This window comes from Pseudomonas sp. LBUM1679 (genome assembly GCF_059695565.1).
On the sequence record NZ_CP166774.1, the window covers coordinates 2066826 to 2528198 of the forward strand.

Here is a 461373-nt window from a genome sequence, read left to right on the forward strand (position 1 = left end):
TGGCTCACTGGGTTCTGGCGGCAGTTCATCTCTTGGCGTTTGCCCTGGGCTTCTGGGCGGTGCTCACTCGTGGCACGGCGCTTCGACGCCTGGTTGCCGGGGCCGGGGAAGCTCGCAGTGTATTGATCGCGGACAATCTGTGGGGCCTCTCGGCCGCCATGCTGTTGGTCACCGGTGGGATGCGAGCCTTTGGCGGGTACGAGAAGGGCGCTGATTATTATCTTCACCAGCCGTTGTTCCACCTCAAAATGACACTTTTCGTGCTTATTCTGTTGCTGGAAATCGCACCGATGGTGACGCTGATCAAATGGCGGAGGGCACGGGCGCGAGGCGCGGCGATCGATACCGGCCGTGCGCAGCTGTTTGCACGGATCAGTCATATCGAAGCGATGCTGGTGTTGCTGATGGTGGTCGCGGCCACGGGCATGGCGCGGGGCGTGACTTTTGGTTAGTCGTACGCCAAGGCGCGCTTGTTCGGGGTGAGCCCGAGGCGTCTGGCATTCAGGGCGTGAAGCTTGGCAAGCAGGATCGGCTTCACGTTCTCGACTGCATCGCCCGTAAGTGCCATGGTCATCGAGCAGGGGGGTGAGAAATGAAAGGCGATGCGAGGCATGAATCTCTAGCCAGCCATGGTTCCGGGGTGAACGGGCTGGCTACCGACTACAGCAGTATTCAGGACTGCGGCTTGTCCGGGGCGGTCAGGCCAGCCTGGATACGCTGATAAATTTCTTCGCGGTGCACGGCAACGTCTTTCGGAGCGTTGATGCCGATCCTGACTTGCTGGCCGCTAACGCCCAGGATGGTGATCGTAATGTCATCACCAATATTTATGCTTTCACCGACTTTGCGGGTGAGTATCAGCATGGTCTTCTCCTTGATTGCTTTGTGGGGCACCTGATTCGGACAGTGCAGAGGTCGGTGGTCTATATAGATTAGTGCGAAGTCTCACGGTTTGGGTGCCTCTTTCTGACGCGCAGATGCTGCATTAATTCCCAAGGTGTAACTATACAGAGGCCGCAACCATGATTCTCGTTGTTTTGAGTCGATTTTGCGGCACTCGGGAAGTATTCATGGATGCTAAAATCTGCGCTTTAGGCATCCAGAGGGAAGCGTTGTGCGCAAAATGGTCTTGGTAATCGCGGTACTGGCACTGGCGGGATGCGGTGAGGGCAAGCGCCCTGACGTGCCAAAGCCGCAGACAACAGCGGCGACCGCACCGGTGGCGGCCTCTGCACCCCAGTGGGATCTCGAGGTGCGAGGCGAAATAACCCAGGCCGTCAGCGACCTCAGCGGCTGGCTGATCGAGCATAGTTTCGTATCCAGTGTCGTCAAGGAAAATGGCAAGACGCGGATTCTGCTCGGGCCATTCAATTCCAGAGCCGAGGCCGAGGCCAAACAGGCCGAAGTGGCCGCGGCGCTCACCCGGGCGAAAAAACAGAACATCGAATTGCTGGTCGTCGAACACACAGCGCCGAACGCTTAACCGCAAGCCTTCATGTCGATCGGGCCGACAAACTCGTTGCCGCGCCCCATCACGCAGCCCACGCTCTGGTTGCGCTGACGTTCCCAGGCCTCGACCGGATAGGTTTTGTTCCAGGCTTCGTACAGTTGCCGGTCCTGTTTCGACAGGCGCAAACCGTACTGCTTGCTCATGTAGAAGTACGTCCGGGCGATCATGCCGCGAATGGAAGGGCGGGGCATGACCTTCTTCGCCTTGAAGTCGACCTGGGTCAGGCACGAACCGTATTGACCGGTTTGCACCGGCAGCCAGCCGAAACTGAAATTGCTGCGATCGCCGTTCATAATGTTATCTAGGGTGTCTTTTTGTTGACAGTCATGTGTTTTTCTAAAAAATCCAACACGATCAATTAGTTATAAAGCTGTAAGCCACCCTTAACGTTCTGAAAAGCTTGTCAACATTGACAGCGGCAAAAACTGGCCGACGAACGGCCCTAGTTGACTAACGTTACACGCTTGTCTCGCGATAATATTTTTCTTGTCCTGTTAGGACTGAGCTGCCGGGATTTAACGATGCGCTAACCGAATGCTAGCGCTCAATGGTGCTATTCTCCTCTTCACTTGTTCCTGTGCCAAAGCCGCCCGACCGTGGATTTAGGCAGCCTCAAAATCCGTACGACCTCAGCCTGGCTACGTCCTTCTTTCTTCAGCTCTTGGACTGCGTCCCATTTTTTCTCCGCTGCCACTGTCTGCGGATAGGGCAGCTTTTCGGGCTGAAAGGGGAGAGACGCGTCCAGTAGACCCATGCGTCCAACTCTTCCAGAGCTAAGTGCAGAACCTCCCGAGCTGTTTTTTGGTCTTGGGCTGCATGTACAAGTGATAGGAAGGAGATTGGATGCAAACGCATGGCTCCGGCGAGCTCCTGGCTCTCTTCCAAGGTCGCCGACGTTTTGACGGCTTCGAGCTGGCTAACATGCGATTGCGTGACGCTCAGAGCGATGTCGTGCTGTGAGAGACCCAGCCGAGCCCTTAATACCTGTAGCACCGCTGCGTACGCGTTGCGAAGCAACATCCTGACTCCCCCAAAGCAGGACGGTATGCCGCGATTGCGCAGATCAGTCGATCCGTCTGTGCCAATGCTTATGAACGGTAGCCGTAGAGATACCTAATTCATCAGCGATCTCTTTCTGGGTAAGTCCTTCCTCGCGTAATGAGTGGACTTTGGTGGTCATTATCAGGCCTTTCTCTGTAGGAGACAGCCTTGGGGTGGCCGTTTCCTCTCGTAGCTCATCAATAGCGCCGACTTCGGTAAGGTACTGAATTTCGGAGATCAGGCGCGAGAGCGTTACATCCATTGGCTCGTCGTTCCGGCTGCAAATTGCCATGGCGAATATCGCTAAAGGATCAACCCTTAAGGCTGTAGCAATCTGGTCAAGCTTCTCCAGCGTCACACCAGAACGACCGCTCTCCAGCAAGGCTAAGTAACTTCGGCTGGTTACATTAGCGAGATCATCCTGGCGAAGCTCCTTGGCCCTACGCGCAGCCCGTAGCGCTTTCGCGAATGCCTGACTCAGCGACATTGAAGACCCTCAAAAATGAGGATCAGGCCATGTTGATTGATTAGCTGCCACCCTATATATTGTACGTAGCTAATTTGCGGTTCACGACATTCACACTCACTGAGAGCGTGATGTGCAGTGGGCTGCAGGTGAGGCAACGTACTAACAATGACTATAAATTGACAGACATATCAGTCTGAAGGGAAGAAATGAGGATTCAAGCTCTATCAGATATTCATAACGAATTTTCTCTATTCTATCCACCGTGCTTAGACGTTGATGTGGTGATTTTAGCCGGTGACATTGATACAGGAACTCGCGGTGTGGAATGGGCCAACAAAACCTTCCACTGCCCCGTAATCTACGTCGGCGGAAACCACGAATACTACAAAGGCCATCTTGATCGCACACTCCAAAAAATGCGTGCCAAGGCGCTCTCGCATGTTCACGTTTTAGAAAACGAGCAAGTCGTCATCAATGGAGTACGGTTTCTTGGCACTACGGGTTGGACTGATTTTTACTCAACAGACAACGCCACCAGTGCGATGCTTGCCGCTCAGATTTCCATGAATGACTACAAACAAATTAGAACAGGAAATCAATATCACCGGATAAGGCCAATAGACCTCCAGCAGAAGTCGCATTTTGCGAAACAATGGTTGCTATCGCAATTGTCCACAAAGTATCAAGGGAAGACAGTAGTCGTAACGCATCATGCGCCATCACCTGAGTGTGCCCCCGGGATTAAATATGAAATGGGGCATCTAGCTGCAGCTTACGTCAATGATTGGAAAGAATTTGCAGAATTCGATATAGACCTATGGGTTCACGGTCACACGCATGTCGGCTATCACAAATCCATTAACGGCATTCCACATGCTTCCAATCCGCGTGGCTACCCGTTTGAAGACACGGGATTTGTATCGGATCTAGTGCTGACGATTTAAAGGTCAACGGCGCGCCAACAAAGTCTGTTATCCAGGAGTGTGTAGTGTTTAGAACAAGCGAAAGTCAACTGCAAGGCAAATTTAAAATGCCTGATGAGAGTCTCCTGCTGTGGAAGTCAGTCGACCTTAGTCACAACCAATATTCGTTCTTAATAGAGGGGGTAGGGTTCTTCGACGGGACATTGGGGCCAAACGTGCGCCTCGTTTGTGACGCGGCATCAGTTCAAACTATTTGCAGTTCGGGAGATTCCGAATTTCTTGCTGTAACCAAAGTATATCTAATTTCCCCAACGTGGATGAATGGGCAAAATGAACGTCTAATGGAACCGCTTTCCGAAATCAGATTGCAAAGTTCTGACCAAGAACCACCAATCTACGAATTTGTTACCATGGCGGGGGAGACCTATACAAGCGTTCCACAACCTAAAAGAACCTGAGATACCACTATGGTGACCCTGGATGAAATCGCTCAGCTACTCTACGGAACCGACGGGGAGGCTTCGGGTTGGAATGGCACCCAAGAAGACTTGATTTCCCTGGCTGGGAAGTTGTTTCCTGGCAAAGCGTTTTGTGTGGTGCGGCAGTGGATCTTGATCGACCTCACTGTGACATCCGAGGAAAAGGAAAAATTGACGATACTCGGACTGTTACCAGCGACCTTGTACGCTCACGAAGTCGTCTTGGATAGCAGGTGTCGCTTTCAACCCAAAATGTGGGTGCGCAGTAATTTCGGAGTGTCATTCATCTACGGCTGTATGTTTGAAACCAAGAACACCGTCTACCTCCTCTGGGGCCCAGGGCAGCGAAAAGAAGCGACCGTGGGGGCTGCTTTTTCGATGTCGCCCGCGTGAGCTCTGAACACCGTAAACACATAGTGAGTCATTTTGGAGATTTGGCCGGATGCCTGATGCAATCGAAGTAGAGCTTCACGGTAAGGATGTGAGTGACTTTCAGCTGAGTCGCTTAGTGCGAGCAAGCCACCGTGAATACAGCGTGCCGATTACTGCTTTTATCAGTGATGCTTTCATTGCTGAGGATACCTGTGTGGGTGTTTCTTTCGAGCATTCCGAAAAGAACGAGGCATTCGGCAAAGCTGATGGCGCCATTCTTCGAACGGGTAAAATTCAGTCAATTCGAAAGGAAGGGCGTTTCTGGTTGCTGGAAGCACGAGATGGGAATTACATCATCGGCAGTTTCATGCGAGGTGTCGGACGGCAAAGTTTCCTGAAGTTGCTCCACACTGGCGAGCGTAGCCGAGGGTTCATTCAGTAGGGCTCCGGTCTTGCACCTAGGAGATAAAACCCTTGATTCGCATTAGCCAGGTGATTCGGCCCGCTCCAGATGGTGGGAGATGAAACTCCTGATATTCGTCTGAGGCCCGTTGATGCAGGCGGAAAAACAGCCACGTAGCGAGAGATAGGCTTCAGAAGTTCCGTACGTCGTCGCTGAAAACGCCATTGGTTTCTACGTCTTCGTAGTAGGCATTAACGGCTTCGCTGTTCTCTGCCAGCCATTGCTAGCACTGTGTCCTCCTCAGTGCCTCGGGCACCGCTTGCTCCAATTGAATTACCTCCTGTGTCTGCATGGTGTTGTCTGCTCAGCCGTGATAATCAAGCTTACTGTTAAGCGAGCACTCCATTTTATAGGGTCAATAAAACCGCTCCCGATTGCAACAGTCCAGCCCGAACGGATAGCCGCTTACGCGAAGAAGCGGCTATTCGGTAGTTTTTTGTTCAACCTCAGGAGACCCTGGTCAATTTCGGCTCATCCTTCAGGCTGGCGTCCTCAATAATTTTTTTTGAACCTGTTAAAGATTCGTTGGTGCTGGGCCGATTGGATTTAGTAAGCCAATTTTTCGAGAGTGCTATGAGCGATAACGTCCGGTTGAAATCCCGCCTTACTTTCAAGTCCTCTGAAATTTTCAGTTTTCCTGGCACAGACGAGCATTATCGTGCGACAGTCAAACTTATCCAGTCTCGACTCATACGTGTAACCCTTCACGACTTCAAAGCATGCTTCACGCCACAGCAAGCTTATGAAATCGCGTCCGGTCTAATCAAAGCAGTACTCAACTCGGTTGATCACAATCACTCAAAACCGGATAAGTCTAATATCCAGAGTGCTCATGATCATTGGGCTGCTCTCATTGAGCGCCATGACCCGTTTGGATCACAGGAAACATCTGATCTGCTCCAAGTTTTGATGACGGGTAGAGATTTCATACTTGCAGGAGCCCTGCTCGATCCCGAGCCGGAGGTGGAATTCAAACGCGGTGAAGAACCTGTCTATGATTTTCAGATCAGACTTGATGGCCAATACGTCTTAATGTGTTTTGGCTGGGTGGTCTGGAGTCTCAGCAGGAGTGAAGCGCAGTGGCTGGCGGAGCAGCTTTGGACTGCGGTGTTTTTAGCGACGAAGCCTGAAGCGCAATTCATCAGGAGTCCGGATAACGCGTATAGATGACCTGATGCTTGTTCAGGGCAGGGCTACAGCGGGGCCGGGAGATGAAACCGCTTATATTCGCTGCCGCGAACGGATCCGACCCTCGCCATGGGGTGGGAGATAAAACCCCCGATATTCGTCAAAGTCCCATGTTTGTTGGGCGGAACGGCCAGCGGGGCCGGGAGATGAAACCGCTTATATTCGCTGCCGCGAACGGATCCGACCCTCGCCATGGGGTGGGAGATAAAACCCCCGATATTCGTCAAAGTCCCATGTTTGTTGGGCGGAACGGCCAGCGGGGCCGGGAGATGAAACCGCTTATATTCGCTGCCGCGAACGGATCCGACCCTCGCCATGGGGTGGGAGATAAAACCCCCGATATTCGTCAAAGTCCCATATTTGCTGGGCGGAACGGCCAGCGGGGCCGGGAGATGAAACCGCTTATATTCGCTGCTACGAGTCGATCTTGCCCTCGTTAGGGGCGGGAGATGAAACCCACGATATTCGTTAAAGGCCCGTATTTGCTGGTTGGAACGGCCAGTAGGGCCGGCAGAAGAAACCGCCGATATTCGCTTCAGCCAGCCGATCCGGCCCGCGCCACTGGGTGAGAGATAAAACCACGCATATTCATCTGACCACGGCTAGCCGCTTACGCGAAAAAGCGACTGAATTATTGTCCTAGAGGCACAAGAAAAGCGGTCAGGATTAAGCCCTCATGTCCGCGCGCAGGGCACTTTTGGGATTATTCCAAATTATGGCTCAGTCATAATTATTGCTGATCCATAATTTTTCTGCCCCAGCGGGCGGCTTCAAAAAATGGATTTCGGCCTTCGCTCGTATGTCGAACGGGTAGCAGGGGATAGCAATTTCCGTTGATTCATTGATGCCCCTTCGAGGAGGAATCCATGCTCAGCTATCTGTTCATTGGCGCCAACGATGTCGAGGCTTCTGCGCGGTTCGCTATCCGACGATTCCTATTTTCATCAACTGCGTTGCCAAACCTCTGCCTACCTTCAGGCGCGTCAGGGCATTAGGGGAAGCAATAGGAAAATTCGCCCGCGCCTCTAACAAGCGCGTTCTGCTCTTGGGCTCAGGCGGCTTATCCCATCAGCCACCTGTACCCGAGTTGGCCACAGCGAATCCGCTACTCAAAGATCGGTAACTTGGAAGTGGCCGCCATCTCTCTGCTGATGAGCGCGACGCCCGCACCCAGCGAGTGATAAGTGCGGCGCACCGCTTCGTAGAAGACCAGGAATCGCTTCATCCACTCAATCCTGAATGGGATACCTACTTTCTCGATGTGCTCGAATCTGGCCAGGTAGGGCCGTTCGTGAACTCAATCTTCCCTTCCTGAGGACGGTAGTCACCGGTGAGCCAGGATCTGCAGATCCATACCTTGATTGGCAGCGTATCCGCGAAATCCACGAGGCAGGCTCGAGCCTAGTTCGCCCTGATGGCTACATCGCTTGGCGGCAAACAGAAGCCGTTTGGAATGACGGCGATGCTCTCGATCAACTGCGTGATGCCTTAGCTCTGATTCTGGATAAAGCGAGCTGACTTTTTAAGGGACGGCAGTGCTAAGGCATGGCCGTCCTTTGGATTGATGACCGTAATCGAAGGCGCAACGTTACAGCGATTAATGAAAGGTCAGCAAACCCGATCAAACATTGACGGAAACAGCTCCTCCTTCAAAAGACCCATGCCTTCGAGCTGAACAAAACACCCGCAAATCTCGACCCCCTGTCGCCCTTGAAGAGTCTTTATTTGACCGCAAACCCGGTTCAGCGGTTTACTGTACGAACATACAGTATTCGGCGATTTGCATTATGGTCACCATCCTAGGGCCGCTATCCAGCAGCGGCGTTCAGCTCCCGTTCTATTCCTACCGCGTTCCTGCAGGCTTTCCGTCGCCAGCGGCGGATCACCTTGAACAAAAGGTCTCATTGGACGAGCTCCTGGATCTTCGGGCGCCACATGTGTACCTCGTGCGTATCGACGGCGACAGCATGGTGGGTGCTGGCATTTTTCCGGGAGACCTAGCCATTGTGGACAGGTCTATCGAGGCCGAGTCTGGGCACATTGTCATTGCCGCCGTGGATGCCGAGCCGGTCTGTAAACGCCTGGTGAAGGAGTGTGGGCAGATCATCCTGAGGTCGGAAAATCCCAAATATCCCTCCCGTTACATGATGGATGGAGAAGAGCTGCTGGTCTGGGGCGTCGTGATGTACAGCGTGCGCAGCCATGAAAAAGCCTGACCCCGTCTTTGCGCTGATCGATTGCAATTCGTTTTACGCCTCCTGCGAGCGTGTATTTCGACCTGATCTCCGTAACACGCCAATCGTAGTGCTGAGCAACAACGACGGGTGCGTTATCGCCCGATCTGCGTGCTCCAAGCCATTCGTGAAAATGGGTGAGCCGTATTTTCAGATCAAGCACAAGCTCAAGCAGCATGGCATCGTCGCGTTCTCGTCGAACTACGCGTTGTATGGCGACATGAGCCAGCGTGTGATGAGCGTGATCGAGTCCCTCGTGCCCACCGTTGAGGTCTACAGCATTGATGAAGCCTTCGCGGATTTGGCCGGTGTGCCTGGTGATCTTGAGGCGCTTGGTCGACGGATCCGTGCCCAGGTTTATCGGAGCACTGGCATCCCGGTCGGTGTAGGTATCGCCGCTACCAAAACCTTGAGCAAACTCGCGAATCATTCGGCCAAAAAATGGCAGGTGCAAACCGGAGGTGTTGTTGATCTGCGTGATCAAATCAAGCGCGATTGGGTGCTGAAGAAATGCTCGGTCTCGGACGTCTGGGGAGTCGGACGCAAGATGACTCTTCACCTCGAAGGCATGGGCATCAAGACAGCTTGGGATCTCTCTAAAACCGATCCCTGGACGCTTCGCAAGAAATTCAGTGTGGTAATCGAGAAGACTGCGCGTGAGTTGGCGGGCACGTCATGCCTGGAGCTTGATGAGCCTGATCCGCCCAAGCAGGAAATTTGTTGTTCTCGCATGTTTGGCAAGCGCCTCACAGAGATCGCACCAATCAAGGAGGCCGTGGCCACTTACATGATGCGAGCTACCGAAAAGCTCCGCGCGCAGCAGTCATTGTGTAAAAAGATCAGGATCAGCGTTCGTACCGGCATGTTCAACGCCGAGGAAGCAAAATATGCGAATGGGGTTTTGGTAGAGCTGCCTTATCCGACTGACGACGTTCGGTTGATGACAAAGGCGGCGGTGGAAGCAGTGGATCGGATCTACCGTCCTGGATTCAAGTACAGCAAAGCAGAGGTGCTCCTGCTGAGCCTTTGTCAGAAAGGTGAGTACACCGATGACCTTTTTTCCATCTCACAACCCGTCGCTGCTGAGAAAGTGATGGGGGTCTTGGATGCGATCAACAGTCGATGGGGGCGTGGCACCATGCGCCTGGCGAGTGTGCCGATTGACCCTGATTGGGGGATGCGAAGGGAGATGATGAGTCAGAGCTTTACGACTCGGGTTGATCAGCTTTGGACGGTGTACTGCAAATAATGCGTGGGCGTCGGTAGCACTGCCTTGGGCCAAAAATGGTACGTGCCAGTCCGTCACGCGGCACCTGGGAAGCTGGATAAAACTTTAGCGGAACGGTGAGAGTCATCCATAGGTAGCCTGTGCTCAACAGAGTGTGGGCCATTCAATCCTTGGAGAATTCACATGAGCTTATTCAGCACGATATTGGAAAAACTCGGGATAGGTAAACATGCAGCGTCGCCAGCTGAGGCCGCTCCTACTGCTCCTACCGCTGGTGCTTCCCCCGTTACACCACAGACGTCGGCTTCCACCCCAACGGCTGCGATCAGCGAAGTCGACGTCGCCTCAAAACTGGAAGCCTTGGCCAGCCAGCAAGGCGGACAACTCAATTGGCGCACTTCGATTGTAGATTTGCTTAAACTGCTGAACATCGACAGTAGCTTGGCTGCACGTAAAGAACTCGCTGCAGAGTTGCATTACACAGGTTCCACTGACGATTCGGCAGCGATGAACATCTGGCTCCATTCGGCGGTCATGAAGAAGCTGGCGGAAAATGGCGGGAAGGTTCCTGCAGATTTGCTGAATTAGGTTTGCCTTTCATAGCTACGAATCTTGCACCGGGTGCATATCGTATTTCTGTGGGTCGATAAACCTAAGGACGACGGTACGCACCTCCCTACGCTGTAAACGTGTAAAAAACACTGCCTATCATTGCGTCGACTCATATAGGAGCACCAAAGATTCCGTGCTCGTCGTTTCGCTGAATAGAGATGCGCCTCAGCCGACGTTTAGCAACGTAGCCGGCGTCACTTACTCGATGCTCGGCTGGCTTGTAGTAATGCCCGCACTGGCATCAGACGGATCTCATCCAGCAGCGCACTATCTAAACGTCAAAGATCTCCCTACCCAGTCAAAATGTTAGTCAGTCAGCGCAATATCGCGCATGACTTGGTGTGCGTGACGTAATCATGCATTGCGGAGTAAATTTCACTCATCCGCTAAGATTCCAAGTTGTTTGGCTCGGGCAATGGCGTGCTTTCGACCAGCAGCGTTAAGTTTGCTAACCAAGTTTTTCATATGCCATTTTATTGTCTGCTCTCCAATATCCATGGCTCTGGCAATTTCTTTGTTACTCATATTTTTAGAAAGGTAGTTAAGGACTTCTTGTTCCTTGCAAGTGAGTAGGGCATTTACTTTTGATGATGAGGTCGACATCGTCTGGTGAGAGACAGGTTGCTGAATGCCGGCTTGGGTTGCGTCTAGTGTTTTATATTTTATTCCACCCTGATTAAGGCGGTGAATACCCATGGCCTGCGCGAGACTTAGTGTTTCGTTCCATATAGATTTGGCTTCGTCATTACCTGATTTTCGCAAGATGTTAGAGCGTAATAGGCGGGACTCGATAATTTCGACTCCTCGCTTCAACTCCGCTGCAAAAGCTTCCAGTTTCTCAGTAATGTCTATACTTTCCTGAGTGATGGAGGTTTTATCCAGCGAAGTGGCTGCATAGCAGTCAGCCACCAACATCATGAGGCCAGCCCATTTTTTGTGAGCAGCGGGCATCTTGATGATTGATTTTGCGCTAACAGCTTTCAGTCTTTGTGCAAAGTTGAATGCTGTTTCTTTTCTCCTGTGGCGGGCATGTAAGCGAGTCAGCTCTACCAAGGCCACGATTTGCATTCGTAGATTCGCTCGCGTTTCACCAAGAGTCTCCAGCTCCTCCAACAGATCCAGAGCTTTATCCTGTCGTCCATTTTCATCGGCTATTGAGGCAAGTGTTGTGAAAGCTTGGATAATCGAATCAGGGAGTCCGTATTTCACTAATACCGGCAGACGCCCTGCGAGGAGAGCGCAAGGCTCTTCATTTTGTCCTAAGCCCCACAATGCTGTGGCCAAGGATGTCGATAACATGCAGGTAACCGGATTGAGACGACCTAGCTTCATCTCTGCCTTGGTCAGAGCCGGCTGAAGAGTTTGAGCTGCGATTGCATTTCGACCTTCCCAAAGATAGCTGTTACCTAAGGCATAATCGCGTAAACCAAATGACACTGGAGAATAAACATCCAATTCTGATAGATCAGCTATGACGGCTAACTCCTGTCGAGCTTTATCAGGACTACCGTTATACAGCTCCACGAATGCGCGGCTGATACAGTATATGGGCAGATTGCCAGGACGTGCGGAATCGGGAGGGGTTGGCCACTGGCTGAGAATAATTTCAACGCGATCAAGTTGGTCGGCAAAAGCCGCTGCCGTGACTTGTATTAGATGTGCCTCAAAGCGTTCAGTTTCAGTAATGCCTTGTTGGTCTAAAATTTTAGATACAAATTGTTCGGCTTGAGCGTTTCGGTCGCTCATTGCCAGTGCCCAGCCCACCGGCGCCCAGAAAGCTGTATGTTCCTCCAGTCGTTTGGATGGAAGCCGGTGATACCATGAGAGAACCGCATTACTTTTACCGTGGATAGTCATCTCATAAGTATTGTTCTCGATTAATAGAATTGCACCTTCGATATCTCCTGCGAGGAAAGACTGCTGGGCGGCGTCCTCATACAGACCTTGTGTCGCGTACCAAGAGGAGGCACGTTTTGACAACATAACCCGTTCTGAGCGGGGCAGCATGGCTAAACGTTCGCTCAGGATGTCTCTAGCAAGCGCATGCAATCGCATCCACTCGCTGCCTTCCGAATGTGTAAATAGGGGGGTGTTGTTCTGTAGCTCTTTCAGTGCGGGCTTTATATCCTCGCGACCGAGCAGCGCGGCACATAAATCAGGATGAATGATATCCAGGTCGGCAATTCGAACGAGGAGATGAACGATATCAACAGGCTGCGAGGCGATGACCGAGTCGACAAAATATCGCCTGACATCACCAGTCACTGATCCAATAAGTCCCTGAAGATCCCCATTTCGGTAGAGGTTAGAAACTGCTAGCTGTACTCCCATAGGCCACCCCTCGGTTACCTCATGAAGAGTGACACCTGTATCTAGCTGACTCTGAATGCCTAATGTGGAGTTCAAAATTGCCAGGGTCTCTTCCAGCCGAAACCGTAGATCACTAGCGTGCAAGCGAGTTACTTTGGCTCCGCTAAACGCACCGCATGCCATAAGTGCCCCACTCGGGCGTGCAGCCAGCGCGATGTGTAAGTTGGCAGGAGCATGTGACAACAGGTAAGGGAGTATCTCTGTCCGGGAGTTGGTTGGCAGTGAATCGACGTCATCAAGAAGAAGCAGCACATCAACAGATAGTCCAGCCACTTCAGCGAGCCAAGTAATGATGGCTTCCTGCGGATCTGCGCAATCGCCAATCGCTTCAGTCAACGATTCTGAGAACCCGCGTTTTCCAGAGTTTGCACGTGCAACGCTAGTCAATCCACGAACCAGCCTGAGGGGGTCGTCTCGAGAGTCGAGGGTATACCAAAAGGCTAAGCCGCCTCGAGCAAGCATCTCCTTACGCCATTGGTTGAGTTGAGCGGTTTTTCCATAACCGGTAGGAGCCAAGAGGGCGGTGATCTGAGAGCCACCTAGCTCTACGCGGCTCAGCTGCAAGCGATCTCGCTCGAGAAATCCTCGAAACACGCGCGGAGGTGTCGATTTCAGCAGGACAGAAGGATCAAGGTTTGGAGTGCGAATTTTCTTATCTCCCAGTTCCTGAGCCTGTCTGCGCCCCCTTCACAAGAACGAATCACCAAGTCCAGTGGAAGGCTGAGCCTACACAAGGAGGGGAGACGTACCGATGTTTGCAGAAGGCCCTAGGCGGATGCGGGCTTATTGTGAATTCAACGTACCACGAGCGTGAGGGGCAGTGAAGACGTCATGCCTAGGTGGGGGGGGTAACACTTAATTCTAGCGTGCATCCCACCCTTCAAGGGGGGGGAGACGGTTGGGTAGGTGCTCGTAGTGTGTCCGGGATTCGCTGGTGATTTTTCCACTACGCAGTTTCTCCCCGCTTTGATAGTGGTGCGAAACAGTCGCCTTATCTCCCTGCCTTGGAGCATTTCTCCCTATGAGTTCCACTATCTACGTTGTCGGCGTCGGTATGACCCAATTTGGTCGCCATATCGAACGCTCACTACATTCGCTGGCGGATGAAGCGCTGGAGGCCGCATTACGTGATGCCGGGGCTGAGCGAAAAGACATTGAGCAGGTTTTTTATTCGGGGGTAACCCAGGGTGCCCTGCAGGGTCAGACTGCGATCCCTGGACAGGTAGTTTTGAACAAAATCGGACTGGTCGGATTGCCAATATGGAACGTTGAAAACGCATGTGCCTCGGGCACCAGTGCGTTCCAGTTGGCCGTCCAGTCACTTCGCGCAGGTGCATGCGACATCGCTTTGGCTATCGGCGCTGAGAAAATGAACATTGAGGATAAACGTCGAGCTCTCGGGTTGTTCGAAGGCGGGTGGGATGTTCTGGAAGCGGAGCAGAATGCTTCACGATTGTTAAAATTGGGTGACGGTGTGGAGGTGCCGCCCGGCACAGAATCTGAACGTCCTTATAGTCGGTTCATGGCTATCTACGCCGCCACATGTCGATACTGGATGAAGACTTTCGGTACGACGCAGCGGCAGATTGCTGCGGTGTCTGCCAAGAACCATAACCATTCGGTTCACAACCCGTTTTCTCAGTACAGACAGGCCTTCACTATTGAAGAAGTGTTGGCTGCACCTCCCATCACTTACCCGTTGACACTACCTATGTGCTCTCCGTTGTCTGATGGAGCTGCCGCCGTCTTGGTATGTACAGAAAGCGGATTGAAGCGACTTTCGGGTGACAAGCGTCGCGTAATCCGAGTCGCCGCCTCCTCAATCGCAACGGCAACGAACCGAGAGCCATCTGCCTTCGAGAAAGCAGTTTGTAGACGCGCTGCGAATGCGGCGTATGAGCAATCGGGTATCTCGCCAAGTGATGTGTCGGTTGTAGAAGTCCATGACGCAAGTGCCATGGGCGAGATCATTGCTGTTGAATATCTACAGCTTGTACCAATGGGTGAGGGAGGCTTAGCTGCTGAGGCCGGGGAGTTATCAATTGGTGGCAGAGTCCCTGTCAACACATCTGGGGGCTTGGAGTCGAAAGGGCACCCAATTGGCGCTACCGGGCTAGGACAAATTCATGAACTGGTAACGCAGCTACGCGGTGAGGCCGGTGCTCGCCAGGTAACGGGAGCCAAAGTAGCCCTTCAAGAAAATGGAGGGGGATCTATTGGGTACGAGGAGGCCGTCGTAACCGTCAATTTGTTTACACGCTAAACAAATTCACAGGAAAACGGGCGCCTTATTGCTGAACGTTAGTCCAGCGAAAATGAATTATTTGTGATTAAGCAATAAGAATTCTCATAGCTTGCGCACTGCATTTTTCTGGCCTGTTACACACCTCCAACTTTGTTGAATGGGGGGGATTTAGAGGGAAGGCCACTCTTTTTAGGGGGGGTGGCGTGAAGCTTAAATCCCTACCGTGAAGTCACCAGCGCTTCAGAGCGTTGGTACCAAAATAAAAACAAGATTGGCCGGGACACCCGGCACAAGGAGATTTCTGTGAAGCGAAGAGAGCATAGCTCTTCCTCAGTGCTACTCCGCCCCAAAACGCAGTTGGTCACACTCATGGTATTAATTGTGAGTACCTGAACGAGCCCCATGAAAGACAGGACACCGTTTCCCCCTTACGATAAGGGATAGGCAAACGGTTATGTTTATGACTAGCAGCAACGATAAGAGTGGGGAGCTTTTGGGCCACCAGCGGCGGCGCCGCTGGAGCCCGGAGCAAAAACTGGCCATGGTTCGCGAGAGTCTTGAGCCTGGGCAAAGCGTTTCGGTGGTGGCTCGGCGTAACGGCATCAATGCCAACCAGCTGTTCCTGTGGCGCAAGCTGTATCAGGACGGCAGCCTGTCGGCGGTCAGTGCCGGTGAAGCGGTGGTGCCGGCCTCCGAGCTGAGCGATGCGCTCAAGCAGATCCGTGAATTGCAACGGATGCTGGGCAAGAAAACGATGGAAGCAGAAATCCTCAAAGAGGCCGTGGAGATCGCCCGGTCGCGAAAATGGATTGCGCACTCACCCTTGTTGCCGGGGGACGACCAGTGAAGCTGGTCAGCGAATGTCTCGGTGTGGCGCGCTCGCAATTAACGGTTCGAATCAAGCAATCGGTGGTGCCCAAGGCACGGCGAAGCAAGCCTGTGAACGACGCTGAGTTGGTGGTCGAAATCCAACACCAGATCAGCGAGTTGCCCAGCTATGGCTACCGTCGTGTCTGGGGATTACTACGTCGTGCCCGTGAAACCCAGTTGCTACCCGCGATCAACGTAAAGCGGGTTTACCGGGTGATGCGTGATCACAACTTGCTGCTTGAGCGCCGCATCAAACAGCCCGGTGTGCCGCGTCGGCACGAAGGCCGTATTGCGGTGGAAACCAGCGATACGCGTTGGTGCTCGGACGGCTTTGAGTTCCGTTGCGAGGACGGCGCTAAACTGAGCGTGACCTTCGCCCTGGATTGCTGTGATCGCGAAGCCATCGGCTGGGTCGCGAGCCCGACCGGATACAGCGGCGATGATATCCGCGACTTGATGCTGGAAAGCGTGGAAAAGCGCTTTGGTGATCAACTGCCCGCCACGCCAGTGCAATGGCTAAGCGACAACGGCTCAGCGTACACCGCCGAACAGACACGCCTGTTTGCCCGGCAGATCGGTTTGCAACCGGTGACGACACCGGTACGCAGCCCGCAGAGCAACGGCATGGCCGAGAGCTTCGTGAAGACGATCAAGCGTGACTACGTGGCGCACATGCCCAAGCCTGATCGAGAAACGGCGCTGCGTAACCTGGCTATTGCCTTCGAACACTACAATGAGCAGCATCCGCACAGCGCCTTGAACTATCGCTCGCCGAGGGAGTTCAGGCGCTTGGCAGCCGCATCAATTTAACAGGGAGTTGGTGTCCGGTTTTTTAGGGGCAAGTCCAGTACCAGTGCATCAGCAACTGAGATCGAAACAGGTATTGATGACCTTAGGTTACGCTGGGACAACACCCTTAAGTATAGCGCTGGGTACCGCTTGCACGATGCTGACGAGAAACTTTCCAGCGACGTGAACTTGGGAGACGGCGACACAAACTTCAGGAAGAAAGGCCCCATCTCGAATCGGTTTGACCTGTTAAGCGAAATTGAAGGCAGTTACCAAGGGCTTGGCTTCCGCTTGAGCGGAGCTGCATGGTATGACTCGATTTATCGCAATCACAACGATAACGATACAGGGGGAATCTTTGGCCCCGGTACTAGCGCGGTTAACTCTAGTCACGTCTCCTCTGCTCAAGAGTTCACTTCATACACAAAACGTGTCCACGGTGGTGATGAAGAATTACTTGACGCGTTTGTATCAAGTAAATTCTCAATCGGCGATCGTGTCGGTACTGTTCGTATCGGACAGCACAGCGTGGTGTGGGGCGAGAGCTTGTTTTTTGGCGATAACGCCATCGCTGGGGCGATGTCTCCCATCGATGTGGCAAAAGCCGTATCAGTACCAAACCTTAGATTCCAAGAGGTACTTCGTCCGGTACCTCAAGTATCTGGCCAGTTTCAGTTAAGTGATGCAGTTACTGCTTACGCCTTTTATCAACCTTTTTGGTTAGAAAATAGGTCGCAGGGATCAGGAAGTTATTTTTCTCCGCTCGATTTCCAGCGTGGTGGTAATTTGATTTATACGCCTCAGGGCCCATTTACTAGAGCTCCAACGCAGGATGCGAAAAACTCCGCGCAGGGCGGTTTTGCGTTGCGCATCAGTGCCGGTGACACAGACTATGGGATCTACATGGCAAGATTCAATAGTAAATCTAGTGCGTTTGTCATTAACCCCGTTAGCGAGACGTTCTATGAGAATTATCATAGTGGCGTTAACGTGTTTGGTGTTAGTGCAAACCGAAACTTTGGGCTTTTCAACTTTGCTGTAGAAACATCGGTTCGCAATAACCAGGATCTGCTTTCACCCAATGCTTACGACATCGGTAATGGGGCAGAGTACGCGGTTGGACGAACATTCCACGTGAACGTTTCTGCCTTTGGTTCCAACCTAGGCCGTACAGCCTTCTGGAACGATGCGAACTTGCTGGGTGAAGTAGCTTTTACCCGGGTGTTGAGTGTTACCAAAAACGCTGACACTTTGAGCGGATGTCAGCCGAGCTTCATGCCTGGTGCAACATGCGAGCCTAACGGCACTCGCGATAGCTGGAAAATGCAAGCGCTATTCGAACCTATTTACTATCAGGTATTACCCGGCGTCGATATAAAAGTTCCGGTCGGGGTTTCGTATCAACCCAGCGGATCAAGAAATATGGTCGGGGTTGCTCCGTTACCTGAGGATGCGGGATCTATTAACATCGGTGTGAACGCGACCTATTTGGGAACTTGGCACGCAGGGATAAGTGCTACTCATTACTTTGGCGGTGAAGGGGTGTTGTTCAGTACGGTTGGGGTAGGCGGTACGCAACAGTGGAACTACGATCAATATTTCCGCGATCGGGATTATGTTTCCATTTATCTCAGCAGAACATTCTAATTTTAGTTGGAGGCGTCATGAAACTGAACGCGTTTAAATCGTGCGCAGCGGTCGCGTGTCTCGTTATCTCAGTACCGGGGTTGTCTTTCGCGGCTGTGAGTGCTGATGAGGCTCAGCAACTTAAGTCGGTATTGACTCCCTTGGGTGGTGAGCGATCAGGCAACAAGGAAGGCACCATTCCGGCGTGGCAAGGCGGAGTTCTCAAGCCCCAGCCATCTTATCAGCCTAACCAACGGCGATCTGACCCCTTTGCAAACGAGAAGCCTCTTTATAGCGTTACCGCAAAAAATATAGAGCAATACTCCAACTTCCTAAGCGACGGTCAAAAAGCGATGTTTAAGCGCTATCCTGACTATCGTATGGATGTTTATCCGACACATCGGACAGCGGTCGCTCCTGACTATGTGTATGCCAATACACTTGCAAATGCCACGAAAGCGAAGCTGGTGGATGGTACCGATTATCAAATTCCATCGGGAGCATTTGGAGGAATACCGTTTCCCATTCCAAAAACCGGTTTAGAGGTGATGTGGAACCACCTTCTTCGCTACCAAGGTACGGCCACTCGCACGTTAAATGGGCAGACCTGGATGGTCACTGCGGACGGAAAGAAAGTAATGGCTGTTCAAGGGCGCCAAGAAATCAAAATGCCGTACTACGACAAAAGTGGTTCCGCAGAAAATTTTGATGGAACGTACTGGCTGACTCGTGTTGTTAGCGATGGCCCTCCAATTCGTGCCGGTGAAGCGATCGTAGGTCAAGTTAACGTTGATGATACTAAAACTCGTACCTGGGTCTATCTCACTGGACAAAGACGTGTTCGGAAACTTCCTAATCCGAACGGTGATACTCCTACACCACAATCTGCTGGGCTGATGAGTTTTGATGAAGTCAACGTATTTGGCGGCGGGCCTGGGTTGTTTGATTGGAAGCTTGTTGGAAAGAAAGAGTTGTTGGTTCCATACAACTCATACAAAGCTTTGCAGTCCGATTCAGCTGAAGCATTGATGGAGCGCTCCTATCTGAAGCCAGACTCAGTTCGGTGGGAGCTCCATCGAGTTTGGGTAGTAGATGCACAGCTTAAACCTGGCAAGCGACATACATCTCCTAAAGGACGTTACTACATCGATGAGGATTCTTGGCTTGCTGTGCTGGCTGACCGGTGGGACGCGAATGGTAATTTGTGGAAAACGCTCTTCGGGCTTTCTGTTACGTATCCCGAAATGGAGCTTACCGACCACATTACCTATGGCTTCTACGACCTTGTCACAGGCGCTTGGTACGCCGGCCCATATGTGAATAAAACGGCGAGCGCAATTGGTCTGCAACCTGTCGCCAATTTGAAGAACGAGGTGTTTACACCTGATGCCATGGTTGGCGACCAACTTCGTTGAGATAAGAAGATGAAAGCATTTCGAGCTTCCCTCACACCCGTACTCTTGGCGGTTTGGGCTATTTCCTTAACCGCCTCGGCAGATGTTGCGAGCAATAACGCAGTAGTTGTTCCAATAAAGCGGTACGCGTATATGACGCCGAAATTCAAAGACAGTCGGTTGCTGGGAGTCGCTAATGCTGGAAATCGAGTGATCGCAGTCGGTGAGCGTGGCGTGGCCATTTACTCCGATGACGGCGGCACTTCCTGGAATCAAGCCTTCGTTCCGGTAAGCGTTACGCTCACTGTCGTCCGGTTTCTCGATGAGCATCGAGGATTCGCTGCAGGCCATAACGGTGTGCTCTTGAGAACAAATGACGCCGGTGCCCATTGGGAGAAGATTCTCGATGGCAACGATGTCATCAAGTTGTACACCGATTTCGCTAATCAAACCGAACAACAGTTGGGTTCGGAGAACAAGCTTTCACTGCGGGCATTGAAACAAGCCCGCCAGCTGGAAGCAGATGGGCCGGATAAGCCTTGGCTTGATCTAACTGTTGACGCTGACGGCGAGCTTTGGCTCGCCGGAGCTTACGGACTCCTGATGCGCAGTAAGGATGGTGAGAATTGGAAGCCATGGTCTTCCCATATCGAAAATCCAAGGGATTTGCATCTTTATTCGATTGCGTCATTGAATGACGAGGTTGTTATTGGGGGCGAGCAAGGATTACTGCTTCGCTCCACTGACAGAGGAAAAACGTTCAATCGTGTGGAAGGGCCTTACGAGGGGAGTTATTTCTTCGTTGCCCTTACCAATACGAAGCTTGTTGTGGCAGGGCTGCGAGGTAATACGTATATCTCCGATGATCATGGAGCGTCCTTCAAAAATGCTTCGCTGCAACGTCCCATTAGCATCACTGCCGGGCTTGTAATGCGCAGTGGCACTCCGATCTTAGTTGATCAATCCGGTGGTGTTTACCAAGTAGTAGAAGATCATCTCGAAGCATCTAACCAATTACTTGGGTCTGATACATCCGCCTTGGTTGAGCTTGACAACGGGACTCTAGTTGCCGCAGGGCGAGCTGGCGTAAGTGTTGTTGAACCTTCATATTCGTCGAGTAAGTAGGCCATGACCGCATCAATGAAAGAGGCTGACGTCGCATCAGCCCTAGAATCGTTCCATCCTGCAACTGGATCAATCCTCGAACGTTTGTTATTCAATAATCGGTTGTTGGTGATAATTATTTGCACCCTTGTAACTATCATTGCAGTTACTCAGTTGGGGCGCCTGACTACCAATGCAAGCTTTGAAAAAACGATACCCGTTGGGCATCCTTTTATCGCTAACTATTTGGAGATGAAGTCGGATCTTCCGACGCCGAACGTGTTACGTGTAGTCTTGTCCTCAAAAGGGGAGAATATTTACGATCCTGAATTTCTCGAGAACCTTCGGACTTTAACGAATGAACTGATCGCGCTGCCTGGTGTGGATCGAGCCAGTTTAAAAAGCTTGTGGACTCCAAACGCCAGGTGGCAAGGCGTAACCGAGGACGGTTTCGACGGCGGAGCATTGATTCCGGATGACTATCAGGGGCGTCCGGGTGATATGGTTAACTTGCGCACCAACGTCCAACGTTCTGGCGAGATTGGTCAAATTGTTGCGCTGGATGAGAAATCTGCGCTCGTGTCTGTGCCATTGCTAACTGTCGGTTCGACTAATGTGTCTCTGGACTATCGGGCTCTTGATAATAAGCTGGAGGATATACGAGCTCGTTATGAAGCAAAAGGCTTCAATGTCTTCATTACTGGTTTCGCGAAGGTAGTAGGCGATCTTTTATCGGGTATTGCTCAGATCGCTGGGTTCTTTTTGCTCTCCATATTCCTGGCTGTTGCAGTGTTGTTTTATCAGACTCGATGCATTCGAAGCACGCTATTAGTAGTCGCTTGCTCATTAGTCGCCGTTTTATGGCAGCTAAGCGCCTTGCCTTCTTTGGGATTCGATCTGAATCCGTACTCAATACTTGTGCCATTTCTTATTTTTGCGATTGGTATGAGTCATGGTGCGCAAAAAATGAACGGCATCATGCAGGATATTGGTCGTGGTATGCCAAAGCTGGTTGCTGCTAGATTTACTTTTCGCCGTTTGTTTCTAGCAGGCTTGAGTGCTCTTTTGTGTGATGCAGTAGGATTCGGTGTTCTGTTAATAATCCAGATTGAAGTGATTCGAGAGTTGGCACTGATCGCCAGCCTAGGTGTCGCGATTCTTATTTTCACGAACTTGATACTGCTCCCGGTATTGTTGAGCTATATCGGGGTCAGTCCAGTTGCGGCGGAGAGAAGTCTTCGCGCCGAGCGCGGTGGTGCTCATAAGGTCTGGCATTTTCTTGGTCGTTTGACTGAGCGAAAGTTTGCAAAAACTGTTATTCTTGCACATGTTTTTGTGGTCGTAGGCGCATTCTGGGTAAGTACTCATCTTAAGATCGGTGATCTCGATCCTGGCGCACCCGAACTGAGGGAAGATTCCCGATATAATAAAGACAACGCTTTCATTGAGACCTCATACGGCGCAAGTGCTGACATATTCACAGTGATGGTTCGAACCCCTGAAGGGGAGTGTACAGCCTATGATACGCTAATGAAAATTGACGCCTTGGAATGGGAGTTGCGATCGCTTGATGTCGTGGAAGCGACTAGGTCACTCGCGAGCCAGCAGCGTCTGTTGTTTAGCGGCTACAATGAAGGGCATCCGAAGTGGAGTGACCTACCACTGAATAGAGATATGTCGAACACTATTACCTCGAATTCACCACGAGGCCTTTACAATGACACGTGCTCCGTTCTCCCACTCACTGCTTATTTACGTGATCACCGTGCTGAGACCTTGGACGCGGTCGTTCAACGGGCTTCTAAATTTGCAGAAGACAATACGAGTGAGTCTGTAGAGTTCCTTCTCGCAGCTGGCAATTCGGGCATTGAAGCGGCCACAAATATAGTCGTTCGTCAAGCCAATCGAGAGATGCTTCTCTGGGTCTATGGCGCAGTTATGATCCTTTGTTTCATAACGTTCAGGTCGTGGCGGGCGGTTGTCTGTACGCTGATCCCTCTTGCAGTCACCTCGCTGCTTTGTGAAGCGCTGATGGTAATGCTGGGTATGGGCGTAAAGGTGGCCACGTTACCCGTCATTGCCTGGGCGTAGGTATAGGGGTGGATTACGCCCTTTACGTTATGAGTATTCTGCTACAGCGTCTTCGTAATGGTGATTCGTTAACGAGGTCGTACGAGATTTCACTGTTGCTCACTGGGCGGACAGTAATGCTAACGGCATTGACACTTGCTCTAGGTGTCGCCGTTTGGGCTTGGTCACCTATTAAGTTTCAGGCTGACATGGGGATTCTTCTCGCCTTCATGTTTGTTGGCAATATGGTGGGTGCTTTAGTGCTTCTTCCTGCGCTCGCGCATTTCCTCCTTAAACCGGCTGCAAAAAAACATGGTCAGTTAACGGTGTAGGGAATGTACTCTCCGTAAGATTTTGTAAATAATTGAGGAATAGTTGATGTTTAAAGGTCGTGTTGTCGCCCTTACCGGGGCTGGTTCCGGAATCGGCAGAGCGCTTGCATACGAATTCGCTCGCCTTGGCGCACGCTTGGCACTGTCAGATGTAAATAAATTAGCCGTTAATGAAACAGCCTCCATGCTAGATGAGCATATTGAGGTTAAATGTTATACGGTCGATGTTTCAGATCGAGATGCGGTATGTCGATTCGCTGACGAGGTTTATCGTGACTTCGGAACCGTCGATGTTATAGTAAACAATGCTGGGACGTCAGTTGTAGCATCAGTGGAACATCTGACGTTCGAAGAGATTGAAAAGGTTTTTGCAATCAATCTATGGGGGGTTATCTACGGTACTAAAGCGTTTTTGCCGATTTTTCTTGAAAAAAAGAATGGCATGATAATCAACATATCTAGCGTTTTCGGTTTGGTTGCAACACCTTGTCAAGGTGCCTACTCAATGTCCAAATTTGCTGTGCGTGCGTTAACGGAAACCTTGTGGCAAGAGCTAGAGGGGACAGGGGTCGATGCGATACTTGTGCATCCTGGTGGTATTAACACTAGCATCAGCAAGAACTCACTCGTAGCTGCATACAAAAGTGATTTCGAGCGTAAGGCGCACGAAGCAATGATTTCACAGATGATTACGACGCCTGAAGACTGTGCTCGTCAAATTATCAACGGTTTGGTTGCTGGTGAAAAACGCCTTCTTGTTGGCAATGGGGCGCGAGCCTTGCATCGTCTCTCGAGATTGTTCCCAAATAAATATGGAGCGATAATGAAAAAGAAATTGGGTTACTGAGGTTCCTAAGAAATCTTCTTTTCGATGCCTGTGACCACCAGTGTGGTACTCACGGTTTACAACAGCCCCACCAGCCTTACAGCACTGACCGATACCTCATTGTTCGTGTACACCGGTGGCTCGAGATTCTCGAGCTGCCATCTAGGCACGCTTATCTACAAAAAAGATTGAATCTAAGCAACGTTCCTGTCCGGTCAATCGGATAAGGCTGCGGACAATGCCCCCCTGCGTGTATTGCAACATTCGTTGCGTTGAAGAGCACGTTTTATGAGCAGAAACGTACCGGTCAATCCATGCAGGCGTTGCGGCGGCGCTTGGGAGAAAATCATGTTTGTGTTTGGCAATTTGTCTGTCGGCTGCAAGCTATCGTTGGGTTTTGGGATAGTACTGCTTTTGACTTTGGGGGTGGCAGCTACGGCGTTTAATTCCCTCAATTTGCTGCAGAAGCGCAGTGAGTTTTTGCGGTCAGAGTCGGCCACTCAAGCGCACGTCTTGAAAGCCCGTATCGCTGAAAAAACATTTGCTCAAGACCTGGCACCTGCAACTGCCGATATGGTGCGCCATGCGATCGATCAATTGGGCCTTCAGCTGGATTCCAATGGTGCTCCTCCAACGTCCAGTTTGCGTCTGGCTAGCTCCGCCTACCTGCAGCAATTTCTGCACTACGCTGACGCCCTGCGTTTGTCACGCGAGGCGCGCTTGCGAATGCAAAATCGTGCGGCTGCGGCAGGGGACAGTTTTTCGGCGGTGATCCTTGACCAGATAGACAGCTTGACCGTGGCGCTTGAGCAGGGACAGACACCTGAAAGTGGGCAACTGCAGTTGCTAGAACAAGCTGCAACCCTGCGTGACAAATTGGCGCGGGTGCGCGACAGCGAGCTGTATTACAGCTTAGAAAATGAGGAGCAACGTCGCAGCGACTGGGAATCGAACATGACCGATGTACTTTCAGCCATGGGAAATCTGGCCCTTCGCCTCGGGAACCAAAGCGAAGCGTCACTGCAATCAGCCCAGACTTCACTGACGGACTACCGACAGGCGTTCGAGCAGTTTGCCGCAAGTCGTGAGCAGGCGGCCCGAGGAAGCCAGGAAATGAATGTGGAAAGCGAACGGCTCACTGCTCTTCTTGTACGTTCCGAGCAGGCTCAGGCTGAGAACATTGTGGCGGACAGTCATCATGCCTACAAACAGCTCGGTCTGATTACTTTGCTGGCATTGGGACTGGGTATTGGCGCCGGTCTCTTGATCCGTCAGCTAATTCTTCAACCGCTGCGACAGACCGTGGCTCTGGCCAAACGGGTGGCGGCTGGCGACCTCAGTGCTCCACCGGCCATTATGGCCCAGCGCGACGAACTGGGGCAGCTCCTCGCAACGGTTGGTGGCATGCTCGAGAGCCTACGGGGCCTAGTTGGTCGAATTGGTTCTGGCGTCACCCAGCTAAATGGCACTGCTGATGGTCTAGTGGCAGTGATGGAACGCTCCAGTCGCGGGGTGGAACGGCAGCGGCAGGAGACGGAGCAGACTGCTACGGCAATGCAACAGATGGCTGCGACTTCTCAAGAGGTCGCTCGCAACGTATGCGAAGCCAGTGCTGCGGTGTCTCAGGCTGACGGTCAAGCCCGCGAGGGCGATGAATTAGTCCGACTGGCTGGCGTTCGGGTTGATCGTCTGGCCGAGGAAATGACCGATTGTGCCGGAGCCATGCAGTCGCTATTACTGGAAAGCCGGGCGATCGGCAGTGTACTGGATGTGATCAACGCCGTGGCCAAGCAGACCAACCTGCTGGCGCTAAACGCGGCAATCGAGGCGGCGCGGGCGGGAGAGCACGGTCGTGGGTTTGCCGTCGTGGCTGACGAAGTGCGTGCTCTGGCCCTCCGTACCCAATCCTCCACGGTGGAAATAGAAGCATTGATTAAGCGCCTGCAACAGGGCGCCGAACGGACTGCTGAGCGTCTGCAGGGTAGTCATGCCTTAACTGACGAAACTGTGCAACTTGTCGGCCAAGCTTCAGAGGCGTTGGCTAGCATCACCCGAGCTGTTTCCAGGATTGAGCAGATGAATCAGCAGATATCCGCAGCGGCGCAACAGCAGAGTTCAGCTGCCGAGGCGGTCAGCGGAAGCATGGAGCGGGTGCGTTCGATTGCCGAAGAAACAGCGCACGAAAGCCATCTGTTGCACGACTCGACACGTGCGTTGCAGCAGGTTGGTAAAGAATTAACCACCTCAGTCGGCCATTTTCGGACTTGAGGCAATGTCCATACCCTATCGGCTCCAGACTGGTGCGCCATTGGCATATCCAGGTTGGCCGTAAGCGATCGTTTGCTTGAGCACTATGGCATCGGAGGCAAAGGGGAGGAGTGGGGAGGGGAGACGCAATTGAGGAGGTAAAGCAAACACCGGGCCGGAAGTACCGGCCCGGGTTAGTAGCTAGTGAATGACTTCAAAAAGCCCAGCAGCACCCATACCGCCGCCGATGCACATCGTGACAACCACATAACGAACGCCGCGCCGACGTCCTTCGATCAGTGCGTGCCCAACCTGTCGCGCCCCCGTCATGCCGAACGGATGCCCAAACGCAATAGCCCCACCATTCACGTTAAGTCGATCGTCCGGGATGCCCAATTTCTCTTTGCAATAGAGCACTTGAACGGCGAAGGCTTCGTTGAGCTCCCATAGTCCAACGTCTTCTACCTTTAATCCCGCCTTTTTTAGTAGCTTAGGCACTGCGAAGACTGGGCCAATTCCCATTTCGTCGGGTTCACATCCAGCAACCTGGAAACCCCTGAACACACCTAGAGGAGAGAGGCCTTTTTGGGCTGCCAAGCTAGCGTTCATAACGACACATGCTGAGGCACCGTCCGACAACTGACTGGCGTTGCCCGCACTTACAACACCGCCTGGAATCGCAGAACGGATTTTCGACAGGCCCTCGATTGTAGAATCACCCCTGACCCCTTCGTCTCGGTCGACCGTTACGTTTGCAGTGCTAATACTTCCATCTGCCCCTACGACCGCCATGGTTGTGGTGAGGGGTACGATTTCGTCATCGAATAGACCTTTAGACTGTGCCTGAGCTGCCAGAATTTGGCTCCTCAGCCCGTATAAATCCTGTCGTTCCCGAGATATGCCGTATCGCTTGGCAACGACTTCAGCGGTTTCGAGCATTCCCCAATACACCGCTGGATAGTTTTTCTGAACCCAGGCTTCTTTTTCGTTGAAGCTGTTGGCATGTGATTGCACAAGCGTAATGGACTCAACACCACCGGCTACAAATATATCGCCTTCCCCAGCTATGACCCTTTGCGCTGATAGAGCAATGGACTGCAGGCCTGTAGAGCAAAAGCGGTTAATGGTGAGGCCGCTAGTAGACACAGGGCAGCCTGCACGTAGTGCAACCACGCGGGCTAGGTTAACCCCACCAGCGCCTTCCAAAAAGGCGCTTCCAAATACGACATCGTCGACTTCAGCGGAGTCTATCCCCGCACGTTGTATAGCATGCGATACAACATGGCCACCGAGGGTCGCGGGATGAGTAAGATTAAATCCACCCTTGAAGGACTTGGCGAGACCCGTCCGAGCGGTGGAGACAATGACGGCTTCAGTCATGACAGCTCCGTTATTTGGAAGGCACTGAAAGTGCGTTTTTTTTCTGACAGGGAAAGAAGGAGGTTGGCTGGCCGCCAAAACTCTTGAGCGTTTTGATACATAGGAGCCCGCGCGAATCGCTGCATTGTGGCAACTACATCCTTTAACCCTCGTTGATCCGCAGCGAACATCGGGCCTCCACGCCACCTGGGGAAACCGTATCCAGCTAGATAGACCACATCGATATCGGACGCCCGCTGCGCAATTCCTTCCTCCAGAATCTTGGCGCCCTCGTTAACCAGGGCCAGTAGTAAGCGGTCAACAATTTCTTCATCGCTGATTTTTCGTCGCTGCAGACCTAGACGTTGCGACTCGGCTAGAACTGCATCAGTAACATCTTGGCTGATTTGTGGTGCTCTTTGGCCGGGTACGTAGTCATACCATCCTCGACCACATTTCTGGCCTGCGCGTCCCAACTCGACGATTGCATCGAATGTGCGGGAATAGACAAGATTGGGATCCTTCGCCAGACGATCCTGGCGAATTTTGGCGCCTAGATCATTCCCAGCCATGTCGCTCACCCGGAAAGGCCCCATTGCGAATCCCCATTTCTCTATTGCAGCATCCACCTCATGAGGCAGGGCGCCCTCATCGAGCAGAAGACCGGCTTGCATCAAATACGGTTGGAGCATCCGGTTACCAATGAAGCCCTCACACACACCTGAAATGACAGCTGTTTTTCCCAGTCTACGAGCAAGATTCATCGCAGTGGCTAGGCTTTGGGAGGAGGTCTTTTGACCTTTGACGATTTCAAGAAGCTTCATGACGTGTGCTGGGCTGAAGAAATGCAGGCCTAAAAAGTTTTCAGTTTCCGGGCAACTTTGAGCAATTTCATCAACGTCCAACATTGAGGTATTGGTAGCGAGCAGGGTGCCCGGCCGGGCGAATTTCCCAACCGAGTCGAAGACCTCGCGCTTCACATTCATATCTTCGAAAACAGCTTCAATAATCGCATCCGCAGATGCCACTACATCGAAGTCGGTCGAACCTCTGATCAGAGATTTCCTCTTTGCAATCTGATCGACTGAAAGTCGTCCTTTTTTCAGAGACGATTCATAGGTGCTAGCAATCGATGTCAATCCACGATCCAGCGCGGATTGGTCACGCTCTACCAGAGTCACCTGCAGTCCGGCGTTAGCCAGGCTCATGGCAATGCCGGAGCCCATTGTGCCAGCACCAACCACGACTACATCGTTGATCTGTTTCGCAGGCGCGTCGGGATCAATGTTCTCAATCTCTAAGCACTTCTTTTCAGCCAGAAATGCATGACGCAAGGCGTTGAACTCATGCGTACCTTGCAGACGCCAAAAGGTTGAAAACTCTTTCTCTAGCGCTTGCTGGAATGGGAGCGTAACCGAATACTCAAGGCAGTCCACGCAGGCCTGTGGGGCAGTCGCTCCCCGTGTTTGAACCTGGACAGTCGCACGAGCAAAGGCAAAGAAAGCTTGCGCATTGGGCAATGCAACAGAGAGTTCGCTAGTTCGTTTGAGAGGTCGCCCAGCACGAGCATCTTTTGATAGTTCATGCGCCAATGCGATAGCGGCTTCGATGGGTGAACCATCAGTCAGTTGGTCGAATAAATCGCTTTCGGCCAAACTTGACGCCTGAACAATTTTCCCTTGCGTAATGAGATTGAGCGCTAGCTCTGCTCCAACCAAACGGGGCAGACGCTGAGTCCCCCCTGCACCTGGTACCAAGCCAAGATGAACCTCGGGGAGACCTACCAGGGTTTTTGTGTGGGTCACGCGCGCATGGCAGGCGAGGGCCAATTCGAGACCGCCACCTAAAGCATTGCCATGCAGCGCCGCTACCACAGGCTTATGACTTCTCTCGATCTGATTGAAGACGGTCATCAATGTTGGAGCTTGAGCTAGGGCGGGTGTATCGAATTCGTTAATGTCCCCACCGCCGCTGAAGCCGCGACCTGCCCCCGTAATCACAATGGCTGCGACGTCTGGATTGGTCAGGGCGTGGCCAAACTCTTCAAACAGCTGAAGGCGAAGTAAAATCCCCAACGCGTTGACGGGTGGATGGTCTAGCGTAATTACTGCGACCCCGTCGTTTACATGATAATGAACCATGGTTACCTCAGGCGGTTGAGTTGCGTAGGATGGTTTTTAAATTAATTGTTGCGGGAACAATTAATTAACCTGCATGTAAGTGCCTCGAATTAATTTCGAAACTAGATGTTGTAGCAAGGTAGATGTCGCTGACTTGAGTGTATGAATTGAAGTTGAGTATGACTACTCCAAACAAGCTTTCCCCCTCTTTGTGGGTGGTGGTAACCCCCCCTTATCGCTGTCACTAATGATTAGTCGTGGACTTACACTGACACACGTCATTAGGCGCAGGAAAAATAACAATGAACCCTTACGCAGCACCCTTGGATGAGATTCGCTTTGTCTTGCATGAGCTTGCAGGCTTAGAGAGAGTGGCGGAGTTAGACGACGCTGAATCCATGGCCGACGCAGAACTGGTCGACGCCATTCTAAGTGAAGGCGCACGGTTTGCCCGTGAAGTCTTGGCTCCGATTGATAGCGTGGGTGACCGCGAAGGTGCGCAATGGAGTGAGGGGGGCGTCAAGACCGCCCCTGGTTTTTCTGAGGCGTACGCTAAATTCATAGAGTCTGGTTGGAACAATGTTTCGATTTCCGCAGAGTATGGCGGCCAAGGCCTGCCTAACCTGATCAGCGCTGCCCTTCAGGAAATGTTCGTTTCTGCGAACAAGGCATTCTGCTTCTGCCCAGAGTTGACGGCGTTCGGTGTGAAGGCGCTTGCGAGTGCTGCCAATGAGTCGTTGAAAAATGACTACATTCCGAAGCTTGTGAGCGGTGAATGGACGGCGACCATGAATCTCACCGAGCCACAGGCGGGTTCTGATGTCGGTGCTCTGCGAACTCGAGCTATACGTCAGCCTGACGGAGCATTCCGGGTCTTTGGGCAGAAGATTTTCATCAGCTATGGCGAGCACGATCTCACGGACAATATTATTCACCTGGTTCTAGCCAGAATTCCAGGCGCGCCAGAAGGCTCGAAAGGTGTCTCTCTATTCCTCGTGCCAAAATTGCTTCCGGTAAATGAGGAGGGGGATTCCCCGATTCGGAACGACGTCTATTGCAGTGGTATTGAGCATAAGCTTGGAAACCATGCCAGTCCGACCTGCACTTTGGTGTATGGAGGAAGCGGAGAAGGTGCTAAGGGTTGGCTCGTGGGCGAGGAAAATAAGGGCCTGCAGGCAATGTTCGTAATGGTCAACTCCGCTCGATACAACGTTGGATTGGAAGGGGTAGCGCTCAGCGAGCGCGCCTATCAACAATCGTTGATCTATGCCAAGGAGCGGGTTCAAGGTCGTGCAGTCAATGGCGGCAAGGAATCGGTTCCCATAATCCAGCATCCAGATGTGAGAAGGATGTTGTTGTCGATGCGAGCCCAAACTGAAGCGATGAGGGCCGTTGCGTATGTCCTGGCGGCTGAGCGAGACATCGCGTCCAGACACCCCGATTCATCTACTCGTCGGGCAAGTCAGTCCTTTGTCGACCTGATGATCCCCATTTTCAAAGGTTGGGCATCCGAGACTGGAATCGAGGTGACCTCGACTTCAATCCAGGTGCACGGTGGTTTGGGCTACATCGAAGAAAGCGGTGTTTCGCAACCTCTAAGGGATGTCAGGGTATCGGCTATCTACGAGGGTACGACGTCAATTCAGGCCCATGATCTTGTCGAGCGTAAATTGGTTCGTGATGGCGGGGCTGCGATGCGTGCCTGGCTGTCCTCAATTCATTTTACTTTGAGTCAACTCAACAGCCGGGACGACGAACGTCTGCGGGTTATCGAGCGAAATCTCCGTGTGGCGGTCGAGGCTCTGCAAGGGGCCTCGGAGTGGATGCTCGCTCGTTATCCAGACAGTCCCGCAAAGATGCTTGGCGGCTCAGTTTCTTTCTTACGTTTATGCGGTGTTATCGCTGGCGGATGGCAGATGGCGCGGGCGGCATTGATCGTATCCGAGAAGCCTGGTGATACCGAATTTGCTCGACGCAAAATCCATAGTGCGCAGTTTTACGCAGCCCACATTCTGCCTCAGGCCGCTGGTCTTGCTCAGGTTGCCAAGGAAGGCGGCGCAACTGTCATGGACTTGGGCGAGGCGGCTTTCTAATCCGTTCCCCCCAATCCAACCCTTAATTGGGGGGGAGTTTTGGGTGACTTAGATTTATCTTCAGGTTGCGGCCTTAAAGCGATAACCAACTTATCCGCGACCTGCGGTTCGACCAGCACCAAAAAATTGCAAATTTATAATAATAAGGAGTCTCTATGAGCACGCATCAGGCGGTTCCGTTGCCACTTGTTGGAATGACTGGTTTTGATGTTGGTCTGACTGAGGAAGAGCAAAGCATTCAACACGCCATGCATCGCTTTGCGCGGGAGGTGATGCGACCACTAGGTCAAGAAATCGACCGCCTTCCTGCTGAGCAGGCCTACCTTCCAGGTTCTCCTTTCTGGGACTACCACTTGGAGTTTCAAAAGCTCGGTTTTTCTCCTGATGCGATGACTGATTTGCCAGCAGATCAGGCGGCGAAGCTCGAAGGTTTGGTAGTGGAAGAGATGGCTTGGGGCGATGCTGGCTTGACGGTGTCCAGTGGCGCAGGTGCCATGCCGATAACTCTCGCAAAAGCGAGCGGGAGCCAAGAGCTGGTCGATCTTTGCGAGGGTAAGCTTGGCTGTTGGGTTGCCACCCAGCCAGATCGTGGGTCTGATGGTCTTACGCTTTACTCCGAAGAGCGGCACCCTGGGTCAAAAGGTAATAAAGGAAATCTTCAGGCCGTATTCAAGGGTGATGAAATCATCATCAATGGCCAATCATCTGCCTGGGTTTCCAACGGGGCGGTAGCCGAAGTCGCCTTGCTGGACATCGTCGCTGACTACGGTGATGGCTTCTTCGACGAAGACGGTAGTACCTACGGCTGCAATATCGTTGTGCCCCTCGACATCAAAGGTGTCTCACGCGGAAAGCCTCTTGAGAAACTAGGCAAACGCTCATTGCCTCAGGGTGAAATTTACTTCGACAACGTGCGAATTCCTCGTCGCTTTGCGGTTGCCACGCGCGACGATTATGAGCTCAAGCATGCGTACGCGTGGGCGCAAGCTGGCACTGCAATGAGTCATATTGCTACCGGCCTCTCTAGAGCAGCCTTTGAACTTGCGTTGGGATATATCCATGAGCGCAAACAAGGCGGTGCGTTGCTGGCGAAACACCAGCTCACCCAATTCCGATTGGGTGGCATGGGAACCAAGGTTGAAGCCATACGTGCCATGGCTAGGCATGTGGCTCATTACACTAAATGTTCCCCTCGTCCTCACCCTTATTTCACTGCCGCTGGCAAAGCTTTTTGCTGCAGCGAGCTGATGAATGTCGTCAACGAGGCACTGCAACTCTTTGGTGGAGCAGGGCTAACCAAAGAATATCCGATTGAAAAATTGTTCCGCGACGCGCGAGCAATGCAGATCGAAGACGGTGAGAACAATATTTTGCAGATGCACTACGGCTACCTGCTGAGTCAACTGCATCAGCAGGAAGGCTGGGGTCGTTTCTAATTCGTTTCCCTATAAAAACAAATTCGGAAAGAGGATTCACCTTTGAGATCTGATTATCCCGTTGTTATCTACGGCGCGAGCGGCTACACCGGTCGCCTAGTAGCCGAGCACCTACGTGAACTGGGCCTGCCGTTTATCGCGGCTGGTCGTAACCGAGAGCGTGTTGAAGAGGCCCTGCGTCTGGTGCCAGGTATTGAAAGTGCTCAATACCAAGTTGTTGAGGTAGAGCACTCTGTCGAAGCACTTGTGGAATTGTTTAAGGGACGTAAGGTCGTGTGTAACACCGTCGGCCCGTTCATGCGCTACAACCTTGAGGTGGCAGAGGCCTGTCTGCGCACAGGAACACACTACCTAGACACAACTGGCGAGCAGTCCGCAATCTTGCAACTTGACGAGCATTTCGGACGTGAATTCGAAAAGGCTGGCCTCGTCATGGTGCCGTCCACCGCCTATATGTACGGGTTAAGTGAGATCGGTGCGCGCTACTGTCTTGAAACCCCAGGCGTCGACTCGCTTCGGTTACATGGTATCGGTAACGCGGTGCCGACTGTTGCCTCGGCCCAAACCATTCTCGATGCAGTACGGCATCCTTGCTATTACCTGAAAGATCGCGAATTGGTTCGCTATCCAGGTATCGAAAACGGACAGATTTGCACGCCTTCGGGTGAAGTATTAACGACTTCCAACTGGGGCGGTTCATCCAACCCAATTTGGTTCCGTAAAGATGGCCGTGTACGTAACTGCAAGATGGACGTCGCCATTTGGAACCAGGAGCTTTACAAGAAAGAACTGGAGCTTGAGCGAGCGTATAAGGTTCAGCTGCAATGGTTGCCAGAGAACCAATTGCGGACGGTTCTCGACAAGATGGCAACAGGAATCACTCCTTCGACGCCTCCTCGTGAATCTCGCCAAGTCCATCGCTCGATCGATATTTGCCTGGCTACCGGCAACAACGTTGCGGTCAAAAGCACAATCTTCAGTACGGGTGGATATTTGACTACTGGCCTGCTTCAAGCCTATGCAGCGAGTCGCTTAGTCTCTGAAACCCCTCGGGTTGTGGGCGTGCGATCACCTAGCGAAGTGTTTGGTCATCGCGAACTGATGGGAACACTGCAGAGTTACGGTTATGCCTCCATTAAGGTTGAGCAAGTTTCCTAATTCGCATCGTCGTTCATACTTCGAAAGGATATAGTCGTGAGTTATACAACCTTTAGTCTCAAGCAAGAAGGCGCGGTACTACGCGTTGCACTGTCGAATCCGCCGGTCAACTTGATGAATTTGAAAATGACCGAGGAGTTGTTCCAACTCAGCGGCCAACTCTTCGTTGATACCAGTGTCAAAGTCGTCATCCTGGAAAGTGCCGATCCAGATTTCTTTATTGCCCATTTTGACTTGGACGATCTGGTGAAGTCCGCAGCAGATCCATCCAGGGCTAGCAAGTATCCCGATATTAATGCCCTGCAGGCACTGGCGCTCTCATGGCAAGGACTCCCACAGGTCACTATTGCCAAGGTTCAAGGTCGGTGCCGTGGTGCAGGGTTGGAGTTCGCCATGGGCTTATCCATGCGTTTTGCCAGCGAGGATTCAAAATTTTGTGCCCCAGAAGCCAGCAGCGGTTTCCTGGCCTGCGGTGGTGGCACCACAAGAATCGCTTTAGCTGCAGGCCCTGCACGCGCCTTGGAATTTCTCCTCAGCGGTAGGGATTATTCAGGTTTGGAAGCAGAGCGTTATGGCTTGGTTAACCGGGCACTTCCGCCGGCCGACCTTGATCAATACGTCGACGATTTGGCAGCTCAAATCTCCCAACGTTCCTTCGGCGTTATTGGCATGCATCGGGACGTCTTCAAGGAAGTATACGCCCCGATGATCGAACCGCTGTTTGCGGGGTTAGCCAAAGAAAACGATGGGCTGCGCTCCGCGATGGCAACTGAAGAATTCGCCCAAGGCGTTGAGGGCGTACGGTCGCTCGGGCAGAGCCGCGAATACGAACTGAATCTCCCCGAAACAATTTCAAACCTGTCTCAGGCTAACAAGTAACGTCTGCGCGAGCGATCTTATGGCTATTTTCGATTTTTTCGACCGAGGCTACAGCCTCGATGGTGATGCTACGGCGTTCATCATGGAAGGGCAGCGTTGGTCATTCAACGAATCCTATGGAATCACTTGCCAAGTTGCCAACGCACTCTTGGCCTTGGGATATCCTCTTGAAACCAAGGCAGCGGTTCTCTCAGCGAATCATCCAGTGTCGTGGATGTGCGTACTTGGATTATGGCGGGCTGGATTGGCTTGGGTTCCGGTTAATCCCCGCAGTAGCGTCGAAGAGCAGCAACAATTGCTCGACGGCTTCGATGTTGAAGTTCTGTTCTACCAACAGGGCTTCAGCGATATCGTCGTCCAGCTGAAAGAGCAGTGCCCGAATCTACGTCAGCTGATCTGCATAGACGGCAATTCATCGATTAGTGATTCGCTCTCTAGCTTACTCGCAAGCCAGCCACGTATCGCGCCTTCGTTGAAAGTCCCGCAGGACAGTTTGGCAGCCATCATGCCTACAGGGGGCACCACAGGCCTTCCGAAAGGAGTGATGCTTTCGCATCGCAACCTAGGCACTTCAGTTGCTAACGCCATCATTAATAACCATTACGAACCCGGCGAATCGATTGTTAACCTGGCCGCAGCTCCGATGACCCACTCAGCCGGGTTCCTGTCGTTGCCTGCGAGTGCGCGCGGCGGTTCAGTTGTTGTTTTGGCCAAGCCTGACCCTGAGGCTTTGCTCAAGGCAATTGAAGGGCAAAGCGTTACCGAGTTCTTTCTTCCTCCAACTGTCATTTACCGTCTCGTTGAGATGCCAGGTATTTCCGAAAGGGATTTCTCTTCTCTGAAATACTTCATGTATGGCGCAGCACCAATGTCTGTCGAGAAGCTTAAGCAGGCTATCGAGGTGTTTGGCCCGGTCATGCTTCAGGGGTATGGACAGTCTGAGGCTCCAGGTGGCATCGCCGCCATGCGTCCAGGTGACCACTTTGTGGCTGGCAGAGTCGCGTCCGATCGAAGGCTTTCTGCCTGTGGCAAGCCTTCCGTCCTCAACTCCCTTGCAATCAAGGATGAAGGGGGGCGAGCTCTCGCGAAAGGTGAAAGCGGCGAAATCTGCGTCCGTGGCGATATCGTGATGATGGGCTATTACAAGCAGCCTGAAAAAACAGCTGAGGTCATCGTCGATGGATGGCTGCACACTGGTGATATCGGTTATCTGGACAGTGATGGCTTCCTGCATATCACAGACCGCAAAAAAGACATGATTATCAGCGGTGGATTCAACGTTTACCCCAGTGAAGTTGAGCAAATTCTGTGGACGCATGCATCGGTTTTGGACTGCGCAGTAATTGGCATACCAGACGAGCACTGGGGAGAAGCCGTTAAAGCAGTTGTCGAGTTGAAAGACGGGACAGAGGTGTCATCCGAAGAACTGATTGCCCTTTGCAAACATAAACTGGGTTCGGTGAAGGCACCAAAGAGCGTTGACTTCGTGACTACGTTGCCTCGTAGCCCGGTAGGGAAGGTTCTGAAGAAAGAGCTGCGTGATGCCTACTGGCAAGGTGTTGATCGGCGTATCTGAAGGAGGGCGGGTGAGATGGTGAATAGTGGAGTTGTGAACCGTCAGTGGTTGCTTGCTCGTAGGCCTGAAGGCGCGGTCGAACATACGGATTTTCGTTATCACGAAACCTGTATTCCTTTGCTGCATGAAGGCGATGTCCTGGTGCGTACCCTCTACTTTGGCTACGACGCCAGCCAGCGGCTTTGGTTGACTGAGAATGGCGGTTACATGACTCCTATTCGCCTAGGAGAGCCGATGAGGACGGTTGGGATTGGTCAGGTAATAGATTCCCGTGATCCGCATTTTGCGATCGGGGAGCTTGTTGAAGGACTGATGGCCTGGGAAGACTATTCGATTGTCCGTTCGGATGCGCCAATACCTCTGCGCACCTTAAAGCGCGGCGACTATCCCGACACATGGAATCTAAGTGCACTAGGAGCCGCTGGTCTTGCTGCCTATTTTGGCCTGACTGATCAACTCAAAATAAGTGAGTCAGATGTGGTGGTTGTATCAGCCGCATCCGGGGCAACTGGCTCATTAGCCGGGGGTATTTCAAAAGCTCTCGGCGCAAAGAAAGTTGTTGGCTTAACCAGTGGGACAGATAAATGCCAATGGCTTGTCGGAAAAGCAGGTTTCGATGCAGCAATCGACTATCGGAACGAATCTCTTGCTGATGCATTAGAATTTCATTGTCCAGCAGGCGTAACTGCATATTTTGACAATGTTGGTGGCGAAACCCTTGACTCGCTGTTGCTGAAGATGGCGCCGCGAGGTCGTGTATTGATTTCCGGGGCTATCAGCACAGGATATGGAAATTTAAAAATCCGTGGCCCAGAGAACTTTATGGAAGTTTGCACCAAAATGCTGACCGTTCAGGGGCTTCATTTGATGCATTATCGGGAAAAAATGGTTGAAGGGGTCGAGGGATTGGCTCAGCTTTTAAAAGAGAAAGAAGTGCATGTAGAAGAAGATATTCACTTCGGCTTCGAGCGAGCACCAGAGCTGCTTACTACGCTTTATACCGGTAAACGTCCTGGTAAACTAATTCTCAAGGTTAGTGATCCATTATGACTTCGATCCGCATTCAAGCACCTGCTGTATTGATTACAGGCGTGTCATCGGGGATCGGCGAAGCGATGGCAGATTTTCTGCTCTCACGCGGATACCGGGTCTTTGGAAGCATTCGCAAGTTAGCTGATGCTCAGAGGTTGATCGACAGTTGGGCAGACTCATTTGTACCGGTGGAGATGGATGTCACTGATCATGCCTCAGTGGAAGCGGCTGTGGCATCTGTTCAGAAGGCTCTTGCTGGCAGCAATCTTACGGCCTTGATCAACAATGCCGGCGTAAGCGCAGCTGGGCCTTTGCTTGAGCAGCCATGGGAAGAAATTCAGAGCACTTTCGAGGTAAATGTCTTCGGCTTACTTAAAGTGACTCGTAGCTTTGCCGTGTTGCTTGGTCGAGGATCAGAGATGCCTGGACGCATCGTAAACATCAGCTCTGTTTCCGGCATGATCACGGTTCCGTTCCTAGCGACCTATGCCGCTTCCAAGCACGCCGTTGAAGCGCTGACGCAGGGGCTCAGGCGAGAACTGCTTTCCTCGGGGATCCACGTCGCCGCAATTGAACCTGGTTTTATTCGAACTCCGTTGTTCGAGAAGTCGAAAAAGGCACTCAATACAGAATCTTACACAGAGTCGGGATATTCAAATTCGTGGGCTGTTTTTAACGAAAACCTTCGCGGTATGGAGAAGCGAGCTAAGTCGCCTGATGTTGTATGTAAGGCAGTATTGCATGCTATTTCAGCGAAGCAACCGAAATCGCGTTACCCGCTGGATGGACTTTGGTGGGCCGGTAAGCTTCTGCCAGATCGTGTGTTTGACCAACTCATTTTAAGTTCGTTAGGGCTGTCTGAGTGGTTGAAGGGGCGTGATGTAAAACCTCTTTCAATAAACTAAGTAGTAACCAAAGTTTTATTCACGTTCTTGCGAATTGTCGCGGGGATGTGGCCTCCCATCGGCCGTTTAAAGCTGTAGAGCGGCCGTTTATCTCGTTGATAAACATGTAGGTATGATATGAGCAATTATGCTGATCGTTGGAAAACCGTAAAAGTAGACGTTGATGGTGGTATTGCTTGGGTAACTCTCAATCGTCCAGAAAAACGCAATGCGATGAGTCCTACACTCAATCGTGAAATGCGAGATGTATTGGAAACCCTGGAGCAGGACGCTGATGCACGCGTTTTGGTGCTTACTGGCGAAGGCAGCGCTTGGACGGCAGGTATGGATCTCAAGGAGTATTTCCGTGAGATTGATGCAGGCCCTGAGATCCTTCAGGAGCGCATTCGCCGCGATGCCTCGGAGTGGCAATGGAAACTACTGCGGATGTACAGCAAACCGACCATCGCCATGGTCAACGGCTGGTGCTTCGGTGGTGGTTTCAGTCCTCTGGTAGCTTGCGATCTGGCCATCTGTGCTGACGAAGCCACTTTCGGCCTGTCGGAAATCAACTGGGGTATTCCGCCTGGAAACTTGGTAAGTAAGGCCATGGCCGACACGGTTGGTCATCGTGAATCTCTCTACTACATCATGACGGGTAACACCTTTAGCGGTCAGAAAGCTGCCCAAATGGGTTTGGTTAACAAAAGCGTTCCTCTGGCGAATCTTCGCGATGAAGTAATTGCCTTGGCGAGTAATCTGCTCGACAAGAACCCTGTGGTGTTGCGCGCTGCCAAGATTGGCTTCAAACGCTGCCGAGAGCTGACCTGGGAACAAAGCGAGGACTACCTGTACGCCAAACTGGATCAAGCCCAGTTGCGTGATCCGGAACACGGCCGTGAGCAGGGACTGAAGCAATTCCTTGATGAGAAGAGCATCAAGCCTGGTCTGGAGGCATATAAGCGATAAAGTTGCACGCGCCGCGCTGTGTCCACGCAATACAGCGCGGTAGCGTTATTTTACGGATCAAGCTTCGATCAATGGATCCGAGCTAGATTATATTTGCGCTAATTATGTGAGTGGCGCTCTTCAAAAAGAAAAGTGAGTAAGTTAGATGGAAGATTATCGCGCACCGCTTACAGATATGAAGTTTATCATTGAAGAGTGGCTGCAGGCTCCTGCTGCGTGGAGTAAATCTACCGCATACTCCGATATCGACATTTCAATCACAGCACAAGTTTTGGAAGAAGCCGAAAAATTCGCTGCAGGTGTTTTAGCGCCGCTGAATGCATCTGGTGATGCTGAAGGCTGCAGTTTTCGAGAAGGTGAGGTACGTGCTCCTAAAGGCTTTCCTGAAGCATACAGTCAATACGTGGACGGCGGTTGGCCGACGATGGCCTGTGAGGTGGAAGACGGGGGCCAAGGACTTCCCCATTTGTTGAGCGCGGCTGTCAGCGAAATGATTTTCAGTTGCAACCATGCATGGGCAATGTATACGGGAATTGCTCACGGCGCATATGAGTGTTTGCGCACTCATGGGAGTGCTGAACTGCGAGACACATATTTGCCTGGCATTGTTTCCGGCGCTACGTTACCGACGATGTGTTTGACCGAGCCCCAAGCTGGAAGTGATGTGGGCTTACTTCGGGCAAAAGCTGAACCTCAGCTTGATGGCAGCTATAGTTTATCGGGTAGCAAGATATTCATCTCTGGTGCAGAACACGACCTCACTGACAATATTGTTCATTTAGTGCTGGCTCGGCTACCCGACGCGCCGAAAGGAACGCGTGGAATTTCTTTATTTCTTGTACCCAAGTTTATCGAAACCGAGAGTGGCAGGACGAAAAATAATGTCGTCTGCACCGGTATAGAGGAAAAAATGGGTATCCATGGAAGTCCAACCTGCAGTCTTTCTTTCGAGGGTGCTAAAGGATGGCTAATTGGGACAGAGCACGCAGGTTTGTCTGCGATGTTCGTGATGATGAACTCAGCACGCCTCCACGTCGGCCTGCAAGGCTTAGGGCATGCCCAACGAGCGATGCAGCTGGCGAACGCCTATGCAGGTGAACGTAGGCAGATGCGCGCAGTTACCACGCCGGAAGGTGTATTAGGGAATGGCCCCGATTTCATTAATCACCACCCTATTATTCGCCGCAGCTTGTTTGAAATGCAGGCTCTGATAGAAGGCATGAGGGCAATTGGTTATTGGACAGCACATTGCCTGGACTTGAAAACCATGGCGAACGATTCGCGCGAGCGGCAAAGGTTAGAAGTTCGTGTGGGCTTACTGACCCCGGTTGTTAAATCGTTTTTCAGTGAGCAAGGTTTCAAAATTTCCAGCCAGGCCTTACAAGTATTTGGCGGATTCGGCTACATTAAAGAGTATGGCGTTGAGCAGATCGTGCGCGACAGCCGTGTGGTAATGCTTTATGAAGGCACTAATGAAATTCAGGCAAACGATCTTTTGGTGAGAAAGGTCTATGGTGACAGTGCCGCAGGTTTGAAAGATTTGTTCTCCGAGATGGTGGGGGAGTTGCAGCGAGATGATTTGAATGGATATTCGAAATTGGTTGCGTCGGCAGCGCAGCGATTGCTGGAGATTACCGAACTTCTGCTGGCTAGTAATGATCCTGAGCGCCCGTATCGAATCGCCAAAGAGTACCTTGTTGCGCTTGCATTAATTCTCATTGGATACTCGTGGGCTAAAACAGTAAAACTAGGGGGTGGGCGCTCTGATGAATTTTGGATCTCAAAACTAAATTGCGCAAAAGTGTATTTTACGTATGTATGGCCAGAGCTTGATCGAAATTTAAATGTGATTGCAGGTTCAGCGGATAATTTACCATTTTTAGCCTGATTGACGGCCTCAGGTCAGTTGTGTAGTGACAGGAGCTGATTAGCTTAAGTTTGATGAGTAGGTTATGAATCCAGAAAAATTGGAAACGTCTCTAAGCACTCCTGCCTTTTCAGATGAGATAATTAGCCTTGAATTAAGGCGGGTTCGATTGGAAATGTCTCGACGGCTGGATGAGTTATTCATGCGCCACAATGTTCGACACACACATTTTTCAATTTTTCAGATCGTAGAGAGAGCGCCTGGAACTGCTCAAGTCGTTTTAGCTGAGCACCTGTTGTTGAAATCGTCACAAATAACCAACATCCTTTTTCAGATGGAACAGAGATCTTGGATTACACGCTTGCCAGGAGCGATGGATCGCCGTTCAAAGTCAGTTTTTTTGACTGAGAAAGGTCAGGTTTTATTGCAAGAGCTTAAGTTGTTGGCGATAAACAACGAAGCAGAAATGTGCAATGCTTTGACCGTAGATGAAAAATATTTGCTGCTGTCATTGCTTAAAAGGTGTATCAAAAACGCTGAAATATGCGGAAGGTAATATGCAGGCAAAATCAGCTGCTGTTAATGGTTCCAGTGAACGCTATCGAAGAGCGGCGCTGGATCTATTTGCCAAGCATGGATTTCGTCAAGTTAGCATGAGGGATTTGGCGCATCATATTGGTATTAGTCCAGGATCAATGTACCATCATTTTGAAAGTAAGGATCAATTGCTTGTCGATTTCCTGGAAGAGCCGTTTGAGCTACTGATAGCTAACACCAAAAAATTGTTGCGTCGGCGTGTTAGTGATCTGGTTCGTCTTCGTGCGCTGGTCGAATTTCAATATCAAATGTACTTATCCACGCCAAGCAATTTTCAGCTACTTAATAGGGAGCTGGAAAATCTCAATGGCATAGGGGCGGATGCTGTTCATGGCAAGCGGCAGGAATACATAGACCTAGTTGAGCTAGTTCTGCGACCATTACTTGTTGCGCAAAGTTTGGGTGAGGCTGCACGTTTTGCAGGAGCAACCGTAAGTTTTCTCGAGTCTGTCCCAGGGGGGCTTGTACGATCAGGTCTACCTCTACAAGAACCCTCGAGAATTGTGTTTGATCTTATCCACTCGGCTTTAAAGTGTTGCGACGGGTATTCTAGATAAACTCGTGGGTAAGTGCGGGCGGACGTAATAAGAAATCATGGCTATTTTGCTTTTATAACATCAGTTGAGGTTAGGTTATGAGTGAATATTCCCGGTACGAATTTTCTGAGCAGCTGTACTTTGAAGGTGAGTGGAAGCGCGGGGCTGCACTAGGCCTTGTGTCCGTGATCAATCCTTACGACAGCTCTGAAATCGCTCAGATCTCTCAAGCGAATAAGGCTGACTTAGATGCTGCGTTGCAGTCTGCAGTGTCGGCCCAAAGGACGTGGGCAAATACGCCGCCTGCGGTGAAAACAGAGATCCTGTTGCGCGCCGTTCAAATTTTTGATCAGCGACAGGAAGAAATTGTCGATTGGTTGATTCGTGAATCTGGAAGTACGCGTTTGAAAGCGACGATTGAGTGGGGGGCTGCACGAGCTATCACTCTCGAGTCGGCCTCTTTTCCAAGTCGCGTGCACGGAAAAATTCTGAACTCGAATATCGAAGGCAAGGAGAGTCGCGTTTATCGCGAGCCAATCGGTGTGGTAGGTGTCATAAGCCCATGGAATTTCCCGCTGCATCTTACTCAGCGCTCGGTAGCCCCTGCGCTAGCACTCGGGAACGCAGTAGTTATAAAACCTGCCAGCGATACTCCAATCACAGGCGGCTTGCTAATCGCGAAGATTTTTGAAGAGGCCGGCCTACCGAAAGGGGTCTTAAGTGTTCTGGTTGGAGCTGGTGCAGATATCGGCGATGCCTTTGTTGAGCACCCTGTTCCAGGTCTCATCTCCTTCACGGGCTCCACACCCGTAGGGCGTAATATCGGACGGCTCGCATTAGGTGGAGCTCATCTTAAACACGTCGCGTTGGAACTGGGTGGGAACAGTCCATTTGTAGTACTCGAGGACGCAAATCTCGATCGTGCGGTAGCCGCTGCAGTGATGGGTAAATTCCTACATCAAGGCCAGATCTGCATGGCGGTAAACCGCATCATCGTACACGAGCGACTCTACGACGATTTCGTTCAGAAATTCTCGGCGCGGGCTGCGGCACTTCCCGCTGGTGATCCCAATAAATTTGAGACCGTCATTGGGCCAATTATCAACGCCAAGCAACTCGTTTCACTCGAAGGAAAAATCGCGAAAGCAATCGAAGAAGGTGCGCGTTTGGTGGTCGGTGGAGAACGTGTCGGACAGGTTTTGCCTCCGCACGTATTTGCTGAGGTCACTGCAGAAATGGAGATCGCAAAAGATGAAATCTTTGGGCCGCTTGTAGGTATTTTACGCGCGAAATATGACGATCATGCATTGGAGTTAGCCAATAACTCTGAGTTTGGGCTATCAAGTGCGATTTTCACTGAAAATGTACAAAAAGGGCTTAGATTTGCTCGGTCTCTCAAAGCAGGCATGACGCACATCAACGATATCCCTGTGAACGATGATGCCAATGCACCTTTTGGGGCTGAGAAAAATTCGGGGCTTGGCCGATTCAATGGCGAGTGGGCGATAGATGAATTCACCACAGACCATTGGATCACTATCCAATCCAGCCCTCGAGAGTATCCTTTCTAAGTTAATAGTGGGGGAAACCCCACCGCTCAGCTATGAACTGGGGGCCGGGTTTACCTGCTGGTTGTACGAATCGCTAAGGGCTGTCGCTTATCGATTGCGCTGTGCCTCCCCAGAGGTGATTAATGTTAGGAGCAAGATAGGAGAAGTTTTGCTGGGTCTCTAGAAGAAGGGATGGGAAACCGCTGGCGGCGCGAGTCACCGTTCGGGTTGCGTCTGAGTTCGATTCGGCGGCGACCGTCAGAGGTAAACTTAACCTTTAATATTGTTGTCACTTCAGTTTCCCCAGCCCATGTCGGGGCTTGTGCTCGTGGTTCAAGCGTTCAAGGAATGGTACCACTCTGCATAAGGCGAATTGGCCACCTGATGCCTGTTGAAATCAGGGCTGCCGTCGCTCCACCAGACTGGCCCACGCTCACCGAGCGCTACCTTGGCCATCTGCACCTTCGCCCTTGCAGCCGACAACTGCCCAGGATCGCCAGAGGCTTTCGCTGCCTTTACCTCACGACGCGCTGACATCAAGTCATTGACCAAGCGTTGCCGCACATCTTCATCCAACGATGGGTTGCTGCAGCGCCACAGCTGCCCTTTGACTACAAAGTAGCGACCGTCAGGTGTCTTCGGATACATCCCTTAAGCTCCCAGGAGGAGGGCACCACTCATGCTCGTCATTTCCTGCCGTTGTCTCAGCACGCGGGCTTCTCTCGGGCGGCATCAGGTTGACGAAGTGACAAGCGACAATGAACGAGTCATTGGCGTTTGCCTCCTACTGACATCAGGGGAAGTAATGTCCTCGGCACACGATTGGTGACGACGTGCGATTCGCAGCACTCCCCACAACATAGCCAAGGATATCGCCATCCAAGCGGCGATCATGCTGAAGATTGTCATGGCAAGGCTCATAAATTCCTCCACTCCTTTGTCGTCTTCTTGCTCTCCTAGTAGATGACCGTATGCCGCCTGCGTGATTCAACTTGATGACGGATAAGGTGGGCTATGAAGCCGGTCGGATGGCATAAAGTGGCGCGCTTATCGACCAAAGCGGTGCACAAAATATTCTGCTTTCGCGTCAAATTGGCAACGTTGCGACGGACGTTAGCGCCTGTATGAAGCCTCAAAAGTATGCGACTTATTGAGCTAGGCAAGTCGCGTTATTCAAAACAAAACACTGTTTTTGGTGTAACGTTAGGATAACAATCACGGAGAGATTTCCATGTCCAAACTCGCAGAATTCCGTCAGCTCGAAAAACACCTAGCAGAGCAGCTCCAGGCGCTCGAAACCCTCAAAGGTGACGCCGGCCTGAAGCAGGAAATCGAGTTCGAAACAAAGCTCCGTGCCTTGCTGGCGAAGTACGGCTTCAGCTTGAGAGACATTGTCAACCTACTTGATCCCAAGGCTGGTAGTCGCTCACCCGCTGCGGAGTCGAAGAGCAGCACTCGCAAGCCTCGCCAAGTGAAGATCTACAAAAATGCGGAAACCGGCGAAGTCGTTGAGACAAAGGGTGGCAACCACAAGATTCTGAAGGAATGGAAAGCGAAATACGGTTCCGACACTGTGGAGTCGTGGCTCGCCAAATGATTTTTGTTTGAGTACAAAAGGGCCCGAGAGGGCCCTTTTTTTCAGCACTTGAGGTGGTAGGAATTCCTCTGTACCACCTCAAGTATCAGTCGCCACTCCTCAATCCGCACACTGTTACAGTCATTGCCTCCGCGACAGAGGTCAGCTCTATGCCTTCGCTATGATGGAAATCGAGCCAAAGAGCAGAGCCGCAATAAACATTACAACGCAGGTACCAATCATCCATTTCATGGAGACGCGTTGGTTATCGCCATAGTCCAAGTCGAGCAATCCACACAGAAGATAAGTAGAGGCCACCAGAGGGCTAAGCAGGTGTACCGGTTGACCAATAAGGCTGGCAATGGCCATTTCCTGAGCACCAATTCCGTAGTGGCTGGCGGTCTCGGCGAGGATCGGCAAGATGCCGAAATAGAAGGCGTCGTTGGTCAGCACGTAAGTGAACGGCATGCTGAGAAATGCCGTAAACACGGACATGAAGTGTCCTGCCCACTCAGGTACCACATAGATCAAGCTCGCGGAGATTGCCTTGATCATGCCAGTTCCGCTCATGATTCCAACAAATGTTCCCGCTGCGAAAATCAGCAATGTCACCGCTAAGACGTTATCGGCATGTCTCGCTACCATTGCTTTCTGATCTTTGAGCTTTGGAAAATTGACCAGAGCACCAATGGCGAAGGCGAGCATGAACAGGATCGGCAACGGCATGAGGCTGATCATCATTGCTGCAATGAGGCTAATGGTAAGTGCCGAGTTGAAAATGAATCTCCAATCTCGCATGCGGATATGTGCCATTCCTTCCAGTGCGGCTTCTTCATCGAGTTGAACCACACCGAGACGGCGGTACTCCACGCGGCCCAAGTACCATGCAGAAAAAAGAACCCAGATCGCACCAGCGAACATGATAGGAATCATCTCGACGAACAGCTCGGTGATGTCTACATGCATGGCGCTTGCCGCGCGCGAAAACGGCCCTGCCCACGGGAGAATATTCATCACCCCGATGGTCATCAGCAGCACGGTCGCCATCACTTGCATGCGGATTCCGGTCAGACGGTACAGAGGTAGCAACGCAGCCGTGGTGATGATGTAGGTGGTCGCACCGTCACCGTCAAGTCCGACACAAAGTCCAAGAATCGCAGTCCCTAAAACGATTTTCCGAGGATCGCCTTTTACCGTTTTCAGGATCAACTTGACTAGGGGATTGAAGAGCCCGGCATCTGTCATCATGCAGAAGTACAGGATTGCGAACGTAAGCATGATGCCGGTTGGTGCAAGCATCTTTACCCCGTCCAGCATCATTGGCCCCAGTTGGGGAGCGAAACCGCCCATAGAAGCGAAGGCGACCGGAACTAGCAGCAGAGCTACCAGAGGCGAGAGGCGTTTGCTCATGATCAAGTACATGAAGCAGATGATCATTGCGTAGCTAAGGAGAGTGAGCATGTTTTCCTCTTTATTTTTATGAATTGTTTTCTGGGGCCCATGCGCTTTTGGCTTTTTTATGGACGAAGTGGGCCTATATGCACGAGGGCATATAAGGAGTGCTGCGCATAAGGATTACGTCGTGGCGTGGGAAAACATGGGGTTGCCCGAATGTTCCAAGTCCGCGACCAGGATGCTGCCGGTGGAAGAATCGATGATGTGCAGGAAACGATTACCAGGCCCGCCAAATGCAAGGTTGGTCACCGTTCGTCCTCCAGTGCATGCCTCTATTCGATACAACGGCACCGCATGCCGGTCAGTGACCCACACACAGCCATTCCCCGCATCGCAGATATAGAGATTGCCTTCGGTATCAAGCGCCATGCCGTCGGCCCCACTGACACCTCCAGCCATGGTCATGAATATGCCAACTTTAGTGGTGCTGCCATCCGTTTGAATAGGCAGGCGCCACACGGCATTGCCTCGGGTCATCGCCACCAACAAGGCTTTCTGATCGATATCCATCACGAGTCCATTCGGACTGGGGCCGTTGTCTATCAAGCAAGTCAGTTGCTGTGTATCCAGATCGTAGCGAAACACCCGACCGCTGGGATCGTGCTGCCCGGTCTGGCCTTGGTCGGTGAAATAAAGCAAACCCAAGTCATCAAAGAACAGGTCGTTCACACCTTTGAAGCCTTCACTACGATGGTGAGTAAGGAAGGGCGTGATTTTGCTATCAACTGGATTTAACAGAAGAATGCCGTGCTTGTAATCGGCAATGAAAATGCGACCGTCCTGGTGAATTTTCAGGCCATTAGGCCAACCGTCATACTCCACAACTAGCTGCCAATCACCCGAAGGTGTAACCCGAAAAATTCGCCCATAGGGGATGTCAGTGACGTAGAGGTTGCCTTCGAGATCGAAGGACGGCCCTTCCAAAAAGCTCTTGACCCGCTGTCCAGGTTTGTTCGCCCTTACCCAATCGGAGTCACCGTCACGCCAGAACTCTTCAGGTAGTTGGCTGAACAGACGTGTCGGCAGCACGCGAGGAGGGGCATAAAAACTCATGGCAGTCTCCGGTGTAAACAGACGTGGCGGCTGTTTAGCCTGTCCAAGCCTTTTTGTTTTGTTCTATCTAACAGAACGTTATTCTTTTAGCTGGAACAACTTTCAGGCCATACGCTTCCTTCTGTCAAGCCTGTTTTTCGGATGACTCTCCCGTAAGCGTTCTATGGTGAACGTTTTCTGCCGTTGATCACGATTTTGTTGACAGCCATGGTTACGCATCGCAGTATTTTAAATAGAACAAAGTTCTGTCAGATAGAACGAAAGCGCTTTTTTATGTCACCTCTCCGAGCGAGCTGTGTGGCATGGGGAAAAAACAAGAAGAGGTCTAGCGATGCATAACAACAACGACATCGACATTTTGATCAGTGAAGTGGGGCCACGAGATGGGCTTCAGAGTGTGAAGGCCACAATGCCGACCGAACTCAAGCTTCAATGGATATCAGCACTGGCCGGTGCCGGTCTGCGTGAAATTGAGATCGGCTCGTTTGTCTCGCCCAAGCTCTTGCCTCAGATGGCTGATGCCGCGCAGTTAGTCGTTCATGGGCGAAGCTTACCGGGCTTGTTCGTGACCGCACTGGTGCCAAACCTCAGAGGCGCGCAGGGGGCCTTCGAAGCCGGCGTACATAAAATCACCATGCCGATTTCTGTTAGTGAGCCGCACTCGCTGTCGAACATCCGCAAGACGCACGCTCAGGTATTCGAGGAAGTGCGCTCTGTAGTGGCCCTGCGTAACAAGCAGTTCCCGAATATCCAGATAGAAGCTGGTCTGTCGACAGTGTTCGGATGCACGATTCAGGGCGAAGTACCGGAGGACGATGTCATCCGCATGGCCGTAACGATGGCCGAGATGGGGGTCGACGAAGTCGGCCTAGCCGACACAGTTGGGTACGCCAACCCAACCCAGGTTCGCCGCCTGTTTACCCGGCTGCGCGACTCAGTAGGTACGGTGGCTGGCAGTGCGCACTTTCACAACACACGCGGTCAAGGCTTGGCCAACGTCGTAGCGGCGATAGAAGTAGGAGTCTCTACAATCGATGCCTCCCAGGGCGGGATAGGCGGGTGCCCTTATGCACCGGGCGCCTCGGGCAACATTGTGACTGAGGATTTGGTGTACCTGCTTGAGTCCATGGGGCTGCGCACGGGCGTCGATATCGAACGTTTGGTGGCTGCCCGTGAGTGGCTGCAACGGGGTTTGCCCGGTGAACCGCTATACGGTTTCATTCCGGACGCAGGCGTCGGCAAGAACTTCCATTACGCGAAAAAGGATGCATGAGCATGCAGCAGACTTCTGAAAAAGCCCTGCCGCTCGCCGGCATCCGTGTCATCGAATTTGTGCATATGGTTATGGGCCCAACCTGCGGTTTGGTACTCGCGGATCTTGGTGCCGAAGTCATCAAAGTCGAACCGGCTCCGGCAGGTGACAACACTCGACGTCTCATGGGATCCGGCGCTGGTTACTGGATGACCTACAACCGCAATAAAAAAAGTTTTGCCGTGGACATGAAAACTGACGCGGGCATGGAGGCGGTGCGCAAGCTGATCGCCAGCGCTGACGTGGTGACTGAGAACTTCCGCCCAGGTGCAATGGAAAAGCTCGGGCTCGGATTTGAGCAAGTCAAAGGGATCAAGCCTGACATTATTTACAGCTCAATGAAGGGCTTTTTGCCTGGCCCCTACGATCACCGCACGGCGTTGGATGAAGTGGTGCAGATGATGACAGGGCTGGCCTACATGACGGGCCCTGAAGGGCGTCCGTTGCGCGCTGGCGCCTCAGTCAATGACGTCATGGGTGGCATGTTTAGCGCGATCTCGATTCTGGCGGCTTTACATCAGCGTAATGCCACTGGGCAGGGGCAATTTGTCCAGACAGGCTTGTTCGAAAATTCTGCATTCCTTGTGGCTCAGCACATGATGCAAAAAGTTGTGACTGGGAAGGCCGCAGCGCCGATGCCAAGTCGCATTTCCGCATGGGCCATCTATGACGTATTTACCACCTCTGATGACGACCAAGTGTTCTTGGGTGTTGTAAGCGACAGCCAATGGCAGAGCTTCTGCACTGCTTTTGACTTTGCCGAACTCGGCTCAGACCTTTCGCTGCAACAGAACAATGAGCGTGTTGCGGCCCGCGATCAGATCATGCCTATGGTTATCGAGCGCCTGGGCAGCATGAGCAAGGCTGAAGTGATGGCCCGTTGTGAAGCGGCAGGATTACCATTTTCGCCGATCCAGCGTCCGCAAGATCTGTTCGAAGATCAACACCTGAATCAATCAGGTGGCATGGCTGAGCTGACGCTGCCTGATGGTGAGGCAGTGAAAGTGCCGATGCTTCCGTTCGAGATGGACGGTCAACGATTTGGCACTCGCCTGAACGTGCCGGCGTTGGGCAGCCACTCCAGTGAGTTGTTGAGCCAGATGGGTTATGCACCAGCCGATATTGAGGCTTTGCGTAGTGCTGGTGTTGTTAAAGGCTGAGCTTTTGTCATCCCAGAGTGTGTTACCGGCGGTATGACTGAGCCGCCGGCTTCAATAAGAACAATACCGAGGATCACGTCATGGCCACCGTCACGACTTCCGCAACTGAATCGTCCGCTCCTGCCTCCATAGTCCTGAGTAGAGAGCAGACACGTGTCCTGCACAAAGCCGCCTGGCGCTTGATACCTCTTTTGGCACTCGCTTATTTTTTCAACTACCTTGACCGTACCAGCGTGGGGTATGCCGCACTGCAGATGACCGATCAGCTCGGTTTGACAGCATCCCAGTTTGGTCTGGGCGCAGGCATCATGTTCGTCGGGTATTGCCTTTGTGAAGTGCCAAGCAATCTGGCAATGTTCCGCTTCGGCGCGCGCCTTTGGATGGCTCGAATCATGATCACGTGGGGGCTTGCCGCCGCTGCGACAGCACTGGTCATTGGGCCCTACAGTTTCTACATTGCGCGCTTTGTACTCGGAGTTGCTGAGGCTGGTTTTTTTCCTGGCGTCATATTTTTTCTGACGCTGTGGTTTCCAGCCCAGTATCGAACGCGTGTGCTCGCCTGGTTCACCATAGCGACCCCCATCTCGTTTCTGGTCGGTGGGCCACTGTCCGTTTGGTTGTTGCAGATGCACGGCATCTGGGGTCTATCGGGTTGGCAATGGATGTTCCTGATTGAAGGTTTGCCAGCTTGCATCCTCGGGTTGATCACCTTGAAGGTCATGGTTGACCGTCCGGCTGAAGCCAAATGGCTCACCTCTGAAGAACGCAGTGTTCTTGAAGAGATGCTTGCCGATGAGAAGCGCAGCCAACCTAAAAACCATGGTTTCAAGGACGCGCTCAAAGATCCACGGGTCTGGATTCTCAGCTGTATCACCTTCAGCTTCACGCTCGGCTCTTATGGGATCGGAATCTGGTTGCCGCAAATGCTCAAAGGGCATGGGGTTGAAGTCAGCATGATTGGCTGGGTGGCGGCGATTCCTTATTTCTTCGCAACTATTGGCCTGCTAATTTGGGCTCGTCATGTAGACCGTACAGGCAAAGGCATCCTGCACCTGATCCTGGCTTTGCTGCTGGCAGGTACTGCTCTATTAGTGGCAATGCAGATGAATACTTTGGTTCCGGCATTGATCGGCATCACTTTTGCGCTGGTTGGAACGATTTCGGCCAAAACCATCTTCTACACCTTACCCGGCAAGTTTCTTTCCGGGCAGGCGGCAGCAGGTGGTATTGCGTTGATCAACTCCATCGGTGCGCTTGGTGGATTTGCAGGCCCGTATCTGATGGGCTTTTTGAAAGACTTTACCGGTTCATTCAGCGCTGGATTAATGGCGATGGGGTGCATCGTGTTTGTAGCGGCCTTGATGGCAATGTCCCTTCGTCTGTTCATGCGTGACGCTTGATAGGAGGAGCTGGCTCTGCGGTAACGTAGTCGAACCTTGTGGCCATGCCTCGTTCATTGCCTTCTGCAGCAGCCAATGAAAGAGGCTTCAGAATTCAGTCTAGTCAGCCGTTTTTCCATCGTCGGGACTCATTGAGGCGAATGTTGTAAGGGCTGGTTGTGAAAACGATTTGGCAGCTAATAGGGGCAAAGGGTAAGGTTCACCCTTAGCGGGCATTCGTTTTTGCACCGTACTCCATCGTTTTTTATTTTGCCGCGAGCGATCATGACGAGTGAACAACCCAAAGACGTCGAGTCTTCCAATCCTGCTGCAGAGGGTGGTGTGGCTGCGGTTGACCGGGCATTCTCGATTTTAACGGCATTCGATATTGACCAGAGCAGTCTGTCGCTGGCTGAGATTGCAAGGCGTACCGGGCTGTACAAAAGCACCATTCTTCGACTCATAACGTCATTGGAGTTAGCAGGTTTTGTGCGGCGACTTCCCGATGGTAATTATGCAGTGGGCCCTGAACCACTGCGTCTGGCGCAGATCTATCAAACCTCGTTTCGCCTGCGTGATGTGATCTATCCGATCCTGGAATCGATTACCGAAGAGAGTGGTGAAACCTCATCATTTTACGTACTGGATAACGGCAGTCGCGTTGTGCTGTTCAGGGTTGAACCTAAGCGTGCTGTCCGATTCTCCATTCATGAGGGCGCGCGCTTTTCGTTGCAGGCGGGAGCATCGGGCAAAGTGCTACGAGCCTTCAGCAAGTTGCAAGACCCGGCTCTTGCGCAGGAACGCAATCAGTTCTGGGCGGCGTCCAGTGGAGAGCGGGATCCCGAAACCGCGTCGGTTTCGGTACCGGTCTTTGCTGTAGGGTATGAGTTCAAGGGGGCTCTCACCCTGTCGGGCCCAGCCGAGCGTTTCAACAAACAACAGATGGATGCTGCGATTGCTATGTTGCTTCGAAACGCAGCTATTGCCACCAGTGCCCTAGGTGGTAACGATCAGGAATTGGTCAAGGCGTCGCGTAATTTATAGGTCGTCAACTCAACGCGAAGGCATTTCGTGAGCACATCATATGGTTGACGTTTGAGCTACCGATGTGCGCGCGTCAACAGCCGACTCTCGCGAACCTACCCATGTGAATTGACACAAAAATCCTGAGTCCGGCGAAGTCGTAGAAACCAAAGGCGGCAACCACCGAACGCTCAAGGAATGGAAAGCGAAATACGGTTCTGACACCGTGGAGTCGTGGCTGAGCAAGTGATTTTGGTTTGAGTACAAAGGGCCCTTGACGGGCCTTTTTCATTTAAACAGTTTTGGGCTCCTTCCCGACTACCTAATTTCCAGCGACAGCCCACTTCCCAGTGCATCCAGCCCGTTTTCTTCCTTGAACTGATGGGTTCCGATTAGAAGCAGCAAGGCGCACAGGGCCCCCAAAAGCCTTACAGGCACTCATTTACGCCAATAGGTAATCGTCTACAGATTTAACGCTGGCGTAGCCGAACTCAAATGCTGCCATTATCGCCGCATGCACTTGAGCGGCAGGCACGTTTACGCCGCGAAATGTGAGATCCAGAGTGGCGCAGGCATCATGCAGCACAGTAACCGGATACCCCATGTCCACTGCTGCACGTACCACAGCGTCGATGCACATGTGGCTCATCGCTCCTATGACAACGATTTCTTGGACATCAGCGGCATCCAGCTGCTGCTTGAGGTCAGTTTCCCTGAAGGCGTTGATGTGCTTTTTGACGATCACGGGTTCGCGACCTTCAGGAGCTACAGCGGGTTGAATTTCCGCGCTGGCAGATCCCTTAATGAAAATTGTAGCTCCCTCGTTATCGGACTCATGCCGTATGTGAAAAACTGGAATACCTGTATCGCGCGCGTGGCTGATCACCCGGATAGCATTCGCGACAGCCCCTTCGATGCCGGTCAAAGGCAATTTGCCAGTGGGCAGATATTCGTTTTGCAGATCAACTACTACAAGACCCCGTTTCATTAACGATCTCCAGTCAATTTATCAACGTGACGTTGTCGTGAGGGCCGAGCTGTTTGCGGGACAGTAAGCCAGCGTCACCTACGGCCCGATTAATCAGAACTCCAGTGAAGCGCCGTCTTCGGGAATATCTACGCGACTCTCAATACCTTGCTTCTTGACGAAGGTGCGCAGCTCTTCACGGGTCAGGAACATGTGATTGATTGCGTCCATGTGCACGGCGACGATTTTCGCGTTTTTCGCAGCCTTCGAGGCGTGGAGAACATCTTCCTCGCCCATGATGATCGAACCCTCATACCCGGTCATTTTTGCTTTCCCGGCATTGAGTACGATGACTTCGGGGTGATATTTCTCGATGGCCTGGTCGACCTCTTTACGCCAGATAGTGTCACCGGCGAGGTAGAGGGTCTTGTAGCCTGGCGCTTGAAAAACGACGCCCATGGCTTCGCCCAGAGGTTTAGCCAAAGCTGGTACGGCATACATTTCGTCAGTGCCATGCTGACCACCGGTCTTGGTGATTTTGACGCCCCCGAATTCAGCTTCATCAGTCAGTACGCGCACATTCTTGAAGCCTTGGGAGCGAATCAGCTGCGCGTCTTCTTCATGCTGCGTGAACAATGGGATGTCTTTAGGCAGCGCTTTTTGTGCGGCATCGTCCCAGTGGTCAAGATGCGTATGCGTGACGATGACTGCGTCGACACCAGAGATAACTTCAGCGGGCGACTCGGTCAGATCAACCAGAGGATTGCGCAGGTTACTCCGGTAGGTATTTTCAAACCCTGGGTAGGCTCCCTTTTTGGCCAGCATAGGGTCGATCAGGAATGTCGTGCCGCCGTAGGTGATTTTCACCGTTGCGTTACGAACTTGCTGCAAGTCCACTTTATGGGATGCGTCCGGCGCGTTGGTGACGTTTGAGCCCGCAAATGCCGGAGTGGCGGCAGCAGCGCAAACAATGCTGAGGGCAAGCGGAAGCGTTCTGAAGTTCATGTGATTAATCCTGTAGATACATCGAGAACACCATTCTTGCCGAATGCTTTTAAGCTTGACAGTGGCCTGAATGACATATTTCGATATAATCGGGCCAAGCGATACGCGGGGTCTGGATTTATGCGATGAGGGGGGCGACGTTCCCTTCCGTCCTTGAAATACATCACTGTGAACGATCGCTCACAATTCCTGTATGCGTTCGATAGCAATTACACGGCAAATCCGAGGCGGCCTGATGCAATCCATACGTGTTGCTGTTCTAGCTTTCAACGGCGTGAGCCTGTTCCATCTCTCTGTGCCGGGAGTGGTGCTGGGGACGGCTCAATCCGCACCTGGTGAACCTCGATACGAGGTTAGTTACTGCGCAGAGACGCCGGGTATGGTGAGTAGCGACCAAGGCATCGGCTTGGAGGTCACTCATGGCCTGGAACTGATGGAGTCCTCTCACGTAATTGTCATTCCAGCGTGGGGCGATCAATCGGTCGCTGCATCCGCAAAGCTCGTGAAAGCCTTACAGCTCGCTAATGTCCAAGGAAAGCTCATAGTCGGGTTATGTTTGGGAGCATTCGTGCTCGGAGATGCCGGGCTGCTTGATGGCAAAGAAGCAACCACTCACTGGGCAGTCAGAGACGAGTTTGCGCGACGCTTCCCTGAAGTTCGTTTCAGGCCCGAGGTGCTCTATGTCAGTGATGGCAACATCATGACCTCTGCGGGAACCGTGGCGGCAATCGATTGTTGCCTGCATCTGATACGCCAGCGGCTCGGTGCTGATGTGGCGAATCGCACCGCGAAGATGCTGGTGACGCCGCCGCATAGGCAAGGAGGCCAAGCTCAATACGTAGAACATCCTGTGCCGCAGCTATCCAGCGAGACTCATTTGTCTGATGTACTGGCGTGGGCCCGAATGAACCTAGCCAGTGATCTATCGCTCGACGTCCTGGCAGACATGGCGAAAATGAGTAGGCGCACGTTTACTCGTCGCTTTAGGGAGGCCACTGGCAGTACCGTCTCTAAATGGTTGAATGCTGAGCGAGTCGCCAGAGCACAACAGCTGCTCGAAACGACCGACCTACCTATCGAGTGTGTCGCCGGTGAGGCGGGTTTCGGAACGCCTTTGTCGTTGAGACAACAGTTCGGCGTTCACCTCGGCACATCGCCTTCTGAGTATCGGCGAATGTTTTTCCGTGAAATGAGGCCAGGCCCGAAGGCGGGCGGCAGTGAGCACATTGCCGAGCCATCCACCCCTTCACAGCTAAAGTTTTAATTATGCCTCTTAGCTCAGGCAGCAAGATTCCTAACGACAGCGAGCAGCGCCTGAAGCGGATGTAACCAGCGCGCGACTTCAGGTTGCCTGAACCATATCAGCCAGGCAGCCAGCCATAAGAATCGAACAGCGGCAGTTATGACGAAGGCAACACGCCATTCGTAACTGTTGACGACAATGCTCGGGCCCAACGCAGCAATCCCCGGGCCTATCAGGCTACCGGCATGGAACAGTGAGGTCGCCATTCCGCGCTCGCCGGCAGGCACCCATTCGCGCAGAGCGCGTCCCCCGGCGGGGTACGAAGTCGACCCTCCGACACCCATCAGCAAACGAGTGATCAGCATGGAGAAGAAACCCCCTGATGCTGCAGAGAGGAGGGGGGCGACAGACCAGACGCCGATGCCCCAGGCGTTGACCAGCCGAGTATCGTATCGATCCTCCAGCATTCCCATGGGTATGAGTGCGAAGAGGTAAAGCCATAAAAAGGAGGACAGCAGAAGGCCCAGCACGAAGGGGCTAATGTCGAATTCTTGAGTGTGGTGAGAGGCAATCGCCAAGGCTAACCGACAGACCCGGCTCAGGCTCGTAGCCGTAGTTAGCGCCCAAGATGAGGACAAAGACGTCGCACTGATCAACCTCTGTCAGGCAGGCATGCACGGAAGAATAGGTGCGGGCTCCAAAATGCTCGCTCATGATCGGCTTCATATCCAGAGCTTCTACGGCGTCCTTGGCAGCCGCTCTGAATTGCTCAAATCCCCTTACCACCGAGCTTATGAATACCTTCATCTGTTCCCCTCAAAATGCTGGCGCCTGTGGATTTGACTGATGCCTGGTGGGATTGTTTCCAGCAACCATCACCTACAGCGTTGGGTGCTCAGCGCCTTTGACCAGATGTCATGATCGCACCGCGAGCAGCGTGCTTCGTGTTCTTCAAGAATAGATTGTGCAAAGCCACAACTCACGCAGCAATAAAGTCCCGAAGCGGGCACTTTTATAAACTCCGCACGATGTTCTAAAGGTAGGACTGACAAGCCAGGGCGCAGGTCTTCTTGATCGTAAAAATAAAGACTGATGTCGCCATCTGTTTCCATAAGCGCCAATTTTACTTGGCCTAAGTGCTCAACGCCCCGTTGTCGAAGCTCCATCAATATTTCGCTCGATGAAATATTCAGCTTCTCTAAGGATTTAAGTTCATATAAGCCATTGCGAATGACGGTTACAGGTAGACCATCAATCCATGCTTCAAATTTCTTGCTTTTGGTCATGACCCAAACCGTCATGCGATAGAGCAGCAACAGCGTGAGGAAAACGACTGCAACGGGCAACAGTGGTACATCATGGTAGAAGGACACGTCTCCGGCAGCGGAGCCCAACGTCAAAATCACGACCAACTCAAAAAGTGAGAGCTGTCTTATCCCGCGTCGGCCACTTGATTTTAAGAACAAGAAAACGGCAAGAAAGGCAAAAGCTGCCCGAAACCCTACCTCTAGCAAAAATGTTAGTGGAAACTCATCTATCAACATCCGTTGAATATCAAAGGGAGACATCATCACCTCTTTTTTGGTTTTTTAGATAATCATTGAATTGTGTGAGTCCTGCCCATCTAAAGCGTTACATCCTCTGAGTAGCTCCACGGGGGCGATGAAAACGGGCTAGTCGTGGAATTTGAATCTCCAATACATGAACCTTAGCCTCGATTCGCCAAAGAATGGTGAGCCAGTTTGCACCATCCGTTACTCACCGGAAGGCTTACTCGCGCAAGCGCGGAATCTGCCCTGTTGGTGCTTGTCGGTTCCCTGGCACGGATTTTACAATCCGGTAGGTGGGTAAGGGCGTGACCTGCGGCCAGCGGGATCATTGCCACCACCCCACTGATTGCAGCGGTTTGTGTGCGTGCCTGATATGGCTTATACAAACGTGAGACCATACATCGTTCTGCTGCCATCCAGGCCATCAATCGAGTGCGACCTTGGTGCAACGGTTTGAAAGCGGGCATTCCATCGGATAACCCACTTAAAGCAGTGACCTTGAGCCGTTCGGGAGTAAAAATGACTGCGAACACAACGCCTCATTCCGTTAGCTCCAGTGAAACAGCTCCAGATGAATCCCTTCGGATGAACGTCGTTCGTAGGTACGCCATTCTTGATTCCCCTCCGGACGGCGCATTTGATCGTGTGACCGCAATAGCAGCGCGCCTTCTCGGCACTCCGATAGCAATCGTGAGCATCGTCGATACAGATCGAATCTGGTTCAAATCCCATCATGGGCTCGACGCAAATCAAATTTCCCGCAATCCAGGACTCTGTGCCTCCGCGATCTTACAGAATGGGCCTTGGTTAGTAACAGACGCTAGGCATGATCCTCGAACGCTTTCTAATCCCCTTGTCGCAGGCGAATTTGGTCTTCAATTTTATTTGGGTGTGCCGCTGCATACTCACGACGGCTTCAATCTCGGTACGTTATGTGTGCTGGACACGCAGCCGCGCACGGTTACCCAAGATCAGATAGACACGTTGGCGGATCTTGCTAGCGTTGTAATGGATCAGCTTGAACTGCGCCTTTCCGCCATGCGATCCATAGCTGAGAAGGAAGCAGCGCTGAATCATTCTCACTTGATGGCCGAGGAAATTGACCATCGAGTCATGAATAGCCTCCATTTGATTGTGTCAATGCTGAGCATTCAGAGTGCTCAGCTGGGCAACTCTGAAGCGGCTAAGGAGATTTCAAGAGCGGCTGCCAAAATATTTGCAGTAGCAAATGTGCATCAGCATATTAACGTCGGTAAGGCTGCCACGACGCTCGATAGTGCTGACTATCTGGTTCAACTGTGTGCTGGCTTATCAGCAATGTTAGGTTGTAGGGATCAGGTAGCTATCTCGGTCGAAGCCGTCCCACTCGCCTTGGCGAGCGAACAACTCAGTCGACTCGGCCTTATCGTTAATGAATTGGTGACAAATGCTTTAAAATATGGGGCCACCAAGGTCGATGTACAATTGGCACCATATGAACATCAGTATTGCCTGACCGTAAGTGACAATGGCAAGGGACTTTCAGCCGACTTTGGTGTGGATAAAATGTCGGGGTTGGGAATGAAAGTAATTACTTCGCTTGTTAAAAATCTGGGTGGCTCGCTAAGTCACCAGCCCAACGCAAACATCGGCGGCACCGCGTTTCAGATAATTTTTTCTCCGATGTTGAGTTTGCGTCCTCGAATTTGAAACGAAGCTTCTCGCTTTACTTACCAAGTACGGCAACAGCTTGAAGGACATCTTCAACCTGCTTGATCTACAGGCTGGTCGTCGCGCTCCGGCTGCCCTGCCGCAATCGGGCACCCGCAAGCCTCGCGAGGTAGGTTTACAAGAATCCGGAATCGGGTGAGGTCGTGGAACCAAGGGCGACTATCACAAAATTTGAAATAGCGGAAAGCGAAATACGGCTCAGACAAGATCGAGTCCTGGCTGACCAAGTGATTTTGGTTTGAGTACAAAAGGGCCCTTCAAGGGGCCTTTTTTGTAGGCGCACCAGGTAAGGCACGTTACGCGTATCTAAGTTTGTAAGTCTCTCCTATGCCAAACGGAGAGTTAGGACTCAGAGGCCACCGGAAGTAAAGGTAGCTTTTATTGACCTTCCGACGGTCGATCTGCCAAAGACGATGGTGGTGATGTGTGTGTACTCATTCATGCTTCAGAAATCGACCGCGATGATCGGGAGAAGGCGATTGGCAGGAATCATATTTGCCAAATAGCCGGTAACGGTTGAGGGCGATCTTGTTGTACATCCAGTCGCGGAACGGGCCTGGGATGATTCGGGCGACTCTCAGCCAGCGCCATGGTGCAGGTAAGCGAGCAAATATTCTGAACATCGCATCGGAGCGAACGTGGAATTGGTGATCAGCGATTAATACGATTGTGTTGAACTCATGCTGTGGTAGGCCGGCCCACTCGAGCAAGGCCTGACCCTCAGGAGACTGCACCGTCGCGAGCTTGATCCGATGTGCCCGGTCATGTTGGATGATGAATTTCGCCCACCCATTGCAGAGTTTGCAGGTACCATCGAATAGAACGACTGCTTCGCCTGGTGGCACTAGCCGCCCGCTTCCTGAGCGATGGGGAGCCATATTCCCTTCCAATTCACACTCCATTTGAAAACGGCCTATAGGCATTGTGTGTTGGTTGAGGATTCTCGGCCTCAGGAGATCCCTTCTATGGCGCCTACTCGATTATCCGTTCTGGAACGGCCTTAGGGATCAAGTTCATATCACGCAGTTTGTCGAACACATAGAAAAATGCCTGATCGCTCGCCTGGTAGGCGGTGAAACCCATGGCCCGGCTCTTTGACATATCCGTGACAACTTCGATGGGCCGACCCAGGTCTGCGTCGGTGTGCCATGGGGAGACCAGACGCCCAATATCGGGTTCTTTCAAGCCGTGTTCCGCTACGATTTGCGTCCAGGCTATTTGATCGTCACCCATTTGCTTTTCAAGGGGCGAGAGGGTTGCGGGGTATTCGGCCGGAGGCAAGTCGAAATATTCGGCAATCCTGTTCCACATCCATTTCCAACGAAACACATCGCCATTGGTAACATTGAATGCCTGATTGGCCGCAGCAGGTGTGGTGGCCGCCCAAATTTGTTGTTTCGCCAGCTGCCGTGCGTCGGTCATATCGGTGAGGCTGTCCCACTGCATCCTTGATCCGGGAAACACAAAAGGGCGATCGGTTTGTTTGCAAATCGATGCATAGACGGCGAGGGTGGTGGCCATGTTCATCGCGTTGCCCACGGCAACCCCGGTGACGGTATGCGGGCGATGCACGCTCCAAGTGAAGCCGTCCTTTTCAGCGGCGGCGAAGAGTTCGTCTTCTTGGGCGTAGTAGAAATTTTCGATGTCCAGACGACCCTGCTCTTCGCGAAAAGGTGTTTGAGGAAGGCTTCCTTTACCATACGCTTCGAACGGGCCGAGGTAGTGTTTGAGACCAGTAACCAGTGCTACATGCTCAACACTCCTGGCCGGGCGAATGGCGGCGAGTACGTTGTGTACCATGGCGGCATTGACGCGAATATTCTCGGCCTCCGTGGCTTGCCTTGACCATGTGGTAATGAATACATGAGTGGGTTTCAAATCCGCCAGCGCATGTTCCAGCGACGCCGGATCCTGAAGGTCTGCCGCGATAGGGATCATTCCGGGGGCCTGCGACGGATGTCGCGACAACGCAGCGACCTGCCACTTGTTGTCGATCAGTAACTGACTAATGGCGCTGCCAACGATGCCGCTGGCGCCCACGACCAATGCTGTCTGGGTCATACGTTTCTCCTGGATGTAGAGTTGGGAGCCCGCATAAGCAACAGAGGTTCAACCTAAAGCGAATACGCACTGACGTCCCCTATGTACCAGGCAGATCATTCGCATCGAATAATCACTTGGCTATCCACCACCTTCGAGCTTGGTTGACCAAGTGATTTTGGTTTGAGTACAAGAAAGGGCCCTTCGAGGGCCCTTTTTTGGTTAGCGATTCCTCCGTCCCGCTATAGCGGCTGACTTTGACGGGGAAGGTTCGGGGCTGAACGAACCAGCGATCAGACGGTATGAATTATTTGTCGTGTTCGTACTCCACCGCCCGAGGAGCAGTTGTTTCTCAATGGCGGTTACCTCCGCGCCGAGGCAAAGCTAATGGCATCGATCGAAGATTTTAGGATGAAATCACAAGAGCTCCTGATAGAGCTCGACGCCGCTACGATGGAAATGATGACGCTGGTGACATCCAAATGCGTTTCAGGCCCTGACTGGGATTTTGCCAGCAAGAGGCAGCACGACGCCTATGAAAGCTGGGATGCTTTTATGAATACGCCTAACACAGGGATTTAAATTCCAGGTTCTGAAAAGGACGGGCTCACTAGCTGAGATCGACAAACTCGATCAGTGCTTTTTGTCTGATGCAGGAGAGTTCTATGAGTCGGCAAGGAGTGTTTTTAGCAAAAGCGTTAAAAACACATCAAGAGTACGAAGTGGCGACAGTTGTCATCTGCGACATGGTGACCAAGCCTCGCGGGTAAAAGTCTACAAAAATCTGCCTACCGGCGAGGTCATCGAAACCAAAGGCGGTAACCACAAGGGTCTTAAAGAATGGAAAGCAGAATACGGCTCCGACACCGGCGAGTCCCGGCTTTCCAAGTGAGTTTAGTTTGAGTACAAAAAGGCCCGAGAGGGCCGTTTTTGTTGGCATTCCGGAGGAATACGAGTAAACGTCTAACACAGGTGTTAGTGAGTACCAGCGCTGACGTGAGAGATATCCAGTTCAATTCGCAGATTGGGATGGGTGGTAAACCGGTTTCACATATTTGATCAGGATGAGCCACCTTGACGAGAATTCTGACTTCCGAGATAAGTGACACCGCACTCAACGAACGCAATGCGAAGATGTTCGGGTCGCCGAAGGAGCGCTTGGATTTTTATCGTAGAGAGATTCACTACGAAACCAGCATCTTGGCCAATCGAACTGACGCCTATCTGGCATCCCAGTCCTTTTTAGTCATCGCATTTGCCTCTTCTATGGGCAATCTCAACCCAGAGTGGGGCAAGTTGTTCACGCTAGTGGTACCACCGTTTCTTGCGTTGCTTGGCGTGCTAAGTTTGCTGAATGCTTGGCCAGGTATTCGCGCGGCATACGACATTATTGACCACTGGCATTTCAAGCAGAGCGAGCTATTGCATAGCGAGCCTGTAATAGGGTTGGCGTATGACGACTCGCCTTTATTTTGTGAGCGAGAGTCCACGCACAAGGGGTACCGAAAGGCGTTGCTGTTTTCGGTTCGCACACCTTGGATTTTTGCGACGTTTTGGATATTGCTTGGCATTTGGTCGATTTATATTCAAATCACAAATCCAGGTGCTTGAGCCTAAACAGAGAGGCAAATCTTTGCTGTTTGGTCGCTGGTGACAGGCCGGGCGACCAGCTTTGGCAGAGGCAATGCCCTCAAAACCGAGCGCACCCAAGTCGAGTTCGTCGACGAAGGAATCAACCTCGCACCTCGGATTTCCTTGAGCCATCTAGCAGGTATTCCGAAGATCAGTAGCTCTGCGTCCAAATGAAAACTCGATCACAGGTTATAGGGTGTACCATCGATAGGTGCCCATCAAAAATTAGTGAGCCATGTCCAGGGAAAGCGAAGAGGGCCGCCAGATCGTAGCTTCTCTGGCGCGCCGGATCGGTGACATTGCTGATCTTGCAAAGACCGCCCACGCAATTATTTCAACCTTGCAGGATATGGACGCAGCCCTCAGGCCCATCATCGGCCAGCAAGGGGTTGTCGCGCTTTATCGCCGCAGCCTCAATCTGTGCGTTTCCAATCATCCTCGACTGGCCGGCACCTGTGACAGAGTGCAGGCAGGCATGGATTTGATTGCCCTCAAATCCGTAATCGTTGAGCAAAGCGACGCCGATGCGCTGTTTTTCGGTGAAGTGTTGCTGACTACCTTTTACGCACTGCTGACCACGCTGATCGGGCCCTTACTCACCGCACGTTTGCTTCGTGGTATGTGGGAACCTTTATTGAGCGACACCCCTTCGCAGGAAAATTCGCCATGAGCACCAAAGTGACTATCAACCGCCTGGCCACCGGTGTGCCAGGACTGGACGAGGTGCTGGGCGGAGGATTGCCGGAGTTTTCGTTCAACCTGATCGCCGGCCCGCCTGGCTGTGGCAAAACTACCCTGGCGCATCAGATGATGTTCGCCCTGGCGACGCCCGAGCGCCCGGCGCTGTTCTTTACCGTATTGGGCGAGCCGCCGCTGAAGATGCTGCGTTATCAGCAACAATTCGATTTTTTCGACAGCGATGCGATCAACCAGTCGATTCGTTACATCAACTTGACCGATGACACTCTGGCCGGGAATCTGGACGAAGTGCTGCGGCGCATCGTCAGCGAAGTCGAGGCGCACTCTCCAGCGCTGGTGTTCGTCGACTCGTTTCGTTCGGTGGTGCTGGCCAGCCAGACCCAGGACAACCCCAACAACAACCTGCCGCAGTTCGTTCAGCAACTGGGCATGTTGATGACCACTTGGCAGGCGACGACCTTCCTGATTGGCGAGTATTTCACCGAAACCGACACCAACCCGATTTTCACCGTGGCCGATGGCCTGATCTGGCTGCGCCAGAGCGTTCAGCGCAACTCGATGGTGCGCAAGCTGGAAATCATGAAGATGCGCGGCCAGCCAACGCTGCCAGGCCTGCACACCTTCCGCATTGCGACGTCGGGGATCAAGGTGTTTGCACCCGCGCCACTCAACCCGGTTGAAGCGCCGCTGGAGTTCCCCATCAAGCGCCTGAAAATGGGCGTGCCGCAACTCGATGAGATGCTCGGCGGCGGCCTGCCTCGCGGTTATTCCTTACTGGTGGCCGGGCCGTCAGGGTCGGGCAAAAGCATTCTGGCGGCGACCTTCCTGGCCGAAGGCGCACGCAACGGCGAAACCGGCGTGATCGCGGTGTTCGAACAACGGCCCAATCACTTCCAAAATGCCACCCTCATTCATTTGATCCAAAACGGTCAGGTCGGTTTGGTGGACAGTCGTGCACCGGACTTGTCCATCGACGAAGTCGTCCAGTTGCTGTTGGCCGAGATCTCTCGCCTGAAAGCCACTCGTTTAGTGATCGACTCGTTGTCAGGCTTCGAACTGGCGCTGGCGCCGACCTTCCGTGAAGACTTCCGTGAATCGCTGTCGCGCATGGTCACCGCGCTGACTGGTGCCGGGGTCAGTGTGCTGATGACCTCTGAGCTGGAAGACCGCTACACCGACTTGCGTTTCAGCCCTTACGGCACAGCGTTTCTCACCGACGCGATCATCGTTCAACGCTATATCGAAGTAGAGAGTCGCTTACTGCGCATCATGGCCGTGGTCAAGTTGCGGGCCAGCGCCCACTCCGATGAGCTGCGCCTGTACAGCATCGACAAAAACGGCCTGCAGATCGGCGAAATGCTTCAAGACCAAGAAGGCCTGCTCGGTGGCCGACCGACAAAACAGAGTTCAGGTGCGGAGCGCACAGGAGATAAAATGTTTGAGCCAGGCTCATGAGTAATGTCGATGGCAAGAATGAGCGTGAGATCGCAAATGCCGCTCACGAACTCTTTCTGCTTGGCCAGAAAACCGTTGAAGGGCGCGCCGTGCTGGCAGCCCTGCAAAAAGAGTTGAGTGACGCCAGCAGCCAGCTGGTGGATAGCCAGCAGGTCGAGCAAGTGATTGATTCCAATCAGCAGCTAGTACCGGCGAAACTCCTGGTGCAGTCGGCCGATATAGTCACCCCTCGCTTGGAAGAGCAGCGTTTGTACCAGGAACTGCGTGAGGCTAATGCACAGCTGGTCATCGCCGCGCTCAGCGCTCAAGACCTTCAGGCTGTAGCCGAGCACGCACTGAGTCAGCAAAAAAGCATACTGACGACGGTGGCGCATGAGCTACGTAACCCATTGACCCCCATCAGCATGATTGCAGAACGTATGGTGCGACTGCCAAGCGATCAGCTGCCGAGGATGCGGGAGTTGATCGAAGGCCAAGTCCAACATATGTCACAGTTGGTCGACGATCTGCTGGACGTCTCCCGTGCCAGCACTGGTAAGTTGCGACTCAATCGCCGCGAGGTCGACATGATTCAGGTTCTGCGTGAAGCCATTGATGCGTGCCGCCCTTTGATGAGCGCACAAGAGCAGCATTTCAACGTCCATCTTCCCAATGGGATCTTGATGGTAAATGGTGACCCGGGGCGCCTCGCACAGATTATCCACAACCTTCTGGCGAATGCGGCTAAATACACCCCGACCCACGGTAGGATCAAACTGTCTGTAACGGTAGCGTCCGACGTTTTGAAAATATCCATTTCCGACAATGGAATCGGCATTTCCGCTAAAGCACTCCCGTTTATTTTCGACCCCTATGTTCAGGACGTGCATGCCGTCGGCTTCAATGGGACAGGCTTAGGCATCGGACTAACAGTAGTCCGCGAGCTGGTTGAGGCGCACGGCGGCGAGGTTACCGGCATGAGCGAGGGTGATGGCAAGGGTAGCGAGTTCGTGGTCACGTTACCGTTGGTGATCCATTCAAGAGGATAAGAAACGCGTGAACAGTGATTCATTTGATTACAGGGGCACGCCCCTTTTTCCAGCCAGACAAAATGACTGCCGTCCATCGCTCGGGCTGATCCATTAAAAACCACAATCAAGATTCTTGGTGGGTACTGCGACTTCTAACTTCAAGTCAGACCCGCTGAGCACAGGATCCGACATGAACGCAACGGACGACTTTAGATTTAAATCTCATGAGCTGCTTTTAGATCTGGATGCAGCTATTAGCAAAATGATGATGTTGGTCGCAACTCGCGATCTTTCCGGTGAAAGGTGGTGTACGGCTGTAACGCGACATTCGGACGCGTATGCAGCTTGGAGTTCACATCTCAACGAGTCATCGCTATCGAACCCTCAATTCTTTAATTTGGAGAATTCACATCTGGATCACTGAGCGGAATGAGAGTGGTCATGCGACCAACCGGGCCAAGCCAGCCCACATAAGCCAGCAACACGAGTGTCAGCCACTACCCGCACGTAGCGCTTATACGGAATGAACACCTGCAGAAGCAGAGAAACCAGACCAAAGCCGACTGCGTAGAATTGAGACGATCCGCCTATCAACAGCTTCAACGCCGCCCCCCCGCTTTTCGCTATGCACTTTTCATATAAAAAAGTGTCGACTATTAGCTCCCTTTAAGGGCCCTTTGTATGTTCAGTGTTGCAACGGCAAACTTCACTAATAGTCGAGGCCAGGAGTTGCTAGCGGGAGCGCTCTCGCCGTCCACGGCGATTAAGCGCGTATACACATCCGCCAAATAACAATGCCACGCCTGCAGCAACCAGGATGGACGGTCTGTGCTTGGCTGCACGCCACCCACCTTCAATGCGGCGAACACCACTTGGCGGCGCAAACAGATTCCCTGATGACGATTCAGACTGTGGGCCATGTTCTACACCTAGGCGAGTCAACCATCCTGACAAGAGCGGGAACCCCGGTACCAGGAAATGCGCCAGACGGGCCATCGTGGCCGCACCTCCCACAGTGGTGCTGGGTCTTGGACGTAACGCACAGGCAACCATCGCCTGGGCGACGAGATGCGGATCATAGAGGGGCGGCGGTGGCTTGAGCGCATGACCGGTGAAGTTGCCTGCATCACGAAATCCCGGTGTGTCCATGACAGCCGGATAGATGTCGCACACATGGATATTGGGGTATCCGACCAGTTCTCCGCGCAACGCTTCGCTCAAACCGCGCAAGCCGTATTTGCTGGCTGAGTAAGCAGCGGCATAGGGCTGTGCGACCCAGCTCCCCAGCGACAAGGTGTTGATCAACGTGCCGCGTTTTTGCACCTTGAAGTAAGGCCATGCCACATAGGCGCCGCGCAGGTAACCGATCAGATCCGTTTGCAGCACCTGCTCATGTGCTTCAAGAGGTGTTTCCTCGAACCTACCCACCGCTCCGACACCTGCATTGTTGACCCAGATGTCTATCTGTCCGTTACCAAACGCGGCAGCTCTATCTGCCAATGCTCGCATTTGTTCGCTGTTAGTCACATCAGTTTGGACTGCGAGGGCCGTGGCACCGCGTGCAGCACATTCTTCGACGACTTCAGCGAGCGCGGCTTCATCTCGTGCCCCCAGTACCAGGAGTGCGCCCTTACTGGCGAATGCATGAGCTGCTGCGCGGCCTATGCCGCTTGATGCCCCAGTGATGACCACCAGTTTGTTGTAGAGGGCGCTTGTCGGGTCTCTGCGGTACACCTCAGGACGGTCTCTAACCTCTGATGAGGGTAAATCCACTTGGGCGTTATATCGCACCTTGTTCAGCTTCAAACGTGCGCCATCGATCAAGGTCAATGTCAGATCTTCAATGGTGCCGGCGACTCGATCTGGAAACACCGGTTCGCCTAAAGGATCAAGTTCGTCGTACAAAAATCGCTGACCTTCCAGCCACCCGACGGCAGTCATTAATTCGGGGCCCAGGTAGTATTTTCCGTCGAGGAAGAATCCCGGAAAATTTCGTGTGCGTTCCAGGCTTTCGACGGCGTAACGCTCGCCAGGCTTCATACCGGTCAATGAGTTGATCATGGTGACATCCTCAGGTTCGCTGGTGTTGAGATAGAGGATGGGCTGTCTTCATTGTTCCATCGAGATGACTGAATGGCCTAATAGGCGTCCCTTCAGCTATTTGAGAGTGACTTTTTCAAACTCGTTGGGAAGGTAGTGGTCAACCAATCACCACATTGCCAATGCGCGCGGCGCGCTAGGAGATCGGATGGACAACTACCACATCACCAAGACCGACAAGCTCTGGGCACTAACAAAGGAAGGCGCACAAAGGGCGTCGAAGACGGCCTCGACCAAGGCTGAAATCACCGCGCTGGCGGGTGAGTTCCTTCAGGGCAAAACTGCGTCGCTGAAGATTCACAAAGAGGACGGGACTATTCAGGAAGAAAGAACTTTTCCTCGTAGTGCTGACCCACGAAAATCCAAAGGCTAGCCAGTCATCCTGAAGATTCAGTGCTGATGCGGACGGCCAGTCGGATCTTCGATTTGAATGACCTTTCCTTTGCGCCAAGCGTCAGCACCTGGGTCAATAGCGGGTGCAGGGATGTCGGCCCGGGCTTTCCTTTTTCGGGTGCTATCGACGCCAAGTTTTCTGTCCCGATCTGTCACCAGTCGCTGGTCGATCTGGCCATCAGCGGTGAATCCCATCATCAGTTGCGGAACACCCAACGGTAGATCTTTATTGAGGTCGGTGTGCCATGTATGCCACGTCTTGCCGTAGGTATGGATGAGCTTTTCCATCAGCGCATGCTCCGCAATTTCCGGAATGCCGGGGGCAACCAATTGACCGGACTTCACTTCATGAACGTGGCTGTGCCATAGCGCTTTTTCTGACTGGGGCAATTTGGCGAACAGCTGCTCGCTGATGATGTATTCCACCCCCATGAGCTTCGCGTCCTTGCGATTTCCATCGTAGATCACGCACTGGATCACTTCTTCATTCAGGATGGAGCAATAGTGGTGAGCCTCCATTTGAACGTCAGGGTGGCCGTTGTAAAAATGGAATCCATCGAGGTAGGCATTGAGTGCATCGATGGGCGGGCGTGATTGGAGCAGGGCGGCGCCCGCATCCAGTGTGCGGGTTGTGGCTGTCTTTTCCTCGCCCGGTGCAACGACATTGGACGACGTAGTGTTACCGGCGCATGCAGTCAGCAAGCCGAGGATCGTCAGCATCAACGATGCCTTTGACGCGATGGTAATCGGGTGGTGAACATTTTTTATTTTCATGGCAGATCCTTCATACAGACAGCTTCCAGGCATTGATGACGAATGACGACCGCGTTGGATACCAGTGCACACATACCTTGATAGAAAGCGCTGACAAGCTCGCGTTCAAACTGATGAAGACAACGGCCTCCCTGATGATCTGGGCCACCTACTTTGGGCTAGAAGCATCGTCGTCGGAGGCATCAAAACTGATCTCACCGGCTTCACCCATAACGCTGTACTGCTTCCGCAGTTTTCTAAGCTCCCTGGTGCCCATCTTGTCCAAGGACAACGTGGCGTTTTGCGCTTCCTTGGTCGCTCGGATCAGCTCATCGATTTTCAGATGCAAAATGTCGTTGTCCCGGTTCTGGGTGTTCTGGATCAAGAAAACCATCAGGAACGTGATGATCGTCGTCGACGTATTGATGATCAGTTGCCACGTATCGTTGAAATGAAAATACGGGCCCGTCACTGCCCACACAACGATGAGACAAATAGCGGTGAGGAACGTCTTCGAACTGCCAGCCCGGTTGGAGAGTGCTTGGCAGAATTTTGAGAATTTCATGATTGCGAGCTCTGGGTGTGGTGCAGGTAGACCACGGTGAGCCTTTGAAATTCTTTCTGACAAAATGTCCTCGTCGTTGGGAAGCTTTTGGTTTTCACAATAGTGGGAGGTGAATTAGAGAAGAAAACTTTCGCTAACGAGACTGGCCCACAGGTTCCTCCCACTCGCCACCATTCGCAACCGGAACGCTCCCCAAATCATAGGGATTAACGCCTTCCATGCAGCCGATATTGAAGCCAAATTCGTTCGGATTGGTACTGCGTCGGTGATGGGTATAAATGCCGCAGATCCCGCAAAAGAAATGTTCGGCGACCTGCCTTCCGAATTGATATTTACGTAATGCAGCTTGGCCGCGAATCACTTTCAAATCCGCTGCTGGCACCGCAGCGACTATTGCTCCCTTGCGTTTGCAGAACGAGCAATCGCATCGATGTGGTTCAGGCAGACCTGCAGGTAAGTGGATCTCGAGAACAACGGCACCGCAGTGACATCACGCTCGGTGAAGAGGCTGAATGGGGGTCTTACCAATGGCTTTGAGCATTTGTGTGATCACGTTGCCACCTCTGTCCAATCCAAGATTGCTGATTCACGCCATCTCACGTCACTGAGCCCGTACTTTTCAGCTTGAGGCTTGGTAACGACTTTGAGCGGCGGTCGTCCTGGTTTAGGTATAGGTGCCACTCCAGCATCACAACTTGCCCAATGCCAAGCGTCGGCGTTGCTTTTTATCTTCGTCCTGATAATGAAGGACTTGGCCTCCCCATGAAGTTTGTACTCGATGATGTAAAGATCGGTATTCATGAGGCCCCCTCCATTTTGCTCATAGACAAAGGAGTGGCTGCGTTAGAAAAAAATTCAAAGCGATTTTCTGCGAAGGTAACCCGCTGATTTTTGTCGATCCGGTCAGATCGATTTGAAGGCTAAAAATTTAGCTGATGCTCCTATGCATCATGGCCTGCTATGAGTTCTTCACTAGGTATCCACGCGATGTTGAAAAAGAAAAATGCTACCGGCTTCGGGTGCCAGGACTACCCAACGTTGGGGATGGCTGGCTCCTACAGGGCGGCCATGATCATCATCAGGTTCACGCCCTGCATCAACTCCGTGATCGCCGCCAGGCTGCATGTCTGCATAAGTGCCAGCAGCATCAAATGGGGTGATGCGGATGCCAGGTAATCCAGAAGATCCATGTCCTGCTTAAGGCTCAGCGCAATGTCCATCACCGCCATCAATGCCGATGTGGCCACTGAGCCTGCTGCTAGCGCGGTCAACACCATCGCAGGCGCTGCTAGTACAGCCATCGAAAGGGTCACTGCCGTGTCCAACGTCATGAATCACCTCGTTTCTCGATTTCCCCATCTCCCTGTAAATGCAATGCCTGAGCCAATGGCTGGAAATCTTCGAGAACATTGAGTCGTTGTAATTTTACGAGTGGAATGAGGTAGGTTCAGCAGGGAAAGTATTTTCTATTTGTTCGCCTCGCCAGCTGCAGCTCAATCAGCTCGTCCCTGAAGTGGTTGGCGGGGTGAACTTGTTTTTTGTCGGTTTTTTTTCATCGATACGACCGGAAATCTTGAGCATCTGTCGTGAGAGGAACATTGTGAAATCGACCGCTGTTGGCCGATAGGCGGGGGGGGCGGCTGCATTCACTTCCAATCGGTATATCGCCGCTCGCGGATGGGCGTAGGCTGAAAGTGTCGCTGCTCCGCCAGGGATCTGAAGGATGGCCTTAAGCTTGAGACTCATGCTTTCGTCAAATCAAGCTGAGCTCCCTGGCTGGCTCATGTCAAAGGAGCCTTTATGCTGTCCATTCTCGAGCTGTGCCACATCATCGAATCAGCGTTTCTACCGCTCTCATGCGAATGTAGAGTCGAGCCATCGGGATCACTTCAAATACAGATTAGCGAACCAATATCCGGGCGAGTTGAGCTTCTTGTTACCGGTATTTCTGCATCTCGTCTCACTGGAAACCAAGCTATATCCCAGCTCATAAATGAATTAAGGGAGGAGCTCAATTTCACCCATGACAGACCCCATAGCGGCCTATCGACGAGGGTGAGCTGCTAGATGCGATTTCCCACCGCAAATCGGGTGTCGCTCAAGTAGCGCCAAAATAACACTGTGTAGAGAACGTCACCCGATGCCAAGGCCGGTAACGGCCAGGGGATACTGCCCGCCAACCAATGGCCATAAATCAGGACGACAAACACGGGTTTGAGGAGTGCCCCGAGCAGGATGTACGGGCGATAGCGCACTGGATCGACGCTGATCATCCAGTACACCCAACCGAACATGACCACCAGCGTCATGGTGATCTGCATAAACAGGGCAGACGTCGGCGTGATTTCCAGTCCCATCAGGTCGGCCACCGGACGCATGGCGACCAGCAATGGAAGACCTGCGAGAACGTTGAAGCAAGCGGCGGATTTGAACAGTCCATTGGTGTAATTGCTTGGCATGGTGTGCGTCATGGCTTCACTTCCTCGATCAAGAGCACGGTGAAGAGGGAGGATTCAAGTCTGCGGGTGACGCCTGATCTTCTCACGCGGCTCGTTTGGGCCAATGTCATTCTTGTTGTTCTCCATTGATGCGACCGAAGTCATCCAGCCGATGTTGGCTGGCTTATTCTGAGAACCGCACCGCATCAATAGTTTGTTAATACACGACAATCATTTGTGATTGGATGCCATCTTTCCTAGGACATGGGGGAATGGACGGGCGCCGTGTCATCGACATCAATCTGAACGGCGTTTTCTTTTGCGCCAGGGCGGCAATTCCGGCCATGCTGGCCAACGGCGGTGGCGTCATCATCAACACAGCGTCGGTGGATGGTCTGGTGGGCATGGAAACACTGCCTCACTACACGGCGGCCAAGCATGGCGTTTTCGGCCTGACCAAGGCCTGCGCGCTTGAGCATGGGCGGCAGAACATTCGCAGAGTCGCCATCGCCCCTGGTTATATCCGCACCACCATGACCGAAGACAAATTTTTGAGGAGATTAGTGCTTGCGAATGACCGTTTCTGGCCGAGTGCAGTCTGTCGACGGGCAAATATCCCGATGCCCGCGCTTGCCATGCAGGGGATGTCCAGCACGGCCAACGATCTCCAAATTGAGCGAATCAACGTGCCCACTGCGGCTCGAAACGGGCGAGGGTTGTATCGACCAGGCGGATACTGTCGCGTCCGCCACGCTTGGAGGCGTAGAGCACGGTGGCGCCTTGCTCGATCAGTGCTGCCAGGCTGGTGGGCGGATGGTCGAAGAGAGTGGCTCCGATGCTCAGGGTAGCCTACCTGCCACACCTGATTTCTGCACTCGGCCAGCGCCATATGACGAGTATCCGGCATACCACCGGATCGGCCGGCGCAGCGAATGTCTTAACGCAATGCGCGCCTTAGGGTTGGCCCCCAACGACCAACCTTAATATGTCGTTGTTTTACTTGGCGCGCATCACTCTTCGTTTCGGATTTGCCCACCTAGCTATTATAGTCGTAGGGCTTAGTTCCATAGAAAGAATGGATTTCCGTTGCCCAAGACTCTTCGGCCATATTAGGCCAACTGTCCTTGTCAAAACCTGGAGCATTTTCCAAACGCTCTTTCTCTACGTTTAACAGGAAGCGCTTGTTTACTGTGTCAAGAGTCAGCGCACTCCAGGGTACCGCAAACAGTTTTTCTCCCATGCCAAGAAATCCACCAAAGGATAGAACGGCATAACTCACTCTGCCGCTGCGAACATCCAGCATGATTTCCTTGATATCCCCCAAGTCTTCTTCGTTATGGTTATAAACATCATTTCCAATGAGTGTGTCTGCCCCCATCAGGTCGGGGCCAGGCCCCTGTTCCTCGGAGCCGGTATCCCGCAGGAGGTTGGTTTTGTACATACCATAGGTATCGCGATCTTCGTAGTTCATTGCTATCTCCTATCAGCAATCGCTAATCAATCAGAAAATGCACACACTGCCTTCATGGGCTGTATTAGTGGGAGTCATCTGCTTTAGAAAAAGTCGAATTTTTTTTCTGCGTGACGACGAGTGGTCGGGTGAAAATGAAAAATAATTTATCGGCTTTTAGTTAGGGTACTTTCCATGGGTGATGGTTAGGTTGTTTTATATGTGGGTATTAACTCTATCGATATCGTAAATGCTTGAGCGAAGTTATTTCCTGCTGTGCTCAGTATGTCTGGATAGGTTTCCAGGTTGGGGCTACTCAATAAGTAGGGTCTTGAAAGCTGATAGGCACTTGTCTCCCCGCAGCGTCTTCGACTCTAATGTTATCATTATTGGAAAATCGTCAAATGCGAGGAGGAAAAGCTCCTTTTCTATCAGCACCTCCCATACACGCACATCCGCTCCGTCAGATTGACTGATGACTGTTCCTCCAAGTAGTCTAAGTATGAAATCTGCATACTCGGGAAAATACTCCCAATTGACACTTGATGTCAGGTTCAGACATGATCTGCCGGAGTGCATTTTTTCAATAGTCAGTTCGCTTGGATTTATCTTGTTTCTCATCATCGCTCTTTCACCGACATGATTGGCCCCTCATGACACTGACGCTTTTCGTCTTTGCCTTTCAGTCCATTGCCGGACTCATTGGCACTTGTATCGTGCTACCCCGCCCTGGCGTTATGCCGCTGTCTACCAGGAACATCGACCATCCCTCCAAGCCTTGGCGAATTTTTTACCGGGTCATGGCCATCTGCATGTGCAACCTGGGGGGGTGTCTGGTGATCATGATTCCACTGGCCAGCCTCAATTCCGGCGGCCTATCGGACGTCACTCGCGCATTGCTATTGCTCGCTCTGCCAATTCCCTTGCTCATCGTCTTCTATTGGCTGCTTGCCAAAGCAGTGCGCAAACGGGTCAGGGAGACACAATAAGCTGTCTCGCAAATTGACCCTAAGCGGACATCTGAACATCTGGCCGCTCACGCAAAGGATAAGGTCGTAAGATGTGTGCTTCATTGCCGATAAGGAAGTCGCCATGTCACCGAACAAGGCTTGCCCCGTCATCCTCTCCAGTATTCCTGGTGCACACATCCTTCTGTTCCGCCATCCAATAGCAGGCGTACAACTGGTCAAAGGGAGAATCGAGAAAGGTGAAACTCCAGCTCAGACCGCTCTGCGTGAATTAAGCGAAGAATCAGGCATTGCAGCCGCCTCGGTTGTCAGCGATATGGGCTGCTGGGACGCCGGGCATCTCGACCAGATATGGTCATTTCAACTGTGTTTCACGCAGGCACCCTTGCCGGAGCAATGGACTCATTTCACGCTTGATGACCATGGCCATTCCTTCAGCTTTTTTTGGGCACCTCTCGATAATTTGCCGTATGCCGACTGTCATCCGGTCTTCCGTCGAGCTTTACGGTTCCTGACTGCCAGGCTGACAGCGCAAGGTTATGTATTGGCTGATGATCAAAGCAGAAACACATCATCCGAAGCTCCGACTTGATGTTCTCAGGCGGCTTTCGAGCGGCTGCTTCTGGCCCAGAGTGTGTAAAAACGCCTTCGCAAACCCTTGCTATGATTTCTGAGGATTTCATCGCAAGGATCGCCCATGAAGCGCTTTATTCAAGGTGAACATCGAGGCCAAAGTACCTTCCTTCCCGAAAGCCTCGACGACTACGTCACGGATACAAATCCGGTGCGCGTAATCGACGTCTTTGTCGACGAACTTGACCTGGTCAAACTGGGTTTTGAAGGCGCTATACCGGCAGATACTGGCCGGCCGGCGTACCACCCCGCTGTCCTTCTGAAGATCTATATCTACGGCTATTTGAACCGCATTCAGTCGAGCCGGCGCCTGGAACGAGAAACCCAACGCAACGTCGAGCTGATGTGGCTGACCGGGCGTTTGATGCCCGATTTCAAGACCATCGCCAACTTCCGAAAAGACAACAGCAAGGCCATCCGAGGCGTCTGCCGCCAGTTCGTGATGCTGTGCCAGCAGCTGGGATTATTCGGAGAAAATCTGGTTGCCATCGACGGCAGTAAATTCAAGGCAGTCAACAATCGCGACCGCAATTTCACCAGCGCCAAACTGAAGCGGCGCATGGAAGAAATTGAATCGAGTATCAATCGGTATCTGACTGCGCTCGACGAAGCCGATCAGCAAGAACCCTCAATCGCTCAGCCCAAGGCTACCCGTCTGCAAGAGAAAATCGACAAGCTCAAAGCCCAGATGAAAGAGTTACAGGTCATTGAAACTCAGCTCAACGAATCGCCAGACAAACAGGTCTCACTGACCGATCCAGACAGCCGCTCCATGATGACGCGCGGCACGGGAATCGTCGGCTACAACGTGCAGACAGCGGTCGATACACAGCACCATTTGATCGTTGCGCACGAGGTGACCAACGTCGGTTCCGACCGAGATCAACTCAGCTCAATGGCCAAGCAAGCCCGCGAGGCGATGGCGGCAGATACGTTGTCGGTAGTGGCTGACCGAGGTTACTTCAAAAGCGAACAAATCCTGGCTTGTCACGATGCAGGCATCACCGCCTATGTGCCCAAGCCGATGACCTCTGGAGCCAAGGCTGACGGGCGTTTCAATAACGATTCCTTCATCTATGACGCGGCAAAAAACGAATACATTTGCCCGGCTGGAGAGGCGCTGATCTGGCACTATTCCTACGTTGAAAAAGGCCTGAAGTTGCATCGTTACTGGAGTTCGAAATGCCGGGGCTGTGCAATGAAACCGCAGTGCACACCGAGCACAGAACGGCGGGTTCGACGCTGGGAGCATGAAGTCGTACTGGAGGAAATGCAGGACAGGCTAAGCAACGCGCCGGAAATGATGCAGATCCGAAAACGGACTGTTGAGCATCCCTTCGGGACGCTCAAACAATGGATGGGTGCGACGCACTTCCTGACCCGAAAGCTGGCCGGGGTGAGTGCGGAGATGAGCCTGAATGTGCTCGCCTACAACATGAAACGGGTCATGAAAATCATCGGCACTACTGGCTTGATGAAAGCATTAACGGTGTAAAAACCGTTCTTTTTTTACCCCATCCGAAGGGCTTTAACAGGCTACTGAGCCGTTTTAACTGTTCCTGAAAATGTCGTGACCTTGATCAGGTTGCGAAGCGTGAGCACGGTCTCCTAGCGTCGATATAGAAACCCAATCTCACGTTTTTACACACTCTGGGCCGATGGCTGCCTGTCGCAATGGCTTGTAAGCGGCCTCAAAGCAGACATCATCGAATGTGTACGTTATAGGCAGATTGTGGCTAGCTATGAATGACGGCACTCGACCAGAACCCTTCAGCATTCGTACAGATCGAAGAAGGTTTAAGCCCCTCGTGCGCTCGACGATACGTGAGACGTTTGGGTTCAACGCGAAGACTCGATGGATATCTCAAGGCCCTGGCTTGTCGTTCATTCTCTTAGGAAGATCGATTGCGCTGGCCGTAAGCCAGGCCCGTGACCTATTGGTAGGTCACTCAGGTGCCATGTGCACCGCGAGGCTCAAGTTGATGAACTGCTCATTCTTGCTGATTGTGTATGAAACTCCACGGACGATGTCAGCGACATCCGAAGATCCTCGAAAAGTTTCCATTTAGGTTAATTGGATAGGGGCCATTGCTGCACGTAGAAAGGCCTAAACTGAATATTGGCCCTAATAGGACACATGCCATGAGACCACGAGATTTGTAGCAATGCTGGTGGCGTTGGTAATCACATGGGCTTTCCTGGTGTGGAGTCTCACTGCCTTGTTTGAACCAAGCTTTCCTGATGACCCCATAGGCAATCCAGCGCCTACAGAAGCCAGTTCACATAGAGCGAGACAAGCGAGTGCAACGAGGAACAAAATTAATCCCGTGCTCCTATCCGGTTTAGAGGTTAGCTCGCATGACCACGAAGGCATTCGTTGCGCTATTGGTTGTTCTCGGTGCCATCTGGATTTTCTTGGTGTGGGGAACGACGGCTTGGTTTGGGCTGAGCGCCGGGGATATCGAGCGTGAGCATAACCCAGCGTCTGTCGAAGCCAGTTCGCTACAAGAACAGGCGCCATGAACAGCAGCGAGTGGATTTTGTTCTTGGTTGGACTAATGGGACACGTGGGTAGCTGTTGTCGTGATGGGGCGGATGGTTTTTGGCATCCATGGGTAGAGCATTTCTTGGTTGGGTGTGCGCGCATCTATCCGGCTGTCATGGACACACGGGATTTCGCGATGCAGAGAACTTCACCGGTTATGCACTCAAGCCACCACCGAGCCGACAGGTGCCGTGTATAAACCGTATGTGCAGCCGTTTCAACGCTCAACCCTGCGCCACCGGGCAATAGCAGTTGGAGTCATTCGCTTAAGAGTATTTCCAACCCGTCCTCTGCAAGCTGCCATTTGTCCTCACTCCGCACGAAACGAATCAGGGCATCAAGATGGCCCTGGTTCGTAGCCTCAATCAAAAAAATAACGCCTACACTGAAAAAATCTATCTGCTTGGCATGGAAATGAGCCGAGATGAAGGAATCGGCGCATGAAAAAAACCCAATGGGAAAAACTCTCACCCCTGACAGGATGGGTAATCGTCGTGGAAGACGACCCAACGTTGCGCATGTTAATCGGGGAGGTTTTGACCGAACTGGGTCTGCGTTCGCTGGAATTTTCAACTACCGATGAGGCTATGAGGTACATGTCGGGATCGCATGGCAGTTGTCCCTTGGTTATCGTGGATCACGGCCTGCCCGGTCAGATACAAGGCGCAGAATTTATTGAGATGATGAGGCTTAAATGGCCCTCGACCGCGTCAATTCTAACGTCCGGTTACGACCTGAATCTCTCGATGGTACCCGCTGGGACGATTTACCTTCACAAGCCCTGGTCTATACATGATCTGGAACTGGCCGTAACAACCCTATTTAAACCTGGTAGACCTCTCTCAGGACGTTGATTCGCAGGCGTTGCCCATGGGCGAGAAAGTCTTAACCGCTTTATTTTTAATGTTGAGCATTTTGTGGACGCGGCCACTGTAGGGACGGTGTGTTGGCATCTGTAGATTCGCAGCAAGGTATCTAACCAGACGAGTCGTGAAATGCGGTGATGCCCCCTAGGCCAGCAGGTCTTGCAGTTGGTCGCTTGTCGACGAAGCGTGATGGCCGATTGCAGACTGCCGCGAAGGACAGTTATCGACCCAAAGCAGCCGGTGGCAGCCTGCAGAAAAGGCGATGGGAGTGACCTGCCTCGCCATCGCCTCGGTTCAGCCGCGTTAGGCGGGTACGTAGGGGGGATAGTCCACATAACCCTTGGCAGTGCCACCGTAGTAGGTGTCACGATCTGGCGTCGTCAAAGGCCAGTCGTTTTTCAATCGTGCGACCAGATCAGGGTTGGCAATGAAGGGTTGTCCAAAGGCTGCGAGGTCGATTAGACCGGCGTCCACCAAGTCTTGAGCACGCTCCAGTGTCATATCTCCGGCGAGAATCAGAGCGGTTTCGCCCAATTCAGCCTTGCAGTGTTTCAGTAGGTCTCGCAAAGCCTGCTCCTGCGCAGCAGAGCTTTCGCCCGCCATGAAGAAGTGCGTTTGATCCATGACGTGGACATAAGCGATCCCACGCTTATTCATGCCGGCGCAGAGTGCAGAGTAGGTTTCGTCAATCTCGGGGTAGACGGGCATATCGAAGAGCTGTCCGTACGGAGAGATCCGGATACCTACCCGGTCTGCACCAATCCTTGCGCAAACCGTATCAACGACTTCAAACACGAAGCGCAGTCGGTCTTCCAGGTTTTTCGCCGAATAGCGATCGGAGCGATCATTGACGAGTGGGTTTAGGAACTGCTCGACCAGGTAGCCGTTCGCGCCGTGGATTTCCACGCCATCGAAGCCGGCAGCAATCGCGTTTGCGGCAGCTTGCGCAAAGTCTTCAACGACTCGATCGACTTCCTCGGTGGTAAGAGGTCGTGGTGCAGACGTTGGGACAAACCCTGGCTCACCGCTCTCCGTATATCCGAATGCCACTGCGCCTTTCGCGGTTTTACTCGTGGCACTGACGGGAGCTTTCCCATCGATCTGGATGGAGGTGTGCGAAACACGTCCGACATGCCACAGCTGGGCAAACATTCTGCCGCCCACACTACGGACGGAATCAGTGACCAGCTTCCAGCCTTTGATTTGTTCGTCAGTGTAAATACCTGGGTTGAAAAGATAGCCCTGGCCCTCGCGGGAGATGGGGGTACCTTCGGAGACGATCAGACCAGCGGTACCTCGCTGGGTGTAATGCAAGGCGATCTGATCAGTCGCAATGTCTTCCGGTGCTCGTGACCGGGTCATTGGCGCCATGACGAAGCGGTTGTTCAGTGTCAGTCCGCTGAGGTCATATGTGTCAAACAGGTTAATCATTAGATTCAAGCTTCCAATTCGGGAAAGCTGCCTAGGCATTCAGAATCTAACGCCTGGACAGAGAAACGGTAATGCGCTCGGGTCATTAATAATTGAGCCCGTCCAACGCTTCCCATAGGGTATTGGAGAATTCTGGTAACATCTTGGCTATTTACTACGAAGTGATGTGAATTTTAGTCACTAATGAGAGGGGCTATGATTTCTTCCGACAACTTGAAAGGAATCAACGTTTTTGTCTGCGTTGCTAACATGGGCAGCTTTTCCGCCGCTGCAAAGCGCTTGAATTTGACTAATTCGGCAGTCAGCAAAGGGATCGCTCGGCTGGAGCAGCGACTAAATACCCGGTTGTTCAACCGTACGACACGCCGGCTTTGCTTGACCGATGCCGGTACCCAATATTATCGGACGTGCTCCGAGGTGTTGGGTTGTCTTGAAGAAGCAGAGCAGTCGCTTGGAACAGAGAATTCCGAACCTCGTGGAAAGGTTCGCCTAGACCTTCCTGCGTCCTATGGTCGTATCCATGTGCTGCCGTTAATGCTCGATTTTTTGCGCAACCATCCTCTGCTGCTGCCCCACGTGACATTCTCTGATCGATTTATCGACCCCGTGGAACAAGGCATCGACATCGTGGTGCGTATTGGTACTCCAGACGCATGGCCGGCGCTTTTAGGGCACAAATATCTGGGCGCTCAGCGACTGTTATTCTGCGCTGCGCCTTCCTATCTGAATGCTCGCGGGACGCCGAAGTCTGAGTACGAGTTAGAGGAGCACGAATGCGTGCTGTATGGGCACGATGATGGCGCAGTCAGTCCCTGGTATTTATCCGGGCTGCTTGGCAATGTGGATCGCCATATCATGCCCGGACGAATTGCGATAGGCGATGGGGAGGGCCAGCTTATGGCCGCCTTGGCAGGAATGGGAATTGCCCAGCTACCGACTTGGCTAGTGAATCGGTACCTGGAAAGTGGAGCTCTTGTGGAGGTGCTTCCCCATCTGGCTGTCGATAGCTTACCGATGAATCTAGTGTGGCTAAAAAGCCGACAGAGTCTTCCCAAGGTGCGTGCGTTGCTTGAGGTGTTGGGAGCTTGTTTAACGCCTTCGGGCAGGATGCCCGGCAATCCGCAGCCGTTTGATGCCTCAACCCCATCTGTGTTCTAGTTTGCAGGCAAGCAGGACGGCACATTTTCTCCCGGTTCATCGATCCTTGGCCGGCTGCTTTTGGCCGTTTTCTGCCTGTGGCGAGTGGCTGAAAACGACCCAATTGGGACATTGAGACTGAGCAGCGGCGATGACCTATGCCCATGAACCAATAAACCATTGGATTCAAAGACGGCGCAAAAAAGACCTGATAATTGACCTCGTAGCATCGCTTGTATCCAGGTCATAGATCGAGTTGAGTGAATACCAAATACACTCGGAGATCTCATTTTGAGGCGTTGCGTCTTCCGCACCCAAGACGGAGGCTTCAAAAACATGGTGGCGGGTGTTGCCCGCTTCGAGCTCAAAAACGTACAGAAGCTGATCTACGTTCAGCCCCGTTTCTTCTCGGAGTTCTCGAATAGCGGCCCCAGCTACCGCTTCGCCCATTTCCACCTTGCCGCCAGGAAGAACCCATTTAGACTTCTGTTTGCGAACGAGCTGGGAAATTGCACCCTACTTGACCACCCGTTTGCGTTGCATATGACCACCCATTTGCATTGGACCTGACCAGCTGTTTGCATGGGACTTGACCAGATGCTTTGAATGGATTCCTCAGAGCATGAGGATTTTGCTCTCGGCCATATTCAGATCACAGTTGGGTAATTGCACGAGGTTGCCCCCCATTTGCTTTCGACCTGACCAGTCATGTGCACCGTATTTGACCAGCAAGACTTGTGGAGACATGACCGGAAGAGAACGGCCAGAAGCTGTCATCGAGCACCTTAGAAATTTAGGACGCTTCGGCTGTCACAAGCTCGTGATGGCAAAAGCGAAGTCGGTATCGGAACCGCAGATAACAGCATGACATCAGCGAAATCAGCTGTAATTCCGCTGGTGCAATTTAATTAAGGGCTGACAATGACCTTGATGTCCGAGCCCGAGATACTCTTGATGTATGAGTAGCTCGTTCCCAAGACGGCCAACTGTTCCTTCGACACCTTCTTCGCTGATATCGCGGGTTGGACGATCACAAATTTGAAGATCAGCTCATGGTCGTGGCATTTGTTGCGCAGTATCTCCAACTGCTGAGGCGTGCCCTTCAGGATTCTGTCGAAGTCCTTCAGCAGTGATTGCTGGTAACGATCCATCAGTCGGTTGAAGAACTTATCGTCCGTGTACAGCCATTTCACCGATCTCGACGCCTGACCGCATACTTCATAGACGTCGGCGACGCGGGCCCCGGGGGCGTCCGTCACGGGGCAGAATTTGCAATGGTAAAGGTCGACGTAAATGGCGTCCTTGTTTTCCCGAATTGCCACGAGATCAGCAATTTCGCCTTTGCCGTCATCGTTGAAGACTATGGAGTAGTCATCAGCGATCTTGTCAAAGGTGAAGCCTTGTACTGAGTCCTTACGTCGGTCTGCACGCATGGACTCTTGATGGATTTTCGTCGTTCCCCAATCCCAGGGTTCGAGCAAACCGGCAGGCAGTTTTACATCCATGCTGTTGAGCGAGTACTGACGGTAGTTGCCTTGCACCATGGAACCGTCGACCTTGAGCAAAACAAGCGGCTCTGCATCCAGGTAGGAGTCCAGTGGCATTTCGTGGGGGTAAAGGATCTTCACACCTGGGCAGGAGGTCTTGTATCCGTCCTCCAACAACTTGATGGCGATGGTAGTGAGGCGACGTTCTTCGCCATCGTTACCCACGACAAGGACGGGGATCTCCAGCGTCCGCACTCCACTGTACTCAGGCTTACCAAGCTCGACGTCGAGAAGGTTGAAAGTCTCTCCCTGAAAATATAGCGAGATCCTTTGCTCGTTTTCGATCGCGATCGACAGAGGCCAGTCGGCGTAGAACAGGCCTTCTGGCCATCTGTCCTTGATTTGGTCAACACGCATGACATTTTTGAGTACGTCAGCAGGGTCGATGGTGTTGTCGTTGAGTTTGACCGACATGCGCTTGCACCACTCGACCCAGTAGTTGATTGGAGAGGAGTTCATCTCCCAAATCTTGCCCTTGTGCGAGCAGCCCACAGTGGTTCGTTCTCCATCCTCAAAACCGGTGGCGAAGATGTTGGACTTTGTCGCATTGCCTTTCTCGATGTCGCTAATCACCTGGTTGATATCGCGCCCCACGTGCATCGTGAATCGCAGGTCTTTCCGGGCGCGGGACAGGCCAACGTTCTGCAGCTTCATCAGCTTGATGTCGTGGAGCGCACGGAAGGTCGGCTCACCATTGATGCGACGAGGGTCTTTGGCTACCAGGTTGAGAAAGCGAGTTGCCTGGGTATCGTCACCTGAGGTGTGAATGAACAGGGTTTTCTGCGCCTTGTTATAGAAAGCAATGTACAGATTCCAATTGGTATCGACGATTTCTTCGGTTTGAGCCCACCCAACCATAGTCTCTCGCCGAGTCACGGCAATGACGGTATCGGCCTGATCATTGATCGAGATGTACTGCAGTGTTTCCCTGCGTCCATCCAGACCCTGCGCACGCTGTGGTGTCCAGTCTTTAGAGGAGACGTGATACGCCACGGCGCTGATTTTGGGGTTCGGGTTCAGCCCAAAAATCACTTGGGCATCGTCACCGTCAGCAAACTGCTCGTTGAAGTCAGCCCTCTCAATTTCCCGACCTACCTTTTGCTCGCTCACGTTGCGAATGACTGCACCCCAGTCAGCACTCTCCTTGTAGAGTTCTGCCATCTGGTGGTCGGTTTTCTGATTAGCGATGTTCGCCACGAACTTGGCATCACCAAGGGCGGCATCAACCCTCGTCAACCGACCAATGAACTGGAGCGTCACCGCGGGGCTTTGATGTTGATCATGAATTGCGGCGATTTTGAGCTCAGGCAGATCGAAGCCTTCCCCAAGCATGTCGACGCAGACGATGATCCGGTGCTTCTTCTCGACGATCTCCGCCATCACTCTGGCTTGGTTCGGCACCTTGCTGTGAATCAGGACTGGCGTTAGGTCGACGTGCTGCTTATAAATCTCAAACAGGTCTGTCGCCCGCTTGTGCGACTTGGCTCGCACCATCATCAAATGGTTGTACCCAGCCTTGAGGTCAGCCCGGAGCAGCTCAACAGCCTTGTCTGCGATGGCCTGGTCAGACAGCTTGAGGTTGTATTCTCGTACCGGATGGAACTCGATGCCTTTGAAATAGCCATCAAGCTGCGCATCCCGGAGCGGGTAGTTGTAGATGATCTTGCCGGCCAGAGCCAGACCATCCTCCCGGAATGGCGTCGCTGTGAACTGAATACAAGGTTTGCCGCTGAAGGCGGTTTTGATTCGGTTCCAACTCGCTGCCACCACATGGTGAGCCTCATCGATCATCAGGTGGCTGCACATGTTCACCAGCGCCCCCAAGGCAGCGTCTTCGAATAGCAGTAGGGCTTGGGGGGTGGCCACAATGATGTTGGCAGTAGCTAATTTTGCAACCTGCGCCTGAGACAGCTTCGAATCGATGGCTGCAACAATAGGGTTGCGCGCTATGTCCGATATCGCCCCCACGGTGCGGAGTGTCTTCATCTCCGTGCACTTGCCCACCAACTGTGTTCTGAGGGCATCCGAGGGAACCAGGATCAAGGTTCTGGCCATCCTCGCAGCGATGATTAGTGCGAGCATGGTGTCAGTCTTCCCTGTACCGGTCGGCATGACCACTGTGGCGGTCGAAGAAGGATCAACCACCAGGTGCCCCAAGGTGGCGTAAAGCGCAGCCAGTTGCGGCTTGCGCAGCCCGGGTGCGTTCGTCTTGGGATCGTCGATACTGAAATTGAAGAGATGGTTTTGCCAGCTCTGGTACACATCCAAATGCGTTATGACTACATCGTCCATGGCGAATACCTAGAGGCAGAAAAACTTCTTGGGAAAAGATGGCGATATGGTAGCACGCCCCTATTTTTTCCATGACCTTAACCGCTTAGAGATACGGACAAAACGAGTCGAGCCCCACGCAGGATGGCCGAACTGTCGTGCCCGCTTTTGCCGAAAGCTGTCGTACGTGAGCGTCGGCTATCGGCCAATAGCGGACGTAGGTGTCCGGCGTTTACTGGCCAAAAGCAATCACCCATTCATTAAGGCTTTTTAGACACAATCAGCTTGGTCCGACTATCGGGCAGCAGTAGGTAACCCCTAGCTTTCGCCTAAGCTCTTACCTAATGCGATTACATGGAGAGAATCGAAGCCACTTGATCTTTCAAAGCGTGGAGATTCCGATGATCAAGCATTTGAGTCCTATTTTTTTAATTGCCGCTACCATCTGTCTCGGTGGTGCGTCCTGTCACGACCAAAAAGAAGAGGATAATTTGCAATACAAGCAAACGATGGATGGCAGCCCAGCTCGCACGGGAATGGGAATTATCCCCCGACAACAAATTCAACCCCGAATGAATAGAATGTAATCATCTCAGATGCAAGATTTGAGCGCTGCGAACGCCTCGAGGGAAGCTCGCTGATGAGATGTCCAAAACTAATTTTTACAGGGCTACCCCCCAAAGGAGCATCCCATGTTTACACCAGGGCGTCTTCATCGTTCCAACACTCCTGGCAACCCGGGAGTACCGCAATACAGCATTGATGTCTTCTATGAAGTTCGTCACGACCCCAAGGAAGGCATGCTGATGCACTTCAAGATGGTTGGAGAGGTATCAGATCGCACCTTTACTGAAGAATTCGATATGCACCGCGACACTGCCTTCAACTTTGCCAGCCGAGTGGCCAAGGCTGCGGTCAAGCATGGAGTACCCGCCAATGCCAGTCTCATCATGCGCGGGCACAAAGAATACGACGCAATGTTCGAGGATATTCGCGACAAACTCGGCGTCCAACCGGGCGAGTCGGTCAATCTGGATAACGCTGAGAACGACCGTCGTTGAGTGACTCCAGTACTACTCAGCGAGCCTCGTCCTGCCGACCCGGTAATCCACGGGATGAATCACGAGATAGCTGCTGACTGCATCATCTATGGTTGGAAAGAACGCCGTTTCGCCAAGCCTTGCGAAAAGCCCGAATCGCTTCAGCTTGTCCTTGACCGGGTCCTTCATCTCGGCCACGCACAACTTGATGCCCGCCGCGTGCAAGGTTTCGTCCAGTTCACCCAGCATGTCTGCCGAGGTCACGTCCACACTGGTGACGGGTTCTGCAGTAACTACTAACCAGCGTACGGGCGTAGGCGATGCAGCCACTGCGTCAAGCACTCGCTCATTGAACAGTTCGGCGTTAGCAAAAAACAACGGTGCATCCCAGCGAAACAGGACCAGGCCAGGTATAAGGCTCGCGTCGGGATAACGCTGGATGTCGTGGTAGCCCTTGACGCCCTCGGCTTGCCCCAGCACTGCGGAATACGGCCGCCAGCCATCCCACAGAAATTCGATGACGGCGATCAAGATGGCCAGGCCGATGCCCTCAATCGCGCCAAACACAGCCACGCCGACGGTGCAGACGAGCGACAGCCAGAACTCCCAGCGCTGGATGCGATAGATTCGCCGCAGGTCGGCGACTTCAATCAGACCGATGGCTGAGGCGATGACGACCGCTGCCAGTGCGCTGCTGGGCAAGCTCTGCAACAGGTTCGGCGCCACCACCAGCAGCAGGGCAACAGTCACCGCGCCGACAACGCCGGTAAACTGGCTTTTCGCGCCTGCGGCTTCAGCCACGGGGGTACGTGAAGAACTACTACTGATTGGAAAGCCCTGGAAAAATCCAGCCGCGAGATTGGCAAAACCGAGCCCCGCCATCTCCTGGTTCGGGTCCACGTAGGTACGGGTCCGCGCTGCATAGACACGAGAAAGCACGCTGGTGTCGGCGAACGACACCAGGGCGACGGCGCAACCGCCAATGAGCACGGGGACAATATCGGCGCGGGTGATCCAAGGAATGGCAAACGCAGGCAAACCTTGAGGAAGAGCACCGAGCACCGACACCCCGGCACGCGCGCCAAGATCCAGCACACCGACGGCAATAGTCGCACCGACCACTGCGATCAAGATGCCTGGCACCCGTTTGTAGGGTTTGAGCAGAAGGATCACGATCAGGGTGGCTGCGCCGATCATGAACGCGGTCCAGTTGGTCTTTCCTTCCATTACCGCGGTGGCGATGGCCCACAGGTTTCTCCCCGGGCCATCGGACTCAATCGAAAAACCGAATATTTTGGGTAATTGGCTGATCAATACGGTCAACGCGATGCCGTTCATGTACCCGTAACGGATGGGTTTAGACAGCAACTCCGTAATGAAGCCCAGCCGCATGATGCCTGCCAGGATGCACACGGCTCCCGACACGATCGCCATCATGCCTGCAAGGGCAACGGCGCGATGAGGGTCGCCACCCGACAGGGGGAGGATGACAGCCAGGATAACGGCGGCCAATGACGAATCCGGGCCCAGCACCAGAATCCGGCTAGGCCCGAACAATGCGTAGGCGAGTAGCGGAACGATGGTCGCGTAGAGGCCATAGATGCCGGGTACGCCCGATGCCACGGCGTAGGCGATGCCCACGGGCACCAACATCGTGGTGAGCACTAGGCCGGCGATGATGTCGTGACGCAACCAGGCGACCTGGTAAACGCGCAACGTTTGGAGTCCAGGAAACCAACGTCCCCAGCCGGTCTCACCGCTGGCATCGCGACGTACAATTCGGCCCGGTTCCGGGGCGGGAGGCGAAGAATCCGAATGGCTCATGGAACTGTGGCCCTTTGGTGTACAGCGCAGATTCGCTTAAACGTGTCCGTCAGAATTTTTCGGGAACTCGCCGGTGCGGATAATCCGGGTCGCGATAGCCACCTGGCTTCTGCCGCTTGGGCAATATTACCTCCTCGCGCGCAACATCTTCGTATGGGATACGGCTGAGCAAATCGGTAATGATGTTAAGGCGCGCCCGGCGCTTGTCGTTCGAGTTGGCCACCAGCCATGGGGCATGGTCGGTGTCGGTCGCCTTGAACATGTCATCACGCGCGCGTGAATAGTCATACCAGCGGCTGTATGACTTGAGATCCATCGGGGTCAGTTTCCATATTTTGCGTCCGTCCTTGATGCGTGCCTGGAGCCGGCGGGTCTGTTCGTCTTCGCTGACTTCTAGCCAGTACTTGAGCAGGATCACGCCAGAGTCGACGATTGCACGCTCCACCAGCGGCGTTGTCTTCATGAAACTTGCAACCTGCTCTTTGGTGCAGAATCCCATCACCCGCTCAACACCCGCACGGTTGTACCAACTGCGATCGAAGACCACCACTTCGCCAGCCGCGGGAAGGTACGGCAGGTAGCGTTGGACATACATCTGGCTTTTCTCTCGTTCACTCGGCGCCGTTAGCGCCACCACCCGAAAGACACGGGGGCTCACGCGTTCGGTGAGCGCTTTTATCGTCCCGCCCTTGCCGGCGCCATCGCGCCCTTCGAAGACGATACAGATCTTGATGCCCTTGGCTTTTACCCACTCCTGCAATTTGACCAGTTCGACGTGCAGGCTGCGCAGTTGCTCAAGATAATCCTTGCTCTTCAGTTTCAGGCTTTCAACAGAGTGACTCTTGGGGACCTTTTTCTTGTCTTTTGCCATGATCGAGACCTCACCAATAAACAGCGTAGGGTTGCAATCTGTTCATCCACCGAGCGCGATGATCGCGGTGATCAGACCAGCGCCGGTGACTGCCAACGCAATTGCGCCTTGCCACGGTTTTGCGCCAGCGTATTTCGCGAGTACCCAACCGGCGATGAACAGCACTCCGAGTCCGACCAGGTTAGAAACGCGTACGGCAAGCGCCGTCTGATCCAGCACCAGAAACGGCACCACAAGCGGAAATGTCGAGAGCACCACCAGTAGGAAAACACCCACCGCCCCCTTGAAATCATCCCAGCCGAGGCGCGGCGGTAAGGGCATAGATGAAAACTCGAGCACACGGCGACGCAGCGATTCCAGATCATCCGTGCCGACCACTGCCGCGATACGAGGGGGTAATGCCTCAGCGATGAGCGCTTGCCCGGTGGCTGCATCAGTCGCGCCGCATAGACTTGTGTGTAGCGTGCGGTTGCGTGTGCGCTCGATCAGGGTTCGCAGTAGATACATTAGCGCATCCGCGAGGCCCCACGCGAGGTTGCAACCCAGCGCGGCGACCATCATCGTACGCTCCGCCTCCTGGCCAGCCGTCGCCACGCTGATCGTTCCAGTGAAAGTCATCGCCATGAGCAGGCCAAAGATGACCTCCGTGACACGCTCGACCGGTTCAAGCACACGGGCTCGCTTTTGCTCTCCAGTGCTTTGCATGCGGTCATCCTCGCCACGCTGTATCGAATTGCGATAGGGATTTAGAAAGAGTTCGCCTCACCAGCCACTACAGGGACGAGCTGATTAGGCTGTGACTGGCAAGGCGAACAACTAGACATTAGCTCAATCGAACAACTTGTCTCGTTCCACATGCCCGATGCCCGCCATTAATCTGGACATCACTCCGCAGGAATATATGTACCTCCCTACCTTTGGAGCGCCAATCGCGAATGACTGCTATGGGTCCAGGCTGTGTGAAAACGCATGCACCGTTGTGAAGTCTGCGTTGCTACGTAAAATCTGCCAGAGTTTTGTTGGTCAACAGACCTGAAATTTGTGTAGGAACGCGATTTTCGTTGCGGTTCTGACTGTCAAACTCGCTCTAAAACGTTTTCACACAACCTGGGTCGTTTTCAGCCGGTCGCGACAGGCAACAATCGGCCAATAGCGGCCCCTCGCAACAGGCAGCAATCGGGCCATAAGCAGCCATCGGATGGAGTGATGGAAAATGGCAGCTAAGCTTTCCTCTAATGCCGGCCTTTCGCTTAGTCAGCCCTTCGTAACCGTCTCGGAGGGGTGCCAGTGAAACGATATGCAACGCTCGTCGTGGTCCCAATTTTTCGTGCCTGGTACCGAAATAAAATGAGTAATGGTTTTGCCGGATCACCGCCGAGAGTGTTAACGACAACGGGAGTTTTCCCAATGCGAGCCAACAGATTGATTTTTGTAGCGTTTCTTTTGATCACAGGTCTGATTTCTCATTCGGCCATCGTCGTTGCCGAAGGTGATGTTGCCAATGATGTCAGGGATGGTGTTAGAGACGTCGACAAAGATGTTGATCGCGATACAAGAGACGTCGATGAAGAAGCAAAAAAACTGGAAAAAGAACAACATAAAGAAGATCGTCATCTAGACAAGGAAGAGAAAAAACACCTTTGAGGGCTGGACGATGAGCCCAAGGTAAGCGATCGATTTTCTTCCTGCCAGCAGGAGAAATCTTGATTCAGTCCCGTTTTTCACTGAGTACGGGATATCAGTGTAGGCATGGATCCAGGCCCTTGCGCCTGCTCGTGTCTGTTCTACACTGCAAAACGTTGCGCGCAAATCTACTCAAGGCCACGCAGGACTTGGTTTTTCACATTGCGCGGTGGGCTGCTCACCTTCGGCAACATGCGGGCGGATTGAATCACAACTGTCATTCCCTGCCATGCTACTGGAGGTCGCAAACATGCCAAGCGCTTTCGGCGTCCGTGCCTTTGCACTCTGCGCGAGCGTGGTCGCTCTTGCGCTCAGCGCATGCTCGACCCAAAGCTCCACGGAGCCTGCGTCCCAGCCTCTGCGGCAAAACCCCGAGTTTTCATACGATGGCAATGGTGTGACTCATGCCACGCTGACGGCGGCCGAGCAACAGGTCAATGTGGGCAATGAGCGATATGTTTCGTTGGTATTCAACGGCGATTACGATTCGCCGCTGATTCGCACGCGACCGGGCGGAACCATGGCGATCCGTCTGGATAATCGTATGGACGAAATCACCAACCTGCATTTTCACGGCATGCAGGTGTCGCCCCTGGACGAAGGCGATAATATTTTTCGCGTGACCCAGCCCCATCAGATTGGCATATACAACGTCAAACTACCGCTGGCTCACAGCCCGGGCGCCTACTGGTATCACAGCCATTTCCATGGGGGATCCCAGCGCCAGGTGTCGGCAGGGATCGCCGGACCTATCCTGGTCGATGGCATGCTTGACCCGTTCCCCGAACTCAAGGGCATCAAGGAACAACTCCTGGTCCTGCGTAATTTTCAAAAAACACTGACCGGCAAAGTCGCCAGCGAGATCATCACCAGCGCGCCCTCGATTCGCACGATCAATGGCCAGGAAGTGCCGATCATCGACATAAAGCCGGGGGAAACCCAACTCTGGCACTTCATCAATATTGCCGCCAACCAGTACTTCCGAATTCGCATCAACGGCCAGTCGGTGCAGGTGCTGTCGCGCGACGGCAACACCGTTACGCGCAGGGTCGACACTGACCAAGTGCTGATCGGGCCGTCGGCGCGTTTCAGTGTGTTGGTTGTCGGGCCACCGGCGGGATCCTATGAAATCGAAACCGGCTCCGGCAACACTGGCCCGGCGGGCGATGACTATCCCGAAGCCAAACTTGCCGTGCTGCGCTCCAGCGGTGAGCGGGTCGCGACGCGGCAGATCACCAGCGCCTACCCAACGGCCGAGGACTTCAGCAAGATCGCAGTGAACAATACGCGCCAGTTCGCCTTCCAGGATTCTGACACCGACCCCAATGCGTTCCTGATCAACGGCACACGTTTCGAGCTGGACCGGGTCAACACCACGGTCAAACTTGGTGACGTCGAAGAGTGGCGCCTGTTCAATCCGTCCCAGGAATTGCACCAGTTTCATATTCACCAAGTGGACTTCCAGGTTACCGAAATCAACGATAAACCGGTGCAGTTCAGCGGCTATCGGGACAACGTGTTCATACCCGCCACAGGCTCGATCACCGTGCGAATCCCCTTTCGCGATCCGGTAATTCTCGGCAAGTTCGTCTACCACTGTCACATCCTCGAACATGAGGACGGCGGCATGATGCAGGCGATCCAGGTGGTCAAGCCCGAGGACTACGAACAGGCAGTCAAGCTTGAACCCCTCGGCGGGCTGTACGGTGAAAACAACCAGTTGTGCTCCTACCTGCGTAACACCGGACAGGACCCGAAAGCGTCCAGCCCGCTGATCAAGTAAAAGGGGTACACCATGTACAACTATCGCTTGGCTGTGTTGTTGATGGGATCGGTGTGGGCCGTTGAGTCGACGCTGGCCGATGACGGGCAGTACCCCAATGTCGGCATGGATTACGACGCGACGTTTCAATATGACCACGTTCATGGCGATTCGCCCCAGGGCGGCAACCGCAACACCGGGGACGCGTACCCGGACATCAACACCACGTTCTACTTTCGCTTAACCCATGATCAGCAGATACAGCTGTCCACCGAGATCAATCCCGTAGCCGGGCCTGAACCTGGGCAAAAGCGTTTCTTCGAAGACGTGGGGCTGGTGATCAATGACTTGAACTACTACCAGAACAACGCCAACTCGGCCTTTTCGGTCGGTAAATACCATGTGCCGTTCGGTCGGGCGCAGGACCAGGCGCCCGGCCTCTACACCAATGATTACGTCGCCACCTACGACCTCGACGGCATGCTCGGCGGCACAGTGGCGTACCGCTTTTTCGACCAGAAACTGGGGATGATTGAACCCAACCTCAGCGTGTATACCGCGGACAATTCGTTTCTCGGCCGGCCCTACCTGCGCCATGGCGAGAAGTTGCAGCGCAGCGATGGCGGGCCATCGAATACCGGCAAGCTCGACTCCTATGCGATGACGGTGAACTGGATAGCGATTCCGGCGGTGCCTTATCTGGAAATGCAGGCTGGCTATATGTTCAACAAACAGGCCGAGGATACGACGCAGCCCGATCCACCTGGCGAAGACGATGAAACCATCAAGATCGCCTCGGCCCGCTATATCTGGGCCTATGCGCCGAGTACCGATCTTGAGCCTACACTGGACGGGCGTTACTTCGATATCGTGCCCTTCATCGAATTCGCCGATGTCGACAGCGAAGATGGCATCAAGGGCAATGACACCCGCTACCTGACTACTTCCCTGACCTTCGATTTCGGCGACTGGGCGCTGGGCGCGACGCGCACCGACAAGCATCGCGAATCGACCGGGGGCGCGGATCGGCAGGACTACCTCAACGAGTTGAGCCTGACCTACAACATCACTGGTCAGATCAAACTTGGCTTGTCGGCCGGCACCCAGAAAGAGGACGGCCAGATGTCCGAACTGGTGGGCTTGGCGCTGACCTATTCGGGAGGGTACTGAGCAATGAAGTGGCTAACGACGCTGTTTTTGATCGGATTGGCAGCCTGCACGACAGCGGCGCCCCGCACCGATATCGGCGGGCCATTCCAGCTGACCAATCAGAATGGCCAGCGCGTCACGGAGCGCAGTTTTGGCGAGCCCACGCTGCTGTATTTCGGCTTCATGACCTGCCCGGCCATTTGCCCCACTGACCTTGCAAAAATGGCCCGCATCAGTCGGCAATTACAACAACAGCAGGGTATTTCGGTACGACCGGTATTCGTCACCATCGACCCGGAACGGGACACACCAAAAAAGCTCAAGGAGTACGTGAGGTACTTCTCCGACAACTTCGTAGGTTTAACCGGCTCGGCGCAAGAGATCACCCGCATCACCGACGCCTATCACGTGTATTACAAAAAAGTGCCGACCGGCGATCAACCGGGGCAATACATGATGGATCATTCCACCCTCCTGTTTTTACTCGATGCCCAAGGCCGCTACCTCAAGCATTTCGGGCGTGGGCTGGATGAAAAGGAAATCGAGAAACAGATAGTCGCTGCACTGACTGATGCCTCGGCCTGACGTGCCTGTATCGGTCAGACGGATGGGAGCGGCGTTTCTGTTATCAGGTTGTTAACCCATGCGCGGAAAAATGCCATGAACGAAACAAAGTCTCCTGTCAGCTTGAACGAAGACGTTTGTGTTCATATCTTTACCGCTTCTGCCGCCATGGTCGGCGTATGCATTACGGTGATCGGGATTTTTCAAGTGGTGACCACGTTGAGAAGTGAGGATTCGCTGGGGGATGACTTTCTTGCGATCAATGCCATTTTGTACTTGGTCACAACACTTCTATCGTACTGGGCGCTGCGTACCAGACAGTTGAACCGAAATCACTTGTTGGAAAAGTTAATCGACGGTCTTTTTCTGACTGCCCTGACCTGCACGACGGGCATTGCAGGCTTTATTACGTGGGCGATCACACTGAAGTAATTGTTAAAAACACTCCTGTGTTGCGCTCGCCTGTCAGGCTTTAACTCACGATCCAAAACCTGCAAAATTGCCGGCTTTTTTCGTGACAGGAAGTCCCTGTGCCGCAGTATTCCGCCTCTCCCACCGGCAGCTTAGGGTCGGTTTCAGCCGATCGCGACAGGCAGAAATCGACCCATTGCGGACTAAGTGGCGCTCCAGTGAGCATATGTGGCCAGGTGGGCATTTACGAAGCACATGTTTTACCAAGCATCGCCCATCCGCTTTTCATCAGGCCCTTGACCATGTTCCAGCCTTTTGAGTTGTACGTTCGCGACCAGATAATCGAGAAAAACACGAACCCGTAACGGCATCTGCGTGCCTTGGCCGAGAAATACCGCATGGACGGGATCAATGTCTCCAGGGTTGAAGGCTTGCAGTATCGGCAAAAGTTTTCCTGATTCAATGTCGTCAACCACTTGGAATTCATCGAGACGAGCCAAGCCTACTCCTGCCAGTGCTAGCTGGCGAAGAGCCTCACCGTCACTCGCCGTCACATTACCCACTGGCGAGACAATCCATTGCGAGCCATTCACGATGAAAGGCCAGCCTTTCAGTGTGCGTGTGTAACCGAAGTCCAAGCGGTTATGGCGGGTCAGGTCTTCTGGCACGGTCGGCAGGCCATAGCGCTCCAGATACTGGGGAGCTGCGACGACGACCATCCGTGTTTCGCCGAGCTTTCTCGCCACCAGGCGCGAACTTTCCAGCGGGCCGTGACGGATCGCAACGTCGGTGCGCTCCTCAATCAGATTCACCACTTGATCCGTGAGTACGATATCCAGCTCTATACCTGTGTAGCGCGAGAGGAATTCGGGGATGAGGGGTAATAAAACTCCTCGGGCAAAAGGCACACTGGCACTGACCCTGAGAAGCCCCCGTGGATCGCCCTGTCCGGAGGTGCTGCGTTCAGCATCCTCCACATCCGCAAGAATTCTGACGCACTGTTCATAGAACGAATGGCCTTCCGGCGTGGGCGTCAGTCGCCGAGTCGTTCGGTTCAGCAAGCGTGCCTGAAGGCGAGTCTCCAGGCGGGATAACAACTTGCTGACCGCCGAGGGTGTCATGCGGAAGTCCCGCGCCGCGAGCGAAAAATTGCCGAGTTCTATAACCCGGACGAACACTTCCATCTCTGCCAGACGGTTGATATCCCAACGTGCCATTGTGAATTTATGTCATATAAGCCATTCGTGATAGCAGTCTATATCACAGATCATCCCGTAGGCATCATCTCTCTCAACCCCGTGTACAAGGACGGAAGGATACATAAATGATCAGAATTCGAAATGGTGAGACAGCATGAACCCGACTATGGCAAACCCCAAAGTCGCGCTCGTCGTCGGCGCGAACGGCATCATCGGCCATGCCGTCGCAGAGGAACTGAAGCGCGAAGGCTGGCGGGTCAGGGCGCTGGATCGCCGAACCGTCGTGGGTACCGAGACAATACTGGCGGATCTAACGGATGCCGATGCCGTGGCCATCGCGGTGAACCCTGGCCGAGACACGACTCATGTTTTTTACGCGGCCTTCAGTCCTGATCCGGATCTGGCGGTGGAAGCAAGTCGCAATGCCAACATGCTGGCCAATGTGCTGGATGGACTTGAGCAGGCGAATTCCGCTCTTCAGCGCGTGGTCATCTATCAGGGCTTCAAAATTTACGGCTCTCACCTCGGCGCGAAGGTTCGCACGCCCGCACTGGAAAGCGATGCGGGGCATATGCCACCGAACCTGTACCTTGCACAGGAAGCCCAGCTTAGAAAGCGTGCCGAACACAGCCGCTGGGATTACGTGGCGCTGCGTCCCGATCTGGTGGTCGGGGATATCTACGGCAACACGATGAATATCGCGCTGGTCATCGGCGTTTTCACCGAGCTGTCCCGTGCGCTGGATATCCCGTTGCGATTTCCCGGCACCGATAAAGCCTACGGTCAGCTGCTGCAATTCACCGATGCGGGGTTACTGGCACGGGCCAGTGTCTGGGCTGCACTCAGCGACTCTGCTGGTGGAGAGGCTTTCAACGTCGCCAACGGCGACATTTTTCGCTGGGAGCGTATGTGGCAAGACACGGCCAAACATTTCGGGATGGAAACGGCGTCTCCGGTTCCGTTGACGCTTGCACGCCACATGCCCGACAAGGCCGCGCTGTGGCGGGAAATCGCCGATCGCCACAATTTGATCCAGCCTGATCTGGGCAAGTTGGTCGGCTGGGGATTCGGAGATTTCATCTTTCACACCGAGACGGACATCATCTCGGATACGAACAAAATCTACCGGTACGGATTTACTGAAAGGGTCGACTCGAAAGCCTCGCTGTTCGATGCGCTGGATAGCCTCAAGAAGCAGCGAGTGCTTCCGTAGAGAGATCAGTAGTCGTTTGGATTGCCGCTGGTTTACGCAATCTCGCCAGCGGCAATGCTGCGCTTGAGAAGCGCAGCAAAGATAAAGTCTGTACTGACCGCTATTGGCCGATGGCTGCCCTTGTCGAGAGGCAGCTTTTTGGCCGATTTCTGCCTGTGGCGACCGGCAGCTATGGGTCGGATAGCGACGGTCAAACATCGACCGTCACTATGGAGGGTCAGACCTCCGTTTGTTCCGCCATTTCCAAGGCATCATCGACCTCGATTCCCAGGTATCTGACAGTGCTTTCAAGCTTTGTATGCCCAAGCAGAAGCTGCACAGCTCTCAGGTTCTTCGTCCTGCGATAAATCAGCGATGCCTTGGTTCGCCGTAGTGTATGAGTGCCGTACATGGTTGGGTCTAGTCCAATGGCTGTCACCCACGCTTTGACTATTCGAGCGTATTGCCTGGTGGAAAGATGCTCTGAAGCGTGCAATCGAGTTGGAAACAAGAAGTCCTCGCTGCGGAGGTGCGCCTGATGCATCCACGCCTCCAAAACCGTTCGAGTTTGCTCAGTGATTTCGAATTGCACAGGTTGCTGAGTTTTCTGCTGCATCACGATGGCCCGTGACGAGACATGCTCCCCATGGGCTATGTCTCGAACTCGCAGCTTGGTTAAGTCACAAGCACGCAGCTTGCTGTCGATGGCCAAGTTGAAGAGCGCCAAATCACGTGTCTTCTCCGCGAGCTGGAGTCTGACACGAATGGCCCAGACATCTCTGACTCGGAGTGGGGCTTTCTGCCCGATAAGCTTTCCCTTGTTCCAAGGCTGATGGCTGTGTCTAGCGATAGTGTTCATGGCTCGTCCTCCACGTTGAGGGAGAACAAGGGTGAATCAGTCAGAAAGAGTGGTGGTCGCTACCGACCCAAAGCGGACCTTCAGATGGCAGTTCCAACCATGTACTCATGGGTCACATCTTTAATAGGCGTTCCCAGCTTCAATTTGACGAACATTGGAAACGTTTGGACGAGTAAAAAACATGCCGGTCATTAAGACCGGCATCTTTAGCTCATTTTGCGAAATCAAACAAACTCGTCGTCCTCCCCGCCACCGAAGAAGCCCTCGTCAGCATAGTAGTCATCTGCTGCGGGTTCCTCCTGTGCCACTGGTGGCTCTTCTACAGGTGCTTGGCTAGCAAGTTGATCAGCACCATCGTCTTGGAACATACCCATCAACATGTTACCAAGCACCATCCCTCCAGCAACACCGGCGGCCGTTTGCAAGGCACCCGAAAGGAAGCCGCCACCTTGCGCCGGCGCCCCGCGTTGGACGAACCCTGGCTGCTGTCCTGCACCTGGTTGTTGTCCGAAACGCCCCCTGGCAAGTGAGCTTTGTGCACCGGTATTGCCAGCCTGGGAACTGGCCGGCCGGTTCTCAACTGGGTGAGCCTGGCTACGACCGCCAAACAGGCCTGCCAAGAAACCGCCACTGTTCTGCTGTGAAGCGTTCTGAGCACCCTTGAGAGCTTCAATCTCCGCTGCCTGTTCTTTAATGCGAGCGTCCAACTGCTCGATAGCATTTTCCTGCACGATGATGGCCTGCGCCATGAAATAGGGGGCTGCGGGCTGACGAGCAACGTGCTCCCTTATCAATGCGTCGGCCTGGGGCTCTCGCGGTGCGGATTGCCCCTCAACAGCATGCAGGCGGGCAAAAAGTCCATCAATCAGGTTCTTCTCTTCAGGTTGCATAGTGTCTACTCAATGCCTTATGGCAGGTGCACGCATAATCAGAAGCGGCTTCAGCGATGTCAAAAGACAGCTATTTCAAGAGGTTTCAACACGCGATCAAGCGCTGGATGGATATTTTCAGTGACATTATTTTTTCAGAACATGACGGCCTCAGAAGAGTGTAAGAGCACTTCTGACCATAGGGGAAATGACTTCCCAGCCAAGCTACCGCCGCCCTCAAGAGTCTATTGAAGGCGGCGGTAGCTCAAAGCAAGTTCGAAACCACACGGAGTCAGCGACTCACTGCTGGATGGTTTCGTCACTTATGGCCGATTTCTGCCTGTCGCTAGCTTCACGTCCTGAGGAAGTCAGTCAACCTAAATCGAGGTTCTTCAGGAGCGGTGAACCGCGCTTCCTCAGGCATTCAAATAGGTGGTTTCATCGTAGAGGGCCGCAGCTCAATTTCATGACGATGTTTGCGTGATATGAATGCGATTGTGCTGGTGGCAGCCAGCTGCGCTTTTCCAGTTTCTAGACCATAGGTCGATTGGAGTCGGCATTCACAAACGGAAAAGGTTCTCCAGCTAGACGACACGGAGCAAACGCCCGTATGCTCTCGATTCCTTATCTGCATGGAATCCTTCGTGGACCCCAGCCCCGCAACACACATCCGCTGTCCAGATTCTGAATTTGGTCGTGCCACCAAATGATCGAAACTATCCCTACCCTCATTCTCGGCATCCTGGTCATCCTGGCGATCATCGCTGTAAACGGCTATTTCGTTGCGCAAGAATTTGCCTACATGGCGGTTGACCGTACCAGGCTCTCAGCATTGGCTGCTGCCGGTGATACGTCGGCAAAGCGCGCATTAGCCGTCACGAACCGCACAAGCTTTATGCTGTCGGGTGCCCAGCTTGGCATTACCGTAACAGGCTTACTTGTTGGTTATGTCGCTGAGCCCTTGGTTGGTGAGCCATTAGGCTTTTTGCTCGCAGGAACCGGTATTCCGCCCGACGCCAGGGTGGCCGTCGGTACAGGTATGGCCCTAGTTGCTGCTACGATTATCCAGATGATCGTGGGTGAGCTTTATCCGAAGAACCTTGCCATTGCGAACCCTGAGCCCCTGTCGCTCGGGCTTGCCCGCTCCACGCTCTTCTATATGTCGGCCTTCGGCTGGCTAATCAGTTTCTTCGACAAATCTGCCAATCTTCTCCTGAAGTTACTGCGTATTGAGCCGATTCATGACCTCGACGTGAGCGCCTCGGCTACCGATCTACCGCACATAATCGCGAACTCGCGTGACAGTGGCGACCTACCACGTGAGCTTTCACTCATGATGGATCGCATCCTCGACTTCCCGCAACGCAACGTCGAGCACGCTATGGTGCCCAGATCACAAGTCGACTGGGTTGAGCCAGATACGACGCTCGAAGAGCTGCGAGGGCTAATGGCGCGCGCTCACACCCGATACCCGGTGATTGACGATGATGATTCCCCTGTGGGTGTTGTACATCTCGCCGACGTGCTTGCACGTCTTTCCACGGGAAACAGTAATGAGACCGTTGCGTCGCTGATGAGACCTGCCAAGGTGCTGCCTACGCTGATGCTGCTGCCAGATGCTCTTGATCAGTTGGTTCAAACAACCGATCAGTTAGCTTGTGTTATCGACGAGTATGGTGGTTTCGCTGGAGTGCTTACGATTGAAGATCTCGCCATGGAGATCGTCGGTGAAATTACCGATGAGCATGACGCAGAAGTTGGCGATGCCATCGTGTCTGAAGGGGAAAACACCTGGACAATGGAGGGCGACGTTCACCTCGACGAGGTCAGGCGCATTATTGGTCACGACCTGCCGCGCGTTGATGTTGAGACAGTGGCAGGTATGCTGATCGCTGAGCTTGGCGCCCTGCCCGGAGAAGGCGACACAGTCACCATTGATCTACCTATCGATGCTGCCGAGCTGGTCTCCGACGAGCCGGTGAGATATCGACTCGAAGTTGATGTACTGCGTATTGAACGACATGTTCCGACTGACGTTCGCGTACGGCTGGTCAAAGTGTCTATGGCGGAGGAAGACCAATGAATGATCCGCTGATAGTTACGATAGCAACAGTCGCGCTCATCGCGCTGAGTGGCTTGTTTGTTGTAATCGAGTTCGCGTTGCTCGGCGCTCGCCGGCACCGCCTTGAAGAGCTGGCCGTCAACAGTCTGTCCGCTCGTGCTGCGCTGCGCGGCATGAATGATTTGACGTTGATGCTTGCCGGTGCTCAGTTGGGCATCACGCTGTGTACCTTTGCCCTAGGTGCGGTAACGAAACCTGCGGTCGACTTATGGCTCGGCCCAGTGTTCATCTCGTGGGGCTTGCCTGAGTGGACTGCTGGTGGCGCAGCTTTCGGCTTCGCGCTTTTCCTGGTGACGTTCTTGCACCTGGTTGTCGGTGAGATGGCGCCCAAGTCCTGGGCCATTGCACACCCGGAAAGATCCGCTCTGGCAATTGGCATCGTCTCGCGCATCTATACCTGGCCGCTACGTCCGCTGTTGCGCTGGGTGAATCGAATCGCCAATCGTCTCGTAAAAGCCTCAGGTGTTGAGCCAGTTGAAAGCGCCGCAGTGGGTGGTCAGGATATTGAGACCATAAGGCAACTCGTTGAGCATTCGGCGAAGGTGGGCACGCTACAGCCGCAGATGCAGCAGCAGATTTCTGGCCTGATCGACCTGGGCACCCTACCCGTCGAAGCTCTGCTAATCGAGGGGGAGGCGCTGGTTCACGTTACGCGGGATGCGACGGTGGCGGATGTCCGCACTGCGGCCATTCAGTCCGGGCACCTGCGCATTCTCGTGCTGGGAACCGAGGGTATACAACCCTCGGTGGTTCACGTACGCGACACCTTGCTTGAGCCAGAGACTCGGTTTGCGCATGAGCTTGCACGAGAAGCTTTTGTGCTTGATGCGAAAACCCCCGTCTATGAAGCACTTGCGCGCATGCGTAAATCGAGCATTCAGCTTGCTTTAGTCGTGAGCGCGGATCGCTTGCTGGGCGTTGTTACGTTGGCCGACATCCTCAAACGAGTGCTTCCTGCTGCCTCCAATACCTAACGGTCGCATGTATGTCATAAATGTTCGGGTGTGCCCGTAACCACTTGGCAGTTACATCTTGCTTGGTATAGACAGTTTTCAGCTTAGCTTCGTTGCTGATCAAGCTCATGACCCTATGCGGCTGAGCACGTATTGAAGCTGCTCACTGGTTATCTTTGGTTTAGGGCTGAATGACTTGAACGGCTGCTTCTGGCCGTTCTCTACCTATCATGGTTGGAAAGCGTGTTGGTCAAATCCGATGCAATCGATGGCCCGAACGAATGCAAATGACTGGTCAGGTCGAATGCAAACGGGTGCTCAAGTGGAGTGCAATTTCGCATACAATGGAACGTCGAAGCGTTGATGACACTACACGGGGTACGCAGGTTGTACTCGGAACACGCAGCTGTGCTTTCGTATGAAATGTTATCGAAGCACTCGTTCCCATTCACGAGTTGCTAATTTGTGACACGCTGAAGGTGATCCGCCGAAGCATCGTTTCGATACAGTCGCCATTTCGGCCTCTGTCGTGTAACGGATACAGACTCCGTTTTCGTCCAGCAACACCCCTCCTGCACCTCTCAATAGCGCATGCCCAGCTACGACGTCATGAGCTGAGACAGGATAGAGCGAGACACCACATACAGCATCGCCGACGGCGACTCTTGCTAGTCTGTATGCAATTGACGGCATTGCATGAAAACACGCCGGTGCGCACAGCTCACGATTGAGCTCCGGTTTATTCACCGCCGCGGCGCTGACCATTACTGTGCTGCTTTTCGAGAGCTTTTTATCAGCAAGACGTACGCTTACTGGTTTGCCGTTGCGAATCAAGTGTGGAACACCTTCTGCCCAACCGATGCAATCAGGAAGCCCCTCAGGAGTGACAGGGGCATACACAACCCCGAGCACTGGGATAGTCTCATGCAGCAGACCCACCGACAGAGCAGACCCCTTTAGCCCCTTCAAGAAATCACTTGTGCCGTCGTTTGGGTCTACAACCCAACACCAGGCATGCCCCGTGAGCAAGTGCCCCGTCTCTTCACCCCAAAAATCGCACCCAAGTAGGTTGAGAAGTTCAGGCCTCAAAATATCTTCGATTTCTACGTCAACTAAGGCCTTGTCGCCCTGGCCGCGGGGTCCATCCGCACGATTCCACTCCTTCGAGAGCAAAACGCCTGTGAGTTCAACGATCTGGGTGACTTGAGCGAGGAGATTTGAAAGATTTTGACTGGCCATAACGCTCCAAAAAAATGACGGCCGCCAGTGAATTCCTCAAACGCAGCCGAAACATTATAGGTCGTGGGCAGACGGCTTCATCCATGAAACATCCTACAAAACAGTTAGTTGCATACCATTTGACCAGGCATTTGCATTCGATCTGACCAATTGCATTCGATCTGACCAGTGCATTGGACATCACCGGTCGGAGGGCTTTTGACGCTTCCACTACCAGCCCCACCTCCCGCCTGGCGAAAGGCTTAGCGCTTGCGGCTTTTGACCTTGCGCATAGACTCACCCTTGAGCTGAAGAACATGAGATTTGTGCACGATTCGGTCAAGGATAGCGTCTGCAATCGTTGGGTCAGAGAACAGGTCGTACCATTTCTCCTTTGGATATTGGCTGGTGATTAGCAACGAGCCATTTTGAGCCTGTTGATCAATAACATCTAGGAGAAATGGACCAAGCTGTGCATCGATGCCTCCAATACCAAGATCATCAATGATCAGTAGCTCGGCTCGGATCAATTGACGACGCAGTTTCGGGAGCGTGTGGTCCGCCCAAGATAGGGATATTTCTTCGAATAATTTTATGGCGGTGCGATAGACCACAGTTTTGCCAAATCGACAGGCCTGATTTCCAAAGGCACAAGCCAACCAGGTTTTTCCGGTACCGGTTGCACCGGTGATGATTAAGTTTTGTCGACGTCGCAGCCATTCGCATTCACCCAGAGCAATGACTTCATTGCGATCAAGCCCCCGACTGGCTTTGAATTCAATATTTTCAAGGGTTGCTTCCGACTCGCGCAGCTTGGCTGCTCTTAGCAAGCGCTCAATCTTTCTAGTCTCGCGTTCGGATGTCTCTGCCTCCATCATCAGACCCAATCGTGTATCGAAGGGCTGTTTGATCAGGGATGGCTCCTCCAGTTGGCGCTCGTAAGCCATTGCCATTCCCGACAAACCAAGGCTCAGCAACCCCTGAGAAGTGTTCATTGATTGTTTCATACCGGTTCATCTCCTTGCGTGGCGTAATATTGGGCGCCGCGAATGTTTGAGTGCTCGATGAGTGGTGTTGAAACTCTGAACGAAGGGCGCAGATCAGACTCGTTACGTAAAATTGATCGCAGGCGTTCCGAGCTCAGGATGTTCAACGAATTGGCGTAAGCGCAAGCCGACTCCAACCGAGAAGACAAAATTTTTCCTTTACGTACGTCGCGCTTAAGTGCAGCCACAGCCCGGAGCCCAGTGGCGAAGTCCCTACGATCCTCGAGATTTTTTTTGACGTAATATAAAGTTTCGGGACCGACACTCTCTGCCCATACCAATAACATTTCAGGTTGGGAATCCTGAAAGTACCCATGGTTGGGAGATAAATGCTCTCTTAATGTGCTGAACCCTCTACTGTGACCTACACGATGAGTGCTGATGATTTGCCGTTGAAAGCAGACTTCAAGCCACTCATCGCTTACGCGCAGGTCTACAATCTGATTTGCGAACTGATAAGGGACCGAATAATTATGCTCATTGAACTCAACGTGGTAATCCTTGCCCACGCGGACGTGGTAAACCCATTGACTGTAGTTGTAGCTTTTCTCAGGTAGTGGCTGCAAAGCTGGCAAGTCAATCTCAAGGAAACGCGTCATCCGGCTTTTTGGATAAGTTCGAGTAATCCTATCGTTCAAAACACCGATCCAGTGAAATATTTGCTCATTGAGTTCTTCTAGTGAGAAAAATGTACGTGTGCGAAGCCTCGCAAGCACGAATCTTTGAACAATTTGAACGCCTATCTCACCCAATGATTTATCCTTAGGTCTTCGAGGCCTAGCTGGCGTAACGGCTACGCCGTAGTGCTCTGAAAGTTCGGAGTACGCACGATTCAATATAATTTGGTCACGTGTCGTCTTAAGTACTGCTGCCTTCAAATTATCGGGAACAACAAATTTGGGTGTACCTTCAAAGAACTCGAAAGCTCGCACATGACAACGAAGCCAATCCGAAGTCGTCTGACTTGAAACGGCTGTAGCGAATGTGTACCCCGAAGCTCCCAATGTAGCTACGAAAATTTGAGCATTGCTGACAAGTCCTGTTACTGGGTCTGTTACAGGCATCGTTCGCCCGCAAAAGTCGACGAACATCTTGTCGCCTGGTAAGTGTATCTGTCTCATGCTGATCTTTTGGGTGTTTAGCCAAGCCTTATAGAGACGCGTAAATTGAGCATAAGAAACTCCCAGAGGCTCATTTCCCCGATACTCTTGCCATAACAATTCCAGAGTCATATCAGATAATTGAAGCTGTTCGTGGATATGTAGCCACTGTGGACAAACTTTTCTATTAACTGATTCTTTTGCGTCGCTGTATAGCCGAGCAGTGAGCATTTTGTTGTCGAGAATCTTGAGACTCTCCCAGGTTTCGCCACTTTGGTTTAATTGATCTCGAAGTGAACGAACCGTATTGTGAGATACCTGCGCTAATCGGCCAATGGCTCGGTTAGAAAGCGATAGATCACACAAAAGGCGCAATACCTCGCGCTGCTTCTCTACTGGTAGTTTCATCGTTGCTCCCCCGCGACAGGCGTGTGAACGCCTCACAAATCGCGCCGTGTGAAATTTACAGATGAACGGGGTTTGGCCGGCTTGACGCCGAACGCAAGGGAACACAGAATAGCGATGTCTTGGCGTCGAAACCTGACATAACCAAAAAAAGCCTGGGGCGCCAACCCCGGGCTTTTTTGTGCTCCAGAACCACCGTATTAGGGTTCAGTCAGCTCTCATATCATTCCCTCTTTTTCCTGTAGCAGATCATATCGATCACGTCATTGAGCCTCTTCCTGCATACCGTCTGGCAGCTTCGCAAGCGACAAACGCTGCTTGGCAATCCATGTAGCCACCTCTTTCGATAACGCAAAGGAACCGCGTCGGTTTGGCACATCAAATAATGGCACCTCGATTCGCCCTCGCTGTTTGGCTTTGCGAAATGCCTCATGCGATGCGTAGCCCAACTCCCGCGACAGCGCATTGCTTCCGAGCATAAGCCCGTAACGGTCCACAAGGTCGTCCTCCAATTCGGAGGCGAGAGCCTCTATTTCAATGTCTTCTCGCATGACGCAATTGTCCCGTGTAGTCACGCATAATGTTAATAAACCAAGCTCTTGCCTTCCAGCCGTAAGACTTCTACATTTTTTACGGTATGGACTTTCGAGAGACCGGTGTAAATGACTGATTTTAAACGGATAGCTGAAATCTATGCAGCGTTTCCAGATGAGATGCGGAATTTTTCAAGTGAAGAAAAATCGCCGCTACGAAGTCCGATTGATACGATGCGAACTCGCTACTGGTACGAAGGGCTCAAGCAACGCACTCACTTGTCGACCGCATATGCACTGGAGAAATACTTCGAAAAGGAGTCGTTCCAACGAAACAGTGATGGGACCATTCGACATTATCGAAGTAAGTGGGAAGGTTACGACAACGACCTCAACACCCCGAAATCGAAAACGCTTAAACGCGTTGAGCTGCTTGCGCCTGGTTCAACTCGAGAAGTGGAACACCCTCTTTGGGAAATAATGCGGCATGTAGCCAAGAAAGATATCGAATTAGACACGCACATGAGAGAACTTAGTGTCGATGTGCAAGAGGCGATCTATTCGTCAGGCTTTTCAGGTTTGTGTGCGTATTCGAAACGCGAACCTGTCACACAGCGGCTGTTAGATAAGCTTGAAAAACGTGCCAGTCTCGACAGTATGGCTTGCCTCATTTGCTTGATTCTTGAAGCAATTCAGCAAAATCGCGATTCCACGGCTGTAAAAGCGGCAAATACTTTGCATAATGTACTTTTAATGATTGGAATTGAACTGCAGTCTCGTCATATAGCACTTCCATTCTTAGATTGGGTTATTAGGCATATATTGCCCCTAGGAGTGCTGCCTCACTTGAAAGTTTCGATGGTGAGCAGTGACTACGTGCAAGCTTCAGCTTATTTGAACGCAATGGTTTATCAAAATAAAAGCCGCAGAGGGAAAAGCCTGGAATGGCCTCAGCGCGTCAAAGTTATGCATCGGTTAATTCACGGTAAAATGGGGATGGACGTTGAGTTTGCCATGAGACCAAGATTTGAGCTTAGGTCTGACATTAAGGATATTTCACCAGAGGATATCAAAGACTTTGAGAGCGCCTCTAAATTTCGGAGCTGGGGTTGGAAATGTATTCTTGAAGGACGTTCAGAACCCTTCCCGCCGGCTGAGCTCTTCCTCTGACAGCACGCGTGCACGAAGCAAGATGACAGTGGTGGCAACCTCAGGCCTTCTTGAGAGCAGCTCCTGACTAGATGCAGATCTACAGCTCTGACATCTGAGGTAATAGGCAGGATGGATCACAAGCGAGCTCGCTTGCGATGCGATACAGCTTCTCAACCGTGATGTTTACTTCACCACGCTCAATCCGCCCCATATAGCTACGGTCGATGTTGCAGGCTAGAGCTAATGCATCTTGAGAAACCCTGCGGGCCTTTCTCTGTGCCCGAATGAGTTCCCCTAACGCTTTCGCCAACGTATCCATGCCCGCCTCAATTTCACATGAGGCGGCACTATCGTGTGTTTGCGGACGCAGGGGCCACGGATTATAATCCGTATTTCTTTTGCGTTAACTCTTCTGGTGCCTCAATGAAATCTGCCTCGTATATCTTCGATAAGCGTCTGTATGAGCTGCTTCACGAGGAAGGGCATTCAACGTTTACGACTCGGGAACTTCGTGATGCGTATGCCAAACGCCTGGATGGCATGACTTTTCGTATCGGTGATGTGCGCCGCTATGTGTATGAGCAGATCCGCCGAATGTTACGCATTGGCTGGCTTGCACACGATGAAGAGCGTCTTGCGCGGGGACAGGTCTACCACCTACAACCCATTCCGGCCCACTTGCAGTTGGAGCTTATCGATAACGGCTTTGAGAGCAGCCTTAAAACTGCGCCGGAACCATACCAGGAACCTTTAGTGCTCGATGATGCGGCCGCACCTCTAGCCCCTCCGACAGGTTCAGATCAACGTTTAAAATCGCTCCATAAAGAAATCCGTTTGGACTTCCTGTCTTCGATGGGCGAGGCGGAGCGGTACAAGCTGCTTCTGGATGAGATGCCGTATCTGCGTGACAAGGTCGAGAGCGAGTATCTAGAAGCGAGAGACCGCAGTTCGCGTTTGCTGGGCCATCTCCGCGCGATCGAGAAAACACTCAAGACGCTAGCCGCCACACAATGATCAGATCGCTCCGAGACTGGCAACACAGATGTATCAACACGGCGTTGGCCCACTTTACTGTCATGCCACATTTTTTCTGCCAGGCAACGCCTGGCGCCGGCAAAACGCGTATGGCGGCAGAGTTGGCTAGCCGATTGCTCGAGCAAGATAGAATCGAGCTAGTTTTGTGCTTCGCGCCGTCCTGCCAGGTTGTGGAGGGTTTTCGCTCAACCTTTGCTGCCGTACTTGGCAGGCGCCTTGACGGTCGGATCGGTGCCGCGGGTGCGGCATTCACCTACCAAGCCATGGAACATCGAGATGAAGCTTTCTGGCAGCTTCTTGATGACTATCGTGTGCTCGTGGTCTTCGATGAGATCCACCACTGTGCTGGCCATGATCCGCTGCTCTGCAACGCTTGGGGACAGCAGATCCTACACCGAATACAGGATCGCGCTGCCTTTACGTTGGCCCTCTCCGGAACCCCATGGCGCTCTGATGATCGAGCCATTGCATTGGCAAGATACTCCACACCCGAAGGGCACTTGATCTGCGACTACCGCTATGGCCTAAAAGAAGCAATTGCAGACGGTGTTTGTCGCTCTCCTCGAATTACCCTACTCGACAACAAGAAAGTCAAACTCACTGAGGAAATAGGTGCTGATAGCTCCGTAAGGGTGTTTCCCAGCATTGCCAATCTCTTGGGAGAATCTCCAATCACCTACGAAGAACTGCTTCGGCATAATGAGGTGATCGCTCAACTGCTCGATCTTGGCTGCAGCAAGCTGAGAGAGGTTCGCGAGACTAAGCCGGATGCCGCGGGGTTGGTAGTAGCCACCGACATTGAGCACGCTCAAGAAATTGCTCAGGCCCTGAATGCCAGAGGGGAAGCTTGCCGCATCGTTACCAACAAAACTCCTGATGCTCAGCAAGTGATCAATGCATTCAGACAAAGTTCTTGTCGTTGGATTGTCGCCGTTGGGATGATCAGTGAAGGCACCGACATACCACGCCTGCAAGTGTGCTGCTATCTCAGCCGCATCCGCACTGAATTGCATTATCGGCAAGTGTTAGGACGAGTGCTTCGACGTACAGGTGAATCGGATAATCAGGCTTGGCTATTCATGCTAGCGGAGCCGACGCTGCATGGCTTTGCCGAGCGAATTGCAGAAGACTTGCCGGATGATCTGGCGGTGCTAAATGAGGTGCAGGTGCCAGCTTTCAGCTTCAGCTCAGAACTAGGAATGAGTGACCCGGTTGGCAATGACAATGGCCTGGGTAAAAACATTGAAAGCGAAGATCAGCAATTCATCGGTGCCGCCCCTACAAACATCGTCTCACTAGGCGTGGGCGCAACTGGACCTAGCTACCAGGTGAGTTTTTCCCAGCATTTCAGGCAGCAATTGCTAGCCTATTTGTAGGGAGAGGCTCAAGAGCTCAACGAAAAAGGGGTCATCGTTTACAGATAGATCCCAACCGCTTGAGCAGATCGTACGCATGAAAAAGCTGCCACATTCGAAATACAGTTTTTATGGCAATTCTATCAACAGAGCTAGTGGAACGGTCTTGAGTGCGTCCTCATGTCCATAGGTTAGGACCTGGCGTTGCACACCGGCATAGGCAAATCCTTCATCGGGTATCGTAACTCTGAGTCGTCGTGTAAAAACAGCGGGACATTCCCTTGCCCAAAAATCCTGAGCGACCAGAGAGGCAATACCAGTGTCATTTGCAAGCTGCTCAACTTGGCCTGCAATCTCGCCCTCAGGCGCGATAAGCAACTTTGATACAGATCTAAAAACCGCTCGGAAATTGGCTAAATCTACAGATGTCCGCATTCGATAGATTTCGTGCGGTACCTCTGCCAGGGAGAAGAGCAACTGGTCGGTCAAATTTGTAAACGGCAGCCAGTATGTAGATGTAGGTTGAGCTTGCGTTGCGGCATGCAACTGCCGCCAGAAAATCGGAAGGTCCGTAAATATTGCGGCGCCGGTCACTTGCGCCAGGAACATCGAAAGTTCAAGCGGTGCACAGCGAAACGCCATGAGCTGGCTATGATCCTTTCCTGGCTGAGTCGGCTGTAGCAGCGCCAATGGGTCATCATCCCCAAGCTTCTTGAACTTTCGCGCCATTTCATCGACAGCGGCATTATTAAGATGAGGCGACGATTGGCGGATGATACTGCTGATAGAGCCAAGTGGTAGCCGTGAGAACAGTCGCTCAGTGTCGTCCTCGGCAAGCCGCTTAAACATACCGGTGTCATCGTGAATGTCCCCTGCATCACTGACGCGAGCTTGCGCCATGTCCCGTATCGCTTTACCAAAAGCGAATTCCACCTCCCCTGGGTCAGGAACAAAATGAACTATACCTGCCCGAATGAAGGGCTCAAGCTCCAGTAGGAGCATTACATTTTTCAGGGTCTGCACCCGGTGTTGAGACGGGTTTTCGACAGGGCTGAACTCGGGGCGTACACACGCCGGATTGATAAACGGGTTGAGTAAAACTACCTCGTCGAAGTAGCTGGACCAACTCAGCACACTGGTAACCACAGTGCGAGGGTCGATACACCCCATGTAAACCGCCCGGAAAATCCGAGGATCCGGCCGCGGCCAAAGCTCCCTGAAGTTTGTATCAGTTGGCCACAGTGCTTGAAGGCACCGATAAATTTGCGTTACGTGCTCGTCGTTGAGTTCTGCGCGCACGTCGTTCCAGCTTTTGCCGCTGTCCAGTCCAAGGATGTTTTTCACCTTGCCGACGAACATTAGGTTCCGCTCTCGAATGCTTGCAACAGACCAGGTAGGCCTATGCGCTTCAGGAATATCCTTGCAACACGCTGTAAACGAATACCCGCTACCGCAACCGCAACCGCATTCGGCTTCATCATCGATGAGTTCTGAGGGAGGCGATTTCTTCAGGTACTCATGGCTGCCTGACGTACGCCCGTAAGGGTCCTGATAGTGGGTAGAGCCATCTTCGTACCCAACGTACATTTCCCCGCCGAAATGCCAAAGCTCGTCAGCTGGTGGGCGAAGCACTTCCGCGATCTTGCCCCAATCGCCGGCGTATTCCTGTTCCGGATAGAGCCAATCTTCCACAGGCGCTGCCACATGTTTGCAGGCGCGAGATTTTAGAAGGTAGTTGATTGCCAGCACTTGCTCTCTGGACAGCGACCTGGATCGGATCCATGCATCCGTTCGAACCAGGCTTTCTCCAAAGTTGCGGGCATTCTGTCTCTCGGCTAACAGGTCGACACCGTCTGCCTGCTTCGCGTAGTCGAGGTGGCTAAGGATTAGGCAATGCTCGGCATCTAGAGGGAAAATCGTCTGTGTACCGTTCCATTGCACGGACGGCTCATTTGGGTAGTGACATGTCGGTGCATCTGGAGGGCAGGCAGCGTTGTAAAGGGTGACAGGATTGTCGGAAATGATGAATTTAACGTCCGACTTTTCTGCGGAGACGATCTCTCGAACACCTTCACTCCAGATGGTCAAGTTCAGTGTCAACAGTTGCTGCATTTCTCTCATTAGCCCGAACTGATCAAGCTGCGAGTAGTGCGCATTGATCCAATCTAGACCTTTCGGTGTACGTAACTTCTGTGCACCCAAGTACTCGAAAAAAGGCGTAAACGCATCATGAACTTCTTCTGGCTTACCACCAGTCAGTTGACGAATCGCAACGGCTCCAGAGTTGTCGATCTCTCCAAAAAGCAAACGTTCGATTTCATCATTTGGCTGTCCACCAGGCCAGGTAGTGTAGAGATCAGTTTTTTTGAAGCTGCTCTTCGGGACGCGTTTGGAGACCGATTTTCCTGGGCCATTCCGATAGATGGTGGGTGACAGATCAAGATAGAAAAACTGCGCTCCAGGCGCGGGAAGGAAACGCTTCTGGTACCAGATTGGTACGTAGTGGTTTTCGTGGGTGTGTTGGTCCATTTTATAGAGGTTTCCAGAGGCTTGGGTTGATACATAGCCGGCTTCACATCGTCAGGTGGGCGCTAAAGATCACGGAGCCTAACGGGCGGCCTCCTTTAAAATGAATGATGACTATCGACGATAGCTAGCCCCCGTACTCCCGTCCACGGTTGAACAGGGTCAAAAGCATATTTTTGCGCGATAACGCCAGCACGCTGGAGAAACTACTCGAAGCCAACCAGTCAGGACTGGCTGATTGCCTGGAGTGGCAAATCTCGAGCGGGTATACCGAATCGTGTAAACCCGTTTTTTACACTGCTAGGGGAAATGCGGCTGATGACCATTCCTGGTCGATTACGGTTAGAAGCTCAACTGGTCAAGTCCCATGCAAACAGCTGGTCAGGTCCTATGCAAACGAGTGGTCAAGTCAGTGCAATTACCCACGAGCAGTATACGTCTGTCTTTCTCGCAAATGACTGTAGCTCTGACTTTCATCTTTTGATCCGCGAGATTTGTCATTGGATTGTAATAAAAATGTCATCTTCAGCGGTCATATAACGACGAACGCAATACTTTGAGCTTGCCGCATCCAAAAAAGTGCCTTGATGGCGTCCTCGGTGGGGATTGTGGGAATGCGGCCAAGCGCAGCGGAGATGTGCTCACAGTGAGTAGGCTTTTAGTCTACGGAATGGCGGCTTTTTGGCCGATTGCTGCCTTTCGAACAGCTACAAGCGACGACCCCAAAGGAGACATTATCCAGTTGTACGTTATGGCCGATTGCGGCCAGCCATGAATGTGGGGACTCGATCCGTAGCTTTCACATCGTAGAGACCGAACGAAAGCGTAAGCGGGTGAAGTCGTGCCGTGATGTCGGCATTCCTCTCGGAAGTAGCCGTCAGCCTAGATATGGATTGTCATACGTCGATCTGCAATTCCAAATCACCGTTATCTAAATTGCGCGTGTGAGCGACCGTACCAATTAGGTGTTCTCCTGGAGAAATGAAAATGGTCAAGGAATGTGCCTTGTGCAAGTCACCTGGCACTGGGGATAGCACCTGCACCTGAAAAGCGCCCGGCGTGATAGGCGTAATGACGACATTGCATTCAACGCTTTTTGCGATTGGGCCCAGTAGGGTGTCGCGCATGTAATTCAAGCGTGCGGTGATAGTCGTCATGGCGATGTCCTTGAAACTTACCGGGATGCGGGCTTAGGTTTCGGCCCTTATGTTCTAGACGAAACGTGTGACGGTTGAGTTCATCGCAAAGGCTGGACGGATAACTCAAGACCCATGACTTTGGCGTGCATTTTATTAGGATGATCGAGTGCGCTGGCCGCAAGCCAGGCCCGTGACTATTGGTAGATCACTCAGGTGCCATGAGCACCGCAAGGCTCAAGTTGATGAACTTTTCGTTCTTGCTGATCGTGTCTAAAGCACCGCGAACATTACCTGCGACCTCCGCTGATCCGCGTTGCTCGACCCACAGAGTGAGCTCCATGATCGCGGCTTCGAGGGCGAGCTGGTTTTGATTGATCTTGAAAAGCAACGATGGAAGCAGGTCTGAATTTGGCATCGATTTTCCTCCATGAAAAAGCCCAAGCGTAGCAGTAAAAAAATTGAAGGATCGGCTACGTCACCTCAACGCCAGGGCAGGCGAAACAATTGGTCGTGAATTTGCTTCCGCGCCTTCCTTGACTACTGGGTTTCCTAGACAAGACTGAGTGCAAATTCCCCATTCGAAGGAACGTCATGATCTCTGCTCTTGAGCTCCGACATATCATTGAGAGCGGTTTATTACCACGCTCCTGCACCTGCACGGTGAACCCAAAGGGGGCGCTTTTGATCAAGATGATTGAACCTTCCTCGGGCCATGTCGAACTGTTTGTCCCCGGCGTGTTGGCATCGGCTCTCACGTCCAGTCGGGCGATCTCGAATTTGATCGGCGAACTCAGAATTGAAATGGCGGCGCGCAAAAAGATCTGCGTGATCGCGGCGGTAAATGCTGGACTCGCAGCATCAGAGCCACCAAGTCACATCGACTCAAGTCTTACGGATGGGGTGATCAGGCTGCAGTAGGGACGCAACCGCGATGACTAGGTCGTCCAGTGACCAGGGCTTGTTCAGATATATGGTTGATGCAGGTACTGTCGCGGGGTCAATCAGATACCCGGACGTCAGAATTGCAGCGATGTACGGCCATCTACCTCTGACCATTTCAATGAATTCGATACCTTGAATCTGTCCTGGAACACCGTGATCTGCGATCACCAGTCGGCACTGATCATGCGCTTCCAGCAGATAGGTTAACGCATCGTCAGCGGTGTCGAACGCCACTGCTTTTGCGCCTATTTCCGCCACGATATCCACCATCAGCGAACGCAACGTCGGGTCGTCTTCGATGACGATAATCTCTCCTTGAATCGGCAATATCCCTTCCCAGTTTACGTTCACTCATTGATTCCTTAGCCGGGCGAAACGTGCCGACATATCTGAAGTAAGACTCTGAGTCTATGCTCTATTTCGAGATGCGCGACCCTGAAAACAATTCGTTTAATGTCTCCGATCAACGTTGGCTGGTTACGGTGAAGCAGAGGGCGGGTCGTTTCCTTTGCCCAGCCGCCAGTCCAGATGACCGATTCTAAGATAACCGTCACCGCCCGTCATCGGAGTTAAGAATCGTTCTACGGATTTTGGTCTGGATAGGTACCAGCCATCCCATACTGGAATAATCATGACTATCAGCGATTCACTTCCATCAGCGGATGGCCAATCTTCGACACCGACCAAGGACTCGATTGCGTTCCAGTGCACAAAGGAACGGGAATTAGCCCACGCCTATGCTCTGGAGGTTTCGGCAATGCGTGAAGCTCTTACTGTTCAGCGGAAGCTATGCTCGACGCGCATGATGGCTTTTAGACTGATGCTGGCGGAATTGGACGTTACCACCCGCAACGATCAGACAAGGTTACCTGGATGGCCGCCCGAATGATGAAGCGTAAAAGTCGCCCATGCAGTGCTGAGGTTTCCGAGAGAAAAGGTGGCAAAGGCGGAGTCATAAGGCAGACGGGGACATCAGAGAAAGCGCGCATATGCGCTGAACGGAGCTAGCAAGGATAATTTAGAAAGGTGTTCTGCCAAAGCGACAGTGCACATGTGCCGTCGAGGGCCATAGCACTAGCTCGAGCTATTCATCGGATTCGCATAAACGTTCCTTGCTGTAGTGGCCCGTAGCCGCTAATAGTTAGTAGTTAGAGTGGCCCGACGGTGAACTCGAAGAGGACGTGAAGATGGCCTGGAGATTCGGTGTTGTTCCTGCATTACCCACGGATACGGAATCCATGCGCAACGGAACGCGTTCTTACTGTAAAACCGCGACCGTAGGTTTTAACCTCTACGACAACGAGAAAAAGCTGCGGCTGCAGACCACCTATCCGACCCGAGCGGAGGCCGAGTATGAGTGCCAGCGGCACAACATGGAACGGCTTCAAATCGTCCATTCAGAACGGGAGGCGCAGCTTTGTCGATTGGCGCCCAATCGTATAAATTCTGCGAGCCGGCGAAATTCTGTCTGAAACTTCGAGCCCGTCGGTGGGAGCTGTCGATCTCTGGCGTGTTCACTGAAGCAAACTACAATTTTGATTTCATCAGCGGCCAAATGACATAGCTCTTTTTGCCTCTAATTTTCTGTCACTGGAGTAATAAATTGCTAATTCCCCCAGATAAAGACGCACTTCGTGCGATGCTGGAAGCTCAAGTTAAAGAAAAGCTGCAGAGCGATCCTGATGCGGTAACGACGTATGCCGCCCAACCCGAACCTGAACGCAAGCGATACACCACGAAGCCCACGGTTCAAGACAAAGCGTTCATCAAAGAACTGGAACAGATGCGTGCTGATGCTGAAGCAGGGGTGGTTCATAGACCCGTCCACGAGCTGACGAACGTTGACGCTGGGACTGGGCTCGATGATTATCCAGGCTTAAAAGAAGCAGGCAATGCCTCAAATCAATGGTGAGTTCAGTCACTTTTAGCCCGAGATGTAAGGACACAGTCTAAGGTATCGTTTTAGACATGGGTGATGACGCAACACCTACGCGCAGGTGTACCAAACCCTGACCTGAATATTGCGAAGACTGGCCTGGGATTTTCCGGCGGATGATTTTTCGCCAGGCGTAAACCAAGGTGAGCACCAAGGCGCTCACCCCACGGCATAACACCTCCCTTAATGGGCTAGAAGAATCTTGTTTTCCTTGGCCTCGAGTGATTCTTGACAGGCTCGATACTGACCGGGCGTCATGCCGAACCAGCGCAGGCAAGCCTTGTGAAAACTGCTGTGGTCGTGGAAGCCAAGTAGGTAAGTCACGTGCTGCATATTGAAATGGGAATGGCGCAGATAGAAGTCGGCCAGCTGCTGACGCATGTGGTTCAGGATATTCGTGAACTGCGTGCCTGCCTTCTCCAGTGCCCGTTGCAATGTTCGCTTGCTGATGCTCAGCGCGGCCGCAATCGATTCCATATTACATTGGCGCTGTGTTTGCGCCTGGCTCAGGCGTTCGGCGATCAGCGCACGAATCCTGCACACCACGGTGGAGTCATTCAGCAGGTCAAGCTGACCGTTGGCATAGCTTACATGGAGCTTGGCCAATGCTTCGTTGGCCATGCGCAACGGACGCAGTAGCTCCTCGCCGTCGAACAGGATGCTGTCATTGGCTGCCCCAAAACGTAGCTCGCAGCCAAACAACTGCTGATGCTCATGGATGTCTTTGGGTTGGGGATAGCTAAATTCCACACACAGCGGTCTCAACGATTTGTTGCCACTCAGCCAGCGGTAAACACCTAGCAGGGCTCCGAGGCTGGCATCGGTGTACTGGCGGGGTTTGATCGAGCCGCGTTGATGGTGATCGAACGTGGCCAGGCGGTAATGCTGTTGTTCCTGGACAACAAACATGGTGAAACCTGTGCCGATCAACGGGCTGAAATGAGCCAGTCGTTCGAATGCATTTTTGAGGTTCGAACTGGACATCATGGTATAGCCGACGATCTGAAACATGCCTGGATGGAAGTGCTCGGCCGATTTCAAACCGATGTTTGGATCGCCGGAAGCCTGAGCCGCCAGATCCAATAGGCGGTAGATAGTGCTTCGTTCGCAGAATGATCCCGATATAGCTGCGAGCTCCATATCAAGCCCAGACTCCTGGCACAGACGGTCGACATCCAATCCTCGCGCCGAAAGCATTTTCACCAGCACGCAGGCATAACCTGCACTCATTTTATACATGACGATTCATCTCCCTGTTGAATCAGACATCCATGGCCATTTAAGCCAAATCGGCGGCCTTGTGTTATCGAAAATGTTGGGTATGCCGGGGAAGGTGGTATTGCGTCATGAGCGATCGCAGGTGCTCGATGGCGTGATCATATTTAAGATCGGCATGTCGGCGCTTTTCCTGGTACTGGCTGAAGGCGGCCGTATCCAGGTAGGGCCGATCCAGGATATCCAGGGCCGCGCAGCTCAAGCTTTGGGCTTCGCTGAAAAGCAGGTTGTTTCGCTGAAGGGCCAGGTTGAGACAGGATGTGGATTGAGGGGACTTTCGCGTGACATTCATTGCAGTACCATTTTGCTTGATCTGTTTTTATTTTTTTTGCTCAACCTGCTCTGTGTCATTGGCAGGCCGGCTCGGGTCAGAAACGTCTCCGCACAGCTACAATTTCAAGGCGATGCCCACCAGTAAACCTCTCCATGGCGACGTCGCTAGGCCAATCGGCTCCAACGAGGAACTAATGGGTGAGATTCACGAGCTCAGGCCTTGGACTGTTTGCTCATATGGAAGTCAAAAGGGTCATAGCCTCATGTTCTTCCATCAGCAATCGTAGCTGAAATTGCGCAGCTGGCAGGCCTCCAAGGAGTCATCGAATGTCAAAAACGCGCCGTGTGGTGATCGTCCTGACGATGATGGCCTACCTATGTAAATTTTTTGTGTAACGACGAAGTGGGCAAGCGATGCTGCTCAGCAAATCACGCCATGATAGGGATATGAATTACGTATGGGGCAGGGGGCCAAACACGCTTGAGCAGTCCATTACCATGCGCCACTGCGAGACGCCGACGAAATCGACAACGATTTAACTCGTCGAGCAACATGCGGAACGGGCTCAAAGAGCAGATGCTTCAGGCGCACCGATCGATGGGGTCGACTTTACGGATGGGATAGCCAGGCCGAAGGAGGGACGGAATGTGAAATACAGTTCCTTAGTCCGAGATTATTTCTTGTGAGCGGTCAACTCGAATAAGGCCGACCCTTACCTGAATGCATGATCACAGGCCATCGAAGTTTTGGACACGTGCGCCCACCAGGGTGGCCGCCCAGATCATACGAAATTAGATGAGTTTAATGACGCCCCGATCTGTTCTGCTGGGCCTCCACCTCTGCGCTTAGCATTTGAGTCCGGGTATGTTCGTGCTTCTGGACAAGGGAGTGATACTCGTCGACGTCTTCCTGCGTCCGATGCTTCTGCCCCAAGAGCGACTCGCTCAAAAAGTTGAATCGCATAGATTCCTCGAGCGTCAGGCCAGCAAAGACTTCGTTGCCCTGTTGGTCTTCACTGAGGGCTCGTATTTTCCTGAGGTACGCGCGCTGCATGTCCGTGAGCAGAAGCATTTGGATCTCCTGTCAATTGCCACTGCGGAACTGTGCCGCAATGCGCAGAGTTGCTCACCCGATTATTTTGAGGGCCTTTTGTATGGGGTCAGCAGCGCTTGAAAGTTCCACCCAGATTCCACTGGTGAAGAGGCACCTATCCGAACGGGATTTGCTACGGCGAATGGCTTGTTTCTATCGGCCTCTTTAGGGGCGTAGCGCACAATCGTAGTCAATTATTGGAAACTTTACTGAACGTAGGGGTGAGGTGATGCGCGGGCACTTGATCAAAAACGACGCATCCCTTTTCAAGATGCTGCCTACCTCTGAAGGCTGCTTGTGCTTCTCATCGGAAACTGCGGAAGGCTGCTTGCTTTGGTGGCCAATAGCTACTAATGGTGAGGGGAGCTTGGAGAGGAAGTGAAGATGATTTCGAGATTTGTTGTGGTGCCTGCAATCCCAACGGAAACGGGTTCGATACGCGTCGGATCGCGCTTTTACTGCCAAACCGCCCCTATAGGCTTCAACCTCTATGATAATGAGGAAAAGCTTCGGCTTAAGCCAACCTATCAGACCCGAGAGGAAGCTGAGCGTGAGTGCCAGCGGGTTAACCTGGAGCGGTTACAAAGTGTCCTGTCAGAGTGAGGATCCATTCCGATCCTCTAGACGTTGACCAATGCCAGGCGGTTACTCGACGTTAGGCATTCTGGCCCCCAGCAGATCAGCGGGGTCAAGCGGTGCCGCAACGTACGCTCCTCTCCCGTGGATGCTCGGCGTTCAATAGCGAGCAAACAGCCTCTGCATCAGCCCTGACTTCGAATACGCCATGCTTGCTAGCTGAGCCTCCTTCCACGAGATCTACAACCCTGTATTGCTTACTGCCATCGCCCAGTCTGGTGGTCTTGATGACCTTGAATCGTGGCTGCATGGAGGCGTTCCCTGCTAAAGAATGGTGCTCTACAAGTACCGGCATGACTCCATGATTTCAACCGCTGTGCAGGACTGAGCTGAGACAATTTATGACAGCGCATGGTGCTTTTCGCTTGGGAGGGACGGCGCCTCAGTGTGTTTAGGGCTTTGCATTTCTTGGTTACAAGGAATGTCGAGCAGAGGCTATCAAGAAGAAGCTCTGCTGCTCACGCACCCAAGGAAGTGCCATAGCGCTGACGGCTTTCAAGAGACCCGACACAACCCTGCGGCGAACTGCAGTCCTCGCGGTAGTAATTTGCCTATGCGCTCGGTACTCCAGGCACATTCATGTTGATTTTGCGCCAGGCAACCTGGCAGAGAACAGGGGAGGTCGTTACTCTCGTTCTAACTGCCTGGCATCGGAGGTTACGGCTTCCATGATAGACATCAGCTCCTCAAGCAATTCCGCATAGTAGCGAGTGAGATAGCCGGCAATGGCATCATTGCGAAGGATACGCACGAGATAACCCTTGGCCACAACCAAGACCAGCATGGTCTCACCCAGTGTGTCCTCAACCTGTTTGTAATCATGCTGGAGGTTCTCCATCTCCCGCTCCATGCGGGCTATGTCAACGGCACTGACGTCACTTGGTTTTTTCTTCTTCTCAACCAGCATCTCCGGTCGCGACGCCGCCAAGACCATTCGTGCATAATTTCTCGTAAAGCAGTTGGCAGAGATCATCATTTCAACTGTTTCAATCTGGCGGATGGGCTTCATCAGTCGAAGGGCACGGAACACATCCTGCGATACCATGCGAACCTTCAGCATCTCTGCTACCTCAGGCGCTATGCCTTTCAGCAAATTTTCTCTCTCGTGAACTCTCTCCACATTGATCCCAAGCACCGCCGCAACGCGAGAAGCTGCGATGCCTTTTTTCAGAGCGGAAATGATCATTTTATGTTCTTGGATCGGTGTCAGTCGGTTGATTTGCCGGTTGTAGGTAAAGCCCTCATCGTCGGTCGAAATCAGGCATAGCGCCTCAGTTGCCCCCAATGCCTTGAGTGCCTCTAACCGAAAATGCCCATCCAAAAGCATGAACGAAGTCACTCCATCGGCGACGACAGGCTTGGGGTGAACCACCAATGGCTCAACGACTCCGAGTTCTCTTATGGAACTCAAAATGCTGGCGTACTTTTTACTTCCGGGTGTCAGTTGTTCGACCTTGCGCGAGGGTAGGATTCGCTCTAGGGGAATCGCAATGACACGCTGCTCGAATGCCTGCTTGACCTCTGTAATCACGGCGTCTCTCCCATTATCCGGTCGGCCAGTGGTTTGGGCATATCCGGAATTTCTTCGTTACGAAGCAGCGTCCTGAAATAGTCATCGGTTAGCAGTTTGCGCATCGCCGTGACGATGATCAGCAGCCGTTGTTCGTTGATGTCCGACTTTTTGATCATCACCTTCTGGCGTCGAACCTCGACTTGATAGGCACTTTCAGAGGCAAAGGAAGGAAGGTCTCTTCATTCAAAAAGGGCAAGCGCTGTAGATTTAAAAAGCCTTTTTTGTTATTGCAAGCAGACGAAGATGGATTGGAGAAAGTTAACAGATAATGACATTAGTAGTTATATCCATCTCGAGTTAATAATGCGAAGGGGGCTCAAGGAGGAATCGATTGATCGGCAAACATCAACTTATACCGGTTTTTATAAATTCGCTTGGGAGAATGGTATGTTGAGTAAACCAAAAAAGTTTAAATTTAACTATAAGCTTGGAAAGGAAGAAAAAAGGAAAAAAACAAAATGGAAAGTAAATTTTAACTTGAAAAACCAATATCTTGATCGAGTTCTTTTTGATCAAACTCTCAGCGGAGTAAGCGGGCAATCAGATTTCATAAGGGAGCGCAACGAGCTAACATTGCAGTTTGGATTTCACGGTGGATTACGTACAAGTGAAGTTACTGACAAGCGTAATCTTGATACGGCTGAACTGAAGGATCTGATTTCAAAGGCTGGAGCAGCTGGAAGTAAAACAATTGTGGTTAAAATTTTTGGTAAGGGTAACAAATTCAGAATGGTTGACCTACCGCCGGTCTTAACAAACAAAATAAAATATTTTATTGACCGGCGTAGAAACAATATTCCCGATGGGCCACTTATATGCTCTGCGCATGGAAAAGAACTTAGGTCGTCATACGCAACTGATACCTTCACGTCGGCAAGTCGATCTATGCAGCACAAAATTTCTAGAATGCTTAGAGAGCTACCCGAAGACACCGCTGCTCATCATTACGTAAGTGCCGAAATTTACAAAACCTTAACATTTCATTGTTTACGACATACGTATGCCACTAATTTAGTCGATTTTTGCTATCGGCACGGATTTGATCCTTGGCTTTACGTTCCAGAGCAGATGGGGCACACAAAGGAAGCCACAACACGAGAATACATTGTATTTGACGCATTGATCCACCACCGGGAAAACGTTCGGAAGGCGTTGGAAAATGACTGAGTATCACGTGGGTGATTCATCAAAGCTTTTGCTAATCGAGGGCACTGCACATCAGAAACCAAAACCGCCCATTTCTTATTCGCAGACATTTGCGAAAGTTATCGCGCGAAGCACCAGTAAAGGAAAAGAAACTGAGCATTACATTGAATCTCCAGGAATATTCAGAATGTGTACTTTTTGTATTGTACTGCTGAATTACCTAACGCAAACACAAACTGATGACTTTGATGCAAATTATTCCAAGTTTAGACTTGTGGCCAGGGTCTTTATGTGGCTTCAAGACGAGTTTATAGGAGCGCAATCGCTGCCAGCGGATATTGTTGAATGTTATCACACATATCTCAAGCGAAAGAAGCATGCTGCATCGTCTATTTGTCAATACATAGCGCAACTAAGGCAGGCAGTGCAGTGGGCGATGCAGCATATGTGTTTGGAGAGTGAGCACTACCATTTGCGTGAGGAGTTGCAGAAGATATGTTCGTATATTCCATCAGTTCCCAACATTCGTTCAAAAACACATCTAAGTTTAAGTCAGGTTACGACTGGGATAACCAGAGACGAGCGAGCTCTAGTTCGGTCATGTATGAGGTTTTGTGGCGCCTTTTTGAAGTTGATGAATAAGTTTCGAAATAGCTTGCGCGCTAATAAGGCGGTAGAACGTCAGTTACAAAAGCTTTTAAGTGAATGTGAAGGGGATTTCAGCAAACTAAAGTGGACTGCCTCTGGTGGGCATTATAAGCGTGATTACAAACACATGGCGGCAGCAATTCTTGCTAGCGAAGATCCCGCTCTTAAAGAATTTTTGCTATGCAATCAAGTGAATTTTATTCGAAACCAGTGTGGTTTTGGTGACAAACTTTCTATTTTGCAAGCTGACACCTACATCAAGTCAGGGTTAACGACTAGGGGAGGGCTTTTATACACTAACACGATATGGCCAACTCCTTTATTGTTTACAAATTTGGATTACCTATTTTTAATCAAGCATACGCCTGCTGAGGAAATCTGTTTTGCTTGGCTTCTGGCAACAGACCGCATACAGCAGTCTGGGATAAATAATTTGCTATTGTCCGATATAAAAATACTTCCAAGTTCTGTATCAGTCGACTATACCAAAGGGCGATCTGGACAGTTTCATCATCAAACTCCTCTTCATCCTAAAACCTCAATTAGGTATGTTGCATACTCGGATTACGCCAACGTTCGCTCTAATTTTTTAAGACTCTTTCCTGATGCTGGCGACATGCTTTTTGATGTGACAGCGCCTGGTTCTCTTCAAGTAATAGAGAGCTGTTTTTTCCAGCCTTTAATCCTCGCCTCGCTGCCGCATACATTGCTCTATGATCAAATGCAAGATGCCAACGAGGAAGTTACTTCATTCGCGAAAATTCTTGAGCAGATTTCTATCCATAATGATTGCTTGCGCAAAAAACGAGTTGCATCAAAAAATAGAGAGGAGATTATTTGCGATAAAACGAGGCAATCGGTTACGGTGAATATAATCGCTCAATCTCGCGCGATTCTGGATGAAGATTCAAGACACAGTGATGTTGCAGGTAGAAGCAAAAGTGAAGAAGCTTTTGAGCGATATTCGGAGGAAGTTGTGGGAGCTGCGGCAACTGCGCATTCTCCCGGTGTCAAGGAACGTTATTATATTCATGCGAGTACTACTAAATATCGGTTAGATAAGCGCGCAGCATTCGCCACTGCTGTAGGTGAACTGATGGTCGCTGACGCTAGGAAAATAAAGGATTTGTGCCAAAAGAATATTTTTCTGACGGTGGAGCAAATTAAAGAATCTCTAGGATGGGGAGCCGATGCGCCGAATATGAGTGACATACAAGAGTTTGATTCTCTATTAGACGCTCACCAGAAAAAAGGATGGAGCATTACGCCCTTTGGGCAATTAGAGCGTGATGAAGTTACCATAATTATCATCAGTCCGGTAGAAGCAGCGTTGCTCATATCTTATCGAGACGAGTGCGCAAAGCAGTTAGACGAGATTTCAACTATTGAAAACCTCAGGGCAAGCGCATTAGTAATGCAAATTGCTTATGTCGACGCCATTCTTGAACGGTTTGATAAAAAAACAGTGAGTGAGGGACGAGATTTGTTACTGAATAACGTGTTTCCTGCTCCAATTATACGTTAAATGGAGGCCACATATGGCAAAGGTCGTAAGAACTTGGCGGGAATCTGCTGGTGAGGACATTACGACGTCCAATTCAATCGGCGATACGCACTTTAGAATAATGGATGTAAATATGGGGGCAATGATCAATCTTTCCTTTGAATGGGAATGTTCAAAAGAGAAAATTGCCTTAGGGCAGCTGTTGTTTTTGAAAGGTAAAGTTGCGAGAGGTTACGCTGACGAAAACAACAGGATCGTTCCGTCAAGTATTTCCGCCGCGAAATCGGAAGTAGCACTCCTTCAAAGGATTTGCGAATATTGGCATAAATTTCATCCGGAGCGAACTCTTAGGTCATTGAATCTTGCCGAAACTCAGGCAATGATCAGACACCTTATGTTGTCTGTGAATGATCGAAGTAAAATAATGGGGAGAAGTACTCTTGGCACAATATGCGTATTGCTGAACAGATCAAATAAGCTTTTTAATCAGGGAGTGATTTTTGACGGATTTCAATTTGTAGCAAATAAAAGTTTTAAGAAGAGGGTAATGGAACCTCTTCTCGAAGCATCGAATTTAGAATACGAGGAGTGGGTGGAAGGTGGGACTTACGGTTCAATTCCTCTTGCATGTGCGTCGATTATCTTAAATGAAGCGATTACCATTATAGAATCCGAAGAGGCAGTATTAGCTCAGGTGTTTTTTCAATCGTGGCGTAGCTCTCCCTGCGCGCCGGTGCTATGGTTTGATACTGGCAAAGGATTTGATAGGCTTAAAGCCTATCGTGAGTGGCAAAAAAATAAATCTATTGATCGAAATGTTAAACCGGAGACGTACTCATCGTTCATTAAATTTGGTGAGCTAGTGGATGAAAAGTGTACCGACGAATTCCGTTGTCTTCCATGGAAAAACCTCACGGAGCTTGGGGATTTTTGTGAGTTAATAATGAAGGCTGGACTTGCAATCATTCTTTTGCTTAGCGGCTTTAGAATCAATGAAATTCAGAAATTGGATATAAGTGATTTTTATCAAGATAATGAAGGTTCATGGTGGTTTGATACAGTCAATACAAAAACCGAAAAAGGGGTGATGCTTCCGCGGTCTCTTCATGGTATGGCGGCAAAAGCTGCAAACGTTATGAAAAGCCTATGTGCGGTAGATATACAAAAGTATCACGTTCCTCTTTTTCACTGTGGTTTTCGTGGGAATGCGTTCAACGCCGCATTGCATTGGGGAGGTTGGACACCTGAAAAATGGTTGTTGGATAGTAGATATGCAACCGTTACGTTGAGGTATTGGTTTTCGCAATTCTACCTGAAGCAAATTATCCCGAAATTTCCAGATATCATTCAGCACCACCGCTCAGTTTGCCCGCACCAGGCACGGCATACTTTTGCCGAATTCGCTCTTCGTCGATTTGATGGAAACATTTTACCTAAATTGAGAGAGCACTATCGTCATGTAAAGGGATCGTTTCAAATGAGGCGTTATACTGCCAATAAGCTCCGTGAGTCAGTAATAATTAGTCTTGAACGCGATTACTTGATGGAGGTAATGCATCGGATCGCAAGGGGTAAGATGGACGATAGATTTTTCGGGCCGGCGGCTAAACGGTTAGAGATAGAATTGAAAACTGTCTCTATTATTTCTTACAAAGAATTAACGGATTTTATAATAAAGCATGCCGATAATTTTGTAAGATTTACTGCATTTGAATGGGGCTATTGTGCGCTCCGAAAAGGGGAGGAATACACAGCAAAATGTACTGACCATTTCACTGGTTTGCCTAGAATTGAGGTCAATAGTTGTCCTGAGCTATGTTGTGGATGTGTGCATAATATGAACAATGAACTCCAGTGTAGGACTTTGGAGCGAGTTGCAATAGCACATCAAAATATTGCCAGCACGCATCCGCTTGACACTATAAAAAAAATGAGCGCAGATGTTGTAAAAATTATACGTCGTAGATTGGAGCGGAACTGATGGATTTTAGTCTTGATAATTATAGAAAGAAATTAGGAATTGCAGATGCTCCATTATGGGCAAACTCGCCATTAAGAAAAAAATTGTACGCTCATTGTATCGTTTATTTTGATCTAATTAAATCCAAGATTGATTCTCAGGTGAATGTTCCCATAAACGAGCGTAAGATTATCCTCCGGCGCTTGGCCAAGGACTGTTCCGTTGATCCCAGTCTCCTCAATGTCCGCCGCCAACCTGATCTAATTAATTTTATTGCCCAAATGAATTCCGAGCTCAATGAGTATTGGATAAGTACAAAAAGCGCGCGAAGCTTGAGCGGTAGAAGGCTAAAAAAAATAGAATTAATTGCAGAATTAGCTTCGCTTAAAAAGAAATTATTAACGTTAGAAAGCTTGCAATTGGCAGAAGCCCTAACTATTGCGATCAAGGAAAATCTTACTGAGTCAAGCGCTGAACTTGTTAGGTTGAACGAATCACTTTCCATCGAAAATGAAGAGTTAATTAAAAGGAATAGGGCGTTGAATGTTCAGCTCAGTGAGATGGTCGCTGCTCTCAACAGGTTGCGTAAAGATTAGTCGGATTTTATTTTTTGAATTCATTGTGTCCTTAGTCAACGATAAGTTGAGTAAGCGCTTCAAAATATATGTGCGAGAAAATGCATTTAACAAACTGGCTTTCTAACGCACGAGATTAATAAGTATCTTTCGTTGTGGGAGGCTTTTCTGTCTATAGGGCCTAATGGTGACGCGCAGCTAATCGATCTCATCCCCCTGGCCGCTCTACTTCCTACCAGCAGCGGCTGTAACGAACCCAGCACAACCCCCCATGAATACTGTCAGCGACTTATCCGATACCCGCCCATTCTCGGGCAATGAGTGCGGCTAAATGTCGAACTCGGGCGAGTTGGATGCGGCGATTCCGGTAAATGAATGGAGGCTGTCAGCTGGCTTGATCGTTACCCCGGGATGACGCGTCGCCTCGCCGAATCGGTCATCCAAACCTGCCGACCGGCTCCCTACCTTGCTTGTGGCTCATCTATTCGGATCGCACTTGGATACTATGAGGCAACTGGAGCGACGGGCCCTACAAACGCAGCTGGATGATCTGCCTGCAGCTGACCCAGGCGATTGGTCAAGGACGAATCTGCCCTGTTCAAAGGGCATCGTTATGCCATCGTTGTGTTGAGCGCCGATACCCACCGAGTACTGTGGGTCGTCGAGGAACGTAGTCGAGCCGGAATCAGAAGATCGAGTACGCATCCATGAAACCAACCCGCTTATGTCACGACAAACCCGCTTGTAAGGTCATCAAGCAAGTTCGCAGGTTGCTGCTGCGCAATCCAGAAAACCTCAAGAGCGACGTCAGCAGGTTCACCTGCAGGATCTTCTAGCTGCCAATTAATTACTAATGATGGCTTACAGGATGAAAGCAGAGCTCAAAGCACTTTGGTCGCTCAGCACTGCATAGGGCTGGAGATTGCCTTGGAAGCATTGGCTGCGTCTAGCGGATGAAAACCAAATATCGGCCTTCAAACAGTTCGCCAAGCGCTTGGAGGGCTACTGGCGGGGAATCTTGAGCAGGGTTCGCTGGCCGATGCACACCGGTCAACTGGAAGGAATCAACAACCGCATCAAGGTGATTAAGCGCATTGGCCTACAGGTACCGGGACAGCGAATTCGATTTCATGAAGACCAAAAGCGGCTTCCCTGCAATCTGTGAAGAACCAAATATTAGCCTGTGTGACCTTCCTCACTGATAGCATATGCCTTTCTGAGCTTAGTGCCGCTGGAGGATAGGCATCGTTTTAGCAGGATGTAGCTGAGCCTGGACATAGAATGCGCGGCAATCTCTAGAGCATTTTTTTGATCACCATCTACGTAGACATTGGTGGAACGTCTCTTGGGCTACACAGCATAGCTGTCAACAAAAATGGATTCTTGAGGCGCTCCTAGATAAACCTCGCCGATGCTCGGCACCAGGTTATGCAGGTCGGCCTCGGCCTTCTGGTAGACCGGATCGTAGCGCGTGCAGTTCTTGCGCCCGCCTTCTTGCCAGCACTGACGCTGATGGCCGATCTGCCAGGCCGGGACAATGTGTTCCCACTCGATGCGGGACGCGCGCTTGGCGTTTTTGCGCGGTACATATCCGCAGGCCGCGAGATTGACCTTGTTGCCGGTGTATTTACAGCCGCAATAAAACTCGGTGGATTGCGGGGCGTACAACTTCCAGGCGACTTTCTTGGCTTCGCTGAAGGTGCGTGGGGCGCCAGCCTGGGCGCCAAGGGTGACCAACAGAAACAGCAAAGCAAACCAGCGGACACTCATCGACTCAATCTTCCTTCGGCACAACCCAGAAAATCTGCACGCCGCCATCGTCGCGATAGGCGAGGGTGACGTTGTCGTTCTCATCGATTTCTTCGAGCAATTGTTCCCACTCGTCCACGGGTTCGTCCGGCAGACGGAAGATCAAGGCGGCTTTGGCTTTTTGCGCGGTGGGGGAATTGATGATTTTCTGCACGCGAAGACCCATGCGTGCATAGGTATCAGGAGAAACAGAGGTAGAGGCCACAGGATTATCCTTATTAAGCTGTACGTGCATACAGTATTTAACTGTAGGCATTTTCGCAACTACTTAAAATTCAAGAAATTCCTCTGACAGCTGTTTTTTGCTTTTGATGTAGGACGGCGGAGATTTTTTATCGGAGTCAACCACTCGCCAAAGGACGAGTGGTGAGCGCGGTGCCCAACCGGAACCGGTCGGGTGTAGTGGTCAACTAATCCCGGACACAACGTTAAGTTTTTCTTCGGCCCGAGCTGGCGCCAGCCCGCGGTTGAATTGATGGCGGCGAAACACTTCTGATGCGTGACAGGCTAATGGCAAATCGAAAGCAAACGGGTGTGCTATCACCGAACTGATTCTTATAGTGATGCCCTGACCACCAATGGACAATCAACTGGCTGGGCGCCCGACTCCTCAAGGGTCTCGATCAGGTGCCGGGCAGCCTTGCGACCGATCTCGTAGTACGGCAGTTGCACTGTGGTCAGCGGCGGGATGAACAGCTCAGCAATACCGATCATGTTGTCGTAGCCGAGCACGGCGACATCGTCGGGAATTTTCAGGCCACGGCCCAACAACAGCTGATAGGCACAAAAGGCGATACGGTCGTTGCCACAAATCAGAATGTCGAATTGGGGACGACCATCAATGATGTGCCGGTCGAGCATGGCTGCAGTTTCACCATAAGCGTCATGATCGGAAAGGTCGTATTGCAGGAGCGCGTCAGGCGCCAGTCCGAATGCCTGACAGGCACGCTCCATACCTTTTTGTCGCAGACCCCAGGCCAGACTCTGTTTTGGCAGATTGATACACAGAGGGCGCTTATAGCCGTGGTTCAGTGCGTGATGTACGGCCCGATACTGCCCCATTTCGTCGTCTGGCACATAACTGACCAGCCGACTGTCATCAGCCAGGCAATTGGCGAGTACCAGGGGTTTGCTCTTCAATCGCTCGGGAATGCACACCTGGCGCAACCCCATGGCGCTGAAGATCAGTCCGTCGGGACGGTGCGATAGCATCAGGTCGATATTCTGGTCGGTGGGCGGGTTACTTAGCAGGTTGAGGATAAATACATTCCAGCCGGCTTGCTGCGCGGTCTGTTCGATGGACAGCAGCAGCTCGACCGCGTACGGGGTGGTCGCGGTGTCCAGTGCGAACACACCGATGGTTCGTGCCTGGAGATTGTCGCCACGCATCCTGCGCGCCGACAGGCTCGGTACGAATTGCAGTTCCTCAATGGCGCGACGCACCCGCTGAAGGGTTTCGGGGCTCAGTTTTTCCGGATTGTTGAGCGCTCGAGAAACCGTCATCAGGGACACGCCGGCCAGCTGTGCAACGTCTTTCACTGAAGTCATGCGAGGTGAGGCCGGTCAGGTTGACGCAGGATCATGACACAGGGTCCGGCCTTTTCGCGACTCGAATGACAGCGCTCACAGCCACCCTGATGCCAGAGGCCATGCCTTGGGAATGGAGACACGCCCGCCACTCCCGCTTGCCAGAAGCTTGACCCCCAGACTGTCGGGGCGGGGATAGAGGCGGCTGCTGAGGCTGAAGGCCCCGTTTTCGTCGAACACCTCGATGGAGGAGCGATCGAGAAATACGCGCAGTTCCAGGTGCTCTTGCATCGGGTCTATCGATACGCTGCGCTGACCGGTGACTTGCGCGCCCGAGCGGCTGCGGTCAAGCACCAGACGCTGCAGCGCCGCATCGTAATAGAGCAGGGTTTGTTCATCGCCATCGTCGCTGCAGCGCAAGGCGACTCCCAGATGGCCATCGGTGCAGCCGAGCAGATCCAGATGCACATGGATTTCGAGCATGTCGCCCTTCACGTGCGGCGCCCAGCGGGTTCCCGACTCATCCCACCACGGCGTGCCCGGTAATGGCGCCTTGCGCAGTGCGGTGAGCTCCCGTGCCGGGTATACGCAAAGGCGATCGTCGTGCAGTTCAAGTTCGCGTGGCAATCCGAGCATGCCGCACCAGTGATGGGCCTGGCTCGGCATCGGGCTTTCCCACATGTCGAGCCATGCCCACACAAGGCGCCGACCATCGGCGGCCAATAGCGTTTGCGCCGCATAAAAATCGTGGCCGTTATCCAGCTCGATAAAAGGCCCGCCAGCGAAGTTCCATTCGTTGTCTAGTCGACCCACGCGGTAACCCGTCTGGTACTTGTTGAGCCGTTCGTAACCTTGGGAGGGCATGCCTTGGGGGGAGTAAAGCAGCACATCGCGTCCGTTCAGTCGGAACAGATCCGGGCACTCCCACATATAGCCATCGCCCTCCCTGCCGCCAGACACATAGTTAAGGAACTCCCAGACGTGCAGATCCGTGGAACGGTACAGCGGGAGTAATGGCATATCGCCCAGACGCGCGCCGGCAATGAGGTACCAATAGCCATCCTCCTTCCATACCTTGGGGTCACGAAAGTGCATGATCGCGTCTTGCGGCGCGGTCTCGATGACGGCGCCATGCTTGACGAACCGGATGCCGTCGACACTGGTGGCCAGGCACTGGACTTGACGGATCGAGCGCTCGTCACCCACGTCTCCGAGCCAGGTGTGCCCCGTGTAGATCAGCGCCAGGGTATCTCCACACACCACCGCACTACCGGAAAAACAGCCGTCACGGTCGAAGTCATCACCGGGTGCCAGCGCAATGGGCAGGTGCTGCCAATGAACCAGATCGGCACTCTTGGCGTGGCCCCAATGCATCGGGCCCCACTTCGCTTCGAAGGGGTAGTGTTGATAGAAAACGTGATAGTCGCCACGGAAGTACACCACCCCGTTAGGGTCGTTCATCCAGCCTGCCGGGGGAGCAATATGATAACCGGGTCGATAATCGTGGATGGCGCGAGTCAGGCCGTCACTCAGTGCACGCTGCGCAAGGTCAAGGGAAGAAGACATTGGATCGCTCATGTTATTCGAAGACAAAGTCATAGGGCCCGTGCTCGGACTGAGCGCAGAGAGACGTCATTCGGCAGGTTTTCAATGGCGTGTGGGTGGCGCTCCAAGGCCGTGCCGTCGTCGTCGAACAGGTGCAGGTTGTCGATGTCCAGCTGCAGTGCTACCCGATCACCCGCTTGCCATCCGGCGTTGACCTCACAACGACAGATCAGTGGCTCGTCCTGACCTGTTTCGAGGTGCACATAGGTTTCGCTGCCAAGGTATTCGACCCCGGTCACGACGATCCCGACGGTTCCCTCCGCCGCTTTGAGCGAAATGTGCTCCGGGCGAATCCCCAGGCTCAGCTGCGTGTTCGCCGCCAGGTTCGAGCTGTCGAAGGGCAGGGAGGCCATACCCAGAACGGGGGTGTCGACCAGGCTGATTTCGCCCGGGGCATGCAGGCGCGCCGCCAGAAAGTTCATTTTTGGTGAACCGAGAAAACCGGCGACAAAGCGGCTCGCTGGGCGTTCATAGAGTTCGCGCGGTGAACCGACCTGCTCTACGCGACCGCCATTGAGCACGACAATTTTGTCGGCCAGGGTCATCGCTTCCACCTGATCGTGGGTGACGTAGATCATTGTCGAGCCCAGTCGAGCATGCAGACGGGCGATTTCGTTGCGCATCTGCACCCGCAAAGATGCATCCAGGTTGGAAAGCGGCTCATCGAACAACAAAATGTCCGGTTCCCGCGCCATGGCTCTGCCCATGGCCACACGCTGGCGCTGCCCTCCAGACAGTTCCTTTGGCTTGCGTTGCAGCAGTTTGTCCAATTGAAGGATCTGCGCTGTTTTCAGCACGCGTTCGCGCAGGCTGCTCTTTTCGGTCTTGGCCAGTTTGAGGCCAAAGCTGATGTTGTCGTAGACGCTCATGTGCGGGTACAGCGCATAAGACTGAAACACCATGCCGACGCCACGCTCGCGCGGCTCCAGGTCGTTGACCCGTCGCCCGTCGATCAGCAGGTCGCCGCCGCAGATCGAATCCAGTCCGGCGATCAGTCGCAGCAGGGTCGACTTCCCGCAGCCCGAAGGGCCAACGAACACCACGAATTCACCCGCCGCGATTTCCAGGCTGACATCACGAAGAATCCGCATGCCGCCCAATTGTTTGTTCACGTTGTCCAGTTTCAATTTGATCACGATGCTGTTCCTTGTGTTTGTTGGGCATCAACCCTTTAACGCGCCGGCAGTGAGACCGGAAACGATGCGGCGCTGGAAGATCAGCACCAGAATCACCAGTGGGACGGTGACCAGCACTGATGCGGCCATCAGCAGCCCCCACGGCAACTCATGGGGGCTACCGCCGGAAATCAAGGCGATGGCGACCGGCACCGTGCGTTGCGTGTCGGTGAGGGTGAAGGTCAGGGCAAACAGGAACTCGTTCCACGCGGCGATGAAGGCCAACAAGCCTGTGGTGACCAGTGCGGGCCAGAGCAGCGGCAACAGCACCCGGGTCAGCGTGATCCAGGGGGTCGCGCCATCCATGATTGCCGCTTCTTCCAGTTCATGGGGCAGTTGCCCCATGAACGTGGTCAGCACCCAGACGGTGAAGGGCAGGGTGAAAATCGTGTAGCTCAGGATCAACGCCCAGGATGTGTTGTATAGGCCCAGGGCGCGGATCACTTCGAACAGCCCTGACAGCACCGCGACCTGGGGAAACATCGACACGCCAAGAACCATCATCAAGACCGTGCCACGCCCACGAAACTTCACTCGGCCCAAGGCATAGGCGGCGGTCACGCTGAGGAACAGCGCCAGCGTCACCACGCAAAGCGCAACCACCAGCGAGTTACCGATAGCCCGCAGGAATGAGGCTTGGTGGAGTACCGCTGCGTAATTGGAGAAGTCGGGGTTTTCGATCCAGTAGCTCACCTCGAACAAGGCACTGGACGGCTTCAGCGAAGTCACGATGGCGTAGTAGAAAGGGAAGACCGCATACAGCAGCAAAACCCCGATCAGGCACCAGAAACCAAGACGTAACAGCGCTTTTTTGAGTAGGCGTGGGCTCATGACCGAACCTCCATTTGACGGCGTCCGAGGTAGAGATAAAGCATGGCAATTACCGCAACGACCAGAAACAACAGAGTCGAGGCCGCGCTGCCATAGCCAACATCCTGAAACTCCACCAGGTGCTGGCGGGCATAGACCGACATGCTCATGGTGCTCGAAGAGTTCGAGGTCAGGACATAGATGACGTCGAATACCCGCAGGGAATCGAGGATGCGGAAGATCGCCGCCACCAACAATGCAGGCATCAGCAGTGGAAGCGTGACACGCCAGAACACTCTCAGCGGATGAATGCCATCAACCCTGGCGGCTTCGTAACAATCGCTCGGCAACATCTGCAAGGCAGCCAGCATCAGTAGCGTGACAAAAGGTACGGTCTTCCAGACGTCGACGATGATCACCGCCCACATCGACAGATCCGCATCTGCCGTCCAGGCCAGGGGGGCATCAATCAGGCCGACGCTCAGCATCATGTGATTGATGATGCCGAACTGGTCGTTAAGCATCCATGACCAGATCTTCGCCGAGACGATGGTAGGAATCGCCCAGGGAATCAGAATCAACGCACGCACCAGGGAACGGCCGGTGAACTTGATGTTCAACAGCAACGCCACCAGCAGTCCCAGTACGACTTCCAGTCCCACCGATACCACGGTGAAATGCAACGTGTTGCGCACAGCGTTCCACCACTGTGGATCGACCAGGATGCCCGACCAGCTGGAACCGTTGTGGAACAGATAATTGCTCAAGCCTATGAAGGATCCGCCGCTGGTGTCCGCCAGGTTGGCATCGGTCAGGCTGAACCAGAATGTCCGCAGTAGCGGCCAGGCCGCCACCAGGGCCAGACACAGCAACATCGGTGTCAAAAACAGCCAGGCGGCGCGTACTCGACGACGCTGCACAGGTGTTTCCCTGGTGAGCAGCAGCTCGTCACAAGGGGCATGGGTAGTAGAGACAGACATGGTGATTTCCTTCCTTGTGGCTTACCAGTTCCGGCGTTTGATGCGCGTGAGTTCGCTTTCCAGTTCGGCCAGTGCCTGGTCGACAGGCAACTCGCCCGCCAGCACGCCATGCACTCGATCGAAGAACGCATTGGAGACCCTTGGATAGCGATCGGCGGTTATTGAGGCGGGGCGCATGACCCCGTCGTTGAGAATGCTGTGGAGCTGACTGTAATAAGGCATTGCCGCGAGCAGTTCGGGATCTTGATACAGCGACTCGATCACCGGGTTATAGGCGGCAGTCAGAGCACGATGTTTTTGCTGTTGGGCACTGGTCAGGTAGCTCACCAGGTCTGCGGCAAGTTTTGGATGGGCGCTGTAACGCGACACCGCCAGGCCCCAGCCACCGAGGGTGGAGGCATGGGTGCCGGTTTTGCCACCGCGGGGCAGGGGAGCGACGCCGACCTTATCTTTTACGGCACTGTCCTGGCTTTGTACCAGGGCCCAGACATAAGGCCAGTTACGCATGAATAACGCATTTCCCGACTGGAACACGCCACGCCCTTCTTCCTCGGTGTAGTTGAGTACGCCACGCGGGGAGATGTCTCCTACCCAGCTTTTCGCCAGGGCCAAAGCAGTTCTTGAGGCCTGACTGTTGACCACGATGTCGCCTCGTGGATTGACCAGCCCGCCTTCCGGTTGGCTGCTGATCCACTCCAGCGCATTACACGTCAGCCCCTCGTAAGCGCGCCCCTGAAAGATGTAACCCCATGCATTGGGGTTCCCGGCAGTGCGCTCTGCCTGTTGAACATCCCTGGCGGTAGCGGTCATTTCCTCCCAGGTCTGGGGAACCTGCTTGTTGTACTTCTCGAGCAAGTCCTTGCGGTAATACAGCAGGCCCGAGTCGGTGAACCACGGCATTGTTACCAGCCGTCCATTCACCGTGGCGTTATCCACCTGTGCCTGGAAGTAACCGTGGGTGGCGTTGGCGGGCAGCACCTCGCGCAGATCCATCAGATGTTTGGCCAGCATCCCCGGCCACACCATATCGATTTGAATGATGTCGATGTCGGCGGACTGCGCACTGAGGATCTGCTGGTAGAACGACAACCGCTCGGTCGCCGAGTTAGGCGTGGAAACCACCTCGACGTTGTTGCCGGTCTGTTGCGACCACGCCTCGACAGCCTCCTTGCAGAGTTGTAATTCCGCACCCACCGCACCGCACGAGATCGTCAAATTGGCCGCGCTCGAGACGGATGGAAGTCCGGCACAGAGGGTGATTAGTGCTGCTGGAAGGAGAGATTTCAGATGTTTCATCGAGCACCCTTTATTTTTGTTTTTAAAAAAGTTAACGTTAACATCGCCAAATGTAGCAGCGTATTTGCGATAAGGCATCCTTTTTTTCGTCAATTGCGACAATTCACAACTCACGAAAAATGGCCGGTCGCGGGAACAAAACAATAAAAACAAAACAGGGAATCCACATGCAGAAAGCATCAAGCTGGCTACTCGCAGGCGTGCTCGGCACCACGGCGGCGACCGCTCAGGCCGCGACTCTGGAAGAACGCATGGCCGCGTTTGAAGCCCGTGCCAGCGCAGCGGAAAAGCGTGCCGCCGCAGCCGAACAACAGACCCAGGCACTCGCCAGGGAATTGCAGCAGATCAAACTCGCCACTCCCGCCGCGCAGCCTGTTGCGTCCACTGCGACAGCCATTGCAGCGCCCACTTTGGACACCCGGCTGGCAAAACTCGAAGCCCGTCAGCAAAGCATGGAAAAACAGGGCAGTACCGAACACCTCACTGACGGCTTCAGCTTCAAGGGCTACGCCCGCTCCGGATTGCTGATTAACGATGGACTGGGTGGCGGTCGTGGCGGCCCGTATACAACCCCTGCCGGTTCAGTCGGGGGGGCAGTCGGGCGACTCGGAAACGAAGACGACACCTACATGCGCATAGACCTGTCGAAAGAAATCCATGCGCAAAACGGCACCCGTTCCAAATTCACGGTTTCCATCGCCGATGGAGTGGAAAGCTCCAATGACTGGACGGCCGATGAAAGTAATCTGAACGTGCGTCAGGTATTTACAGAGCTCGACCATCTCGCTGCATTCAAAGGTAATTCAGTGTTCGAGAACGCGACTTTGTGGGCAGGTAAGCGATTTGATCGAGATAACTTCGATATCCACTGGCTGGACTCGGACGTTGTCTATCTGGCGGGTACCGGGGGTGGAATCTACGATGTGCAGATGAACAAGAATTGGCGCTCGAATTATTCCTTGGTCGGGCGTAACTACGGGGATTTCAGTGAAGGCGGCATCAACGCCGATGTGGAAAGCTACATTCTGACCTCCAACCAGTTCTTCGATAATGGTCAGTGGCAGTGGATGTTCAATGCCATTGGCTCAAACAAAAACGACATTGGCACTCGCAGCAATGAAGCGGGTCTGACGCCTGCGGATTCCGGCTTGCACAGCATGCTGGCCAATCACCAGAAAAACTTTTTCGGCAGGGAAGGCTTCTTCAAAACGGCGCTGCTCTATGGGCAAGGTCTGGGGGCAGAGGTCAAGAACGTCGGCTCGGATGGTGAACTGATTGAAGATGCCCGCGCTCTGCGTCTGGCACTTTACGGCGAGACACCCATTGCGCCTGGTTGGCGCATCGGCCCCAGCTTGCTGGCCGAACAAAGCAAGGATAGATACGTCAAGGGTGACAATTACCGCTGGATGACGCTGAACATGCGTTTGGCCAATGCAATCACCAGCAATTTCGAGATGGCCTACGAAATGAGCTGGCAAACCATGAACCTCGACCCCAAGGGCTACCTGCAACGTAATGCGGTCGACGGTAACTACTGGAAATTCACGATCGCCCCGACATTCAAACCTGACGTTGGAGACCTGCTCACTCGTCCCGAACTGCGTGTGTTCGCAAGCTTCATGAATTGGTCTTCGGATCTGGACAGATACAGTACCTCAGACGCCTTCGGCAAGACGGACTTCAACGCCGGAGGTGTATGGCAATACGGTATACAAATGGAAACCTGGTTTTAATGTTTGAACGCGTCGGCCAACACGCCTTCAGCTCATCGATCCCTGCTTTTCACCAAGCGTATTGAGTAATTGATTACCGGTCAAAGCTGATCAGCCAGCAGTTATCCCTACGATGATTTTCTGCACGCGAAGACCCATGCGTGCATAGGTATCAGGAGAAACAGAGGTAGAGGCCACTGAATTACCTTATTAAGCTGTGCGTGCACACAGTGTTTGACTGTAGGCATTTTCGCAACTACTTAAAATTAAGAAATTCCTCTGGCAGCTGTTTTTGCTTTTGATGTAGGACGGCGGAGATTTTTTATCGGAGTCAACCACTCGCCAAAGGGCGAGTGGTGAGCGATGCCCGACCGGAACCGGTCAGGCGAGGGCGAAGGTGAATCAATATTCCCAGAACATCCGTTGCAGCTCTTTGCTGTCGTTGGTCTTGGTCAGTGCGACCATGGCCAGGATGCGAGCTTTCTGCGGGTTCAGGTCGTGGGCCACGACCCAGTCGTACTTGTCGTCAGGCTGTTCGGCGTTGCGCAGCACGAAGCCGCCGGCGTTGACGTGGGACGAGCGGATGATCTGCACGCCGTCCTTGCGCAAGGCCTGCAGGGCTGGAACCACCCGCGAAGAAACCGAGCCGTTGCCGGTGCCGGCGTGGATGATGGCTTTGGCGCCGGACTGCGCCAGGGCTTTGTAGGCGGTATCGCTCACGTTGCCGTAGGAGTAGGCGATTTCGACGTTCGGCAGGCTCTCGATGGTTTTGATGTCGAATTCCGAATCCATGGTGTGGCGCTTGGCCGGCAGGCGGAACCAGTAGGATTTGCCTTCCACGACCATGCCCAGTGGGCCCCAGGCGCTTTTAAACGCTTCGGTCTTGATGTTGATCATCTTGCTGACGTCGCGACCCGACTGGATTTCGTCGTTCATGGTCACCAGTACGCCTTTGCCCCGCGCTTCTTTGCTGCTGGCCACGGCCACGGCGTTGTACAGGTTGAGCATGCCGTCGGCGGACATCGCGGTGCCCGGGCGCATGGAACCGACGACGATGATCGGCTTGTCGGTTTTTTCCACCAGGTTCAGGAAGTAGGCGGTTTCTTCCAGGGTGTCGGTGCCGTGGGTGATGACGATGCCATCGACGTCGTTGCTGTCGGCCAGCTCAGCCACTCGACGACCCAGTTGCAGCAGGTTGTCGTTGGTGATGCTTTCGGAAGCGATCTGCATGACCTGCTCGCCTCGAACGTTGGCCAGCTGGCTCAGCTCCGGGACCCCGGCGATCAATTGTTCGATGCCGACTTTCGCCGCCTGGTAGGTCGCGCTATTGGCCGCGCTGGCACCGGCGCCGGCAATGGTGCCGCCCGTGGCCAGGATCACCACGTTTGCCAGTTTCTGTTGGGTTTGTGCTTCTTTCGCCTGGAGGGCGGTGGGCAGGAGAAGCAGGAGGGCCAAGGCGCCCGGAACGAAGGTCTTGAAAACAGATGTCATTATTTTTCTCTCTTGTAGTCAGACGGTGCTGATGCAGGTTCATCTAGATACGCCCCAAGGCGAGCTGAACGCTGGGGTTTACCAGATGGAGCAGGATTCATACCAGACATGCCTTGTATCGGAAATACCTCGTAACCTAATGATTTGTATCATTATTTTTTAAACATTTTTAAACGGATCAGCCTTGGGTCGTCCGGATTTCCGAACAGCTGGGGCCTTCGTGTTCGGCTCTCCGAGCGCCCCGACCCCTGCTGGAATTGTCGATTTACGGGAATGCCTGTCTCTGCCATTCAAAATCACAAAACAGCGCTTGGCCGTCGTTGACAAATGCCGGCAGCATTTGCATAGTTCGGATTACGCAAACGTTTGCGAGACGCTACCGATAGCTTGATCGGGGCGAGCGCGATGAAGCCTGTGCCAGCGCAAGCGTTGCTCACAATAATCATAAGATCGGAGTGAAACCATGAAGCTGCCATTCGCTGGACGTCTTCTTGCTGTCGCTATGCTGGCTGCCGCATCCGCCGCGTTGCCTGTCTGTTCGGCGTTCGCCGAAACCCCTGCAAAACCTAAAGTCGCGCTGGTCATGAAATCCCTGGCCAACGAATTCTTCCTGACCATGGAAGACGGCGCCAAGGCCTACCAGAAAGACCACTCCGGCGACTTCGAGCTGATCTCCAATGGCATCAAGGACGAAACCGATACTGCCAACCAGATCCGTATCGTCGAGCAGATGATCGTGTCCAGGGTCAATGCACTGGTCATCGCGCCCGCGGACTCCAAGGCCATGGTGCCGGTGATCAAGAAAGCGGTGGATGCCGGCATCACCGTGGTCAACATCGATAACCAGCTGGACCCGGCGGTGGTCAAAAGCAAAAACATCACGGTGCCGTTCGTAGGCCCGGACAACCGCAAAGGCGCGCGCCTGGTGGGTGAGTACCTGGCGAAACAGCTGAAGGCCGGTGACGAAGTCGGCATCATCGAAGGCGTTTCCACCACCACCAATGCCCAGGCCCGCACCGCAGGCTTCAAGGATGCGATGGAAGCGGCGCAGATCAAGGTCGTATCCCTGCAATCCGGCGATTGGGAAATCAACAAAGGCAACCAGGTTGCCGCCTCCATGCTCAGCGAATACCCGAACATCAAGGCCCTGCTGGCGGGCAACGACAGCATGGCCGTCGGCGCGGTGTCTGCCGTGCGTGCCGCGGGCAAGGCCGGCAAAGTACAAGTGGTCGGTTACGACAACATCAATGCCATCAAGCCCATGCTCAAGGACGGCCGCGTACTGGCCACCGCTGACCAGTTCGCGGCAAGGCAGGCCGTGTTCGGCATCGAGACCGCGCTGAAGATCATCAAGGGTGAGAAAGTCGACGGCGGCGTCAATGGCGTCATTGAAACGCCGGTAGAGCTGGTGACCCAGTAGTCCTTCTGGCGACACAAACTGTGCTCGCCCGTCCGGGCGGGCACGTGGAGAGTTTTTATGTCAGTTTTCGCCCCGAACGCTGTCCTCTCGGTCAGCGGCATCGGCAAGACTTACGCCCAACCGGTCCTGACCGGCATCGACCTGACGCTGATGCGCGGTGAAGTGCTGGCCCTGACCGGCGAGAACGGCGCCGGCAAAAGCACGCTGTCGAAGATCATTGGCGGGCTGGTCGCGCCGACCACCGGCCAGATGCAGTTCCAGGGCCAGGATTATCGCCCCGGCAGCCGCACCCAGGCCGAAGACCTGGGTATCCGCATGGTCATGCAGGAGCTCAATCTGCTGCCGACCCTGTCGGTGGCGGAAAACCTGTTTCTGCACAACCTGCCCAGCCATGGAGGCTGGATCAGCCGCAAGCAACTGCGCAAGGCGGCGATCGCGGCCATGGCCCAGGTCGGCCTCGACGCCATCGACCCCGATACCCTGGTCGGCGAGCTCGGCATCGGCCATCAACAAATGGTGGAGATCGCGCGCAACCTGATCGGCGACTGCCATGTGCTGATTCTCGACGAGCCGACCGCGATGCTCACCGCCCGCGAAGTCGAGATGCTGTTCGAGCAGATCACCCGCCTGCAGGCGCGAGGCGTCTCGATCGTCTACATTTCCCATCGCCTCGAAGAACTGGCACGGGTCGCCCAGCGCATCGCGGTATTGCGCGACGGCAACCTGGTCTGCGTCGAGCCGATGGCCAATTACAACAGTGAGCAACTGGTCACCTTGATGGTCGGTCGTGAACTCGGCGAACAGATCGACATGGGCCCGCGCCAGATCGGCGCTCCCGCGTTGACGGTTACAGGCTTGACCCGTTCCGACAAGGTCCGCGAGGTGTCCTTCGAAGTGCGTGCCGGCGAGATCTACGGGATTTCCGGTTTGATCGGGGCAGGGCGCACCGAGTTGCTGCGCCTGATTTTCGGCGCGGATATAGCAGACAGTGGCAGCGTTGCGCTGGGCTCGCCGGCGCAGGTCGTCAGTATCCGTTCGCCGGCGGATGCGGTCGGTCACGGCATCGCCCTGATCACCGAAGACCGCAAGGGCGAAGGCCTGCTGCTGACCCAATCGATCAGCGCCAATATCGCCCTGGGCAATATGCCGGTGATTTCCAGCGGCGGCTTCGTCAATAACACTGACGAGATCGGCCTGGCCCAGCGTCAGATCGACGCCATGCGCATTCGCAGTTCCAGTCCCACCCAGGTGGTCTCCGAGTTGTCCGGCGGCAACCAGCAGAAAGTCGTGATCGGCCGCTGGCTGGAACGCGACTGCTCGGTGATGCTGTTCGATGAGCCGACCCGCGGCATCGACGTCGGCGCCAAGTTCGACATCTATGCCTTGCTCGGCGAGTTGACCCGTCAGGGCAAGGCGCTGGTGGTGGTGTCCAGCGACCTGCGCGAACTGATGCTGATCTGCGACCGCATCGGCGTGCTCTCGGCGGGGCGTCTGATCGACACCTTCGAGCGCGACAGCTGGACCCAGGATGACTTGCTCGCCGCCGCATTCGCCGGCTATCAAAAACGTGATGCGCTGCTCAACGAAGCAGCGCCGAGGGATCTTTCATGACGACTGCAACGTCCGTCGGCAAACGCAGTGGCAACTTCTACGGCCTCGGTACCTACCTGGGCCTGGCCGGTGCCTTGCTGGCCATGGTCGCGCTGTTCTCGGTGCTGAGCAGCCATTTTCTGTCGTACGACACCTTCAGCACCCTGGCCAACCAGATCCCGGACCTGATGGTGCTGGCGGTCGGCATGACGTTCGTGTTGATCATCGGCGGCATCGACCTCTCGGTCGGCTCGGTGCTGGCGCTCGCGGCATCGACGGTCAGCGTCGCAATTCTCGGCTGGGGCTGGAGCGTGCTGCCGGCAGCGCTGTTGGGCATGGGCGCCGCGGCGTTGGCGGGGACCATTACCGGTTCGATCACCGTCGCCTGGCGGATTCCGTCGTTCATCGTCTCCCTGGGCGTGCTGGAAATGGCCCGCGGCGTGGCGTATCAGATGACCGGGTCGCGCACGGCCTACATCGGTGACGCCTTCGCCTGGCTGTCCAACCCGATCGTCTTTGGCATCTCGCCGTCGTTCATCATCGCCTTGCTGATCATCTTCATTGCCCAGGCCGTGCTGACCCGTACCGTGTTCGGCCGCTACCTGATCGGCATCGGCACCAACGAAGAGGCGGTGCGCCTGGCCGGGATCAATCCCAAACCCTACAAGATCCTGGTGTTCAGCCTGATGGGGCTGCTGGCCGGGATCGCTGCGCTGTTTCAGATTTCCCGGCTGGAAGCGGCGGACCCGAATGCCGGCTCCGGCCTGGAGCTGCAAGTGATCGCCGCGGTGGTGATCGGCGGCACCAGCCTGATGGGCGGCCGCGGCTCGGTCATCAGTACCTTCTTTGGCGTGCTGATCATTTCGGTCCTGGCCGCCGGTCTGGCGCAGATCGGCGCGACCGAACCGACCAAACGCATCATCACCGGCGCGGTCATCGTGGTCGCGGTGGTGCTCGATACTTATCGCAGTCAGCGCGCAAGCCGGCGGACCTGAGTCATGGCAACAATCAAGGATGTGGCAGCGCTGGCGGGAATTTCCTACACCACCGTGTCCCATGTGGTGAACAAGACCCGACCGGTCAGCGAAGAAGTGCGGGTCAAGGTCGAGGCCGCGATCCAGACGCTCGACTACGTGCCCAGTGCGGTGGCCCGATCGCTCAAGGCGAAAACCACGGCGACCATCGGCCTGTTGGTGCCCAATAGCCTCAACCCGTACTTCGCCGAACTGGCGCGGGGGATCGAGGACTACTGCGAGCGCAATGGCTATTGCGTGATCCTGTGCAATTCCGACGACAATCCGGACAAGCAGCGCAGCTACCTGCGGGTGTTGTTGGAGAAGCGTATCGACGGCTTGATCGTGGCGTCGGCCGGCGGCGATGCGGGACTGGCGCAAGGCCTGGCGGGCGTGCGCACGCCGATGGTGATCGTCGACCGAGGGCTGGAAGGGGTCGATGCCGACCTGGTGCGCATCGATCACGAGTACGGCGCCTATCTGGCGACCCGGCACCTGCTGGAGTTGGGGCATCGGGACATTGCCACCATCGGCGGTCCGGCGAATACCAGCGTGGCGCAGATGCGCCTGGCCGGTTATTGCCGCGCCTTGCAGGAGGCCGGTGTTACGGTGCCTCGTGAACGCATGTTGGAAAGCGACTTCACCAGCACCGGCGGCTACAGCGCCGCGGCGATCCTGCTGGAAAAGAACCCGCCCAGCGCGATATTTGCCGGCAACGACATGATCGGCATCGGCGTGCTGCGGGCCGCCGCCGAGCGCAATATTCGAGTACCGACTGAATTGTCGGTGATCGGCTTCGACGATATCCAGATGAGCCGTTATGTGTATCCGGCGCTGACCACCGTCGGCCAGTCGATCCTGCAACTCGGCGAGATGGCCGCTGAAGTGCTGTTGCGCCGGATCGCCACACCGGCCATGGCCACCGATCAACGGATCGTGACGCCCAGTATTGTCCTGCGCGAATCGACGGCGCCGCTGGCCGGTGTGTTTGACCAGTACCGTTGAATCGAAAGCACCGCTGAATCGAAAGCACGGTTGAACCGAAGCTTCAGTTAATCGAAAGCTCCGCAAACCGAAAGCTCCACTAAACCGAAAGCTCCGCTGAAAACGAATTGATGAGTGATGTATGCCAGCAAAAGTAGTGGTGATAGGCAGCCTGAACATGGACCTGGTGACCCGGGCGCCGCGGCTGCCCCGAGGCGGCGAAACGCTGATCGGCCAGTCGTTTGCCACGGTCCCCGGTGGCAAGGGCGCGAATCAGGCGGTGGCCGCGGCTCGGCTGGGCGCGCAGGTGTCGATGGTCGGCTGCGTGGGCAGCGACGCCTATGGCGCACAGCTGCGCGGGGCGCTGTTGGCCGAGCAGATCGATTGCCAGGCGGTCAGCGTGGTTGACGATTCCAGCGGCGTGGCGTTGATCGTGGTCGACGACAACAGTCAGAACGCGATCGTGATCGTCGCCGGGGCCAACGGCGCGCTGACGCCCGAAGTGATCGACCGTTTCGACCCGGTGCTGCAGGCGGCGGATGTGATCATCTGTCAGCTGGAAGTGCCGGATGCCACGGTCGGCCATGCGCTCAAGCGCGGCCGTGAATTGGGCAAGACCATGATCCTCAACCCGGCGCCGGCCAGTCGCCCGCTGCCGGCGGACTGGTACGCGGCCATCGATTACCTGATTCCCAACGAAAGCGAGGCCTCGGCCCTCAGCGGTCTGCCAGTGGGTTCCCTGGACACCGCCGAAACGGCCGCTACCCGCTTGATCGCCATGGGTGCCGCCAAGGTGATCATCACCCTGGGTGCGCATGGCTCGCTGTTTGCCAATGGCACAGGCTTCGAACACTTTCCGGCGCTGCAGGTAAAGGCCGTCGATACCACGGCGGCCGGCGACACCTTCGTCGGTGGTTTCGCCGCAGCGCTGGCGGCCGGAAAAAGCGAAGCCGAAGCGATCCGCTTCGGTCAGGTGGCTGCGGCGCTGTCGGTGACCCGTGCCGGTGCGCAACCGTCGATTCCCTCCTTGTCCGACGTACAGGCCTTTAGAGCACCATGAAGAAGACCCCTTTGCTCAACGTCGCCCTGTCGCGACTGATTGCCTCCCTGGGCCATGGCGACCAGGTGGTGATTGGCGATGCCGGCCTGCCGGTGCCACCGGGCGTCGAACTGATCGACCTGGCGCTGACCCACGGCATTCCGGATTTCGTCAGCACCTTGAAGGTGGTGCTCAGCGAAATGCAGGTCGAAAGCCACGTACTGGCCCAGGAGATCCTGCACAAGAAACCCTCGGCACTGGCGACCCTGGATGAACTGGACGCCGAAGGTGCACTGGGGCGGCGTGAGTGGCTCAGCCATGACCAATTCAAAGTCCTCAGCCGACAGGCGCGGGCGATCGTTCGTACCGGCGAATGTCAGCCGTACTGCAACATCATTCTGGTGGCAGGCGTCACGTTTTAATGACCACGTTTTAACTGTTGATTCTTCACGCACAAGGAGTGCGCCATGCACCGCTATGCTCAGAAACTGCATCACCTGCTACGGAGTCTGCTGCTTTTGTCCATGATCACCGCAACAAGCGCCCAGGCGGCGGAAAAGATCGACCTGATCATCGACACCGACCCCGGTGCCGATGACGTGGTGGCCTTGCTATTTGCCCTGGCGTCGCCGCAAGAACTGAACATTCGTGCGCTGACCACCGTCGCCGGCAATGTTCGCCTGGACAAGACTTCGCGCAATGCGCGACTGGCCCGCGAGTGGGCAGGGCGCGAGGAGGTGCCGGTGTATGCCGGCGCGCCGAAACCGCTGATGCGCACGCCGATCTACGCCGAGGACATCCATGGCAAGGAAGGCTTGTCGGGTGTCGCCGTGCACGAGCCGAAGGCGGGCCTGGCCGAAGGCAGCGCGGTCAACTACCTGATCGAGACCTTGAAGGCCGCCAAACCCCACAGCATCACCATCGCCATGCTCGGTCCGCAGACCAACCTGGCACTGGCCTTGATCCAGGCGCCTGAAATCGTTCTGGGCATCAAGGAGGTGGTGGTCATGGGCGGGGCACACTTCAACGGCGGCAATATCACGCCGGTGGCCGAGTTCAACCTGTTCGCCGACCCGCAGGCGGCCGAAGTCGTGCTCAAGAGTGGCGTGAAGCTGACCTACCTGCCGCTGGACGTGACCCACAGGATTCTCACCAGCGAGGCACGCCTGAAACGGATCGCGGCAATCAACAACACTGCCAGCCAGTTGGTGAGCAATATTCTCAATGACTACGTCAAGGGCGACATGGAGCACTACGGCCTTGCGGGTGGCCCGGTGCATGACGCCACGGTGATCGCCTACCTGCTCAAGCCCGAGCTGTTCACCGGTCGTTCAGTGAACGTGGTGGTCGACAGCCGCGAAGGCCCGACCTTCGGCCAGACCATCGTCGACTGGTATGACGGCCTGGGCGCGCCAAAAAATGCCTTCTGGGTCGAAAATGGCGACGCCCAGGGCTTTTTTGACCTGCTGACCGAGCGCCTGGCTCGTCTGAAATAAGCTGCCAGCCCGCAGGTGCCAGCCTGCGGGGCTCAGTTCCTGGCTGTCTGCGCGATGCCCAGGAAATTTTTCGGATACTTTTCGAACACCTGCGTGATGAATGAGCGGGCGGCTTCGGTTCCCAGCTCCTTGACCAATAGATCGATCGCGATGATTGCCAACTCTTCCGGGCTGCCGGGGCTGTAGGAGCTATGGCCCTGTGGCCAGCTGGCGTTGATGTTGGCGTCGATGCTTACGGTGGTCATGAGGGTGCTCGTGAAGTCGGGAAAGTCTGAGTGTGAAGTTAACCATTTTGCGCGACGTTTGGCACTCCGACTTAGGCATGAGAGGAGGGCTATGCGACACTTGGCCTTTGATGGATTTTCAAGGACCGTGCTGTGCAGATCGATTTGAACACCCCTGACGGCTTGACCCTTGAAGCCGTGCGCCAGCTGTTGGCCTGCGCCAGCGATGATGAACACACTCAGTTGCGGGTGACCAAGGGCGGCATCGCCTACATTTCGTCGGGCGTCGTGGGGGGCACCGATATCGACGGGCTGTTGTTTCGCCTGGAAACCTGGGCCAAGGGCTCCGGTTATGTCGGGCGTGTCGCGGCCAGCGACGAAGTCTGGGTCATGCAGATCTTCAATGCGCTGAAACAGAACTGGCCAAATCCGCCCTTCGACTACATCGATGTCTATTGAGACTTGTTCATATTCAGTCATGATTGCGCGGTGGACAGCCAGGGATGCTCAGGCAAACTCGGCGCTTTTCATGATCGAGGGCAGGGTGCTAGTACGCCCTGGGAAACCAAACGCCAGATTGGCGGTCGCACGATCTCAGCTCAACTACTGAAAAAAGGAGGCTTCATGCCTTGGAAGCTCGCGTCATTGGGTACTTTGCTGGCCGCTGCCATGTTGGCCGGTTGCAGCACTACCTCCACCGACTCGACAACAGACCCTGCCACGACCACTGACACGGGGCACAGCCGTTGTGAGGCCAAAGCTGCCGAATTCGCCATTGGCAAAAAGGCTTCGCCCGAACTGCTGGAACAGGCGCGTACCCGCGCAGGCGCACAGAACGCACGGTTCCTGCTGCCCACCGACATGGTGACGCTGGAGTACCGCTCCGATCGCTTGAACCTGAACACCGATGCCAGTCGGGTGGTCACGCGCGTCAACTGCGGCTGATCGCTCCACTTTGCTTGCGCCCATAAAAAACCCCGCCACATGGACGGGGTTTTTTTAGTGCGCCAGAAACTTACTCTGGGCGGACTTGTGCAGCTTGCATACCCTTTTGGCCTTTCTCAGCCACGAAGGAAACGGTCTGGCCTTCTTTCAGGCTTTTGAAACCGTCGCTTTCGATAGCTTTGAAGTGTACGAACAGGTCGTCACCGCCACCTTGAGGAGTGATGAAGCCGAAGCCTTTTTCATCGTTGAACCATTTAACGGTGCCGGTTTGGCGATTAGACATGGTGTATCTCCAAGAAACATATATTTTCAGTAGTGCTGTGCTGCTCAGGCCAACTGGGCACACCGGGGTATCATAGTCGAAATGTTCGCTTTGGGAGCCCCCCGGACGTGCTGTTTGTCCTACAGTAGCGCATTCTTTGTTGCTATGTATGGCTGAAAGCCCCGGTTTAAAAGGCTTTCAGCCGAAAGTAAAGACGATAAAAAAAGCTGTAAAACCTGAAAAAATCGTCGGAAAAAACCCGTTTCGGGGGCTTTTCATTGTCGATTGAGGCCTTGAAGGCCGTCAGTCAGGCTTACTTTTTCGCCTTGGAATCGGGCTTGCAGGCGGCAATCTTTGTCAGCGCTTTTTGTTTCAGGGCGTCGCTGGCGGTGTTGTCCATCAGTGACTGAATGTCAGCCGCCGGGTAAGACTTGATCGCATCAGCCCCGCAAGCACAGTGAGATTTCGCTGCGGCCGCGCCGATCTGAGGGGTGGCTGCCTCGGTGCACTGAGCCATGTATTTCTCGCGCTCGCCCTTTGGCCAATCGGCATGGGCGGCCAGTGGCAGCAGCAGGACGACGGGGGCGATTACCGCGAATAAACGATTCAGACGCATGCTGGGATGCTCCTTGTGGGTCAATGTCTTGTTATCTGAGGGGTAAAGCGGGGTTCAAGTTCAGCACTCTGGCATAAAAACCACTGATTTGCCCCGGTAGCGGTCCGGCTGCGGCGACGACCGTTCATCTGTGCTAGCATGCTTCGCTCGGGCGTTTGCAGGCTCCGGATGACTTTCAGTCCCGGTGGCGGCAAAGGCGCGAACAACCCTGATTTGAATCCCAGTCACTCTGGTTCGGTTTTCCGGTTGGCCGCAAGGCTCCTGCCGCTGTAAGGCAGGCGTTCGTCATTGAATGGCCTGGACCGGATCTTGTACTGGCTCATCCCAACCCACGTGACCTTTGGTAGGGGTCACCACTAGGAGAGGAGGCGCCATGCCAACTATTACTCTTCCCGACGGCAGTCAACGTTCATTCGATCACCCGGTTTCCGTAGCCGAGGTCGCCGCATCCATTGGTGCCGGTCTGGCCAAGGCCACCGTGGCCGGCAAGGTCGATGGCAAGCTGGTCGACGCCAGCGACATCATCAGCGCCGACGCTACGCTGCAAATCATTACGCCAAAGGATGAAGAGGGGCTGGAGATCATTCGCCACTCTTGCGCCCACCTGGTCGGCCATGCGGTCAAGCAGTTGTACCCGACCGCCAAAATGGTCATCGGCCCGGTCATCGACGAAGGCTTCTATTACGACATCGCCTTTGAACGTCCCTTCACCCCGGACGACCTGGCTGCCATCGAACAGCGCATGCAACAGCTGATCGAAAAAGATTACGACGTGATCAAGAAAGTCACTCCGCGCGCCGAAGTGATCGAAGTGTTCACGGCCCGCGGCGAAGACTACAAGCTGCGCCTGGTCGAGGACATGCCGAACGAACAGGCCATGGGCCTGTACTATCACGAAGAATATGTCGACATGTGCCGCGGTCCGCACGTGCCGAACACGCGCTTCCTGAAATCCTTCAAGCTGACCAAGCTGTCCGGCGCCTACTGGCGTGGCGATGCCAAGAACGAGCAATTGCAGCGCGTCTACGGCACCGCATGGGCCGACAAGAAGCAGCTGGCGGCTTACATCCAGCGCATCGAAGAAGCCGAGAAGCGCGATCACCGCAAGATCGGCAAGCGCCTGGGCCTGTTCCACACCCAGGAAGAGTCGCCGGGCATGGTGTTCTGGCACCCGAACGGCTGGACTTTGTATCAAGTACTCGAGCAGTACATGCGCAAGGTGCAGCGCGACAACGGTTACCTGGAGATCAAGACGCCGCAAGTCGTTGACCGCAGCCTGTGGGAGAAATCCGGGCACTGGGCCAACTACGGCGACAACATGTTCACCACCCAGTCGGAAAACCGCGACTACGCCATCAAGCCGATGAACTGCCCGTGCCACGTGCAGGTGTTCAACCAGGGCCTGAAAAGCTACCGCGAATTGCCGATGCGCCTGGCCGAATTCGGTGCCTGTCACCGTAACGAGCCATCGGGTGCACTGCACGGCATCATGCGCGTGCGTGCGTTCACCCAGGACGACGCCCACATCTTCTGCACCGAAGAGCAGATGCAGGCCGAATCCGCTGCGTTCATCAAGCTGACCATGGACGTTTATGCCGACTTCGGCTTCAAAGACGTCGAGATGAAGCTGTCCACTCGTCCGGAAAAACGCGTCGGTTCCGATGAACTGTGGGATCGCGCCGAAGCAGCATTGGCTGCAGCCCTTGATAGTGCTGGCCTGCCGTACGATCTGCAGCCGGGCGAAGGGGCGTTCTACGGTCCGAAGATCGAATTCTCGCTGAAAGATTGCCTTGGCCGTGTCTGGCAGTGTGGTACCCTTCAGCTCGATTTTAACCTGCCTATCCGTCTGGGAGCCGAATACGTCTCCGAAGACAACAGTCGCAAGCACCCGGTGATGTTGCACCGGGCGATCCTGGGCTCCTTCGAACGTTTCGTCGGAATCCTGATCGAGCACTACGAGGGTGCGTTCCCTGCGTGGCTGGCTCCGACCCAGGCAGTGATCATGAATATCACTGATAAACAGGCCGATTTTGCCGCCGAGGTCGAAAAAACCCTCAACGAAAGCGGATTTCGTGCCAAGTCTGACTTGAGAAATGAAAAGATCGGCTTTAAAATCCGCGAGCATACGTTGCTCAAGGTTCCTTATCTCTTGGTTATCGGAGATCGGGAAGTCGAGATGCAGACTGTCGCTGTGCGTACTCGTGAAGGTGCTGACCTGGGCTCGATGCCCGTCGCCCAGTTCGCTGAGTTTCTCGCGCAAGCGGTTTCCCGGCGTGGTCGCCCAGATTCGGAGTAATTACTATTAAGCGTGAAATGAGACAAGATAAACGAGCTGCACCGAAAGCCCCGATCAACGAGAATATCTCGGCACGCGAGGTTCGGTTAATTGGGGCTGAGGGTGAACAGCTTGGGATTGTGTCAATTGAAGACGCGCTTCTTAAGGCTGAAGAGGCCAAGCTGGATCTGGTGGAAATTTCCGCCGATGCAGTACCCCCTGTTTGCAAACTGATGGACTACGGCAAATCGATCTTCGAGAAGAAGAAGCAGGTTGCCGCGGCCAAGAAAAACCAGAAGCAGATTCAGGTTAAAGAAATCAAGTTTCGTCCAGGGACGGAGGAAGGGGATTACCAGGTAAAACTGCGCAACCTGGTACGTTTCCTGAGTGATGGGGACAGGGCCAAGGTATCCTTGCGATTCCGCGGCCGTGAGATGGCCCACCAGGAGCTGGGGATGGAACTCCTCAAGCGAGTTGAAGGTGACTTGCTCGAGTACGGTTCGGTCGAACAGCATCCTAAGATGGAAGGACGCCAGCTGATCATGGTCATCGCCCCGAAAAAGAAGAAGTAATCAATAGGGCACGGCAGGCCTTCTGATTATGTTTATCAACTGAATGCGGAGTATCCGAACATGCCAAAAATGAAAACTAAAAGTGGTGCTGCTAAGCGGTTTCTGAAAACTGCTAACGGTATCAAGCACAAGCACGCTTTCAAGAGCCACATCCTGACTAAAATGTCGACCAAGCGTAAGCGTCAACTGCGCGGTAGCAGCTTGCTGGCACCGTGTGACGTGGCAAAAGTCGAGCGCATGCTGCGCCTTCGTTAATTTTAGTCAAGAATAGAGGAAGTAACTCATGGCTCGTGTAAAGCGTGGCGTCATTGCCCGTAAACGTCACAAAAAAATTCTGAAACTTGCTAAAGGCTACTACGGCGCTCGCTCGCGCGTATTCCGTGTTGCCAAGCAAGCGGTAATCAAGGCAGGCCAATACGCCTACCGTGACCGTCGTCAGAAAAAACGTCAGTTCCGCGCTCTGTGGATCGCTCGTATCAACGCTGGTGCACGTATCAACGGTCTGTCCTACAGCCGTTTCATCGCCGGCCTGAAAAAAGCGTCCATCGAGATCGACCGTAAGGTTCTGGCTGATCTGGCAGTGAGCGAAAAAGCGGCGTTTGCTGCGATTGTCGAGAAAGCTAAAGCCAGCTTGGCTTAAGTACCCCCGACAGTTACCCGGCCTCGCCTTCGTGGGGCCAGGTGCTAAACGTCATAAATAGGGGAAGAGCCTTCAAGCTCTTCCCCTATTTTGTATCTGGAGTCTGTACATGGAAAACCTGGATGCGCTCGTCTCTCAAGCACTAGAGGCTGTGCAAAGCGCTGAAGATATCAATGCCCTGGAGCAAATCCGGGTTCACTACCTTGGCAAGAAGGGCGAATTGACTCAGGTGATGAAGACCCTGGGGAATCTGCCGGCTGAAGAGCGTCCGCAAGTCGGCGCCCTGATCAACGTTGCCAAGGAGCGTGTCACAGAGGTTCTCAATGCGCGCAAGGCACTGTTTGAAGAGGCCGACCTGGCCGCCAAACTGTCTGCCGAGTCCATTGACGTGACCCTGCCTGGCCGCGGCCAGACCTCGGGTGGTCTGCATCCGGTTACTCGCACTCTGGAACGTATCGAACAGTTCTTCACCCACATCGGCTACGGCATCGCCGAAGGCCCTGAGGTCGAAGACGATTACCACAACTTCGAAGCGCTCAACATCCCAGGCCATCACCCGGCCCGGTCGATGCATGACACCTTCTATTTTAATGCCAACATGTTGCTGCGCACCCATACCTCACCGGTACAGGTGCGCACCATGGAATCGAAACAGCCGCCGATCCGCATCGTCTGCCCAGGCCGTGTGTACCGCAGCGACTCCGATATCACTCACTCGCCGATGTTCCACCAGGTCGAAGGCCTGCTGGTCGATCGCGACATCAATTTCGCCGACCTCAAAGGCACCATCGAAGAGTTCCTGCGCGTGTTCTTCGAAAAAGAACTGGCCGTGCGTTTCCGCCCTTCGTACTTCCCGTTCACCGAGCCATCCGCCGAAGTCGATATGGAATGCGTGATGTGCAGCGGTAAAGGCTGCCGGGTCTGCAAGCAGACTGGCTGGCTGGAAGTGATGGGCTGCGGCATGGTTCACCCCAACGTGCTGCGCATGTCCGGGATCGACCCGGAAGAGTTTTCGGGCTTTGCCTTCGGCATGGGCGTGGAGCGTCTGGCCATGCTGCGTTACGGTGTGAACGACTTGCGTCTGTTCTTCGACAACGACTTGCGGTTCCTCGCGCAATTTCGCTAGTCGTAACGAATTCTTAGGAGAGCAGGATGAAATTCAGTGAAAAATGGCTGCGTGCCTGGGTTAGCCCGCAGGTAGGTCGCGACGAGCTGGTTGCCCGTCTGTCGATGGCCGGTCTTGAGGTCGATAGCGTAACGCCGGCCGCCGGCGAATTCACCGGTGTGGTGGTGGGCGAGGTGCTGAGCACCGAGCAGCACCCGGACGCCGACAAGCTGCGCGTGTGCCAGGTCAGCAATGGCGCGCAGACCTTCCAGGTGGTATGCGGTGCACCCAACGTGCGCCCGGGCCTGAAGATTCCGTTCGCCATGATCGGTGCCGAACTGCCAGGCGACTTCAAGATCAAGAAAGCCAAGCTGCGTGGCGTCGAGTCCAACGGCATGCTGTGCTCCCAGGCCGAGCTGCAAGTGGGTGAAGGCAACGACGGCCTGATGGAATTGCCGGACGATGCACCGGTCGGCGAGGACATTCGCGAATACCTGGGCCTGGACGACTCGAGCATCGAGGTCGACCTGACCCCGAACCGCGGCGACTGCCTGTCCCTGGCCGGCCTGGCCCGTGAAGTCGGCGCGCTGTACGCCGCCGAAGTCACCCGTCCGGTCATCGCCACCGTGCCAGCCGTGCACGACGAAGTGCGTTCGGTTGAAGTGCTGGCGCCCGCCGCCTGCCCGCGTTACCTGGGGCGCGTGATCCGTAACGTCGACCTGTCCAGGGCGACGCCGCTGTGGATGGTCGAGCGTCTGCGCCGTGCCGACGTGCGCAGCATCGACGCCGCCGTCGACATCACCAACTACGTGATGCTGGAACTGGGTCAACCGCTGCACGCGTTCGATCTCGCCGAAATCAATGGCGGCATCCGCGTGCGCATGGCCGAAGAAGGCGAGAAGCTGGTGCTGCTCGACGGTCAGGAAGTCAGCCTGCGTAGCGATACCCTGGTGATCGCCGACCACACCCGCGCCCTGGCCATCGCCGGCGTCATGGGTGGCGAGCACAGCGGCGTCAACACCGCGACCACCCGCGATGTATTCCTCGAAAGCGCGTTCTTCGACCAGATCGCCGTGGCCGGCAAGGCCCGTTCCTACGGCCTGCACACCGACGCCTCGCACCGCTACGAGCGTGGCGTGGACTGGCAGCTGGCCCGTGAAGCCATGGAGCGCGCCACCGGCCTGCTGCTGGACATCACCGGCGGCGAAGCTGGGCCGATCATCGAAACCGTCAGCGAGCAGCACCTGCCGAAGATCGCCCCGGTCACCTTGCGTGCCCAGCGCATCACCCAGATGCTCGGCATGGAAATGAACCCGGCCGAAGTCGAGCGCCTGCTCAACGCCCTGGGCCTGACCGTGTCCGCCGACGGGGCAGGGCAGTGGCGCGTAGAAGTGCCAAGCCATCGCTTCGACATCAGCCTGGAAGTCGACCTGATCGAAGAACTGGCCCGTCTGTACGGCTACAACCGTCTGCCGGTTCGCTATCCGCAAGCCCGCCTGGCACCGCAAGCCAAGGCCGAAGCCCGCAGCGACCTGCCTGAGCTGCGCCGTCTGCTGGTAGCTCGCGGCTACCAGGAAGCGATCACCTACAGCTTCATCGATCCGAAACAATTCGAGTTGTTTAATCCAGGTGTCGAACCGCTGCTGCTGGCCAACCCGATCTCCAACGACATGGCCGCCATGCGCTCGTCGCTGTGGCCCGGCCTGGTCAAGGCGCTGCAGCACAACCTCAACCGTCAACAGGATCGTGTTCGCCTGTTCGAAAGCGGCCTGCGTTTCGTCGGTCAGCTGGCAGGCCTGAAGCAAGAGCCAATGCTCGCGGGCGTCGTCTGCGGCAGCCGCCTGCCGGAAGGCTGGGCACAAGGTCGCGATGTCGTCGACTTCTTCGACGTCAAGGCCGACGTGGAAGCGGTGCTGGGCTTCGCCGGTGCCCTTGATTCGTTCACCTTCGTACCGGGCAAACACCCGGCGCTGCACCCGGGTCAAACCGCGCGCATCGAACGTGAAGGACGCCTGGTCGGCTACGTCGGCGCCATCCACCCCGAACTGTCGAAAACCCTCGGTCTTGACCGTCCGGTCTTCGTCTTCGAGCTGGTTCTGGCCGAAGTGTCATTGGGTAAAATGCCTAAATTCCAGGAGTTATCGCGCTTTCCTGAAGTGCGACGTGACCTGGCGCTGATTGCGCACAAGGACGTCGCAGCCAGCGCCGTACTGGACGTAATCCGTGAAAATGCAGGCGAATGGCTGACAGACCTCAGGCTATTTGACGTGTATCAGGGTAAAGGCATTGATCCTGATAGAAAAAGCCTTGCAGTCGGCTTGACCTGGCAGCATCCATCGCGCACTCTTAATGACGATGAGGTGAATACCACGACACAAAACATCCTCACCTCGCTCGAACAAAGGTTGAACGCCACGTTAAGGAAGTGACGTATGGGGGCTTTGACGAAAGCTGAGATGGCGGAACGTCTGTATGAAGAGCTGGGTCTGAACAAACGGGAAGCCAAGGAATTGGTCGAACTGTTTTTTGAAGAAATCAGGCACGCGCTTGAAGACAACGAACAAGTCAAATTGTCCGGTTTCGGCAATTTCGACCTTCGGGACAAACGCCAGCGGCCTGGCCGCAATCCGAAAACGGGGGAAGAAATCCCGATCACGGCGCGCCGTGTGGTCACCTTTCGTCCAGGGCAGAAGTTGAAGGCCCGAGTTGAGGCTTATGCTGGAACCAAGTCATAACGACGAGCTACCCGTCATCCCCGGCAAACGCTACTTCACCATCGGTGAAGTCAGCGAGCTGTGCGCCGTAAAGCCGCACGTGCTGCGCTACTGGGAGCAGGAGTTTCCTCAACTCAACCCCGTCAAACGCCGCGGAAACCGCCGGTATTATCAGCGCCAGGACGTGCTGATGATCCGGCAGATCCGCGCGCTCCTTTACGATCAGGGATTCACCATCGGCGGCGCACGCTTGCGTTTGTCCGGCGATGAAGCCAAAGATGACACCACCCAGTACAAGCAGATGATCCGGCAGATGATTGCCGAGTTGGAAGATGTGCTGATTGTGCTCAAGAAATAAATTTCTGCTTTTAAATACTTCCAGTTTTCAAAAGCTTGCGATATATTCTTGAGCGTCCTTCGAGGTGAAGGACGAGTTTCACGCCTAGTCGGGGCGTAGCGCAGTCCGGTAGCGCACTAGCATGGGGTGCTAGGGGTCGAGTGTTCGAATCACTCCGTCCCGACCATATAATTCAAGGGGTTGCGAGATTTTATCTTGCGACCCCTTTTTATTTTTGGTCGTTTTTACCCCCCACAAATAGACTGGCTCTGAGTGGAACCCTCGCTGCGTTCTTGCGAGTTAATGCCTTATTTAGCAGTCTCCTCATGAGTCAGAGCGCAAAAAAACTTACGTGTTTTTACGGTGGGTCTGGGTACTCGCAACGATACTGGCCGGCAAAATTGACAGTGACTTTATGCCTCGCAACACTCAGCCTTTTCGGTTTTTACTCACATGATTTCCTTGGCTTGATCAATGCTGCTCGTAGGGGAGCAGAAGGTGTTGCCTGAGCAAGCCTTTCAGAAAGAGTGATCACTTGGCTGTGAAAGGACTACTGTCTTTATTACTCATTTGAATCTGATGGCAGTTTTACTGAAGTCCACAACGGCCTTAAAATCTCACGGAATGCGTTTTCGGCCCTCAATAATCGAGACGTAGAAAGTGAGCGAAACAACGACCCATGCAATTGAAGAACCCCCATCGCAAAACTTCAGCGGTAGGACTACTTGTCGCTGCTGTCGGGGTGGTGTACGGAGATGTTGGCACCAGCCCCTTGTACACTCTTAGGGAGGTGTTTGCCGGTCACTAGGGTCCAAGCCAACCACGATGGCGTGCTGGGCATTCTGTCGTTGATATTCTGGTCATTGATCTGGGTGGTCTCGATCAAGTATGTGCTGTTCATCCTGCGTTCCAACAACTAGGGCGAAGGCGGCATCATGGCGTTGACGGCTGGCCCTTCGTGCGGCCGCCCCATATCCGTAAATGAGTAAGGTGCTGGTTTTGCTTGGCTTGTTCCTTGTTCGGTGCGGCGCTCTTTTACGGCGATAGCATGATTACCCCCGCCATCTCGGTCCTTTGCGCAGTTGAAGAGCTACAGCTGGCGTTTGATGGTGCCCCTGTCCGTGATTGTTCTGGTGGCGCTGTTCTTGATTCAGAAACACGGCACGGCTCGCAGTGGTACCCTGTTCGGCCCGGTCACATCGGCACGGTTAACTGGGCGTTGAAGGTCGGTGTTGTGCTGCTGGTGATTGGCTTCGAGTCGTCCAGCGCCTTGTCCGCCGCCAATGGGGTCGCTGTGACGGGGGCCATGTTGATCACCACCGTCCTGTCTTCGGCAGTCGTCTTGCTCCTATGGAAAACGCCGCGCTGGCTGGCCATCCCGATGCTGCTTGGATTTTTGCTGGTCGAGGCGCCATAGCAAAGGAGGCTTGCAATGAGGAGGAGCCCATATACGGTCATTTGTCCCGGCTAACGCAAAAGGTCGGTAGCAGAAGCATATGGGAGTTTGTAACGAAAAGGTCATCAACAACCAACTGGATGCGCAGGTCTATCTACCCCAAGTGGACAGTAAGATTGTTGCGCGCACAGCTTTCGGCGTAGCGCCGAACCAGCGCTGGCACGCCTTGTTGAAGGAGCTTTGTTCGGCATAGCCGAGGAGCCCAGTGATCTGCGCCATTGGCATAGCCTTTTGCGCCAGGTATTCCTCCGCGCGTTGACGCCGGACCCTGTCCACCAGGATCGAAAAGCTCAGTCCCTCCGCCATCAGATGTCCTTGCAGCGTGCGCTCGTGCATGCACACATGCGCCGCCACCTGCGTCAAGGTGCATGTATTGGTGTCCAGCAGGCGCTCGATCAAGGCGCCGACCTGGCCGGCCAGGCTCATCGGTCGTTGCCCGATGATGCTTTCGACATACGATTGCGCCATGCGAATCAGGCCGGGCTGGGACGGGTCAATCTGCAGCGCCAATACATCGACATGGACCTGCAGCGCATTGACCGCTTCCCCGAAACGCACCTCGCAGCCGAACCAGTCGCGGTAGCGCCGCTCCGGCAGGCTGGGTTCATGACGCATCAGCACTCGCGTGGGACGGACCGTTTCGCCCGCCAACATTTTCAGCACATTGCATACAACCCCCAACGTTAGCTCTATCGCCTGGTTGCGTTGTGGGCAGCCGGCGACATCGATGGTAAACGCGATGCGGCGTAGATCAGGCGTGTCATCGGCTTCCACCGCGATACGCAGGGCCGGGCTGTGGTAATGCAAATATCGGCCTATCACGCCGAACGCCTCGCCCACAGTCCGCGCGTCCTGCCCGATGATGGCCAACGGTCCCAGCACCTGCAGCCCTTGCCGGTCGGCTAGCTGCAGGCCGAAATCAGCGCAATGCAAGCATTCGGCGGTCGCCTGCAACAGCCGGATAGCATCGCTGTAAGGCACCATGCCCTCGTCGTCATCGAGTGTCGCGGGAGCGATCTGGAACAGCGCCAGGAATGGCAGCGGATCGCCGCCAAGCTCGCTCACGAGCGCCCGGTAACCGGTCAGGGAAGCACTCCGCACCATGACTTGCATCGCCTGTTTCCTTGTCTGATCTTCGTCTCAGGACAAAACTCTTTCGCCTTAGGACAATATTGTACCCGTACGGCGGCGCACAATTCATTACGCCCCTCTGATACGGATCAAGAAATACCAGTAATTGCGCCTGGGCGATCTACACCTATCCGCTCGGCTCGTTTGGTCATCTTCAAGGGGCCCTTAGAGCATTCACTTTGCCACCGTCGGCAGTCCATAGGAGCACCACCATGTTGTACGAAAGCATCGATACCGCGGCCATCAATGACGAAGACCTGCCTTGGGTTCCTTTCGCGCCCTACAGCGATGAAGTCTTCATCAAGTACATCAAGTGCGACCCGGTTCGTGGCGAGACCATCACCCTGCTGAAGGCGCCGGCCGGCACCACGCTACCCAGGCACTACCATACCGGCACCGTGATTGTTTACACCGTCAAGGGTGGCTGGAAATACCTGGAACACGACTGGATATCTAGGCAAGGCGGCGTGGTGTTCGAGACTGCCGGCACAAGCCATACCCCGATCGCGCTAGAGGAGTACGGCGATGAAATCATCACCCTGAATATCACCCAGGGTGACCTGCTGTATTACGACGAGAACGACAACATCTGCGCCATCGAGAACTGGAAATCGAGCGTGGAGCGCTACCGCGCCTTCTGCGAAGCCAATGACATCGAAGCCAAGGACATCACCAGTTTCTCGGTCTGACTTACCGCGGCGATCAGCCCCCTTCAAGGGGCCGCCACCTGTCTGACAGCCATTTAAGCAACCTTGAGCTGATCGAGCATTGCTGATTGCAGACGCCCACATTCCCGCTGGAAAACCGACATGGCCATACCCAATCTGAAGAACAAGAAAGTCCTGATCACCGGTGCCGCCTCCGGCATCGGTAGGGAGGCGGCTCTGGCGTTCGCCCGCCGTGGCGCCCATATCATCGCTACCGACATCAACTCGGATGCGCTGAAAGGTACCAAAACTGAAGTCGAAGCTTTGGGCGCAGCCTGCATGACTTACAAGCTCGATGTATCGAGCGAGAGCGAAATGCAAGCCTTCGCTGAGCACATTCACACCACGCTGGGGCCGCTCGATGTACTGATCAACAACGCCGGAATCGGCTACCTTGGCCAGTTCCTGCAGAGTGATCTGGCCCATTGGCAACGGGTGATGGATATCAATGTGATGGGCGTGGTGCATGGCTGCTATCACTTCATCCCACACATGATCAAGGCCGGGGGCACGCGCCATGTGCTAAACGTGGCCTCGGTGGCCGGCATATACCCCTCGCCAACGATGGCGGCCTATGCCGCATCGAAACATGCGGTGTTTGGTTTCAGTGAAGTACTGAAGATGGAATTGGCCGATACCGATATCGGCGTGACCACTGTTTGTCCCGGGGTCATCAATACCCCGATCACGCAAGCGCGAAGCAACATTTCGCCATCGGTCAGCGAAGCACAGCTCAAGCGTTTGCATGCGTACTACCAGGCCAAGGGCTGTGAACCGGAACTGGTCGCCGAAGGCATGGTCCGCGCCGTGCAGAAAGGTCAGGACCTGTTGCTGGTCGGGCCGTTCGCCAAGTTGATATTCCACCTCAAGCGCCTGTCCCTGGGCCTGATGCGTCGGGTGATGTTGAGCGACGCGCGAAAAATCGGTTACCTCTGATCGTTGCTTCCCCCCGGCCACCCGATGTCCAGCAAGGTCAAACCGATCTGGATTGACCGTCGTTGAGCAGAGGAGTCCTGGCTCTAGCGTCCTGCGGCTTCCTGTTTTTCCCACTGTAGAGATATAGACATGATCGTAGGCAGAGTCCGTGAGATTTGGCGCTACCCGGTGAAATCAATGGGCGGTGAAAAGCTTATGAGTTGCACCGTAGGCAACATGGGGATACCTGGTGACCGGGGCTGGGCTTTGCGTGACGATGTCGCGGGTGAGATTCGCGGCGCAAAGAACCTGCCCACACTCTTGCAGCATGCGTCGCGTTATCGCGAACAACCGGTCAACGGGCAGATTCCACACGTTGACATCCGCCTGCCGGACGGTACCCACATTGGCAGCGATGACCCGCAGGTCAATGCCCGATTATCAGCGCTGCTGGGACGCGCCGTTTCATTGTGGCCGCTGCAGCCCGCCAGCGATAAAGCCCATTACCGCCGTGGGCAAGCGGGAGCCGCCTTTATTGGCTTGCTGAGCCGTAACCGGCTGCTACGGCCGCTGCTGGAAAAGCTATTGCCCTACACCAGCTTTGAAACCATGACGCGGGAACTGCTCAGCCGAGAGCCGGGTGAGCCACTGTTGGATTACGCCAGCATTCCGTCCGAGCTGTTCGAGTTTACCTCGCCGCCAGGCACCTACTTCGACCTGGCGCCCCTCCATCTGCTCACCACCTCGTCGCTCGCCGCGATGAAGCGGCTTAATCCTTCGGCGGCTTGGGATGCACGGCGTTTCCGCCCGAACTTCCTGATCGAAACCGAGGGTGACATTGAAGGCTTGGTCGAAGCGGGATGGGAAGGGCGGACCTTGCGGCTGGGCGGGCTGTCCTTGACGTGCGCAATCCCCACCTTGCGCTGCGGGATGACGGCTCACGCCCAGAATGATCTGCCCAAGGACTCGACAGTGCTGCGCAGCATCGTACGTGATGCGGGGCAGAATCTCGGCATTTACGCCCACGCCACAAAGTCCAGTCAGGTCGCCGTAGGTGATGTGGTGGAGTTGCTTTGAGACCTCCGTGGCACCGCCCATCGTCGACGCCGCGCGAAATTATCCTGAACCACATTGTACGAAGGGTTTTACATGCACATATCTGACTTGGCTTTATGGTTCGCCCGTTTGTTCATCGTGACCGTGGGCTTGGCTGCACTGCCGACAACAGCGGCTGCGACTGCATTAACCAACGCCGAGGAGGCGAATGAGATTGCCACCGAGGCCTATATTTACGCCTATCCGATGATGCTGATGGAAGTGACCCGTCAAGTGTCGACCAACGCGGATAAACCAACCGGAAAGTTGGCGCCGATGAACCAGTTTGCGCACCTGGACAGCTTTCCCGACGCCAGCTCCACCACGTCCATTCGCCCCAACGCCGACACGCTGTATTCCGTGCTTTGGTACGACGTCAGCCGCGAGCCGTTGCTGATCACCGTGCCGGATTCGGGCGGGCGGTACTACCTACTGCCAATGCTCGACCTGTGGACCGATGTGTTCAGCTCGGCCGGCACCCGCACGACCGGAAACGGCGCGCAGACTCTCGCCATAGTCGGTCCCGACTGGAAGGGCACATTACCGGCCGGCGTCACCGCCTATCGCTCGCCAACGGTCATCGGCCGGATGGGCGGCCGTACCCTGACCAAAGGTGTCGCCGATTATGCAGCGGTGCACAAGTTTCAGGCCGGCATCAAGGCGATTCCCTTGTCTGCCTGGGGCAAGCCCGACTATGTCGCGCCCGCTGGAAAATACCGGCCCGAGCAGGACATGAGCTCCCCGCACGACCAAGTCTATAAGATGGATGCGGTGCGCTTCTTCACCCTGTTCACCCAACTGCTGCAAAACAATCAGCCGCATGCCAACGACTACCCGCAGCTTGAGCGTCTGGCACGCCTGGGCATCGCCCCGGACCAAGCGTTCGACTTCACAAAGTTGGCGCCCGAAGTGCAGGCGGCATTGCAAGCCGCACCGGGAAACGCGCGGAAGAAAATGGCCATGGCAGCGCACCATCTCGGCAATCTCAGCAACGGCTGGATCATGGTCTCATCGCCTGTCGGCACCTACGGCGCGGACTACACCCGCCGCGCAACCATGGCCCAATTCGGACTTGGCGCGAACCTTGTTGAGGACAACATCTATCCGACGGCGTTTAACGATGCCGACGGCAAACCTTTCGACAGCGCGGCGAAGTACATGATGCATTTCGACAAGGAGCAGTTGCCGCCGATACGTGCCTTCTGGTCGCTGTCGATGTACGACGAGCGCCAGCTCTTTACTGCCAACCCGATCAATCGCTTCGCCCTAGGTGATCGCGACGCACTGAAATTCAACGCAGATGGTTCGCTCGATCTCTACATTCAGCGAGAGGCACCAGACGCCGACAAGCTCGCCAACTGGCTACCGGCTCCGGCTAGCGGAGGCTTCACCATGAATCTGCGCCTCTACTGGCCAAAGCCAGTGGCACTCGACGGTGGCTGGGCACCGCCACCGGTCAACCGTTTGAACTAGAAACCAGCATTGCGGGAGTCGGCGCTGTCGCCCCGGCTACTGCGACCCTGTGTCAGCAGGTCGAAGTGTGCCCTCATCGAACCCATTCGATTTCGCTTGGCCGCCAGGACTTGTCGAAGAATGGTGCCGGAATCCGCTATCTCATCAGCGAGGCTGCCTTAAGATGATCATTCTGTACCACTGCATGAGTGCGCGTTCATTTCGGCCTCTGTGGATGCTTGAAGAGTCAGGAATTGCGTATGAATTGAGAATGTTGCCTTTCCCTCCACGAGCACATGCGCGGCAATTCCTGGAGATCAATCCGCTGGGGACCGTACCTGTAATGATCGACGGTCATTTGCTAATGACCGAGTCATCCGCCATTTGCGAATTTCTCGCCAGGCGCTCCGGAACTTCGAACCTGGATGTTGCATCGGAGGAGTCCGATTTCGGCATCTACCTGAATTGGTTGCACTTCGGTGAAGCGACGCTCACCTTTCCTCAGACTCTCATCCTTCGCTACGCTCGCTTCGAAGAGCCTTCGCGTCGCAATCCTCAGGTGGTGGAGGACTACAGACGCTGGTTTCTCGGGAGGCTGAGGGGTATTGAATCAGGCCTCGCGGGTCGCACCTATCTTTGCCAAGAGCGGTTCACTGCTGCAGACATCTCTGTTGGATACGCGCTCATGCTGGCTGAATTCATTGGTATGGAGGAGCAGTTCCCGCAATCGGTACGAAATTATTGGCAGATGTTGCAACAACGGGACAGTTTCGGCAAAGCGCTGGCGGTGCAATACCGAACTGCCAAAGAGCAGAACGTTCCCCTCATTCATTCCCCACTTGTGGGCAACAAATAGAAAGAGAATCGGAGTCGTATCAGCGAGCTGCTGCCATTTGCCATCCGGCTCCACCGAAGGCACCGCGGGAGGCTACCTGCGGGGGGGGGGGGCGTTGCGCCTTTACCTGATCCATTCGATAGACCATCACACAACCTTATCCGCCTTCCTGGTAATCGGGCTGACCATGGTATCAGCGGCCAGCAGCGCCGATTCCACCGTGTGCATGGGCCTGTTCATTGTCGTCACCCCCCTATGCCTGACTCATGATCCATCTGCTCGACCAACGCGGCCGTGTGCGCCAGCCCTTCCACTGAAGCGGTGACCTGTGCCCGATAGACCTTGGGCGCGCAGCCCTTTGCCGTGTGGAAGAAGCGGCTGAACGCGCTCAGGCTGGAAAAACCCAGGACCTCGGCGATTTGCGAGAGTTTCAGATCGGTCTGGCGCAGGTACTTACAGGCCAGGTCGAGTTTGGTCTGGGTCTTGATGGCCTGGAAGGTGGTGCCACTGCCGGCCAGCTTGCGCTGCAAGGTTCGCCGGCTCTGCAGCTGGTTAAGCGCGACCGCTTCCAGAGGTGCACCGTTACTGGCCAGGAGCTTGCGCACCGAGTCTTCGGTGGCCAGCACCGGGCTTTTGTTGCGGCGCTGCTGGTTTTCCCGCAGATAACCGAGCAGCGCCGGCCTGGAGGAAGGCTGTTCTGCGCTCAGCGGCTGTTCCAGCACTTGCCGGCTGATCAGCAGGCCGTTGCACTCTTGATTGAAAAACACGTTTTGTCCAAACATCCGCACGTAGGAAGCGCGGCTATGCGGTTCCCGACAGCGGAACATCACGCGCTCGGGCGACCATTGGGGGTAAAGGTCGCTACGCAACTTGCGGGTGATCAGGGCCAAGCCCAAGTGCAGAACCTGAGTGTCGTCCAGTTCGCCTGCGGCGGTGATCTCGTACTGCAGCGTGACCCCTAGCTCGTGCTGTTCCAACTGCACAACAGCACCGGAGGACAGCAGATGGAAGTAGCGCGACAGTCGCTCAAGCCAGTCGCCCAGGGAAGTCGCTTCACTGACCAGGTCGAACAGAACCCCGCCCAGCACGCCCATGCTTTGTCTCTGTGCCAGTAGCAGGCCAAAGTCTTCCCGGCCGGTTTCCCTGGCCGCCAGATCGAGGAATTGCACAACACTTCTGGCGGGTAGCAGGATTTCCAGTTGCTCCAGGGCCTGGACCGGGATCGCCGCCGCATGGGCGATCCGCCAGGGATCGCCGTGCAAGTCGGCGATCAACTCGCGAGCGCCATACAGGACGATGCTGCGGATACTGTGGGTCGTCATGGGCAACCTGCTGCCAAGCGTGATTGGCATAAAATATCAAATAATTGGCACGTAATGTCAAATAAATCCCCGGAGCCTGCGCAGAATACCACGATCCAAAAACAATAATTCTGAACGGAGACAAAACCATGCTTGGCTTAATGCAGGATCACCCGCTGCTTATTTCATCGGTTCTGGAACATGCGCTCAAAGCGCATCCACAGGGCCAGATCGCCTCGCGCACCGTCGAAGGGCCGATGCATCACTGCAGCTATGCCGATATCGGCCGCCGCGCCAAACAGCTGGCCAATGCCCTGACTGCCCTGGATGTGCAACCCGGCGACCGGATTGCTACGCTGGCCTGGAACGGCTACCGTCACATGGAGTTGTACTTTGGCGTATCGGGCATGGGTGCAGTCCTGCATACCATCAACCCGCGATTGTTCCCTGAACAGATCGAGTTCATTGCCAACCACGCCGAGGACCAGTACCTGTTCTTCGACCTGTCGTTCGCCGCGCTGGTCGAGCAACTGGCCCCGCAGATGAAGACCGTCAAAGCCTTCATCGCCCTGACTGATCGCAGCCGGATGCCGGCCATAGAGGTGCCCAACCTGTTGTGTTACGAGGAACTGATTGAGGACCAGAGCGACGAGTTCATCTGGCCGGTTATCGATGAACGGGCCGCTTCGTCGCTGTGCTACACCTCGGGTACCACCGGAAATCCGAAAGGTGTGCTGTTCTCGCACCGCTCTTCGATCCTGCACTCCCTGGCGTTGTGTACCCAGGACGGTTTCGCTTTGTCATCGGCGGATTCAGCGCTGTTGGTAGTGCCGATGTTCCACGTCAATGCCTGGGGCATGCCCTATGCGGCGGCGATGAGCGGGGCGCGTCTGGTTCTGCCGGGGGCTTCGCTCGATGGCGAGAGTCTTTATCAACTGATGCGTGACGAAGCTGTGACTCTGGCCCTTGGCGTACCCACGGTTTGGATGTCCTTGCAGCAATACGTCGAGGCCCATGAACTGGACCCGGCGGTGGATCTCCAGCTGAACCGAGTAGTGATTGGCGGGGCGGCGGCGCCGCGGGCTCAGGTCGAGACTTTCGAAAACCGATTCGACGCCCGGGTCCTGCACGCCTGGGGCATGACCGAGATGTCGCCGCTGGGTACCGTCTGCAACCTGCTGCCTAAGCACCGCTATGCCACACTGGATGAGCGCCTGGATTTGCAAGCCAAGCAGGGACGGTCGTTGTTCGGGGTATCGATGAAGATCGTCGATGCCGCGGGCGCCGAGCTGCCTCGTGACGGCAAGGCCTCTGGACACCTGCTGGTAAAGGGACCGTGGATTGCCAGTCAGTATTATCGGGGGGAGGGTGGGCCGATCCTCGATGACTCAGGCTGGTTCGATACCGGGGATATCGCCACTATCGACCCGGATAATTACATGCAGATCACTGACCGGGCCAAGGATGTCATCAAGTCCGGTGGCGAGTGGATCTCCTCGATCGACCTGGAAAACGCCGCGGTGAGTCATCCCGCGGTGGCGGAGGCCGCCGTGATCGGAATTCCCCATCCCAAGTGGCAGGAACGACCGCTGCTGATCGTCGTCCTGAAAGCCGGTAAGATAGCCAGCAAGGAAGATCTGTTGGGTTTCCTGGAGTCCCGTGTAGCCAAATGGTGGTTGCCAGACGATGTGGCCTTCGTTGACGCGCTACCACACACGGCGACCGGCAAGCTGCAAAAAATGAAGTTGCGCGAACAGTTTCAGGACTATCGTCTAGCATGTCGCTAGCCATCACGTTCCGTCTCTTTCACGCAGTGCAGCACTCTGTCGAGAGGCAACTCCAACATGGATCGCATAGAGCCCGAACTGGTCCTCAAGACCACTCCGCCGCGAAGCCAGAAAATGACGCAATTGCGCGAGCGCCTGCGCATTGACGCCCCCGAACTGGTGGACAAGGTGGCGATCGCTATCCATGGCCCGGCGGGGTTCGGCAAGACTTACCTGCTGGCCCAGTGGCGCCGGGAGTTCCTGTCGCGTGGGGCGGTGGTCGGCTGGTTGACGCTGGATAGCCATGACGATGGCGTCCGCTTTGCCCAGGGGCTGGCCGCGGCCATGGCCATAGGCACTGGTCGACAGTCCTTCGCCGGCGCTCTGGAGCGTATGCCCGGTCATGGTCGCGATGAGCTGGAGGGGCTGACGGACTGGTTGGCAGAGGTGGCCGACCTGGGCAGCGAAACCGTGTTGATTCTCGACGAAGCCGACACATTGCCGGCGGCGACCGTTCGCCATTCCCTGACTTATCTGCTGCACAACGCCCCGGCCAACCTGCGCATCATCATGGCCTCGCGCCGACGCTTGAGCCTGCATGTGGCCGACCTGCTGGCGCGCGGGTTGTACGCCACGATAACGGTCACGGCATTGCGTTTTCGCGTCGAAGAAACCGTGGCGATACTCAGCAGCCGCTTTGCCGCACGTATCGATCCGGACCTTTGCGTGCGCCTGCACGAAATCACCGAAGGCTGGCCACTGGGGTTGCAACTGGCGATTTCCGCGATAGAGAAGAGCCCTAGCCTGGTAGCGGCTATTGAGGAACTGTCGGCCTGCTCGGGTGATATCCAGCGATATTTCGTCGATAGCCTGGTTGCCCGACTATCTGTCGAGCAGGTCGAATTTCTCACCTGCATTGCCCTGTTGGAGATGGTTCATCCCTCGCTCTGCGTTGCCTTGACCGGCAATGAGCGGGCAGCTGAACTGCTGCATGAGTTGTGCATCTCGACGCCGATTTTCGTCGAAAGTGTCGATAGTGACTGGGTGCGTATTCATCCGTTGGCCAGGGAGTTTCTGCTCGGGCGTTTTGCCGTACTGCCACTGACGCAGCGTCAGGCGCTCCATGAGCGGTCGGCGAGCTGGCTCGAAGAACAGTCGTTCTTCGAAGAGGCGGCTCGGCAATACCGGTTGGCCGGGCGTGCCACCGAGGCCTACGCGATGATCGAACAGTGCCTGTACGAGATCATGTTGCGGGGGCAATTCAGCCGGGTGATGGAATGGATCGAAGAGCTTCCCCCGCAAGAAGTGGAATCCCGTCCGCGCATGTACCTGGCGGCCGCCTGGTCGCTGGCAATGAGCGAGCGGCATGTCGAGGCGGCGAGGTTGATCGCCGGCATCCAGCAGGACCCGCTCGCCGATGAAGCCACTCGTTGCGAAGCGGCGGCAATAGCCAGCGCCGCGGCTTATTTTGCCGACCGGCCGGATGAGTCGCTGGCACTCATCACCCCTTGGGTGGACGCGCCACCGTCTGGCTCGATCAAACTGCAAGCCATTGTCGCCAACCAGATCGCCCGGCTGACGCTGTTCCAGGGCCAGCCGGAGAAGGCCCGACGGATCTTCCAGCGGGCGCCGCACTATGCCTGGAGCCCCGGCCTCGATGCGATTCGCGGATTTGGCGAATGGGTGGTGGGCATGAGCTACCTTAGCGAGGGGCGCATGTTACCGGCCGAAACTTCGCTGCGAGACAGCCTGTTGCGGGCTGAACAGGACATCGGTCGGCGCAGTCCGGTGGCGGTGATGCTGGCCAGCGGTCTGGCTGCAGTGCTGTTCGAGCGTGGACTGATCCAGGAAGCGACGACGGTGTTGGCCAACCGCCTGGATGTGGTCGAGCGGCTGGCCTCACCGGATGCGATCGTCATGGGCTTTCTCACCGCCGCACGCCTGGCCATGTTGCAGGGCCAGGCACACCGTGGATATGACTTGTTGCAGGCACTCTGCGCCCTCGGCGAGGAGCGTGACATTGCGCGTTTCTGCATGGTCGCTCTGGGTGAGCAGATTCGCCTCAACGCCCTGCAAGGCCGGGCCGAAACCTGCCAGGCGCTATGGCGTCGCCTGGATGAAAGAATGCCCGACGTTGCCCGCGAACAACATGGGTTGCTCGGACCGGAGTTGAGCATGGTGGCCGGGCTGGCGAACGCCTATGTCGCACTGGTGCAGCGCGACTGGTCGAAAATGTTGGACGTCCTGGCGATGGTTGGCGAAACAGTCGAGTGCCTGCGGCGTGGCCGCGAAATCGTTCAGGTCAAGTTGCTCAAGGCCCTGGCGCTCAGGGAGTCGGGTGGAGACGGGCTTCCCTGCCTTCTGGAGGCCATCAGCCTGGCCGAGGAATACGATCTGCAGCGAGTCGTGCAAGACACCCATCCGGATCTGCTCAAGTGGGCGCAAGATCTTCAGCGGGAAAATGTCCGACCGGTTACGCCGGCCATGCACCAGCCACCTCCGGTTCCGCGCCCGGAACCGATCTCGAACGTTTCTCCCAGCAGCCTGTTGACGCCCAAGGAGCGTGAAGTGTTGCAGTTGCTGGCACGCAACCTGTCGAACAAGAAGATAGCCCTGGCGCTGAATGTCGGCGAAGAAACGGTGAAGTGGCACTTGAAAAACCTCTTCGGAAAATTCCAGGCCGGCACGCGCCGGCATGTCGTCGATCGCGCCTACATGCTGGGTATCCTTCACCCAGCCGGCTGAGGCCGGATCCGCGCTGTATCCTGGCCGTCCTTCCACCTCCCCCCCCCGAATTCACTCCCCCCCTGACGTTGGGGGTGGCTGATTTGCAGCGACGTCATAGTCTGAGTACCAAGCCGAGTGTGCACTCCTGACCGAATTCGCCGGTCCTGTGTAGCGATGCTCGATAAACCAATTACAAAAAGATTTGCCGACGCATGGCGGCTATCCAGGAGCAGGGGCTATGAGTGAAAGAGTGCTGATTGCGGGGGTGGGCATGGCCCCGTTCGTTCCGCTGAGCGCTCGCGATGGCGTCGCTTCGCTGGCTGGCCGGGCGATCCGGTCGGCGCTTGATGATGCGCGTATTGACTTCGATCTGATCGACCAGGTGTTCGCCTCTTGCGTACAGGGCGAGGCCGGTAGTGCCGAGCAGGTGTTGGCGCAGATCGGCCTCACCGGTATTCCGCTCTTCACCACTAGCGATGGCTGTGCCTCGGGCAGCAGCGCGTTCCAGCTTGCCCGCAACAGCGTGCTTTCGGGCGAGGCCGAATGCGCTTTGGCGCTTGGCTTCGAATGCATGCCGACGAGTATTTCCAACCGGGCCTTTTTCGGCTTGGACGAATGCCCAGACGATGAGTGGGACAGCCTGGGAGGTCGCAACGATCCACTGGCATTTCTCGCCCGCCGTCAGCATCCGGCCGCGCTGTTCGCCGCCCAGACCAGTTGGCTGTTGACCCGGATGGCAATTGAGGAAAGCAGCTTCGAGCGGGTGATCAACCACGCTCGGGCGCAGGCCAGGCTTAATCCCTATGCGGTGCTGCACCGTTGTTCAGACCGCGATGGCTGGCTTGCCCCCTACCTCAGCCCACCCGCTCACGGCGCGGCGGCGGTGCTGCTTTGTACTCCGACGTTCCTGGCGCGTTATGGCGCCCGGGGTGGTGTCGCAGTGCTCGCCAGTGTGCGCGGCAGCGATACCGCCTCCGAGCAAGAGTCCAGTTGTGTGCTCGATGTACTGGGGCGGGCCGCAACCCGCCGCGTTGCGCAGCAGGCCTACGAAATGGCCGGAGTCGGGGTCGAAGACATCGAAGTGGTGGAGTTGCACGACCAGAGCGTCGGCGACTTCATGGTGTACAGCGCGGCACTGGGATTGTGTCAGGAAGAAGGGATCGACAGTTTCGTCCGGCACACCTGCAGATCATGGGGCGGGCAGGTTGCTATCTGCCCCTCGGGAGGCCTGCTGGGTCGTGGACATGCACCCGGTGCAACAGGGCTGGCGCAGATCTGCGAACTGGTGTGGCAGCTGCGTGGTGCGGCCCAGGCCAGGCAGATCACCGGTGCCCGGACGGCCCTCCAGCACAGCGCGGCGCTTGGCCGAGCAGTATCAGTAACCATTCTGCAGCGGACCTAAGGAAAGAGCCCTGAGAATTCAAGCGTGACTTTTCGTGAACCATAGAGAAGGTGAGCAAGTTAGATGAACAACAACAATAAGATCTGCCATGCAAACTTGCGTAAAGGGCTTCTGGCTTCTGCGATTCTGGCGGGGCTGGGGATTACTCCCGTGCAGGCCCTCGAGATCGATACCGGCAACGAGGATCTCTCGGTGCGCTTCGACAATACCTTGAAGTTCAACTACGCCCAGCGCGTGGAGGCACCCAACAGCAAGTTGGCGCATTCGTTTAATAACAATGACGGAGATCGCAACTTCTCCTCCGGCACTGCGGTTTCTCAGCGACTGGACGTGCTGTCCGAGCTGGACGTGGTTTACAAACAGAAAGCCGGTTTCCGGGTCAGTGCCAACACCTGGTACGACCATGCCTACGATGATGTCGGCAGCGATAATGCTTCGACCAACCAGCTCAACAGTGGGGTGCCGGATTCCCGACACCAGAGCGGTTACGCCGATCGTTATTACAACGGTCCTTCTTCGGAAATTCTCGATGCCTTTGTGTTTGGCAGCACGGAAGTCGGTGATGAATCGCTGCTCAGTGGCAAGGCAGGCAAGCACACTGTTTACTGGGGAGAAAGCATTCTGGCCTTTGCGCATGGCAACAGTTACGGCCAGTCCGGCCTGGATCTTTCCAAGGCGCTGGCAGTGCCGGGAACGGAAGCCAAAGAACTGTTCATTCCGCGCAATCAATTGTCCACAAGCTTCACGCTCAATCCGGAACTGACGCTCGCTGCGCAGTACTTCCTCGATTGGGATGCCGCGCGTCTGCCAGAGTCGGGCACGTATCTCGGGTTTAACGACGGCATTCAGAGTGGTGGGCACAACCTGTCTCTCGTTGCTGCACAGAACCCGTTCTTCGGTGCTCCCGGCCCCATAGGCGCCAACCAGTTTCTGCGGCTCAACAACGGCCACACCTTCACCCCGGACAAGCACGGCGACTTCGGTTTGATGGCCAAGTGGAGCCCGGAATGGCTGCAAGGCACCTTGGGTGTCTACTACCGCAAAACTTCCGACATCCTGCCGAACCTGGCCTTGCAGCCAACGGCTGTGGGTCCTGCGCAACTGATCTCCGGCAACGCCGGCAGCTACAACCAGTTCTACGTCGACGACATCGATATCTATGGCCTCAGCCTGTCGAAAAGCTTCGAAGGTGTGAGCGTCGGTTTCGACTTGAACTATCGCCACAACATGCCATTGGCCAGCGTACCGGCAACGGTCAATCCAGCGGCAGGTCGTGCCGGTCTGCCAGGCTTCATCAGCAATTTCGACGGCGACAACGGCGTGGCCCGCGGCAACACCGTTCACGCCGTACTCAACGGCTTGACCACCTTTGGTGACACGCCGGTCTGGGACAGCTCGAACTTGCTGGTCGAACTCGCCTACAGCCGCTGGCTGGACGTCACCGAGAACAAACAACTGTTCAAGGGCGAAGACTGGTATCGCGGTGTCGACAAGGTCACCAAGGACAACTACGTCCTGGGCGTCAACTTCACGCCGACCTGGTATCAGGTGTTCCCCGGCATCGATATGTTCATGCCGGTCACTTACAACGTCGGCCTCAACGGCAATTCCGCCATCCAGTTAGGCGGTAATGAAGACTCCGGCAGCTATTCGGTGGGCGTCGGCATGGACGTGCACAACCAGTACCGGTTTGACCTGAAATACGTCGACAACTTTGGCCCGTTCGACACCTGCGATTCCGCCGGTGGCTCGGGTGCACAAGGCGCGGGCGCCGCACCTGGTGCCAACGGGCAGTACAACTGCGTACCGGGGCAAACCACTGCCTTCAGCGGTACTCAGCCTCAGCTCAAGGATCGGGGCATGGTCACTTTGACGTTCAAAACGACCATTTGATCGAAAGTCTTTGCTTGATAGCAGGAGTCACTCCATGAAATTCGTCAACACACTGTTGTTCACTGCCTTGACCGTTGCCATTGCAGGCACGGCACACGCGGCAGTCTCCCCGGTCGAAGCGGCCAAACTCGGCAGCAGCCTGACCGCCGTCGGTGCGGAAAAAGCCGGCAATGCCGACAACACCATTCCGGCCTACACCGGCGGTCTCTCCACGGTACCGGCCGGCTTTCAGGCGGGCAGTTCGTTCCGTCCCGACCCGTTCGAGGCCGACAAGCCACGCGCCGTCATCGACGGCAAAAATACCGCTCAGTACGCCGACAAACTGACCGCCACCACACAAGAATTGCTCAAGCGTTATCCGACGTTCCGGGTCGATGTGTTCCCGACCCATCGCAGCGTGGCGCTGCCGCAACGGCTGCTGGACAACACCGCGAAAAACGCCGTCGGCACCAAGACACTGGAAGGTGGTGTCGCCCTGGAAAACGCGCTGCCGGGCGTGCCGTTCCCGATTCCGAAAGATGGCTATGAGGCCATGTGGAACCACCTGCTGCGCTATCAGGGTTACGCCACCAACTTCAAATACGATTCCTGGAACGTCGACGGTTCCGGCAGGGCTATTCTGGCCACGACCGGTAACGCCTATCTGGAATATCCACTCTACGACCCGAAGCGTACCGAGCCGGCAAAAGAGAGCGACCTGTTCTTCAAAACCAAACTCTATTACCAGGCCCCGGCCCGTCGTGCGGGTGAAGCCATCCTGGTCCAGGACGCCGTCAACCCGCTGAAAATGGAGCGTCGTGGCTGGCAATACCTGCCAGGTCAACGCCGGATCAAACTCGCGCCGGACATTGCCTACGACACGCCGAACCCGGGTTCGGCCGGTGCCTCGACGTATGACGATGCGTGGGTGTTCAACGGTGCGATGGACCGATACGACTTCAAACTGGTCGGCAAGAAGGAAATGATCATTCCTTACAACACCTACAAGCTGAACTATCACAAGGAAGCGGCGGACATCACCACGGCGAACCACGTCAATCCCGACTTGATGCGCTGGGAGCTGCATCGTGTGTGGGTGGTCGAAGCGACGCTGAAACCGGGCAAACGCCACATCTACAGCAAACGCACCTTCTACCTCGACGAAGACAGCTGGATTGCCCTGGCCTCGGATGAATACGACGCCAGCGGCAAGCTGTACCGCGGATCCTTCGCGCACCTGGCCTACAGCTACGACGTGCAGGCACCGAACTCCGACAACCACATGATTTATGACTTTGTCTCCGGCAGCTACAACATCACCGGCATCTACGGCCCGTACGGCGGCATCAAGTACATCGACCCGCTTTCGAAAGCGCAGTGGGCACCTGAGTCATTGGCTGGCACCGGTATTCGCTAAGCCATACACGCAGGTGTTTTTTTGTCGCCGACAGTGTTCCTCGCACTGTTCGGCGGCTTTTTTTGCCGAGTAAATCTCATGAATGCATTTAGATGGATAACGCTGGCTGCGCTAGGCGTGGCATTGGCCGTGCCATTTACCAGAGCCGTGGTCGCCGCGGAGTTTGTCGATACGCTGTCGAGTCCGGCGATTCAGAGTGAAAAAGCCATTAACGGCATGTTCACCGGGTTGGCCACTGCGGGTAAACGCCTGATTGCCGTGGGCCAGCGCGGCCATATTTTTTATTCCGATGATAGCGGCGTCCGCTGGCTCCAGGCAGAAGTGCCAGTGAGTTCCGATCTGGTGGCCGTGCAGTTCCCGAGCCCGACGCAGGGTTGGGCCGTTGGGCACGACGGTGTTGTGCTGCACAGCGACAACAATGGTGAAACCTGGAAACGTCAACTCGATGGCCGTCAGGTCGGGCAGATCATGCTCGAACACTATCAGCATCAAGCGGCACCGGATGACGCTCTGCTGGCTGATGCTCAACGAATGATCGATGAAGGGGCCGACAAACCCTTTCTGGACGTGTGGTTCACGAATGAGAAAACCGGCTATGTGGTCGGCGCGTTCAACCTGATCTTCCGCACCGACGATGGCGGCCGAACCTGGGTTCCATTGATGGACCGCACGGACAATCCGGGAGCGTTGAACCTCTACGGGATGCGTGCGATCGGCGATGACCTGTACATCGTCGGCGAGCAGGGGCTGGTGTTGAAATTGGACCCGACGACGCAACGCTTCGTCAGCGCCCCGACACCCTACAGCGGCAGCTATTTCGGCATCACCGGCAAGCCCGGCGCCGTGCTCGTTTATGGCCTGCGCGGCAATGTTTATCGAAGCGTCGATCACGGGGCGAACTGGGACAAGGTTGAACTGGGCCTGTCCTCGAGTATCACCGCGAGCACGGTCACGGCCGACGGTCGAATCATTTTGGTCAGTCAAGCTGGACATGTCCTTGTCAGCGCTGACAACGGTGCAAGCTTCACGCAAGCGCCACAAGAACGCCTGGGGCCAGCGGCTGCGGCGCAGGCCGTCGGGTCAGGTTCTGTGGTGGTCGCAGGCGCACAGGGCTTGCGCCAGTTGCCTTTCGAATGAGCCCACTTCACATAATAAAAAGAGACGAGCCTTCTCATGGGTAACTACAACCTCGATACGATGCCGGTGATCCGAGAGCTCAAGGGCTTCGATGCACGCTCCGGCAACTTTCTGGAACGCTTGATTTTCAATAACCGCCTGCTGGTGGTGCTGACCTGCCTGATCTTGACGGTGCTGTTGAGTTACTTCGCGGCCACCCGGCTGACGCTCAACGCCAGCTTCGAAAAGATGATTCCGCAAAGTCAGCCGTACATCAAAAACTACCTGGAGAATCGCCAATCCCTGCGCGGGTTGGGCAATACGGTGCGGGTGGTGGTGGAGAACACCGACGGGGACATCTACGACCCGAAATACCTGGACGTGCTCAAGGAAGTCAACGACGCCTTGTTCCTGACGCCGGGTGTCGACCGGGCGTGGATGAAGTCGTTGTGGACGCCGGCCGTGCGCTGGACCGAGGTCACGGAGGAGGGCTTCCGTGGCGGCCCGGTGATGCCGGATTCCTACGACGGCTCGGCAAGCGGGGTCGAGCAACTGCGCTTGAACATTGCGCGCTCCGGGATTATCGGCAGTCTGGTCGGCAACAACTTCAAGTCGAGCATGATCGTGGTACCGCTGCTGGAGAAGGATCCGGTCACCGGCCAAGCCATCGACTACCACCATTTCTCACGCATGCTCGAAGAGCAGTTGCGCGACAAGTTCGAGTTTGCGGACAACGGCGCGGTGCACAAGGCTGGAGAGGAGGGCAAAGGCCCGATCAAAATCCGGGTTATCGGTTTCGCCAAACTGGTGGGTGACCTGATCGATGGGTTGATGCTGATCATGATGTACTTCGGTGCCGCGGCACTGATCGCCACCGCCATCATCTACCTGTTCACCCGTTGCGTACGCAGCACCGCATTAGTGATTCTGTGCTCGGTCATCGCCGTGGTCTGGCAACTCGGGCTGGTCACATTGTTCGGTTATGCGCTGGACCCGTTTTCGATTCTCGTGCCGTTTCTGGTGTTCGCCATTGGCGTGTCCCATGGCGCGCAAAAAATGAACGGGATCATGCAGGACGTTGGGCGCGGCACTCATCAGCTGATTGCCGCGCGTTACACCTTCCGCCGGCTGTTCCTCGCAGGGTTAACCGCGTTGCTGGCCGATGCCGTGGGTTTCGCCGTCTTGATGCTGATCGACATTCCGGTGATCCAGGATCTGGCGGTCACCGCGAGCATTGGTGTAGCGGTATTGATCTTCACCAACCTGGTGCTGCTGCCGGTGTTGCTGTCCTATTGCGGCGTGAGTCCCAAGGCTGCGGCGCGGACCCTGCGTCAGGAAAGCCAGGAGTTGAAGGGCAAGGGGCTGGGCAATCTCTGGAGCCTGCTCGACCGCTTTACCGAACGCCGTTGGGCGACGGTGGCGGTGGTGGTGGCAGGGTTGCTGGCGGTGGGTGGGTTCATGGTCAGCACTCACTTGAAGATCGGTGATCTCGACCCGGGGGCGCCGGAGCTGCGTGCCGATTCGCGGTACAACCGTGATAACGCCTACATCACCGCTAATTACTCACTCTCCAGCGACCAGTTTGCAGTCATGGTCAAGACCGCCAGCGAAGGCTGCCTGAAGTACGAAACCCTGGTCGAGGCGGACCGCCTGGGTTGGTTGCTGCAACAGCAACCGGGGGTGCAGACCACCGTGTCGCTGGTCAATGCGGTGCGGCAGATCACAGCGGGTTCCTATGAAGGCAACCCGAAAATGCTGACCATCGCCCGCAACCAGAACGTGCTCAACTACGGTGCGCAGCAGGCGTCGGTAAACAACCCTGAACTGTTCGACAACGATTGCTCGATGATGCCGGTGATTGCCTACCTTTCTGATCACAAGGCCGAAACCCTCGACCACGTGGTGAAAGTGGCCGATCAGTTCGCCCGTGCACACAGCAACGATGATCGTCAGTTCATGCTCGCGGCCGGTAGCGCTGGGATCGAAGCGGCAACCAATATCGTCGTGCGTGATGCCAACCGTACCATGCTGTTCTACGTGTACGGCGCGGTGATCGTGCTGTGTTTCATCACCTTTCGCAGTTGGCGGGCCGTGATCGTGGCGGTGGTGCCGTTGATGCTGACGTCGATTCTCTGCGAAGCGTTGATGGTCTGGCTGGGCATGGGCGTGAAGGTCGCGACGTTGCCGGTGATCGCCCTCGGTGTGGGGATTGGCGTGGACTACGCGCTGTACCTGCTCAGTGTGCAACTGGCTCAGCAACGTGCCGGTCTATCGCTGACCGAAGCTTACAAAAACTCCGTCGCGTTTACCGGCAAGGTCGTGGCACTGGTGGGCATCACCCTGGCGGCAGGTGTGATCACCTGGGCCTGGTCGCCGATCAAGTTCCAGGCCGACATGGGCATCCTGCTCACGTTCATGTTCATCTGGAACATGGTCGGGGCATTGGTGCTGATCCCGGCGTTGTCGCATTTTCTGCTGAGGAAAACCCACTGATCCGAGCATGAAAAAGCCCCGCGACCGGATGCGGCGTGGGGCTTGCTCTGATGTCAGTCAGTTAAGGCATTTCAGGTTCAGCAATGTCCTGTGTAGCAGCTGCCGAAGGCTGCGTCCGACTGTGAAGCAGTCGTAAAATCAGGCACTACGGTATTCAGACAAACCGCGTCAGCAGGATTTACGACTGCTGTGCAGCCGGACGCAGGCTTTACCAGCTGCTACAGCGGTACGATCAACGGGCCGTCAAAGGCTTGCATGATCAGCGCCGCCGGCTGGCCGTGGCTGATGAGCTGGGCCATGGCGTTCATGTAGGGCGTCAGATGGCGGAAATACTTCTTGTAGCTTGGACACAGGTAGTTCAGGCCGGGCTCGCCGTTGGGCGCAGACATGAAGCGGTTCTTCGGGCACTCGCCATGGCAGGCGAAGCGGTAGTCGCACTGCACGCATACGGCTGGCAGAGTCTCTTCCTTGGCCGCCCCGAATGCCTGCTGGGCGGGTGAGGCGAGTAGGGCTGCCGGATCGTCGGTCTGGATATTACCCAGGCGGTATTCCGGGTACATGAAGTGATCGCAGGAGTAAATGCTGCCGTCATGCTCGACGATCGCAGCCTTGCCACAGCGCGGACTGAACAGGCACACCGAAGGTGCCAGCTGGCACCAGGAAGCCAGCGCCCATTCGAAATTCATCACATGGATGGCGCCAACGTCCTGGCGCACCCATTCGTTGAAGATGGCGATTAGAAAGTCGCCATAACTTTCCGGCTCGACACTTTGCGCAGTCACTGCCGCGGGATCGGGCAGGCTGAGCAAACGCAGTTCCGGCGGAGTGGCGAAGTGCAGGCCCTGCTCGACTTCCGGGGCACCGGGCTGGCGTTCCACCACTGGGTTGAACTGAATGTGCCGAACCCCTTGGGCCTTGAGGAAACGATAGATTTCCAGCGGATAACGCGCAACCTCACGGGCCACGGTGACCAGCACATTGAACTCGACGCCGTGCTGCTTGAGCAGGCCGAGGCCACGAATGACGTCGTCGAAACTGGAGCGCCCACGCTTGTCCGGCCGATAGAGGTCATGGACCTCGCGCGGACCGTCAAGGCTCAAACCGACCATGAACTTTTCGCGAGCGAGGAAAGCGCACCAGTCGTCGTCGAGCAGGGTGCCATTGGTCTGCAGAGTATTGCGGATGACCTTGCCGCCGGCGAACTGACGCTGGTAGGCCAGCGCCCGCTGGAAAAACGACAACCCCAGCAGGGTCGGTTCGCCGCCTTGCCAGGTGAACTCCACTACGGGGCTGTTCTGCGCCGCGATATAACCCTGAACATACGCACGCAGCACCTCGTCGGGCATGCTGAAGCGTTCGCGGGGCGGGAACAGCTGCTCTTTTTCCAAATAGAAGCAATAGCTGCAATCGAGGTTACAGATCGGCCCGATCGGCTTGGCCATCAGGTGCAGGCCCTGAGGTGGGGCTTGGGGGGTAAGCATGGCTGGGTTCCTGCGTGCTGTGCAGACCGTTCCGCAGGACGCGGCGGTTTCAGGCTACAGGCTAGGGACTGGACGAGCCGCAGCCACCCCCCATGACCGGGGGGCACGGCAGGGGATGACAACACCGGACTGGAAGGGGCAGGTGTTGTCCTCGGTTTTATCGCCCGCTATTTCTGTCGATCAACCTAATAGCTCTTTTATTTGTTGAGCCGCCTTGATACCCGAGCCTATCGCGCCATCAATATAGCCTCGGTTGCCTGCGCAGAAGTCAGCGCTAGCAAAGAAAACCCGACCTTCTGCGCCGTCCCGCAAACCTTTACCGTATTTCCTATACCAATCTGGACGCCATACACACCAGGTTCCTTGCGAGTAAGGATCTGCAATCCAGTCATAACCATAGGAACCAGTTACTTCGATACCGGGCAAAAATTGCTCTAATGCTTTCTGCATCTTGTCAGCGTCGTTAGTGTCAAAGTCTGCTCGATCATTTCCAAAGCACGCTATCAAAGAGCTTTCTTTGCCTATGTGATAGGTTAAAGCTTCGTCAAGTCCTATGTCCTTGTTGCCATACAACAATACTTTTGGAACCTCACCCTTTATTTGCGCAAATACCTTGAAGCCTTTTCCAGGATGCCCTTCTTTGGAAGCTGCCAATTTGTCTGGATCTAACGGTGGCGAAAAAAACTCAACATCTTTCAGTACATTTAAAGGTATCGTACAGACCAACGTCGCTGCGGTGAGAATTTCACCTGCGCGGGTAGTGATAACGACGTGGTCTGATTTTTGTTCAATTCTTTTAACAGGTGTATTTAATCTTACTTCTGGCTTGCCATCTTCAATCATTTTATTGATCAATGAAATGGTGCCTTCTTTTAGCTGGTAACGCGCATTTGTATCATAGTATGATGCGATGTTTTGTCCGCACAGAGCGAAAATGCGATAGGCTTCATTGGCCGATACATGGCTCGTTTTTGAGTTCACGCCGCCGCTTAATAGTCGTTGGAATATTTCAATTTGATCAGGTGTCAAGTCGGAATTATTTAGCAGGTCATGAATGCTGTCGCTATCGGCTTTAAGTATTTCCTCCATGCTAAAGTCGGCGTCAAATGGCCGCGGCCAAATGGCCATGCCTTTATCGCTAATTTTTTTACCGCCGGCATACAAGTCGGTAAAAAGTTTAACGATATCGGGCTCGATTCTTTTACCATCCTTGATTTGAATAAGACGTTCGGCCGTTGCGCCCGGCGTTTCTTTAATCTCTAAACCGTAACGCATGGTTTCGGCCCACACAAAGGGCTGCATCCAGTGAATCCAGGTGCCACCCAACTCTACTTCTTGATCGCCAAAGGGCGCTTGATAAAAAGTACGGCCACCTAAACGATTACGCGCTTCCAAAATGACACAGCGATAGCCATTTTCTTTTGCATCGCGAGCGGCGGTAACCCCAGCAAACCCACCACCTACAATCAAGACATCGTAATCGAATGGCGTTTTACCTCGAGGAGCATCAACGGCAGACGAGAGTGAAACATGACTCGACAATCCTGCCGCCAAAGCGCCGACAGTTGCACCCTTGATAAAGTCACGCCGATTCGGTTTTAAGTGGCTGTCATCTTTACTCATCGTCTTTTCCTGTAGATCGTTATCTGACGGCTTTTAAAGGGCAGGAATTTTTGCGGGCTCGTTATTGAGCGGCGGTCGCGCGCAGCTCCTGCGGTCGTGTTGTCTAAATATCCGTAATCGCAGAGAAAAAGCTCTTGCGCGCCGTGTCTGACTTCACATGCCAGACAACGGTTTCCCCTTTGGCAATAAACCAACTACGGCCATCACCACCCTTATAGGTAACGCTATTGCCTGACTCATCGGTAATCTCAAGTTCACCGTCGACTAACGTTGCCAGCTCGCTAAATGGATAAGTAAAGCTAAAGCGGCCTTTTGTTGTTTCAAATAATCCTGCAGTCAAGGGGAGGTTTCCACCGCCAAAATCCGAGCGCGCATAAAGTTTTATTTCTGTTTCAGACAGCGTCTTTCCGCCTAAACTTTCAGGTGAGCCTATGTAAGTGAGCTCATCATTTTTGCATGAAGGTGAGTAGGTGATCATCAAAGTTCCTTTGTTCTATTTATTCGTCGGTTAATCAGATGGTCTTGCCACAATCTTTATGGACGGGCTGTTAATTTCTCAGCTCGGATTCCCCGTTCCGCGACTTGTGAGTATCAACATTCGGGATCTTGCAAACCGTCTCGCCGAGATGAATTTCAAGGCTTGGGCAGGGGATAGCGCAACTCGCCTATCATCTCATCCAGGGACTCCTCAGATTTACCATCGCTTTCCATTGCAAGCCATTTCAGGATTGCCGACTCGTGGCGAACCATTGATTCGGTAACGTCGCGATCTTCTTCGGGGGAAATGCGAGCGATCTCTTCAAAACGGGACAGGAAACCCTGCACAGTAGGTTTTATTACGGCAGAAAATTCCTGGAGGCTACTGGTTGATTTATACGCGCTGACTATTCCGTCGACATCGCCCAGATCTATATTCTCGCTCAGGGACATGCCGTATTTGACCAGGAACGGGCGCAAGCGCGCCTTTGTTTCGGTTTCAAGTTGAAGCAAGGTTGCGAAGTGATATTGGTCGCGTTCACTTTTGGCTACGTCGATAAGCGCGAGCGCGAGCGCTTCACCGAAAATCTCGCTCTCATGTAGTTCTCGGATCCACGCAGGATAAGCCACGGTGCTCATGTTGTTTCTCCTTTCAGTTGTGCATCGGCGACAATTGCCGCGCGTTGTCTCTGATGGATATCACCCACCAAATTTCGTCAGATTGATTGCTTTGGGATTTGAGTACTGCTCCAGTGACTTCAGGTACTCGCCGACCAACTTCATATAAGGCGCAATAACCCAGCCATTGACGGCGACGGTGTTGACCTCCTCGCGCGGGTCTTGCTCGATATTGTAAATTGACGGATAGCCGACCAACTCAGCGCGGTAACCTGCGGCGCCGGCCATCGCCGGGTTGCCCGCCGAGCTGACGAATTGCTTTGGGTAGATCCGGAACTGCCGCCAGCGCACGGCAACGATCTCGTCGCCGATAAACGTGATCAAACTGTCGCGCTTTGAGTTGGCCTGCTTGCCGATGAAAAATTCGCTCTGATCCACGCCGTCGACAGGTCGATCCTGGGGGATATCCGCGCCGATGATTTTCGCCAACGTCGGAAAGACGTCATGGATGGACACCATCGCGTTGCTCACGCGCGGCGCGATCTTGCGCGGCCACTTGATCATGCCGGGCACACGCAACGAACCTTCCAGCGCATCACCGACCTCGCCACGGAAAGGGCCATTCGAGCCGCCGCGGAACTCGGCCGGCCCCGCCGTGGGCGAGGCCCCATTGTCAGACAGCCAGAGCACGATGGTGTTGTCCTCGACGCCGGCGGTCTTGATCGCGTCTAGCACCTGGCCGGTGCGATGGTCGAGCTCCATGATCGCATCGCCATACGGGCCGCTGCGCGACTTGCCGACAAACTCGGGGGCGACCAGCGACGGGTAGTGCGTGTTGGTCCAGCCGACGAAGAGGAAGAAAGGCTCCTTCGCTTTGGCTTGGCGCCCGATGTACTCCACCGCCGCATTGGCGATGTCACCCTCCACCTGACGTCGGTAATCCACCGTGTAGGGTCGGACCTTCTTCAGAGTGCCGTTTGCCTCTGACTCCCAGATGCCGGGCTCGGACGCGGCGATGAGGGCTTCAGGCAGCCCAGTGCGCTGCATGCTGTTGCGGTACAGGGTGCCGTCGGTCGTCTCGATGACGCCGACACGGAATTGGTCAAAGCCCTGACGGGTCGGCCAACTTTGCTCGCTCGCACCCAGATGCCACTTGCCAACGTAGCCCGTCGCGTAACCCTGGCTCTTGAACAACTCCCCCAGTGTCACTTCACTGGCCTGAAGCGTGTTCGGCGTGCCCCCGACAATGATGCTGCCAAGACCCGAACGGGGCGAATAACGCCCGGTTTGCAGCGCCGCGCGGGAGGGCGTGCAACCCGGCTCCACCAGGAACTGGGTAAAGCGCAGGCCTTCGCTGGCAAGCTGATCGATACTTGGGGTCGGCATACCGCGAACCTCACCCGCGCCATAGGCGCCGATGTCTCCATAGCCAACGTTATCGGCCAGCATGACGACGACGTTGGGTTTGTCTTGGGCATACACTGAGCTTGTGAGGGCGATCAGGAGTGCAGGTATCCAAAAGTTTTTCATATCGTCCTCAGTGAATTTCCTTGTACTCAGGCAACGCCTCTGGCAGATCTTTGCTTGCTTTATTGTTGGCCCGAATCAGCGCGTGAGCAGCTTTAGCAGTGCCGGATAGAAGTTTGGAAAGAGCCGCGCGATCCAGAATACTGTGGTCGACTTGTTGCCGGTGATGACGCGCTTCTTGCCCTGGCGGATGCCGTTGATGATGTCGGCCGAGCACACTTGCGGCGGAGTCAGCAACATCTTCTCAGCGTGACTGCAAATTAACTCCTCTTCGGCACCTGCTTCCTTGACGCGGCGGCCGGCTTTTTCGAAGTTAGTCTTGATGCCGCCGGGATGGACGCAGATGGCGCGCACACCGGTGCCTTCCAGTTCCGACCACAGGCACTCGGTCAGGCCGCGCACGGCGAATTTCGACATGTTGTAAGCGCTCTGGGTGGGGAAGCCAATCAGACCGAAGATGCTGGAAATGTTGACGATGCAGCCCTCGCGCTGTTTCAGCATCATCGGCAAAAACGCCTTGGTGCCGTAAAGCACGCCCCACAGATTGATACCCAGTTGCCATTTGTATTCTTCAATGGAGGTGTTGGCGACCGTGCCGAACAGCGCAGCGCCGGCATTGTTGATGAGGTAGTGCACCGCGCCAAAATCGCGGTTGACCTCAACGGCATGGGCCTGGAAGGCCTCCCACGAGGACACGTCGAGGATGTAGCCCTTGGCGCCATGCGTGCCGCTCTTGGCTAAGAGTGTCAGTGTTTCGTCCAGACCACCCTGACTGATGTCGGACAGCGCGAGACGCGCGCCGGCCTCGGCAAACTGCAGGGCCAATGCTCGACCAATACCTGATCCTGCACCGGTGATAACGACTACTTTATCTTTGAACATTTTTTCACTTCGAATTAGGGTTTGATTGTTGATCCCCCTGATGACGGCGGGATCGTCGTGGCTGGTCAGGCCAAAAAACTGGTGATGCTCGTCCGGGCTGCAAAAGGCGGCAAAGTGAATGCTCTAATGGGCATCCTGAAGATGCGGGTGAACAATTACCCCCCCGGCGGCGAGGGGGCTGAGTGAAATTCCATCAATGTCCTGGTTCATAAGGATCGGGCGTACCCGGACGGATCGGCGGCTCCTGACGTAAAGACTTCATGTGCTCTGCGATGACCTGAAAAGCCGGGAAGCGTACCCAGAGGTTTTGCATAAAGCCCGGATCTGCGGCGTGCTCCTCTTTCGGGTCCGTCAGCAGGTTGTAAAACAGCGGCACGCCGTAGCTGCGCACTGGATCGCCATAGCCGGTTCCGACCTCCTTGTTCATGACTTTCCAGTTGCGCCACTTGACGCCGTAGATGTCGTTACCGACATAGACCACCACGCTCTCGCGCTTCGATTTATCGGTCTTGCCGAGCAAGAACTCACTTTGGTCCAGGCCACCACTCGTCAAAGCCCTGATCAGTAGGAAAGCGTCCTTCGGTATGGCCAAGGTGCCATTTGCCGTAAGCCGCCGTGGCATATCCCTTGGCCGAAAGCGCTTCGGCGATGGTGGTCTCCCACTGTGTTAGACCGTAAAGCGGCGTGTCGATCGGGACTGAACCGTTCCCGGTGCGCACCGCATAGCGTCCCGTCATCAACGCAGCACGGCTGGGCGTGCATTGTGGTTCGACATTGAAGTTGGTGAAACGCACACCTTCTTGTGCCAGCGCATCGATCCGTGGTGTTGGCGCACCACGGACGATACCGCCGCCATAAACGCCAAGCTCGCCATAACCAAGGTTGTCCATCAGCACCAGAACGATATTGGGCTTGTCGCTGCTGACCCCTGCCGCCGATGCAACCAGCGGCAGGGCAATGAGCCCGAGAAGGAGGGTGCGTACGAGCTTCATATTACTGACTCTCAGCGATCACGTTGGCGCAACAGGGCGATGCCGGTCAGCAATGCCCACAGTGGCAACAGAATAAAGAAGACCGCCTGGATGATTCCCCCCAGTTCTGCCAATCCCAGCACACCGGTGAAAAAGGCGCTGATATAGCAAGCGCCGACTACCATCAACAGGCGCCCATATGGCATGCCTGAGGCACGCATGGCCTTGCCGATGACCAGCCCCCAGAAGCCCATGACCGGTCCCTCCATCAACCACAAGCCATGCTGTGCCGCATTTACCACCGCCAACCAGGCTGCTTCACTGGCGGCCTTGTTCAACGCATCACCCGCCGTATGCAGGGCCGCCAACGGCGACACTGTGGCGAATAGAATAGATGCGCCGGCAATGCCCATTACCACGTAGGTGACGATGCACAGTGTCGCCATGTCGATGATGGCGCCGTGTTCGTTGCGCAGCAGCGACCAGAGGTAGCCGCCAACTATCAGGAAGGGCAAATAAAACCCCAGGGTGTCCACCACCATCGCCCAGTGGAGATAGGTGTGCGCCTGCGACGGTAGCGCCAGAAAGACTTCGGGCTTGAAGACAACCGAGAAGTCACCGCCAGTTGCGGCCCCATACAAGCCGACGGTGGTCCAGCCCAACAGCGCGCCAATGATCGCGACCCAGGCAACCAGGCGACGGCCATTGGCGGCGAACAATTCGTGAGACTTGGAAATTTCCATTGCGTACATTTTTTCAACCCTTTATCAGATTCAGACGTTTTTGAACCAATCGAGCAAGGCCGTATTCACCTGTAATGCACGGTCGAGCATCATCCAGTGCGAGGCATCTTCGATGCGCTCATGGCGCCAGGGCGCAGACATGAATCGCGAACTCAACTTCTCCTGAGACGCCCACAAATAGGCATCGCCGCTGCTCCACAGCCCCAGGGTTGGCACGCTGTATTTTCCCGGAACGGCGTCGCTATTCCCGGTAGCCGGCCTGCACCAGCGCAGGCACCTGGTAATCCCAGGTGCTCGAGGTACCGGGCATCCCATGCAGCAACAACGCGAGCTTGTCGCCGCTACCCTGATCGCCGACGTGGTAGCGCACGCCGTTCAGCTCGATTTTTTTGCCGGGCACACTGCCGCGTACACCCAAAAATGCAGCAGCTGGCTGGCCGTTTTAAAAACATCACGTCGTTCATTGTGCATGTGCCTCTCCTCGGTGGTTGGCCAGATAGTTGGCGATATTCTTGATGTCTTCGTCCGATAGCGTGACGGCGAAAGCCATCGCCCCATTGGCATCCTTGCGGTCGCCGTACTTGAAGTCGGTCAGCTGCTTGACCAGGTAGTCATAGCCCTGTCCGGCGAGACGTGGAAACGCAGCCTGGCCGGTCAACTCTGCGCCGTGACAGGCCGCGCAATTCCCGTTTTTGACCAGCAATTCGCCCTTTTTCAGGCGCGCTGGATCGACTACAAATGCCGAGTTAGGGGCGACAGGCCGAGCGGCGAAATACGCGGCGAGACCGGTGATGTCAGCGGTCGAGAGGCTCATCGCCAATGGCGACATGATGGGATTGGCGCGCTGGCCGTCGGCAAAGGCCGTCAGTTGTTGAACCAGATAGGCTGCCGGTTGACCGGCCAGTCGCGGGTACAGCTGCGTTACCGTGTTGCCGTTGTTGCCATGGCAAAGCATGCAGGCCTCGTTAAGTTGCGGCCAGGGACCACCGCTGGCCGCATTTTCCCGACTCGTCGCCTCTATGGCCTGACTGAAACGGTAGTAGTCCAGCAGTTGCGGGCCATAGGTGATGCCGCTCAGGATCAGCAGTACCAGCATGACCATCCCGCTGATGGCGAGTACCCGACGTGCACCACCTTGATTTTTGATTTGCCTGGTAAGTTTCATTCTGGCGATCCCCATTTCAAACCTGCCGCAGGGCTTGCAGTGCCTGAAGTGCGGCGCGGTGACCCGAGCGCACGGCACCATCCATGTAGCCCGCCCATATGTCGGCGGTTTCGGTGCCTGACCAGATCAACTGGCCCACCGCTGGATGCAGGGCCTCGCCGTAGCGGGTCCAGAAGCCCGGCGCGATGGCTGAAACGCAACTGATGATCCAGGGATCCTGCCCCCAGTCGTGATCGTGAAACTGCGAGCATAGGCGGGCCTCATCGCCCAGCGCCTGGGCAAGGATGTCGGTCAGCTGAGCTTGTGCAAGCCTGGGTTCGGACGCCAGCATGGACTGCGTGACAAAGGCGTTGATCACCCCGATGGAGCCATCCGGCGGTGAGTTGTCGAATGCCCAAAGCAACGGACCGTTGGCTTGAATGACATGTCCGTTGTAGCCCTGCTCGCGCCAGAAGGGTTTGGTGTAGACCAGTGTCACCTTGCGCCCCGGGGTGTGGGCCGGCCAGCGCCGTTGCAATTCGTGCCGCAGCGCGGGGAGGGGGGGATCGAAACGGATCTGGTTGCACAACGCCGGTGTCAGCGCCACGATCACTCGTCGCGCCCGTACCCGGCCTTTGTCCGTGTGCAGGCTGACCACGGTTTGATCCCAGTCACTGATCTGGCGGACCGGGGCCGACAGTCGTACTTTCTCTCCCAGGGCTTGCGCCATCTTCTGGCTCAAGATCTGCGAGCCACCGACAAAGCGCGTTTCCTGGGCGCTGCCCTTGATCGAGTCCAGTTGTTCGTAGCTGCTGTTGGCCGAGTTGATCATCGACAGAAAATGCAGGAAACCCATCTTGGCCGGCATCGCTCCGCCTGACAGCAAGGAACCGATGCTCCAGCCGATCCGGTCTTCTGGCTTGAGGTTCTGTTTTACCAGCCAGTCGCCGAGCGACATGGCGTCCAGCTCCGCGGCGCGGCCCGCCTGCCAGGGTGTGCCGGAGGGTACCGTGCGTGCCAACTCATTGAGCTGCTCGGCGATTTTCATGTCAGTGCCGAACGAGCCGTCAAGGTCCATCGCAACGCTTCCCTCGCCAGCCAGAAATACTGTTTTGCCACGGTAGTAAGTCGGGAAGGTTGCGACACCCAGCTCACGCGCCAGATCGGCGACCGCGGTCTGGCCAGGGCCGATGAACTGGCCGCCGGCCTCGGAGATATAGCCATTGCCCAGATCGTGATTAAGGGTGCGACCACCGACGCGATCACTCGCTTCCAGCACCAGGAAGGATTCGCAGCCAGCTCGGCGCAAGTCGCGGGCAGCGGTTAGCCCGGCGAGACCTGCGCCAATGATGACCACATCGAATACATCATCGCTATTCGTCGGTAATGCAACTGCGTCGCCTGGCAGGGCGGCCACTGCCACGGCACCGGCCGCAGCGCCGAGAAAGCCACGCCGACTCAGTTTTCCGCCACTCGGAGGGGCTGCGTCGGCCACCTGTTGTTGTGGTTTTTTGTCCATCGCCTGATCTGCCTTTGTGCAGTTTTATTTTTATGTGCCTTGATGAGCAGGGCCAAAGTTGACAGACTGTAAAATAATATCTGACACAGTGTCAATTTACCTTCGGGTGCTATCAGCAGTACCTTGAGGAAACGGCAATAGCAGAAATCGCGTGCACTCGAATACGGCACGCAGGGCACATCAAGAAAAAGGCGCGGTGGCGATGATCTGAGCCGGCGATTCAGCAACGTTCGATAGGAGGTTTCAGATGTTTAACCGAGCACTGGTCAACTCGACCGCTGTGGGAGGTTATTGCTTAACCGCGCCGAATGCCGCTCGACGTAGGGCCGCAGACCAGTGCGTAGCATTTTGTCCAACATTCGCTGCATGAAGACGCGCCACAGCACGCCGGCGAAAGGCAGGCGGGAGCGGAAGCGAATCGTCCACCGCAGCTGCGTCCCTGCGCCGTCGGCCTGCATGGTGACTTCACCCTGGTGGTATTTGAACGGCGAACCCTCAATCACGCGATAGCGGATGCGCTTGTTCTCGACGATGCCGGTGACCTGTTCGACTACCGTCCCCAGTGGGCCGGACATGCGACGTTCAGACCCCACACCGTTGCGTCCCCCGGCGCCATCGCGCACCCGCCTCACGTGTGGAAAACCTATCCAATGCGCCATCTCGTCATGCTCATTGAGTGCCTTCCACACCACCTCCGGCGGCGCGACGATGCTGACACTGGCGCTGACGCTATGGGTGTCGGCGCCCGGACGGTTGGCGATCGGGGTCGGCAGGAAGCCCCACTGGCGATCTTGCTTGCCAGGCGAAATCCACATCAGTTCAACCGAAAAGCCAAGCTTGTCATTGAAGTAGACGACACCGGCACTGGGCAGGCGGAGGGTGCGACTTACCGGTTGCGCGCCCGCGGCCACCATGTTCTGGCAGATGCTCTCGTGGGCGTGCTTGGTACGCGTGCCGTAGGCAATGTTCAGAATGCCCTGATCGCTGAGACGGTAGCCCTGGGGCCATGGCTTACCTGGCGGATCAAGGTATTGCACGACTTCGACTAGGATATCGCCGCTAGTAAAGACTGCACATTTGCAGCGAGCACTGGGCAACTGCCACAACGCCTCGTGCTCTTGCGTGTGCAAGGCCAGGTTTTCCGGTTGTTTGCCGTTGACTGCCGCCAGGTACGCCACGGAAGCCTCCAGGTCAGGCGTGGACAGGGTGACCGAGCGCAGTGCGACCGAACAATCGTCGAGTTCGACCCCCGGCGCTTGCGGCAGCGGATCGTCTTCCATGATTTCCACATAGACACCGTCCGGACTGCGCACGCAGACACGCCTCTGGCCGGGCTGGCCCAGCGGCGGTGTCAGCGCCGGGGTTCCCAGGCGGGCGAGGCGTGCCAGGGTCGCGTCGAAGTCAGCCACCCACACGCCCATACGCGTGTAGCCGATGTCGCAGGGACGGAAATCGGCGGGCAGCAGCTGGGAAACGGGCCGTTGGAACTGGAACAGCTCAATCTGGAACCAGGGATTGCGGCCGACCATCCACCAGCTGCAGGAAGCGACTCCAGGCAGGCCTTGCACCATGGCCGCCAGCGGGCTGCTGGTCATCAGTCGTTCGCCACCGGAAGGGAGGAAGCCCAGGCCCTCGCGGAACCAAAGCTCTGTAAGTTGCAGATCGAGCACCGTAAGCGCGACCTGGGTTAAAGCGGGATTCTGGTTGGTCTGATTCATGCTGCTCTCTTTTTATGAGGGCTAAACAGCGGGGAAATACGCTGCTGGTTCACTTTCCTTGTGGGCCCAACAGCTGAATTCGACAATGCCTGTGATGAACCAAGGCAAAATCGCCACTGATGGGCCGTCTACCACGGGTCTGCCTATGGTTGGAAACCAACTGATCGAGGTCAGGCGTTTTCAAACCAATCCAGCAACAGCGCGTTCACCTCTTGCGCCCGGTCCAGCATCATCCAGTGCGAGGCCCCTTCAATCCGCGCATAACGCCAGGGCGCAGACATGAAGTTTGAACTCAGTTCCACCTGGGATTCCCACACATAGACATCGCCGGTACTCCACAAACCCAACGTTGGCACACTGCATTTGCGCGGGGCTGCGGCGCTACCAAGGGCAGCCAGATAAGCCGAGGCCATCGGATTGCCCCTATCCCAATTCAAGTTGCCGAGCATTGCCTCTGGATCTTTCAGCCGCGACCAGACCTCTTCGGCCTCAGGATGGGAAGGCATGATGAATTTCTTGAAAAAGGCGCCGTCATTGGCGGCATAAAGCGCCCCAGCCGCTTGCTGAGTCGGCAGGTACATGTACCAACTGTCTTTCACATCGGCGATCGAGTTCATGAACATCATTTGGTCTGGATGCCCAATCGAGAGTGCAGCGTACCGACGGAAGCGCTCGGGGAAATTCAGTACCAATTCCCAGCTGGTTGCGGCGCCCCAGTCATGGCCAATCAGATCCACTTGCTTGAGGCTGAGCGCATCCAGCAGGGCGATCATGTCGCCGACGATGCTTTCCAGGCCATAACGTTGCGGGTCTTGTGGCTTCTCGGTTTCACCATATCCGAGCATGTCCGGCACGATCACCCGATAACCGGCCTCCACCAGCGCCGGCACCAGGAAGCGCCAGACGCTGGAGGTGTCGGGCATACCGTGCAGCACTAGCGCCACCTTGTCGCCATTTCCCTGCTCGCCGACGTGGTAACGGATGCCGTTGAGCATCATCTTCTGGCCCGGAATGCTCGGGCGCGCAGCTGTCTGCCCGTCGCTCAGGGGTGTGCTCGCAGGACTCGCAGTAGCGGCCACGGCCTGGCAATCTGTTTTGAGGAAGTCACGTTGTTCATTGTTCATTTGTCGCTCCTGTATCTGGCCAGAAAAGTGGCCATGTTTTCGATGTCCTGGTCCGACAGCGTTGCGGCAAAGGCCATCAGACCAATGGGATCCTTACGAGAAGTGCCCTTCATCTCCCACTTAATGCGGTCCGATCAGGGCCTGGTGCAGCACACCCTGCGCGCTGAACAACGCCAGCTGGCCGTCGGCCAATGCTGCCAGCGCGGCGAGGTTCAGTCGGTCGGCACGGACTTCAGTGCGCAAGTGGTGCAGGCCGGCATCCGCGACGCTGACCAGGCCGCCGTTACCGACCAGCGTCACGCGACCATCCTCAATGCGCTACCGAGCAACGATCGTTTGAAGTGCCTATTCATGCGTTGTACCCCCATTGGAATTATTGTGTAGGAGCACCCACCGTCTGCCGGTGGGAAGAGCTTGAGCATTCGCCAGGTAGAATTTGACAGACTGTAAAATAATATCTGAAACAGTGTCAATTTACATTCGGGTGCTTTCAGCAGTACCCTGACGATTGGCAATAGCAGAATTGCGCGCAGCAAAAAATCAGCATGGCTGGCGGCAATAACCAGGCCCAGCAGGCCCAACCGCTACTGGCCAGCTATCCGGAGAGCAAGTGACAAATATGGAAAGTTCTGAAAAGGCTGCGCTGCCGATCAAGCGCGCACCCCAGCAGCAGCGAGCACTCGATCGCATTGATGCAATCCTCGTCGCGGCCGGGGCAGTAGTGGCCGAAGGGGGCTACGACGATCTGACCATGGTCAGGATTGCAGCACGCGCCGGCATAACCCACTCCTCGATTTACCCCTATTTCAGTTCAGTCGAAGCGATTCTTGCCGAGCTGATTTCGCGCCTGATGGCCGACTTCGATCGCAGTGTCGCCGAAATCCTCACGCGTGCTGAAACTCCGCAGGCGCTTGTCGAAGCGACTCTGCGAAGCATCGAACTGGGTTTCCAGATTTACCGCTCCACGCCGGTCATTCGTGGCCTGTGGGCGGCGACCCGCTATTTACCGACCCTGCGCAAGATCGACGACGAAGATGCGGAGCGCAATGCGCGCTTATTCAGCGAGCGCTTCATAGCGCTGGCGCCGAATTGCGATCACAACGCCATCTTTGTCACCATGCGCATGGCGGCAGCGCTCTGCGTCCCGGCATACGAAGCGGCTCTGTCGCTACCGGAATCACTGCAAAAACTGGCCTTCAATGACTTTTTGGCGATGGTGCGCTCGCGTTTGTACGCCGTGGTTTTACTGCCCGGCAGAACACCGGGTGATTGAAGCCGGCGGCCGGTGCTGCTGGTCGGGCGTCGCTACAGGCACTCTTCAATACCTGGAGTTTAACCATGACCAACGATGTCGATGAGCAAGGCCGCCGGTTGATTCACCGGCGCAAGGTCGAGTGCCTGGGGTATCTGCGGGCAGACGGCCTGTGGGATATCGAAGGACGCCTGGACGACAGCAAGACTCACCCGGTGACCCTGGCCGAAGGACGAGTTTTGGCGATCGGCCAGACTTATCACGGGATGTACATTCGCTTAACCCTGGACGACGACTTCATCGTGCGGGAAGTGCAGGTGTGCATGCCGCAAGTACCCACCAGCGAATGTCGCGGCGCGGCGCCGGCCTACGAAAAATTGCTCGGCGAGCGCATCGGCGCGGGCTTTTCGCGGCGGATCAAGGAGCTGTTCGGCGGGATCGGCGGCTGTGTGCATCTGACAGAGTTGCTACTGCCCATCGCCACCACGGCGTTTCAGACCATCCCCATGGCGCGGGCCATGATTGCGCCGCGCACGGCCGCCGATACCGAGGCTTACAGTCGCGCCACCGCGGGCTTGCTCAATACTTGTCACGCCCTGCGCGACGATAGTCCCGTCGCGATACTGCTGAAAAAATAACCAGCAGGCCGGTTCGAACAAGTCCGATTTGTTGCGGACTCATCGGCATCTCAGCATGAGCAGATTCTGACAAAAATGAGTGCTTTTTACGGGAGTTGTCGATGCAGGGAAGAACAATCATGCCGAGCAAGGTGCAAATTTCTGATCAGGGGGGAGCGATGGAAAAGATGTTTGATTTGGTCATACGCGCAGGCATGGTGGCCGACGGCCTGGGTAATCCTTTGTTCGAGGCCGATGTCGCGGTGCTGGATGGCCTGATTGTCGAAGTGGGCAAGGTGTCTGGTTCGGCAAAGGAGGAGATCGATGCGCGTGGCCTGGTGGTGACGCCAGGCTTCGTGGATATTCACACCCACTACGATGGCCAGGCCATGTGGGATTCGAGGCTGGCTTCATCGAGCTGGAATGGCGTCACGACCGTGGTCATGGGCAACTGCGGCGTCGGGTTCGCACCGGTGCGCACGCAAGACCGTCAGCGCCTGATCGAGCTCATGGAAGGGGTGGAAGACATCCCCGGAGCCGTGTTGCATGAGGGGCTGGACTGGCAATGGGAAAGCTTCGGCGAGTTCCTTGCCGCCCTGGAGCGGCGGCCACATGACATCGACATTTGCGCTCAGCTGCCTCATGGTGCCCTGCGCGTCTACGTGATGGGCGAGCGTGCCACCCGCCTTGAAGCCGCGACTGCCGGTGATATCGCGCAGATGCGCATACTGGCGGCAGAGGCCATGCACGCGGGGGCCATCGGTTTTTCGACGTCGCGCACGATCAACCATCGGACCCTCAATGGCGATCCGACCCCTTCGCTGCGCGCCGCTGAAGATGAGCTGATGGGCATTGCGATGGGCCTCAAGGATGCCGGTCGTGGTGTCATTGCCCTGATCACCGACTTCGATACGCCCGATCTTGAAACGGAGTTCGCGATGTTGCGCCGCATCGTCGAGCGGGCGGGCAGGCCGTTGTCATTTTCCCTGGCGCAGCAGACTCACAAGAAGGAGGCGTGGCGCCAGTTGCTTGCGCTCACCGCCGATGCGGTCGAGGCGGGGCTGCCCATGCGTGCGCAGGTGGCACCGCGGCCGATTGGCACTCTGCTCGGTCTTCAGGCAAGCCTCAATCCATTCTTCGAGTGCGCCAGCTACATGGAAATTGCCCATCAATCCCTGGCGCAGCGCCTTGTGCTGCTGAAGGATGCCGGTCTTCAACAGCGTTTACTGGAAGAAATAGAACTGCCGCCGACGAGTGGTTTGGCGCGGCATCTGACTTCGTTCGAGATGATTTTCCCGCTCGGCAACCCTGCAAACTATGAGCCGAATCGCGACACGTCGATTGCGGCTCAAGCGGCCAGGCAGGGCCGCAAGCCCGCGGAGCTGGCGTACGACATGTTGCTGGAGGATGAAGGCCGCAGTTTCCTCTACGCCCCGTTTGCGAACTACGCGGATTTCAATCTTGATGCCTGCGGCGAGATGATTGCCGACCCGAACACGGTGATGGGATTGGGCGACGGCGGAGCGCACGTGGGCGTGGTTTGCGATGCCAGCTTCCCAAGCTATCTGCTGACACATTGGGGCCGAGATCGCGAAAGTGGCAAGTTCGCCCTGTCCTGGCTGGTCAAGCGCCAGACCTGCGACACGGCACGCGCTGTTGGCCTCTTTGATCGAGGAGTGATCGCACCGGGCATGAAGGCGGACCTCAATGTCATCGATATGGATCGGTTGGGGCTGGAACAGCCGCAAATGCATTTCGACCTGCCGGCCGGCGGCAAGCGGCTGCTGCAGGGCGCACGCGGATATGTCACCACGATTGTCTCAGGTGTACCAATTTATCGGGAAGGGAAGGCCACGGGTGCGCTGCCAGGGCGACTGGTACGTGGCCCGCAGAAGAGCGATAGCGCAGCACTCTGAGAGTAGGTTCGATCAGTCCGGGGCGAACGGTTGCTGAAACAGGGCTGTTGCCCCCCGGCAACTCTGGGCAGCCGATCAGCGTCATAAAAAAACCTCCCCGGGCCAGGCTCGGGGAGGCGAGGGGCAGAGCAGAGGATCACAGGCAACCGGTTTTCCGTGCGTCGCTGATCATTACCCGGCGGATCAGGCCAAGGGAAAGGCGATTGATATGGAAAATCAGTTTGGCGAACGGCCCGACCAGTACCAGATTCTGGCCTTTTTGCATGGCTCGCACCATAGCGTCGGCGACCAGCTCCGGCTCACAGCCCTTGGCCTGATAATAAGCCTGCAGTCGCCGGTGCCGGGCAATTTCGGCCGGAAGCGGATGCGCCAGGTCAGTTCGGTGGCCTGGCCCAGATCGCGCAGCAAGATCTCGCCCTGGTATGCCGGTGCCGGTGCCGGATCGTGCTTCCTCAGCAGCGCTCGATGAGCGGTTTAAGACGTTTGAGCAGCATTGCCCCGAGCATTCGCCGGAGCAGGCCGCGCAGCAGGTTGCCGGTGCCGGGCAATTTCGGCCGGAAGCGGATGCGCCAGGTCAGTTCGGTGGCCTGGCCCAGGTCGCGTAGCCGGATCTCGCCCTGGTGACAGATGAAGGGCGAGCCCTCCGTCACCCGGTAGCGCAGGCTGTGCGGCGGTTGCCAGTCGATGACTTGCTCGACCACGCGGCCACCGGGGCCGTGCATCAAGCGTTCGCTGCCGTGGCCGTTGCGCTCGCCATTACCGGCACGGTGCACAGTCACCGGCTTGAAACCACTCCATTGGGCCATGCCCTCGTGATCACTGATGTGGGCCCAGACCTTGTTCGCCGGTGCCTCGATCCGCACGCTGCGTTCGATGCAATGAGTGTCGGGTGCGGGACGGCGTTCGAGCGCCAGCGGCTCGAAACCCCACGCACGGTCAGCCTTACCGGGCTTGAGCCAGAGCACCTCATAGGAGAAGCTCTGAGTGTCATTGAGGTAAACCACCCCGGCATTCAGCAGCGGGATATGCACGGGGCGGCAGTTCGGCTGTGCGCCGGCGCTGCAGGCACGGCGATAAACCGTCATCAAGTCCTGTTTGTTGTGTGCACCGAAGGCGATGTTGAGGATGCCCTGATCGCTGACGCGATAGCCTTCGGGCCAGGGTTTGCCGAGCGGCTCCAGGTATTGCACGACTTCCAGCAACACGTCACCGGCGAGGAACAGGCAGCTTCTTTTTTTCGCCCCTGGCAGGCCCCAGAGCGCTTCGTGCTGCGGATGGTGCAAAGTCGCCTCGGCTTCGGTCAGTCCGATGCCATTGCGCAGGAAGGTGCAGGTTTGTTGCAGATCAGGCACTGACATGGTCACCGAGCGGATGGCTGCAGGGCAGTCCCGCCCAGGTTTGACCTGGCCAGCCAGCGGATCGGCTTCCATGATCTCGACATAGACCCCATCGGGGTTGCGCACACAGGCCCGGCGCTGGCCAGCCTGGCCCTGCACCGCGGACAGCGGTTGCGAGCCGAGGCGGGCGAGGCGCGCCAGGGTTTCATCGAAATCGGCGACCCAGAGTCCAATACGAGTGTAACCGATGTCGCAGGGGCGGAAGTCGCTTGGCAGCGGCCGGGCGATCGGGCTCTCGAACTGGAACAGCTCGAGCTGTGCCCAGGGGTTGCTCCCGACCAGCCACCAGCAGGTCGAGGCCGCCTTGGGCAAACCCTGTACCCGCGAGGGCAGCAGGCCGCGCATCATTAAGCGGCTGCCACCGGCCGGCAACAGGCCGAAGCCTTCGCGGAACCAGTGCTCGGTCAGGCGCAGATCGACCACGGACAGGGCAATCTGATTGAGTGGGGGAACGAAAGTCATTTATTTATCCGTCGCTCAGGAGAGGTTGGGTAGCGCAGGCGGCACGCCAAAGCCGTCCCGGGAAGCGCGGGACGGCTGCTGCCGATCAGGGCATGTAGGCGACGTGCACGTCATTGATCTTGCCGTTGAAGGCAAAGGGCGCGCGCTCGAAGTAGTCGAGGACCACCGGCGAACCGAGGTCTTCGGCCACGTCGAACGTCTCGCTGGCGGTGAACAGCAATGGTGGCGTGAACGGCGTGACGCCCTTGGCGACTTCCTGGCCATTGAGGCGCAGGCTGAGGTTGGCCGGTGAGCCTGGTTTGGCCGCGGTCATGCTGGTGAGCACCTCGATACTGACCTTGCCGGCCGGCACCTTCTCGGCCGAGCGCAGTTTTACCCGGGCGATGGCAAGCGCGTTGTACTCATAGACCAAATGGCCGTCATCCAGATACAGGCTCACGCCACCGCCGATACCGCCCAGGGCATACAGCACGCCGGTGGCGTTTGCCGGGACGTCAGCCTCTACCACCACCTTGTTGTTCTGGTTGCGCAGGTTGGGCGCAGTCATTTCCGGCATACGCTTGGTCCGGTCGCTGAAATGCCACTCGCGCTGGCTGGTGGCGAGACGTGCGGTAGGGTCAAGGAAAGGATAAAGACCGGCACCGATCGGATAGACATGGTTGGCCTTGGCCTGGGCATCGAACTCGGCCTTCAACTCGGCGAGCTTCTGTGGATTGCTGGCGGCCAGGTCAGTGGCTTGCGAGTAATCGTCCTGCAGGTTGTAGAGCGCCCATTGGTCGTTCTCGGGGTTCCAGCCCATGAACTGGGCAACGCCCTGGACCCAGGGTTTGCGTGGGCCGAACACCGAGGCCATCCAGCCGTCCTTGTAGATGCCACGGCTGCCGAAGACTTCGAAATACTGCGCCGGCTTCTTCGACTTCACCTCGGCGTCGTTGAAGGTATAGCGCATGCTGATGCCGTCCAGCGGGTCCTGGGCGATGCCGTTGACTTGCTTGGGCGCGGTGATGCCGAGGATGTCGTAGACGGTCGGAACGATATCGTTGACATGGTGGAACTGCCCGCGAACCTTGGCGTCCGCCTTGATCTGCTTGGGCCAGGAAACCGCGAGCGGGGTACGGGTGCCACCGAAGTAGCCAGCCACCAGTTTGGTCCCGGGGAACGGCCCCGAGCCGGCCCAGGCCCACGCGGCGTTGTACATGCTTTCCAGCTTGGGCCCGCCGAGTGCCGGCAGGCCACCGTACATGTCATTGAGGGTTTTCAGCTGCTGCTCCTTGGACACCGGAATGCCGTTCTGGGCCAGCAGCTCGTTGATCGTGCCCTCCATGCCTTCGGCGGAGGCGCCATTGTCGCCGAGCACGTAGAAGATCAGGGTGTTGTCGCGTTTGCCCTGGCGCTCCAGCTCGTCGAGGATCTTCCCGGCCTGGGTGTCGGTGTGTTCCAGGAAGCCGGCAAACACCTCCATCAAACGTGCCTGGTATTGCTGTTGTTCCGCGGACAGGCTGTTCCAGGCGGGCAGTTCAGCCGGGCGCGGCGTGAGCTTGGCGTCCTTGGGGATGAAGCCCATTTCCTTTTGCCGGGCGAAGGTTTGCTCACGATAAGCGTCCCAGCCACCCGCGAACTTGCCCTTGTACTTGTCCGCCCACTGGGCATTCACCTGGTGCGGGCCATGCACGGCACCCGGGGTCCAGTAGAGGAAGAAGGGTTTGTCCGGGGCGTAACTTTGCTGATCCTGCAGCCAGTTCACCGCCTGACTCGCCAGGTCTTCGCTGAGGTGGTACTTCGGATCGCGCGGTGGCTCGATCGGCGTGGTGTCGCGGTACAGGCGTGGCTCGTACTGCGAGGTTTCGCCGGCCAGGAAGCCGTAGAAATGCTCGAAGCCATAGCCGGTCGGCCAGGCGTCGAAGGGACCGGCAGCCGTGGTGTCGAGTGCCGGGGTATTGTGCCATTTGCCGAAGGCGGCGGTGCTGTAGCCGTATTGCTTGAGCACCTCGGCCATGGTCGCCGAGCTTTTCGGGATTTCCCCGGTATAACCATCCCAGTCGGTGGCCAGTTCGGCGATCACGCCGTTGCCTACCCGGTGATGGTTGCGCCCGGTCAGCAGCGCGGAGCGGGTGGCCGAGCTGATCGCGGTGGTGTGGAAGGCATTGTAGCGCACGCCGCTATCGGCGATCCGGCTCAGGGTCGGGGTGTGGATGGCCCCGCCGACGGTATCGGACTGGGCGAAGCCGGCATCGTCGAGCATGATCACCAGGATGTTCGGTGCATCGGCCGGCAGGTGGGATTGCTGCTGACGCTTCTGGTGTCTGGACTCTTTCAGCGTAGGTTTGGCATCGCTGGCGGAGGGCGTAGGCGCGAAGGGCAGCGTCTCCTGGGCACAGGCGATCGAACTGGCCAGCAGCATGCTCAGTTTCAGCGTGAAGCGCCCGGACAATGGCAGCCTCTGGGTCATGGGTATCTCCATCGATTATTGTTTTTATGCGGCGGGTTGGATTGTGCTTGGCACGTTGTCAGCGATCGGCTGAAGACGCGGGATCGCCGAGGCTGTCAGGCAGAGAAGCTGGTGATGTCCTTGGCTTCGATACCTTGGGCTTCGCAGAAGGCGCGGTAGCGCTGTACACCGCTTTTCCAGTTTTCGATGGCGCAGATGTTGTCGTTCTCGTCGTAATACAGCAGGTCGCCCTGAGTGATATTCATGGTGATGATTTCATCGCCGTACTCCTCTAGCGCGATCGGGGTATGGCTGGTGCCGGCGGTTTCGAACACCACGCCGCCCGGTTTGGCGATCCAGTCGTGCTCGAGGTATTTCCAGCCGCCTTTGACGGTGTAAACGATCACGGTGCCGGTGTGGTAGTGCCTGGGCAGCGTGGTGCCGGCCGGGGCCTTGAGCAGGGTGATGGTCTCGCCACGAACCGGGTCGCACTTGATGTACTTGATGAAGACTTCGTCGCTGTAGGGAGAGAAGGGAACCCAGGGCAGGTCTTCGTCGTTGATGGCCGCGGTATCGATGCTTTCGTACAACATGGTGATGCTCCTCGGATGACTGCCGTTGACGGCAAGTTGGACACTCTGAGGTGCATCCTGATGATGCGAGGCAACAATTACCCCCCCGAAGACGAGGGGGGCAGGGAGCTTTCAGTGGAAATGCCGGGTAACTCGCGGGCTTTCCAGCAATGGCGCGACGTCATGCACAGTGCCGGGCTGTTCAGGCGCGCGTGTAATTTTTTCGTCGAGGATGCTCATGTATTCGACCAGTGCCGCCTGGGTCGAGCGGTCGGCGAAACAGCGCACGGTCGAGGTCATCTCGATGGCAAGCGCCTGGCGCAATCCAGTGTCTTGTCCGGCATGTACCGCATGCTTTGTCGAAGCCACCCCTATAGGGCTGCGCCGGCTCATGCGTTCGGCAAAGGCCTGGACCTTTTTCCTGAATTCGCTTTTGTCAAAGTGGTCGGTGATCAGGCCATTGTATTTGGCCTGATCGGCACTCCACTGGTCGCAACCAAGCATGAATTCCAGCGCCTTGGCCTTGCCGATCAGGCGCGGCAGGCGCTGTGTGCCTCCACCGCCGGCAATGATGCCGACCAGCGCTTCCGGCTGGCCGATGGTGAAGCCGGCATCGCCAACCATGAAGCGGAAGTCGAAGCAGGCGGCCATTTCGGTACCGCCGCCGTTGCAGTTGCCATTGATCGCGGCGATGGTGATCTTGCTGCTGCGCTCGATGGCAAAGTAGGCCGCCATCATCTGAAACCACAGGTACAGCGTCGAGCAGCGCCCGCGCAGCCGGCGGGTCAGCGCCAGCACGGCCCGTTCGCTGGATGGCAACTGGTCCATCAGCCACAGGCAGAATGCGGCTTGCCATTCCATCAGCTTGCTGCCGATGCGCGCGCCGCAGATCCGGTCGAGCAGAAAGGCCCGATTGTCAGCACTGATCTTTTGCAGCTCGGCAATCGAGAAATGGAAGATGTAGGTGTCTTCGAGGCCGCCGGTCAGCACCAGCACACCGATGCTGCTGTCCTGTTCGGCGGCCTTGAACACCTGGTGCAGTTCTACGCAGATATCGACCGTCAGGAAGTTGGCCGGCGGGTTTGCCAACTCGATCCACAGCGTGCGCTCGAGTTGGGTAGTCTTGAGGTAGCGCAGTTCCATGATGGTTTTACCCTTATCGAGTACTGCTCAAATAACGCCAGAACAGCAGTGCAAAAATAATGTCGCCGGATGCCAGTACCGGCAGCGGCCAGGGAATATTGCCCGCCCACCAGTGACCGTAGATGACAGCAACGACGAGGATCTTGAGCAAGATCCCGAGCACGATGTAAGGACGGTAGCGCACAGGATCGCGGCTGATCATCCAGTAGGCCCAGCCGAACATCACCACCAGGGCCATGGTGATTTGAATGAATAAGGTGGACGTCGGCGTGACCTGCAGCCCCATCAAGGCGGCGACCGGTTGCAAGGCCACCAGAAATGGCAAGCCTGCCAGTACGTTGAAACCAGCGGCGGAACCGAAGAGGGTGCGGGCTGAATTATTGGACATGAGATCTTTCCTGCAAGTGTTGTGTAGGCTTCAGCGCAGTAGGCTGAGCAGTTTCGGATAGCTGTTGGGGAAAAGCCTCCCGCTGCAGCGGGCTAGTACCCAATGAGCAAAGAACTATTTGCTCAGAATGTGAATCGCCACTGCCGCTTCCTCGATGCCCTGCAAACCGCCACCGTTTTCCTGAATGGCGTGGCGTGCACCCTCTACCTGGCGTTTGCCAGCTTCACCGCGTAATTGGGTGACCAGTTCGCAGAGCTGGCCGATACCGGTGGCGCCGAGGGGATGCCCTTTGGATTCCAGGCCGCCCGAGGTGTTGACCGGAATTCGCCCGCCGAGGGTGAATTCGCCGCGTTCGGCTGCAGGTCCGCCCTGGCCGAGGGGGACGAAACCAAGGTTTTCGACCTGGATGATTTCACCCATCGCCGACGCATCGTGTACTTCGGCCACATGCATGTCCTGCGGCCCCAGGCCCGCCTGCTCATAAGCCAGGTTAGCGGCCAGGCGGCCGACGTGCAGCAGTGGCTGGTCGAGGCGGCGGTGGCTGAAACTGCGCATGACGCTGGCAGCGACCTTGATGCAACGGCTCTTGTCCGCGCCGATGCGCTTGCGTCCTTCCTCCGTGCAGAGAATGGCCGCCGCGGCACCGTCCGACAGCGGTGCGCACATCGGCAAGGTGATCGGGTAGGTGATCGGCGGCGCAGCCAGGATCTCCTCGATGCTGAACGGCTTGCGAAATTGCGAGAACGGGTTGTGCACCGAGTGGGTATGGTTTTTCGCCGACACCGCAGCGATCTGCCGCTGGGTGGTGCCGTAGTTGCTCATGTGAAAACGGCACATGGCGGCGTAAATCGCCATGAACTTGCTGTAGGGCTTGTCCGATTCCGAACCGTCCGGGACTTCAATCCCTTCGCCCATCTTCACCAACGTCTGGTAGTTCTCTTCGGCTCGCGAGATATCCCAGCCGGCTTCGAAAATCGAAAATGCCTTGAGTTTGTCGGCGATGTTCATCTTTTCCGCGCCGAGGGCCAGCGCGACATCGGTAGTGCCGGCCTTGAGGCTTTGCACCGCCAGATTGAAGGCAGAACTGCCTGAGGCGCAGGCATTTTCGATGTTGTAGATGGGGATGCCTTCGATGCCGATCTTGCTGAATACGACCTGGCCCGGAATGGCGATCTGACCCTGCAGCGGTCCATTGGTCATGCCGGCATAAAAGGCGATGCCCAGATCCTCGGTAGTGCAGCCGGCGTCCTGCAATGCGCCATTGAGTGCTTCGCGCGCCAAGTCGTCGAGGCTGCGTTCAATGTGCCGACCGAATACGGTCATGGCGATGCCGGCGATATAGATAGTGCTCATAAACATTCCTTATTTTCAGTTGACCGGCGTCAGGTTCGAGCTTCGTGCGCGGCTGCAGTGGGAGAGCAAGAGGCGCTTGCCGGCTGCTGCGAGTGACGCTCGACGAACTCGCCGACGCAGGCCAGTGCATGCTGTGCTTCCGGTAGCCAGTGCACGGCCTGCCAGACGTGCGGCATCTGTGGCCAGACTTGCAGCTCGACGTGGGTTCCAGCGTTACGCGCTTGCGCAACGGCGATTTGCGATTGATGCAGCAAGCATTCGGTGCTGCCCGCTTGCAACAGTAGCGGCGGCAACCCGTGCAGGCTGCCGGCACAGGGCGATACTCCGGGGTCGTGGGCGGCGACCTCAGCGACCACCACTCTCTGCAATAACTCGAGTGCACCGGCGCCGATCATCGGGTCGTCAGCGGTCGCCCGCGCATCGAGCCGGCGGATGGAATCGATACAAGTGCCTGGCGAAAACATCACGGCGCAGGCAGGCAAGGGCAGGCCGGCATCACGAATTCGCTGTAAGGTGGTCAGCGTCAGTAAGCCTCCGGCCGAATCGCCGATCACGATAATCCGTGCGGGATCCTGGCCCTGGTCGAGCAGCCAGCGATAGGCCGCAAAGCAGTCCTCGTGCGCGGCCGGCAGCGGGTGCCCGGGCGCCAGCCGGTAATGCGGCATCAACGCCTGGGCACCAAGGGTCAGGCACAGTCGCGCGGCGAGCCGGGCATGCAGGCGCGGCGTACGGAACATGAAGCCACCGCCATGCAGATAGAGGATGACGCGCCCCGACTTGATTGCGTCGACGCCGATCCAGTCGGCGGCCACCCCATGGGCACTGATGTGTTCACGGTTGAAACCTCTGCCGCCGCCGCCCAGCCAGCGATCCAGCCTGGTCAGTAGCGCCTGCACGCTAGCGAGCTCCATGGGTTTGGCCAGGCGGGCCTTGACGATGTGCCGGTAGAACCAGAGCAGAAACCGCGCCCGCAGACTCAAGGGGCGTGGCGCATTCGGCAGCGGCGGTGAGCAATTCAGAGCTGGACTCATGCCAGCCCCGCATTACGTGCGGCCGGACTGCGGGCGGCTGCAGCGGCTTTCTTCTTCGGCGCTTTCACCGGCGCCGGCAGCCTCTGGCTCGGGCCGTCGCCGAGCACCTGTTCAAGGGTGTCAAAGGATTGCTGCACCAGGCAGGCAAGCCGTTCGACATCGGGCACCACAGAGCGCAGCGAGGTGAGCGACATGAAGGTTTCGTCGGCATAGGTCCAGATACCCACCATCAGCCGCGCCCCAAGCGAAGGGCCCATCATGGGTAGGAAGTAATCGAGCCGGCTGCCGTTCAGGTACAACGGCTGCGGCAGGCCGAATGGATTGGAAATCAGCAGGTTGGCCGTCGCCGGGAAACGCTCGCCGACGCGTAACATGTCAGGCAAAGCGGCAAACGCCACGTTGATCATGGCGTAAAGCTTGGCACCAGCCGGACTCATCGCGCCGATATCCTTTTTGGCGCGGTTCATGGCCCCATGGATGCTGGCCAGGCGAGTGCGACCATCGCTACCCGGTGTGCCGAGGGTAACCAGCGCAGCGGAAAGCTGGTTACCGGAACCGGCCAGCTTGAGGGCCATTGGCACTATGGCCACCAGCGGCCTGGTTGCCGGCTTGCCCGATTCTTCCAGATAAGTGCCGTAGGCGTCGTCGATCACAGTGGTCATGACATCGTTGAACGAACACCCCGTCGCCTTGGCCAGCGCCTTGACCTGTGTTACCGGGAAACGTACCAATCCATAAGTACGCTCTCCTGAACCCTGACGTTCCAGGCGGGTTTCAGGCGCAGCCAGGGGCAGGGCGATTCCGCCTTTGCCGGTGATCAATCGCAGGCTTTGCCGTAAGTACACCTTGCGCATATCGGTCGCCGCGCGAGTAGCGCCACACACGGTGCCCAGCATCCGACGCAGGGCAGATGGGCGTATCTTCCTTTGCTTGTCTGGCACAACCTGTTGCAACCAGGTCGATACGCCTTGCCATGGCGCCCGAATGGTTTTTCGTTGCGCGGACTGCGACATGGTTTCACCCATCAGGCGAAATATCGCCATGCCATCCCATTGCGAATGATGGGCGACCAGCAAAAACGCGAAGCGCCCACCTTCCAGGCCTTCGATCCAATGGCAGCGCCACAAAGGCAACGACCATGACAGCGGTTCGTGCATCGCTTGCGCTGCAGCGTCGCGCAATTGCTGATCGTTGCCTGGGGCCGGCAAACGCAGCTCCACCAGGTGGTTGTCGAGATCAACCTCGACCTCCTCCCAGTAGGGCAGGCCGCTAAGCCGGAGCCGCGGTCGGAGGTTGAACGGTGCGCCGACGGCACGTTTTTTCATCGTCGCCAGCAGTCGACGGCTGTAATCAGCCCTGGCTCCTGACGGCGGAGTGAAAACGTGCAGAAATCCTCCGTGCACGGGAATAGTCCTGGACTCCAGTGGAAACCACGACATATCGAGCAGCGTCATGTTCATCGGCATATCTTGCAAACCTCAGATGTTGCGAGTGGAGTTTTCCCAGTACTGCTGGCGCAGGTCTTTCTTCAGCACCTTGCCCACGGGACTGCGCGGCAGGCTGGTGATGAAGTCGACCGACTTGGGCGCCATGACGCCTCCCAAGCGGGTTTTGCACAGGTCAATCAGTTCCTGTGCCGAAGCGCTGTGACCGGGATTGAGTTCAACCACCGCCTTGACCGTCTCGCCCCATTTCTCGTCGGGCACGCCGATCACTGCGCAGTCCTGCACGGCCGGATGGCTCCACAGGACTTGCTCGACTTCGCTGGGATAAACGTTGAAGCCGCCGGTGATGATCATGTCCTTCTTGCGATCGGTCAGATGCAGGTAGCCTTCGCTGTCGATATGGCCAATGTCGCCGGTGTGCAGCCAGCCGCCGACGATGGCCTGGGCGGTCAACTCCGGTTGCTTGTAGTAACCCTTCATGATCAGGTCGCCGTGCACACAGATTTCGCCGGTTTCGCCCCGCGCGAGAATCTGCCCGGCATCGTTCATCACTTCGACCCGGATCAGCGGATTAGGCCGGCCGACCGACGACAGACGACGGTCTCTGGCAAGCTCACCATTAACCAGATGCTCGTCGGGCCGCAGGTAGGCAATGCTCGCTGGAGCCTCGGTCTGGCCGTAGCCGCCGGCCATGATCGGACCGAAGACTTCGATGGCTTTTTTCAGCTTCTCGACCGACATCGGTGCGGCGCCGTACAACAAGAATTTGACCGAGGAAAAATCGACGGTTTCGATACCGGGGATTTCCAGCAGCTTGTAGATCACCGTCGGCGGCAGAAAGAATTCACTGATCTTGTGTTGCGAAATGGACGCCAGCATCAGCGCCGGATCAGGCTTTGGGAGCACGATCACCGTGCCACCTTGCGCCGTGCAGGGAACCGCCAGTAGCCCTGCGGTGTGGGTCATCGGTGCGGCCGCCATGTTCACCGGTTTGAGCCCATCGCGATACGCACAGGCCAGCATGAAATGCGCGATGAAGGTTTGCGTGCTGCGATGGGTATTCATCACGCCCTTCGGCATGCCGGTGGTGCCGCCAGTCGGCGAGAGCATCACCACGTCGTCCATGTCATAGGGCACTTCGGGGCGCGTTGAAGGCTGTCCTGCCGTCCATGTTTCAAGCGAAGGCGCATCCACGTCGATGGCGTCGATGCAGATCCAGTGCCTGATTTTCGGCAGAGCAGGGCGAAGGTCAGCGATGACGGACGCGAAGTCGTGCTGGTAGAACATCACCTCGCAATCGAACGCGTCGAGAATGTAGGTGTTTTCTTGAATCGAGTTGCGCGCATTGACCGGTATCCAGGTCATATTCGCGCGCCACAGTCCCAAGGTGCAGGCCCAGGCAGTCACGTCATTGCCGGCCCAGATCGCGCCCTTGGTTTCCTTCGGCAAGCCCAGTGCGAGCAGCTTGTTGGCGACTCGGCAAGAAAGTTCGCCGATTTCGTCGAAGGTATAGGAGCGCTCGCCCTGGATGTAGGCGACACCGGCCGGGTCGATGCCCCAGCCGCGGTCGTAGAAATCAATTATTGCCATGAATTTCTCCAGTGCAGCCGATCAGAGCGGGGTAACGGTGGCACGAGCCAGGCCGCGCTCTTCGAGGAAGCCCAACAGGTAGCGGTGACCGAAGGCTTTGGAACCGGACGCGAAACCGACCTTGTTGGTCTCGCCATCGATCAGCTTGATTGCGGCCGCGACCTGCAGGGCGCCGGTGGCAATGTAGGCGGTGGTGCCATGAACGGTGGCGCGCACGGCCGAGAGCTGGCCGCGACCGATGGCGGTGTCGACCATGCGCACGGTGGTGGTGCGCTCGCGCGGCGGCATGGTCGGGGTGGTCGACTCGACGATTTGCTTGAGTACCGCATCCTGCTGTTCTTTTGGCAGGTGCTTGTATTCGGCCTCCCACTTCTGGCCCAAGGCATGCACCATCTTCATGACGTTGTTGTCATAAAAGCCGACGCAGGAAACGCAGGAGCGCACGCGCGGATCGTTTTCGAAATACACCGGCAAGGAGGTGCCGCCCCACGGCAGGGCAAAGACCGGTTGCAGGAAGTCGGGCGAGGCGATGTTGAAAGAGGTGTCGACGGCGTGTGGGACCAGTTTCTTCTCCCACAGGTAGCACTGCTCGGAGCGATACAACTCGAAGATGGAGGCCGTCGAACCAACGGTCACGCCGGACCCGGCATCGCGCGGGCCACGGCACAGTGTCGAGGTTTCCAACGCGTCGATGCCCGGGGTTTCCAGCGCAAGTTCCGCGGCGATTTCCGCATAGGTGTACATGTAGGACAGCGATGGCGAGACCAGCAGGCCGGCCTGGGCATAGAGTTTGCCGAATTTTTCCCGCACTTCGCGCATGTATCCCTGTTCACCAGTGGTATCGAGGTGATGGCAACCGGCCTTGAGCGCTGCTTCAACAGTGGTCAGGCCGAAATTGACGAAGGGACCGACGGTGTTGCAAACCACCTTGGCACCCCGGAAGGCTTCCGTCAGTGCTTCGACCGTGTGTTCGGCCTCAATGACTTCATAGGTGGCGGACTCCAGACGCACCACGCGCTGCGCCATCATTTCGTGCACACGCCCGGCGTTGCGCGCCACGGCGGTGAATGGAATGTTCTGATCGATCAGCCAGTCCATGGTCAGCATGCCGGTGTAGCCACTGGCGCCATAGACAACTACGGGGTATTTAGCCATTTTCGAGTATCTCTTGTTGTTTGAGGTTACTGGGTTGAGTGCCGGGGTCAGTTCTGCGACCAACCTTCGGCATAAAGCTGTTGGCACAACAGGCCAACGCGCATGGTGATGATGTAGTTTTCGCCGTCTTCGATCAGGGCCGAGCGGGCATCGCGGAAGATTTTTTCGATCGGGTATTCGCGCGAGGTGCCGGCGCCGCCGAACAGTTGCAGCGCCTCGCTGGCGACCTTCATGCATTCCTCGGTCACCGTGACCTTGGCTGATGCCGTGGCGTAGGGATGGGATTGCGGCGACAGGCGTGCATAGGCCAGCGAACGGCGCGCCACCCCCCGGGCCAGTTCCACTCGGCGCAGCATGTCGCCGAGGCGATAGCGGGTGAGCTGATGGTCGATCAGCAACTGGCCGCCTTGTTTGCGCTCATGGCAATACTGCAAGGCCAGTTCGAAGGCCGAGCGAGCAACACCGGTAAAACATTGCGACATGTGGGTGCCGGCGTAGGACCAGGCCGAGGATTGGTTGCCGTAGTACTGGTCTTGCAGTGCGACCGCAAAACGCAGCGGCACTTTGACGTTGTCGAAATAGACTTCGCCTTGTGGTAGCGCGCGCTGGCCGATCTTGTCCAGCGGCTTGCCGCGCGAGACACCGGGCAGGTCGAGGGGGATGATCACCGCCACGCCATGGGGCCGCCCGTCGGTATCGAAGTAACCGTCGCCGTAATCGGCACCGATGTAGGCGAGCGCCACTTGCGCCACGGCACCATTGGAGACCCAGGCCGAGCACTGGCCGTTGATGACGATTTCGTCCTTGCCGACCTTGGCCGAGAGGCTGCCCTTGTTACCTTGCTGGCCGTGGGGCCACTCGCGCTTCATGTCATAAACCATGATGTCGCTGCCCTTGTCCGGATGGGTGATCATCCAGCAGCCAACCTTGCCGGTGCAGAGATCGACCAGTTCCTGGTTGCCGGCAGCCATCGCCATGTGCAGGGGAAAGCCGGCCGCTGCCAATGAAGTGCCTAGGCCCGCATCGCCCCAGCCCATTTCCTCGCCGATCAGCGACTCGAGGCGTACCGCGACTTCGGGTGGGAACTGGGAGAAAAAGGACGGATCAAGGCCCAGTTTTGCGGCTTCCTGAAACACCGACCAGAACGGCGAGCCTGGCGCGCAGACATCGGTCGCGCTCATCTTGTCGAGCTCTTGGCCGATCGGTCGCAGGACGTTTTTGGCAAACTGATGAACGCTCTGCTGAATGGCGGATTCTTCTTCGGTCAGCGGTGTTTCAAAGCCGGTCAAGCCAACGGCAGGCAACTGCAGCGTGTCGTGTAAGTTGATCATCACGGTTCCTCGACTGGAGATGAAATGGCCCGCCTGGCGTTGACCGGGGGGTTGAATATGGGTGCAATGATTGTTCTTCCGGGCCTCGACAACTCACCTGAAAAGCGGTCATATTTGTCAAAATCTGCTCACCCCGAGATACCGATGAATCCGCAACAGCAAGTCCACGAAGCACTAGGTTTGCCGATGGTTGGCGGTATGCTGTGCGGTGAAATGCCTTTGTATGCCGAGCGCTATTTCCTCCATGAGACCGATCGGGTCGTACCTCCGGTCGGTGTCATGGCCCTGTTGACACAGTTCGGCGGCTCACGGGTGCAAGAAGGCATGGAAGGGGAGCTGCGCTCGACCTCACTGCCTTTCGTATCGCTGCTGATGCCCGCCGGTTGTGCAACTCATTGGCACTATTCCGGCAGCGTCGACTTTGCGGTGTTCTACTTGCCTGAGCGCACCGACGGTGTTTTTCAACAGTTGTTCGAGCTCTGCGCTGATGCGCAGGCACCGTTTTCCTTCAGTGATGCCCTGGTCGGCGCCGCTGCCCGACAACTGATGGATGAGCTGAATTTGGGCAAAAAGGCCGACCGGGGTTTCATGGCCAGGTTGTCTGCGGTCATGCTCGAGCAGGTATGCCGTGTGCTGCGATCCGATATCACCAGCGGCATTAATCCACCGCACATTCAGCTGGCGCGTCTGCAGACGGTACTGGCCTTCATCCGTGAGCACCTGGCGCAGGAGCTATCGATCAGCCAGCTGGCGGAACAGGCCGGGGTCAGTCCGGCGCATTTTCGGCGGTTGTTTCAGAATGCGATGGGCATGCCACCTCATCGTTACGTGATGAATGCGCGGCTGGAACATGCACGCGATCTGCTCATGCAAACCGACCTGCCGATTCTGCACATCGCCCTGGAATGTGGTTTCAGTACCCAGAGCCACCTGACAGCGGCATTCAAGACGGCACATGCAACTACGCCGGCGCAGTATCGAACCCAGGCCGGCGGTAGCAGGGGGCGAGCCTGAAGTAAAATCAGTGCAGTGAAGCGAAACTCACGGCCGGTTTGACGCAAGTGTATTGATTGACCTGGCATTCATTCGCGGCCTGGCGCTGCGACTCGAACCAGACCTCGTCCAGTCGTAGAACGACGGCGATCATCGCAGTCAGCGATGCAACTACAGACAGCATTATTATTATTTTCATCCGTTCACCTGCTTTCGAGCACTCGATGACAGTATTTGTTGTTCCGGGAGTAAAAATTACTCGTTTTGAACACTTAAACCCCCCTCTCGTCGGGGGGGCTCAAGCGTTTCCAGCGCTTGAGCAAGGCCGTTGCTCGCAGGTAGTGGTTGGCGGCCCACGGATTGAGCTGGCCCGAAAGCAGCAAGGCGTTTCTCAGATATGCGGTGGTACTTTCATCGTTGAAATAGTAAAAGCACTCGCGTGGCCTTCTGCGGTATTTGGGATCGCGTTGCTATTCGTAGGCCGCTCGTTCGGTTTCTGGGGACCATAACGGCTGGGAGTCGCTGGTATGTTTCCACTCTATTGCGGCGCAGTGCTTGTGGTGGGCTTCACGTGGCTCGGTGCCTGCTGGCTGTATTGGCCCGCTTAGGAAGAGCTCCAATGGCGCTCAAAGTGTCAAGCCAGGAGGCTGGCAGCCGTCACCTTGGTTCTGTTAGTGCTGCTGGTTGCCTGGACAATGACGCTGGACACTCGATATACCCCCGGCTTTCCTCTGATCTGCCTGCCGACCGCAACACTCCTCATTGAGTTGCTCACTGGGTTCCTTCAAGGTTTTCGAAGCCGACGAGAATGTCTGCCGCTGTTCGCAGCGCTGGGAATCTTCGTTTTGGAGTTCGTGCTGATGATCACAGCGCTATAACCGCTGATTGTCCCGCCAGAGCTGACCTTGCAAGCTGCCGCCTTCAGTCCTATCAGTCAGATTTTCATGTTGGTCGGTTTTTGCCGTACTTATACCGGTGACGTTCATTTACAACACATACGGCTTTAGCGTCTTTAGCGGCAAGGTTCGTGCCGCTCCTGATTGACCGGAGCCCTTCAACCAGCTAGACCCAATGCCTGGATGTTATTTTTAGGATGGTTTTTCCAAAGCGCGTTTCGTTAGCAAAGGTAGTTTGTGTACCGCAATCGGATGCGTGAACGACTGAACAGACGTCAAACTTCGTGAGCGGGCAACCGACTTTTTATCTGTGTTCAACCCTAAAACTTATAACCGCTATTGACCCCATTGCGGACAATTCCTGACAAACCAAAACTACTGTTGTTAAGTGAGAGGTAAGAAGTAACTACCGGTGCGCGCACCACTAAAAATGAGCTTGATGGATAGACCTTCGCGCTACCAGTCGTGGTTGATTTCCCCGTGAAGCTGCCCCTCGCACCGTAGCTTTTGCCAGCATCGTCCCAAAACCGGTAGTTGCCGGAGGCTGGGCAATAGACGGCCCGTTACTCTCGTTCAGCGTCCGCCCAACACACCTTGCGTGGTTAAACAGACGCCCACTTATGCGGCAGCCGCTCGGTGATCTCACTCGCCCGCTGCGGTCTAAGGCGCGCTGTGTGTTGTGAAAGCATTTTGATAGTGGTTCAAATGGCTGCAGTTGGCTGAAAGTCGTCGCAGAGCCGGTGCTGGCTTGCTCTGATTCTTATCGGATGAACGCCTGCAAATCGGTGCCCAGTTTAACGATCGCCGCTTTGAAATCCTGGGCGGTGATTTTCTGACTGGCGTTTGAAACCTGGCTACCAAAGACTTTGCGCACCACTTTGGCGACGGTCTGGTTGTTGCTGGCGTCGATGAACTCGGCCTCGATGAACAGTGTGGTGTCCTGATCGCGATGGCCGATGGCCGATGGCCGCTGGCCGCGGAAACGCTAACCACGGATCGGCAGCAGCGGCCCGAACAATTCTTCCTGCATCACCAGTGCCTGCTCGGGCGGAGCCATGTCCGCTTCCTGGTCGATTGCTGTCGGTCGGACAGGCTGCTAACGGCCGAGCAGGCAGTTTTGGTCGCCAGCAGTTGATTGTGGAAACCGGTAAGTGGGGTTGGGGCGACTTGTCGGTGGAGATGCTCTGCGTAATGGATACAACTGTTCGGAATCGACCCGGAGCAAGCGCTCAGTGATATCTACGAAACCATGAGGAGTTCCGTAGTCAAGAACTGACTTATGAAGGAGGAAGGGATCCAGTGGCGGTGTAGGCTGGGAAAGACATCATCGACTCGGTCGGTGTGTGCTCATAGGTTGAGGACAACACCGCACCGAGCCGATCGCCCAGCAGGTTCCAGGCGCGTTTCTTCTCTTCGGCATAGTCGTGATGCAGGTAGTGGCGTCTCACCCGAGAACCCGCCAGCACATGGTTTTGGCAGCGATCTATCACGTCCAGGCTGACCCCCAACGCCTGCATCATGGTCGCGCCCGTGCGCCGTAGGTCATGCGGTGTCCAGTCGCCGTTCTGGCCGTCGGCAAGGACCAGCGTATCGTCGTGACGCCGTCTGGAGAGGGCCTTGCGGTTTTTGAATCGGGCCTGGCGATCACCCACCTGTTTACTCGCCACCTTCACGTCTACATGCCCATCATCCTGCTTGTTCGGAAAGCACCACTGGGAGTCTCCCGTCAGGGTCTTGAGTTCCTGAAAGAAATGCAGGGCGAAGGGGGAGAGGAAGACATGGTGGTCCTGTTTCTTGCCCCGGGAGCCTTTGACGTTTTCACTGGGGAGGAACCACGTTTGCCGCTCCAGATCGACATTTTTCCATTCGGCCTGCAGCAACTCGCCAATCCGGCACAAGGTGCCCAGGCTGATCCAGAGCGCGAGCTGCGTTTCCTTCTTTAGCGGCCGAATACCGTCGTATTTTTGGCCCGCGGGGAGGGCGTCGTAATCGGCGGTCATTTGCTGGAAGCGGTTGTGCAGTTAGGCCTTGGCCAGATCCTGGACGGTCAGTGTTTGGGCCTTCCGCGTCGTTTCCTGTTCGGCCTCTACGTTAGTCGCGGCGTGCGCCTGTGCCTTGGCGGTTTTCTTGTGCTCGTTGGGATTGATCTGCTCATCGATGAGCGCTCGAGCCTGGTTGCGTGCCTTGCGGATATCCGTCAGGGATTTGCGCGGCCAAGACCCGCAGGAGTACTCTTTGTTCTGCTCGCCCCAGCGATAACGATAGAAAAAGCTGACCGACACGCCGTCCTTACGGACTGAGACTCGACCGGCGAGATTGCCATCCTCCCTGAGGATTCGGCCGGCATCATCGGCGGTCAGCGACTCGAGTTCTTTGATGGTAATTTTGGCCATGTAATGAACTCCCCCTACTTTTACCCCCACAAAAACGTCGGCTCTTGATGGACGTTACTGGACTCTCGTAGAGCAGAACACCGCTGGAGCTCAAGTAAATACCAGCTTAGAAAAATCCAGAGTAAAATTTTGGAAGCTTTCAAGAAGTATGAAAAAGGAGATGGGGTGCTAGGGGTCGAGTGTTCGAATCACTCCGTCCCGACCATATAATTCAAGGGGTTGCGAGATTTTATCTCGCGACCCCTTTTTATTTTTAGGCATTTTTACCCCTACAAAACGACTGGCTCTCAGTGGAATCCTCACTGCGCTCGCGTGAATTGATGCCTTATCTGGCAGTCTTCTCATGGTTGAAGCTGCAAAAGATTCACGCTTTTTTTACGGTGAGTTTTGTTACTCACACGATACTGGCCGGTAAAATTGACAGTGAATTTATGCCTCGAAACTCTCAACTTCTTCGTTTTACCCTCTAGACCCCCCTGGGTTTGTTGGCGCCGACGCCGAATTGACCCAGTTGCCGAGATATCACTGACTCTGTCTGATTCCTCGCGAACCATTACCTTGCTGGATTTGTGCCGTTTTTTTTGGGGGGGCAGTCTTGCGTCAGCGCATGGGTTAATTCGGCGGAGGCGTCAACAGCTGGACGCACAACGGGAGTTGTTCACCGCGCAACAGGGCTTGCTGACCGACCGACTCAATCAGATGAGCAGTGAGGTTGCGCTGTTCAAGGCGCTGGGCGGCGGCTGGTTGAGACAGGTACCCGTAAAGACCTGATTCCGAAAAGCAAAAAAAACCAGTGCACGCGTAAGGCGGGAGCGTCACTCGACTCTCCTGCCTTTTTCGCTCATTCAGACGTTCTTCAAACAGCCATGTCCGCCTGACATGCTGTCGCTAAACCGGCGTTTACAGATCGCTCGAGGGTACACCGGGGCGCACACCAGTCGTGAGGGCAAGTTCGAGCGGGCCAACGGCGGAACGATTTTCCTCGACGAAGTGGCGGAACTGACGCCCCGCGCGCAGGCCGCGTTGTTGCGGGTGCTGCAAGAAGGTGAGTTGGAGCGGGTAGGGGGTACGAACACTATCAGGGTCGATGTCCGTCTTGTGGCCGCCAGTCATACCGATCTGGCCGAGGCGGTCAAACTGGGCCGTTTTCGGGCGGACCTGTTCTACCGTCTCAACGTGTACCCGGTTTACATTCCCGCCTTGCGTGAACGCAAGGAAGACATCCCGTTGTTGGTGGAACACTTCCTTGGCAAATACCAGACGCTTTACAACAAGCGAATTTCAGGCGTGTCCGACAAGGCGATGCTGGCGCTGATGGATCATGGTTGGCCGGGTAACATCCGCGAGCTGGAAAACATGATCGAGCGGGGGATCATCCTCACCGACAACAATCAGATGATGGAAATGCACGCGCTTTTTTCGTCTGTACAGGAGCCAGGCCGCGCGCTGAATCAAATCAATACCAAGGGACAACTGAAGTCCGCACCTGTGCCGGTTTCAGCTGACGTCGATCCTATTTGCGATGCGCTGCTCAGCGATACTTTCAACCTCGAAGAGTTCGAAACGCGTCTTCTGCGAACGGCAATGAAAAAAGTCGATGGCAACGTTTCCAAAGCAGCTCGGGTACTGGGATTGACCCGTGCCCAGTTGGCTTATCGCCTGGAGAAAAAGGACGGTTGAACAGGCATTCCCCCGGCATCGCGAGTTGGCGGGGGCGTGCCGGGCCGGATAGAGCAAATGCTGAAAAACGCTTCATCAAATGCTGAAAAGCGCTGATGGCTCACTTTGCTGTAAACCCGCTGCAGTCGCCATTCATCTTGTCAGGTCAATCAAATAAATTGTTTTTAATCAACAGCCTATAAAGCAAATCCCACCCCGCAATGGACTATGGCACAGCCATTGCTCTGTTCTGCATCAGCCCCAACCAGGAGCCCGATGCATGAACCCATCACTCACTGCTTTCAACGATATGCCGCGCTACGTTCGCGTGCGCAGTTCCAGCTTTGATCCTTTCGTCGAATTCGACTTCGCCATTGGCGACCCCGAGCTCTACGTCGAGCTGGTACTGCCGCGATTGGCCTTCGAACAGTTCTGCACCAACAACCGCGTACAGCACATGAACGCGCAGATGTCCGCGGCCATCGATGCAGACATGCATAAGTGGCGCTACGGCGAGGCAGACCCGAGCTGTTGAGCCCTGGCACGTCGCCCCTACAACAACAATGACAGGACGCACGCCCATGAGCGTTGAAATCAAGACGACTACCGCCCAGACCCTACGCAACACCTTCAGCCACACCCGTCGCCGGTTTGGCGACAAGGTGGCCAGCCGTTACCAGGAAGCGAGTTTCGACCTGGAGTCGGCGACCAATTTTCATTACCGGCCGCTGTGGCAGCCGGACAAGCTGCTCAACGATGCCACCCGCACTGCCGTGGTCATGGCCGACTGGTACGCGGTCAGCGATCCACGCCAGTACTACTACGGCGCCTATGTTCAGGCCCGGGCCAGGATGCAGGAAAACGCCGAGCACGATTACTCCTTCTGCGAGAAGCGCGACATGCTCGCCGGCCTGTCCAGTGCCAATATCCAGTTGATCAGCAAGTTGCTGTTGCCCCTGCGCCACGCCGAGATGGGCGCCAACATGAACAACAGCAACATTGCCGCCGACGGCTTTGGCACCAGCGTCACGCAGATGCACATGTTCCATGCCGTGGATCGTCTGGGCATCGCCCAGTACCTGTCGCGCATCGGTCTGATGCTCGATGACGGAGACGTCCTGTTGCTGGCCCAGGCCAAACAGCAATGGCTGAACGATGCGGCATGGCAGGGCATGCGTCGCTACGTCGAGGACACCCTGGTGGTGCGTGACTGGTTCGAATTGACCGTGGCGCAGAACCTGGTCAGCGACGGCCTGGTGTATCCGCTGCTGTTCCACAAACTCGACGAGCAACTGTCGGCCAACGGCGCCGGGCAGGTCGGCATGCTGACCGAGTTCATGCGCCTGTGGTTTGCCGAAAGCCAGCGCTGGGTCGATGCGATGCTCAAGACGGTGATCAATGAAAGCGCGGCCAACAAGGACCTGGTACAGGGCTGGATCAATCACTGGAGCCAGCGCTCGGTCGAGGCTCTGCAACCATTGGCTGCATTGGGTCTCGATGCGTCGGCACTGGATGCCGTGTGCACCGAGTTCGCCGCACGCGTGAAAAAAATCGGCCTGACAGGAGCCAACGTATGACTTCCCTCGTGTACATCAACCTGCAGGACACCGATTACGCGCGCTCGATCGTCGGCGCCATTGTCCAGGACAATCCCCATGCCGAGATCCAGCATCAGCCCTCGATGATCCGCATCGAAGCCAAGGGTCGCCTGGATATTCGTCGCGACACGGTGGAGCAGATCACCGGCAGCCACTGGGATATCCAGGAAATGCTGATGTACGTGATCACCCTGGGGGGCAACGTGGTGGAAGAGGACGACAGCTTCTCCCTGCACTGGAGCAACTGATCGCCAGCCGCCATTGCGTGTTTGATCCATAACAAGAATTCGGGAGTGCCATCATGGCCGTGAAAAAACGCCTTAATGCCAAAGAAAAATACCGCTGCATGACCCGTGATCTGGATTGGGAGCCCACCTACCAGACCCACGAGGATATCTATCCCCATGAGCGCTTCGAGGGCATCAAGATCACCGACTGGGACAAGTGGGAAGACCCGTTCCGCCTGACCATGGACACCTACTGGAAATACCAGGCCGAGAAAGAGAAAAAGCTCTATGCGATCTTCGACGCGTTCTCGCAGAACAACGGCCATACCACGCTGTCGGACGCCCGTTATGTCAACGCGCTGAAGCTGTTCCTGTCGGGCATCACACCGCTGGAATACCAGGCCTATCAAGGCTTCGCCCGGGTCGGTCGACAATTCAGCGGTGCCGGTGCGCGAATCGCCTGCCAGATGCAGGCCATCGACGAACTGCGCCACGTGCAGACCCAGATTCACGCGATGAGTCACTACAACAAGCACTTCAACGGCCTGCATGACTTCGCCCACATGCACGATCGCGTGTGGTTTCTTTCGGTGCCCAAGTCGTTCTTCGAAGATGCGCGTACCGCCGGCCCGTTCGAGTTTCTCACCGCGATCTCGTTTTCGTTCGAGTACGTGCTGACCAACCTGCTGTTCGTGCCGTTCATGTCGGGTGCAGCATTCAACGGAGACATGGCCACGGTGACCTTCGGCTTCTCCGCACAGTCCGACGAAGCCCGACACATGACCCTGGGCCTCGAGGTGATCAAGTTTCTGCTGGAGCAACATGAAGACAACGTGCCGATCATCCAGCGCTGGATCGACAAATGGTTCTGGCGCGGCTACCGCCTGCTGACGCTGGTCGGGATGATGATGGACTACATGCTGCCCAACAAAGTCATGTCCTGGTCCGAAGCCTGGGGCGTGTATTTCGAAGAGGCCGGCGGTGCGCTGTTCAAGGATCTGGAGCGTTACGGCATCCGTCCACCCAAGCATGTCGAAGAGGCCAACATCGCCAAGGACCACGTCAGTCACCAGGCCTGGTCGATCTTTTATCAATACAGCCAGGCGACCAACTTCCACACCTGGATGCCGACCGACGAAGAGCTGGACTGGCTGTCATCCAAATATCCCGACACTTTCGACAAGATCTATCGCCCGCGCTTCGAGCACTGGCGCGCACTGCAAGAGAAGGGCGAGCGCTTCTACAACCCGACCCTGCCGATGCTCTGCCAGATCTGCCAGATCCCGCTGTCGTTCGGCGAGCCGGATGACCAGACCACCCTTAGCCATCGCGCCACCGAGCACGAAGGCGAGCGTTATCACTTCTGCTCCCAGGGCTGCTGCGACATCTTCGAATACGAGCCGACCAAGTACATCCAGGCCTGGCTGCCGGTGCACCAGATCCTGCAGGGCAATTGCGGTGGCGAGGATGTCGAGTCGGTGGTACGCGACTACTACAACATCAACCCCGGCGAGGACAACTGCGAATACCTCGGTTCCGCCGAACATCGACGCTGGCAGGACTGGCACCCGAACGACCGCAACAGTGTGCCGGCCTCTGCGGTTGACCCGGACCTGCTCAAGACCGGTTGAACGCTGACTTTGCGTGCCGAAGCAAGCCTGCGGGCTTGCTTCCCCCAAACAAACAACAATAAGGAAAACCATCATGCCCGTGACTGCCATCGGCGCCTATGACGCCCACCCTCTGGACCGCCAGGAAAATTTCCGTGGCCTGCAACTGGTGTACCTGTGCTGGGAAAAACACCTGATGTTCTGCGCTCCGCTAACCTTCCCGCTACCACCGACGATGCTGTTCGGCGATTTCATCGAACAGGTGGTCAAGCCCCCGATTTCCCACCACCCGGATGCAGCACGGATTGACTTCAGCCAGGCACTGTGGCGCCTCAACGATCGACCGTTCATCCCGGACAACGGCGCGAGCCTGATCGCCAACGGCATCGACCACAAGAGTCTGTTGCACCTCAACACCCCTGGCTTGAACGGCATTGCCGGCAGCTTCAACTGAGGACATCGCCATGAGCTACCAAGTCACCATTGAACCCACTGGCGAGCAGATCGAAGTGGAAGAGGGGCAGACCATCCTTCAGGCCGCGTTGCGCCAAGGCGTCTGGTTGCCGTTTGCCTGCGGCCATGGCACCTGCGCCACCTGCAAGGTCCAGGTGCTGGAAGGCGAAGTGGATCTTGGCGCAGCGTCACCCTTTGCGCTGATGGATATCGAACGCGAAGAAGGCAAGGTCCTGGCGTGCTGTGCGATCCCGCAGAGCGACATGGTGATCGAGGCCGATATCGACGCGGACCCGGATTTCCTCGGCCATCCCGTCGAAGACTACCGGGCGGTGGTCAGCGCCCTGGTGGACCTTTCGCCGACTATCAAGGGCGTGCACCTCAAGCTCGATCGGCCGATGGCGTTCCAGTCCGGACAATACATCAACCTGCAACTGCCCGGGGTTGAAGGCTCGCGGGCCTTCTCGCTGGCCAATCCACCAAGCCGCGCCGATGAAGTCGAACTGCACGTGCGCCGGGTTGACGGCGGGCTGGTCACCGGCAAGATTCACGACGATTTGAAGGTGGGTGATACGGTGGAACTGTCCGGCCCCTACGGCCAGTTCTTCGTACGCACGTCTCAGCCTGGGGACCTGATATTCATCGCCGGTGGCTCCGGGTTGTCGAGCCCGCAGTCGATGATTTTTGACCTGTTGCAGGCCGGTGATACCCGGCAGATCGTGCTGTTCCAGGGCGCGCGCAACCGTGCCGAGCTGTACAACCGCGAGCTGTTCGAGGCACTGGCCCGGGACCACTCCAACTTCACCTATGTACCGGCCCTCAATCAGGCGGCGGAGGATCGTGAATGGACGGGGTTCAAGGGTTTTGTGCATGACGCCGCGAAGCAGCATTTCGGCGGTCGTTTCAGTGCCAACAAGGCTTACCTGTGCGGGCCGCCGCCGATGATCGACGCCGCCGTCACGTGCCTGATGCAGGGTCGGCTGTTCGAGCGCGACATCTTCATGGAGCGCTTCTACAGCGCCGCCGACGGGGGTGAAAGTACCCAGCGCTCGGCACTGTTCAAGCGCATCTGATTCAACGTCCTGCACAACCTGGCGCTGCCGGCCTCGACAGCGCTTTGGTTGGCTGTTGCGAACAGGCTCCTGTCTGCGCTCGATCAGGGCCCCGCCATGCCAGGCGCCACCTGCCATTCGAAGAGCTATCCAAATTCGATAGGCGATATATAGCCGCGGATTGTTTTATGGAACTTTGGATAACGCATAAGGTGCCGCTCTCGATGAGTCCTTGCTAACAGTCTTGAACGCCCTGCAAGGCGACGCATGGTCACCCTGTCAAACAATCGCGCCCGCCACTGAGCAAACGCTCAGGGGACGGGAGTGCTTTGCGCATGCATCCACGCGATGTTTCAGGTGCAGGAATCAGTGGGGTGAGGTCGCCTGCGTCTGACAGTCAACTCACAGGGTTCTGTTTTGCGGTTTTGCTGAAAAGCCCGTTCGCCACCAGCGCCTATCCGGGGCCTTGCCTGCCTGTCGATAATTCCTCATCACATGTTTGCCGGTGCTGACTTGGTGGTCCGGCCGCAACGTCTGTTCTGCCCGGCGCGCGAGAGGTATTTGCAGGGTTCATTCTTCCCTGGGTTTTAGGGGGGAGCGCCTATGAGTGCCTGAATGTGTGTGGGGCCACCGCTGTCCATGTCACGCAGGTAGTAATTCAGGAATCAGAATGCGTGCCATGCGAGCGCTGCGATCCTTGCGGTCTTGCGCAGTGTCTTCGCTGTGCAGCAATGACAAGCTGATTTGATAGGCATAGATCAGATAAGCGCGATCGCAGGCTTCGCTCTGCGTCACGTCAGCTTGTATCAGCAGGCCCTCGATATAGTTCAGGCGATAGCGGTCGACTTCGTCGATGGCTTGTCGGGCTTTATCGTCCCGGCGCGCCCAGGCGCGTATCCCCAATTCAATGGCGGCGGCGTCGCGAGCTGTCTGGCCATGGGATGGCAGCTCCAGCAAGCGTTGCAATTGCTGCTGCGGTGAGGTGTGAGCAGTCCGCAGTTGAAGGATGACATCCTCAGTCGCACGGGACCGCCAGTTGCCGAGAATGCCTTCGAGTAATTCACCACGGCTTTTGAAGTGGTAGTAGAAGCTGCCACGGGTGATCTTCAACTCCTTGGCCAAAGTGTCGACCCGAACGGCGTCTACGCCGCTGGTAACCAGGACATGCTGTGCGGCATGAATCCAATCTTCTCGAGTGAGACTGGTACGTGTTGACATTGTGCTAGGGCCTTGTCCAACCAACTGGATGAGTGCCGGGGGCGGGTAGGGCGCCTCCGGCAAGGAAAACATTCTAACGCCTGGCGGGCTGCCCAGGCAGCCGCAATTCACAGGTGTCTAGAGCAGATCTTTTTTATACCAGGCTGACCGCTCATCAGAAAGATACAGATCTGTATCCTGGTGGAAAGCTTTGTTTTCCGCTCTAGGACCTGATTCTCCTTCGAATACTGAGATACACGTATGTATGTTGAGTGTTGACTGGTCTCGGTTTCGTCTCTAGCATACAGATACACATCTGTATCTTCATAAATAAAAAAACCGGAGGCCGTATGGACGGTATTGGAAAAACCCTGCTGGCAGCAGGTCACAAGACCAACTATCACGAAGCAGGTCAGGGCGATGCCCTGTTTCTGCTCCATGGCTCCGGTCCCGGGGTTTCTGGCTGGACCAACTGGTCCAAAAGCATGTCAGCGTTCTCCGATAAGTGGCGGGTCATCGTGCCGGACATCGCCGGTTTCGGTTTCACCGAGTTTAAGGAAGACGCCAAGTACGACATCAAGCTGTGGGTCAATCACCTGGTTGGCATCATGGATGCGCTGGATATTCCCAAGGCCTCGTTCGTTGGCAATTCCTTTGGTGGTGCGGTCGCCATTGGCCTTGCGGTGTTCGCCCCGGATCGGGTCGATAAGTTGGTGTTGCTCGGCACGCCTGCAGGTGAGTTCGTCCAGACTCCGGGTCTGCGTGGTGCCTGGGAATACGAGCCTTCGCTGGAAAACATGCAGCAACTGATGGAGCTGTTCCCCTACGATAAGGCATTGATCACCCCCGAGTTGGTAAAGGGTCGGTACGAAGCCAGTGCCCGTGCCGGTTCGCAGGAAGCCTTGCGCAAACTCATCCCTAAGCCAGCCGCCGAAGGTGGAACGCTGGTCAAGGGTTTCCCAGCTGCGGCTCTGGCCAAAATCGTCGCTCCAACTCTGGTCGTACACGGTCGCGAAGATGGGGTGGTGCCACCAGCGTGCGGATTGTTGATCGCCAACAGCGTGCCGAATGCGGATTTGCATCTATTCGGCCGTTGCGGTCACTGGGTGCAGAGCGAGCAACCGCATCGCTTCGTCGCTTTGGTTCGCGACTTTTTGTGCGAGTGATCTGTCATGAGCCGAAACCTACTGGAGCGAGCACTGTGGCAACTGTCGGTTGACCGCGTTTCCAAAAAGCGTTTTCGCGAGGATCCCAAAGGCTTCCTCGGGCGTTTCGCATTAAGTGACGAAGAAGTCGAAATGATCGTTGGCTTTGACGTCGCTGCGCTGCAAGCGGTAGGGGTCAATCCGATGTTGACCATGGGTTTCTGGCAGGAGCTGGCACCGCAGCGGTGCATGTCGTTGTACAAGCAGCGCCTGGGTGCCACCGATGAACAAATAGCGGCGTTTTCCGCCGCCCTCAAGGGGTGAGGCGAATGGGCAAGATAGTAGGCGGATTCTGGATGCCACATGACCCGGTCATGTTCGTCGCCCCCAAGGCGCCGCCGCAGGCCCAGATTGATGCGGTCTGGGGCGCATACGAGCTATGTGCTCAGCGTCTGGCGGAGTTGGCGCCGACCTCGATCATCATCGTAGGTTGCGATCATTACATTCTGTTCGGCACCCAGTGCCTGCCGCGTTATGTCATCGGTACCGGTGATGTCGATGGACCACTGGAGCGCTTGCCGAGTCTAGAGCGAGGAGTGGTACTCAACCAGGAAAAATTGGCCGGTCATATCGTTTCCCATGGCGAGGAGCAGGGCATCGATTGGACGGTGGCGCGTAGCTTCACGGTGGATCATTCCTTCTCGATTCCGCATCAGATGGCGGTCAAGCCTGCTGAGAAAATTCTCGGTCGGGAGCTGCCAGCCATCCCCGTGTATCTGGCCTGTGGCGTGGATCCTTACATTTCGCTCAAGCGAGCTGCTGATCTCGGTCGCCAGATCCGTGCGGCGGTGGAGTCGTTCGATGCCGACGAGCGCGTCGTCATTATCGGTAGCGGCGGCATCAGCCACTGGGTAGGGACGGCGGAAATGGGCCAGGTTGCCGAGGACTTCGACCAGGAGATTCTCGCCCACGGCGTCAACGGCGATCTGCAAGCGCTATGCGCCTATTCCGATGAAGAGATTTTGCGTCGCGCCGGCAATGGTGCCATGGAAATCCGCAATTTCGCCTGTGCCATGGCTGCCGTCGCCCAACCGACCGGTGAAGTCATCGCCTATGAAGCTGTACCGGCCTGGGTCACCGGGTTGGGTTTCTTGCAATTGTTTTCTGCGGAGGAAAGGTCATGAGTCGTGTATTGCTGTGCCAGCGCGATGAACTGTCGCCGGGCGAGTTGAAAAAAGTCAGCCATGGCGCTGCCGAAGCTATCTGCGTGTACAACCTGGGCGGCACGTTCTATGCCACCACGGACATGTGCACACACGCCACCGCCTCACTGGCAGAAGGCGATCTGGAAGACGACCTGATCACCTGTCCGGTGCATTGGGGGCAATTTCACATTCCAACGGGCAAGGCAGTGACATTTCCCTGTGAAAAGCACCTTCGGACGTATCGGATCATCGTCACTGACAAAGAGGTCTATGCCGACCTCGAACATGCCAGCGATGCCGCCTTGGCCGACGCCTGACGCCCAACACCAAGGCCCGTCTTTCCCACCGTATTCCTTGTGAGTCTAGAGCAATGGATAACTGCAAACACATACCACTCAGAACCATTGAGCCTACACCCAGCCTGCCGAACCTTGATCGGGTGTGCGACATGGAGGAAGGCCGCTTGTCTGGCAAGGTGTTCTGGGATCAGGCCATCTACGAGCAAGAACTCGAGAAGATTTTCGCGCGTTGCTGGCTGTTCGTCGCCCATGAATCGCAATTGCCGAAGTCTGGTGACTATCTCGCCACCAGCATGGGCGAGGATGAGGTCTTGGTGGTGCGTCAGAAAGATGCATCGCTGAAGGTGTTCCTCAACGCCTGCCCGCACCGTGGCAACAAGATCTGCTTCGCCGAAGCGGGCAATGCACGAGGCTTTATCTGCAACTACCACGGCTGGTCATTCGGCGCCGATGGCGGTCGCTTGCTGGGTATGCACGAGTCCAAGTGCTACGAGGAAAGCAATTTCGACAAGGCCAAGCATGGACTGCGCGAGGCCCGTGTTGCGACCTACAAGGGACTGGTATTTGCCACTTTTGCCGACGATGCACCGTCACTTGAGGAATACCTGGGACCGATGACCTGGTACCTGGATGTCATGCTCGACATGGACGAGGGCGGCAGTGAGTTTCTCGGTGGCTGCATCCGTTCCACCATCGAATGCAACTGGAAGGTCGCGGCGGAAAACTTCGTCGGCGATATTCTCCACGGTGGCTGGACTCACGACTCCGCGGCCAAGGCCATGCTGGGTGGGCCGGTGGCCAACGTCGGCGACCTTCCCGAGTCCTACTCGGTGAACTGGAATGGTCACGGCTACGAGTTCGCCACCGATGTGGTGGGCAACGCCGCCACCCTGGGCGAGAAAGACATCAACAAATACCTGCACGTATTGCGCCCGAAAGTGGCGGAGCGTCTGGGCGAGTTCCGCTCCAAGCTGATCGGTTCAATCTCATCGTTCACCGTGTTCCCCAACTTCTCGTTCTTGCCGGGGCAGAACACAGTGCGCATCTGGCAACCGCGCGGGCCACACAAGATCGAGCTGTTTACCTGGGTCATCGTCAACAAGAATGCACCGCAGGACATCAAGGACAAATGGCGCCGTGGCGCGATGATGACCTTCTCCCCAACCGGCGTGTTCGAAATGGACGATGGCGAGAACTGGGAATACTGCACCAAGACCAGCCGCGGCATGGTCACGCGCTATCAGGATCTGTACGTCGGCCTTGGCATGAACACACGCATCGAAAACAGCGAACTGCCCGGCAATGTGTTCAAAGGGCAACTCAACGAATGCAACTCCCGTGCGTTCTACCAGCGCTGGAAAGACCTGTTGCAATCGCCCACCTGGGCGGACGTACCAGATCGTAACGGCAAGATGCGTTGAGGGGACCGAAGATGAATGCTTTGCCAATGGAACAACCCGTTGCATTCGAAGACACACGCGCCGTCGAGGCCTTCTTGTTGCGTGAGGCCCGCCTGCTCGACAACGAGTGCTGGGATGAGTGGCTGCAGTCGCTCAGCGAGACCATCCACTATTGGATGCCCGGTATCGAGAACCGCCGACGCGAAGACAAGTCGGGCCCCTACAGGCTGGAACACATGGCCTTCTTCGACGACGGCATGCGTGATCTGCAGCGTCGGGTGGCGCGGTTCAAGCAGCCGTCGGCCTGGGCTGAAAACCCACCGACGCGCAACGTTCACCTGATCAGCAATATCGAGGTGTTTGCCGGTGAACAGGACGGCGAGTTCATTGCGTTCTCGTGCTTCATGAACATCCGCAGCCGTGGTCTGGACGAGTCCCATCAACTGGTCGGACGCCGTGAGGATGTGCTGCGCCGCGAGGCCGACGGGCTGAAGTTATTGAAGCGCAAAATCCTGATTCCAAACGCGATGTTGTTGTGCAAGAACATCAACACTTTCCTCTGAGGGCACGCACATGGGTTGGCTCGAAGGACAAGCAGCATTGGTCACTGGCGGTACCGGCGGCATCGGTAGCGCCATCGTTCGGCGCTATGTGAACGAAGGCGCACGGGTGTGCGTCATGGCGCGTGACGACGAACAGCTGAGCGCACTGCGCAGCGAACTGGGCGACGCCATCATCACGGTGCAGGGCGATGTCTCGAAATATGAAGACAATCAACGCGCGGTGGCGGCCACACTGAATGCGTTCGGCAAGCTCGACACGTTTGTCGGCAATGCGGCGGTGTTTGATTACTTCACTCGCCTGGACCGTATAGCCCCTGAAGATTTTGAAAGTGCATTTCAGCGCTTATTCGCCATCAATGTTCAAGGCTACATGCTGGGCGCACGATGCAGTACTGATGCCTTGCGCGCCAGTCGCGGCAGCATGATTTTCACCCTCTCCAACAGTGCTTTCTACGCCGGCGGTGGAGGCATTCTCTATGTGACCGCCAAACATGCGCTGGTCGGCATGATCCGTCAGCTGGCCTACGAACTGGCACCGGATATCCGCGTGAATGGCGTGGCGCCAGGGGCGACCAATACGCCGATGAAGAGTCTCGATGGGCTCAATGCGCGAAGTGTTCCGCTCAACCAGATCCCGGGTTTCGAGCAAGGCGCTGCGCAGGCGGTGCCGCTTCAGCGCATCGCGGAACCGGAAGATCACACGGGCCATTATGTGCTGTTGGCCTCCCGTGAAAACTCAGGGTTGACCACCGCCAACATCATCCACAGCGATGGTGGCTGGGAAGTCCGCAGCCCGGGCGCGGCCAGTCACAGAAAGGTCTGATGCCAGGCCTGTCCGTGTAATCCATAACAAGAGAAAAGACCGATGAGCGCCAATAGCCGTTCCTTGAGTGCACCCCAACAGAAGTTGCTGGATCTGTTTGCTGGCTTACCTTTGCCGGTGCTGGCCGCGCCGATGTTTCTGGTTTCCGGGCCACAGCTGGTCAATGCCTGCTGTCAGGCAGGCATCGTCGGCAGCCTGCCGGCGCCCAATGCGCGTACCGTCGAGCAACTGGACCAGTGGCTGACTCAGATCGTTGTCGAGCGTGAGGCCGCGAAAACACATGGCCAGATCTGGGCACCCTGGATGCTGAACATGATCGTGCACAGCACCTACGATCGGTTCGAAGCCGAGTTGGAGCTGGTCAAACACTATCAGCCGCAGATCGTTTCCACGGCCTTGGGTAGCCCCAAGCGCGTGCTGGAAACGGTCCACGGTTATGGCGGCGTAGTGATCGCTGACGTCATCACTCCGGCCCTGGCACGCAAGGCGGTCGATGCGGGGGTCGATGGTCTGGTGTTGGTCTGTAACGGTGCCGGCGGCCATACCGGCAGCTATAACCCCTTTGCCTTCGTCGCTGAAGTCCGCGAGTTCTGGGACGGGCCGCTCGGTCTGGCCGGCGCTGTTTCGAATGGGCGCGACATCCATGCGGCGCAAGTTCTGGGCTGCGATTTTGCCCTGGTGGGTACTCGTTTGGTCGCGGCCCACGAGAGCCTGGTCGAAAACGCTTACCGGGACATGCTGGTGGACTGCTCTATGGATGACGTGGCTACCACCAAAGCGGTCAGTGGCGTACTCGCGACCTGGATGAAACCTTCCCTGGAAAAGGCCGGTATTGACCCAGACGCCGAGAACAACACGCGTATCGATTTTTCCGGTGACATTGCCTCCGCCAACAAAGCGTGGAAACACGTGTGGTCAGCGGGGCAGGGCGTAGGGCAGATCAAGCGCAGCTACAGCGTCGCCGAGCTGGTCGATGAGTTGCATCAGGGTTACCTGACCAGTCAGCAACGCTCGCATTGAGCGGTGACTACCAATTGTTGAGGAGCTACTCCATGAACCACGATTCCATTCAGGCTGCCGCCTCGGCTTTGGCGCAAGCGCGCATGACACGAACCCCCTGCGGTCGTATCTCCGAGCGCTTCCAGATTTCCACACTGGCTGATGCTTACGCCGTACAGGAACTCAATACCCAGGCCGCGCTGGCCGCCGGTCGCCGTCTCAGCGGGCGTAAAATCGGCTTGACCTCGCTGGCCGTGCAAGAGCAATTGGGCGTCGATCAACCAGACTTCGGCATGTTGTTTGCCGATATGGAATACGGCGATGGCGAGGCCATTGACAGCTCCCGCCTGATTCAGCCCAAGGCCGAGGGTGAGATCGCTTTCGTGTTGGGGCGTGACTTGCCCAATCCGGACACAACCCTCGGCGAGCTGATGAGCGCGGTGGAGTACCTGGTGCCGGCGCTGGAAATTGTCGATTCGGCGATCGAGAACTGGAAAATTACCCTGGTCGATACGGTGGCCGACAATGCTTCTTCGGGGCTCTACGTCCTGGGCAAGAGTCCTGTGCGCCTGGCCAATCTGGACCTTGCTCTGGAAGGCATGTTGCTGGAAAAAAATGGTGCTCAGGCGTCAATCGGTGTGGGCGCAGCCTGCCTCGGCAACCCGCTGGACGCCTGCCTGTGGCTGGCGCGGACCATGGCCGAATTTGGCCGGCCACTGCGCGCAGGCGACGTGCTGTTATCCGGAGCCCTGGGCCCCATGGTGCCCGTGATCGCCGGTGACAGCCTGCGCTTGAAACTGACCCGACTGGGTGAAGTGAGCTGCCGATTCGAATGAGTGTGATGCGCTGACCGTTTGGGGTCATGCGACAGGGGTCCGGGTTGTTGAACCGGCACCCGTAACAACAAAAATAATGATGATGAGACAGCAGACCTGTCTGTTGATCTTGTGAGGGCGTGCCGTGTACGACTTTTTCGACGATCCTGCCAAGTTGGCGCCTGCTCGCGTGACTGTCGAGCCAGGTGAGGCGGGCAGTTTCATACTGCGATCCCCGGAACCTCTGCAACCCTATGCCCGTTGTATCGGCGAGTGGCTGGAGCGATGGGCGCTCGAGGCTCCACTGCGCCCTTATCTGGCTGAGCGTCGCAATGGCGTCTGGTTCACCTTGAACTACAGCGAGGTTCGCCAACGCGTCGGTGCTCTGGCTCAGGGCTTGCTGGAGCTCGATACGGTGCCCGGTCGACCGGTGCTGGTGTTGTCGGAGAACGACATCGACCAGGCATTGATTACGCTGGCGGCCATGCATGTCGGGATTGCGGTGGCCACTGTTTCCGTCGCTTATTCGCGCAATACACAGAGCGGCTGCAGCAAGCTCAAGTCTATCGTGGCGCAGCTGCAACCGGCGTTGATCTTCATCAACGATGGCGACACTTATCGCCGCACCATCGAATTGATTCAACCGGACTGTCCCGTCGTGGTTGCGCGCAACGCCCAGGCCGTTCCTGGCGCGCTGCCGCTGCCCTTGCTGTACCGGGTCGAAAGTGCGCAGGTGATGGAGACCTTTCTGCGCCTAAATGGTGATGTCCCCGCCCGCTATATGTTGACTTCCGGCTCCACTGGCACGCCCAAGGTGGTGATCAATACCCATCGCATGCTGTGCGCCAACCAGCAATCGATCGCCCAATGCTGGCGCTTCCTCGAAGGCAGTGAAATGGTCGTGGTGGATTGGCTGCCGTGGAGTCATACCTTCGCCGCGAACCATAACTTCAATATGGTGCTGCGCAATGGCGGCACGCTCTATATCGATGATGGTTTACCGGTGACCGGGCGCATCGAGCGGACGGTGGAAAATATCAAATCCGTCCAGCCGACGGTGTTCTTCAACGTCCCTCGTGGCTATGAAGCGCTACTGCCTTACCTGGAGCGCGACGAGGAGCTGGCGCACGCACTTTTCGGTCGTCTGGACATGCTGTTCTATGCCGCTGCGGCTTTGCCACAGAGCACGTGGGATCGGTTGATGGCCTGTGCGGAAAAGGTGCGCGACAAGCCCCTGTTCTTTACCAGCGAATGGGGCGCGACCGAGACCTCTCCAGTGCTCACCAGCGTTCATTACCGTTTGGACAAGCCAGGCAACATCGGCCTGCCAGTACCGGGCGTTGAGATCAAATTCGTGCCCAGCGGCGACAAGCTGGAAATGCGTGTACGCGGACCCTCAGTGTTTCAGCAGTATCTCAATGACCCGAAAGGCAGCCTTGAGGCGTTCGATGAACAGGGCTTCTATCAGATTGGCGATGCCGGTCGACTGCTCGATCCCGAGCGCCCGGAGAAAGGCATCGTGTTTGATGGGCGGGTCACCGAAGACTTCAAGTTGACCACGGGCACGTGGGTTTCCGTCGGCACGTTGCGCCCACGGCTGGTGAGTGTCTTGGCGCCTTACGCTTCTGACTCTGTCATTTGCGGTCACGATCGAGACGTGATCGGCGCATTGATCTATCCGACGCCGGCGTTGCGTGCGTTGGCCGGAGCCGCAGGCAAGCGCATGACCGCTGAACAACTGGCTCTGGAACCTGCTGTTCGCCTGGCCCTGAGTGCTGGTTTGCAAACACTGGCCCAGCAATTTCCTGCGTCCTCGCAGCATGCCGTGCGCATGGTCATCCTCGACTCGCCGCCGAGCCTCGATGATGGGGAAATTACTGACAAGGGTTACATCAACCAACGTGCTGCACTTGGCCTGCGTGCCGATGCGGTCAAGCGTCTGTATGCCGAGACGCTGGACCCGACCGTGATTCTTCTCGACGAAGCGTATGGAGAAAGTAAATGAGTTCCAGAAAACTGAAAGTCGCCATCATCGGCTCCGGCAACATCGGCACCGACCTGATGATCAAGATCCTGCGTAACGCCGAACACCTGGAAATGGCGGTCATGGTCGGTATCGACCCGGCCTCCGATGGGCTGGCCCGTGCCCAGCGCATGGGCGTGGCGGTAACCCACGAAGGCGTTGAAGGCCTGACCCGCATGGACGTGTTCAAGGATATCGACTTCGTCTTTGATGCCACTTCGGCTGGCGCCCATGTGAAGAACGATGCGTTCCTGCGCTCGATCAAACCCGGCATCCGCCTGATTGATTTGACGCCTGCGGCCATCGGCCCGTACTGCGTGCCGGTGGTGAACCTGGAACAGAACCTGACCCAGCTCAACGTCAACATGGTCACGTGCGGTGGCCAGGCGACCATCCCGATGGTCGCGGCCGTGTCGCGGGTGGCCAAGGTGCATTACGCCGAAATCGTCGCCTCGATTGCCAGCAAATCCGCTGGCCCCGGCACCCGTGCCAACATCGACGAATTCACCGAAACCACCTCCAAAGCCATCGAAGTGATCGGCGGCGCGGCGAAGGGCAAGGCGATCATCGTGATGAACCCGGCCGAACCGCCGTTGATGATGCGTGACACGGTGTTTGTGTTGTCCGAGGCAGCCGATCAGGCTGAGGTCGAGGCGTCCATTGTCGAGATGGCCGTAGCCGTACAGGCTTATGTGCCGGGTTATCGCCTTAAACAACAGGTGCAGTTCGACGTCATTCCTGAAGACGCTCCGCTGCACATTCCGGGCCTGGGCACGTTCTCCGGGCTGAAAACTTCGGTGTTCCTCGAAGTCGAAGGCGCCGCCCATTACCTGCCGGCCTACGCCGGCAATCTCGACATCATGACCTCCGCTGCCTTGGCCACCGCCGAGCGCATGGCGCTGTCGATGCTGAACGCCTGAGGAAACCGACATGACTTTTAACCCCGGCAAAAAACTCTACATCTCCGACGTGACCCTGCGCGATGGCAGCCACGCGGTGCGTCACCAATATTCGCTGCAGAACGTGCAGGACATTGCCCGCGCCCTGGACAAGGCCAAGGTCGACTCGATCGAAGTCGCTCACGGTGATGGGCTGCAAGGTTCGAGCTTCAACTATGGCTTCGCCGCGCACACCGACCTGGAGTGGATCGAAGCGGCCGCTGACGTCATCAGCCACGCCAAAATCACCACCCTGTTGTTGCCCGGCATCGGTACCGTGCATGACCTCAAGGCCGCGTACAACGCCGGAGCCCGGGTAGTGCGGATCGCCACTCATTGCACCGAAGCGGATGTGTCGAAACAGCACATCGAGTACGCCCGCGAGCTGGGCATGGACACCGTCGGTTTCCTGATGATGAGCCACATGATCCCAGCCGAGCAGTTGGCCGCGCAGGCCAAGCTGATGGAAAGCTACGGCGCCACCTGCGTGTACATGGCCGACTCCGGTGGTGCGATGAACATGCAGGACATCCGCGACCGCTTCCGTGCCTTCAAAGCTGTGCTCAAACCGGAAACCGAAACCGGCATGCACGCTCACCACAACCTGTCGCTCGGCGTGGCGAACTCGATCACTGCCGTCGAGGAAGGTTGCGACCGCATCGACGCCAGCCTCGCCGGCATGGGCGCCGGTGCCGGCAACGCGCCGCTGGAAGTGTTCATTGCCGCCGCCGAGCGTCTGGGCTGGAACCACGGCACCGACCTGTACACGCTGATGGACGCCGCCGACGACATCGTGCGCCCGCTGCAGGACCGGCCGGTGCGGGTGGATCGCGAAACCCTGGCGCTGGGTTATGCCGGCGTTTATTCGAGCTTCCTGCGCCACGCCGAAATCGCCGCTGCGAAGTACGGTCTCAAGACCCTCGACATCCTCGTCGAACTGGGCAAACGCCGGATGGTCGGCGGTCAGGAAGACATGATCGTCGACGTCGCGCTCGATCTGCTGACGGCCCAGCGCCGTTAATTTTTCATCACACAGTGAATGAGCAAATGCCATGACCTATCACGTAGATATTCAACCAGCTGGGCAACAATTCGATCTGGATGCGAGCAAGACCATCCTGGATGGTGCGTTGGCGGACGGGCTGATGCTAAAGCACAGCTGCCGTGAAGGGACGTGTGGCAGTTGCAAGGGCAGGGTGGTGAGCGGCAGTGTCGATCATGCCAATAGTCCGCTGGAGGTTCTGAGCGAAGAGGAACGTGCTGGCGGACTCGCTTTGTTCTGCTGTGCCAAAGCGACCTCGGACCTGGTCATCGATGCTCCGGAAGTAACCGAACTGCGCGGTATTTCGATTCAGCAGACGGCCGCCCGCGTGGCCAGCATCGAAAAGGTCGCCGACGATGTCATCGTCGTTCGACTGATGTTGCCGCCTACGGTCACGTTCAACTATTACCCCGGCCAATATGCGCAAGTATTGCTCAAGGACGGCAGTCGTCGCAGTTATTCAATGGCTACACGTTCGACAGTGGACAATCAACTTGAGTGGCATATCCGTCATATGCCAGGGGGCAGTTTTAGCGGGCATGTATTCAATGCATTGAAGCCGCGCGAACTGCTTCGTCTGGAAGGTCCTTATGGTTCTTTCTATCTGCGTGAGAACGATCAACCGATGATCTTTCTCGCCAGTGGTACCGGTTTTGCGCCAATCAAGGCGTTGCTTGAGCAACTGCGTGAACAGGGAAATAACACACGTCCGGTTTATCTCTATTGGGGAGGCCGGCAGCGCAAGGATCTCTACCATCACGAGCAGTTGCTCGAGTGGCAGGCCGAATTGCCTTGGTTGAACTACATCCCGGTGCTCTCGGAACCGAACGATGCCTGTCAGTGGCAAGGCGCTTGCGGATTTGTACACCAGCAGGTCCTGTCCGACTTTGCTTCGTTGAAGCGCTTTGAAGTGTATGCCTGTGGGGCACCGGTCGTTGTGGATTCCGCCCGTCGAGACTTTATCGGGCAGCGAGAGTTGCTGGAAACCAATTTCTACGCTGATGCATTCGTATAAACGCAACAACGTTAACTAACGGATTAGAACGAGAAACACCCGAACTTTATTGGGCACGCATGCGTGGTCGCTCAACAGGTTCGGGGGCAGGGACACGCCAGCAGTAAGGACCCGTTCAATACTAATAAAAATAGAGAAAACCATGAAAGCTCAAGTTCGCGTTCCCTCGAGTATCGCTGTTTGTTTTGTTCTCTCCGTTCTTGCTGGGCAAGTAAGGGCAGCCGGTTTCGTCGAAGACAGTAAAGCCAGTCTGACGATGCGCAATTACTACTTCGACCGCGACTACAAAGGCACGTCCGCGCAATCGGCAGCCCGCGAGTGGGCCCAAGGCTTCATTCTCAAATACAGTTCAGGGTTCACTCAGGGACCTGTGGGTTTCGGTATGGATGCCGTGGGGCTATTGGGCGTCAAGCTCGATTCTTCGCCGGATCGTACTGGCACAGGTTTGCTGCCGTACGACGTGCCCAGCCGAGAACCTCGCGACGATTACTCGGAGCTTGGCCTGACTGGAAAAATGAAAATCTCGAAGACGGAACTGCAAGCCGGGACCATCAGTACGTTTCTGCCAATCGCCTTCGCCAGCCCCACGCGTTTGTTGCCGCAGACCTTTCGTGGTGCCTATTTGCGCTCGCAGGATCTGGACAACCTGACGTTGAATGCAGGCTGGTTGGACCGCATTAATCTGCGCGATTCCACCAGTTACCAAAAAATGACCGTCGCATCGCCCAACGGTCGTTTCAACCCCACCGCAGAATCGGACCGGTTCGTCTTTCTGGGCGGTGATTACAAATGGTCCGATAGCCTGACCCTGAAGTACTACCACGCTGTGCTGGACGAAATGTATCGCAAGGACTACTTCGGCTTCGAGCAGATACAGCCTATCGGTCCCGGGAAGCTGAAGACGGATGTGCGCTATTTCATCACAGGGGAAGACGGCGCGGCCAAGGCTGGGCATGTCGACAACCGCAATCTGGGGATGATGTTCACTTATTCGGTGGGCGCCCACAGCCTGGGGGCCGGTTATATGCAGCTCAACGGCGCTACCGCCATGCCTTATCTGACCGGGACCGAACCCCTGGTAGTGTCCGAAGGGTCGCTCAGTTCCGAGTTCCTCAACCCCAAGGAGCGCAGTTGGCAAGTGCGCTACGACTACGATTTTGCGGGCGTCGCAGTGCCGGGCCTCAAAGGCATGGTGCGCTACCTGGAAGGCAGCAATATCCAACTGCCGACGGCTTTGGGTGGCGATGGCCTGAGTGAAAGCGAAAAAGATGTCGAACTGTCCTATGTCGTGCAGTCGGGCACTTTCAAAGGGGTCAGCGTACGTCTGCGTCATGCCTGGTATCGCAACGATTTCGCCCCGGCGGCTTCCTTCCGCGATGACAACGAGACACGGGTGAACATCGACTACACCTTGGCGCTCTGGTAGTCCAGGCAGCGACTGGCCGAACGGGCGCCATCAAGCGCCTGGCCGCTCCCAACCACCACAACAAGAACAACAACATTGGATTACTGATCATGCAGCAGCGTGTATACGACGTTCCGACGCATCGAAATCGAATGGCCGCGGCGCCTCTCCCTAGCCGTCCTTCCGGTTATTGCACCTACAGCGCTCCGCACTCCGAAGCCACATCCGTCCTGCTCGCATTCCACTGAGGATCACTCATGGACTTTTCAATACTGGCATTTCTTACCCAGGACGGGCTGACCACAGGCGCCATTTATGCATTGGTGGCTCTGGCACTGGTTCTGGTGTTTTCGGTTACTCGCACGATCCTGGTGTTCCAGGGCGAGTTCGTGACCTTCAGCGCCCTGACACTAGCCACGCTCCAGTCCGGCCTTTTGCCTGGCACGTTGTGGTTGTTGATCGGTTGCTCAATCGCGGCATGCCTGCTCGACAGTGCAATCGCATTGAAACACCGACAGCCATGGCAATTGCCACGAATCGCGCTCAGCTACCTGGCACTGCCACTTGCATTGCTTGTAATACTCAGCACTTTTGACCTGCAAAGCCTTCCAGGACTGATAAAAATCATTGTTGCACTGGCGATCGTTACACCGTTGGGACCACTGCTATACCGGCTGGTCTATCAGCGCGTTGCCCAAAGTTCGGTATTAGTGCTGCTGATCATTTCGGTCGCTGTGCACATCGTGCTGATCGGGGCCGCCCTGTGGATGTTCGGTGCTGAAGGGGTACGAACTGAGGCCTACAGTGATGCCGGTCTGATGCTCGGTGAACTCTCGATCAGCCTGCAAAGTTTGCTGGTGGTTGGTTGTGCGTTGCTGTTGATCGGCCTGCTTTACGTTTTCTTTGGCCACAGTTTGTATGGCAAAGCCCTGCGAGCCACCGCATTCAATCGCACTGGCGCGCAACTGGTGGGCATTCCCACTCAACTCGCCGGCAAAAGCGCTTTTGCGCTGGCAGCCTTCATTGGGGCAATTTCCGGAATCCTCATCGGCCCACTGACAACCTTGTATTACGACTCCGGTTTCCTCATCAGCCTCAAGGGCTTCGTTGCCGCAATCATTGGCGGTCTGATCAGCTATCCATTGGCCGCCGCAGGTGCGTTCCTGGTAGGCCTGCTGGAGAGTTTCGCGACCTTCGGGGCATCGGCTTACAAGGAGGTCATCGTTTTTACGCTGGTCATACCCGTGTTGCTCTGGCTCTCGCTGAAACACCCCAACATCGAGGAGCAACACTAATGGCCCGTCGTCTCATACCGCTGTTTCTTCTGCTCTTGGCGGCCTGTATCGCCCCTCAGATATTGCCGTCCTTTTACGTCAGCCTGTTTAACTACATCGGCTTGTACAGCCTGGTTGCGTTGGGCCTGGTGTTATTGACGGGGGTCTGCGGCCTGACGTCGTTCGGCCAGGCAGCCTTCGTCGGCATCGGGGCTTATGCCACCGCAGTACTCAGTACCACACTGGGGTTATCACCCTGGCTAGGGCTTCTGGCCGGCTTGAGTATGACCCTTGTTGTTGCCTTGGTACTCGGCCTGCTGACCTTGCGCCTGGCGGGTCACTACTTGCCCATTGGCACCCTGGCTTGGGGGTTGGCGATCTATTACCTGTTTGGCAATTTGCCGGGGCTGGGAGGTTTTGGCGGCATTCAAGACCTGCCAACCATCGCTTTGTGTGGCTGGCGGATCGACAGCGCAGCGGATTTCAGCCTTCTGATCGGAGTCTTGCTGATCGCCTGCATCTGGCTGCTCGACAATCTTCTGCACAGTCGTCAGGGGCGCGCCATCCGCAGTCTCAAGGAAGCTGGCGGCATGGCCGAGGCGATGGGGGTGGACACGGCACGCAGCAAATTGATCGCATTCGTGCTGGCAGCCCTGCTTGCTTCGCTATCCGGCTGGCTCTATGCGCACATGCAACGAGTGGTCAATCCCACACCTTTTTCGGTGAACATGGGTATCGAATACCTGTTCATGATCGTCCTGGGTGGCACTGCGAGCCTATGGGGAGCGCTGGTTGGCGCGGCGCTTGTGACTTTGATCAAGCAGGTGCTGCAAGACGTGTTGCCGATGTTGTTCGGGCATGCCGACAACTTCGAAATGATTTTCTTTGGTCTGCTGGTGATTCTTGTACTGCAGTATGCCCGAGGAGGTTTGATGCCACTTTTGCGCAATCGCCTGCCGACACTTCGCGCTTCCATCCTGCCCCTCGCCGATGCAACTGCATTGCCGCGGCGCCAGCCACCCACGAATGGCTCCCCGCTGCTGATAGCCGAAGGCCTGGTGAAGCGTTTCGGCGGGCTTGTCGCAAATAATGATATGAGCCTATCGGTCAAATCAGGCGAAATCACAGCGCTGATCGGCCCGAACGGCGCGGGCAAGTCCACATTGTTCAACCTGTTGTCCGGGGTATTACCTCCCACTGCCGGACAGATCCTGTTTCTGGGCCAGCGCATCGACGGCCTCCCGCCACGCAAAATCGCCAGGCTGGGCGTGAGCCGCACCTTCCAGCACGTGCGGCTGCTACCGGAAATGAGTGTTCTGGAGAATGTCGCTCTTGGCGCCCATAGCCGGGCAAATGCAGGACTCCTGCGTTCACTGCTGCACGCAGAGCGCGAGGAAGAAAAACGCATTCTGGCCGCAGCAACGCGACAAATCGAACGCGTGGGACTCGGTCAATTCATCCACACCCCTGCTGGCAGCCTCGCTCTGGGACAGCAGCGCATTGTCGAGATCGCTCGTGCCCTGTGCAGCGATCCCTTGCTGTTGCTCCTCGACGAACCCGCAGCGGGTCTGCGATATGGCGAAAAACAAGCGTTGGCCGGTCTGCTCGAACAATTGCGAAGCGAAGGCCTGGGCGTGCTGTTGGTGGAGCACGACATGGACTTCGTCATGCGTCTGGCTGACCACGTCGTAGTGATGGAGTTCGGCCAGCGCCTTGCTGCCGGGACCCCCGATGAAATACAGGACAACCCGGCGGTGCTGGCCGCTTATCTGGGAGGGGTGGAATGAGCCATCTACTGCAAGTTCGTAATCTGTCGGTCAGTCATGGCAAGGTCGAAGCCGTGCGCAAGCTCGACCTGCATGTCGAGGAAGGCCAGATCGTCAGCCTGATCGGCCCGAATGGGGCGGGTAAAACCACCTTGATGGCAGCCCTCATGGGTTTGCTGCCCGCTTCCGGAGAGGTGCGCTACTTGGGCCAACCGCTGTTGGCCCACAAGGGCGTTGCGCAACGTGTTGGCATGGGCATGGCGCTGGTGCCGGAAAGCCGCGAACTGTTCGGCCCGATGAGCGTGGAAGACAACCTGCGACTGGGCGCATTCAGTCGGCATCGTCGCGGTCTGCGGGATCACGACCAAAGCCTCGATGAAGTGTTCGGTTTGTTTGCGCGACTGCATGAACGTCGGCACCAGGCCGCCTGCACGCTCTCCGGCGGCGAGCGGCAGATGCTTGCCATTGGGCGCGCATTGATGGGCAAACCCCGATTGCTGATGCTCGACGAACCCAGCCTGGGCCTTGCTCCCAGGGTGATCAACGAGACGTTCTCGATTATCCAGAACCTGCGACGCAGCGGCGTCTCAATTCTCTTGGTGGAGCAAAACGCAAGAGCCGCGCTCAAGATTTCGGACTATGGGTATGTCATGGAGCTAGGCGAATTGGTCCTGGAAGGTCGAGCTGAAGACCTGGCACAGGATCCAAAAGTCATTGAGACCTACCTGGGTCGTAAACCCACTACATTCGGCCCCCCAAAAACTGAGGCAGTAGATGCCTGAGTAAGAGAAAACCTGCTGATCAAAGTTCCCCCGCACATAGAACAACAACAAAACCACCTGGAGCTTCCATGAAACGCCACATCGCCTTGTTTTTAGCTGCATCGATGACAACAGCAGCTCATGCCGACATCTCTATCGGCATCATCCTTTCGACAACCGGGCCTGGAGCCTCTCTGGGCATTCCAGAACGCAATACCGTGCAACTACTGCCCAAACAGATCGCTGGGCAAACCGTTAATTACATTGTCCTAGACGATGCTAGCGACAGTACCGCGGCCACCAAGAACGCTCGCAAACTGGTGAGTGAACATGCTGTTGACCTGCTGATCGGCTCCACCACGGTGCCAACCTCCTCGGCGGTCGCCCAAGTCGCCAAGGAAAGCACTACGGCGCAGATCGCCCTTGCTCCTTACGTCCCGCCAAACAACGAGAATCATTGGATTTTCACTATCGCTCAAACCAATAATCTCATGGCCAAGTCGCTCATCGAGCACATGCAGCACAACGGCGTAAAAACACTGAGTTACATCGGCTTCAACGACGTCTGGGGTGAGGATTGGTTCAAGGCCCTCGGCGAACTGGCTCCCGCAGCCGGCATCACACTGGTGCGCGATGAGCGCTTCAACCGCACCGATTCCTCTGTCAGTGGCCAGGCATTGAAAGTAATCGGCGCACGACCTGACGCAGTGCTGATCGGTGCTGCCGGAGCTCCCGCTGCGCTCCCCCATACCGAACTGCGCAGGCTTGGCTACAAGGGCGCGATTTACCACACTCATGGCGCTGCCAATAGCGCGTTTCTGCGGATCGGCGGCAAAGCCCTCGATGGGGCTATCTTGCCCGTCGGTCCGGTAGTGGTGTGGGACAAGCTACCGGACAACCATCCCTCCAAGGCAATCGCGAGCCAATACGCCCAAAGCTATGAGGCACAGTTTGGTGCCAATAGCCTTTCTCCTTTTGGAGCCTATTTGTATGACGCCATGCGTCTTGTGGAAGCCGCAGTACCTGGCGCGCTGCAAGCCGCCCAGCCCGGGAGCCCCGAGTTCCGCCAAAGCTTGCGTGATCAGCTTGAAAAAACTGACAACGTTGCCGGCACCCATGGAGTTTACAACTTAAGCCCAACTGACCACTTCGGGCACGACCAACGCGCCCGCGCGCTTGTCAGCGTGCAAAACCAGCAATGGGTTTTGCTTAATGGTCCTCAATAAAGATCATGGTTTAGTCCTGAAATAGGTATGCACCTGGTTCACCACAATGCCCGATGCACTGCATCGGGCATTGTGGTGGGCGCCAGACATGGCGATCAGTCCCTTCATGACCCGTTTCAGGTTGTAGGCAAGTACATTCAAGTTCATCTCGGCGCTTACCCCGTTAAGTTTTCGGGTCAGAAAGGGCGTCGCACCCATCCATTGCTTGAGCGTCCCGATGGCGTTCGGGAGTCTTGCCGGTTAGGTCCAGGCGCAGGGTTCATGTGTCCCGCAAGAATCCTTTTAACGGGCAGACAATATCGTGAGGGGATTGTGAGGTGAGGCGCTTTGGATTTTGGTCGAGCATGTGGGGCGCCAGGGTAGAGATGAAAGCTCTACGGAGACTCCCATGCGCGAGAATCTCAGGTTAACGCCGACCTCTTCTTCAAGAGCCGGAGGACAATGTTGTGTTTCGGCCGGTAGCCGACTGTAGCAACTGGCAGCCACCGACCCTGGCGGTTATTGTATTACTATTTAATTTTTGTGTAGCTAAAAAACCATTAAAAACGAGAGTTGTTGGCTAAATAGTAATACTATATAGTCGATTTCAGTGGTGGATGATCCAGGCGTTTACCCGCTTGCGGCCCCTCCAGAGGTGCCATAACAAAAACAATGGAGACCGATCTCATGAGCCAGGGACTACGGGTTATTCGTCGCATTACGCTCAAACTTATTCCGTCCCTGATCCTTGCGCCATGGTCGCCAGATGGGTGATGTGCGTATCCATTTTTTCGGCACGTCGACCTTGTCGTTTGCCGACGGGATCGCATACAGCCAGGTGCCTTGTATAACGCCGACCCGCTGGGGCCTTCATCACCTGGTGGATGGCGAATTATCTGACCGTTCGCTGGATTGATCCACCGCTTGACCGCTGATGTCGGTGTGACGGCAGCGACGCAAGCATGCGCTGTGCAACTCCTCAAAATAATAATTAACAGGTGTGCCATGACAGCTGAAACCCTCTCGACCGTTCAAACGTCGGCCCAATCCCTGGACGACGCGCTGTATCGAAAAGTGAACTGGCGGATCATTCCGTTGTTTATCGCTTGTTTTCTGTTTGCCTATCTGGACCGGGTCAACATCAGTTTCGCCAAATTGCAGATGCAAACTGATCTGGGGTTCAGCGATACCGTTTATGGCTTGGGCGCCAGTCTGTTTTTTGTCGGCTACTTTCTGTTTGAAGTGCCCAGTAATGTCCTGCTACACAAGATCGGCGCCCGCGTCTGGATCGCCCGCATCATGGTCACCTGGGGGATTACCTCTGCGTGCATGATGTTTGTGAACAGCGAGTTCTGGTTTTACACACTGCGCTTTCTGATCGGCGTGATGGAAGCCGGTTTTGTGCCCGGTGTGCTGTATTTCTTTACCCAGTGGTATCCCGGCAATCGCCGGGGCCGTGTCAACGCCTACTTCAAAAGCTCGATCTGCCTGTGCGGCATTATCGGCGGGCCGCTGGCCGGGTTTATTCTCGGCCACTTCGATGGGCTGTACGGCCTGGCGGGGTGGAAGTGGCTGTTTCTGCTGGAAGGCTTGCCCTCGGTAGTTTTAGGTTTCGTGGTGTTTTGGCTGCTGAGTGACAGGATCGAAGATGCGCCATGGCTGTCCCATGACGAAAAGCAACTATTGCTGGCACGCATGGCCAGCGAGCCCCGCCCCGAATCCTCCAGCGGATTTGCCGATGTCTGGAAGCAACCGACCACCTACGTGATGTCAGCCATTTACCTGTGCCTGGTCATGGCCCTCACCGGTTTGCTGTTCTGGATGCCGCAGTGGATTAAAACCGCCGGGGTGGCGGACACCTTTGATATTGGCCTGTTGACCATGATCCCGTACCTGGTGGCGGCGGCAGGCAACCTGATCATTGGTCACAGCTCGGACAAGCGCGCAGAACGCCGCTGGCATATGGCCGGTTGTGCGTTGCTGACCGCGGCCGGTTATCTGCTGTGTGCCTGGTTCCCGGGGCAGTTATTACCGTTGATGGTCGGGATGAGCATGGTGCTCACCGGGATCATTGCCTGGATGCCGATTTTCTGGACCATTCCCCCACGTTTTCTCACCGGCCTGGCTGCTGCCGCCGGGATCGCCTTGATCAATTCCCTGGGGCAGTTGGGCGGAATCATCGCGCCTTTCTTGGTCGGCCGAATCAAGGACATGAGCGGCAGTGCAACGCCTGCGTTGTATGTGTTGTGTGGCGTGTGCGTATTGGCGACAGCGCTGGTGGTCTGGGGCATTCCTGCCCGCTATTACAGGGCCAATCAATGAACGGTTCGATCGGAGTGAACATGAAACATAATCTGCTGATCTTCAGCCGTGTGTCTTCGGAGCAGGTGCTGGCCGAGCTCGAAAACCTATACAACGTCACCTATTGTGTTGACCCATTGGGGGTTGACGAAGCGCGCTTCTTCGCCGCCCTGGCCGAGGCCGATGCGCTGATGGGGGCCAGTCTCAAGCTGGATCGCGCGATTCTGGACCGTGCGCCGTGCTTGAAAGTTATCGCAAGTGTTTCCGCCGGTTATGACAACTACGACCTGGATTACCTGCGTGAACGAGGTATCCGCCTGACCAATACACCGAACGCCGTGACTGAAACCACCGCCGACACCGCATTTTTGCTGTTGATGATGGCTGCGCGCAGGGCCGTGGAAATGGTCGATCTGGTGCGTCAGGGTCAATGGCATGAAAAAAACATAACCGATTCGATGTTCGGTACCGATGTACACGGCAAGCGCCTGGGCATTATTGGCCTGGGGCGGATTGGCGCAGCCATTGCCCGGCGCGGGCACTTTGGTTTTGGCATGTCGATTCTGTACAGCGGCAACTCCACCAAACTGGCGCTGGAACACGAGTTGGGCGCGCAACATATGGAGCTCGACCAACTGCTGGCTGAGGCGGACTTCGTCTGTGTTTGCGTACCGTTGTCGGATGCAACCCACCACCTTATCGGTGCCCGGGAGTTTGCACTGATGCGCGAGCACAGCATCTTTCTCAACGTTTCCCGTGGACCGGTGGTGCACGAAGCTGCATTGATCGATGCGCTGCAACAGGGCGGCATTCGTGCGGCCGGGCTGGACGTATTCGCCCAAGAACCGTTGCCGGGCGACTCACCTCTGATGGAGCTGAAGCACCTGACGGCGTTGCCCCATATCGGCTCGGCGACCCGCGAGGCGCGGGCACTGATGGCGCGCACGGCAGCGGACAATCTTAATTGCGCCTTATCGGGGCAGATACCACCCGATCGGGTGGTTTAGAAGATCACTAGAATGAGTATCTGGAGAGGCGGCCAGGTTCTGGACGCCGCAGGAGAAGCCGTTGAAGTCCTCTGGTTTACTCGGCATTGTCCCAACCGAGGGTCTTCTGCAAATCCGCCCAGTGTTTAAGGTTAAGCCATAGCCGGGAGCGACGCCAACGGATTGCACCAGCATTGCTGCTGCGCTGGGCTACTGACTCATGGCGCATTAACACCGTCGAGGTACGAATCGTGCGCACGTAACAAAAGATGGTGCGCCGCCTCCCTTCCGTCACGTTCACGCCCACCCAGATGGGTTTTGCATTGTCACACACCGTCACTGCAGCTCGCTCAACACACTCTCCATTTCCTGCTCGCTGAGGGCGCGCAGCGTGGTTGTGTGCAGGTTTCCTTGCGGCTATCGGCCGATTCTGTTGAAAAAGTCGGATTTTCAGCTGGCCTGAACTCAAGCACGACCATCATTGGAGAACCTACTCACCACATTCAGTGGTTTCTCGGCTCTTCGTTGACCTTTGCTGCTCTGTTATTGGGTTAATTTTAGGTTTTTTGCTTCGTGCACACGCACCTATCCCGTGGCAGGTGGATGTAAGTTTGGCCAGTCGACGCAGGTTCTGTACCGCAGCCACCAGCGTGAACTCATCGGTCGCGCCACTCATACCACGTAGTCGCAAACGATCCAGTTTCAGGATGCGCTTGAGGTGGGCAAACAACATTTCGACCTTTTTACGTTCGTGACGGTGGGTTCCACATCCACGATGACACCGTGCTCGGTATCGATCAGATAATTCGTGAAGTAAGCGTAGAACTCTGGGCTACCTGGAGCTGCGGTCCAGCGAGCTTGAGGATCAGTCAGCGATAGGCGCTTCGGTAGCGTTTCGGCCAGAGCTTCCTCATCAAGTGCCTCAAGGTACTCACGCACGGCGCGGGTCTCAGGGCCGGATCGCTCCAGTTGACCGGTTCATCACCCGGTACACCGCGCTGCCGACTCGCATCCGCTTTGATGATGCTGGCGTCCACGGCGAAGCCTTCGCCCTTGACCAACCCTGCGTCCATGCAGCGGCGCAGCACCTCATTGAACAGCCAACGAAACAGATCGCTGTCCCGAAAACGGCCGTGTCGATTTTTGGAAAACGTCGAGTGATTGGGGACTTCATCTTCAAGGCTTAACCGGCAGAACCAGCGATACGCCAGGTTCAAATGGGCCTCTTCGCACAGCCGACGCTCTGAGCGAATGCAGTAGCAATAGCCCACAATCAGCATGCGGATCATCAGCTCAGGATCAATCGACGGACGCCCAATCGGGCTGTAGAAATCGGCGAGGTAATGGCGCAGGTCGCTCAGATCGAGACACTGATCAATGCTGCGCAGAAGGTGATTGGCGGGGATGTGATCTTCAAGGTTGAACGAGTAAAACAGTCGTTCCTGCCCACTCGATAACTGTCCCATCATGCTGCGTGCTTCCCTGCTGGCCAATGTAGAGATTTTGCCGCAGGCCAGACAGGGGAGCTACTTTTTCAACAGAATCGGCCGATTTCTGCCTGTCACCACCGTCCGCTTTTGGGGCGATTGCAACGCTCCGAAAGGTGCAGTCTATCGGCACAGAGTGTGTAAAAACGATCACGGGGTTGTATCGCTTTACACGCGGACACTTGTTCGTTGAGCGATCATGTGGTCAATGTTGCGGGTCGTATCAGTCGCACTTGGAATACGCCTGCGTTGTTTTTACCGCTCTTGAAATAGCTCAAAAATAAGCATTTTTATGCCGACAGCGCCTTCACCAAGGCGTGAGCACCGATGTTTTCATGACCCGTTTCATGTTGACGGCGAGCACATTAAAACTCGTCTCCGCATCCACCCCGGCCCTCGCACATATACGCTAGCGATCGTGAACGCAGATACTGACACCAGCCCATTACTGCCCTGCATGGTACTTGCTCCATTGTTCCGCACCGCGGGCAGGGTGGTATTTGCTTTTGTCGCTTGCAGGAATTTCCGTTTATCCCACCTGCGGCGCCATAGCCCAAAGGATGGATTAGCCAATCTCCAGTGCCTCAGCCAATAGCCGGTAGCTATTCAAGCGATCGGCATAGGCGTGAGTGACAGTCACCAGTCCAATCTCGTGACAGTCATAGCGCTCGGCGAGTTGGGTAATCTGCGCGCGGCAAGTGTCCGCTGAACCGACAATCATGTTATCCAGGGTCTGATCGTATTCTTCCCGGTCGGTGGTACTCATGCGTTTTCGTCTGGACTCGACTTCCAGCGGGGGCAGCAAGGCCTCGCGGGGAATGCGGCCGGCCATCATCTTGCGGTATACCGCCGTAGCGGCGATGGTCCTGGCCTGTTCGTCAGTGGGCGCGCAGATCACCGCCAGTGCTAGTAGGCGCGGCGCAGTGGTTTGATGACCTGCCTCGGCCCAGGCGGTCGCGTGATCGTCGAAGATGGCAGGGCTGCTGAGCTGCGGAGCGATGAAGCGCGCTAGCGCCATACCCATGCCCAATTCGCCCGCTAGCCCAGCACTGCCACCGCTTGAACCAAGCATCCACAGGTCTGGCATTTCGACGGGGCTGGGCAGGCAGCGCAAACCGGCGAACGGATCGCTGCTGTCAAAGCCTGAACGCAGGAACGCGCATAATTCAGTCGCCTGGCGTGGAAAAACATCCTCGTCGCCCAGGCGAGAGGGCACTGCCAAGGCAACGCTGCTCAAATGATTACCGCCTGGTGCGCGGCCGATGCCCAAGTCGATGCGCCCGGGAAACAGTGAGCCCAGTACGGCAAAAGTCTCGGCGACCTTATAGGGGCTGTAGTGGCTGAGCATGACCCCGCCGCTGCCAATACGCATGCGCTCGGTTGCGCTTGCAATGCGCGACACCAGTATTTCCGGTGCGGGGCCAGCAAATTGTATGCTGTTGTGGTGCTCAGCCAGCCAGTAACGGTGGTAGCCGAAACGGTCGCACGCCACGGCCAGGTCCACCGATGACTGTAGTGCAGTATGGGGTGGACGATCGCCGTGCACGGGGGTTTGGTCGATGACGGTCAACTTCATTGGAGATACTCGATCCAGCAGGCCGATGCAGGTAAAAAAAAGCCACGCCGAAGCGTGGCTGAAGCAATGAGAAAGCGCCAGAACCTGAAATGGATGCGCGGTTCCCAGTCTGGCTAGGTGAGATTCTAGGGGGCGTCAGGGCTTCGGAGAATGCCTTTTAGCCAGCCTGGCTTGTACTTTTCAATAGCGGATCATGACCGACTTCAGTTCGGTGTAATCATCGATGAAGGCTGCACCGAATTCACGACCGATGCCCGAAGCCTTGACGCCGCCGAACGGCACGGCCGGGTCCAGCAGGGTGTGCATGTTGACCCACACCGTGCCGGCTTCGATCTGCGGTACAAGGCGCATCGCGGTGGAGAGGTCATTGGTCCAAAGGCTGGCACTAAGGCCGTAGGGGGTATCGTTCATCAACTCGACCAACTCCTCTTCGGTGTCGTATGGAAAGAAGGTAGCGATCGGCCCGAATGTCTCTTCGTTCAGGAGTGTGTCTCGGGCTGAGTTGGCCAGGATGATGGTTGGCTCGACGTAGCAGCCAGGGCCCTCGAGCAGCTTGCCGCCGCATACGATTCGGTTGTTCTCGGCGCGGGCAGTGGCGAAGAATTGTTCCAGTTTGCGCTGGTGCTGTTTGTTGGTCACGGGACCAAACTGGGTTGTTTCGTCCAGCGGCGAGCCTATCTTCAGGGCCGACAGGCGCTCGGCAAGCAACGTTACCAAGGGCTCAATCTGCGAGCGGTGGACGAAGAAGCGCTCGGCGGCGGCGCAGATTTGGCCGGAGTGCAGGAAGCCTGCCTCGATCACGCCGTTGACGGCTTTTTCCAAGTCGACATCAGGCAGGAATCCGACGCTGTTTTTGCCGCCCAATTCCAGAGTGGCACGTGTTAAGCCGGCAGCCATCGCGCCCTGGCCCACGGCGATACCGGTGGGCACGGAGCCGGTGAAGGACACCTTGTCGGTGCCAGGATGCTCGATCAAGGCCTTGCCGACACTGCCGGTGCCGGTCAGCACGTTGAGGACGCCGGCTGGCAGCCCGGCTTCGACCGCCAGTTCAGCGATGCGCAGGATGGTAAGCGGGGTGAACTCGCTGGGCTTGATGATGATGCTGCAACCGGTGGTCAGGGCCGATGCCAGTTTCCAGATGGCAATCATGGTGGAGAAGTTCCACGGTACGATTCCTACCACCACACCGATCGGTTCTCGCAGGGTGTAGGCGCTGTAACGCTCGCCGGCGAAGGAGGGGAGGGATGGAGTGATGGTCTGGCCGGTGATCTTGGTGGCCCAGCCGGCAAAATAGCGCAGGAAGTGCGCGGCCTGGTCCACCTCGAAGGCTCGGGCTATGGTGATCAGTTTGCCCGACTGCGAGGTTTCCAGCTGGGCCAGTTCCTCGCGGTGCTGTTCCATCAAGTCGGCGAGCTTGAACAGTACGCTGGCACGGGTAGCGGGGCTGGTGCGCGACCAGGTTTTGAAACCGGCGCGGGCCGAGGCCACCGCGGCATCAATGTCGACTTGGGCGGCCTCGCTGACGCGCGCGATGACCTGGCCGTTGGCCGGGTTGCTAACCTCGATTTTGTCGGGATGGCTGCTGGCGACGTATCCGCCGTCGATGAACAGGCCGTGATCGCGCTGCAGAAAGGCGCTGACCGCGGGAAGAAGTGTTACTTCGCTCATGGGCGAAACCCTCAGGCAAGTAGTCAGCACCACCATAAAAAGGACAGTGCTGCATAGGGAATGGTCTGCTCCAGAATACGTGGCCGGTGGCAGGCGTTCTTGCCTGTGCCTGTCAACGGCCATGACTCTACGCGCCAGAGTTGGGGCTGTCGCAGAGAGGGGTCAGTGTTGGAAGTTGGACAGGGCCTGCACCTGCTGGTCGATTACGGCACGCTGGTAGGCCTGCATACCGGCGTTGGGTTGCTGAGCCTGGATAAATTCGAGCATTGGGTCGATGGCGGGTGTGCGTATACCGGACAAAGCTTCGAGGGTCGCCAGCCCGCAGAACGGTACGTAGGCTTCCGAATAGCCGCCTTCATGCACCAGTACCAGGCGCCCTCTGCAAAGGCGCTCGGCGGTGTCACGCAGCATGGTGGTCATGGCACGAAACGACTCGCTGTGCAACAGCATGCGCGCCAGTGGATCGACCGCGTTGGCGTCGTAACCGCAGGCCACGATAATAATTTCCGGCTCGAACCGCTCCAGAGCCGGTAGCACCAATTGCTCCATGGCATAGCGGTAGGCATCGTCGCCGCTGCCCGGTAGCAGCGGGATATTCAGATTGGCGCCGCGGCCCAAACCGGTGCCGCGGTCCTCCAGGCCGCTGTAGCCGGCGGGGAAACAGCCTTCCTGGTGTAGGGAAATAGTCAGCACGTCGGGTCGTTCCTCGTAGATCGCCTGGGTACCATTGCCATGATGCACGTCCCAGTCGATCACGGCGACCTTGCCCAGGCCATGGCGCGCTTTTGCAGCCTCAATGGCGATGGGGATGTTGGCCAGGAAGCAGAAGCCCATGGCTCCGTCGGCCAGGCAGTGGTGCCCGGGTGGACGCGACAGCGAGTAGGCGTTGCGGGCTTCGCCCATCAGCACGGCGTCGACAGCGGCAATGGCCAGCCCGGCGGACAGCGCGGCAATTTCGTAACTGCCGGGGCCGATGGGGGCATGGGGGCCGAGCAGGCCGCCGCCGGCATCGCTCATGGCCTTAAAACGTGCCAGGTAAGATGGGCTATGCACTCGCAACAGTTCTTCCCCGCTGGCTGGCGGCGCGCTGGACACGGCCAACTGCGCGGTAAGGCCTGATACGTCCATCAGGCTTTTGAGGCGGCGCTTGGTTTCCGGTGATTCGGCATGCCCGGCCGCGGCGGGTGGTTGTATCCAGCCGCCCACCGGCACAGTCAGGGCATGCAGCCCAGCACTGTGCCAAAGACATAGTTCGTCGAAGAAAAAGGCCGTGGTGTCTTTCATCATGTTGCTTACTCCTGATTACGCTTGAGTGGGAGCGCGGCTGGCTAGTACCAACAGCAGTGAGAGCAGGCAAAGCGCCGCGGCGCCGACCAGCGTGATCTGGTAGTCGCCACTGGATTCGATAAGGTGCCCGGCCAAGGCCGGCCCCAAGGCGAGCCCTCCACCAATTACCAAATTGGTGGCGTTCATCAGGCGGCCGCTGGGGTCGATGCGGGCGATGCTGGCGAGAACGATGGGCAGCACAAAGGTCCAAGTGAACTTGAACAGCAGGGCTGCGGCGGCAAAACGCATCAGCGTCGGGCGCCCGTCCAGCAACAGCACTGCAGCGGCCATGGCGCCATAGCCCAGCAGCAGAGGCAGGCGTTTGGCAGCCCGGGCGCCAAGCAGTGAGGCGCTAGCGGCGCCGGCGATGCCTAGCAGCGTAGCGACGGCCAGTACTTGGCCGCTGTCGGGAGCGCTGATAGCGGCCGCCGCGGCAATGGCCCCCATGAAAGTCCACGCGCCACTCAAGCTCAGGTAGAAGCAAAACACCGCCGCAAGGCCCAGCAGTGCCTTGCCCTTGTGCAGCGTTTCGGCGTGCTGGTGATCAGGCCGTGGCAGGCTGGCGGGAAACGCGAGAGCCAGAGGCAAGGCCAGTATCATCAGGGTAGCGAGGCTGGCGTAGCAGGCGGCCAACCCCAGTTGCGTGAACAACAGGGGCAGCACCTGAAGTCCCAGGGCGCCCAGGACTAACTGGCCCAGTACCCACAGGCCATAGACGCGGCTAGCGTTGGGCAGCGCCGCAGCGGAGCTCATGCAAATGATCATCAGCGAGCCACCACCCAGGGCTGTGGCGAAGCGCAGGGCCATCAGCCAGGGATAGGTGGTGGCCAGGGCGGACAGGGCATTGCCGGCGATGAACACCAGCCCTGCCACTACGGCGGCCCGGCGCAGATTCACGCGCTTTAGCCAGTAGAACCCTGGCAGCGTGGCCAAGCTCATGGCGCCCAGTTCTACCATGAACAGGTTGCCTATCTGCGCCGGGCCCAATCCCCACTGGCTAGCCAATTGGGTGGCCACTGCAGGGGCAGTCATCAGCAGTGCAGGGGTGATCGCCGAAAGCACCACAATGGCGGCCAGTTGGCTATAGCGTTGGCGCAGGCTGGTGACTGCGCGGGTATCAAGCAATGCGGTCATTGTCAGATCCTCGGTCAAAATACGTGAACCAGGCGTATCAACGCCTGGTTGCCGTGATAGGCGTTGTCAGTGTTCACGTCTTGGGTCAGAGCGATCAGGGCCTGATTTCGCTTGTCGAACCAGTGACCCAGCTCGACACCCAGTTGGGTATTGCGCTGGTGCGTGTCTTCGATGCGCTGGTCGCCAATACGCAGTTCGCCGCCGTCGGACTGGACCAGACGCAGCACGCCGTAGGTGGTGGCGGTGAAATCGTAGGAGGCAAAGGCCTGCAAGCGGTACAGCGGCTCCTGCTTGAGGTCGGTACCCAGGTAGTTATCATTTTTGCCGTACACCTGGGCCTCGAGGTTGGCTTCCAGCACCCACTTTTCCCCGATACCACGGGTGTAGTTGTAGATAAAGTGCCCGGCCCAGCGGTTGGCGCCGGGGGAAACGTCTGGGTTCTGGCTGTGGTACTCGCCCACCGGCAGGGTGATCAGGCTCAGCAGGCCGCTGTAGGTACGGGTGCCTTGGTCATTGATGAAGAACAGTGTGCCGCCCACCTGTGGGTCACCGAAGCCGGTTTCGCCGCTGCGTTGGGATGCCCCTGGTAACCGTGCGTCGATGTCGACAAAAGGGATAATGAATTGCGGTGTGCACAGGGTGCCGCAGACGTCGGTGAACCATAGCTGGCGCCAGGCGAAGGCAGTGGTTTTCAGATCTGCCTTGCCGGTGGTATCTGCTGCACCTTTGTAGTCGTCATCGCGGGACATGGGCAGGTAAAACACGCCCAAGCTGGTACCGACCGGAGCGCTGAAAAAGTCCCGAGCGTTGAGGTCGGCCGCGTTGGCGAATGTACTGGACAAACCGCAGGTCAGGGCCAGCGTGCAAGTGCTTGCTAAAAGGGTTGCCTTCATCATGAGTTAGCTCTTGTTGGTTATCTCGCGGGGACAGGCCCCGTGTGCTGAGTTGACGGCAGTTTTCGGGCACAAGGTTGCCCTGGCCGCGCGATATCGAGCGGCCGAAAAAGCTCTGGGTTGGGCGTCAGTCTGTGTCGTTGCGCAACAGCTGCGCGATGCCGACCTTGTCCTGAACGCCAAGCTTGGCGTAAATGGAGCGGATGTGATGGCGTACGGTATTGGGCGCCACACCCAGGTCCCGAGCGACTTGTTTGTAGGTCTTGCCGTCACCGAAGCCGCGGGCTACCTCGTATTCGCGCGGGCTAAGCAATTGCAGCGCTGTCTGCGCCCGGGCTGTGAGGATGAAAAGGCCAGCTACCGGGCTGAGGTCCAGCAGTAAGTGATTGCAGTGCAATTGACCAGCCTGCACCGTTATGGGCAGGCCCGGACCGACCCAGCCGGGCCAGTGGCTTAGGATCAACTCGATGAATGCGGGCTCGGCACAGTGCAGGATGCCATGACCGTCACACACAGCCAGGGCGAGGGTGCTCGGGCGTGAGAGCGTTTCGCGCATGGCGATCAACGCGCGGATTTGGTTGGCCGATACCGCGGCGCTCAGGTGTGGCATACAACTGTCCAGCAGTGCGCATTCAGTGACTTCGAAAAGTGCTGCGCCCGGGCAACGGTAAAGAGTCAAGTGTTCGCTCAGGCGCGTCACCGGGTCGGTAACCATCACGCACATCAATTGACCAATCTGGTGTCGTTCACCCAGCCAGGCCAGGCCGGGAGTGGTGCCCATGTCGATAATCGCCGCATGTCCGGGCATCTGGTGCACGCGGGCGATGGTGACGTCGTCGTGGCTGATCGACTGCCAGTCAGCCAAGTAATTGGCAGGTAGGTGGAACAAGTGTGAATCATGATCCTGAGGAATGCCGTCGACGAGCGCCGCACGCCCCCACCATGCACTGTCGAAGGCAATCAGTGCCTGCAGGCGGGTGAACATCTGGTCATGGAAGTCTTCAATCGGCTGGCTCTGGGCCAGGCGCTGAATGTCCAGCACGGCGGCGCTGAAGGCGCTCAGCAGGCGGATGGCGTCATCGCTCATAGTGTGTACCTCGCGCGCTGTATTGTTGTTTTGGGCGCAGCAAACATGTCGGCCAACTGTCATTACGACTGGGCAGGGCCTGTGCTCGCAGTATTGGCCGGCGGTGTCGGCGTTACCATCCTGCAGATGGAGGATGGGGCGAGCAGGCGCGTCTCGGGTGCTGATGCATCAAAACGGCACAGCCACTGTCAGTTGGCCGTACAGGTGCTTTTTTGCGTAAAGATCGGGCATGGCTTTCTCAGATGAACGAGGCTATGAAAAGTACAATCTTCCATTTGGAACGTGCATTTTTAGCAGTAGAGGGTAAAGGCATACTGGCCAGGAATTCATTGAAAGGTTCTGTTGTTGCATAGAGAAAGCATCACCTCGACTATCCGAGGAGGTGCCTCGCGACACAGAAATCGCCACTTCCAATAATAATGAGCCAGACCATGAAAAAGCCAAACCCGCTGCTCGAAGATCTGAAGTCCATTTTGCCTGCTATTGCTGGCAACGCTTTCCAGGCGGAGATCGATCGTAGCGTTCCTGCCGAGAATATCGCCCTGCTCAAGGGGATTGGCATGCACCATGCCCTACAGCCAAAGAAGTACGGCGGTCTGGAAATTTCCCTGCCACAGTTCGCTGAGTGCATCGCATTACTGGCCGGATCCTGCGCTAGCACCGCATGGGCAATGAGCCTGCTCTGCACGCACAGCCACCAGCTGGCTATGTTTTCTCCAAAGCTGCAGGAAGAAGTCTGGGGTCATGACCCTGACGCAACTGCGAGCAGCAGCATTGCGCCCTTTGGTCGTACGGAAGAAGTTGAAGGCGGCGTGACGTTCAGCGGCGAGATGGGTTGGAGCTCGGGTTGTGACCATGCAGAATGGGCGATCATGGGATTCCGTCGTAATAACACCGAAGGCTCGCAGGATTATTGCTTCGCCGTACTTCCCCGTAGCGATTACGAGATTCGCGATGACTGGTTCGCAGTCGGCATGCGCGCTAGCGGCAGCAAGACGCTGATTGTGAAGGATGCGTTTGTGCCCGAGCACCGCATTCAGAAGGCCAAGGACATGATGGAAGGCAAGTCTGTCGGCTTCGGTCTTTACCCTGACAGCAAAATCTTTTACGCCCCCTATCGCCCGTATTTTGCCAGCGGTTTTTCTACTGTAAGCCTCGGGATTGCTGAACGTATGCTGGCAGTCTTCCGCGAGAAAACCCGAAACCGTGTCCGTGCCTACACTGGTGCAGCAGTGGGTGCAGCCACTCCGGCGCTCATGCGTCTGGCAGAGTCGACTCACCAGGTTGCAGCGGCCCGCGCGCTGCTGGAAGCAAGCTGGAACGAAATCGCCGAACACAGCGAGCGCCACGAGTACCCAAGCCGCGAGACCCTGGCGTTCTGGCGAACCAACCAAGGCTATGCCACCAAGATGTGCATTCAGGCGGTGGATCGTTTGATGGAGGCGTCGGGCGGTGGTGCCTGGTTCGAAACCAATGAGTTGCAGCGGCTGTTCCGCGACGCGCACCTCACCGGTGCTCACGCATACACCGACTATGACGTCTGCGCGCAGATTCTGGGTCGTGAGCTCATGGGTCTTGAGCCCGACCCGTCGATGGTTTGATCAGCGTCACCTTATTGCTTGCGTGATCTCATAAAAACAATCAGGGCTGGCTGGTTCGTCAGCCCGGGAGTTACCCATGTCCAAAGTTCCTGAATCCGTAATTGAAACTGGTTTTGACTCACGTGCGTTTCGTCGTGCGCTGGGTAATTTTGCGACCGGCGTGACGGTTGTCACAGCTGCCGCCGAAGATGGTCGCAAGGTCGGTGTCACCGCCAACAGCTTCAACTCCGTCTCGCTGGATCCGCCTTTGATTCTGTGGAGCATCGACAAGCGCTCCACCAGCCATCAGGTATTCGAAGACGCGTCGCATTTTGCGGTCAACGTACTGGCGGCCGATCAGATCGATTTATCCAACAACTTCGCACGTCCGAAGGAAGATCGTTTCGCGGAAATCGAATACGAGTCTGGTGAGGGTGGTTCACCGGTTTTCGCCGACTGTTCTGCACGCTTTCATTGCGAAAAATTCCAGCAACTCGATGGTGGTGATCACTGGATTCTGGTCGGTAAGGTTGTCGCCTTCGATGATTTCGGTCGCTCCCCTTTGCTGTATCACCAGGGTGCCTACTCAATGGTCCTGCCGCACACGCGCATGACCAAGCGTGACGTTGACCAACCGCCAAGCAGCCACTTCCAGGGGCGGTTGAGCCACAACATTTACTACCTGATGACTCAGGCTTTGCGGGCTTATCAGGCGAGCTATCAACCTCGCCAGCTGTCCACTGGCCTGCGTACCAGCGAGGCGCGGATGCTGATGGTTCTGGAAAACGATGCTGAGCTGGCACTCACGGACCTACAGCGTGAAGTGGCCATGCCTGTGCGTGAGATCGAGGAAGCGGTCGCCAATCTCAAGCGTAAAGGGTTGGTGTCTGACGATAATGAGCGTGTGCGTCTAACCGTGAAGGGGGTCGACGAGACCGAAGCGCTTTGGACTATCGCACGTGAGCAACAGGACAAGGTCTTCGGCCAGTTTTCCAGCGAGCAGATCGAAACGTTTAAAACCGTTCTCAAAGCGATCATTGCGAGCTGATCGATCGAATTTGCCCATTGCCGGGGCATGGACAGACAAATGCGTTGGCATGTGTGTTCAAGCCTCGGGTCGGGAAATGGCATTTAACTTGGTTGAAGCCAACTCGAACGAACAAAGGGTGTGCTGATGTTCACAAAGACTACGCAATGGGTCCAGGAACTGGCGGCAATCGCCAACCGGATTCGGCAGGGCGAACGCTCGGGTGCCGCTGATTCAAGTCTCATTGCCCCTCATCCGACATTACTTGCAGCATTGAACGGCCTCGACGAGATGCGTCGGGCAGGCCGAGCCGATCTCATCGCCGCCCATGAAAAGTGTGATGAGCTGGAGAGGGCGCTCCAATCCTGTCGCGAAGAAATCACTGAACTCAACAGAAAAAATCATACCCTGTCGGCGGAGGGTGAGTCCTTGCGTGACAGGCTCCACTTCTCTCAGGAGCGGATCGACGAGCACAGGCATGAAGCTCGCATGTGGGAGCTCAAGCAATCGACGCTGACCGAGGGGTTATGGGATATCAGTGTGGCCCGTGGTGATCTGCAGGATCCGGCCAGCCAGATGAAAATCTCGAATCAGTTCAGAGTACTCATGGGTTACAGCCCGCACGAATTACCCGATGGCTGGGACAGTCAGGTTGGTATTACACATCCCGATGATCTGAAAGCTATTCTTGCAGTCTTCACAGCAGAAATCGTGGCTTCGACGGGGAGCGGCGAGTACGTTTTCGAGTATCGAATGCGGCACAAATTACGTGGCTATATCTGGTGCCGGGAGCGCGGTCGTGTGGTTCGCGACGAGCGGGGACGCCTCACTCGGGTGCTGGGCGCGGTGCGTGATATCAGCGATGAACGTGCGGCTCAAACCAGCCACCAGCAGTCGTTGACTCTCAGCCAGGCAACTTATGCACAGATCGCGACAGTGGTCGGCGTGATCAAGGCTATCGCGGAACAGATCAATCTCCTGGCGCTGAATGCGGCCATCGAAGCGGCGAGGGCTGGAGAGGTGGGGCGAGGGTTTTCAGTGGTGGCCGATGAGGTCAAAAAACTTGCCGACGGTACCAAACATGCAACCCAGCAGATTCAGACCATGCTTTGCGAGGATCGGAACACCCGCGCCTGAGCGCGTGTGTTCACGTTGCAGCGAATCCTGCGACCGGTCATGCGTCAGGGGCAGCAAGTCGACTGCCCCGATGTGTATCAGAACGGCACTGCCACGGTGAGCTGGCTGTACACGTTGGTTCCGTTCCCTCCCACTTGATTGCCGCCATTGGATTCGTCCTTTTTCGGCTTATATAGCCCCAGCAATGGAGTGACGATCAGGTGCTCGTTAACCGCCCACTCAACGAACAGGTCAGCCTCTTGACCATCAAGAATGAGGTTGTCCTGTTTGTGCAAGGTGGAGAAGTCGAACAGCAGCGCGCCAACCGTTACGCCTTCTACCGGATGCACCTTCAGCGCGACATGATGGATGCCGGTGTTGGTGTTGAACGGACCTGCATAGTTGGCTGCGACCTCACCCTGGAACCAAGTCCCGTAACCGGTACTGTAGCCATTGAACATTGAGTCCCAGCCTTCGGAGTATCGGCTGTAGCGGTAGGTCAAATCCGGAGTCCATGGAAGATCGGCGAAGGTGTAGCCCGCTTCCGCGTACCAAGCTTTTTCTGCCCCGGCATCCTTGTCCTGCCAGGCGTACTCAAAGCCGAAGTGCGCATTCTTGATGCCTGCATCACCGGTCCCGCGCAGGCTATAGATGTTCATCCCTTGGCGTTGTTTCTGGAAGTCACTTGCATAACGCTCATCGACATCAATGCCGTGAATGTAAGTCAATTCAAGCGTGCCGGGCGCAGCTGTGTAATCCAGTGTGCTTGCAGCCATTTCAGTATTGGCCTGAGAGCGGTTGTCCGACTTGAGCCACATCACGCTGCCATGTAGGCCGTCTTTGCCACCAAGGCGCAGCACTGCCGTCTGATCGAATGCGTGACGGGCCGCGAGGTAGTAAGCTCCGCCGCGATTGAACTCGCCATCGGCAATGCCTCTGCCGAAGTTCAGTCCGTCGTCGTTGATGATGAAGCCATTACCAAGCTGGATAATCTGACGACCAAACGAGGCGTCAATACCATCCTTGCCCAAGGGGGGAAACAAATCGCCCGAACGCCAGCCAGCGAACGCTTCATCGAATTTCGTCGTTCTTTCGCTCCCATCGGTCAGGCCTGCGGCATCACCCTCGCCCCAGGTGCCAGAACTGACCAGATTCGCAGTGCCGTAAACAGTGCCCGCTTCACCCAGTGTGCGGTCCACGCTCAGCCCATACTTGATGAACCCTTCGCGCCACTCTGAGCCTCCATTGGTGCCGTCGTAGTTTTTGCGACTGTTGAACAAGCCGTAAACCGCTAGAAAATTCGCGTTCACATTTGTGTCAGCGTCGGAGTAAAGCTCATACGCGAATGCGTAGCAAGGAGTCAGCGCCAGTGCCGCAAGGCCGATGCTGGTGACCAGAAATGAACCTGAACTACGATGCGAGGTGTGCCCCATTTGTTTCCCCTTTTAGTGGACGCTGCTCATAGGCAGTTGGACCATTAGCAGGGGGACGGAGGCGGAGCGTCTTTGACGACCCTGCCAGCGATTTGACTCAGCTCGCCACATCGCTGGAGATGGCAGGCTGCAACAAAAGCGACGGCAGACATGAGCAAGACGATGCATTGAGTGCAGCGCAAAGTGTGAGGTAGCGGTGACAGGCGCATCATGGACGGGCCGGAGATAAAATCAGCTTGTCGCCATTTACGCCAACCTTGACGCAGGGGCATCTGCAAAATGTCGATCAACAATAAGCTCACAGAGCACTTGAATCGTGGAACAGTGGGGTTCCCAACCGCATTGGCCAGTACGGTAGGCCTGATCATGGCGAGTCCGGTCATCCTCACTGCGACCATGGGGTTCGGGATCGGTGGTAAGGCGTTTGCCGTGGCAATGCTGATCGCAGTGGTGATGATGCTTGCCCAGGCGACCACATTTGCAGAAGCCGCAGCGATCTTGCCGACTACGGGCTCGGTTTACGACTACATCAACTGTGGGATGGGCCGATTCTTCGCAATCACCGGCACCTTGTCGGCTTACCTGATCGTGCACGTGTTTGCGGGTACCGCTGAAACCATCCTTTCCGGAGTGATGGCGCTAGTCAACTTCGAACATCTGAATACGCTAGCCGAATCCGCTGGTGGCTCCTGGTTGTTGGGCGTCTTTTTTGTGGTCGCTTTTGGCATTCTCAACGCCTTCGGCGTGAGCGTCTTCGGTCGCGCGGAAATCATTCTAACCTTCGGCATGTGGACTACCTTGATGGTCTTCGGTGTGCTTGGCCTGATCGCTGCACCGGCTGTTCAGCTCGATGGTTGGTTTGGAGAGTCCCTGGTTGGCACGGATCTAATGACCATAATGTCGCTGATCGGAATGGCGATGTTCATGTTTGTCGGATGTGAGTTCGTGACGCCTCTTGCCCCTGATCTGCGCAAATCTGCCTCTGTAATGCCTAGAGCCATGTTGCTGGGACTGGTCGGCGTTGCGTCCTGCATGTTCATCTACGGCGCGGCCATGAAACGTCAGGTCGAAAACCTGGTGCTGGATCCAGCAACCGGTCTGCGCCTGCTGGATACGCCCATGGCGATCCCTAAATTCGCGGCGCAGGTAATGGGGGACATCGGCCCGCTCTGGCTGGGCATCGGTTTTCTGTTCGCTGGCGCTGCGACCATCAATACGCTGATGGCTGGCGTACCGCGCATTCTCTATGGCATGGCCGTCGACGGTGCGTTGCCCAAGGTCTTCACTTACTTGCACCCTCGTTTCAAGACCCCGTTGGTGTGCATTCTCGTGGCGTTGTTGATCCCATGCTTGCACGCTTGGTATCTGGGCGGTAATGCCGACAACATTCTGCATCTGGTATTGGCTGCGGTGTGTGCCTGGAGCACGGCCTACTTACTGGTGACGCTTTCGGTCGTGATCTTGCGGATACGCCGTCCGGATTTGCCTCGCGCTTACAAGTCTCCATGGTTCCCGATTCCTCAAATTGTTTCCAGTGTAGGGATCCTGCTGGGCATGTGGTTCATCACGCCACCGGGTATGGACCCTGCTCAGGTTTACGTTCCATTTGGCGTGATGCTCGGCGGCACGGCGGTATATGCACTGTTCTGGACGCTGGTGGTGCAGAAGGTGAACCCATTCAAGCCTGCGCGCGTCGAGGATGTGCTGGAAAAGGAATTCGCAATGGAGCCGACTGTCCTGCCATCAGAGAATTCCGATCATGCTGTCAAAGCTATCTGACCTGTTCGATGCAAAGCGTGCTCCGACGGGATACCGACCCGGAGTCACGTTGGAGTATCTGCGCCGTAACCTCGCTCAGGAAAGTTTCGAGTTTCTGGAGCCGGGGCATGCCCGGTTCCGCTTCCTGACTGATGGGCCATTGATTGAAGTCCGTGAGCGGACCGAGTCGCAGTTGCTCATGCACTTGGTCATGACAGAGTTTCGCTTCGAGACAAATGCGTTACATCAAGGTGCAGGTTGTTACGAATTGCACCATACGGGCACTATTTCGCGTACGGGGTTGCGGTGTCGGCGACGCAGTGGATCGGTGGCTATCGGCGCCGCGATTTCCCGAGAGCTGAGTGAAAACGTGGCCTTGCGTGCCGCACTGATGCCGCTGGATTTTAAACGGCTGGTCGTTGAATGTGCGCAAGGCCGGTGGAGCGTCGTGCTAGAGCACATGGGAGGCAGTGAAGTAGTTAACAGAATGCCCGCCTTTCGACGCTATATTCCCCTATCACTCGAGCAGCGGAACCTCTTGACGCTGGCCATCAGGGAGCTTCAGCTACTGTTTAAAAGGCACATTTTCGATTTGGCATAAATCCTGCTCACCTTCAGACGTAACAAACAATAGTTGTGTGACAATTGATAACATGTTAACAATTGCGGCACAAAAATAAGTTTTTACGTGTGGAGGTTTCCATGAGTATCCATGAGGTTGCCCGTGACGGGCTCGACCAGTGGACCTCGACTATGCAGGCGCTGTGTGGTCGTTTCGAAACACAACTGGCTTCAAATCGCTCCCTCTTTATCGGCGACATATCCACCTGGTCCCATGGGGGCCTGTCTCTGGCTGGCATGCGTACCAATGCAGGAAAAATTGTCCGCTATGGCGATCATGCTGATTACGATGACGACGAACATTGTTTCCTGGTTAGTCAGCGTTCGGGACACTGCCACGTCACTCAGGCAGGAGTGAGTATTCAACTGGCTCCCGGTGAAATGATGTTGATGGATTCGGTCGGACCTTGCTCAATCGTGCCCATGGGACTGATTGAGCACGCCTCGTTATCGCTGCCAAGAGCGCTCGTGCAGAAGGAAATGCAAAACAACCGCCCCCCCTTCGGCAAAGTTTCGTCGGCCAAAGCCTGTGGCCGCATGCTCCACCTGCTGATGGATCAAGTATGTCGGGGCGCAGACGGTAACCCTTACGCTCATACCCAGGGCGAAGCACTGCAGAGCGCATTTATCAGCCTGCTGGGGTCCGGAATGGAGCATGCCGATGAATGCGGTGATTCTGCAATGACGGGTGGCGCGGATCTTCGTCTTTGCGTTGAGAAGGTGATCGATGAGTTCCTCGCTCAGCCCAATCTCACGCCGGCTTCGCTTGCCCGTCGCCTGAGCATTTCCGTGCGTCACTTGTACCGGCTATTCGAGGAGGAGGGCGACAGTGTATGCCGCTATATCCAGCGTGCACGCCTCAAACGTAGTGCCGACGATCTGTCCAACCCGTTCCTCAGAGCCGAATCCATTACGTCGATCGCCTACAAATGGGGATTCACGGATTCTGCACATTTCAGCCGTTCCTTCAAAAAGCAGTTCGAGCAGTCGCCCAAAGATTTTCGCGCGACAAGTCTTCATCAATCTCTAGTCGGCGCAGCCTGAGAAAATAATGTCTATACCCGATGCTTGCCAGGATTCCCGGCACGCGGAATGTGCGCTTTCCATTCCTACCGTCCGTTAGGTAGTGACTAAAGCAATTGCGTGCCTGGATAACGTGCGCAGCAGTATGCATTGGGATTTTCAAGGGTTCTCTTGCGTAGTTCCCTCATCAGGTAATCCAACGGCCATTTTAAAGGTACTTCGTTTTCAGAAGGTTTGACCCCAAGGAGCAACAATGAAACAACTTAGCCCTTCGGCTGAGCGTATTTGTCTCATCGCCATCACGCACTTTGCCGAGCGCGGATACGATGCTTCGTCACTCAATGACATCGCCGTCGCGGCAGGTATGCGCAAGCCTTCCCTGTATGCACATTTCACCAACAAGGACGCATTGTTCGATGCCTCGTGGGGAATGGCGCTCCACGGCGAGCAGGCGTATGTGGAGACTTGCTTTCACGCAAAGAGGACCTCGAATCAACAGGCTGGGCGGCGTTACACTGATCAACTGTCCAAGCGATATGAAACTTCGCCGTCGCTACGATTCCTGTTGCGCACTGCATTCTTCCCCCCTACGGAGCTGCGCCCGCGCGTGAGTGCCGGATTCGAGGCTTACCTCGAGCGATTGAGCGAGTTGTTCAGTCTCGGCTTGGTTCGGTCATATCCCTTATTGCCGTCTGATGAGGTGGCATTGTTCAAGGATGCCTATGTAGCCTTGATCGACAGTCTTCATGTGGAGCTGTTTTATGGAAACCCGCAAGCCTATGCGCGACGTTTGGCGGCCTTGTGGCGAGTCCTTGGTGATTCGCTGGCAAACGCCACTCGAGAGGTGTCCCATGCATAACGATCCGTTGGCCTTCTCATCGGTAGCCTGATCAGCTCCCGTGTCGTGCTTACTCACGGGAATGCGTATCCGTCCGGCCAAGTCATCTACCCAGCCCCGCAAGGCCACGACATGGTGTGCACTTAATTTAAGTGGACACCAGTTCTAACCTTTTAAGCGGGTATCTCATGCAGCCAACACGCCGTTCCTACTCCAAGTCCTTCAAGACCCAAGTCATTCAAGAGTGCGCCCAGCCCGGCGCTTCGATTGCCAGCGTCGCGCTCAGCCATAGCCTCAACGCAAACCTCGTCCACAAATGGATTCGGGTACACGCGCAGCAAAACACGGCACTGCAACCTGCATTCATTCCGGTACCCATGCAGCTGGCCGAAGTGAATTCGCAAGCTGGATCGCCGAATATCTGTGTCGAAATCCAGCACCCACGCGGCACCGTCAAAGTGAGTTGGCCAACTGAAAGTGCTGCTGCTTGTGCGACCTTTCTTCGAGACTTGCTGCGATGATCCGCATCGACTCCATCTGGCTCGCCACGGAGCCGATGGACATGCGCGCTGGTACCGAGACTGCATTGGCCAGAGTGATTGCGGTGTTTGGTGCGGCGAAGCCGCACTGTGCTTATCTGTTCGCTAACCGCCGCGCTAATCGGATGAAAGTTCTGGTGCATGACGGGTTTGGCATTTGGCTAGCTGCTCGCCGGTTGAACCAAGGCAAGTTTCACTGGCCAGGCATTCGCCAGGGCTCTGAAATAGAGTTGGATACCGAGCAACTCCAGGCTTTGGTATTGGGCCTGCCATGGCAACGCGCGGGCTCCGGCGCCGCAATCACACGGCTTTAACGGCTGCCATTAGCCTATCGCTCTATCGCCGTGAATTGTCTGGTCTGGAAAATCGGCACCATGACTTTCCTTAATCTCGACCACCTGAATCCTGAACAACTGCGCGCTTTGGCAGCGCAGTTGATGCAGCGTGTCGAGACACTCGACCAGCAAGTCGAGACCATGGGCAAGACGGTTGAGACCATGGGTAAGAAGATCAACCGCGACCAGACGTTGATCGAGAAGCTGACTCACGAGATCGCGCAGCTCAAGCGATTCAAGTTTGCCAAGCGTAGCGAGCAGATGAATCCGCAGCAGGCCAGCTTGCTCGATGACCTGATCGATACCGATATCGCAGCGATTGAAGCAGAGCTTCAAGCCTTGCAAACCACGCCAGCGGTGACCGAGAAAAAGCAGAAGCCCAAGCGCACTGCATTGCCGGCTGAGTTTCCACGCACGTTGATCCATCACGAACCGGACAACACTCACTGTCCATGTGGCTGCGCACTCAAGCGTATCGGTGAAGACGTCAGCGAGAAGCTGGACTACACGCCCGGCGTGTTTACCGTCGAACGCCATGTTCGTGGCAAGTGGGTCTGTGATGACTGCGAAACACTGATCCAGGCGCCGGTTCCGGCGCAAGTCATCGACAAAGGCATCCCGACCGCCGGGCTACTTGCCCACGTCATGATCGCGAAGTTTGCTGACCATTTGCCTCTTTACCGTCAGGAATCGATTTTCAGTCGTGCCGGCTTGGCGATTCCACGTTCAACTTTGGCTCAATGGGTTGGCATGACGGGCGTGCAGTTGCAGCCTTTGGTCGATGCGCTGCGCGACGTAGTGCTTGGGCAGCAGGTTATCCATGCCGACGAAACGCCGGTGCAGATGCTTGCTCCGGGCTCAAAGAAAACCCACCGCTCTTATGTATGGGCCTACGCCACCAGCCAGTTCTGCGAAACAGCGGCTGTTGTCTACGACTTCAGCCCCAGCCGCGCAGGGGAGCATGCTCGCAACTTCCTGCAAGACTGGAAGGGCAAGCTGGTGTGTGATGATTTTGGTGGCTATAAGGCTAGTTTTGAATTGGGCGTGACCGAGATCGGCTGCATGGCCCATGCGCGGCGCAAGTTCTTCGAACTGCACACCACCAACAAGAGCACGCTCGCCGAGCAAGCCCTGCGCTACATCCAGTTGCTGTATGAAATCGAGAGCGAAGTGCACGACCTGGAGCCGGATTTGCGGCGCCGAATACGGCAAGAAAAAGCCGTCCCGGTGATGGATATGCTGCACGCTTGGATGATCGCCCAGCGCGATCTCGTGCCTGAAGGCTCAGCCATCAGCAGAGCACTGGATTACAGCCTGAAACGCTGGGCAGCGCTGTCGCGCTACCTCAATGACGGGGCGGTACCCATTGATAATAACTGGTGCGAGGTGCGACACGAAGTCGCTTAATGAAGTTGTTCCCCCCTGCGGGAACCACCCGTGTCACCGGGTGAATCTAGAAGGCTGAATCAAGAGCGCCTTCGACAATGGAACGAGGCACTGCAAGGTGCGGGGTATCAATCGTGAGAGGCGTACTCTTCTGGCAGCCATAGCCGGACAAGGACTAGATAGTCGGTATGGTGAACGCATGTGAATCTGCGCAACGATCGTTAAGTTGAACGAGCGGAAATGGCTTACACGCTCGAACCAAAACGGTAATGGAGGTGGGAATAGCGTCTTTCGACTACGCGTTCGTGACCCACATACCTCCCGGTCGATAGCAGGCACCTAACCCGACGTACTTCAGTAGGCGGAACGTGGAAATCCCGTATCGCTCCCATTGGGAAAGCAGTTTGCAAAAACTGCCCATGGTGGTGCGGGCGAAGGAACGAGGAAAAAGCGAACGCCGTCCTGTAATGGGTTGGATAGAGGTTGAAACATCACTTCACGCGAAAGCGGGCAGACGTCCTCATGGTCTCTCTTCACACGAGAGTAGGTAGAACCCTTTCAACGGAAGGAGAGCAAATGAACGCAGCAACATTGGCGTGTGCACCTTCCGGCACGTCGTGGGACGGCATCGATTGGATCGCCGTACAACGTCGTGTCAAAGGGCTGCAAGCGCGTATTGTGAAGGCTGTACAAGACGGCAGGCATAACAAGGCGAGAGCCTTGCAATGGCTGCTGACTCACTCGTTCAGCGGCAAAGCTCTAGCCGTGAAACGTGTGTCTGAAAACAAAGGCAAAAATACCCCCGGTGTGGACAAGGTCACTTGGAATACGCCTAGGGCCAAGATCGGTGCGATAGAGTCGTTGAAGCGGCGAGGCTACTCGCCGCTTCCGCTTCGGAGAATCCTCATTCCGAAGAAAAACGGTAAGACGAGACCTCTCGGAATTCCCGCGATGAAATGCCGGGCCATGCAGGCGCTTCATTTGCTGGCGCTGGAACCGATAGCGGAAACCACCGCCGACCCGAACTCTTATGGATTCAGGCCGGAACGCTCAACTGCGGATGCCGCCGCACAGTGCTTTGGTGTGCTGTCACGAAAAGCAAACGCGGAGTGGGTGTTAGAGGGCGACATTCACGGCTGTTTCGACAATATTAGCCATGACTGGTTGATCGCCAACATTCCCATGGATAAGGCGATTTTGCAGAAATGGCTCCAGGCCGGTTATGTCTACCAGAATCAACTGTTCCCCAGCCACGCCGGAACCCCGCAGGGAGGCATCATATCCCCGGTGTTGGCGAACATGACGCTGGATGGGTTGGAAACGATGCTGGCGAAGAAATTTCCCAACGCGAAGTGGACAGCCCGAAAAATGCGCGTGGTGCGCTATGCAGATGACTTCATCATCACAGGCTGTTCGAAAGAGTGGCTGGAGAATGAAGTCAGGCCCGCTGTGGTTGATTTCTTGGCAGAGCGTGGACTTGTCCTCTCTCCGGAAAAAACCAAAGTAACGCACATAGGGGACGGGTTCGACTTCCTCGGATGGAACCTGCGCAAGTACAACGGCAAGCTCCTGATCAAGCCGTCCAAGGCGAACATCGGGGCTCTACTTGCCAAGCTGCGAGAGTTGATCAAGACCAACAAAACGATACGGCAGGCTAACTTGATAGGTTTGCTCAACCCGGTTTTACGGGGCTGGGCTAACTATCACAGTCATGTCGTCGCCAAGAAGGTCTTTAATCAGGTGGACAGCGCAGTGTGGGAAATGCTCTGGCGATGGGCGGTACGCCGCCACCCTCGCAAGACACGCCGATGGGTGAAGGATCGGTATTTCAAAGTACAAGGGGCGCGTCGATGGGTATTCTCATGTGCTGAAAAATCCGCCGATGGTCGGAAGCGTCAGTACACGTTATTGGACGCCTCGGACACGCCAATTGTGCGACATATCAAGATCAAGGCTGCTGCCAACCCTCACGCCCCTGAATGGGATGAGTACTTCGAATCCCGATGGGGCAAAAGAATGCTTATCTCCCCAAAGGGTCGAGCCAAGCTGTATCGGGTGTGGCTACAGCAAGGTGGCCGCTGCTGCGCATGCCTTAAACCGGTCACCAAAGACACACCATGGCATAGCCGCCATGTTGTGAAGCTGAGTCACGGTGGGACGGATGCGGCCGCCAATCTTGAGATCTACCACCTGCGGTGCCCAAGGGATGTGCAATTTGCCAACGTCGACGATGTACAACCGGGTGCCCAATAGCGCCTTAGTAGAGGCTTGAGCCGTGTGCTGGGAAACTCGCATGCACGGTTCTTAGGGGGTTGGACGCGGGCAACCGCGTCTGACTACCCGACAACCAGATCCGGCCCTGGGCTCTTGGACGTAAGAACTGGCTCTTCGCAGGGTCGCTACGCAGCGGCAAGCGGGCTGCGGCGATCATGAGCTTGATCCAGTCTGCGCGGCTGAATGGTCATGATCCGTATGCGTATCTAAAAGATGTCCTCACGCGCCTGCCGACGCAGCGGGCGAGTGAAATCGATCAGTTGTTGCCGCATAGGTGGCAACCTATCTAGTTACGCAAGGCTTGATGCCCGGGCGCATACGAAAAAGCCCCTAATCTTAAGGTGCTGTGTAAAACTCTTACTTTGGTGACGATCACCACCTACAGACCTCGCGAGAAATCACATGATCGACGGTTCCGCTGTTTTGACAGTGTTTTTGGTCTACCTGGCTGGTGTCGTTATTCCTGGGCCGAATTTCGTTGCAGTCGTCCATAAGGCGGTGGCTGCTACACGGTCTGAAGCCCTAGCCTTGGTAGCGGGAATCGTGGTGGTCAACCTGTTCTGGTCAACCTGTGCGATTGCAGGGCTCGGGATTGTATTTGCTGCGCTCCCCTGGGCTACGCTTGTTGTAAAGGTACTGGGGGCAGCCTATCTGATGTGGTTCGGGCTCCGATTGCTAATCAACGCAGGGAGGAACGCTCTCGGCCCGCTAAATGATGCCGTCGCCGGCAGTTGCCGAAAGTCCTTTACTCAAGGGGTGATTACCAACATTGGTAACCCCAAGTCCATGGCCTTCTATGCCGCTGTTTTTTCAGCCGCAGCTCCCGCCCACGTTTCGCTAGGCACGTTTTTGTCGATGCTGGCAGTTGTAGTGGTGGTTTCAATGGCTTGGTATGGAATGGTCGCAATCGCTCTTTCGCAGCCTAAGATTGCTTCCGCTTATCAAGGGAGGAAAAAAGCAATTGACCGACTGTGCGGTGGGTTGATTTCGTCGTTGGGGATCCGCCAGCTGGTTTAGCAATCCTGTGACTGAAAACTGGGCTGGGTAGGTGACTTCGCTGGACGCATACGGGAATGCTTGGCGACCTTGAGCTGATTGAAAGGCAAAAAAAAACCACTGGCTTTTGAGGGCCAGTGGCGAGGAAACGAAGCGTCAGGCGTTAAACGACTGCAAAGTAGTGCTTAACGAAGCTGTCGCTGACGATCTCCCACAGCACAGGCGTACCTTTGGGGACGAACCAGCTGTCACCAGCCTTGTACTGAGTGCGTACACCGGTGTTTTCATCAGTCAGGAACAGTTCGCCAGCGACCACGGTGGCGTGCTCATTAAACGGGTAAACCATACGGAATTTGCCCTTGGTAGTGCCGAAGTAAGCGCTGCTGATGGGGTCGGTCGGTGCGCCGAAGGTCATTTTGCCAAAGGCTTTAACTTCCCCTTCCAGGATGGTGGAGCCCAGATCTGTAACGGTGCCCCAGGCGTCCAGTTCGGACAGTGCGACATTCTTCTGAATAGCAGTAATGGTCATGGCAGTTTCTCCAGTGAGTAAGTGAACAAGGGCCTCAACGACGACCGTTGAAGTAGCCGGAAAGCTGATGCAGGCTCTTGCCCGCACTCAGAATCATTGGTCGGATGCGGTCTTTACCCAGGATCTGCGCGTGCTCGACGGAGCTGATCAGGTTGTAACGCGAGGAGCCTTCGCTCATGCCTTCGGCGAGTACCTTGCAAATGATGTGGCTCGGCGTGACGCCGAAACCTGCGTAGCCCTGCACGAAGAAGGCATTGGGACGACCGCTTAAAGTGCCAATCTGCGGAAACAGGTTCACGCCGGTCGCCATCGGGCCACCCCACGCCAGATCGATCTTCATATCCTTGAGGTACGGGAAGATTTTCAGCATCAGGTTGCGATTCCACGCTTTCAGGTCTTTCGGGATGTGCTCGATAAACGGAGTTGCGGAGCCGAACAACAGGCGGTTTTCGTTGGTCACGCGGTAGTAATCAATGACCGGACGAATGTCGCTGTAGGCGCCGCGAATCGGGCTGATACGTCGGATCATTTCCTCAGACAAAGGCTCACTCATCATCTGGAAGGCATAGGTATTTATCGTTGTTTTGTGCAGTTCCGGCTCCAGCTTGTTGAGGAAGCTGTCGCACGCCCACAGCAACTTTCCTGCTTTCACTGAGCCGCGACCGGTGCGAACGGTGATCTGCTCGCCGTACTTCACTTCCAGAGCGGGGCTGTGTTCGAAAATGCGTGCGCCCAGCCCTGACAATGCCTTCGCTTCGCCAAGCAACAGGTTGAGCGAGTGAACGTGACCGCCGCCCATATGCAGCAGGGCGCTACTGTAGGCGTCCGAGCCTATGATCTGCTTGACCTCGCTGCCGGCCAGGTAACGGATTTCATCCTTGGTGTTGATGGCTTTAAAATCTTTCTCCCAAGTACGCAACGTCTTGGCCTGGCGCTCGTTGTAGCCCAAGTAGCCATAGCCATGGCAGAAATCGGCGTCAATGCCGTATTTGGCAATACGATCCTTGATGATGCCGGCGCCCAGTTCGCTGATCTCGAAGATCTCTCGCAGCCCCTGTACACCAACGCTGCCTTTGATCTTTTCCAGATCGTGTCCGATGCCTGCCATGATCTGCCCACCGTTTCGTCCCGTACCCCCAAAACCCAGATAACGGGCTTCGAGTACGACGATGTTGGTGACGCCTTTTTCTGCCAGTTCCAGTGCGGTATTGATGCCGGAAAACCCCCCGCCGATGACTACGACATCCGCTTCTATATCATTTTCAAGCGTTGGGAACGACAGGTTGTATTTCTTGGTGGCGGAGTAATACGTAGGCGTTTCGATATTGATCATGGCGCAGCCTGCATAGTAGAGGAGACATAAAGTCGGGCATCTCGATCGCCCTGTCCCATGGGCTGTATTAAGTGCCTAACGCGCGATAGGTGTCTTGATTATGGCTGCCCTGGTTTTTGATCGTGGCTGCCATTGTTAAATCAGGCAGTTAGAAAGCTTGACTGTACCGGGCAACTGCATGACCATCTACTCATGAATAAGTTAACGAAAATCTTCATCGCTTATTACGGCTATCGACTCTCCACCTGAGGCGATCGCACCTGCATGCATTCGATTCGCCCGAGGCGAACCGGATCTCCTTCCTTCTCCTCGGGCACCTACCCTGGAGAACTTACATGACCCAATCATCCCTCGACGTTATAGCCCAATTGCAGGCCCGCGGTTTCGTGCACCAAAGCACGGATTTTGAAGCGTTGCGCGATCACCTCTCCAGTGGGCCCAGAACCGTTTATCTGGGGTTTGACGCCACTGCGGACAGCTTGCATGTTGGACATTTGCAAGGCCTTATGCTGATGCGCTGGCTGCAGAAAGCAGGGCATCGGCCAATTTTGTTGATTGGTGGCGCTACGACGCGTATAGGCGATCCGAGTTTCCGTGACGAAAGCCGACCGATGCTCGATGAAGCGCAGATACAGGCCAACATCGCCGGAATCACCCGCACATTCGGCCGCTACTTGGCATTAGGCGAAGGTGCTGGTTTTGTGGTGGACAACGCTCAATGGCTTGATGGAATCGGCTACCTGAGTTTCCTCGACCAAGTGGGTCGCTACTTTTCGATCAACCGCCTGCTGACCTTCGATGCGGTGCGACAGCGCCTGGATCGCGAGCAATCATTGTCGTTTTTGGAGTTTGGCTACACGTTACTGCAGGCCCATGACTTCACCGAGCTGGCCAAGCAGTACGACTGCACGGTGCAATTGGGAGGAGCGGATCAGTGGGCGAACATTATTAATGGTGTTGAACTAGGACGTCGGCGTGACAACCGCCAGTTGTTTGGACTGACGATGCCCCTGTTGACCAGCGCTGACGGCAAGAAGATGGGCAAGTCGGTCAGTGGTGCGGTGTGGCTTGATGGCAGTCGTCTGTCGCCTTTCGACTTTTGGCAGTTCTGGCGCAATTGCGATGATCGCGATGTTGGTCGTTTTCTGGCGCTTTTCACTGAGCTTGCGCTGGATGAGATTCAGGGGCTGGTTGCTGAGGGAGGTGAATCATTGAACCAGGCGAAAATAGTTCTGGCCGATCACGCGACAACCTTAGCTCATGGCGAGGAGGCCGCCAGGCAGGCAAATTCCGCTGCGATGGCGATTTTTGCGCAAGCTGGGGTGCCTGAATTGACTCCCATGACCATTGACCGACAAAGCGTGCAGTCCGGGATCACCTTGGCGGAGTTGCTGGTGCAACTGGGCATCGAAACGTCCCGTGCAGCGGTGCGCCGATTGGCGCAAGGCCGCGGTTTGAAAGTGAATGGTGAGATCTTCGAAGCGGCGGATGTGGTGTTGGATAGATCCGCGACGCAATGGCAGATCAGTGTTGGCAAAAAACGTCATTTCAACGTTCAGGTCGAGCATTAATTTCATACCAAGGCAGGATTTATGATAGGTTTGTTAATATATTAACAAGCGTGTCATGTGCTCCCAATGATTAAACCTCGTCAGTCCCTAACGCTGAATCTCTTGCAGGCTCGTGACGTGGCCATGGGATTTTTCCGGCCCTCGCTCAACGCACATGGCCTGACCGAACAACAATGGCGGGTGATTCGCATCCTCAGTCAGCAAGGTGAACTGGAAACCAATCGCCTTGCTGATCTGGCATGCATTCTCAAACCCAGCATGACCGGCGTCTTGACGCGTATGGAATCCGCTGGATTGATTAACCGGCGTCGTGGCGATCAGGATCAGCGATGTGTGCTGGTCAGCCTGGCTGAAGGTGGGCAGGCTTGTTTTGCTTCCATGAGTGCAGGGATGGAGCAAAACTATCGGTTGCTGCAATCACGCTTTGGCGAAGAGAAACTTCACACACTACTGATCCTGTTGAACGAGCTGAAGACGCTCAGGCCCTGACCCGGAAGATCGTCGGGCAACTCTTGCACTCCCTGTTTCACTAACGAAAACGACCGTGCCGGCGAGCTGGCATGGTCGTTTCTGCTTGTGTGCGACGAGTTATTTAATGCTTACGCACATGTACTTTTGCTCGATGTAGTCGTCAATGCCGTACTTAGAACCTTCTCGGCCCAGGCCCGATTGCTTGATGCCACCGAAAGGTGCCACTTCAGTCGAAATCAGCCCTTCGTTAACACCCACCATCCCGTACTCGAGGGCTTCGCTGACTCGCCATGCGCGGCCGAGGTCGCGGGTGTAGAGATAGGAGGCCAGACCGAACTCGGTGTCGTTCGCCAAAGCGATGGCTTCTGCCTCGGTGTCGAAGCGGAACACCGGGGCCAAGGGGCCAAAGGTCTCGTCGCGCGCGACCAGCATTTCTGGGGTGACATTACTCAGCACGGTTGGCTCGAAAAAGTTGCCACCTAATGCGTGACGCTGACCACCGGCGAGCAGTGTTGCACCTTTTTCCAGGGCATCGCTGATGTGTTCTTCGATCTTGACCACAGCCTTGTCATTGATGAGCGGACCTTGTTGAGCGTCATCAGTAGTGGCGTCGGCGACCTTGAGAGCGTTGACGGCCGCGACCAGCTTTTGATTGAACGCATCATAAATGCTGCTCTGCACCAGGAGGCGGTTGGTGCAGACACAGGTTTGCCCGGCGTTACGGAATTTCGAGCCGATGGCGCCTTCGATGGCAGCATCCAGATCAGCGTCTTCGAACACGATGAACGGGGCATTACCACCCAGTTCCAGACTGACTTTCTTAATGGTTTGCGCACATTGCGCCATCAGCAGTTTGCCGATGTCGGTGGAGCCGGTGAACGACAGCTTCTGCACCAGCGGATTGCCGGTCAACTCCGCGCCAATTTCCCGCGAACGCTTGCCCGGCACGATGTTCAATACGCCAGCGGGGATGCCTGCGCGTTCGCCCAGTTCGGCCAAGGCTAGCGCCGACAAGGGCGTTTCAGAAGCGGGCTTGAGTACTACGGTACAGCCTGCGGCCAGCGCAGGGCCGACCTTACGCGTGATCATCGCATTGGGGAAGTTCCACGGAGTGATGGCCGCGACCACCCCGATCGCCTGCTTGATGACCACCAGTCGGCGTCCCGGTTTGTCGTGGGGAATGACATCGCCGTAGACGCGCTTGGCTTCTTCCGCAAACCACTCAATGAAGCTGGCACCGTAAGCGATTTCGCCGCGACTTTCAGCCAGCGGCTTGCCTTGCTCCCAGCTCAAAAGACGAGCGAGGTCTTCCTGATTCGCCATGATCAGGTCGAACCATTTGCGCAATACGCTGCTGCGCTCTTTTGCGGTTTTAGCACGCCAGGCTGGCAGTGCTGCATGCGCCGCAGCGATGGCGCGGGCGGTATCCACTTGGCCCATAGAGCTGACTTGCGCGATGGTTTCGCCGTTCGCCGGATTGGTTACGGCGAATCGGACATGATCATCCGCCTCGACCCACTGGCCGTTGATGTAGCCTTGCTCTCGCAGTAGTTTCAAATCGTCAAGTTTCATCGTCATTCTCGGTTTCAGTACACGCCGCCGCCGATGATGTTCACCGCCGGGGTTTCTTTGAATTTGCTAACCAGAGTTTGCAACCCGCGCATGAGCACGGTCGTATCGACGCCAACCGCTACGAATGCTGCACCCAGCGCTATGTACCGTCGAGCGAGCTTCTCGTCGGCGCTGAGAATCCCTGCTGCTTTGCCGGCTTTCTGAACGCGTATGATCGCGTCCTCGATGGCCGCCTGGACCTCGAGATGGCCCGGATTGCCGCGGTGTCCCATTGATGCGCTAAGGTCGGCCGGGCCGATGAAGACTCCGTCAACTCCTTCAACCGCCGCGATAGAATCCAGATTGGCAAGGCCTTCACGGTTTTCGATCTGCACCAGCAGGCATATTTGTTCGTCCGCATGATCGAGATAACCGGGAATGCTATTCCAGCGCGACGCACGTGCCAGGGCACTGCCGACACCGCGAACGCCACTCGGCGGATAGTGGATGGCGCGCACCAGCTGCCGTGCCTGTTCGGCGGTTTCCACCATAGGTACGAGAAGCGTTTGTGCTCCGATATCCAGCACTTGCTTGATCAGTGCGGTGTCGCCGATCACCGGACGAATAACCGGCTGGCTTGTGTAGGGTGCCACGGCTTGCAGCTGACCAAGCATACCGCGCAGATCGTTAGGCGCATGCTCGCCATCGATCAGCAGCCAGTCAAAACCGGCGTTGGCAGCCAGCTCAGCGCAGTAAGAGTCAGCCAGACCGAGCCACAGACCAATCTGCGGCTCGCCACTTTTGAGGCGTTTTTTGAACGTGTTGACAGGCAGGTCCATGAGTTTCTCTCCTTAGACGAAGCGGCAGGAGATGGAGCCGAGCATGTCGTAGTCGACATGGAAAGTATCGCCCGGGTTGGCTGCGACGGGGCGGGTGAACGAACCACCGAGAATCACTTGGCCTGGCTGCAGGGTAACGTCGTATGGCGCCAGCTTGTTGGCTAGCCACGCCACGCCCTTGGCCGGGTGGTTGAGCACGGCAGCCGACACACCCGACTCTTCGATGACGCCGTTGCGGTACAGCACGGCCGGCACTTTGCGCAGGTCGATATCATTCGGACGCACTGCTCGGCCACCCATGACCACGCCCGCGTTGGCGGCGTTGTCGGAAATGGTGTCGAAGACCTTGCGTGTTGCTTTGGTCTGCGGATCGACTTGCTGGATGCGGGCATCGATGATTTCCAGCGCGGGAATGACCCACTCGGTAGCATCCAGAACATCAAAAACCGTGATGTTCGGGCCTTTGAGCGGTTTGCCGAGGATGAATGCCAGCTCGACTTCGACGCGCGGGACGATGAAGCGGTCGAAAGGGATGTCAGTGCCTTCATCGAAGAACATGTCATCGAGCAGCGCACCGTAGTCGGGTTCGGTGATGTTCGAAGAGACCTGCATTGCACGAGAGGTGAGGCCGATCTTGTGACCGACCAGCTTGCGTCCTTCCTTGATTTTCTGTTCGACCCAGGCGCGTTGGATGGCGTACGCGTCCTCGATATTCATCTCTGGATGGTCCAAGGAGAACTGGCGCACTTGCTCACGGGAGCGCTCGGCCTGGTTCAATTGGGCGGCGGCTTGTTGGATCACGCTGGAGTGGAGCATGGTCGGAGTCTCTTATTGAGGGTTGACGATGGCGGCGTTGGTGCGCAGCACCAGGAATCCGCCGAGGGCGATGAATAGGGCCAGGACGTACAGCGCCAGGCTGGCGCTTTGAGTGGTGTCACGCATCCAGCCGATCATGTAAGGGGCGATGAACGAAGCGATGCTGCCAAATGAGCTGATCAGGGCGATCCCTGATGCCTGAGTCGAGCCCGACAAAAAGGCAGGAGGCAGTTGCCAGAACATCGGTAATGCAGCGCTGGCACCCATGCCTGCGATGATCAGGCCGCTGAGCACCGCTACGGGGTCGGCGGGTGCAAGGCCCGCGATGCTGATCCCCACCGCCGACATCAGCAATGGCACAAACAGGTGCCAGCGGCGTTCGCGGCGACGGTCGGAAGAGCGACCACAGCCGATCATGAATACACAGCCCGCCAGATAAGGCACGGCACTGAGCAGACCGACCTTGCCGTCGCTGCCGATGCCTGCGCCGTGGATTAATGTGGGCATCCAGAACGCCAGGGTATTCACTGCAAGCATCACCGCGAAGTAGATAGCTACCAGTAACCAGACTTGTGGATCTTTGAGAATGCCTGAGAACGAGGTGATGGTTTTACGCTGTTCCTCGCGGTTGAGCTGCTCGCGCAGTTGTTGCTTCTGCTCGGGGGCGAGCCACTTCACGGTTTCCAGGTTGTCGGGCAGGCACTTGAGCACCACCAAGCCCAACAAGATGACCGGAGCGCCTTCAAGCAGGAACATCCACTGCCAGGCGCGCAGCCCACCGACATCGTGAAAGCCTTGGAGTATGCCCCCCGAAAGCGGACCACCAACTACACCTGCCATGGGCACGGCAATGGCGAACAACGCCGTGATCTGAGCGCGACGTCGTGCCGGGTACCAGCGATTGAGAAACACCAGAATACCGGGAAAAAAGCCGGCTTCGGCCACTCCCAGCAAGAAGCGCAGAACGTAGAAGCCATTGGCGCTCTCGATCCACAACATGGACGTGGACAATGTGCCCCACACGACCATCAGCAAGGCAATCCAGCGGCGCGGACCCACACGGTCCAGAGCGATGTTGCTGGGAACACCAAACAGTGCATAGGCGATGAAGAACAGTCCTGCACCGAAACCATAGACGGTGTCGCTCAGGTGCAAGTCAGTGCTCATCTGCATCTTGGCGAAACCGATGTTGATACGATCCAGATGAGCGAACAGATAGCAGACCAGCAACAGCGGCATCAGCCTCCAGGTGACGGTGCTGTGGGTGGAGTCTTGTGTAGCACGCAATGTGTCAGTTGCAGTATTAGCTATGCTCATGATTTTTGTACTTTTTGTTGGATGAGTGTGGCGCTTCGGATGCAGCAGGACGATGGCCGTGGCCTGTGCGTCAGACGGTCTTGTTAAAAAGCGGGTGCAGGCTGCTGTGTTTGCCGTCGTATACCTGGCCCGAGCTTTCATCTATCTGCAGGGTGATGCCCAGCGGGCGCCTTTGCAGGATCTCGTCCAAATGTGTACTCAGAACGGTGAGCAGGCTGTCACCTACTGACTTATGAACCCCCTTGCTACGACCGGTCCCGATACGCAAGTTTGCGTAGAGAAAACCGTAGTTGCCCTTGCCATCAGCCACGGCACAGTGGGCGGCGGGGTACGCAAAAACTCGAGTGCCGCCGGTGGGGAAGACGCCTTTGCCGCTTTCGTCTCGTTGTTTGAGCATGGTGTCGGCCAAGGCACGACAGAGGCCGGAAATATCCACCTCTTGTTCAAGGTCAGGGGTGTAGAGCAGCACCAGATGAGGCATGTTGAGTTACCTGCGTCAGAATCAAGATAAGTGCCGTCACCGCAGTGCGCGGCACACATACCAAGCCTGTGTTTACGTCACTGCCGGTCAGAGACGACTCGTCGGCGTGATCGCGCCCGGGTTGGCAGCCTGGGCAGGAGGAATATTGGAGCCGTCCTGCGGCGTCACGGGGAACACTGCGTTGATCTGACCTGTGCCGGAGGAACCGAAATAAGGCGTCACGACCTCGGCCTTACCGTCGTAGTCACTCCAGCCCAATGCGCCTAGGAGCATTGCGGTGTCGTGCATGAAGCCTTCGCCGTGGCCCTTGGCGGCGTATTCGGGGAGCATGCCGCAGAACTCGGCCCACTCGCCGTTCTCCCACATGTTCACGACGCGATGGTCAAGAGTTTCCAGAAACGGGCTCCACACCTTGGTGGCGAAGTCCGGCGCCTGGCCGTTCTGCGCAAACCGGTGTGACAGTGAGCCACTGGCCAGGAACGCCACTGTGCCGTCGTAGTGATCTTCCACGGCCTTGCGCATGGCCCAGCCCAGACGCGCACTGTCAGCCAGGTAGTGCGAGGTGCACAGTGCCGAAACCGAGACCACCTTGAAGTGCTGGTCCTTGTTCATGTAGCGCATTGGAACCAGCGTGCCGTACTCCGGGCCAAGCGTGGTGGCGTGGTGCGCCATGGTCTCGACCTTGTAGCGGTTGCACTCCTCGGCCAGTAGCAAGCCCAGCTCGGTATTGCCAGGGAATTCATACTCCATGTTGCTGATGAAGTGCGGTAGTTCGTTGCTGGTATACACACCCTTGAAGTGCGGCCCGCACAATACGTGATAGTTGGCATTGACCAGCCAGTGGGTGTCGAACACCACGATAGTGTCTACCCCGAGCTCGCGGCAGCGACGGGCGATTTCGTAGTGGCCGTCGATGGCCGCCTGACGAAACCCATGCCGCGGACCGGGCAGCTCGGAGAGGTACATGGAGGGAACGTGCGTAATCTTGGCTGCTAATGCCAGCTTGCCCATGATGAGGCTCCTTTCTTGTTGTTCGGTTCTCCCGCGACGGACAGAAACGTCCGGAGCGGGAGAAGTCCGGTTACACGCCCCAGCGAGGGATGTGATGGCTACCCATGGAGATGCAGACGTTCTTGATCTCGGCAAAGACTTCGAAGCTGTATTGTCCGCCTTCACGGCCAGTGCCCGAGCCTTTGACGCCGCCGAACGGCTGACGCAGGTCACGTACGTTTTGGCTGTTGATGAACACCATGCCAGCTTCGATGCCTCGTGCCAGGCGATGAGCCTTGCCGATGTCCTGCGTCCAGATATACGAGGCCAGGCCGTACTCGGTGTCGTTCGCCAGTTGCAGCGCCTCGGCTTCGTCCTTGAAGGGGATCAGGCACACCACTGGGCCGAAGATCTCTTCCTGGGCGATGCGCATTTTGTTGTTCACATCGGCGAATACGGTCGGCTGGATGAACTGACCACGGCTCAGGTGGGCAGGCAGATTGGCCGGCCGCTCCAGGCCGCCCGCGAGCAGGGTGGCACCTTCTTCCAGACCAATCTTGATGTAGCCGGTGACCTTGTCGTAGTGGGCCTGAGTGATCATCGATCCGACTTGGGTTTTCGGATCCTGCGGATCGCCCACGATCAGACGCTTGGCGCGCGCGGCGAACTCGGCCACGAACTGCGGATACACGCTTTCCTGGATAAAAATCCGGCTGCCCGCGGTGCAGCGCTCGCCGTTCAACGAAAAGATGGTGAACAGGGCTGCGTCCAAGGCGCGCTCAAGGTCGGCGTCCTCGAAGATTAGCACTGGGGATTTGCCACCCAGTTCCATCGAGTATTTTTTCAGGCCAGCAGTCTGCATAATTTTCTTGCCGGTAGCGGTGCCGCCGGTGAAGGAGATCGCACGGACGTCTGGGTGACGAACCAGTGCATCACCTGCGGTGGCGCCGTAACCCTGGATCACGTTCAGCACGCCATTCGGAATGCCGGCTTCGACGGCCAAACGACCCAATTCGTTGGCGGTCAGCGGGGACAGTTCGGACATCTTCAGAACCGCAGTGTTGCCCAGCGCCAGGCAAGGCGCTGTTTTCCAGGTCGCGGTCATGAACGGCACGTTCCACGGCGATACCAGGCCACATACACCCACTGGCTGATACAGCGTGTAGTTGAGCATCTGGTCGTCCACCGGGTAAGAGTGACCGTCCATGCGTGTGCAGACTTCGGCGAAGAAGTCGAAGTTGTGGGAGGCGCGCGGGATCAGCACGTTCTTGGTCTGATGGATCGGCAGACCGGTGTCCAGCGTCTCCAGTTCTGCCAGTCGCGGAACGTTCTGTTCAATCAACTCACCGAGCTTGCGCATGAGTTTGGCACGTTGCGCCGCTGGGGTATTGGCCCACTTTGGAAAGGCTTCTTTGGCAGCTGCAACAGCTTGCGCTACTTCCACTGCACCGCCGCTGGCAACCTCGCCAATCGCCTCTCCGGTCGCTGGGTTGTAGTTTACGAATACATCTTTGCTTTCGACTTCTCGGCCGTTGATCCAGTGCTTGATCATGTTGATTACGCCTCTTGCTCAGCGAGTTTTTTGTTCTTGAAGAAGTCAGCTTCGCTGACGATACGGTTGATCAGACGGCCGACACCCTCGACCTCTACGATCACTTCATCCCCCGGCACCACGTCGGCCAGTCCTTCTGGAGTGCCAGTGGCGATCATGTCGCCGGGTTGCAAGGTCATGAAGCTGGAGAAGTATTCGATCAGGTACGGAATATCGAAGATCATGTCCGCGGTGGTGCCTTCCTGTTTCAGTTCACCGTTGATCCAGGTGCGCAGCTTCAGGTTGGACGGATCTGGCACATCGGCCACATCGACGATCCATGGACCTACCGGGGTGGTGGCGTCGCGGTTTTTCACCCGCAGGTTGGGGCGATAGTAGTTTTCCAGGTAGTCACGGATTGCGTAGTCGTTACAAACCGTGTAACCCGCTAGATATTCCAGCGCATTTTCACGCTTCACGTTCTTCGCAGGTTTGCCAATCACTGCCACCAGTTCGCACTCGTAGTGCATATAGGCGATGTTGTCCGGACGCCAGGTTGTTTGATTGTGACCAGTGTAAGTGCCCGGCGATTTTATGAAGGCCAGTGGCTCGGTGGGGGGCGCGAAGGCCAGCTCCTTGGCGTGGTCGGCATAGTTCAAGCCCAAGGCGAACATGCTACCGGTCGCCGGAGGCAGCCACTCGACCTGGCTAGCACTGATACGGCGGCCATCGGTTAAGAGAAGCGTGTCGTCGTCTTCAACCGTGGCGACATGAACTTCGCCTTCAAAGCGGATGCGTGCGTGTTTCATTGGGCGGTCTCCTGCTCGGCGACGATGTGGTTGACGAGGCGGCCAAGGCCGGTGATCTCGACTTCGACGTGATCGCCAGGCTGAACGTCGACGCGGCCTTCGGGTGTGCCGGTGATCAGCACATCGCCTTCATGCAGCGTCATGAACTCGCTGATTTCGGCGATCAGTCGCGAAACGCTACGTACGAATCGGGTGGTGGAGTTCTGTTGGCGAATCTGGCCGTTCACCAGAAGCTTGAGCTCCAGCGCGTTCGGATCTGCCACCTGATCGCGTGGGATCAGTTCAGGGCCGATAGAGCAGAAGCCATCACGGCATTTGGCCTTGACGGCAGGGCGGTAGTAGCTGTCCTCGGGCAGGCTGAACTCGTTGACGATTGTGTAGCCGGCAACGAAATCCAGAGCATTTTCTTCACTCACGCGGCTGGCATCTTTGCCGATCACGACGCCCAGTGCCGGACCTGGTTGCAAGCGCTGCACTCCGTTGGGGTACACCACTGCCTGGTCATGGCCATTGCGAGTGTTCGGGGTCTTGATGAACAACACCGGTTTGACGGGCGGCTGCTTGTACGGCGCTTCGTGGAATTGAGCGAGATGCTCTTCCACCAGACCCTGATAATTCAGCGCGACGCCAAACAAGGTGCCGTTCGCAACGTCCAGCAATGCACGGCTCATGCTTTTCTCCTGGCAGTGGCGAAGCAATGGTGCTCCGCTCAAATTGTTAATGTGTTAATGTTATAGTTAATATGTTAACGATCGTCAACCCTTAAAGGGTGGTGGCGATCACCGGGTGACAGGTGCACCATGAGCATGGCGGTACGCCGCAATCGCAAAAATTATGAGTAGGCAGCAATGACGATCGATCGCCATCCGATCCCAAACATCAACATTGGCAAGGTTTACGATCAGCGGTATAGCGACAGCGAGGTGCATTACGACAAGCTCGGCAATCTCGCCGGCTTCTTCGGACGTAATATGCCGGTGCATCGCCACGATCGCTTTTTCCAGGTTCACTACGTCAAGAGTGGCTCTGTGCGCGTCTATCTGGATGACCAGCAATACGTCGAATCGGGACCAATGTTCTTCTTTACCCCTCCGACCATTCCCCACTCGTTCGTTACCGAAGCCGACAGCGACGGACATGTGCTCACTGTTCGTCAGCAGTTGGTCTGGCAGTTGCTGGAAAGCGAGCCGGGTCTGGCTCCGGGTCCGCTTATTCCCGCCGCTTGCGTGGCGCTCGACCGGATCGCGCCGGAGTTTCAGGCTGAGGCGCGTCGGCTTGAGTTTCTGTTCGAAGAACTGCGAGCGGAGCTGAGTACGCCGGCGGCAGGTCAGGGTACGGCAGTACTGAACTTGACCAGGCTCGTGCTGATCAGTTTGCTGCGTCTGTGCGCCAGTTCCCTGGAAGCCACACCGGCCCGGCACGAAGATCTGCAAATATTCCATCGCTTCAACGAACTCATCGAGGAGCACTACCTCGAACATTGGCCGCTGGGCAAATATGCGGACTGTATGGGTGTGACGGAGGCTCGGCTCAATGATGTTTGTCGCAGAGTCGCCGATTTGCCTTCCAAGCGGCTGGTGTTGGAGAGGGTGATGCAAGAGGCTAAACGTCTGCTGTTGTTCACTGGTGGGTCGGCCAACGAAATCTGCTATCAACTTGGTTTCAAGGACCCGGCGTACTTCAGTCGTTTCTTTCAGCGGTACGCGCAAATGACGCCGGGAGAATATCGGCAACGTCAGGCGGGACTGCGTTAGGTTTCGCATCGGTACATTCTCGTTTTTCGTTCACTGGGAGCAAAAAAAACCGTGTCTGGCGCGGTTGAAGAAAGTGAGAGCGCTTATGTTGCTAGATGCGCGGGGATAGGAACATGTCATTTACGGTGGACAGATTGCACTTTCCATTGTGCCGGTGAGAATGATTACATGGCTTTTTCAGTAACATGTTAACGTTGTTTGTCACCATAGTTTGCGGTAATCCCATGTCCTCCTCCAAAAAACCTGAACGACTGATCGTGCTACTCGCCGCGTTAGTCGCGTTCGCCCCGTTGTCCATTGATACCTACCTTCCCAGCTTGCCTCAGATAACCCGCAGCCTCTCGACCGATCCTGGCCATGTACAAATGACCATCGGGGTTTTCCTGCTCGGCCTGTGTTTGGGTATGCTGGTCTATGGGCCATTGTCCGATCGCTTTGGGCGTCGGCCAGTCTTGCTGGGAGGAATGGCGCTCTACCTTGTGGCGACCGTGGGTTGTGCCTCGGCTTCGACTATCGAACAGTTGATCTTCTTCCGCTTTGTCCAGGCGCTGGGCGGAGCGGCGGCGTCCGTGCTGGCCAGGGCGATTGTCCGTGATCTGTTCGCCCTTGATGAGGCCGCTAAAGTGCTATCGCTCATGCATTTGGTTACGATGATCGCGACACTCGTCGCTCCGCTGGCGGGCAGCGTAATAATGGAATGGAGTGGATGGCGCGGAATCTTCATCGGCTTGCTGGTGTTTTCGGCGGCATGCTTCGGCGCGACCTGGCGCTGGATTCCCGAAACGCATTTTGCCGAGGGGCGCGGGCGTTCGTTATCCGCGGCCTTCGCTGCCTACTGGCTGATTGCACGGCAGCCTCGGGCCTGGGGTTACATGCTCTGCATGGGGCTGTCCTTCGCAGGCATGTTCGCTTTCATCACCGCATCGCCTTTCGTATATGTCGACTTCTTCGGGGTTTCACCGCTGACCTATGCATTGCTGTTTGGGGCCAATATCGCAGGAGTCATTGTCGTGACGCTGGTTAATGCGCGGTGGGTCAAGCATTTTGGGGTTTTGCGCATGCTTGGAATGGGGGCGGTGATTGCGGGCGGGGCGGGTGTTTCGCTGCTGATTCTGGGGCTGTCCGGTAATGCCGGGCTGTTCTCCATAGTCGGTTGCGTGATTGTCTACGTCAGTGTCACCGGCCTGCTCGGTGCCAATAGCATCGCTAGCCTGCTGGGGTTGTTCCCGCACCAGGCGGGGGCTGCTGCGGGGCTGGCGGTCTCGGGACAGTTTGCGCTTGGCGCCGGCTTCAGCGCTGTTACGGCGTCGTTCATGGATGGCACGCCTTTGCCAATGTGCGTGGCAATGGCCATTGCAGGCATTGGCAGTGGGAGCGCGTACCTTGTAGTTTGGTGGTCGCAACGGGCTACCAGAGCGACAGGTTATAGCCAACGATCAGGCGGGTCTCATTGATATCAGTGGTCAACCCGTCGCCTGAACGCAGCGTGGCATTGCGCAACCGTAAGCTGACGTTCTTGAAGGCACCGCTCTGAATGATGTAGCTAAGGTCAGTATCGCGTTCCCTTTCGGTGCCACCGCTGACTTGCGCGGTTTCAATGTGGTTACCGCTGAGGTAGCGCGTCATGAAGGACAGGCCCGGAACTCCTATTGCGGCGAAGTTATAGTCATAACGGAGTTGCCAGGCGTCCGTTTCAGCCTTGGTGAACACGTTGATGGTGGCCAGGTTGACGGAGTAGGGATCAAGGCCCGGGTATGCGAAATCGCCGTTGCCTGACAGGTTCTGGTAACCAATCCCGAATCGATGTCCGCCAATGCTCAGGCTCTCCATGCCATTAAAAAAGCGGTTATCGATACGACCGCCATTGACCTGTGTTGTGGATCTCAGGCGATGTTCTCCGTCTTCCCCCGTCACGAAGTAGCGCAGGTCTGACTTCAGGTTGACGCCTTCCCCCAGCGGCAGATCATGTGCCACCCCCACGAAATCCTGATGGTAGATATTCTTCATTTGGCCATGGTAGTAACTGGCTGTCAGATTCTGTGTCAGCGAATAGGAGCCGCCAATCAGGTCCAGATGATTGGTTTTGACACCGGCATAGCTCATTGAGTCATTGCTGCTGGAATCGCGCATATTCTGCTTTTCAAGCCGGCCCAGGTTGAGAGTCAGCCCGTTGATTTCCTTCGAGGTGATCAGCCCGCCGGTGTATGTGGAAGGCAGCAGTCGGGTGTCGTTGAAAGCCGCCACAGGCAACTGAGGCTGCAGGGTGCCAACCTTCAAGACTGTCTGCGAAAAACGTGCCTTTGCGGTCACGCCCAGTTCGCTGTAGTTTTCCGGCGCCCTGCCGCTGGCACCGTAGGGGAGCAATCCAGTGCCGTGGCGGTCAGGGCTGGAGTCGAGCTTCAGGCCAAGCTGGCCCAAGACATCCAGCCCCAATCCCACCGCCCCGACCGTATACCCTGACTCAAACCGCAGAAGCATCCCCTGCGCCCATTCGGCTGCCTGATTTTGAGGCGCATTGTGCTGCACATAATCACGATTGAAGTAGTAGTTGCGAGTCTCGAGAGTGGCTTTGCTGTCGCCAAAAAAATCAGCGTTCGCGTTGAAGGAAAGGGGAGCGGTGCACAAGCCAAGAGTTACCCACGCACGGGGTATGCGTACTCGCATTGGATGATTCCTTTGTTGTTTTTGTCGGGATCGTGTTTTCAGTAATGATTATATTGTTAACATGTTATCTATATGCTTAAAAGTACTTTTTGCGCGTTTTATGGCGAATACACTCCGTAGGAATGCGCGTCTCGTGGGGGTAAAGGCATGGAAGAAGACTGGTTGCGTGTGCCGATCGCTCGCCTTAAGCTGTAGGTTCATTAACTTCACACCGATGCCATGACGACCCCTAGACCTTCTCTGACCCTTACCTTGCTTCAGGCCCGCGAAGCGGCCATGGCATTTTTTCGCCCTGGTTTGAATGCCCACGACCTCACGGAGCAGCAGTGGCGCGTGATCAGGATCCTGCGTCAGCAGGGCGAACTGGAGAGTCATCAGTTGGCGCACATGGCCTGCATCCTCAAGCCCAGCATGAGCGGGGTGTTAAAGCGCCTTGAGCGAGACGGCCTGGTTACGCGGCGAAAGTCGAGCGAGGATCAACGACGGATATTCCTGAGTCTGACGCTCGAAGGGCATCAGTGCTTTTTGTCGATGAGCGAGGGGATGGAGCGAGGGTATCTGGAGATCCAGCGACAGTTCGGGGATGAAAAAATGCAGCAGTTGCTTGAACTCTTGAGCGAACTAAAAAAGATCAAGCCTTAGAGCGGTTGCGGAAAACCTGTCGGTCTGACAATGGTGGTAGGGCAGAGGTGACCTCGGTCATAGCGGCGCCAGTCGACAGTTTCAGTCGTCTGGCAGCCATGCAGACCATCTTAGTGAAAGCGTTCAAACCGATACGGGGTCGGGTCGATGATCGGCTTCTCCTCGGAGACCAGATCCGCTGCCAGTTGACCTGCCGCTGGTGAGGTGCCGAAGCCGTGGCCGGAGAAGCCGGTCGCAACGGTCAAGCCAGGAATTTTGGTGACCCGGCCAATAACGGGGTTGGAGTCTGGCGTTACGTCGATAGTGCCAGCCCAGGCCTGTTCGATCTGCGCGTGTTCGAAAACCGGCCATGCCGCTTTCAAATTGCGCAGCGCATCATTGTTGAGCTCGGTATTGACCTGTGGATCCTGTATTCGGATACGTTCAAATGGCGTAACGTCTTCACCCTTCCAGCGACGTGCCAGTGCCAGATCCTTGAAAAAGTATTTGCCGAATGAAATACGCAAAAAATCCCGTTGCGCTTTCAATTGTGGAAGATAACGTCGCCCCAGCAGCAAATGATCAAGCGTGAGGAAGGCGTCCAGTTTGCCTCGCTGAGTAATGATGAAACCGCCGTCCTTGTGCTTGCGAAACGAAAAGTCAGGCGCGCCCACCGCGATGTCCGTGGGCCCGTCCATGGGTTTGGTGCGAAGTACAGAGCAGGTCAAAGGCAGTGTCGGAAGATCTACGCCGAGGTTCCCCAAAAACTTTCTCGACCATAAGCCACCCGCCAATAGTACTTGTTCGCAATGGACTTCACCCTGCTCGGTCATGACGCCACTGATGCGGCCGCCGGTGGTCACTAATGTCCTGACAGCGCAGTTCTCGACGATGACGGCACCCTTGGCTATCGCTGCACGGGCGATTGCGCTGGAAGCCAGTGTCGGTTCGGCCCGTGCATCCGAGGGGGTGTAGATTCCGCCCGCCCAGTCGCCCTTTCCGCCCGGCACGCGCACGGCGATTTCCTGCCTGCTGAGTAGCCGGGAATCCAGTGACAGGTGCTCAACACTTTTTAGCCAGTTTTCGTGCATGCTCATCTGCGCTTCCGTGCGCCCAAGGAACATGATGCCCGCCTGACGATAGCCGACATCGGCACCTACCCGTTCGGGCATCTGCGCCCAAAGACGATCAGCCGCCAGTGCCAGCGGAATATCTTCAGCGTGCCGACTGGTCTTTCGTACCCAGCCCAGATTGCGGGACGACTGTTCGCCTGCGATCCGGCCTTTCTCTATCACCACCACCGGAATGGAGCGTTCTGCCAGTGTCAATGCAGCGGTCAGGCCGATGATGCCTCCTCCGATGATGACGACAGTGGTTGCTGGTGGCAGCTGGCTTGAGGTAGAGACGGGTGCGATTGTGGGCGACATGGAAAGACTCAACTGAAACACGGGCGACAGTGCCCAAAGGGTTTGATCTACTCGTTAAGAGGCCAGGGTAATTTCCTGAACCTGCGCACTTGAAGCGCCGCGGTAGGCAGTCACTTCCAGTTCCACTTTGTAGACTGTCGATCCCAGCGGTGGACAGGTCACGGTGCTGGCCGGGTTGATACCGCGAAACTTTTCGCCGATCAACGCCATCACACTCGGAACATCTTCCGGGTTCTGGATAAACACGCGGGAGCAGACGACGTCCGCCAGGCTTGAATCTACTGCGGCCAGAGCCCGCTCGATGTTGGCGAATACTTGATGCGCCTGTTCCATCACATCCTCAGGGATGACTTGAGTGTCCGGGTTGCGGCCTGCGGTGTTGGACACGTAGATCCAGTTATCCACCGCCACCAAGCGGGAGTAGCTGGCCATCTCTTCGAACTTCGAGCCGGTTTTGAGTTTGGTAATATGAGTCATGCTGGAAACCTTTTTCAAAAAATGGACGAGGATCAGGACAGAGTCGGCGCATCCCACAGGTTCAATTTCACGCCAATACCTTTCTCGATGGCATTGCGGTAAATGACAGTGCCCCAGGCCACATCCTCGACTGGCATGCCGCCAACTGACATGAGGATGATTTCTTCGTCGTTCTGACGACCGTGTGCTTCGCCGCAGATGATCTTGCCGATGTCTTCGATTTGCTCGGGACGCAGTTTTCCTTCGGCGATCATGTCCATGAAGCGCACACCGATGACCGGAACATGGTGGTGCGCTGGCTTGGGAAGTTCTTCGTACCAAGCCTGATAGAGACCGGTGTTATCTACTACCTTACGTAAATCTGCCTGTTCCATCGCTTCATCGATGTTGCAGGACGCGGGCATCGCCAGAAACGCGCCGGGCTTGACCCATTCCCGACGGACGATCGGATAGATGTCGGGGTTGCCGACTTCGCCGGAACTGGCGTAGCAGACCAGATCCGAATCCCGCACAACCTGTTCAAGGGTGTCGACGATGTGGATGTTGACGATCTGTGGGTAGGTCTCTTCGACCCAGCGGATGAAGTCGTTCAAGCTCTTTTGGCCACGACCCTTGACCTTGATCGTGTCGACCAGGGGGCAGACGGCCATGAATGCAGCGACGGTGGTTTTGCCCATCACACCAGGTCCCAGCAAGCCAATAACCTTGGAGTCTTTGCGCGCCAAGTGTTTCGCGCCTACGCCCGGAATGGCACCGGTGCGGTAGGCCGACAACAGGTTTGCCGACATGTGTGCTAACGGCGCGCCGGTGTCCGGGTCGTTGAGGGTGAACATGAGGATCGAACGCGGCAGGCCTTTTTCGCGGTTGGCGATATTGGAGCCGTACCATTTCACGCCTGCTGTGCAAAAGCTGCCGCCCAAGTAGGCGGGCATCGCCATCATTCGACGATCTGCAGTGGGTTTGGGCATGTTGGGGAACGGTGAATTCTCCGGAAAGGTCACCATAGCGCCGTGCGAATCGTTATTCGGGCCAGCCATGCGGTAATCGCCCTGATACAGCAGGCCAAACATTTCCTCCATGGTATCGACACAAGTAGCCATGTCGGTGACACCAGCCCGGATCATGTCCTGTTCTGACAGGTAGATGAAATCGATTTTAGGATTGTGAGTCATGTTTATCTCAAACCAATTTAATGCTTCAAAGCAGCTGCCCGCCAAATGGCACGAACCGCGCTTGCTGCCGCCGGCGGTCGCCGCATAGAGAGAGTAGGGTCCGATTCAGCGGATGCCCTGCAGGCTGTTTCGCGCGAAGTTGTTGTTTTTTACGTTTTTATTTTTTACTAACGATCGGTAGGTTGTCTTGATTGGGAGCGCCACACGACTTGACTGTCAGTGCCAAGCTGGAGAAGAGGGCCAAAACCCTGAATCAGCCTTGAACCGATGGCGTTAGGAACGGCTAAGTTGTTCGCTTGTTCGCTTGTTCGCTTGTTCGCCGATACGGCCGACTAAAGTTGGACTTGAGCTGATATTGCTGACTGACAGTTATCGACTGTGGATTCAACCGGTCGACGCAACACAACTAAATTCTGTGTAAGCAGAAGGAGTGTTGCAAATGAAGCAGAGACCTCGGATCTATTACACCGAAAGCCAGAAAAAACTGATGTGGGATCACTGGCAGAAAGGCGACTCTCTCCAGCACATAGCCCAGCTATTTGATCGAAATCACTCATCGATACAGCGTATCTTGTCGGAAACAGGCGGTATCAGACCCACTGTACGCCGCAGGTCCAGATTGGCGCTGACGTTGGCTGAACGCGAAGAGATTTCGCGTGCAGTGGTGGCAGGTAACTCGGTCCGTTCCATTGCAACGCTGCTGGGGCGAGCAGCTTCGACCGTTAGCCGTGAGATCAGGCGTAACGGTGGTCAAGGATATTACCGAGCTATTCAAGCTGATCAGGCTGCCTGGGATCGCGCCCATCGACCTAAGGTCTGCAAGCTTGTTGAGAACCGTGCGGTGGCGCAAATTGTTGCAGACAAGCTTCAATTGCAGTGGTCACCGGAGCAAATTGCCGGCTGGCTAAAGCGCACTTACCCGGACGATACGAGCTATCAGGTGTCACACGAGACGATCTATTGCACACTCTTCATACAGGCTCGCGGGGCTCTGAAGAAGGAGTTGCTTCCCCCGCTGAACGATTTAGCCAATCTGTTGCATCGACCGGTTGAATCCACAACCCAAAGCTGCCTGTGCGAAGCCAGCCAAAGGCCATAGCCGATTGGCGGAAGTGGCAGGTAGCAGATCCGCCCTTTCGGCTGTGAAGTGCGCTTCGATATACAAGGTTGGCGCCAGGCCATGGGTTACAGCAATATGGACATCCAGTGCATCGACAAACGCCGGTCCGATACTCAACTACGATCAGCGTGGCATTCAATCGGGAACACATCACTCTCCGCGAATGTACTTTTGAAGGTGTTCAATAAGATCTTGTTGTTCAGTAATAATTTCTTTGACCAAGTCTCCTATGGAGACAATACCAATGACCTTGTCGTCTTCTACAACGGGAAGATGACGTATATGACCTTTGGTCATCAGTTGCATGCAGCGTTGCGTGGATTCTTTTGGCGTGACCGTAATGACCGGAGTGCTCATGATGGCGCTCACCGGCGTCGCCACTGATGCGCGACCGAGCAGGACCAATTTTCGAGCATAGTCGCGCTCACTGACGATACCGACGAGCTGGTCGAGCTCCTGGACGATGAGTGCCCCCACATTCTTTTCAGCCATACGACTTATGGCTTCGAACACTGTAGCGTCAGGAGAGATTGAATGAGTTTTTTCTTGTGCCTTGGCGGCGAGAGCTTGTGCAACGATTCTCATGTTAATTTCCTAGTCTATGCACATCGACTGTCCTTCCAAACAATAGGTCTGGCGGCCTCTTCGGTGCTTGCGCCGAGAGCCTCGGAGCGAGGCAGAACCAGCCCCGATCCATGGCGTTTATCAATTGAGTCGGCGGGTCGTGAAATCCTGCACCGGAATGTCAACCACCGACTTGACTCGTGTTTCTTCAACAGGCGTCGAAAGTTCAGAATGCTGACTCCGTCAGGCGGATGATTCAGATGTCACAGCCGATATCAGCGTGCTAATGCAAGTTGAATGTGTTCCACGATATATATCGTGACAAAGGTGCCCACCATAGAAATTTATGGGGGCAGCTTCGGAAACGGCCAACTTTAAAATGGTACTGTCAGTTTCAACCAGTAGGCTTCACCTTCCGCACGATTTCGTACGTTGGATTCCTGTTGCCATTTCGCCGTTAGAAACCAACCTTTGCTGCTGGCATATTTGATCGAGGGACCAATGGCAACCGCGCGTCCCTTATTATTTTCGATACGCTCACCATTCTGCCGATCATCCGTAGTTTGCTGATAAACGTAGCCACCCACACCCACTACCCAACCATTGCCAAGCCCCCAACCTATCGAATAGTCCACGTGAAACTCTTGGCCTGACGTGTAATCGGTAGCGTGGTTTTTCAGGTTGAAGTCATACATGATTTTCGCATCGGCATTCAAACCTTTGGGGTCGATATACGACACTGCCAAGACAGGCTGGATATCCCAGTAGTTACGACCGATATTGGCCAAGTCGTGACGGTCGTATTCACCGGTAGGAGCCATGACATCGAGGGCGACGATGGTGTGTAGCTTGTCGCTCAGGTGGTAGCCCAGCGCTGCCCCGAATGTCATATCGCCCAGCCCTTGCTTTCTTTGCGACTGGCCATTGAGGCCTACGTTGAGGTCAACCAATGGCATGATGGTATGAAACGCTAGGGTCCCCCCCAATATCTGTTGATCGGTGACCCAAATGAATCGCGGATCTATTGAACTGGCCCGCACTCGAAAATCCACCGGCAGTTTTTCCCCACCGTTGCCGCGTAATGAATCTGCATCGTAATGACTGGAGTAAACAATGCCGTAAATCCCTGGTGGCGGCATGGCTCCGCTCATGTAGTTTTCGGCACCCATTGGATAGCTGGAACCGCCGCTCTCAGTGGCCTGTACGTGGCCTGAAAGTCCTGCTGTCAGCAGGCTCAGACTTGTACCGAATAAGAGCCCCTGAATGCTGAGTCGTGGTGATGTTCTGATTGTATCGATATTGTTTTTATTAGGGTTCATCGTGAATTCCGCTATGTCAGAACTTAATACTTATTAAGGGTGATAATGCATAAATTCTTTGGCGTAAATAGACAGCAGTTCTTGACTGCCGTCACTGGCTTTCCGACTTAGCCTTGGAGGCGCCGCCAATCCCGTAATGTTGTTTGCGCATATCGGAGATGATGATCCTCACTGACTCCCGAGGCGCACCAATGGCCTTGTGACAGGCCTCAGTTACTTCATGGATCAGCTGCTCTTTCTGATCATCAGTGCGGCCTTCAAGCAGGTTGATAGTGATAATGGGCATGGAAGTTTTCCTTGGTAAGTTTCGAGGTACTGATTTCGTGGCAAGTAGCCCTGGTGGTTAGTCAGTGCAGCGGGGTGACGGTCATGGCTTTTTTTGCGATGAGTAAGACCGGAAACCTTGCCTTACCGCAGGCGAGGTTTCTGTGCTCAATCTGTGTATGGGTAATGCAATCAGGTGGTTTTGAGGACCGATGCGATACGCACCGGTGCTGTTTCCTTGATTGCAAGCGTAATCAGTAGCCCTGCGGCCATGGCCCCAATCGCCAACAGCAAGGTGTACTGGATGCCATGGTTATGCGCGACATAGCCCGCCAGGCTGGGCGCAATGCCGCCGCCGAAAATCTCACCCATGCCGACTACGAAGCCAGACGCGGTCGACATCAGCCGTGCGGGTACTGACTCGGTGGTTGCGGGGCCGACGGTCAGGCAAATGAGTCCGAAGTCGAAGAAGACCGTCAGAAACAGGGAAATGAACAAGCGGGTAGTGTCGGCGCCGGTGTTGATCAGCAGATAGAGCGAGGCAACGCCGCCGATGACCGACAGAACCATGACCGGCTTGCGACCGATACGGTCGGAGAGGCACGGCAGAAGGATGGTCCCCGCAGCGCCTCCGAATCCAATGGCCGAGAGGACATAGCCCATCTGCTCCAGGCTCAGCCCCATGTAGTCCAGCAGGTAGTTGGGCAGGAATGCGCCCAGCACCACGAGGACCGTCAGCCAGCACATCATGCCAAGGATGTTCAGCGGCACATTGCGACTTTTGAAAACGTCAGTCCAGCGGTGGCTGGTCGCATCATGCGTGATTGTGTGTTCAGCAGCAGCGTTCGGATCGGTGTTTCGTAACACCTTATGCAGCAGAAATCCGACGATCAGCCCGGGGATCATCACCAGGGCGAAGACCCAATGCCACGCTACGACGTGCAACAACTGAGTCACCAGAATCGGCGCCAGTGCGAGCCCAAAGAGCGGCATTGCCGCCTGCTGGATACCCAGGTTCAAGCCGTGTCGGCTCGGTTTCGAAGCATCCAGTGTCGCAACAATACTCGCCGGGGTGTAAGCGCCCTCCGCTGCGCCGATCACCGCGCGAATCAACATTAGGCTGAGCAGGCCGCTCGCCAGTCCGCTGAAGCCGGCCAGCAGAGAAAAGAGTATGACGGCGGGCACGATGATCGCGCGATGGCCGAAGCGATCGGACAGCTTGCCCATGAATAGCGACGAGACACCCCACGTCACAGCGAGGATTCCCGTGATAAGGCCGAGGTCCTGATAATTCAGATTCAGGTCCTTCATCATGACTGGGAACAGCGGCATGATCATGAAGCGATCGATACTCACCAGTCCGAAGCCGAGCGCCAATAGAGTTACAGCTTTCCACTCATAAGAAGCATCTGCACGATAGCTGCGTGGGTTTTTCATAGTGTGTTCCGTTATTGTTCTTGTAATAGGAGTGTGCCGGCGCAACAAGTCGCCGCACTCAACCGGCACGGGAGTTCCAGGCGTAGAAAAAAGCTGTTCTGGTGGTTAGCGGGGCACCAGGACAAAGTCAAACTCGGCTTTCCACTGAGTGGCGCCATTTTGACTCTGCTCGAATGTCTGGATCAGTGAGGCCTTCACACCGAACACCGTGTCGGAGGTCAAGTACTCATCACCGGCGGCGAACGTGTGCGTCACGATGCGCTGGTAACCCTCGGCACTGAGCATGAAATGCATATGCGCCGGTCGCCACGGATGGCGTCCGAGTTGCGCCAGCATCTGGCCCACTGGGCCATCGTCTGGAATAGGGTAGGACACCGGTTTGATGCCGCGGAAGCTGTAGCGTCCATCAGCTCCGGTCACAAATCGACCACGATTATTCCATTTTGGTTGCAGGTCCGGTTGCTGCACGTCGTAGTAGCCATCAATGTTGTCTGACCAGACATCCAGCACGGCGCCCTCGATGGGGTTCCCTTGTAAGTCCAGGATTCGCCCTTCATAAACACAGCTTTCGCCCTTTTCATCCAGGGAGATGGTGTCACCCATTTCACGAATAGGTGCGCCGTCAACGTGGAAAGGCCCGAATACCGTATTTTCGGTGGCGCCTTGGGGCCGCCGGGAGTTGATGGCGTCCACCAGCATAGAGACACCCAGGGTATCGCTGAGCAAGATGAATTCCTGACGATGCTCAGAGCAGATTTGCCCCGTCCTGGTCAGGAAGTCGATCGCCACTTCCCATTCGGGTTCGGTCAGCTCAACGTCCTTGATGAAGCCATGGAGGTGCTCAATCAACGAAGCCATTACGGTGCGCAGGCGCGGGTTAATGGTTTCTCCCATGCGTGCGTTAACGGTCTTCGCCGAGCCTTCTTCGGTAAAAAATTCGATCATCTTGTCCACCTGGATTGTATTTGGGGTCATAACGGGTGGGTAGAGGGTTTCCGCTCGCAGTCGCCCCCGCTTGGTTATTCCGGTCGTTGGCCGGACCAGGCCCGTTGCAGGAGTTCGCGGATGGCATCCCGCTCGACTGGTCGCGGATTCCAGTAGGGGTTCTTGACGGCCAAATCCGCCACATGGTCCAGGTCGCGTTCATTCAAGCCCAGATCCTTCAAAGCCAGCGGAGCACCCAGCGCGGCGGCAAAGTCGTAGAATCCGCTTCCCAGCTGTCCACCGAACAGTTCGGCCACGGGGCGCAAGGCGTCAGCCGCAGCGACCTGGTTGTACGCAGCCGTGTGAGGCAGCATGACGGCGTGGGTTTCGGCATGGGGCAAATTAAAGCTGCCGCCCAGGGTGTGACAAAGCTTATGGTGCAGGGCCATGCCGACGGTGCCCAGCACTGTGCCGCACAGCCATGAGCCATATAGGGCCGTACTGCGAGTGGCGATACACTCTGGTTGCTGGACCACCCCCGGCAAGGCCTCCTTCAACGCGCGAATTCCTTCCACCGCCATCAGCGAGGTGATGGGGTTGCGATTGCGGGCATAGAGCGCTTCCACCGCATGGGCCATTGCATTGAGGGCGCTAGTAACACTCATGGAGACGGGCAGCCCCAGTGTCAGCTCTGGGTCGTAGATCACGACTTCGGGCAAGATCGACGCAGAACTCACGGTGGTTTTTATGCCGTTTTCCGTCTGCCCGAGAATCGGTGTGACTTCAGAACCGGCATAGGTTGTCGGCACCACCACCTGCGGCGCGTCGTTGCGATACGCAATTGCCTTGCCCAAGCCAATGGTGGAGCCGCCCCCTATGGCCACAACGCAGTCTGCGCCCAGCTCAATATAGGTTCTCAGCGCTTCTTCGGTCACCTCGACGGGCGTGTGCATTGTCGCGTTAGAAAATACGCCGACGCCCAGCCCTCCTAATGTGTCGTTGAGCCGTTCAGCGTCCTCCCGTTGCGAGGGGGTTGAAAGCACCAAGGCACGTTGACAGCCCAGGGCCTTGAGTTCTTCAGCCACTCGCTGAGAGCTGCCTGCACCGAAAATGACTCGTGCGGGGTTGTTGGTGTAGGTGAAATCGGTCATCAGAAAATACTCCTGGTCGGTTCGGTCAGGCGGAGGTGACGATGCCTGCGCATGGAAAGGCTTGGTCGACTGGCGTCAGATAAAGCTGCTCCAGCAGTTCATCCAGCTGGAGCTGCAGGGCATCGGCCGACCACGCGCTGGCTGCGACATAAAAGTCAGGGCGAATCACCAGGTAGCGCGCATTGATGCTTTCAAGCCAGGCAGCATAGGTACCGTCAACGTCTTCCACGTCACAGGGGTTGCCGATTGCGCCCAGCGTGACGAACTGCGCGTTCATCTGCTCCAGAGCATCCAGTTGACTTGCTTTCAGCGCCTGGCGGGGTGACTCCCCGAAACCGATGACTAGCCAGCCGCGGCCGACGATGTCATCGAAGCGGCCACGCTGCCCGCCTTTGCTGACGATGCCTTGGACCGACAGTTCGCCGGCATGACCCGCATTGCGGCACCAGGCTCCCGGGCCCAGGGTTGCCTTGTCGGTGGGTACCGGAACGCGCCCGGATGCTTCCAGTTCTGCCTTCATGCGCACGTCACGCTCTGCCGCCTCAGCCGGATCGGTGATGCAGATGATGCGCCCGAGCTCCATGGAGAATTCGATGTAGTGTTTGGCGTGTTCGCGACGCTCGGTGGTGTAACTGTCAAGCACCTCATCCGTCATCTTGCCGGTGAGGATGGCATCCAGACGCCAGTTCAGGGCTACTGCATCTCGCAGGCCCGCGCACATGCCTTCTCCGGCAAAGGGGGGCATCAAGTGCGCCGCGTCACCCGCAATCAGCCCGCGGCCGTTGCGCCAGGATTCGGCATAGCACGCCTGGAAGCGGTACACGGCACTGCGCTCGATCGTTGCAACCTCCGGCGTAATTCCCCAAGGGGCCATCAGCTTCCAGGCACTTTCAGGAGACGCTAATTCTTCGGCAGATTCGCCGGGAAGAGCCATGAATTCCCAACGTTTGCGACCGGGGCCGCCAGGCACGATGGTCGTAGGCCGCTTCGGATCGCATAGCTGCCAATGCACAGGATCGATTGCGAGCTCCTGATGCGGGATCATGTCGAGGATCAACCAGTCGTAGAAGAAGCCACAATCGACAAAGCTGAGGTCCAGCTCCTTGCGCACAAAACTGTTCGCGCCATCCGCGCCCACAACATACTTGGCGCGAATTCGAGTGGGCACTTCTGAACCTTCGCTGTGGCCACCCAGACAAATACCATTCTCATCCTGGCTGAGCGTTTGGGCTTCCCAGCCACGGATCAACTGAATACTCGGAATGGTAGCGGCGATATCCAGCAGGCGCTTTTCGAGGTCCGGTTGATAGAACCAGTAACGAACCCGCCAACCCGATGCCGAGGTGCTTTTCCAGTCGACGATCTGCAGATCTTCACCCTTGGCATCACGCCAGTAGTAAAAGTCGTCGTGGTAGTCGATGGCCGAGTCGTTGTCGGAGTCAATGCCGAGGCTAGCGAGGATCCTGGCAATCTCATGGTCGAAAGTCACGGCGCGGGGGCGCTCAAAGCGCTCTTTCCAGCGCTCCACGAGTGTTACTCGGTGTCCTTTCTGACCCAGCAGGATCGCAAGCAGGGTACCTACCGGGCCGGCTCCGACGATGGCGACATCGGCGTCAGAATGATCAGTGGCATCGCAGCTATCCACGGGGAGATTTAGCACATTCATTGTCATTGTTATCACTCTCCTGACACCGGACTGCCAAGTCCGGTACCACTATCTTATTGTTGGGAGTTCGCCTTGCGGGGAGGGGACCCTCCGGCGCATGACGACTACGATAGGAAGAGCAAGCTGTGTGCCAAAGCTGCGAAAAAGTTGATTATTCATATAAAACAATCGCTTGAGTATTTTACTCATCGGTAGCAGTCAGAGTAAGCATTGCTGTTAATTAACGTATTTGTTATAGGTGATGTGAATAACAACAAAAATGTTGAATCGCCATGAATACGCAACAATTTCCACAAGATTTGATCCAGCTGCTACGACTGGAGCCTGAAAAGGGCAAAATCTGGCTCGGCAACCAGCGTGCCTTCCTGATGAAATTGCCCGCTTTCGCTGCATTCCGGCGTGAGTTGATCGCCGAAATAGGCGTTGCTCACTCGCGTCGTCTCCTGGCGCGAATGGGCTATGCAGCCGGTTCAAGCGATGCCGAGCTCGCGCGAAACCTGCGGGGCGACGAAAGCGATCACGCCTTCATGGCTGGGCCATTGCTACACGCGATGGAAGGAGTGACTCTTGTGGAGACGCTGCGCATGGAGGTGGACGTCGAGTCCGGCCACCACTATGTCGAACAGATCTGGCACGACTCCATCGAGGCCAGCGCCCACTTGGCGCATCTGCCCCTTTCCGCCGAACCGGTGTGCTGGATGCAGATCGGCCATGCATCCGGCTTTACCAGCGCCTTCTTCGGCCGCACGGTGCTGTTTCGCGAGATTGAGTGTCGCGGTATGGGGCATGCGCAATGCCGTATCATCGGCAAGCCTATCGAGGAATGGGGGCCCGATGCTGACCAGCTGGAGTTGTTCGGCTCCACCGATTACATCAATACCTCCCTGAATGATCCGATACTTGATGACGCCCTGGCTATCTCCGATCTGATCGGAGCCGACCCTAGCTTTCTCGCTACTTGCAGACGGATCGAGAAGATCGCGCCTCGGAATGTCACCGTGCTTTTCCAAGGGGAGACAGGCGTCGGCAAAGAGCGCTTTGCCCGACTGCTGCACCAGCTCAGCCACCGAGCAGGCAAACCGTTCGTGGCCGTCAACTGCGCCGCACTGCCAGAAACGCTGATCGAGTCGGAGCTGTTCGGGGTGGAAAAGGGCGCCTTCACCGGCGCTACGCGTACCAGGCCCGGGCGTTTCGAACAGGCTAATGGCGGCACACTGTTCCTCGACGAAATCGGTACCCTGACCTCAGTGGCGCAGGAAAAGCTTCTTCGCGTGCTGCAGGAACGTGAAGTGGATCGGTTAGGTGGTGATGCCCCATACCCAGTCGATATTCGGGTCATTGCCGCAACAAATGCGGATTTGGAAGAAGACGTTCGACAGGGCCGCTTCCGTAAAGATCTGTTCTATCGCATCAACGTAGTGCCCATTCACATTCCGGCTCTGCGCGAGCGGCGAAACGACATTCCATTGCTCATCCGTTATTTCATCAAGCGCTTCTCCACCTTGCACAAACGCTCGATTAAGGGACTTTCGCGGGCGGCTGTGCGGGCGCTCCTGGAGTACGACTACCCGGGTAATGTGCGAGAGCTGGAGAACATCATCGAGCGCGGAGTGGTGCTGGCTGATGAAAATGAGCCCATCGGCCTGAGTGACCTGTTTCTTTCTTCGATTCGGGAGCCGGAATTGCCAAAAAAAATCGATACTCCACAACAACGCCAGCAAATCATTGAGCGTTGGCTGGATGAACATCCCCTGGAAGAACTCATCGATACGTCAGTCAGTCGTGCACTTGCTCGGGCTGATGGCAACATCTCGAAGGCTGCGCGGCTTCTCAGTATTACTCGCCGACAGTTGGAGCATCGTCTGAAAAAAGGTCCTTCGCGAACTTCTGGGGATTAGCGGTCTAGAGTTAGGCAAGTTGGTAAATTGATAGTCGCGGATCGGCTCGCCCATGCGGACGACGTTGGCGCCGAGATTCATTGGATGACGCGACAGTTTATAGAAACTTTCGGTGGGGCCCAGCTAGAAGGGAAGGGATGAGGAGAGTTCTGTAGGACTCGTTCTCGCCAGCGCCGCTGGTCTAGCAAGTCGCGAGTGTCTCCTTCTGGCCGATTCTGTTGAAAAAGTCGGATTTTCAGATCGCCTGAACTCAGGCACGGCTACCACCGGAGAACCTACTCACCACATTGAGTGGTTTCTCGGCCCTTCGTTGACCTTTGCTGCTCTGTTATTGGGTTAATTTGAGGTTTTTTGCTTCGTGCAGGCGCACCTATCCCGTGGCAGGTGGCCCTTGAGATGTAAGTTTGGCCAGTCGACGCAGGTTCTGTACCGCAGCCGCCAGCGTGAACTCATCGGTCGCGCCACTCATACCACGTAGTCGCAAGCGATCCAGTTTCAGGATGCGCTTGAGGTGGGCGAACAACATTTCGACCTTTTTACGTTCGTGGCGAGAGCGCTGATACGCCGGCGTTGCTAGCAATGCGCCGAGCCACATCACGAGCAGCTGCATGGACGCTGCGAGCGATTTTGCGGAACGCAGTGTTCGGGCAGCACTGGGCTTTCATCGGACACGCTATGCAGTCGCTCTGGCTGGATCGGAAGATGATGGTGTTGGCTTTGGTGACGTGCGAACGCTCATTCTTGAAGGCTCGCCATTCGCTACGCAAAGCGTTGCCGGCCGGACAGCGGTATTCCTCAGTCTCTTTATTCCAGTGGAAATCGGTGCTCGAAAAACTGTCGTTCTTGCGCTCGGTTTTGTCCCACACCGGCACATGCGGCTCGATGTCCTTTTCCTCTACCATCCAGGCCAGCATCGGTGCGGTTCCATAAGCGGTGTCGCCAATGAGGCGTACCGGCTTGATGTCGAACTGCGTCTCGACCCGGTCGATCATGATCTTGGTGCTCTCGACTTCGGCCGTGCGATGAGCCGGTGTGGGTTCCACATCCACGATGACACCGTGTTCGGTATCGATCAGATAATTCGTGGAGTAAGCGTAGAACGCTGGGCCACCTGGAGCAGCGGTCCAGCGGGCTTGAGGATCAGTCAGCGATAGGCGCTTCGGTAGCGTTTCGGCCAGAGCCTCTTCATCAAGTGCCTCAAGGTACTCACGCACGGCGCGGGTGCTCAGGGACGGATCGCTCCAGTTGACCTGTTCATCGCCCGGTACACCGCGCTGCCGACTGGCGTCCGCTTTGATGATGCTGGCGTCCACGGCAAAGCCTTCACCTTTGACCAAGCCTGCATCCATGAACGACGCAGCACTTCATTGAACAGCCAGCGAAAGAGATCGCTGTCCCGAAAACGGCCGTGTCGATTTTTGGAAAAGGTCGAGTGATTGGGGACTTCATCTTCAAGGCTTAACCGGCAGAACCAGCGATAAGCCAGGTTCAAATGTGCCTCTTCGCACAGCCGCCGCTCTGAGCGAATGCCATAGCAATAGCCCACGATCAGCATGCGAATCATCAGTTCAGGATCAATCGACGGACGCCCAATCGGGCTATAGAAATCGGCCAGGTAATGGCGCAGGTCGCTCAGATCGAGACATTGATCAATGCTGCGCAGAAGGTGATTGGCTGGGATGTGATCTTCAAGGTTGAACGAGTAAAACAGTCGCTCCTGCCCACTCGATAACTGTCCCATCATGCTGTGTGATCCCCCTCCGGCCAATGAAGAGATTTTGCCGGAGGTCAGCCAGGGGAGCTACTTTTTCAACAGAATCGGCCGATTTCTGCCTGTGGACTATGAGTTGAATCCCACAATCCATCTGCCATTAAAGGCCAGCACTCACCGATAGTTCATTACTGCTATCTCTGGCCCTGGTGGCATATGATCAGGCTGTCGCTTCAGGCGCGATGAAAAACGCAACGCTGGCTCGAGAAGACGTTGCGACTGCAGCGCCAGCCTGGTTCTGCGGCTTAAAACAGGCTTACTGGGTAATCCACAACCAGGCGCATCTCATCCAGACTATTGCCCAGTGCGCTTGAACGATGGGACGCGTGGCGTAGCTGAAATCCCAGATCCTTGGCAACACCGGACTGCACTACGTAACGCAGGTTGATGTTGCGCTCCCACTCCTTGCCGTCATCGACTGTACCGTTGTCAATATGCTGACCGCGGATGTAAAGCACCATTGCGTTTAGACCCGGAACACCCAGCGCCGCGAAGTCGAAATCGTAGCGGGCTTGCCAAGATGTCTCGTCTTTTTCCATGAAGTCCGAATACTGCACTGAGTTGGCCAGCCATATCGCACTCCCGCCATCCACACCATAGACATATCCGGTTTCACCGCTGCTTTTCTGGAAGGCGGCGGTCAGGGTATGCGGTCCGTGTTTCCAGGCGCTGGAAAGGCTCCAGATAGTGTTGTCGACATGGCCACTGAGCTCTGTGCCCAGTCCCGTTGTGCGGTACAGGTTAAAATCGGTCTTTAACGTATCCGACGAGCCCAGCGGCGCGGTCCAGGACAGGTCGGCATAGCGTTTCTCGAAGTTGTCAGCCACGTTGGAGTAGTACAGGCCCGCGTTGAGGCTATCGTTGAAGCGGTATCGACCCCCGGCGACATTGGCCCGGGTCAGGTCTTTACCATCGTGGCGTGCAGTGAACTGTGAGCCCATGGCGGTAAAGTGTCCGGCATCTAGGCTCAATCCAGGGATGTCTTCACTGTGGATCAAAGTGCCTTGGGTGGTTTCTGGCAGCAGGCGTCCCATCATCGTGGCCAGCACCGGGATTGAAACGAACTGGTCGCCGTACTTGAGTGTGGTCTGACCGGCTCGTAGCTTGATGGTGGCTCCTGTCTCCGAAGTGCTTGCTGCACCCGCAGGAATGGTAGGCCATCGATCATGACCTGCGTCGCTGTCCAGTTTGACGCCCAACAGCCCATAGGCGTCGAAGCCAACGCCTACGGGCCCTTCGGTGAATCCCGAGCCATACTTGAAAATGAACCCTTGGCTGGTGTCCTCTGTGTCGGTCCGGGAGGAAGCAGAGTTGTGATAGTCCTGATTGAAATACAGGGTTCGGGCCAAAAGCGTGGCGTGACTGCCCTGCAGGAAGCCTTGTTCTTTGTCTGACGCGAAGGCGAAATCGGCGCCGCTCAAACCGATGGTGGTCATCAGCAATTTTGCCGTGATGTGCATGGTGCTACTCCTGGAATTTCAGCTGGTTGCCGTGGCTTACGCACAGGCTGTTATTGTTGTGGGCGCTAAAAGTCAGCACCGACAAATGTCGGCAGTCAGAAATGGCGTTGCTGGTAGAGGCAAAGCCGGCTGGAGCGTCCTGCTTGGTGATTCGCCATACATCCGTGGACGATTTTTGGGCGAACGAACCCGTTCGACGGCCACTGCGGGACAGCGGGCCGAGAGGGACGATCAGGGTTTGAAGGTGACTGGATCAGGCAGGGAATACGGCCTGCGCTACCAGTTCGATACGAACTCCAGGAGACAGCAGTTCCTTGACCACTACCGTTGCCCGGCAAGGGTAGGGCTCCTTGAAGAACTCCCCGTAAACCTTGTTCATGCCCGGCGAGTCGGTCCGCTCGGTCAGGAAGATTTGCATGTGCGCGACGTTGGTCAGGTTGCCACCGGCCGCTTCCATGGCTTGTAGCAGGTTGTTCAGGGCTTGTCGGGTTTGTTGCTCGATGTCGCCGTCGACAATGGCGCCGGTTTCCGGGTCTTTAGAAATGTGCGCGGAATAGACGAGTTGCCCCGCGCGTACGGTGCCGTTCAGCGGAGCTTTGGAGCGAGCAATACAGGTATCAATAACTTCAAGCATGGAGCAATCCTTCGTGAATTGACCGAGTGGTTCAGTGGGGGAAGTTTTCGTAATGAGTGACGAATTTGGTGTTCAGGTAGCCTGCGAAAGTCTCACTGCCGCCCTCGCTGCCATAACCACTGTCCTTGATGCCACCAAACGGTGTTTCCGGTAGCGCCAGGCCAAAATGATTGATGCTGACCATTCCGGCAGCCAGCGACTGCGAAGCGTGTTGGGCGCGTGCCGAGGAGGCAGTGAACACATAAGACGCCAGACCATAGGGCAGGGCGTTGGCCATCTCGATTGCCTGATTGAAGTCATCGAAAGGTACGACCACTGCTAACGGACCGAACGGCTCTTCTCGCAGCAGGCGAATGTGTTGTGGGGCATCGTGGATCACGGTCGGCGCGAAAAAATTACCCACCTGGCCGATCCGTTCACCGCCGCAAGCGATCTGCGCGCCGAGGCTGCGTGCATCGGCCACCAACTCTTCCATCGCCAGTACTCGCCGCCCGTGGCATAGCGGCCCCATGTCGACATTTTCTTCCAGGCCGTTGCCGATTCGAGCTTCAGCGATTCGGGCGACGAAGCGCTCGAGGAACCGCTCATGGACCTCACGCTGCACATAAAAGCGACTCGGCGATACGCAGACCTGACCCGCGTTGCGCAGTTTGTTGGCGGCGAGTGCGTCGGCCGCCGCATCTACATCGGCGTCCGCGAAAACCAATACGGGGGCGTGACCGCCCAGTTCCATTGTGCAGCGCTTCATGTGCACGCCGGCGAGGGCGGCGATCTGCTTGCCCACTGGCACTGAGCCGGTAAACGAGATTTTGCTCACCCTTGGATCGCTGATCAGCGCCTGGGAGATACGCGCCGGCTCCCCCCACAGCAGATTCAGACAACCATCGGGCAGGCCTGCCTGTTGCAGCAGACGGCCGATGGCCATAATCGCTGAAGGCGTATCTTCCGGTCCCTTGAGAATCAGGGTGCAGCCCGCGCCCAGAGCTGCACATACTTTGCGCAAGGCCTGGCTGAACGGGAAGTTCCAGGGTGTGAAAGCAGCGCAGACCCCGACAGGTTCGAGCATCACGCTCTGGCGCACGCGACTGTCACGGGCGGGAATGATGCGTCCGTAAAGGCGTCGGCATTCCTCGGCGTGCCATTCCGCGTGCTCGGCGGCAAAGCGTACTTCACCAAGGGCTTCGGCCAGCGGTTTACCCTGGTCGCGCGAGATGTCGAGAGCAATGGCGTCAGCCTGCTCACGAATCAGCGTGGCGAATTTGCGCAGGATTTGCGATCGCAGCATTGGCGAACTGTTGCGCCAGTGTTTGAAGGCGCGTTCGGCACTGGACAGTGCATTTTCGAGATCCTGGTCGGTGGCATGCGGCAACCGGCCAAGCTCAGTGCCGAAGGCAGGGTCGAGTACCGACTCGGTGGCACGTTGATCACTTAGCCATTGCCCATCGATGAACAACGCAAGTGACGTATAGGCTTGAGTGTTCATCAGGCGTCCACCAAGCCTTGTTCCCGGGCCCATACCAAGGTGTCATCCAGTGCACGTTCGATCCGATCGATCAGGTCGTCGATTTCATATTCCTGAATAATCAGCGCCGGGCACAGACTCAGTGTATCGCCCAGGCCTCGGGTGATGACGCCATGGACTTGCGCCCGTCGTCCTGCATAGGCGGCCGCCGACTGATCGTAGGCAAAGGTTTCACGGGTGTCCTTGTTACGAACAAACTCCAGGCCGCCGACCAGTCCTACGCCACGCGCTTCGCCAATCAGCGGATGCTCGCCGAGTCGTCGGATGCCCGCCTGGAAGCGCGGCGCTACACGCCGAACATGGCCCAGGATGTCACGTTCTTGATAAATCTTTTGTGCCTCCAGCGCGACGGCTGCTGCCACTGGGTGTCCGCCGTAGGTGAAACCGTGGGAGAAGCTGCCGATTTTCTCGCTTTGCGATTTGAGTACCTGATCTATTTTGTCGTTGATCAGCAGGGCAGATATCGGCATGTAGGCGGCCGAGAGTTGTTTGGCAAGGCTGATCATGTCGGGTTGTAGGTTGTAGGTTTGCGAGCCGAACATGTTGCCGGTGCGGGCAAAACCGCAAATCACTTCGTCCACTACAAACAGGATGTCGTACTTGCGCAGCAGTGCCTGCACCTTGGCGAAGTAACCCTCTGGCGGAAGAATCACACCACCGGAAACCATTACCGGCTCGGCAAAAAATGCCGCGATGGTTTCCGGACCTTCACGCAAGATCATTGCCTCAAGGTTGCCGACGCAACGGTCGACGAACGCGGATTCACTCTCACCTGGCAGACCGTTACGGTAGTAGTGCGGGCAATCGGTGTGCAGGATGTTGGTGATCGGCAGATCAAAATCCCGGTGGTTGTTCGGCAAGCCTGTGAGGCTGGCCGAGGCCACGGTGACGCCATGATATCCGCGTTGACGGGCGATGATTTTTTTCTTCTGCGGTTGGCCAATCGCGTTGTGGTAGTACCACACCAGTTTGATCGCCGTGTCGTTGGCTTCCGAACCCGAGTTGGCAAAGAACACCTTGGCCATCGGCACCGGGGCCATGGCAAGCAGACGCTCGGCCAGCTCGATGCTTGGCGATGTCGATTTGTGCGCGAACGAGTGATAGAACGGCATGCGTTGCATTTGCTCGAAGGCAGCCTGGGCCAGACGCGGTTCGCTGAAACCCAGGGAAGCACAGAACAGCCCGGCCAAGCCCTCGATGTACCGATTGCCTTGATCATCGGTGACGTAGATACCGTCACCTCCGGTGATCACATGGGGGCCTTGCGTTTGGTGCGCATGATGATTGGTGTAAGGGTGTAGCAGGCTGTCAATGTCGCGTTGCTGCAGGTCGGTGGTACTCATGAAATTTCTCCATTGCAGGTGGACGGTGCGGCCGTCGAAAAGGGTGTTATGCGTGCAACGCAGGGATCACATGAATGTCGTTGGCATGCCAGTGCAGCGGCAATTGCTGACCTGCTTGCAGGCCGCGCGCCTGGGGGCCTGGGATACGCACCCGCAGCGGTGAATTACCGAGCTTGCCGATGGCCAGGACGCTGTCGCCGTAGTTGACCGCGGCCTCAACCTGTAGCATGGCGCTGCTAGAGCCGTGCTCGGTCACGCGGATCATTTCCGGACGCAACAGCAGATCGACGTTGGCGCCAGCGGGCAATGCCAGATCATCGGCCAGCAAGTCGCCGATACCGTCGACCCGGTACTGGCCGTTGCCCATGCAGGTAGCAGGGAGCAGATTGTTGTCGCCGACAAAGGAGGCAACGAATCGAGTGGCCGGACGCAAGTACATTTCCTGTGGCTCGGCGATCTGTTCGATCCGTCCCTGGTTGAAGACCGCGATGCGATCGGACATGGTCATGGCTTCGGTCTGGTCGTGTGTGACGTAGATCATCGTCACGCCCAGCTCCTTGTGAATGCGCTTGAGCTCCATCTGCATGTGTTCGCGCATGTTTTTGTCCAGCGCGCCCAACGGCTCATCCAGCAGAATCAGGTCCGGTTCGAATACTAGTGCGCGAGCCAGTGCAACTCGTTGTTGCTGACCGCCGGACAACTCGGCCGGCTGGCGCGCGGCCAGTTGGCCAAGACCGACCATCTCCAGAGCGGCGCCGACCAGACGGGCCTTCTCAGCCTTGCCAACACCGCGCATGCGCAGAGGGAAGCCGACGTTATCGGCCACACTCATGTGCGGAAACAGTGCGTAGTTCTGAAACACCACACCGATGTTTCGGGCATGGGGCGGAACCTGGTCAATGGCTCGACCGGCAATACGGATGTCGCCGCTGGTGGGTTGCTGGAAGCCGGCGATCATCATCAATGTGGTGGTTTTTCCCGAGCCGGACGGGCCGAGAAAAGACACGAACTCACCGGGTTCGATTTGCAGTGAAACGTTGTCGACTGCTGGTTGTAGGTTGTCATAGCGCTTGACGACGTTGTGCAGCGTAAGTGAGCGGGCTGGCATGGCAAAAACTCCGTATACGGTCAGTGGGCTGCCTGGGCGGGAATGCTGCCGCGGGTGGCGCGCCGGGTCAGGCGGGCGGCCAGCGGGACGAGCATGCAGGCCAGTACCATGATGAAAAGGAATGAGGACGCGGCGGAAATCACCGGGTCGGCTTCCATGCGGAAGCTGTTGAACATCTGCCGTGGCAAGGTGGCGGTGTCCCGACCGGAAATGAACACGGAGATCACCGTCTCATCGAACGACTGAATGAAGGAAAACAGAGCTGCGACCAGAATGGCCGGACGCAGTACCGGGAAAGTCACTAGCCAAAAGGTCGTCAGCACCGGCGCTCCCAGACTGGAAGCCGCCCGTTCCAGGTTGGTGTCGAAACTTTTCAGCGCGGCGGTGATGATCAACGTGGCCACCGGTATGCCCAGGCACGTGTGCGCGATGATGATGCCGGTGTAGCTCTGCGTCAGGCCCAACGAGCCAAAGTACATGTAGTACCCCAGCGCCATGACGATCTGCGGCACGATCATCGGCAGCATCAATAACAGGTTCAATGCGGTGCGGCCGATGAAGTAATGACGTACAAGCGCGAACGACGCCGGAATCGCCAGCATCAGTGTCAGCACGGTCGTGGCGACGCCGATATACAGGCTGTTGAGCAGCGGCTGCATCCAGTTGATGTCGGTAAAAAAGTGCTGATAGTTTCCCAGCCAGTAGGCACTGGGCGGGAATTGCAGCGACGCATTGGCGCTAAACGACATCGGCACCACGATGAATAACGGTACGGCGATGAACAACGCGATCAGGATGGCGAGCAGCTTCAGACTTCTCATGCTCATTTTCTCCAGAGACGATCTAGACCGATAAATCGGTGGTAGAGCCAGAACAAGGCGACAGTGATCACTAGCAGGATGACCGACATTGCCGAGGCGGCACCGAAGTCCAAGACCTGTTCGATCTGGTCGCCAATCACCCCCGAAATCATTTGCTGGTTAGGACTGCCGAGGAGCACGGGCATGACGTAGAAGCCCAGGCAGGTAATGAACACCAGCGTGCAGCCGTTAACCACACCTGGAAGGCTCAGCGGGAAGTACACCGTGCTGAACGCACGCAATGGATGTGCCCCCAGACTTTGCGCGGCTCGCACGAAGCGGGAGTCGATGCGTTTCATCACTGCATACATCGCCATCACCATGAACGGAACCATTGCGTGGGTCATTGCGACCGTGGCGCTGAACGAGGTGAACAGCATCTTCGGTGGAGGCGTCCAGCCAAGGGCCTCAAGCCAATGACTGAGGGGGCCCTGGCGACCGAAAATCACCATCCAGGCGTAGGTGCGCACGAGAAAACTGGTCCAGAAGCTCAGCGCAATGATTGCCAGCAACAGGCCTCCCAGGCGTCGCGCCGGGCCGGCGGCGATGTAAGCCAGCGGGTAACCGAGCACCAGGCTGCAGACGGTTACGATCGTTGCGGTCTTGAACGTTTCCAGTAGCACGGCAAAGAAGTGCTTTGAGCTCAGCAAGTAGGTGAAATTGCCCAGCCCCGGTTTTGGCTCGGTGACGCTCATCACCAGGACATAGCCCAGTGGCACAATGAAAAACAGAATGAGAAACAGCGCCGCCGGCAGATAAAGCGGCAAGGGACCCTTGATCAGCGCCTTGAACAGATTCCCCAAAAGGTTGTCTCTGGGGGCTACAGGTTTTGCGAGATTGGCGTCTCGGCGCAAGCTCGGTGCTTCGTTCATTTCGTTACCCCGTACAGCAAATGGGTGACGTCGCGTGCAGGCAGCACCTGAGCGCGACATCCAGGTCGTTCACTTCAGCTGCTGATCCAGCGGTCGAAGCGTGTTGCTATTTCATCGAGTTGTGGCAGCAGCTTGACGCCGTCCAGGACCACAGCCTTTTCCATGTGCTCGGGATTGGTCGGGGTGATGGCTGCGGTCTTCTCGTCGATATAGGTGAAGGCCTTCGGGTTCAACGGCCCGGAGGCATCGACGGCGCAGAAGCGCGCCATGCCTTCGGCGTTGTTGGCGATCGACTCGATCAGGCGCCAGGCATTGCGCGCTCGGGGCGTGCCCTTGGCGACTACCCAGCAACTCTTGTCGATGAGTGCCTGATCCCAGATGACTTCCACTGGATCTTTCGATGTCTGCTGCACGCTGATTGCGTAGTCGTTCCAGATCCCGATCATGTCCACTTCGCCGTCACGCAGCAGCTGCTGCGATTGCGGACCCTGGGTCCACCAGACACGTATTGCCGGCTTGATGCGATCGAGGGCGGCAAATGCTCGATCCAGGTCGTAAGGAAACAACTGATCGGGCGGCACGCCGTCAGCGAGCAAGGCGAAGGCCAGCACCCGTACCGGGTAGCGCTGCAAGCTGCGGCTGCCGGGGTACTTGTCCAGATCCCAGAAATCTTTCCAGTTTTTTGGATGACCATTGGGGAAACTGTTTTTGTGGTAGGCAATCAGGTTGGCAAAAGCGTGAGTGGCCACGCCGTTGGCATAGATCGCGCCTGGCCACAGTTTGCTCTCGTCGAGATTGCCCGCTACCGGCTCAATGAGATTGGACGCATTGGCCCTGGCAATTTCCGCCAGGCCTAGTGTTGTCACGTCGAATTCATAGACCCCGGTTCGGGCTTGGGTGGCCAGCTTGGCAAAGGAAATCGGCGACACCGTACGGATCTCTACACCGGATTCACGGGTAAAGGGATCGAACAGGAACTCTTTCGCCGCTTTCTCCCAGTTACCGCCCCATGTATTTACGTACAGCACGTTGTCGTCAGCGTTGGCGCGACGAATGAACGGCGGCAAGGTCGCCAGCGCGGTACCGGCCAAAGTCGCCCCGAGAAATCCCCGGCGCGACAGCTCGAATTTGCTTTTACTCGAATCACGATCACTCATAGCTGTCTTCCTTATAGGATGCGTCGTGGCAGATTAAAAAGCGGCTCTGTCAGCCGAAAACTTCCTCGTAAAGGCGAAGCCAGTTGCCACCCAGAATCTTTTGAGATTCTTGCGGGTTGAAACCTGTGCGCTGCAGGCCTTCGGCAACCACGTTCAACTGACCGGCCTTGAGCAGCCATTCGGGCTTGCGCGCCGGGCCTGGACTGGCAGCCGAACCCGCACCGTATTGAACGGTGCGCGTCCAGCGGCCCTTGCGCATCCAGTCGTAGTCACGAGGTTGCATGTTATGGCTGTAGTCTGTGCCAATCCCGACGTGATCGATGCCGATCAGATCTACGGTACGGGCAACCATTTCGCACCAACCATCGACCGTGGCGCAGGCGTCATCCGGGGTGATATTGCGATAAGCGACACAGCCGATCACGCCGCCGTTCGCCCGCAAGGCACTCAAAACCTCGTCACTTTTGTTACGCTTGTGAGCGAAGACGCTTGCTGCGTTTGCGTGGGTGATGGCCACCGGTTTTTGCGACCACTCAATGGCTTCCAGTGTGGTGCGATCACCCACGTGGGAAAGATCCACGACCATGCCGACCCGGTTCATTTCGCGAATGACTTCACGACCAAAGCGTGCGAGACCGCTATCGACTTCTTCGTAGCAGCTGCTGCCCAGCTCGTTCTGGTTGTTATAGGTCAGTTGCACTACACGTACGCCCAGGTCAGCGAACAGTTCGACGAAGCCAATGCGGTTGTCGAACAGGTTGCTATTTTGGTAGCCCAGAACCACGGCAATCCGGCCGCTGCGCTGAGCTTCGCGAATATCCTTGGCGCAACGGGCAATGAGCATCAGGTCGGCGCATTCACGCGCCATGTGTCGCCAGTGACCGATAGCATCCAGGGACTCTGTGGCCCCTTCCCAGAAGCCCAGGGTCGGCGTGACGCAGGTGTAGCCGCCAGCCTTGAGTTCTTCGAACACCTGACGATCAAAATGGCCGCACTGCAAAGCATCGATAAGCATGGAGTTACGTCCTCTTACGGGGTTGGGGCGGTGGTGCCGGATTCGATTCCGGCCATCAACAGCGAGAGATCCGTCTCGTCTTCGTCCGGTCTGCCAATCAGTTGGCCCTGGGCATCAACCATGATTGAGCCGGCGTGACGGCGCGACTCGAAGGAGTCAGGAGCCAGTGCTTCGTTGGCGTGATGGAACAGCTTCCACCACAAGGCAGCTTCGACATTCAGGCCTTTCAAGCGGATCAGGTCCAGCCAGGACGACCCTTGAGTTGCCCGATTATGCGCAGTCAGGTGCAGACCTTCAGTGTCATGCGTAAGCTCGACCAGCAGGCCGTAGCGCTCGGCGAGAGCTTGGATTACTTGCAGTTCGCGGGGCTCTTGCATATTGACGACCAGCAATCGGGCTTCGCCATCGCGCTTGAGGTCATCGGCCAGCAAGTCGAGCAACGTGTCAGCGACCAGCCAGGCATGCTGACCCGCGCAATCGACTCGTTTCGGATCATTCCGGTAATCCAGCGAAAGCGCCTTTAAGCCAGTCTGTTCAAGCAGTTGCAAGTGCCGTTGCAGCTCGGCAAATCCACCCAGTTTTAGTGCCGCGGAATACAACGCGCAGTCACGTAGCGCCGGGACCATGCCGGGCTCCATGCGGATGACTTGCATCAATCGTTCAAACACCAGGCGGCATTCGCGCAAACTGACCTGCAGCATGCGTGGGGTTGGGGACAGGCTCATAGGGCGGGCTCCGATGGGTAGAACCAGTGTTGGCTGGCGCTGCCGCTGGCCAGGTCTTCTGGAAGCGGTGCGCCGTGAAACAGCACGCCACGCAGGTTTCGGTTGAGGTAGTCACGGGTTTTGTCGATGCCGTGCAGGCCGACATTCAGCAGGCGTGTGATGTGTGCGGGGATGAAGTCTTCGCTCATGATATCGGCATGGGGCGAGTGGTAAGGGGTACCGGCCAGCGCCTGGATACGGGTCACAATGGCCCGGTGCTGAGGGTGCGCCAGCAGAAAACGGGCGGTGCTCAAATCGTCAGGCTCGGCGGCCAGTTCGCTGTCCAGATCGATAATCAGGCGAGGCAGGTCAAGGCCAAGGTTGACTACATCACCCAGTGCGTCTTGCGGGCCGCGGCGGGGTTCTTCAGCGGTGGCCGATTTATACCAGACGTATCGGCGCTCAGCACCGTTCAGGTCAATATTGAAAGCCCACGAATACTCGCTACGCAGAAGCTCGCGCAGACGACTGACCGGCATTTCCGGTGTACCCACCAGTTCCTCGTCAAGGATTAGATTACGACTCAAACGATCGGCAATTTCCGGAACCAACTCGATCAGCAGGCTGTGCAAAGTCTCGAGCACTTCATCATGGATACGTCCATCGAGGGAGCGGCACAACTCGGCGAATGGCAGGTCGCCGGAGATCTGGCCTGACTGCAGACGTTCCTTCAGGCGCACGACTTCAGCACGGACGGTATGCAGTTCTGCGGCTACCGTTGCACTGCTGATAAAGGACTCGTAGACGCCTCGGTCCTGTTCGCGGAACTGAATCGCCCGGCCCAGCAAACTCAATAGCGTGGGGCACTGCTCCAGGGCTGCAGCGGGTTCCAGGCCTTTGGCATTGGCGAGGGCTTCCTCGCGGATCCACAACCAGCGCTCGATCAGCCGCGGATGGTTATTGACGAACAACATCAAGCCCAGCGCGGAGCCATTGCCCACGCCGAGGAAGCGCCGGAGTTGCGGAGCCATTGCGCAAGCGTTTGGGGAGGCCAGGCGTGCCAAGTGCTGCACCAGGTCCTGGGCGTAGACTCGCATCATGTACGCACAGAGCATTTGCGCGGCGAGAGACCAGCGCAGTGGGTGATCCTCTTCGTAGGCCAGGAAGCTTTTAGTGCCGAAGGTACCGTTGCCATCCAGGCCGGTGTTGCGCATCAGGTAGCATGTTTCTGCCAGAACCCCAACGTCTGGCTGACGCCCGGCGGCCAGCGCTTCAACCGCCTGGTTGAAAAAACGCGCACTGCGGTTGGAGCGGCACCAGATCAAGGTGTTCGGGGTCGCACGACCTTCATAGAGTTTGGGTAGCTCTTCGCCGGTTTTATCGAAGTCTTGATCGCTGATCTCGCCTTCTACCAAAGCGCCAAGCATGTCCCAGGAGCGTCCGATGATGCGGCCGGTGCGTCCGTGGGCCGAAGGCTCGAATGCGAATACCGGGAACGAGAATTTCCAGCCATCGATTTCGATCAGGTAATTGGCGACGCCACTTCCCTTGGCGTCGATGTCGAACCGGGTGCAGGTGATCTTCCAACGCTGTTCAATGGCTTGGGCCATCAGCGCATGGGAGGCACTGATGCGCGACGGTTGAATTACGGACAACCGCTCAGGCTTCATCAGCTGTGCGGGTGTGCGCATCAGTCGCGCGAGACGATGCGCAGGCGACTCGGTTTGGTAGTTTGGTACGGCAGTCATGCTTGGGCTCCACGCAGGCGCGCGTTCACGACATCCGCGGCAGCGGAAGCGATAGCGGCGCATTTATCAAGATCGAAACCGGCTTCAGGGCCGGAAATCGCCAAGGCGGCGATGCAGTGGTCATGGTTGTCGAAGATCGGCACGGCGACCGCTGATACCGCCCGCGGCCCCGTCATGCCGGATACTGCGTAACCCTGCTGGCGGAAGGTTTCGAGCAGTGACTCTTCAGGCAGTTGAATGCCATCGGCGCGCAGTTGCGCAATGGCTTCCGGACGGGCATGGGCCACGAGAATTCGTCCCATCGCCGTCCGTTCCAAATTGAGGCGGGCACCGACTCGAAGGTCTGCGCGCAGGATGCCCTTGGACTCGACCCGCCGCAGGATCACCGCTTCCTGACCTTCAAGGATTGCGAGAGAGGCGGTTTCAAGGCTTTCCGTGACCATATCTTGCAACACGTCGGCGACTCGCTCCCCAAGATTGCCTTGCTCCATCGCCATGCTGGCGTAGCGAACAATTCGCAGCGTCAGCCGGTAGCTGCCTTCCTCGGTTTGTTCGATCCAACCGCCATCGGCCAGGGTAATTAGCCGCTGGTGGGTAGCTGCGCGTGCTTCTTCCAGTGCTTTTGCGACTTCGGTAAGGCGTACAGGGCGTGGTGAACACGCGACATAGTCGAGTACCGCGAGGGTCTTGGTGACAGAGGAGAGAGTGCGAACTGCCATTTTTTTATCTCTTGTTGTATTCTATTAGAATACGTGGTATTCATATGGAATAATTCTGATCCTACCCATGATGCGTGTCAATGCTTCGGGGGCTTTTTTGTGCGCGATGGAAAACGCTGGGCGGTTGGATTCGCCTGCATATGGCGTTGCTGAAATTTTTTTGCTGGTGTCGCGAGGGTGGGGGAGATGTGAAAGTGGCAACAGCCATTTGCTGTAAGACGAGGACTGTAGGGGCTTTGTATGCGAGTTAGTCTGCGCGGGCTCAGTCAGGTGATTGCTGATGAGATGGTCGAAAAGTATCTGTTTAGGTTCAATGACGGCTAATGGCCGATTCTGTTGAAAAAGTAGCTCCCCTGTCTGGCCTGCGGCAAAATCTCTACATTGGCCAGCAGGGAAGCACGCAGCATGATAGGACAGTTATCGAGTGGGCAGGACCGACTGTTTTACTCGTTCAACCTTGAAGATCACATCCCAGCCAATCACCTTCTGCGCAGCATTGATCGGTGTCTCGATCTGAGCGACTTGCGCCATTACCTCGCCGATTTCTACAGCCCAATCGGGCGTCCTTCGATTGATCCTGAGCTGATGATCCGCATGCTGATCGTGGGCTATTGCTACGGTATTCGCTCCGAGCGGCGGCTGTGCGAAGAAACCCATCTGAACCTGGCGTATCGCTGGTTCTGCCGGTTGAGCCTCGAAGATGAAGTCCCCAATCACTCGACCTTTTCCAAGAATCGACACGGCCGTTTTCGGGACAGCGATCTGTTTCGCTGACTGTTCAATGAGGAGCTGCGTCGTTGCATGGACGCTGGGTTGGTCAAGGGCGAAGGCTTCGCCGTGGACGCCAGCATCATCAAAGCGGATGCGAGTCGGCAGCGCGGTGTACCGGGTGATGAACCGGTCAACTGGAGCGATCCGGCCCTGAGCACCCACGCCGTGCGTGAGTATCTTGAGGCACTCGATGAAGAGGCTCTGGCCGAAACGCTACCGAAGCGTTTATCACTGACTGATCCTCAAGCCCGCTGGACTGCAGCTCCAGGTGGCCCAGCGTTCTACGCTTACTCCACGAATTATCTGATCGATACCGAACACGGTGTCATCGTGGATGTGGAACCCACACCGGCTCATCGCACGGCCGAAGTCGAGAGCACCAAGATCATGATCGACCGGGTCGAGACGCAGTTCGACATCAAGCCGGTACGCCTCATTGGCGACACCGCTTATGGAACCGCACCGATGCTGGCCTGGATGGTAGAGGAAAAGGACATCGAGCCGCATGTGCCGGTGTGGGACAAAACCGAGCGCAAGAACGACAGTTTTTCGAGCAACGATTTCCACTGGAATGAAGAGGCTGAGGAATACCGCTGTCCGGCCGGCAGTGCATTACGTAGCGAATGGCGAGCCTTCAAGAACGAGCGTTCGCACGTCACCAAAGCCAACACCATCATCTTCCGATCCCGGCAGACCGACTGCGTTGCCTGTCCGATGAAAGCCAAATGCTGCCCCAACACTGCGCTCCGCAAGATCGCTCGCAGCGTCCATGAAGCCGCACGTGATGTGGCTCGGCGAATCGCAGCGACACCTGCGTACGTACGCTCTCGCCACGAACGTAAAAAGGTCGAAATGTTGTTTGTCCACCTCAAGCGCATCCTGAAATTGGATCGCCTGCGGCTACGTGGGATGAGTGGTGCGACCGATGAGTTCACGCTGGCCGCTGCGGTGCAGAACCTGCGAAGGCTGGCCAAATTTACCTCTCAAGGGCCACCGCTCACGGGCTAGGTGCGTCTGCACGAAGCAAAAACCCTCAAACCAACCCAATAACCGAGCAGCAAAGGTCAACGAAGGGCCGAGAAACCACTCAATGTGGTGAGTAGGTTCTTTGGTGGTGGTCTCGCCTGAGTTCGGGCCAGCTGAAAATCCGACTTTTTCAACAGAATCGGCCGATTTCTGCCTGTCGCGATGGGCGACAATCGAACCATAGAATCGGTTCAATCGGCGTCGAGGCTTCGGTAGTTAGAAGCCTGTCGCGGGGAGAGGGTGACCCAAGTTCGATCCCCCGCGTTAGTTGTCGCGTATTCCGCAGCAGTTTATTCAAGTTCACCAAACTCTAGCCAATACCACGATCTCGGCGTTTTTCAAGGTAGTTGTCGCGTCAACCGTCTAACTATGCCGCTCTTTCTCAACCTGTTGCTCTCGATCCGGGTTCAACAACACGGTTCCGATCGGCTCCCAGTTACGTGTTCGACCCGACCACCGTTCCGGCTTTTTCTCTTTAGCTCGTTCGTACAGCTCATGTCGCCGGGCCAGGACCTGATGGTCCAGTCCTCGATGCCGCTCAGCCGGTGTGACGAAGCGGATACGGCTATGCCGGTGTTCGTTGTTGTACCACGCATGAAATCCCTCACCCAAGCGCGTGCGGCGTCCAAACTGGCAAAGCCGTCCTGCGGCCATTGCGGGCAGTATTTCAGCGTTCTAAACAACGACTCCGAGTACGGATTATCGTTGCTCACCCGCGGTCGGCCCCGCGAGGGCGTGATGCCCAGTTCGTACATCTTGCTCAACAGCGTCACCGACTTCATCGGCGCGCCGTTGTCCGAGTGCAGCACCAGCGGCTCGCGTAAACACTGCTCGCCGATCACACTGCGTTGCAGCAGTGCGGCGGCTTTCTCGCCGCTTTCCGCGTCGTAGACCTCCCAGCCCACGGCCTTGCGGCTGTAAATATCTTCGATCAGGTAGAGGTAGTAGTAATTGCCGCGTATCGGCGACGGCAGATACGTGATGTCCCACGACCACACCTGATTGGGCCCTTTGGCCGCATGCGTCGTCGGTGCGGCGTACCGCCTGGGGCGCTGACTACGGCCTCGATGTTGCTGTTGACCCGCCGCCCGCAAGACGCGATAAAACGTCGCCTCCGACGCCAGATAGCGCCCTTGATCGGCCAGGCGCGGCACGATCTGGCTCGGTGGCAGGTGGGCGTACTCCGGGCTGTTGCACAGCGTCACAAGGGTCTGTCGCTCCGCCTCGTTCAGTGCATTTCGCGGCGTTGACCGTGTGACAGTCGTTCGGGCATCGGCCTGGATAACGCCTGTTTCAGTCCACCGTTGCAAGGTCCGCAGCGATAGACCGATTTCCCGGCAGGCCCTGATTTTTCTGGCTCCCGCCGCGACCGCTTCGCTCAGCCAGTCAACCAGTAAGTGCCGTTCTGGCAAAGACGTCAGTTGTCCTCGTTGTCGGTCCCCCAGCAGTCGTTGAGCTTTTTTCGCAGCACCAATAACGCGGCTGTTTCAGCCAGCGCCTTGTCTTTGCGGCGCAGTTCGCGCTCAGTATGCGTCCGGCCAAGTCATCTACCCAACCCCGCAAAGCCGGGACATGGTGTGCACTTAAATTTAGGTGGGCACCAGTTCTAGCCTTTTAAGCGGGTATTTCATGCAGCCAACACGCCGTTCGTATTCCAAATCCTTCAAAGCCCAGGTCATTCAAGAGTGTGCCCAACCCGGGCCATCGATTGCAAGAACTGGCTCTTCGCCGGATCGCTACGCAACGGAAAAAGGGCGGCGGCGATCATGAGCTTGATCCAGTCTGCGCGGCTGAATGGTCATGATCCGTACGCCTATCTAAAGGATGTTCAACGGCGCCCGTATCTTCATCGAAAATGCAGCTTTTCAAGGAAATGCTCAATCAACAGCGGGATGTCTTCGCGACGATCACGCAGCGTGGGAATTCGGACTGGATAGACATCCAATCGGTGTAAAGGTCGGCACGAAATGTCCTACCTTCACAGCCTGACCGAGGTCTTCATGAGTAGCACCGATGACGCGCACATCGACACTGCGGGTCTGGCTATCGCCCACCCGTTCAAGTTCCCCCTCCTGCAAAACGCGCAGTAAACTAGCTTGAGCACGTGGCGTCAGCTCGATGATTTCTTCGAGAAACAGCGTGCCGCCATGTGCCCGCTCGAAGCGGCCCATGCGACTTTTCCTGTGCTGCTTTTGCGTTCGTCGCGGCATGCGCCTGTGCCTTGGCGGTTTTCTTTTGCTCGTTGGGATTGATCTGCTCATCGATGAGCGCACAGGCCTGGTTACGGGCCTTGCGGATGTCCGTCAGGGATTTGCGCGGCCAGGATCCGCAGGAGTACTCTTTGTTCTGGTCGCCCCAGCCCGATAGAAAAAGCTGACCGACACACCGTCCTTATGGACTGAGATTCGACCGGCGAGATTGCCATCCTCCCTGAGGATGTGGCCGTCATCGTTGGCGGTCAGCGACTCGAGTTCTTTGATGGTGATTTTGCCCATGAAATGGACTCCCCCTACTTTTACCCCCACAAAAACGTCGGCTCTTGATGGACGTTACTGGACTCTCGTAGAGCAGAGCGCCGCTGGAGCTCCAGTAATGACGAGTTGGTCCCCCCTGGACTTGCCCCTAAAAAACCGGACACCAACTCCCTGTTAAATTGATGCGGCTGCCAAGCGCCTGAACTCCCTCGGCGAGCGATAGTTCAAGGCGCTGTGCGGATGCTGCTCATTGTAGTGTTCGAAGGCAATAGCCAGGTTACGCAGCGCCGTTTCTCGATCAGGCTTGGGCATGTGCGCCACGTAGTCACGCTTGATCGTCTTCACGAAGCTCTCGGCCATGCCGTTGCTCTGCGGGCTGCGTACCGGTGTCGTCACCGGTTGCAAACCGATCTGCCGGGCAAACAGGCGTGTCTGTTCGGCGGTGTACGCTGAGCCGTTGTCGCTTAGCCATTGCACTGGCGTGGCGGGCAGTTGATCACCAAAGCGCTTTTCCACGCTTTCCAGCATCAAGTCGCGGATATCATCGCCGCTGTATCCGGTCGGGCTCGCGACCCAGCCGATGGCTTCGCGATCACAGCAATCCAGGGCGAAGGTCACGCTCAGTTTAGCGCCGTCCTCGCAACGGAACTCAAAGCCGTCCGAGCACCAACGCGTATCGCTGGTTTCCACCGCAATACGGCCTTCGTGCCGACGCGGCACACCGGGCTGTTTGATGCGGCGCTCAAGCAGCAAGTTGTGATCACGCATCACCCGGTAAACCCGCTTTACGTTGATCGCGGGTAGCAACTGGGTTTCACGGGCACGACGTAGTAATCCCCAGACACGACGGTAGCCATAGCTGGGCAACTCGCTGATCTGGTGTTGGATTTCGACCACCAACTCAGCGTCGTTCACAGGCTTGCTTCGCCGTGCCTTGGGCACCACCGATTGCTTGATTCGAACCGTTAATTGCGAGCGCGCCACACCGAGACATTCGCTGACCAGCTTCACTGGTCGTCCCCCGGCAACAAGGGTGAGTGCGCAATCCATTTTCGCGACCGGGCGATCTCCACGGCCTCTTTGAGGATTTCTGCTTCCATCGTTTTCTTGCCCAGCATCCGTTGCAATTCACGGATCTGCTTGAGCGCATCGCTCAGCTCGGAGGCCGGCACCACCGCTTCACCGGCACTGACCGCCGACAGGCTGCCGTCCTGATACAGCTTGCGCCACAGGAACAGCTGGTTGGCATTGATGCCGTTACGCCGAGCCACCACCGAAACGCTTTGCCCAGGCTCAAGACTCTCGCGAACCATGGCCAGTTTTTGCTCCGGGCTCCAGCGGCGCCGCCGCTGGTGGCCCAAAAGCTCCCCACTCTTATCGTTGCTGCTAGTCATAAACATAACCGTTTGCCTATCCCTTATCGTAAGGGGGAAACGGTGTCCTGTCTTTCATGGGGCTCGTTCACCCCCTATTAATGGGGGGGAAGTGTCTGGCGATCTGAGAGAATGCCAGTTGATATTTTATCCATTTAGAGAGGACAGTAGGAGTCCTGATACGGGACGCACGCTGTTAAAGGTCTTGCAGAACAGGTTTGAATATCCGGAGGGACTTGTCACGCTTAGCGTTGTGATGGCGAGTCGAGAGGACTCATCCTAAGGTATACGGCAGACACCGTCGTCTCCTAGGCTTCGACAGCTATCGATAATCCAGCGAGGTCCTCACGAATGGATCCCATATCGCCTGAGTTAATTCTCAAAACGACACCGCCGCGCAGCCAGAAAACTGCGCAGGTACGCAGTCGCCTGTGCATTGACTCCCCAGAACTCGCGGAAAAGATCGTCATCGCTGTCCAGGCTCCGGCAGGTTTTGGCAAAACCTTCCTGTTGACCCAATGGCGCCGCGAATGCCTGTCTCTTGGGGCGGTGGTGGCCTGGCTCACACTCGATGCTCACGATGATGCCGAGCGTTTTGTCTACGGACTGGCAGCCGCCATGGCCATTGGCAGTGGTCGTTCATCTTTCGCGCGCTCTGCCGAACGCATGCCAGGAAAGGGCAGCGACGAACTGGAAGGACTGACTCAATGGTTGGCAGAAGTGGCTGACCTGGGCAGCGAAACCGTGCTGATTCTGGATGAGGCCGACACCCTGCTCGAAGCCAACGTCCGTCATTCGTTGACCTATCTGTTGCACAACGCCCCGGCTAATTTGCGCATCATGATGGCCTCTCGCGGACGCTTGAATCTGCAAGTGGCCGACCTGATGGCGAGCGGACGTTACGCAACGATCACGACACCCGCCCTGCGCCTGGCGGTAGAAGAAACCGTTGGAATACTCAATGGCCGTTTTGGTGCGCTGATGGATACCGATCTCTGTGTGCGCCTGCATGAGATCACCGAGGGTTGGCCACTGGGCTTGCAGTTGGCGATTTCCGCGATGGAAAAAAGCCAGAACTTGCGTGCTGCCATTGAAGAACTGTCGACTTGTTCCGGTGATATCCAGCGCTATTTCGTCGACAGTCTCATTGCTCATCTGCCCGATGAACAGGTGCAGTTTCTTGTAAGCATTGCGTTTCTGGAGACGATTCAACCTTCTCTGTGCATCGCACTGACGGATAACCCTCGGGCGGATGAACTGCTCAAGGTGTTGTGTGTTTCGACGCCAATTTTCGTCGAGGGTGTCGACAGCGACTGGGTACGTTTTCATCCGTTGGCGCGTGAGTTTCTTCATGGTCGTTTTGCCAGTCTGCCGCTGGAACAGCGTCAGGGGTTTCACGAACGGGCGGCGATGTGGCTGGAGCAAAACGGCTTCCTGGAACTGGCTGCCCGGCAATACCTGTTAGCCGGCCTTTCAAAGCCTGCCTTCATCATGATCGAAGCCTGCCTCTACGACGTCATGTTACGGGGGCAGTTCAGTCGAGTACTGGAATGGATCAAGGAGCTTGAGCCTGCGGATGTTTTATCTCGTCCGCGTATATGTCTGGCTGCGGCCTGGGCGTTGGCCATGGGTGAGCGTCAGGCTGAAGCGGCGCAATTGATTGCCAGCATCGAGCAGCACCCGTCTGCCGATGAGGCCACACGCTGCGAAGCTGCGGCCATTGCCACTGCCGCTGCTTACTTTGCCGATCGCCCGGACGAATCGCTGGCGCTCATCACGCCTTGGGTCGATCGGCTGCCTTCGTTCTCAATCAAGTTGCAAGCCATTGTGGCCAATCAGATTGCGCGGCTGGCCTTGTTTCAGGGGCAGCCGGAAAAAGCCCGGCGTATCTTTCAGCGTGCACCGCATTACGCTTGGACGCCGGGACTGGATGCCATTCGTGGCTTTGGTGAATGGGTGGTGGGACTGACTTACCTGTGCGAAGGGCGAATGGTGCCGGCAGAGGCTGCGTTACGCGACAGCCTGTTGCGCGCAGAACGGGACATTGGTCGACGCAGTCCTATGACAGTCATGTTGGCCTGCAGTCTCGCCACCGTATTGCTGGAGCGAGGCGAGCTTCAAGAAGCCGGCACTGTAATGGCGAACAGACTGGATATGGTGGAACGCCTGGCTTCGCCGCACGCCATTGTGCTCGGTTTTCTCACAGCTGCACGTCTTGCCGCGATACAAGGGCAGGGGCATCGCGGGCAGGACATCCTGGAAGCTTTGTTCGCCCTCGGTGAAGAGCGACACATCCCGCGGTTCTGCATCGCTTCGCTGGGCGAGCAGATTCGCCTGCACGCGTTGCAAGGGCGGGTCGATACCTGCTCTGTATTGTGGCGACGTCTGGACGATCTCATTCCGCTCATTGCTCGCGAGAATCAAGGCTTGCTGGGGCCGGAATTGGCCTTGCTTGCGGGGATGGCCAACAGCTATGTGTTGTTGGTGAAAAAAGATTGGCCGGCGTTGTTGCTGGTACTGGGAAGCGTGAACAATACCGCCGAGCACTTGCGGCGCGGTCGGGAAATTGTCCAGATCAAGCTGCTCCGGGCGTTGGCACTCGACGCGTTGGGAGAAGATGGCACTGCCTGTTTATTGGAGGCCGTCAGCCTGGCGCAGGAGTACGAATTGCAGCGAGTCGTGCAGGACACGCATCCCGATCTCGTCAAATGGGTACAAAAGCTTCAGCACCAAACGCTCGTGCCGAAAGGCTCTTCGCCTCAAGTTGTCCCTGTTTCGCGAGTGGAGTCGGCGACGTCAAGCGTTTCGCCCAGTCGACTGTTGACCCCCAAGGAGCGTGAGGTGCTGCAATTGCTGGCGCGCAATCTGTCGAACAAGCAAATCGCCCTGGCCTTGAATGTCGGCGAGGAAACGGTGAAGTGGCACCTGAAAAACCTGTTTGGAAAATTCCAGGCCGGTACCCGCAAGCATGTCGTCGCTCGGGCGTACATGCTGGGCATTCTCGAAACGGCGGGCTGAGTCCCGACCACCCCGCGCTGTATACCAATGCTGATCCGCCCGGATCATTCCTCGACTCCCCCATCCTGATTCCTATACCCCCTGACGATGGGGGGGTGACGGCTATGGGCACGCAATAGTCTGGACCCAAGAAGAGTTGCCGCTGCATGTCGGCCGGCGAGGAGCAAGGGTTATGGCTGAGAAAGTGCTGATCGCCGGGGCCGGTATGACGCCGTTCATCCCGTTGGGGAGTTGCGACAGTCATGCCGCATTGGCAGGTCAGGCCATCCGCTCGGCGTTGGAAGATGCGCGAATCGACTATGACCTGGTCGACCAGGTGTTTACCTCGTGCGTACACGGTGACGCCAGTGTCGCAGAGCAGATGCTGTCCCGGATTGGTTATTCGGGCGTGCCGGTCTTCAGCCTCAGCGATGGGTGTGCAGCGGCCAGCAGCGCATTTCAACTGGCCCGTCACAGCGTGATTTGCGGTGAGGCCGAGTGCGTATTGGTCGTGGGTGTCGAGTGCATGTCCGCACGGATTTCCAACCGTGAGTTTTTTGGCCTGAAGGATCCCGTTCGCGATGACTTCGCAACGGACCTGCGCGCCAGGGATCCGGTTGTATTCCTCGAGCGCCGACAGCAGCCGGCGGCACTTTTTGCGGCGCAAACCAGTTGGTTATTGACCCGTATGGGTATCACCGAGAGCAGCTTCGATCAGGTGCTCAACCGGGCGTGGGCCCAGGCCTCGGTCAATCCCGACGCCTTATTGAATCGCCGTCCGGATCGCGATGGCTGGCTGCCGCCTTACTTGTCCCCGCCGGCCAGCGGTGCGGCGGCGGTGCTGATCTGCTCACCGGCCTTTGCCCTGCGTTTCGGCGCCCGGGCTGGCGTCACGGTACTGGCCAGTGCCCGTGGCAGTGACAGCACCTCGGAACAGGAGGGCGGCTGTGTGCTCGATGTGCTGGGACGAGCGACCACGCGGCGAGTAGCGCAGCAGGCCTATCAACTGGCCGGGCTGGGTGCAGAAGACATCGATGTGGTTGAGCTGCATGACCAGAGCGTCGGCGACTACATGGTCAACAGCGCTGCACTGGGTTTTTGCCAGGAAGAGGAGATCGAGCGCTTCGTGCAACTCGGTCACGGTTTGAAAGGCCAGGCGAACGCTGTGTGTCCTTCGGGCGGCTTGCTCGGGCGTGGGCACGCTCCAGGAGCCACCGGATTGGCGCAACTGGTCGAACTGGTCTGGCAATTACGCGGCATGGCCCAGGGCAGGCAAATTCCGGGAGCTCGTATCGCGCTTCAGCACAGCACCGCCTTGGGACGGGCTATGTCGATCACCATTTTGCAGCGCACGTGAGAGGAGGCTCAGTGAACTGCAGACGCAACAGATGACTTTTCGTAAACCATAGAGCAGGTGGCAAGTTAGATGAACAAAAACAATAAGATCTGCCATGCAAACCTCCGCAGGGGGTTGCTGACTTCAGCCATCCTGGCGGGCCTGGGCATCACACCGGCACAGGCATTGGAAATTGACACGGGGAACGAAGACCTGGCGGTTCGCTTCGACAACACGGTGAAGCTCAACTACGCCCAGCGTGTGGAAGCCGCCAACAATAAGTTGGCCAATTCCTGGAACAACAATGACGGAGATCGCAACTTCTCTTCCGGCAGTCCGGTCTCTCAGCGCGTGGATGTACTGTCCGAGCTGGACGTGGTTTACAAGCAGCAGGCCGGTTTCCGCGTTAGCGCCAACACCTGGTACGACCATGCCTACGACGATGTCGGCAGTGACAATGCGTCGACCAACCAACTCAACAACGGTCGGCCGGATTCCCGGCACCTGAGTGGTTACGCCGATCGTTATTACAACGGTCCTTCTTCCGAAATTCTCGATGCCTTCGTCTTTGGCAGTACGGAAGTCGGTGATGAATCGCTGCTCAGTGGCAAGGCAGGCAAGCACACTCTCTACTGGGGTGAGAGCCTCCTGGCCTTTGCTCACGGCAACAGCTACGGGCAGTCTGGTCTCGATCTTTCCAAGTTTCTGGCGGTGCCGGGAACAGAAGCCAAGGAGCTGTTCATTCCGCGCAATCAGTTGTCCGCGAGCTTCACGCTCAACCCGGAACTGACCGTCGGCGCGCAATACTTCCTGGATTGGGATGCCGCACGTCTACCGGAGTCGGGCACCTACCTGGGGTTCAACGACGGCATCCAGAGTGGCGGGCATAACCTGTCGCTGATTGGCGGGCAGAATCCGTTCTTCGGTACCCCTGGGCCACTGGGCGCCAACCAGTTTCTGCGGCTCTCCAACGGGCATACCTACACCCCGGACAAGCACGGCGACTTTGGCCTGATGGCCAAGTGGAGCCCGGAGTGGCTGCAGGGCACGCTGGGTTTCTACTACCGCAAAACCTCGGACATTCTGCCGAACATTGTGTTGCAGCCAACGGCTGTCGGGCCCGCACAACTGATCTCCGGGAATGCCGGCAGCTACAACCAGTTCTATGTCGATGACATCGATATCTACGGCATCAGCCTGTCGAAGAACATCGAAGGGGTCAGCGTCGGCCTCGACGTCAACTACCGCCACAACATGGCGTTGGCCAGCGTGCCGGCCACCGTCAGTCCGGCAGCGGGTGCGGCCGGTTTGCCAGGATTCATCAGCAGTTTTGACGGTGACAACGCCGTCGCCCGAGGCAACACGGTGCATGCGGTGCTCAACGGCTTGACCACCTTTGGCGCAACGCCTGTGTGGGACAGTTCCACGCTGCTGGTCGAGCTCGCTTACAGCCGCTGGCTGGAGGTGACTGAAAACGAACAGCTGTTCAAGGGCGAAAGCTGGTACCGCGGCACCGACAAGGTCAGCAAGGACAACTACGTCCTGGGCATCAACTTCAACCCGACCTGGTACCAGGTGTTCCCCGGCATCGATATGTACATGCCGCTCACCTACAACGTCGGCCTCAAAGGCGATTCCGCAGTGCAGTTGGGCGGTAACGAAGGCGCAGGCAACTATTCGGTCGGCGTCGGCATGGATGTTCACAACCAGTACCGCTTCGACCTGAAGTACGTGGACAACTTCGGCGGGATCGACACCTGCAATGCGGCGGGTGCCGCGACGGCCGGTGGCGTGCAAGGACAAGGTGCCGCGCCGGGCGCCAATGGCCAATACAACTGCACCCCCGGCCAACCGACCGCTTTTGCCGGTACCTTCGCTCAGCTCAGCGATCGCGGCATGGTCACCCTCACTTTTAAAACGACCTTCTGACCGAAGCGTGCCTCATCACAGGAGACAAACGATGAAATTTGCCAAATCCATACTGGCCAGCACCTTGGTGTTGGCAATCACAGGGACTGCCCATGCGGCGGTGTCCCAGGACGAAGCCGCGAAGCTTGGTACCAGTCTGACCGCCGTCGGCGCCGAAAAGGCCGGCAACGCTGATGGCAGCATTCCTGCCTACTCAGGTGGACTGACCAGCAACCCGGCCACTTTCCAGGCGGGCAGTTCCTTTCGCCCCGATCCGTTCGAAAGCGACAAGCCACGCGCCGTCATCACGGGCAAGAATGCTGCCGATTTCGCCGGCAAACTGACCGCCACCACTCAAGAGTTGCTCAAGCGTTACCCGACATTCAGGGTCGATGTGTTTCCGACGCATCGCAGTGTTGCGCTGCCTCAACGGTTGCTGGACAACACCGCGAAAAACGCGGTCGGCACCAAGACCCTCGAGGGCGGTGTAGCGCTGGAGAACGCACTGCCGGGCGTACCGTTCCCGATTCCGAAAGACGGCAATGAGGCCATGTGGAACCACCTGCTGCGTTATCAGGGGTACGCCACCAACTTCAAATACGATTCCTGGAACGTCGACGGTTCCGGCAAGGCGATTCTGGCCACGACCGGTAATGCGTATCTCGAATACCCGCTTTACGATCCAAAACGTACGGAGCCGGCGAAAGAGAGCGATCTGTTCTTCAAGACCAAACTCTACTATCAGGCGCCTGCGCGCCGTGCGGGTGAGGCGATCCTGGTACTGGATGCGGTCAACCCATTGAAAATGGAGCGTCGAGGCTGGCAATACCTGCCAGGCCAGCGTCGCGTGAAATTGGCGCCGGACATCGCTTACGATACGCCGAACCCGGGCTCGGCCGGCGCCTCGACCTATGACGATGCGTGGGTGTTCAACGGTGCACTGGACCGTTACGACTTCAAACTGGTCGGCAAAAAGGAAATGGTCGTTCCCTACAACACCTACAAGCTGAACTATCACAAGGAAGCGGCCGACATCACCACGCCCAATCACGTCAACCCTGACCTGACGCGCTGGGAGCTGCACCGTGTGTGGGTCGTCGAGGCCACGCTGAAACCGGGCAAACGCCACATCTACAGCAAGCGCACCTTCTACCTCGACGAGGACAGCTGGATCGCCCTGGCCTCCGATGAATACGACGCCAGCGGCAAGCTGTACCGCGGATCCTTTGCACACCTGGCTTACAGCTATGACGTGCAGGCGCCGAACTCGGACAACCACATGATTTATGACTTCGTCTCCGGCAGCTACAACATCACCGGCGTCTATGGCCCGTATGGCGGCGTCAAGTACATCGATCCGCTCTCGAAAGCGCAGTGGGCACCTGAGTCATTGGCCGGCACAGGCATTCGCTAAGCCGCCATACCCAGGTGTTTTTTTGTCGCCGGCAGTGTGCCTCGCACTGTTTGGCGGCTTTTTTTGCCCGAGTAAACGTCATGAATACATTCCGATGGGCCGTGCTCTCTGCACTGGTCGTGGCACTGGCTGTGCCGTTCACCCGTCACGTCGTCGCCGCGGAGTTTGTCGACACCCTGTCGAGCCCGGCGATTCAGAGTGAAAAAGCCCTGCAGGGCATGTTCACCGGCCTGGCCAGTGCGGGTCAGCGACTGATCGCCGTGGGCCAGCGCGGCCATATTTTTTATTCCGATGATAGCGGCGTCCGCTGGCACCAGGCAGAAGTACCCGTCAGTTCCGATCTGGTGGCGGTGCAGTTTCCGAGCCCGACGCAGGGCTGGGCCGTCGGGCACGACGGCGTTGTATTGCACAGCGACAACAAGGGTGAAACCTGGACGCGCCAGCTCGATGGGCGTCAGGTCGGGCAGATCATGCTCGACCACTATCAACGCCAGCAGGCGCAACAGCCGGATGACGCCGCGAGTGCTTTGTTAGTGGATGAATCCCGGCGAATGATCGATGAAGGGGCTGACAAACCCTTTCTGGACGTGTGGTTCTCAGATGAGAAAACCGGCTACGTCATCGGCGCGTTCAACCTGATTTTTCGCACCGACGATGGCGGCCGGACCTGGGTGCCGCTGATGGACCGTACCGACAACCCGGGGGCGCTGAATCTGTACGGGATGCGTGCGATCGGCGATGACCTGTACATCGTCGGCGAGCAGGGGCTGGTGTTGAAACTGGACCCGGCCACGCAACGCTTCGTCAGCGTCCCGACACCCTACAGCGGCAGCTATTTCGGCATTACCGGCAAGCCGGGCGTCGTGATTGTGTTTGGTCTGCGCGGCAACGTGTATCGCAGCGTCGATGACGGTGCGAACTGGAACAAGGTCGAACCGGGCTTATCCCTGAGCATCACTGCCGGCACCGTCACGCCAGACGGCCGAATCATCCTGGTCAGCCAGGCCGGCCATGTACTGGTCAGCGTTGATGACGGCGCAAGCTTTACCCAGCAATCACAAAACCGACCGGCCCCGGTTGCTGCAGCACTGGCTGCCGGGCCGGGTTCGCTGCTGGTCGCGGGTGCCCAGGGCTTGCGTCAGTTGCCCTTCGAATAAGCCTTCTTCACATAATAAAAAGAGACGACAAACGTCATGGGTAACTACAACCACGATACGATGCCGGTGATCCAGGAGCTCAAGGGCTTCGATGCACGCTCCGGCAATTTCCTCGAACGCCTGATCTTCAATAACCGCCTGTTGGTGGTGCTGACCTGCCTGATCGTGACCGTACTGTTGAGTTACTTCGCGGCCACGCGGCTGACGCTCAACGCCAGCTTCGAAAAGATGATTCCGCAGAGCCAGCCTTACATCAAAAACTACCTGGAAAACCGCCAGTCCCTGCGGGGATTGGGCAATACCGTTCGGGTGGTCGTAGAAAATACCGATGGCGACATCTACGACCCGAAGTACCTTGAGGTGCTCAAGCAGGTCAATGACGCGCTGTTCCTGACACCGGGCGTGGACCGGGCCTGGATGAAGTCGTTATGGACGCCGGCCGTGCGCTGGACCGAGGTCACGGAGGAAGGCTTCCGTGGCGGGCCGGTGATGCCTGATTCGTATGACGGCTCGGCCAGTGGCGTCGAGCAACTGCGCTTGAACATTGCCCGCTCCGGCATCATCGGCAGCCTGGTCGGCAACAACTTCAAATCGAGCATGATCTTTGTGCCGCTGCTGGAGAAAGACCCGGTCACCGGCCAGGCGATCGACTATCACCATTTCTCGCGCATGCTCGAAGAGCAGTTGCGCAACAAGTTCGAGTTTGCGGACAACGGCGCGGTGCACAAGGCCGGTGAGGAGGGCAAAGGTCCGATCAAGATCCGGGTCATCGGTTTCGCCAAGCTGGTGGGCGACCTGATCGATGGGCTGATGCTGATCATGATGTACTTCGGCGCCGCGGCGCTGATCGCCACCGCCATCATCTACTTGTTCACCCGGTGCGTACGCAGCACCGCGTTAGTCATTTTGTGCTCGGTTATCGCCGTGGCCTGGCAACTCGGGCTGGTCACGCTGTTCGGCTACGCACTCGACCCGTTTTCGATTCTGGTGCCGTTTCTGGTGTTCGCCATCGGCGTGTCCCACGGCGCGCAGAAAATGAACGGGATCATGCAGGACGTCGGGCGCGGTACTCACCAGTTGATCGCCGCGCGTTACACCTTCCGCCGCTTGTTCCTCGCGGGGCTCACGGCGTTGCTCGCCGATGCCGTGGGTTTTGCGGTGCTGATGCTGATCGACATTCCGGTGATCCAGGATCTGGCCGTCACCGCGAGCATTGGCGTGGCGGTGTTGATCTTCACCAACCTGGTGCTGCTGCCGGTGCTGTTGTCGTATTGCGGCGTCAGTCCCAAGGCTGCGGCACGCACCCTGCGTCAGGAAAGCCAGGAATTGAAGGGCAGGGGGCTGGGCAATCTCTGGAACCTGCTCGACCGCTTTACCGAACGTCGTTGGGCGACCGTGGCGGTGGTGGTTGCCGGGCTGCTGGCGGTGGGTGGCTTCGTGGTCAGCACCCACTTGAAGATCGGCGATCTCGACCCGGGGGCACCGGAGCTGCGCGCGGACTCACGGTACAACCGCGACAACGCCTACATCACCGCGAACTACTCACTGTCCAGCGACCAGTTCGCGGTCATGGTCAAAACTGCCAGCGAAGGCTGCCTGAAGTACGAAACCCTGGTGGAGGCCGATCGCCTGGGCTGGCTGCTGCAGCAACAGCCCGGCGTACAAACCACCGTGTCGCTGGTCAATGCCGTGCGGCAGATCACCGCCGGTTCCTACGAAGGCAACCCGAAGTGGCTGACCATCGCGCGCAACCAGAACGTGCTGAACTACGGCGCGCAACAGGCTTCGGTGAACAACCCGGAGCTGTTCGACAACGACTGCTCGATGATGCCGGTGATCGCTTATCTGTCGGATCACAAGGCTGAAACCCTCGATCATGTGGTGAAGGTGGCGGATCAGTTCGCTCGGGAACACAGCAACGGCGATCGTCAGTTCATGCTCGCGGCCGGCAGCGCCGGGATCGAGGCCGCGACCAACATCGTCGTGCGCGAGGCCAACCGCACCATGCTGTTCTACGTGTACGGCGCGGTGATCGTGCTGTGTTTCATCACCTTCCGCAGTTGGCGCGCGGTGATCGTGGCGGTGGTGCCGTTGATGCTGACCTCGATTCTCTGCGAAGCGTTGATGGTCTGGCTGGGCATGGGCGTGAAGGTCGCGACCTTGCCGGTGATCGCCCTCGGTGTGGGGATTGGTGTGGACTACGCGCTGTACCTGCTCAGCGTGCAACTGGCGCAGCAACGTGCCGGTCTGTCGTTGACCGAGGCGTACAAAAACTCCGTCGCGTTCACCGGTAAAGTCGTGGCGCTGGTGGGGATCACCCTGGCGGCAGGGGTCATTACCTGGGCCTGGTCGCCGATCAAGTTCCAGGCCGACATGGGCATCCTGCTCACGTTCATGTTCATCTGGAACATGATCGGCGCGTTGGTGTTGATTCCGGCGCTGTCGCACTTCCTGCTTAAACGCGCGCCTTAAAAACGGCACAGAGAACCCGGTACGCCGTGCGTTGCCGGGTTGTGTATCCATTCCGATGATAGGGAACAACTCGATGAACAGTATCCGGTTGAAAGCTATAGCCTGCGCAGCAGCTCTGCTTATTGGCCTTCCGACAGTCCAGGCCCAGACAGGTGTGAGCCCTGAAGAAGCACGGGCCATCGCCAAGGAAGCCTACATCTACGGTTACCCGATGGTAGACAACTACCGCATTCAACATGGGTACTTCGTGGATCAACAGAATCCAGAATACAAAGGCCCCTGGAATCAGATTCACAACACGCCTCGCGTCTATACCCCCGCAGACAAGGCTGTCCAGACGCCTAACTCCGATACGCCGTATTCATGGGCGGGCCTTGATCTGCGTGCCGAACCGGTCGTCCTCACGATGCCCCCCATCGAGAAAGGGCGTTACTTCAGCGTCCAGCTCACGGATCTTTACACCTTCAATTCCGACTATATCGGCAGCCGTACCACCGGCAATGAGGGCGGTAGCTTCCTGATCGTCGGGCCGAACTGGAAAGGTGATACGCCCAAAGGTATTAAAAAGGTATTTCGCGCTGAAACAGACCTGACGCTCGCCATCTATCGCACGCAATTGTTCAGTCCTGGCGATATCGAGGACGTAAAGAAGGTTCAGGCCGGCTACACCGTGCAGACACTTTCGACGTTCCTCGGTCGCGCCCCGGCGAAAGCCGCGCCGCCGATTGATTTCGTCAAGCCACTGAGTCGTGAGGCGCAAAAAACCGACTTGCAGTTGTTTAGTACGCTGAACTTTCTACTGCAGTTTTGCCCAACCGATCCTTCCGAAAAAGACCTGATGGCGCGCTTTTCCAGAATCGGCGTCGGCGCCGGAAAAGACTTCGACCCGGCCAAGCTCAGCCCCGAGATGAAGGCCGCCATTGAGCAAGGCATGGCCGATGCCTGGGATGCCTTTGCCGGTGGCGTCAGGCAGCTGAATGAGGGAACGCTGACATCGGGCGATATTCTTGGCTCGCGCGAGGCCATGAAGAACAACTATTTAAACCGCATGCTCGGGACGATTGGTATCTATGGCGCCTCCAGGCAAGAGGCGATGTATCCGTTCTACCGTGTCGATGCCGACAAGCAGAAACTGGATGGAAGCAAGCGCTACAGCCTGCGTTTTGCGCCTGGTCAGCTACCACCGGTCAATGCGTTCTGGTCGCTGACGATGTATGAGCTGCCGGGCAGCTGGCTGGTCGACAATCCTTTGAATCGTTACCTGATCAACTCGCCGATGCTGCCACAGCTCAAGCGCGATGCTGACGGTGGCGTGACGCTGTTCATCCAGCACGAATCCCCAGGCAAGGACAAGGAGGCCAACTGGGTGCCTGCGCCAGAGGGGCCGTTTGCCATGTACATGCGTTTGTATTGGCCAAAAGAGTTGGCGTTGTCAGGTCAATGGACTGCGCCTGCGCTGGAACAAGTGAATTAATCCGGCAGCAAAGAAAAAAAGCCCGGCAGCGCATGGCGTGCCGGGCTTTTGTTTTTATGTGTTCTGCTATTTGCCCAGAGGCACGATCAGTGGACCGTCGAAGGCCTGCATGATCAGTGATGCCGGTTGACGGTGGCTGACCAGTTCGGCCATGGCATTCATGTAGGGGGTCAGGTGCCGAAAATACTTCTTGTAGCTGGGGCATAAGTAATTCAGGCCAGGCTCGCCGTTGGGCGCATTCACGAAGCGGTTTTTCGGACATTCGCCATGGCAGGCGAAGCGATAGTCGCACTGCTTACAGTAAGCCGGCAGTTTCTCCTCCTTGGCGGCGCCGAACGCCTGCTGAGCGGGGGAAGCGAGTAACTCGGCGGGGTCATCGGTCTTGAGGTTACCCAGCAGGTACTCCGGGTACATGTAGTGATCGCAGGAGTAGACATTGCCATCGTGCTCCACGATCGCCGCTTTGCCGCAGCGCGGGCTGAACAGGCACACCGAGGGTGGGAGCTGGCACCAGGAGGCCAGCGCCCATTCGAAGTTCATGACATGAACCTCGCCGACGTCGTGGCGTACCCACTCATCAAAAATGGCAATCAGAAAGTCGCCATAGGCCCCGGGCTCGACACTTTGTTCCGTGACGACTGCGGGCTCCGGCAGGGCATGCAGGCGCAATTCCGGCGGCACCGCAAAATGCAGACCCTGACTGACTTCCGGTGGACTCGGCTGGCGCTCCACCACCGGATTGAACTGGATGTGACGAACCCCTTCAGCCTTGAGAAAACGATAGATTTCCAAGGGGTAGCGGGCCACCTCACGGGCGACGGTGACCAGCACATTGAACTCCACGTTGTGTCGCTTGAGCAGGCCGATGCCGCGCATGACGTTGTCGAAACTGGAGCGGCCGCGTTTGTCGGGGCGATACAAATCATGGACGTGGCGGGGGCCGTCGAGGCTGATACCGACCATGAAATTTTCGCGGGCGAGGAACGCGCACCAGTCATCACTGAGTAACGTGCCATTGGTCTGCAACGTGTTGCGAATGATCTTGTCACCGGCGAACTGGCGTTGGTAAGCGATCGCACGCTGGAAAAAATCCAGGCCCAGCAGCGTCGGCTCGCCCCCTTGCCAGGTGAATTCAACTTCGGGTGTGTGTTGGGCGGCAATATAGCGCTGCACGTACAAGCGCAGCACCTCGTCCGACATGCTGAAGCGCTCCCGTGGTGGGTAGAGCTGCTCTTTTTCCAGGTAAAAGCAGTAGCTGCAATCGAGGTTGCAGATAGGCCCGACGGGCTTGGCCATGAGATGCAGGCCCTGGGACGGCGTTTCTTGGGTAGGCATGGTTGGCAAGCCGCGTGCGGACCGTTCAGCGGGTTGCTGCGGTTTCAATGCCAGAGGCTAGCTCGAGAGTGCTCGTTGACCGCCCCCCATGACTGGGGGGTGGCCATTGAGGGTCAAGGCAAATAGGTTACGTGTACATCGTTGATCTTGCCGTTGAAAGCAAACGGAGCACGGTCGAAGTAATCAAGGGTGACGGGTGAGCCGAGGTCTTCAGCCACGTCGAAGGTTTCGCTGGCCGTGAACGTCAGTGGCGGGGTGAAGGCTGTCACGCCGCTGGCGACTTCCCGTCCGCCCAGACGCACGCTCAGATTGGCCGGTGCGCCGGATTTGGCTGACGACATGGCGGTGAGCACTTCGATACTGACTTTGCCGACGGGTACTCGTTCGGCCGAGCGTAGCTTCGTTCGGGAGACGGCCAACGCGTTGTACTCGTAGACCAGGAAACCATCATCCATGTACAGGCTGACCCCGCCGCCAATACCGCCCAGTGCATACAACACTCCGGTGGCATTGGCCGGTATCTCGGCGTCTACCACGACCGTGTTGTTCTGGCTGCGCAGGTTGGGCGCGGCGAACTCAGGAAAGCGCTGGATACGGTCACTGAAATGCCATTCGTGCTCAGTGGTCGAGATCCGCGCGGCTGGATTGAGGAAGGGATAAAGACCAGCGCCGATAGGATAGACGTGGTTAGCCTTGGCCTGGACGTCGAACTCAGCCTTTAGCTCAGCCAGTTTTTCTGGATTGCTGGCGGCAAGGTCCTTCGCTTGCGAGTAGTCGTTTTGCAGGTTGTAAAGCGACCATTGATCCTTCGCCGGGTCCCAGCCCGTAAACTGGGCAAAACCTTGCACCCAGGGTTTGCGCGGGCCGAACACCGAGGCCATCCAGCCGTCCTTGTAGACGCCACGGCTGCCGAATACTTCGAAGTATTGCGCAGGCTTCTTCGACTTTACCTGAGCATCGTTGAAGGTGTAACGCATGCTGACGCCGTCTATTGGGTCCTGAGCGATACCGTTGACCTCTTCCGGAGGCGTGATGGACAGCACGTCGTAAACGGTCGGGGCGATGTCGTTGACGTGGTGGAATTGCCCGCGAACTTTGGCATCGGCCTTGATCTGCTTCGGCCAGGAAACCGCCAGCGGCGTGCGGGTACCGCCGAAGTAGCCGGCGACCAGTTTGGTGCCGACAAATGGCCCCGAACCGGCCCAGGCCCAGGCTGCGTTGTACATGCTTTCGAGTTTCGGGCCGCCAAGTGCAGAGAGGCCGCCATACATCTCGTTGAGAACTTTCAGCTGTTGTTCTTTTTTGACCGGAATGCCGTTCTGCGCGAGCAGTTCGTTGATCGTGCCTTCCATACCTTCGGCAGACGCGCCGTTGTCGCTCTGCACATAGAAGATCAAGGTGTTGTCGCGTTTACCCTCGCGTTCCAGTTCGTCGAGGATTTTTCCGGCCTGGGTGTCGGCGTGTTCCAGGAAGCCGGCATACACCTCCATCAAGCGGGCCTGGTACTGTTTCTGTTCGGCCGACAAGCTGTCCCATGCAGGTAACTCCGCAGGGCGCGGGGTCAGTACAGCGTCCTGAGGAATGAAACCCAGGGCTTTCTGCCGAGCGAAGGTCTGTTCACGATAGACGTCCCATCCACCGTCGAACTTGCCCTTGTATTTGTCCGCCCACTGCGCGTTGACCTGGTGCGGCCCGTGTACGGCACCGGGGGTCCAGTAGAGGAAAAACGGTTTGTTCGGCGCGTAGGTCTGTTGGTCCTGCAACCAGTTCACGGCTTGATTCGCCAGGTCCTCGCTGAGGTGATACTTCGGGTCGCGCGCCGGTTCGATCGGCGTGGTGTCGCGGTACAGGCGCGGTTCGTACTGGGATGTTTCGCCCGCCAGGAAGCCGTAGAAGTGTTCGAAGCCGTAAGCCGTCGGCCAGGTATCGAAAGGGCCGGCAGCCGTAGTGTCCATGGGCGGCGTGTTATGCCATTTGCCGAACGCCGCGGTGCTGTAGCCATATTGTTTGAGCACCTCGGCCATGGTCGCCGAGCTTTTAGGGATTTTGCCGGTGTAGCCATCCCAGTCAGTCGCCAGTTCGGCGATGACACCGTTGCCGACGCGATGGTGATTGCGTCCGGTCAACAATGCGGCGCGGGTGGCGGAGCTGATCGCGGCGGTATGGAAGGCGTTGTAACGCACACCGCTGTCGGCGACCCGGCTCAGGGTCGGCGTGTGGATCGCACCCCCGACGGTGTCCGACTGCGCGAAGCCGGCGTCATCGAGCATGATGATCAGGATGTTGGGCGCGTCAGCCGGCAGGTGTGATTGCTGCTGACGTTTTTGGTGTTTGGATTCTTGCAACGTCGGTTTGGCGTCACTGGCCGTAGGCGTGGGCGGGAAGGGCAGTGACTCTTGTGCGACAGTGACCGAGCTGGCCAGCAGGGTGCAGAGTTTCAGGGTGAAACGTCCGCAAAAGTGGAGTTTCTGGGGCATGGGGCCTCCATTCGAAAGTGTTTTGGTGGTCAGCGCAGCAGCCCGGACGTTTGCCGGGCTACTGCGATGCGCCAGATCTCAGACGGAGAAGCTGGTGATGTCTTTGGGCTCGATGTCATTGGCCTGACAGAAATCCAGATATCGTTGCACGCTGGACTTCCAGTTCTCGATAGCGAAGAGGTTGTCGTTCTCGTCGAAATACAACAGGTCACCCTGGGTGATGTTCAGGGTGATGATTTCATCACCGTATTCAGGCAGCGCGATCGGGGTATGGCTGGTGCCTGCGGTTTCGAACACCACGCCGCCTTGCTTTGAAATCCAGTCATGTTCCAGGTATTTCCAGCCGCCCTTGATGGTGTAGACGATCACGGTGCCGGAGTGATGATGCTTGGGTAGCACGGTGCCCGCCGGGGCCTTGAGCAGGGTGATGGTCTCGCCGCGAATGGGGTCGCATCTCAGGTATTTGATGAACACCTCATCGCTGTAGGGCGCGAACGGTACCCACGGCAGGTCTTCGTCATTGATGGCGCTGGTATCGATGTTTTCGTAAAACATACTTGTTGTTCTCTTGTTGGGTGGATTCACTGAAAGCGCGTAACCACGGCGTACCGAGTGCTGCTCAAGTAGCGCCAGAATAACCACGCAAACAGAATGTCGCCCGATGCCAGTACCGGCAGCGGCCAGGGAATGCTGCCCGCCAGCCAGTGGCCACAAATCACCGCGACCACCAGGATCTTCAGGACCACCCCGAGCACAATGTAGGGGCGATAACGAACCGGATCGCGGCTGATCATCCAGTAGGCCCAGCCAAACATGACCACCAGGGCCATGGTGATTTGCATGAACAAGGCAGATGTCGGGGTGACTTCCAGCCCCATCAAGTCGGCAGCCGGACGCATGGCTACCAGAAATGGCAGACCCGCAAGTACGTTGAAACAAGCGGCGGACTTGAACAGCCCGTTGGTATAAGTGTTTTGCATGGCGCGTTCCCCTCAACCCAGCAGTTTGAGCAGCGTCGGATAACGGTTGGGAAACAACCGGCTCAACCAGAACACGGTGCTCGACTTGTGGCCGGTCATGATGCGTTTGGAGCCTTTGCGCAGGCCCTTGATGATGTCGGCGGCACACTCATCGGCAGGGGTCTGCAGCATGGCGGCAGCCTGGGCAACGAATTTATTTTCTTGTGCTCCAGCAGCCTTGCAACGTCGACCGGACTTTTCGATGTTGGTCTTGATGCCACCGGGATGAACACACACCGCACGGACACCGGTTTTGTCCAGTTCCGACCACAGACATTCGGTCAGGCCACGAATGGCAAATTTCGACATGTTGTAGGCGCTTTGCATCGGATAGCCCAGCAGGCCGAAAATGCTGGAGATGTTGACGACGCAGCCTTCGCGCTGCTCCAGCATCATCGGCAGGAACGCCTTGGTGCCATACAGCACGCCCCACAGGTTGATACCCAGTTGCCACTCGAATTCTTCGATCGAGGTGTTGGCGACCGTGCCGATGACAGTCGCGCCTGCATTGTTGATGACGTAATGGGCGGTGCCAAAATCCCGTTTGACCTCATCGGCATGGGCTTGAAACGCCTCCCACGACGCCACGTCCAACAAGTATCCCTTGACCTGGCTAGCGGCGGGCAGCCGCTTCAGGGTTTCGTCCAGGCCGGTGCGATTGATGTCGGACAGCGCCAGGCGCGCACCGGCTTCGGCCATTTGAATCGCCAGTTCCCGACCAATGCCGGAGCCCGCGCCGGTAATGACCACCACTTTGTTTTTGAACATGTCTTTTATCCTTCTTGTTTTGATAGGCCGCTCGCCTTGGTCAGTCGCCAGGCGAGGGTCCTTATTTGCTCAGGATGTGAATGGCAACGGCGGCTTCTTCGATGCCTTGCAATCCACCACCGTTTTCCTGAATCCCATGCCGGGCGCCTTCCACCTGGCGTTTGCCTGCCTCGCCGCGCAACTGCGTGACCAGCTCACAGAGCTGGCCAATACCGGTGGCGCCGAGTGGATGACCTTTGGATTCGAGGCCGCCTGAGGTGTTGACCGGGATCCGTCCACCGAGCGTGAAGTCGCCGCGTTCAGCCGCCCGTCCGCCCATGCCCAACTCGACCAGCCGAAGGTTTTCGACCTGGATGATTTCCCCCATCGCCGAGGCGTCATGGACTTCGGCGACATCGATGTCCTCCGGCCCCAGGCCCGCGACGTCGTAGGCGTGATCGGCGGCCAGGCGAGCGATGTTCAGCTCGGGTTGATCGAGGCGGCGATGGCTGAAACTGCGGATCACGCTGGCGGCCACCTTGATGCAGCGATTGCGATCGGCGCCGATGCGTTTAAGGCCTTCCTCGGTGCACAGGATCGCCGCTGCGGCACCGTCTGAAAGCGGGGCGCACATCGGCAACGTGATCGGGTAGGTGATCGGTGGTGCGGCGAGAATCTCGTCGATGGTGAACGGCTTGCGAAACTGCGAAAACGGGTTGTGCACCGAGTGGGTGTGATTCTTGGCCGAGACTGCCGCGATTTGCCGTTGCGTGGTGCCGTAGGTTTTCATGTGGTAGCGGCACATGGCGGCGTAGATCGCCATGAACCGGCTGTACGGTTTGTCCGACTCCGAACCCTCGGGGATTTCAACGCCTTCGCCCATTTTCACCAGGTTTTGATAGTTCTCCTCGACGCGCGAGACGTCCCAGCCCCCTTCGAAAACCTGGAATGCCTTCAGCTTGTCGGGGATGTTCATTTTCTCTGCGCCCAAGGCCAGCGCGACATCAGTCGTGCCGGCCTGAAGGCTTTGCACGGCGAGGTTGAACGCTGAGCTGCCCGAGGCGCAGGCATTTTCAACGTTGTAGACCGGTATGCCCTCAATGCCGATTTTGCTGAACACCACTTGGCCGGGAATCGAAATCTGCCCTTGTAACGGGCCGTTGGTCATGCCGGCATAAAAGGCGACGCCCAGATCCTTGCGGCTGCAATTGGCGTCTTTCAGGGCGCCTTCCAGCGCTTCACGTGCCAGGTCGTCGAGGCTGCGTTCCAGATGACGACCGAAGACCGTCATCGCAATGCCGGCGATGTAAATGGTGCTCATGAAACTCTCCTGAGGCGACGCCGCGTGAACGCGGCGTCGCACTGCGATTGTTCGAGTGAAAGGTCGCCGATTCAGATCTGGCGTTGCTGGCCATCCCAATACTGCGACCGCAGATCTTTCTTCAGGACTTTGCCGACAGGGCTGCGTGGGAGGCTGTCGATGAAGTCGACCGACTTGGGCGCCATAACACCGCCCAAGCGGGTTTTGCACAGATCAATCAATTCCTGCGCCGACGCGCTATGGCCCGGGTTGAGCTCGACCACTGCCTTGACTGCCTCACCCCATTTCTCGTCGGGTACGCCGATCACTGCGCAGTCCTGCACCGCCGGATGGCTCCACAACACCTGCTCGACTTCGCTGGGATAAACGTTGAAGCCGCCAGTGATGATCATGTCCTTCTTGCGATCGGTCAGATGCAGATAGCCTTCGCTGTCGATATGGCCAATGTCGCCGGTGTGCAGCCAGCCGCCGACGATGGCCTGGGCGGTCAACTCCGGTTGCTTGTAGTAACCCTTCATGATCAGGTCGCCGTGCACACAGATTTCGCCGGTTTCGCCCCGCGCGAGAATCTGCCCGGCATCGTTCATCACTTCGACCCGGATCAGCGGATTAGGCCGGCCGACCGACGACAGACGACGGTCTCTGGCAAGCTCACCATTAACCAGATGCTCGTCGGGCCGCAGGTAGGCAATGCTCGCTGGAGCCTCGGTCTGGCCGTAGCCGCCGGCCATGATCGGACCGAAGACTTCGATGGCTTTTTTCAGCTTCTCGACCGACATCGGTGCGGCGCCGTACAACAAGAATTTGACCGAGGAAAAATCGACGGTTTCGATACCGGGGATTTCCAGCAGCTTGTAGATCACCGTCGGCGGCAGAAAGAATTCACTGATCTTGTGTTGCGAAATGGACGCCAGCATCAGCGCCGGATCAGGTTTTGGGAGCACGACGACCGTGCCGCCTTGCGCTGTACAGGGAACCGCCAACAGCCCGGCAGTGTGGGTCATCGGTGCGGCAGCCATGTTCACCGGTTTGAGCCCGTCGCGGTAAGCGCAGGCCAGCATGAAATGCGCAATGAACGTCTGCGTGCTGCGGTGGGTGTTCATCACCCCTTTTGGCATGCCGGTGGTGCCTCCCGTGGGGGAGAGCATGACCACGTCGTCCATGTCATAGGCGACTTCCGGGCGCGTCGAGGGTTGTCCCGCCGTCCACGTTTCCAGCGAAGGCGCATCGACATCGGTGGCGTCGATGCAGATCCAGTGCCTGATCTTCGGCAGTGCGGGACGCAGATCGGCAATGACCGCCGCGAACTCGTGCTGATAGAACATCACCTCACAATCGAACGCGTCGAGGATGTAGGTGTTTTCCTGGATCGAGTTGCGCACATTGACCGGGATCCAGGTCATGTTTGCGCGCCACAATCCCAGGGTGCAGGTCCACGCCGTCACATCATTGCCGGCCCAGATCGCACCTTTGGTTTCTTTGGGCAAATCCAGTGCCAGCAACGCATTGGCGATGCGACAGGACAGCTCGCCAACTTCATGAAAGGTGTAGGAACGCTCGCCCTGGATGTAGGCGATAGCGTCTGGATCAATGTTCCAGCCGCGGTCATAGAAATCAATAATAGCCATGTGAAGTCCTGTGCTCCGGATCAGAGCTGGGTAACGGTGGCGCGTGCAAGACCGCGTTCTTCGAGGAAGCCCAGCAGATAACGATGGCCAAAGGCTTTGGAACCGGAGGCGAAGCCGACCTTGTTGGTTTCGCCGTCGATCAGCTTGATCGCCGCCGCAACCTGAAGAGCGCCGGTGGCGATGTAGGCGGTGGTGCCATGAACGGTGGCCCGCACGGAGGAGAGCTGGCCACGACCGATGGCGGTATCGACCATGCGCGTGATGGTGGTGCGCTCACGTGGCGGCATCACTGGAGTGGTCGACTGGACCATTTGGTGGATGACGGCGTCCTGCTGCTCCGGTGAGAGGTATTTGTATTCCGACTCCCACTTCTGGCCCACCGCATGCACCATCTTCATGACGTCGTTGTCGTAGAAACCGACGCAGGACACGCAGGAACGGACCCGTGGATCGTTCTCGAAATACACCGGCAACGACGTGCCGCCCCATGGCAAAGCAAAGACCGGGCTCAAGAAGTCCGGCGACGCGATGTTGAAGGAAGTGCCCATCGGGTGCGGTACGAGCTTCTTCTCCCACAGGTAGCATTGCTCGGCGCGAAGCAGTTCGAAGATCGAGGCGGTCGAACCGATGGTGACACCGGCGGCGCCGCCACGAGGGCCACGGCACAGTGCCGAGGTTTCGAGGGCGTCGATGCCTGGGTGTTCCAGGGCCAGTTCGGCGGCGATTTCCGAGTAGGTGTACATGTAGGAAAGCGACGGTGAAACCACCAGGCCGGCCTGGGCATACAGCTCGCCGAACTGATCACGCACGTTGCGCATGTATTCTTGTTCGCCGGTTGTATCGAGGTGATGGCAACCCGCCTTAAGCGCTGCTTCAACGGCGGTAAGACCGAATTTGACGAAAGGGCCGACGGTGTTGCAGACGACTTTTGCACCCTTGAAGGCCTGGGTCAGTGCCTCGACGGTGTGGTCCGCTTCAATGATTTCGTAGGTCGCCGACTCAAGGCGCACCACGCGTTGGGCCATCATTTCCTGGGTGCGCGCAGCATTGCGCGCAACAGCGGTGAACGGAATGTTCTGGTCGATCAGCCAGTCCATTGTCAGCATGCCGGTATAGCCGCTGGCGCCATAGACAACTACAGGGTATTTAGCCATTTCGTGTGATCTCTTGTTTTTAGAGTGTTGCTGGATGGGTTGCCGGGGTCAGTTCTGTGACCAGCCTTCGGCATAAAGCTGTTGGCATAACAAGCCAACGCGTGTGGTGATGATGTAGTTCTCGCCGTCTTCGATCAGTGCTGAACGAGCGTCACGGAAGAGCTTTTCGATCGGGTATTCACGGGAGGTACCTGCACCGCCGAACAATTGCAGGGCCTCGCTGACCACCTTCATGCACTCTTCGGTGACGGTTACCTTGGCCGAAGCCGTGGCGTAGGGATGGGTATGCGGAGAAAGTCGGGCATAGGCAAGAGAGCGTCGGGCGACACCCCGTGCCAGCTCGACGCGGCGCATCATGTCGCCCAGGCGATAGCGGGTCAGTTGATGGTCAATCAGCAGCTGGCCACCTTGTTTGCGCTCATGGCAGTACTGCAGCGCCAGTTCAAAGGCTGAACGCGCGACACCGGTGAACACCTGCGACATATGCGTGCCAGCGTAAGACCATGCCGAAGATTGATTGCCGTAATACTGATCTTGCAGGGCGATCGCAAAGCGCCGTGGCACCTTCACGTTGTCGAAATAAACCTCGCCTTGGGGCAATGATCGCTGGCCGATTTTGTCCAGCGGCTTACCCCGTGAAACACCCGGTAGGTCAAGCGGGATAATCACCGCCAGGCCATGGGGTCGACCGTCGGCATCGAAGTAACCATTGCCATAGTCGGCAGCGATATAAGCCAGTGCGATCTGAGCGACGGCACCGTTGGACACCCAGGCTGAGCACTGCCCGTTAATGACGATGTCGTCGTTACCGACTTTCGCGCAGAGATTGCCCTTATTGCCGGTCTGGTCCTTCGGCCATTCACGCTTCATGTCGTACACCATGATGTCGCTGCCCTTGTCCGGATGAGTGATCATCCAGCAGCCAATCTTGCCGGTGCAGAGTTCCACCAGCTCCTGGTTGCCGACGGCCATGGCCATCTGCAAGGGGAAGCTGGCCGCGGCCAACGAAATGCCCAGGCCGGCGTCACCCCAACCCATTTCTTCGCCAATCAACGACTCAAGACGAATGGCGACATCGGGTTCGAATTGAGAAAAGAAATCGGGATCAAGTCCCAGTTTCGCGGCTTCCTGATAAACCGCCCAAAAGGGTGAGCCTGGCGCGCAAACATCGGCGGCGCTCATTTTGTCGAGCTCCTGGCCGATGGGACGCAGCACGTTTTTGGCGAACTGATGCACGGTCTGTTGAATGGCGCGCTCGACTTCGCTAAGCGGTGTTTCAAAGCCGGTCAGTCCAACATCGGGTAGTTTCAAGCTATCGTGTAATTTGATCATGGGGTCTTTCCTCGCGATCTACAGCGCATGTGGCCACGTGTTGAGCGCCTCAGCGCAGAGAAGCAAAACTCACCTCAGGCCTGAAGCAGATGTACCGGCTCGACTGGCAGTCGCTCGTAACGGGCATGTGCCTGCTGGGGTAGGAAAGTGACGTGATTTGTCTTGCTGCACCCCCCCATCGGCGAGGGGGGAGCAGCAGGGGGGGCGGGGGTGACCTACACCCTGGGCTTGCAAGCCAGCTCAGGATCACGATGCGAGGAAGGATTGTTTGGTTCGCCAGGCGCAGCCTAATCATGGCTTCTGATTGCATCCGCCAAAACTGTCTATGACAACAACGAGACCGAGCTGCGGACATCGGCCGCACGCATCGTTCTTCTCGACAGGGTCATGGCACAGTATTGATGCTTCAGGTCCGCGCATTGGAGGTCAGCGGACACTTGGCGGAAGCGCATTGGATACTTGTCGAGAGCAGTACGGAAGGACTGCCGACTGCGTTTCTTGTCATCCTGACTTTCTGGCTGGCTTGGCTGTTCGCGACGTTTGGCCTCCAGGCTCCGGCAAATCCCACTGTTATCGGCGTCATGTGCATCTGCTCCATGTCGGTTGCCGCAGCGGTATTTCTGGTTGTCGACATGGCTCATCCTTACATCGGGGTGGTCCATGTTTCGGATGTCCCGTTGCGGTCTGCTCTCAAGCACATCGGTAAGTGATAGTGGTGTGAGGGCGGGGACCGGGCATTGGGGCAATCAGCGATTCTTTTCCCATTGATCATTGCTCATCGCCAGGCGAAAGCCGAGATGCGACATGGAATTCATAGGGTCCGCGCCCTGCCTGGCACTGGTTCGAAAGCTCGTGCAGTAGCTGTCGCTACATAGAAAGGATCCCACTCGAACCACACGCTGCGGTGCGTTCGCCGTTATCCCGAGATCCGGGTCATAGCTGTCGGATGGGCCCACCGGGTTAAACACTACTTCACCCGCGGACTGACGCTTGAGCCCAACTTTAAACGCATCGGCACGATACCAATCGGCGACCCACTGCCAGACGTTCCCGGACATGTCGTATAGCCCGTAGGCGTTGGGTCTGTAACTGCCTACCGGTTTGGTGCCGATTTTGAATTTGTTGCTGGAGCCGGTAACGGGAAACGGTTGTGCCTCATCCCAGGTGTTGGCCATCTTTTCTCCACCAGGCGAGAAATCATTCCCCCACGCATAGTTCGCTTGTTCCAGTCCGCCTCTCGCGGCGTATTCCCATTCGGCCTCGGTCGGCAGGCGCTTATGAGCCCACGCTGCATACGCTTGTGCATCTTCGCGCGAAACCTGAACAACCGGATGGGTGTCCTTGCCCTCGATTGTACTGTCAGGGCCCAACGGGTGGCGCCAATCAGCGCCCGGGACAAATGCCCACCACTGACTGAAATCATTCAATGGGATGGATCTGTCTGTGCCCACGAAAACCAATGCCCCAGGCACCATGACACTGTCGTCGGGCTCAGGAGTACCCGCAGGCAACTGCACTTTCAGATCGTCCCATTCAGGTTTGCGTTCGGCGGTGGTGACGTAATGCGTTTCAGAAATGAAACGGGCGAAATCGGCATTGGTCACGTCGTAGCGGTCGATCCAATAGCCATCGAGTCGAACCTTGTGGGCTGGCCCCTCGTTGGGCCGTGCCTGCTTATGATCGCTACCCATCAAAAATTCGCCAGCAGGAAGCCAGACCATCTCCAGGGGGCCATTTTTTCCATCACCCAGTGTCAACGGTTCTGGACCGCGAAGGTGCTGATACACAACAAAAGCCAGGCAGGCAGACAGTATCCCGACTGCGACTGACGCGATGCCCAAGCGCCGTTTCCTGATAAGCATTTGCGCTCCCCTTGTTTCAGGCTGCGACCATTGCTGAGCCTTCCTGGCATCAGGATCAGATATAGGCGCCACGACTCTATTGTCAATGACCACTCAGGTTACGATCCGGGCGCTGAATGGGCTGGCGAGAAAGAAAAATGGTTCTACACTCCAGAGCCTGGGGTGTGGGGGTTACAGGAGCTGGCCATGGCCAATGCACACTGGAATCGACCTTTAAGGCTGCACACGCGAGTCGGTGCAGGGCTGGCATTTGCCATGCTTGTGCTTTCGTCCGCCGAGGCAGCGACTCCGCAAGTTTACGGCACGCCCGGTTCACCGAGCGCGACCACGACCATCGACGGCAGATATCTCCCGAACCCGCCCGCGGCATTCGGCGGCGTTATCAACCTCGATGCCACGACCTCGACGCCCTATTGGTCCCCGACCGTCGTACCGCCCAAAGACGCGCCGAATATCCTGTTGATCATCACCGATGACGTCGGCTTTGGTGCGCCCAGTACGTTCGGCGGCCTCATCCCGACGCCGACCATGGATCGCGTCGCGGCAGCCGGATTGCGCTTCACGCAATTCAATTCGACGGCGCTGTGCTCGCCGACGCGTGCTGCCCTGATTACCGGACGCAATCACCATTCCGTCGGTTTCGGTGTGATCACGGAAATTTCAACGGGTTATCCCGGCTACAACAGCGTCATTACCAAGGACAAGGTGACCATTGGCAAAATTCTCAAGGACAACGGTTACGCAACGTCGTGGTTTGGCAAAAACCACAACACCCCGTCGTTCCAGATCAGCCAGGCCGGCCCGTTCGACCAATGGCCCATCGGCATGGGTTTTGATTACTTCTACGGGTTCATGGGAGGCGAAACCAACCAGTGGCAACCGGGCAATCTGATGCGCAACACCACCCCGATCCATCCTTACGTCGGCAAACCGGGTTGGAACCTGATCACCGCGATGGCAGATGACGCCGTCGGTTACGTCAACGAGTTGAATGCGCTCGATCCGAAGAAACCGTTCTTTCTGTATTACGCGCCCGGCGGCACCCACGCGCCGCATCACCCGACGCCCGAATGGATCGACAAATTCAAGGGCAAATTCGACATGGGCTGGAACGCCGCGCGCGAACAGATCTTCGCCAATCAGAAGCGCCTCGGCGTCATCCCCCAGGCAGCCAAGCTCACTGCGTGGCCGGACTCTCTGAAGAAATGGGACGAACTGCCGGCGGACGAGAAGAAACTGTATGCCCACCAGATGGAGGTCTATGCGGCCTACCTCGCGTACACCGACCATGAAATCGGCCGGGTGATCCAGGCGATTGATGACATGGGCAAGCTCGATAACACGCTGGTTATCTACATCAGCGGCGACAACGGCGGTAGCGCAGAAGGCACACCCAATGGCACTCCGAACGAGATGACCACTTTCAACGGCATCAACGTACCGGTGGCCGACCAGATGAAATATCTCGACGCCTGGGGTTCGGACCAGACCTATCCGCATATGGCCGTGGGCTGGACCTGGGCCATGGACACCCCCTTCAAGTGGACCAAACAGGTCGCGTCACATTTTGGCGGCACCCGCCAAGGCATGGCGATCTCCTGGCCGAACCGGATCAAGGATGTCGGCGGCATCCGCAACCAGTTTCACCACGTTATTGACATCGAGCCGACGATCCTCGAAGCCACCGGCATTGACGCGCCGCTCCAGGTAGACGGCATTGCGCAGAAACCCATCGAAGGCACGAGCATGGCTTACCTCTTCGACAAGCCGAATGCCGCCAAGCCTTCCACGCGCACCACGCAGTATTTCGAAATGCTCGGCCTGCGCGCGCTCTACCACGAGGGTTGGATGGCATCGACGACGCCCTACCGTGCACCTTGGGACATTACCGCGCAGCCGCCCAAGGACATCGTCAATGGCGTCAAATGGGAGCTGTACGACATCACCAAGGACTGGACCCAAAACGACGATGTCGCCGCCGCCAACCCTGAAAAGCTCAAGGAGCTGCAGGATCTGTTCTGGGTAGAAGCGAACAAGTATCAGGTGTTGCCCCTTGACGCTTCCGGCTTTACACGCGTCGTTGCGCAGCGGCCGAGCATCGTCGCCGGACGCACCGAGTTCAATTACTTGTCGCCAGTGACCGGCATTCTTCCAGGCAACGAGCCCAATATATTGAACAAATCCTACGTCATTTCGGCTGATGTCACTGTTCCGGAAAGTGGGGGCGACGGTGTGCTGGTGACTGATGGTGGCCGCTTTGGTGGTTATGCCCTCTACCTCCTCAAAGGCAAGCCGGTTTTCAGCTACAACCTTGAGGGTGTGGCGCAATTCCGTTGGGAAGGGACCGAGGCGCTTACTCCTGGAAAGCACGGCATCAGCTTCGATTTTAAATACGCCGGGCCGGGATTCGGGAAAGGCGGCACCGGCGTGCTCTCGGTGGATAGCAAGCAAGTGGCGAGCCGTACGATTCCCAGCAGCGTTCCATTCGTCTTCGGCGTGGATGAAAGTTTCGACGTCGGCTCCGACACCGGTACCCCCGTCGATGACAAGGATTACCAGGTGCCGTTCGCGTTCAACGGCTCGCTGCACAAACTCACCGTCAAGCTCGAACCGCCGCAGTTGAGTGTCGCGGGCAAGGAGGCAGCCCGGAACAAGGTCGGCAACAAAGACTAGAAACGCACGTGGGCCAACTCGCACGAGACAACCCGCGTCGTGAAGGTGACATGCCACCACAAAATTTATTTGGGAAGTCAATGCAATAGACGTCTCTCAAGGAGAGCACTATGCCGCACACGCTCAGACCACTGGCCGTACTGGCGACCTTAGTCGCGCTGGCCGTTCCTGTAATGGCCGAGACGCAGACCGCCACCGAAATCCCCCCGGCGATCACCACGCCCGATCGCCTCGAGACCCGCATCGGCACACTGGAATTCAAGGACGGCGCGCCCAGCGCAAAAACCGCTCAGGACGTCTACGACACCCTGGCTTTCACCCGTGGTATAGACGCGTTCATGAACAGTTTTTCGGGCGCCTCGGCCTATGCGGTTCGCGAGGGTTTCCACAGCATTGGGGCTGAAGACAACTCGGTGGTTATTTTCTCTGAGTTGATGGACTCCAAATCGCTCTTTCTCACCGCCAACGTCGATACGATCTATACGCTCGCAGTCCTCGACTTGACGAAGGGGCCGTTAGTGGTTGAGGTGCCACCGAAGGCACTCGGCACGCTCAATGACATGTGGTTCGGCTGGATCATCGACATCGGCGCGCCCGGCCCTGATCGGGGTGAAGGAGGCAAGTACCTGGTCGTGCCGCCGGACTACGACGGTCCTCTTCCAGACAGCGGCTTTTTCGTGGGCCGATCAAAAACCAATCATGTTCTCTACGCCGTTCGTGCCTTCATGGAGAACAACGATCCGAAACCTGCTGTGGCAGCGATCAAACAATCGCTGAAGATCTACCCCTACACGCCGGGCGGGTTCGGCACCAGCATTGCCACGGCACTCGAAGGCAACGTCAGGCTAGCGCCCAATCCGCCGATACCGCCGACGAAGTTCGTTGAGGGGAGCGGCAAGTCATTCAATACAATCGCGCCTAACGACTTCTCCTATTTCGAGATGCTCGACAAGCTCGTACAGCTGGAACCGGCCACTTCTTTCAACCCGGAACTCATTGGTCAGCTGGCGGCCATTGGCATCGTCAAGGGCAAACCTTTCAGTCCCGACGCCCGGATGAAGAAGATTCTCACCGACGCTGCGGCCGTGGGCAACGCGGCTGGGCGAGCGCTGAATTGGCGTGCCGCTGACTATCCTGGTTGGTCCCTTTATCCAAACTCGATGTGGGCCAACATGCTATGGCAAGGTGGGTTCGACTTCGAGACGCCGCCGCCGACGATCACCAAGGAAGGCTTGTTCAAAGCGTTGCCGCCGACTGGCGCGCGGACCCTCGACTCCCGCGCAGCCTTTTACTACGGCTACACCATGGATTCGCCGGGCATGATCATGCGATTGCCCAATGTCGGTTCGCAGTACCTCATGGGCTTCACTGATGCTGAAAAAAATCCCTTCGATGGCGGCAAGACCTACAAGGTGACCCTGCCGCCGAAGATCCCCGCAGCCAAGTTCTGGTCGTTCACCGTCTACGACAACCAGACGCGGTCAATGCTCCAGACGCCGCAGCGTTACCCGCGCGCAGGCAGCCAGACCTACCCTACACCGGCCGCCACAGAGAACGCGGACGGGTCGACGACCATCTACTTCGGCCCTTCCAGGCCCGCTGACGCCAAGGCAGGCAACTGGATCCAGACCACGCCCGACAAAGGGTGGTTTACGCTCCTGCGCCTTTACAGCCCGCTTGAATCGTTCTTTACGAAAGAGTGGCGGCCGAGCGAGGTCGAACTGGTCAAGTGAAACTGACAATCTGTTTCAGCGGACGGCGCGAAGCGCCGCCGCTGCCAGTGTCAGCTATAGGTCCAGGTTGTGTAAAAACGCATGCTCTGATTCTTACCGGATGAACGCCTGCAAATCGGTGCCCAGTTTATCGATCGCCGCTTTGAAATCCTGGGCGGTGATTTTCTGACTGGCGTTTGAAACCTGGCTGCCGAACACTTTACGCACCACTTTGGCCACGGTCTGGTTGTTGCTGGCGTCGATGAACTCGGCTTCGATGAACAGCGTGGTGTCCTGATCGCGATGGCCACTGGCAGCGGAAACGCTACCCACGACGGCGGCAACCGGAATCACCTCATACCACTTCATGCCTTCGTTTTCGGCATTCACCCCGGTGATCGCGGCGCGCATGATCAGGGTTTTTGAACCCTTCGGCGCTGATTTTTCGCTCGATACCACCTCGTATTTCTGCCCGAGCGTGTTTTTGGCTTTGCTGGTCATGTAGTTCTGTATTTCTTCCAGCGTCTGCCGATTCACCCGCTCGTTGGGCTGTGGCGCCGGGTAGAGTTCAAGCCGGTTGAATACCACGGTGTTATAGGCGTCGGGATTCCAGGAGGGGCTCACCCAGCGCATGGCTGTCTCGCCGCTGGTGGTGGTGACTTGCTGCAGGTTGTTGTAGTTGGACAGGAAGCCTGAATACTGCGCCTTTTCGGTGACTTTCGAGGTACAACCGCCTAGCAGCAGGCTGGCCAGTGCAGCGCCAATGAGCAATTTTCGGGACAGGTTCATGTGATGAGTGCTCCATGGATTGAGTCGTATTTTTTCGGTAGCAGGCGTCAGAAGCGCCAGGTCATGTTTCCGGTCACGGCTTGAACCCAGGCACTGTCGAACTGACCGGAAGTTCGAGTGCCCGACGTGGATTTGGTCTGGTCCACCGGCATGTCGCCGAGCCAGACCATGGCCCAGCTGACGTTGATGTCGGTGACCTTGTTCAGAGCATAGGTGGCCCCCGTCGCAATGCGCCAGGATTCGCCCATGGGCACGGTGAACGTGCGGTTGCCGTCCGAAACGGCGCTACTGTCATACGCGACGCCAACGTTCCACAACAGTTGCGCGGTGGCCTGGTATTGCGCGCCGAGCGCCAGTTGCCAAGTGTCCTTGAAGTGGGCGTCGACCGTGGTCGATTGGGCGCCGACCGCCGTGGTGTCGACCTGCACGGCGATATCGCCGAACTCTGACCAGTCCTGCCAGTTGACCGAAGCCAGAAACGCCCATTGCGGGTCGAGTTGCTGGAACAGGCTCAGGGTGGCGGTTTGCGGCACTGTCATGTCGAGTTTGGTATTGAGGCCATCGAGGCGCTGCAACAGAGGGCCATCGCCTTTTACGTCCAGCCCGTCTTCGAAGTCCAGATCGACCTTGCTGGTGTAGGCCAGGCCAATGCGGGTGCCGGGTTGCGGGGCGTAGATCACCCCGACATTCGCGCCAAACCCCCAATCGTTGTCTTTGTACTTGAACTGGCCGTCGCTGCGATCGCTGAGGCCGAAGGGGGAGCGGTCGATCGCGGTTTGCGCTTGCAGCATGCCGTACATGGCTTTCACGCCGAGGCCCACCGACCATTGCTCGTTAAAGCGGTAAGCCACGCTGGGCACAAACGACAAACCGGCGAGGCTGGCGTTCTGTGCGAAGTAGCGCCCGGACCAGTCGTTGTCGTAATTGGCCGCCAGGCCGAAGTCGCCGTAGTTGCCGAAACCGACGCTCCAGTGCTCATCCAGTTCATGGCTGATGAAGAAGCTGCCGCCGGGAATCGGGTCGAGGGCGTTGCCACTGCCAGTGCCCGTGCCGTTGGTGTCGGCATCGCGGTTGAAGGTCAGGTCGCCGTAGAGAATCTGCAATCCACCGGTGATTTGCGTGCCCGGCAGGTAGCTCATGCCCGCCGGGTTGCTGGCGATGGTCGAAGGGCCCTGCGCCCGGGCGGCGGCACCGGCGTTGGCCAGGCCAGCGTTATCCGTGCCGATTTCGTAGAGCAGGATGCCGCCCGCATGGGCCTGTTGGCAGCACAGCGCAAGCAGGGTCAAGGCGGGCAGGGCGGATGTTTTTATCTGCATGGGGTCACCTCAGCAACTGTCCGTCACGAACGCGGGTGGCCAGCGCTGGCCACCCGTGTACTCGATTGCTTATTTGGCCATCTCCGCCCGAGCCGCTGCGATCTTGGCTTTGACTGAATCGAGGTTGAAGCTCGCGCCTTTTTGCATCGGTGGATACTCGATCGCTGTTTCAGCCAGTTTGGCGACTTGTTGCTGGACAAACACGAAGCGCCAGAACTGGAACTTGAACCAGTCGAAGTACTGTTGGGAACCCTGAGCGGCCTGGTTTTCCGGCCAGCCCATACGCTCGAACGGATCGAGGCGAAGGTTGGTCAGGATCGGTACATCGACAGCGACTTTGGCCCCCATCCAGCCACCAGGCTGATCAATGAATCGGTACTTGTAGTCGTCAATCCGTACCGCGCCCAGCGCACTTTCGCCGAAGTAGAAGATTTCATGGCGGTTCGACGGGCCTTTGCCGGTGATCATCGGCGTCTGGTCATAGCCATCGAGATGAACCTTGTACGTTCTATCGCCCAGTTGCTTGCCCTTGAGCAGTTCGGTGGTGATGTTCGGGTTACCGGCCGCTGCAACGAGGGTTGGGAACCAGTCCATGCCGGACATGATACCGTTGGCAATCTGGTTAGCCGGCACCATACCAGGCCAACGAATGATCGCCGGTGCCCGGAAGCCACCTTCCATCACTGTGCCTTTGCCCATGGCAAACGGGGTGGTGCCGCCATCCGGCCAGGTAAAGTTTTCCGCACCGTTGTCAGTGGTGAAAATCACAATGGTGTTGTCATCCATGCCGTCTTTTTTCAGCTTGGCCATGACATCGCCGACGATGTCGTCAAGCTGCGCCATGCCGGCTTCCTGTTCCGACCAGCCATTTTGCGCATTGCGCATGGCTTCGTACTTGTCGGACAGGTGCGTGACGATGTGCATGCGGGTCGGGTTGAGCCAGAGGAAGAACGGTTTGTTGTCCTGCTTGGCCTTGTCCACAAAGGCAAACGCCTTGTCGCGAATTTCGTCGTCGACGGTTTTCATCCGGTCGGGATAGAGGGTGCCGGCGTCTTCGATCTTCTGTTTGCCGACCTTGCCCCAGCGTGGCATCACCGTTGAGTCATCCGTAGTCGTTGCCCAGCTGTGCACCATGTTGCGCGGCCCCACGGTCGCGAGCAGTTCCTGCGGATAGTTGGGGTGCGCCGGGTCTTCCATGGCGTCGAGGTGATAGAGGTAGCCGAAGAACTCGTCGAACCCGTGCACGGTGGGCAGGAACTCGTTCAAGTCGCCCAGGTGGTTTTTGCCGAACTGCCCGGTGGCGTACCCCATGGATTTCAGCGCGGTGGCGATGGTCACGGCTTCGGCAGGAATGCCGATGGGTGAACCGGCCTGACCGACCGTGGTCATCCCGGTACGGATCGGCAGTTCACCGGTAATGAAGTTGGCGCGCCCGGCCGTGCAACTGGCCTCGGCGTAATAGTCGGTAAAGCGCATGCCTTCGGCAGCAAGCTGGTCGAGGCTGGGTGTTCGACCGGCCATCATGCCCTGGTTGTAGACGCCGATATTGGACCAGCCAATATCGTCGCCCATGATCACCACAATGTTCGGGGGCGGTTTGTCAGCCGCCTGGGTCATGCCGGGGACAACCATTGCAGACAGCAGTATTGATAAAGCGAACGCCGAGGATAACGTGGTCCGGTTCATGTCGAGCTCCTGCGCACTAGCGAAAGTACCCTGTGAGAAGCCCCCCGACTGCTCTTGAAAATTGGATCCCCCGCGAAGAGAGTAGGTAGGAATTGTGGAATATCCAGTAATTAGTTCCCCCACCTTGTGTGGTTGTTTCATGGGGTTTACAGCCTGTTCGGCGATTCAGATGGTTGGTGACATCTCATCTAGAAAAGCTCGCGCGGAACGGAAAATTAATCCGTTGCGGTTTTACTTTCGCAGCTACGCTTAAAACCCTGACCTGATCTCTGCGGAGAGCAAGCGATGTCACACTTCTTACAGCATGTCCGGTTGTTCTCTCTCGGTTTGATCATAGGCTTGTTTGCTGCCCCCTTGTACGCGGCCCAAACCCCTGCCGTTGATGCTCCAGCGGTTCAACTGGAGCCCAAGGCGCTGGAAATCTTGAAGGCTATGAGCGCCAGGCTGGCGGGCACCCAAGGCATGAGTTTCAAGGCCATCACCACGTACGAGAAACCCAGCCGGCTGGGGCCACCGTTGGCCTATAACACCGTGGCACTCGTCAATGTGCAGCGGCCCGATCGCCTGCGCGTATTGACCTCGGGCGATGGCCCTGCGACCGAGTTCTACTACGACGGCAAGCAAGCCTATGCCTTTGAACCGAAGGAAAACCTGTTGGCCCAAGCAGAGGCACCTGCCACCATCGATGCGACCCTTGAGGCGGCTTACCAGCGCGCGGCAATCTATTTTCCCTTTACCGATGTCATCGTTGCCGATCCCTACAAGGATCTGGAAAGGGACATGCGCCTGGCGTTTTACATCGGTCAGTCCACGGTGGTCGGCGATACCACGACGGATGTGATTGCTTACGCCAATGACGTGGTGTTTGTGCAAGCCTGGATCGGCACGCAAGACAAGTTGCCGCGCATGTTGCGTGCGGTGTTTCGTGACGATCCGACCCAATCCCGGCATCAGGTCGCGTTCAGTGACTGGAAACTTGGCTCGGCGCTGTCTGCGGACTTCTTCAAGCCAGAGCACATCGAGAACGCACACAGGATTCAGTTTGCTCCGCCGCCAGACCTGCGCGCCCCGGAAGGGGTTAAAGCACCGCTCGCAACACCTTGAGCGAGGAGACTGAGCATGAACAGATCTACCTTGAAGTTCGCCGGCCTGTTAGTCGCGGCGCTTACCTGTAATCAAGCTGCGGCCTGGTCGCACGCTTCCAGCTTCGGACGCTCTTCCGGTGGCGGTGGCTCCTGGAGTCACTCCGGTGAATACGGTTCGGCTTCGGGCGGCGGTGGCAGTTGGAGTGGAGAAAGCAATCGAGGCGGTTCGGCGTCCGGCGGTAGTGGTAGTTGGAGCGGTTCAGGCTATCGCGGCGGCTCGGCCTCGGGTGGTGGCGGTAGTTGGAGCGGCAAAGACGAAAATGGCGGCACCGCCTCCGGTGGCGAAGGTTCGTGGCATGGCACTGGAGCCGAAGGTGGCACGGCCTCCGGTGGCGAGGGGACATGGCACGCCCAGGGTGAATATGGCGCCACTGCCAGCGGTTACCATGCGAACGGATATGGGACGACCGCCTACCATCCGGCAACTTACGGCACCAGCTACTACCACCCGCCGACCGCTGTTTATGCCAGCAGCGGCTGCTACAACTGCGGTTATAACGAGGGCGTCAATCCCGCCGCCGCTGCAGCGGCAGGCGTGGTGGCCGGCGCCGCTATCGCCACTGCGGCCAATCAGAATGCAAACAATAACGCCTACGGCGCAGGCTATAACGCGGGAATGACGGCCTCCGCACCGTCGACCATGCCCATGGGAACAACCTTTGTCAGCCTTCCCTCCGGATGTGGGCTGAGAACCGTTTCAGGCGGTACTTTTTACCAGTGCGCAAATTCGTGGGTGCGACCTGCCTACGGTGCCAACGGCGTTTTCTACACCGTAGTGCCGATGCCGTAATCAAGAGGGAGCAGCCATACAAGACTCGGTCACCGAGCGAGTGCAGTTGATTCCGTCGGGAGTTAAAACATGCTGATCAATCAACCGAGGTATCTGTTGCTCAGTTGCAGCGTTTGCCTTGCTCCTGTGGGGCTGGCCTTCGCGGAAGATTCTGCCGAACTGGCCAAAAAATCCCTCAACCCGATTGCGGCGATGTATAGCCTGCCGATCCAGTACACCTGGGACCAGAAGATGGGGTCGACGGGCGAGGGCATACACAGCGTGACCAATATCCAGCCGGTGTTGCCATTCGAATTGAACAGTGAGTGGAACCTGATTTCGCGCACGATTTTGCCGGTGATCGATCAGCATGGTCTGGCCCCGAATGGCGTGGCAGACAAGTCCGGTATCGGTGACGTGACCCAGAGCTTCTTCTTCTCCCCGAAAGCGCCGACGCACAGTGGCTGGATCCTTGGGGGCGGGCCGGCGATCCTGATTCCCACCGGCAGCGACAGCTTGTTGAGCAGTCGCCAATGGGGACTGGGTCCCACGGTGGTGGCACTGAAGCAATCGAACGGCTGGACCCGAGGCATTCTGGCCAACCATATCTGGAGCCTGGACGGTGAGGGGTCAAATGGCGCGCAGAAGGTTAACCAGACATTCCTGCAACCGTTCCTGTCGTACACCACCGCCACCTACACCACCTTCGGAATCAACACCGAGTCGATTTACAACTGGCAAACCAGGGAGTGGGCCGTCCCGGTGAATGCGACGGTCACCCAACTGCTGAAACTGGCGGGGCAACCGTTGACGATTCAGCTCGGGCCGCGTTACTGGGCCGACAGCCCGCAAGACGGTGCCCGAGGCTGGGGCGTACGGGCGGCAGTGACGTTTTTGTTCCCCAAGTGAGGGCGGGGGCTGTTCGGAGATTGTTCTGCTTGCGCGGTCTAGCTTTGCGGAACAACCCGGGCGTCGTTCCCGGTGCCTTCGATGTAAACGTTCATGCCTTTGCTTAGCGCAGGGTTGATCGGCTGAGTCACCGATACCAGCACACCACTTCTCACCCGAACGATGATCTGTTGCGCTTCCTTGGGCTGGTCATATTTTTTCTTTTCTACGTAGTTACCACCGGCTGCGCCGGCAAGGGCACCGGCTACCATGGCGACATCCCGCCCCGTGCCGCTGCCGATCAGACTGCCGATACCGACGCCGGCGAGCCCGCCAAGAATGGCCCCGACCCCGCTGTCGTGATTGGTCTGCATTTGTGTGAGCACGATCTGTTCGATCTTGCCCGAGCGAATCTCCGTCTCGCCAGGGCCCCCGCTGCCGGCTCCTACGGTGGCACAGGCACTGACCACCAGACTTGCCAGTACGATCGTCAGCCAGGAAAAAGTAGTTTTCATTGCCGAACTCCATCATCCAGGGAATCGGTTGATTCAAACGCATCGCATCACGTGAGAAAAAATCCTAGCACAAGGTTTTCCAGGCACATGGACATTCCCGCGAGCCCATCACCGCCGAGGATTTCAAGGCGGCGATCAGGGGCATGACCAGCGATATGCGCACGCTTATGATGTAGAGGCTGTGCGCAGGTCAGCGCCTGCTCCAGCGAGCAGACGCTGTACCGAACTTCAACTGATCTTGCGCAACGAACCCTGCCAGTACTTTTCCCGCACCTGCCGGCGCAACACTTTGCCAACCACCGATGTCGGCAGTTCATCGACAAACACCAGCGACTTCGGTGCCTTGTAGCCGCCCAGTCGAGTGCGGGTTTGTGCGATCAACTCTTCTGAAGTCACCGTTTCACCCTGACGCAGGATCACTTCGGCGTGCACGGCTTCACCCCATTCCGGGTGCGGAATGCCGACCACTGCTGCCATCAGCACCGACGGGTGCGCCGCCAGCGCGGCCTCGACTTCCACTGCATAGACATTGAAACCGCCGCTGATGATCATGTCCTTGAGCCGGTCAACGATGTATAGGTAGCCATCGCCGTCGATGTACCCCAGATCGCCGGACTTCCACGCGCCGTCGGCGAATTCCGCCGCCGTTGCTTCCGGGTTCTCGTAGTAACCCTTGATGATGGCTTTGCAGCGAATGCGGATTTCACCGGTTTCGCCAACGGCGAGCGGGTTACCGTCGGGGTCGGCGATGAACACTTCGACACCGGGGGTAGGGCGACCGGCCGATGACAAATGCTGCAACGCAGCGGCATCGCCGGGTTGGTGAGCAGCCTTGTCCAGCGATGCGATGATCATCGGCGCTTCGGTGGCGGCGTAGCCCTGGACGAAAATCTGCCCGAAACACGCGACCAGTTCGCCGAGCTTGTCCGGGCTCATGGGCGCCGCGCCGTAGATCAACGTGGTCAGGGACGAGAAATCCTTCGGGTCAGCGCGCTGCAATTCCAGCAAGCGGTACAGCACGGTCGGCACCAGGAACGAATGGGTGACACGCTCGCTTTCGACGATCTGCCGCCAACTTTCCATGTCCAGCTGGTTCAGGGTGATGTTGCTGCCACCGCCGTAGACCGTGGGGAAGAACAGCATAATCGTGCCGTGGGACAACGGCGAGACATGCAGCAGTCGGGTGGCGCTGGACAACCCCAGATCGGTGTTGATGAACGCCGCATCACGACAGGCCATCCAGTTGTCGATGGAGTACATCGCGCACTTGCCCTTGCCGGTGGTGCCACCGGTGAAGCGCAACATGCAGATGTGTTGGTCGGTATCGAGGGTCACGTCGTTGTCGAGATCGGACGCCGCCTCCACCAACGGCCAGAAACTGTGCACACCGGGGAGGGCACTTTGTTCGGCGGTGGGCGGGTCCATCACCACGATCTCGCAACCACGACTGCGCAGCATGCCGTAGTAGTTGTCCAGCAGGCGGGTTTCGAGAAACACCAGCCGGGGTTTGACCAGGTCGATCTGCCGTGCGTGCTCGTCGAGCGGGTCGCGCAGGTTGGTCATGACCACCGTGCCTTCCTGCTTGAAGGTACTGGGAAACATCATCAGGCTGAGGTTGTCGTTTTCCAGGATCAGCATGAAACGTTCGCCCATGCGTACTTGCAGCGTGGTACGCAGGACGTCGGCGATACGGTTGGTCAGCAGGTGGTATTGCTCGTAGGTGAAACGCCGGTTGCGCTCGACGTTGACGATCGCTTCCTGATCGCGATGACGCAGCGCGAGCAAGCGCATGACCCGGCAAAAATTCATTTTCATGGTGGATGCTCTAATGGCTCAAGAAGATCGCAACGCCGATTACCGGGCGCGCATGCGCGACGCGGCATCGAGGCGGATGGTTTCGCCGTTGATGTAGGCGTTCTCGATCAGGAAGGCGCAGCAATGGGCAAACTCGCGCATGTCGCCCAGGCGCTTGGGTGCTTCCATTTGTTCTTTCAGCGAGCTCAAGATTTTCTCGTCCAGACCGGCAACCATGGTGGTCAGGAACAGGCCCGGCGCAATGGCGTTGACTCGCACACCGATTGCACCCAGTTCACGGGCGGCAGGCATGTTCAGGCCAATGACCCCCGCCTTGGTGGCGGCGTAGGCGCACTGACCGACCTGGCCTTCATACGCGGCACCGGATGACACGTTGATCACCACGCCGCGCTCTTCGCCGGCTTCGGCTTCGTTGTTGGCCATGTGCTCGGCGCACTTGGACATGACGTTGAACACGCCATTGAGGTTGATCGCCGTGGCCTGGGCGAAACGCGCCAGCGGCGCAGCCTTGCCTTCCTTGCCCAGCACTTTGAAACCGGTCGGCACGGCGGCGCCATTGATGCACACGTGAATCGCGCCGAATCTGGCAATGACTGCATCGACCGCGTTCTGCACCGAGGCTTCGTCGCTGACGTCGGTCTGCACGAACATCGCCCGATCCGCGCCAATGTCGGCCACGGCGTTTTCGCCGGCTGCGATGTTCAGGTCGAAAATCGCCACGCGGGCGGCTTTTTCTTCAACCAGGTAATGCGCGGTCGCCAGGCCCAGGCCCGATGCACCGCCAGTGATTACAACGACTTTGTCTTGAATACGCATGAAAGTGTCCTTGTTCGCTGCCCGGCACCCTAGGTGCCGGGTTGTTGTTTTTAGGTGTCGAACGGGCGGCTGATCAGAACGCGTTGACCCCGGTCAGGGCGCGGCCAATGATCAGTTGCTGGATCTGGGTGGTGCCTTCCGGAATCGGCACGATGATCGCTTCGCGAGCGAGTTTCTCGACCAGGAAATCGGTGGTCACGCCAGCGCCGCCGTGGATCTGTACCGCCTGACGGGCGATGGTCACCGCTGCTTCGCAGGCGAAGTACTTGGCCATGGCCGCTTCCATTTCTGCCGGAATGCCGGCACCGATCATCTCGGCGGCGCGGTAGGTCAACAGGCGGGCGGCGTCGACGTTGGTAGCCATTTCCGCGAGCATCGCGCTGATCAACTGGTGACCGGCGATCAACTTGCCGTGCTGCTTGCGCTCCTTGGCGTAACGCACCGCTTCTTCCAGTGCGCGGCGGCCGATGCCCAGGCCTTGCGCCGCCACAAACACCCGTGAACGCTCGAAGAACGACAGGGTGTTTTTCAGGGCTTCGCCTTCCTTGCCAATGATGTTGCTGGCCGGCACCCGCACGTCGTTGAGGAATATCTGCGCGGTGGACTGGCTGTTCCAGGCGATCTTGTGGATGTTCTGTACTTCGTACGGATGTTCTTTACGGTCCAGCAGAAAGTGCGTCAGGCCTTTGCGCGGGTCATCGCCGGTGCGGCAGGTGCAGATCAGGAAGTCCGAGTAGGAACCGTTGCTGATCCAGGTTTTCTCGCCGTTGATGATGAAGTCATCACCGTCGCGACGGGCGCGGGTCTTGATTTCCAGCACATTGGAGCCGACGTCCGGCTCCGAGATGGCGACGCTGACGAACAGGTCGCCGCTGATCAGGCCCGGCAGGTAGCGCTCGCGCAGGTGATCCGGGGCGAGTTTTTCCAGCATCTGCGCGCCGAAGGAGTTGATGACCACCGGCGTCGACAGGTCCACCGAGCACGCGGCGACTTCTTCGAAGAGCATGATCATGGTCGGCCAGTCCAGACCGAGGCCGCCGTGCTCTTCGCTGACGGCACCGGAGATCATGCCGAACTCGGTGAGCTGGCGCATGATCTCGGCCATTTTTTCACGCGGGATAAATTTGTCGCGGTATTCCTTGTTGAACACCGGGTCGATCTTGTCGGCCAGGAAGCGACGGAAACTCTCGACGGCTTCGAGTTGTTCCGGGGTGCGCATGACGTGTCCCATAGGGTTCTCCTTAAATGTTCTTGTTGGCGAGAATGTTGACGGCGACCACGGCTTCTTCGATGCCGAACAGGCCACCGCCGTTTTCCTGAATGGCAATGCGCGCACCTTCGACCTGGCGCTTGCCGGCTTCGCCGCGCAGTTGCGTGACCAGTTCATGGATCTGCCCCAGACCGGTAGCACCGATCGGGTGGCCCTTGGATTCGAGGCCGCCGGACGGGTTGATCGGCATGCGGCCGCCGACGGTGAAATCACCGCGCTCGGCCGCCGGGCCGCCTTCGCCGAACGGCACCAGCATCAGCGATTCGGCGTTGAGGATTTCGCCGATGGCCGAGGCGTCATGGACTTCGGCGACGTCGACGTCGGATGGATTGATACCGGCCTGGGCATAGGCTTTTTTCGCCGCCAGATGCGCGACGATTTTTTCCGGCTCATCCAGGCCACGGTTGCTGCCGGTCTGCACCACGCTGGCGAGTACACGAACGGCGCGGGCGCCGGCGTTTTTCAAGCGCTTCAGGCCGTCGGCGTTGCACAGCACCACGGCGGCGGCGCCGTCGCTGATCGGCGAGCACATCAGGGTGGTCAGCGGGTAGCAGATCGGTGGCGAGGCCAGCACTTCGTCGATGCTGAAGGCTTGCTGGAACTGCGCGAGGGGGTTGTGTACCGAGTGCTGGTGATTCTTTGCTGCGACGGCAGCGATCTGCCGTTGCGTGGTGCCGTAACGCAGCATGTGGTTGCGGCAGATCGCGGCATACACATCCATGAACACGCTGTAAGGACGCTCGGAAACGGTACCCGGCGGCGGAACGATGCCTTCGCCCATGGCCAGCAGGGTGCGCTTGTTCTGCTCAACGGTGGACACGTCCCAACCGCCATCGAACACGGCAAACATCTTCGCCTTGTCCGGGATGTTCATCTTCTCGGCGCCGACTGCCAGAGCGATGTCGCACTGACCCGCACGCAAGGCGAGGGTGGCGAGATTGAACGCCGAGGAGCCAGACGCGCAGGCGTTCTCCACCGAGAACACCGGGACGCCTTCGATGCCGATGCGGCGCATGGCGATCGGGCCCGGAATACCGGTCTGGCCCTGCAACAGGCCGTTGGTCATGGTGCTGTAATACACCGAGCCGACGTCAGCGGTGGTGGCGCCGGCATCCTTCAACGCCAGGCCGACGGCCTCGTCGACCATGTCGTAGACGCTGCGCTCCAGCAATCGGCCAAACGGCGTCATGCCAACGCCTACTACGTAGATATCGTTCATTGTCTGTTCCTGCTGATTTCTGGGACGTGGCGGCCTAGCGGCCCTTGAAGTTCGGTGCGCGTTTTTCGCCAAAGGCCTGCAAGCCTTCCTGGAAATCGGCGGTGCGCAGGTGCTGGCGCAACATCACTTGCTCGTGCTGCAAGGCGTCGTCGCGGGACTTGTCGGCGGAGGCACGGGCCACTTCTTTCATGCGCCGTAGGGCGATCGGGCTCTTTTTGGCAATCTGATTGGCCAAGGCCAGGGCGGCGCCTTCGAGTTCGGCGTCAGCGTGGACTTCACACACCAGGCCGTAGACTTTCATTTCCGTGGCTGAAAGGGATTTGCCGGTCATCAGCAGGTACATCGCCATGTTCAACGGGATCAGTCGTGGCAGGACCGCCGCGCCGCCAGCGCCGGGGTAAACGCCGAAGTTGGCGTGGGCGTCGGCGAGGGTCGCGGTGTGTGCCGCCACTACGATGTCGGCGCACATGGCCAGTTCAAGGCCACCGGCCATGGTCACGCCGTTCAGGGCCGCGATCACGGGTTTAGGGAAATTGCGCAGATGGCCGAAGACCTGATTGGCACGGTCGAGGAAGTCGGCTTCGCCGGCGGGCAGGCTGGTGCCGGCCAGCACTTCCTTCAGATCGGCACCGGCGCAGAAGGCCGGACCGTTGCCGGTGAGGATGACCACGCGCAGTTCGTCATTGAGCGCAACGTCGGTGAGGCAGCGTTCCAGCTCGGCGAGTGTCGCCAGGTTCAGCGCGTTCATGGCCCGGGGCCGGTTGAGCGTCAGGCGCGCCACCGGGCCGACGATTTCATACAACAAGACATCTTCACTCATGACAACTCCCCTTTATTGTTAGTCGCGCTGTTGGCGTAGTTGATGAGCCGATAGTAGGAATGCCGTCGAGGGCGGCGCAGGTCATTGCAACGAAAGCGCTTGTCCGCTGGAGAAAAAAGAGGGGCGCGAAAGCGAGATCAAGATCAAAAGATCGCAGCCTGCGGCAGCTCCTACATGGAGTGTTCCCCTGTAGGAGCTGTCGAGTGAAACGAGGCTGCGATCTTTTGATCTGCCAGGATCTGCATCTGTTGCGCCAAAGACTGGAAAAAGGGTCCAGATGACCGGCGCGCCGGGCGGGCGATGCGCACCATCGGGTGATAACAATCATCAGCACCCAAGGAACGTCATGGCCAGCAGCCAACACCTCGATGCCCACGTGACCATCGCTCGCATGCAGGACGTGCTTGCACGCCAACAGGCAGCCTTCATTGTCGACGGACCGCCCTCGGCCGCATTACGCATCGATCGCATCGACCGGGTCATTGCCCTGGTATTGGAGAATCAGCAGGCGTTGTGTGAGGCACTGGCTACGGATTTCTCGTGGCGTTCCCATGATCATTCGCTGATGAGCGATGTGCTGCTGCCGGTGGCCGGGCTCAAATACGCGCGCAAGCGTGTGCAGCGATGGATGAAGCCTGAACGGCGAACTCCGGAAATGGGCGCTGGATGGCTGGGTGCCAAGGCCGAAATTCGCTTCCAGCCCCTAGGCACGATCGGCATCATGGCGCCGTGGAATTTCCCGGTGGCCATTGCATTGGGACCGTTGGCCGAAGCGTTTGCCGCGGGTAACCGGGCGATGATCACGTTATCGGAATTCACCCCGGCGACCGCTGCATTGCTGATCGAGTTAGTGGCGCGGTATTTCGCCGACACCGAGGTCGCGGCGTTTGTCGGTGGCGCGGAAGTTGGCGCGGCGTTCTCCGCTTTGCCTCTGGACCACATCATCTTTACCGGCAGTCCAAGGGTCGGGCGCCTGGTGATGGCGGCCGCTGCGCAAAACCTGACACCGCTGACCCTGGAGCTGGGCGGCAAGTCGCCGACGATCATCGGTCGCGGCGCCGATCTCGATGATGCCGCGCGGCGCATCTGGGGCGGCAAGGGCGTCAGCGCCGGGCAAGCCTGCATCGCTCCGGATTACGTGTTGGTGCATGAAGACGACCTCGAACGGTTGCTGGCCAGCATGCAGGTCGAGCTGCGCAAGATGTTCCCGACTCTGCGTGACAATCCCGATTACACCGCCATGGCCACCCCTGGCCAATATCAGCGACTGCAAACCTATCTGACCGATGCCCAGGCGCGGTGCGTGCGTTGCATCGAGGTCAACCCGGCCCGGGAAGAACTCGCCAGCGTGCGCAAGATCGCACCGACGCTGTTGGTGGATCCGCCCGAGCAGGCACTGGTGATGCAGGAAGAACTCTTCGGGCCGCTGCTGCCGATTCGCGGGTACCGATCCATCGACGAGGCCATCGCCTACATCAACGCACGACAGCGTCCGTTGGCGTTGTACTACTTTGGCAATGACCGCGCCGAGGCGAAAAAAGTGCTCGACCTAACCTCTTCGGGGGGGGCGTGCATCAACGAAGTCATGCAGCATATTTTCCAGAGCGACCTGCCGTTTGGCGGCTGTGGAAATTCGGGTTTCGGTCGCTATCGCGGTGGTGATGGATTCAAGGCATTCAGCTTGCAGCGCGCCGTATTCACACCGCCGCGCTGGGATGTCATGGGCCTGCTGCGGCCGCCCTACGGCAAGCTGTTTCGGCGGGTGATGGGGTTTTTGTTGAAACCATGAGGCTGCCAAAAGATCGCAGCCTGCGGCAGCTCCTACATTGACCGGGTCGAACATACATCCCCTGTAGGAGCTGCCGCAGGCTGCGATCTTTTGATCTTGATTTTCGCCACCAAGCAGAGGAACCCATAAATGGTCCCATTGAAACCGTTCGTCATGACTCTATGCTGCCTGGCATTCGCCCCACAATCTTTCGCCACCCCTAAACGCCCGAACATCGTGGTACTGGTTGCCGACGATTGGGGCTACAGCGATGTCGGCTCGTTCGGCAGCGAAATCGCTACGCCGAACATCGACACCCTGGCCCGCGAAGGCGTGCGTTTTGCCGATTTCCACGTCACCGCCTCCTGCTCGCCGACCCGCTCGATGCTGCTGACCGGCGTCGACAATCACCGCAACGGCGTCGGCAACATGCCGGAAACCATGCCCGCCGAACACCTGGGCAAGCCCGGCTACAGCGGCGTGCTCAACGACAACGCAATCACCGTGGCCAGCCTGCTCAAGGACAGCGGTTATCACACCTACATCACCGGCAAGTGGCACTTGGGCAAGACACCCGACACCTTGCCGAACAACCGGGGCTTCGAGCGTTCGTTCATCCAGGCCGACAGCGGCTCGGACAACTGGGAAGAGCGGCCTTACGCGCCGCTGTACGACAAGGCGGCCTGGTTCGAGAACGGCCAGCCGGCGCACCTGCCCAAGGACTATTACTCCTCGACCTTTATCGTCGACAAGGCCATGGATTACATCGCGGCGGATCGGCAGGACGGCCAGCCGTTTTTTGCCTACCTCGGGTTTCAGGCCAATCACATCCCGGTCCAGGCGCCCAAGGCCATCATCGACCACTACCGTGGCCGCTATGACGAAGGCTGGGCGGCGCTGCGCAAGGCCCGTCGGGATCGCACGGTGGAACTGGGGCTGATTCCGGCCGGGGCCGGGATGCAGACGATGACCAGCACCGCTGACTGGGATGCGCTGAGTGATCAGGAAAAACGCTACGAAGCGCGGCGCATGGAAGTCTATGCCGGCATGGGCGAAACCATGGACCTGGAAATCGGCCGCCTGATCGCCCATCTGAACGCCACTGGCGACTACGACAACACGGTGTTTGTGTTCCTCTCCGATAACGGCAGCGAGCCGACCAACCCCTACGACATCCTCGCCCTGAAGATGTGGCTGGAGGTTAAGTACTCCCGCGACATCGACCGTTTGGGCGGTAAAGGCGGGTTCTCCAGCATCGGCCCGAGTTGGGCCAGCGCGGCGGCAGCACCGTTGAGCGGCTACAAGTTTTTTGCCGGGGAGGGCGGGTTGCGTACACCGCTGATCGTTTCCGGAGTGCCGGGCATCCAGGCCAATCAGATTTCCAGGACCTTCAGCCACGTCACCGACATCGTCCCGACGTTGCTGGAAGTGGCCGGCGTACACCCTCACGACGGCCATTACCAGGGCAAAGCCGTCGAGCCATTGATCGGCAGCAGTCTGCTGCCAGTGTTGCAAGGCCGCTCCGAGCGGGTGCACCCCGAGGATCAGGCGATCGGGTATGAACTGTCCGGCAGTGCCGCGTTGTTCAAGGGCGACTACAAACTGGTGAAAAACCTCAAGCCGGTTGGCGATGAACAGTGGCACCTCTACAACATCGCCACCGACCCCGGCGAAGTGATCGACTTGCAGCAGCAGATGCCAGAGCGCTTGCGGGGCATGCAGGCTGACTACGCCGAGTACGCGCGCATCAACGGTGTGCTGCCGATGCCGGCAGGATACGACTACAAGCGTCAGGGCCAGTTGTACGCCTTGGAGCATGTGCTCGTTCCGAAACTCAAGGCCGCCGCGCCGCCATCCATGGCGGTGTTGGTGCTGTTGGTTGGCGCGCTGGTGTGGCGCCGTCGTCGCAAAAAGGGTGCGCAATCATGATTGACGAAGTGGATGAGTGGGGCCGCCGGTTGATTCACCGGCGCAAGGTCGAATGCCAAGGCTTTTTACGCGCCGATGGGCTTTGGGACATTGAAGGTCGATTGAGTGACAACAAGACCCATCCGGTGACCCTCGCCGAAGGGCGCATCGTGGCGGCGGGGCAGACCTATCATGGCATGCTGATTCGGTTGACCCTGGACGATGATTTCATCGTGCGCGAAGTGCATGTGGCCATGCCCGACGTGCCCACCAGCGAGTGTCGCGGTGCGATGTCGGCCTATGAAAAGCTTATTGGGGAGCGGATCGGGCCGGGGTTTTCGCGACGGATCAAGGAACTGTTCGGTGGAATCGGTGGGTGCGTGCATTTGACCGAATTATTGTTACCGATCGCGACCACGGCGTTTCAGACCATTCCAATGGCCCGGGCCATGGTTGCGCCGCGCACGGCAGAAGATGCCGAAGCGTATCGCAATGCCACCGGCCGGTTGATCAATACCTGTCATGCGTTGCGAGAGGACAGCCCCGTCGCAGTATTCCTCAAGAAATAACCACCCCCCTGTGTAGGAGCAGCCTCGTTTCACTCGACAGCTCCTACACAGGGGGGGGAGTTAGGTGTTTTGGAGGTGAATGCCTGCTCTTTGCAGAATTTGTGCAGTGTGTTCGCCGCGCTTGGGCACTTGCCCCGCGGTAGAAGGCGTCGCTGAAAACCGCGGTGCCGGCGCGGCTTGCAGCACACCGTCCTTACGTGAATACACAGCACGTTCGGCCATGTGCGGATGCTTCATGGCTTCAGCTGGCGTCAGCACCGGCGCGAAACAGGCATCGCTGCCTTCCAGCAATTCGATCCAGTGCTGGCGGGGCTGGCTGGCGAACACCGCCGCCAGGCGCTCACGCAAGGTGCCCCACAGGCGCGGGTCATAGGGGCTCTTGAAGTCCGGGTCATCACCCAGCCCGAGCTTGTTGAACAGCAAGGCGTTGAACTGTGGCTCAAGCGCTTGCACGCTGACGAACAACCCATCGGCACATACGTAAGTGCGGCCCCAATGCGCGCCGTCGAGCAGACCGCAACCGCGTTCCAGCGGTTGTTGACCGGCGGAGTGCGCCGACAGCAACAGGTTCATGAGGTTGGCGCTGCCATCGACAATCGCCGCGTCGACCACCTGGCCGACGCCGTTGGTGCTGGCATTGATGATCCCGGCCAGAATGCCCATCGCCAGGTACAGCGCGCCGCCGCCCAGATCACCGACCAGGGTGGGCGGTGCCATCGGTGGTTGGCCAGCTTCGCCGCTGAACCACAAAGCTCCGGACAGGGCGATGTAGTTGAGGTCGTGGCCGGCCGCTTGTGCCAGTGGGCCTTGCTGACCCCAACCGGTCATGCGCCCGTAGACCAGGCGCGGATTGCGCGCCAGGCAGACGTCGGGGCCGAGCCCCAGGCGTTCCATGACGCCGGGACGCATGCCTTCGATCAGCGCGTCGGCGCCTTCGATCAGGCGCAACACCGCTTCGATGGCTTCGGGGTCCTTGAGGTCCAGCGCTATCGACTGCTTGCCGCGATTGACGATGGCGTGCTTGCCCAGGTCGAGCATGTCGGCGCCCTGGGTGCCGGCGCGTTCGACCAGGATCACCTCGGCGCCCATGTCGGCCAGCAACATGCCGCAAAACGGCCCCGGCCCGATGCCAGCGATTTCGACGATACGAACGCTGTCCAGTACTCCCATGCGAGTGCTCCTTTGGATCAACAGAAAATAAGGGGGGGGACGTTAACGACGCAACAACAGCACGATCATGACCCCGTGGAAAACCACCGCCGGCCACAACAACAATCCACTGCTGACAAACACGCCGACATATGCCAGATACAGCGCAATCGCACCGTTGTAGACCTGCATCGCCCGAACCGCTGCGGTACTGACCGGCCGGGGCCAGCAGGCAATCCCCAGTGCAATCAGGGCAAGCCCGAAGAACCGGGCAAACAGGTTGGTCGCCTCGGTCCCGTCAATCCCCAGCAGGACATGGCTTACCAGCCCGGGCGTGAACAGCAGCGCCAACCCGGTACCGAGTTCGACAACGGCTGCCGCCGTCAGCAGCTTATGCGGGGTGATGAAGTGCGCTGGATTCATGGTCGTCACTCAATGGGCTAGAGGCGCTGGCTGCGCGATCCTGGCGGATGAAGTCGGCGGCTTTTTCACCGATCATCACCGTTGCCGCCGTGGTGCTGCATCCAATGATAGTTGGCATGATCGAAGCGTCGACCACGCGCAGACCTTGCAGGCCATGCACCTTCAGTCGGGCGTCGACCACCGCCATCGGATCGGCGCCCATCTTGCAAGTGCCCACCGGGTGATAAAGGGTGTCGGACCGGTTGCGCAGCACCTGCTCGATTTCGGCGTCAGTGTTCATCGCAGCGTCAATCACGCTCTTCGGGTTGAACGCCTTGAAGGCCGGAGTCGCCATCACTTTCTGGATGACGCGATAGCCTTCGATCAGCGTCTTGATGTCATCGGGATGGGTCAAAAAGGCTGGATCAATCAGCGGTGGCTTCATCGGATCGGCACTGGCCAAGGTCAATTGCCCGACACTTTTCGGGTGCAGCAGACAGGCGTGCACGCTGAGGCCGTGACCGCGATACAACGTGCGGCCATGGTCGGCGAACATGGCGATGGTCAGCGCCAGTTCGATGTCTGCCTGACGCAGTTCCGGCGAGGTTTTGACGAAGGCGCAGGCCTCGGCAAAGTTGCTGGTCAACGGCCCGCTGCGACGCCGCCAGTATCGGAACGCGGCTTTGGCAATGTCCCAGACACCGGCCAGCGACAGGCCGATCAAGTGACGGGATTGGACGCGGTAGGAATGCACGTAGTCGATGTGATCCACCAGGTTCTGGCCCACGCCCGGCAGTTCGTGAACCACCGGGATGTCGAACTTCAGCAGTTCGTTTACAGGGCCAACGCCGGACAGCAGCAGCAATTGCGGTGAGTTGAAGGCACCGGAACTCAGGACCAGCTCATGACGGGCGCGCAGTGTGCGTTTTACGCCGTTCTGCATGAACTCAATGCCCACCGCGCGCTTGTCGTCGAAAATGATGCGCGTGGCGTGGGCATGGGTTTCGATGCGCAGGTTCTGCCGCTGCCGATTTGGCGTCAGGTAGGCTTTGGCCGCGCTGCAACGCTGTCCGTCCTTCTGCATCACCTGCACACGACCAAAACCTTCCATGATCCGGCCGTTCTGATCGGGGCAGGCCGGGTAGCCCGCTTGCATGCCGGCCTCGACGAAGGTTTCGCCAAACGGATTGGGCGAGGCGTGGAAGCGCACGTTGAGCGGGCCGTTCTGGCCGTGCAGCGGGTCATTGAAGTGTTCGTTGTGTTCGGCGCGCTTGAAGAACGGCAGCACCTCCTGATAGCTCCAGCCAGGGTTGCCCAGGGATGCCCAGCGGTCGAAATCTTCAGGGTGGCCACGGTGGTAGGCCATGGCGTTGATCGAGGAACTGCCACCCAGGGTCTTGCCCCGTGGCTGATAGCCGATCCGACCATTCAACCCCGACTGCGGCATGGTCTGGTACTGCCAGTTATTGATCGAGGTCGGCACCATGGCGGCGACACCGGCCGGCATGTGCACCAACGGGTTCGTGTCCGGGCCGCCCGCTTCCAGCAGGCAGACTGAAATAGTCGGATCTTCCGACAAGCGACTGGCAACCACGCAGCCGGCAGCGCCCGCGCCAACTACGATGTAATCGAATTCCGTGTTCTCGTTCATGCGTTCTTCTCTTTGTTCGATGCACAACTTCAACGCATTGTGGGCAGAAGGGCGGGGCGCTACTGGTCAATTGAGTCAATTCGACGGTCACTGGGACAGGTGACTATCGCGCCAAGCACCGGAACATCCGGGACAAGCCCTGAGCCAGTGATTGACCGGGGCGCATCCCGGGAGCGAGTATCGGTTTTCGCATCTCTATCAGGCAGGCCAATGTCAGGTTCGAAAATGGATACGCCCGGCACCGACGCACTGTTGCGTGAAGAAGCGTTACAGCCCACCACCATCGGCAGCTACACCGTGGCCATCGCCCGGGCGCTGGACGCCAGTGGTGTGGACAGCAAACGGATTTTCAGCGCCATGGGCATCCCGCCGGACCTGTCGACCGATCCGATGACCCGCCTGCCGGCCGCCACCATGACCCGGTTGTTCCGGGCCTGCGTCGATGTGACCAACAACCCGTATTTCGGCCTGACCGTGGCCAAGCATATTCATCTGACTCACTTGCATGCCTTGGGCTATTCCTTGGCGGCCAGTGGCACCCTGATGGATTTTTGCCGACGCCTGGAGCGGTACTTCCGGCTGGTCTCACAGGTCGCCAAGATCAGTGTCAGCCAGGTTGATGAGCAGGTCCTGTTGCGATTCGAGTATCTGGTCGAACTCAGCAGCGAGACAGAGGATGCGTTTTTCGGTTTTCTGATTCGCACCATGCGGTTGATCTACAAGCAGGAGTTCTGCGCCCTGAGGGTGGAGATGCATCGCCCCATGCCCCACGAGGGTGCTGAACCTTATGAGGCGCTGTTCCGCTCTTCGGTGCTGTTCAGTCAGGAATCTGGGCTGCTGGTCTTCGGCAAGGCTGACCTTACGCAGGTACTCAGTGGTTCCTGCCCGGAACTGGCTCAGGTCAATGACAACATCATCATCAGTTACCTGGCGCGGCTGGACAAAAGCGATGTGATCACCGGCGTGACTCAGAAGATTATCGAGTTCCTTCCTGACGGCGATTGCACCCGGGACAAGGTCGCCAGCGCGTTGTGCATGAGCCCGACCAAGCTGCAGCTCAAGCTTTCCCAACGTGGGACGAACTTTCAGCAATTGCTGGATGACACTCGCAAGGAACTGGCGTGCAGTTACCTGAGCCAGGCGTCGCGCCCGGTGACTGAAATCACCTTTTTGCTGGGGTTCAGCGACACCAGCAACTTCACCCGCGCCTTCAAACGCTGGACCGGACTGTCGCCCACAGACTTCCGTTCCCAGGGATGAAATCACCCCCCCTACAAGGGGGCGGTGTTATTGGGCGGGCGGGTTGGGCAGGATGACTTCGAAGTTCGGTGAGAAGCTGTCCATCAAGCCGAGCAGGCCGCCGAAGGCCTGGGGGTTGCCTTCGATTTTCAGTTGACCGTTCTGGATCGCCTGCTGCGGTGTCAGTTGCTGGGTCATGATCGCGTTCAGGGTGTCGCGGTTCAGCGTGAGTGTGGCGTCCGGGGTCGGTGCGCTGCGGTCGGCGGAGTAGGTCAGCGCCGAGTTTTCCAGGTTGAGCAGGTAGTGCTTGCCGCTGTCACTGAAATTCCAGTTCATCACGATGTGCTTGCCCTCGGCTTTTGGCCCGTTGAGGCGCACTCCGAGCAGGTCGAAGATGTTCTCGATGGACAGTGCGCGAATAGTGTCGGGACTGGCGGTGCGCAGCGGTGACGGGACTTTTTTGCCGCCACTGCGCAGTTCCATGGCGCCGGTCAGGTAGCTGTTGCGTTCCACCGCCGATTCGGCCTGATAACCGAGTTGTTCAAGGGCATCGGCAAACAGCTCCAGTGCCGGTTGATTGGCGGGCTCGGCGTCGACCAGATGACTCATGGCCTGGGACACCCAACGGTATTCCCCGGCTTTGTAGTCAGTCTCAGCGCGAGCGAGCAGCGCATCGGCACCACCGGCGTACGCGACAAACTTGCGCCCGTAATCGGCGTTGCTCAAGGCGTCCATGTTGGCCGGGTTGGCGTCGTACCAGCCCATGTATTGCTGATAAACCGCCTTGGCGTTGCGCTGCACCGAACCGTAGTAACCACGGGCGAACCATTCATTGGCCAGGCTCGACGGCACGTTTTGACGCATGAACTCAGCGATCTCCACCGGTTTGTAGCCCTTGTTTACCAGACGCAAAGACTGGTCGTGCAACCATTTGTAGAGATCACGCTGTTTGCTCAGGTAACTGTTCACCTGCTGCTTACCGAACACCGGCCAGGTGTGCTGGCCAACGAGGATGTCGGTGTCCGCCCCAAAACGTTGGAGTGCCTCGTTGAGGTACTTGGCCCAGGACTGGCTGTCACGGATTTCCGCGCCGCGCAGAGTCAGCAGCTGGTGCTGCGTCTGCAAGGCCAGTTCGCCGGTGTCCAGCACCTTGTGCTGCGGGAAGTAGTGAACCATCTCCGCCGGCGCTTCGGTGCCCGGCGTGAGCATGTTGATGATCTCGACGCCGTCGATTTCCAGCTTCTCGATCGGCTGGCTGATCTCACGGGTTGGCGGGATCAGGGTGATGGTGCCGTTGGGCAGCGCCTTCGCCCCGCCGAGGTCCAGTTGACCGCGATCGCCACGGGGCAGGGTGGTGCCGAACTGGTATTCGCTGCGACGGCTCATGGCGTTGCCGGCCATGACGTTTTCGGCAATTGCGTGGTCCATGAAGCCCACTGGCGCGATGATCTGCACCTTGCCGGCCTTGACATCCGCCTCATCAACGATGCCTTTGACGCCACCGTAGTGGTCGACGTGACTGTGGTTGTAGATCACTGCCAGCACCGGTTTTTTCGGCCGGTGTTCGTAGTACAGATTCAACGCCGCGCGTGCGGTTTCGACAGTCATCAACGGGTCGATGATGATCAGACCGGTCTTGCCCTCGATGATAGTCATGTTGGCTATGTCAAACCCGCGCACCTGATAGAAACCCTCGGTGACCTTGTACAAACCGGTGGCCATGGACTTGCGCGCTTGCAGCCACAGGCTTGGGTTGACAGTGGCCGGACCGGCAACAGGCTTGAGGAATTCATAGCCCTTGAGGCTGTAGATCACTTTGCCATCGGCAGTCAGTGTCTCGGCGTCCGGGATGCTGGCGATGAAGCCGCGATTGATGTCGGCATCACTTTGCCCATTCATGTTGAGCAATATCTGACGGGTCGCCGCATTGGCCGCCACGGTGGCTGGCTCGGCGGATTTCGGCTCGACAAGGGCCAGGGCGGATTGGCTGATCAGACTCGCCAGCAACGTCGGTAACAGCAGAACAGGAAGGGTCTTTTTCATGGGCTCTGTTTTCAGGTCAGGGATGTGGGTCGGCAGCAGGCCGTGGCGTTCACCTGTTGTTGTACAGCCCATGCCAGACCTGGACCGGTCAATAGCGCCCGTTCACCAGTCCAGGCAGAACAGCCCCGACGCTTTTTCGCGCTCACGTTGCGCTGACCGATGATTTGGCGCAATTGACCGGCGACCCACCCACCGCTCGCGATACAACAGCCTCGACCGATCCGGCATGCGCTCCATAGAGCAGGGCGCACAGCCAGACGCGGCATTTTTTCTTGAATGACTTTTCGTGAAACCACAGAGAAGGCGAGCACGCTAGATGAATAACAACAATAAGATCTGCCAAACAAATCTGCGGCGCGGGCTTCTGGCCTCGGCGGTTCTCGCCGGCTTGGGAATGACGCCTGTGCAGGCGTTCGAGTTCGATACGGGGAATGAGGACGTGTCGGTTCGTTTCGACAACACCTTGAAGTTCAACTACGCCCAGCGCGTCGAAGCCCCGAACAGCAAGCTGGCCAACGCGTGGAACAACAACGACGGCGATCGCAATTTTTCCTCCGGCAGTCCCGTCGCCCAACGTCTCGACGTCTTGTCGGAGCTGGACGTGGTGTACAAAAAACAGATGGGCTTTCGGGTCAGTGCCAACAGCTGGTACGACCATGCCTATGACGATATCGGTAGCGATAACGCAGCGACCAATCAACTCAATAATGGCACGCCCGATTCGCGGCACCAGAGTGGCTATGCCGACCGTTATTACAACGGTCCGTCCGCGGAGATCCTCGACGCCTTTGTCTTCGGCAGCACCGAGATCGGCGACGAATCGCTGCTGAGTGGCAAGGCAGGCAAGCACACCTTGTACTGGGGTGAAAGCGTACTGGCCTTCGCCCACGGCAACAGTTACGGCCAGTCGGGTCTGGATTTGTCCAAGGCACTCGCCGTGCCGGGCACCGAAGCCAAGGAACTGTTCATCCCGCGTAATCAGCTATCAACCAGTTTCACTGTCAACCAGGAACTGACCCTGGCCGCGCAGTACTTCCTCGACTGGGACGCCGCACGACTGCCGGAGTCGGGCACGTACCTGGGCTTCAACGACGGCATACAGAACGGCGGCCACAACCTGTCGCTGATCGCCGCACAGAATCCTCTTTTCGGTACGCCCGGTCCGTTGGGTGCCAATCAGTTCCTGCGACTCACCAATGGCCACACTTACACCCCGGACAACCACGGTGACTTCGGCCTGATGGCCAAGTGGAGTCCGGCGTGGCTCGACGGTACCCTGGGCCTCTACTACCGCAAAACCTCGGACATCCTGCCCAATCTGGTGCTGCAACCGACTGCGGTCGGCCCGGCTCAGCTGATCTCGGGCAACGCCGGCAGTTACAACCAGTTCTACGTCGATGACATCGACGTCTATGGCTTCAGCCTGGCCAAAAGCATCGCAGGCGTGAGCGTCGGTTTCGACCTCAACTATCGCCACAACATGCCGCTGTCCAGCGTGCCGGCCACCGTCAACCCGACCTTGGGCGCGGCGAAGGCCCCCGGTTTTATCGACAGCTTCGATGGCGACAATGGCGTGGCTCGCGGCAACACCGTGCACGCGGTGCTCAACGGCCTGACCACCTTCGGCGATACCCCGCTCTGGGATTCCTCCACGTTGCTGGTCGAACTCGGCTATAGCCGCTGGCTGGACGTGACCGAGAACAAGCAATTGTTCAAGGGCGAGGACTGGTATCACGGCGTCGACAAGGTCTCCAAGGACAACTACATCCTCGGCATGAACTTCAACCCGACCTGGTACCAGGTGTTCCCCGGCATCGATATGTCCCTGCCGGTCAGCTACAACGTCGGCCTTGCAGGGCAGTCCTCCGTGCAACTGGGCGGCAACAAAGGCACCGGCAGCTACTCGGTCGGCGTCGGCATGGACGTGCGCAGTCAATACCGCTTCGACCTCAAATACGTCGACAACTTCGGCGACTTCGACACCTGCGACTCCGCCGGCAGTGCCGGGGCTCGGGGCGACGGTGCCGCTCCGGGCGCCAATGGTCAGTACAACTGCGTTCCCGGTCAGACCACTGCGTTTGCCGGTACCGTGGCCCAGCTCAAGGATCGCGGCATGGTCACTTTCACTTTTAAAACCACCCTCTGATCCAAGAGCTGTGAGTCAACAGGAGACACCCTATGAAATTCGTCAAATCAGTATTGGCCAGCGCCCTGGCGCTGACCGTCGCAGGTTCAGCCCATGCGGCAGTCAGCGCCGATCAGGCCGCTAAACTCGGTACCAGCCTGACCGCGGTCGGCGCTGATAAAGCCGCCAACGCCGATGGCAGCATTCCGGCGTATGCCGGCGGCCTGACCGCGATCCCGGCCGGGTTCAAAACCGGCGACGCGTTCCGTCCGGACCCGTTCGACGCCGAGAAGCCGCGCCTGGTCATCACCACAAAAAACCTTGCCGAGCAGAAAGACAAACTCACCGCGACAGCCCAGGCGTTGCTCACGCGTTATCCATCCTATCGCCTCGACGTGTACCCGACTCACCGCAGCGTTGCACTGCCTAAAAGTGTGCTCGATAACACCGCGAAAAACGCCGTGACCGCCAAGACCACCGACGGTGGCCTGAGCCTGGAAAACGTGCTGCCGGGCGTGCCGTTCCCGATCCCGGCCGACGGTAACGAAGCGATGTGGAACCACTTGCTGCGTTATCAAGGCGTGGCCATGACCAACAAGTACGACTCCTGGAACGTTGACTCCTCCGGCGCTGCCTCCTTGAGTTCCACCGGTAACTTCTTCATCGAATACCCGCTGTACTCGCCGGCACGCCCGGTTGGCCCGGTATCGGCCGATGAGGTGTTCTACAAAATCAAACTGGCTTACTCCGGGCCGGCCCGGCGTGCCGGTGAAGCGTTGTTGCTGATGGACTCGGTCAACCCGCTGAAACAGCCGCGTCGCGCCTGGCAATACCTGCCGGGGCAACGTCGGGTGAAACTCGCGCCGGACCTGGCTTACGACACGCCAAACCCGGGTACTGTCGGCGCCGCGACCTACGATGACGCGTTTCTGTTCAACGGCGCGATGGACCGTTACGACTTCAAACTGGTCGGCAAGAAAGAACTGTACGTGCCGTACAACACCTACAAGCTGAGCTACCACAAGGACGCGGCCGATGTGATGAAAGCCAATCACGTCAACCCCGACCTGCTGCGTTGGGAACTGCACCGGGTATGGGTGGTCGAGGCCACGCTGAAACCGGGCAAACGCCACATCTACAGCAAACGCACCTTCTACCTCGACGAAGACAGCTGGATCGCACTGGCGTCCGACGAGTATGACGGCCGTGGCCAGCTCTACCGCGGCGGCTTCTCGCACCTGACTTACAGCTACGACGTGCAGGCCCCGGACACCATCAACCACATGCTCTACGACCTGGTTTCCGGCGCTTACAACGTGAACGGTTTCTACGGTCCTTACGGCGGCCTCAAGTACATCGACCCACTGTCCAAGGCCCAATGGTCTGCTGAGTCGCTGGCCGGTACCGGTATCCGTTAAAACCCCACAACCCTGTAGGAGCTACCGAAGGCGGCTCCTACAGGGAACAGTGGTGTGCACCCGAGATAATAATAATGACGATGACCAAGTGGTTTCTGCTGACCGCGCTGACGGCAGCGATGGCCGTTCCGTTTACCCGGCCAGTGATTGCCGGCGAGTTTGCCGATGTACTCGACACGCCTGCGATACGCAGCGAGCTGGCTGCCCGGGCGACGTTAACCGGATTGACCCGGGCCGGCGAGCGGCTGATTGCCGTAGGCCAGCGCGGGCACATTTTGTATTCCGATGATGCCGGCCAACATTGGCAGCAGGCGCAGGTGCCGGTCAGTTCCGACCTGGTCGCCGTGCACTTTCCGAACCCACAACAAGGCTGGGCGGTAGGGCACGATGGCGTGGTCCTGCACAGCAGCGACGCGGGCCAGAGCTGGGGCCGGCAACTGGACGGACGTCAGGTCGGTCCGATCATGCTCGAGTACTACCAGCAGCAACTCGCCAAACAACCGGATGATGCGGACCTGCAAGCACGGGTCAGCGACGCTCAACGCATGGTTGAGGAGGGCGCCGATAAACCCTTCCTCGATGTCTGGTTCGAAAACGATCAAGTCGGCTACATCGTCGGCGCGTTCAACTTGATTTTTCGCACGGACAACGGCGGTCTCGAGTGGACGCCATTGCTCGAACGCACCGACAACCCCAGCGTGCTGAATCTCTATGCACTGCGGCCGGTGGGGGATGATTTGTTTGTCGTCGGCGAGCAAGGCCTGGTCATGAAACTGGACCGCGCGAGCGGTCGCTTCCACGCGACTCCCACGCCCTACAACGGCACTTTTTTCGGCATTACCGGCAAACCCGGTGCAGTGTTGGTGTTCGGTCTGCGCGGCAACGTCTTTCGCAGCACCGATGGCGCAATGAGCTGGAACAAGATCGACCTCGGCCTGCCCCTGAGCGTTACGGCCAGCAGTGTCACCGCCGATGGCCGGATCGTGCTGGTCAGCCAGGCCGGTCATGTTTTGGTCAGCACCGACGACGGTGCAAGTTTTCAACTCCAGCCGCACACCACACTGGCCCCGGTCGCCGCCGCGCAGGTTTCCAGCACGGGTTCGTTGGTGCTTGCGGGCACCCGTGGCCTGCGGCAGTTGCCTCTCGAATAAGCCCGGCACTACATAGAGAACACCATGATGGGTCACTACGAACTCGAAACAATGCCGGTCATCCGTGAGCTGAAGGGCTTCGACGCCCGCTCCGGCAATGCCCTGGAACGGCTGATTTTCAACAACCGCCTAATGGTGGTACTGGCCTGCCTGCTGGTGACGGTGGCGCTGAGCTTTTTCGCCACGACCCGGCTGACGCTCAATGCCAGCTTCGAAAAGATGATTCCCCAGAGCCAGCCCTTCATCAAAAACTACCTGGAAAACCGTCAGGCCCTGCGCGGTCTGGGCAACGCGGTGCGGGTGGTGGTGGAGAGCAGCAACGGCGACATTTTCGACCCTCGCTATCTGGATGCCTTGAAGGAGATCAACGACGAACTGTTCGTGACCCCGGGCGTCGACCGGGCCTGGATGAAGTCGCTGTGGACCCCGGCGGTACGCTGGACCGAAGTGACCGAGCAAGGCTTCCAGGGCGGCCCGGTGATGCCCGATTCCTATGACGGCTCGGCGCAGAGTGTGCAGCAGCTACGTCAGAACATTGCCCGTTCGGGTATTGTCGGCAGCCTGATCGGCAACAACTTCAAGTCGAGCATGATCTTCGTGCCGCTGCTGGAGAAAGACCCGGTTACGGGGCAAGGCATCGACTACCACCAGTTCTCGAAGACCCTGGAAGAGAAACTGCGCAACAAATACGAGTTCGACGGTGCTGTTCGTGTTGCCGCGGAGGAGGGCAAGGGCCCGATCAAGATCCGCGTGATTGGCTTTGCCAAACTGGTCGGCGACCTGATCGATGGCCTGATGCAGGTGATGTTGTATTTCGGCGCCGCTGCGCTGATTGCCACGGCGATCATCTTTTACTTCACCCGTTGTGTGCGCAGTACGGCACTGGTGATCCTCTGTTCGGTCATCGCGGTGGTTTGGCAATTGGGGTTGGTCGCACTGTTTGGCTTTGCCCTGGACCCGTTCTCGATTCTGGTGCCGTTCCTGGTATTCGCCATCGGCGTGTCCCACGGCGCGCAGAAGATGAACGGGATCATGCAGGACGTCGGGCGTGGCACTCATCAACTGGTCGCGGCGCGCTACACCTTCCGCCGTCTGTTCCTCGCCGGCCTCACCGCACTGCTGGCGGATGCCGTGGGTTTTGCGGTGTTGATGCTGATCGACATTCCGGTGATCCAGGACCTGGCGATCACCGCCAGCATCGGCGTCGCGGTGCTGATTTTTACCAACCTGGTGCTGCTGCCGGTGTTGCTGTCTTATTGGGGGGTGAGTCGCAAAGCGGCCGAGCGTAGCCTGCGTGCAGAGAATCAAGAACTGCGCGGCAAAGGCATGGGCGCGCTCTGGAGTTTCCTGGACAAGTTCACCGAGCGTCGTTGGGCGACAATCGCTGTAACGGTGGCGGGCCTGTTGGCGGTGGGCGGGATTGTTGTCAGCCATCATCTGAAGATCGGCGACCTCGATCCCGGTGCTCCGGAACTGCGCTCCGACTCGCGTTATAACCGCGATAACGCCTACATCACCGCCAACTACTCGCTGTCCAGCGACCAGTTCGCGATCATGCTCAAGACCCCCAGCGAAGGCTGCCTGAAATACGAAACCCTGGTGGAGGCCGATCGCCTGGGCTGGCTGCTGCAGCAACAGCCCGGCGTACAAACTACCGTATCGCTGGTCAATGCGGTGCGGCAGATCACTGCTGGCTCCTACGAAGGCAACCCGAAGTGGCTGACCATCGCGCGCAACCAGAACGTGCTGAATTACGGTGCGCAGCAGGCTTCGGTCAGTAGTCCTGATCTGTTCAACAACGATTGTTCGATGATGCCGATCGTGGCGTACCTGTCCGATCACAAGGCCGAAACCCTCGACCGCGTGGTGCAAGTGGCCGAAACCTTTGCCCGCGAACACAGCAACGGCGAACGCCAGTTCATGCTCGCCGCCGGCAGTGCCGGGATCGAAGCGGCGACCAACATCGTTGTGCGGGATGCCAATCGGACTATGTTGTTGTACGTGTACGGCGCCGTGATCGTGTTGTGTTTCATCACTTTTCGCAGTTGGCGTGCAGTGGTCGTGGCGGTAGTGCCGTTGATGCTGACCTCGATTCTTTGCGAAGCGTTGATGGTCTGGCTGGGCATGGGGGTGAAAGTCGCCACGTTGCCGGTGATCGCCCTCGGTGTGGGGATTGGCGTGGATTACGCGTTGTACCTGCTGAGCGTGCAATTGGCGCAGCAACGTGCCGGGTTGTCTTTGACCGAGGCCTATCGCAACGCCGTGGCGTTTACCGGCAAAGTCGTGGCATTGGTCGGCATCACCCTGGCCGCTGGCGTGATTACCTGGGCCTGGTCGCCGATCAAGTTCCAGGCCGACATGGGCATCCTGCTGACGTTCATGTTTATCTGGAACATGGTCGGGGCGTTGGTGCTGATCCCGGCGCTGTCTCATTTCCTTTTAAAAGACGGTGAGATAAACCGATGCCTTCGAGGCTGAATGTGTACTCCATCCTCGACTCATTGATCAGCGAATGATCTCGGACAGCGCTTGGCGCATCGGCTCGCCGGAGACATGGACGAGGCCGGAGAAGGGCGAGTCCAGCTCCAGAATCATTATGATGCCTCCCGAAACCGCAACCGAACAGAGGCAGAAAATGGCGATAGTCGTGGCATGGCGAGGTGCGAACAAGCCGAAGCTGGCAAAAACAAGGCTAAGCCAAAAGATCAGCAGGATCAGGAACGGAATCGGAATGTTGCTGGCACGCTGTTCCGCTAGCAGCCAGCGCGCCTGTAACACATTGTCCGAAAGCGTGAGTGCCTGCGAGCGCAGCCAGCGCTGTCTCGGATCAGTCGGCACAAGCAATAGAATCGATTCTTGTGTCGCCTCCATCATCCGCACAGTCGCTTCGGTTGACTGTGATGGTTCTCCCGACGCCGGGAACAACTCCTGCATTTTCGCACTCGCGTAATTGCGCAGCTTAACGCGGACATCTTCTGCCTCTGGTCCGTAACGCTGTATTACGCGGTTGATGCGGACGATGTCGACGGCGATCCTGGATACTTCATTCGACCGTGTCGAGAACGAACTGTTCGCCGTCGAGATCATCAGGCCGAGCACCAAGGCCGAAAGTGTGCCGACAATCGCCGCCGAAACGGAAATCGCATTGCGCGACTCATTGCTGAGGTGATGCTCGGGCAGAGCCCGCGCAGCAAATATGCCAATAAGAGCGCCACCGAAGATAGCGACGAAGGCGATCAGTCCGACAGCGAAATGGTTCATGAGGGAAAATTACGCATCGCATCACCTTGGCATTCCTGCCGTCGTCGGGAACGCTCGCGCCGCATGCGAGTAACGCACCCGCCATGGCAAGCAGCCCGTTCGAACTGCGGCGAGCGGCGCGCTCAAATTTTTTGCTGCTCTGGTGGAGAGTAGTGCGATTTCAGCGACAAACCTTCCATGTCCGCTTCCTGGTCGATTGCTGTCGGTCGGACAGGCTGCTAACGGCCGAGCAGGCAGTTTTGGTCGCCAGCAGTTGATTGTGGATCAATGCACAGGTTTGAAGCGCCGCAAAAAGTGTCAATGGATCCATTAATAGTTGTTATAGGCAAAAAAGCTTGACTTCTCTGGGTTAAAATCGATCAAATGGATCCATAAAAATAAACCTGGCCTGGAGATTCCCATGTATCCGAAGAACACCTGGTATGTCGCCTGTACTCCCGACGAGATTGCTGAGAAGCCCCTGGGGCGGCAAATATGCGGTGAGAAAATCGTTTTCTATCGCGGCCATGAAGGGCGTGTTGCCGCCGTCGAGGATTTTTGCCCGCATCGCGGCGCCCCCCTATCGCTTGGGTATGTCGAGAACGGCAATCTGGTCTGCGGCTACCACGGCCTGGTGATGGGGTGTGACGGCAAGACCGTCGAAATGCCGGGTCAGCGGGTACGGGGCTTTCCGTGCAACAAGACGTTCGCCGTTGAAGAGCGTTACGGTTTTATCTGGGTCTGGCCCGGGGAGCAGGACAAGGCCGATCCTGCGCTGATCCATCATCTGGAATGGGCTGTCAGCGATCAGTGGGCCTATGGCGGTGGGCTGTTCCATATCGGCTGCGACTATCGCCTGATGATCGATAACCTGATGGACCTCACCCACGAAACCTACGTGCACGCTTCAAGCATTGGCCAGAAGGAGATCGATGAAGCGGCGCCGGTCACCACGGTTCAGGGTGACGAAGTCGTCACCGCACGGCACATGGAAAACATCATGGCGCCGCCGTTCTGGCGCATGGCCCTGCGGGGTAACAACCTGGCCGACGACGTGCCGGTGGACCGTTGGCAGATCTGCCGCTTCAGCCCGCCCAGTCACGTATTGATCGAAGTGGGGGTGGCTCACGCCGGCAAGGGTGGTTACAACGCAGCGTCGCAACACAAAGCCGCGAGCATCGTGGTCGACTTCATTACACCAGAAACCGACAACTCGATCTGGTACTTCTGGGGTATGGCACGCAACTTCAATCCGCATGACGAAGCGCTGACCGCGAGCATCCGTGAGGGCCAGGGAAAGATCTTCAGCGAAGATCTGGACATGCTTGAGCAACAGCAGAAAAACCTGCTGGCCAACCCTGAGCGCAACTTGCTCAAGCTCAATATCGATGCCGGTGGCGTGCAGTCCAGGCGAGTGCTGGAACGCATCATCGCCCGTGAGCGGGCTCCGGCTGTCGAGCTGATCGCCACGGTCAAATAGCGACGGCGAGCGCCCTCGAACGTACCCCGGTCCACTCCCATTCCCATTTTTAGCGGCCACTGCGGTGGCCGGTCTTGAAGGTGCGACATGATTGAAGTCGTCGTGACATCCCGCAACAACGAAACGTTGGATATTTGCAGCTACGAGCTGACCTGTGCCCACGGTGGGGAACTGCCAGGCTTCAGTGCCGGCGCCCATATCGACGTCCACTTGCCTGGTGGACTGATCCGCCAGTACTCACTGTGCAATCACCCGCAAGAGCGCCATCGCTACCAGATCGGCGTGCTCAAGGACGCAGCCTCGCGCGGTGGTTCGCAGTGCATGCATGAGCAGGTCAACAGCGGCGATCGGCTGTACATCAGCGAGCCGCGCAACCTGTTCCCGCTGGTGGGTGAAGCGCGGCGCAGCCTGTTGTTCGCCGGCGGTATCGGCATCACCCCGATTCTCTGCATGGCCGAGCAACTGGCCGACAGCGGTGCCGATTTCGAACTGCATTACTGTGCGCGTGCCAGTGACCGTGCGGCTTTTGTCGAGCGACTTAATGGGGCACCCTTTGCCGGGCGCGTGCACCTGCATTTCGATGAAGACGCCGTTTCGCGCCTGGATGCCGCCAAGGTCCTCGCCGGTCCGGCTGCGGACTTGCACCTGTATGTCTGTGGTCCGTCTGGCTTCATGCAGCATGTGCTCGACAGCGCCAGGGAGCAGGGCTGGAGTGATGAGCAGCTGCACCGTGAATACTTCGCCGCAGCGCCGGTGGATACCAGTACAGATGCGACGTTCCAGGTGAAGCTCGGCAGGAGCGGGCAGGTGTTCGACATTCCGGTCGACAAGACGGTGGTCCAGGTGCTGGAGAGCCACGGTGTCGAGATCGCGATTTCCTGTGAGCAGGGTGTTTGTGGAACCTGCCTGACCCGTGTGCTGAAAGGGGTGCCTGATCACCGTGACCTGTTTCTCACCGAAGAGGAGCAAGCTGCCAATGATCAGTTCACACCCTGCTGTTCGAGATCCAAATCGGCGTTGTTGGTGCTGGACCTCTGAACCAAACGATCATTCGCCGCGCGCGATCACTTTCAACCGTTCGCTACTGTTGCCGGTCGCACCGAACACCTCGGCGTAACGCAGGGTCGCATTGGCATGTTCGCGCATGATGGCTTCGGCGCGAGCACCCTGGCGACTGACCAGCGCGTCGAACACCGAGTGGTGTTGCATGTGCGCGAAGTTGAAGCGCCGGTATTCGCGCGTCATGTCTTCGCGATCGAACGCCAGCGCTGACACTGAAGCGAAGGGGCGATGGTCATTGCGCGCCAGGGCTTCGGCGATGGCCGGGTTGGCGCTGCTTTCGACGATCACCTGGTGAAAGCGCATGTTGAGGTCATGAAACGCCTCAAGGTCTTCTTCTGTCACGTAGCCTTTGTCGAACAGTGCATCGCCTTGCACCAGGCATTCGCGCAGTGCCGCCTGAGCTTGCTCGCTCAAACCACGTTCGGCACTCTGCCGTGCGGCCAGCCCCTCCAGCACCCCACGCACTTCCACGGCGCCGGCAATATCGTCGGCACTCACCGAACGCACCTGATAGCCACGTCCGCCGTGGCGTACCAGCAAGCCTTCCTGTTCGAGGGTCAGGAAAGCCATGCGCACCGGCATGCGCGAGACGCCAAAGCGATCCGCCGTCGGGATTTCCATCAGCCGCTCGCCTGCCGCCAGCTCGCCCGAGGCAATCATTTTGCGCAGTGCCACTAGCACCATTTGACCGGGTTTACTCATGCAGGCGACTTCCAGAGAGGGGATTCGCCATAGTAACGCAAGGAGGGGGAGAGCTGCAGGGGCGACAAGCGCCCCTGCCGGGAGGATCAGAGTGACAGAGGGTAGTTGATGATGATGCGGGTCTGATCGAAGTCACTGTTGAAGCTGCGGCGGTTGGTGGCGTTGTTGACGCGCACGCTTAGGTTCTTCAGCGGGCCACTTTGCAGGGTGTAGCTGATTTCGGTGTCGCGCTCCCACTCCTTGCCGTCGCTGCCCGCCTTGGTGGTGGCGTTGTCGCCGTGACCGTAGCGGGTCATCAGCAATAGTCCGGGGATGCCGGCGGCAGCGAAGTCGTAATCATAACGAGCCTGCCAGGAGCGTTCGTCGGCATTGCTGAAATTACCGTTGAACATGTCGTTGCCCAGGGTTCGCCCGCTACTGCCATATACCGACATCCAGCCGGTATCACCGCTGACCTTTTGCAGGCCCAGATACAAGGTATGGCCTCCCAGTCTGGCCGAGAACAACCCGTAGGCGGTGTGGCTTTGTACATTGCCGATACGTGCGCTGCCGTCTTCCTTGTCGATGAAGTAACCCAGGTTGGCGCCGAGGGTCCAGTCTCCAAACTGCTGTTTGTGCAGCAGGTTCAGGTAGCTTTGCTGATAGATGTCTTCGAGTTGCGAGTGCCAGGCGCCGACCAGGGTTTGTTGTTCGTTGAAGCGGTACTCGGCACCCATGTACTTAAAGCCGTCGGACGTGACGTTGGGAGCCGCCCAGGCGGAGAGGTGTTGCATGTCTGAGGAGTTGCGCAGGCTCACGGCGGTGTATTGACCAGCCTGCAGATTCAGTCCGGGCAACTCTCGGGACACCAGCATGGTGCCCTGAAAGGTCTGTGGCAGCAGGCGGCCGTCATCGTAGCGCAGCAGCGGGATGTCCGGCATGAGCTCACCGAGCATCAGTTCTGTGGCAGAAAGGCGCATTTTGGCGGCCATTCCAATGCGCCCGTAATCGTCGGCGGAGCGCCCGTCGTCGTGAACCGGCAGCAGTTCCGAGCCGCTGCGTTGTGGGCCGCTGTCGAGCTTGACGCCAAGCATCGCGATACCGTCCAGACCAAAGCCGAGCACACCAGGGGTATAACCTGAATTGAACTTGAGGACAGCGCCTTGAGCCCATTCTTCTATCTTGCTCTTGCTGGCACCGGGATCGTTGAAATCGCGATTGAAGTAGTAGTTTCGCAGCACCAGGCTGGTCTTGGAGTCTTCGAAGAAACCAGCGCTTTCAGCATGCGCCGAAGGTAATAGGGCAAGCACTATTGCACCGCCGAGCAAGGCCCGGGGAGGGAGGGGGGAACGAGTCATTATTATTGTATTCCTGGAAGAGGTAGTCAGTAGCGAGGGCGCCCCCTCGCCACTTTTGGCATAGGGTCAAGCCTGGCTGAGTTGGGCCTCAGGTTGCTGTCTTGCTTCAGGCCGCAGTAGCAGCAGCACGGCGGCGGCGATGACGAATACCACGGCGAACACTCCATACAGATGCAGTGGCTGCCAGCCGCTATCAAGCAACAGGCCGGCGACGGTCGGCGAAAGAATCGCGCCGATCCGCCCGATACCGATGCCCCAACCGACGCCTGTTGCTCGTACCGAAGCGTCATAGACAATCGGCGACAGCGCGTACAAGCCCGCCACGCAGCCATTGGAAAACAACCCGATCAACAGACCCAGGCCGAGCGCCATCGATACCGATGAAGCCGAGTCAACGAACAGGACCAGCAAGCCTGCCGTAACCAGCATGAACAGCGATAGCACTCGGGTCAGTCGCCAGCGCGAGGCCATGGTGCCAATCAGGGCCGCGCCGAAAATGCCGCCGACGCTCAGCAACACACCGCCGCTGACCCCTTGCTGTGCCGATAGCCCTGCCGATACCAGCAGCTTCGGTGTCCAGCTCATCACGAAGTAGAAGCCGAACATCACCAGGAAGAACAGCAGCCATATCAGCAGGGTCGTGCGCCGTGACGCCGGTGAGAGCAACTGCGCCAAGCGCCCGCGGCCTGAAGTCGGCGCCGAAAGGGCGACGGGCAGCTCGCGCAGTGCCGGCTGACCGAGGCGGGCGGCCAGGCGATTGATGCGTGCCAAGGCGTTGTCGGGGCGGCGGGCGATCAGAAAGTCCAGCGATTCGGGCAAGTACATCAGCACCAGTGGAATCACCGCCAGGGTCACGACACCACCGAATATGAATACCGAACGCCAGCCAAAGTGCGTCAATAGCCACACTGACAGCAGGCCACCGAGGGTCGCACCCAAGGCATAACCGGTCGATTGCAGGCTCACCGCCAACCCACGCCAGCGTTTGTTGGCGTATTCACTGGCAATCACGTTGCTGCTGGCCAGGATCCCGCCGATCCCCAAGCCGGTCAGTCCGCGCAGCAGCGCCAGTTGCAAAGGCGACTGGCTCAGTGCCGACAACAGCATGCCAGCCCCTGAGAGCAGCAGGCAAAACAGAATCAAGGGTCGACGACCAAAGCGATCCGCCCACGGTGCAATAAACAGAGAACCTGCCGCCATGCCAAACAACCCGGCACTTAACAACAGCCCGATCTGCGCGCCGTTCAGGCCCCATTCGGCAGACACCGAGGAGGCCGTGAAGGCCATCACCAGCACGTCGAAGCCATCGATCATGTTCAGGACAATACAGATACCCACGGCCAACCACTGGAACGACGCCATGGGTCGTTCATCTACCACGTTCTTGAGATCGACAGTCATAGTGGCTGCCCCTTGAGACGAGGCTGCGTACGGGTAAAACGAGAAAGGCACACGAAGGTGGGTACAAGCCAAGACTTGAGCCCGATTGAGAAGTCACTCATCACGACACCCTTGTTATTTTTATGAGCGGGCAGGCGCTGTACCTGACACCGTGTGATGCTAGTCAATCGATTTATGGATCCATTGAAAAGTGTTTGTTATGGGGTTTTTTTCTTTTTTTACATATTCATTATTAAAAATCTTTAAAAACAAGTACTTACATAATATTAAAGTGTTCGATTATCGAACGGAGCGGCACTTTGTTTTAAAAGGGATCCATTAGAGATGTATGAGGGGCTGATGTGGTAGAACCCGGGACATGCTTTGCGTTTTAAGCCGCAGCACCGCAGACCAGCGATATTCGCTCCAAGCCTTGGCGCAGGATCGATTCGAGACTTTTTAACTGCACGCGCCCAGTCCCAGTGCACGCTGGCACTGGGAGAGGACGGCGGTTGTGAAACCGCCTCTTACTCCTAGATGGTTGAAAACTTCGCAGTGATGTTCAGTTGGCGGTATTCAGTGGTACTTCAGTGGTCGAACTGGATCGGGCGATCACGGTGATGATCGACAAGGCCGCGATCACCAGCCCGGGTGAAGTCGCCAGCAGCACGCCAGTAGTGCCGGCACCGGCGGCAAGGATCTGCCCGGCGGCCAAGGGGCCTGCCACTGAGCCCAGGCGACCGATGGCCACGGCCGCGCCGACGCCGGTGGCGCGCACTGCGGTCGGGTAGGACGGTGGCGCCAGGGCGTAGAGCACCAGTTGTGCAGCCATGACGAAAAGCCCGGCGGCAAACCCGGCGATCGACATTGGCACGATTCCGATGGACAGGCCGACCCCGGCCAGCGCCGCCAGCAACCCGGCATACACGAACAGCACGACCTTGAGGCCGTTGCAACGGTCCAGAAGCAGGCCGCCGAGCAGCGAGCCGAGGGCGCCACCGATGTTGAACAGCATCTGGATCATGCCCGCCTGGGGTTTGCTGAAGCCCTGTTCCAGCAGTAATGAAGGGAGCCAGTTGAGCAGCATGTACATCACGGTCAAGGTGAAGAAATAGCTCATCCACAAGGCCAGGGTGTTGCGTGTTCGGCCTGCGCCGAACAGCGCCTGTGCGGTGGACGGCCGTGGGCTGCCAGTTGTTGAATGTTGCTGGCGGAAGGCCGTGGACTCGGGCAGCAGCAGGGCCATCAGCGGTACAACCAGCAAGGGCACCAGGCCGCCGATGATGAAGGTGGTTTGCCAGTGTTCACTGGAAAACATCGCCACCACCGCCGCGAGCGCGCCGCCCAGGGGCACGCCGCAGTACATGACACTGATGGCGGTGCCGCGGTTGCGTTCGCTCACGGCCTCGGCGCACAACGCTATCAGGTTGGGCAGGGCGGCACCCAGGCCCAAACCGGTCATGAAGCGCACCAGCAACAGGCTGGAGTAGCTCTCGACATAGGCAGTGCAAAGGGAAAACAGGCCGAACAGCAGCACTGCACCGACGAGGATTTTCTTGCGGCCGATGCGATCGGCGACCCAACCGCCAAAGAACGCCCCGGGTAGCAAGCCGATGATCCCGGCGCTGAACACCCACCCCATCATCTTCGGGTCCAGGGCAAAACTCTGGCGCAGTCCGGCGGCAGCGGTGCCGGCGGCCTGCAGATCGAAACCCTCGATCAGCGCAACGATAAAGCACAAAGCGATTGTCAGCGTCGAGCGACGCGATGGGCTGTCCATGGGTGGAACCTCATTGTTGTTTTTGTTGTGGAGTCGAGCCGTCTCATCGCACGGGGTACGCTGAAGATGACGGCTGATCATTAAGATAACAAATATAACTAAAAAATGAACGGCTCCATGAAAATCACAAAAAACAACAAATATCCTATATAAATCAATAATTAATGTAGCGCTGATCCAGCTTGCTAGAAAATAGATAATAATATTAATGTTCGATTATCGGTCATTTACCGTTGACAGGTGTCATTGGCTGTTTCCATTCTCTGTTCGCGAAGCCGGCAGCAATGCGCTCCGCCGGCAGCACAAACAACAATAAAAATGGAAATCGAACATGCCAAATCTCCCCACGCACGACGTTGCGACGGCGTCAGCCACCTGTGTGCCCGGTATCAACCGAGGGTTGGTCCTGGCGCTGCTCGGTTTAAGCGTTCTGCCCACCCAGCTTCTAGCCGCAGGTTTTATCGAAGACAGCCATGGCACCTTGACCTTGCGTAATTACTACCTGGACCGCCAATACAAGGACGATGGCGCCAAGACCGCCGCCCAGGAGTGGGCCCAGGGTTTCATCATGAACATGGAGTCTGGGTTTACCGAAGGGCCCCTGGGTTTTGGACTGGACGTTCGTGGGCTGTTGGGGGTCAAGCTCGACTCCGCGCCGGATCGCAGCGGCACTGAGTTGTTGCCGGTGTCGGCCAGCGACAATCGGGCGGCGGATGAGTATTCGCGCCTGGCCCCGACCGCCAAGCTGCGTTTTGCCCAAGCCACGGTGAAGTCCGGGGATGTGTCGATCTTCCTGCCGTTTGCGTTTGCCAGCCCCTCGCGACTGTTGCCACAAACCTTTCGCGGTACCACCCTCAGCTCCAGGGACATCGATGGCCTGACGCTGAACACCGGATACATCGATCGCATCGACAAGCGCAATTCCACCAACTATGAGGCGATGACCATCGCTTCGCCCAACCGGCGCTTCAACGCCACTGCCACGACCTCGCACATGGCTTACCTGGGGGGCGATTATCAGGTCAACAAGACGCTGAGCCTGCGTGCCTACCACGCCGAGGTGACCGACTTGTACCAACAGGACACCTTTGCCTTGCTGCACGACCTGCCGCTGGGCGGGGGAGTATTGACCAGCGACCTGCGCAGTTTTTTCAGTCGCGAGGATGGCAGCGCCAAGGGCGGTGAAGTGGATAACCGCAACATCTCGGGGCTGTTCAGCTACCGTTACGGCGGACACAAGCTGGGCATCGGCTATATGCATTCCAATGGCGACTCGGCGACGCCCTACATCTCCGGGACAGAGTTGATGGGCATGAGTGAGCTGACCATGGCTTCGGACTTTCTCAATGCCAAGGAGCGCACGTGGCAGGCCATCTATGACTATGACTTCGTGGCGGTCGGAGTGCCCGGGTTGAGGGGCCGGTTGCGTTATCTGCGCGGTGACCATATCGAGCTGGCAGCCTTCAACGCCGAGGACCGCAAGGAGCGCGAGTTCCAGATGGAGCTGGGCTATGTGGTGCAGAGCGGTCCGCTGAAAAACGTCGCGCTGGTGGCGCGCAAGGCGATCTACCGCAATGATTTCCCGACTGGCGCTGCATTTCGCGATGAAAACCAGACCCGCTTCCTGGTGATCTACACCTTGCCGATCTGGTAACTGCCTGCAGGCTTCTCACCGGCACGCCCCTTGGGGGCGTGCGTCACTCCTGATAAATCTTCTTCAGCAGGCGCAGCAGCTCTTCGCGTTCCTGGCTGTCCAGTGCCGCGGTGGCGTCCAGGTCGCTTTGCGCGGCGATCTGGTTCAGTTCCTTGAGCAGGGTCTCGCCAGTCTTGCTGAGGAAGATCCCGTAAGAGCGCTTGTCCGGCTTGCACCGCACGCGCACCGCCAGCGCACGGCTTTCCAGTTTATTGAGCAGCGGCACCACTTGGGGCGGCTCGATGGTCAGTGCCCGGGCCAGATCGGCCTGCATCAGGCCGGGGTTCTGATTGATGATCGCCAGGGCGGAGAACTGTGCGGGTCGCAGATCGTGGGCCGAGAGGCGGCCAATCAGGTTCTGGAACAGTTTGAGTTGTGCGCGGCGCATGGCGTAGCCGATCAGGTCGTTCAACGCCGAATCGAGTGGTGCCTGCATCTCGACGTTGGTCGACGGTGCCTCGATCGACTCGGCGAGGGGGGAGGGCTTGGCCATTGCAGGTGAGTCCTGAGTATTTTGGGTTAACAAGACTATCTATTTTGCCGGCGTTGACCGGTGATTGCTACGGCCAATATCGCTGGCGTTTGGACAGTGGGGGCTCTACGCAACAGGAAACTGGTTAATTTTATTAATAGTTAATTGACATAACTAATTTGTCGGTTTAATTTCCAGTCATCTTCACACCAAGAACAAGAGAGCATCGTCATGAGCAATTACGAAGGTCGCTGGACAACGGTCAAAGTGGAAATCGAGGAAGGCATCGCGTGGGTCATCCTCAACCGCCCGGAAAAACGCAACGCCATGAGCCCGACCCTGAACCGCGAGATGATCGATGTTCTGGAAACCCTGGAGCAGGATCCGGACGCCGGTGTGCTGGTGCTGACCGGTGCGGGCGAAGCCTGGACTGCAGGGATGGATCTCAAGGAGTACTTCCGCGAAGTGGACGCTGGCCCGGAGATCCTCCAGGAAAAAATCCGCCGTGAAGCCTCGCAATGGCAATGGAAACTGTTGCGCATGTACGCCAAGCCGACCATTGCCATGGTCAACGGCTGGTGCTTCGGCGGCGGCTTCAGCCCCTTGGTGGCCTGCGACCTGGCGATCTGCGCCGACGAAGCGACCTTCGGTCTTTCGGAGATCAACTGGGGGATCCCGCCGGGCAACCTGGTCAGCAAGGCCATGGCCGACACCGTGGGCCATCGCCAGTCGCTGTACTACATCATGACCGGCAAGACCTTTGGCGGGCAGAAGGCCGCCGAGATGGGCCTGGTCAATGAAAGCGTACCCCTCGCGCAACTGCGTGAAGTCACTGTGGAGCTGGCGCGTAACCTGCTGGAGAAAAACCCGGTGGTGCTGCGTGCGGCCAAGCATGGTTTCAAACGTTGCCGCGAACTGACGTGGGAGCAGAACGAGGATTACCTATACGCCAAGCTCGATCAGTCACGCCTGCTGGACACTGAAGGCGGCCGTGAGCAGGGCATGAAACAATTCCTCGACGACAAGAGCATCAAGCCGGGCCTGCAAGCGTACAAACGCTGAGGTGCCGTGCCCGGCAGCCGGGCGCATCCCGCTACTGACGGAGGCGCCTGGTGCTGCGGTTACATCGTTCTTAATGTATTCCCGATAAAGACTATAAAGAGGAATCACCATGCTGGACGTGCCCCTGCTGATTGGCGGCCAGTCGTGCCCCGCCCGCGACGGTCGAACCTTCGAACGCCGTAACCCGGTGACTGGCGAGTTGGTGTCGCTGGTCGCCGCCGCCACCCTGGAAGATGCCGACGCCGCGGTGGCCGCTGCGCAGAAGGCGTTTCCCGTCTGGGCCGCCCTGGCCCCCAATGAGCGCCGCACCCGGTTGCTCAAGGCGGCCGAGCAATTGCAGGCGCGCAGTGCCGAGTTCATCGAGGCGGCCGGCGAGACCGGCGCCATGGCCAACTGGTACGGGTTCAATGTGCGGCTGGCGGCCAACATGCTGCGTGAAGCGGCGTCGATGACCACGCAGATCATTGGCGAAGTCATCCCCTCGGATGTGCCTGGCAGTTTCGCCATGGCCCTGCGCCAACCCTGCGGCGTCGTGTTGGGCATCGCGCCCTGGAACGCCCCGGTAATTCTCGCCACCCGCGCAATCGCCATGCCATTGGCCTGCGGCAACACCGTGGTGCTCAAGGCCTCCGAGCTCAGTCCTGCGGTGCACCGCCTGATCGGTCAGGTCTTGCAGGATGCAGGGCTGGGCGATGGCGTGGTCAATGTCATCAGCAACGCACCTGAGGATGCCGCGGCGATTGTCGAGCGGCTGATCGCCAACCCGGCGGTGCGCCGGGTCAATTTCACCGGATCGACCCATGTCGGACGCATCGTCGGCGAACTCGCCGCGCGCCACCTCAAGCCGGCGTTGCTGGAACTGGGCGGAAAGGCACCGTTGCTGGTGCTCGACGATGCCGACCTGGACGCCGCGGTAGAGGCGGCCGCCTTTGGCGCCTATTTCAATCAGGGACAGATCTGCATGTCCACCGAGCGTCTGATCGTCGATGCCAAGGTTGCCGATGCCTTTGTCGACAAGTTGGCGGCCAAGGTCGCCACCCTGCGCGCAGGAGACCCCGCGGCTGAGGAGTCAGTGCTCGGTTCGCTGGTGGACGCAAGCGCCGGAACGCGCATCAAGGGCTTGATCGACGATGCCCTGGCCAAGGGCGCGAGGCTGGTGGTCGGCGGGCAACTGGACGGCAGCATCTTGCAGCCGACCCTGCTCGATGGCGTCGACGCGAGCATGCGCCTGTACCGCGAGGAGTCGTTCGGGCCGGTGGCCGTGCTGCTGCGCGGTGAGGGGGATGAAGCACTTCTGCACTTGGCCAACGACTCCGAGTTTGGTTTGTCGGCGGCGATTTTCAGCCGCGATAGCGGGCGTGCCCTGGCCTTGGCCCAACGGGTCGAGTCGGGCATCTGTCATATCAACGGCCCGACCGTGCACGACGAGGCGCAGATGCCCTTTGGCGGGGTCAAGTCCAGCGGCTACGGAAGTTTCGGTGGCAAGGCATCCATCGAGCACTTCACCCAGTTGCGTTGGGTCACCTTGCAGAATGGATCGCGGCACTACCCGATCTGAACTGGCGGGCATTGACTTCCCCGCAAGTCAATTGCCCGTGTGCAAGGCCGAAATAACAATAACAAGGCTGCAGCCAACGGCTGCCACGCTATCGATGAGTCACCTGTGTGTGGCTTGGGTTTAGCGTGCCTCGACGGAGAAGAAACACGTGAGTTCCGAATTCAGTTTGCAATCCCATGCCCAAGCCAGCGCACCGCGCTATCGCCACGTGTCCATCGGTTGCGCGGCGGTCGAGGTTACCGAGCAGCAGGGCGTACTGCACATGCGCTCCCTGGAACCGTTGGCCGAGATGCCCAGGCGGTTGCTCGACCGTCTGGTGCATTGGGCCCAGGTGCGTCCCGAGCAGACCTTTATCGCCGCCCGCCAGGACGACGGTGAATGGCGTCGGGTGAGTTACGCGCAAATGCTCGACAGTGTCCGGGCTATCGCCCAATGCCTGCTGAGCTATGGTCTGTCGGCCGACAAACCCCTGGTGCTGCTTTCGGGCAATGACATTGAGCATTTGCAAGTCGCCTTAGGTGCGATGTATGCGGGAATTCCCTACTGCCCGGTGTCGCCGGCCTATTCGCTGCTGTCCCAGGACTTCTCCAAGCTACGCCACGTTTGCAACCTGCTACAACCAGGCCTGGTTTTCGTCAGTGACGCCCCAGCGTACCAGCGCGCCATCGACGCCGTGTTACCGGCCGATACGCCACTGATCAGCGTCCGTGGCCAGGTCGTGGGTCGCCGCCAGGCGAGCTTTTCCAGCCTGCTTGAACAACCGGGCGGCGCCGAGGCTGAAGACGCTTTTGCCGCCACTGGCCCGGACAGCATCGCCAAGTTTCTTTTCACTTCCGGCTCGACCAGGCTGCCCAAGGCCGTAATCACCACCCAACGCATGCTCTGCGCCAACCAGCAGATGTTGTTGCAGACTTTTCCAGTGTTCGGTCAAGAGCCTCCGGTGCTAGTGGATTGGCTGCCGTGGAACCACACGTTCGGCGGCAGCCATAACCTGGGCATCGTGCTCTACAACGGCGGCAGTTTTTACCTGGACGACGGCAAACCTACTGCTCAGGGATTTGCCCAGACCCTGCGCAACCTTAAGGAGGTATCTCCCACCGCCTACCTGACCGTGCCCAAGGGCTGGGAAGAACTGGTCTCGGCCCTGGAACAGGACGCAGAGCTGCGGGAGTGTTTTTTCAAGCGCGTCAGCCTATTCTTCTTCGCCGCTGCCGGGCTGTCGCAAAGCGTCTGGGATCGCCTGGACCGGGTCGCCGAACAACACTGTGGCGAACGCATCCGGATGATGGCCGGGCTTGGCATGACCGAGGCCGCGCCTTCCTGCACCTTTACCACCGGGCCATTGTCCATGGCCGGTTATATCGGCTTGCCGGCGCCGGGTTGCGAGGTCCGGTTGGTACCCAAGGACGGCAAGCTGGAAGGGCGCTTCCGTGGGCCGCACATCATGCCCGGTTACTGGCGGTCACCGCAGCAGACCGCCGAGGTGTTCGACGAACAAGGCTTTTACTGTTCCGGTGATGCGCTCAAGCTTGCCAGCTCGCATGACCCGCAACTGGGGCTGATGTTCGATGGGCGCATCGCCGAGGACTTCAAGCTGTCTTCAGGGGTGTTCGTCAGTGTCGGCCCGCTGCGTAATCGTGCGGTACTGGAGGGCTCGCCCTATGTCCAGGACCTGGTAGTGACCGCGCCGGATCGTGAATGCCTCGGCGCGCTGGTGTTCCCGCGATTGTACGAATGCCGACGCCTGGCGGGGCTGGCGGCCAGTGCCAGCGACGCCCAGGTGTTGGCAAGCACGCCGGTACGCGAGTGGTTCGCCGATTGGTTGCAGCGGCTCAATCGCGAAGCCGGCGGCAATGCTAGTCGCCTGGAATGGATTGCCTTGCTCGACGAGCCGGCCTCCATTGATCGCGGGGAAATCACCGACAAGGGCTCGATCAATCAGCGTGCGGTGTTGCAGTGGCGCGCGGAGCAGGTCGAGGCCCTGTATCGCGGGCTCGATCCGACCATTCTGCGGGCCGGGGCGAAAACGTGAGCGAAGTCGTGAACACAGACGGGCAGTACTCGGCCTTTGCCGATGCGGCGATTTTCGATGCAGTGCGAACGCCGTGGGTGGACCTCGGTGGCGCACTGGCCGAGGTTTCGCCGATCGACCTGGGCATCAAGGTCGGGCGCGAAGTACTGGCTCGCGCGGGCGTCGATCCGCTGGCGGTAGACAGCGTACTGGCCGGTTCCATGGCTCAGGCCAGTTTCGATGCCTACCTGCTGCCACGGCATATCGGTCTCTATAGCGGCGTGGCGCAATCGGTTCCGGCACTGGGCGTGCAGCGTATCTGTGCCACAGGATTCGAACTGCTGCGCCAGGCCGCCAGGCAACTGGATGACGGTATGCAACTGGCGCTGTGCGTGGCCACCGAGTCGATGTCACGCAATCCGATTGCGGCCTATACCCATCGTGGCGGTTTCCGCCTTGGCGCCGAGGTGCAGTTCAAGGACTTTCTCTGGGAAGCATTGTACGACCCAGCTCCCGGGGTGGACATGATCGCCACCGCCGACAAGCTGGCACGGCGCTATGGGCTGAGTCGCGAAGCCGTGGATGCCTATGCCTGTGCCAGCCATCAGCAGGCGTTTGCGGCGCAGCAGGCAGGGTGGCTGGCGCCTGAGATTGTTGATGTGGGTCCTCAAATCTTTGAACTTGAAGGCTATCAATCTCGCAGTATTCGCTTGCCACGTGGCGTCGACTCGGTGAGTGAAGACAGCCACCCACGACACGCAAATTTCGCCGCCCTGGCCCGGCTGCGCGCCGTGCACGAGGGAGGCGTACAAACCGCCGGAAACAGCTGTGCGGTAGTCGATGGTGCGGCAGCGGCGCTGGTCGGACCTGCTTCGGCCAGCCGGAATACACCGTTAGCCTTGCTGCGGGCCAGCGCTGTGGTGGGGGTGGCGCCGGAGTTCATGGGTATCGGTCCTGCACCGGCGATTCGTCTGTTGGCGCAGCGCAGCGGCTTGAGCCTGGATCAGATCGACAGGTTTGAAATCAACGAAGCCCAAGCCGCCCAGGTCCTCGCCGTGGCTCAGGAGTTGGAGCTGGACCGCTCCCGTCTCAACGTTCAGGGCGGCTCGCTGGCCCTCGGTCACCCGTTGGCTGCCAGTGGTCTGCGCTTGGTATTGACCTTGTCCCGGCAACTGCGCGAGCACAACCTGCGCTATGGGATTGCCGCGGCCTGTGTCGGCGGCGGGCAGGGCATGGCCCTGCTGATCGAGAACCCAACCTGGCGCGCCTGAGGCATTAATAGCCCGCCCGTAGCGACGGACGTCACCTGTTCACTACCCTATGAGGTTTCACATGTGGAGCTATCAGGCGCCCTTGCGCGATATGCGATTTGTTCTTGAACACTGGCTGCAGGCGCCCGAAGCGTGGCGTCGGAGTTCGGTATTCGAGGCGCTGGATTTGCCGCTGGCCGTGCAGGTGCTGGAGGAAGCTGGGCGTTTCAGCAGTGGCATCCTGGCGCCATTAAACAGCATTGGCGATCGTCAGGGTTGCCGTTTGGCTGAGGGACGGGTCACCACTCCGGATGGCTTTGCCGACGCGTATCGGGCCTATGTCGAAGGCGGTTGGCCGGCCCTGGCCTGTGCCGAAGCGCTGGGTGGACAAGGCTTGCCGCAAGTGCTCGACGCGGCGCTGCAAGAGATGCTTTACGCCAGTAACCACGCTTGGGCCATGTACACCGGCATCGCCCACGGCGCCTATCTGTGTTTGAAGACCCACGCAGCCGCGTGGCTGCAGGAGCGCTATCTTCCCGGGATAATTAGTGGCGAAACCTTGGCCACCATGTGCCTGACTGAGCCCCAGGCTGGCAGTGATGTCGGCCTGCTACGCTGTCGCGCCGAACCTCAGGACGACGGCAGTTATCGGCTCAGCGGCAACAAGCTGTTTATCTCGGGCGGCGAGCACGACCTCACCAACAACATCCTGCATCTGGTGCTGGCTCGCGTGCCGGGAGCGCCAACTGGCAGCCACGGGATTTCGCTGTTCCTGGTGCCGAAGTTATTGAATCAAGGTCAGGCTAACGGCGTGGCCTGCGACGGTATCGAGCACAAGATGGGGATTAGGGGCAGTTCCACCTGTTCTCTGGTGTTCGAGGCGGCCCAGGGCTGGTTGATTGGCGAGGTCAATCGTGGCTTGAAGGCGATGTTCGTGATGATGAATTCAGCACGTCTTCACGTAGGTCTGCAAGGCCTGGGGCACAGCGAAGCGGCCTGGCAGAACTGCCGTAGCTACGCCAGTGAACGCCAGCAGATGCGCGCACCGTTAAGACCGGCCGGGGTCGTGGCGCAGGCAGCCGACCCGATCCACTACCATCCGGCAATGCGCCGCGTCCTGCTCGAATTACGCGCCACCAGCGAAGGCATGCGTGCTATCGGCTATTGGGTCGCACACCTGTTGGACCAGGCCGAACATGACCCTCAGCTACTGGCTCGGCAACAAGCCGGGCAACTGGCGCAACTGCTAACGCCGATCATTAAGGCGTTTTTCACCGAACAGGGTTTTCGCCAGGCCAGCAACGCCTTGCAGGTGTTTGGCGGTTACGGTTACGTCACCGAATTTGCCATCGAGCAAACCCTGCGCGACAGCCGTATCGCCATGATCTACGAAGGTAGCAACGAGATTCAGGCCAACGACCTGCTACTACGCAAGGTATTGGGCGACCAGGGCCAGGCTTTTGACCTGTTGTTGGCGCAATTGCGCGAGGAGTCCAGGCTAGGCGCCGAAATGCCACAGTGCGCTGGCTATGCTGCGCAACTGGTGAACCTGTGTGGTGCGCTTCACGTGCTGGTTGGCGAGGTGCGTGAGCTATCACTCGAAGATGTCGAGTACCCATATCGAGCTGCAGGGAATTTCCTTCAGCTTTGCGGCCTGACCTTGCTTGCGCTGGCCTGGGCACGGGCGGCTCGGGTCTCGCGGCAATTGCCTGATGACGATCCACTGCGCGCCGTCAAACGGGAAACCGCCGGGTTCTTTTTCAGTTACCTGCTGCCCCAGGCCGAGCAGCACATGGCTGCGGTGCGTGGGGCGCGAGCAAGGTTGGCGTTTATTTAAGTGGATTCAACCGAGCTTCGTGACTCTACCGATTACGAAAACCTGACGGCCATCCGCTTGGCTGCTTTTGGCCGATTCTGTTGAAAAAGTCGGTCTCAGCTCGCCTGAATTCAGGCACATCAACCACGAGCCTTGTGTTTGGTTTGAAGGATTCAACAGGTGGACTGGCGAAGTTGCTCGATGATTCGGCGGGCGCGATTGGCGCCGACATCGACATGGATGTCGATCATCGGACGCGCACCGAACCGGCACATGTTCTGGTACTGGGCCTCGATCACTTCCTTGTCTTCATCGAAGGTCAGTATGGTTTGCTCAACGACCTTGGCCTTGATGGTTTCTGGATCACTCGCCGGGTTGGTGGCAATGGTCCAGAAGTAGTGACTGGTGGTGTCGGTTTCTGGTGTTACGCCGTGGAACCCGCGCATGTGGAAGCCACCGCGGTCGGGGTTGTCCAGTGAATCGGTACCGGCATCCACTGCACCGGTCCAGATCCGCAGATGACTGACGTGAAATTCGATTTCCTGCCAGCGGTCCACGTTGCCTTTGAAGGGATAGGCAGCGGTGTAGGTGGGCGGTGGAACAGAGTCCGGCATATGCCGCACGACCCGTACGACGTTGTCTTCACTTTCCACTTTCATCCGCGCATTCATGTGGATGCTGGCGTTGCCACCGATGGTGCGCAGGTGGACATACCCCAAATGACTCAAGTCCATGAGGTTGTCGTGGATTAATTGATAAGGCGCGTCGTAGTGGTACACGTTGCCGTCGAACAGGTATTTGCCGCTGCTGTGGACGGAGTAGGTCGGCGGTTCACACATCGGCTCGACTTGAGCCTCGCTACCAAACCAGATCCAGACGATCTGGTCCTGCTCTCGCACGTGATACGCAGGCACTTTGGCTTTGCTCGGGATCTTGTCCTGGCCCGGGATTTCGACGCATTTTCCATGGTCATCGAACAGCAGGCCGTGATAACCGCAACGAATGCCCGTCGCTTCCAGCGTTCCGTTCGACAGTGGCAATGCTCTGTGGCAGCAGCGGTCTTCCAGTGCCGCGACCTCGCCGTTGGCCTTGCGAAACAGCACGACAGGCTTGTTGAGTAATGTCCGGCCCACCGGTTTATCCTTAAGTTCCCACCCCAAGGCAGCGACGTACCACTGGTTGAGGGGAAAGCTGGGCAAGGCAGGCGCTGGAATTTCTTCGGCAAGCGTTTGGAGAGTGGAGGTGTTCATGGTGTTCTCCAGGAGGAACGGTTGATGTTGTTGTTTGATTTCACAGATCGAGCACCAGGCGTGATGATCTGGCGCGAGAGCAGCAGGGGGTAAAGCGGTCGTTGGCGGCGTGTTCGGCCGCTGTCAGGAACTTGTCCCGGTGTTCGGGTATGCCCTTCAATACGCGGGTCACGCAGGTGCCGCAGACGCCTTGCTCGCAGGATGACTCGATCGCAATGCCGGCTTCGTCCAGCACTTCGAACACCGTACGTTCGGCAGGAATGTGAAAAACCTGGCCACTGCTTGCCAGTTCAACTTCGAACGCGGCATTGGCGCTTTGATCGATAGGGTCGGCGGCGAAGAATTCCTTGTGTACCCGGTCCTGCGGCCACTCGGCGTTCTGCGCTGAATCGAGGATGTAGTTCATGAAACCGCTCGGCCCGCACACATACAGATGGGTGCCAGCGTGGCAGGGCGTGAGCAAGGCGGGCGCATCCAGTTTCTGCATCTGGGGGCCGCTGTCTTCATGAAGCTTTATGCGGTCGGCGAAAGGCGTTTGCTTAAGCATCGCGACGAACGCTGCGCGCTCGCTCGAACGGAAGCAGTAGTGCAGCTCGAAATCGGCTCCTTGATGTAACAGCTCCCAGGCCATGGCCAGCATGGGCGTGATACCAATACCCCCACCAAACAGCAGGTGTCGTTTTGCTGTGCGATCAAGCGCAAACAGGTTGCGTGGTGTGCTGATGGTGAGCGTCTGCCCTGACTGAATCTGCTCGTGCATGGCTCTGGAGCCGCCCCGTGAACTCGGGTCCTTGAGCACACTGATCAGGTAGCGGTGAGCCTGGGTCGCGACGGGGTGAGCATGTGCTCCGCAGCGCCTCCGGGTCAGAGCGGTTTTGTCGCGGCGAACGGAGAGGCGGACAAACATGTGGCGGATCAGTTGGCGCTCTATCGTGAGCATGGCTGCAAGCAGGATTGGCTGAGCGAGGAGCAGGTCAAGGCGAATCTTGAGTCGAGCACGACGCTGCATTATTGATGGCTGATCGATCCTGGTTCATGACAACAAGAACCCGGATGTCAATCATGAAAAAATCATTGGCCGTACCCTTTGAAGCACCCTGCACAATGGTCTGTTCGTCAACATGGACAGCAACACTCCGTTGGTACACATGACGGTTTACGAGTATCGCATTCGGAACTTGGCGAGCAAATCAGGGAGGCCCCTGTTCAATTTCTTACATCAGGCCAGCGGCACCCAGGCGCGCGATTTGCTCAACAAGTACCCCTTCGGTAGATTTACTGGTTATTTGTTGTAAAGGTTAAGCTTCGATATCACCCTTGAGGTGATAGCAATGCACTGATCGGTGTCCCCGTCAGCCTTAGCCTTTTCGGCATCCTTGACGCTCTGGGTCACCAGGTTTTTAACTTGGGGGTCGGTCGTTGCGACACTGTTCATCTTGTCTTTAAGCGATTGGATATTCGTCGAACACAAGTCGCTGTCCGCAGCCTGAAGGCCGAAAGATATTGATGACAAAAGCAATCCACATATCAGTATGTGTTTCATTGTTGAGTCCTCTTTTAAACCAAAAGAAATCAGCGAGTTTAGCTAAGAAAATATAGCAGTGTTTTCAGCCGACCATGGCACTGCCGGTCAGTTCGAGAGCGTCGCCGCGTGCACCTTAAGCCATGTCGTCAGGTGCCCAGCTCCGATCAATCAGGTATGAACCCATGGAAAGAGGCAAACCTCTCAACCGGTTCACGTGGTGTTTCAAGGCTGTTTTCCGGTGCTTCACGATCCTCGTGGCCGAGCGCGATGCCGCAGACCAGAATGTCATTGTCCGAGAGCGGCAAGTGCTCGCGTATGACCTGGTGATACCACGCGAATGCGGCCTGGGCGCAGGTATGCAAACCCTGGCCTCTGGCGGCGAGCAGGATGTTCTGGATGAACATGCCTAAATCCATATAGCTCCCCGTATTGAGTCGGCGGTCGAGGCTGATCAGCAGACCGACCGGGGCATCGAAGAACTGATAGTTGCGCAGCATTTGCCGGTCACGTGCTGCTGGATCATCGCGTTTGATCCCGAGCTTTTCGTACAGGCTGAAGCCCACCTCACGGCGACGTTGCTGATAGGGCTCAAACCAGGCAGTGGGGTAGTACTCATATTCGGCAGCATGCTCCCCGGCTTCGTCGGTTGCTGATGCGATGATGTCGTCGCACAGGTTTTGTTTTGCCTGACCGGTCAATACATGGACATGCCAAGGCTGTACATTGTTGCCGCTGGGGGCTCGTGAGGCGACCTTCAGAATATGTTCGATCACTGATCTCGGGACGTTCCACGGCATGAAGCTTCGAACGGATTTACGCGAGCGGATCGCTGCATCTATATGCATTTCAGGGTCTCCCTAGGCGGTTATTCAGCGAAATGTGGGCAAGGATCACTCACCAGAATTTAAAGGTGTAGCCCACGATGATGCGGTTCTCATCAATATCTGTGGTGCGGCTTCCACGGTAGGCGACGTTGCGCAACCGCAGGTTGACGTTTTTCAGTGGTCCGCTCTGGACCACATAGGCGATATCGACATTGCGTTCCCATTCCTTGGCGTTGGTACCTGCGATTTCAAAGTTGTCGCCTGACACATAGCGCGTCATGAACGTCAGCCCGGGCAACCCGACCGTCGCTAGATCGTAGTCGTAGCGAAGCTGCCAGGAGTCTTCCCTGGCTCGCAGGAAATGGTGGTAGGTAACGGTGTTGAATGCCCATGGATCGGTGCCGCCGCCGATGAAGGGCATGCCGGTGTCGCCGCTCTGGTTCTGGTAGCTGGCGCCGAGGGCGTGACCTTTATAGGACAGGGTGAACATCGTTCCCAGGTTGCGGTTGTCGACGTTGGTGCGACCCTCATTTTCACTCTGGAAATAACGGACTTCCGATCTCAGGTTCAATCCCTCGGCCAATCGCTGGGTGTGAATGAGATTGCCGTAGTGCTGACTGTAGTTGTCCTGCAACTCGGCGAAGAAGTAGGTGCTGGTCAGGTTCGGCAGCAGCGCATAAGTAGCGCCCGCATAGTTGAAACGGTCAGACGCGACGCCCCCACTGGAACCATCGGCAAACATGGTCATGTCTTCGTAGTTGGTCGAGTTGCGCAGGCGGGTGGCGCGAAACTGGCCGCCGGTCAGGGTGAGCTTGTCGATGTCACTGGAGACGATCTGCGCGCCTTCAAACGTCTGCGGCAGCAAGCGGGTGTCATTGCGAAACGCGATCGGCAGGGTCGGTGCATGAGTGCCGACAGTCAGCAGGCTCTTGGCCATTTTGACTTTAGCGGTAGGGCCGATAAAACCAAAGCTGTCCGGGACCTCGCCATTACTCTGCACGGGCAGGGCGCCCGCACCGGTCGTACCGCGACCGGCATCCAGTTTTACGCCAAGCAACCCTAGCGCATCCACGCCAAAGCCCACCGTGCCCTCGGTGAAGCCCGAGTTGTAGCGCAACATGAGGCCTTGGCCCCATTCTTCAGCCTTGTGATGGGCCGTGTTTGGGTTATCCCGGAAATCACGGTTGATGTAGAAGTTACGGGCCTCGAGCGTCAGGTGGCTATCGTCGTTGAACTCGGCTATGGCCTGTTGAGCGACGATGCTGGTACTGATTGCGAGTGTGATGGACCAGGTTCTTGACGGGTTATGCATAGTTCGACCTCTTGTTTTTATTGTGGTGAACGGCCAGCTATTGGGTTCAAGCGGCGATCTTTTTTCGGGACGAGTCATCCCGTAAAACGAACCTTGAAATTCGTTTTTTGTTGTCGCTGATCAGTCGCTGAAGGTTATTCAGTTGAGCTCGGCGTAGCCCCTGATTCGGATGTTTCCTTTTTCATTGGTGAGTACAAGTTCCCGTGACCGGGTACCTGTTTGATACAGCCGAGGCTGATCGCCCAGCGCGATGGGTGACAGGAATCGCACGCCAAAGCGCCGCAGGCGGGCGGCACTCAATGTGCGCCGAGCATTCCCATGCCCAGCATTCCCTGGGCGAAAACATCTGCATGCCCGGCGCGGCAAGCAATGGCCGGCTCCAGATGCACGGGGTTCTGATCTCCCGAGGCGAGGGCGAAGGTGTTGATTTGCTTCAACCGGCACCACGCCCGTGGGCATGGGGAAAAACCAATCTGCGTCGCGACGCATGGCAGGAAGAGCGGCCTGTCCGGTATGGGCCTAGTCCTCGAGCCTTGCCTGCTGCTCCTCGCCGAATGAAATCCTGGCCAGGTCGTCTTTGAACTTGTTCAGGTAGTGCAGGAAATTGACGGTGTCGTCGAAGCTGAAGCCCTGCAAACCTTGCTGATAAAACTGGTAAATCCGATCTTGCAGCGCGTCCCAGTATTCCCGACCCTGATCGGTCAGCCGGACCAGACGAGCGCGCCCGTCATCCGGATGCGGCACCCGCAGCACGTGGTTGTCCCGCTCCATGCGCTTGAGCACGCCGTCCAGGCTTTGCCGGCTGACGAACAGGTACTCCGTCAACTGGTTGAAGGAGATACCCTCCTCGAAACCGGCTCGGGACAGGGCGCCCAGTACCGCCCATTGCACGGTGCTGATGCCCATCTCGTTCTGTACCTGGCGCTGCAGTACGTTGCCGGTTTGAAACAGCCGGAAAAATAAAGTGTTCGGTATGCTGCGGTTTTCGTTAGCGTCCATTACGTGTCCTTGTTGCCCGGTGGGCGTCGGTAGGCCGATCAGGTCACCTGCCTGCCGGTGCAGACAAGGTGTTATTTGGGGATGTACTCGCGAGCGATGATATTTTTCATGATTTGCGCAGTACCGTCACCGATCTGCAGGCCAAGTACATCACGAAGACGCTGGGCGAATGGCAGATCTTCACCCCAGCCGGTGTGACCATGGGCGAGGAGGCACTGCTTGACCACGTCAAACGCCAGCTTGGGTCCCCACCACTTGTTCATCGCCGCTTCGGCGTTGTGCGGTTGTCCAGTGTCTTTGAGCCAGAGCGCGTAGTAACACTGCAGGCGCGCAGCTTGCACGTAGGTCTGAAATTCCGCCAGAGGGTGAGTCAAACCCTGGAATGCCGCCAGTTGCTGACCGAATGCCTCGCGCTCGGTCAGCCATTTCCAGGTTTCGTCCAGCGATTGCTGGGCTATCGCCAGGCACTGCAGGCCGATCAACGCGCGGCTGTAATCGAAGCCCTGCATCACTTGCTTGAAGCCTTTGCCTTCATCACCCAGGCGATGGCTGACATGCACCTCGACGTTGTCGAAGAAGATCGAGCCGCGCCCGATGGCGCGCTGGCCGGCGTCTTCAAAGCGGGTGGTGCTGATGCCGGGCAACGTCATCGGAACCAGGAAGGCACTGATACCATTGGCGCGGGATGCCTGGGTGCCGGTGCGGGCAAAGACCACCGCAACGTCGGCCTGATCGGCCATCGAGATGGAGGTCTTCTCGCCATTGAGCACATAGGTGTCGCCCTTGCGCTCGGCCTTCATCCGCAGGCTCGCAGCGTCGGAACCGCCACTGGGTTCGGTCAGGGCTATGCAGACGATTTTCTGCCCGCCAGTAATTGCACCCAGCCATTCTTTGGCCAGCTCAGGCGAGGCGTGTTGGGCGATGATCTGGCCGTTCAGCGAAGCCAGCAGCGGTATGTAACCCACGTTGAAATCACCGCGCGAGATCTCCTCGATGATGATGCCAGCGGTCACGCAGTCCAGGCCGCTGCCACCGAATTCTTCCGGCAGTTCGCCGCCGAGCAGACCCATTTCACCCATCTGCCGGATCACCGTGCGTTCAATCTGGCCACTGAGGTCGCGCTTGCGGTAACCGGGCGCAAGTACCTCGGCGCTAAAGCGGGCAACGCTTTCACGAATAGCGTTTTGTTGTTCGTCGAATGCGAAATTCATGATGCTCTCCAAGCCAGGGCCGGGGGACCGGCAGCGGATAAGCTGCCGGTAATAGGGTTACTTGTAGAATTTGCGGAACTCGGGCTTACGTTTTTCTTTGAACGCGGCGACGCCTTCCTTGGACTCTTCGGTGTCGTAGTACAGGCTAAGGGCCTGCATGCCGAGGGCGCCGATACCGGCAATATTGGCGCTGTCGGCGTTGAATGAGCGCTTGGCGATGGAGAGGGCGGTCGGACTCTTCTCGAGAATCTCGTCACACCATTTCTGCACTTCGGCATCCAGTTCTTCATGTGGCACGACCGCGTTGACCAGGCCCCAGTCGTAAGCTTGTTGAGCACTGTATTTGCGGCACAGGTACCAAATCTCGCGGGCGCGTTTTTCGCCGATGATGCGCCCCAGATAGGCCGTGCCGAAGCCGGGATCTACCGAGCCGACTTTCGGGCCGACCTGGCCGAACACGGCTTTTTCGGAAGCGATGGTCAGGTCGCAGACGACGTGCAGGACGTGACCGCCACCGATGGCAAAGCCGTTGACGCGTGCGATTACCGGCTTGGGCACTTCACGGATCAGGCCCTGCAACTCTTCTACCGGCAGGCCGATCAGGCCGCGGCCATCGTACTGGCCTTCATGGGCCCCCTGGTCGCCGCCGGTGCAGAACGCTTTGTCGCCGGCACCGGTGAACACGATGACGCCCACTTCCTTGTTCCAGCCAGCACGGTTGAAGGCGTGGATCAGCTCCATGCAGGTCTGGCCGCGGAAAGCGTTGTAGCGATCCGGACGGTTGATGGTGATGGTCGCAACACCCTCGACTTCGGTGTACAGAATGTCTTCGTAATGCATGGGAATTCTCCTGGTTAACCGGCCATGGTCAGGCCGCCGGACACGGAAATAACCTGTCCGGTGATGAAATTGGCGTCGTCGCTGGCCAGCAGGGCGATGATCCCCGGGTAGTCTTCCGGTTGACCGAGGCGGCGCATCGGCACGGCATTCTTGAAGGCTTCCATCAGCTTTTCCGGGTTGCTCGAGGTCGCCGCTACGCTTTTGAGCAGGGCGGTATCGGTCGGGCCGGGGCAGACCACATTGAAGTTGATGTTTTTGGTCGCCAGTTCCCGTGCCAGGGTTTTCGACAGGCCGACCAGTCCCGCCTTGCAGGCGGCGTAAACGGCTTCGCCGGAGGAGCCGACACGGGCCGCATCGGAAGCCACATTGATGACCTTGCCTCCCCCCGCTTCAAGCATCTTCGGCAGGACCACGTGGTGCATGTTCAGCGCCCCGGTCAGGTTGATCGAGATCAACTGTTGCCACATGGCCGGCTCGGTCTTGAGGAACGGCATGAAGCGGTCGAAGCCTGCGTTGTTGACCAGTACGGTCGGTACACCCAGGTCTTTTTCAATGGCCGCGACGGTGTCGACAATGGCGGCGTAATCGGTGATGTCGGCGGCGTAAGCCTTGGCCTTGGCTTTGCTGTCCGCTTCGTTGATCAGGTCGACGGTGGTTTGTGCGGCACTGGCATCGCGATCAAGTACGGCGACCAGGCAGCCTTCGGCAGCGAAGCGCAGGCTCACGGCCCGACCGATGCCGCCACCGCCGCCGGTGATGATTACGGTTCTTCCAATAAGACCTTTCATGCAGCAGTCCTCATCTTGTTTTGATTGATTTGCGGGCATTGCCAATCATTGGCGCGTGGCTGAACCCAGCCGGATATCCATGGCCAGTTCGCGCAATTTGAATTTCTGGATTTTTCCCGATGGAGTGCGCGGCAAGGCCTGCAGCACTTCCAGGTATTCGGGCAGGTAGTTCCTGGTCAGGCGCTGTTGCAGGAGGAAGCTCACCACGTCTTCCAGCGTCAGGCTGGAGTGGCCGTTGTGCAGCGTCACATAAGCGCACAGGCGCTCTCCCAGGCGTGGGTCCGGGCAACCAACCAGCGCCACGGCGCAAATGGCCGGGTGCTTGTAGAGCAGGTTCTCGATCTCCACCACGGGAATGTTTTCGCCGCCGCGAATAACCACATCTTTGGTGCGACCCGTGATGCGGATGTAACCCTGTTCGTCCATGCGCGCCAGGTCGCCGGTCGCGAACCAGCCATGGTCATCCACGCCGTAAAGTTCGGGGCGCTTGAGATAGCCGACGAACAGACTGCCGCCGCGTACCAACAAGTTGCCTTCCGTGTCGCGGGGGACTTCCCGGCCATCCTCATCGACGATGTTCACCTCCATAAACGGCAGGGGCAGTCCATCGGTATGAATGGCGCACTGGGCATCGTCGTGTGGGCGGGTCATGGTCACCGCACCACTCTCGGTCATTCCCCAGGCGGAAATAACCTTGGCGTTGACCGCCGTACCGGCCTTTTCTACCAGGGCGCTGGGGATAGGGGCGCCCGCGGCGACAAAGGTCTGCAGCGATGACAGTGCTTCGCGGTGATCGGGGGCCATATCGATCAGATCGGTTAGAAAAGGTGTCGACGCCATGGTGAAGGTCGGCCGTTCGGCTTTAATGACTTTTACCGCGAAGCGTGCATCCCAGATGTCCTGCAGCACCGCGGTGCTCTTCAGGTAAATCGGCATCATCAGCCCGTAGAGGAAGCCGGTCTGGTGCGCGATGGGCGAGGCCATGAACACGATATCGTCAGCCCCCAGCTGCAAGCGTTCGGCATAGGGGCGTACGTTGCTGAACAGGGTGTTGGAGGTGTGCAATACGCCCTTGGGCTCGCCGGTCGTGCCCGAGGTGTAAAGCAGCTGCACGACATCGTCACCGCCCAGGCGGCGTTCGGCAAACAACGCCGCAGTGTCTATTTCTTCCTCCCAGGCACGTTGCAACAAGACCTGCTCGAAACCGTCAGCGCTGTGGTCGCCACCCATCACCAGTACATGCTCGAGCGCGGGCAACTCGCCGCGCATTCCTTGCACCATGGCGGCGTAATCGAACCCTCGGAAGTGATGCGGGATCACCAGCACCCGGCTCTGTGCGTGGCCGAGCATGAAGGCGAGCTCGCGCTCACGAAAAATCGGCATCAGAGGATTGAGAATCGCGCCGATACGTACGCAGGCCAGGTGCAGCGCCGTGATCTGCCACCCGTTCGGCAACTGGCAGGACACCACGTCTGACTTGGCGACCCCCAATACCGCCAGACCCGCCGCCATGCGAGTCACCAGGCTATCCAATTCGCGGTAGCTGAAAGCCTGGCGTTCATCCTCGTTCACCCGGTAGGCAATCACCGCCACCGAGTCTGGCGCGGCTAGCACTGCCTGATCCAGATAGTCTGTAATGATATTGTCATTCCATGCGCCTGACTCAATCATGGCGGAACGTCGTTCTGGCTGCATGTTTGTCTTGGTAGTCATTGTTTGCACCAGTGGATAGGCGGTTTGTTATTGTTTTTCTGCGAGAGCTTGCGCTTTCCGATGGAGGTGAAGATACGCGCTCTATTTTTAATATGTCAACATGTTGTCTTTATTTTTTGATGTCGATAGACTCGGCTGCAAGCGTCCGGAGCCGTGCAGCGGATCTTCGGGTCATGCGGCTTGCCGCAGTCAGGAAGGAGTGGTGAATGTCATGCCCTACGACAATATTTTGGTGGAGCGTCATGAGAACGTCGGTCTGATCCGGCTCAATCGACCCGCGATGCACAATGCGTTGAGCGATGCGCTGATGAGTGAGTTGGGCGAGGCATTGCGTGCCTTCGAACGGGATGACGGCATCCGCGCCATGGTGATTACCGGTAACGACAAGGCCTTCGCCGCCGGTGCCGATATCGTCGAGTTGCAGTTCAAGGGGTTCGCTGACGTCTATCTGGAAAATTTTGTGACGGCGAACTGGGAGGAGGTGACCCGCTGCCGCAAACCGGTGATCGCCGCGGTCGGCGGGCTGGCTTTGGGCGGCGGTTGCGAACTGGCGATGATGTGCGACCTGATCATCGCGGCCGACAGTGCGCGTTTTGGTCAGCCGGAAGTCAAGGTCGGTACGCTGCCGGGTGCCGGCGGTACCCAGCGCCTGGCCCGCGCGGTAGGCAAGGCCAAGACCATGGATCTGTGCCTGACCGGGCGCACGATGGATGCGGCCGAAGCGGAGCGCAGCGGGTTGGTCAGCCGCGTCGTGCCGGCGGCGAGCCTTTTGGACGAAGCACTGCAGATCGCCCGGCAGATCGCCGAACTCTCGGCGATGGCCGTCAGGCTGAATAAAGAAGCGGTCGATCGCGCCTTTGAAACCACCCTGGCCGAGGGCGTGCATTTTGAGCGGCGCCTGCTGCACGCATGCTTTGCCAGCGAAGATCAGAAGGAAGGCATGCAGGCGTTCGTGCAAAAGCGAAAACCACTGTGGAAACACCGTTGAACGGATTTTTTTGCCCGGTCAAAACAACAATAAAAGCAGGCGAAACGCTTGCAGGAGTTACCCGATGTCATCTCCCGTGCAGTGGTCCCGCGAAGGGGCAATAGCTGTTGTGTGCATCAATAATCCGCCGGTCAATGCCCTTGGCCACAGCGTGCGCGCAGGCTTGCTGGCAGCGTTCAACGCCGTCGAGCGGGATCCCGAGATCAAGCTGGTGCTGCTGTATTGCGTAGGCAGAACCTTTATAGCGGGTGCCGACATCCGCGAGTTTGGCAAACCCCCGCAAGCGCCGATCCTGCCGGACGTCACCCTGTCTCTGGAAAACTTCACCAAGCCGTCACTGGCAGTGCTGCATGGCTCGGTGTTGGGCGGCGGTCTCGAGGTGGCGCTGGCCTGTCATTACCGCATCATCGAGGTCAACGCCAAAGTCGGACTGCCGGAGGTCAAGCTGGGTCTGTTGCCGGGTGCCGGTGGAACCCAGCGCTTGCCACGCCTGGCCGGTGTCGCCAAGGCACTGGAGATGATCGTGGGCGGAGAGCCGATCAGCGCGGTCGAGGCCAAGCATCACGCCATTGTCGATGAGGTGTATGAGGGTGAGCCGTTGGCCGCTGGCCTGGCGTACGCCCGGCAGTTGTTGGCGCAAGGCGTGCAGCCGCGCCGCAGTGGCCATGCCTCGATACCTGCGGGTGTCAGCGGCACTGCCGAGTTGCTCATGGCCAAGCGCGATGAGGTGCAACGCAGCCAGCCAGAGTCGTTCTCGCCGGTACGCTGCATTGCCGCCATCGAAGCGGCGACCTCACTGTCCTTGAGCGATGGCCTGCAGCGTGAGCGCGCGCTGTTCCTTGAGTGCATGGCATCACCCCAACGTACGGCGTTGATCCAGGCATTTTTCGCGCAGCGTCAAGCGGCTAAAGCGGTGAGTCCCGATGCATCGATTACCCCCTGCACACTACCGGCGCCACTGCTGGAACGCCGGGTCGCCGAAGGCAATACAGTTGCCAAGCTGGATCAGCAAGGCTGAACAGGTCGCATGCGGCCAGCCAGCCTGACGCTGGCCCCACCCCCATCGAGGACTTTGCATGGACATCAACTACACCCCCGCCGAACTTGAGTTTCGCGATGAGGTACGCGCCTTCCTCGGCGCTGCCGTACCTGACGACATTGCTGCAAAAGTTCGCCTCGGCAAGCATCTCGACAAGGAAGACCACCTGCGCTGGCAACGGGTGCTGGCCAGGCGCGGCTGGTACGCCGCCAACTGGCCGGTAGAGCAGGGTGGTACTGGCTGGAGCGTGGTACAGCGACATATCTTCGAGGAGGAGTGCGCCGCGTTCGGTGCGCCGCGGTTGATCTCGTTCGGGGTCAACATGGTCGCCCCGGTGATCATGAAATTCGGCAGTGAGGCGCAAAAGGCCTATTACCTGCCGCGCATCCTGTCCGGGGAAGACTGGTGGTGCCAGGGCTACTCCGAGCCGGGAGCCGGTTCCGACCTTGCCAGCCTGAAAACCCGCGCGGTGCTGGACGGCAACCACTACGTGGTCAATGGCCAGAAAACCTGGACCACCCTCGGTCAGTACGCCAACCTGATTTTCTGCCTGGTGCGCACTGACCCGCAAGCCCAGCAGCAGCGCGGCATTTCCTTTCTGTTGATCGATATGGCGACGCCAGGCGTCACGGTGCGGCCCATCATCACCCTGGAGGGCGACCACGAAGTCAACGAAGTGTTCTTCGACAACGTGCGTGTGCCCGTCGCCAATCGGGTGGGTGAAGAAAACAAGGGCTGGACGTGCGCCAAGTTCCTGTTGACCCATGAGCGCACCGGTCAGGCGGGCATTGCCCAGTCCAAGGCAGCACTGGCGCAACTCAAATGGGTCGCGTCGCAGGAATTGCGTAACGGTCTGCCGCTGCTGGATGACCCGCTGTTTCGCCTACAAATTGCCGAAGTGGAAATGCAATTGATGGCCATCGAGATGAGCACGCTGCGCATCCTCGCCGCCGTGCAGGACGGCGGTGTGCCTGGGGCGCAAAGTTCGATCCTGAAGATCAAGGGTTCCGAGATTCGCCAGGCTATCAGCCACCTGATGCGCAAAGTGTTGGGCGTGCATGCCTTGCCTTTCGCCGAGGAAGAGTTGGACTACGCCTTTGCCGGTGAGCTGTTGCACACCGACTACAGTGCCGCGCCAGCCGGCCAGTATTTCAACCTGCGCAAGCTGTCCATCTACGGCGGCTCCAACGAAATCCAGAAGAACATCATTGCCAAGATGATTCTTGAGCTCTAAGGAGGCACCCCCATGGACTTCAATCTCAGCGAAGAGCAGCAGATGCTGCAAGACACCGTCGCCCGTTTGGCGCGCGACCGTTACAGCTTTGAACAGCGTGAGCAGTTTTACCGCAGCGAGACGGGGTTCAGCCGTGAGTTCTGGAACCAGCTCGGTGAGTTGGGCCTGAGCGCCGTACCCCTTGCCGAGGAATACGGTGGCTTCGGCGGCAGTGGCGTCGACACCCTGCTGGTGATGACTGAACTGGGCCGTAACCTGTGCCTGGAACCTTATCTTCAGTCGCAAATACACGGCGCCGGACTGCTGCAGCAACTGGGCAGCGCGGACCAGCGTGGCCAATGGTTGCCTCAAGTGGCGACCGGTGAGCTGCAGCTCGCGGTGGCACTGGAAGAAAGCCAGAGCCACTATCAACTGCACGATGTACAGAGCCGCGCCGAAGCCGTCGAGGGCGGATGGCGCCTGACCGGGCATAAATGCGCGGTGGTCGGCGGCCACAGCGCCGGACTGATCCTAGTCTCGGCGCGCACCGCAGGCGGTGCCCTGGACGAGTCCGGCATCAGCCTGTTCCTGCTGGACCCGCAGGCAGCGGGTGTGCGCCGCCGTGAATACCCGTGCATCGATGGTCCACGCGCCTGCGACCTGTACCTGGATGGCGTCATGCTCAATCACAATCACCTGCTGGGTCCTGCTGGCCAAGCGCTTGCGGCATTGCGTTACCAGCAAGGGCGGGCGGTGGCAGCGCAATGCGCGGAGGCGATCGGCAATATGCAGGAAGCCTTCAGTCTGACGCTGGACTATCTGAAAACCCGTCAGCAGTTCAGCGCGCCGATCGGCAAGTTCCAGGTGTTGCAACACCGCATGGCGGACATGCGTGGCGAGCTGGAATTGGCGATTTCCATGGCCACGCTGGCCGCCTGTATCGCTGACGACCCCGACAGTGACGAACGCAGTCGCGGTCTGGCCGCCGCCAAGTTCATCGTCACTCGTGCCGCCCGGTTCATCGCCGAGCAAGCGATTCAATTGCACGGCGGCATCGGCATGACCTGGGAATACAACCTGGCCCACCATGCCAAGCGTCTGGTCATGCTCAGCCACCAGTTGGGCGACGACGACCATCATTTGCAGGTCTATGCCGATTTAATGCGCAACGCCTGAACACCCTCTACGGCCGGACACTGCGCTGGCGGTCTACTACAGGAACAGATCATGAAAGTACTGGTCGCGGTAAAACGTGTGGTCGATTACAACGTCAAGGTTCGCGTCAAGGCGGACCATACCGGCGTCGACCTCGCCAACGTCAAGATGTCGATGAACCCGTTCTGCGAAATCGCCGTGGAACAAGCTGTACGCCTGAAAGAGCAGGGTATTGCCAGCGAGATCGTCGTTGTCTCGGTCGGCCCGTCCACCGCCCAGGAGCAACTGCGCACCGCGCTGGCGCTGGGTGCCGATCGCGCCATCCTCGTCGAATCCGCTGAAGACCTGACGTCCCTGGCGGTGGCCAAGCTGCTCAAGGCGGTGGTCGACAAGGAACAGCCGCGGCTGGTGCTCCTTGGCAAACAGGCCATCGACAGCGACAACAACCAGACCGGCCAGATGCTTGCGGCATTGAGCGGTTATGGTCAGGGCACGTTCGCTTCGAAAGTCGAAATAAGCGGCGACACGGTTGCCGTGACTCGCGAAGTCGACGGCGGCGCGCAGACGGTTGCCCTGAAACTGCCGGCGATCGTCACCACCGACCTGCGTTTGAACGAGCCGCGCTACGCGTCGCTGCCCAACATCATGAAAGCCAAGAAGAAGCCGCTCGAAGTAGTGACTGCGGACGCTTTGGGCGTTTCCACCGCCTCCACCAACACCACCCTTAAAGTCGAAGCGCCGGCTGCACGCAGCGCAGGCATCAAGGTCAAGTCGGTGGCTGAACTGGTCGAGAAACTGAAAAACGAAGCGAAGGTGATCTGAATGACAATTCTGGTGATTGCAGACTATTCCAAAGACGCGCAGGACAACACAGTGCTGGCCCCGGCCACGCTGAACACCGTGGCCGCCGCCGCCAGGATCGGCGGAGATATCCACGTGCTGGTGGCCGGCGCTTTTGTCGGCGCATTGGCTGAAGCTGCGGCGAACATCGCGGGCGTGGCCAAAGTGCTGGTGGCCGATCATGCGGCCTATGCCAATCTGCTTCCCGAGAATGTTGCACCCTTACTGGCCAGTCTGGTGATCGAGCAGCGCACGATTTACAGCCATGTCCTGGCCCCGGCCACCTCCAACGGCAAGAACATCCTGCCGCGCGTTGCCGCCCAGCTGGACGTTGACCAGATCTCCGAGATTATCTCGGTGGAAAGCGCCGACACCTTCAAGCGCCCGATCTATGCCGGTAATGCCATCGCCACCGTGCAGTCAAATGCATCGGTCAAAGTGATCACCGTGCGTGCTACCGGTTTCGACCCGGTGTCCGCGTTGGGAGGCTCTGCTCTGATTGAAGCAGTGGCAACCGTTTTCGAGGCTGAAACATCCAGCTTCGTTGGCGAAGCACTGGCCAAGTCCGATCGTCCGGAACTGACCGCTGCCAAAATCGTCGTTTCCGGCGGTCGCGGCCTGCAGAACGGCGACAACTTCAAATACCTGTACATGCTGGCCGACAAGCTGGGCGCGGCCGTCGGTGCTTCCCGCGCCGCGGTCGACGCCGGTTTCGTCCCCAACGACATGCAGGTCGGCCAGACCGGCAAGATCGTCGCGCCACAGCTGTACATCGCGGTCGGTATCTCCGGCGCGATCCAGCACCTGGCCGGCATGAAGGACTCCAAAGTGATCGTGGCGATCAACAAGGATGAAGAGGCGCCGATCTTTCAGATCGCCGATTACGGCCTGGTGGCTGATTTGTTCGAGGCGGTTCCAGCATTGGAACACGCGCTTTGAGGAGTTCTTATGACCACGTTTAAACAGATCGGTGTAATCGGTAGTGGGGCGATGGGTCGTGGTATTGCCCAGTTGTTTGCCAGCGCAGGGGTCGAGGTGCTGCTGCACGACAGCCGCAGCGAAGCGACCGAACAAGCGCTTATGCACAATCGCGAACTATTGGAGCGTGCGGCGACGAAGGGAAAGATCAGTGCCCAAGCACTGGCCGGCACCCTTGGGCGTATGCGTGCGGCGCACACGCTGCAGGAACTCGCCGGCTGCGACCTGCTGATCGAGGCCATCGTCGAAAATCTCGAGGCCAAACAGAACCTGTTCCGGGAACTGGAACAACTGGTTAGCCGTGAAGCGGTGCTGGCCAGCAACACCTCGTCGCTGTCGATCACCCTGATCGCCAGCGCCTGTGAGCATCCTCAGCGGGTCGCCGGTTTTCACTTCTTCAATCCGGTCACGCTGATGAAAATTGTCGAGGTGGTCCGCGGGGAACGGACCGATCCGCAGGTCATCGAACGGCTGTCGGCGCTGGCGCACCACGCCGGGCACTTCGCCGCAGTGACCCCGGACTCGCCTGGGTTTCTGGTCAATCATGCCGGCCGCGCCTACGGCCCGGAAGCGCTGCGCATTCTCGCCGAAGGTATTGCCACGCCGGCGCAGATAGATCGGATTCTCAGGGATTGCCTGGGCTTTCGCATGGGGCCGTTCGAGCTGTTCGACCTGGTCGGTCTGGACATTTCCCATGCGGTGATGGAGTCGATCCACGACCAGTTCTATCAGGATCCGCGCTACACCCCTTCATCACTGGTGCCGGCACGCCTTGCTGCGGGATTGCTCGGGCGCAAGACCGGGCAGGGGTTCTATCGCTACCAGGAAGGCCGAGTGGTCGAAGACGCCCAGGTGGAACTGCCGCAAGTGGCTATCAATCAGCCGTTCTGGCTGGACTGCCGTGAGGCTGCGATGCGCGACAAGATCGGCGCGGTCCTGACGAGTGCCGGTGCGGTGCTGGAGCAGGGTGAGCAGCCTGGCTCGAATGCTATCTGTCTGGTCACGCCGCTGGGTGAAGATGCCAGCAGCGCGATCGCCCGCAGGCAACTCCCTGTCGCCCGCAGCCTGGCGCTGGAAACCTTTGCCGGTTTTGACGTGCGCAGAGTGCTGATGCGTCATCCGGGGCTGGATGCCAACGTACTGGCGCAGGCGCGGCAGGCGTTTGGCGCGGATGGTGTACCGGTGGAGGTGATCAATGACTCGCCCGGTTTCATCGCCCAGCGTGTGCTCGCCAGTGTCGTCAATCTGGGATGCGAAATCGCTCAGCGGCGCATCGTCGATCCCGCCACCCTGGATCGTGCGGTGCAGCTGGCATTGGGATACCCCCACGGCCCGCTGGGTTTCGGCGATCAATACGGGGCCATGAACATCCAGCAGATTCTGCAGGCACTGCACGATCTCTATCAGGAGCCGCGTTATCGGCTCAGCCCTTGGCTGCGCCGCCGCGTACAGCTCGGCCTGCCCCTGACCACTCCCGAGGAATCAGCATGAATGCCTACATCTACGACGGCCTGCGTTCGCCCTTTGGCCGCCACGCGGGCGCCCTGGCCAGTGTGCGCCCCGATGACCTGCTGGCCTCGGTCGTGCGCGCCCTGGTAGCGCGCAATCCGTTCGCTGCCCAAGACTACGAAGACCTGATTGTCGGCTGCACCAACCAGGCCGGTGAGGACGCGCGCAATTTGGGTCGCCACGCGGCGTTGCTGGCAGGGCTGCCGCCTACGGTGGGTGGCCTGACCGTCAACCGTCTGTGCGGTTCGGGGTTGGCATCAGTGCTCGACGCTGCCCGCGCAGTGCAAGTCGGGGAGGGTGAGCTGTTTATTGCGGGTGGTGCCGAGAGCATGAGTCGCGCGCCCTTCGTGATCGCCAAGGCGCAAAGTGCGTACTCGCGGGAGTTTCGCGCCTTCGACAGCACCATCGGTGCGCGCTTCCCCAATCCGCAGGTGGAAGCTGAGTTCGGTGCCGATTCGATGCCGGAAACCGCCGACAACGTCGCTCGCGAGCTCGGTATCAGTCGCGAGCAAGCCGATGTCTATGCGGCGCGCAGCCAGGCACTCTTCGAGGCAGCCGTACAGGACGGTTTTCATGCCGGTGAAATCCTGCCGATCGAAGTGCCGCAAGGTCGCAAGCAACCACCCAGGCGGGTCGAGTGCGATGAGCATCCGCGCCCCGACAGCAATTTTGCCAGCTTGTCGCGGCTGCGCCCGTTGTTCGAGGGGGGCGTAGTCACTGCCGGCAATGCTTCGGGGGTGAATGATGGTGCGGCCGCATTGCTGATCGGTTCGCAGGCCATTGGCGAGCAATACGGGCTTAAACCACGCGCGCGGATCCTGGCCGGCGCCGTCGCCGGCGTTGAACCGCGGCTAATGGGGCTCGGCCCGGTGCCGGCGATTATCAAGGCACTTCAACGGGCCAATTTACGCCTGGCCGATATGGATCTGATCGAAATCAACGAAGCCTTCGCCGCGCAGGTACTCGGCTGCGCCAGACAACTTGGCCTGGCGTTCGATGATCCGCGCCTGAACCCTAATGGCGGGGCCATTGCCATCGGTCACCCGCTGGGCGCCACCGGTGCGCGCCTGGCGTATAGCGCGGTGCGTCAGTTGGAACGCAGCCATAGTCGGTATGCCCTGGTCAGCCTGTGCATTGGCCTGGGGCAGGGCATTGCTTGCGTTATCGAACGCCTCGACTGACAAAACAAAAACACCCAAGAACGGACCCGGAGAATTACCTATGGCCAACAAGGCAAGCTTCAACTGGATCGACCCGCTGTTGCTGGATCAGCAACTCACCGAAGAAGAGCGCATGGTGCGCGACAGCGCCCAACAGTTCGCCGCTGACAAACTGGCGCCACGGGTGCTGGAGGCGTTCCGGCACGAGCAGACCGATCCGGCGATCTTCCGCGAGATGGGCGAAACCGGACTGCTTGGCGCGACCATTCCCGAAGCCTACGGCGGCAGTGGCCTGAACAATGTGTGCTACGGCTTGATCGCCCGTGAAGTGGAACGTGTCGACTCCGGTTACCGCTCGATGATGAGCGTGCAGTCGTCGCTGGTGATGGTGCCGATCAACGAGTTCGGCAACGAAGCCACCAAACAGAAATACCTGCCCAAGTTGGCCAGCGGCGAATACATCGGCTGCTTCGGCGTGAGGGAACCAGACCATGGCTCGGATCCGGGCTCAATGATCACCCGGGCGAAGAAAGTCGACGGCGGGTACCGCCTGACCGGTGCCAAGATGTGGATCACCCAACAGCCCGATCGCCGACGTGTTTGTGGTTTGGGCTAAAGACGATGCCGGTGAGATTCGCGGTTTCGTTCTGGAAAAAGGCTGGCAAGGCCTGAGTACGCTCTCATCCTGGGCCGTGCCCAAACCGGCCTGCAGGCGTTCTTTTAGACTGCTCTCGGATCAGGCGAATCGGATGATTCACGATTCGCCTGGAATCAACAGCCGCTCGATAAGACTACGCAAGGCGTCGCGCTCGGTAGCACTCAGGTGTTGCGTCAGGACCTGCTCGACGTTTTCTACGCGTGGCTTCAACTCGTTCAGCAGGGTCTGGCCAGGCGTTGTCAGGGAAAGCGCCTTGCGGCGCTTGTCTTGCAGGTCGCTGACCCGCGCCACCAGACCGTTGCGCACCATGCGCGCCACCAGTTCGGCAATGGTGGCGCGGTCCAGGTCAAGTTCATCGCCCAATTCGCGCTGGCTGACACCGGGAAGGTGTTCCAACACCAGCAGTACCGCGTATTGCACGCTGGTCACGTCAGTGGAAACCTCGCGCATCCAAATGGCCACGTGACGTTGTTGTGCCCGGCGTATCAAGCTGCCGGTATGCGCGAGTATCCTTGGTTGGGCGTCGATCGGCACGATTGGGAGCCTTCTAGTGCGAGATAAAAACGGGCTGCAAGAATGCCTCCAGTGCTTTATATCCGTCCAGTGGAAGAACGTGCGCCACGTACTGGTCGGGTCGCACCAGCACCAGAGCCCCGCGTTGGCGATCGATGCCACGCGACTCAAAGATGTCGGCAGCCGGGTCAGCCGTAAACGCTTTTTCGTAGTCGATCAGGCAGAAGCGGCCTTTACGCGGCAGCAACACCGTTGGCAGTTGCTCGACGTTAAGCGTTCGGTGTGGCTGCTGGAAAATGGCACGCACGTCCAACGCGCTGTCGAGATCTGCACCCGGGGCCGTGAACCGGCGCACCGGAGAATCGGGATCGTGCTCCAGGTAGTGGCACAGTGCGCTCAACGCATCACCCGATGCATCGGCAAAGGCGTACAACCTCCAGCGGCCGTCGGCGGTCGCGGTGTGTCCCAGGTGTATCGGACGCGCGTCGGCCAGGCGAATGACCGGTGCAGAGTGCAAGCGGGTCCCGATGACCAACCCGGTCGCCAGTTCCTGCCAGGTGTCCCGACCGGTCAAGGGGCCCGGACGGTACCGGGTAGCCACCCCTGCGGTGTATTTGCCGGCCTGCACAAAGTAGGCTTGCAACTCCGTCGGATCCACGCCCCCGGCAGCGGGGTTCAGCGGGTCTTTGGGTCGTGCACCGATCATGGCTGACCACTCCTTGTCGAAGCCGATCAGCTCTTGGGCCACTGGCTGGCGTTCTTGTGAATAGCTGGCCAACAGGTTGCAGGGGCTGCGGCCTTCAAGCACGGCTGCCATTTTCCAACCCAGGTTGAACGCGTCCTGCATCGAGACATTCATCCCTTGCCCGGCCTTGGCGCTGTGGGTGTGACAGGCGTCGCCTGCGATGAATATTCTGGGTTCGCGTTCGTTCCCCGCGGCGTCGACGGAGTCGTCGAAACGATCGGTCAGGCGTTGGCCGACTTCGTAGACAGAGAACCAGGCGACGTTTTTCACTTCCAGTGTGTAGGGTTGCAAGATCCGCTGCGCGGTGGCGATCAGTTGCTCGGCACTGGTCTCGCGGATCGTTGTGCGGTTTTCCTCGGTCACCTCTCCCAGGTCGACGTACATGCGCACCAGGTGTCCGCCTTCCCGTGGAATGAGGATCATGTTTCCCGCGGCAGCAGATTGAATGGCGACCTTGAGGCGGATATCGGGAAAGTCGGTGACCGCCAGTACATCCATGACGCCCCAGGCATGATTGGCGGCATCTCCGCGCAATTGCTGGCCGATGGCGGTGCGGACCTTGCTGCGCGCGCCATCACAGCCGACAAGGTAACGGGCGCGGATCTGGACCGTCTGCCCGGAGTCGGTGCGTTGCAGGATGGCCAGAACGGGGTGAGTCGAATGATCATCGCGGCTGACGTCGACTAGCTCCAGGTTGTAATCCGGTTCCAGGCGCCCGGGCAACTTGAGCATGCTGTCGAGCAGGTAGTCCTGGATGCGTGCCTGATTGACGATGACGTGTGGGAATTCCGACAGGCCATGCTCTGTATCTTCCACCCGACCGGTACGTTCGATGCATTGACGGTCATCTGCCTTCGGCCGCCAGAACGCCGTTTCATTGACCCAATACGCTTCGCGTACCAGCTGTTCGGCGAGCCCGAAGGCGTTGAACATTTCAACGGTACGGCAAGCGATCCCGTCAGCTTGTCCCAGTTGCAACCGACCACTACGGCGCTCGACGACGCGCGTTGCAATGCCGGGGAATCTGGCCAGCTGTGCCGCCAATAGCAAACCCGCCGGACCACTGCCAACGATGAGCACATCGACGGCTTCAGGCAGCATCGATGATGGGGCCGCTGGGTGAAGTTCCGGATCTCCGGCCTGGAATCCATTGAGGTGGAATTGCATGGCGTTTTCCTTATTGTTGTTGATGAGTGCGACGCTTCAACACAATATGCTCTGTATACGAACCATTTCAACCCCATAAATGGATAGGCCGCACAATCGATGGCATTCGCTGATGCCAAAGATTCCCTTTTGATCCCCTGAAAGCCCCGGTTTAAAAGGGTCTAAGCGCTCAAGTCGGCGAATAAATGTCGGCCGTAAAGCATTGAAAAAAGCTTGCGTCTCACCGTTCAAGCGCCCGCGTCATAGGAATAAGCGATACCTGGATAATCATTAGCGAAAGGACAGGGCGGGGCTTAACGGCTAATTTAGGTTTCACGGACTCGCCCCAGGGGCGTGTACATCCCGAAGCGTTTGCACCTCGAGAGCGCCTGATGGCTCTGCAAGCGCAAGTCGAACAATAAGAACAGGAGGCAAACATGTTGCAAGCCAGCCCACGTCAACCGCGCCAGCGTTCCAATCCGATGGCTGACCACCGAACCCCACTGATTCGTGACTGCTGGTACGTTGCGGGCCTGAGCAGCGAGGTAGGTCGGCACTTGCTGGAGCGCACGCTGCTGGGTACCAGTGTCGTGATGTACCGGACCGAGGAAGGTCAACCGGTTATTTTGAACAACCGTTGCCTCCATCGTTCGTTCCCGCTCAGTCGCGGTCGCCTGGAAGGTAACGATGTGGTGTGCGGCTACCACGGCATGGTGTATGCCCCCACGGGCCAATGCGTGGGCATGCCTTCGCTGGCAAACGCACCAGGCCACGCCTGTATAGACAGTTATCCGGTCATCGAGAAAGCCCCGTTCATATGGGTCTGGATGGGCGACAAGAGCGCCGCAGGGCAGGGCACGGTGCCCGATACCTCCTGGCTGGACCAGCCGGAATGGAAGACCACCGGCGGCAGTTTCAACTTCCATACCAACTACGTGGCGATGCACGAGAACCTGCTCGACCAGACTCATTTTTCCATCTTGCACGCCAAGACCGGTATCGGGACTCCCGCGTATGTGCGCTCCGATCTGGATGTGCGTGCCGAGGGTGATCGCGTGATCATTCTGCGCGCACTGAAAAACTCGCCCCCACCGCCGGTCTATGCCGTGCCGATGAAGCTTGAAGGGCGCAATGTCGATCGCTTCTCCGATGCGCGCTTCGAGTCACCGGCCATTCACATTGCGCACGCCAGGATCGTCAACCTGCAACCGCGAGGCGATGAACCCCGGGAGTATCGGGTCAATATCACTCATGCGTTCACGCCTGAGAGCCAGAACAGCCTGCATTATTGGTGGTTCAACAGCCGGGACTTCCACCTGACCGACGAAGACATCGACACCTATATCTACCAAAGCCACAAAGCCGCCTATCAGGAGGATGTCGAGGCGTTGACCTGGATTCAGGAATTGCTCGATCGCGAGCCTGGCCCCGTCGAAGAACTGAGCTTCGGACCCGATCGCCCGGGCATTCTCTGCCGCAAGACCCTGCTGCGTCTGGCGCAGGCGGAGCAGGGCCGCATTGACGCCCGGCAACTCTGATAGCGGGTCAATCCGCGCTGAATCCCGGTTCAGCGCCAGAACAACAAGAAACAGGACAGTGTCATGCTAGAAGTGATCGTCACCGACAAGCGCGAGGAAGCGCTGGATATCTGCAGTTTTGAACTGGCCCGGATCGACGCCAGACCCTTGCCGGCTTTCAGCGCGGGTTCCCACATCGATGTGCAAATCGCGCCGGGGCTGGTTCGCCAGTACTCGTTATGCAACCCACCCGAGGAATCTCATCGTTACCTGATTGGCGTGCTGCTTGACCCCACCTCGCGCGGCGGTTCAAAGGCCATGCACCAACAGATTGTCGTCGGACAGACCCTGACGATCAGTGAGCCTCGCAATCTTTTTCCTCTCGAACATTCAGCGGATCGTACCCTGCTGTTTGCGGGGGGAATTGGTATCACCCCGATTCTGTGCATGGCCGAGCGCCTGGCACACAGTGGTGCCGATTTTGAACTGCATTATTCGGCGCGCTCATCCGAGCGTGCGGCGTTTCAAGCGCGCCTGCGAGCGTCGTCCTTCGCTTCAAAGGTGCATTTGCATTTCGATGATGCAGCGCCGGCGCAACGCCTCGACCTCGCAAGGTTGCTGCGCGATCCGCAACCCTCCACTCATCTTTACGTGTGTGGCCCGACGGGCTACATGGAATCTGTTCTGCGCTCGGCGCGCGAACAGGGTTGGCAGGAAGACACCCTGCACCGCGAATATTTCGCTGCCGCGGTGGACGTCCAGGCCAGCGGCACGAGTTTCGAAGTGGAGTTGGCGAGCTCCGGGGAGGTGTTTGTCATTGCGCCCGATCAAACCATCATCGACGTGCTGTACGACGCGGGAATAGATATCCCCGTCTCGTGTGAGCAGGGCATTTGCGGAACGTGCGTCACTCGCGTCCTGGAGGGGGAGCCGGATCACCGCGATTCTTTCCTGACTGAAAGCGAGAAAGCCCGAAACAATCAGTTCACGCCTTGTTGTTCAAGGGCGAAAAGCGCTCGATTGGTGCTGGATATATAAAGTCTTCGGTTTTATCGCTACGGGTTTAAAGCGTCCGGTGCTGATTGTCGGATGAGTTAAACAACTTCCCTCTATTGCGTGAATGGTTCGCAGGGATCCTTGTCGCTTTTTTTCCTCAGTAAACATCCAACGTGCTGTTAACAATAATAAAAAGAGAGTGCTCATGCTTGAGATAAAGTTTGCTCGTGAAATAATAATGTCGAGTCTGCTGTACGCGTCATCGGCCAGTGTGTGGGCCGACTCCATTACGGTGCCGACCACACTGGAGCAGGCCCGTCCGTCCCGCCCCGCGTTGCCGCGCTGGGCGGAGAATTATTCATTCTTGAAAGACGAGTCAAAGAACACCGATCCTTTTGACGCGCTTCGTTATATTTCGCTGGGCGATTCTGCCTGGTTGCAAACAGGCGCCGAAGTGCGTTATCGCGCGGATGCGATAGATAAACCTTTTTTCGGTTTGCGCGGCGTCAAAGACGACAGCTATTTACAGCAGCGCCTGCAGTTGCACGGTGACTTGCACCTGTTTGACGACCAGTTGCGGGTGTTTACCCAATTGCAGGATTCACGCACCTGGGGCAAGGACCTGTTTTCGCCTTTCGATGAGAGTCGTACCGAGTTCCAGCAAGCATTCGTGGATTGGAACCTGAAGTTCAATTCCGGTTATCGCCTGACCACGCGCCTGGGTCGCCAGGAACTGGTGTACGGCAGCCTGATGCTCATCAGTGATCGGGACGCGCCTAACATCCGTGCCAACCTGGATGGCGCCAAAGTCATGTTCAAGACGCCGGGAGGGATTTCGGTGGATGCCTTTGCGTTGCGTCCTGTCGAGTACGGGCTGAAATCGTTCGACGATCAACCGAGCGATGACATCAAGTTTTACGGCATCTACGCAACGGTGCCTGTCAGCAAGGCGGTGAACTTCGATGTCTATGGGCTGGATCTGGAAACCAGAGACCGTAATCTCGCCGGGGTGATCGGCGACGAAAAGCGTTACACGGTGGGGACGCGGATTTTTGGCAAACACAACGGCGTCGACTGGACCTGGGACATGGCGGGTCAGTTCGGCCACCTCGGCGATGCACAGATCAGGGCCTGGTTCGTGTCCGGCGTAACGGGGTACACCTTCGATCATCCCTGGGCGCCCCGAATCGCGGTGCGATCGGACATTGCCAGTGGTGACTCGAAGCGTGGCGACCATACGGTCGGAACGTTTGACCCGCTGTACATGAAGAATGGTTATTACGGCGAAGCCAGTCTGACCACGCTGTCCAACCTGATCGTGTTCGGGCCCAGCTTCGGGTTTTCACCGGCTCCGCAGTTTCGCCTGGAGCCTGCCATCTACAAGGCATGGCGTGAGAACAGCCACGATGGCGTCTATTTCACCGGCATGTCGTTGGTGCCCAACAGCGCCAACGCTTCGAGCAAGTCGGTGGGGACGATTTACAAAGCCACAGGCCGGTGGCTGGCATCGCGTAACGTCACCGTCGATATGGATTGGGAATACTTCGACGTGGGCAGGGCCGTAAAGGAAGTCGGCGGCCAAGCTGTCCACTTCGTCAGCGTGCGCAGCACCTTCCGCTACTGATGATAAATAAAAACGATACCTGCTTAAGCATTTCGCAGTCGGGCAGGCATCTGGCTGGAATATGATGACGCAACGCCTGTTCTTCCCTTGCGACGCACAAGTGGCTCCTAACCGATAACAATAAAAGGTCCCCATCCATGAACGTTCAGACAGTGGATATCAAACAGTGGATCGATGATCGATCCATGTCGCGCTACCAGTGGTTAATACTTTTCCTGTGCTTCCTGATCGTGACCTTCGACGGTTTTGATGCCGCCATCATGGGTTTCATCGCACCTGCCGTGATTCAAGACTGGGCCATCAGCCGTTCTGCGTTCGGCCCCATTCTCGCCGCGGCGATGGTGGGCCTGGCAGCAGGTGCGCTGTTGTCCGGCCCTTATTCGGATCGTCTGGGGCGCCGTCGCGTGCTGCTTTGGTCGGTGGCGTGCTTCGCCATTTTCAGCGTGCTCTGTGCGTTTGCCCGATCACCGGTGGAGCTGGCGGTACTGCGCTTTCTCACCGGCCTGGGGTTGGGGGCTGCAATGCCTAACAGCACCACGCTGTTGTCGGAGTACATCCCCAAGCGCCACCGCAGCTTTCTCATCACCCTGATGTTCATGGGCTTCAGCCTGGGGTCGGCCATGGGCGGCTTCGTCTCGGCCTGGATGATTCCCCACCTTGGCTGGCATGCGGTCTTGCTGTTGGGCGGGGTGCTGCCACTGCTGCTGTTGCCGGTACTGTATTTCCTGCTGCCCGAATCAGTCGACTTCATGGTCAACAAGCAGTACCCGCCGAACCGGATCATTGCGGTGCTGAAGCGCCTGGGCGGCACCTTCAACGACAATGTGCGGTTCATTCTTGCTGAGGTATCCCCCGATCAGGCCGCCGGTGGCCGGGTGCGTCATCTGCTTGGCACCGAATATCGCTGGCGCACATTGAGCCTGTGGACCACCTACTTCATGGGGTTGCTGGTTATCTATCTGCTGACGGGCTGGATGCCTACGCTGATCAAGGATGCGGGCGTGTCGCTCGAGCGGGCGGCCATGGTGACCGCGATGTTCCAGCTGGGGGGCCTGGTCGGCGTCCTGCTCGTGGGCTACGCCATGGATCGCATGAACGCCAAGGTCGTTATCGCCGCGGCATACCTGGGGGGCGCCCTTTGCGTGTTCACCATCGGCCTGGTCGACATCGGCACCGGGCTGTTGGGCGTCATGATTTTTGCCGCAGGGTTTTGCATCAATGGCGGGCAGACCGGGCTCAACGCTTTTGCACCGAGCCAGTACCCCACGGCGATCCGTGCGACGGGCGTGAGCTGGATGCTGGGCATCGGTCGGTTCGGCGGTATCTTGGGTTCAATGATGGGCGGCGTGCTGTTGAGTTTCGGACAGCCGATGAGCGTGATTTTCGCGGTGCTGGGTGTGCCGGCCATACTGGCGGCCATTGCGATCCTCGCCAGCCCCCGGCCACGCTTCGAACGGCCTGCGCCTGAATTGAGTCATTAAAATGCCGGGCCCATCCGGTGGGCTCGGTCAGTAGTCATCACATTGTCTGGAGAAGTGCACATGGCTCGCATCATCGGTGGCCTCGCCGTATCACATACGCCCACTATCGGTTTCGCTGTCGACCACGACAAACAGAGTGAAGCGGCCTGGGCGCCGATTTTCAAGAGCTTCGAGCCCATCAAGACGTGGCTCGCAGAGAACAAGCCGGATGTGCTGTTCTACATTTTCAATGACCATGTGACGTCGTTTTTCTTCGATCACTATTCGGCCTTCGCCCTGGGCGTGGACGATCATTACGACGTCGCCGACGAGGGCGGTGGCAAGCGCGACTTGCCTTCGATCAAGGGGCATGCGGCGCTGTCCCGACACATCGGCAACAGCCTGGTGGCTGATGAATTCGATATGGCGTTTTTCCGCGACAAACCTATCGATCATGGACTGTTCTCACCGATGTCGGCCCTGGTGCCATTCAAAGATGGCTGGCCGGTCGAGATCGTCCCGCTGCAAGTCGGCGTGCTGCAGTTTCCGATCCCCAGCGCCAAGCGCTGCTACAAATTAGGCCAGGCGCTACGTCGCGCCATTGAAAGCTATCCGCAAGATATCAAGGTCGCCATCGTTGCCACCGGTGGTGTTTCCCATCAGGTCCATGGGGAGCGCTGTGGGTTCAACAATCCCGAGTGGGACGCGCAATTCGTTGACCTGTTCGTCAACGATCCCGAGCGCCTGACCGAAATGACCTTGGCAGAATACGCCACGCTCGGCGGCATGGAAGGTTCCGAGGTGATCACCTGGCTGATCATGCGCGGAGCGCTGTCAGCCAACGTCAACAAGCTGCACCAGGATTATTACCTGCCTTCAATGACCGGTATCGCCACACTGCTCCTGGAAAACCAGGCCAGGGATGTCCCGGTCGATGTGCTCGAACGCCACCGCGAGCACATCAATCATCAGTTGGCCGGCATCGAAAAACTGCCAGGCACTTACCCCTTCACCCTGGAGCGCAGCCACAAGGGTTACCGGCTCAACCGCTTCCTGCATAACCTGATCGATCCGCTCTGGCGTAAGCGTTTTCTCGAGGTGCCAGACCAGCTGTTCGATGAGCACCAGCTTACCCCCCAGGAGCGCGACATGGTGCGTCGCCGCGATTGGCAGGCACTGATTCAATACGGCGCAATATTCTTTCTGCTGGAGAAGCTGGGTGCAGTGACAGGGGTGTCCAACCTGCACATTTACGCTGCCATGAAAGGGTTGTCGTTGGAAGAGTTTCAACAGACCCGCAATCAGCAAGTCACGTATTCGGTGGCTGGCAAGCAGTGATTCCAGGGCTTTGCCCGACCACCTCGCGGATCTGCTCGATCAACGCCTGCGCCGCCGGGGAGTGCAGGCCGTTGGTTCGGTAGATCAGGCCGATGGGGCGGTGAGTGTCGTGCAGTTGCAGCGCCAGGCGTTGCAGTTCGCCGCAAGCGATTTCGTGTTCAAGCTGATGCTGCGAGACCACCGCGAGCATGTCCGAGCGCAGCAGTATTCCGCGGATGATCGCCAGGTCACCCGTTTCGACGACCGGCTCGGGAGATTTCTGGCCCAAGTGCTCGAAATGCGCATCCATGATCAGTCGGGCGGGGGACCCGGCCCTGGGTAATACCCATTGGGCATCGCTCAGGTCATTCACCGTGACGGCCTTGCCGGCCAAGGGGTGGCCGCTTCGCACGAGCACGACCATTTCTTCGGTCAAGAGTTGCTCGCCATGCAGATCACTGGCATAGCCGGCAGGCCTCAAGGCGCCGAATACAAAGTCGACATCACCGGCGCGCAGTTCCAGGGCCAGCAGATTGAACGGGCTTTCGTTGGTCGCGACCCGAACGCCAGGATGGTTGCTGATCAACTGCACGATGGCTTCGGGAAGGATCCGGGTACGTCCCAAGGGCAGGGCACCCACGGTCACGGTACCTTGCAGGGAGCCCTTGAGTGCGGCGATATCGGCATCGATATGCCGCAGCTCATTGAGGGCTCGGCGAATCGGGTAAAGGATTTCCTGGCTCGCCTGGGTCGGTCGCAAACCCCGGGCGGTGCGCTCGAACAGCACCTTGCCGGTACCGCTCTCGAGTACTTTCAGTGCGCTGCTGATCGCCGGTTGAGACAACCCGAAGGCGTTGGCGACGGTCTGCATATGCTGCGTTTCACACAGCTTGACGAAAATTTCCAGGCGCCGCGTATAAAGCAGGTAAAGCTGTTCGTGCACGGTCACTGGTGGCTGGCCGAGCATCGCGGGGATCACCGCCAGTTCAGCGAGGATCCGTCGTGCGCGGGGCAGGATGCATTTTCCGTAAGGCGTCAACAGCATGCCATTGGCATGTCGCTCGAACAGTTGCACACCCAGGCGCGCCTCCAGGTCGTGGACGGCCCGGGTCACCACCGATTGAGCCCGCAGCAGCACTTCCGAGGCACGGGAAACACTTCCATGATCGGCTACCCGAATGAATGTGCGGATTTGCATCAGATGGGGTAGTTCACTGGCGGGCATCAACAGGACTCTTGTCAGTCAGGCGGCATTCGACAGCGCCGATAAGTAAAAAGTATAGCATTGTCATTCGAACGCATTAGTCGCCCTCGACGGGCTATGCCAGCATTCCCTTAAAGAAGAGAGGGAGTCCCAGCATGAATTACACTAACGCAAAAACCGCTTTGGTCGTCAGCGCTCACTCCGCTGACTTTGTCTGGCGTGCCGGCGGTTCCATCGCGCTGCATGCGCGGCAGGGTTACGGGGTGCATATCGTTTGCCTGTCCTTCGGCGAGCGAGGGGAGTCCGCCAAGCTGTGGCGCAAGGGTGAGATGACCGAGGGCAAGGTCAAGGCCGCCCGGCGTGAAGAGGCACAGGCGGCTGCCGATATCCTCGGTGCCACGGTCGAATTCTTCGATATCGGCGACTATCCGATGCGCGCCGACAAAGACACGCTGTTTCGCCTGGCCGACGTGTTCCGTCGTGTCCAGCCAGAGTTTGTGCTGAGCCACTCCCTGAAAGACCCTTACAACTACGACCATCCCCTGGCCATCCATCTGACCCAGGAAGCACGCATCATCGCCCAGGCTGAAGGCTACAAGCCGGGCGAGAAAATCGTTGGCGCGCCACCGGTGTATAGCTTTGAACCGCATCAGCCGGAACAGTGCGAGTGGAAGCCCGATGTGTTGTTGGACATCACTGAAGTCTGGGACAAAAAATACGCGGCCATCCAGTGCATGGCAGGCCAGGAACACCTGTGGGAGTACTACACCCGTGTAGCCTTGCAGCGTGGCGTGCAGGCAAAACGCAACATCGGCATCACCTCGAAAAAAGACATCGTCTACGCCGAGGGCTACCAGAGCATCTTTCCACGCGTTACGGAGAATCTGGGATGAGCATGGTCGGGAAGACGGGTGTCGTGGTGCGCAACATCGAGCGCGCCGACAGTGGGCTGATCGATGAATTGACCCGATACGGCGTTGCCACGGTTCACGAGTCTCAAGGTCGTAAAGGACTGCTGTCGTCATCGATACGGCCGATCCAGCAGGATATTGCCATCAGTGGTTCGGCCGTCACGGTGTTGGTCGCGCCCGGCGATAACTGGATGTTCCATGTGGCCGTGGAGCAATGCAAACCTGGCGACATCCTGGTGGTTGCGCCCAGCTCGCCCTGCAGCGACGGCTTTTTCGGCGACCTGCTGGCGACTTCGCTGCAAGCGCGTGGGGTGCGTGGCCTGGTGCTGGACGCTGGGGTGCGAGATACCAAAACCCTGCGGGAAATGGGTTTTTGGGTCTGGTCCCGCGCCGTGCATGCCCAAGGCACGATCAAGGAAACCCTGGGCTCGGTGAACATCCCTGTGGTGTGTGCCGGGCAACTGGTCAATCCCGGTGACGTGGTGCTGGCCGATGACGACGGGGTCGTGATCGTGCGGCGTGAAGAGTTGCCGGCAGTGATCGAGGCCAGTCGCAAGCGCGCCGACCTCGAAGAACAGAAGCGGCTGCGCCTGGCGAGCGGGGAGTTGGGCCTGGATATCTACACCATGCGCCCGCGCCTGGAAGAAAAGGGCCTGAAGTACTACGACAGCCTCGAACAACTGGAGGGCTGAACATGAGCCAGACCCGTATTCCTTGCCTGTTAATGCGCGGGGGCACCTCCAAGGGGGCTTATTTCCTGGCCGAGGATTTGCCGAGTGAACCGGACCTGCGCGACAAGGTTTTACTCGCCGCCATGGGCTCGCCCGACTCGCGGCAGATCGATGGTATCGGTGGGGCGGATTCGTTGACCAGTAAAGTGGCGATCATTCGTCGCTCGGAGCGTCCAGGCGTCGATGTCGACTATCTGTTTGCCCAGGTCGTAGTGGACCAGCCACGGGTGGATTACGGCCAGAACTGCGGCAACATCCTCGCCGGGGTGGGTCCCTTTGCCCTCGAGCGCGGGCTGATTCGGGCCCAGGGCGACGTGACGCGGGTCAGGATCTTCATGGAGAACACCGGCCAGACAGCCACTGCTATCGTCCAGACGCCACAGGGCGAAGTTCATTATCAGGGGCAGGCCAGCATCGATGGCGTACCCGGCACCGCAGCGCCAGTAATCGTCGAGTTCGATGACATCGCCGGTTCCAGTTGCGGAGCTTTGTTGCCCACCGGCAAGGTACTCGATCTTTTCGATGGCGTTGAGGTGACCTGCATCGACAACGGCATGCCGGTGGTGCTGATGAGCGCTGTCGACCTGGGATGCACCGGCTATGAAAGCCGCGAACAATTAGAGGGCGATGAAGCACTCAAGGCCCGGATCGAGTCGATTCGTTTGCAGGCCGGCCCCTTGATGAACCTGGGGGACGTGACCCGGCGAAGCGTGCCGAAAATGTGCCTGATCTCCGAACCCGCGGCGGGCGGCGCCATCAACAGTCGTAGCTTCATCCCCCACACCTGTCATGCCTCGATCGGCGTGTTTGGCGCCGTCAGTGTGGCCTCGGCGTGCTTGATCAGCGGTTCCGTGGCCCAAGGCCTGGCCCGTGTTCGGCCCGGCAGGCATTTGCACCTGTCGGTGGAGCATCCAACCGGCGAGTTCACCGTGGAGCTGCAAACAGACAATGGCGCGCTGGTTGGCTGTGGGCTGCTGCGCACTGCCAGGCTGTTGTTTGATGGTCAGGTATGCGTGCCCCATTTCATTTGGTCGGGCAAGGATTCCGGGGCTCGATAATGGCCGCGATCAATCACCTCTCCTGTCTGGGTCTTGTCAACCTCATCGAGCTCCGCCAGATAATGAGCGATGTGCTTATCCAGCGTCTCTTTTTTTTGTGCGGGTTTTAATCGGGACCAGGCGAAACCTGCTCGCTGATGAGTTGGGCCAGAATTCGTACAGGCTCGGTAAAACTCTGCCGAGACCGATGTACGAGCCCGATATCACGATGGAAGGTGTGCTGCCCGAGGTCCAGCACTCGTACACCCGCGGGCCATTCCTGATGGGTTGCCGTCTGCGGCACTAGGGCGACCCCCACACCATTTTCAACCAGCTTGACGATGGCCTCCAGTTCATCCAGCTCGCAAACTTCACGCAAGGTGAAATGCATCTGTCGAAGGAAACGATCCACCTGTCTGCCGCCGAATGATGATCGGTCATACCGAATGAACGGTTCGCTGGAAAGGAGTGCCGACCAATCGTCTCCTGGCACTTCGCGCGGCACAATCAGCCGGTAGGGCTCAAGCGCCAGGGTCGTCCAGCGCAGGTCGCTTTGAAGCGAGAAGGGCGGGCGAATGATCGCGGCCATGTCGATTTCGCCGGCATCCACGAGGTTGACCAATTCCATCGATAGCCCTGGGATTACACGGGTGCGGCACTGCGGGCATTGTTGGTGAAACTTGGCTAATGCGTCTGGTAAAAAGGATCGCTGCACGGAAGCGATAGCACCGATGTTCACCAGGACGCTTGCAGGAAGTCCGAGCGTGGTGGAACCCAGATTGTCGTAAAGGCGAAGCAGCTCTTGCGCTTGCAGGAGTATTTGGTGGCCCATTCTGTTGAGTTGGGCTGAGCGTCCCTTCCTGTCGAATATCTCGAAGCCGAGCTCTGCCTCCAGACGCTGAATCTGGGCGCTCACCGCTGCCTGGGTGAGGCCTATTTTATTCCCGGCAGCGGCAAACGTTCCTTCCCGTGCAACGGCGATGAGTGTTTTGAGTTCTTTGATCATTCACAAATATTAATTGTGTTTCTAAGAAATATATATTGATTTTTTTGCTGGGTGGGTCGCCCTACGATGTGCCTGTCCAAAAAACTGTATCGGAGTTCTGATGAGCCTCTCGCCTTTCCACCTCGCAATCCCGGTTTACAACCTTGCTGGCGCACGCACGTTTTACGGCGAAGTGTTCGGCCTGCAGGAAGGTCGTTCCAGCAACCAGTGGGTCGATTTCAACTTTTATGGCCACCAACTGGTGATTCACGAACACCCGAAAACCGCGTCCCAGGAAAGCGTCCATAGCAACCCGGTGGACGGCCACGACGTACCTGTTCCGCACTTCGGCATCATCCTGGGCTGGGAAGAATGGGAAGCGCTGGCCGAGCGCTTGAAGTCGTTCGGCACCGAGTTTGTGATCGAACCCTACGTTCGTTTCAAAGGGCAGGTCGGCGAGCAAGCCACCATGTTTTTATTTGACCCGTGTGGCAATGCCCTTGAGTTCAAGGCGTTCAAGGATATGAGCCAGCTCTTCGCAAAATAACAAAAGTGTTGGCACAACAGCGTTGTGCCATTTGAACTCAAGTGAGCTGGAAGCTCATGAATCTAGCAACTGCCAATTAACGCAGTCCTTTCATTCCAACAAGAAGGCTAGACATGAAACGTATTCCCCTGGTGTGGCAAATCATTGCCGGGCTGTTGCTTGGCGTGCTTGTCGGTTGGTATTTCAATACCCATCCGCAGTATCAATCGTGGGTCAGCGCGGAAATCCTCAAACCGCTTGGCGATATCTTTATCAAGATGATGAAGATGGTGGTTGTGCCGATCGTGTTCTGTTGCATGATCCTGGGCATCGCAGGAGGCGGAGATAACAAGTCATTTGGTCGTATGGGCATAAAATCGCTGGGGTATTTTTTTGCTATCACCGGCCTGGCGATTGTTATGGGGTTGTGTTTCGCGAACATCTTCGAGCCTGGCGCGGGAACCGATATTTCGGGCATTACCCATAGCTCCGCGTCCATCACGATGGAACCTTCGAAGGGCGCCCTCGTCATTGTGCAGAACATTGTCCCGGACAACGTCTTTGTGGCGATGTCGGAAGCGAAGCTGCTGTCGGTGCTGTTCTTCGCGGTGTTGTTCGGCATGGCCTTGAACTCGCTGCCCAGAGAGAAAAGCGCGCCAGTGGTTGCGGTGGTTCAGGGTATTTCCGATGCGATGTTCAAAGTCGTCTCAATCGTCATGGCGTACGCCCCCATCGGTGTATTTGGCATGATTGGCGCTACCGTTGCGACCTTTGGCTTTGCCTCGCTATTGCCCTTGCTCAAGCTGATTGGTGTGGTTTACCTGGCACTGATTGTCTTTGCGTTGGTGGTGCTCGGCGGTATTTGCTATTTGATCGGCGAGAACATCTTCAAGCTGATCAAGTACTTCCGAAACGAGCTGATTCTTGCGTTCTCGAGTGCCGCGTCGGCAGCGGTCATGCCGCAGTTGATGAGCAAACTGGAGAGTTATGGCGTTCCGCGCCGCATCGTCAGTTTTGTGGTGCCGGTGGGGTATGCGTTCAATCTGGATGGCGCGTCGATTTTCCTTGGGGTGGCGACGATTTTTGTCGCACAACTCTATGGCATTGACCTGTCGCTTTCTCAGCAGATTCTGCTGGTGGTCACGATGGTGCTGACTTCCAAAGGTGCTGCAGGAGTGCCTGGTTTTGCCATCATTATCCTGTCTGCGACATTGGCTTCTGCCGGTCTTCCATTGGAAGGGGTGGCGCTGATCGCGGGGATCTTCAGGATTATCGATAGCGGAACCACCACGCTGAACGTGCTGGGCAATGCCATCGCACCCTTGGTGATCGCCAAGTGGGAGAGGGCGGCCCTTGAGCCTTCGCGAGTCGATCAGGTGGTGCAAAAAGCCTAGCAATCCGCGAGCAGCCGTCCGAGAGCAAACGCTAACGGCTCAGTCAGTTCATCAGAGATGGGCAGGAGTCTCTAGACGACCGGTCTAGTTTTGTGTAGGCTCCTTCCCTATGAAGAAACCTATCCAAGACATGCGCCAGCACATCATCGACGTGGCCAAGTCGCTGATGACCAACAAAGGCTACACCGCCGTGGGGTTGTCAGAAGTGCTGACAACCGCTGGCGTACCCAAAGGGTCGTTCTATCACTACTTTCGTTCGAAAGAGGAATTCGGCCAGGCGCTGCTTGAAGAATATTTTCAGGAGTACATCGGGCGCGTCGATATCGTGATGGCCGCCGAAGGCACCGGAGCCGAGCGGCTGCTGGGCTATCTGCGCTACTGGGCAAAGACGCAAGCGTTCGATCATCCCGAAGAGAAATGCCTGGTGGTGAAACTGGGCGCTGAAGTCTGCGACTTGTCGGAAGACATGCGCACGGTGCTGGAAGAAGGCACCACGCTGATCATCCAGCGGATCACGCGTTGTGTTGAGCAGGGCATGGCCGATGGTTCCATCTCGCAGACCCTGGACGCGCTGACATTGGCCGAATCGCTGTATCAGCTATGGCTTGGCGCCTCGCTGCTGGTCAAGGTCAAGAAGACCACGGCGCCCTTTGAAACCGCACTGATCACCAGTAAACGCCTGCTGGCCTAGGGGTGTTTTTTTTAACTGTTTGTCTAGACGACCGGTCTAGTAGAGGTATCCAGCTTGATTGATAACAGTCATAACACCGACCTTTTCTCGCCCGCGCAGATGGGCGCCTTGCAACTGGCTAATCGTATCGTCATGGCTCCGGTGACACGCAGCCGGATGGCAGAAGACGGGGTGCCGAATGAACTGCACGCCACTTATTACGCCCAGCGTGCAGGCGCAGGCTTGATCATCGCCGAGGCCACGAACATTTCCGCCCAAGGGCGCGGTTATGCGATGACGCCGGGGATCTGGTCGGAAGCACAGGTGGCAGGCTGGAAAAAAGTCACCGATGCGGTGCACGCGGCAGGCGGCAGAATCGTCAGCCAGCTATGGCACGTGGGCCGCTTTTCCAGCGTCGAGTTACAGCCAAACGGCGAGGCGCCGGTGGCTCCCTCGGCAATCAAGGCCGAAGGTACCACTTACACCCACAATGGCATGGTCGACGTGTCCATGCCCCGGGCGCTTGAGACTGCAGAGATCCCCGGGATCATCGAGCAGTACCGGCATGCGGCAGAAAATGCCAAGCGAGCCGGTTTTGATGGTGTGGAAGTCCATTCTGCCAACAGCTATCTGCTCGACCAGTTCTTGCGTGACTCCACCAACCAGCGCACTGACCAATACGGCGTTTCCATCGAGAACCGAACGCGGCTGACGCTTGAAGTCACCGAAGCAGTGGTAGCGATCTGGGGCAGTGACCGGGTCGGTATCCGCCTGTCACCGGTGACGCCTGACGCAGGCAATACGCCCCCTGACAGTAACGTCATGGCGACCTACGGCTACCTGATTCAGCAGCTGAACAGACTCGACCTGGCCTATCTGCACTTCGTCGAAGGCGCAACCGCCACTTCTCGCACCGTTCCTGAAGGCGTGGATCTGGACGCGCTGAGTGCGCAGTTCGAAGGGCCGTTCATTGGTAACAACAATTATGACCTGGTGATGGCGCTGGAACGCCGCGCGCAAGGCCGGATTGACGCGGTAGCGTTTGGCCGTTTGTTCATCGCCAACCCAGACCTTGTAGAGCGCCTGCGCCATGGTGCGCAACTGACCATCGCGCCACGTGAGAGTTACTACGGCGGAGGCGCCAAGGGTTACACCGATTGGCCAACCGGCAACTTCAACGAATGAGTGGTTCCCCTTGCGTCAGCTCGGCGCAGGGAGGCGCCGTCGCGACAGCATTTCACTGCACAAGAGGTACTTAGCATGAATTATCTGCAAAACAAGGTGGCCATCGTCACTGGCGCATCTTCCGGCATTGGTGCCGCCACCACGCGTGCACTCGCCGCACAAGGTGTCCGCGTGGTAGCGGCAGCACTCGATCAGCAAGGGCTGGAAGCGTTTGTTGCAGAACTGCGTGAGTCAGGCAGCGACGTGGTTGCTTTCACCACAGACGTTACCCATCTGGATCAAACCAGAGCGCTGGCGAAGTTTGCACAGGACACCTATGGCGCCGTGGACATCCTGGTCAACAACGCCGGTCTGATGCTCTTTTCCAACTGGGTCGATCTCGCCGTGCAGGATTGGGAAAAAATGATCGATGTGAACATCAAGGGTTACCTCAACGCTACTGCTGCGGTACTGCCCTACATGCTGGAACAGAAGTCCGGGCAGATTCTTAACATGGACTCTGTCGCAGGGCACCAGGTCGGGCCGGCAGCGGGTGTCTACAGCGCGACCAAGTTTTTCGTCCAGGCCATCACCGAGTCCATGCGCAAGGAGTTGGGCGTGCAGCATGGCATCCGCGTCAACACCGTCAGTCCCGGCGTCATCAATACCGGCTGGGCGGACAAGGTCAGCGATCCTCAAGGGCGCAAGGCTGCTCAGGAACTGAACCGGATTGCCATTGCGCCAGACGATATCGCCCGTGCGGTGATTTACGCGCTGAACCAGCCGGAAAACGTCACCGTCAATGATCTGATCATCTCGCCGACTCGCCAGGATTGGTAATTGTCGATCGCATCGACCTTCGATCACCTCTGGCGAGGTGCGTTGCACCTCGCCCTCAATGAAAGGAAAGAACCATGTCCAAGAACATCAAGGCAGTACCCACCGCCGAGTACAACGCTGTCATCGCTACCGCCAATCAGTACGTTGAAGGGCTGCGTGCGGGCAGTGCAGAAGGTGTTGCGCAAGCGTTCCATAAAGACGCCGTGATGTACGGATTTACAAATGGTCAGCTGCTCGGTGGCCCGATCAGCAATCTGTTTGATTTCGTTCAGAAGAACGGCAATGCCCCCGAAATCACTACCAGACTCGACGTGCTGGCGATCACTCCGACAACAGCCGTGATACGTGTCGATATGGAGCAGGATGCGATCGGCGCCGACTACAACGACTACCTGACCCTGATAAAAATTGACGGTACCTGGAAGGTGATTGCCAAGGTTTATCACCAGTTCGAAAGTTGATCGTCGACCGACTCCGGTTAAATCCATTCCGGGGTCGGAGCGCAGGGCACGACGCTATCGCACTGCATCGGAAACCGGAGCGCCGAGGTTGGCTGTTTTCAAGAATAGAAATCGGAAGGAAGATACACGATGCCGATGGTTGAGTTTTCCGCTGTCCTGGACAGCGATGCAGGACACGCCTGGGGCGTATTGAAGAAGTTTGGGGAGATTCATCACTGGCACCCCTCGATTGTCGACAGCAGCATTGAGGACAACCAACCTGATGGATTGGTTGGATGTATTCGCACACTCACATTGGCCGATGGCGCAGTTGTCAGGGAGCGCCTGTTATCGGTCGATGATCGCAATACAACGCTGTCCTACCGCTTCGAGGAGGCCCCATTACCGCTGGACAACTATGTAGCTACCGTGAAATTGGCCTCGCTTACTGGACAGTCCAAGACGTTCATCCATTGGTCCGCAAGCTTCGACGTGCAAGATCTGAATACCGCAGAACACTACCAGGAGCTCATTCGAGGACTGATCGTGGATGGTCACAATAGTCTCCAGTTATTTCTTGGCCGGCACTGAACACTCAAGCACGGCTCCGATAGCGTTGAGTGCTGGCTGACCAAGTGATCTGGGATTGAGTACCAAAAGGGCCCTGCGAGGGCCCTTTTTTATGACAGTTTTTCAAGGACCATAAAGGCGCTCAAGGCTTTTAAACCTGATTACTCCTCACGCTTCACAACCAAGGTCAAAATGTCATAACTGGCGACCAGTTCTCCCAGTTGGTTGGTCACTTCCACGTCCCAGGCCACCACACCTTGAGGCATGCCTTGCGGGCTCTTCTTGCCCTGGTCGATTTTGCGCTTGCAGGTCAGGCGGGCCTGGATGGTGTCGCCGATGCCGACCGGGTTGATGAAGCGCAGGGTGTCGAGGCCGTAGTTGGCCAGTACCGGACCGGGCGCCGGGGAAACGAACAGGCCGGCGGCGGCTGACAGCACGAAGTAACCGTGGGCGATGCGCTTGCCAAATTGCGATTCCTTGGCCGCGATGTCGTCGAAGTGCATGTAGAAGTGATCGCCGGACAGGCAACCGAAGTTCACCAGATCGGCCTCGGTCACGGTGCGACGATGGGTCAGCAGCGATTCGCCGACCTGCAGATCCTGGAAGAATCGGCGGAATGGATGCACGTCGGTTTCGATCACCTTGGCGCCACGGACGTATTCGCCGGTAACCGCCGCCAACATGCTTGGCGAGCCTTGCACCGCTGCGCGTTGCAGGTAGTGCTTCACGGCGCGCAAACCGCCGAGTTCCTCACCACCGCCAGCACGACCCGGGCCGCCGTGCTTGAGTTGGGGCAGGGGCGAGCCGTGGCCGGTGGATTCGGCAGCGGATTCGCGGTCGAGCACCAGCAAACGCCCGTGCCAGGCAGCGGCTACCGGGATCGCTTGGGCGGCGATTCGCGGGTCTTTGGTGATTAGACTCGCCACCAGGCTGCCTTTGCCGCGAGCGGCCAGGACCAGTGCTTCGTCCAGATCGTCGTAAGCCATCAGCGTACTGACCGGGCCGAACGCTTCGATATCATGAGCACCGCCTTCGGCGTGCGGGTCGCGCGATTGCAGCAGGGTCGGCGCGAAGAACGCACCCTGGCTGACGTTTTCACCGCGTGGTTCGAAACCGTCGCGGGCGCCGAACAACAGGTCGCTGCTTTGCAACAGGCTTTCCAGGCGTTCGGCGACATCGTTCTGTTGATCGTGAGACGCCAGTGCGCCCATGCGCACGCCTTCCACCGACGGGTCGCCAACCACGACTTTCGCCAGTCGATCACGCAGTCGGGTTGCGACCGCATCGATGTGTCTGGCCGGCACGATGGCGCGGCGGATGGCGGTGCATTTTTGCCCGGCCTTGGTGGTCATTTCCCGGGCGACTTCCTTGATGAACAGCTCGAACTCTTCATCGTCCGGGGTTACGTCCGGGGCGAGGATCGCGCAGTTCAGCGAGTCGGCTTCGGCGTTGAACGGCACCGAGTGGCGGATCAGGTTCGGGTTGACCCGCAGCTTGGCGGCGGTGTCGGCGGAACCGGTGAAGGTCACTACATCCTGGCCTTGCAGGCGATCGAGCAAATCACCGGTGCCGCCGATGATCAATTGCAGGCTGCCTGCCGGCAACAAACCGGATTGGTCCATCAGGCGCACCACGGCTTCGGTCAGGTAGCTGGTGGCGCTGGCCGGTTTGACGATGCATGGCATGCCGGCGAGAAAGCTCGGGGCGAATTTTTCCAGCATGCCCCAGATCGGGAAGTTGAACGCGTTGATGTGCACCGCCAGGCCGCCGCGTGGCACCAGAATATGCGTGCCGGCGAAGGTGCCGAGTTTGCTCAGCTGCATCGCCGGGCCTTCGTGGACGATGTTGCCCGACGGCAACTCTCGCGAGCCGAGGCTGGCGTAGGTGAACAGTGTGCTGTTGCCGCCCTCGATGTCGATCCAGCTGTCGGCGCGGGTGGCGCCGCTGTGGTGGGAGATCGCGTAGAGCTGTTCTTTGCGTTCGCTCAGGTACAAGGCCAGGGCCTTGAGACGCTGGGCCCGTTGCTGGAAGTCCAGCGCCATCAGCCCGCTGACGCCCTGGCGGCGGCCGTGCTCGATGGCTTCGGCAAAGTCCGGGCGCTCTTCGTGGGTGCGCGCAATCTCATGGCCGTCGATGGCGCTGCGCAGGACCTGGGCACCGTGTTGGCCGATCCAGCGACCGGCGATGAAACTTTGCAGGGTAGGGGCGTGAGGCATCACGATTCCTCCAATTTATGAAAAGTGTTGGCGCGACCGTGGCCGCGCCATTCAGGGATTACCAAAGTGCCAGGGTGTAACCGACAATCAGCCGGTTCTCGTCGAGGTCGGTGGTCAAGCCATTACCGGAACGGAAGGTCACGTTGCGCCACCGCAGGCTGACGTCCTTGAACACGCCGCTCTGGATCACGTAACTGATGTCGGTGTCGCGTTCCCGCTCGCGGCCGTTGTCGACACTGCCGGCCTTGACGTGGTTACCGTCGGTGTAACGGGTCATGAAGGTCAGGCCGGGGACGCCTTGCGCCGCGAAGTCATAGTCGTAACGCAACTGCCAGGAGTCCTCGTCGGCGCGGGTGTAGGTGTTGAAAGTCACCAGGTTGACCACGTACGGATCGCCGCCGTTGAGGAACGGAAAGGCGCTGCCGCCGGATAACTGCTGATACGTGGCACTGACCTTGTGGGCACCGTGGGACACGGTGAACATGCTGTTGAAGTTGCGGTTGTCGATGCGCCCGGCACGCTCGGCGCCATCGCCACGGCTGTCGAAATAGCGAATGTCGCTGCGCAAATTGAAACCGTTGCCCAGTGGCTGGGTATGCACCAGCCCGACGAACTGCTGGCGATAAATCTGCTCGAGCTTGCCGTAGTAGTAGCTCAGGTTCAGCTGCGGGCTGAAGGCGTAGCTGCCGCCGGCGAAGTCGAAGTGATCGCTGCTGGCGGCACCGAAGCCAATGTCATCGTTACTGGAAGAGTCCCGCAGGTTGGCCTTGGTCAGGCGCCCGGCATTGACCGTCAGGCCGCTGATTTCCTGGCTGGTCAGCAAGCCACCCTCAAAGGTTGAACCCAGCAGGCGGGTGTCGTTGTAGGTCGCCACCGGCAGCAACGGTTGCAGGGTGCCGAGTTTCAACACGCTTTTGGATGCCCGCAGCTTTGCGGTCAGCCCCAGTTGGCTGAACTCGTCAGCCGGTTCATGGCTGTTCGGGCCAAACGGCAACAACCCGGTGCCACGGCGATCCGCGCTGGAATCGAGTTTCAATCCAAGCTCCCCAAGCGCGTCGAGACCGAAGCCGAAGGTGCCGTCGGTGAACCCGGACTCGATGCGCGCGGTGAAGCCCTGCGCCCATTCCTCAGCCTTGGATTGCGGCGCGTTGTCCTGGCGGAAATCGCGATTGATGTAGTGGTTGCGCATTTCAATACGGGCCTTGCTGTCGTCGACAAAGTCGGCCATGGCGCAGGGTGCGAACATCGGCAGACTCAATGCGGCGGCTAACGAAAACAGTGATTCGTAAGGTGCGGTACGTGCGGGCTTCATTATTTTTATTCCCTTGCATCGGATCGGTCGTTGTTTAGTGCTTGCTGGCGCCGGAGGCACCGATGCCGGTCATCGAACGGATGAACTGCGCCAGATAACGGCCACGCTCAAGGGCTGCACGGGGCGAGGCGTCGGTGACGGAAAATACCCAGGCGCTGAAAAAGGCCAGGCTCATGGAGAACAGCGCCGGGTTGGAGTACGGGAACAGGGCTTTGTCGTGATGCAGCACGTTGACCCACACCGCCGGGCTCAGGACTAACAGGACAATCGCCGAGACCAGACCCGTCAGGCTGCCGGTGACTGCACCCCGAGTGGTCAGGCCCTTCCAATACATCGAGAGGAACAGCACCGGGAAATTCACCGACGCGGCGATGGCCAGGACCAGTCCGGACAGGAAGGCAATGTTCTGCGATTCGAACAACAGGCCGAGGATGATCGCCAGGACGCCGATGCACAGCGTGGCAATGCGCGAGACGCGTATTTCCTGCTGCTCGGTGGCCTGGCCCTTGCGCATCACGCAGGCATACAAATCGTGGGACACCGCCGACGCGCCGGACAACGCCAACCCGGCGACCACCGCCAGAATGGTGGCGAAAGCCACGGCCGAGATGAAACCAAGAAACAGGTTGCCGCCGACGGCCTGCGCCAGGTGCACGGCGATCATGTTGCCGCCGCCGATGATTGCGCCGCTGGCATCACGGAACGCTGGATCGGTGCCGACCATGACGATGGCGCCGAAGCCGACGATGATCAGCAGCAAGTAGAAGTAGCCGATGAAACCGGTGGCGTAGAACACGCTTTTACGCGCTTCCTTGGCATCGCTGACGGTGAAGAAGCGCATCAGGATATGCGGCAGGCCGGCGGTGCCGAACATCATGCCCAGCCCCAAAGAGATCGCATCGATCGGGTTCGACAGCAAACCGCCCGGAGCCATGATGGCGTTGCCCTTGGCGTGCACGGCGGTGGCACCGGCGAACATCGCTTCGGTGCTGAAACCGAAATGCTTGAGCACCATGAAGGCCATGAAGGTGGTGCCGAACAGCAGCATCACCGCTTTGATGATCTGCACCCAGGTGGTGGCGAGCATGCCGCCGAACGTCACGTAGAACACCATCAACACGCCGACCAGCATCACCGCGTAGAGGTAATCGATACCGAACAGCAACTCGATCAGCTTGCCGGCGCCGACCATCTGCGCCACCAGGTACATCAACGCGACGGTGAGGGTGCCGAAGGCCGACGTCAGGCGCACGGGCGTCTGCTCCAGTCGGTAGGAGACCACGTCGGCGAAGGTGTATTTGCCGAGGTTGCGCAGGCGTTCGGCGATCAGGAACAGGATGATCGGCCAGCCCGCCAACACGCCCAGCGCGTAGAGCAGACCGTCATAACCATTGAGGAACATCATCGCCGAGATGCCCAGGAAGGATGCTGCGGAAATCATGTCGCCGGCAATCGCCAGACCGTTCTGGAACCCGGTCATGCCTCCGCCGGCGGTGTAGAAGTCACTGGCGGAACGGGTGCGCAATGCAGCCCAACGCGTGACGCCGAGGGTGAACAGGACGAACACCAGGAACATGCCGATCGCGGTCCAGTTCAGCGGGCGGGAGGCGCCGTCGGCCGCAGCCGCAAAGTCCGCGACGAAGGCCAGGGGCAGCAGGAAAAACCCAAGAAGCCGGCTCATCGGGCGCACTCCTGTTTCAGCTTTTCGTTGAGCGGATCGATCACGTTGTTGGCGCGATAGACGTAGAAACCCGTCAGCGCGAACGCCAGTACCACGATCACCACGCCGACCAGCATGCCCACGCTGGTGACGCCACCACTCAAGGATTGACCGAGGGTGCTGGGGGAGAACGCCACCAGCAGGACGAAGCCGAAATAGATCACCAGCATGATCAGCGACAACGACCAGTACAGGTTCTGTTTGCGTCGAACCAACTGGATGAAGTCGGGGTGCTGGCGGATGAGTTCTACGTCTTTGGGGGTCATGGCGCGCGCTCTCGTGTTGTTGTTTTTGTTGTGGGGTGAAACAGGTTCTGGGTCATTCCCCGGTCTCTGTAGGAGCGAGGCTTGCCCGCGAAAGCGGAATATCAGACGACATCGATGTGGAATCTGATGGCCTCTTCGCGGTCAAGCCTCGCTCCTACAGGTTTCGAGTGGGGCTGAAATCAGAGCTGGTCGAAATCCAGTACCACTTTGTCGCTGATCGGGAATGCCTGGCACGACAGCACGTAACCGGCAGCCACTTCGTAATCTTCCAGGGCGTGGTTGCTGTCCATTTCCACTTCGCCTTCGATGACCTTGCATTTGCAGGTCGAGCACACGCCGGCCTTGCATGAATAGGGCAGTTCGGCACCCTGGGCGTTGCCGGCGTCGAGGATGCTCTGGCTGTTGCGCGGAAGATCGAAAGCGAGGGCGCGGCCGTCGCTGATGACGGTGATCTGGCTGACCGCGGCATCCACTTGCCGGGCGGCCTCGCGGGCCTCGCGTTTTTGCTGGCTGCCGACAGCAGCGAACAGTTCGAAATGGATACGCTCCGGCGCCATGCCCTTGGCCTTGAGGCTGTCGCGCACGGTTTCGGTCATCTCCTGCGGGCCGCAAATGAAGGCGGCATCGAGGGCTTTGACGTCGAGCCAGCGGCTGAACAGTTGCTCGCACTTCTCGGCGTTGATCCGGCCGTTGTACAGGTCGACATCCTGCTGCTCACGGCTGAACACAAAGATCAGGTTCAAGCGCTGCAAGTAGCGGTTTTTCAGGTCTTCCAGCTGTTCGCGGAACAACGCGCCGGAGCTTGAGCGATTGCCGTAGAGCAGCGTGACGCGGCTGTGCGGCTCGGTTTGCAGGGTGGTCTTGATGATCGACAGGATCGGCGTGATGCCACTGCCCGCCGCGACGGCCAGGTAATTGCCATGGCGCGCCGGGTCGAGTTCGACATGAAAGTGCCCGGCCGGCGGCATCACTTCCAGGCTGTGCCCGGCTTTCAGCTGTTCGTTGGCAAATGCGGAAAAACGCCCGCCGGCCACGCGCTTGATGGCAATGCGCAGTTCACCGTCATTGACCCCGGTGCAGATCGAATAAGAACGGCGGACTTCTTCGCCATCCATCTGGGTACGCATCACCAGGTGTTGGCCCTGGGTGAAGTGAAAACTGTCTTGCAGGTGCTGCGGAATCTCGAAGGCGATGGACACCGCGTCACGGGTCTCTGCGCGCACGTCCTTGATGGTCAGGCTGTGAAATTTACTCATTTTTATTCTCCAGCTGGGACGGCCGGTCGCCGCTCAGATGCACTTGAAATAGTCGAACGGTTCCCGGCAATCGCAGCAGCGGTACAACGCCTTGCACGCGGTGGAACCAAACTCGCTGAGCACTTCGGTGTGCGCGCTGCCGCATTGCGGGCAGAGGATCACCGGGCTCTCGCCGAGCAGGCTGCGTTTGCTGGTGCTGCCTTCCGGTGGTGCGATGCCGTAGGCGCGCAGGCGTTCGCGGCCAATGTCGGTGATCCAGTCGGTGGTCCAGGCTGGGGTCAATTTGCGCTCCAGTTGTGGCGCCTTGAACCCGGCCAGTTCCAGCGCTTCGCGGATATCGCTTTCGATCACTTCGGTGGCGGGGCAGCCGGAGTAGGTCGGCGTGACCACCACGTGCAGATGCCCGGCCTGCCAATCGAGATCGCGAACGATGCCCAGGTCGACCACGCTGACCACCGGCACTTCCGGGTCCATGACCTGCGCCAAAGTTGCCCACGCGGCGGCCAGGTCGGTCGGTTGTGCCAGCCGTGCGCCCTGGTCGCTGGCGATCAGCTCACCAGGTTGCATCGGGGTACGCTCGGGGCAGGAATTGCATCTCGGCCAGCAGAATGCCCAGGTGTTCGGTGTGCAGGCCCTTGCGTGCATTCAGGTAGAAGTAGCTCGGTGCGGCCGGCACGGGCAGGGTGGCGCTGGCGAAAATCTCGCTGACCTTGGTTTGCCAGGCTGCAGCGACTTGCGCAGCGTCGGGGGTAATGCCGGCATCGCACAGGCGTTGTTCGCTGTCATCGGCGCTGGTCAGTTCGACGGTGAAACGCCAGACCTCGGGGATGGCCGCGAGCATGCGTTTGTGGCTTTCCTCGGTGCCGTCACCCAGACGCTCGACCCACTCGCCGGAGCGGCGCAGGTGATAGGTGACTTCTTTCACCGCTTTGGCGGCGATCCCGGCGATACGTTCATCGCTCGATTGGCTCAGGCCGCTGAGCACTTGCAGGTGCCAGGCGTCGTAGAGGAACTGCTTGAGGATCGTCACCGCGTAATCGCCGTTGGGTTGTTCCACCAGCAGCAGATTGCGATAGGCGCGCTCATCGCGGCGGAACGCCAGGTGATCGGCGTCGCGACCGTCGTCCAGCAGTTCGGCGGCGTAATCCAGCCAGTTGCGTGCCTGGCCGACGAGGTCGAGGCCGACGTTCATCAGCGCCAGTTCTTCTTCCAGCGCTGGCGCCTTGCCGCACCATTGGCACAGGCGCTGGCCCTGGATCAGGGCGCTGTCGCCGAGGCGCAGCAGGTATTCGATCAGATCAGTCTTAGTGTTCATGGTCGACCTCACATGTGCCCGACTTCTGCCGGCAGCTCGTAGAAGCTGGCGTGGCGGTAGACCTTGTCGTCCGACGGGTCGAACAGCGGGTCTTTTTCATCCGGGGAGGAAGCGGTGATCAGCGCCGAGGGCACCACCCACAGGCTCACACCTTCACTGCGGCGGGTGTACAACTCGCGCGCGTTCTCGATGGCCATGGTGGTGTCGGCGGCATGCACGCTGCCGACATGCTTGTGGTTGAGGCCGTGCTTGCTGCGCACGAAGACTTCAAAAAGGGTCCATTCAGACATTTCAGTGACTCCACATCAGGTGGCCGATCAGGCGGCGTTCTTGTTCTGTTTTTTGCGAGCGTGGGCGACCGCGGCTTCGCGGACCCAAGCACCGTCTTCAATGGCTTTGCGGCGGGTGGCGACGCGTTCCTGGTTGCACGGACCGTTGCCCTTGAGCACTTCGTAGAATTCGCTCCACTGGATGTCGCCGAAGTCGTAGTGGCCGCGTTCGGCGTTCCATTTCAGCTCCGGATCGGGGCAGGTGCAGCCCAGCAGCTCAAGCTGCGGGATGGTCTGGTCGATGAAGCGCTGGCGCAGTTCGTCGTTGCTCTGGCGTTTGATTTTCCAGGCCATGGACTGGGCACTGTTGGGGGAGTGTTCGTCGCTCGGGCCGAACATCATCAGCGACGGCCACCACAGGCGGTTGATCGCGTCCTGGACCATGTCTTTTTGCGCCTGATTGCCGTGACGCATCATGGTCAGGAGGATTTCGTAGCCCTGGCGCTGGTGGAAGCTCTCTTCCTTGCAGATCCGCACCATGGCCCGGGAGTAGGGGCCATAAGAAGTGCGCTGCAACACCACCTGGTTGACGATCGCCGCGCCGTCCACCAACCAGCCCACTGCGCCCATGTCGGCCCAGTTCAAGGTCGGGTAATTGAAAATGCTCGAGTACTTGGCCTTGCCGCTGTGCAGCTTGGCGATTTCTTCATCGCGGTCGGCGCCCAGGGTTTCCATGGCGCTGTACAGGTACAGGCCATGACCGGCCTCGTCCTGGATCTTGGCCATCAGTTGCAGCTTGCGTTTGAGCGATGGCGCACGGGTGACCCAGTTGCCTTCGGGCAGCATGCCGACGATCTCGGAGTGGGCGTGCTGGGAGATCTGCCGGATCAGGGTCTGGCGATAGGCATCGGGCATCCAGTTCTTGGCTTCGATCTTGATTTCCGAATCGATTTTTTCCTGGAAGGCGCGTTCCTGATCGGACATCTCCGACAGGTCCTTGATGCGCTTGACGCCGGTTTCTACAAGCTGTGCGTACATGTGGTCTCTCCCGCCATGAATCTGTTCAAAGGCATGGATAACTTTATAAGCGATACAGAAATTAATATCAAACATAAAATATCGTGTCGTGTTATTTTTTGTATCGCTTTGGCGGGAGGTCGTCTTCCTGTCGGGTGTACGCAGGCCGGAATCGGCGAAAAAAACCCGAAAAAAAGCCCCGCAAAAGCGGGGCCGTAAAGGGTGCAGCAGTCAAGCTTTAGGGCGTTTGTCCATCACGTGGCAAGCCTTGCCCTCAGACCGTTTGATCGAATGCAGGGGCTGCAAGACGATTCGGGTACTGATGCCAATGTAGGTCTTGATATGCCGGCTCAATTCGGCGCCTACGGCTTTCTGTTGTTCATCGCTCAAGTGCTGATGCTCAGCCTTGAGCTCCACATGCACGTCGACGCTGTCGAGGTTACCGTTGCGATACAGATGGATCTCATAACACTCTGAAAGCTGTTTGATTTTGAGGACCTGCTCCTCGATCTGCGTCGGAAACACGTTGACCCCGCGAATGATCAGCATGTCGTCACTGCGCCCGGTGATCTTGTCGATACGCCGCATCGGCCGCGCAGTGCCTGGCAGCAGGCGCGTCAGGTCGCGGGTCCGGTAGCGAATCATGGGCAAGGCTTCCTTGCTCAGGGAGGTGAACACCAGTTCGCCCATCTGGCCGTCCGGCAGCACTTCGCCGGTGACCGGATCGATGATTTCCGGGTAGAAGTGGTCTTCCCAGATCGTCAGCCCGTCCTTGGTTTCCGCGCACTCCATGGCGACACCCGGCCCCATGATTTCCGAGAGGCCGTAGATGTCCAGGGCGGTGATGCCCAGACGGTTCTCGATGGCGCTGCGCAGTTCGCCGGTCCACGGCTCGGCACCGAAGATGCCCAGGCGCAAGGCCAGTTTGTGCGGGTCGATGCCTTGACGCTCGATTTCATCGGCGATATTGAGCATGTAGGAGGGCGTGACCATGATGATGTCCGGCTGGAAATCCTTGATCAGCTGGACCTGTTTTTCGGTCTGCCCGCCAGACATCGGTATCACCGTGCAGCCCAGGCGTTCGGCACCGTAATGCGCGCCGAGGCCACCGGTGAACAGGCCGTAGCCATAGGAAATATGCACTTTGTCGCCACGCCGCCCGCCCGCCGCGCGGATCGAGCGGGCGACGATATTGGCCCAGGTGTCGATGTCGTTCTGGGTGTAACCCACGACGGTCGGTTTGCCGGTGGTGCCGCTGGAGGCATGCAGGCGCACCACGTCGTGCATCGGTACGGCGAACATGCCGTAGGGATAGTTATCACGCAGGTCGGATTTGGTGGTGAACGGGAATTTCGCCAGATCGTCCAGCGACTGGAGGTCATCCGGGTGCACACCCAGTGCCTCGAAGCGTTGACGGTACAGCGGCACGTTGTTGTAGGCGTGGTTCAGGCTCCAGCGCAGGCGATCCAGCTGGTGCTGACGGAGTTCGTCGATGCTGGCGGTTTCAATCGGGTCCAGCACGGGATCAAGCACGGCTTTGGCAATTGGCATGTTCATGACTTCACTCGAATTGTTTTTGTGTTTCCGCTCTTCCGAAGAAGGGCTTTGAGTGCATGCCCCAAGGATACCTCTCGGCTCCCCGGGAATCGCGTTTCTTTAGTGCGACAGACGCTCGATGACCAGCGCAATGCCCTGGCCGACGCCGATGCACATGGTGCACAAGGCGTAGCGGCCATTGCGTTCCTCAAGCTCATGCAGGGCGGTGGTCACCAGCCGTGCGCCGCTCATGCCGAGTGGGTGGCCGAGGGCGATTGCGCCGCCGTTGGGATTGACCCGCGAATCGGTGTCGCTCAAGCCAAGCTCGCGCAATACCGCGAGACCCTGGGCGGCAAACGCCTCGTTGAGCTCGATCACGTCCATGTCGGCCAGGCTCAGGTTGGCCAGCTCCAACACCTTGCGGGTCGCGGGAACCGGGCCGATGCCCATGATTCGCGGTTCGACGCCAGCGGTGGCCATGGCCAAGACCCGGCCGCGCGCTTTGAGCCCGTGGCGTTGGGCGATTTGCGGGCTGGCCAGCAACAGCGCGCAAGCTCCGTCATTGACCCCGGACGCGTTGCCAGCGGTGACGCTGCCGCCTTCGCGAAACGGCGTGCCGAGCTTCTGCAGCTGCTCAAGCGTGGTGTCGCCGCGCGGGTGCTCGTCGTGCTCGACGAGTTTGACCGGACCTTTGCGCTGGGGGATTTCTACCGCGACGATTTCCCTGGCAAAACGCCCGCTGGCCTGGGCGGCGCCGGCACGCTGCTGGCTGCGCAGGGCAAAGGCGTCCTGGTCGGCGCGGGAAATATTGAATTGTGCGGCGACGTTCTCGGCGGTCTCCGGCATGGAGTCGATGCCGAAGGATTGTTTCATCAGTGAATTGACGAAGCGCCAGCCGATGGTGGTGTCGTAGATCTCTGCCTGGCGGGAAAACGCCTGCTCGGCCTTGCCCATCACCAGGGGGGCGCGGGACATCGATTCCACGCCGCCCACCAGCATCAACCCGGCCTCACCGCAGCGAATCGCCCGGGCGGCGGTGCCGATCGCATCCAGCCCGGAACCGCACAGGCGGTTGAGGGTGGTGCCGGGCACGCTGACCGGCAACCCGGCCAGCAGGGCCGACATGCGCGCGACGTTGCGGTTGTCTTCGCCGGCCTGATTGGCGCAGCCGTAGATCACATCATCGACCGCGTTCCAGTCGACCTGCGGGTGGCGGCGCAGCAGTTCACGCAGTGGCACTGCACCGAGGTCGTCGGCGCGCACGCTGCTCAGGGCTCCGGCGTAGCGGCCGATCGGGGTCCGCACCGCATCGATGATCAAGGCGTCATTCATTCGGATTCTCCTGCGCCAGCACAGCGCCGCGCACTTTGTAGGATTTGCCATGGAACAGGGCGATCAACTGGCCCTGCTGGTTTTCAATGCGCACGTCGTAATTGCCGGTGCGCCCGGAACGGCTCTGTTCGATGCAATCGGCGCACAAGGTATCGCCCAGACGTGCCGGGGCGATGTAGTCGATGCTGCAACCGATGGCCACCGTGGCTTCGTTGTAGCTGTTGCAGGCCAAGGCAAAGGCAGAGTCGGCGAGGGCGAACAGGTAGCCGCCGTGGCAAGTACCGTGCCCCTGGATCATGTCGGCGCGCACGCTCATGCCGACGCGGGCACAGCCTGGCGCAGCCGAGAGGAGGCGCATGCCCATCGCCTGGCTGGCGGTATCGCGTGCGAACATCGCTTGCGCGCAGCTGCTGGCCAGGGTCATGGCTTCATGATTTGTCATGAAAAGTCCTCCCTTCGGCGACCCGACGGCGCAGCAACAGCGACGGTCGATAGCGTTCTTCGCCGTAACTGGCTTGCAGGTTCTCCAGCACGGTAAGGATGTGGCGCAGCCCGATGGCATCGGCCCAGGACAGCGGGCCTTGGGGATAATTGACCCCGGCGCGCATCGCCAAATCGAGGTCGGCGGCCGAGGCCACGCCTTGCAACAGGGCATCGGCGGCTTCGTTGGCGAGCATCGCCACCGTGCGCAGTACCGCGAGGGCCGGGCTGTCGCTGAGCTGGCTGACGGTGAGTCCGGCCCGTTGCAGCAGGGCAACGCCTTCTGCCAATGCGCCGGGGTCAATGTCTGCCGAGCAACTGATGGCGATGCGGCTGGCGTTGCCGTAGTCGAACGCCAGGTCCAGCAGGATCAGGTTGCGCAGGCCATCTTCCCGGGCTCGCTGACAGGCCATGCGGCCATCGCTCAAGGCGAGCACGGCGTCACCGACGCGCAGCAAGCCATGGCCATCGCGCTGAATGACGTCGACTCGATGCTCGCGCAGACGCGGGATCAACGCGTTGGCGATGCCGAGATCACCTTCTGCAACGCAGGTGCTAACGGTTAGATCGCTAGTGATCGAGGCGGCCAGCGGACGCTCGGCACCTTCGGCATAGCTGTAAAAGCCCTGACCGCTTTTGCGTCCCAGACGGCCGGCGTCCACCAGCTCCTTCTGGATCAACGATGGCAGGAAGCGGGTATCGCCGTAATAGGCGTCGAACACCGAGCAGGTCACCGCCTGGTTGACGTCATGCCCGATCAGGTCGGTCAGCTCGAACGCGCCCATCGCAAAGCCACCGGCGTCGCGCATCAGCGCATCCAGCGTCGGACAATCGGCGACGCCTTCCTGCAGCAGGCGCAGGCTTTCGGCGTAGAACGGGCGGGCGACGCGGTTGACGATGAAGCCCGGCGTCGAGCGCGTATGCACCGGTTTTTTGCCCCAGGCCCTGGCGGTGTCGTAAAGACACTCGGCCAACGCCGGATCGCTGGCCAGGCCCGAGACGACTTCAACCAGCGCCATGATCGGCGCCGGGTTGAAAAAATGCAGGCCGAGTACACGTTGCGGGTGCTTCAGTTGCGCGGCGATGCTGGTAATCGACAACGAGGACGTGTTGCTGGCCAGGATGCAGCGCTCATCGCAGAGACTTTCCAGCTGCCGGAACAGCTCGCGTTTGACCTGCAGGTTCTCGACGATGGCTTCGATGATCAGCTCGCAATCGGCCAGCGCTTCGATGGTTTCCACGGCTTTGAGGCGCGCCATGGTCGAGGTTCGTGCCGCGCTCGAGAGTTTGCCTTTCTCGACGCGTTTGCCCAGCTGTCGGTCAATGCCGTCGATGGCTTGAGCGGCAGCGCCCGGCCGATTGTCCAGCAGCAAAACGCGATGCCCGGCTTGTGCCGCGACCTGGGCAATCCCGGCACCCATGGCGCCGGCGCCGATCACGGCGATGCGCGCGTTGGTGTTCAGTGCAGTCATGTCTCAGCGCCCCTTGAAGTTCGGGCTGCGTTTTTCCATGAAGGCGCTGACGCCCTCACGATAATCTTCGCTGCGTCCGGCCAGGCGTTGCAGGTCCCGCTCCAGTTCAAGCTGTTGGTCAAAACTGTTGCTCAGGCTGGCGTTCAGGCTGCGTTTGATCAGCGCCAGGCCGTAGGTCGGTTGCGTGGCCAGATGACGGGCCAGGCTCAGGGCTTCATGGCGCAGTTCAGCGTCGTCCACGCAGCGGTAAATCAGGCCCCATTGCTCGGCTTGCTCGGCCGACAAGCGGTTGCCCAGCAAGGCCAAGGCCTTGGCCCGGGCCATGCCGACCAGGCGTGGCAAGGTCCAGGTCCCGCCGGAATCGGGGATCAGGCCGATTTTGCAGAACGCTTGAATGAAACTGGCCGAGCGCGCCGCCAGTACCAGGTCGCAGGCCAGTGGAATGTTGGCGCCGGCACCGGCCGCCACGCCATTGACCGCACAGATGACCGGCATCGGCAGGTCGCGCAGTTGGCGGATCAGCGGGTTGTAGAACTGCTCGATGGACTCGCCCAGGTCCTGCGCCGTGCTGCCCGGCGCGACGTTGCGGTCGTTGAGGTCTTGCCCGGCACAGAAGCCGCGACCTTCTCCGGTCAGCAGCAATACGCGCACGTCCGGATTCTGTCGGACCTGTTTCAACGCCTCTTTTACTTCGCCATGCATCTGCGCATTGAAGCTGTTGAGCTGATCGGGCCGATTGAGGCTGAGGAGGGCAACGCCGGCGTCGATGGAAAACAGGATGTGTTCGAAGTTCATGGTAATGGCGCTCTCTGAGAGGTCGTTCGCTGCTTTTTATTGGGGGGGCTGTTGACCCGGTTACTGCCCGATGAAGGCCGGCGTGCGTTTTTCCTGAAAGGCCCGAATGCCTTCCTCACGATCGCGGGTGCCGGCCAGCACGGTGAAGGCATGGCGTTCGAAACGCAGGCCGCTGGCCAGGTCGGTGTCCATCGCCTTGAGCAGCGCTTCCTTGGCCAGGCGTACCGCCAGGGGAGCCTTGCCGGCAATGCTGCGGGCGATCTGCAGGGCGCGTTCGACGGTGAGTTCCGGTTGGGTCACTTCGCTGACCAGGCCGGCGCGTTGGGCCTGGCGGGCGTCGATGGGCTCGCCGGTGAGGACCATCTGCATCGCCATGGATTTGCCGACGGCGCGCAGCAGGCGTTGGGTTCCACCGGCGCCGGGCATGATCCCGAGGTTGATTTCCGGCTGACCGAAGCGGGCGTCTTCGCTGGCAATGATGATGTCGGCGTGCATCGCCAGTTCGCAGCCACCGCCGAGGGCAAAGCCGTTGACGGCGGCGATGAGCGGCTTAGTGAAGCGGGTGATGGCCTGCCACGATGCCTGGCGCGGGTCGTCGAGAATGCCGACCAGATTGTGTTCGGCCATTTCCCTGATATCGGCACCGGCCGCGAAGGCTTTGCGGCTGCCGGTCAGGACCACGGCGCGGGTGCCGGGATCGGCTTGTGCGGCGTTCAGTTCGTCAGCCAGTTCACCGAGCAATTGGGTGGTCAGGGCATTCAGCGCTTGCGGGCGTTGCAGGGTAATCAGGCGGACACCCGGCTCCGGGAATTCGACAGCAAGGGTTAGAGGCATGGCGGATGCCCTCACAGTGCACGCTCGGCTGTAATGCCGGCTCATTATTGGATCGGCCAGGTGGGCCGGTTGGCCTGAGTATACCTACAAAGCGATACATAAATGCAATACAAAAACTAATTTAACGTGTCTTGTTTGTCGGTGATTGGTTGGTGAAGGCGGCTTGATGTGGAGGGCAGTCTTGAGCCAACGGCCCGGTATGGCGGCTTGGCTGGCGGATTCAGGTGCGTCTTCGGCACTTCTTCAAGCGGCACGATTAAGTGATACGGATTTTGTCTTTGCGCTGATAAAATTGATGTGATACAAAATTAGTCTAAATCGGCATCGCTTTGCGAGTGCTTTGGCTCTGCTCTTCAAGGAACGTCCAATGACCTGCTACAGCTTCGGTGGTTTGACCCCGGTGGTTGATCCCACAGCTTATGTTCATCCGTCGGCCGTGCTGATCGGCGACGTGATTGTCGGCCCTCAGTGTTACGTCGGGCCGTTGGCCAGCCTGCGTGGGGATTTCGGTCGAATCGTTCTGGAGGAGGGCGCCAACCTGCAGGACACCTGCGTGATGCACGGTTTTCCCGACAGCGACACCGTGGTCGAACGCAATGGTCATGTTGGCCATGGGGCTGTATTGCATGGTTGCCGGATCGGCGCTGATGCGTTGGTCGGGATGAACGCGGTGGTGATGGACAGGGCGCAGATTGCCGCGCGTTCATTCGTTTCGGCGGCGGCGTTCGTCAAGGCGGGTTTCGCATGCCCCGAGCAGTCCCTGGTGATGGGCGCCCCGGCCAGCGTCAAACGCACCCTCAGCGATGAAGAAGTCGCCTGGAAGCAAGCCGGAACGCGCGAATATCAGCAATTGGCCAAGCGTTGCCTGGAGCAAATGCAGGTCTGCGAACCCCTCAGCGCACCGGAACCCGATCGTCCACGCATCAGCGACAGTGGCTTGCGGCCCAAAGGGACGCTGGCGCGATGAGCATGCGGTGTAACAGTACGATGGTCACAAGGCCCGACCACCGGGTATATTCCAGTTTTTTTTCCTGTCCGGTACGCCCATGTCGTCCCTTGCACCTTTGAACTCTCTTATCACGCGCTTTCAGGAGCAGACGCCAATCCGCGCCAGCTCGCTGATCATCACTCTGTATGGCGATGTTATCGAGCCTCACGGTGGGACAGTCTGGCTCGGCAGTCTGATCCAGTTGCTCGAGCCCATCGGTATCAACGAAAGGCTGATCCGTACCTCGATTTTTCGCCTGACCAAAGAAGGCTGGCTGACCGCCGAGAAAGTCGGTCGGCGCAGTTACTACAGCTTGACCGGGGCCGGTCGCCGGCGTTTCGACAAGGCTTTCAAGCGGGTCTACAGCTCTACCGTGCCGGCGTGGGATGGTTCCTGGTGCCTGGTGATGCTCACGCAGCTGACGCAGGACAAGCGCAAGCAAGTGCGTGAAGAGCTCGAGTGGCAAGGTTTTGGTGCCATCTCGCCAGCGGTGCTGGCCTGTCCTCGCAGCGACCGGGCCGATGTCAACGCGACCTTGCTCGACCTTGGCGCCCAGGAAGAGACGATCGTCTTCGAAACCACCGCTCAGGACGTACTGGCCTCCAAGGCCCTGCGTTTGCAGGTGCGCGAGAGCTGGAACATCGAAGAGCTGGCGACCCATTACAGCGAGTTCATCCAGCTGTTCCGGCCGCTCTGGCAAGTGCTCCGCGAGCAAGAACAGCTGCAACCCTGCGACTGCTTTCTGGCGCGGATTCTGCTTATTCACGAGTACCGCAAACTGCTGTTGCGCGACCCGCAGTTGCCGGACGAGTTGTTGCCCGGCGACTGGGAAGGGCGCGCTGCCCGGCAGCTGTGCCGCAATATTTATCGGTTGATCTACGCCAAGGCCGAGGAATGGCTGAGCTGTGCGCTGGAAACCGCCGACGGGCCGTTGCCGGAGGTTGGCGATAGTTTCTATCGGCGCTTTGGCGGGCTTAAATAACCCGGCGTTTCAAAAGAGCTTGAAGGGCACGTTGACGATCAACCGAAACTCTTCGACGTTGCCTTCCGCCTGATACTCACTGGCGCGATGCCAGGCGTAACCGCTGAGCAGGCTGGCCCCCTTCAACTCGCCAGACTGAACGACGTAATTGACGAACGTCCCGACTTCATAGTGGCTTTCGTCGCTCTGCTTGAGTACAGACGAATAGATGCCATTGGCCCCGCCGTCATAGTGAGTGCCATCGATGCCCCAGCCTTTGATGTACCAGAGCATTGTCTTGAAGCCCGGCAAGCCATACGCCGCAAAATCGTTGGTGTAATGGATCTGGAATGAGCGCTCGTTCGGGCCGTTGTAGAACGACAGCTGGGTATTGGGCAGGTTGATCGCATTGGATTCGGCCACATAGTCGAAGAACTCGTTACCCTTGATCTGCTGCAAACCAAATTTCAGGGTGTGGTTTTTGTATTTCGGCGAAACGCTCAGGCCATACGCCTGCTGGTCGATTCTGCCGGCCACTTCGCGTCCGCTGGACTGAGTGTTGTAGAAATCGAACTGAACGTCTGTGGTTATCCCGTTCCAGTTGAATGGCTGCCCCAGGCCAACATACTCGCGGTCCCAAATGTCTTCGAAGCGTGAGGCATAGACGCTGGCACGCCAACCGCTTTTAGCCAGGTAATCGGCTCCGGCGTAAGCCATCCAATCACTGGTGACCAGGCGCGATCCGAAACTGGGGCTCAAGTCCTGACTGCCGGCACCGGTGCGTGGTGTGGCTTTATCGAAATAACCGGACTTGATCGTCAGGCCTTCGATGTCATGGCTTTAAAGTGATACTCCATCGTACGATGCAGGTAATGTTCGTGAGTCAGAATAACTCATGACCGGGGTCTTGACCTGATGTCTGCCGACCTTGAGGAGGGTGTCGGAGACTTTGAACTTCAGCGCTGCAATACCTACCTTGCTCCAGTCATCCACCACATCACCGTCCTTGTCGACCAACAGGCGATTGCTACCGCCTGCGGTAGCCAGTTTGCTGCGCTCAAGCGCGACTGCGGAATACATCGACAGATCAAGGCCAAAACCGATCATGCCTTGGGTGAATCCGGAGATATAGTCGAGCTTGAACCCCTCAAGCCATGCTGTGCGGTCACGCACCGCACGGCGTCCTTGGGACGTCTGGGCTTGATAATAGGTGTCCTTGCGGCCGATCTCGTGGGAGTACCACTGCCGGGTATTGAGGGTCAGCGAGCTGTCCTCGATAAAGCCGGCTTCTTTGGCCTGAGTCGTCGTCGGAGTCAAAAAAAATACAGCCGAAAGCCCTACGGCCACTTGGGTCGAACGAGCGGTATGCATAACTTGCTTCCTTATGGATCTTTTTTATTTTTGTGGGGTGCGATCACGTCGGACGCATACGTCACGAGGGTATTGATTGATTAATGGGCGCGGAGGCGGCCCTGCTGCCAGGGTTGAATCTGCAGAGGTGCCGCCGGGTGATGATCGACGGTCAGTAGCTCAGGATTTTTTTCTCGACTGTATGAGTCTCGATATCTTCCTCCGTCAGCCACGTGCGTTTGTTTTTCAAATCGCCGTAGAGTGCCAATTGATCGTCGAAGTGTTTGGAGCGACTACCGTCCGGCGCGATAAAACCCGATTGCCCGGGCGCAACAACTTCAAAGCCTTGCACACCGTCCTTGGCAAACACGGTGAGGTTGTTTTCGGTGCCGCGATTCATCGCCAGACGATTATTCATTTGTTCCTTGTCGCCGGCCTGGGGAATGCCGAGGAAGTTCTTCGAGGCGTAGGTGGTATGCGCAATCTCCGTGCGCCAGCTGTTGAGGTCCGGCCCTTGCTCCGCGCTCAACTCATCGATACTCAGCTGCAACGCCTTGAGCAGCAGTGCCTCGATATCCTTGTCCTTGAACACGTCGAAACCTTTGGCTTTCTCGGCCGCCGTGGCGATCATCGCCTGATGCATGACCTTGGTGCTGACGTTGATGTTCTGACTGCCCGGCGTGCTGCTGCCCGGTTTGAGGTGCCCAGTAGTGAGAAACATCTCCGCTTGCTCCTTGGGCAACACGTCGCCCAGCGACAGGGTCAGCATATGCTTGAGCCAGGTGCGGAAGAGGGGGGTCGCGGCCGAATCGTAGCGCCCGTCACTGTCGGCATCGAGCTCCTGGTAATTCCATTGGGCGAGGATGGCCGCCGCCTCTCGCACCTTCGACTGATCGCTGTGCTCGGCGGCCTTGACCAGGCGTGGTACAAAAAACCGCGCATTCGGGTCTTCGAACCCGGCGTCCATCATCAAGTCCCAGGCCTGGGAAGGGGTGAAGGTCGCACGGCTGTCCAGGCGCGTGAACAACGTCTGGACACGGTCAGCGGTGTTCCATGAGTACCACCATTGATCCGGGCTTGGAAAACCTTCGGCAGGGCGATTGTTCCAGTTGGCGATGTAGCCGGTTTTCGGGTTGTAGACCTGTGGGTTGGTGGCGAACGGCATAAAGCCCTGCCACTCGAAGTCGCCGTTGCCCGACACGGGTAAACGGTTGTCGTGACCTTGCACGCGCACCGGATAACGCCCGCCGAGGGCGTAGCCGATGTTGCCCTTGTTGTCGGCGTAGTACCAGTTGACGTTGATCGCCGAATGCTGGACCTGATCGGCCCATTGCTCGTGGCTGTTGGCTTTGCTGACTTTGTTCCAGCTCATCAGGGTGGCGACTTCTTCGCCTTCCCAGCCGCGTCGTTTGGCATAGGCAACGCCGGCTTCTGGTTGATACTCGACGACCGCGCCCTGAATGCTGCGATAAACCGTGACCTGTTGGCTGCCTTCACCCTTGATGTCGACGGTTTCGATGCGCTTTTCAAATGGCCTGTAGTGCCCTTGATAGAGGTATTGCTCAGGATTTTTCGGGTTCAGTTCCAAGCGAAACACGTCGACATTGTCCCCGGCGCCCCAGGTGCTGCCCCACGTGATGTCTTTGTTGTAGCCGAACTCGACCATCGGGTAGCCGAACGGGCTGTTGCCGACGGCGTCATACCCGGCGCCGTGCAAGCCGATCGAGTAGGTGTAGGCCGGCTGAAAAAAACCGAACTGCGGGCCGTTGAGGAGAATCGCCTTGGCGTCCCTGGACTTCTGCGCGCCGAGCACAATGATATTGCTGAAGGCCCGCTCCTTCGGTGATTCCCACGGCAGGGTCGGGTCATTGAGCGCCAGCAACGGCAGGGGTTTGAGCGATGGCTGCGAGGCTGCCGCTGCTGCCTTGGCCGGCACATAGGCGCCGTTGCGCACGGACGGTTGCCACTCGCCCTTGGGGACAGTGGTGGGGGCGTCCGGGTTATCGACGGCCAGCAGTTTGTCGAAGATCGCCTTGCCGTTTTCCTGGCCGTTTTGCTTGATCAGTCCATCGAGCAGCTGTTGGTTCTGCAACTCGGTGTTGTAGTCGCCGAAGCGGTTGATCATCGAACCGATAAACACCATCGCCACGTCGTACGAGGTCCAGCGCTGCGGGGTGAAGCCATTGTCGATGAACTGTTTGGGCATCAGCGTGCCCGGGTTTCGGTCGATCTCATCCAGCCATTTATTGATGCCCTGCGCGTAGCCTTCGAGGATGTCCTTGTCAGCCTTGGGCAACTTCGCCAGCTGTGCCTTGATGTTCGCCGGCGAGTAGTTTTTACGAATGCCGATATCAAAATTCACGTAGTCCTTGCCCAATGCCTGCGCCACTCGGCCCTGGGTGCTGAGTCGGGATATCTCCAGTTGATACAAGCGATCCTGGGCGATGGCATAGCCATAGCCGTAGAACACACCATAAACCTCATTGGCGTAAACGTGAGCGGTGCCGTACTCGTCGCGTTTGATCGTGACGTCGGCCGCCTGAGCCGGGGCAAGGGACGCGCCAAGGAAAGCGATGGCGCAAAGCTGCAGGGCGAATCGTGGCGGTATGAGAGATCTCATGAAATCCTCTGATTGTTATTATATGATACTAAATGTCTGTTTACTATTTAAAAAAAGTATCACTTGTTGGCGGGAGGCGTCAAACAACTATCGCGCTTGGCGACAGTCGAGCCAACGAACGGTTCACGCAAAGTCGAAGCGCTGCCGATAGCGGGGGCATCGTGTCGATGAGCAGGAAGACGGCGAGCAAACCGGGCATGGATCTGGTTATCAAGGTCCAGATATGGCTTACGAGCAGCGAGGCAGGGCTGCTGGTTCACTCGGATAGGGTTCGCAATGTCGAAGTGAAAACTGCTGGGGGGGTTGAAGGGCTTGCGTGAATTTGACAGGGATGTGGATGAGACGCGGCTGATTGTCATCTACAACTTCTCAGTGTTGTGATAACGCAGTGAGATAAGTCAAAAGCTCCTCATTCCCTCGCCTGAACGAAGAGCCTGGTCATCATCAGCGCACAAACTACGCTCCTGAGTAGCGGGCGGCTTCGCCTTTTGCTGGCCACTCATCCT

395 protein-coding genes, 1 tRNA gene and 33 pseudogenes (2 of these 429 running past the window's edge) are annotated in these 461373 nt (G+C 57.0%); 224 read left to right on the forward strand and 205 right to left on the reverse strand.

Annotation, left to right across the window (positions count from 1 at the left end; genetic code table 11):
* On the forward strand, positions 1–452 hold the 3' portion of the coding sequence (locus ACA062_RS09545; protein ID WP_497456150.1) for a DUF2214 family protein. Its footprint begins 4 nt before the window's first position; the window shows 452 of its 456 coding nt (coding positions 5–456); its start codon lies off the left edge, out of view; the stop codon is at positions 450–452.
* On the opposite strand, the gene ACA062_RS09550 is transcribed toward ACA062_RS09545, so the two are convergent.
* The gene (locus ACA062_RS09550) at positions 449–613 is read right to left on the reverse strand and encodes a hypothetical protein (protein WP_497456151.1); all 165 of its coding nucleotides are present in this window, start codon (positions 611–613) and stop codon (positions 449–451) included. The two genes, ACA062_RS09545 and ACA062_RS09550, sit on opposite strands and share 4 nt — an antisense overlap.
* 59 nt (positions 614–672) lie before the next feature.
* A complete protein-coding gene (csrA, locus tag ACA062_RS09555) occupies positions 673–864 on the reverse strand; it encodes a carbon storage regulator CsrA (RefSeq protein ID WP_008028241.1) in 192 nt (63 codons plus the stop codon).
* Between the two features lie 250 nt (positions 865–1114).
* Between csrA and ACA062_RS09560 the strand changes: the two genes are divergently transcribed.
* Positions 1115–1483 (forward strand): SPOR domain-containing protein, encoded by a 369-nt coding sequence (locus tag ACA062_RS09560; RefSeq protein ID WP_497456152.1) that lies wholly within the window; start codon positions 1115–1117, stop codon positions 1481–1483.
* On the opposite strand, the pseudogene ACA062_RS09565 reads toward ACA062_RS09560, so the two are convergent.
* Both ACA062_RS09565 and ACA062_RS09570 read right to left on the reverse strand, forming a co-directional pair.
* Positions 1480–1803 (reverse strand): annotated as a pseudogene (locus ACA062_RS09565) (endonuclease); the annotation flags it as partial. The gene ACA062_RS09560 and the pseudogene ACA062_RS09565 sit on opposite strands and share 4 nt — an antisense overlap.
* Positions 1804–2573: 770 nt before the next feature.
* Positions 2574–3038: a helix-turn-helix domain-containing protein gene (locus ACA062_RS09570; protein WP_150817657.1), complete on the reverse strand. Its 465-nt coding sequence runs from the start codon at positions 3036–3038 to the stop codon at positions 2574–2576.
* A gap of 188 nt (positions 3039–3226) precedes the next feature.
* Here ACA062_RS09570 and ACA062_RS09575 point away from each other — a divergent pair, with 188 nt between their 5' ends.
* The 3 genes from ACA062_RS09575 (at position 3227) to ACA062_RS09585 (ending at position 5236) form a co-directional block, all read left to right on the forward strand.
* A complete protein-coding gene (locus ACA062_RS09575) occupies positions 3227–3964 on the forward strand; it encodes a metallophosphoesterase (RefSeq protein WP_497456153.1) in 738 nt (245 codons plus the stop codon).
* A gap of 446 nt (positions 3965–4410) precedes the next feature.
* Positions 4411–4815 (forward strand): DUF6957 family protein, encoded by a 405-nt coding sequence (locus tag ACA062_RS09580; protein ID WP_497456154.1) that lies wholly within the window; start codon positions 4411–4413, stop codon positions 4813–4815.
* A gap of 49 nt (positions 4816–4864) precedes the next feature.
* Complete coding sequence (locus ACA062_RS09585) at positions 4865–5236, forward strand: hypothetical protein (protein ID WP_497456155.1); 372 nt, start codon at positions 4865–4867, stop codon at positions 5234–5236.
* Positions 5237–5387: 151 nt separating this feature from the next.
* Here ACA062_RS09585 and ACA062_RS09590 read toward each other — a convergent pair whose 3' ends face one another.
* Positions 5388–5474 (reverse strand): type II toxin-antitoxin system CcdA family antitoxin, encoded by an 87-nt coding sequence (locus ACA062_RS09590; protein ID WP_497457390.1) that lies wholly within the window; start codon positions 5472–5474, stop codon positions 5388–5390.
* A gap of 356 nt (positions 5475–5830) precedes the next feature.
* On the opposite strand from ACA062_RS09590, the gene ACA062_RS09595 reads away from it, so the two are divergent.
* From ACA062_RS09595 to ACA062_RS09620, 6 genes and pseudogenes are all read left to right on the forward strand, one after another.
* Positions 5831–6427 (forward strand): hypothetical protein, encoded by a 597-nt coding sequence (locus tag ACA062_RS09595; RefSeq protein ID WP_497456156.1) that lies wholly within the window; start codon positions 5831–5833, stop codon positions 6425–6427.
* Positions 6428–7364: 937 nt separating this feature from the next.
* Positions 7365–7727, forward strand: a pseudogene (locus ACA062_RS09600) (DODA-type extradiol aromatic ring-opening family dioxygenase); the annotation flags it as partial.
* Complete coding sequence (locus ACA062_RS09605) at positions 7685–7963, forward strand: aromatic-ring hydroxylase C-terminal domain-containing protein (protein WP_497456157.1); 279 nt, start codon at positions 7685–7687, stop codon at positions 7961–7963. The pseudogene ACA062_RS09600 and the gene ACA062_RS09605, both read left to right, overlap by 43 nt.
* Before the next feature lie 269 nt (positions 7964–8232).
* Positions 8233–8661, forward strand: a complete 429-nt coding sequence (locus ACA062_RS09610) for a LexA family protein (RefSeq protein WP_497456158.1) — start codon at positions 8233–8235, stop codon at positions 8659–8661.
* Positions 8648–9928, forward strand: coding sequence for a translesion error-prone DNA polymerase V subunit UmuC (gene umuC, locus ACA062_RS09615; protein ID WP_497456159.1), 1281 nt, complete (start codon positions 8648–8650; stop codon positions 9926–9928). Before ACA062_RS09610 ends, umuC begins: the two co-directional genes overlap by 14 nt.
* A 162-nt stretch (positions 9929–10090) precedes the next feature.
* Positions 10091–10495 (forward strand): DUF3597 domain-containing protein, encoded by a 405-nt coding sequence (locus ACA062_RS09620; protein WP_497456160.1) that lies wholly within the window; start codon positions 10091–10093, stop codon positions 10493–10495.
* A gap of 399 nt (positions 10496–10894) precedes the next feature.
* On the opposite strand, the gene ACA062_RS09625 is transcribed toward ACA062_RS09620, so the two are convergent.
* Positions 10895–13225, reverse strand: coding sequence for a helix-turn-helix transcriptional regulator (locus tag ACA062_RS09625; protein ID WP_497456161.1), 2331 nt, complete (start codon positions 13223–13225; stop codon positions 10895–10897).
* Between the two features lie 685 nt (positions 13226–13910).
* On the opposite strand from ACA062_RS09625, the gene ACA062_RS09630 reads away from it, so the two are divergent.
* The 9 genes and pseudogenes from ACA062_RS09630 to ACA062_RS09670 all read left to right on the forward strand — a co-directional run bounded on the left by ACA062_RS09630 (position 13911) and on the right by ACA062_RS09670 (position 26413).
* A complete protein-coding gene (locus tag ACA062_RS09630) occupies positions 13911–15152 on the forward strand; it encodes a thiolase family protein (protein ID WP_497456162.1) in 1242 nt (413 codons plus the stop codon).
* 442 nt (positions 15153–15594) lie between these two features.
* A protein-coding gene (locus ACA062_RS09635; protein WP_497456163.1) for an IS3 family transposase occupies positions 15595–16814 on the forward strand; the annotation gives its coding sequence in 2 pieces (ribosomal slippage) (positions 15595–15940 and positions 15940–16814; 1221 coding nt in all).
* Between the two features lie 48 nt (positions 16815–16862).
* Positions 16863–18440 (forward strand): annotated as a pseudogene (locus ACA062_RS09640) (DUF1302 domain-containing protein); the annotation flags it as partial.
* A 17-nt stretch (positions 18441–18457) separates the two neighbouring features.
* A complete protein-coding gene (locus ACA062_RS09645) occupies positions 18458–19834 on the forward strand; it encodes a DUF1329 domain-containing protein (RefSeq protein ID WP_497456164.1) in 1377 nt (458 codons plus the stop codon).
* Positions 19835–19843: 9 nt separating this feature from the next.
* A complete protein-coding gene (locus ACA062_RS09650) occupies positions 19844–20938 on the forward strand; it encodes a WD40/YVTN/BNR-like repeat-containing protein (protein WP_497456165.1) in 1095 nt (364 codons plus the stop codon).
* 3 nt (positions 20939–20941) lie between these two features.
* Positions 20942–23319: pseudogene (locus tag ACA062_RS09655) on the forward strand (efflux RND transporter permease subunit).
* A 46-nt stretch (positions 23320–23365) separates the two neighbouring features.
* Complete coding sequence (locus tag ACA062_RS09660) at positions 23366–24166, forward strand: SDR family NAD(P)-dependent oxidoreductase (RefSeq protein ID WP_497456166.1); 801 nt, start codon at positions 23366–23368, stop codon at positions 24164–24166.
* Positions 24167–25258: 1092 nt separating this feature from the next.
* Positions 25259–25555: pseudogene (locus tag ACA062_RS09665) on the forward strand (HAMP domain-containing protein); the annotation flags it as partial.
* 81 nt (positions 25556–25636) lie between these two features.
* A complete protein-coding gene (locus tag ACA062_RS09670) occupies positions 25637–26413 on the forward strand; it encodes a methyl-accepting chemotaxis protein (RefSeq protein ID WP_497457391.1) in 777 nt (258 codons plus the stop codon).
* A 180-nt stretch (positions 26414–26593) separates the two neighbouring features.
* Here the strand turns inward: ACA062_RS09670 and ACA062_RS09675 are convergent, their stop codons facing one another.
* Positions 26594–27772 (reverse strand): acetyl-CoA C-acyltransferase, encoded by a 1179-nt coding sequence (locus ACA062_RS09675; RefSeq protein ID WP_497456167.1) that lies wholly within the window; start codon positions 27770–27772, stop codon positions 26594–26596.
* A complete protein-coding gene (locus ACA062_RS09680; protein ID WP_497456168.1) occupies positions 27769–29892 on the reverse strand; it encodes an FAD-dependent oxidoreductase in 2124 nt (707 codons plus the stop codon). The genes ACA062_RS09675 and ACA062_RS09680 overlap by 4 nt, the downstream gene beginning before the upstream one ends.
* 281 nt (positions 29893–30173) lie before the next feature.
* Here ACA062_RS09680 and ACA062_RS09685 point away from each other — a divergent pair, with 281 nt between their 5' ends.
* The 12 genes from ACA062_RS09685 to ACA062_RS09740 all read left to right on the forward strand — a co-directional run bounded on the left by ACA062_RS09685 (position 30174) and on the right by ACA062_RS09740 (position 44469).
* Positions 30174–31964 carry an acyl-CoA dehydrogenase gene (locus ACA062_RS09685; protein WP_497456169.1) on the forward strand — a complete coding sequence of 597 codons (1791 nt, stop codon included), beginning with the start codon at positions 30174–30176 and terminating at the stop codon, positions 31962–31964.
* Positions 31965–32119: 155 nt separating this feature from the next.
* A complete protein-coding gene (locus ACA062_RS09690) occupies positions 32120–33400 on the forward strand; it encodes an acyl-CoA dehydrogenase family protein (RefSeq protein ID WP_497456170.1) in 1281 nt (426 codons plus the stop codon).
* 42 nt (positions 33401–33442) lie between these two features.
* Positions 33443–34558, forward strand: a complete 1116-nt coding sequence (locus ACA062_RS09695) for a saccharopine dehydrogenase family protein (protein ID WP_497456171.1) — start codon at positions 33443–33445, stop codon at positions 34556–34558.
* A gap of 36 nt (positions 34559–34594) precedes the next feature.
* Positions 34595–35437, forward strand: coding sequence for an enoyl-CoA hydratase/isomerase family protein (locus tag ACA062_RS09700; RefSeq protein WP_497456172.1), 843 nt, complete (start codon positions 34595–34597; stop codon positions 35435–35437).
* 19 nt (positions 35438–35456) lie between these two features.
* Complete coding sequence (locus ACA062_RS09705; protein ID WP_497456173.1) at positions 35457–37013, forward strand: AMP-binding protein; 1557 nt, start codon at positions 35457–35459, stop codon at positions 37011–37013.
* Between the two features lie 15 nt (positions 37014–37028).
* Positions 37029–38063 carry an MDR family NADP-dependent oxidoreductase gene (locus tag ACA062_RS09710; protein WP_497456174.1) on the forward strand — a complete coding sequence of 345 codons (1035 nt, stop codon included), beginning with the start codon at positions 37029–37031 and terminating at the stop codon, positions 38061–38063.
* A complete protein-coding gene (locus ACA062_RS09715; protein ID WP_497456175.1) occupies positions 38060–38950 on the forward strand; it encodes an SDR family oxidoreductase in 891 nt (296 codons plus the stop codon). The genes ACA062_RS09710 and ACA062_RS09715 overlap by 4 nt, the downstream gene beginning before the upstream one ends.
* Before the next feature lie 117 nt (positions 38951–39067).
* Positions 39068–39898 (forward strand): p-hydroxycinnamoyl CoA hydratase/lyase, encoded by an 831-nt coding sequence (locus ACA062_RS09720; RefSeq protein WP_150783401.1) that lies wholly within the window; start codon positions 39068–39070, stop codon positions 39896–39898.
* Between the two features lie 145 nt (positions 39899–40043).
* Positions 40044–41786 carry an acyl-CoA dehydrogenase gene (locus tag ACA062_RS09725; protein ID WP_497456176.1) on the forward strand — a complete coding sequence of 581 codons (1743 nt, stop codon included), beginning with the start codon at positions 40044–40046 and terminating at the stop codon, positions 41784–41786.
* Between the two features lie 64 nt (positions 41787–41850).
* Positions 41851–42321 carry a MarR family winged helix-turn-helix transcriptional regulator gene (locus ACA062_RS09730; RefSeq protein ID WP_497456177.1) on the forward strand — a complete coding sequence of 157 codons (471 nt, stop codon included), beginning with the start codon at positions 41851–41853 and terminating at the stop codon, positions 42319–42321.
* Entirely contained in the window at positions 42254–42919 is a 666-nt protein-coding gene (locus ACA062_RS09735; RefSeq protein WP_497456178.1) for a TetR/AcrR family transcriptional regulator, read from the forward strand. The genes ACA062_RS09730 and ACA062_RS09735 overlap by 68 nt, the downstream gene beginning before the upstream one ends.
* 77 nt (positions 42920–42996) lie before the next feature.
* Entirely contained in the window at positions 42997–44469 is a 1473-nt protein-coding gene (locus tag ACA062_RS09740) for an aldehyde dehydrogenase family protein (protein ID WP_497456179.1), read from the forward strand.
* Between the two features lie 312 nt (positions 44470–44781).
* On the opposite strand, the gene ACA062_RS09745 is transcribed toward ACA062_RS09740, so the two are convergent.
* Together ACA062_RS09745 and ACA062_RS09750 are read right to left on the reverse strand one after the other, a co-directional pair.
* A complete protein-coding gene (locus ACA062_RS09745) occupies positions 44782–45096 on the reverse strand; it encodes a hypothetical protein (protein WP_497456180.1) in 315 nt (104 codons plus the stop codon).
* An 84-nt stretch (positions 45097–45180) separates the two neighbouring features.
* On the reverse strand, positions 45181–45369 hold the full coding sequence (locus ACA062_RS09750; RefSeq protein ID WP_497456181.1) for a hypothetical protein: 189 nt from the start codon (positions 45367–45369) through the stop codon (positions 45181–45183).
* 310 nt (positions 45370–45679) lie between these two features.
* On the opposite strand from ACA062_RS09750, the gene ACA062_RS09755 reads away from it, so the two are divergent.
* Positions 45680–46045, forward strand: a complete 366-nt coding sequence (locus ACA062_RS09755; protein ID WP_497456182.1) for a histone-like nucleoid-structuring protein, MvaT/MvaU family — start codon at positions 45680–45682, stop codon at positions 46043–46045.
* Between the two features lie 147 nt (positions 46046–46192).
* Here the strand turns inward: ACA062_RS09755 and ACA062_RS09760 are convergent, their stop codons facing one another.
* Together ACA062_RS09760 and ACA062_RS09765 are read right to left on the reverse strand one after the other, a co-directional pair.
* Positions 46193–47485 carry a CitMHS family transporter gene (locus tag ACA062_RS09760; protein WP_497456183.1) on the reverse strand — a complete coding sequence of 431 codons (1293 nt, stop codon included), beginning with the start codon at positions 47483–47485 and terminating at the stop codon, positions 46193–46195.
* A 114-nt stretch (positions 47486–47599) separates the two neighbouring features.
* Positions 47600–48532 carry an SMP-30/gluconolactonase/LRE family protein gene (locus tag ACA062_RS09765; RefSeq protein ID WP_497456184.1) on the reverse strand — a complete coding sequence of 311 codons (933 nt, stop codon included), beginning with the start codon at positions 48530–48532 and terminating at the stop codon, positions 47600–47602.
* 331 nt (positions 48533–48863) lie between these two features.
* Here ACA062_RS09765 and ACA062_RS09770 point away from each other — a divergent pair, with 331 nt between their 5' ends.
* The 5 genes and pseudogenes from ACA062_RS09770 to ACA062_RS09790 form a co-directional block, all read left to right on the forward strand.
* Positions 48864–49805 carry a hydroxymethylglutaryl-CoA lyase gene (locus ACA062_RS09770; protein WP_497456185.1) on the forward strand — a complete coding sequence of 314 codons (942 nt, stop codon included), beginning with the start codon at positions 48864–48866 and terminating at the stop codon, positions 49803–49805.
* A 2-nt stretch (positions 49806–49807) separates the two neighbouring features.
* Positions 49808–51004, forward strand: a complete 1197-nt coding sequence (locus ACA062_RS09775; RefSeq protein ID WP_497456186.1) for a CaiB/BaiF CoA transferase family protein — start codon at positions 49808–49810, stop codon at positions 51002–51004.
* Positions 51005–51084: 80 nt separating this feature from the next.
* Positions 51085–52404 carry an MFS transporter gene (locus ACA062_RS09780; protein WP_497456187.1) on the forward strand — a complete coding sequence of 440 codons (1320 nt, stop codon included), beginning with the start codon at positions 51085–51087 and terminating at the stop codon, positions 52402–52404.
* Between the two features lie 264 nt (positions 52405–52668).
* The gene (locus tag ACA062_RS09785; RefSeq protein WP_307330293.1) at positions 52669–53427 is read left to right on the forward strand and encodes an IclR family transcriptional regulator; all 759 of its coding nucleotides are present in this window, start codon (positions 52669–52671) and stop codon (positions 53425–53427) included.
* A gap of 112 nt (positions 53428–53539) precedes the next feature.
* Positions 53540–53656: pseudogene (locus tag ACA062_RS09790) on the forward strand (transcriptional regulator); the annotation flags it as partial.
* 192 nt (positions 53657–53848) lie between these two features.
* Here ACA062_RS09790 and ACA062_RS09795 read toward each other — a convergent pair.
* Together ACA062_RS09795 and ACA062_RS09800 are read right to left on the reverse strand one after the other, a co-directional pair.
* Positions 53849–54394 (reverse strand): cysteine hydrolase family protein, encoded by a 546-nt coding sequence (locus tag ACA062_RS09795; protein ID WP_497456188.1) that lies wholly within the window; start codon positions 54392–54394, stop codon positions 53849–53851.
* 93 nt (positions 54395–54487) lie between these two features.
* Positions 54488–55378 carry an MBL fold metallo-hydrolase gene (locus ACA062_RS09800; RefSeq protein ID WP_497456189.1) on the reverse strand — a complete coding sequence of 297 codons (891 nt, stop codon included), beginning with the start codon at positions 55376–55378 and terminating at the stop codon, positions 54488–54490.
* A gap of 235 nt (positions 55379–55613) precedes the next feature.
* Between ACA062_RS09800 and ACA062_RS09805 the strand changes: the two genes are divergently transcribed.
* A complete protein-coding gene (locus ACA062_RS09805) occupies positions 55614–56642 on the forward strand; it encodes a GlxA family transcriptional regulator (protein WP_497456190.1) in 1029 nt (342 codons plus the stop codon).
* Between the two features lie 14 nt (positions 56643–56656).
* Here the strand turns inward: ACA062_RS09805 and ACA062_RS09810 are convergent, their stop codons facing one another.
* The 3 genes from ACA062_RS09810 to ACA062_RS09820 all read right to left on the reverse strand — a co-directional run bounded on the left by ACA062_RS09810 (position 56657) and on the right by ACA062_RS09820 (position 58189).
* A complete protein-coding gene (locus ACA062_RS09810; protein ID WP_497396786.1) occupies positions 56657–57199 on the reverse strand; it encodes an MFS transporter in 543 nt (180 codons plus the stop codon).
* A complete protein-coding gene (locus ACA062_RS09815) occupies positions 57159–57428 on the reverse strand; it encodes a DUF4062 domain-containing protein (RefSeq protein ID WP_497266495.1) in 270 nt (89 codons plus the stop codon). The genes ACA062_RS09810 and ACA062_RS09815 overlap by 41 nt, the downstream gene beginning before the upstream one ends.
* 68 nt (positions 57429–57496) lie before the next feature.
* Positions 57497–58189 carry a DUF421 domain-containing protein gene (locus ACA062_RS09820; RefSeq protein ID WP_497456191.1) on the reverse strand — a complete coding sequence of 231 codons (693 nt, stop codon included), beginning with the start codon at positions 58187–58189 and terminating at the stop codon, positions 57497–57499.
* 501 nt (positions 58190–58690) lie between these two features.
* Between ACA062_RS09820 and ACA062_RS09825 the strand changes: the two genes are divergently transcribed.
* Positions 58691–59860: a sensor histidine kinase gene (locus tag ACA062_RS09825; protein WP_497456192.1), complete on the forward strand. Its 1170-nt coding sequence runs from the start codon at positions 58691–58693 to the stop codon at positions 59858–59860.
* 455 nt (positions 59861–60315) lie between these two features.
* Here ACA062_RS09825 and ACA062_RS09830 read toward each other — a convergent pair whose 3' ends face one another.
* The gene (locus ACA062_RS09830; RefSeq protein WP_497456193.1) at positions 60316–60759 is read right to left on the reverse strand and encodes a thiol-disulfide oxidoreductase DCC family protein; all 444 of its coding nucleotides are present in this window, start codon (positions 60757–60759) and stop codon (positions 60316–60318) included.
* A gap of 94 nt (positions 60760–60853) precedes the next feature.
* Positions 60854–61942, reverse strand: coding sequence for an SDR family oxidoreductase (locus ACA062_RS09835; RefSeq protein WP_497456194.1), 1089 nt, complete (start codon positions 61940–61942; stop codon positions 60854–60856).
* A 366-nt stretch (positions 61943–62308) separates the two neighbouring features.
* Here ACA062_RS09835 and ACA062_RS09840 point away from each other — a divergent pair, with 366 nt between their 5' ends.
* The 6 genes and pseudogenes from ACA062_RS09840 (at position 62309) to ACA062_RS09865 (ending at position 66735) form a co-directional block, all read left to right on the forward strand.
* On the forward strand, positions 62309–62503 hold the full coding sequence (locus tag ACA062_RS09840; RefSeq protein ID WP_497284354.1) for a hypothetical protein: 195 nt from the start codon (positions 62309–62311) through the stop codon (positions 62501–62503).
* Between the two features lie 175 nt (positions 62504–62678).
* Positions 62679–62813: pseudogene (locus tag ACA062_RS09845) on the forward strand (transcriptional regulator); the annotation flags it as partial.
* A 182-nt stretch (positions 62814–62995) separates the two neighbouring features.
* Complete coding sequence (locus tag ACA062_RS09850) at positions 62996–63532, forward strand: hypothetical protein (protein ID WP_497456195.1); 537 nt, start codon at positions 62996–62998, stop codon at positions 63530–63532.
* Between the two features lie 256 nt (positions 63533–63788).
* Positions 63789–64223 (forward strand): hypothetical protein, encoded by a 435-nt coding sequence (locus tag ACA062_RS09855; protein WP_497456196.1) that lies wholly within the window; start codon positions 63789–63791, stop codon positions 64221–64223.
* A complete protein-coding gene (locus tag ACA062_RS09860; RefSeq protein ID WP_497456197.1) occupies positions 64220–65707 on the forward strand; it encodes an ATPase domain-containing protein in 1488 nt (495 codons plus the stop codon). The genes ACA062_RS09855 and ACA062_RS09860 overlap by 4 nt, the downstream gene beginning before the upstream one ends.
* Positions 65704–66735, forward strand: coding sequence for a sensor histidine kinase (locus ACA062_RS09865; protein ID WP_497456198.1), 1032 nt, complete (start codon positions 65704–65706; stop codon positions 66733–66735). Before ACA062_RS09860 ends, ACA062_RS09865 begins: the two co-directional genes overlap by 4 nt.
* 714 nt (positions 66736–67449) lie before the next feature.
* On the opposite strand, the gene ACA062_RS09870 is transcribed toward ACA062_RS09865, so the two are convergent.
* Positions 67450–68778 carry an SDR family oxidoreductase gene (locus tag ACA062_RS09870; protein WP_497456199.1) on the reverse strand — a complete coding sequence of 443 codons (1329 nt, stop codon included), beginning with the start codon at positions 68776–68778 and terminating at the stop codon, positions 67450–67452.
* 187 nt (positions 68779–68965) lie between these two features.
* Here ACA062_RS09870 and ACA062_RS09875 point away from each other — a divergent pair, with 187 nt between their 5' ends.
* Entirely contained in the window at positions 68966–69190 is a 225-nt protein-coding gene (locus ACA062_RS09875) for a DUF2188 domain-containing protein (protein WP_064679878.1), read from the forward strand.
* 17 nt (positions 69191–69207) lie between these two features.
* Here the strand turns inward: ACA062_RS09875 and ACA062_RS09880 are convergent, their stop codons facing one another.
* The 6 genes and pseudogenes from ACA062_RS09880 to ACA062_RS09905 form a co-directional block, all read right to left on the reverse strand.
* Positions 69208–69930: an OBAP family protein gene (locus tag ACA062_RS09880; protein WP_497457392.1), complete on the reverse strand. Its 723-nt coding sequence runs from the start codon at positions 69928–69930 to the stop codon at positions 69208–69210.
* A gap of 202 nt (positions 69931–70132) precedes the next feature.
* Positions 70133–70528, reverse strand: coding sequence for a low affinity iron permease family protein (locus ACA062_RS09885; protein ID WP_497456200.1), 396 nt, complete (start codon positions 70526–70528; stop codon positions 70133–70135).
* Between the two features lie 133 nt (positions 70529–70661).
* A pseudogene (locus tag ACA062_RS09890) lies at positions 70662–71069 on the reverse strand (GFA family protein).
* A gap of 8 nt (positions 71070–71077) precedes the next feature.
* A complete protein-coding gene (locus tag ACA062_RS09895; RefSeq protein WP_497456201.1) occupies positions 71078–71329 on the reverse strand; it encodes a DUF6555 family protein in 252 nt (83 codons plus the stop codon).
* Positions 71330–71583: 254 nt separating this feature from the next.
* The gene (locus tag ACA062_RS09900; protein WP_497456202.1) at positions 71584–71859 is read right to left on the reverse strand and encodes a hypothetical protein; all 276 of its coding nucleotides are present in this window, start codon (positions 71857–71859) and stop codon (positions 71584–71586) included.
* 166 nt (positions 71860–72025) lie between these two features.
* Positions 72026–72274, reverse strand: coding sequence for a hypothetical protein (locus ACA062_RS09905; RefSeq protein ID WP_497456203.1), 249 nt, complete (start codon positions 72272–72274; stop codon positions 72026–72028).
* A 54-nt stretch (positions 72275–72328) separates the two neighbouring features.
* Between ACA062_RS09905 and ACA062_RS09910 the strand changes: the two genes are divergently transcribed.
* Positions 72329–72595, forward strand: a complete 267-nt coding sequence (locus ACA062_RS09910) for a DUF1652 domain-containing protein (protein WP_497456204.1) — start codon at positions 72329–72331, stop codon at positions 72593–72595.
* Here the strand turns inward: ACA062_RS09910 and ACA062_RS09915 are convergent.
* The gene (locus ACA062_RS09915; protein WP_497456205.1) at positions 72592–72999 is read right to left on the reverse strand and encodes a hypothetical protein; all 408 of its coding nucleotides are present in this window, start codon (positions 72997–72999) and stop codon (positions 72592–72594) included. The genes ACA062_RS09910 and ACA062_RS09915 overlap by 4 nt on opposite strands.
* Positions 73000–73238: 239 nt before the next feature.
* Here ACA062_RS09915 and ACA062_RS09920 point away from each other — a divergent pair.
* A pseudogene (locus ACA062_RS09920) lies at positions 73239–73502 on the forward strand (SDR family NAD(P)-dependent oxidoreductase); the annotation flags it as partial.
* Between the two features lie 145 nt (positions 73503–73647).
* Here ACA062_RS09920 and ACA062_RS09925 read toward each other — a convergent pair.
* From ACA062_RS09925 to ACA062_RS09935, 3 genes and pseudogenes are all read right to left on the reverse strand, one after another.
* Positions 73648–73812, reverse strand: a pseudogene (locus ACA062_RS09925) (GGDEF domain-containing protein); the annotation flags it as partial.
* Between the two features lie 190 nt (positions 73813–74002).
* Positions 74003–74437, reverse strand: a complete 435-nt coding sequence (locus ACA062_RS09930; RefSeq protein WP_497456206.1) for a PRC-barrel domain-containing protein — start codon at positions 74435–74437, stop codon at positions 74003–74005.
* A 291-nt stretch (positions 74438–74728) separates the two neighbouring features.
* Positions 74729–75040 carry a DUF3630 family protein gene (locus tag ACA062_RS09935; protein ID WP_497456207.1) on the reverse strand — a complete coding sequence of 104 codons (312 nt, stop codon included), beginning with the start codon at positions 75038–75040 and terminating at the stop codon, positions 74729–74731.
* A gap of 29 nt (positions 75041–75069) precedes the next feature.
* On the opposite strand from ACA062_RS09935, the gene ACA062_RS09940 reads away from it, so the two are divergent.
* The 4 genes from ACA062_RS09940 (at position 75070) to ACA062_RS09955 (ending at position 79416) form a co-directional block, all read left to right on the forward strand.
* Entirely contained in the window at positions 75070–75405 is a 336-nt protein-coding gene (locus ACA062_RS09940) for a hypothetical protein (RefSeq protein ID WP_497456208.1), read from the forward strand.
* A 103-nt stretch (positions 75406–75508) separates the two neighbouring features.
* Positions 75509–75976 carry an NUDIX hydrolase gene (locus ACA062_RS09945; RefSeq protein ID WP_497456209.1) on the forward strand — a complete coding sequence of 156 codons (468 nt, stop codon included), beginning with the start codon at positions 75509–75511 and terminating at the stop codon, positions 75974–75976.
* A gap of 105 nt (positions 75977–76081) precedes the next feature.
* Positions 76082–77512, forward strand: a complete 1431-nt coding sequence (locus tag ACA062_RS09950) for an IS1182 family transposase (protein WP_497452874.1) — start codon at positions 76082–76084, stop codon at positions 77510–77512.
* Between the two features lie 1490 nt (positions 77513–79002).
* Complete coding sequence (locus ACA062_RS09955) at positions 79003–79416, forward strand: response regulator (RefSeq protein ID WP_497456210.1); 414 nt, start codon at positions 79003–79005, stop codon at positions 79414–79416.
* Positions 79417–79731: 315 nt separating this feature from the next.
* Here ACA062_RS09955 and ACA062_RS09960 read toward each other — a convergent pair whose 3' ends face one another.
* Positions 79732–80859: an alkene reductase gene (locus tag ACA062_RS09960; RefSeq protein WP_497457393.1), complete on the reverse strand. Its 1128-nt coding sequence runs from the start codon at positions 80857–80859 to the stop codon at positions 79732–79734.
* A 195-nt stretch (positions 80860–81054) separates the two neighbouring features.
* Between ACA062_RS09960 and ACA062_RS09965 the strand changes: the two genes are divergently transcribed.
* Positions 81055–82017 (forward strand): LysR family transcriptional regulator, encoded by a 963-nt coding sequence (locus ACA062_RS09965; RefSeq protein ID WP_497456211.1) that lies wholly within the window; start codon positions 81055–81057, stop codon positions 82015–82017.
* A gap of 165 nt (positions 82018–82182) precedes the next feature.
* Here ACA062_RS09965 and ACA062_RS09970 read toward each other — a convergent pair whose 3' ends face one another.
* Positions 82183–82506: an NUDIX hydrolase gene (locus tag ACA062_RS09970; RefSeq protein WP_497457394.1), complete on the reverse strand. Its 324-nt coding sequence runs from the start codon at positions 82504–82506 to the stop codon at positions 82183–82185.
* A 398-nt stretch (positions 82507–82904) separates the two neighbouring features.
* Positions 82905–85835 (reverse strand): DEAD/DEAH box helicase, encoded by a 2931-nt coding sequence (locus ACA062_RS09975; protein WP_497456212.1) that lies wholly within the window; start codon positions 85833–85835, stop codon positions 82905–82907.
* A gap of 380 nt (positions 85836–86215) precedes the next feature.
* On the opposite strand from ACA062_RS09975, the gene ACA062_RS09980 reads away from it, so the two are divergent.
* Both ACA062_RS09980 and ACA062_RS09985 read left to right on the forward strand, forming a co-directional pair.
* The gene (locus tag ACA062_RS09980) at positions 86216–86401 is read left to right on the forward strand and encodes a hypothetical protein (protein ID WP_497456213.1); all 186 of its coding nucleotides are present in this window, start codon (positions 86216–86218) and stop codon (positions 86399–86401) included.
* A gap of 105 nt (positions 86402–86506) precedes the next feature.
* A complete protein-coding gene (locus ACA062_RS09985; RefSeq protein ID WP_497456214.1) occupies positions 86507–86875 on the forward strand; it encodes a DUF5064 family protein in 369 nt (122 codons plus the stop codon).
* Positions 86876–86887: 12 nt separating this feature from the next.
* Here ACA062_RS09985 and ACA062_RS09990 read toward each other — a convergent pair whose 3' ends face one another.
* From ACA062_RS09990 to ACA062_RS10000, 3 genes are read right to left on the reverse strand one after another with little or no spacing between them, the layout of a single operon-like run.
* Positions 86888–88678: a SulP family inorganic anion transporter gene (locus ACA062_RS09990; RefSeq protein WP_497456215.1), complete on the reverse strand. Its 1791-nt coding sequence runs from the start codon at positions 88676–88678 to the stop codon at positions 86888–86890.
* 49 nt (positions 88679–88727) lie between these two features.
* Positions 88728–89549, reverse strand: a complete 822-nt coding sequence (gene ppk2, locus ACA062_RS09995) for a polyphosphate kinase 2 (protein ID WP_497456216.1) — start codon at positions 89547–89549, stop codon at positions 88728–88730.
* A 42-nt stretch (positions 89550–89591) separates the two neighbouring features.
* Positions 89592–90254 carry a hypothetical protein gene (locus tag ACA062_RS10000; protein WP_497456217.1) on the reverse strand — a complete coding sequence of 221 codons (663 nt, stop codon included), beginning with the start codon at positions 90252–90254 and terminating at the stop codon, positions 89592–89594.
* A gap of 582 nt (positions 90255–90836) precedes the next feature.
* On the opposite strand from ACA062_RS10000, the gene ACA062_RS10005 reads away from it, so the two are divergent.
* The 5 genes from ACA062_RS10005 (at position 90837) to ACA062_RS10025 (ending at position 95139) form a co-directional block, all read left to right on the forward strand.
* On the forward strand, positions 90837–91193 hold the full coding sequence (locus ACA062_RS10005) for a hypothetical protein (protein WP_497456218.1): 357 nt from the start codon (positions 90837–90839) through the stop codon (positions 91191–91193).
* A gap of 436 nt (positions 91194–91629) precedes the next feature.
* Positions 91630–93015, forward strand: coding sequence for a multicopper oxidase family protein (locus tag ACA062_RS10010; protein ID WP_497456219.1), 1386 nt, complete (start codon positions 91630–91632; stop codon positions 93013–93015).
* A gap of 12 nt (positions 93016–93027) precedes the next feature.
* Entirely contained in the window at positions 93028–94164 is a 1137-nt protein-coding gene (locus tag ACA062_RS10015; protein ID WP_497456220.1) for a hypothetical protein, read from the forward strand.
* Between the two features lie 3 nt (positions 94165–94167).
* Positions 94168–94728 carry an SCO family protein gene (locus tag ACA062_RS10020; protein ID WP_497456221.1) on the forward strand — a complete coding sequence of 187 codons (561 nt, stop codon included), beginning with the start codon at positions 94168–94170 and terminating at the stop codon, positions 94726–94728.
* Between the two features lie 75 nt (positions 94729–94803).
* Positions 94804–95139 (forward strand): hypothetical protein, encoded by a 336-nt coding sequence (locus ACA062_RS10025; RefSeq protein WP_497334141.1) that lies wholly within the window; start codon positions 94804–94806, stop codon positions 95137–95139.
* Positions 95140–95378: 239 nt separating this feature from the next.
* Here the strand turns inward: ACA062_RS10025 and ACA062_RS10030 are convergent, their stop codons facing one another.
* Positions 95379–96335 (reverse strand): LysR family transcriptional regulator, encoded by a 957-nt coding sequence (locus tag ACA062_RS10030; RefSeq protein ID WP_497456222.1) that lies wholly within the window; start codon positions 96333–96335, stop codon positions 95379–95381.
* 136 nt (positions 96336–96471) lie between these two features.
* Here ACA062_RS10030 and ACA062_RS10035 point away from each other — a divergent pair, with 136 nt between their 5' ends.
* Positions 96472–97530 carry an SDR family oxidoreductase gene (locus tag ACA062_RS10035; protein ID WP_497456223.1) on the forward strand — a complete coding sequence of 353 codons (1059 nt, stop codon included), beginning with the start codon at positions 96472–96474 and terminating at the stop codon, positions 97528–97530.
* A 217-nt stretch (positions 97531–97747) separates the two neighbouring features.
* Here the strand turns inward: ACA062_RS10035 and ACA062_RS10040 are convergent, their stop codons facing one another.
* Together ACA062_RS10040 and ACA062_RS10045 are read right to left on the reverse strand one after the other, a co-directional pair.
* Positions 97748–98368, reverse strand: coding sequence for a tyrosine-type recombinase/integrase (locus ACA062_RS10040; RefSeq protein WP_497456224.1), 621 nt, complete (start codon positions 98366–98368; stop codon positions 97748–97750).
* 224 nt (positions 98369–98592) lie between these two features.
* Entirely contained in the window at positions 98593–99258 is a 666-nt protein-coding gene (locus tag ACA062_RS10045; protein WP_497456225.1) for a DUF2076 domain-containing protein, read from the reverse strand.
* Positions 99259–99943: 685 nt separating this feature from the next.
* Between ACA062_RS10045 and ACA062_RS10050 the strand changes: the two genes are divergently transcribed.
* On the forward strand, positions 99944–101320 hold the full coding sequence (locus ACA062_RS10050) for a hemolysin family protein (protein WP_150788350.1): 1377 nt from the start codon (positions 99944–99946) through the stop codon (positions 101318–101320).
* Entirely contained in the window at positions 101317–102333 is a 1017-nt protein-coding gene (locus ACA062_RS10055; protein WP_497456226.1) for a CNNM domain-containing protein, read from the forward strand. Before ACA062_RS10050 ends, ACA062_RS10055 begins: the two co-directional genes overlap by 4 nt.
* Before the next feature lie 405 nt (positions 102334–102738).
* Here ACA062_RS10055 and ACA062_RS10060 read toward each other — a convergent pair whose 3' ends face one another.
* From ACA062_RS10060 to ACA062_RS10075, 4 genes are all read right to left on the reverse strand, one after another.
* Complete coding sequence (locus ACA062_RS10060; protein WP_497456227.1) at positions 102739–103551, reverse strand: inositol monophosphatase family protein; 813 nt, start codon at positions 103549–103551, stop codon at positions 102739–102741.
* A gap of 242 nt (positions 103552–103793) precedes the next feature.
* A complete protein-coding gene (istB, locus tag ACA062_RS10065; protein ID WP_497456228.1) occupies positions 103794–104537 on the reverse strand; it encodes an IS21-like element helper ATPase IstB in 744 nt (247 codons plus the stop codon).
* Positions 104534–106084, reverse strand: a complete 1551-nt coding sequence (gene istA / locus ACA062_RS10070; protein WP_497456229.1) for an IS21 family transposase — start codon at positions 106082–106084, stop codon at positions 104534–104536. The genes istB and istA overlap by 4 nt, the downstream gene beginning before the upstream one ends.
* Positions 106085–106344: 260 nt before the next feature.
* On the reverse strand, positions 106345–106632 hold the full coding sequence (locus ACA062_RS10075; RefSeq protein ID WP_090182938.1) for a hypothetical protein: 288 nt from the start codon (positions 106630–106632) through the stop codon (positions 106345–106347).
* A 111-nt stretch (positions 106633–106743) separates the two neighbouring features.
* On the opposite strand from ACA062_RS10075, the gene ACA062_RS10080 reads away from it, so the two are divergent.
* The gene (locus ACA062_RS10080; RefSeq protein WP_497456230.1) at positions 106744–107784 is read left to right on the forward strand and encodes a hypothetical protein; all 1041 of its coding nucleotides are present in this window, start codon (positions 106744–106746) and stop codon (positions 107782–107784) included.
* A gap of 79 nt (positions 107785–107863) precedes the next feature.
* On the opposite strand, the gene ACA062_RS10085 is transcribed toward ACA062_RS10080, so the two are convergent.
* A complete protein-coding gene (locus ACA062_RS10085; RefSeq protein WP_090182941.1) occupies positions 107864–108085 on the reverse strand; it encodes a helix-turn-helix domain-containing protein in 222 nt (73 codons plus the stop codon).
* Positions 108086–108189: 104 nt separating this feature from the next.
* Here ACA062_RS10085 and ACA062_RS10090 point away from each other — a divergent pair, with 104 nt between their 5' ends.
* The gene (locus ACA062_RS10090; protein WP_497456231.1) at positions 108190–108780 is read left to right on the forward strand and encodes a VspR family transcription factor; all 591 of its coding nucleotides are present in this window, start codon (positions 108190–108192) and stop codon (positions 108778–108780) included.
* A complete protein-coding gene (locus ACA062_RS10095) occupies positions 108777–110177 on the forward strand; it encodes a DEAD/DEAH box helicase (protein ID WP_497456232.1) in 1401 nt (466 codons plus the stop codon). The genes ACA062_RS10090 and ACA062_RS10095 overlap by 4 nt, the downstream gene beginning before the upstream one ends.
* Before the next feature lie 108 nt (positions 110178–110285).
* Here ACA062_RS10095 and ACA062_RS10100 read toward each other — a convergent pair whose 3' ends face one another.
* The 3 genes from ACA062_RS10100 to ACA062_RS10110 all read right to left on the reverse strand — a co-directional run bounded on the left by ACA062_RS10100 (position 110286) and on the right by ACA062_RS10110 (position 114236).
* Entirely contained in the window at positions 110286–112685 is a 2400-nt protein-coding gene (locus ACA062_RS10100) for a DUF4238 domain-containing protein (protein ID WP_497456233.1), read from the reverse strand.
* An 893-nt stretch (positions 112686–113578) separates the two neighbouring features.
* The gene (locus tag ACA062_RS10105) at positions 113579–113839 is read right to left on the reverse strand and encodes a hypothetical protein (RefSeq protein ID WP_497456234.1); all 261 of its coding nucleotides are present in this window, start codon (positions 113837–113839) and stop codon (positions 113579–113581) included.
* A gap of 187 nt (positions 113840–114026) precedes the next feature.
* The gene (locus ACA062_RS10110) at positions 114027–114236 is read right to left on the reverse strand and encodes a hypothetical protein (protein ID WP_497456235.1); all 210 of its coding nucleotides are present in this window, start codon (positions 114234–114236) and stop codon (positions 114027–114029) included.
* A 176-nt stretch (positions 114237–114412) separates the two neighbouring features.
* Here ACA062_RS10110 and ACA062_RS10115 point away from each other — a divergent pair, with 176 nt between their 5' ends.
* Positions 114413–114739, forward strand: a complete 327-nt coding sequence (locus tag ACA062_RS10115) for a DUF1652 domain-containing protein (RefSeq protein WP_497456236.1) — start codon at positions 114413–114415, stop codon at positions 114737–114739.
* Here ACA062_RS10115 and ACA062_RS10120 read toward each other — a convergent pair.
* Positions 114704–115114, reverse strand: a complete 411-nt coding sequence (locus tag ACA062_RS10120) for a response regulator (RefSeq protein ID WP_497456237.1) — start codon at positions 115112–115114, stop codon at positions 114704–114706. The two genes, ACA062_RS10115 and ACA062_RS10120, sit on opposite strands and share 36 nt — an antisense overlap.
* 280 nt (positions 115115–115394) lie before the next feature.
* On the opposite strand from ACA062_RS10120, the gene ACA062_RS10125 reads away from it, so the two are divergent.
* Both ACA062_RS10125 and ACA062_RS10130 read left to right on the forward strand, forming a co-directional pair.
* Entirely contained in the window at positions 115395–115652 is a 258-nt protein-coding gene (locus ACA062_RS10125; protein WP_497456238.1) for a hypothetical protein, read from the forward strand.
* Between the two features lie 714 nt (positions 115653–116366).
* Positions 116367–116675 carry a hypothetical protein gene (locus ACA062_RS10130; protein ID WP_497456239.1) on the forward strand — a complete coding sequence of 103 codons (309 nt, stop codon included), beginning with the start codon at positions 116367–116369 and terminating at the stop codon, positions 116673–116675.
* A gap of 207 nt (positions 116676–116882) precedes the next feature.
* On the opposite strand, the gene ACA062_RS10135 is transcribed toward ACA062_RS10130, so the two are convergent.
* Positions 116883–117938 carry an AraC family transcriptional regulator gene (locus ACA062_RS10135; protein ID WP_497456240.1) on the reverse strand — a complete coding sequence of 352 codons (1056 nt, stop codon included), beginning with the start codon at positions 117936–117938 and terminating at the stop codon, positions 116883–116885.
* Here ACA062_RS10135 and ACA062_RS10140 point away from each other — a divergent pair.
* Together ACA062_RS10140 and ACA062_RS10145 are read left to right on the forward strand one after the other, a co-directional pair.
* Positions 117937–118392: a hypothetical protein gene (locus ACA062_RS10140; protein ID WP_497456241.1), complete on the forward strand. Its 456-nt coding sequence runs from the start codon at positions 117937–117939 to the stop codon at positions 118390–118392. The two genes, ACA062_RS10135 and ACA062_RS10140, sit on opposite strands and share 2 nt — an antisense overlap.
* Positions 118393–119112: 720 nt before the next feature.
* The gene (locus tag ACA062_RS10145) at positions 119113–119421 is read left to right on the forward strand and encodes a hypothetical protein (protein WP_497456242.1); all 309 of its coding nucleotides are present in this window, start codon (positions 119113–119115) and stop codon (positions 119419–119421) included.
* Positions 119422–120601: 1180 nt separating this feature from the next.
* Here the strand turns inward: ACA062_RS10145 and ACA062_RS10150 are convergent.
* Together ACA062_RS10150 and ACA062_RS10155 are read right to left on the reverse strand one after the other, a co-directional pair.
* Positions 120602–121504, reverse strand: a complete 903-nt coding sequence (locus ACA062_RS10150; protein WP_497457395.1) for a plasmid partitioning protein RepB C-terminal domain-containing protein — start codon at positions 121502–121504, stop codon at positions 120602–120604.
* Positions 121504–121695, reverse strand: a pseudogene (locus tag ACA062_RS10155) (chromosome partitioning protein ParB); the annotation flags it as partial. The gene ACA062_RS10150 and the pseudogene ACA062_RS10155, both read right to left, overlap by 1 nt.
* Before the next feature lie 28 nt (positions 121696–121723).
* Between ACA062_RS10155 and ACA062_RS10160 the strand changes: the two are divergent.
* The 6 genes and pseudogenes from ACA062_RS10160 to ACA062_RS10185 form a co-directional block, all read left to right on the forward strand.
* Positions 121724–121915, forward strand: a pseudogene (locus ACA062_RS10160) (site-specific integrase); the annotation flags it as partial.
* Positions 121916–121936: 21 nt separating this feature from the next.
* Positions 121937–122716 carry a tyrosine-type recombinase/integrase gene (locus ACA062_RS10165; protein WP_497457396.1) on the forward strand — a complete coding sequence of 260 codons (780 nt, stop codon included), beginning with the start codon at positions 121937–121939 and terminating at the stop codon, positions 122714–122716.
* Positions 122709–124868, forward strand: a complete 2160-nt coding sequence (locus tag ACA062_RS10170; RefSeq protein WP_497456243.1) for a hypothetical protein — start codon at positions 122709–122711, stop codon at positions 124866–124868. The genes ACA062_RS10165 and ACA062_RS10170 overlap by 8 nt, the downstream gene beginning before the upstream one ends.
* 13 nt (positions 124869–124881) lie before the next feature.
* On the forward strand, positions 124882–126828 hold the full coding sequence (locus ACA062_RS10175) for a hypothetical protein (protein WP_497456244.1): 1947 nt from the start codon (positions 124882–124884) through the stop codon (positions 126826–126828).
* The gene (locus tag ACA062_RS10180) at positions 126828–127403 is read left to right on the forward strand and encodes a hypothetical protein (protein ID WP_497456245.1); all 576 of its coding nucleotides are present in this window, start codon (positions 126828–126830) and stop codon (positions 127401–127403) included. Before ACA062_RS10175 ends, ACA062_RS10180 begins: the two co-directional genes overlap by 1 nt.
* A 901-nt stretch (positions 127404–128304) precedes the next feature.
* Positions 128305–128547, forward strand: a complete 243-nt coding sequence (locus ACA062_RS10185; RefSeq protein WP_497456246.1) for a transposase — start codon at positions 128305–128307, stop codon at positions 128545–128547.
* Positions 128548–128783: 236 nt separating this feature from the next.
* On the opposite strand, the pseudogene ACA062_RS10190 reads toward ACA062_RS10185, so the two are convergent.
* The 8 genes and pseudogenes from ACA062_RS10190 to ACA062_RS10225 form a co-directional block, all read right to left on the reverse strand.
* Positions 128784–129152 (reverse strand): annotated as a pseudogene (locus ACA062_RS10190) (endonuclease); the annotation flags it as partial.
* Positions 129153–129156: 4 nt separating this feature from the next.
* On the reverse strand, positions 129157–129447 hold the full coding sequence (locus ACA062_RS10195) for a DUF1654 domain-containing protein (protein WP_497456247.1): 291 nt from the start codon (positions 129445–129447) through the stop codon (positions 129157–129159).
* Positions 129448–129746: 299 nt separating this feature from the next.
* A complete protein-coding gene (locus tag ACA062_RS10200; protein ID WP_497456248.1) occupies positions 129747–130739 on the reverse strand; it encodes a LacI family DNA-binding transcriptional regulator in 993 nt (330 codons plus the stop codon).
* A 75-nt stretch (positions 130740–130814) separates the two neighbouring features.
* Positions 130815–132317, reverse strand: a complete 1503-nt coding sequence (locus tag ACA062_RS10205; protein WP_497456249.1) for a glycoside hydrolase family 32 protein — start codon at positions 132315–132317, stop codon at positions 130815–130817.
* Positions 132314–133459 carry an ABC transporter ATP-binding protein gene (locus tag ACA062_RS10210; protein WP_497456250.1) on the reverse strand — a complete coding sequence of 382 codons (1146 nt, stop codon included), beginning with the start codon at positions 133457–133459 and terminating at the stop codon, positions 132314–132316. Before ACA062_RS10210 ends, ACA062_RS10205 begins: the two co-directional genes overlap by 4 nt.
* A gap of 27 nt (positions 133460–133486) precedes the next feature.
* Positions 133487–134329, reverse strand: coding sequence for a carbohydrate ABC transporter permease (locus ACA062_RS10215; RefSeq protein WP_497456251.1), 843 nt, complete (start codon positions 134327–134329; stop codon positions 133487–133489).
* Complete coding sequence (locus tag ACA062_RS10220) at positions 134326–135288, reverse strand: carbohydrate ABC transporter permease (RefSeq protein ID WP_497456252.1); 963 nt, start codon at positions 135286–135288, stop codon at positions 134326–134328. The genes ACA062_RS10215 and ACA062_RS10220 overlap by 4 nt, the downstream gene beginning before the upstream one ends.
* A gap of 21 nt (positions 135289–135309) precedes the next feature.
* Positions 135310–136584 carry an ABC transporter substrate-binding protein gene (locus ACA062_RS10225; protein ID WP_497456253.1) on the reverse strand — a complete coding sequence of 425 codons (1275 nt, stop codon included), beginning with the start codon at positions 136582–136584 and terminating at the stop codon, positions 135310–135312.
* Between the two features lie 167 nt (positions 136585–136751).
* Here ACA062_RS10225 and ACA062_RS10230 point away from each other — a divergent pair, with 167 nt between their 5' ends.
* On the forward strand, positions 136752–138317 hold the full coding sequence (locus ACA062_RS10230) for a carbohydrate porin (protein ID WP_497456254.1): 1566 nt from the start codon (positions 136752–136754) through the stop codon (positions 138315–138317).
* Between the two features lie 381 nt (positions 138318–138698).
* Here the strand turns inward: ACA062_RS10230 and ACA062_RS10235 are convergent, their stop codons facing one another.
* Positions 138699–139787 (reverse strand): asparaginase, encoded by a 1089-nt coding sequence (locus ACA062_RS10235; RefSeq protein ID WP_497456255.1) that lies wholly within the window; start codon positions 139785–139787, stop codon positions 138699–138701.
* A gap of 463 nt (positions 139788–140250) precedes the next feature.
* Here ACA062_RS10235 and ACA062_RS10240 point away from each other — a divergent pair, with 463 nt between their 5' ends.
* From ACA062_RS10240 to ACA062_RS10270, 7 genes are all read left to right on the forward strand, one after another.
* On the forward strand, positions 140251–141207 hold the full coding sequence (locus ACA062_RS10240) for a sugar ABC transporter substrate-binding protein (protein WP_497456256.1): 957 nt from the start codon (positions 140251–140253) through the stop codon (positions 141205–141207).
* A 57-nt stretch (positions 141208–141264) separates the two neighbouring features.
* Complete coding sequence (locus tag ACA062_RS10245; RefSeq protein WP_497456257.1) at positions 141265–142818, forward strand: sugar ABC transporter ATP-binding protein; 1554 nt, start codon at positions 141265–141267, stop codon at positions 142816–142818.
* Positions 142815–143792, forward strand: a complete 978-nt coding sequence (locus ACA062_RS10250; protein WP_497456258.1) for an ABC transporter permease — start codon at positions 142815–142817, stop codon at positions 143790–143792. Before ACA062_RS10245 ends, ACA062_RS10250 begins: the two co-directional genes overlap by 4 nt.
* A 3-nt stretch (positions 143793–143795) precedes the next feature.
* Positions 143796–144815, forward strand: a complete 1020-nt coding sequence (locus ACA062_RS10255) for a LacI family DNA-binding transcriptional regulator (protein ID WP_497456259.1) — start codon at positions 143796–143798, stop codon at positions 144813–144815.
* Positions 144816–144936: 121 nt separating this feature from the next.
* A complete protein-coding gene (rbsK, locus tag ACA062_RS10260; RefSeq protein WP_497456260.1) occupies positions 144937–145854 on the forward strand; it encodes a ribokinase in 918 nt (305 codons plus the stop codon).
* A complete protein-coding gene (rbsD, locus tag ACA062_RS10265) occupies positions 145851–146255 on the forward strand; it encodes a D-ribose pyranase (RefSeq protein ID WP_497456261.1) in 405 nt (134 codons plus the stop codon). The genes rbsK and rbsD overlap by 4 nt, the downstream gene beginning before the upstream one ends.
* A 45-nt stretch (positions 146256–146300) precedes the next feature.
* A complete protein-coding gene (locus ACA062_RS10270) occupies positions 146301–147329 on the forward strand; it encodes a nucleoside hydrolase (RefSeq protein ID WP_497456262.1) in 1029 nt (342 codons plus the stop codon).
* Positions 147330–147361: 32 nt separating this feature from the next.
* Here the strand turns inward: ACA062_RS10270 and ACA062_RS10275 are convergent, their stop codons facing one another.
* Positions 147362–147574 carry a hypothetical protein gene (locus ACA062_RS10275; protein ID WP_497456263.1) on the reverse strand — a complete coding sequence of 71 codons (213 nt, stop codon included), beginning with the start codon at positions 147572–147574 and terminating at the stop codon, positions 147362–147364.
* Between the two features lie 132 nt (positions 147575–147706).
* On the opposite strand from ACA062_RS10275, the gene ACA062_RS10280 reads away from it, so the two are divergent.
* Positions 147707–148012: a hypothetical protein gene (locus tag ACA062_RS10280; protein ID WP_497456264.1), complete on the forward strand. Its 306-nt coding sequence runs from the start codon at positions 147707–147709 to the stop codon at positions 148010–148012.
* A gap of 165 nt (positions 148013–148177) precedes the next feature.
* Entirely contained in the window at positions 148178–148498 is a 321-nt protein-coding gene (locus tag ACA062_RS10285; protein ID WP_497456265.1) for an I78 family peptidase inhibitor, read from the forward strand.
* A gap of 70 nt (positions 148499–148568) precedes the next feature.
* Here ACA062_RS10285 and ACA062_RS10290 read toward each other — a convergent pair whose 3' ends face one another.
* Complete coding sequence (locus tag ACA062_RS10290; RefSeq protein WP_003179963.1) at positions 148569–148781, reverse strand: cold-shock protein; 213 nt, start codon at positions 148779–148781, stop codon at positions 148569–148571.
* 292 nt (positions 148782–149073) lie between these two features.
* Positions 149074–149376, reverse strand: coding sequence for a hypothetical protein (locus ACA062_RS10295; protein ID WP_128870601.1), 303 nt, complete (start codon positions 149374–149376; stop codon positions 149074–149076).
* 373 nt (positions 149377–149749) lie between these two features.
* Between ACA062_RS10295 and thrS the strand changes: the two genes are divergently transcribed.
* The 10 genes and pseudogenes from thrS to ACA062_RS10345 form a co-directional block, all read left to right on the forward strand.
* On the forward strand, positions 149750–151672 hold the full coding sequence (gene thrS / locus ACA062_RS10300) for a threonine--tRNA ligase (protein WP_497456266.1): 1923 nt from the start codon (positions 149750–149752) through the stop codon (positions 151670–151672).
* Positions 151672–152223: a translation initiation factor IF-3 gene (gene infC, locus ACA062_RS10305; RefSeq protein WP_176469887.1), complete on the forward strand. Its 552-nt coding sequence runs from the start codon at positions 151672–151674 to the stop codon at positions 152221–152223. The genes thrS and infC overlap by 1 nt, the downstream gene beginning before the upstream one ends.
* A gap of 60 nt (positions 152224–152283) precedes the next feature.
* On the forward strand, positions 152284–152478 hold the full coding sequence (gene rpmI / locus ACA062_RS10310) for a 50S ribosomal protein L35 (protein ID WP_008145659.1): 195 nt from the start codon (positions 152284–152286) through the stop codon (positions 152476–152478).
* 28 nt (positions 152479–152506) lie between these two features.
* Positions 152507–152863: a 50S ribosomal protein L20 gene (gene rplT, locus ACA062_RS10315; RefSeq protein ID WP_307336783.1), complete on the forward strand. Its 357-nt coding sequence runs from the start codon at positions 152507–152509 to the stop codon at positions 152861–152863.
* Between the two features lie 109 nt (positions 152864–152972).
* The gene (pheS, locus tag ACA062_RS10320; protein WP_007905876.1) at positions 152973–153989 is read left to right on the forward strand and encodes a phenylalanine--tRNA ligase subunit alpha; all 1017 of its coding nucleotides are present in this window, start codon (positions 152973–152975) and stop codon (positions 153987–153989) included.
* Positions 153990–154015: 26 nt separating this feature from the next.
* Positions 154016–156397 (forward strand): phenylalanine--tRNA ligase subunit beta, encoded by a 2382-nt coding sequence (gene pheT / locus ACA062_RS10325; RefSeq protein WP_497456267.1) that lies wholly within the window; start codon positions 154016–154018, stop codon positions 156395–156397.
* Between the two features lie 3 nt (positions 156398–156400).
* Positions 156401–156703, forward strand: coding sequence for an integration host factor subunit alpha (ihfA, locus tag ACA062_RS10330; protein ID WP_002553164.1), 303 nt, complete (start codon positions 156401–156403; stop codon positions 156701–156703).
* Complete coding sequence (locus ACA062_RS10335; RefSeq protein WP_093218077.1) at positions 156684–157040, forward strand: MerR family transcriptional regulator; 357 nt, start codon at positions 156684–156686, stop codon at positions 157038–157040. Before ihfA ends, ACA062_RS10335 begins: the two co-directional genes overlap by 20 nt.
* An 89-nt stretch (positions 157041–157129) precedes the next feature.
* Positions 157130–157206: transfer RNA gene (locus ACA062_RS10340), tRNA-Pro, on the forward strand.
* A gap of 492 nt (positions 157207–157698) precedes the next feature.
* Positions 157699–158427: pseudogene (locus ACA062_RS10345) on the forward strand (KUP/HAK/KT family potassium transporter); the annotation flags it as partial.
* A gap of 138 nt (positions 158428–158565) precedes the next feature.
* Here the strand turns inward: ACA062_RS10345 and ACA062_RS10350 are convergent.
* Positions 158566–159588, reverse strand: a complete 1023-nt coding sequence (locus ACA062_RS10350; protein ID WP_497456268.1) for an AraC family transcriptional regulator — start codon at positions 159586–159588, stop codon at positions 158566–158568.
* Between the two features lie 230 nt (positions 159589–159818).
* Between ACA062_RS10350 and ACA062_RS10355 the strand changes: the two genes are divergently transcribed.
* The 5 genes from ACA062_RS10355 to ACA062_RS10375 all read left to right on the forward strand — a co-directional run bounded on the left by ACA062_RS10355 (position 159819) and on the right by ACA062_RS10375 (position 164631).
* Entirely contained in the window at positions 159819–160295 is a 477-nt protein-coding gene (locus tag ACA062_RS10355) for a 2,4'-dihydroxyacetophenone dioxygenase family protein (protein ID WP_497456269.1), read from the forward strand.
* A 120-nt stretch (positions 160296–160415) separates the two neighbouring features.
* Entirely contained in the window at positions 160416–161249 is an 834-nt protein-coding gene (locus tag ACA062_RS10360) for an SDR family NAD(P)-dependent oxidoreductase (protein ID WP_497456270.1), read from the forward strand.
* Positions 161250–161378: 129 nt separating this feature from the next.
* Positions 161379–162305 carry an MOSC domain-containing protein gene (locus tag ACA062_RS10365; protein ID WP_497456271.1) on the forward strand — a complete coding sequence of 309 codons (927 nt, stop codon included), beginning with the start codon at positions 161379–161381 and terminating at the stop codon, positions 162303–162305.
* A 72-nt stretch (positions 162306–162377) separates the two neighbouring features.
* Positions 162378–163796: a DUF1254 domain-containing protein gene (locus ACA062_RS10370; protein WP_497456272.1), complete on the forward strand. Its 1419-nt coding sequence runs from the start codon at positions 162378–162380 to the stop codon at positions 163794–163796.
* A 163-nt stretch (positions 163797–163959) separates the two neighbouring features.
* Complete coding sequence (locus ACA062_RS10375) at positions 163960–164631, forward strand: glutathione S-transferase family protein (protein ID WP_497456273.1); 672 nt, start codon at positions 163960–163962, stop codon at positions 164629–164631.
* Between the two features lie 224 nt (positions 164632–164855).
* Here ACA062_RS10375 and ACA062_RS10380 read toward each other — a convergent pair whose 3' ends face one another.
* Positions 164856–165932, reverse strand: coding sequence for an AraC family transcriptional regulator (locus tag ACA062_RS10380; RefSeq protein WP_497456274.1), 1077 nt, complete (start codon positions 165930–165932; stop codon positions 164856–164858).
* Between the two features lie 128 nt (positions 165933–166060).
* Between ACA062_RS10380 and ACA062_RS10385 the strand changes: the two genes are divergently transcribed.
* From ACA062_RS10385 to ACA062_RS10415, 7 genes are all read left to right on the forward strand, one after another.
* On the forward strand, positions 166061–167698 hold the full coding sequence (locus ACA062_RS10385; protein WP_497456275.1) for a 3-(methylthio)propionyl-CoA ligase: 1638 nt from the start codon (positions 166061–166063) through the stop codon (positions 167696–167698).
* Positions 167699–167755: 57 nt separating this feature from the next.
* Positions 167756–170422 (forward strand): helix-turn-helix transcriptional regulator, encoded by a 2667-nt coding sequence (locus tag ACA062_RS10390; protein WP_497456276.1) that lies wholly within the window; start codon positions 167756–167758, stop codon positions 170420–170422.
* Positions 170423–170642: 220 nt separating this feature from the next.
* The gene (locus ACA062_RS10395; RefSeq protein WP_497456277.1) at positions 170643–171806 is read left to right on the forward strand and encodes a thiolase C-terminal domain-containing protein; all 1164 of its coding nucleotides are present in this window, start codon (positions 170643–170645) and stop codon (positions 171804–171806) included.
* A gap of 63 nt (positions 171807–171869) precedes the next feature.
* Entirely contained in the window at positions 171870–173699 is a 1830-nt protein-coding gene (locus ACA062_RS10400) for a DUF1302 domain-containing protein (protein WP_497456278.1), read from the forward strand.
* A gap of 34 nt (positions 173700–173733) precedes the next feature.
* The gene (locus tag ACA062_RS10405) at positions 173734–175095 is read left to right on the forward strand and encodes a DUF1329 domain-containing protein (RefSeq protein ID WP_497456279.1); all 1362 of its coding nucleotides are present in this window, start codon (positions 173734–173736) and stop codon (positions 175093–175095) included.
* Between the two features lie 78 nt (positions 175096–175173).
* Entirely contained in the window at positions 175174–176232 is a 1059-nt protein-coding gene (locus ACA062_RS10410) for a WD40/YVTN/BNR-like repeat-containing protein (protein ID WP_497456280.1), read from the forward strand.
* 36 nt (positions 176233–176268) lie between these two features.
* Positions 176269–178704 (forward strand): efflux RND transporter permease subunit, encoded by a 2436-nt coding sequence (locus tag ACA062_RS10415; protein ID WP_497456281.1) that lies wholly within the window; start codon positions 176269–176271, stop codon positions 178702–178704.
* Positions 178705–178922: 218 nt separating this feature from the next.
* Here ACA062_RS10415 and ACA062_RS10420 read toward each other — a convergent pair whose 3' ends face one another.
* The 6 genes from ACA062_RS10420 to ACA062_RS10445 all read right to left on the reverse strand — a co-directional run bounded on the left by ACA062_RS10420 (position 178923) and on the right by ACA062_RS10445 (position 185312).
* Entirely contained in the window at positions 178923–180185 is a 1263-nt protein-coding gene (locus ACA062_RS10420) for an anaerobic sulfatase maturase (RefSeq protein WP_497456282.1), read from the reverse strand.
* 180 nt (positions 180186–180365) lie between these two features.
* On the reverse strand, positions 180366–181808 hold the full coding sequence (locus tag ACA062_RS10425; RefSeq protein ID WP_497456283.1) for an FAD-dependent oxidoreductase: 1443 nt from the start codon (positions 181806–181808) through the stop codon (positions 180366–180368).
* A 103-nt stretch (positions 181809–181911) separates the two neighbouring features.
* On the reverse strand, positions 181912–182286 hold the full coding sequence (locus tag ACA062_RS10430) for a cupin domain-containing protein (RefSeq protein ID WP_497456284.1): 375 nt from the start codon (positions 182284–182286) through the stop codon (positions 181912–181914).
* Between the two features lie 155 nt (positions 182287–182441).
* Positions 182442–182924, reverse strand: coding sequence for a hypothetical protein (locus tag ACA062_RS10435; protein WP_497456285.1), 483 nt, complete (start codon positions 182922–182924; stop codon positions 182442–182444).
* A gap of 60 nt (positions 182925–182984) precedes the next feature.
* Entirely contained in the window at positions 182985–184433 is a 1449-nt protein-coding gene (locus ACA062_RS10440) for an arylsulfatase (protein WP_497456286.1), read from the reverse strand.
* Positions 184434–184508: 75 nt separating this feature from the next.
* Positions 184509–185312 carry an SDR family NAD(P)-dependent oxidoreductase gene (locus ACA062_RS10445; RefSeq protein WP_497456287.1) on the reverse strand — a complete coding sequence of 268 codons (804 nt, stop codon included), beginning with the start codon at positions 185310–185312 and terminating at the stop codon, positions 184509–184511.
* Positions 185313–185333: 21 nt separating this feature from the next.
* Here ACA062_RS10445 and ACA062_RS10450 point away from each other — a divergent pair, with 21 nt between their 5' ends.
* Entirely contained in the window at positions 185334–185498 is a 165-nt protein-coding gene (locus ACA062_RS10450; RefSeq protein ID WP_497456288.1) for a hypothetical protein, read from the forward strand.
* 7 nt (positions 185499–185505) lie between these two features.
* On the opposite strand, the gene ACA062_RS10455 is transcribed toward ACA062_RS10450, so the two are convergent.
* The 9 genes from ACA062_RS10455 to ACA062_RS10495 all read right to left on the reverse strand — a co-directional run bounded on the left by ACA062_RS10455 (position 185506) and on the right by ACA062_RS10495 (position 192831).
* A complete protein-coding gene (locus ACA062_RS10455) occupies positions 185506–185832 on the reverse strand; it encodes a hypothetical protein (RefSeq protein ID WP_497456289.1) in 327 nt (108 codons plus the stop codon).
* 4 nt (positions 185833–185836) lie between these two features.
* Positions 185837–186304 (reverse strand): sulfatase-like hydrolase/transferase, encoded by a 468-nt coding sequence (locus ACA062_RS10460; protein WP_497456290.1) that lies wholly within the window; start codon positions 186302–186304, stop codon positions 185837–185839.
* Between the two features lie 11 nt (positions 186305–186315).
* Positions 186316–187035 carry a hypothetical protein gene (locus ACA062_RS10465; RefSeq protein ID WP_497456291.1) on the reverse strand — a complete coding sequence of 240 codons (720 nt, stop codon included), beginning with the start codon at positions 187033–187035 and terminating at the stop codon, positions 186316–186318.
* A 232-nt stretch (positions 187036–187267) separates the two neighbouring features.
* On the reverse strand, positions 187268–187426 hold the full coding sequence (locus ACA062_RS10470) for an alpha/beta fold hydrolase (protein WP_497456292.1): 159 nt from the start codon (positions 187424–187426) through the stop codon (positions 187268–187270).
* Positions 187427–187486: 60 nt separating this feature from the next.
* On the reverse strand, positions 187487–188191 hold the full coding sequence (locus ACA062_RS10475) for a c-type cytochrome (protein ID WP_497456293.1): 705 nt from the start codon (positions 188189–188191) through the stop codon (positions 187487–187489).
* 16 nt (positions 188192–188207) lie between these two features.
* The gene (locus tag ACA062_RS10480; RefSeq protein ID WP_497456294.1) at positions 188208–189689 is read right to left on the reverse strand and encodes a flavin monoamine oxidase family protein; all 1482 of its coding nucleotides are present in this window, start codon (positions 189687–189689) and stop codon (positions 188208–188210) included.
* A gap of 266 nt (positions 189690–189955) precedes the next feature.
* On the reverse strand, positions 189956–191407 hold the full coding sequence (locus tag ACA062_RS10485; protein ID WP_497456295.1) for an SRPBCC family protein: 1452 nt from the start codon (positions 191405–191407) through the stop codon (positions 189956–189958).
* A gap of 170 nt (positions 191408–191577) precedes the next feature.
* The gene (locus ACA062_RS10490) at positions 191578–192531 is read right to left on the reverse strand and encodes an alpha/beta fold hydrolase (protein ID WP_497456296.1); all 954 of its coding nucleotides are present in this window, start codon (positions 192529–192531) and stop codon (positions 191578–191580) included.
* 120 nt (positions 192532–192651) lie between these two features.
* A complete protein-coding gene (locus ACA062_RS10495) occupies positions 192652–192831 on the reverse strand; it encodes a hypothetical protein (protein ID WP_497456297.1) in 180 nt (59 codons plus the stop codon).
* Between the two features lie 319 nt (positions 192832–193150).
* Here ACA062_RS10495 and ACA062_RS10500 point away from each other — a divergent pair, with 319 nt between their 5' ends.
* The 4 genes from ACA062_RS10500 (at position 193151) to ACA062_RS10515 (ending at position 196785) form a co-directional block, all read left to right on the forward strand.
* Positions 193151–193804: a TetR/AcrR family transcriptional regulator gene (locus ACA062_RS10500; RefSeq protein WP_497456298.1), complete on the forward strand. Its 654-nt coding sequence runs from the start codon at positions 193151–193153 to the stop codon at positions 193802–193804.
* Positions 193805–193869: 65 nt separating this feature from the next.
* Complete coding sequence (locus ACA062_RS10505) at positions 193870–194421, forward strand: DUF2889 domain-containing protein (RefSeq protein ID WP_497456299.1); 552 nt, start codon at positions 193870–193872, stop codon at positions 194419–194421.
* 119 nt (positions 194422–194540) lie between these two features.
* Positions 194541–196316 carry an N-acyl-D-amino-acid deacylase family protein gene (locus tag ACA062_RS10510; protein WP_497456300.1) on the forward strand — a complete coding sequence of 592 codons (1776 nt, stop codon included), beginning with the start codon at positions 194541–194543 and terminating at the stop codon, positions 196314–196316.
* Between the two features lie 208 nt (positions 196317–196524).
* Entirely contained in the window at positions 196525–196785 is a 261-nt protein-coding gene (locus ACA062_RS10515; protein WP_497456301.1) for a hypothetical protein, read from the forward strand.
* Here the strand turns inward: ACA062_RS10515 and ACA062_RS10520 are convergent.
* The 11 genes from ACA062_RS10520 to ACA062_RS10570 form a co-directional block, all read right to left on the reverse strand.
* Complete coding sequence (locus ACA062_RS10520; protein ID WP_497456302.1) at positions 196769–198175, reverse strand: SRPBCC family protein; 1407 nt, start codon at positions 198173–198175, stop codon at positions 196769–196771. The genes ACA062_RS10515 and ACA062_RS10520 overlap by 17 nt on opposite strands.
* An 85-nt stretch (positions 198176–198260) precedes the next feature.
* On the reverse strand, positions 198261–200624 hold the full coding sequence (locus tag ACA062_RS10525) for an arylsulfatase (protein ID WP_497456303.1): 2364 nt from the start codon (positions 200622–200624) through the stop codon (positions 198261–198263).
* A gap of 95 nt (positions 200625–200719) precedes the next feature.
* Positions 200720–201196, reverse strand: a complete 477-nt coding sequence (locus ACA062_RS10530) for a 2,4'-dihydroxyacetophenone dioxygenase family protein (protein ID WP_497456304.1) — start codon at positions 201194–201196, stop codon at positions 200720–200722.
* 111 nt (positions 201197–201307) lie between these two features.
* Complete coding sequence (locus tag ACA062_RS10535) at positions 201308–202318, reverse strand: enoyl-CoA hydratase/isomerase family protein (protein WP_497456305.1); 1011 nt, start codon at positions 202316–202318, stop codon at positions 201308–201310.
* 13 nt (positions 202319–202331) lie between these two features.
* A complete protein-coding gene (locus tag ACA062_RS10540; RefSeq protein WP_497456306.1) occupies positions 202332–202706 on the reverse strand; it encodes a hypothetical protein in 375 nt (124 codons plus the stop codon).
* A gap of 114 nt (positions 202707–202820) precedes the next feature.
* Entirely contained in the window at positions 202821–204059 is a 1239-nt protein-coding gene (locus ACA062_RS10545; RefSeq protein WP_497456307.1) for a thiolase family protein, read from the reverse strand.
* A 29-nt stretch (positions 204060–204088) separates the two neighbouring features.
* Positions 204089–205090, reverse strand: coding sequence for an alpha/beta hydrolase (locus tag ACA062_RS10550; RefSeq protein ID WP_497456308.1), 1002 nt, complete (start codon positions 205088–205090; stop codon positions 204089–204091).
* Complete coding sequence (locus ACA062_RS10555) at positions 205087–206550, reverse strand: wax ester/triacylglycerol synthase domain-containing protein (protein ID WP_497456309.1); 1464 nt, start codon at positions 206548–206550, stop codon at positions 205087–205089. The genes ACA062_RS10550 and ACA062_RS10555 overlap by 4 nt, the downstream gene beginning before the upstream one ends.
* 18 nt (positions 206551–206568) lie before the next feature.
* Positions 206569–208125, reverse strand: a complete 1557-nt coding sequence (locus tag ACA062_RS10560) for an AMP-binding protein (RefSeq protein WP_497456310.1) — start codon at positions 208123–208125, stop codon at positions 206569–206571.
* Positions 208126–208146: 21 nt separating this feature from the next.
* Positions 208147–209280, reverse strand: coding sequence for a saccharopine dehydrogenase family protein (locus ACA062_RS10565; RefSeq protein ID WP_497456311.1), 1134 nt, complete (start codon positions 209278–209280; stop codon positions 208147–208149).
* 47 nt (positions 209281–209327) lie between these two features.
* Positions 209328–210611: an acyl-CoA dehydrogenase family protein gene (locus ACA062_RS10570; RefSeq protein WP_497456312.1), complete on the reverse strand. Its 1284-nt coding sequence runs from the start codon at positions 210609–210611 to the stop codon at positions 209328–209330.
* Between the two features lie 144 nt (positions 210612–210755).
* Between ACA062_RS10570 and ACA062_RS10575 the strand changes: the two genes are divergently transcribed.
* Positions 210756–211625 (forward strand): helix-turn-helix domain-containing protein, encoded by an 870-nt coding sequence (locus ACA062_RS10575; protein WP_497456313.1) that lies wholly within the window; start codon positions 210756–210758, stop codon positions 211623–211625.
* Positions 211626–211681: 56 nt separating this feature from the next.
* Positions 211682–212113, forward strand: coding sequence for a hypothetical protein (locus ACA062_RS10580; protein WP_497456314.1), 432 nt, complete (start codon positions 211682–211684; stop codon positions 212111–212113).
* A gap of 1147 nt (positions 212114–213260) precedes the next feature.
* Here the strand turns inward: ACA062_RS10580 and ACA062_RS10585 are convergent.
* Together ACA062_RS10585 and ACA062_RS10590 are read right to left on the reverse strand one after the other, a co-directional pair.
* Positions 213261–213461, reverse strand: a pseudogene (locus ACA062_RS10585) (DUF3313 family protein); the annotation flags it as partial.
* 316 nt (positions 213462–213777) lie between these two features.
* A pseudogene (locus ACA062_RS10590) lies at positions 213778–214893 on the reverse strand (site-specific integrase).
* Between the two features lie 636 nt (positions 214894–215529).
* Here ACA062_RS10590 and ACA062_RS10595 point away from each other — a divergent pair.
* From ACA062_RS10595 to ACA062_RS10630, 8 genes and pseudogenes are all read left to right on the forward strand, one after another.
* A pseudogene (locus ACA062_RS10595) lies at positions 215530–215664 on the forward strand (hypothetical protein); the annotation flags it as partial.
* Between the two features lie 108 nt (positions 215665–215772).
* Positions 215773–216573, forward strand: coding sequence for a sigma 54-interacting transcriptional regulator (locus tag ACA062_RS10600; protein WP_497456315.1), 801 nt, complete (start codon positions 215773–215775; stop codon positions 216571–216573).
* Between the two features lie 259 nt (positions 216574–216832).
* Positions 216833–217087 (forward strand): phenol hydroxylase subunit, encoded by a 255-nt coding sequence (locus tag ACA062_RS10605; protein ID WP_497456316.1) that lies wholly within the window; start codon positions 216833–216835, stop codon positions 217085–217087.
* Between the two features lie 46 nt (positions 217088–217133).
* The gene (locus ACA062_RS10610) at positions 217134–218129 is read left to right on the forward strand and encodes an aromatic/alkene monooxygenase hydroxylase subunit beta (protein WP_497456317.1); all 996 of its coding nucleotides are present in this window, start codon (positions 217134–217136) and stop codon (positions 218127–218129) included.
* Positions 218126–218398, forward strand: coding sequence for an MmoB/DmpM family protein (locus ACA062_RS10615; RefSeq protein WP_497456318.1), 273 nt, complete (start codon positions 218126–218128; stop codon positions 218396–218398). The genes ACA062_RS10610 and ACA062_RS10615 overlap by 4 nt, the downstream gene beginning before the upstream one ends.
* A 53-nt stretch (positions 218399–218451) precedes the next feature.
* The gene (locus tag ACA062_RS10620) at positions 218452–220008 is read left to right on the forward strand and encodes an aromatic/alkene/methane monooxygenase hydroxylase/oxygenase subunit alpha (protein WP_497456319.1); all 1557 of its coding nucleotides are present in this window, start codon (positions 218452–218454) and stop codon (positions 220006–220008) included.
* Between the two features lie 73 nt (positions 220009–220081).
* Positions 220082–220441, forward strand: a complete 360-nt coding sequence (locus ACA062_RS10625; protein WP_497456320.1) for a phenol hydroxylase subunit P4 — start codon at positions 220082–220084, stop codon at positions 220439–220441.
* Positions 220442–220451: 10 nt separating this feature from the next.
* Entirely contained in the window at positions 220452–221513 is a 1062-nt protein-coding gene (locus ACA062_RS10630; RefSeq protein ID WP_497456321.1) for an NADH:ubiquinone reductase (Na(+)-transporting) subunit F, read from the forward strand.
* 621 nt (positions 221514–222134) lie between these two features.
* Here ACA062_RS10630 and ACA062_RS10635 read toward each other — a convergent pair.
* Positions 222135–222710, reverse strand: a complete 576-nt coding sequence (locus tag ACA062_RS10635) for a TetR/AcrR family transcriptional regulator (RefSeq protein ID WP_497456322.1) — start codon at positions 222708–222710, stop codon at positions 222135–222137.
* Between the two features lie 329 nt (positions 222711–223039).
* Here ACA062_RS10635 and ACA062_RS10640 point away from each other — a divergent pair, with 329 nt between their 5' ends.
* From ACA062_RS10640 to ACA062_RS10725, 18 genes are all read left to right on the forward strand, one after another.
* Positions 223040–223855: an alpha/beta fold hydrolase gene (locus tag ACA062_RS10640; protein WP_497456323.1), complete on the forward strand. Its 816-nt coding sequence runs from the start codon at positions 223040–223042 to the stop codon at positions 223853–223855.
* Positions 223856–223861: 6 nt separating this feature from the next.
* Entirely contained in the window at positions 223862–224158 is a 297-nt protein-coding gene (locus tag ACA062_RS10645; RefSeq protein WP_497456324.1) for an extradiol ring-cleavage dioxygenase, read from the forward strand.
* 5 nt (positions 224159–224163) lie between these two features.
* Positions 224164–225018, forward strand: coding sequence for a DODA-type extradiol aromatic ring-opening family dioxygenase (locus tag ACA062_RS10650; protein WP_497456325.1), 855 nt, complete (start codon positions 224164–224166; stop codon positions 225016–225018).
* Positions 225015–225356, forward strand: coding sequence for a non-heme iron oxygenase ferredoxin subunit (locus ACA062_RS10655; protein WP_497456326.1), 342 nt, complete (start codon positions 225015–225017; stop codon positions 225354–225356). The genes ACA062_RS10650 and ACA062_RS10655 overlap by 4 nt, the downstream gene beginning before the upstream one ends.
* A 131-nt stretch (positions 225357–225487) precedes the next feature.
* Positions 225488–226759 carry an aromatic ring-hydroxylating oxygenase subunit alpha gene (locus ACA062_RS10660; protein ID WP_497456327.1) on the forward strand — a complete coding sequence of 424 codons (1272 nt, stop codon included), beginning with the start codon at positions 225488–225490 and terminating at the stop codon, positions 226757–226759.
* Positions 226760–226770: 11 nt separating this feature from the next.
* The gene (locus tag ACA062_RS10665; protein WP_497456328.1) at positions 226771–227301 is read left to right on the forward strand and encodes a 3-phenylpropionate/cinnamic acid dioxygenase subunit beta; all 531 of its coding nucleotides are present in this window, start codon (positions 226771–226773) and stop codon (positions 227299–227301) included.
* A gap of 10 nt (positions 227302–227311) precedes the next feature.
* Complete coding sequence (gene hcaB, locus ACA062_RS10670) at positions 227312–228124, forward strand: 3-(cis-5,6-dihydroxycyclohexa-1,3-dien-1-yl)propanoate dehydrogenase (RefSeq protein WP_497441009.1); 813 nt, start codon at positions 227312–227314, stop codon at positions 228122–228124.
* A gap of 42 nt (positions 228125–228166) precedes the next feature.
* A complete protein-coding gene (locus ACA062_RS10675; RefSeq protein WP_497456329.1) occupies positions 228167–229144 on the forward strand; it encodes an NAD(P)H-dependent flavin oxidoreductase in 978 nt (325 codons plus the stop codon).
* Positions 229145–229176: 32 nt separating this feature from the next.
* Entirely contained in the window at positions 229177–229959 is a 783-nt protein-coding gene (locus ACA062_RS10680; RefSeq protein ID WP_497456330.1) for a 2-keto-4-pentenoate hydratase, read from the forward strand.
* Positions 229960–230083: 124 nt separating this feature from the next.
* Positions 230084–231943 carry a feruloyl-CoA synthase gene (locus ACA062_RS10685; RefSeq protein WP_497456331.1) on the forward strand — a complete coding sequence of 620 codons (1860 nt, stop codon included), beginning with the start codon at positions 230084–230086 and terminating at the stop codon, positions 231941–231943.
* The gene (locus tag ACA062_RS10690; RefSeq protein WP_497456332.1) at positions 231940–232881 is read left to right on the forward strand and encodes an acetaldehyde dehydrogenase (acetylating); all 942 of its coding nucleotides are present in this window, start codon (positions 231940–231942) and stop codon (positions 232879–232881) included. Before ACA062_RS10685 ends, ACA062_RS10690 begins: the two co-directional genes overlap by 4 nt.
* A 10-nt stretch (positions 232882–232891) precedes the next feature.
* Positions 232892–233920 (forward strand): 4-hydroxy-2-oxovalerate aldolase, encoded by a 1029-nt coding sequence (dmpG, locus tag ACA062_RS10695; RefSeq protein WP_128607777.1) that lies wholly within the window; start codon positions 232892–232894, stop codon positions 233918–233920.
* Between the two features lie 31 nt (positions 233921–233951).
* Positions 233952–234956: a CDP-6-deoxy-delta-3,4-glucoseen reductase gene (locus ACA062_RS10700; protein WP_497456333.1), complete on the forward strand. Its 1005-nt coding sequence runs from the start codon at positions 233952–233954 to the stop codon at positions 234954–234956.
* Positions 234957–235098: 142 nt separating this feature from the next.
* Positions 235099–236382, forward strand: a complete 1284-nt coding sequence (locus tag ACA062_RS10705) for an OprD family porin (RefSeq protein ID WP_497456334.1) — start codon at positions 235099–235101, stop codon at positions 236380–236382.
* Positions 236383–236618: 236 nt separating this feature from the next.
* Complete coding sequence (locus ACA062_RS10710) at positions 236619–237656, forward strand: branched-chain amino acid ABC transporter permease (RefSeq protein WP_497284664.1); 1038 nt, start codon at positions 236619–236621, stop codon at positions 237654–237656.
* Complete coding sequence (locus ACA062_RS10715) at positions 237656–239422, forward strand: branched-chain amino acid ABC transporter ATP-binding protein/permease (RefSeq protein WP_497456335.1); 1767 nt, start codon at positions 237656–237658, stop codon at positions 239420–239422. Before ACA062_RS10710 ends, ACA062_RS10715 begins: the two co-directional genes overlap by 1 nt.
* Positions 239419–240183: an ABC transporter ATP-binding protein gene (locus tag ACA062_RS10720; RefSeq protein WP_497456336.1), complete on the forward strand. Its 765-nt coding sequence runs from the start codon at positions 239419–239421 to the stop codon at positions 240181–240183. Before ACA062_RS10715 ends, ACA062_RS10720 begins: the two co-directional genes overlap by 4 nt.
* A gap of 68 nt (positions 240184–240251) precedes the next feature.
* Positions 240252–241388: an ABC transporter substrate-binding protein gene (locus ACA062_RS10725; protein ID WP_497456337.1), complete on the forward strand. Its 1137-nt coding sequence runs from the start codon at positions 240252–240254 to the stop codon at positions 241386–241388.
* Between the two features lie 3 nt (positions 241389–241391).
* On the opposite strand, the pseudogene ACA062_RS10730 reads toward ACA062_RS10725, so the two are convergent.
* A pseudogene (locus ACA062_RS10730) lies at positions 241392–241604 on the reverse strand (hypothetical protein); the annotation flags it as partial.
* Between the two features lie 768 nt (positions 241605–242372).
* Between ACA062_RS10730 and ACA062_RS10735 the strand changes: the two are divergent.
* Positions 242373–243689, forward strand: coding sequence for an MFS transporter (locus ACA062_RS10735; RefSeq protein ID WP_497456338.1), 1317 nt, complete (start codon positions 242373–242375; stop codon positions 243687–243689).
* Between the two features lie 20 nt (positions 243690–243709).
* On the forward strand, positions 243710–244675 hold the full coding sequence (locus tag ACA062_RS10740) for a 2-hydroxyacid dehydrogenase (RefSeq protein ID WP_497456339.1): 966 nt from the start codon (positions 243710–243712) through the stop codon (positions 244673–244675).
* Between the two features lie 583 nt (positions 244676–245258).
* Here ACA062_RS10740 and ACA062_RS10745 read toward each other — a convergent pair.
* The 8 genes and pseudogenes from ACA062_RS10745 to ACA062_RS10780 form a co-directional block, all read right to left on the reverse strand.
* Positions 245259–245411: pseudogene (locus tag ACA062_RS10745) on the reverse strand (transposase); the annotation flags it as partial.
* Positions 245411–246123, reverse strand: a pseudogene (locus ACA062_RS10750) (transposase); the annotation flags it as partial. The pseudogenes ACA062_RS10745 and ACA062_RS10750, both read right to left, overlap by 1 nt.
* A gap of 583 nt (positions 246124–246706) precedes the next feature.
* Positions 246707–247717: an MsnO8 family LLM class oxidoreductase gene (locus tag ACA062_RS10755; RefSeq protein WP_497456340.1), complete on the reverse strand. Its 1011-nt coding sequence runs from the start codon at positions 247715–247717 to the stop codon at positions 246707–246709.
* Positions 247718–247897: 180 nt separating this feature from the next.
* Positions 247898–249385 (reverse strand): aldehyde dehydrogenase family protein, encoded by a 1488-nt coding sequence (locus tag ACA062_RS10760; protein WP_497456341.1) that lies wholly within the window; start codon positions 249383–249385, stop codon positions 247898–247900.
* Between the two features lie 162 nt (positions 249386–249547).
* Positions 249548–250669, reverse strand: a complete 1122-nt coding sequence (locus tag ACA062_RS10765) for a class II histone deacetylase (protein WP_497457397.1) — start codon at positions 250667–250669, stop codon at positions 249548–249550.
* Between the two features lie 18 nt (positions 250670–250687).
* Positions 250688–251845 (reverse strand): MFS transporter, encoded by a 1158-nt coding sequence (locus ACA062_RS10770; protein WP_497456342.1) that lies wholly within the window; start codon positions 251843–251845, stop codon positions 250688–250690.
* Between the two features lie 14 nt (positions 251846–251859).
* Complete coding sequence (locus tag ACA062_RS10775) at positions 251860–252741, reverse strand: transporter (protein ID WP_497456343.1); 882 nt, start codon at positions 252739–252741, stop codon at positions 251860–251862.
* Positions 252742–252865: 124 nt separating this feature from the next.
* A complete protein-coding gene (locus ACA062_RS10780; RefSeq protein ID WP_497456344.1) occupies positions 252866–253825 on the reverse strand; it encodes a response regulator transcription factor in 960 nt (319 codons plus the stop codon).
* 431 nt (positions 253826–254256) lie between these two features.
* Here ACA062_RS10780 and ACA062_RS10785 point away from each other — a divergent pair, with 431 nt between their 5' ends.
* The 3 genes and pseudogenes from ACA062_RS10785 to ACA062_RS10795 form a co-directional block, all read left to right on the forward strand.
* The gene (locus tag ACA062_RS10785) at positions 254257–255426 is read left to right on the forward strand and encodes a p-hydroxyphenylacetate 3-hydroxylase oxygenase component (RefSeq protein ID WP_497456345.1); all 1170 of its coding nucleotides are present in this window, start codon (positions 254257–254259) and stop codon (positions 255424–255426) included.
* 76 nt (positions 255427–255502) lie between these two features.
* A complete protein-coding gene (locus ACA062_RS10790; protein WP_497456346.1) occupies positions 255503–256453 on the forward strand; it encodes a p-hydroxyphenylacetate 3-hydroxylase reductase component in 951 nt (316 codons plus the stop codon).
* A 555-nt stretch (positions 256454–257008) separates the two neighbouring features.
* Positions 257009–257542, forward strand: a pseudogene (locus ACA062_RS10795) (methyl-accepting chemotaxis protein); the annotation flags it as partial.
* Positions 257543–257646: 104 nt separating this feature from the next.
* Here ACA062_RS10795 and ACA062_RS10800 read toward each other — a convergent pair.
* Entirely contained in the window at positions 257647–258981 is a 1335-nt protein-coding gene (locus tag ACA062_RS10800) for an alginate export family protein (protein ID WP_497456347.1), read from the reverse strand.
* 279 nt (positions 258982–259260) lie between these two features.
* Here ACA062_RS10800 and ACA062_RS10805 point away from each other — a divergent pair, with 279 nt between their 5' ends.
* The 10 genes and pseudogenes from ACA062_RS10805 to ACA062_RS10850 all read left to right on the forward strand — a co-directional run bounded on the left by ACA062_RS10805 (position 259261) and on the right by ACA062_RS10850 (position 268772).
* Positions 259261–260760: an APC family permease gene (locus tag ACA062_RS10805; RefSeq protein ID WP_497456348.1), complete on the forward strand. Its 1500-nt coding sequence runs from the start codon at positions 259261–259263 to the stop codon at positions 260758–260760.
* A complete protein-coding gene (locus ACA062_RS10810; RefSeq protein ID WP_497456349.1) occupies positions 260741–261340 on the forward strand; it encodes a DUF3156 family protein in 600 nt (199 codons plus the stop codon). Before ACA062_RS10805 ends, ACA062_RS10810 begins: the two co-directional genes overlap by 20 nt.
* 101 nt (positions 261341–261441) lie before the next feature.
* On the forward strand, positions 261442–262404 hold the full coding sequence (feaR, locus tag ACA062_RS10815; protein WP_497456350.1) for a transcriptional regulator FeaR: 963 nt from the start codon (positions 261442–261444) through the stop codon (positions 262402–262404).
* Between the two features lie 232 nt (positions 262405–262636).
* Positions 262637–263242 (forward strand): TetR/AcrR family transcriptional regulator, encoded by a 606-nt coding sequence (locus ACA062_RS10820; protein ID WP_497456351.1) that lies wholly within the window; start codon positions 262637–262639, stop codon positions 263240–263242.
* Between the two features lie 167 nt (positions 263243–263409).
* A complete protein-coding gene (tnpA, locus tag ACA062_RS10825; protein ID WP_497457398.1) occupies positions 263410–263742 on the forward strand; it encodes an IS66-like element accessory protein TnpA in 333 nt (110 codons plus the stop codon).
* Positions 263739–264074 carry an IS66 family insertion sequence element accessory protein TnpB gene (gene tnpB / locus ACA062_RS10830; protein WP_497456352.1) on the forward strand — a complete coding sequence of 112 codons (336 nt, stop codon included), beginning with the start codon at positions 263739–263741 and terminating at the stop codon, positions 264072–264074. The genes tnpA and tnpB overlap by 4 nt, the downstream gene beginning before the upstream one ends.
* Before the next feature lie 60 nt (positions 264075–264134).
* A pseudogene (tnpC, locus tag ACA062_RS10835) lies at positions 264135–265481 on the forward strand (IS66 family transposase); the annotation flags it as partial.
* Positions 265482–266057: 576 nt separating this feature from the next.
* Complete coding sequence (gene ltrA, locus ACA062_RS10840) at positions 266058–267734, forward strand: group II intron reverse transcriptase/maturase (protein WP_497454044.1); 1677 nt, start codon at positions 266058–266060, stop codon at positions 267732–267734.
* An 89-nt stretch (positions 267735–267823) separates the two neighbouring features.
* A pseudogene (locus ACA062_RS10845) lies at positions 267824–268045 on the forward strand (transposase domain-containing protein); the annotation flags it as partial.
* Between the two features lie 112 nt (positions 268046–268157).
* On the forward strand, positions 268158–268772 hold the full coding sequence (locus tag ACA062_RS10850; RefSeq protein WP_497456353.1) for a LysE family translocator: 615 nt from the start codon (positions 268158–268160) through the stop codon (positions 268770–268772).
* A 142-nt stretch (positions 268773–268914) separates the two neighbouring features.
* Here the strand turns inward: ACA062_RS10850 and ACA062_RS10855 are convergent, their stop codons facing one another.
* Positions 268915–269280 (reverse strand): cupin domain-containing protein, encoded by a 366-nt coding sequence (locus ACA062_RS10855; RefSeq protein WP_497456354.1) that lies wholly within the window; start codon positions 269278–269280, stop codon positions 268915–268917.
* Between the two features lie 34 nt (positions 269281–269314).
* Complete coding sequence (locus ACA062_RS10860) at positions 269315–270613, reverse strand: NAD(P)/FAD-dependent oxidoreductase (protein WP_497456355.1); 1299 nt, start codon at positions 270611–270613, stop codon at positions 269315–269317.
* A gap of 335 nt (positions 270614–270948) precedes the next feature.
* Between ACA062_RS10860 and tyrS the strand changes: the two genes are divergently transcribed.
* Positions 270949–272184 (forward strand): tyrosine--tRNA ligase, encoded by a 1236-nt coding sequence (tyrS, locus tag ACA062_RS10865; RefSeq protein WP_497456356.1) that lies wholly within the window; start codon positions 270949–270951, stop codon positions 272182–272184.
* Positions 272185–272250: 66 nt separating this feature from the next.
* Complete coding sequence (hpaR, locus tag ACA062_RS10870) at positions 272251–272673, forward strand: homoprotocatechuate degradation operon regulator HpaR (protein WP_497456357.1); 423 nt, start codon at positions 272251–272253, stop codon at positions 272671–272673.
* A gap of 99 nt (positions 272674–272772) precedes the next feature.
* On the opposite strand, the gene ACA062_RS10875 is transcribed toward hpaR (ACA062_RS10870), so the two are convergent.
* The 9 genes from ACA062_RS10875 to ACA062_RS10915 form a co-directional block, all read right to left on the reverse strand.
* Positions 272773–274227, reverse strand: coding sequence for an NAD-dependent succinate-semialdehyde dehydrogenase (locus tag ACA062_RS10875; protein WP_497456358.1), 1455 nt, complete (start codon positions 274225–274227; stop codon positions 272773–272775).
* 14 nt (positions 274228–274241) lie between these two features.
* The gene (gene hpaI / locus ACA062_RS10880; RefSeq protein WP_497456359.1) at positions 274242–275045 is read right to left on the reverse strand and encodes a 4-hydroxy-2-oxoheptanedioate aldolase; all 804 of its coding nucleotides are present in this window, start codon (positions 275043–275045) and stop codon (positions 274242–274244) included.
* 12 nt (positions 275046–275057) lie between these two features.
* Complete coding sequence (gene hpaH / locus ACA062_RS10885; protein ID WP_497456360.1) at positions 275058–275861, reverse strand: 2-oxo-hept-4-ene-1,7-dioate hydratase; 804 nt, start codon at positions 275859–275861, stop codon at positions 275058–275060.
* A gap of 12 nt (positions 275862–275873) precedes the next feature.
* Positions 275874–277178 carry an MFS transporter gene (locus tag ACA062_RS10890; protein ID WP_497456361.1) on the reverse strand — a complete coding sequence of 435 codons (1305 nt, stop codon included), beginning with the start codon at positions 277176–277178 and terminating at the stop codon, positions 275874–275876.
* Between the two features lie 70 nt (positions 277179–277248).
* Positions 277249–277659, reverse strand: a complete 411-nt coding sequence (locus tag ACA062_RS10895; protein ID WP_497456362.1) for a 5-carboxymethyl-2-hydroxymuconate isomerase — start codon at positions 277657–277659, stop codon at positions 277249–277251.
* Positions 277660–277746: 87 nt separating this feature from the next.
* Complete coding sequence (gene hpaD / locus ACA062_RS10900) at positions 277747–278670, reverse strand: 3,4-dihydroxyphenylacetate 2,3-dioxygenase (protein ID WP_497456363.1); 924 nt, start codon at positions 278668–278670, stop codon at positions 277747–277749.
* A gap of 70 nt (positions 278671–278740) precedes the next feature.
* Entirely contained in the window at positions 278741–280201 is a 1461-nt protein-coding gene (gene hpaE, locus ACA062_RS10905) for a 5-carboxymethyl-2-hydroxymuconate semialdehyde dehydrogenase (protein ID WP_497456364.1), read from the reverse strand.
* Between the two features lie 5 nt (positions 280202–280206).
* Complete coding sequence (locus ACA062_RS10910; protein ID WP_497456365.1) at positions 280207–280989, reverse strand: fumarylacetoacetate hydrolase family protein; 783 nt, start codon at positions 280987–280989, stop codon at positions 280207–280209.
* A complete protein-coding gene (locus ACA062_RS10915; RefSeq protein ID WP_497456366.1) occupies positions 280986–281660 on the reverse strand; it encodes a fumarylacetoacetate hydrolase family protein in 675 nt (224 codons plus the stop codon). Before ACA062_RS10915 ends, ACA062_RS10910 begins: the two co-directional genes overlap by 4 nt.
* 177 nt (positions 281661–281837) lie before the next feature.
* Between ACA062_RS10915 and hpaA the strand changes: the two genes are divergently transcribed.
* Both hpaA and ACA062_RS10925 read left to right on the forward strand, forming a co-directional pair.
* Positions 281838–282743, forward strand: coding sequence for a 4-hydroxyphenylacetate catabolism regulatory protein HpaA (gene hpaA / locus ACA062_RS10920; RefSeq protein ID WP_497456367.1), 906 nt, complete (start codon positions 281838–281840; stop codon positions 282741–282743).
* Between the two features lie 224 nt (positions 282744–282967).
* Positions 282968–284197: a Bcr/CflA family multidrug efflux MFS transporter gene (locus ACA062_RS10925; protein ID WP_497456368.1), complete on the forward strand. Its 1230-nt coding sequence runs from the start codon at positions 282968–282970 to the stop codon at positions 284195–284197.
* Here ACA062_RS10925 and ACA062_RS10930 read toward each other — a convergent pair.
* Positions 284151–285407, reverse strand: coding sequence for an OprD family porin (locus ACA062_RS10930; protein ID WP_497456369.1), 1257 nt, complete (start codon positions 285405–285407; stop codon positions 284151–284153). The genes ACA062_RS10925 and ACA062_RS10930 overlap by 47 nt on opposite strands.
* 219 nt (positions 285408–285626) lie before the next feature.
* On the opposite strand from ACA062_RS10930, the gene hpaR (ACA062_RS10935) reads away from it, so the two are divergent.
* The gene (gene hpaR, locus ACA062_RS10935; RefSeq protein ID WP_497456370.1) at positions 285627–286049 is read left to right on the forward strand and encodes a homoprotocatechuate degradation operon regulator HpaR; all 423 of its coding nucleotides are present in this window, start codon (positions 285627–285629) and stop codon (positions 286047–286049) included.
* A 110-nt stretch (positions 286050–286159) separates the two neighbouring features.
* Here the strand turns inward: hpaR (ACA062_RS10935) and ACA062_RS10940 are convergent, their stop codons facing one another.
* Genes ACA062_RS10940 through ACA062_RS10950 form a run of 3 tightly spaced genes read right to left on the reverse strand, consistent with a single transcriptional unit; the run spans position 286160 to position 289104 of the window.
* Positions 286160–287455 (reverse strand): NAD(P)/FAD-dependent oxidoreductase, encoded by a 1296-nt coding sequence (locus ACA062_RS10940; protein ID WP_497456371.1) that lies wholly within the window; start codon positions 287453–287455, stop codon positions 286160–286162.
* Positions 287456–287509: 54 nt separating this feature from the next.
* Complete coding sequence (locus ACA062_RS10945; RefSeq protein ID WP_497456372.1) at positions 287510–287932, reverse strand: RidA family protein; 423 nt, start codon at positions 287930–287932, stop codon at positions 287510–287512.
* Between the two features lie 32 nt (positions 287933–287964).
* Positions 287965–289104 carry an ornithine cyclodeaminase family protein gene (locus ACA062_RS10950; protein WP_497457399.1) on the reverse strand — a complete coding sequence of 380 codons (1140 nt, stop codon included), beginning with the start codon at positions 289102–289104 and terminating at the stop codon, positions 287965–287967.
* Positions 289105–289543: 439 nt separating this feature from the next.
* Between ACA062_RS10950 and ACA062_RS10955 the strand changes: the two are divergent.
* Positions 289544–290110, forward strand: a pseudogene (locus tag ACA062_RS10955) (transposase); the annotation flags it as partial.
* A gap of 264 nt (positions 290111–290374) precedes the next feature.
* On the opposite strand, the gene ACA062_RS10960 reads toward ACA062_RS10955, so the two are convergent.
* The 7 genes and pseudogenes from ACA062_RS10960 to mhpA all read right to left on the reverse strand — a co-directional run bounded on the left by ACA062_RS10960 (position 290375) and on the right by mhpA (position 297555).
* Positions 290375–290809, reverse strand: a complete 435-nt coding sequence (locus ACA062_RS10960) for a CBS domain-containing protein (protein WP_497456373.1) — start codon at positions 290807–290809, stop codon at positions 290375–290377.
* Positions 290810–291162: 353 nt separating this feature from the next.
* Positions 291163–292107, reverse strand: coding sequence for a SphA family protein (locus tag ACA062_RS10965; protein ID WP_497456374.1), 945 nt, complete (start codon positions 292105–292107; stop codon positions 291163–291165).
* Between the two features lie 91 nt (positions 292108–292198).
* Positions 292199–292402 (reverse strand): annotated as a pseudogene (thmT, locus tag ACA062_RS10970) (2-hydroxymuconate tautomerase); the annotation flags it as partial.
* A gap of 161 nt (positions 292403–292563) precedes the next feature.
* The gene (locus ACA062_RS10975) at positions 292564–293808 is read right to left on the reverse strand and encodes an MFS transporter (RefSeq protein WP_497456375.1); all 1245 of its coding nucleotides are present in this window, start codon (positions 293806–293808) and stop codon (positions 292564–292566) included.
* A gap of 105 nt (positions 293809–293913) precedes the next feature.
* Positions 293914–294753 carry an intradiol ring-cleavage dioxygenase gene (locus ACA062_RS10980; protein WP_497456376.1) on the reverse strand — a complete coding sequence of 280 codons (840 nt, stop codon included), beginning with the start codon at positions 294751–294753 and terminating at the stop codon, positions 293914–293916.
* 74 nt (positions 294754–294827) lie between these two features.
* Positions 294828–295883: a maleylacetate reductase gene (locus ACA062_RS10985; RefSeq protein WP_497456377.1), complete on the reverse strand. Its 1056-nt coding sequence runs from the start codon at positions 295881–295883 to the stop codon at positions 294828–294830.
* 25 nt (positions 295884–295908) lie between these two features.
* Positions 295909–297555 (reverse strand): bifunctional 3-(3-hydroxy-phenyl)propionate/3-hydroxycinnamic acid hydroxylase MhpA, encoded by a 1647-nt coding sequence (gene mhpA, locus ACA062_RS10990; RefSeq protein ID WP_497456378.1) that lies wholly within the window; start codon positions 297553–297555, stop codon positions 295909–295911.
* A 266-nt stretch (positions 297556–297821) separates the two neighbouring features.
* Between mhpA and ACA062_RS10995 the strand changes: the two genes are divergently transcribed.
* Positions 297822–299447, forward strand: coding sequence for a sigma 54-interacting transcriptional regulator (locus ACA062_RS10995; RefSeq protein ID WP_497456379.1), 1626 nt, complete (start codon positions 297822–297824; stop codon positions 299445–299447).
* Positions 299448–299817: 370 nt separating this feature from the next.
* On the opposite strand, the pseudogene ACA062_RS11000 reads toward ACA062_RS10995, so the two are convergent.
* From ACA062_RS11000 to ACA062_RS11060, 13 genes and pseudogenes are all read right to left on the reverse strand, one after another.
* A pseudogene (locus ACA062_RS11000) lies at positions 299818–301191 on the reverse strand (transposase).
* Positions 301192–301463: 272 nt separating this feature from the next.
* Entirely contained in the window at positions 301464–302678 is a 1215-nt protein-coding gene (locus ACA062_RS11005; RefSeq protein WP_497456380.1) for an OprD family porin, read from the reverse strand.
* 253 nt (positions 302679–302931) lie between these two features.
* The gene (locus ACA062_RS11010) at positions 302932–303312 is read right to left on the reverse strand and encodes a RidA family protein (RefSeq protein WP_497456381.1); all 381 of its coding nucleotides are present in this window, start codon (positions 303310–303312) and stop codon (positions 302932–302934) included.
* Between the two features lie 31 nt (positions 303313–303343).
* Entirely contained in the window at positions 303344–304795 is a 1452-nt protein-coding gene (locus ACA062_RS11015) for an NAD-dependent succinate-semialdehyde dehydrogenase (protein ID WP_497456382.1), read from the reverse strand.
* On the reverse strand, positions 304795–306177 hold the full coding sequence (locus ACA062_RS11020) for an aspartate aminotransferase family protein (RefSeq protein WP_497456383.1): 1383 nt from the start codon (positions 306175–306177) through the stop codon (positions 304795–304797). Before ACA062_RS11020 ends, ACA062_RS11015 begins: the two co-directional genes overlap by 1 nt.
* Positions 306178–306223: 46 nt before the next feature.
* Positions 306224–307285, reverse strand: coding sequence for an ABC transporter ATP-binding protein (locus tag ACA062_RS11025; RefSeq protein WP_497456384.1), 1062 nt, complete (start codon positions 307283–307285; stop codon positions 306224–306226).
* Between the two features lie 20 nt (positions 307286–307305).
* Positions 307306–308106 carry an ABC transporter permease gene (locus ACA062_RS11030; RefSeq protein ID WP_497456385.1) on the reverse strand — a complete coding sequence of 267 codons (801 nt, stop codon included), beginning with the start codon at positions 308104–308106 and terminating at the stop codon, positions 307306–307308.
* Positions 308107–308108: 2 nt separating this feature from the next.
* A complete protein-coding gene (locus ACA062_RS11035) occupies positions 308109–309017 on the reverse strand; it encodes an ABC transporter permease (protein WP_497456386.1) in 909 nt (302 codons plus the stop codon).
* A gap of 74 nt (positions 309018–309091) precedes the next feature.
* On the reverse strand, positions 309092–310174 hold the full coding sequence (locus tag ACA062_RS11040; protein ID WP_497456387.1) for an ABC transporter substrate-binding protein: 1083 nt from the start codon (positions 310172–310174) through the stop codon (positions 309092–309094).
* 49 nt (positions 310175–310223) lie between these two features.
* The gene (locus tag ACA062_RS11045; protein WP_497456388.1) at positions 310224–311189 is read right to left on the reverse strand and encodes a membrane dipeptidase; all 966 of its coding nucleotides are present in this window, start codon (positions 311187–311189) and stop codon (positions 310224–310226) included.
* 14 nt (positions 311190–311203) lie between these two features.
* Positions 311204–311914, reverse strand: a complete 711-nt coding sequence (locus ACA062_RS11050) for a hypothetical protein (RefSeq protein WP_497456389.1) — start codon at positions 311912–311914, stop codon at positions 311204–311206.
* A complete protein-coding gene (locus tag ACA062_RS11055) occupies positions 311911–313641 on the reverse strand; it encodes a hypothetical protein (RefSeq protein WP_497456390.1) in 1731 nt (576 codons plus the stop codon). Before ACA062_RS11055 ends, ACA062_RS11050 begins: the two co-directional genes overlap by 4 nt.
* Entirely contained in the window at positions 313638–314360 is a 723-nt protein-coding gene (locus ACA062_RS11060) for an IclR family transcriptional regulator (protein ID WP_497456391.1), read from the reverse strand. The genes ACA062_RS11055 and ACA062_RS11060 overlap by 4 nt, the downstream gene beginning before the upstream one ends.
* Positions 314361–314765: 405 nt before the next feature.
* On the opposite strand from ACA062_RS11060, the pseudogene ACA062_RS11065 reads away from it, so the two are divergent.
* Positions 314766–316139 (forward strand): annotated as a pseudogene (locus ACA062_RS11065) (transposase).
* A gap of 381 nt (positions 316140–316520) precedes the next feature.
* Here ACA062_RS11065 and ACA062_RS11070 read toward each other — a convergent pair.
* Positions 316521–317682 (reverse strand): annotated as a pseudogene (locus ACA062_RS11070) (IS3 family transposase); the annotation flags it as partial.
* Between the two features lie 175 nt (positions 317683–317857).
* Between ACA062_RS11070 and ACA062_RS11075 the strand changes: the two are divergent.
* Positions 317858–318094: pseudogene (locus ACA062_RS11075) on the forward strand (transposase domain-containing protein); the annotation flags it as partial.
* Here ACA062_RS11075 and ACA062_RS11080 read toward each other — a convergent pair.
* The 3 genes and pseudogenes from ACA062_RS11080 to ACA062_RS11090 all read right to left on the reverse strand — a co-directional run.
* A pseudogene (locus ACA062_RS11080) lies at positions 318013–318340 on the reverse strand (sigma 54-interacting transcriptional regulator); the annotation flags it as partial. The pseudogenes ACA062_RS11075 and ACA062_RS11080 sit on opposite strands and share 82 nt — an antisense overlap.
* Positions 318330–318652 (reverse strand): annotated as a pseudogene (locus ACA062_RS11085) (integrase arm-type DNA-binding domain-containing protein); the annotation flags it as partial. The pseudogenes ACA062_RS11080 and ACA062_RS11085, both read right to left, overlap by 11 nt.
* Positions 318653–318805: 153 nt before the next feature.
* Positions 318806–320025, reverse strand: a protein-coding gene (locus ACA062_RS11090; RefSeq protein ID WP_497456163.1) for an IS3 family transposase whose coding sequence is annotated in 2 segments (ribosomal slippage) — positions 318806–319680 and positions 319680–320025 — 1221 coding nt in all. Because the reading frame shifts where the segments join, the coding sequence is not laid out codon by codon here.
* Between the two features lie 330 nt (positions 320026–320355).
* Between ACA062_RS11090 and ACA062_RS11095 the strand changes: the two genes are divergently transcribed.
* From ACA062_RS11095 to ACA062_RS11125, 7 genes are all read left to right on the forward strand, one after another.
* A complete protein-coding gene (locus tag ACA062_RS11095; protein WP_497456392.1) occupies positions 320356–323022 on the forward strand; it encodes a winged helix-turn-helix domain-containing protein in 2667 nt (888 codons plus the stop codon).
* A gap of 172 nt (positions 323023–323194) precedes the next feature.
* A complete protein-coding gene (locus tag ACA062_RS11100; protein ID WP_497456393.1) occupies positions 323195–324358 on the forward strand; it encodes a thiolase C-terminal domain-containing protein in 1164 nt (387 codons plus the stop codon).
* Between the two features lie 69 nt (positions 324359–324427).
* Positions 324428–326266, forward strand: coding sequence for a DUF1302 domain-containing protein (locus ACA062_RS11105; protein ID WP_497456394.1), 1839 nt, complete (start codon positions 324428–324430; stop codon positions 326264–326266).
* 31 nt (positions 326267–326297) lie between these two features.
* Positions 326298–327659, forward strand: coding sequence for a DUF1329 domain-containing protein (locus ACA062_RS11110; protein WP_497456395.1), 1362 nt, complete (start codon positions 326298–326300; stop codon positions 327657–327659).
* 80 nt (positions 327660–327739) lie between these two features.
* Entirely contained in the window at positions 327740–328816 is a 1077-nt protein-coding gene (locus tag ACA062_RS11115) for a YCF48-related protein (RefSeq protein WP_497456396.1), read from the forward strand.
* A gap of 36 nt (positions 328817–328852) precedes the next feature.
* Positions 328853–331288, forward strand: a complete 2436-nt coding sequence (locus ACA062_RS11120) for an efflux RND transporter permease subunit (protein ID WP_497456397.1) — start codon at positions 328853–328855, stop codon at positions 331286–331288.
* A gap of 73 nt (positions 331289–331361) precedes the next feature.
* A complete protein-coding gene (locus ACA062_RS11125) occupies positions 331362–332762 on the forward strand; it encodes a DUF1254 domain-containing protein (protein WP_497456398.1) in 1401 nt (466 codons plus the stop codon).
* A 66-nt stretch (positions 332763–332828) separates the two neighbouring features.
* Here the strand turns inward: ACA062_RS11125 and ACA062_RS11130 are convergent, their stop codons facing one another.
* From ACA062_RS11130 to ACA062_RS11170, 9 genes are all read right to left on the reverse strand, one after another.
* Positions 332829–334097, reverse strand: a complete 1269-nt coding sequence (locus tag ACA062_RS11130; protein ID WP_497456399.1) for an anaerobic sulfatase maturase — start codon at positions 334095–334097, stop codon at positions 332829–332831.
* Positions 334098–334210: 113 nt separating this feature from the next.
* Positions 334211–336574 carry an arylsulfatase gene (locus ACA062_RS11135; protein ID WP_497456400.1) on the reverse strand — a complete coding sequence of 788 codons (2364 nt, stop codon included), beginning with the start codon at positions 336572–336574 and terminating at the stop codon, positions 334211–334213.
* A 78-nt stretch (positions 336575–336652) separates the two neighbouring features.
* Positions 336653–337129, reverse strand: coding sequence for a 2,4'-dihydroxyacetophenone dioxygenase family protein (locus tag ACA062_RS11140; RefSeq protein WP_140894319.1), 477 nt, complete (start codon positions 337127–337129; stop codon positions 336653–336655).
* Between the two features lie 26 nt (positions 337130–337155).
* On the reverse strand, positions 337156–337554 hold the full coding sequence (locus tag ACA062_RS11145; protein WP_140894318.1) for a hypothetical protein: 399 nt from the start codon (positions 337552–337554) through the stop codon (positions 337156–337158).
* A 12-nt stretch (positions 337555–337566) separates the two neighbouring features.
* Positions 337567–338361: an SDR family NAD(P)-dependent oxidoreductase gene (locus tag ACA062_RS11150; RefSeq protein ID WP_497456401.1), complete on the reverse strand. Its 795-nt coding sequence runs from the start codon at positions 338359–338361 to the stop codon at positions 337567–337569.
* 61 nt (positions 338362–338422) lie between these two features.
* Entirely contained in the window at positions 338423–339661 is a 1239-nt protein-coding gene (locus tag ACA062_RS11155; protein ID WP_497456402.1) for a thiolase family protein, read from the reverse strand.
* A gap of 71 nt (positions 339662–339732) precedes the next feature.
* Complete coding sequence (locus ACA062_RS11160; protein WP_497456403.1) at positions 339733–341289, reverse strand: AMP-binding protein; 1557 nt, start codon at positions 341287–341289, stop codon at positions 339733–339735.
* A gap of 20 nt (positions 341290–341309) precedes the next feature.
* A complete protein-coding gene (locus tag ACA062_RS11165; protein WP_497456404.1) occupies positions 341310–342443 on the reverse strand; it encodes a saccharopine dehydrogenase family protein in 1134 nt (377 codons plus the stop codon).
* Positions 342444–342491: 48 nt separating this feature from the next.
* The gene (locus tag ACA062_RS11170; protein WP_497456405.1) at positions 342492–343775 is read right to left on the reverse strand and encodes an acyl-CoA dehydrogenase family protein; all 1284 of its coding nucleotides are present in this window, start codon (positions 343773–343775) and stop codon (positions 342492–342494) included.
* A gap of 401 nt (positions 343776–344176) precedes the next feature.
* Here ACA062_RS11170 and ACA062_RS11175 point away from each other — a divergent pair, with 401 nt between their 5' ends.
* Entirely contained in the window at positions 344177–344485 is a 309-nt protein-coding gene (locus tag ACA062_RS11175) for a bestrophin-like domain (RefSeq protein WP_497456406.1), read from the forward strand.
* A 36-nt stretch (positions 344486–344521) separates the two neighbouring features.
* Here ACA062_RS11175 and ACA062_RS11180 read toward each other — a convergent pair whose 3' ends face one another.
* On the reverse strand, positions 344522–345616 hold the full coding sequence (locus ACA062_RS11180) for a formylglycine-generating enzyme family protein (protein ID WP_497456407.1): 1095 nt from the start codon (positions 345614–345616) through the stop codon (positions 344522–344524).
* Between the two features lie 51 nt (positions 345617–345667).
* Here ACA062_RS11180 and ACA062_RS11185 point away from each other — a divergent pair, with 51 nt between their 5' ends.
* On the forward strand, positions 345668–348310 hold the full coding sequence (locus ACA062_RS11185; RefSeq protein ID WP_497456408.1) for an arylsulfatase: 2643 nt from the start codon (positions 345668–345670) through the stop codon (positions 348308–348310).
* Between the two features lie 110 nt (positions 348311–348420).
* A complete protein-coding gene (locus ACA062_RS11190) occupies positions 348421–350043 on the forward strand; it encodes a DUF1254 domain-containing protein (protein ID WP_497456409.1) in 1623 nt (540 codons plus the stop codon).
* A gap of 93 nt (positions 350044–350136) precedes the next feature.
* Here the strand turns inward: ACA062_RS11190 and ACA062_RS11195 are convergent, their stop codons facing one another.
* The 3 genes from ACA062_RS11195 to ACA062_RS11205 all read right to left on the reverse strand — a co-directional run bounded on the left by ACA062_RS11195 (position 350137) and on the right by ACA062_RS11205 (position 353813).
* Positions 350137–350811, reverse strand: coding sequence for a DUF3313 domain-containing protein (locus ACA062_RS11195; RefSeq protein ID WP_497456410.1), 675 nt, complete (start codon positions 350809–350811; stop codon positions 350137–350139).
* Positions 350812–350858: 47 nt separating this feature from the next.
* Positions 350859–352127, reverse strand: a complete 1269-nt coding sequence (locus ACA062_RS11200; protein ID WP_497456411.1) for an OmpP1/FadL family transporter — start codon at positions 352125–352127, stop codon at positions 350859–350861.
* 69 nt (positions 352128–352196) lie between these two features.
* Complete coding sequence (locus ACA062_RS11205) at positions 352197–353813, reverse strand: arylsulfatase (protein ID WP_497456412.1); 1617 nt, start codon at positions 353811–353813, stop codon at positions 352197–352199.
* A gap of 285 nt (positions 353814–354098) precedes the next feature.
* Between ACA062_RS11205 and ACA062_RS11210 the strand changes: the two genes are divergently transcribed.
* The 3 genes from ACA062_RS11210 (at position 354099) to ACA062_RS11220 (ending at position 356636) form a co-directional block, all read left to right on the forward strand.
* Positions 354099–354917, forward strand: a complete 819-nt coding sequence (locus ACA062_RS11210; protein ID WP_497456413.1) for a DUF2092 domain-containing protein — start codon at positions 354099–354101, stop codon at positions 354915–354917.
* Positions 354918–354932: 15 nt separating this feature from the next.
* Positions 354933–355748 (forward strand): hypothetical protein, encoded by an 816-nt coding sequence (locus tag ACA062_RS11215; protein ID WP_497456414.1) that lies wholly within the window; start codon positions 354933–354935, stop codon positions 355746–355748.
* 69 nt (positions 355749–355817) lie between these two features.
* Positions 355818–356636 (forward strand): transporter, encoded by an 819-nt coding sequence (locus ACA062_RS11220; RefSeq protein WP_497456415.1) that lies wholly within the window; start codon positions 355818–355820, stop codon positions 356634–356636.
* 38 nt (positions 356637–356674) lie between these two features.
* On the opposite strand, the gene ACA062_RS11225 is transcribed toward ACA062_RS11220, so the two are convergent.
* From ACA062_RS11225 to ACA062_RS11250, 6 genes are all read right to left on the reverse strand, one after another.
* Complete coding sequence (locus ACA062_RS11225; protein ID WP_497456416.1) at positions 356675–357130, reverse strand: glycine zipper 2TM domain-containing protein; 456 nt, start codon at positions 357128–357130, stop codon at positions 356675–356677.
* A gap of 228 nt (positions 357131–357358) precedes the next feature.
* On the reverse strand, positions 357359–358945 hold the full coding sequence (locus tag ACA062_RS11230) for a class I adenylate-forming enzyme family protein (protein WP_497456417.1): 1587 nt from the start codon (positions 358943–358945) through the stop codon (positions 357359–357361).
* Positions 358946–358984: 39 nt separating this feature from the next.
* Complete coding sequence (locus ACA062_RS11235; protein ID WP_497456418.1) at positions 358985–359761, reverse strand: SDR family NAD(P)-dependent oxidoreductase; 777 nt, start codon at positions 359759–359761, stop codon at positions 358985–358987.
* A gap of 73 nt (positions 359762–359834) precedes the next feature.
* Entirely contained in the window at positions 359835–360992 is a 1158-nt protein-coding gene (locus tag ACA062_RS11240) for an acyl-CoA dehydrogenase family protein (RefSeq protein ID WP_497456419.1), read from the reverse strand.
* A 10-nt stretch (positions 360993–361002) separates the two neighbouring features.
* Positions 361003–362250: a thiolase family protein gene (locus ACA062_RS11245; RefSeq protein ID WP_497456420.1), complete on the reverse strand. Its 1248-nt coding sequence runs from the start codon at positions 362248–362250 to the stop codon at positions 361003–361005.
* Positions 362251–362284: 34 nt separating this feature from the next.
* A complete protein-coding gene (locus ACA062_RS11250; protein WP_497456421.1) occupies positions 362285–363070 on the reverse strand; it encodes an enoyl-CoA hydratase/isomerase family protein in 786 nt (261 codons plus the stop codon).
* 346 nt (positions 363071–363416) lie between these two features.
* On the opposite strand from ACA062_RS11250, the gene ACA062_RS11255 reads away from it, so the two are divergent.
* The 3 genes from ACA062_RS11255 (at position 363417) to ACA062_RS11265 (ending at position 367315) form a co-directional block, all read left to right on the forward strand.
* Positions 363417–364859 (forward strand): coniferyl aldehyde dehydrogenase, encoded by a 1443-nt coding sequence (locus ACA062_RS11255; RefSeq protein WP_497456422.1) that lies wholly within the window; start codon positions 363417–363419, stop codon positions 364857–364859.
* A gap of 129 nt (positions 364860–364988) precedes the next feature.
* Positions 364989–366767 (forward strand): arylsulfatase, encoded by a 1779-nt coding sequence (locus ACA062_RS11260; RefSeq protein WP_497456423.1) that lies wholly within the window; start codon positions 364989–364991, stop codon positions 366765–366767.
* Positions 366764–367315: a DUF2889 domain-containing protein gene (locus tag ACA062_RS11265; RefSeq protein ID WP_497456424.1), complete on the forward strand. Its 552-nt coding sequence runs from the start codon at positions 366764–366766 to the stop codon at positions 367313–367315. The genes ACA062_RS11260 and ACA062_RS11265 overlap by 4 nt, the downstream gene beginning before the upstream one ends.
* A gap of 60 nt (positions 367316–367375) precedes the next feature.
* Here the strand turns inward: ACA062_RS11265 and ACA062_RS11270 are convergent, their stop codons facing one another.
* The 3 genes from ACA062_RS11270 to ACA062_RS11280 are packed head-to-tail and all read right to left on the reverse strand — an operon-like array spanning position 367376 to position 370517.
* On the reverse strand, positions 367376–368485 hold the full coding sequence (locus tag ACA062_RS11270; RefSeq protein ID WP_497456425.1) for a CaiB/BaiF CoA transferase family protein: 1110 nt from the start codon (positions 368483–368485) through the stop codon (positions 367376–367378).
* 42 nt (positions 368486–368527) lie between these two features.
* On the reverse strand, positions 368528–368887 hold the full coding sequence (locus tag ACA062_RS11275) for a hypothetical protein (protein WP_497456426.1): 360 nt from the start codon (positions 368885–368887) through the stop codon (positions 368528–368530).
* Positions 368856–370517 carry a GMC family oxidoreductase gene (locus ACA062_RS11280; RefSeq protein WP_497456427.1) on the reverse strand — a complete coding sequence of 554 codons (1662 nt, stop codon included), beginning with the start codon at positions 370515–370517 and terminating at the stop codon, positions 368856–368858. The genes ACA062_RS11275 and ACA062_RS11280 overlap by 32 nt, the downstream gene beginning before the upstream one ends.
* 210 nt (positions 370518–370727) lie before the next feature.
* On the opposite strand from ACA062_RS11280, the gene ACA062_RS11285 reads away from it, so the two are divergent.
* Positions 370728–371777, forward strand: a complete 1050-nt coding sequence (locus ACA062_RS11285; protein WP_497456428.1) for an AraC family transcriptional regulator — start codon at positions 370728–370730, stop codon at positions 371775–371777.
* A gap of 27 nt (positions 371778–371804) precedes the next feature.
* Here ACA062_RS11285 and ACA062_RS11290 read toward each other — a convergent pair whose 3' ends face one another.
* Entirely contained in the window at positions 371805–373799 is a 1995-nt protein-coding gene (locus ACA062_RS11290; protein WP_497456429.1) for an alkyl/aryl-sulfatase, read from the reverse strand.
* A gap of 316 nt (positions 373800–374115) precedes the next feature.
* Between ACA062_RS11290 and ACA062_RS11295 the strand changes: the two genes are divergently transcribed.
* The 4 genes from ACA062_RS11295 (at position 374116) to ACA062_RS11310 (ending at position 380971) form a co-directional block, all read left to right on the forward strand.
* Positions 374116–375945 carry a DUF1302 domain-containing protein gene (locus ACA062_RS11295; protein ID WP_497456430.1) on the forward strand — a complete coding sequence of 610 codons (1830 nt, stop codon included), beginning with the start codon at positions 374116–374118 and terminating at the stop codon, positions 375943–375945.
* A gap of 32 nt (positions 375946–375977) precedes the next feature.
* Positions 375978–377342: a DUF1329 domain-containing protein gene (locus ACA062_RS11300; RefSeq protein WP_497456431.1), complete on the forward strand. Its 1365-nt coding sequence runs from the start codon at positions 375978–375980 to the stop codon at positions 377340–377342.
* A gap of 74 nt (positions 377343–377416) precedes the next feature.
* The gene (locus ACA062_RS11305) at positions 377417–378493 is read left to right on the forward strand and encodes a WD40/YVTN/BNR-like repeat-containing protein (protein ID WP_497456432.1); all 1077 of its coding nucleotides are present in this window, start codon (positions 377417–377419) and stop codon (positions 378491–378493) included.
* Between the two features lie 27 nt (positions 378494–378520).
* Positions 378521–380971, forward strand: coding sequence for an efflux RND transporter permease subunit (locus ACA062_RS11310; RefSeq protein ID WP_497457400.1), 2451 nt, complete (start codon positions 378521–378523; stop codon positions 380969–380971).
* A gap of 27 nt (positions 380972–380998) precedes the next feature.
* Here ACA062_RS11310 and ACA062_RS11315 read toward each other — a convergent pair whose 3' ends face one another.
* Positions 380999–381754 (reverse strand): bestrophin-like domain, encoded by a 756-nt coding sequence (locus tag ACA062_RS11315; RefSeq protein WP_497456433.1) that lies wholly within the window; start codon positions 381752–381754, stop codon positions 380999–381001.
* 400 nt (positions 381755–382154) lie between these two features.
* On the opposite strand from ACA062_RS11315, the gene ACA062_RS11320 reads away from it, so the two are divergent.
* Positions 382155–383213, forward strand: a complete 1059-nt coding sequence (locus ACA062_RS11320) for a Rieske 2Fe-2S domain-containing protein (RefSeq protein ID WP_497456434.1) — start codon at positions 382155–382157, stop codon at positions 383211–383213.
* An 87-nt stretch (positions 383214–383300) separates the two neighbouring features.
* Positions 383301–384251 carry a PDR/VanB family oxidoreductase gene (locus ACA062_RS11325; protein ID WP_497456435.1) on the forward strand — a complete coding sequence of 317 codons (951 nt, stop codon included), beginning with the start codon at positions 383301–383303 and terminating at the stop codon, positions 384249–384251.
* A gap of 9 nt (positions 384252–384260) precedes the next feature.
* On the opposite strand, the gene ACA062_RS11330 is transcribed toward ACA062_RS11325, so the two are convergent.
* The 4 genes from ACA062_RS11330 to mhpT all read right to left on the reverse strand — a co-directional run bounded on the left by ACA062_RS11330 (position 384261) and on the right by mhpT (position 389474).
* Positions 384261–384977, reverse strand: a complete 717-nt coding sequence (locus ACA062_RS11330) for a GntR family transcriptional regulator (protein ID WP_497456436.1) — start codon at positions 384975–384977, stop codon at positions 384261–384263.
* Positions 384978–385063: 86 nt separating this feature from the next.
* Positions 385064–386314, reverse strand: coding sequence for an OprD family porin (locus ACA062_RS11335; protein ID WP_497456437.1), 1251 nt, complete (start codon positions 386312–386314; stop codon positions 385064–385066).
* A gap of 66 nt (positions 386315–386380) precedes the next feature.
* The gene (locus ACA062_RS11340; RefSeq protein ID WP_497456438.1) at positions 386381–387715 is read right to left on the reverse strand and encodes an MFS transporter; all 1335 of its coding nucleotides are present in this window, start codon (positions 387713–387715) and stop codon (positions 386381–386383) included.
* A 541-nt stretch (positions 387716–388256) separates the two neighbouring features.
* On the reverse strand, positions 388257–389474 hold the full coding sequence (gene mhpT / locus ACA062_RS11345) for a 3-(3-hydroxy-phenyl)propionate transporter MhpT (RefSeq protein WP_497456439.1): 1218 nt from the start codon (positions 389472–389474) through the stop codon (positions 388257–388259).
* A gap of 331 nt (positions 389475–389805) precedes the next feature.
* Here mhpT and ACA062_RS11350 point away from each other — a divergent pair, with 331 nt between their 5' ends.
* Positions 389806–391128, forward strand: a complete 1323-nt coding sequence (locus ACA062_RS11350; RefSeq protein WP_497456440.1) for an OprD family porin — start codon at positions 389806–389808, stop codon at positions 391126–391128.
* A 43-nt stretch (positions 391129–391171) separates the two neighbouring features.
* On the opposite strand, the gene ACA062_RS11355 is transcribed toward ACA062_RS11350, so the two are convergent.
* Positions 391172–391660 (reverse strand): MarR family winged helix-turn-helix transcriptional regulator, encoded by a 489-nt coding sequence (locus ACA062_RS11355; RefSeq protein ID WP_497456441.1) that lies wholly within the window; start codon positions 391658–391660, stop codon positions 391172–391174.
* Between the two features lie 210 nt (positions 391661–391870).
* Between ACA062_RS11355 and ACA062_RS11360 the strand changes: the two genes are divergently transcribed.
* The 5 genes from ACA062_RS11360 to ACA062_RS11380 all read left to right on the forward strand — a co-directional run bounded on the left by ACA062_RS11360 (position 391871) and on the right by ACA062_RS11380 (position 399357).
* Positions 391871–392701 carry a p-hydroxycinnamoyl CoA hydratase/lyase gene (locus tag ACA062_RS11360; protein ID WP_138965462.1) on the forward strand — a complete coding sequence of 277 codons (831 nt, stop codon included), beginning with the start codon at positions 391871–391873 and terminating at the stop codon, positions 392699–392701.
* Between the two features lie 109 nt (positions 392702–392810).
* Positions 392811–394259, forward strand: coding sequence for an aldehyde dehydrogenase (locus tag ACA062_RS11365; RefSeq protein WP_497456442.1), 1449 nt, complete (start codon positions 392811–392813; stop codon positions 394257–394259).
* 148 nt (positions 394260–394407) lie between these two features.
* Complete coding sequence (locus tag ACA062_RS11370) at positions 394408–396291, forward strand: feruloyl-CoA synthase (RefSeq protein WP_497456443.1); 1884 nt, start codon at positions 394408–394410, stop codon at positions 396289–396291.
* A gap of 8 nt (positions 396292–396299) precedes the next feature.
* Positions 396300–397541 carry a thiolase family protein gene (locus ACA062_RS11375; RefSeq protein WP_497457401.1) on the forward strand — a complete coding sequence of 414 codons (1242 nt, stop codon included), beginning with the start codon at positions 396300–396302 and terminating at the stop codon, positions 397539–397541.
* Positions 397542–397602: 61 nt separating this feature from the next.
* On the forward strand, positions 397603–399357 hold the full coding sequence (locus ACA062_RS11380) for an acyl-CoA dehydrogenase family protein (RefSeq protein ID WP_497456444.1): 1755 nt from the start codon (positions 397603–397605) through the stop codon (positions 399355–399357).
* Between the two features lie 152 nt (positions 399358–399509).
* Here the strand turns inward: ACA062_RS11380 and ACA062_RS11385 are convergent, their stop codons facing one another.
* The 11 genes from ACA062_RS11385 to ACA062_RS11435 all read right to left on the reverse strand — a co-directional run bounded on the left by ACA062_RS11385 (position 399510) and on the right by ACA062_RS11435 (position 409798).
* Complete coding sequence (locus ACA062_RS11385; protein WP_497456445.1) at positions 399510–400586, reverse strand: Rieske 2Fe-2S domain-containing protein; 1077 nt, start codon at positions 400584–400586, stop codon at positions 399510–399512.
* A gap of 40 nt (positions 400587–400626) precedes the next feature.
* Entirely contained in the window at positions 400627–401595 is a 969-nt protein-coding gene (locus tag ACA062_RS11390) for a PDR/VanB family oxidoreductase (protein WP_497456446.1), read from the reverse strand.
* A 273-nt stretch (positions 401596–401868) separates the two neighbouring features.
* Complete coding sequence (locus ACA062_RS11395; protein WP_497456447.1) at positions 401869–402129, reverse strand: PA2433 domain-containing protein; 261 nt, start codon at positions 402127–402129, stop codon at positions 401869–401871.
* Between the two features lie 146 nt (positions 402130–402275).
* A complete protein-coding gene (locus ACA062_RS11400; protein ID WP_497456448.1) occupies positions 402276–402956 on the reverse strand; it encodes a nitroreductase in 681 nt (226 codons plus the stop codon).
* Between the two features lie 49 nt (positions 402957–403005).
* Positions 403006–404247, reverse strand: coding sequence for an OprD family porin (locus ACA062_RS11405; RefSeq protein ID WP_497456449.1), 1242 nt, complete (start codon positions 404245–404247; stop codon positions 403006–403008).
* 296 nt (positions 404248–404543) lie between these two features.
* Positions 404544–404684, reverse strand: a complete 141-nt coding sequence (locus ACA062_RS11410) for a MaoC/PaaZ C-terminal domain-containing protein (protein WP_497456450.1) — start codon at positions 404682–404684, stop codon at positions 404544–404546.
* An 82-nt stretch (positions 404685–404766) separates the two neighbouring features.
* Positions 404767–405246, reverse strand: a complete 480-nt coding sequence (locus ACA062_RS11415) for a MarR family winged helix-turn-helix transcriptional regulator (protein WP_128874272.1) — start codon at positions 405244–405246, stop codon at positions 404767–404769.
* Positions 405247–405317: 71 nt separating this feature from the next.
* Positions 405318–406457 (reverse strand): cyclohexanecarboxyl-CoA dehydrogenase, encoded by a 1140-nt coding sequence (gene aliB, locus ACA062_RS11420; protein WP_497456451.1) that lies wholly within the window; start codon positions 406455–406457, stop codon positions 405318–405320.
* Between the two features lie 57 nt (positions 406458–406514).
* Positions 406515–407297 (reverse strand): 2-ketocyclohexanecarboxyl-CoA hydrolase, encoded by a 783-nt coding sequence (badI, locus tag ACA062_RS11425; protein WP_128874274.1) that lies wholly within the window; start codon positions 407295–407297, stop codon positions 406515–406517.
* Positions 407298–407311: 14 nt separating this feature from the next.
* Positions 407312–408085 (reverse strand): SDR family NAD(P)-dependent oxidoreductase, encoded by a 774-nt coding sequence (locus ACA062_RS11430; RefSeq protein ID WP_150764070.1) that lies wholly within the window; start codon positions 408083–408085, stop codon positions 407312–407314.
* A 45-nt stretch (positions 408086–408130) separates the two neighbouring features.
* Positions 408131–409798 (reverse strand): AMP-binding protein, encoded by a 1668-nt coding sequence (locus ACA062_RS11435; RefSeq protein WP_497456452.1) that lies wholly within the window; start codon positions 409796–409798, stop codon positions 408131–408133.
* Between the two features lie 211 nt (positions 409799–410009).
* Between ACA062_RS11435 and ACA062_RS11440 the strand changes: the two genes are divergently transcribed.
* The 9 genes and pseudogenes from ACA062_RS11440 to ACA062_RS11480 all read left to right on the forward strand — a co-directional run.
* The gene (locus tag ACA062_RS11440; protein ID WP_497456453.1) at positions 410010–410786 is read left to right on the forward strand and encodes an enoyl-CoA hydratase; all 777 of its coding nucleotides are present in this window, start codon (positions 410010–410012) and stop codon (positions 410784–410786) included.
* A gap of 64 nt (positions 410787–410850) precedes the next feature.
* Positions 410851–411804: an enoyl-CoA hydratase/isomerase family protein gene (locus tag ACA062_RS11445; RefSeq protein WP_497456454.1), complete on the forward strand. Its 954-nt coding sequence runs from the start codon at positions 410851–410853 to the stop codon at positions 411802–411804.
* A gap of 58 nt (positions 411805–411862) precedes the next feature.
* Positions 411863–413059: an acyl-CoA dehydrogenase family protein gene (locus ACA062_RS11450; protein ID WP_497456455.1), complete on the forward strand. Its 1197-nt coding sequence runs from the start codon at positions 411863–411865 to the stop codon at positions 413057–413059.
* A gap of 12 nt (positions 413060–413071) precedes the next feature.
* The gene (locus tag ACA062_RS11455) at positions 413072–414214 is read left to right on the forward strand and encodes an acyl-CoA dehydrogenase family protein (RefSeq protein ID WP_497456456.1); all 1143 of its coding nucleotides are present in this window, start codon (positions 413072–413074) and stop codon (positions 414212–414214) included.
* Positions 414215–414265: 51 nt separating this feature from the next.
* Positions 414266–415015, forward strand: a complete 750-nt coding sequence (locus tag ACA062_RS11460) for an electron transfer flavoprotein subunit beta/FixA family protein (protein ID WP_497456457.1) — start codon at positions 414266–414268, stop codon at positions 415013–415015.
* Positions 415016–415972: an electron transfer flavoprotein subunit alpha/FixB family protein gene (locus tag ACA062_RS11465; protein WP_497456458.1), complete on the forward strand. Its 957-nt coding sequence runs from the start codon at positions 415016–415018 to the stop codon at positions 415970–415972. It begins immediately after the preceding gene.
* Positions 415973–415981: 9 nt separating this feature from the next.
* The gene (locus tag ACA062_RS11470) at positions 415982–417502 is read left to right on the forward strand and encodes a 3-hydroxyacyl-CoA dehydrogenase (RefSeq protein ID WP_497456459.1); all 1521 of its coding nucleotides are present in this window, start codon (positions 415982–415984) and stop codon (positions 417500–417502) included.
* Entirely contained in the window at positions 417499–418701 is a 1203-nt protein-coding gene (locus ACA062_RS11475) for a 3-oxoadipyl-CoA thiolase (RefSeq protein WP_497456460.1), read from the forward strand. The genes ACA062_RS11470 and ACA062_RS11475 overlap by 4 nt, the downstream gene beginning before the upstream one ends.
* Before the next feature lie 40 nt (positions 418702–418741).
* A pseudogene (locus ACA062_RS11480) lies at positions 418742–419354 on the forward strand (acyl-CoA dehydrogenase family protein); the annotation flags it as partial.
* 80 nt (positions 419355–419434) lie between these two features.
* On the opposite strand, the gene ACA062_RS11485 reads toward ACA062_RS11480, so the two are convergent.
* Positions 419435–419788 (reverse strand): MarR family winged helix-turn-helix transcriptional regulator, encoded by a 354-nt coding sequence (locus tag ACA062_RS11485; protein WP_497457402.1) that lies wholly within the window; start codon positions 419786–419788, stop codon positions 419435–419437.
* 97 nt (positions 419789–419885) lie between these two features.
* The gene (locus ACA062_RS11490; RefSeq protein ID WP_497456461.1) at positions 419886–421763 is read right to left on the reverse strand and encodes an FAD-binding monooxygenase; all 1878 of its coding nucleotides are present in this window, start codon (positions 421761–421763) and stop codon (positions 419886–419888) included.
* 416 nt (positions 421764–422179) lie between these two features.
* Here ACA062_RS11490 and ACA062_RS11495 point away from each other — a divergent pair, with 416 nt between their 5' ends.
* The 5 genes from ACA062_RS11495 to ACA062_RS11515 all read left to right on the forward strand — a co-directional run bounded on the left by ACA062_RS11495 (position 422180) and on the right by ACA062_RS11515 (position 428677).
* Complete coding sequence (locus tag ACA062_RS11495; protein ID WP_497456462.1) at positions 422180–423280, forward strand: Rieske 2Fe-2S domain-containing protein; 1101 nt, start codon at positions 422180–422182, stop codon at positions 423278–423280.
* A gap of 63 nt (positions 423281–423343) precedes the next feature.
* Entirely contained in the window at positions 423344–424297 is a 954-nt protein-coding gene (locus ACA062_RS11500) for a PDR/VanB family oxidoreductase (protein ID WP_497456463.1), read from the forward strand.
* Positions 424298–424460: 163 nt separating this feature from the next.
* The gene (locus ACA062_RS11505) at positions 424461–425879 is read left to right on the forward strand and encodes an alginate export family protein (RefSeq protein WP_497456464.1); all 1419 of its coding nucleotides are present in this window, start codon (positions 424461–424463) and stop codon (positions 425877–425879) included.
* A gap of 137 nt (positions 425880–426016) precedes the next feature.
* On the forward strand, positions 426017–427360 hold the full coding sequence (locus tag ACA062_RS11510) for an MFS transporter (RefSeq protein ID WP_497456465.1): 1344 nt from the start codon (positions 426017–426019) through the stop codon (positions 427358–427360).
* 60 nt (positions 427361–427420) lie between these two features.
* On the forward strand, positions 427421–428677 hold the full coding sequence (locus tag ACA062_RS11515; RefSeq protein ID WP_497456466.1) for a gallate dioxygenase: 1257 nt from the start codon (positions 427421–427423) through the stop codon (positions 428675–428677).
* On the opposite strand, the gene ACA062_RS11520 is transcribed toward ACA062_RS11515, so the two are convergent.
* On the reverse strand, positions 428649–429881 hold the full coding sequence (locus tag ACA062_RS11520) for a LysR family transcriptional regulator (RefSeq protein WP_497456467.1): 1233 nt from the start codon (positions 429879–429881) through the stop codon (positions 428649–428651). The genes ACA062_RS11515 and ACA062_RS11520 overlap by 29 nt on opposite strands.
* Before the next feature lie 134 nt (positions 429882–430015).
* Here ACA062_RS11520 and galB point away from each other — a divergent pair, with 134 nt between their 5' ends.
* Genes galB through ACA062_RS11535 form a run of 3 tightly spaced genes read left to right on the forward strand, consistent with a single transcriptional unit; the run spans position 430016 to position 432560 of the window.
* Positions 430016–430753 carry a 4-oxalmesaconate hydratase gene (galB, locus tag ACA062_RS11525; RefSeq protein ID WP_497456468.1) on the forward strand — a complete coding sequence of 246 codons (738 nt, stop codon included), beginning with the start codon at positions 430016–430018 and terminating at the stop codon, positions 430751–430753.
* Entirely contained in the window at positions 430750–431463 is a 714-nt protein-coding gene (locus tag ACA062_RS11530) for a 4-carboxy-4-hydroxy-2-oxoadipate aldolase/oxaloacetate decarboxylase (protein ID WP_368990568.1), read from the forward strand. Before galB ends, ACA062_RS11530 begins: the two co-directional genes overlap by 4 nt.
* Positions 431464–431465: 2 nt before the next feature.
* A complete protein-coding gene (locus tag ACA062_RS11535) occupies positions 431466–432560 on the forward strand; it encodes a 4-oxalomesaconate tautomerase (protein WP_497456469.1) in 1095 nt (364 codons plus the stop codon).
* Positions 432561–432666: 106 nt separating this feature from the next.
* On the opposite strand, the gene ACA062_RS11540 is transcribed toward ACA062_RS11535, so the two are convergent.
* On the reverse strand, positions 432667–433545 hold the full coding sequence (locus ACA062_RS11540) for a LysR family transcriptional regulator (protein WP_497456470.1): 879 nt from the start codon (positions 433543–433545) through the stop codon (positions 432667–432669).
* 100 nt (positions 433546–433645) lie between these two features.
* Between ACA062_RS11540 and ACA062_RS11545 the strand changes: the two genes are divergently transcribed.
* The 7 genes from ACA062_RS11545 (at position 433646) to ACA062_RS11575 (ending at position 439149) form a co-directional block, all read left to right on the forward strand.
* Entirely contained in the window at positions 433646–434071 is a 426-nt protein-coding gene (locus tag ACA062_RS11545) for a VOC family protein (RefSeq protein WP_497456471.1), read from the forward strand.
* A 113-nt stretch (positions 434072–434184) separates the two neighbouring features.
* The gene (locus ACA062_RS11550; RefSeq protein ID WP_497456472.1) at positions 434185–435444 is read left to right on the forward strand and encodes a cation:dicarboxylate symporter family transporter; all 1260 of its coding nucleotides are present in this window, start codon (positions 434185–434187) and stop codon (positions 435442–435444) included.
* Between the two features lie 109 nt (positions 435445–435553).
* The gene (locus ACA062_RS11555; protein WP_150762917.1) at positions 435554–436135 is read left to right on the forward strand and encodes a TetR/AcrR family transcriptional regulator; all 582 of its coding nucleotides are present in this window, start codon (positions 435554–435556) and stop codon (positions 436133–436135) included.
* Between the two features lie 54 nt (positions 436136–436189).
* Positions 436190–437299 carry an alkene reductase gene (locus tag ACA062_RS11560; RefSeq protein WP_497456473.1) on the forward strand — a complete coding sequence of 370 codons (1110 nt, stop codon included), beginning with the start codon at positions 436190–436192 and terminating at the stop codon, positions 437297–437299.
* 75 nt (positions 437300–437374) lie between these two features.
* A complete protein-coding gene (locus ACA062_RS11565) occupies positions 437375–438118 on the forward strand; it encodes an SDR family oxidoreductase (protein WP_497456474.1) in 744 nt (247 codons plus the stop codon).
* Between the two features lie 74 nt (positions 438119–438192).
* Positions 438193–438579 carry a nuclear transport factor 2 family protein gene (locus ACA062_RS11570; protein WP_497456475.1) on the forward strand — a complete coding sequence of 129 codons (387 nt, stop codon included), beginning with the start codon at positions 438193–438195 and terminating at the stop codon, positions 438577–438579.
* A 129-nt stretch (positions 438580–438708) separates the two neighbouring features.
* Positions 438709–439149: an SRPBCC family protein gene (locus ACA062_RS11575; RefSeq protein WP_497456476.1), complete on the forward strand. Its 441-nt coding sequence runs from the start codon at positions 438709–438711 to the stop codon at positions 439147–439149.
* Positions 439150–439289: 140 nt separating this feature from the next.
* Here ACA062_RS11575 and paaZ read toward each other — a convergent pair whose 3' ends face one another.
* The 9 genes from paaZ to paaA all read right to left on the reverse strand — a co-directional run bounded on the left by paaZ (position 439290) and on the right by paaA (position 448520).
* The gene (gene paaZ / locus ACA062_RS11580) at positions 439290–441344 is read right to left on the reverse strand and encodes a phenylacetic acid degradation bifunctional protein PaaZ (protein ID WP_497456477.1); all 2055 of its coding nucleotides are present in this window, start codon (positions 441342–441344) and stop codon (positions 439290–439292) included.
* Between the two features lie 58 nt (positions 441345–441402).
* A complete protein-coding gene (locus tag ACA062_RS11585; protein ID WP_497456478.1) occupies positions 441403–442656 on the reverse strand; it encodes an OprD family porin in 1254 nt (417 codons plus the stop codon).
* A gap of 34 nt (positions 442657–442690) precedes the next feature.
* Positions 442691–444337 (reverse strand): cation acetate symporter, encoded by a 1647-nt coding sequence (locus ACA062_RS11590; RefSeq protein ID WP_497456479.1) that lies wholly within the window; start codon positions 444335–444337, stop codon positions 442691–442693.
* On the reverse strand, positions 444334–444642 hold the full coding sequence (locus ACA062_RS11595) for a DUF485 domain-containing protein (protein ID WP_247293358.1): 309 nt from the start codon (positions 444640–444642) through the stop codon (positions 444334–444336). Before ACA062_RS11595 ends, ACA062_RS11590 begins: the two co-directional genes overlap by 4 nt.
* A gap of 179 nt (positions 444643–444821) precedes the next feature.
* Positions 444822–445898, reverse strand: a complete 1077-nt coding sequence (gene paaE / locus ACA062_RS11600) for a 1,2-phenylacetyl-CoA epoxidase subunit PaaE (RefSeq protein ID WP_497456480.1) — start codon at positions 445896–445898, stop codon at positions 444822–444824.
* A 33-nt stretch (positions 445899–445931) separates the two neighbouring features.
* On the reverse strand, positions 445932–446465 hold the full coding sequence (gene paaD, locus ACA062_RS11605) for a 1,2-phenylacetyl-CoA epoxidase subunit PaaD (RefSeq protein WP_497456481.1): 534 nt from the start codon (positions 446463–446465) through the stop codon (positions 445932–445934).
* Complete coding sequence (gene paaC / locus ACA062_RS11610; RefSeq protein ID WP_497456482.1) at positions 446452–447213, reverse strand: 1,2-phenylacetyl-CoA epoxidase subunit PaaC; 762 nt, start codon at positions 447211–447213, stop codon at positions 446452–446454. Before paaC ends, paaD begins: the two co-directional genes overlap by 14 nt.
* An 8-nt stretch (positions 447214–447221) precedes the next feature.
* The gene (gene paaB / locus ACA062_RS11615) at positions 447222–447503 is read right to left on the reverse strand and encodes a 1,2-phenylacetyl-CoA epoxidase subunit PaaB (protein ID WP_007943393.1); all 282 of its coding nucleotides are present in this window, start codon (positions 447501–447503) and stop codon (positions 447222–447224) included.
* A 27-nt stretch (positions 447504–447530) separates the two neighbouring features.
* Complete coding sequence (paaA, locus tag ACA062_RS11620) at positions 447531–448520, reverse strand: 1,2-phenylacetyl-CoA epoxidase subunit PaaA (protein WP_497456483.1); 990 nt, start codon at positions 448518–448520, stop codon at positions 447531–447533.
* Between the two features lie 15 nt (positions 448521–448535).
* Between paaA and ACA062_RS11625 the strand changes: the two genes are divergently transcribed.
* Positions 448536–448718, forward strand: a complete 183-nt coding sequence (locus tag ACA062_RS11625) for a hypothetical protein (protein ID WP_497456484.1) — start codon at positions 448536–448538, stop codon at positions 448716–448718.
* Between the two features lie 12 nt (positions 448719–448730).
* Here the strand turns inward: ACA062_RS11625 and paaK are convergent, their stop codons facing one another.
* The 6 genes from paaK to paaF form a co-directional block, all read right to left on the reverse strand.
* Positions 448731–450056: a phenylacetate--CoA ligase PaaK gene (gene paaK, locus ACA062_RS11630; protein WP_497456485.1), complete on the reverse strand. Its 1326-nt coding sequence runs from the start codon at positions 450054–450056 to the stop codon at positions 448731–448733.
* A 99-nt stretch (positions 450057–450155) separates the two neighbouring features.
* Entirely contained in the window at positions 450156–451367 is a 1212-nt protein-coding gene (gene pcaF / locus ACA062_RS11635; protein WP_497456486.1) for a 3-oxoadipyl-CoA thiolase, read from the reverse strand.
* Complete coding sequence (gene paaI / locus ACA062_RS11640) at positions 451360–451809, reverse strand: hydroxyphenylacetyl-CoA thioesterase PaaI (RefSeq protein WP_497456487.1); 450 nt, start codon at positions 451807–451809, stop codon at positions 451360–451362. Before paaI ends, pcaF begins: the two co-directional genes overlap by 8 nt.
* The gene (gene paaH, locus ACA062_RS11645) at positions 451796–453319 is read right to left on the reverse strand and encodes a 3-hydroxyacyl-CoA dehydrogenase PaaH (protein WP_497456488.1); all 1524 of its coding nucleotides are present in this window, start codon (positions 453317–453319) and stop codon (positions 451796–451798) included. The genes paaI and paaH overlap by 14 nt, the downstream gene beginning before the upstream one ends.
* A 3-nt stretch (positions 453320–453322) precedes the next feature.
* Positions 453323–454114 carry a 2-(1,2-epoxy-1,2-dihydrophenyl)acetyl-CoA isomerase PaaG gene (paaG, locus tag ACA062_RS11650; protein WP_497456489.1) on the reverse strand — a complete coding sequence of 264 codons (792 nt, stop codon included), beginning with the start codon at positions 454112–454114 and terminating at the stop codon, positions 453323–453325.
* A gap of 60 nt (positions 454115–454174) precedes the next feature.
* Entirely contained in the window at positions 454175–454948 is a 774-nt protein-coding gene (paaF, locus tag ACA062_RS11655; protein ID WP_497456490.1) for a 2,3-dehydroadipyl-CoA hydratase PaaF, read from the reverse strand.
* Between the two features lie 367 nt (positions 454949–455315).
* Between paaF and paaY the strand changes: the two genes are divergently transcribed.
* The gene (gene paaY, locus ACA062_RS11660; protein WP_497456491.1) at positions 455316–455915 is read left to right on the forward strand and encodes a phenylacetic acid degradation protein PaaY; all 600 of its coding nucleotides are present in this window, start codon (positions 455316–455318) and stop codon (positions 455913–455915) included.
* A 79-nt stretch (positions 455916–455994) separates the two neighbouring features.
* Positions 455995–456918: a phenylacetic acid degradation operon negative regulatory protein PaaX gene (gene paaX, locus ACA062_RS11665; RefSeq protein ID WP_497456492.1), complete on the forward strand. Its 924-nt coding sequence runs from the start codon at positions 455995–455997 to the stop codon at positions 456916–456918.
* A 9-nt stretch (positions 456919–456927) separates the two neighbouring features.
* On the opposite strand, the pseudogene ACA062_RS11670 reads toward paaX, so the two are convergent.
* Positions 456928–458268, reverse strand: a pseudogene (locus tag ACA062_RS11670) (OprD family outer membrane porin).
* Between the two features lie 151 nt (positions 458269–458419).
* Positions 458420–460867 (reverse strand): penicillin acylase family protein, encoded by a 2448-nt coding sequence (locus ACA062_RS11675; RefSeq protein WP_497456493.1) that lies wholly within the window; start codon positions 460865–460867, stop codon positions 458420–458422.
* Positions 460868–460899: 32 nt separating this feature from the next.
* Between ACA062_RS11675 and ACA062_RS11680 the strand changes: the two genes are divergently transcribed.
* Positions 460900–461187 (forward strand): hypothetical protein, encoded by a 288-nt coding sequence (locus ACA062_RS11680; RefSeq protein WP_497456494.1) that lies wholly within the window; start codon positions 460900–460902, stop codon positions 461185–461187.
* 136 nt (positions 461188–461323) lie between these two features.
* Here ACA062_RS11680 and ACA062_RS11685 read toward each other — a convergent pair whose 3' ends face one another.
* A protein-coding gene (locus ACA062_RS11685; RefSeq protein ID WP_497456495.1) for a DUF2934 domain-containing protein crosses the window boundary here: on the reverse strand, positions 461324–461373 show its 3' portion. Its footprint extends 220 nt past the window's final position; the window shows 50 of its 270 coding nt (coding positions 221–270); the start codon falls outside the window, past its right edge; it ends in the stop codon at positions 461324–461326.

Bases quoted from the DNA above. Each gene is read 5' to 3' on its own strand.
- ACA062_RS10895 (WP_497456362.1), bottom strand. From the start codon at position 277,659: ATGCCTCATCTGGTGCTGCTCTACACCCCTGACCTTGAACAAGAGGTG.
- ACA062_RS10700 (WP_497456333.1), top strand. From the start codon at position 233,952: ATGACCTATCACGTAGATATTCAACCAGCTGGGCAACAATTCGATCTG.
- ACA062_RS10620 (WP_497456319.1), top strand. From the start codon at position 218,452: ATGGCCGTGAAAAAACGCCTTAATGCCAAAGAAAAATACCGCTGCATG.
- ACA062_RS09715 (WP_497456175.1), top strand. From the start codon at position 38,060: ATGACTTCGATCCGCATTCAAGCACCTGCTGTATTGATTACAGGCGTG.
- ACA062_RS09980 (WP_497456213.1), top strand. From the start codon at position 86,216: ATGATCAAGCATTTGAGTCCTATTTTTTTAATTGCCGCTACCATCTGT.
- ACA062_RS10415 (WP_497456281.1), top strand. From the start codon at position 176,269: ATGGGTAACTACAACCTCGATACGATGCCGGTGATCCGAGAGCTCAAG.
- ACA062_RS10225 (WP_497456253.1), bottom strand. From the start codon at position 136,584: ATGAAACATCTGAAATCTCTCCTTCCAGCAGCACTAATCACCCTCTGT.
- paaK (WP_497456485.1), bottom strand. From the start codon at position 450,056: ATGAACATGCCAATTGCCAAAGCCGTGCTTGATCCCGTGCTGGACCCG.
- aliB (WP_497456451.1), bottom strand. From the start codon at position 406,457: ATGAATTTCGCATTCGACGAACAACAAAACGCTATTCGTGAAAGCGTT.
- paaB (WP_007943393.1), bottom strand. From the start codon at position 447,503: ATGTCTGAATGGACCCTTTTTGAAGTCTTCGTGCGCAGCAAGCACGGC.
- ACA062_RS10550 (WP_497456308.1), bottom strand. From the start codon at position 205,090: ATGAGTCCAGCTCTGAATTGCTCACCGCCGCTGCCGAATGCGCCACGC.
- ACA062_RS10715 (WP_497456335.1), top strand. From the start codon at position 237,656: ATGGCCCGTCGTCTCATACCGCTGTTTCTTCTGCTCTTGGCGGCCTGT.
- ACA062_RS09605 (WP_497456157.1), top strand. From the start codon at position 7,685: ATGGGATACCTACTTTCTCGATGTGCTCGAATCTGGCCAGGTAGGGCC.
- ACA062_RS09580 (WP_497456154.1), top strand. From the start codon at position 4,411: ATGGTGACCCTGGATGAAATCGCTCAGCTACTCTACGGAACCGACGGG.
- ACA062_RS10095 (WP_497456232.1), top strand. From the start codon at position 108,777: ATGATCAGATCGCTCCGAGACTGGCAACACAGATGTATCAACACGGCG.
- ACA062_RS10085 (WP_090182941.1), bottom strand. From the start codon at position 108,085: ATGGATACGTTGGCGAAAGCGTTAGGGGAACTCATTCGGGCACAGAGA.
- ACA062_RS10570 (WP_497456312.1), bottom strand. From the start codon at position 210,611: ATGATCAACTTACACGACACGCTGCAGTTGCCTGCCGTTGGCTTGACC.
- ACA062_RS09855 (WP_497456196.1), top strand. From the start codon at position 63,789: ATGTCCAGGGAAAGCGAAGAGGGCCGCCAGATCGTAGCTTCTCTGGCG.
- ACA062_RS11320 (WP_497456434.1), top strand. From the start codon at position 382,155: ATGTATCCGAAGAACACCTGGTATGTCGCCTGTACTCCCGACGAGATT.
- ACA062_RS10060 (WP_497456227.1), bottom strand. From the start codon at position 103,551: ATGGCCAGTCAAAATCTTTCAAATCTCCTCGCTCAAGTCACCCAGATC.
- ACA062_RS09780 (WP_497456187.1), top strand. From the start codon at position 51,085: ATGGCCACCGTCACGACTTCCGCAACTGAATCGTCCGCTCCTGCCTCC.
- ACA062_RS09910 (WP_497456204.1), top strand. From the start codon at position 72,329: ATGCTGTCCATTCTCGAGCTGTGCCACATCATCGAATCAGCGTTTCTA.
- ACA062_RS10025 (WP_497334141.1), top strand. From the start codon at position 94,804: ATGAACGAAACAAAGTCTCCTGTCAGCTTGAACGAAGACGTTTGTGTT.
- pheT (WP_497456267.1), top strand. From the start codon at position 154,016: ATGAAATTCAGTGAAAAATGGCTGCGTGCCTGGGTTAGCCCGCAGGTA.
- ACA062_RS11570 (WP_497456475.1), top strand. From the start codon at position 438,193: ATGTCCAAGAACATCAAGGCAGTACCCACCGCCGAGTACAACGCTGTC.
- ACA062_RS11110 (WP_497456395.1), top strand. From the start codon at position 326,298: ATGAAATTTGCCAAATCCATACTGGCCAGCACCTTGGTGTTGGCAATC.
- ACA062_RS11125 (WP_497456398.1), top strand. From the start codon at position 331,362: ATGAACAGTATCCGGTTGAAAGCTATAGCCTGCGCAGCAGCTCTGCTT.
- ACA062_RS09760 (WP_497456183.1), bottom strand. From the start codon at position 47,485: ATGCTCACTCTCCTTAGCTACGCAATGATCATCTGCTTCATGTACTTG.
- ACA062_RS10090 (WP_497456231.1), top strand. From the start codon at position 108,190: ATGAAATCTGCCTCGTATATCTTCGATAAGCGTCTGTATGAGCTGCTT.
- ACA062_RS10975 (WP_497456375.1), bottom strand. From the start codon at position 293,808: ATGAAAAACCCACGCAGCTATCGTGCAGATGCTTCTTATGAGTGGAAA.
- ACA062_RS10525 (WP_497456303.1), bottom strand. From the start codon at position 200,624: ATGACCCAGAGGCTGCCATTGTCCGGGCGCTTCACGCTGAAACTGAGC.
- ACA062_RS11300 (WP_497456431.1), top strand. From the start codon at position 375,978: ATGAAATTCGTCAAATCAGTATTGGCCAGCGCCCTGGCGCTGACCGTC.
- ACA062_RS09735 (WP_497456178.1), top strand. From the start codon at position 42,254: ATGAAAAATATTTGCTGCTGTCATTGCTTAAAAGGTGTATCAAAAACG.
- ACA062_RS10765 (WP_497457397.1), bottom strand. From the start codon at position 250,669: ATGAAAGACACCACGGCCTTTTTCTTCGACGAACTATGTCTTTGGCAC.
- ACA062_RS10205 (WP_497456249.1), bottom strand. From the start codon at position 132,317: ATGACTTTGTCTTCGAATAACATGAGCGATCCAATGTCTTCTTCCCTT.
- ACA062_RS10020 (WP_497456221.1), top strand. From the start codon at position 94,168: ATGAAGTGGCTAACGACGCTGTTTTTGATCGGATTGGCAGCCTGCACG.
- ACA062_RS11355 (WP_497456441.1), bottom strand. From the start codon at position 391,660: ATGGCCAAGCCCTCCCCCCTCGCCGAGTCGATCGAGGCACCGTCGACC.
- ACA062_RS10045 (WP_497456225.1), bottom strand. From the start codon at position 99,258: ATGCAACCTGAAGAGAAGAACCTGATTGATGGACTTTTTGCCCGCCTG.
- ACA062_RS10180 (WP_497456245.1), top strand. From the start codon at position 126,828: ATGGATTTTAGTCTTGATAATTATAGAAAGAAATTAGGAATTGCAGAT.
- mhpA (WP_497456378.1), bottom strand. From the start codon at position 297,555: ATGACAATGAATGTGCTAAATCTCCCCGTGGATAGCTGCGATGCCACT.
- ACA062_RS10230 (WP_497456254.1), top strand. From the start codon at position 136,752: ATGCAGAAAGCATCAAGCTGGCTACTCGCAGGCGTGCTCGGCACCACG.
- ACA062_RS11500 (WP_497456463.1), top strand. From the start codon at position 423,344: ATGCTAGAAGTGATCGTCACCGACAAGCGCGAGGAAGCGCTGGATATC.
- ACA062_RS10430 (WP_497456284.1), bottom strand. From the start codon at position 182,286: ATGATCACCTACTCACCTTCATGCAAAAATGATGAGCTCACTTACATA.
- ACA062_RS11275 (WP_497456426.1), bottom strand. From the start codon at position 368,887: ATGAATCCAGCGCACTTCATCACCCCGCATAAGCTGCTGACGGCGGCA.
- ACA062_RS10175 (WP_497456244.1), top strand. From the start codon at position 124,882: ATGGCAAAGGTCGTAAGAACTTGGCGGGAATCTGCTGGTGAGGACATT.
- ACA062_RS11535 (WP_497456469.1), top strand. From the start codon at position 431,466: ATGAGCCAGACCCGTATTCCTTGCCTGTTAATGCGCGGGGGCACCTCC.
- ACA062_RS10035 (WP_497456223.1), top strand. From the start codon at position 96,472: ATGAACCCGACTATGGCAAACCCCAAAGTCGCGCTCGTCGTCGGCGCG.
- ACA062_RS09740 (WP_497456179.1), top strand. From the start codon at position 42,997: ATGAGTGAATATTCCCGGTACGAATTTTCTGAGCAGCTGTACTTTGAA.
- ACA062_RS11210 (WP_497456413.1), top strand. From the start codon at position 354,099: ATGTCACACTTCTTACAGCATGTCCGGTTGTTCTCTCTCGGTTTGATC.
- ACA062_RS10535 (WP_497456305.1), bottom strand. From the start codon at position 202,318: ATGGAACTGCGCTACCTCAAGACTACCCAACTCGAGCGCACGCTGTGG.
- csrA (WP_008028241.1), bottom strand. From the start codon at position 864: ATGCTGATACTCACCCGCAAAGTCGGTGAAAGCATAAATATTGGTGAT.
- paaA (WP_497456483.1), bottom strand. From the start codon at position 448,520: ATGTACGCACAGCTTGTAGAAACCGGCGTCAAGCGCATCAAGGACCTG.
- ACA062_RS10240 (WP_497456256.1), top strand. From the start codon at position 140,251: ATGAAGCTGCCATTCGCTGGACGTCTTCTTGCTGTCGCTATGCTGGCT.
- ACA062_RS10270 (WP_497456262.1), top strand. From the start codon at position 146,301: ATGCACCGCTATGCTCAGAAACTGCATCACCTGCTACGGAGTCTGCTG.
- ACA062_RS09930 (WP_497456206.1), bottom strand. From the start codon at position 74,437: ATGAACTACGAAGATCGCGATACCTATGGTATGTACAAAACCAACCTC.
- ACA062_RS11235 (WP_497456418.1), bottom strand. From the start codon at position 359,761: ATGCGTATTCAAGACAAAGTCGTTGTAATCACTGGCGGTGCATCGGGC.
- ACA062_RS11625 (WP_497456484.1), top strand. From the start codon at position 448,536: ATGAATCTGTTCAAAGGCATGGATAACTTTATAAGCGATACAGAAATT.
- ACA062_RS10985 (WP_497456377.1), bottom strand. From the start codon at position 295,883: ATGACCGATTTCACCTACACCAACAACCCCGCACGAGTCATTTTCGGT.
- ACA062_RS10135 (WP_497456240.1), bottom strand. From the start codon at position 117,938: ATGTATAAAATGAGTGCAGGTTATGCCTGCGTGCTGGTGAAAATGCTT.
- ACA062_RS10490 (WP_497456296.1), bottom strand. From the start codon at position 192,531: ATGAACAATGAACAACGTGACTTCCTCAAAACAGATTGCCAGGCCGTG.
- ACA062_RS11550 (WP_497456472.1), top strand. From the start codon at position 434,185: ATGAAACGTATTCCCCTGGTGTGGCAAATCATTGCCGGGCTGTTGCTT.
- ACA062_RS11555 (WP_150762917.1), top strand. From the start codon at position 435,554: ATGAAGAAACCTATCCAAGACATGCGCCAGCACATCATCGACGTGGCC.
- ACA062_RS11220 (WP_497456415.1), top strand. From the start codon at position 355,818: ATGCTGATCAATCAACCGAGGTATCTGTTGCTCAGTTGCAGCGTTTGC.
- ACA062_RS09585 (WP_497456155.1), top strand. From the start codon at position 4,865: ATGCCTGATGCAATCGAAGTAGAGCTTCACGGTAAGGATGTGAGTGAC.
- ACA062_RS10645 (WP_497456324.1), top strand. From the start codon at position 223,862: ATGAGCCGAAACCTACTGGAGCGAGCACTGTGGCAACTGTCGGTTGAC.
- ACA062_RS09885 (WP_497456200.1), bottom strand. From the start codon at position 70,528: ATGAAATTCTCAAAATTCTGCCAAGCACTCTCCAACCGGGCTGGCAGT.
- tnpB (WP_497456352.1), top strand. From the start codon at position 263,739: ATGATCCGCATCGACTCCATCTGGCTCGCCACGGAGCCGATGGACATG.
- ACA062_RS10625 (WP_497456320.1), top strand. From the start codon at position 220,082: ATGCCCGTGACTGCCATCGGCGCCTATGACGCCCACCCTCTGGACCGC.
- ACA062_RS10980 (WP_497456376.1), bottom strand. From the start codon at position 294,753: ATGATCGAATTTTTTACCGAAGAAGGCTCGGCGAAGACCGTTAACGCA.
- ACA062_RS10790 (WP_497456346.1), top strand. From the start codon at position 255,503: ATGTCCAAAGTTCCTGAATCCGTAATTGAAACTGGTTTTGACTCACGT.
- ACA062_RS10545 (WP_497456307.1), bottom strand. From the start codon at position 204,059: ATGAGCACTATCTATATCGCCGGCATCGCCATGACCGTATTCGGTCGG.
- ACA062_RS09900 (WP_497456202.1), bottom strand. From the start codon at position 71,859: ATGACGTTGGACACGGCAGTGACCCTTTCGATGGCTGTACTAGCAGCG.
- ACA062_RS09685 (WP_497456169.1), top strand. From the start codon at position 30,174: ATGAACCCTTACGCAGCACCCTTGGATGAGATTCGCTTTGTCTTGCAT.
- ACA062_RS10650 (WP_497456325.1), top strand. From the start codon at position 224,164: ATGGGCAAGATAGTAGGCGGATTCTGGATGCCACATGACCCGGTCATG.
- ACA062_RS11165 (WP_497456404.1), bottom strand. From the start codon at position 342,443: ATGGCTAAATACCCTGTAGTTGTCTATGGCGCCAGCGGCTATACCGGC.
- hcaB (WP_497441009.1), top strand. From the start codon at position 227,312: ATGGGTTGGCTCGAAGGACAAGCAGCATTGGTCACTGGCGGTACCGGC.
- ACA062_RS11585 (WP_497456478.1), bottom strand. From the start codon at position 442,656: ATGAAGCCCGCACGTACCGCACCTTACGAATCACTGTTTTCGTTAGCC.
- ACA062_RS09650 (WP_497456165.1), top strand. From the start codon at position 19,844: ATGAAAGCATTTCGAGCTTCCCTCACACCCGTACTCTTGGCGGTTTGG.
- ACA062_RS09595 (WP_497456156.1), top strand. From the start codon at position 5,831: ATGAGCGATAACGTCCGGTTGAAATCCCGCCTTACTTTCAAGTCCTCT.
- ACA062_RS10075 (WP_090182938.1), bottom strand. From the start codon at position 106,632: ATGCGAGAAGACATTGAAATAGAGGCTCTCGCCTCCGAATTGGAGGAC.
- ACA062_RS10605 (WP_497456316.1), top strand. From the start codon at position 216,833: ATGAACCCATCACTCACTGCTTTCAACGATATGCCGCGCTACGTTCGC.
- ACA062_RS10050 (WP_150788350.1), top strand. From the start codon at position 99,944: ATGATCGAAACTATCCCTACCCTCATTCTCGGCATCCTGGTCATCCTG.
- ACA062_RS09660 (WP_497456166.1), top strand. From the start codon at position 23,366: ATGTTTAAAGGTCGTGTTGTCGCCCTTACCGGGGCTGGTTCCGGAATC.
- pcaF (WP_497456486.1), bottom strand. From the start codon at position 451,367: ATGAATGACGCCTTGATCATCGATGCGGTGCGGACCCCGATCGGCCGC.
- ACA062_RS10565 (WP_497456311.1), bottom strand. From the start codon at position 209,280: ATGGCTAAATACCCCGTAGTTGTCTATGGCGCCAGTGGCTACACCGGC.
- ACA062_RS10575 (WP_497456313.1), top strand. From the start codon at position 210,756: ATGAATCCGCAACAGCAAGTCCACGAAGCACTAGGTTTGCCGATGGTT.
- ACA062_RS10410 (WP_497456280.1), top strand. From the start codon at position 175,174: ATGAATGCATTTAGATGGATAACGCTGGCTGCGCTAGGCGTGGCATTG.
- ACA062_RS11050 (WP_497456389.1), bottom strand. From the start codon at position 311,914: ATGAGCCTGTCCCCAACCCCACGCATGCTGCAGGTCAGTTTGCGCGAA.
- ACA062_RS10055 (WP_497456226.1), top strand. From the start codon at position 101,317: ATGAATGATCCGCTGATAGTTACGATAGCAACAGTCGCGCTCATCGCG.
- ACA062_RS10355 (WP_497456269.1), top strand. From the start codon at position 159,819: ATGTTGTACGAAAGCATCGATACCGCGGCCATCAATGACGAAGACCTG.
- pheS (WP_007905876.1), top strand. From the start codon at position 152,973: ATGGAAAACCTGGATGCGCTCGTCTCTCAAGCACTAGAGGCTGTGCAA.
- ACA062_RS10375 (WP_497456273.1), top strand. From the start codon at position 163,960: ATGATCATTCTGTACCACTGCATGAGTGCGCGTTCATTTCGGCCTCTG.
- mhpT (WP_497456439.1), bottom strand. From the start codon at position 389,474: ATGGACAGCCCATCGCGTCGCTCGACGCTGACAATCGCTTTGTGCTTT.
- rbsD (WP_497456261.1), top strand. From the start codon at position 145,851: ATGAAGAAGACCCCTTTGCTCAACGTCGCCCTGTCGCGACTGATTGCC.
- ACA062_RS11100 (WP_497456393.1), top strand. From the start codon at position 323,195: ATGGCTGAGAAAGTGCTGATCGCCGGGGCCGGTATGACGCCGTTCATC.
- ACA062_RS11115 (WP_497456396.1), top strand. From the start codon at position 327,740: ATGAATACATTCCGATGGGCCGTGCTCTCTGCACTGGTCGTGGCACTG.
- ACA062_RS09670 (WP_497457391.1), top strand. From the start codon at position 25,637: ATGGAACGCTCCAGTCGCGGGGTGGAACGGCAGCGGCAGGAGACGGAG.
- ihfA (WP_002553164.1), top strand. From the start codon at position 156,401: ATGGGGGCTTTGACGAAAGCTGAGATGGCGGAACGTCTGTATGAAGAG.
- ACA062_RS11270 (WP_497456425.1), bottom strand. From the start codon at position 368,485: ATGGGAGTACTGGACAGCGTTCGTATCGTCGAAATCGCTGGCATCGGG.
- ACA062_RS11450 (WP_497456455.1), top strand. From the start codon at position 411,863: ATGGACATCAACTACACCCCCGCCGAACTTGAGTTTCGCGATGAGGTA.
- ACA062_RS11140 (WP_140894319.1), bottom strand. From the start codon at position 337,129: ATGTTTTACGAAAACATCGATACCAGCGCCATCAATGACGAAGACCTG.
- ACA062_RS09710 (WP_497456174.1), top strand. From the start codon at position 37,029: ATGGTGAATAGTGGAGTTGTGAACCGTCAGTGGTTGCTTGCTCGTAGG.
- ACA062_RS10360 (WP_497456270.1), top strand. From the start codon at position 160,416: ATGGCCATACCCAATCTGAAGAACAAGAAAGTCCTGATCACCGGTGCC.
- ACA062_RS09905 (WP_497456203.1), bottom strand. From the start codon at position 72,274: ATGAGTCTCAAGCTTAAGGCCATCCTTCAGATCCCTGGCGGAGCAGCG.
- ACA062_RS11390 (WP_497456446.1), bottom strand. From the start codon at position 401,595: ATGCAGCGTCGTGCTCGACTCAAGATTCGCCTTGACCTGCTCCTCGCT.
- ACA062_RS11045 (WP_497456388.1), bottom strand. From the start codon at position 311,189: ATGCTTATCGATGCTTTGCAGTGCGGCCATTTTGATCGTCAGGTGTTC.
- ACA062_RS10380 (WP_497456274.1), bottom strand. From the start codon at position 165,932: ATGACGACCCACAGTATCCGCAGCATCGTCCTGTATGGCGCTCGCGAG.
- ACA062_RS11515 (WP_497456466.1), top strand. From the start codon at position 427,421: ATGGCTCGCATCATCGGTGGCCTCGCCGTATCACATACGCCCACTATC.
- ACA062_RS09820 (WP_497456191.1), bottom strand. From the start codon at position 58,189: ATGTCTCCCTTTGATATTCAACGGATGTTGATAGATGAGTTTCCACTA.
- ACA062_RS10610 (WP_497456317.1), top strand. From the start codon at position 217,134: ATGAGCGTTGAAATCAAGACGACTACCGCCCAGACCCTACGCAACACC.
- ACA062_RS10235 (WP_497456255.1), bottom strand. From the start codon at position 139,787: ATGACATCTGTTTTCAAGACCTTCGTTCCGGGCGCCTTGGCCCTCCTG.
- paaD (WP_497456481.1), bottom strand. From the start codon at position 446,465: ATGCAACCTGGTGAGCTGATCGCCAGCGACCAGGGCGCACGGCTGGCA.
- ACA062_RS11225 (WP_497456416.1), bottom strand. From the start codon at position 357,130: ATGAAAACTACTTTTTCCTGGCTGACGATCGTACTGGCAAGTCTGGTG.
- ACA062_RS10615 (WP_497456318.1), top strand. From the start codon at position 218,126: ATGACTTCCCTCGTGTACATCAACCTGCAGGACACCGATTACGCGCGC.
- ACA062_RS11460 (WP_497456457.1), top strand. From the start codon at position 414,266: ATGAAAGTACTGGTCGCGGTAAAACGTGTGGTCGATTACAACGTCAAG.
- ACA062_RS10250 (WP_497456258.1), top strand. From the start codon at position 142,815: ATGACGACTGCAACGTCCGTCGGCAAACGCAGTGGCAACTTCTACGGC.
- paaX (WP_497456492.1), top strand. From the start codon at position 455,995: ATGTCGTCCCTTGCACCTTTGAACTCTCTTATCACGCGCTTTCAGGAG.
- ACA062_RS11130 (WP_497456399.1), bottom strand. From the start codon at position 334,097: ATGCCTACCCAAGAAACGCCGTCCCAGGGCCTGCATCTCATGGCCAAG.
- ACA062_RS10555 (WP_497456309.1), bottom strand. From the start codon at position 206,550: ATGAACATGACGCTGCTCGATATGTCGTGGTTTCCACTGGAGTCCAGG.
- ACA062_RS11465 (WP_497456458.1), top strand. From the start codon at position 415,016: ATGACAATTCTGGTGATTGCAGACTATTCCAAAGACGCGCAGGACAAC.
- ACA062_RS09775 (WP_497456186.1), top strand. From the start codon at position 49,808: ATGCAGCAGACTTCTGAAAAAGCCCTGCCGCTCGCCGGCATCCGTGTC.
- dmpG (WP_128607777.1), top strand. From the start codon at position 232,892: ATGACTTTTAACCCCGGCAAAAAACTCTACATCTCCGACGTGACCCTG.
- ACA062_RS10395 (WP_497456277.1), top strand. From the start codon at position 170,643: ATGAGTGAAAGAGTGCTGATTGCGGGGGTGGGCATGGCCCCGTTCGTT.
- hpaA (WP_497456367.1), top strand. From the start codon at position 281,838: ATGACGATCGATCGCCATCCGATCCCAAACATCAACATTGGCAAGGTT.
- ACA062_RS10850 (WP_497456353.1), top strand. From the start codon at position 268,158: ATGATCGACGGTTCCGCTGTTTTGACAGTGTTTTTGGTCTACCTGGCT.
- ACA062_RS10030 (WP_497456222.1), bottom strand. From the start codon at position 96,335: ATGGCACGTTGGGATATCAACCGTCTGGCAGAGATGGAAGTGTTCGTC.
- rpmI (WP_008145659.1), top strand. From the start codon at position 152,284: ATGCCAAAAATGAAAACTAAAAGTGGTGCTGCTAAGCGGTTTCTGAAA.
- ACA062_RS11510 (WP_497456465.1), top strand. From the start codon at position 426,017: ATGAACGTTCAGACAGTGGATATCAAACAGTGGATCGATGATCGATCC.
- ACA062_RS11200 (WP_497456411.1), bottom strand. From the start codon at position 352,127: ATGCAGATAAAAACATCCGCCCTGCCCGCCTTGACCCTGCTTGCGCTG.
- istB (WP_497456228.1), bottom strand. From the start codon at position 104,537: ATGAAACAATCAATGAACACTTCTCAGGGGTTGCTGAGCCTTGGTTTG.
- ACA062_RS11545 (WP_497456471.1), top strand. From the start codon at position 433,646: ATGAGCCTCTCGCCTTTCCACCTCGCAATCCCGGTTTACAACCTTGCT.
- ACA062_RS09630 (WP_497456162.1), top strand. From the start codon at position 13,911: ATGAGTTCCACTATCTACGTTGTCGGCGTCGGTATGACCCAATTTGGT.
- paaF (WP_497456490.1), bottom strand. From the start codon at position 454,948: ATGCCTCTAACCCTTGCTGTCGAATTCCCGGAGCCGGGTGTCCGCCTG.
- ACA062_RS09935 (WP_497456207.1), bottom strand. From the start codon at position 75,040: ATGATGAGAAACAAGATAAATCCAAGCGAACTGACTATTGAAAAAATG.
- ACA062_RS10720 (WP_497456336.1), top strand. From the start codon at position 239,419: ATGAGCCATCTACTGCAAGTTCGTAATCTGTCGGTCAGTCATGGCAAG.
- ACA062_RS09725 (WP_497456176.1), top strand. From the start codon at position 40,044: ATGGAAGATTATCGCGCACCGCTTACAGATATGAAGTTTATCATTGAA.
- ACA062_RS09575 (WP_497456153.1), top strand. From the start codon at position 3,227: ATGAGGATTCAAGCTCTATCAGATATTCATAACGAATTTTCTCTATTC.
- ACA062_RS10390 (WP_497456276.1), top strand. From the start codon at position 167,756: ATGGATCGCATAGAGCCCGAACTGGTCCTCAAGACCACTCCGCCGCGA.
- ACA062_RS09680 (WP_497456168.1), bottom strand. From the start codon at position 29,892: ATGGTTCATTATCATGTAAACGACGGGGTCGCAGTAATTACGCTAGAC.
- ACA062_RS09745 (WP_497456180.1), bottom strand. From the start codon at position 45,096: ATGTATCCGAAGACACCTGACGGTCGCTACTTTGTAGTCAAAGGGCAG.
- ACA062_RS10165 (WP_497457396.1), top strand. From the start codon at position 121,937: ATGTTGAGTAAACCAAAAAAGTTTAAATTTAACTATAAGCTTGGAAAG.
- ACA062_RS09770 (WP_497456185.1), top strand. From the start codon at position 48,864: ATGCATAACAACAACGACATCGACATTTTGATCAGTGAAGTGGGGCCA.
- ACA062_RS09865 (WP_497456198.1), top strand. From the start codon at position 65,704: ATGAGTAATGTCGATGGCAAGAATGAGCGTGAGATCGCAAATGCCGCT.
- ACA062_RS11265 (WP_497456424.1), top strand. From the start codon at position 366,764: ATGATTGACGAAGTGGATGAGTGGGGCCGCCGGTTGATTCACCGGCGC.
- ACA062_RS10960 (WP_497456373.1), bottom strand. From the start codon at position 290,809: ATGAGAATCGTTGCACAAGCTCTCGCCGCCAAGGCACAAGAAAAAACT.
- ACA062_RS11230 (WP_497456417.1), bottom strand. From the start codon at position 358,945: ATGAAAATGAATTTTTGCCGGGTCATGCGCTTGCTCGCGCTGCGTCAT.
- ACA062_RS09730 (WP_497456177.1), top strand. From the start codon at position 41,851: ATGAATCCAGAAAAATTGGAAACGTCTCTAAGCACTCCTGCCTTTTCA.
- ACA062_RS09675 (WP_497456167.1), bottom strand. From the start codon at position 27,772: ATGACTGAAGCCGTCATTGTCTCCACCGCTCGGACGGGTCTCGCCAAG.
- ACA062_RS11405 (WP_497456449.1), bottom strand. From the start codon at position 404,247: ATGCATAACCCGTCAAGAACCTGGTCCATCACACTCGCAATCAGTACC.
- ACA062_RS10780 (WP_497456344.1), bottom strand. From the start codon at position 253,825: ATGAGCGATGACGCCATCCGCCTGCTGAGCGCCTTCAGCGCCGCCGTG.
- ACA062_RS11445 (WP_497456454.1), top strand. From the start codon at position 410,851: ATGTCATCTCCCGTGCAGTGGTCCCGCGAAGGGGCAATAGCTGTTGTG.
- ACA062_RS10915 (WP_497456366.1), bottom strand. From the start codon at position 281,660: ATGAGCCGTGCATTGCTGGACGTTGCGAACGGCACCTTGTTTGGCGTC.
- ACA062_RS11485 (WP_497457402.1), bottom strand. From the start codon at position 419,788: ATGCGCGAGGTTTCCACTGACGTGACCAGCGTGCAATACGCGGTACTG.
- ACA062_RS11505 (WP_497456464.1), top strand. From the start codon at position 424,461: ATGCTTGAGATAAAGTTTGCTCGTGAAATAATAATGTCGAGTCTGCTG.
- ACA062_RS09895 (WP_497456201.1), bottom strand. From the start codon at position 71,329: ATGAATACCGATCTTTACATCATCGAGTACAAACTTCATGGGGAGGCC.
- ACA062_RS11175 (WP_497456406.1), top strand. From the start codon at position 344,177: ATGCTTCAGGTCCGCGCATTGGAGGTCAGCGGACACTTGGCGGAAGCG.
- ACA062_RS11490 (WP_497456461.1), bottom strand. From the start codon at position 421,763: ATGCAATTCCACCTCAATGGATTCCAGGCCGGAGATCCGGAACTTCAC.
- ACA062_RS09915 (WP_497456205.1), bottom strand. From the start codon at position 72,999: ATGACGCACACCATGCCAAGCAATTACACCAATGGACTGTTCAAATCC.
- ACA062_RS10105 (WP_497456234.1), bottom strand. From the start codon at position 113,839: ATGACGACTATCACCGCACGCTTGAATTACATGCGCGACACCCTACTG.
- ACA062_RS10910 (WP_497456365.1), bottom strand. From the start codon at position 280,989: ATGAAACACGCACGCATCCGCTTTGAAGGCGAAGTTCATGTCGCCACG.
- paaI (WP_497456487.1), bottom strand. From the start codon at position 451,809: ATGACAAATCATGAAGCCATGACCCTGGCCAGCAGCTGCGCGCAAGCG.
- ACA062_RS10200 (WP_497456248.1), bottom strand. From the start codon at position 130,739: ATGACTTCAGTGAAAGACGTTGCACAGCTGGCCGGCGTGTCCCTGATG.
- ACA062_RS11250 (WP_497456421.1), bottom strand. From the start codon at position 363,070: ATGAGTGAAGATGTCTTGTTGTATGAAATCGTCGGCCCGGTGGCGCGC.
- ACA062_RS11520 (WP_497456467.1), bottom strand. From the start codon at position 429,881: ATGCCCGCCAGTGAACTACCCCATCTGATGCAAATCCGCACATTCATT.
- rplT (WP_307336783.1), top strand. From the start codon at position 152,507: ATGGCTCGTGTAAAGCGTGGCGTCATTGCCCGTAAACGTCACAAAAAA.
- hpaI (WP_497456359.1), bottom strand. From the start codon at position 275,045: ATGGACCTGCCTGTCAACACGTTCAAAAAACGCCTCAAAAGTGGCGAG.
- ACA062_RS09550 (WP_497456151.1), bottom strand. From the start codon at position 613: ATGCCTCGCATCGCCTTTCATTTCTCACCCCCCTGCTCGATGACCATG.
- ACA062_RS10485 (WP_497456295.1), bottom strand. From the start codon at position 191,407: ATGAATCAGACCAACCAGAATCCCGCTTTAACCCAGGTCGCGCTTACG.
- ACA062_RS11025 (WP_497456384.1), bottom strand. From the start codon at position 307,285: ATGCCAGCCCGCTCACTTACGCTGCACAACGTCGTCAAGCGCTATGAC.
- ACA062_RS09975 (WP_497456212.1), bottom strand. From the start codon at position 85,835: ATGGACGATGTAGTCATAACGCATTTGGATGTGTACCAGAGCTGGCAA.
- ACA062_RS10810 (WP_497456349.1), top strand. From the start codon at position 260,741: ATGCTGTCAAAGCTATCTGACCTGTTCGATGCAAAGCGTGCTCCGACG.
- ACA062_RS11060 (WP_497456391.1), bottom strand. From the start codon at position 314,360: ATGGCAGTTCGCACTCTCTCCTCTGTCACCAAGACCCTCGCGGTACTC.
- ACA062_RS10540 (WP_497456306.1), bottom strand. From the start codon at position 202,706: ATGTCCAATAATTCAGCCCGCACCCTCTTCGGTTCCGCCGCTGGTTTC.
- ACA062_RS10725 (WP_497456337.1), top strand. From the start codon at position 240,252: ATGAAACGCCACATCGCCTTGTTTTTAGCTGCATCGATGACAACAGCA.
- hpaR (WP_497456357.1), top strand. From the start codon at position 272,251: ATGATTAAACCTCGTCAGTCCCTAACGCTGAATCTCTTGCAGGCTCGT.
- ACA062_RS11395 (WP_497456447.1), bottom strand. From the start codon at position 402,129: ATGAAACACATACTGATATGTGGATTGCTTTTGTCATCAATATCTTTC.
- ACA062_RS11005 (WP_497456380.1), bottom strand. From the start codon at position 302,678: ATGCACATCACGGCAAAATTGCTGATGACCACCATCGGTTTGAGCGGC.
- ACA062_RS11325 (WP_497456435.1), top strand. From the start codon at position 383,301: ATGATTGAAGTCGTCGTGACATCCCGCAACAACGAAACGTTGGATATT.
- ACA062_RS11040 (WP_497456387.1), bottom strand. From the start codon at position 310,174: ATGAGTGATCGTGATTCGAGTAAAAGCAAATTCGAGCTGTCGCGCCGG.
- ACA062_RS10385 (WP_497456275.1), top strand. From the start codon at position 166,061: ATGCTTGGCTTAATGCAGGATCACCCGCTGCTTATTTCATCGGTTCTG.
- ACA062_RS10655 (WP_497456326.1), top strand. From the start codon at position 225,015: ATGAGTCGTGTATTGCTGTGCCAGCGCGATGAACTGTCGCCGGGCGAG.
- ACA062_RS11475 (WP_497456460.1), top strand. From the start codon at position 417,499: ATGAATGCCTACATCTACGACGGCCTGCGTTCGCCCTTTGGCCGCCAC.
- ACA062_RS10460 (WP_497456290.1), bottom strand. From the start codon at position 186,304: ATGAAGCTCGTACGCACCCTCCTTCTCGGGCTCATTGCCCTGCCGCTG.
- ACA062_RS10630 (WP_497456321.1), top strand. From the start codon at position 220,452: ATGAGCTACCAAGTCACCATTGAACCCACTGGCGAGCAGATCGAAGTG.
- ACA062_RS09720 (WP_150783401.1), top strand. From the start codon at position 39,068: ATGAGCAATTATGCTGATCGTTGGAAAACCGTAAAAGTAGACGTTGAT.
- hpaE (WP_497456364.1), bottom strand. From the start codon at position 280,201: ATGATCAAGCACTGGATCAACGGCCGAGAAGTCGAAAGCAAAGATGTA.
- ACA062_RS11290 (WP_497456429.1), bottom strand. From the start codon at position 373,799: ATGAAAAAGACCCTTCCTGTTCTGCTGTTACCGACGTTGCTGGCGAGT.
- ACA062_RS09955 (WP_497456210.1), top strand. From the start codon at position 79,003: ATGAAAAAAACCCAATGGGAAAAACTCTCACCCCTGACAGGATGGGTA.
- ACA062_RS09985 (WP_497456214.1), top strand. From the start codon at position 86,507: ATGTTTACACCAGGGCGTCTTCATCGTTCCAACACTCCTGGCAACCCG.
- ACA062_RS11195 (WP_497456410.1), bottom strand. From the start codon at position 350,811: ATGAACCTGTCCCGAAAATTGCTCATTGGCGCTGCACTGGCCAGCCTG.
- ACA062_RS10965 (WP_497456374.1), bottom strand. From the start codon at position 292,107: ATGAACCCTAATAAAAACAATATCGATACAATCAGAACATCACCACGA.
- ACA062_RS10275 (WP_497456263.1), bottom strand. From the start codon at position 147,574: ATGACCACCGTAAGCATCGACGCCAACATCAACGCCAGCTGGCCACAG.
- ACA062_RS10600 (WP_497456315.1), top strand. From the start codon at position 215,773: ATGCTGTCGCTAAACCGGCGTTTACAGATCGCTCGAGGGTACACCGGG.
- paaE (WP_497456480.1), bottom strand. From the start codon at position 445,898: ATGAGTAAATTTCACAGCCTGACCATCAAGGACGTGCGCGCAGAGACC.
- ACA062_RS09705 (WP_497456173.1), top strand. From the start codon at position 35,457: ATGGCTATTTTCGATTTTTTCGACCGAGGCTACAGCCTCGATGGTGAT.
- ACA062_RS10425 (WP_497456283.1), bottom strand. From the start codon at position 181,808: ATGAGTAAAGATGACAGCCACTTAAAACCGAATCGGCGTGACTTTATC.
- ACA062_RS10370 (WP_497456272.1), top strand. From the start codon at position 162,378: ATGCACATATCTGACTTGGCTTTATGGTTCGCCCGTTTGTTCATCGTG.
- ACA062_RS10000 (WP_497456217.1), bottom strand. From the start codon at position 90,254: ATGCAAAGCACTGGAGAGCAAAAGCGAGCCCGTGTGCTTGAACCGGTC.
- ACA062_RS09800 (WP_497456189.1), bottom strand. From the start codon at position 55,378: ATGAACTTCAGAACGCTTCCGCTTGCCCTCAGCATTGTTTGCGCTGCT.
- umuC (WP_497456159.1), top strand. From the start codon at position 8,648: ATGAAAAAGCCTGACCCCGTCTTTGCGCTGATCGATTGCAATTCGTTT.
- ACA062_RS10295 (WP_128870601.1), bottom strand. From the start codon at position 149,376: ATGCGTCTGAATCGTTTATTCGCGGTAATCGCCCCCGTCGTCCTGCTG.
- ACA062_RS11155 (WP_497456402.1), bottom strand. From the start codon at position 339,661: ATGAGCACCATTTACATCGCCGGCATTGCGATGACGGTCTTCGGTCGT.
- ACA062_RS09755 (WP_497456182.1), top strand. From the start codon at position 45,680: ATGTCCAAACTCGCAGAATTCCGTCAGCTCGAAAAACACCTAGCAGAG.
- ACA062_RS10145 (WP_497456242.1), top strand. From the start codon at position 119,113: ATGTTCGTGCTTCTGGACAAGGGAGTGATACTCGTCGACGTCTTCCTG.
- ACA062_RS10940 (WP_497456371.1), bottom strand. From the start codon at position 287,455: ATGTCGCCCACAATCGCACCCGTCTCTACCTCAAGCCAGCTGCCACCA.
- ACA062_RS10875 (WP_497456358.1), bottom strand. From the start codon at position 274,227: ATGAAACTTGACGATTTGAAACTACTGCGAGAGCAAGGCTACATCAAC.
- ACA062_RS09805 (WP_497456190.1), top strand. From the start codon at position 55,614: ATGCAATCCATACGTGTTGCTGTTCTAGCTTTCAACGGCGTGAGCCTG.
- ACA062_RS10110 (WP_497456235.1), bottom strand. From the start codon at position 114,236: ATGCCAAATTCAGACCTGCTTCCATCGTTGCTTTTCAAGATCAATCAA.
- ACA062_RS09750 (WP_497456181.1), bottom strand. From the start codon at position 45,369: ATGAGCCTTGCCATGACAATCTTCAGCATGATCGCCGCTTGGATGGCG.
- ACA062_RS11240 (WP_497456419.1), bottom strand. From the start codon at position 360,992: ATGGGACACGTCATGCGCACCCCGGAACAACTCGAAGCCGTCGAGAGT.
- ACA062_RS11035 (WP_497456386.1), bottom strand. From the start codon at position 309,017: ATGAACGAAGCACCGAGCTTGCGCCGAGACGCCAATCTCGCAAAACCT.
- ACA062_RS09950 (WP_497452874.1), top strand. From the start codon at position 76,082: ATGAAGCGCTTTATTCAAGGTGAACATCGAGGCCAAAGTACCTTCCTT.
- ACA062_RS11595 (WP_247293358.1), bottom strand. From the start codon at position 444,642: ATGACCCCCAAAGACGTAGAACTCATCCGCCAGCACCCCGACTTCATC.
- ACA062_RS09620 (WP_497456160.1), top strand. From the start codon at position 10,091: ATGAGCTTATTCAGCACGATATTGGAAAAACTCGGGATAGGTAAACAT.
- paaC (WP_497456482.1), bottom strand. From the start codon at position 447,213: ATGAACACTAAGACTGATCTGATCGAATACCTGCTGCGCCTCGGCGAC.
- ACA062_RS10505 (WP_497456299.1), top strand. From the start codon at position 193,870: ATGACCAACGATGTCGATGAGCAAGGCCGCCGGTTGATTCACCGGCGC.
- ACA062_RS09785 (WP_307330293.1), top strand. From the start codon at position 52,669: ATGACGAGTGAACAACCCAAAGACGTCGAGTCTTCCAATCCTGCTGCA.
- galB (WP_497456468.1), top strand. From the start codon at position 430,016: ATGAATTACACTAACGCAAAAACCGCTTTGGTCGTCAGCGCTCACTCC.
- ACA062_RS10220 (WP_497456252.1), bottom strand. From the start codon at position 135,288: ATGTCTGTCTCTACTACCCATGCCCCTTGTGACGAGCTGCTGCTCACC.
- ACA062_RS10245 (WP_497456257.1), top strand. From the start codon at position 141,265: ATGTCAGTTTTCGCCCCGAACGCTGTCCTCTCGGTCAGCGGCATCGGC.
- ACA062_RS10405 (WP_497456279.1), top strand. From the start codon at position 173,734: ATGAAATTCGTCAACACACTGTTGTTCACTGCCTTGACCGTTGCCATT.
- ACA062_RS11575 (WP_497456476.1), top strand. From the start codon at position 438,709: ATGCCGATGGTTGAGTTTTCCGCTGTCCTGGACAGCGATGCAGGACAC.
- ltrA (WP_497454044.1), top strand. From the start codon at position 266,058: ATGAACGCAGCAACATTGGCGTGTGCACCTTCCGGCACGTCGTGGGAC.
- ACA062_RS11150 (WP_497456401.1), bottom strand. From the start codon at position 338,361: ATGTTCAAAAACAAAGTGGTGGTCATTACCGGCGCGGGCTCCGGCATT.
- ACA062_RS11190 (WP_497456409.1), top strand. From the start codon at position 348,421: ATGCCGCACACGCTCAGACCACTGGCCGTACTGGCGACCTTAGTCGCG.
- ACA062_RS10760 (WP_497456341.1), bottom strand. From the start codon at position 249,385: ATGAGCGAAGTAACACTTCTTCCCGCGGTCAGCGCCTTTCTGCAGCGC.
- ACA062_RS09835 (WP_497456194.1), bottom strand. From the start codon at position 61,942: ATGACCCAGACAGCATTGGTCGTGGGCGCCAGCGGCATCGTTGGCAGC.
- ACA062_RS11380 (WP_497456444.1), top strand. From the start codon at position 397,603: ATGTGGAGCTATCAGGCGCCCTTGCGCGATATGCGATTTGTTCTTGAA.
- hpaR (WP_497456370.1), top strand. From the start codon at position 285,627: ATGACGACCCCTAGACCTTCTCTGACCCTTACCTTGCTTCAGGCCCGC.
- ACA062_RS11135 (WP_497456400.1), bottom strand. From the start codon at position 336,574: ATGCCCCAGAAACTCCACTTTTGCGGACGTTTCACCCTGAAACTCTGC.
- ACA062_RS10785 (WP_497456345.1), top strand. From the start codon at position 254,257: ATGAAAAAGCCAAACCCGCTGCTCGAAGATCTGAAGTCCATTTTGCCT.
- ACA062_RS11435 (WP_497456452.1), bottom strand. From the start codon at position 409,798: ATGACTACCAAGACAAACATGCAGCCAGAACGACGTTCCGCCATGATT.
- ACA062_RS11335 (WP_497456437.1), bottom strand. From the start codon at position 386,314: ATGACTCGTTCCCCCCTCCCTCCCCGGGCCTTGCTCGGCGGTGCAATA.
- ACA062_RS10890 (WP_497456361.1), bottom strand. From the start codon at position 277,178: ATGAGCATAGCTAATACTGCAACTGACACATTGCGTGCTACACAAGAC.
- ACA062_RS10660 (WP_497456327.1), top strand. From the start codon at position 225,488: ATGGAGGAAGGCCGCTTGTCTGGCAAGGTGTTCTGGGATCAGGCCATC.
- ACA062_RS10520 (WP_497456302.1), bottom strand. From the start codon at position 198,175: ATGACTTTCGTTCCCCCACTCAATCAGATTGCCCTGTCCGTGGTCGAT.
- ACA062_RS11385 (WP_497456445.1), bottom strand. From the start codon at position 400,586: ATGAACACCTCCACTCTCCAAACGCTTGCCGAAGAAATTCCAGCGCCT.
- ACA062_RS09990 (WP_497456215.1), bottom strand. From the start codon at position 88,678: ATGAGCCATTCGGATTCTTCGCCTCCCGCCCCGGAACCGGGCCGAATT.
- ACA062_RS09830 (WP_497456193.1), bottom strand. From the start codon at position 60,759: ATGGCTCCCCATCGCTCAGGAAGCGGGCGGCTAGTGCCACCAGGCGAA.
- ACA062_RS11280 (WP_497456427.1), bottom strand. From the start codon at position 370,517: ATGAACGAGAACACGGAATTCGATTACATCGTAGTTGGCGCGGGCGCT.
- ACA062_RS11285 (WP_497456428.1), top strand. From the start codon at position 370,728: ATGTCAGGTTCGAAAATGGATACGCCCGGCACCGACGCACTGTTGCGT.
- tyrS (WP_497456356.1), top strand. From the start codon at position 270,949: ATGACCCAATCATCCCTCGACGTTATAGCCCAATTGCAGGCCCGCGGT.
- ACA062_RS10995 (WP_497456379.1), top strand. From the start codon at position 297,822: ATGAATACGCAACAATTTCCACAAGATTTGATCCAGCTGCTACGACTG.
- ACA062_RS10860 (WP_497456355.1), bottom strand. From the start codon at position 270,613: ATGATCAATATCGAAACGCCTACGTATTACTCCGCCACCAAGAAATAC.
- ACA062_RS10945 (WP_497456372.1), bottom strand. From the start codon at position 287,932: ATGACTCATATTACCAAACTCAAAACCGGCTCGAAGTTCGAAGAGATG.
- ACA062_RS10195 (WP_497456247.1), bottom strand. From the start codon at position 129,447: ATGCCTACAGTTAAATACTGTATGCACGTACAGCTTAATAAGGATAAT.
- ACA062_RS11030 (WP_497456385.1), bottom strand. From the start codon at position 308,106: ATGAGAAGTCTGAAGCTGCTCGCCATCCTGATCGCGTTGTTCATCGCC.
- ACA062_RS09860 (WP_497456197.1), top strand. From the start codon at position 64,220: ATGAGCACCAAAGTGACTATCAACCGCCTGGCCACCGGTGTGCCAGGA.
- ACA062_RS11245 (WP_497456420.1), bottom strand. From the start codon at position 362,250: ATGAACGATATCTACGTAGTAGGCGTTGGCATGACGCCGTTTGGCCGA.
- ACA062_RS11310 (WP_497457400.1), top strand. From the start codon at position 378,521: ATGGGTCACTACGAACTCGAAACAATGCCGGTCATCCGTGAGCTGAAG.
- ACA062_RS11440 (WP_497456453.1), top strand. From the start codon at position 410,010: ATGCCCTACGACAATATTTTGGTGGAGCGTCATGAGAACGTCGGTCTG.
- ACA062_RS10775 (WP_497456343.1), bottom strand. From the start codon at position 252,741: ATGATGAAGGCAACCCTTTTAGCAAGCACTTGCACGCTGGCCCTGACC.
- ACA062_RS10560 (WP_497456310.1), bottom strand. From the start codon at position 208,125: ATGGCAATAATTGATTTCTACGACCGCGGCTGGGGCATCGACCCGGCC.
- ACA062_RS09645 (WP_497456164.1), top strand. From the start codon at position 18,458: ATGAAACTGAACGCGTTTAAATCGTGCGCAGCGGTCGCGTGTCTCGTT.
- ACA062_RS11350 (WP_497456440.1), top strand. From the start codon at position 389,806: ATGCCAAATCTCCCCACGCACGACGTTGCGACGGCGTCAGCCACCTGT.
- ACA062_RS10170 (WP_497456243.1), top strand. From the start codon at position 122,709: ATGACTGAGTATCACGTGGGTGATTCATCAAAGCTTTTGCTAATCGAG.
- ACA062_RS10680 (WP_497456330.1), top strand. From the start codon at position 229,177: ATGAACCACGATTCCATTCAGGCTGCCGCCTCGGCTTTGGCGCAAGCG.
- ACA062_RS10420 (WP_497456282.1), bottom strand. From the start codon at position 180,185: ATGCTTACCCCCCAAGCCCCACCTCAGGGCCTGCACCTGATGGCCAAG.
- ACA062_RS11315 (WP_497456433.1), bottom strand. From the start codon at position 381,754: ATGAACCATTTCGCTGTCGGACTGATCGCCTTCGTCGCTATCTTCGGT.
- ACA062_RS10735 (WP_497456338.1), top strand. From the start codon at position 242,373: ATGACAGCTGAAACCCTCTCGACCGTTCAAACGTCGGCCCAATCCCTG.
- ACA062_RS11680 (WP_497456494.1), top strand. From the start codon at position 460,900: ATGTCTGTTTACTATTTAAAAAAAGTATCACTTGTTGGCGGGAGGCGT.
- ACA062_RS10530 (WP_497456304.1), bottom strand. From the start codon at position 201,196: ATGTTGTACGAAAGCATCGATACCGCGGCCATCAACGACGAAGACCTG.
- ACA062_RS11305 (WP_497456432.1), top strand. From the start codon at position 377,417: ATGACGATGACCAAGTGGTTTCTGCTGACCGCGCTGACGGCAGCGATG.
- ACA062_RS10800 (WP_497456347.1), bottom strand. From the start codon at position 258,981: ATGGGGCACACCTCGCATCGTAGTTCAGGTTCATTTCTGGTCACCAGC.
- ACA062_RS09815 (WP_497266495.1), bottom strand. From the start codon at position 57,428: ATGAAGGTATTCATAAGCTCGGTGGTAAGGGGATTTGAGCAATTCAGA.
- ACA062_RS11470 (WP_497456459.1), top strand. From the start codon at position 415,982: ATGACCACGTTTAAACAGATCGGTGTAATCGGTAGTGGGGCGATGGGT.
- paaZ (WP_497456477.1), bottom strand. From the start codon at position 441,344: ATGCCTCACGCCCCTACCCTGCAAAGTTTCATCGCCGGTCGCTGGATC.
- ACA062_RS11330 (WP_497456436.1), bottom strand. From the start codon at position 384,977: ATGAGTAAACCCGGTCAAATGGTGCTAGTGGCACTGCGCAAAATGATT.
- ACA062_RS09765 (WP_497456184.1), bottom strand. From the start codon at position 48,532: ATGAGTTTTTATGCCCCTCCTCGCGTGCTGCCGACACGTCTGTTCAGC.
- paaH (WP_497456488.1), bottom strand. From the start codon at position 453,319: ATGACTGCACTGAACACCAACGCGCGCATCGCCGTGATCGGCGCCGGC.
- ACA062_RS11160 (WP_497456403.1), bottom strand. From the start codon at position 341,289: ATGGCTATTATTGATTTCTATGACCGCGGCTGGAACATTGATCCAGAC.
- ACA062_RS09940 (WP_497456208.1), top strand. From the start codon at position 75,070: ATGACACTGACGCTTTTCGTCTTTGCCTTTCAGTCCATTGCCGGACTC.
- ACA062_RS11400 (WP_497456448.1), bottom strand. From the start codon at position 402,956: ATGCATATAGATGCAGCGATCCGCTCGCGTAAATCCGTTCGAAGCTTC.
- ACA062_RS11255 (WP_497456422.1), top strand. From the start codon at position 363,417: ATGGCCAGCAGCCAACACCTCGATGCCCACGTGACCATCGCTCGCATG.
- ACA062_RS09610 (WP_497456158.1), top strand. From the start codon at position 8,233: ATGGTCACCATCCTAGGGCCGCTATCCAGCAGCGGCGTTCAGCTCCCG.
- ACA062_RS10515 (WP_497456301.1), top strand. From the start codon at position 196,525: ATGGAAAATCAGTTTGGCGAACGGCCCGACCAGTACCAGATTCTGGCC.
- ACA062_RS10140 (WP_497456241.1), top strand. From the start codon at position 117,937: ATGACGATTCATCTCCCTGTTGAATCAGACATCCATGGCCATTTAAGC.
- ACA062_RS10080 (WP_497456230.1), top strand. From the start codon at position 106,744: ATGACTGATTTTAAACGGATAGCTGAAATCTATGCAGCGTTTCCAGAT.
- ACA062_RS11105 (WP_497456394.1), top strand. From the start codon at position 324,428: ATGAACAAAAACAATAAGATCTGCCATGCAAACCTCCGCAGGGGGTTG.
- ACA062_RS10755 (WP_497456340.1), bottom strand. From the start codon at position 247,717: ATGAAGTTGACCGTCATCGACCAAACCCCCGTGCACGGCGATCGTCCA.
- ACA062_RS10510 (WP_497456300.1), top strand. From the start codon at position 194,541: ATGCCGAGCAAGGTGCAAATTTCTGATCAGGGGGGAGCGATGGAAAAG.
- ACA062_RS11565 (WP_497456474.1), top strand. From the start codon at position 437,375: ATGAATTATCTGCAAAACAAGGTGGCCATCGTCACTGGCGCATCTTCC.
- ACA062_RS11215 (WP_497456414.1), top strand. From the start codon at position 354,933: ATGAACAGATCTACCTTGAAGTTCGCCGGCCTGTTAGTCGCGGCGCTT.
- ACA062_RS11675 (WP_497456493.1), bottom strand. From the start codon at position 460,867: ATGAGATCTCTCATACCGCCACGATTCGCCCTGCAGCTTTGCGCCATC.
- ACA062_RS09870 (WP_497456199.1), bottom strand. From the start codon at position 68,778: ATGATCAACTCATTGACCGGTATGAAGCCTGGCGAGCGTTACGCCGTC.
- ACA062_RS10640 (WP_497456323.1), top strand. From the start codon at position 223,040: ATGGACGGTATTGGAAAAACCCTGCTGGCAGCAGGTCACAAGACCAAC.
- ACA062_RS09690 (WP_497456170.1), top strand. From the start codon at position 32,120: ATGAGCACGCATCAGGCGGTTCCGTTGCCACTTGTTGGAATGACTGGT.
- ACA062_RS10465 (WP_497456291.1), bottom strand. From the start codon at position 187,035: ATGTACGCAATGGAAATTTCCAAGTCTCACGAATTGTTCGCCGCCAAT.
- ACA062_RS11020 (WP_497456383.1), bottom strand. From the start codon at position 306,177: ATGAGTACCACCGACCTGCAGCAACGCGACATTGACAGCCTGCTACAC.
- ACA062_RS11365 (WP_497456442.1), top strand. From the start codon at position 392,811: ATGCTGGACGTGCCCCTGCTGATTGGCGGCCAGTCGTGCCCCGCCCGC.
- ACA062_RS10285 (WP_497456265.1), top strand. From the start codon at position 148,178: ATGCCTTGGAAGCTCGCGTCATTGGGTACTTTGCTGGCCGCTGCCATG.
- ACA062_RS11360 (WP_138965462.1), top strand. From the start codon at position 391,871: ATGAGCAATTACGAAGGTCGCTGGACAACGGTCAAAGTGGAAATCGAG.
- thrS (WP_497456266.1), top strand. From the start codon at position 149,750: ATGCCAACTATTACTCTTCCCGACGGCAGTCAACGTTCATTCGATCAC.
- ACA062_RS09570 (WP_150817657.1), bottom strand. From the start codon at position 3,038: ATGTCGCTGAGTCAGGCATTCGCGAAAGCGCTACGGGCTGCGCGTAGG.
- rbsK (WP_497456260.1), top strand. From the start codon at position 144,937: ATGCCAGCAAAAGTAGTGGTGATAGGCAGCCTGAACATGGACCTGGTG.
- ACA062_RS10635 (WP_497456322.1), bottom strand. From the start codon at position 222,710: ATGTCAACACGTACCAGTCTCACTCGAGAAGATTGGATTCATGCCGCA.
- ACA062_RS10925 (WP_497456368.1), top strand. From the start codon at position 282,968: ATGTCCTCCTCCAAAAAACCTGAACGACTGATCGTGCTACTCGCCGCG.
- ACA062_RS10675 (WP_497456329.1), top strand. From the start codon at position 228,167: ATGAGCGCCAATAGCCGTTCCTTGAGTGCACCCCAACAGAAGTTGCTG.
- tnpA (WP_497457398.1), top strand. From the start codon at position 263,410: ATGCAGCCAACACGCCGTTCCTACTCCAAGTCCTTCAAGACCCAAGTC.
- ACA062_RS10930 (WP_497456369.1), bottom strand. From the start codon at position 285,407: ATGCGAGTACGCATACCCCGTGCGTGGGTAACTCTTGGCTTGTGCACC.
- ACA062_RS10445 (WP_497456287.1), bottom strand. From the start codon at position 185,312: ATGTTCAAAGATAAAGTAGTCGTTATCACCGGTGCAGGATCAGGTATT.
- ACA062_RS10950 (WP_497457399.1), bottom strand. From the start codon at position 289,104: ATGACTCACAATCCTAAAATCGATTTCATCTACCTGTCAGAACAGGAC.
- ACA062_RS11340 (WP_497456438.1), bottom strand. From the start codon at position 387,715: ATGACTGTCGATCTCAAGAACGTGGTAGATGAACGACCCATGGCGTCG.
- ACA062_RS10400 (WP_497456278.1), top strand. From the start codon at position 171,870: ATGAACAACAACAATAAGATCTGCCATGCAAACTTGCGTAAAGGGCTT.
- ACA062_RS10115 (WP_497456236.1), top strand. From the start codon at position 114,413: ATGATCTCTGCTCTTGAGCTCCGACATATCATTGAGAGCGGTTTATTA.
- ACA062_RS11260 (WP_497456423.1), top strand. From the start codon at position 364,989: ATGGTCCCATTGAAACCGTTCGTCATGACTCTATGCTGCCTGGCATTC.
- ACA062_RS10665 (WP_497456328.1), top strand. From the start codon at position 226,771: ATGAATGCTTTGCCAATGGAACAACCCGTTGCATTCGAAGACACACGC.
- ACA062_RS10855 (WP_497456354.1), bottom strand. From the start codon at position 269,280: ATGACCATTACTGCTATTCAGAAGAATGTCGCACTGTCCGAACTGGAC.
- ACA062_RS10435 (WP_497456285.1), bottom strand. From the start codon at position 182,924: ATGAGCACCGTGGCTTATCCTGCGTGGATCCGAGAACTACATGAGAGC.
- ACA062_RS10820 (WP_497456351.1), top strand. From the start codon at position 262,637: ATGAAACAACTTAGCCCTTCGGCTGAGCGTATTTGTCTCATCGCCATC.
- ACA062_RS10805 (WP_497456348.1), top strand. From the start codon at position 259,261: ATGTCGATCAACAATAAGCTCACAGAGCACTTGAATCGTGGAACAGTG.
- ACA062_RS09945 (WP_497456209.1), top strand. From the start codon at position 75,509: ATGTCACCGAACAAGGCTTGCCCCGTCATCCTCTCCAGTATTCCTGGT.
- ACA062_RS10740 (WP_497456339.1), top strand. From the start codon at position 243,710: ATGAAACATAATCTGCTGATCTTCAGCCGTGTGTCTTCGGAGCAGGTG.
- ACA062_RS09960 (WP_497457393.1), bottom strand. From the start codon at position 80,859: ATGATTAACCTGTTTGACACATATGACCTCAGCGGACTGACACTGAAC.
- ACA062_RS11455 (WP_497456456.1), top strand. From the start codon at position 413,072: ATGGACTTCAATCTCAGCGAAGAGCAGCAGATGCTGCAAGACACCGTC.
- ACA062_RS10365 (WP_497456271.1), top strand. From the start codon at position 161,379: ATGATCGTAGGCAGAGTCCGTGAGATTTGGCGCTACCCGGTGAAATCA.
- ACA062_RS09965 (WP_497456211.1), top strand. From the start codon at position 81,055: ATGATTTCTTCCGACAACTTGAAAGGAATCAACGTTTTTGTCTGCGTT.
- ACA062_RS11415 (WP_128874272.1), bottom strand. From the start codon at position 405,246: ATGGACGCTAACGAAAACCGCAGCATACCGAACACTTTATTTTTCCGG.
- ACA062_RS11095 (WP_497456392.1), top strand. From the start codon at position 320,356: ATGGATCCCATATCGCCTGAGTTAATTCTCAAAACGACACCGCCGCGC.
- ACA062_RS11295 (WP_497456430.1), top strand. From the start codon at position 374,116: ATGAATAACAACAATAAGATCTGCCAAACAAATCTGCGGCGCGGGCTT.
- ACA062_RS11170 (WP_497456405.1), bottom strand. From the start codon at position 343,775: ATGATCAAATTACACGATAGCTTGAAACTACCCGATGTTGGACTGACC.
- ACA062_RS11120 (WP_497456397.1), top strand. From the start codon at position 328,853: ATGGGTAACTACAACCACGATACGATGCCGGTGATCCAGGAGCTCAAG.
- ACA062_RS10125 (WP_497456238.1), top strand. From the start codon at position 115,395: ATGACTATCAGCGATTCACTTCCATCAGCGGATGGCCAATCTTCGACA.
- feaR (WP_497456350.1), top strand. From the start codon at position 261,442: ATGAGTATCCATGAGGTTGCCCGTGACGGGCTCGACCAGTGGACCTCG.
- ACA062_RS11530 (WP_368990568.1), top strand. From the start codon at position 430,750: ATGAGCATGGTCGGGAAGACGGGTGTCGTGGTGCGCAACATCGAGCGC.
- ACA062_RS10440 (WP_497456286.1), bottom strand. From the start codon at position 184,433: ATGAAAAACTTTTGGATACCTGCACTCCTGATCGCCCTCACAAGCTCA.
- ACA062_RS10100 (WP_497456233.1), bottom strand. From the start codon at position 112,685: ATGGACCAACACACCCACGAAAACCACTACGTACCAATCTGGTACCAG.
- ACA062_RS09880 (WP_497457392.1), bottom strand. From the start codon at position 69,930: ATGCTGACGATCCTCGGCTTGCTGACTGCATGCGCCGGTAACACTACG.
- ACA062_RS10255 (WP_497456259.1), top strand. From the start codon at position 143,796: ATGGCAACAATCAAGGATGTGGCAGCGCTGGCGGGAATTTCCTACACC.
- istA (WP_497456229.1), bottom strand. From the start codon at position 106,084: ATGAAACTACCAGTAGAGAAGCAGCGCGAGGTATTGCGCCTTTTGTGT.
- ACA062_RS09840 (WP_497284354.1), top strand. From the start codon at position 62,309: ATGGCATCGATCGAAGATTTTAGGATGAAATCACAAGAGCTCCTGATA.
- ACA062_RS11430 (WP_150764070.1), bottom strand. From the start codon at position 408,085: ATGAAAGGTCTTATTGGAAGAACCGTAATCATCACCGGCGGCGGTGGC.
- ACA062_RS11010 (WP_497456381.1), bottom strand. From the start codon at position 303,312: ATGCTTGAAGTTATTGATACCTGTATTGCTCGCTCCAAAGCTCCGCTG.
- ACA062_RS10705 (WP_497456334.1), top strand. From the start codon at position 235,099: ATGAAAGCTCAAGTTCGCGTTCCCTCGAGTATCGCTGTTTGTTTTGTT.
- paaG (WP_497456489.1), bottom strand. From the start codon at position 454,114: ATGAACTTCGAACACATCCTGTTTTCCATCGACGCCGGCGTTGCCCTC.
- ACA062_RS10770 (WP_497456342.1), bottom strand. From the start codon at position 251,845: ATGACCGCATTGCTTGATACCCGCGCAGTCACCAGCCTGCGCCAACGC.
- ACA062_RS10335 (WP_093218077.1), top strand. From the start codon at position 156,684: ATGCTGGAACCAAGTCATAACGACGAGCTACCCGTCATCCCCGGCAAA.
- ACA062_RS11145 (WP_140894318.1), bottom strand. From the start codon at position 337,554: ATGCAAAACACTTATACCAACGGGCTGTTCAAGTCCGCCGCTTGTTTC.
- ACA062_RS11495 (WP_497456462.1), top strand. From the start codon at position 422,180: ATGTTGCAAGCCAGCCCACGTCAACCGCGCCAGCGTTCCAATCCGATG.
- ACA062_RS10040 (WP_497456224.1), bottom strand. From the start codon at position 98,368: ATGAACACTATCGCTAGACACAGCCATCAGCCTTGGAACAAGGGAAAG.
- ACA062_RS11015 (WP_497456382.1), bottom strand. From the start codon at position 304,795: ATGAACACTCAAGCCTATACGTCACTTGCGTTGTTCATCGATGGGCAA.
- hpaD (WP_497456363.1), bottom strand. From the start codon at position 278,670: ATGGGCAAGCTGGCATTAGCAGCCAAGATTACGCACGTTCCCTCCATG.
- ppk2 (WP_497456216.1), bottom strand. From the start codon at position 89,549: ATGGCAAAAGACAAGAAAAAGGTCCCCAAGAGTCACTCTGTTGAAAGC.
- ACA062_RS10480 (WP_497456294.1), bottom strand. From the start codon at position 189,689: ATGGACAAAAAACCACAACAACAGGTGGCCGACGCAGCCCCTCCGAGT.
- ACA062_RS09825 (WP_497456192.1), top strand. From the start codon at position 58,691: ATGACTGCGAACACAACGCCTCATTCCGTTAGCTCCAGTGAAACAGCT.
- ACA062_RS10290 (WP_003179963.1), bottom strand. From the start codon at position 148,781: ATGTCTAATCGCCAAACCGGCACCGTTAAATGGTTCAACGATGAAAAA.
- ACA062_RS10350 (WP_497456268.1), bottom strand. From the start codon at position 159,588: ATGCAAGTCATGGTGCGGAGTGCTTCCCTGACCGGTTACCGGGCGCTC.
- ACA062_RS10215 (WP_497456251.1), bottom strand. From the start codon at position 134,329: ATGAGCCCACGCCTACTCAAAAAAGCGCTGTTACGTCTTGGTTTCTGG.
- hpaH (WP_497456360.1), bottom strand. From the start codon at position 275,861: ATGCTCCACTCCAGCGTGATCCAACAAGCCGCCGCCCAATTGAACCAG.
- ACA062_RS11590 (WP_497456479.1), bottom strand. From the start codon at position 444,337: ATGAGCCGGCTTCTTGGGTTTTTCCTGCTGCCCCTGGCCTTCGTCGCG.
- ACA062_RS11205 (WP_497456412.1), bottom strand. From the start codon at position 353,813: ATGAACCGGACCACGTTATCCTCGGCGTTCGCTTTATCAATACTGCTG.
- ACA062_RS10500 (WP_497456298.1), top strand. From the start codon at position 193,151: ATGGAAAGTTCTGAAAAGGCTGCGCTGCCGATCAAGCGCGCACCCCAG.
- ACA062_RS10690 (WP_497456332.1), top strand. From the start codon at position 231,940: ATGAGTTCCAGAAAACTGAAAGTCGCCATCATCGGCTCCGGCAACATC.
- ACA062_RS11055 (WP_497456390.1), bottom strand. From the start codon at position 313,641: ATGACTGCCGTACCAAACTACCAAACCGAGTCGCCTGCGCATCGTCTC.
- ACA062_RS10710 (WP_497284664.1), top strand. From the start codon at position 236,619: ATGGACTTTTCAATACTGGCATTTCTTACCCAGGACGGGCTGACCACA.
- paaY (WP_497456491.1), top strand. From the start codon at position 455,316: ATGACCTGCTACAGCTTCGGTGGTTTGACCCCGGTGGTTGATCCCACA.
- ACA062_RS10475 (WP_497456293.1), bottom strand. From the start codon at position 188,191: ATGAAACTTACCAGGCAAATCAAAAATCAAGGTGGTGCACGTCGGGTA.
- ACA062_RS09875 (WP_064679878.1), top strand. From the start codon at position 68,966: ATGGACAACTACCACATCACCAAGACCGACAAGCTCTGGGCACTAACA.
- ACA062_RS10015 (WP_497456220.1), top strand. From the start codon at position 93,028: ATGTACAACTATCGCTTGGCTGTGTTGTTGATGGGATCGGTGTGGGCC.
- badI (WP_128874274.1), bottom strand. From the start codon at position 407,297: ATGCATTACGAAGACATTCTGTACACCGAAGTCGAGGGTGTTGCGACC.
- ACA062_RS11540 (WP_497456470.1), bottom strand. From the start codon at position 433,545: ATGATCAAAGAACTCAAAACACTCATCGCCGTTGCACGGGAAGGAACG.
- ACA062_RS09795 (WP_497456188.1), bottom strand. From the start codon at position 54,394: ATGAAACGGGGTCTTGTAGTAGTTGATCTGCAAAACGAATATCTGCCC.